The organism is Devosia sp. T2-14 (assembly GCF_055397495.1).
This window is the reverse complement of the sequence record NZ_AP027921.1, coordinates 1,205,617-1,658,209: the sequence shown is the minus strand read 5'-3', so window position 1 is coordinate 1,658,209 and position 452,593 is coordinate 1,205,617. Positions and strand designations below refer to the sequence as shown.

The window sequence follows — 452,593 nt, the reverse complement described above, 5'->3', positions numbered from 1 at the left end:
CGACGAGGCCGAGGCGCAGACCCTCGCCACCCACCTGCGCCAGCTCGGCTTCCGCCTCACTGGCCGCCATCGCAGCAAGGCCGTCGAGCGCTTCAGCCAGGGCGACATCAACATCGTCATCAACACCGAGCGCGAGGGCCACGCGCATTCCGCCTATCTCACGCACGGCACCTCAGCCTATGCGCTGGGGCTCAAGGTGGATAATGCCGAAGCCACCGTGCAGCGCGCCCGGGCGCTGGGCGCGCAATTGTTCAGCCAGCGGGTCGGAGCCGACCAGCTCAGCATTCCCGCCATTCGCGGCGTCGGCGGCGGAGTGATCTATTTCCTTGATGAGACATCAGAATTGGGCCGCGTCTGGGATATCGAGTTCGAGGGCGTGGACGATCCGAGGCCCGCGCAGGACGCTGGTTTGCGGCGCGTCGATCACGTCGCCCAGACGATGAACTATGAGGAAATGCTGACCTGGATCCTGTTCTACCGCTCGATCTTTGCGGTCGACAAAAGCCCGATGGTGGATGTGGTTGACCCCTCAGGATTGGTGCGCAGCCAGGTGATCGAGAATGCCGCCGGCTCGCTGCGCCTGACGCTCAATGGTGCCGAAAGCCACCGGACGCTGGCCGGGCGCTTCATCGCCGAGACCTTCGGCTCCAGCATCCAGCACCTGGCCTTCGGCAGCGACGACATCTTCGCCACGGCCGCCGCGCTGGCCGGTAACGGCATGGAAACGCTGCAGATTTCGCCCAATTACTATGATGACCTGCTGGCCCGGCTCAGCATCGCCCCCGACCTGCTGGACCGCCTGCGGCAGGCCAATATCCTTTATGACCGTGATGCCGAAGGCGAGTTCTTCCAGCTCTATTCGCGCAATGTCGGAGAGGGCTTTTTCTTCGAGGTCGTGCAGCGCGTCGGCGGATATCGCGGCTATGGCGCGGCCAATGCGCCGTTCCGCATCGCCGCCCAGAAGCGCAGCATGCCGCCGGTGACCATGCCAAGGGACAGCTGAGCCCGGTATCATTCGAGCTATCTGCCGGTGATGCATGGGCTATTGCCCGGGCAACACGCGCCTCGCACTCTCGCTGCAGAATGAGCGGGAGACCCGAAGGTGGAACCACGCGTCAGCATCATCCTGCCGCACCTCAACGAACCCGACCTGCTGCTGTGCTTGCGCTCATTGGAAGCACAGGCCAGCAGCGGCATTCCGTTTGAAATCCTGGTGGTCGACAATGGCTCGCGGGAGCTGCCCGAGGCCACGGTCGCGCAGGTGCCCCACGCCCGCCTGCTGCGCGAACCGACCCCGGGCCCCGGCCCGGCCCGCAATTGCGGGGCCGCCGCCGCGCGGGCACCGATCCTGGCCTTTATCGATGCCGACTGCACGGCCGATCCCAATTGGCTGGCGACGATTGCCGACTGCTTCGAGACGCGGCCGGATGTTGATTTCACCGGCGGCGATATCCGCATTCGCCCGGCCGATCCGGCGCGGCTGACCGCCGTCGAAGCCTATGAGAGCATCTACAGCTATCGCACCCGCTACTATGTCGAAGAGCTCGGCTTTGCCGCGACCGGCAACATGGCGGTGCGGGCCGCAGTGTTTGCCAAGGTGGGACCGTTTGGCGGCATCGGCACGATGGAAGACACCGAATGGGGCCAGCTCGCCAGTGCCATGGGTTTCCGCATCGCCTATCTCGCCGACGCGCGGGTCTATACGCCATCCTGCCGGTCTTTTGCCGAGCTGGCGCGCCGCTGGGACCGCCATGTCGCGCATGAATTCCGCACCGTGGCCGACCAGCCCATGGGCACGCTGCGATGGCTGGCGCGCAGTGCGGTGATGGCGCTTTCACCGCTGGGGGAGGTTCCCCGCATCTGGCGGTCGGACCGGGTCACCGGCTGGCGCGAGCGGCTGGCGGCGCTGCAATGCGTCACGCAGGTGCGGCTCTACCGGGCCGGGCGGATGATCGGTCTCGTCTGGCACAACAATGCCGCCAGCATGGTCGACATGTGGAACCGCGAAAACCGCTAAATGCCGGTGGCTGCATACATTGATTGATAAGGCCGTAGCTCCCCCGTCCATCGCATGAGCGACGTGCGCCCCGCCCCCACGCATGCCAGTCTTGCTGCACAATTGCGCCACTATGCGGCGTTCGAGGCAAGGGCTCCCCATGTTGCAGGACTTCAGCGGTTTCGACCATGCGAGTGGAACGCCCGGCCCGGAACACGACCGGATTCTGCGTCTCGACAAGTCCTATGCGGCCGCCCGGGAGCGCCTGCCCGAATTGTGCGACCTCGCCGTCGCCGGGCTGAAGCGCATGGCGCTGCCCGACCTGCGCTTTCCCCAGACCATGCGCAGCGTCGACAACCGGGATGGCTCCGGCACGGCAGCCGAGGGCGATAGCCTGCGCTACGCGATCAATGCCGGACAGGGCCTGAACTGGACCAGCGACGCCACCCAGCGCCAGGTGCTGGCTGGCCGGAGCGCGGTCGATCTGGTGCTGGCCTGCGCGCGGCGGGCGCACCATTCGCGCGATCCCGGTGCGGTTGCCCTGGCGGCCTGGGCCGCCGCCGAAACCGCCAACACTTTTACCCCGGAACTGTTCTCCGCACTCGAAGACTGGCTGACCGACGGCTCCTACGTTGAAACCGTCTCCTGTGCCTGGGCACTGTCCGCGGCAGTCGCGGCGCGGCATCTGGGCGATGTGCGCGAAGTGCAGCGCCTCGCGACCCGCAACCTTGAAGCCGCGCAGGCCGATTGCGGGCTGTTCCCCCATGTGATGCCCGCAAGGGCTGCACGCTGGGGACGCGGCCATGTGGGGTGCTTTGCCGATCAGGTCTATCCCATTCAGGCGCTGGCGCGCCTTGGCTATGGCGAAAGCGATGAGGTAGCCCTCTATGCCGCCAATGCCTGCGCGGCCGCGATCGTCGCCCTGCAGGGCCCGGCGGGCCAGTGGTGGTGGCACTATGATGTCCGCGACGGGAGCGTCGTGGAGGGCTATCCGGTCTATAGCGTGCATCAGCATGCCATGGCTCCGATGGCCCTGCTCGACCTGCAGGAGGCCGAGGGAGCCGACCACCGGGCGGCCGTGGTCAAGGGGCTGGCCTGGATCGACCAGCGCCCGGAAACCGGGGAGCCGATGGTTTCGGAGGCCGATGGCGTCATCTGGCGCAAGGTGGGGCGCAGCGAGCCCCCCAAGCTTGCCCGCACCATCGCCGCAGCCACAACCGCTATCCGCGCCGGCTGGCACCTGCCCGGCATCGACGCGGCAATGCCTCCCGGCAAGATCGACCGGGAATGCCGCCCCTATGAGTTTGGCTGGATGCTCTATGCCTGGCGCGCGCGCGGCGTGGTGCAGGCCTTGCGCCGGGACGACCGCTAGGCCCGCCCGGCGGCCGTGACATCCTGTTTTCGCTGCAATGCCAATCCCTCCCTGATCGGGGGCTAGGGTTCGCGCAGGCTTTCGTCGAGGCCGCGGATCAGCGGGTAGAGGAAATAGGAAATGACGGTCTGCTCGCCGGCATGGATTTCGGCGGAGACGGTCATGCCCGGCAGCAGGCGGAACGAGGCGGGCAGGTTGCGCAATTGCTGGTCGCCGAGGTCGATGCGGACCTTGTAGAAGGCCGGGCCATTGGCCACCTCAGCGCCATCTGGGCGGGCGAAGGAGTTTTCGCTGATCGCAGTTACCTTGCCCTCGACCGTGCCATGCTCCTGAAACGGGAAGGCATCGAACTTGACCTTGGCCAGGTCGCCGATTGCCAGATGGCCGATGTCGTTGCTGGCAACGGTCACTTCCACGTCGAGCGGCACATTGGTGGGCACCAGGGTGATCAGCGGCTCGGCCGGCTGGACCACAGACGCCACTGAGCGCTGCGCCACTTCGAGCACTGCAGCATCGGCGGGCGCCACGATCTGTGACATGGCCGTGCGCAGATCGACCTTGCGCAATTCCTCGATGGCGCCGGCCCTCTTGTCCTCAAGGTCGACCAGCGCCTCGAGGGCGAGGCGTCTATAATCCTCGATATAGTTTTGCCGCTCGGCCCGGGTCTGGGCCAGTTGCTGCAGCGCCTCGGCATGAGCGCCCTTGACCTGGGTCAGGCTCACTTGCAGGTCGAGGCTCAAGTCGCGGCTTTGCAGGAAGGTCAGGCGCGAACCATTGCCGGCGTCAGCCAGGGTGGCATGCATGTCCTGGATTTCCTGGAGCCCGGCAATGCGCTTGCCGAGTACGGCCTGCTGATCGGCGGCGGCATCGATCATGGCCTGGCTATGGGCTATCTGGGCGGCGAAATCATCGAGCCGCGCGTCGTAGGCGGAGCGGCGCTGCGCGGCCAGCTCGGCCTGCATCCGCGCTTCCGGCGAGGGGTTCTCGCCCGGCTCGTAGACGGCACCCGCCAGTTCGGCCCGGATGCGGCCGATCTGGGCGTCAAAGCCCGCCAGCTTGGCCTGGATCTGGCCGGTATCGGAGGAGGCAAAGGTGGGATCGAGCGCGGCCAGCAACTGCCCCTTGGTCACCAGATCGCCCGGCTTGACGTTGATCGAGCGGATGATCGACGTCTCGAAGGGCTGCATGACCAGCGTCGGCTCGCTGGTGGCGAGCTTGCCGGGCGCCACCACGATCTCATCAATGCGCGACACACTGGCCCAGTAGATGCCGGCGCCGATGGCGGCCGCCACAAGGTATAGCGTCATGCGGGCGGTGATGGGCGGGCGGCGTTCTTCGAGGGCGATGGCGTCGCTCTGGAAATCCATGACCGCGGCCTGCTTGACCGGCGAGACCAGCTTGAGCTTGGTCTTGCCCGGCTTGCCGGCCGGTTTGGGAGCGGGTTGGGCCTGGGTCATCCGACGAGCTTCATCTGCTGGTTCCACAGGTGCCGGTAGGTGGTGCAGCGCGTCACCAGCTGGCTATGGGGACCGACATCGACGAGCCGGCCGCGATCGAACACCAGGATGGCGTCGGCATCGGTCAGCATCGAAAGCCGGTGGCTCACGATGATCACCGTGCGTCCCGCCGCGATACCCTTGATGCTGCGCTTGACGATGGCTTCGCTATCGGGATCGAGCGCGCTGGTGGCTTCGTCGAGAATCAGGATTTTCGGATCGGTGACCAGAGCGCGGGCGATGGAGAGGCGTTGCCGCTGCCCGCCGGAGAGGTTTTCGGCGCCCTCCTCGATCACCGTGTCATAGCCGCGCGGCAGCTGCTCGATGAACTCCACTGCCCCGGCGAGCTTGGCCGCCTCCACCACCTGCTCGAATGTCGCGTCGGGCTTGGCCGCCGCAATATTGTCGCGGACAGTGCCGCGGAACAGGAAGCTGTCCTGCAGCACCACGCCGACGTTGCGGCGCAGGTGGTTGAGATCGAGCTCGCGCACGTCGTGGCCGCCAATGCGGATCAGGCCCTCCTGGATGGGATAGAGGCCCTGGATCAGGCGGGTCATGGTGCTCTTGCCCGAGCCGCTGCGGCCCACCACGCCCATGATGCTGCCGCCGGGCATGGCAAAGCTGATGTCGTTGAGAGCAAAGCCGCTGTCGGGACGATAGCGGAAGGCGACATTCTCGAATTCGATGCCGCCTTCCAGCTCGGGGCGCAGGCCCTCGGTACGTCCGGCGCGCTCGACCTTTTCGTTCATCACCTCGCCCAGCATGCGCACGGAGAGGGCGACCTCCTGGTATTCGTGCACCATGGTGACGATCTGCACCAATGGTCCGGAAACGCGGCCGGCCAGCATGTTGAAGGCGATCAGCGCGCCCACCGTCATGGTGCCATCAAACACCTGCAGCGCCCCGAGGCCGATAATGGCGACCGCCATGAGCTTTTCGAGCAGGCCCGTGACGGCCTGGGCGGTGACCGAAATGGTCTCGACCCGGAAGCGGGTATTGATGGTCTGCGCCGAGCGGTCGTCCCACATGCGGCGCTGCAAAGGCTCCATGGCGAGCGACTTGAGCGTGCGAATGCCGTGCATGGTTTCGACCAGCAGCCCCTGCCGCTCGCCTTCAGCGGCGTAAAGCGCGGCCAACCGCTTGCGGAAAGGGGCGACCAGCAGGGCGACCACAAGGCCGATCAGCGCGCTGAAGCCGAGCACGATCAGGGCCAGGGTCGGGCTATAGAGAAACAGCACCGGCACGAAGACAAACAGCGACAGCGCGTCGAGCAGGGTGAGGAACAGGCGGCCGGTGAGGAATTCGCGGATGCGGCTCGACTGCTGCATGTGCTTGACCAGCACGCCAGCCGAGGCCTGCTCGAAGAAGGTGATCGGCAGGTCGAGCAGGTGCCGGAAAGTTCGAGTCGCCACACGGATATCGATTCGGTTGGTGGCGTAGATCAGCAGGTAGCGGCGCAGGAATACGAAGACCGCTTCGAACAGCAGCGCCACCCCGACGCCGATGGCCAGCACGACCAGCGTTGCGTAGCTCTGGTGCACCAGCACCTTGTCGATCACCAGCTGGAAGAAGATCGGCGTCGCCAGCCCCAGCGCATAAAGGAACAGGGCCGCGATGGCGACGTCGCCGAACAGGCGCTTCTGGTGGAGGATTTCGGGAATGAACCAGCGGAAGCCGAAGGGCTGTTCGGGATCGGCGAGGCGATAGCTGCGCTTGAGCAGCAGCAGGTCACCGCGCCAGCGCTTGGCGAACTGGTCGAGCTTGACGCCAATGACGCCCCCCGGCGCGTCGGCCAGGGGATCGTAGAGGCGTAGGATGACCTCGCCCTTGTCGTCCTTTTCGGCCCCGAGCACGCTGACCCAGTTGCCGTTTTCAAGGCGCGCCAGGGCGGGATAAGCTTGGCCGAGACGCAGCACGGCGGCGCGGTTCACCTTGGTGCGGCGCGCCTGCAGACCCGATTCACGGGCCATGCGCAGCATGAGGTCAAACCCGACCCCTTCACCGCGAATGGCATACTCGGCAATGAGGCGTTCGGCATTGATGTCGAAGCCGTGGTGGCGAAGGGTGGCGGAGAGGCATTCTGGACCAGTCTGGGTGCGGGCCGTCATGGGAGTGCCTGGCTCCGCCTCACTCGAAGTTCGGTGAGCCGTTGTGGTGGACGCCGTTGCCGTTGGTCTTGCCGTTGCGGACCGGCACCACGACGTCCTCGGCCTGGGTCCGGCGAATGGCGCCAGCCTCGATCAGCCCGTTCATGGCGTTTTGCAGCACTTCGAAGCTATTGGCGAAGCCCTCCAGCGACATCACCACGCGCTGGCGATGCTCGGGCACCGGCTGGCCTGCCGCATCGCGCATGGTGGTCGACAGGCTCACCAGATCGATGCGCACGATGGTGCCGGTTACGGTGATCTCCCCGATGGCGTCGGCGTAAAGTTCGCCCTGCATAATTCAATATCCTCGTGTTCGAACTGGCTCAGGAGGCCAGCGTGTTGAAGACAACGTCGACGTAGTAGTTGGAGGCGTTGAAGCTGTTGGTCGGGAAGAGGCTGGAACTGCCATAGGCATAGAGGCCGTTGCCGCCGCTCGAGGCGCTGGACGGAGCGGTCAGCGGGCCCGAGGTGATCGACGATGCAAAGCCATTGCCGGTGGCCGAGTAGTTGCCATCGCTGTGGTAGGAAACCACGTAGGTGGTGCCGGCCGTAATGGCGATCGGGCTGGTAAAGGAAGCCGTCTGCCAGCCGCTGGCAGTTTCGTTCTGGAAGGTCACCGTGCCCAGGCGCACGCCGGCAGCGGTCCACAGCGAACCGGTATGGGTGCCGGTATTGTTCGGCCCCTTGTAGAAGCGGATGCCGGTGACATTACCGTTTTGCGAGGCGCTGAACTTCATGCCCAGCTCGACCGAATTGGGGTCGGCAACACGGACTGTTGCCGGTGTCGAATTGGCCGCGAAGATCGAGTAGGTTGTTGGGGGCGGCGCCGCGACAGTGAGGGACGCTGTGGCCGAAGCCGTGCCGCCACGCCCGTCGGAGATGGTGTAGGTGAAACTGGCCGCGCCCGCATAGCCGGTGGTGGGCGTAAAGGTGACGATATTGGTCTGCGCGTTGAAGCTGGCCACGCCATTGACGCCGCCCGAGACGCCGGTGACCGTGAGGACATCGCCATTGGGATCGGTATCATTGGCCAGGAGCGACGCCGCAGTGATCTGGGCGGCCGTGTTGTTCTGGGTGGTGTAGCCGCTGTCATTGTTTGCCACCGGGGCGGCGTTGGCGCCCTGCTGGTAATAGACGTCCACCCAGTAATTGGTGGAGGTGTAGGTGCTGTTGGGGAAGACCGAACCGCTGCCATAGGCATAGAGGCCATTGCCGCTGCCGGCGACGCTGGCCGGTGCCGTGATGCCGCCATTGGTGGTGGCGGTGCCGAAGAAGCCCGACGTGGCCGAATAGAAGCCGCTATTGGTGTGATAGGACACGATGTAGCTGGTGCCGGCCGAGACCGCGATGGGATTGGCGAAGCTGGCGGACTGCCAGCCGCTGGCGGTTTCGTTGGTGAAGGTCACCGTGCCCAGATTGACCCCGGCGCTGGTCCACAGGGTGCCGGTATGGGTGCCTGTATTCTGCGGTCCCTTGTAGAAGCGGATGCCGTTGATCTGGCCGTTGGAAGCGACGGTGAACCGCATCCCCAGTTCGACCGACTTGTTGTCGTTGACACTGACGGTCGCAGGCGTGGCATTGGCGGCGAAGAGGTTCGCCCCGGTCAGGGCTGCGGTGACGGTCAGGGAGACACCAGCCGAGGCGGTGCCGCCGCGGCCATCGGCCACCGAATAGGTGAAAGTCGCTGCGCCCGCATAGCCGGCTGTCGGCGTGAAGGTGACGATATTGGTCTGCGCGTTAAAGCTCACAGTACCATTGGTTGCGCCGCTGACCCCGGTAATGGTCAACGGGTCGCCGTCGGGATCGCTGTCATTGGCGAGCAGTGTTGCAGCGGCGAGCTGGAGTGCCGTGCCCTGGGTGGTGCCATAGCCGCTATCGCCGGTGGCGACGGGTGGCCTGTTGGGCTGGGCCGAAACGGTGAGAGCGACGGTGGCGCTGGCGGCGCCGCCGCGGCCATCGGCGATGGAATAGATGAACGAGGCCGCGCCCGAATAGCCCGCAGTCGGGGTGAAGACGACGCTGTTGGTCTGGGCGTTGTAGACGGCGGTGCCGTTGACCGCGCCGCTGACCCCGGTCATCGAAATGGGGTCGCTGTCGGGGTCGTTGTCATTGGCGAGCAGAGCCGCCGCCGTCAGTGTCAGGGCGGTGTTGAACGGGGTCGTATAGCCGCTGTCATTGTTGGCGATGGGCTGGCTATTGGCGGCAGAGGTGGAGACCATCACCACGTCGACCCAGTAATTGGTGGCGTTGTAGGTGCTTGTCGGCATCAGGTTGCCGGCACCATAGGTGAAGACGCCATTGCCCGCAGCGGGTGCTGTCAGCAGACCGCTGACCTTGTTGGTGGTGAAGTAATTCGCCGTGGTCGCATAGCGGCCATTGCTGTGATAGCTGGCGACATAGGTCGTGCCAGCCACGATATTGACTGGGCTCGAGAAGGTCAGGGTCTGCCAGCCACTGGAGGTTTCGTTGGTGAAGGTCCCCGTTGCCAGAAGCGTGCCGGTGGAGCTCCAGAGCGAGCCGGTATGCGTGCCGACGTCGAGGGCGCTCTTGTAGTATTTGATGCCGGTAATCATGCCCGCGGCGGAGGCCACGAAGCGGACTCCCAGATTGACCGGGTTGGTGTCGGAATTGGAGAGGGTGGCCGGCGTATCGCTGGGCTGGAACAGCGTGCTGGTGGTGGCCGAGACGACCACATCCATATTGACCATAGCCGAGCTGATGCCGCCGCGGCCATCGGAAATCGAGTAGCCGAACGAGGCGGGGCCGGTATAGCCGGCATTGGGCGTGAAAGTGATCGCCTGGGTCTGCGCGTTGAAGACCACCTGCCCGCCCGAGGCCGCGCCCGCACCAATGATGGTCAGCGGGTCATTGTTGGGATCGGTGTCATTGGCCAGCAGTGTTGCCGCCGCGAAGGTCGTGGCCGTGTTGCGCACCACGAGGAAACCATTGTCGTTATTGCCGACCGGCGGATCATTGGCCGTAGGAACGCCACTGAACACCACGTCGACCCAGTAATTGCTTGCCGCACTCGTCGAGGTGGGGAAGGCATTCTGGTTGGCATAGGTGAAGACGCCCTGGGTGGCTGTGAGGGCCCCTCTGGTATGCGGGGTTGTGAAGTAGTTTTCCGTGACGGCGTAGCCCAGCGGGCCGAAATAGCTCGCCACATAGGTGGTGCCAGCCGTGATTGAGATCGGGCTGTCGAAGATGACGGTCTGCCAGCCGCTCTGGGTCTCGTTCTTGAAGGTGGCGGTGGCGAGAAGCGTCCCAGTCGAACTCCACAGCGCGCCGGTACGTTCGCCGATGTTGCCCAGGCCCTTGTAGTAGCGCAGGCCGACAATGCTTCCCGACTGATTGGAGCTGAACCGCACGCCGACCGTCACCTTCTGGTTGTCGGTGGCGAAGGGCACGGCCGGAACATCGCTGGCGGCGAACAGATTGCCCGACCCGCCCTGATCCACCGTGACGGTGACGCCCGCGCTCGGCGTTTCGAGGTTGATGCTGTCGTCCACGGCGCGTGACATCAGCGTGTAGGAGCCAGCGGCAAGGGGCGTCCACGAATAGGTCCAATTGTTGAAACCGGTGGCGCGGTGCCAGGTCGAGCCGCCATTGGTGGAGACTTCCACCACCGCGATGCGCCCGCCGCCGCTATCGGTCGCGGTGCCTGTAATCGTGTAGGTCGTGGCGGCCGTGAGGCTACCGGTGGGGCTGGGCGAGGTAATGGTGCTGGTCGGCTTGATCGTGTCGGTGCTTTGGCTGGCCACGGCCAGGCTCTGCATCAACGTCGTCGGCTGCACGCCCATATCGGCGAACAGGTTGATCATGGCCTGCTGGACGTTGCGGTCGATCGGGGTGGCTTCATTGTCGTGGTTGGCATCGAGCCCCCATGACCAGTAGACCGAGCCCGCGCCGAAGACGAGCGCGCCGCTGGGGGCGCGATAGAGTGTCAAGGCATGGGACGCAGTGCCCGGTCCAACGGCGCTGCCATAGTCAAGCAACAGCGAATTGACGTTGACCGTGGTGGACGACAACGGCACCAGACCTGCCGGGCGGAAGCCATTATCGACATCGGAATTCCACTCATAACCCAAGAGGTTTTTGGTGAGGGTGTAAACCTGCCCGGGGTTTAGATCGGCTACTGCCGTATTGGTCCAGAAGCGGAAATTGGACATATCATAGGGAACGTCAATCGCGTCCAGACGATAGGAGTCCACCGTAAACATGTTGCCGACCAAGGCGTTCTCGGGGTTGCCCGAGCCATAGACCGGGTCGCGCCATGTCGAGGTTGTGCCGTTGACGTCGGAATTAGCGTTATCCCAGCGCTCCTTGTAGGAGACGAGCGTCTTGTAGGGCGTGCCGGTGCCGTCGATGCTGGCTTCCCAGCGGGTCTGCCAATAGACTTCGTTGCCGGTCCAGAACGACAGGTTGACGCCCGCATCGCGTGCGGCTTCGACATTGGCGCGCTGATCAGCCGACCAGTATTCATCGTGCCCGACGGTCAGGAAAATCTTGCTGTTGAGGAGCTGGGCGCCCGTGGATGCGGAGTCGATGCCGGAGATGTAATCGACGTCATAGCCATTCTGCTCGAGGAAGCGGATGGCCGAATATTCCGCGCCGAAAATGAAATCCTGTGGGCCGGCAGCGAAGCCGCCATCGCGGGTGATAATCGGGCGGTTGTAGCTGAGCTTGCTGGCGCGTCCGGCACGCCCGCCCTGATCGATGCCGCCATAGAAATTGTAGCCGCCCCACCAGTTATAGGCCTGCCAGGTCGTGTCCGACGTCTGGAATGTGATGTCGCTGGGAGCCTCGTCATCGCGCACGATGAAGGGGATCATGTTCTCGCCACCCGAGCCGTCGAACCGGGTCAGCCGGGCGAAATAAACGCCCGACACCGCGTCCTGCGGAATGGCCCAGGAGGCGCTGACCGCCCAGTTGCCCGCATCGACCAGTTTGGTGGTGGGGTCGAACAGGGGCAGCGGCTGGACCTGGGCAGTGGCCAGGTTTTTGTTGATCGAGGTGATCAGGCGTGCACCGTCGCCGCCATAATAGCCCAAGCGATAGATATCGATGCGGTAGTTGCGGGAGTCAGTATCGATCTTGAAATCGATGGTATTGCCATGGTTGATCGTGAACTGGACGGCATAGCCCTCGATCGACGGATCGCCAGCGCCGATCATCCAGACGCTCTCGGGCGTGCCCTGCTTCTGGTTTTCCAGCACGATGGCATTGGCCATATTGGCCGCGGACAGCAGCGGGATTTCGCCCATATTGGTTTTTGCTGCCGTGGTGTTGAGCGTCGGTGCCAGCTTGCTGGCGCTTTCAACTACCGCCGGCTCATAGAACATCAGCGTGCGCGGGGCATAGCCGGTTGGTTGGCCCGTCGAGGCGGTTGGCCCACCGGTGCGCACCGAGCACATGGTGCATGCCCGGCCGGTGCAGGATCCGCATGGTGTCGTGGCGGCAGCGGACAGCCAACTGCCGCGCCAATCGGCCAGAGCCGAGGGCTTTGAGATATAGCTGGCCGAGGCGGCATCGCCCTCGACCCCGCTGACCTGGAGCGCCGCGGTCGAGGCCGGGGCCTCGGTCGATGGCGAGGGAGGCGTGGATGGCGCGCCGCCGGTTGAGCTGGGCCCACCAGTCAGGGCGACCGGCGTCGGCATCACCACGCTGACGGGCGATGCGGGGGGCGTCGTTGCGGCCGGCACGACGGGCGCAACGACCTGCAAGGCCGGCGTTGACGTGGTGGCGCTTGCCGAGGCGCCGAACGCGCCGGCGAAAGCCACCGGGAGGGAATAGGAGGGTGTATCGCCGTGGCCCGGCATGAATGAACGGGCGAGGCCGCGCTCAGCATAGGCCTGAGACACCGGTGCGACGCTGGGGGCGGTGGTTTCGACCCAGGCTTTTGACGGACCGCGCCCATAAGTACTCACGGCCCGCGGCCGGACAGCAGCGCGTTGCGTGTGGGAAGTGGAGGCACCACCCGCCATGTTCTGGAACTGGAAGGCTTGGCCGCGGCTGGTCTTGCTGTACGTTTTCACGCGGACCCCCTATTTTGTCGAAAATGAGGCTTTCACAAGTCTCGGGGGGCCGAAATCAATAGATAGATTATGACGGGCTAGTAGTCGTAGTCATCGAACGCCCCGGGGACCGCGCGGACTTCGCGAAGCCAAGTGCCGAGGTGACAGCGTCGGGCCGACGATCCTCCCCATCTGCCCGACGCCGCCGATCGCAGAAGTCGGATGCGCAAGACGGCGCCACGAACACCCGGTCTCGCAGCCCAGCGACCACTGCAATGTAAATCCACCAGTATTTCCCTGCACACTAGACCGGAGCGGCTGCGGCGCCACAATTGCCTGACCGGCTTAGTGGTGGCCGGTCCGGTTGGCGCGAAGGCGCTCTTCCGCGCGAGGCGCAGGAGGAAAGCGCCGCAACGCTAGCTCCTTCTATCGATCGGCTTTCCCGTAGAGAGCATTGCGGATGGCGGCGTCGACCGCCTCGCCGGCCCCGTCCCAACGCAAGCCGCGCTGGCTGTTGGACGCAGCGCTCGCATAGGCGTCGAAATCGGGCATGGCGACGATCTCCTCCAGGGCGCGCGCCAGGGCCTGCGGTGTCGCTGCGGCGTAGTGCACACGCGGATCATCGATCACCAGGCGATTGTGGCGCGCTTCGTTGAGCACCGGAATGCAGCCCGAGGCCAGCATTTCGAGTGGCACCAGCGACACATTGGTCAGCGAGAGACTGAGGCCGGCAAAGCACCGGTTGTAGAGATTGTTGAGCTGCTGAGGCGAAGCCAGCCCATGGCTGACCCCGGCAAAGGGCAACGCATCGACGGGTTCGCCATAGAGGTGGATCTGTATATCCGGCCGCCGTGCCGCAAAGAGCTGCAGCGCCAGCATGCCCAGCTCGTAGCCGCGTCGCGGCGTACCGGGCCGGGCGTAGAAGGCCACCGCATTGCGTGGCATGCCGAGGTTGAAATAGCTCGTGGTATCGCAGCCGAACTCGAAAGCGTCGGTTGCCATACCGTATTCGGCGGTCAGCTTCTCTGCCAACCAGCGGCCCGCCGTGATGGCGTGAAAACCCATATGGTAGGTGTTTTCGGCGAGGATGCGGTCGGCACTGACGGCGTAGAAATCAGGCTCGAAATCCTGCACGAAATAGAAGCGTTTGCCGCTGCTGGGGGCGGCATAGGCGGCATAGGCGGTAGGCCAGCTGGTCGCCACCACGCCATGCGCTGCTTCCATCGCCCCCTCGAAGCGCGCCACGGGACCATGAAAACCGTAATAGTCCCGCAGGATGGGCACATATGGCTCCATACTGGCGAGGCGCGCATCGTAGAAGTAGACGCGGTTGCGATATCCGTTGGCCTCAAGGAAGCGGATGATGCGGAAGATCGTGGTGTGCCCGCCAGATCCGGCATTGGGTGCGGTCATGATCCAGTTAAGCGTGATCGGCTCGTTTGGCGCCGGGTGGGCGAAACTGTGGACGGAGCGCTGCTCAAGGTCGGCAGCCAGGATATCGGCATCGCGCACCATGCGTCGCGCCATTTGCGGCTGCAGGGCTTGCGCGAGCTTGGCGCGAAGCCGGTTGCTGACCCCGCTGACCCCTTCGTGCTCCAATATCCAGGCCAGTTGCTGGTAGCGCCGATGCAGGGTGCTGATCTGTGCGACCTGTTTGAGGTTGGGGCGCTGGCCTTCGCGGGCGCGCCGGCCCGCCGATTGTTCAAGCATTGCGAGCCTCTTGGCGCATGCGGGTCCCGATGGGCGGTTCGCGGGGATCAAAGGACATGGCGGCTTTCACCCCGGCCTGATGCACGGTCGAGCCGCCGAGACTGCGCAGCGCCTCTCCCGTCAGCACCGCCAGTCGGAACAGGGCCGTCGCCACCGCGCCGTGATGGCGGGCATAATCGAGAATGCGGTTGGTGGTGAGGATGGAATAGAGCCGCGGATTGGCATTGTAGTCGCCGCCGAAATGCACGATCTCGGCCTGCGGGACATATGCAATTGTAAAGCCGGCCCGGCGCGCGCGACGCTGATAGTCCACCTCCTCGCTATAGAGAAAGAAACTCTCGTCCCACGATCCGATTGCGGCGCGGGCTTCGGCGGAAACGGCCAGTGCAGCCCCACTGGCCCAATCGACCGCGCCGGGCGCATCGTAATGTCGTGGGGCGCAGACGCATTCGCCCAGATCGAGACCTGATCCGAGTTTTGAACCAAGGAGGGCATCGGCCCAGGCCGTGATCACTGAGGGCTCGCGCCGCAGCGAAAGGTAGAGCGAGCCATCCTCATGGAGGATACGCGGCACGGCGACGGCAACGGTGTTGGAACCGAACGGCTCGACTAGGCGACGGACCGAACCGCGCGACAACCGAATATCGGAATTGAGGATGAGGACGTCGGCATCGTCGCGCACCGTCGCGATGGCTGCATTGATCCCGGCGGAATAGCCGCCGTTGCGGCCGGTCCGCACCACGCGCGCGCCAATGGGATGGCCTTCGGCCAGCTCGGACGAGCGGTCAGACGAGGCGTTGTCGGCGACGACAATCTCCCACTGCTCGATCCCTTCAAGACCGATCGCCATGGTATCAAGCAGGCCGCCCAGGGTGTCGGCGCTATTGTAGGTCACCACGACCACAGCCAGCGGGCGCGCGGAGCGACCTTGGGGGCTCGTGCTATTCGGCTGGGTTGGGACGGCCACCCGTTTCCTCCATGAACGAGAGGACGCTAGCGGCTGGCGCTCCGGCTGGTGAACTAGCGATTTTGGTCTAGGACCGTTCCAATCAGCCTAGTTGATACGCATTGCTAGGCACCACGCCTCCACCACGTATCGCCCGCGCATTCCTACTATTAACCCGCTGGCCCTGTAGGACTTATTGTTGCGACGGCCCCCTGCTGCCTAGCCTAGCCAGGTACAAACGGGAGGCCGCGATGGCATTTCACGTGGATGCACTCGTCACTTCGTCCGCCCCCGACCGCGCAGCGCCCCGATTGCTGTTCGGCTTGCCGGTCGATGCCTTTCGCATGGACGAGGCCGTGGACCGGTGCCGCGACGCGATGGAATCGCGCCAGCCCGTGCTGATCGGCGTGCTGAACGCCGCCAAGATCGTCAACCTCCGGCGGGATGGCGAACTGCGCGATGCCATTCTGGACTGCAACATGCTGCTTGCCGACGGCCAGGCCGTGGTCTGGGCCAGTCGCCTGCTCGGCCAACCCCTGCCCGAGCGCGTTGCCGGCATTGACCTGTTTGAGGAGCTGCTCGGGCTGGCCGATCGTCAGGGGCGGCGCATCTATCTGCTGGGTGCCAAGCCGGAGGTGCTGAACGCTCTGAAGCTGCGGATCGGCGAGCGCTGGCCGCGGCTGGTGATCGCGGGCAGCCATGATGGCTATTTCAATGACGAGCAGGCCGCCGCGATTGCCACCGATATCCGCGATGCCCACGCGGACATGCTGTTCCTCGGCATGCCATCGCCCAAGAAGGAAGTCTTCCTGCGCCGGTTCCAGCACCAGCTGGGCGTGCCGGTGCTGCATGGGGTTGGCGGCTCGTTCGACGTGCTCGCCGGCCTGACCAAGCGCGCGCCGAGCTCGATGCAGCGGATGGGCCTCGAATGGGCCTACCGCCTGCTGCAGGAGCCGGGCCGCATGTGGAAGCGCTACCTCGTCACCAACAGCGCCTTTATCGCCCTCACCTGCCGCGAAGCCATCCGCCCCAGCGCGCCGCTGGTTTCCACTTCCGCCCGCCCAACCCGATAACCCGCCTCAGTTACTCACAGGACACGCCCATGTTGAATGAAGTCTTTGCCGGCAGGCTCGCCGTGGTCGGAATGGGCTATATCGGCCTGCCGACCGCCACGGTGCTCGCGACCCGTGGCATCCAGGTCACCGGGGTTGACGTCAATCCGCGCATCGTCGAAGCGATTTCCCGCGGGGAGACACCCTTCATCGAACCCGACCTGGCGGTGGCCGTCAGCGGCGCCGTCGCCATGGGGCGGCTGTCGATGTCACGCGACGTGCCCGAGGCCGACGCCTTCATTATTGCCGTGCCGACCCCGTTCAACGAGGATCACACAGCCGACCTCTCCTATGTGCAGGCGGCGGCCGAGCAGGTGGCCCTCAAGCTGCAGCCGGGCAATATCGTGGTGCTGGAATCCACCAGCCCGCCCGGCACCACGGAAATGGTGAGCCGGTGGATCGGCGCCGTCCGCCCCGATCTCAAGATGCCGCATGTGGTTGGCAGCAGCAGCGACGTATTCGTTGCCCACTGCCCGGAACGCGTGCTGCCGGGCCGCATCATGATCGAGATGATCACCAACAATCGTGTCGTCGGCGGGCTGACCACCGCCTGCGCCATCAAGGCCGCCAGTATCTATCGGGTGTTCTCGCAAGGCGAGATCCTGTTGACGGACGCCGCCAGCGCCGAGATGGCCAAGCTGGTCGAGAATGCCTATCGCGACGTCAACATCGCCTTTGCCAACGAGCTGTCGCTGATCACCGAGTCCTTGCGGCTGGATGTGTGGGAGGTGATCCGCCTCGCCAACCAGCATCCGCGCGTCAACGTGCTCTCGCCCGGCCCCGGCGTCGGTGGACACTGCATTCCGGTCGACCCCTGGTTCATCGTGGCTGCGGCGCCCGAGCTCGCCAAGCTCATCCGCACGGCCCGCGAGGTCAATGACCACAAGCCGCATCATGTCGCCGACCAGGTTATCGCCAAGGCGCGGCGGTTCCGGTCGCCCTCGATTGCCTGCCTCGGTCTTACCTTCAAAGCCAATGTCGATGACGTCCGCGAGAGCCCGGCCGTTCATGTGGTGGGCCTGATTGCCAGCGCCCTGCCCGAGGTCGAGATCATGGTCGCCGACCCCTATGTGGAGGAGCTACCGCCCAAGCTGCATGGCAATGGCAATCTGCGGCTGGTCAATGCGGGAGACGCGGTGGATCAGGCCGATATCATCGTGCTCCTTGTGGAGCACGATGCGTTCAAGGCGCTGCGCCATACCCGCCACAACGGCAAGGTGATCTACGACACCCGCGGCGCCTGGGCCTGAGTTCGATCGAGGGCCGGCGCGAAATCCACCGGACGCGCCCCCAGACCAAAGAAATGCTCGATGGCACCCACGCAGCGATCCGCTGCGTGGCCGTCGCCATAGGGGTTCACGGCACGCGCCATCTGCTCATAGGCCGCCGTGTCGGTGAGAAGGGTGCTGACCTCATTGACGATCAGGTCTTCGTCTGTGCCCACCAGCCGCACCGTGCCGGCGACCACCGCTTCGGGGCGCTCGGTGGTTTCGCGCATCACCAGGACCGGCTTGCCCAGGCTGGGCGCCTCTTCCTGCACGCCACCGCTATCGGTGAGCACCAGGTCGGAGGCCTGCATCGCCGTGACGAAGTCGCAATAATCCAGCGGGTCGGTGATAACGACGTTTTCCAAATGCTGCAGTTCGGGCAGCAGGATTTCGCGCACTGCCGGGTTGAGATGGGCTGGGAGTAGCAGCTTGATTTCGGGGAAGTTCTTCGCCAGCCGCGCCATGGCCCGCGCGGCCCGCGCCATCGGTTCGCCCCAGGATTCACGGCGATGCGCCGTGACCAGGATCATGCGCTGCCCAAGCAGCCGGCGCAGGTCAGGATTGAGGGGCGCCACGCGGCGCGCCGCCACTTCGAGCAGAGCATCGATCACCGTATTGCCGGTGATGGCGATCCGCTCGGTGGGAATGGCTTCGGCCATCAAGTTGCGCATCGAGGTCTCGGTGGGCGCCAGATGCAGCGCCGCGATGCGCGAGACCATGCAGCGGTTGATTTCTTCGGGGAACGGATTGTAGGTCTCGAAGGTGCGCAGCCCGGCCTCGAGATGAATGACCGGCACCTTCTTGTAGAAGGCCGCCAAAGCCGCAGCGAAACAGGTCGTCGTGTCGCCCTGCACCAGAACGGCATCGGGCTTTTCCCGCTCGATGAGCGCCGACACCCCCTCAAGCGCGCGGCTGGTGATGCCTTCGAGCTGCTGGCGCTCGGCAAAGATATTCAGGTCGTGGTCGGGCACGATCCCGAAGAGACCATTGACCTGATCGAGCATCTGCCGGTGCTGCCCGGTGACGGCCACAACCACCTGCAGGTTGCTCGAGGCGGCAATGGCAGCGATCAGCGGCGCAACCTTGATGGCTTCGGGCCGCGTTCCGTAGACAACTAGGATCTTGTGCATCGAATTCATCCCCATGACCGCGCGTGCGGACAGTGGGAAAACGCTAAATCTCTGACAGCCCTGATAGAATACGCAAATCTTCCTAGCAGGGCGCAGATGCGGATGAAGGTCTTAACAACTCATACACCATGGCATTTAGGAAGGTGCCTACTGGCCGTGACAATTGCTGGGACGGCCTAGTCAGTGCGCTGTTAATAATTCGTTAAGCCTATCCGGACCGGCCAGCACACCGACAAAAAACCTATGAACCGAACACCATGGCCTAGCCGAGGGGCCCGAATGCCGGGTCCGGACGGACCGCAGTAGTTCGCTAGGCGCAGTTTCGTTGCAGCATGAACGGACTAGGCTACGTGAAGGGACCGTTGCCCCCGCGGGAGCGGTCCCTGCCAGTTAGCCAGTTGGTACGAGCAGGGGCGCCGGTAGATGATGGATCACATAGTCGATGAACCGCCGCGCCTCGACGCCACGCCAGCAGCGGTACACGCAAGCAGAGGGCAAGGCGTCTATGGGGTGGGCAAGCGCGCCCTGGACCTGGCGCTTGTGCTGGTCGGCGGACCATTCTTTCTGCCCCTCATCCTGATCCTCGCCATGCTGATCCGGCTCGACGGCAGTCCGGCCTTTTACCTGCAGCCGCGCATTGGCCGAAACGGCAGGATATTCCGGCTATGGAAGCTGCGGACCATGGTGCCCGACGCTGATACGGCGCTGGAGCAATATCTCGCCGCCAATCCAGCGGAACGGGCGGAATGGGACACCACGCAAAAGCTGCGGCACGATCCGCGCCTGACCCCGCTCGGCCGGCAATTGCGCCGCTACTCGTTCGATGAACTGCCCCAGCTATGGAACGTGCTGATCGGCGACATGAGCCTGGTGGGGCCGCGCCCGATGATGCCCTCGCAGCGCCTGCTCTATCATGGCACGGCCTATTTCGATTTCCGGCCGGGCCTGACCGGGCTCTGGCAAGTCAGCGAGCGCAACAATTGCAGCTTTGCCGAACGGGCGGGATACGACAATCGCTATGCCCAGACCGTATCGCTCGGCACCGATCTGCGCGTGCTGATGCAAACCGTGGGTGTAGTGTTTCGCGGCACCGGCGTCTGATGGCAGAATTACCGGCTGGCGTCGGCGAGGCCCGGACTGGGCGTACCGGCAGCTGCCGGCTGCATCTGCATCGTCACCTTCACCAGATCACCGGGAAGGAGCGTGCTGGCTTCGGTCGCCGACATGGTGACCGGCGTTCCGCTTTGCTGGCGCAGGATGGAATAGTTGAGCTCGGTCGTCGCGCCCAGCGCCGCCATGGTCTTGTCGTCGAAAGCGACGGACTGGTTCAGCATGCGCATGGTCGCGGTCTGTTGCTGGGTGAGCTTTTCCAGCCCGGCCTGCACGTCCTGAATCTGGTTGGCGACCTCGGACTGCTGATCATCGACGAGTTTGGCCAAATCGCGCTGGGACCGATTGAGGTTTTCGCGCGCGGTCATCGAGCCGATGATGTTGTCGAGCCGCTCGGAGCGCAGGTCCGCCAGCACCCGTTCGGCGTCGTTCTGCCGGGAGACCGTTGCCGATCCCGATGCAACCAGATCGGTGATGGTCGCCAGCTGCTTTTCGGCGCGGGCAATCTGGTCGGTGATCGCCTGCTCCTTCTGGCTCAGCGCATCGATCTCGGCATTGTAGAGCTCCGCAAGTTGCTCGAGCCCGGCCTTCTGGCGGGCCATGCCGTTCGTATGGGCATCAAAGATCAGCTTTTCCTGATCCATGATCTCGGCTGCCGTCGGATCGGACGGCGACAGGGTCGCGGGAAAATCGATCTTGTCGCCCAATGCCAATTCGGTCTTGAGCCGGGCCAGCCGCGCATTGCCGCGCAAGATTTCGCTGCCGAAGCCAATGAGATCGGATTCCAGCCTGATCGTTTCGGACATGCCGACGGCGGTATTGATTCGCTGTTCGCCACCGGCCAGCGCGAGCGCCTGCACAACGGTCATGCCCGGTCGATAATCGTACTGCCCAGGGGTCGAAACATTGCCGACGATATAGATGGGCGGATAGGCGGTCACCTGAACGGACGCGTCGGGGGCGTCGCGCAGGCCGAGCTTGGTCTGCAGGCGCCGGGCGATTTCCGCGCCAAGCTCGTCAGCCGTATAGCCGCTGACGTCGATGGCCCCGAGCGACGGCACGGTCACCGTGCCATCGGCCGCCACTTCGAACTCGCCTCCCAAAGCGTCCCATTTCTTGTAGTCGCCCAGCGAGGCGACGAACTGCACCACCGTCAGCCGGAACTTGGTCATCGGCGTCAGATGTGCGGTTTCAGCGGCGAGAGCAGGCGTGGAAACCGACGCCAGCAGCGCCCCCCAGAGCAGTACCTGGCGAGAAACCCGTCCCGAAAACTGCACGCTCTTCATAGCAAATGGCCGCCATTGACTGGGATAATTGCAGTGGCATGGTATCGCCGCCCCCCACCTCAAAGAAGCGCCTAGAGCGGTTTAGCTCATCGTAGGTAGCCCAGCCTAGTCCCTACCCTAGTTGAGGATGGCGATGCGCCAATAGCGCGAACTATTCTGCCAGCTTGTGGTGCCAGTGGTGAAGTGGACGAGCTGAATCGTGGGTTCTATCGCCAATATCGATTTCCGGTTTTACGTTGCGCTGTTCAAACGGCGCCTGCCCCTCTTCCTCACAGTAGTCGCCTTGGTCGGCGCCGTGTGCGTGGCGCTGGCCGTACTCTGGCCCGTCTCCTATCAGGCGACCGCCAAGATCCTGGTGGAGTCGCCGCAGATCCCGACCGATCTTGCCAAGTCCACCGTGCCGACCGGCGCCGCCGAACAATTCCAGATCATTCAGGAAGACGTGCTGTCCCGCCGGAGCCTATTGGCGCTGGCCGAGCAATTCGGCATCTATGCAGGCCGCTCGGACCTGACCAGCACCGACATGGCCGATGACATGATGCGGCGACTCGATATCGTGCCCATCCCCATTGGCACCGGCAGCGGCACGGGAGCCACGGTCTTTCAGATATCCTTCAAGGCCGACCGCCCCGATACGGCGGCCAATCTGGTGAACGAGCTGGTGAGCCTCATCCTCAAAAAGGACGTGGAACTGCGCACCGCGCGCGCCACCGAAACCGTGTCCTTCTTCAATGAGGAGACCCAGCGGCTCAATTCCGAATTGCGTGACCTCGATGGCCGCATCCTGGCGTTCAAGAATGACAACATCAACGCCCTGCCCGACAGCATCGATTTCCGCCGCAACCAGCAAACCAACCAGCAGGACCGCCTGCTGGCGCTGACGCAGGAAGAGGCGAGCTTGCGCAAGCGGCAGACCGCGCTGCAATCGCGCCCGCTTGAAAGCATCAATGCTGGGCCCACCACGCCCGAGGAGCAGAACCTGCAGGCGCTGCGCCAGTCCCTGGCCCAGCAACAGGCGCTGTTCGACGATAGCAGTCCAACCATCCAGACGCTGCGGACCCGCATCGCAAGCCTCGAATCTTCGCTGCTGGCCAGCAACTCCGCGGGCCCAGCGACCACCGGACCGCTGAGTTCACGCGACGCTGAACTGCTCGATATCTCCGACCGGCTGGCCGAGATCCAGCAGGAGCGCACCCTGATCAATACTGCCGTCAGCGATCTCACGGCGTCGATCGACGCGACACCCGGCAATGAGACCGTGCTCAACTCGCTGCAACGCGATCACCAGAACCTGCAGGCGCAATATGACTCTGCCATCGCGCGCCTCGCCGAAGCCTCCACCGGACAGCAGATCGAACTGCTGCTGAAGGGTGAGCGCCTGTCGCTGATCGACAGCGCCGTGCCGCCGCAGGTGCCCCAGGGCCCCAGGCAAAAAGTGCTGCTGCTGGCCAGCGCCATTGCCGCGCTGCTGGCGGGGCTTGCCGTCGTCATCGTGCCGGAACTGCTCAACCGTCGCATCCGCCGTCCGGCGGAGCTGGTCTCGCGCCTGCAGATCGCCCCCTACATCACGGTGCCTTATATCGAACGGCGGCGCTTCTTCCCGCTGCGCACGGCCATGCGGCTCAGCATGATCCTGCTGGTCCCGGCTTTGTTGCTGGCCACCCAGCTGTATTCGGGGCCAATCCAGAACCTCGTCGCCTTCACGTCAAACCAGCAATAGGCCTGTCATGACCATCGAAACCAGGATTGACACGACGGAGGGTGGGCGCACCCACCTCCGCACCGTCCTCAACCCGACGTCCTGGGCGCGGCTGGCGCCGCTGCCGGTTGATCCGCGCTGGATGGAAAAGCAGCGCATCGTTTCGTTCCAGCGCCGGCACCCGGCCGCCCTGGCCTTCGATATCATGCGCACCAAGCTGCTCAAGGATGCGCGCGAGCATGGCTGGCGCACCATCGGCATCACCGCCCCCACCGAAGGATGCGGCAAGGCGACGGTGGCGGCGAACCTCGCGATCAGCCTGACCAAGCATGAGAACGTGCGGGTGGGCCTGATCGATCTCGACCTGCGCCAGCCGCGCATCGCGCAGATCTTCGCCCATGTGGGGCAATATACGACCGCCGAGTTCCTGCTCGGAACCTGCATCATGGAGGATTTCATGGTGCGGATCGGCGACAATCTGGCGATCGGAGCGAGCCCCGATGCCAGCAGCTATCCGGCCGAACTGCTGCACAATGCCGGCACGGCCAACACGCTGGCGCGCCTGCGCGACGAGCTGGGCGCCGACATCATCATCTACAACCTGCCGCCCCTGTTGCGGAGCGACGACTGCCTGGGGCTGCTGCCGCTGGTCGAGAGCTCGATGCTCGTGGTCGGCGCCGAATACAGCACTGTCGATGACATCGATGTGAGCGAACGCCAGTTGCAGATGCAGACGCACCTGCATGGCGTTGTGCTCAACATGTGCCGCTACGAAGCCGACCAGAACAGCAACTTCCAGGTCTGACCCGGTTATTCTTCCCGGACTATTTTTCCCGGAAGGTATGGCGGAAGCGCGCCTCCACCGGGCCCATCAGGTAGGACCAGACGGTCCGCTCGCCGGTCTGGAAGAAGCTCTCGGCCGGCATGCCGGGCACCAGGTCCGCGCCTGCGGGGAGCTTGGCCATTTCGGTATCGGCAATGTCGACGCGCACCGAATAGTACTGCACGCCCGTGGCTCTATCCTGCAGCAGATCGGGCGAGATCGCGTCGACGCTGCCGGCCAAAGCCGGGGTGGAATTGGCATCGAAATTGAGCAGGCGCACCTCGGCAGCCTGACCGACGTGAAGACGGCTGACCTCGAGCGGGCTTACCCGGGTATCAATGACCAGGTGATCGGGTTCCGGCACGACCAGCATCAGCGTGTCGCCCGGCGCCACGACGCCGCCAATGGTGTGCACGGCTGCTTCGTGGATCGTGCCGGCCACCGGCGCACGAATTTCCAGCCGGGACAGGCGGGCCTGCGCGGCCAGCTGCTTTTCCATCAGCTCGGCGACCTGCTGGGAGGTCGTCTGCAACTGGCTCTGCGCTTCGGCGCGGAAATCGCTGATCGTCTGGTCCGACTGCATCCGCAGTTCGGCAATCGAGCTTTCGGTGGCAGAGATCGACGAGCGCACGCTGGCGATCTGGCCGGACAGTTCGGCCTCGCTGCGCTTCATTTCGTTGACGCGCTGGTTCGAGACCAGTTCCTTGCCCTGCAGGGTCTGCAACTGGTTGAGTTCCTCGCGCACCACCGACAACTGGCTGTCAAAGGCCTCAAGCTGGGACTCGAACCCCGTAATGACCGAGCGCTTCTCGGTGATCAATTCGTTGATGCGTGCGGCGGCGCTATCCTGCGAGGCCTTGCGCGAGCGCATCAAGCGCTGCTGCTCGCCCATGACGACGCGCAGCTTGGGATCGACCGCGAGAGTGCCCGGCAAGGCAGGCATTTCCATCGCGGCTTCGCCCGTGCTCTCTGCAGTCAGGCGCGCCTTGGCGCCCAGGGCTTCACGCAACTGAGCCATCACGACTTCCAGTTCAGCGCGCGCATAAACGTCGTCGAGCGTGACCAGCAGCTGGCCCGCCTCAACCACTTCGTTGTTGCGCACGAGGATCTGCTTGACCACGCCGCCTTCGGGGTGCTGGACCTTGCGCGAGCCACCTTCGACGACGACGACACCGCTGGACACTACCGCGCTCTCGACGCGTGCCGTTGCCGACCAGCCGCCGAGCCCGACAACGAGGGCGGCAATCAGCCCGGTGCCCATCAGCGCGTGACGGCGCAGGCTGTGCAGGTTCCGGTCAAACGGGCTCTGGTTGGAGTCACCGCGATCAAGTTTCTTCAGGACTTTAAGCACTTTGCTGCCTCACCATGGTTGGTGGAACGGAGATCTGGTGCAGCACGAGATCCTTGTCGCCGAATGCGACCTGTCTTCCATCACGCATGAACAGAAGCTTGTTGAGAGCCGAAATGGCACTTGGGCGATGCGCCACGACGACGACAATGGCGCCGCGTTTGCGGGCATCCGAAATGGCCTCGGACAGGGCGCCGTCGCCTTCCATGTCGAGGTTGGAGTTTGGTTCGTCGAGAATGATCAAGAACGGGTCACCATAGAGGGCGCGGGCCAAGCCGATGCGCTGGCGCTGGCCTGCCGAAAGGCTATTGCCCTGCGAGCCAATCCGCGTCTCGTAGCCATCGGGCAGCGAGATGATGAAATCGTGCACGCGCGCAGCCTTGGCGGCCCGCAGGATGGCGCCGGTATCGTGGTTCTGATTGAAGCGGCCGATATTCTCGGCAATCGTGCCATCGAGCAATTCCACTGACTGCGGCAGGTAGCCAATGGCCCCGCCCAGCTTGGTGGGATCGAAGTGGGTGAGCTCGGAGCCATCAAGGCGAATGGCCCCACGCAGCACCGGCCAGACGCCAACCAAGGCGCGCGCCACCGATGACTTCCCGGCCCCGGATGGGCCGATAATGCCCAGACCGTCACCGGCATTAAGCTTGAAATCGACGCCGATAACGGCCGGATCGCGCGTGCGATCAATGCCCGTCGTCAGGGATTCCACGCCCAGCGTTTCGGAGGGCAGCGGGAGTTCGGTCGGACGGGGCATCTGGCCGCTGAGGGCCAGAACGCGCAGCAGGCGGTCCCAAGCCTGGCGCGCACCGACAAAGCTGCGCCACTGCGCCACGACCTGCTCGATCGGCGCCAGGGCGCGCGAGGACAGGATCGAAGCCGCGATCATCACGCCGCCGGTGGCCTGGCCCTGGATCACCAGGAACGCGCCCACGGCCAGAACCGAGGACTGCAGCAGATAGCGCACGCCCTTGGTGATGGAGCTGTAAAAGGCGGTACGGTCGGATGATCGCTGCTGGGTGCGGGCCAGATTGTCGGCTGCCTGCGACCAACGGCCGGTGACGGCGCCCAGCATGCCCATGGCAACGATGGATTCCGCATTGGCTTCGGCGTCGCCGGTCAGCGCAGCCCGCTCGCCAGCGGCAACTGTGGTCGCCTGTGCCGGGCGCCGCGAATGGAGTTCGTTGATCACCAGCAGGCCGGCAATCAGGATACCGCCGCCCAAGGCAAGGCTGCCGAGCAGAGGGTGGAGAAAAAAGGCCAGCACCAGATAGATCGGCACCCACGGCACGTCGAGGAGCGAAATGGCGCCGGGGCCTGATACGAAGAGGCGGACGACGTCGAGGTCGTGCACCGGATTGGCCCCGCGGCCATTGACGCCGGCGAGCTTGAGCCGCACCGCCATCGGGAAAATACGCTCGGCAAGACGGTCCTGAATGAGACCGCCCAGCCGAACGGCCATTCGCGACCTGACCCATTCGATCATCGCGTAAAAGCCATAAAGCACCACGACCAATGCCGTGAGTGCCACCAGCGTTTCTACTGATCGGCTCGGCAATACGCGGTCATAAACCTGCAGCATGAACACCGAACCGGTCAGCATCAGGATGTTGGAGGTAACACTAAGGGCGAAAAGTACTGCGATCTGGCCACGCGCCAGACGCACGACGTCCGCTAGTGGGCTGGCCCCAGCTCCGTTTTGCATGCTCGTCAATGTTGGATCCCTTCGACTTCATCGGCAGGTCTTTTTGCCGAGGCGACCCATCAAATGCCAAAAGGTGTCCCAATTGAGGACAGTTCCGGCGTGTTTTGTCGCAGCCCCGCAACAGATGGTTAACAGCCTCCCTCGATCGGGCGTATCAATCGAAATATCGATCGTTTCGGAAGGGTAGTCCATTCGATCTATAGTTTCGAAAGCAGGCCGATCAACATTTGCCAACTACAGTCTATCGAAGCAAATTTGGCATGAAAGGCTAACTCCATTGAGAAATTGCCGACCACGAACGCCCTGATAACTTTCCTCAACGATCGATCGGACGCCGCCTGCACGGCGATAAACCCGGTCGGCATATGGGGTCAGCTCAATGTTGAAGCAGGTCGCGCTGGGAGACGGGGTTGTTATTTACCAGCCTGAACTCGTCAATCTCTACGAATGCTCGATTGGCGCAGGCTCCCGCATCGGCGCTTTTGTCGAGATTCAGAAAAATGCGGTCGTCGGCAAAAACTGCAAAATTTCCAGCCACAGCTTCATTTGCGAAGGGGTGACGATTGAGGATGGGGTGTTCATCGGCCATGGCGTGATGTTCACCAACGACCTCTATCCCCGCGCCACTACCGACGATGGCGCCCTGCAGGGCAGCGCTGACTGGACCGTGCTTCCCACCATCGTGCGCAGCAATGCTTCCATCGGCAGCAATGCCACCATTCTGCCCGGTGTCACCATCGGCAAGGGCGCGCTTGTCGGTGCCGGGGCCGTGGTTACCCGCGACGTGCCCGCTGGCGCGGTCGTCGCCGGGGTACCCGCACGCCTGGTTAGCTCAGGCGCATCGTCGCGCAAAACCAGACAACATGAAGGGCTCCAGCAATGATCGGCATTGGTGTGATTGGCTATGGGTATTGGGGCCCTAACCTCGTCCGCAATTTCGCAGATATTTCCAGCGTCGACCTGCGCTGGGTGTGCGACCTGCAGACCGAGCGCCTGGCGCGGCTGCGGCTGCGCTATCCCGCAGTGCAGATCACCGAGGACATGACCACGGTACTTGCCGATCCCAAGGTGGATGCCGTGGCGATCGCCACGCCGGTATCGACCCATTTCGATCTCGCCATGCAGGCGCTGAAAGCTGGCAAAAGCGTCTTCGTCGAAAAACCGATCACAGCAACGTCGGAAGAAGCCCAGCGATTGATCGAAGAGGCCGACAAGCGCGGTCTCGTCATCGCCGTCGACCACACCTTCATTCATACCGGCGCGGTGAAAAAGCTGCGCGAGCTGATCAAGGGCGACCTCGGCGAGGTCTACTATTATGACTCGGTGCGGGTGAACCTGGGCATGTTCCAGCGCGATGTCAGCGTCATGTGGGACCTGGCCGTGCATGACCTGTCGATCATGGACTTCGTGCTCGATGCGCGCCCCGTCGCGGTGTCGGCCATTGGCATGGCCCATGTCGATGGCTCGCCGGAGAACATCGCCTATCTAAACCTGCATTTCGACTGCAAGCTGATGGCGCATGTCCACGTCAACTGGCTCGCACCACTGAAGGTGCGGCGCACTCTGGTTGGGGGCAGCAACAAGATGGTGGTCTATGACGACCTCGAGCCCAGCGAGAAGATCAAGGTCTATGACCGCGGCATCACGCTTGACCCGATGGCTCCCAAGGCCGGCGAGCGGATCAACCAGATGCGCATCGGCTATCGGGCCGGCGACATGTTTGCGCCGCAGCTCGATATCGTCGAGGCGCTGGGCGCCGAACTCAGCGAATTCGTCACCTGCGTCGAACAGGGCAAGGCGCCCATAGCCGATGGTGCGGCCGGCCTGCGCGTGGTGCGGATCCTCGAAGCGGCGACCCGTTCGATGGCCAATGGCGGCGTCGTGGTCAAACTCCCCGGGGAGCGCGTGCTCGCATGATTCCGTTTCTTAATCTCAAGGCCCAGTATGCGGGCATCCAGGCGCAGGTCGAAGCGGCAGCGCTGGGCGTGTTGCGCTCGGGGCATTTTGTGCTCGGACCCGAAGTCGCGGCGCTGGAGGAAGAGTTCGCTGCCTATTGCGGCACCCGGCACGCCATTGCGGTCAATTCCGGCACGAGCGCCCTGCATCTGGCATTGCTGGCGGCAGGGGTGGCCGCGGGCGATGAAGTCATCACCACCCCCTTCACCTTTGTCGCGACGGCCGCTGCCATCCGCTATATCGGCGCGCGCCCGGTCTTCGTCGATATCGATCCGGCGACGTTCACCATCCACCCGTCCCGCATCGAGAAGGCCATCACGGCGCGGACCCGCGCGATCATCCCCGTGCACCTCTATGGGCAAATGGCGGAGATGGACGACATCCTGCGGATCGCCAGCAAGCACGGGCTCTCGGTGATCGAGGACGCCTGCCAGGCCCATGGCGCGACCTATCGCGGCAGCCGCGCCGGCAGCATGGGGCTGTCGGGGTGCTTCAGCTTCTATCCCGGCAAGAATCTGGGCGCTTATGGCGAAGGCGGCATGATCGTCACCAACAGCGACGAGCAGGCCCGGCAGATGCGCATGCAGCGCGACTGGGGCCAGGACCGGCGCTACCACCACGTACTGGAAGGCTACAACTACCGCATGGACGCGATCCAGGGCGCCGTCCTGCGGGTCAAGCTGCGCCATCTCGAGGCATGGACCGAGGCCCGGCGCTCGCGTGCCCGGCTCTACCAGAAGCTGCTGGCCGACAGCCCGTTCGCGGTGCCCCAGGAGGCCGAGGGGCGTCGCCATGTGTGGCACATCTTTGCCGTGCGTACGCGCGCGCGCGCGACGCTGCAGGAATTTCTGACGCGCGAAGGCGTCGAAACCGGGCTGCACTACCCAATCCCGGTGCACCTGCAGCCGGCCCATGCCGACCTTGGCTATGTGCGCGGGGATTTCCCGGAAGCCGAAGCTGCGGCCGACAGCGTGCTGTCGCTGCCTATCTACCCCGAACTCGCCGACCGCGAGGTCGAGATCATTTCCGAACTGCTACGACAGGATGCCGAAGTTGCTTGACGAGCTCGAGACCAGCACGAACGTTCAGTCGATCCATGGGCGACGCGACATCGCCAGTGACCCGGCATTCGAAGCGGGGCTGGTGGCCTGGGTGCACGAACAATATGGCACTGCGGGCCTGCAGGACCTCTATACCCGCTTCGCCATCGGCGAAGGGCGGTTTGATGCGCTGATGCGCAAGATCATCTGGAAGACCAGCGCCCGCTCCTGTGGGTCGGGCCTGCGCGTCGATAGCCAGGCCGGGTTCAAGCATATCGAGACCTTCGATATCGGCGCCAATGTCTTTGTCGGCACCGGTGCTTTCATCCAGGGGCGGTTCGACGGTACCTGCGTGATCGGCAACCATGTCTGGATCGGCCCGCATGCCTATCTCGACGCCCGCAACCTGATCCTCGGCGACTATGTCGGTTGGGGCCCCGGGGCCAAGGTGCTGGGCTCGCAGCATACGGGTATTCCCATCAGTGAACCGGTCATCGCCACCGACCTGCAAGTGCGGCCGGTCCGTGTCGGGGCAGGCGCCGATATCGGCACCAATGCCACCATCTTGCCGGGGGTCTCCATCGGAGAGGGCGCCATTATCGGCGCTGGTGCGGTGGTGACCAGCGACATACCCGCCTACGCCGTCGCGGCCGGAGTGCCGGCCCGCGTGTTGCGCAAGCGCTAGTTCAACTCACTTCAAGACAGGATCGCGACATGGGAAGCGACTTCATGCAGGGCAAGCGGGTACTCATCACCGGCGGCGCCGGCCTGATCGGCTCTCATATTGCCGACCTGGTCGCCGCGCAGGCCCCGGCAGAAATCGTGGTGCTCGACAACTTCACCCGGGGGCGTCTCGACAATCTGGCGACAGCGCAGAAGACCGGATTGGTCACGATCGTGCGGGGCGATATACGCGACGTCGAGCTGGTCAATGCCACCATGAAGGGCATCGACATCGTCTTTCACCAGGCAGCGATCCGCATCACCCAATGCGCCGAAGATCCGCGCCTCGCCCATGACGTGCTGGCCACCGGTACCTTCAACGTGGTCGAGGCTGCCGTAGCCGCCAAGGTCCAGAAAGTTGTCGCGGCGTCGTCTGCTTCGGTGCTCGGCGCGGCCGATGTCTTCCCGACGACCGAACTGCACCACCCCTACAACAACCGCACCATCTATGGCGCGGCCAAGACCTATAATGAGTGTCTGCTGCGCAGCTTCCACGAAATGTACGCCCTGCCCTATGTGGCGCTGCGCTACTTCAACGTCTATGGCCCGCGCATGGACGTGTATGGCGCCTATACTGAGGTGCTGATCCGCTGGATGGAACGCATCGGATCGGGCCAGCCGCCGATCATCATGGGCGATGGCAGCCAGACCATGGATTTCGTCAATGTGCGCGACATTGCGCGCGCCAATGTGCTGGCGGCCGCATCATCCGCCTCGGACACCGTCTATAATGTCGCCAGCGGCACCGAGACCAGTCTCAACGACCTGGCCCGGGCCCTGCTTCGCGTGATGGGATCAAGCCTGGCGCCGGTCCATGAACCGGCCCGCAAGGTCAATCCTGTGGCGCGCCGCCTCGCCTCCACCGAAAAGGCCGTGCGAGACCTGGGCTTCCGCGCCGAGATTACGCTGGATGCGGGCCTGCGCGAACTGGTGAGCTGGTGGCAGGCCAGTCGGCAGCTGGAAAGGAGCGATGTCGCATGAGTGCCACGCGCCTGATTCCGGTCGCCAAACCCGTTCTGGGTGAGGCCGAAGCCGATGCCGCTCGCCGGGTGATCCTGTCGGGCTGGGTGACCCAGGGGCCGGAAGTGGCCCGCTTCGAGGAGGCCTTCGCCGCCTATGTCGGCGCACCCCATGCCGTCGCCGTTTCCAATTGCACCACGGCACTGCACCTGGCGCTGATGGCGGTTGGCGTCGGGCCCGGCGACGAGGTTATCACCGTCAGCCATTCTTTCATCGCCACCAGCAATGCCGTACGCTATTGCGGCGCGACACCGGTCTTCGTCGACATCGAGGCCGACGGCTTCAACATCGATCCGCACCGCATCGCTGCGGCGATCTCGGCGCGCACCAAAGCAATCCTCTGCGTGCACCAGCTCGGCATGCCCTGCGACATGGCGCAGATCCTCTCGGTCGCACGCGCGCACGGCATCAAGGTGATCGAGGACGCCGCCTGCGCGACCGGCAGCGAGATGCTGGTGGATGGCCAGTGGCAGCTCATCGGGGCGCCGCATGGCGACATTGCCTGCTTCTCCTTTCATCCGCGCAAGGTGGTGACGACAGGCGACGGCGGCATGCTGACCACGGCCAACCCGGACTATGACCGCCAGTTCCGGCTGCTGCGCCAACATGCCATGACCGTTCCGGATACGGTGCGGCATGGTTCCAGCCAGGTCATCTTCGAGAGCTATGACGAGGTCGGCTACAATTACCGGATGACCGACGTGCAGGCGGCGATCGGCCGGGTGCAGCTCGAGCGCCTCCCCGAGATCATCGCAGCCCGACGCAGGCTGGCCGCACTCTATACAGCAGCGTTCTCGCAGAGCAGTGAAGGCATACGCCCCCCGAGGGAGCCCGACTGGGCTCGCAGCAACTGGCAGAGCTACTGCGTCACCCTGCCGGAGCACGTCGATCAGGTGGCGGTCATGCAGACCCTGCTTGATCAGGGCATTTCAACGCGGCGCGGGGTGATGAACGCTCACCTTGAACCGGCCTACCAGGGCAAGGGGATGCACCGCGCGGCGGGCAGCCTGACCCATTCCGAGCAGGCGCAGGCGCGGACCCTGATCCTGCCGCTCTTCGTGCAGATGAGCGAAGACGACGTTCATCACGTCGCCAGTGCTCTGCTATCTGCCGTGGCCCGGGTGCCGGAACCAGCGCTTTAGCTCACGCCGCCTTGTGTCGGAGCAGGGAATGGACCAGCGGCCGCAATGCCGCTGGTATCCAGTTTTGCGGCATCAGGCGCACCAGTTGGGACAGTGAATACCAGCTCGCCAGCGCCGTCCCCACCAGCCCCACCGCCAACCCCGCCCAGAACGGCAGTGCTTCCACCGCCACCAGCACGGCAAGGGTCAGGCCGACAAAGCCCAGGCCGAGCCGGTAGTTTTCCGCCGACCAACGGAACCCACTCATCTGCCGTACGAGGAAATAGATCAGCAGCCCGTGCCACACATAAAGCCCGGCAAAGGCGACGCCGACGCCGGCAAGCCCGATGCCTTGCAACAGCAGCCAGGCCAGTCCCACGTGCAGGACATTGGCCGCGACCTCGGTCCAGAAGAATACCTTCTGGCGGCCCTTGGCGAGGATAACAAAGCCCATCGGCCAGGCAACGACCCGCAACAGCATGCCCAGGCAGAACCAGCGCAGCAGCGGCACCGCGTCGGCGAACTGGTTGGAATAGAACACGACCATCACAAGCGGCGACAGCGACAGCGTGGCGAGCAGACCCGGCCCGGCCAACAGCATGCTGACGCGCGCCTGTTCGTTGACGAGGCGATTGCAGGCGGCATCGTCGTTCGCCATGGCCGACAGGCGCGGATAGAAATCCGTCCCCATGGCCTGGAGGATAAACCCGACATAGATGCCGCCCAGTGCCCAGGCGGCCTGATAATTCCCGGCGGCATCGACGCCCGCCTTCTGGACGATCAGGATGCGGATGGCGAAGGCGGCCCCGGCGGTGAGCAGCCCACTGGCCATGAAGGCGAAGCCCAGCGCCAGCAGCATGCGCGTCTCGGACCGGATCTCGCCCAGCGAGAGACGAACGCGCGGCAGGGCGATCTTGCGGCAATACCAGAGAGCCGCGACCCAGGAGGTCAGCGCCACCGCGACCAGCGACGGCACTACGCCCGCCTCCCCCAGAAAGTAGACCAGCGGAATGGCTGCGGCCGTATTGAGCACGGCCCCGACCACCGTCATGCGCGCCAGATCGCCGATGCGGCGTGTGCCCTGGATGATGGCGCTGGGGGCGCCCGCGATAATGCGCAAGAAGACGGCGAGGCCAATCAGCATCACCGCCGAGGCGCGCGCCTCGGACCCGAAGGTCAGCGCCGAAATCGGCCCGGCCAGGGCAAGCAGGCCCAGCGCGCCAATCGCGCCCAGCACCAGAGAGACCAAGGTCAACACCCGCGCAATGGTTGCGATGCGAGTGACATCCCCTGTCGAGGTGGCGAGCGCCACCTGCCGCACGCCGCTGGATTGCACACCCAGCCCAACCACGCTTGCGCTGAGATCAAGGATGACGCTGTAGAGACCGAACAGCCCGATGCCCGCCGGCCCGAGCAAGACCGCGAGCACCTTGAGGCGCAGCACGGACATGGCGATGTTGATAAGCGAAGAAGCGCCCATGAGTGACGTCGACTTCAGAATATCCCCATAGCGCGAGTGGGAAGTCTCTCGCCCGGCCGATGCGCTGTTCACCGATGGTCCTCAGGTCTCTTCGTCCTGTGACCGTCTCAGGACACACGTTCCGCTGCAATTCGCCGAAAAATGACAAACAGGTGAGTCGGCTAATCCCTACGGCTTAGCCGAAATGCGGCGAAACCGTGCAATTCCGGGCAAAAACCGCTGATGGAACCGTTGCCAAAGTGCCACAAAATCACTTTTCGACGATGAAAATGCGATTTTCTGGCCGAAGCGGGGTCTGCGGAAGCCCGACTCACTGGAACCGAATCAGCGAATAAGCTCAAAGAATTACAACCTGTGCCATTATGGGACGAATCCCAATATGGGCAAAAGCAGGGCGCCGGAGGGGTAATCTCGCTCAGAATAGTCTCCTGACGGCCTAATTCCGTGGGTAGGTCATAGCTCGTGAATAACTACTCGAAGGGAAATCCTTATGGCTGATTGGCCAAACGCCAACAATACTGGCGTTCCGGACGGCGTCACACTCCTCCCGTCCGGAGGCATCGTCGTAACCAAGCCAGGCACCGTCATCTCGGGCCTCGACATCAAGGGCCCGGTTGTCATCCAGGCCAACAACGTGACGATCGAAAACTGCAAGATCACCGCGACCGACTTTTCGGGCGTCCGGATCATGCCCGGCTATTCCGGCACCATTGTCCAGAACAACGAGATCAATGGTAACGGCGCCCATAACGGCATCTTCGGTAACGGCACGTTCCTGAACAATAACATCTATGCAGTCGAAAACGGCATTGCGCTTCAGGGCAGCAACACCGTGATCGAGGGCAACTACATCCACGATATGTATGCGCCCGGCTCGCCGCACTATGACGGCATCGAGATCGACGGCGGCATTTCCAACGTCACCATTCGCGGCAATACGATCATCAATGATCACGGGCAGACGTCCGCCATCATGATCGACAATTATTTCGGCGCGATCAACAACATCAAGGTCGACGGCAATTTGCTGGCCGGCGGCGGTTACACGATCTACGTGGACGGCCAGTTCAACAGCAACCCGATCTCCGGCGTCAGCATCACCAACAACCACCTGGGTAAGGGCGGTTACGGCACCACCAACTTCAACAAGACCAACCCAACCTTCTCGGGCAACTCGACTGACGGCTGGTCTCTGGTGGATGGCCTGGACAATCAGCCGATCACCCCGAAGCCCGATCCGATCGATCCGACGCCTCCGGTTGTTGACCCCAAGCCGCCGGTTGAATCCAACTCGGCCACCGATGGTGCCGATCGCCTGAACGGTGACGCTGGCAACAACGTCATCGACGGCAAGGGCGGCAATGACATCATCAATGGCGGTGCCGGTAACGACACCATCTATGGTGGTGCAGGCTACGACACCATGACCGGCGGTGCCGGCAATGACATCTTCGCCTTCCGCAGTGCTGCTGAGATCGGTAGCAAGCCGGGCGCGCGGGATATCATCACCGACTTCACCTCGGGCCAGGACAAGATCGACCTCTCGGCGATCGATGCCAACCCGAACCTGGCAGGCAACCAGAACTTCACGTTCCTGGCGGCCGAAGATGCCTCGTTCACCAAGAAGGCTGGTCAGCTGGCCTGGCACTACAATGACGCCGCCGGCGTGACCATCGTGCAGGGTGACATCAATGGCGATGGCAAGCACGATTTTGAAATCGAACTGAAGGGCAAAGTTGACCTGAAGGCTTCCGATTTCATCGGTGTTGGCGATCAGACCACGACGACCCCTCCGGACGAAATCGCGCCGCCCACCACCCCGCCTGAAGAGGTCAAGCCGCCGGCCGGTCTGGTCGACGTCATCGGCACCTCGCGTGGCGACAAGCTTGCGGCAACGTCTGCCGACAGCTTCCTGTCCGGCCTTGGCGGCAATGACACCCTGCGTGGCGGTGCCGGCAATGACGTCCTCTGGGGCGGCGAAGGTCGCGACACGTTGATCGGCGGCGGCGGCAAGGACGTCTTCCTGTTCAAGTCCGTGTCCGAGATCGGCTCCACGCCGAGCACCCGTGACGTCATCACCGACTTCACCAAGGGTTACGACAAGATCGACCTTTCGGCGATCGACGCGAACTCCAAGGTGTCGGGCAACCAGGCCTTCACCTTCCTCGCGCAGGACGGCCAGGCGTTCACCAAGCAGGCCGGTCAGCTCGCATGGCACACCGAGAGCGGTAAGACGATCGTTCAGGGTGACGTCAACGGTGACGGCATCCATGACTTCGAGTTCCAGCTCAATGGCGTGATCCACCTGGGCGCAGGCGACTTCGTCCTGTAACTCCCCAATCCTGCTGGCGGCCCCCTTCCAGATGGGGCCGCCAGCGTCCCCGATCGATTTGCGTAGAATTCGCGATTCATAGTTACCCGGCTTAGCTCGCTTCGCGCCCCGGATAACGTAAAAATGCTCAAAAAAGCGGCAGAATGGCACCCCTTGCCCTGCCGCGACGCTTTGTTGTGAGCCAACACTTTACCGAGTCACGGACGTGTCACGGCAGCTGTGCATTTGTGGTGGTGTAGCCAGAAGGCTATTAATTCATCATCGGAGCTAAAATGTCAGACGTCAGTAGCCCGGTTGCCGAGCAGGGAATTTATGCGTTTTGGCAGACTACACCGTCTCAGGATGCGGAGTGCCGCGATGGAATCCTGATCCTTGCCGACACCGGTGTAACCTTCCAGAGCTTGCTAAACTCGGCCCAGAAGTGCTTTCCAAGGGTCGGGGTGACCCTTACCAACCAACTTCCTGACGATGATCCGGCCCAGTTTCTGCCCCGGCTCATCCTTGTCGACGCCTTCGCCTTCCGAAATGTCTCCAGTTTGATTTCACAGTGTCGTGACCGCTACCCCAATGCCCCGATCGCGCTGATGGTGGAAAGTGGGTGGAACGAGGATCCCGCACTGCGCGCAATCGTTGCCGAACGGGCGATCCAGGGACTGGTGCCCTTCAATCTGCAGATCAATGTGTGGCTCGCCACTGTCTGGCTTTTGCTCAATGGCGGTGAGTATTTCCCACATGTCATGTCACCTCGCTCGGCAGCAAAGGGATTTTTGACACGTCGCAGCCAACAAGTCGGGTCAGATCCACAATCTGAATCGGCAGGAGTACTTTCAACAAGAGAAGCTGAAGTACTCGAACTTATGTCTGATGGACTTCAGAACAAGATCATTGCAGCGAAAATGGCTTTGTCTGAACACACCGTAAAGGTTCATGTGCATAATATTATCCGCAAGCTGAAGGTTCACAATCGGACTCAAGCTGCGGCAGTGTTCAGATCATTTGATCGGCGCGCCAGTTACGAAGCGCCAATCGCACGGGGGCCGGCACAACTATAATTTCACGCAACCAATCCGCTTGCTCCGCATTTATGGAACACAAACCGATTACGGGTAAACCCGTTGCACCCAACTCGATAGTTCGAACATACAATTAAATGCGCCTGGGGAATTTAATATCCATGTACACGATTCAGGAGAAGACGGCGCAAATATCTATCCTGACTCTTGGAGACTGTGTTGTGTCTTCGGGTGGACGTACCGTTGCGCCGACTTTTAATTTTCTTCGCATATTGGTATACATCCTTATTGAAACGCGTGGCCGGCCTGTCCTGCGCCGTCGAATTGCCAGCCTGATCTGGTCTGACACTCCCTCTGACCAAGCCAATGCTGATATTCGCCAGACGATCGCCAGAATCCGTCGCTTTCAAGAGGAAGAAAACTTTCAACTTCTTTCGACCGACTCCCAGACGGCCTGGCTCAATCTGGACCAAAACGTCTATATCGACCTTGCAGAATTCATAGACCTCATCGCCAATCCCTCGCCCAGCGCCTGGGTCCGCCTTTGTCAGATCTACAAGGGTGACCTGCTAGGGTCGCAACGCCCGGCGGGGGAAGGCTTTGAGGAATGGCTGGACCATCACCGCACCGCACTGCGCTATGACTTTGTCAGCGCAATATCGCAGGCAGTGCTGCCGGACAGCCAGCTAACGCCGCAGGAACGCCACTTCTGCGCGCAGCGGTTGCTGCAGGAAGACCCCTACCATGAGGGCGCCCACCGCGCCCTCATGTATGATGCCGCCTTGAATGGCCAGTTCAGCTTCGTGCGCTATCTGTTCGAGGAATGCAGTCGCACCTTGCGTGACGAACTGGGGATCAAACCCGCCGAGGAAACCACGCGGCTTTATCGCCGCCTCATCAACGGCGAGCCGGTCAGCTAGGCGCCCATAGCGCCTGGACCGAAACCGCCCGGCCTAAGCCGCCGGGCGGCGCTTACCCGCCCACCGTTCTCCTGAGCTAAGCCTTAGGATGCAGCGCGCGTAGGCTCGCATCCAAAAGCATGAATTGCCCAGTGAGCCCTTAGACTGCGCGCGGCATGGCCGCCACGGCTGTCGCTGCGCCGTGCTGGGTGAGGAACACTTCGCCGGTCAGCGCGGCCAGAAACACACTGCGCTGGAGCTTGTCCATGACCGGCCCTTTGACCTCGGACAGGTGCAGGCGGATATTCTGCGCCTTGAGCCGCTCATTGATCGCCTCGAGGCTCTCAAGGGCGGACAGGTCCAGATCGTTGACCGCCGAACACATCAGAATGACGTCGCGCAGCTCCGGCTTGGCCAGCGCCTCGGCGTAAACGAGGTCCTCGAGGTGCCGGGCATTGGCGAAATAGAGGCTCTCATCGACGCGGATCGAGACGACTGCCGGGTGGGTCTCCACCGCGTGGCGCTTGATGTTGCGATAGTGCTCGGTGCCCGGAACCCGGCCAACAATGGCCGCGTGGGGCCGCGACGAGCGATAGAGGAACACGAGGATTGACGCCCCTACGCCCAACGAGATGCCCACTTCGACGCCGAGCAGCAGGGTGCCGACCAGCGTGATCGCCACAGCCGCAAAATCGGCCCGCGAATAGGTCCATGCGCGCTTGAGAATGCCGAAATCGACCAGCGTCAGCACCGCGACGATGATGGTGGCCGATAGCGTCGCCTTGGGCAGCACGGCCAGGAATGGCGTCAGCAGCAGGGTTGCCCCGGCAATGCCGATAGCCGTGAAGACTCCGGCGGCCGGGGTCGCGGCACCGGCGTCGAAGTTCACCACCGAGCGGGCAAAGCCTCCCGTCACCGGATAGCCGCCGCCGACAGCTGCGGCAAGATTGGCCGCGCCGAGCCCGATCAGCTCCTGATTGGGATCGATGCGCTGGCGCCGCTTGGCCGCCAGGGTCTGGGCAACCGACACCGACTCCACGAAGCCGACAATGGAAATGATCAGCGCCGGCACCAGCAGCGCCTCGATGGTCTCCAGCGAGAAATTGGGGACCGACAACATGGGCAGGCCCTGCGGCACGTCGCCGACGAGGGCCACGCCCTTGGCGCCGAGATCGAACACCACGGCGGCGGCCATGCTGAGGAACACCACCAGCACCGGCCCGGCCCGCACCAGAAGATTGGCGAGACCCGGCTTCACGCCCAGACGGATCAGCAGCGGCTTGAGGAAGGTGCGGATCCACACCAAAAGCCCAAGCGCGATCACGCCCACCGCCATCGTATAGGGGTTGAACTGGCCGAGGTGGCTGCCGATCGAGGCCAGCAGGTTGGGCATGGCGTGGCCTTCAGAGGAAATGCCCAGCAGCCCGCCAAGCTGGCTGGTGGCGATGATCAGGCCCGAGGCCGTGATGAAGCCCGAAATCACCGGATGGGAGAGGAAGTTGGCGATGAAGCCAAGCCGGAACAGGCCCATCAGCGTCAGCATGGCGCCCGACAGCAGCGCCAGCAGGATCGCCGCACTGGCATAGTCGGCAGTGCCGGTCGCCGCAACGCGGCCAACGGCGGCGGCGGTCATCAGCGAGACAACCGCCACCGGACCGACGGCCAGCGCCGTCGACGTGCCGAAGATCGCATAGGCGATCAGCGGCAGGATGGAAGCATAAAGACCTACCTCGGGCGGCAGTCCCGCCAGCAGGGCGTAAGCCAGCGACTGGGGGATCAGCATGATGGTGACGATCACGGCAGCGACCAGATCGCTGGTCAGGGTCTGCCGGTCGTAGCGCCGTCCCCAGTCAAGGATAGGCAGGTAGGTCTTGAGGTTCATCGTGGGTTACTTGGCGAGAGCTTGATAGAGGCTGCCGGCGCGGCCGCCGGAGCGGCAATAGCCGATGATGGGGCCATCGGTGTTGGCGAGGGCCTGCTCCATCTGGATGATCTGGCCTTCGCTCAGCTGGCCAGTCACCGGAATGTGGAAGGCCTTCATGCCAAAGCGCTGGGCAATGGTGGCGATCGCTTCGAAGCTGGGCTGGTCGGGGTCTTCATTGTCCGGCCGTGCGCAGATGATGGCCCGGAAGCCGTCTTCTGCCAGTTTCTTGACCTCGTCGGTCTGCACCTGGCCAGCGATGGCGAAACGGTCGTCGATCTTGCGGATATTCATTGGTCTAAGTCCTGCGTCGTTCAAAGGCCGTTGACCGGCACCTTCAGGAAGGTTTTGCCGTCTTCGTCCTTGGGGGGGAGTTGGCCCGCGCGCATATTCACCTGCAGCGAGGGAATGATGAGCTTGGGCATCGCGAGAGTGGCATCGCGCGCTTCGCGCATGGCTACAAAACTATCTTCGTCCGTGCCACTGCCAACATGGATATTGTGATCACGTTGCTCTGAAACCGTGGTCTCCCAGCGGATATCGCGGCCATTCGGACCGTAGTCGTGGCACATGAACAGCCGCATAGCGTCCGGCAGCTGCAGAAGCCGCTGGATCGAGCGGTAGAGCGTACGCGCGTCGCCGCCCGGGAAGTCGGCACGGGCCGAGCCGCCATCGGGCATGAACAGCGTATCGCCGACAAAGGCGGCGTCGCCCACGACATGCACCATGTCAGCCGGCGTGTGGCCGGGCGTGAAAAGGGTATGCACCGCCATGGTGCCGATCTGGTAGCTGTCACCATCGGCAAACAGGCGATCGAACTGGGAGCCATTGCGCTCGAATTCGGTGCCCTCATTGAAGATCTTGCCGAACGTGTCCTGCACCACGGTGATCTGGTCACCAATGCCCAGCTTGCCACCAAGCTTGGTCTGGATATAGGGCGCTGCCGACAGGTGATCGGCATGGACATGGGTTTCGATCAGCCATTCCAGCGTCCAGCCATTGGCGCGGATATGGGCGATGATCTTGTCGGCGCCCTCATAGGCGATGCGGCCGGAGGCATAGTCAAAGTCCATCACGGAATCGATCACCGCGCAGGCGCTCGAATTGGGGTCCTTGACGATATAGCTGATGGTGTTGGTCGCCTCGTCGAAGAAGGCAACCACCTCGGGATGCACCGACAGGTCGGTTGCGAAGGGAATGGCGGGAAAGCTCGACATGAGAGTTCCTTTCTCAAGCATCAGACAGTGACGGCACGGCGCGCGCTGGCGGCCTGGATGGCCCTGGCCACCACGATACCGCCCATCATGGCCAGCACGAACATGACCGGGCCCACTTCGCCCAGACCCAGTGCGGGAATGGCGCCACCAGGGCAAAATCCGGCAATCCCCCAACCCAGCCCAAACAGGGCGGAGCCTCCGACCAGCGGCAGATCAATATCACGACGCGTCGGCAGGTGGAATTTTGTATCAAAACGAGGAGCCGGCCGGCGCAGCACGAAGCGGTAGCCAATGAAGGTGACCGTCAGGGCCGATGCCATGACCAGCAGCAGGCTGGGGTCCCAGTTGCCGAACAGGTCAAAGAAGTTGAGGACCTTGGCAGGGTTGCCCATGCCCGAGATGGCAATGCCGGCGCCAAAAACCAGCCCGATCAGGCCCGCGGAAACAATACGGCGCATCAGAAGCCCCCCAGCACGTGACGAATGACAAAGACGGTGACGAAGGTTGCAGCCATGAAGGTCACGGTCGCCACGATCGAGCGGACCGAAAGCCGGGCGATGCCGCAGACGCCGTGCCCGCTGGTGCAGCCGCCGCCATAGGTGACGCCGATGCCAACGAGCAGGCCGCTGACCAGGATCGCCCAGCTCGGCACGTCGCTGGCAAAGGGGACAGGCTGGCCGCTGATCAGGAAGATCAGGCCGGGCGCCAACACCGCGCCAAGCAGGAAGGCTGCGCGCCAGCCCCATTCGCCGCGCTCAAAGCTCAGCAGCCCGCTGACGATGCCGGTCATTCCGGCAATGCGTCCGTGCAGCGCCATCAGCGCCACGGCGGCAAGGCCGATCAACGCTCCGCCAAAGATCGCCTCGAGGGGCGTAAAACTTGTCATCATGGTCAGTCTATGATCCTAAGCGTCGTTCCAGCAGCGAGCCCGCCGAATTTCGTTGCCATACATATTCGAATATTCTAATATGTCAACATGCTACTGAATGAACCACCCGTGATGGACATCACCGAACTCGAACCGCGCGCTGAAGAAGCCAGCCAGCTGCTGACGGCCATGGCCAATCCCAAGCGCCTGCTGATCCTGTGCAATCTGCTTGACCGCGAATGCACGGTGAATGAGCTCGCCGGGCTGGTGGCGCTCGACCAGTCCCCCCTGTCCCAGCATCTCGCCAAGCTGCGCGCGCTGGGGCTGGTCAAGACGCGCCGGGACGGCCAATCCGTTCATTACCGGCTGGCGTCTGATGCCGTTACGCGCGTGCTGACGACCCTCTACGACATCTACTGCCGCCCGCAGGCCGCCCCCGAAAACCCATAGACCGGCACCTCGCTGTAGCGACTCGTCTCTCGGGGCAACCGCGGGCGCGCGGGGCAATGCGCCTATCGAGCGCAATTTCTGCGCCTGACGAAACACTCGCTCCTTCAAACACTTAGCGCCATGAACCCGTCGTAGCGATGCGCCGGGCGCATGGCTGCATTGACATTCCGATCTGATGTATACAGTATGTTACATGCAGATAGAGTCCTCCAAAAGAATGGACGGCCGCTGCAGTGTCATTCTTGGGAGGGATCTGATGTCCTTGTTCACAACGCGTCGCGCTTTTGTCGCGGCGCTTGCAGCCACCGCTATTTTGTCGCCGTCCTTTGCCGTCATGGCGCAGGATTTCCCCAATAAGCCCGTGACCATGATCGTGCCGTGGGGCGCTGGTGGCGGCACCGACGCGACCGCGCGCATCATCGCTACCCTGCTGGAAAAGGAACTGGGCGTTCCCGTTCCGGTCGAAAACCGCACGGGCGGTTCGGGCGTGGTTGGCCACTCGGCCATCGCCAATGCCAAGGCCGACGGCTACACACTCGGCATTGCAACGCTCGAAATCGGCGGCATGCACTACCAGGGTCTCACCGAGATCACCTATCAGAACTTCACCCCGATCGGCCTCTACAATGCCGACCCGGCCGCAATCTTCGTGCGCGTCGACGGCCCCTATGCCGATACCAACGCACTGGTCGACGCCATCAAGTCCAGCTCGGATCGTGAGCTCAAGGCCTCTGGTTCGGCACAGGGCGGCGTGAACCACCTGGCCGTTGCCGGCATGCTCAACGCACTCGAAATCCCCGTCACCCGCGTGGCCTGGGTGCCGTCGGAAGGCGCCGCGCCCGGCCTGCAGGATCTGGCTGCCGGCGGCGTGCATTTCGTCACCGCATCGCTGCCTGAAGGTCAGGCCCTGATGGATGCCGGCCGCATCAAGCCGATCGCCATCTTCGGCACCGAGCGCAGCGTCGATGCGCCTGAACTGCCGACCTTTGCCGAAGAAACCGGCGTTGATTTCGCCCTGGGCTCCTGGCGCGGCATTGTTGCCCCGGCTGGCGTCGATGCGGCAATCGCCGAAAAGCTCCAGACCGCTATCGGCAAGGTGCTGCAGCAGTCTGAATACACCGATTTCATGGCCGCCCGCGGCTATGACATGCGCTGGACCGCCGGCGCGGACTTCGAGGCCTTCATGGCCCAGTCCGACGCACAGATGGGTATTACCCTCAAGGCCGTTGGCCTGGCGAAATAAGCACGGCGGAGGCCGCCACTGGCGGCCTCCGTTTTCAATGCGGGAGGAATACGATGCGTATTCATGATGGCCTTCTGGGCCTGGTTTTCATCGCGCTGGGCATTGCCACCGTCTGGCAGGCAGCGAGTTTTCCGGGCATGCCCGGGCAGGCCATCGGACCCGGTACGTTCCCGATGGTTTTCGGCGGCATTTTCGTCATCGGCGGACTGATCATCAGCGGCAAGGGCATCAAGGTCGGTGTCGGGCGCCTCGTTCAGTTCAACGAAGGCTGGCACCACACCGATCGCGCCGTTGCGGCAGCCATCGCCGTGTTCGGCTCGCTGCTGCTGGCGATCTTCTTCGAGCAGATCGGTTTCATCATTGGCGCTGCCGCGCTGCTGCTCGCCATGTACTGGGTGCAGGGTTACCGCTCGCTGCTGTGGATCGCGGTCTCGCTCGGCTTTGTCGGACTCGTCTATTACGCCATGGCCAAGCTGCTGCTGGTCCCGCTTCCCACTGGCCCATTGTTCTAGGAGCGCGGCATGGAAAATATCATCAACGCCCTGCCGCTGGTTTTCGACCCGTTCAACCTGACGGTCATGCTGGTCTGCGCGCTGTTCGGCCTGTTCATCGGCGCCGTCCCCGGACTGTCAGCAACCATGGCGACCGCCATGCTGGTGCCCGTTACCTTCTATATGGATCCCGTGCCGGCTATCGGCGCCATCGTCACCATGTCGGCCATGGCGATTTTCGCCTCCGACATTCCGACCGCGCTGATCCGCATCCCCGGCACGGCGGCATCCGCCGCCTATGTCGATGACCTCTACAAACTGTCCCAAAAGGGCAAGGCCGGCATGGGCCTGGGCCTTTGCGTCATCACGTCGGCCATCGGCGGTGTGTTCGGCACGCTGGTGCTGATGATCGCAGCGCCCCAGCTGGCCGAAGTCTCGCTCAATTTCACCTCGTTCGAATATTTCTGGCTGGCCATGCTCGGGCTGAGCGCCGCCATCATGCTGGGCACAGGCTCCATCGTCAAAAGCGTCATGGCGCTCTGCGTTGGCCTGCTGATCGCCTCGGTCGGCCTCGACGGCAGCTCGGGCTACCCGCGCTTCACCTATGGCCAGGAATCCCTGCTCAGCGGCATCTCCTTCGTGCCGGCGCTGATCGGCTTCTTTGCCATCCCCGAGGTCATCCGGGCGCTGGTCCACCGCGACAGCACCGAACAGGCCAAGTCGATCAGCAAGGTATCGGAACTGTTCCAGGGCATGGGCAAGACGCTCTGGAAGTTCAAGGCCAACCTGGCCCGCGGCTCGGTGCTCGGCACCATTATCGGCATCCTGCCGGGTGCCGGGTCGGATATTGCTTCCTGGATCACCTATGCGATCTCCAAGAAGTTCTCCAAGAACCCCGAGAAGTTCGGCACCGGCTACGAAGAAGGTCTTGTCGACTCGGGCGCGGCCAACAATTCGGCGCTCAGCGGCGCCTATGTTCCGGCCATGGTCTTCGGCATTCCCGGCGACTCCATCACCGCCATCGTCATCGGCGTGCTCTATGTCAAAGGGCTCAATCCCGGCCCGATGGTGTTCATCAACAATGCCGTCGAAGTGAATGCCATCTTCATGGTCTTCATGCTGGCCAACCTGATGATGGTGCCCCTCGGCATCCTCGCGATCATCCTGGCCGCGCCGGTGCTCAAGATCTCCAAGACCGCGCTTGCGCCGCTGATCCTGGGCTTCGCCATTGTCGGTTCCTTCGCCATCGACCTGTCGGTCACCTCGATCATCGTCATGCTGGTCGTGGGCGTGCTGGCCTATCTGATGGAAGAAAACGACATACCCGTTGCTCCTGCGGTCCTCGGGCTGGTCATGGGCACGCTGGTAGAGCGGAACCTGATTACTTCGCTGATCAAGGGCGACAACTCGCTGATGCCGTTCTTTGAACGTCCGATCGCTGCCGTTCTGGGTGTTTTGACTTTGGCTCTGTGGTTCACACCCGTGCTCTTCAAGCTATACAAGAAGGCTCGCCGCAGGGAGGCCGCAGTATGAAGGACATGAAGATCGAGCAGCCGCGCTCACTCGCCGAAATGGTTGCCGTGCGCTTGCGCAGCGCCATTATCGACGGCGAGATTGGCCTGGGCGAGAGCATTGCCGAGGAAAAGCTGGCGGAGAGTTTCGGCGTCAGCCGCACCCCCGTCCGCGATGCCCTCGTGCTCCTGCAGATGCAGGGCTTGGTTACCGTCCAGCCCAAGCGCGGCAGCTTCGTCTTCATCCCGACGGTCGAAGACGTTGTGCTGATGTGCGAGTTCCGCAAGCTGACCGAGGTCAACGCCATGGAACTGGCCATCCAGCGCAACAAGGCCAGGCTGGTTGCCAGCCTGCGCAGCACCATCGAGGGCATGAGCAGGGCGCGCGAGAACCATGACGCGATCCAGTATGGCAAGTTGGACACCACGTTCCACCAGGCCTTCGTCGATCTGTCGGGCAACCCCTTCATCGCCGATGCCTATGCCCTGGTGTCGGGTCAGATCGCGGCGCTGCGCCACCACCTGACCCGCCCGATAGAATCCCTGCGCGAGATTTCCTTTGCCGAGCATCACCAGTTCATCGATCTGGTCGAACAGGGCGATGTGAAGGGCTTCCGCGAGGTGATGGATCTGCACGTGGATCGAACCAGTGCAATTTATGTGAACGCCTTGGAAACCGCCAAAACCGCTCAGCACAAATAATCTAGTAATTTCAACAACATGACAGCGTGCGACTGACGCGCGCTCCCTTTGTCACGCCTATACCCCAAGGATTCTACGATGAACCAAGCACAAAAGCTGAAAAGCCTGCTGGCCCGGCCGCAGATCGTGATGGCCCCCGGCGCCCCCGATTCCATCACTGCCCGACTTGTCGAGCGGGCCGGGTTCGACGCGATCTACATGACCGGTTTCGGCGCCACCGCCAGCCGTCTGGGCATGCCCGATATCGGCCTGCTGTCGCAGACGGAAATGACCGAGCACGCCCGCAACATGGTGCGCGCCGTCGACACCCCGATCATTGCCGACGCCGATACCGGCTATGGCGGCCCGTCCAATATCCACCGCACGGTGCGCGAATATATCCAGGCCGGCGTTGCTGCGATCCATCTCGAAGATCAGGTCGCCCCCAAGCGTTGCGGTCAGATGGCCGGCGTCAAGCTGATGGATGCCGACGAGAACGTACTGCGCCTCAAGGCCGCCATCGAAGCGCGCGGCAATGATGATCTGGTGATCATCGGCCGCACCGACGCGATGCCCGCAGTCGGCGCCGAAGAAGCGATCCGCCGCGCCCACATGTATCAGGACGCCGGTGTCGATCTGGTCTTCGTCGATGGCATCAAAAAGATCGCCGAAGTCGAAGCCGTCGCCAAGGCGGTCAAAGGCCCCAAGGTCGTCTCCATAGTCGACGGCAACGAGACCACGGCACTCACCGCAGCGGACCTGCAGGAAATGGGCTTCTCGGTGGTGTTCTACGCCGTCACGGCCCTCTTCACCGCCACCCATGCGGTCGCCCAGGCCCTCAACACGCTCAAGGCCGATGGCACCCCCGCCAAGGCCGGCCCCCAGCACAGCTATGCCGAGTTCAGCGACATCGTGGGCCTCGACTTCCACAAGTCCCTCGACGACCGTTTCGGAGCCTGATGTTTCCATGACCTTCAAGATTGTTGTTACCGACAGCGAATTCCCCGATCTCGCCCCCGAGATCGAGGTCATGGCCCGGGCCGGTTTCACCCTGACCCCGCACCAGGCCAAGACCGAGGACGAGCTGATCGCCGCCTGCGCCGACGCTGACGGCCTGCTCAACCAGTATGCCCAGCTGACCCCGCGCGTGATTGCCTCGCTCGACAAGTGCCGCGTCATCTCGCGCTACGGCATCGGCCTCAACACCATCGACGTGGCCGCTGCCACGGCGCGCGGCATCTGCATCGGCAACGTGCCCGATGGCTCGCTCGAGGAAGTGTCCGACCACGCCATCGCGCTGCTGCTTTCGCTGGCGCGTGGCGTCACCAAGTTCAACGACGCCGTCAAGAAAGGCGTCTGGGACTATACGCTGGTCAAGCCGCTTTATCGCGTGCGCGGACGCACGCTCGGTCTCATCAGCTTCGGTAACATCGCCCAGCGCGTTGCCGCCAAGATGGCCGGCTTCGGCGTCACCATCATCGCCTTCGACCCCTATGCCAACAAGGACAAGGCCCGCGAGATGGGCGTTGAACTGGTGGACCTCGATACGCTGTGCGCCCGCTCCGACTACGTGTCGGTGCACGTACCGCTGCTTCCCGAGACACAGCACCTGCTGACCACCCGCCACTTCGACCTGATGAAGCCCTCGACCATCGTCATCAATACCGCGCGCGGTCCGGTGATCGATGAGCAGGCGATGATCGCAGCGCTCCAGGCCGGCAAGATTGCTGGCGCCGGCCTCGACGTGTTCGAGCAGGAGCCGGTGCGCGGGGACCATCCGTTCAAGGGCATGGACAATGTCATCATGACCTCGCACGCGGCCTGGTATTCTGAGGATTCCGAGCTCGAGATCCGCACCAAGACCGCCCAGAACGTGGTCGACGTGCTGCAGGGGCGCTTTCCCACCTATCTCGCCAATCCCGCTGTCCGCGCCAGCATCAGCGATCTGAAGTAAGCGGAGCACAGACAGGTGACCCAACCAGCACACGGCTCTCTGTGCGGACAGATTGCGCTCATTACCGGCGCATCCGGCGGTATTGGACGGGCAACGGCCGAAGAGATGGCGGCACATGGTGCCGACGTCGTGCTGGCTGACCTGTCGAGCCCCGATGCTCTCGTGGAGCATATCACCACCACCTATGGCGTATGCGCCATAGGTGTCGCCATGGACGTGACCAGCGAGGCATCGGTCATCGCCGCCCGCGATAAGGCCGTGGCGGCCGTGGGCAAGATCACCGTCCTGGTCAACAATGCCGGCATCATGCAGCGGGTGTCCGCCGACCATCACACCCTGCCACAAAGCGATTTCGATCGCATGCTGTCGGTCCATGTCAGCGGCCCTGCCATCGTCTCGGCCGCCTGCATTCCCGACATGCGCGAACAGGGCTTCGGGCGGATCATCAACCTCTCCTCGGTCATCGCCCATGTCGGACTGGCGCGGCGCACCGCCTATTCCACCGCCAAAGCCGCCATTGCGGGCCTAACGCGGGGCTTGGCCATGGAGAATGCCCGCAGCGGCATTACCGTCAATTCGGTGTCGCCCGGCTATGTGCTGACCGATGTGCTGCGTGAGAAAATCCGTCTCGGCACCCTCGACTATGCCATGTTTGCCGGTCGCTCCGCAGTCGGCCGCTGGGCCGAAGCCAGCGAGATTGCCCGGGTCATCCGCTTCCTCGCCGAACCGGGTTCGGGTTTCATCACCGGCGCCGACTGGGCAGTCGATGGCGGCTACTCGATCAACGGCAATCCCGGCGAGGACGTCGGCCCGATCGTCCCCTTCTCCGCATCCGGTCCGCAGGTCTGATCGATGAGAACCTCAATCGCGACCGTCTCGATCAGCGGCGATCTGGCGACCAAGCTCGATGCCATTGCACGCGCCGGATTTGATGGCGTCGAGATCTTCGAGAACGACTTCCTGGTGTTCAACGCCTCGCCGCGCGAAGTCGGCCAGATGGTGCGCGATGCCGGGCTCGAACTGACCCTGTTCCAACCCTTCCGCGATTTCGAGGGGATGCCCGAGCCCTATCGCAGCCGCGCTCTCGATCGTGCCGAACGCAAGTTCGACGTGATGGAGGAACTCGGTGCCGAACTCATGCTGGTCTGCTCCAGCACCTCCCCGGTCGCGCTGGGGGGCATCGACCGCATCGCAGCCGACTTTGCCGAGCTGGGCGAGCGCGCGGCCCGGCGCAAACTGCGGGTCGGCTACGAGGCCCTGGCCTGGGGCCGTCACATCAACGATCACCGCGACGCCTGGGAGGTGGTGCGCCGCGCCAACCACCCCAACATCGGCCTCATCCTCGACAGCTTTCACACGCTCTCGCGCGGCATCGACGTCAATTCGATCCGCTCCATTCCGGCCGACAAGATCTTCATCGTGCAGCTGGCCGACGCGCCCAAATATGATATGGACCTGCTCTACTGGAGCCGCCACTACCGCAACATGCCCGGCGAGGGCGACCTGCCGGTGGTCGATTTCATGCGTGCCATAGCCGCCACCGGCTATGACGGGGTGATCTCGCTTGAGATCTTCAACGATCAGTTCCGCGCCGCCAACAACAAGACCGTCGCCGTGGATGGCCAGCGCTCGCTGATGAACCTGATGGACGTGGTCAAGCGCGCTGAACCAGCCTCGGCCATGCGCATCCCCGCCATGCCGCCGCCGGTTGCGGTCGAAAAGGTCGAGTTCGTCGAGTTCACCGCCGACGAAGCCGCCGCGGCCCAGCTCACGACCCTGCTCGCAGCCATGGGATTCCAGCATTCCGGCCAGCATCGCAGCAAGCAGGTCGCCCATTACAGCCAGGGCGGCATCAACATCGTGGTCAATACCGACCGGGCGGGCCTGGCCCACTCGACCTTTCTCAGCCGGGGCCTGTCGGCCTATGCGCTGGGCCTCAAGGTTGATAGCGCTGAGGCCGCCGTCGAGCGGGCCCAGGTGATGGGCGCCCAGCCCTTCCTGCAGCCGGCGGGAGAAGGCAATATCAGTCTGCCCGCCGTGCGCGGAGTCGGTGGGGGCCTTGTCTATTTCGTTGATGGCAAGGGCGAGCAGTCCGATCTCTGGCAGCGCGAATTCCTGCCGGTCGCGCCCGTTCCCGACGCTAATTCGGCCGGGCTCGTCGGCATCGACCACGTCGCCCAGTCCATGCCCTATGACGAGTTGGCCGCGTGGCAGCTGTTCTACACCTCCATCCTTGAGGCGCACAAAACCCCGCCCGTCGACATCATCGACCCTGCCGGGCTGGTGCGCAGTCAGGTCATCGAGAACGACGCACGCAGCCTGCGCATCACCATGAACGGCGCCGAGAACCGTTCGACGCTGGCCGGCTATTTCGTCTCCGAGAGCTTTGGCGCCGGCATCCAGCACCTGGCATTCAGCACCGACGATATCTTCGCCACCGCTGCGGCCATGGCGCGCAACGGCTTTGCTCCACTCACCATCTCGCCCAACTACTATGACGACGTGGAAGCCCGGTTCGGGCTCACCCCCGACTTCGTGGCCGCGCTGCGCCAATACCAGATCCTCTACGACGAGGACGACAAGGGCAGCTACCTCCAGCTCTATAGCCCGCTGATCGGCGGCGCCTTCTTCTTCGAGATAGTCGAGCGCCATCGCTATCAGGGCTATGGCGCGCCTAACGCCATTTTCCGCATCGCCGCCCAGCACCAGTTCATCCGGCGCGCCGACCTGCCGAGACGCTAACCCCGAGATCGCCCCATGCCTGCTCCCGCCCACTACGCCCTGCCCCCCGGCGCCTGCGACAGCGCCATCCACATCTTCGAACCCGGCTGGGCCCCGCGCCCCGGCTTCACCGGCACGCTGCCGCACGCCCCACTCGCCGGCTACCGCGCCGTCCAGGCCGAGCTTGGCCTTGAACGCGTCATGATCTCCCAGGCCAGCGGCTATGGCTTTGACAATGGCCTGCTGCTCGCCAGCCTCGATGCCCTCAACGGTTCCGGGCGCGGCACGGTCGTCATCCCCGCCGATCTCGACGCGGGCGCACTCGCCGACATGCACCGGCGCGGTGCCCGCGGCGTGCGGTTCATGATGTTTGCCGGCGTGCTGGGCTGGGACGACATGCTCCCGGTTGCCAAGCGGGTGGCGGAACTGGGCTGGCACTTCAAGGTGCAGATGGACGGCCGCCAGATCCTCGACCATGCCGATCTGCTGGCATCGCTGCCAGTCAAGGTGCTGATGGACATCTATCCCACCACCTTCCCCGCCACGCTCGATCTCGATGGCCCCGAAATCACTGCGCTGCTCGGCCTTGTCGAGCGCGACAATGTCTGGGTGTCACTGACCGCCCCCAATTCCACCGCGGAATGCGCCGAACCGCCCTATCTTGCCCGGCGCCTGATCGATCGTGCGCCCGATCGCTGCATCTGGTCGAGCAACTGGCCGCATCTCAACGTATCGCCCACCCCCGGCGCCCGGCATGGCCTTGACTGGCTCGCTGCGGCCGCGCCCGACGCCGCCCAGCGCAAAGCAATTCTGGCCGACAACCCCGCGCGCCTGTTCGGCTTCTGAGCCCGGCGCCCAAAGCTATTTTAGGAGGACTGACCATGATGAACTTTGACGGCAAGCTCGCGCTTGTCACCGGCGCCAGCGGCGGAATTGGCGCGGCGGTCGCTGCGGCCCTTGCGGCGCAGGGCGCCCATGTCGCCTTGCATTACAATCGCGGCGAAGCAGCGGCCCGGGCCGTGGCCGATGCGATCATCGCCAGGGGCGGCACGGCGTATCTGGTGCAGGGTGACATCACCCAGCGCGGCGTTCCGGCCCAGGTGGTCAATGCGGCTGTCGAAAAGCTGGGCGGCCTCGACATTCTCTTCAACAATGCCGGCGCCATGATCCGCCGCATGCCCTTCATGGAGCTCGATGACGCGCTCTATGACGAAGCGCTCGACCTCAACGCGCGTCCGGTGATCGCCGCCTCCCAGGCCGCCGTACCGCATATGGAAAAGCGCGGCGGCGGCTCGATCATCAATGTGGGCTCGGTGGCCGGCATTGACGGCGGCGGCAGCGGCTCGGGCCATTACGCAAGCGCCAAGGCCTACGTGCACAACCTCACCCGCCACATGGCGCGCGACCTGGCCCGCCTCAATATCCGCGTCAATGCCATCTCGCCCGGCGTCGTCGAAACGGCCTTCCATGCCGCAACGCCGCCCGAGCGGATGAAGGCCATGCAGGCCTCGATCCCCCTCGGCCGCCTCGGCCAGCCCGAAGACTGCGTTGGCCCCGTCCTGTTCCTCGCCTCGGACGCCGCCAGCGGCTACATGACCGGCCAGAACCTGCATATCAACGGCGGCATGTACCTGCCGTAACGCATCAGGACCAGTCTCGACGAGGCTGGTCCTTTCCCCCACGGGCCACCCGCGCCGGGCGCTCCGGTCCCTAGCGGCCGCGACTCAGACTCTCCCCAAAATTCGAATCGTCACGGTGTGCCGGCCCGATCGTGGGCATCGCTGACCCGTTCTCAATCGCTCTTCAGGCTGGCGGCAACCCTCGGTTCCGCCAGCCTTTTCGTGCGTTTTGCGGCCCGCTCCGCCCCTGGTTGAGGCGCGAAAACAAGCCGGACGAATCCCCATTGACAGCTTTCCGAGCCTTCCATACCACTTTGATGGTCCCATTGTTGGACCACTGGGGAGTGAGGGATGGTTCGAGTTTCGGCAGTCCAGAGTATTCTGGAGATACTCAAGACTGAGATTCAGACGCAGCATGCACCGGGGGATTACCTGCCCAACGAGCGGACCTATGCCGAGCGCTTTGGCGTCGGGCGCAATACCGTGCGCGAAGCGCTGATCGTTCTTGAGGCCTACGGCTATGTGGAAAAGACCCAGCGCGGTCCGCGGGTCTGCACGCCCGATATCGCCGTGGCGTTCAACGTCTTCGCGCAGTATTTCGACCGCAGCCTGAACACCTGCAAGGACCTGCTGGAATTCCGACGCTTCGTCGAGCTCGGCGTGCTGCCGGCGGTCGTCCAGAACATTTCCGACGACGATATCGACAAGCTGGAAACGCTGGTGCGCACCATGAGCCGCGCGCTCACCGCCCGCCAGGCCGCCGAGGCCGACTATGCCTTCCACAATCTGATGATCGAGGCATCGGGCAATGCGGTGATCCGCAAGCTCTACCGCGTGCTGGCCCAGAGCATCGTGTTCTACATGGAAATCGGCAAGCACGTGCCGCGCCACGATATCGCTTCCGCCGACAACCACCTCGAAATCGTCGATGCGCTGCGCCGCCGCAGCCTTCCCGACCTGATCGCCGCCAGCACCGGCCACTATCGCTACAGCGAGGGCGTGCTGGAGGAGACGATGTCGCGCGACATCGCCTTGCCCATCGCAACGGAGCCCAGCCCGCAATGAAAGCCTTGATGATCGAAGCCGAGGGGCGCTCTGCCCTGCATGATGTGGCCGCAAGCACGCCCGGACCGGGCGAGGTGCTGGTGCGCGTGCGCCATGTCGGCCTGTGCGGCAGCGATCTCAACACCTTCCGCGGTCTCAACCCGCTGGTGAGCCTGCCGCGCATTCCCGGCCATGAGATCGGCGGCGAAATCGCTGCGGTCGGAGCTGATGTTCCGGCCGATTGCCAGGTTGGCCAGCGCGTCGTCGTATTGCCCTATACGAGCTGCGGCACCTGCTCGTCCTGCCGCAAGGGCCGCACCAATGCGTGCCGCTACAACAAGACGCTCGGCGTGCAGCAGGATGGCGGCCTCGCCGAGTCGATCGTGCTGCCCCATGGCAAGGTGATCGCCAATGACACGCTGGCTCCTCGCCATCTGGCGCTGGTCGAGCCGCTGTCGGTGGGCTTCCACGCCGTGGCCCGCGGCCAGGTCGCGTCCGGCGATACCGTCGTGGTGATCGGTTGCGGCATGATCGGCATGGGCGCCATCGTGGCCGCCGCCGCGCGCGGCGCACGGGTCATCGCCATCGACGTCAATGCCGACAAGGCCGCCTACGCGACCCGTTTCGGCGCGGCCCATGCCATTGACGCCACCAATGAAGACGCTGCCGCCCGTATCGAGGCGCTGACCAATGGCGACGGCGCCGACGTAGTGGTCGAAGCCGTTGGCCTGCCCATCACCTTCACCCAGGCCATCGACTTTGCCGGCTTTGCCGGACGGGTCGTCTATGTCGGTTATTCGAAGGCCCCGGTCACCTACGAGACCCGGTTCTTCAACCTCAAGGAACTCGACATCATGGGTTCGCGCAATGCGACCATGGCCGATTTCGAGGCGGTGATCGCTTACCTCGAAACGCTGGGCGAGGCTGCCGATGGCCTGGTCACCCGCACCTTCCCCTTTGCCGAAGCCGATCAGGCCCTGCCCTACTGGGCCAGCCATCCTGACGCGCTCAAGATCATGATCGAACTCTAGGACCTCCGACATGTCGCACGCTGATTGGGCCCAGGCCTTTGGTCTGGCAGGCAAAACCGCTTTGGTCACTGGTGGCGGATCCGGGCTTGGCCTCGCCATCGCACGCTGCATGGCCAGCGCCGGTGCAAGGGTCATCCTGGCCGGCCGCCGCCGTGACGTGCTCGACGCCGCCGTGGCCGAACTGGGCGGCGAAGCCGCCGCGGAAACGCTCGATCTGGCTGACGTGGATGGCGTTGCCGCCGCGGCCGCCGGAATCCTCGAGCGCCAGGGCGCCATCGACATCCTGGTCAACAATGCCGGCAACACGGTCAAGAAGCCATTTGAGCAATCGACCATCGCCGACTTCGACCAGGTGTTCGACGTGCATGTGCGCGGCGCGCTTGAGCTGACCCGCGCGGTGCTTGGCCCGCAGCTGGAGCGCGGTTCCGGCTCGGTGATTTTCACCGCCTCGATGACCTCGTTCATCGGCCAGCCGCTGGTGCTTGGCTACACGGCATCCAAAACCGCCATTACCGGCGTCGTGCGCGGCCTTTCGGCCGAGTTCGCCGGACGCGGCATTCGCGTCAACGCCGTCGCGCCGGGCTGGATCGATACCGATCTGTTCCGCGCCGCCACCGCCGCCGATCCGGCGCGCAAGGCAAAAATTCTCGGCCGCATCCAGACCAACAGTCTGGGTCGGCCGGAAGACATAGGCTGGGCCTGCACCTATCTGGCGTCACCCGCTGCAGCCTACGTAACCGGACAAACCCTCGTCGTCGACGGCGGGGGCGTGATCGGATTTTAGCCTCGGCATCCTGCCGAAAGCTTTGGAGGAAAAGACTACCATGTTGAAGAAACTTGTTGGCGGCGTCGCGCTCTGCGTCCTGGCCCTGGGTGTTACCGGCGTTGCTGCGCAGGAAGTCAAGCTGCGCGTCGCCTATGAAAACAACCCCGGCGAGCCAGTCGATATCGTCGCCAACTACTGGAAAGATCTGGTCGCCGAGAAGAGCGGCGGCCGTATCGCCCTCGAACTCTATCCCAGCTCGCAGATGGGCTCCAAGGCCGACGTGACCGAGCAGGCCATTGCTGGCCTCAACGTCGTGCAGATCAGCGACGTCGGCTTCCTGGCCGACTATGAGCCCGACCTGGGCGTGCTGTTCGGGCCCTACCTCACCGACGATCCGGCCAAGCTGTTCGCCATCTATGACGGCGAGTGGTTCAAGGCCAAGGACGAAGCGCTTCGCGCCAAGGGCGTCCGCATCGTCATGCCGAACCTGCTCTATGGCGTGCGTCAGCTGATCACCACCAAGCCCGTCCGCACCCCTGCAGACCTGGCTGGCATGAAGATCCGCGTGCCGAACAACATCATGCAGATCAAAATCCTCGAGGCGATGGGCGCAACCGCGACCCCGCTGCCGCTTGGCGAAACCTTCGGCGCCCTGGCGCAGGGCGTGATCGACGGCGTGGAAAACCCGATTGCCGTGCTCTACGGCCAGAAGTTCCACGAAGAGGCCAAGTACCTCTCGATGATCAACTACCTGACCAACACCGCCATGTTCATCGGCGGCGAAGCCTACTTCTCCACCCTCGCGCCTGAAGATGCCGCCCTGATCCAGGAGACCGCCTACGAAGCCGGTCTCTACAGCCAGAAGCTCATCACCGAGCTCGATGCCAAGATGGTCGAAGAGATGAAGGCCGCAGGCGTTGAAGTCATCGACGTCGACACCGCTGCGTTCAAGGACCTGACCATGAAGGTCTATTCCGAATTCCCCGAATGGACCCCCGGCCTCTACGAGCAGATCCAGGCTGAAATTCAGTAATCGCGTGCGGCGGGCGACCAGCCCGCCGCATCCCTTGTCCTGCAAGCTGCGCGCCATGGCGGGTCGATTGCTGTTCCGGAGACGACAATGAAGTTCCTTGAAAAGCCGATCAACTGGCTGGCGGCCATACCGCTGCTGGTGCTGGTTGGCATCGCCAACTATGCCGTGGTCATGCGCTACGCGGTTGGCCAACCCGTGCACTGGTCCGAAGAAGTCAGCGGCCTGCTGATGATCTGGATCGTGATGATCGGCGGTATCGCGGCCGAGCGCGATGGCCAGCACCTGACGATTTCCCTTCTCACCGATGCCATGCCCCGGCGCGCGCGCCTGCTGGTCAATGCGATTGTCGGCCTGGCTTCGGTCGGCGTCATTCTCTACGTCGCCTGGATCGGCCTGCAGCTGGCGCTTTCGGTGCAGTTCAAGGTCACGTCCATCCTGCGCATGTCCTGGCTCTGGATCGATATCGCCATCCCCGTCGGCGCGGTGGGTATCGCCATCTACATGCTGCTCGACGTTATCAAGGGCTTCCGCGCCCTCTCCCAGGTCGACACTTCCCAGGACGACGCTGAATGACCCTGACCACCGTAATTCTCGTCATGTTGGCGCTCATTGCGCTCAACATGCGCCTCTACATCTCCATCCTTGTCGCCGTTCTGGTCTACTTCCTGTTCTTCAACCAGGTCCCGATCACCATCGCCATCCAGCGCGTGATTGCCCCGACCCAGAACGTGTCGCTGCTGGCGATCCCGTTCTTCATCCTGCTGGGCACCCTGATGGGCCATACCGGCATTGCCAGCCGCATGCTCAGCGTCGCCGACCTGCTGGTCGGGCGCTTCCGCGGCGGCATGGCCATGGCCAACGTGATGCTCTCCACCCTGATGGGCGGCCTCAGCGCCTCCAACCTGGCCGATGCTGCCATGACCGCGCGCATGATGGTGCCGGAGATGGAAAAGCAGGGCTATAACCGCGGCTTTGCTGCGGCCGTCACGGCCTTCGGCTCGCTGATCACCCCGATCATTCCGCCCGGCATTGCGCTGATCATCTATGCTCTGCTCGCCAACGTTTCGGTGGGTCGCATGTTCATGGCCGGCATCCTGCCGGGCCTGCTGCTGGCGCTGCTGCTGCTGGTCACGGTCTACATCATCTCGGTGCGCCGCGATTACAAGCCGACCCGCACCAGCTGGCCCAAGCGCGGCGAAGTCGGCTCGACCCTGATTGCCGCCTGGCCTGCCGTTCTGCTGGTCTTTGCCGTTATCGGCGGCATCCGCGCCAATATCTTCACGCCCACCGAGGCCGGCGCCTTTGCCGTGGCCTTCGTTGTGTTCATCGGCTTCATCGTTTACCGCGAAATGCGCCTGTCCCATGTCGGCAGCGCACTGGTCGAAACTGCCAAGTCGACTGCGTCGGTGATGCTGGTCATCATGGCGAGCTCGGCCCTGGCCTGGGTGTTCTCGCTCGAGCAGGTCGGCCAGTCCCTCGCCGCCAGCATCGTTGCGATCAGCGACAACAAGTATCTGTTCCTGCTGCTGCTCAACGTGCTGTTCCTTGGCCTGGGCTGCCTGCTCGAAGGCACCGCGCTGATGATCGTGCTTGTGCCCCTGCTGATGCCGACCGTGCTGGCCATGGGTATCGATCCCGTGCATTTCGGCATCATCCTGATCGTGAACCTGTCCATCGGCACGCTCACGCCGCCGATCGGCACGGTGATGCTGGTGGTGTGCAATATCACCAAGGTCAACGTGGCCGATTTCACCCGCCAGTCCGTCGGGCTCTACCTGGCCCTGCTGATCGGCCTTTTCCTGATCACCTACATTCCTGAAATCTCGCTGCTCCTGTCGAGCGGCGGCTAGTTTAGTGACGAAAGACTTTTCCATGACGAAGCGTACTGAGGCTGAAACCATCCGCGTTCTCAAGGAGGACCTGTTCACCGCCGTGGTTGGCGACATCCTGGACGTGATGGGCTACCGCAAGCAGTTCCTGCCCGCCGGCCTTGCGCCGCTCACCCCCGGCACCCGCATCGCTGGCCGTGCCATGCCGGTGCTGGAAGCCGACGTGTTCGGCCATGGCCTCGACAGCTCGGCGGGTCCGCTGGCACACAAGCCGTTTGGCCTGATGCTCGAAGCGCTCGACGACCTCAAGGAAGGCGAGATCTACATTGCCACCGGCGCATCGCTGAACTACGCCATCTGGGGCGGGCTGATGTCCACCCGTGCCACCCACCTCAAGGCCGGCGGCGCCGTGCTTGACGGCTATGTGCGCGACGTCGGCGAGATCAAGGCGCTGGACTTCCCCACCTTCTGCCGGGGCGTCTATGCCCAGGACCAGGGTCCGCGCGGCAAGGTGATCGACTATCGCACCACGATCGAAATCGGCGGCATCACCATCAATCCGGGCGACCTGGTCTATGGCGACGACGAAGGCGTGCTGATCATTCCGGCGGCGATCGTCGACGAGGTAGTAACCAAGGCGCTGGTGAAGACGAGCACCGAGAACCAGGTCGCCGAGGCCATCAAGAACGGCATGAGCGCCACCGAAGCCTTCAGCACATTTGGCGTGATGTAAGGTCCGGTCATGACTGATCCGCGCCTGCTGCTGCTATCGCCCCAGGACAATATCCTGGTGGCCCGCGAACCGATCCCGGCCGGCGAGGCCGTGATCGTGGAGGACGACAAGGTGGTGCTCGCCACCTTGCTCGACCGCGGCCACAAGATCGCCCGCCAGGCGATCTCGGTCGGGGACAAGATCCTGAAATACGGCGCCCCGATCGGCTCGGCGACCCACGCGATCCGCGTGGGTGAGCCGGTGCATATCCACAATATCAAGAGCGACTACACGGCCACGCACGTGATCGCCAAACCGACCAGCGAGGCCAATCCATGACCACGGCAATGCGCGGCTATCCGCGTGCGGACGGACGCAAGGGCATCCGCAACGTGGTGGCGGTCGCCTATCTGGTCGAATGCGCCCACCATGTCGGCCGCCAGATCGTCTCCTCAGCTCAGGACGGGGACGTGCATCTGATCGGCTTTCCGGGCTGCTACCCCAATGCCTATGCCCAGCAGATGATGGAAAAGCTGTGCACCCACCCCAATATCGGGGCGGTGCTGCTGCTGTCGCTGGGCTGCGAGAGCTTCAACAAGTTCTCGCTGGCCGACATCGTCGCAAAGAGCGGCCGGCCGGTGCATACGCTGACCATCCAGCACAATGGCGGCTCGCTCAAGACCATCAAGGCCGGGCAGGAATGGGTTGCCGAGCAGCTTGCTGCGCTGCGCAACGCACCCACCGTGCCGATGGCGGTCGAGGAGCTGGTGATCGGCACAGTCTGCGGCGGCTCGGACGGCACAAGCGGGCTCACCGGCAATCCGGCCGTCGGCCGCGCCTTTGACACGCTGGTTTCAGCCGGCGCCACCTGCATCTTCGAGGAAACCGGCGAACTGATCGGTTGCGAGGAGATCATGGCCAGCCGCGCCATCTCGCCCGAACTGGGCGACGAGCTGCGCGCTTCGGTCGCCAAGGCCGCGACCTATTACGCTACGCTCGGCTATGGCAGCTTCGCCCCCGGCAATGCCGATGGCGGACTCTCCACCATCGAGGAAAAGTCGATGGGCGCCTATGCCAAGTCCGGCTCCTCGCCGATCTCGGGCATCGTCAAGCCAGGCACCGTGCCGCCGCGCGGCGGGCTCTATCTGATGGACGTCGTGCCCGATGGTGAAGTCCGCTACGGCTTCCCCAACATCTCGGACACGGCCGAAATCGTCGAACTGATTGCCTCGGGCAGCCATATGACGCTCTTCGTCACCGGCCGCGGTTCGGTCGTCGGCTCGGCGATCTCGCCGGTCATCAAGGTCTGCGCCAACCCGGATACCTATCGCCGGATGGAAGACGACATGGACGTCGATGCCGGGCGTATCCTGGAAGGCGCCGCTAGCCTCGACGAGGTCGGCGCCGAAATCTTCGAGCTGATCCAGTCGGTCGCCGCCGGCGCCCAGACCAAGTCCGAGGCTCTGGGGCACCGCGAGTTCATCCTGACCTACAAGTCGTTCGAACCGGCCGGCCCCGCCTGCCTGCCCAACTGACAAAAAAGGGCATCGGGGAAACCCCGATGCCCTTTCTCGTTTCGACGGCAGTGCGCCTACTTGGCCGTGTAGACCAGGATGGCGCCCGGGTTTTCGAGCTCGGAAACCCCTTCACCCGCAGCATTGAGCACGCCACCGGCGGAGTCGGTCGCGATGTAGATCGTCTTGCCGCCATCGGCGATTTCGAGGTCACGCAGGCGGTTCTGGCCAAGATAGTACTTGGTGAACTTGGCCTCATCGCCCGTCGCGGTCGGATCGATCGTATAGATCGCGCCATGCTTCATGGCCGTCGACAGCAGGCGATTGCTCAGCTCGGGAACCGCGTCACCTTCATAATAGGCGATCGACGACGGGCCGACGGTGGGGCGTTCGAAATAGCCGAAATTGATGGTGTCCTCGGCGGCCACGGTGAACAGGGTAGCCAGCGGGGTCTTCATGTCGGCAACGCCCGCCCAGTCGCTTTCCTTCTCGACGCTCACTTCAGCCGGGAAGCCTTCTTCGGGCTGGGTGAAGGTCAGGGTCGAGGGATCGACGCTGGCAGCCGACCAGTTGCCATAGGCATAGTGGCTGTCATCGACCAGGCCCGAGACATTGGGCCAGCCATAATTGCCGCCGGCAACCAGCACGTTGATTTCGTCGTCACTGCTGGGGCCGTGCTCGTTGGCATAGATCGTGCCATCGGGACCGATCGCGATGCCCTGGGCATTGCGGTGGCCATAGGTGAAGACGTGGCTCTGCACACCCTCAAGCGTCGGGTTGTCGGACGGTACCGAGCCATCGACATTGAGGCGCAGCACCTTGCCCTGATAGGCGAAGTGGTCACCGGCAGCCAGTTCGGCGGCGGTCGGCAGGCGCTGGGATTCGATCGGGCGGGTGAAGTTGACGAGCTGGTTGTGGCCCTGGTCACCCACAGTCAGGTAGAGCTTGCCGTCCTGGCCGAAAACGATGCGGCCCGAATTGTGGTCGTTATTGGCCGGGATGCCGGTCAGCACGTCGGTCGAGCCGGTGACGGTCTCGGTGGCGGCGTCCCAATCGAGGCGGACGACCTTCTGGAACAGGCGGTGATAGGGATCGCTCGCATCCGGGCGGGTCGGATCGGTGCGCTCGGCGTCTTCATAGGTATGGACGACGAATATCTGGTCGGTGCCATTGCCGAAATCGGGGTGGAAGGCAAAGCCCATCACGCCGGACTGCGCGCCTTCGATTACGTCGGGAATGGCGAATTCAAAAGCGGGCTTGATCGCGCCGGTTTCGGGGTTCACCCGGATCAGGCGCTTGCCAATACGCTCGGTGACCCAGAGCTGGCCATCCGTGCCAAGGCGCACTTCATGGGGGGCTTCCAGCCCTTTGACGAGCACCGACTTTTCGAACGGGAATTCCGCTTCGATGACATCGGCGGGGCTCTGCTGGGCATAGGCGCTGCCGGCAGACAACAGCATGCCAGCGGTGAGGGCAACGACGCTGGCACTCAAATAGGACTTACGAGACAACTTCTATACTCCGTATGCTGCGCCGGCCGGGAACAGTCTGCACACTGCAGGACGGTCCGCTCGGTCAGGCGCAATTCAGGTTGGCGTTCACATCCAGGGAGGAGGATGCACGCCTGTCGAACCCGTTTGGGTGATCAACATGTAGGACAAGTTTTCTCCGCCGACGTCCCCCTTATGTCGGGACGCATTGTCCGCTAATGACGAACAATACTCGGTTGAAATGCAAAATATTGAACCGTGTTAGCGCGTCGATTTGGATCAGAGAGTATTTTGTTCAGGTTTCATGAACGATACCGCGTATCACCATTGTAACCGCGCAGCGTCCGGCTGCGGCATTGGCTGCATGGACAGGGACGGCCCCGCCGCCTATTTTGGCGCCATGATCCGTTCGGTCCTGACAGTGCTGGCAGCGGTGGCGTTGATGCTGGTCTCGCTGACCGCAAATGCCAGCGCTACGCCCATGACCACACCCACGACCGGGGGCACCGAGCACATTCCCTGCATGTCCATGTCTAGCGGTCATGACGTCATCGTCGCGCCCTGCACTGGCATGGGCGATCCGGCCTGCGCCTTTGCCTGTGCCGGCAAGTCCCAGCCCCCGGTCACGGCCCGCCTCGATGGCCCATTGGCTTTTGGTGCGATCGTATTCCTGCCCGCGCCCGCTGCGAGCCCGGCGGGTCACCGCCCCGGCCAGCTCGAACGCCCGCCAAGATCCCGGCAGTCCTGACTGCCGGCGGCCCGCGCTGCCCCATCCCATCGATAGATCAATCGGAACCGGCTTGCCCGCACGGCGCGACGCTGCGTTCCGCCACTGGAAGCATGTACTATGAATCAACGCACAATCTGGCTGCTGGGCGGCGCCCTTGTCGTGGCCACCCTGTTTGGCGCCGGCGCCTTCAATACCGGTGCACCCACGACCCCACCTTCATCGGTAGCGCAGGCCATGGTTGAGGTCGCCGTTCCCGCGACTTTCTCGGCCAGCGCTATTGCCGGTCAGGTTGCCTTCGAGGCCACCTGCGCCGCCTGCCACGGCAGCAATGCCGCCGGTATCGACGGCACCGCCCCGCCCCTCGTGCACAAGATCTACGAGCCGTCCCATCACGCCGACTATGCCTTCGAGATGGCCGTGACCCAGGGCGTGCGCGCCCATCACTGGCGCTTCGGCGACATGCCGGCCCAACCCGCCATCACCCCCGCCGACACTCAGAACATCATCGCCTATATCCGCGAACTCCAGCGGGCGAACGGGATTTTCTAGGAACAAAAAGAATGGGCCCAGTCAGACTGGGCCCATTGTGCTTCTCCGATCAGGCCAGCGCCGCCCGGCGCCTGGCGCGATGGCGCAGGTAGAAGGGCAGCGCCAGTAGGATCGCGGCAATCGCTAGCAATATCGCCGAGAGCGGATGGGTGATGAAGACGCTGGGATCACCCTGGCTGATCGACATGGCGCGGCGGAAATGCTGTTCGGCCATCGGCCCCAGGATCAGCGCCACGATGGCAGGCGCCACGGGGATGTCGAACAGACGCATGCCGAAACCGAACACTCCGATGGCCCACAGGATGACCAGATCGACGACGTTGTTGTTGAGCGTATAGGTGCCCAGCGACGCGAAGATCAGGATGCCGGCATAGAGCCATGGCCGCGGGATCGACAGCAGCTTCACCCAGATGCCGACCAGCGGCAGGTTGAGGATCAGCAGCAGGGCATTGCCGATATAGAGGCTGGCAATCATGCCCCAGACGAGGTCGGGATTGTTCTGGAACAGGGTCGGCCCCGGCTGCAGCCCATATTGCTGCAGCGCAGCCAGCATTACGGCGGCGGTCGCCGAAGTCGGCAGGCCCAGCGCCAGCATCGGGGCCAGCACACCGGCGGCCGAGGCATTGTTGGCAGCTTCCGGCCCGGCCACGCCCTCGATGGCGCCCTTACCGAACTCTTCCGGATTCTTGGAGAGGCGCTTCTCGGTCATGTAGGAGATAAAGGTCGGGATCTCCGAGCCACCCGCCGGCAGCGCGCCGAGCGGAAAGCCGATAAACGCGCCGCGCAGCCAGGGCTTCCACGACCGGCTCCACTCGTTGCGGGTCATCCAGAGCGAACCGCGCAGCTTGTAGAGCTCTTCGCTTTCATAGCGCGAGCGCGCCGCGACATAGAGCGTTTCGCCCACCGCGAACAGGCCGACCGCGACCACGACAATGTCGATGCCGTCGAGCAGCTCGGGGACGCCAAACGCAAAGCGTGTCTGGCCAGTCTGGATGTCGATGCCGACAAGCCCAAGCGAGAGGCCCATGACAAGGCTGATCATGCCGCGCACCAGCGAGCTGCCGAGTACGGCTGTAACCGTGACCAGGGCCAGCACCATCAGCGCAAAATATTCGGCCGGCCCGAACAGCAGCGCGAGCTTGACCAGCAGGGGCGCGACGAAGGTCAGAGCCAGCGTGCCGATCGTACCGGCGACGAACGAGCCGATGGCGGCGGTCGAGAGCGCGGCACCGGCTCGTCCGGCCCGCGCCATGGCATGGCCGTCGAGCGCGGTCACGATTGAGGCGGATTCGCCGGGCGTATTGAGCAGGATGGCCGTGGTCGAGCCGCCATAGACGGCACCGTAATAGATGCCTGCGAACATGATGAAGGCCGAAGCCGGATCGAGGTGAAAGGTGACCGGCAGCAGCAGCGCGATGGTCAGCGCCGGGCCGATGCCGGGCAGCACGCCGATTGCCGTGCCCAGGATGACGCCGATCGAGGCCCACATCAGGCTATAGGGCGTAAGGGCGACCGAAAAGCCGTGCAGCAGGGAGTTGAGTGTATCCATTGCGGTGGTCCTTCCCGGATCAGCCGAAAAACAGGCTGCCAGCAGGCAGGCGAAGGCCCAGCCAGCGGTCAAACATGAAGTAGGTGGCGATGGCGAGCGCCAGGCCGATCAGCAGATCAAGCAGCGGCGTGTCCTTGCGGAAGGCGCGCGCCCCGGCCATGAACAGCAGCGTAGACGACACGATCCAGCCGAGATGGCGGATGGCCAGGATCTGCAGCATCAGCCCGCCCGCCATGTAAAGCGGTGGCATGAGATCGAGTTCAAGCTCGCTGTCAGGGGCGAGGCGTCCCGCAATGGCCTCGCGCAGCGCACTGACGCCGACGATCAGCACCAGCCCGCCAACAAGATAAGGAAACAGCTGCGGCCCGGAGCGGACATAGATGGGCGACACGCGCATGGTGGCGGCGCCGGTTATGATGAAGGCTCCCAGCGCGAGCAGGCCGATAGCGATAACATATCCGCCGATGCGGAAAGACTGGGCGGAAATCATGGCTTCCCCTTGCGTGCGAACGCATCCCGCGCAGGCGCAGGCCACGTCGATACGGTTGGCAAGCACGGATGAACCGTGCTTGCCGCGATGAAGGTGATCAGTTGACCAGGCCGATGGCGCGCAGGGTCTCTTCGGTCTGGGCGCGGTTGGCAGCGAGGAATTCGGAGAATTCGTCCGCCGGCTGGTAGAGGCTCAGCCAGCCGCGATCGGCCAGAACCGTGGCCCAGGCCGGGCTTGCAACAGCCTTGTCGACCATGGCCGACAGAGCGGTAAAGCCTTCTTCGCTGATATCGGCCGGTGCCATCAGGCCGCGCCAGTTGACGAAGTCGATGTCATAGCCATTGGCGGCGAAGGTGGGGATATCGATGCCTTCGACGGCCTCGGGAGCCGAGATAGCGAGAGCCCGCAGGTCGCCGCTGGCGATCTGGGAAGCGAATTCCTGGTAGCCGCTGATGCCGGCGGTAACGTGCCCGCCCAGGATGGCCGCGAGAGCCTCGCCGCCGCCCGAATGGCCGATATAGTTGATGTCGATGGCCGGCACGCCGGCCGCCTGTGCGATGAGGCCCATCAGCAGGTGGTCGGCGCTACCGGCCGAACCGGCGCCCCAGGACACCGAGCGCGGGTCGGCCTTGAACTGGTCCATCAGCTCCTTGATGTCCTTGATCGGCGAGCTGGCCGGCACGACGATGACTTCATATTCGCCGATGAGGCGCGCCAGCGGGCGCACTTCGTCCAGCGTCACCGCCGACTGGTTGATCAGCACGCCCGAAACCATGGCCAGGCCGCTAAGCAGCATGGTGTCGTCACGGCCACCCGAGGTGGTGACGAACTGGGCCAGGCCGATGGTGCCGCCGCCGCCGCCGACATTGACGACCTGCACATTGCTGGCCAGCTTTTCGGAGTCGAGCACGCCCTGCAGGGCACGGGCGGTCTGGTCCCAGCCGCTGCCCGGATTGGACGGGGCCAGCAGTTCGAGTGCCATTGCCGGCGTGCCCAGTGCGAGGGCCGACAGGGTGATGCCGGCAAGCAGGCCGCGCATGGTCTTGGTCACGAACATAGATAATCCTCCCAGGATGTTGTGTCGTGTGGGGTCTCGGGCGCTAGCTGAACAACAGCTTGCGCAGGACGTATTTCGGCACTCCTCCGTGCCGGAAATATTCGCTTTCAATGGTGCTATCGATGCGCACCAGCACGTCGCGGCTGAGCGATGTGCCGTCGGCGCGGTCGATGACCAGCTGTAGCGTCGAGCGGGGCGCGACCGGATGGGTCATGCCGGCGATCGAAATGGTTTCGGTGCCATCAAGGCCCAGCGTCTCGGCACTGTCGCTGCCGATGAACTGCAGCGGCAGCACGCCCATGCCGATGAGGTTGGAGCGGTGGATGCGTTCGAAGCTGCGGGCGATGACGGCCCGCACGCCGAGCAGGAACGTGCCCTTGGCCGCCCAGTCGCGACTGGAGCCGGAGCCGTATTCTTCGCCTGCAAACAGCACCAGCGGGGTCTTGCTGGCGCGGTAATGCTCGGCCGCGTCAAAAATGGTGACGGGGATGTCGCTCCCGGCGATGCGGGTAAAGCCACCCTCGGTGCCAGGCACCATCAGGTTGCGCAGGCGCACATTGGCGAAGGTGCCGCGGATCATCACTTCGTGCTGACCGCGACGGGTGCCATAGGTATTGAAATCCGCCGGCGCCACCTGCCGCTCCTGCAGCCACTTACCAGCTGGCGAGTTCTGCTTGATCATCCCGGCAGGGCTGATGTGGTCGGTGGTGATCGAGTTGCCCAGAATGGCCAACACCCGGGCGCCTTCGACCGGCGCAGGCGGAATGACCTCCTCGGAAAAACCGTCAAAGATCGGCGGCTCGGCGATATAGGTGGAAGCAGGCCAGGTGTAGGTCTGCCCGCTCGGCGCCTCGACCGCATCCCACAGGCGCCCGCCATCTTCCTTGTTGGCATAGGCGCGGCGGAACGAGGTGGGGTCATCGGCAAAGGGCCGCATGGCTTCAATGTCGGCGCTGGTCGGCCAGATATCGGCCAGCAGCACCGGCTTGCCATCGGCGTCATGGCCGAGCGGCTCGGTGGCAAGGTCAACCTGCACCGATCCGGCAATGGCATAGGCCACCACCAGTGGCGGGCTCATCAGGAAGTTGGCGCGCAGCGAGGGGTGGATGCGCGCCTCGAAGTTGCGGTTGCCCGACAGCACGGCGGCACAGACCAGATCGGCATCATTGACCGTGTCGTCGATGGCCGGAGCCAGCGGGCCGCTATTGCCGGCGCAGACGCCACAACCATAAGCGACAACGCCAAAGCCGAGCTGCTCCAGCGCGGGCAGCAGGCCCGCCGCATCGAGATAGTCGGTGACGACGCGCGAGCCCGGCGCGAAGGAGGTCTTGATCCAGGGCGCCACCTGCAGGCCCCGCGCCACGGCGTTCCGCGCCAGAAGGCCCGCGGCCAGCAGCACGTCCGGATTGGACGTATTGGTGCAGGAGGTGATGGCAGCCACCAGAATGTCGCCATGGCCCAGTGTCTCGGGCAGCGGCGCGGCCTTGGTGTCGGCAGCCAGCGCCGTGGCCCCCTGGCTGACGGACGCACGCGCGCGGACAGGAGCACGGTCGGCAATATCGGTGCTGCGAGCGTAGCCGCCAGCCTCGACCGGAGCGCTGAACAGCTCGCAGAAGCGCGACGCGACGTGATCGAGTTCGATGCGGTCCTGCGGACGCTTGGGACCGGCCACGCTCGGCCGGATCGCAGCGAGATCGATGACGATGGTGCTGGAATAGTCGATATCGCCTTCGCGCGGGCAGCCGAACAGGCCCTGGGCGCGATGATAGGCCTCGAGCAAGGCAATCTCGTCTTCGCTGCGCCCGGTGGTGCGGTAATAGGCAACGGTCTGCTCATCGACCGGGAAGAAGCCCATCGTCGCCCCATATTCTGGGGCCATGTTGGCGATGGTGGCGCGGTCGGTGGCGCTGAGGCTGGCGACGCCCGCGCCGAAGAACTCGACAAACTTGCCAACCACCTTGGCCGCGCGAAGCCGCTCGGTGATGACCAGAACGGCATCGGTAATGGTCACGCCTTCGCGCAGGGCGCCGGTGAGGTTGACGCCCACCACGTCGGGCGCCACCAGATAGACCGGCTGGCCCAGCATGGCGGATTCCGCCTCGATACCGCCCACGCCCCAGCCGACGACACCGATGCCGTTGATCATGGTGGTGTGGCTGTCGGTGCCCACCAGCGTATCGGGCACGAAGACGCCATCGCGCTCGAACACACCCTTGGCCAGCGCCTCCAGATTGACCTGGTGAATGATGCCGAAACCGGGCGGGACTGCGGTCAGCGTGTTGAACGCCTGCGTGCCCCACTTGAAGAACTCGTAGCGCTCGCGATTGCGCTCATATTCCAGCTCCATGTTGCGGAACAGGGAATCGGCGCCGCCGGTCTCGTTGATCTGCACCGAGTGGTCGATCACCAGTTGCACCGGCACCAGCGGCTCGACCACTTCGGGCGACTTGCCCAGCCGCAACGCGGCCGAGCGCATGGCCGCCAGATCGCAGACCAGTGGCGTGCCGGTAAAATCCTGCAGCACGACGCGCGACACGGTGAAGGGCACTTCATCGCGCACGGCATTGGGCTGCCAATTGGCCAGCGCTTCGACATGCTCGCGCGTCACGGTGCTGCCATCGGCCTGACGCAGCACGGATTCAAGCAGGATGCGGATGGAAACCGGCAGGCGGGCTATGCCGGCATATCCGGCCTCACCCAATGCGGGCAGCGAATAGAGCTGCCCCAGCCGGCCCATGCCGGTATCGAAGGTCCGGCGGACGCCGAACAGATCGTTTTGGGTCTTAGTCGGCATATTTGGCATCCAGCGCGTCATACATCGGCTTGTTCACCAGGCGCTGGCGCTCCTTGAAGGTGGCGACCAGGCCGCTGGCCTCGCCGACATCACCGCCATTCTTGAGCGTGCCCAGGGCCGCCTGCATTCCGGCCATGGCCGCCTGAAGCGCCACATTGGCGTAGAGCACCAGCGAGAAGCCCATCTGGGCAAACTCGGCCGTCGGCAGGATCGGGGTCTTGCCGCCGACCACCAGGTTGACCAGCTGGGGCGAGGCCACGGCGCCGGGCATGGCGCGCAGTTCCTCGACGCTTTCGGGGGCTTCAAGGAAAATGATGTCGGCGCCGGCTTCCTCGAAGGCGTGGCAGCGTTCGACCGCCGCCTCGAAGCCATGCACGGCCCGCGCATCGGTGCGCGCCATGATGAGGAAGTCCTGGCTGTGCCGCGCGTCGACAGCAGCCTTGATCTTGCCGATCATTTCGCCGGTCTCGACGATGGCCTTGCCCGAGAAGTGTCCGCAACGCTTGGGCATCACCTGGTCTTCGAGCTGCATGGCATTGGCCCCAGCCCGCTCGAGGGTGCGCACGGTGTGGCGCACGTTCAGCGCATTACCAAACCCGGTATCGGCATCGACGATCAGCGGCAGCTCCACCGCATCGCGGATGGCGGCGGTGTGGTTGGCAATATCGGTCAGGCCCATGAAGCCGAGGTCGGGCATGCCGAACCAGGTATTGGTCACCCCAGCGCCGCTGACATAGGCGACTTCGTAGCCAAGGTCCTCGATGATGCGGGCGGCCAGGGCATTGCCGGCGCCAGGCAGCAGGGTGCCGCGACGGGCTTCAACGATCTCGCGCAGGCGGGCTCCGGCAGATTTGGTCACGAAGCGATATCCTTCTCGTCTTCTTCCTGGACAGGGGCGTCGTCGCCGAGCCAGAGCAGGTTCTTGCGGGCATTGGAGATGTGGGTGCGCATGGCCTCTTCGGCCTTGCGCGGGTCGCGCGTCGCCAGCGCGGCGACGATGTCGCGGTGCTCCTGCACGGCCATGGCCGAACGCGCGGCATTGGACGAGGAGCGGAACCGGTAGAGGCGCACCTGCAGGTAAAGCTCGGAGCACAGCGCATCGAACAGGCGGCGGCTGCCACTCTCGCGGATGATGCGGAAATGGAAATCGTCGTCCGAGGACTTCTGCCAGTAGTGGCCGCTCGCCGCCGTGGTCTGGGCGTGGCGATCAAGCATCGCGGTCAATTCCTGGATCGACTCATCGCTGATGCGGGTTGCCGCCAGCCCGCAGGCCGCACCCTCAAGCGCCTCGCGAACCCGGAACAGGTCGTCGAGATCTTCCAGCGTCAGCTTGGTGACATAGGCGCCCAGGTTCTGGCGGCGCTCCACCAGGCCATGGCTTTCCAGGCGGCGCAGCGCCTCGCGCAGCGGGCCGCGGCTGATGCCGAGGTCACGCGCAATCGTGGCCTCCTTGATCCGCGAGCCGGGCGCGATGACGCCCTGCGAGATCGCATCGACGATGGCCGCGAAGGCCTGATCGCTCACGGATGGGTGCGGTTGAATTGCGGTTTCGAATGCCATGGCCACGCTTCAAGTGATAACTGTTGACAGTTTTCATTTTGTGGCAATGCTGTCAAGCGTCATCGGGAAACGGCGGCGGCGCTGTGAATTTGGGAGCAATTAGCCTTGGCACAACAACGCATTAGAGCGGTCTTCATGCGCGGCGGCACGTCCAAGGGCCTGATTTTCCGGGCCGAGGACCTGCCCGCCGACCGCGCAGATTGGGCGCCGATCTTCCTCGCGGCCATGGGTTCCCCCGATCCGAACGGCCGTCAACTGGATGGCATGGGCGGCGGGATTTCCTCGCTGTCCAAGGTCTGCGTCGTGGGCAAGCCGACCCATCCCGATGCCGATGTGGACTACACCTTCGCCCAGGTCTCGGTTGATGACACCGTTGTCGACTATGCAGGCAATTGCGGAAACATGTCCTCGGCCATCGGCCCCTTCGCCGTTGACGAAGGGCTCGTGCCCGCACCCGCCGATGGCGAAGCGGTCGTGCGCATCCACAACACCAATACCGGCAAGGTCATCGCATCGCGCTTCGCCGTTCGCGACGGGATCGCCGAAACCGACGGTGGTTTCGCCCTCGATGGCGTCTCCGGCACCGCCGCGCCGATCCGTCTCGACTTTCTCGACCCGGGCGGCTCCAAGACCGGCAAGCTGCTGCCCACCGGCAACCCCATCGACACGATTACAGTCGAAGGCCTGGGCGCCATCGCGGTCAGCATGGTCGATGCTGGCAACCCGTTTGTCTTCGTCGCCGCGTCCGATTTGGGCCTTGCCGGCACCGAGATGCCGAAAGAACTCGCAAACAACAAGAAAACCACCAGAATTCTTGAAGAAATCCGTCAGCATGCTGCCATCAAAATGGGGCTTTCTGCCGATCTTGCTGCAGCCGCGGCCATGGTCAGCATCCCCAAGATCGCCATCCTTTCCGCGCCTCAGGACGCCCCAACTCTATCGGGACAGGTCCTTGCCGCCGCCGATTGCGACATCCTCTCGCGCACCATTTCGGTCGGCCAGCCGCACAATGCCATCCCTTTGACCGGCGCCCTTTGCCTTGCCGCCGCCCTGCGCGTCGAAGGCACGGTCGCCCATCGCCTTGCGGCCAAGAGCGCTGGCAACAGGATTCGCATCGGCCATCCCTCAGGCACGATGAGCGTCGACGCCGAAATGGGTGAGCGCGATGGCGTGCTAAAGGTCCTCCACGCCACAGTTTTCCGCACAGCCCGCCGCCTGTTCGCGGGCGAGGTCTACTACCGCACATGAACACGGCAGACCTCGTAGACCGCCATCCCGACGCCGTCTCGGCCTGCCAGCTGCAGTTCACCTGGATGGGCCGCAAGGAGAGCTTTCACGGCCCCATCGCGACCGTGCAGTGCTTTGAGGACAATGCGCTGCTGGTCCAGATGCTAAGCCAGCCGGGCCATGGCCGCGTAATGGTCGTCGACGGTGGCGGCTCGCTCCGGACCGCGCTCCTGGGCGACGTCAACGCGCAGCGCCTGATCGACAACGGCTGGGCCGGCATCATCATCAACGGCGCCGTCCGCGACCGAATTCTCATTGATGCCATGGCTTTAGGCGTCTGTTGCCTGGGCTCGACGCCGATCAAAAGCGGCAAGACCGGCTCAGGCCTGGCCGAGGGCAGCATCACCTTCGGCGCCGTAACCTTCGCCCCCGGCAAATATGCCTACGCCGATCGCGACGGCATTCTGATCAGCGCTACACCCCTGACGGCTTAGGCAAACCCAGCTTCCAGCGCTTGAGCACCAGCGGCACCAGGAACACTGCGGCTGCCATCCCCCACAGGACAATGGCAATCGAGCTTGACCACAGGATGGCCACCTCGCCGCCCGACAGCGAGCGGCGCAGGCTTTGCTCAAGGATCTTGCCCAGCACCAGCCCCAGGATGAGTGGTGCCATTGGCACGCCGATACGCCGGAGCAGGTAGGCTGCCACGCCGATCGTGCTGACCACGACGATGAAAGGCACCTGCACCCAGGCGGGCACCGAAAGCATGCGGGCAAACAGGCCGACCAGAGGAATGTTGATGGCCAGCAACAGCACGTTGCCGATGAACAGCGAGGCAATGAGCCCCAGACCAGAGCCGGCTGCGAGTTGAACAGCGCCGGACCAGGCGTGATGTTGTAGAGCGTCAGCACCCCCAGCATGATCGCCGTCGTACCCGAACTGGAATGCCCAGCGTCAGCATCGGAATGAAATTGTCTTTGGAAGCGCTGTTATCGGCGGCCTCGACCGATGCGAGGCCCCGCATATCGCCTCGCCCGAAGCGACTGCCCCTCGGGGTCCCGGCGTTCCGCCCCTCGCTTTTCCGTGGTGTAGGCCAAAGCCGACGAAAAAGCCGATCAGCGAACCGCGCCAGCTTGCGGCATTGGCGAGACCGACCATGATGGCCAGCATGGCCTTAACCGGCTGCTCAGTGAGCAGGCCGGCAAGGCAAAGGCAAAGATCACCAACGCTAATATTCGATGGGACCGAACGCCAATGCCCAGCGCGCCAGCACTGGCGCCGCCAGCACGATGCCGACGGTGGCGCTTGCCGAGCCGACAAACGAGGTCCAGGCCGAGAGCGACAGCGCGATGCCCGCCTTGCCTTCCCGGGCCAATGGATAGCCCTCCAATGCCGTCATCACCGCCGATGCCTCGCCGGGGACACTGATGAGCATGGCGCTGATGCGCCCCCCGCATTCGGAGCCGATATAGATGGCCGCCATCAGGATCAGTGAAGTTTCCGGGGCAGACCGAGCGCGAAAACGACGGGAACCAGCATGACGACTGCATTGATCGGCCCAAGGCCCGGCAGGACGCCAACCATGGTGCCAACAACGGCCCCGACGGCGGCTAGCAGCAAGTAGATAGGCGCCAAGGCCACGCCAAATCCGGTGGCGAGATAGGAAAGTGTATCCATTAGAGGAGCCCTCCCAGGACCCCTTTGGGCAGGACGACAGCCAGAGCCCAGTCAAACAGCAGATATGCCGACACCGCCAGCACTGCCCCGGTAATCAGCCCCTGCCACCATTTGGCGCCAAAGATCATGGCGACGGGCACGACCATCAGCAGGGTAGCGAGCATGAAGCCCAGGAATTGAAACGGCGGCGATCAGGAACAGGCCCGGTTGATACCGGTGCCATTGGGCTCGACCACTCCTCGCCGATGCAGACATCAACATGTCCACCCCGGAGGGCTGTCGCGCAGTCGCCGCCGCCTTTCGAACGCCACAAAGCGCATGACCTTGTAGTCGGTACCGGAGGCGCGAGCGATCATGGCCGGACGCGCGGGCTAGCGTCAGCCGTCGATTGGTGGTGCGGTTCGAACGATGCAGCGCGTCGAGTGTCGAGTGCAGGGTCTCATGGATCTTTTGGGGATCGCCTTCGTGTGGCGCCGCATTGATTAGCGTGCGCGCACCGCCATGGGCGTGCGCAACTGATGCGAGGCGTCGTCGAGACAGCGATGTTGCTGGGGCCTCCGCCTTCGGAGTGCTAAAAGACCCTATTTCACCGTATGGTTATGCTCCCTAACATCCTGATATATAATCGATGTTATTATATAACGGAAGACGGTTTTGCACCACTTGGTACGGTGTTTTGTCCCAAAACTGTCCCAAACGTGACCTCTGCCTTTCCGAATTCACGAAAACACCGCCTTGTTGGACGACGAGCTTGGAATGCTTAGGGCAAGTCCCTTGGCAAAGGCGCGGCACCTTCGGCTATCGTGGATTGCCTGCTTGTCACGCAGGCGCCAGACTGGACCTCTTGCCGTGCGCGCGACAAGAGGTGCTTTGGCGCTACTACTCAAGGAGGTATCAGTGTCACTCGACGTGTTGCGGGCCTTTGGGGCTGTTGGGGGGGGCAGTATGAGTTGCCCGCGGTCATCGAAACCGCACACGCCCTTGCGCACCAATGATCAGAGCGCTGAACCGCATGGAAGGTCATAAGAAACCGGGATTTTTGCGGTGACATAAAAGGCGGTCGCATGATAGACGGCGGTCAAATTCTTAGCAGAACCGGATGTCCGCTCCGCAGGCAATTTTGCTCGCCCGTACGTACTCTTTGGAACGCAATATGATCGATCGCCTTGGCGTCAGCGTTCTAGCCAATCACATACCCAATCGCCCGGATTTCAATCACTAGGCGGGCTTGCTCGCGCATCTATGAGGTTAATCGTGTTAGGAACAGGTTTTTCGCCTTGGCCAAGCTATACTGCCGAAGAAGTTCAGGCGGTGCAGGAGGTTCTCAGGTCCAATAGGGTGAACTATTGGACTGGAGAGGTCACGCGCCATTTCGAACAGGAATTTGCGAAATGGACGGGAACGAAGTACGCCGTCGCGCTTGCAAATGGTACTTTGGCGTTAGATGTCGCGCTGAAAGCGCTCAAGATCGGCCAGGGCGACGAGGTGATCACCACTCCGCGCACCTTTCTTGCCTCGGCCTCAGCCATCGTGACAGCAGGCGCAGTACCAGTTTTTGCAGATGTCGATGCGGACACGCAGAACATCACAGCCCGCACCATTGAGGCAATGATCACGGAGCGAACCAGAGCCATAATCTGCGTTCATTTGGGCGGCATGCCATGCGACATGGACCCGATCATGGAACTGGCAGCTCAACATGACCTCAAGGTGATTGAAGACTGCGCTCAGGCGCATGGCGCGCTCTATAAGGGCCGAAGCGTCGGTACGATCGGACATGTGGGCGCTTGGTCGTTCTGCCAAGACAAGATTATGACCACAGGCGGGGAGGGTGGGATGGTGACTACCAACGACCACGACCTGTGGTCGGCCATGTGGTCGTACAAGGACCATGGCAAGAGCTGGGAAGCGGTCTACGAGCGCCAGCATCCGCCCGGTTACCGATTCTTGCATGAAAGCTTCGGCACCAATTGGCGTATGTTGGAAATGCAGGCAGCCATCGGCTTGATCCAGATCGGGCGCATGCCGGACTGGAGCAAGCGCCGAGCCGAGATCGCCAACCGCATAGCCGAAGCCTGCGCCAACCATGCCTGCATTCGAGTGCCGGAGGTGCCAGACTGGGCGCGGCACGCCTGGTATCGCTTCTACGGGTTCGTTCAGCCGCAAAACCTAGCCGAAGGCTGGACGCGCGACCGGGTCGTCGCCGAGATCGCCGCGGCTGGCGTGCCGTGCATGCACGGCTCGGCCGCAGAGGTTTATCTCGAAAAGGCGTTCGATGGCACAGGCTGGCGGCCGCAGGAGCGCCTACCGGTTGCCAAGGAATTGGGGGAAACCAGCATTGCCCTTCTTGTTCATCCCACCCTGACAGACGCGGAGATCGACAAGACCTGCGCCGTCGTCAGCCAGATTTTGCAACAGGCCAGCCGCTAGCGCCTGCCCGACATTGCTTGTGCAAAGCAGGAGGGACGGCTAATCAGTCGCGACGCTGCAGCGCATTCACGGCAAGAAATGGAACCAATGAAAGTCATGGTCGTTTTTGGCACCCGACCGGAGGCCATCAAGATGGCGCCGCTCGTGGCGGCGCTCAAGGGCAAGCCGACGCTTGAAGTCAAGGTTTGCGTAACCGCCCAACATCGCGAAATGCTCGACCAAGTACTTTCGCTGTTCCAGATCAAACCCGACTGGGATCTTGACATAATGCGGGCCGGCCAGGATCTGACGGACCTGACGTCGCGCATTCTGGGCGGCATGCGCGACGTATTTGCGCAATGGACTCCCGACGTGGTGCTCGTTCATGGCGACACCTCGACGACCTTCGCCACCTCACTTGCCGCCTACTATCAGCGCATTCATATCGGCCACGTCGAGGCCGGCCTGCGCACGGGAAATCTCTATTCGCCCTGGCCCGAAGAGGGCAACCGCAAGCTGACAGGGGCACTGGCGCGTTGGAATTTCTCTCCTACAACTTCGGCACGTGACAATCTCTTGCGCGAGGGGGTTGATCCCTCCACCGTCCATGTCACCGGCAACACGGTTATTGATGCGCTGCTGCAAGTAACCGGCAAGCTCGAGGCAGATGGGAGGTTGCGCCATCAGTTTGAACAGCAGTTCTCGTACCTAGCACCCGGCCGCCGCATGGTGCTCGTAACCGGACACCGGCGCGAAAATTTTGGCGACGGTTTCGAGCGTATCTGCCGAGCGCTGGCGCGGCTAGCAGCGGACTTGCCCGATGTCGACATCGTCTATCCGGTGCATCTCAATCCCAACGTACGCGAGCCGGTGGGACGACTATTGGGTAATATTGGGAACATCCACCTAATCGAGCCACTAGATTACCTTCCTTTCGTCTACCTGATGACTCGCTCAAACCTGATTCTCACCGATTCCGGCGGCATCCAAGAAGAAGCGCCCTCGCTCGGACGACCTGTTCTTGTGATGCGCGACACCACCGAGCGTCCGGAAGCCGTCGAGGCTGGGACCGTGCGCTTGGTCGGCACGAGCGAAGAATTCATCTATGCTGAAGCGTACAAACTTCTGACTGACGGCGTGGCCTACGAAACCATGAGGCGCGCCGCCAATCCGTACGGCGACGGCCGTGCCTGCGAACGCATCGCAGATATTCTCGCAAATTCAGGACACTGATAATGGTTAAGACGATTTCAGTCATTGGCCTCGGATACATCGGCCTGCCCACTGCAGCGATCTTTGCCTCGCGCCGGTTCAACGTAATTGGCGTGGACGTCAACAAGCACGCCGTCGACACCATCAACCAGGGCAAGGTGCACATCGTTGAGCCCGACCTCGACATGTTGGTGCAGGCCGCCGTGGCCGCTGGCAACCTCAAGGCGGTGACCACGCCCGAGCCGGCCGACGCCTTCCTCATCGCCGTGCCAACCCCGTTCAAGGGCGACCACGAACCGGACCTGAGCTACATCGAGGCAGTGAGCAAGAACCTGGCACCGGTGCTGAAGACCGGCGACCTGGTGATCCTTGAATCGACCTCGCCGGTCGGCACGACCGAGCAACTCGCTAGCTGGCTGGCGGCAGCGCGCCCCGACCTCACCTTTCCACAAACAAATGGCGATGCCTCCGACATCCGCATCGCCTATTGCCCCGAACGGGTGCTGCCGGGCCACGTCGTGCGCGAACTGGTGCAGAACGACCGCGTGATCGGGGGGCTCTCGGCCCGCTGCTCAAGCGAGGCGGCGGCTTTGTACAAGTCCTTTGTTGAAGGGGATTGCGTCATCACCACCGCACGCACGGCGGAAATGTGCAAGCTGACCGAGAACAGCTTCCGCGACGTCAACATCGCATTTGCCAACGAGCTTTCTATCATCTGTGACACCCTGCGCATCGATGTGTGGGAACTGATCCGGCTCGCCAACCGCCATCCGCGTGTAAATATCCTACAGCCCGGCCCGGGCGTGGGCGGCCATTGCATCGCCGTTGACCCCTGGTTTATCATCAGCAAGAGCCCCGAACAGGCGCGGCTCATCCGCACCGCCCGCGAAGTAAACGACGGCAAGCCCCTTTGGGTGGTCGACAAGATCCGCGCCGCGGCTGGCGCGGTCGAGAAGCCGACGATTGCCTGCTTCGGCTTGAGCTTCAAACCCAATATTGACGACCTGCGCGAGAGCCCCGCACTTGAGATAGCCCTCGATGTCTGCGACAAGAACTGGGGTGACGTGCTCTTGGTCGAGCCCTTCATCGAACAGCTACCCGCTTCCTTCGCCCCCCACAAGAATTCTAGCCTGGTAACGGCAGAAGAAGCGCTGGAACGAGCCAACATTGTCGTACTTCTCGTAGACCACGCCCAGTTCAAAGACCTTAAGGTGCCATTGACCAAGCCCCCCCTGGTCATTGACACGCGCGGCATGCTCGCAAGCTAACGCGTACGGCGGCGAGTGCTGATGCCCAGGGCGATCTCCAACATCTTGTCATTGGCGGCCGTGCAGGGCGCCAATGCCGTATTGCCATTGGTGATCTACCCAATCACTTTGGCCAGGGTGGGTGTCGACCACTATGGATTGCTGGTGCAGGCAGAAGCGCTGTCACTTTTTCTTCTAACTTTGGTGCTCTACAGTTTTGAAGTCACGAGCGTTGCGGCCGTTGTGAGCCTTGATGCCGAAAGGGACCGCGCCGAGTTGTCGGCGCTTCTCAGTCGTGTCCTTACCGCCCGACTTATCCTATTCTGTCTCGGCGCGCCCTTAGTGTGCCTTACTGCCTTAGCAATCAATCCTGCACTTCTCCCATTCGTGGCGGCTTGGTGCCTCGTTCCATTGAGCTTCGCGGTGTCACCCAACTGGCTCTTCCAGGGCCTGCAAGACAACAAGGCGCTCGCGGTCAGCAATGTCGCAAGCCGAGGGCTCGCGATGGTTCTGGTACTGATCATCGTGCGTGAAGCCGACCAGGTAATCCTTGTGCCGGTAGTCATCGGCGGCTGCTATCTAGTGGGCGCACTCGCCTCGTTAATGGCGGGAATGTACAAGCATCGATTACAATTGCGCGCCCCGCGGGCCAATGCGCTCGTGAACATGTTCAAAGCAGGACGCCACGTGTTTCTAGGCAATCTCAGCACAATCGTCTACAAGGACATTAATACCCTGTTGCTCGGCTTTTTTGGTGCATCTAGCGGAGCCATCGCGGCCTATTCTATGGCAGAAAAACTTGCCAAGGCCCTGCAGGCCGCCATTCGGCCGCTTAATCAGCACTATTTCCCCACTGCCATTAAGCAGGCGACAACGAACAAGCCTCGACGCACTGTATTGGCTGACATGCTGCGACTGTCGGCCAAGCAGCAGGCGGTATTGCTAACGATGATTGCCGCGGCGGCCATTGTCTATGCCCTGTTCGGCGAGCGGGTACTCGCGACCATAGGCGGTCAGGCCTTCATTCCTGCTGTTGGACTATTTTTCGTAATGAGCATCGCCACCCTGTTGGGCGTCACAAATTTCATGCTCGGTACGGCCGGACTCAACGCCATGGGCGAAACCCGGTATGTGCTGTTGGTGCTCGTGGGCACTGGCTTTGCCAGTCTTCTGGCCGGTTCGGTCATGATTGTTTTGTGGGCCGATGCAGGAGCGGCGATCAGCTTTGTGCTGGGTGAAGCGATCTTGCTCGTCTTGCTGCTCGTGGGCTATCTGAAGCGCTCCGCCCATGGAAAGCCCCAGGAGAACACGTCGGCATGAAGCTCGGCTATGTCTGCACCAACTACAATAACAGCAATTTTACGGTGACGGCCGCGCGCTCGCTGGCTGCCAATGCCGGGCACGACATCGCGATAATCGTGGTCGACAATGCTTCGTCGCCAATCGAGCGAGAAATTCTCACTGATCTTGAGCGGGAAGTCAGCCAGGTCCAGGTCATCTTCAGCCCTGACAATATAGGCTATTTCCGGGGCCTCAATCTCGGCATTGATCGTCTGCGCCAGACCCGCCCCGAAATCGATTGGATGGTGGTGGGCAACAACGATCTTGAATTTGCAGCCGACTTCGCCGATCGCGTGCAGGCCAATGTTGGTCGCTGGGCGAGTCATCCCGTAGTTTCGCCCGACGTGATGACGGTGGATGGCGAGCACCAGAATCCTCACGTAATCTCGAGTATCAGCAAAGTCCGAGAAATCTTCTACGACCTCTATTATTCGAACTATCAACTTGGCATGCTGATTCAGAAGGTGGCGATGCACTTCCGCAGGTTCAGCGACCGGGCCGACGAGCAGCAATGGCAGACGGCTCGGCCGATCTTTCAAGGCCATGGCTCGTGCTACCTGCTCGGACCGCAGTTCTTCGCGCAGTTCGAGCGGCTATGGGCACCGACTTTCATGATGTCGGAGGAGTACTTTCTAGCCAAGCAGCTCCACGACGTCGGAGAGCAGGTCTATTACGATCCGGCGGTGCAAGTGATCCACCATTGGCACGCTTCGCTCGCCTCACTTCCAAATCTGCGGCGATGGGAGCTTGCGCGCGACGCCCATCGCGAATATCGGAAGTACGTCAAAATTTTCCGCTGAAACGAACCCAGCTGGATGCCGCCGCGACCGCATGGTCGGCAAGCTCAAGAGGCAGGATGAGACCCTACCAGATCTGTACCAATTGCGTCATGGACACCAGCGACTCCAAGATCGAGTTCGACGAACATGGCGTCTGCGACCATTGCCGCGGCTTCAAAAGCCACGTCTTGCCCAACTGGCATCCAAACGACGATGGCAAAGCTATGTTCCGCGCCCAGGTCGAAAAGATCAAGGAGGTCGGAAAGGGCCATCCGTTCGACTGCATCATGGGCATGAGCGGCGGGCTCGATAGCTCATACCTGTTGCATCTGGCTGTGACTGAATTCAACTTGCGCCCGTTGGTTTTCCATGTCGACGGCGGCTGGAACACTGACCTTGCCGTCAACAATATCCAGGTCCTCGTCGAGGGACTGGGGCTTGATCTCTATACCGAAGTGATCAACTGGGAAGAGATGCGCGATTTCCAGCTGGCTTTTTTTAAGGCCGGCGTACCGCACCTGGACATTCCCCAAGACCACGCCTTCATCGCCACGCTCTACCACTTCGCCAACAAGAATAACATCAAGTACATCCTCAACGGCGGCAACTACGCCACCGAATGCGTGCGCAATCCGAAGGAATGGCTGTATTACGGAACGGACATGGCACAACTGCGCGATATCCATCGCCGCTTTGGCACGCGCCCACTCAAAACCTATCCGTTCTCGAGCGTTCTGTTTCACAAAGTGTATTTGCGATATCTGCGCGGTGTGCGGGTAGCCAAACCACTAAACTACCTGCCCTATACAAAAGAACATGCGGCCAAGGTGCTATCAGAGACCTATGGCTGGCGTCCCTATCCGCAGAAGCACTTCGAATCGCGCTTCACCCGTTTTTATGAAGCCTACTGGCTGCCTACGCGCTTTGGCTACGATACCCGCCGCGTACAATATTCTAGCCTCATCCTGACCGATCAGATGACGCGAGAAATCGCCATGGCCCAGCTCGAAAAACCTGCCTACAATCCAGAAACGATTGAAGAGGAATTCGAGTACATCGCAACCAAGCTCGGCATAAGCGTCGATGAATTGCGCCAGTATCACCAAATGCCGCTCAAGACATACAAGGACTACGCCAACCAGCAATGGATGTTCGAGACCGGCGCGCAGGTGCTCAAGGCACTTGGCGTGGAAAGGGCAATCAAGCGGTGATCGGCATCGTCGACTACGGCTCGGGCAACGTCTCAGCCATCGCGACCATCTTCAAGCAGCTCAAGGTGCCTCACGTAGTAACGGGCGATCACGCGGAGTTGGCCGCCGCCGACCGCTATATTCTGCCGGGAGTAGGCGCGTTCGACCAAGTCATGGGCGATCTGATGCGGCTTGGCCTACGTGACCTCCTCAACGAGCAAGTCCTGGGCCAAGGTAAAAAGGCGATGGGCATCTGTGTGGGTATGCAGATCTTGGCTGAGTCTAGCGACGAGGGCGACCTGCCTGGTCTTGGCTGGATTCCCGGCCGGGTCCGGCGGATTGACTCAGGTGCAATCAACTCGCTCCCTAAGCTGCCACATATGGGCTGGAATTCGCTTTCGCCCCAAAGGGAAAGCGCGGTACTTGCCGGCATAGACTTCGAGCGCGGCTTCTATTTCCTGCACAGCTACTATTTCGACGCGCATGAGCCCGAGCATGTGCTGGCCACCGTGACCTACGGGAAAGACATGGCTTGTGCGGTCAACAGGGACAATGTCTTCGGCATGCAGTTCCACCCCGAAAAAAGCCACGGCAATGGGGTGAACCTGTTCCGCAACTTCGCCGAGATCTAGATGCTGCGGTCGCGTATCGTTCCTGTCCTACTGATGAGCGACGGCGGGCTCGTTAAGACACAGAGGTTCAAAGACGCCAAATATGTCGGCGATCCTTTGAACGCCGTCAAGATTTTCAACGAGAAGCAGGTCGATGAACTTACCTTCCTCGACATTGATGCAAGCGCGCATGGCCGCGAACCGGACTTTGCCCGTCTGCGAGGCATTGCCGTGGAGTCGCGTATGCCGCTGTGCTATGGCGGCGGCGTGACCAGTGCGGCCCAGGCTACAAAGCTGATTGGGCTAGGTTTCGAAAAGGTATCGGTCAGTTCAGCGGCGTTGGCGCGGCCGCAGCTCATCAGTGAAATGGCCGACGCCGTTGGCCGCCAAAGCGTCGTTGTCACTCTCGATGTCCGCAAGAATGCAATCTTTGGCGGCTACAACCTGCACACTCACAACGGGAAGTCCAAGCAGAAGGCTTCCTTGCAGGACTTCTGCCGGCAGGCGGTCGAACTCGGCGCCGGTGAGATCGTCATCAACAACATCGATCGCGACGGCATGATGGGAGGCTATGATCTCGACCTTGCCAAGCAGGTGCGCGGGCTCGTCGAATGCCCGCTCACGTTCGTAGGCGGCGCCGGCACGCCCGATCATATGCAGGCCCTGATTGATACGGTAGGGGTCGTGGGCGCGGCCGCCGGGAGCATGTTCGTGTTCAAGGGCCAGTATCGTGCCGTCCTGATAAGCTACCAAAAGCCCGACAACCTATTCGGGGCGAAGCATTGACCTGGACGGGCCGCCGGCTTGCGGGCCCCGCCACAGCCTTTTTTCTGATCCTCAGCACGGGCGCCTTTGCATATTGGCTGACTAGGCCGGCAGTGCTCACCCCGGATGTCAGGACCGTTTCGGTTGTGGCGGCAGCAACGCGCGTAGTCGGCGACACACTGCAGATCGACCTGGGAAAGACGTGGTTCGCATCTGTTAGCATCGCAGGCACTGAGCAGACCAAGGGAGCGGCGCTGACAGTGCGCATGGGCGAGCGTCTTGGCGCCAACGGCCTACTCGACCCCACCTCTTATGGCTCTGTGCGCTTTCACGAGACCGACCTAAAGCTGGGGGATACCGCCACACGAGTACCTTTGCGCGAACTCGATGCCCGCGGCATGCCTGAAGGCGTATCGGTGATGCCGCTGCGCTATATCGAAATTCAAGGTTGGCCTCAGGGCCTCGATCCCACAGCAGTCGCCATCACTGCTTACGTTTCGGAACACTATGCCCCGATTGGATCGATACGCTTTGGTGGTGCCGACCCACGTAGTGCCGACCTCAACAGGCTATTCGAGTTGGGACGTCACACCATGGTTGCTACCAGCTTCATGGACCTGTTCGTGGATGGTGACCGCGAGCGCCTCGCCTATCAGGCTGACGCCCTCATCAACCAGCGCGGCTGGTACGCGCTGACCGGCGATACCAAGGTTATGCGGCGGACGCTGGAGGAACTGTTCCGCGAGCCAACCTGGCCTAGCGAGTGGATGAGTCAGACCATTCTGCTCGCCTGGGAAATCTATGAGGCGGACGGCGACACCGATTACTTGGCCTCCATCTATGATCGGCTCGATATCTTTACCTTGCGCGAATTCATCGACAAAACTGGCCTGATCAACACCTATGACGAAGAACGGGCCAAAGAATTCGTCGAGGCAACCGGCGCCGACTATCTCGAGGACATCGTCGACTGGCCACCGGTTGAACGTGACAGCTACGAGATGACCACGCATAACACCGTGGTTAACGCCTTTGTCCACGCCGCTTTTACATGCATGGGCAGGATCGCTGAGGCGCTCGGCAAGACCGATGACGCCATAGAGTACCGTGCCATGGCCGACGATCTTCAAAAGGCCATGCTAGCGCAGCTGACTGATCCGGCCACCGGCCTCTTTGTCGATGGCAAGGGCTCAGACCATATGGCTGCCCATGCCTTGTTCGTGCCGCTGGCTCTGGGCCTTGTGCCAGAGGATCGGGTAGCGAAAACCGTGGATGCCCTGCGAGGGCGGATCGCCGCATACAATGGCGGGGTGCCGGCATCCGTTTACGGCGCACAGTTCCTTCTCGACGGGCTATTCGACGCCGACGCAGGCGACGTTGCAGTCGGGTTAATGCTCAACCGCACCGACCGCGGTTGGTTGCACATGCTCGATGCATATGACGCGACGGTCACCCACGAGGCCTGGGACCTCAAGTACAAGGAAAACCTTGATTGGAACCACGCCTGGGGCGCGGCTTTCTTCAACGTAATGTTCCGCAAGATGGTGGGGTTGGAGATCGTCGAGCCGGGCTGGAAGCAGTGGACGCTCCGGCCGGCGACTGGTCTCGACCTGCCGATTTCGGCGACCCTGGCCAGCCCGACAGGACCTGTCGACGTTGAAATCGATCCACATCGGCGCCTAGTTGCGATTACGGGGGGCAGCAGTCTTGCCGACTTTGTCGCACCTGAGGATGGCGCTTGGCAATATAAGCTGGTAACCGCTCCCTGAGCGACGACCGAGCCGTCGGCGCTCTCGGTACAGCGACCGTATTCTCGCGTTTTATTTTAAGAGGTAGTCATGCGGCAGATCATGCAGGACATGGGTTCTGGTGCGACGTACATTGCCGACGCACCGGCACCTGTGGCTGGTTCTGGAAGCGTCTTGATCGAGACCACGACCACCCTGATTTCCGCTGGCACCGAACGCATGCTGGTCGATTTCGGCCGCTCCTCGTTGCTGCAAAAGGCGCGCAAGCAGCCCGAACGCGTCAAACAAATGATCGACAAGGCGCGCACTGACGGCGTTCTCAATACCATCGATGCGGTGCGCTCCAAGCTCGCTCAGCCCATTGCACTTGGCTATTGCAATGTCGGAGTCGTGCGCGAAGTCGGTGCCCGTGTGGGCCAATTCGAGCCCGGTGACCGGGTCGTCTCAAACGGTGCCCATGCCGATATCGTAAACGTACCCGAGAACTTATGCGCACGCATTCCTGACAATGTCGGCGACGAAGCGGCTGCGTTCACCGTCGTCGCCTCGATCGGCTTGCAGGGCATTCGCTTGGCCGAGCCGACGCTAGGCGAAGCAGTTGTCGTCATAGGCGTGGGCCTTATCGGTCTTTTGACGGTGCAACTGCTGCGCGCCCAAGGCTGCCGCGTGCTGGCCGTGGATTTCGACCAGAGCAAGCTGGAGCTAGCCAAGAGCTTCGGCGCAGAAATTTGCAACCCTGCGCAGGGGCAGGACCCGATCGTCGCCGGCATCACCTTCAGCCGCGGGCACGGGGTAGATGCGGTGATCATCACCGCGTCAACTTCCTCAAGCGACCCGGTAACGCAAGCCGCTAAGATGAGCCGCAAGCGCGGCCGCATTGTCCTAGTCGGGGTGACAGGACTAGAGCTAAGCAGGGCCGATTTCTACGAGAAGGAGCTTTCGTTCTCGGTATCGTGCTCCTATGGTCCGGGGCGCTACGATCCGTCCTACGAACAGGGCGGCAACGACTATCCATTTGGCTTCGTCCGCTGGACGGCCCAGCGCAACTTTGAGGCCATTCTAGACATGATGAGCCAGGGCGCGCTTGACGTGCGCCCGCTGATAAGCGGTAGCGTAGTGTTCGAGGAAGCGCCTTCGCTTATGACACGCTGGCCAGCGACAAAGGTGCGCTAGGCCTGCTGCTGACCTATGGCAAGGGGACGAAGGCCTCCTTCGACCGTACAATCGCCCTGATGCCGGAGCGCAAGATCGCCGGTGCAGCTACGCAGGTAGGGTTCATCGGCGCGGGGAATTACGCATCGCGCATGCTGATACCGGCTTTCCGCAAGGCAGGCGCGCAGCTTTCCACCATCGTCACCAATTCGGGCACCAGCAGCGTTGTGCACGGCCGCCCGGCCGGGTTTGCCAATGCCTCGACCGACATAAACGCCGTTCTCGATGATTCGGCGACGGGCGCCGTAGCGATCGTCACCCGCCACGATTCTCACGCTGGGCTGGTACAGAAAGCGCTAGCGGCGGGCAAACACGTCTTCGTCGAAAAGCCTCTTGCGCTTACATTCGCTGAACTCGATGCGGTTAAGGGTGCTTTCGAGCAAGCCGCAGACCGGCTGCTGATGGTGGGTTTCAACCGCCGCTTCGCGCCCCATGTGGTCAGGATGAAGCAACTATTGGCCGGCGTGCAGGAACCGAAATCATTCATCTTCACCATGAATGCAGGCGCTATTCCGGCTAGTCACTGGACGCAGGACCTAAAAGTAGGAGGCGGGCGCATCATTGGCGAAGCCTGCCATCATATTGATCTTATGCGCTTTCTAGCCGGCTCACCTATCGTCTCGGTGTCGGCACGCGGCATGGGCGCTTCATCGGGAGGCACCCAGACCGAGGACAAGGCGGCGATCACGCTCGGCTTTGCAGACGGCTCATTCGGCACAGTGCACTACCTCGCCAATGGGGCGGCTAGTTTCCCCAAAGAGCGCATCGAAGCGTTTGCTGGCGGTCGCATTCTGGCGCTCGACAATTTCCGCGCACTCAAGGGCTACGGCGTGCCCGGGTTCAAAAAGTTAGGCGGCTGGACCCAGGACAAGGGCCAGAATGCCTGTGCCGCTGCTTTTTTGCGCGCAGTGACTGAGGGAGGCTCCGCCCCGATCCCTGTGGACGAGATATTCGAGGTGGCTCGCGCCACCATTGAGGCGGCCGAGCAGCTGCGCCAGCAGAAGTGAGCGGTCGCCTGAGCAAAATGCGGACCATCCTGGCGCTCGGGCCAGCAAATGTGCTGCGTGTCGCGCTCTACCGACTTGCTCTACGCAATCCCAATAGCGCAATCAGACGCCTCGCGGCTTCGCAGCCGCGAGGGCCATTTTTTGCCGCACCCAAGACCACAGGCGAGCCGGCCCCCGCCTCGACCGACTGGCAGGACAAGGGTACCTATTTCGGCCACCACAGTATTCCTCTCCCGTCCGGCATACCCGACTGGTTCGCCAATCCATTCAATGGAGAATGCGTCGCCGATCCGCAGCTCCCGTGGTGGACGATCCCCGACTTCAATCCGCATTTGGGCGATATCAAGACCGTCTGGGAAGCCTCCCGCATGGATTGGGCCGTGGTCTTCGCCCAGCGCGCCCGGGCCGGCGACGCCGCATCCCTGTCTCGGCTCGAAGCTTGGCTAACTGACTGGACTGCGACCAACCCACCCTATTTCGGTCCAAACTGGAAATGTGGACAGGAGGCCTCGATCCGCGTGATGCACCTGGCGCTTGCCGCCTTGGTAATCGGTGGGCCAAGTGCTGTGGGCCCCGGCCTCGCACCACTGATAAAACTGCACATCCGGCGCATCGCACCAACGAGGAGCTATGCCCGAGCACAGGACAACAATCACGGCACGTCAGAAGCTGCGGCACTCTTTATAGGCGGCAGCTGGCTCAGCCACCTGGGCGACGGAGAGGGAACAGGCTGGGCCGAAACTGGCAGGCGCATGTTGGAAGAACGAGTGCTCACCCTGGTGGAAACGGACGGCTCGTTCAGCCAGTATTCGACCAATTACCACCGCCTGATGCTCGACACACTATCGCTTGCTGAAGTATGGCGTCGGCGGCTTGATCTTGCCGACTTCACACTGACGTTGCGTGAACGCGCTGCCGCCGCTGCCGCTTGGTTACGCACGATGGTATCCGCTGAGAACGGCGACGCCGCCAATCTGGGCGCCAATGACGGCGCGCGCCTTTTGCCGCTCGGCACGACGCCCTATCGCGATTTTCGTCCGTCGGTTCAATTGGCCAGCGCGCTGTTTGCCCATGCGCAAGCCTATGCCGGGGTTGGCGATTGGAATCAGTATTGCCAATGGCTGGCCGCCACCCCGCCGGCAACCATCGCGGCGCCGGTAAGGAGCCAATTGCTGGACAAGGGCGGCTATGGTGTGCTGGTCGCGGCACATGCCCGTGCGATCCTGCGCTACCCGCGCTTCCGATTCCGTCCGAGCCACGCCGATGCGCTGCACCTCGATCTGTGGGTGGGAGGGCTCAACCTGCTGCGCGATGGCGGCACCTTCACCTACAACGCGCCCGGCGAGGTGCTGGACAGGTTCTCCGGCACCGAAGGACACAACACCATCCAGTTCGACGGGCGCAACCAGATGCCCCGTATTGGCCGGTTTCTTTTTGCCGATTGGCTCAAAGTCGAGGATGTGATGATCGATCGGCAAGCAGGGGCGATGGCCGCGGCCTATCGCGACGGACGCGGGGTTAGGCATGCTAGGCGAGTGTGGATGCCACAGGGCAATCGCCTCGAGGTTTCTGATGTCGCATCCGGCCCGTTCACCAGCGCTTGCCTGCGCTGGCGCCTAGCACCAGGCGACTGGGAAATTACAGCTGATGGTGCGCGCTCGGCACTAGGCAGTCTGCACATCAGTGGCAACATTCCGCTGACGCTTCGGCTGGTCGAGGGCAGCGAATCCCGCCATTACCTCGCTGAGACCCCAGTACCGGTGCTGGAAGTACATTTTGGCAAGCCCGGCACGATCGCGACACAGGTGAGTTGGACGCAGTGAAGGTACTCTATTTTCATCAGCATTTTTCGACGCCTGCTGGCAGCGCCGGCATCCGCTCCTACGAGATGGCGCGGCGGCTGGTGGCACGCGGGCATCAGGTGACTATGGTCTGCGGCTCCTACAGCGCTGGCAAGACCGGGCTCGATCAGCCCTTCGTCAAGGGTATGCGCCGCGGCATGGTCAATGGCATCGATGTCATCGAGCTCGACCTTGGCTATGCCAATAGCGACGGCTTGCTCAAGCGCAGCTGGACTTTCGCGAAATTCGCTCTCCGCAGCATTGGCCTTGCCCTCACCGAAAGATACGATCTCGTCTTTGCTACGACGACGCCGCTGACGGCCGGCATTCCGGGCATTTTTGCACGATGGCTTCGCGGCAAGCCCTTCGTATTCGAAGTGCGCGACCTCTGGCCCGAGTTGCCTCGAGCGATGGGCGTCATTAGCAATCCGGCGATGCTGTGGGCGCTCGGGACCTTGGAATGGATCAGCTATCACTCCGCTCATCGATTGATCGGCCTGTCTCCGGGCATTGTCGAGGGCATTGCCAGTCGGGGCATCGACCGCGAGCGCATCGCCCTCGTGCCAAATGGCTGCGATCTTGAGATATTTGCTGCAGACGTCGAGCCGTGGACGCCAGAGGGAATCTCACCAAACGATCTGGTCGCGCTTTTTGCTGGAACCCATGGCATGGCCAACGGGCTCGATGCAGTTCTGGATGCCGCGTCAGAACTCAAGGCGCGCGGGCGCACCGACATCAAGATCGCGCTGATCGGAAATGGCAAGCTCAAGCCAGCCCTTGTCGAGCGTGTGCGACGTGAAAACATCGAGGCCGTGATCTTCCTCGAGCCTGTCGGTAAATCTCGGTTGGCACAGTTGATGGCGCGCGCCGATCTGGGGCTGCAGGTGTTGGCCGACGTGCCCGCCTTCTACTACGGCACCTCGCCAAACAAGTTCTTCGACTATGTTGCCGCCGGAAAACCGGTGCTCAATAACTATCCCGGTTGGCTGGCTGAGATGATCACGACACATCGATGCGGCTTTGCAGTGGCGCCACGCGAACCCAGCGCTTTTGCCGACGCCCTGGAAGCGGCCGCATCGGACCGCCCGGCCCTCAAGCTCATGGGGGCGCGGGCACTTGAATTGGCCCGCGACCAGTTCGACCGGCACAAGTTGGCCGACCGCTGGGTGGACTGGGTCGAGGGCACGGGCAAATGATCAAACGCGCGTTCGACATTGTCGTGGCTGCTATTGCGCTGTTGGTGCTTTCGCCGGTTATCGCAATTCTGGCATGGCAGGTTCAGCGCAAGCTGGGCAGACCAGTGCTGTTTCGCCAGACGCGGCCAGGACACAAGGGCAAACCGTTCGAGATGATCAAGTTCCGCACCATGCGGGATGCCGTTGATGCCAGTGGAAGGCCCCTGCCCGATGCCGAGCGGCTGCCCCCATTCGGCGCCCGCCTTCGCGCCCTAAGTCTCGATGAATTGCCCGAATTGTGGAACGTATTGCGCGGCGACATGAGCCTAGTTGGTCCGCGACCACTCCTAATGGAGTATTTGCCACTCTTTACGTCCGAGCAAGCGCGCCGCCATGACCTACGGCCAGGCATTACTGGCTGGGCACAGGTAAATGGGCGCAACGCCATCAGTTGGGAAGAAAAATTCCGGCTCGACACCTGGTATGTTGATAATCGCTCATTCTGGCTCGACCTAAAGATACTGTTCCTAACGGTCAGGAAGGTGGTGGCGCGTGACGGGATCAACGCGACTGGGGAAGCCACAATGTCCAAGTTCGAAGGAAGCAAGGACGAGCCCTGATCAGAGCAGCGCAGGATTTTCGCGCACAACGCGAGCCGGTACGCCCTGCACCACAACGCCATCGGGAATGTCCGCGACCACCGCCGATCCCACTCCGACGATAGCGTCGCGGCCGATGACCAAGTTATTTCGCACGCTGCTGCCCGTGCCGAGCCAAGTCCGTTCCCCAATGGCGACAGTGCCAGACAGATGCACGCCGGGTGACAGATGCACTCCATCGGCGAGTAGGCAGTCGTGATCCACCGACGCGCCGGTATTTACGATGGTTGCAAGACCTAGGCTGGCACCCAAGTTGACCACCGCTGCAGCCGCAACGAACGTACCCCCGCCAAGCCTAGCGCGGAGACTAACGGTGGCGGAAGGATGCACGATGGTGGTTACAAATACCCCGGCCGCGATCAGCCGCCGAGTCAGATCCAGCCGCACACGGTTGTTGCCGATGGCCACGATAGCGCCATCGACACGCTGCGGCGCATCTAACAGATCCGAAACCGTTCCCACTAGCGGCCACCCGGCAATGGCACCCTGGGCGTGATCGTCGAAGAATGCGACAGTCCAGCCTAGGAGTTCTGCCGCGTCGGCGACGACACCACCGTGTCCACCAGCGCCGATGACGGCCAACTGGCCTGGCCCCCGCGAGTCAATGTTGGCTGTAGTCTGCATCGGAACTCCTCTTGCGGCTTCCCAAAACCGCCGCTCAGAACGAAGATGACCGCCACACCGACCGGCGGGCGACAGTTACTGCGCCCCGTAGGTAGACCACATCGACGGTGCACACACCCTGTAATTAACGCATTGGCTTCGGACCAACCCGACAGGTTCCGACGACCGGATGCGTCAACCCGGGCCCTCAACGCATTGCCACCACCGGGTCTCCGCTTGCGAGCGATGTCAGCAGGCCCACAGCAAATCATCGGAGCGGAGAAGTGCAAAATCAAATTCGATAACGACCTGTCCGATTTCCGTCCTCAAACGCATAACCTCCAAGCCATGAAACTAATCGGAGCAATTCTGTCGCCGTACGCCCGCCGATTTCTTAGGGGGACATTCTCCACTCTTCCGTTTCGCGAAAGAATCTGTCATTTCCGGTAAAGAGTTAGCTCTCCTTGCTGCTTTTTCGGCAATGAAGAACCTTTGCTTTTCCATTTCTCCGATTGTTGTCGCAAGGCTTTTCTGCCTGTCAGAGAACGGCACACAACGACTAAGCCATGAGCCCAAAGTGAGATTGCAACAGACTGATTTGCGAGACGTTCTAGTTGTTACTCCTAAGAGGAGCAGCGACTCTCGCGGCTATTTTTCGGAGACGTTTCGCGAGGATTGGTTTGCGGCGAACGTGGCCAAGGTCAGTTTTGTGCAGGAGAACCAGTCCCTTAGCGCCGCTGCGGGGGTGGTGCGGGGACTGCACTTTCAGTCGCCCCCTTCGGCGCAGGGAAAGCTGGTTCGTTGCCTTTCAGGTTCGATCTTTGATGTCGCCGTCGATATCAGGAAGGGGTCAGCCGACTACGGCAAGTGGACCGCAGTCACGCTCACCGCCGCGGACGGCAACCAACTTTGGGTCCCAGCAGGCTTTCTGCACGGTTTCTGCACGCTCGTGCCGAACTGTCTGGTTAGCTATCGAGTTACGTCCTACTACAACAAGGACGCCGACAAGGGCGTGCGCTGGGATGACGCTGAGATTGGTGTAGCCTGGCCCGATGTCGCTAACCCAGTGCTACTGTCGCCCAAAGATGCGAACCAGCCATCACTGAGCGCACTGCCGGATTATTTCGACCATAGCGAGGAGAGCTGACATGCGTGTCCTGGTCACTGGCGGAGCAGGGTTTATCGGCTCTGCGGTCGTGCGACATCTCTCGCTTGATAAGGGCTACCAGGTTCTCAATGTCGACAAGCTGACCTATGCTGGTAACTTGCAATCGCTGAAGCCCGTGGAAGGCAAGGCAAACTACGCGTTCCTTCAGGCAGACATCTGTGACGCAAGGGCGATGACGGAGGCATTTCGGGCCTTCCGACCTGACCGAGTCATGCACTTGGCGGCGGAAAGCCACGTTGATCGCTCCATCACGGGCGCGGAAGACTTCCTGCGTACCAATGTCATGGGCACGTTTACGCTGCTCGAGGCGGCGCGGGCCTACTATGCTGGCCTCAAAAGTGATGAGCAGGTGCGCTTCCGCTTTCTTCATGTCTCTACCGATGAGGTCTATGGGTCTCTCGGCGAATTCGGCCTGTTTTCAGAAGAAACGCCTTACGATCCCAGCTCGCCCTATTCCGCATCCAAGGCGGCATCGGACCATTTGGCCAAGGCGTGGGCGCGCACCTACGACTTACCCATCATTGTTTCCAATTGCTCGAACAATTACGGGCCGTTTCACTTTCCAGAAAAGCTCATCCCGCTGACTATTCTCAATGCGCTCGATGAGAAGCCCTTGCCGGTCTACGGTCAGGGCACCAACATTCGCGATTGGCTGTATGTGGATGATCACGCGCGCGCCCTGGATCTAATCGCTGAGCGGGGCCGCATAGGGGAGACCTACAATGTTGGGGGGCACAACGAGGTCCGCAACATCGACGTCGTCCGACGGATTTGCACCATTCTCGACCAGCGCCACCCTACCCTGCGACCACGAGAGGAACTGATCAGCTTTGTTGCCGATCGCCCCGGGCACGATGCGCGCTATGCCATCGATGCGAGCAAGTTGGAAAACGAGTTGGGTTGGCGTGCACAGGAGACGTTCGAAACTGGCATAGCCAAGACTGTCGATTGGTATCTTGCCAATGGCTGGTGGTGGCAACCGCTGCGCCAAAGCTATGCAGGTGACCGCCTGGGTGTGCTGGACGTTGCAGCAAGCGCTGGCAAGGCCACCGAATGAGGCTGTTAGTCACCGGAAAATCAGGACAGGTTTCGACTGCTCTGCAGGAGGCCGGCGCAGCTCAAGGCATTGATGTGCTGACCATCGGCAGGCCGGAGTTCGATCTGGCCAACCCAGAACTAGGATGGTCGCTGTTGACCGCAACAAAGCCTGACGCGATTGTCTCGGCAGCTGCCTATACCGCCGTGGACAAAGCCGAAAGCGACGTTGAAATGGCTGAGCGGGTTAATGTCACTGGGGTAGCAGTACTGGCTAATCTCGCGGCGGAGCTCGGTATTCCTATTATCCACCTATCGACCGACTACGTCTTCGACGGTGGCAAAGCCGGTGCCTATACCGAAACGGACCAGACCAACCCACTCGGCGTATACGGCGCCACCAAGCTCCGCGGCGAACAGGCTGTTGCAGCGGCCACCGACAATCACGCCATCTTGCGCACGGCCTGGGTCTACTCTCCCTTCGGCAACAATTTTCTGAACACCATGCTGAAACTAGCGATGACGCGTTCAGCGTTGCGGGTGGTTGCAGACCAGTGCGGCAATCCCACCTCCGCGATCGACATCGGCAACGCCGTGATCGCCGTCGCAAGCAATCTTATTGCGCGGCCTGGCGATGCGGATCTTCGGGGCATCTTTCATGGGGTGGGCACTGGCGACGCCAGTTGGGCCGATTTCGCCACAGAAATATTCACCCATTCGGCAGCATTTGGCGGACCAAGCGCCGATGTGACGAAGATATCGACGGCGGAGTTTCCGACTGCTGCAAAGCGCCCGGCCAACTCCCGGCTCGACACCACAAAGCTGCGATCTTTGCACGGCGTTTCGATGCCTGCTTGGCAGCGGTCAACGCACGAGACCATTCGGCGCGTAATTGGCGGTAACCAATGAAGGTCAAACTCTTTAGCTGGGAGGATCAGCGATCATGAAAGGTCTCATTCTCGCCGGCGGCACAGGTACCAGATTGCACCCAATGACCCTTGCGGTCTCAAAGCAGCTGGTGCCCGTCTATGACAAGCCGATGATCTATTATCCGCTGACCACGCTGATGCTGGCGGGGATTAAGGACATCCTGATCATTACTACCCCCCATGAAGCCGATGGCTTCAAGCGTTTGCTGGGCGACGGTTCGCAATGGGGGCTGACACTAACCTACGCCAGCCAGCCGCAACCTAACGGTCTAGCGGAGGCCTTCATCATTGGTGCAGACTTCATTGCGGATGGCCCCTCCGCGCTCGTTCTGGGTGACAACATATTCTACGGTCACGGCTTGCCGGCGATCATGCGTCGAGGCGTGGATCGCATGAGCGGGGGGACGGTGTTCGCCTATCACGTCAGCGATCCAGAACGCTATGGCGTGGTTGATTTCGATGATCAGATGCGGGCGCTGAGTATAGAAGAAAAGCCGGCGAATCCGCGGTCAAACTGGGCGGTCACTGGTCTCTACTTTTATGACCGGCAAGTGGTGGATATCGCTGCAAACTTGAAGCCGTCGGCGCGCGGTGAGTTGGAGGTCACAGACATCAATCGCGCTTACCTTGAAAAGGGCCAGCTCTCTGTTGAACTATTAGGACGCGGCTACGCTTGGCTCGACACCGGCACACCCGACAGTTTGCTTGAGGCTGCTCAATTCGTCGCTACGCTGGAAAAGCGCCAGGGCTTCAAGATCGCCTGCCCAGAGGAGATCGCCTTCCGAATGGGCTACATTGACAGTGTCCAACTCGAACGCCTGGGGTTGGGAATGAAGAAAAACGCGTACGGCGCGTATTTGCTCTCAGTTCTCGGCCAACTGTAAGGAAACAATCCAAAACGCTCGCCCTTTGACTTCCGGGCCGCTGGAGCCGTCTCTTACCCTCCTTGCGGCAGGCGGCCGTACAGGTCGAGATGCATGAAGGGCCTCAACCGCTCGGAAGGCCAAGCGGTTATTCGGCGACACGGTCCCATCTCCTGTCTTTCGACGGACACAGGTGAGGTAGAACTCATCGACTTTCAAAACAATGTAGACCCCCACGAACGCCGCCAGAGCGCTCGTCCAAATTGTCAGGCTAATAATGTAAGAGGTGTAGATATAGCCGGCGAGAAAAATGTAGTACGCTTCAGCAAATGGGGCACCCGCACGGCTCAACATCTGCCGGTAGAAGAATGCCGACAACCATCCAAATGAAGCCATAAATACGAGGGCACCCCAGACGCCGAAGTCGTAAATCAGCCCCCGGAACATCGTATAGATGTTAGACTGAATAATGCCTGAAACCGCAAAATACTCGCTAAAATACCCGTCCGGCAGGACGTAACCGGGCCAGATACGCTGCCCCACAGACATGAAGGTCCAGTAGCCCCACGTCAGCCCTTCGGGGTCGGTGTAAGTCATCACCGACCTACCCGTGACTATGTGACAGAACCAGTCCGAGAATGCATACACGTGCGCAAACGCATAGGATCGGAGGTGATAAATCACTTGCCCTATCACCTCGTCATGTGTCCAAGCACCTAACCCGCGCACCAACATCGCAATCGCCATAAGCGGTAATAGGATGCACAACGCGACGGCGGTCCAAGTCAGCGTGCGACGATTGATCAAATCCGTTTCACCCCAGCGGACGCGCCTGGCAATAATAGCGCCGAAGAAATACGCGGCGCTCAAAAAAATCGTCCCCTTGTCCGAGTAAATGAGAACATGAGCAAATGAAGGCGTGAATGCAAGGAGGTAAACTAGAACATTTCGGCGTAAAGATCTCCTGCTAACAAGGAAGCCCCCAATCGCCACACCAACATAGTTAGCCATCACGCCGAGTTGGCTGAATGGATTTGCTACAATCTGATGGTTGTATCGGGCGGTTAGGTAACGGGCCGCAGTCTCCATCAAATCCGTAAATACGGCCAGCGGACTTATGCCTTGAAGGTGCAGATTGATCAAAAGGCAAGCTAACGCGCCAAGTTGAAGGCAGACGAAAGCCACAAACAGGAGGTTGCTGGCTTCCGGTTTCGGCCCGAGGCGCGAATTGCAAGCAGCGTTAGCGCAAGCCCAATCAATGAACAGAGACGGCATCCCGAACGCAACGGCCGCAGCCACGATGAATGCCATCCCCCACGGCGCCACCGCCGCCTCGGGAACAGCCAACAGGGGAACGAAGGTCATGACGAACCAAAATAAGGCGAACACAACGCCAGGGTTGGTCCAACTCTTTGTCCTCCGTTTTAAGCCATAGGCAAAGCCGAACAGCAAAAGGCTCAAGACAAGCGCTACTAGCTTTTCGGTCATTTCACGTTGTCTCTTATGAGTTCGCACACGACAGCCGACTACCTTAGCTGAGCACAAAATAATAGGGTGTTATCTGAAACTGAATTTGCATTCCGCAGTGGGACCGTGCGGCGGCAGCTTGCGCTGCGACGACATTGCACTGAAAAAATCTGGTAGCCATATGACCAGCGACGTAGAACAAACACGTCTCGCGTGCGATAGGTCGCCCTTACAAGGAGGGGCAAAATGAGCTACCACGCAGCACAAGGAGGCGCGTCAGCAAAGGGCGGTCACCGTCTGTTATGGGGATTGGCGGTTCCATTTGTGCTGCTGAATCCACTTCTCCTGCTAATGCATGGTTATGTCTGGGTTACCTCAGGGGGCACTTCCAGTGCCTCGCTGGTCTACGCAATGAAGTTCGCGCCCTTGATCTACCTGCTTGTTGCAGTGAGTACCCTTGGAGTTAGGAGCTGTTTTGCTTTGCTCCAGTCCAAGCTGGCGCTGCTCATGGTCGCTGTTTTCGCGATCAGTCTGGCGACACCTTTTTTGTTCGGAACTGGGGCATCGACATTTTACTATTTTGCCGATGCATTAGGACTCGCAGCGGTATTCTCCTACTTCCTGCTAACACGTGAGTTACTTCGCTTGTCCCCGCGCTTTCGGACAACAGTCTTCCAGATCATGGTGGCTGGCGCTGTGGTGACCTCCTTGGTCATTCTTGGTCTATTTGCCTGGTCCGGAGGGAGCAAGGTCAGTATACCGCCTGATATTCACTACGGTATTGCACTGGGCCTGACCCTCTATTTCACAAGCGGAGCCCAGAAGTTCCATGTGCCGTGGCAGCCACTGGTGCTGGCTGCAGGCGTTGGTGCCTCGCAGTTCCGTATGAACATGTTGGTTGCCGGTCTAAGCATGGCCGCGGGGTGGTTCTGGGCACTACGTGGTCGAGGCGCCGCCTGGAGAGCACTTGAAATCTTGGTAATCTTGGCGGCCGTGGTCGTTCTGTTTGCGCAGCCCATTCAGGCGACTCTGTCCCGCTTCGGGCTTGTGACTTGGGGCATTGGCGATGCTGTCGAGATCATCCGCGGCGGTGAGGGCCAGATACTTGGTGCGCTTCCGGACAAGGAACTCGAGGGAAGCGCCGTAGATCAGCGCTACGTGGAGTCCGTGTTGGTTTGGGACGAGTTAGTTGACCAACCTCTGAGCCTCCTATTGGGGAAGGGGTTTGGCGCCACATTCGAGAATACCGGTGCACTTACGGGGCACGGCGTACGCGAGCACTCAATTCATAACTCAATCTTCGCCTTGTGGCTTCGCAACGGCGCATTGGGCGTGATCCTATTTTTGCTGCCGGGATTGTTGGCCCTCTGGACACTCTTCAAACGAGATCGAGGGCTTTACGTATCCTCGGCAGGCCTTCTTGCCATTTATTTGGCCTGTATGGCGGACCAATACGTATACTGGGGCGGCTACCTAGGCATCGCGCTAGCGGTCTGGCTCCACTCTTGGCGAGCCCAACAAGGGCGCGAAGATCAAGCGCCGGTCGAGGCAGATGCGTAAGCTCGCGCTCGCTACTTACGCGATCAACGCGTCGCAGATCTGCAATATGGTACTCACAGCGTTTGCTGTGCCGTTGATCATCGGAGCCGAGGAATACGGGAGGTATGCGACCCTATTCGCCGTGCCTGCGTTTTTCCAGAGCGCTGTTGAAGCCTACGCTGTTCTTAACCTGACTAAGGGGGCTGGCGGACGGTCGTTTTGGGCGTCCTACGTCGGGCTGGCAGCAACAGCGCTGCTGGTCACCGCACTTACATACTACTGGCTCATCGACGTCAGCGCTGCTGCTTGGTCTGTCGTTCTCGGCGCCGCATTGATCTATCGCAGCGCGGGATCAGCCCTAGTTTACACCCGGGAGAGTGTATCCTTTGTCCGCGTCAACGTGGCAGCTGAGTTCATCACCTTCGGGGTTTATGCGGCTGTACTGGGTGTTGGACTCATTGTTGTTGCGCCGCCGTTTTCGATACCGCTGCTGATGATAATCGGGGCAAGCCTCGTAGCGGGATCCTATCTGTTGCGCGCGGCAATAAAGAGTGGGCGCATGCCTCTGACGTCTGCTGCGCCGGCTCTGGGCGGGCATCCAGTGCGATTTCTTTTGTCCCGTACATACGAGGACCTCACGCTCACTTTGATGCCCCTATTCGTCGCCAGCAGCTTTGGTCTGATCGCAGCTGGAGAGTTTCGGATCATCGTCTCTGGAATGAAGGTCGTCAGCAAGGTCTTCCCATTTCGCTACGAAGTAATACTGAGAGGGATTCGCTCGGGCGAGTTCAAAACCGCCTCATTCGTGAAGGTGGCCTGTGTCTTTTTGGTTTTAGGGCTGGGTATCGCGGGCGTCCTGTACTTCATCCGCGGAGTGATTTTTTTGTCTGCTGACACCCCACTCTGGGCAACGGCACTAAGCACCGGCATGCTGGTCACCACCCTGGCCGCATTTCCAGTAGCCACGCTCTATTCCGTGCGGCCGATCGTTGTTTCGACCGTTGCGGCCGCGGCCACCTTCCTCTCTGTCTTGTTTGGGAGCATGAGCCTCTTCCTGATGATGTTCATCGCAATGAACGCCGCGACTTTCGCCGTCACCATTGGAACTTTACTTCGACAGGAACGGGATGCGCACCCGGCATCGGCGGCACATTAGACTTCACAACAGCGCGCTTGGGCAAATTGCAAAGGGCGTCGTTTCGAACTATTTCTGCCCCCCATTTGCCCAGTAGTACTCGGCCACTATCGCGGCGCCATGTCTGCTAAGGTGGTTGTCGTCGAACAATAAAGGGTGCCCTTCCGCGACGAATTGGCATTCCACTCCGCATAGTGCTTCAGCGGGATCAAGTACTTCGAGCTGAGGAAACTCAGCTTCGAGACGCGCAATTTGGCTGGCGACTTCGCGCACATGCCGGACGTGCGTGTTTCGAGGCATAGTCAGGCTGGCGTCTGGGCTGAGCATTGACCGCCTAGCGGCGGCCTGGGGCACGGAGTAGCCGGGACTTGGAATTGGCGCGACGATGGTGATTATCTTGCCAGCAGCGGAAAGCTGTTCGATTGTATTGCGCAGACCGGTCCAGAGCACGGGGGCCTGATCAGAATACAGGTCGTAGTAGGTCGATAGATAGATGTACCGCAGGCCTGGGTGGTCAATCAAGTACGCTAGCACTGATTGGCCAAACTGCTGGCACCCCATCTGGAGAGGGGATTCCAGGTCCTGTGCAGGCGGGCAGGACGAGTAAGTTAGTTGCAGGAGGGAGCGCCCGGCAGCGGCCATCCATGGCGAGAACGCTTCCGATAACTCAACACCGTGGCTATCCCCCCAGACGACTGCGTCTGGCGAAGCAGCGGGGTCACCGAACAAGCAACTCTCTTCGAGTGGAGGGTTAAACTCGAAAGTTCGATGACAGGCGGCCCGAAACGGGCTGGAGTCGTTGACTGCCGCGGCGAGTGTCCGGGCAGACTTCGGTAGGCGAGCCGGCACTCCGTTAGTGCTCGACACAATCGTTCCGATGAGGACGACAATCACCATTCCTACCAGCCCAAGACTTGCCGAGCGCCAGATATCGCCCCTGCGGATTGGTTGTTCGATGAGTAGATAACTTGCGCAAGAAAGAACAATCGTAGCGGCGCAGAGACCGGCGGACTCTATTCCACTTAACGCGAGCCAAGGAGAGAACTCCCGATAGAGCACCAATACCGGCCAATGCCAAAGGTAGAGGCTATAGGAGATTAGTCCAACGGCAGCGAGCGGCCGCCAAGATAGAGCTGTGCGCTGATCTGAGCGAGCTAGGATTAGTGCAGCACCAACAGCGGCTGGTACTGCCCCAGTCCCGGGAAAGACCTGCCCTGACCGTACAAAAAGCAAACTAGTAGCGACTAGTCCGACCCCCGCGAAGGAGATGAGGTGGCCGACATATCGCTTGTGGATGGGTCTGACGAACGCCGTTAACCCACCGAGTGCAAGCTCCCAGGCTCGCGAAGCGGGCAAGTAGAAGCTAGCAGTGCTGTTTGCACTGGTCTGCCAAACAGAGAAAGCGAAACAGACCGGAACCAGGACGAAGAGCAGCCGCGGCAGGGCTTTGATCCCCCAGACTCGAACAACGCCCCATATCAACAGGGGCCAAACGAGATAGAACTGCTCCTCAACACCCAACGACCAAGTGTGCAGAAGGGGTTGGCTATCCGCCGCGATGTCGAAATAGCCAGTGTTTGCGTAAAAAAATACATTCGCTAAGCCGATTGCGGCAAAGGCCGCAGACTCTCCGAGCGAGGCGTACTCCCCAGGAAACAATATGAACCAGGCGACACACAGCGTTGCAGCGACCACTGTTACAAGTGCCGGCGCGATTCGACGAATGCGGGCCGCATAAAAGGCTCGGAAACTGAATTGGTGAAATTCAAAGTCCGATGCAAGCTTCCGGGTGATTACGAAACCCGAGATGACGAAGAAAACATCGACACCAGTGAAGCCCCCAGGTAACCATGCAGCGCCGTAGTGGTACGCAATTACCGCCAAAACTGCGACTGCGCGCAGTCCATCAATGTCAGAGCGGTAAGCGGGCTTGATCATGCTCGCTCAATGCCACGGCGCTCACCATCCTTCAATACGCACGGCGGTGTCATGGATGAAGCCGGGAAAAGTGGTGCGATATCTTAGCGACGTGGAGCGATCGAATCGCAATGTGTCGATCGATAACATCTCCCGCCTGACCAAGGCTTTGGAGGTACCGGTCTGGAGACTTTTGCTCCGGACGGGCACGGCCAGAAGTGGGCTTCGCTATCTTGCAGCGCGACACCGGTCAAGGCGCTACAACCATGGCGCTGACATTTACCCTACATTAACCATGCAATCGAGGACGGGGTTGAAGTCGGCGTCTGGATTCTCATCTTGGTGATGTCGGTGCCGAATCGGGCCGATATGGTCGGACCCGCTCTCTGCAAATGAGCGGCCGACAGCGAGTCTGCAAACCCGCTGTCGACCTGACCATGCAACCCCTGCAGTCACAGAGGCGACATGGCTAATAACCCTTCTACCGGCACCAGCGTGCCGGGCAAGTCCTATCCGACATCTCTCCAGCACGAACCGCCCGCGCTCATTAGCGGGCTGGTCCAGCACGTCTTGGTGACAGCGTCGGTCCAGGTGCAAATCCTGGGCATTGTTGACCAAACCGGCACGGCCAGCGTCGCCGACATTGTCGACGAACTGCCCGGCCATCCGGATCCGGTCGGCGCCATCCAGGTCATGGTTGAACTCAATATTCTTGTCCTCGACGTCAATGGCGTTCTTGACGGAAATACCATCGTCCGTCGTGCCAATCCCGAACCGGACCCGCAGGGCAAAACAGGTACCTCATCGGCCCTGCCCGGCGGCGCGGGCACCACTATGCCCTCCGAATTCGCTTCCCGACATGCCAACCGTTCTGTCTCGTCTCATTGCACCATTCCTGCTGGAATTGATCGCCTCGAAGCCAATCCGTTCTCGCCGAACGTTGTGGTCGGCCGGGGCTCGGCGCGGCGCGCCTTTGCCCGCATGAGCGAACTGCGTCGTCCCGGTGTCTATGTGCTGCTGAGCGCCAAAGGCGCCTATGTCGGCACCGGCAGCGATGTCGGTCTGCGCGTCGCCGCGGGGCAACAGCCGATCGGCGACATCGAAACTATCGCTGTCATCACCGACGCCAACGGCAGCCTGACAGAAGAGGATGCGAAGGCCATCGAGCGCATGCTGTGGTCCCGTGTTGCCGCAGGTCGCGAGCCCACACACATCAATGGCTTGCCTGACGGGGCCAATGTTGACATGCAGCGCTATAGCGAGCTGGAGGCCTTCCTGGGCGGCGCCTGTCTCGCCCTGCGCCACAATGGAGTAATGTTCGTCGAGGGACCCGCGCGCAACGTGTTGGCCGGACCGCGTCAAGAACCCCGCCGCGCCGCACCGATCCGTCCATTCAATGAGCCGCCGGTGGGCGATATTCTCGAGCTGAATTTCGGTGCGGGTATGGTCGCATTGGCGGCCCGGCAGTCGGATACACGGTGGATTTTGCTGCAAGGGTCCGATGTGCGCATCGAAACGGTAGCGAGCGCCAATTGCAGCACCCGCTTTCTGCGCGCCGCCTGGCTGCATACCGGGCTGCTCGATGTTTCACCGGATGGCCGCAGCTATGTGACCACCCGCGATCTGGTGTTTTTCAGCGGCAGCGGTCTGGCTCAGTTCTGCGCGGGGTCCAAGGGCCGGGGCCTCGTATCCTGGAAGCCAATCGATCCACAGGATGGCTGCGAGTCAGCGATGGCGCCTCTGAGCGCCGCCTAAGGCCACTGGACCGCCCTTCGGGGCCTCTCTTCCTTTGATTCCACTCAACGCGGATCGACCCGCAATGGTCGACTCCAGCGTCAGGAGCTTGATTTGCCATGATCAACCTTGATCACACCGACGATGACGACAACACTGCACTTGATACTGTACCGCCTCCGACCGGGACCACAGCCGAAGCACTCGCCCAGGAGGTTCTTGCCTTGGCGCTGAACCGCAAGACCCGCGCACTGCTCGCGCGTGGATCCAGCGTCCTCATCGTTCGGGTTCCCGACATCGACTGGGTCGACATGATCGCCGAATCCCTTCCCAAAATCGCCCCCAAGGCCGCTATCAGGACGGCAACCGAACGCAGCCGGGCAAACAAGGTCGATCTCCCCGTCGGCGGGGATGCGCTGCGCCACCTTCAGCGCGGTCGCAGCGTGGTCTTTGTCTCTCAAGACCCCGACACCATCCTGGACGAGGCAGTGATGGCCTCCGCCGACGCGAGCGTCCTCATTGCACCGCTATCACCCACACTCCTGCGCAAGGTCATCCGGCGAGTCTGCCAGCGAAACGTCCGCGGGGTGACGGCAGAGATGGCCCGTCTGCCCGTGTCGGTGATTCTGAGCGCCATTCGTCCCGGCTTGGCCGCACGGGAGTGCGCCGACAACCTGGCCCGCGCGTTGATCAAGCCCAAGCTGCCGCCGCGGGCATCCTCAGTGCCAAACCAGATCGATCTACCGTTGACCGCTTCATTGCGCGGTTGGACCGACCAGACTCTTGCAGACCTTGCGGCGGTTAGGGCGGGCACCCTGCCGGCCGATCAACTGGAGTTCGGCGTGCTCGAGGGCCTGCCGGGTGTTGGGAAGACGCTGATCGCCGAGAGCCTCGCCCGCACGGCTGGCTGGGCCTTTGTGCCGACCAGTGTCGGCGGATGGTTCACACATGGAGACGGGGCGCTCGGTGGCGTGGCCCGCAACCTCAAGGAGTTCATCGATAGCGTTCTCGCTGCCGAACCCTGCATCGGCTTTCTCGACGAGATCGAAAGCCTGCCAGATCGCGCGACGATGGACAGCCGGGAAAGGACATGGTGGACGCCGGTGGTTACGCTCTTCCTGGTCGAGATCGACCGCCTTCGGAAGTCCGGCAAGCAGGTCCTGCTGCTCGGCGGGACCAATTATTTCGACCGGCTGGATGCCGCCCTTGTTCGACCTGGGCGCCTGCAGCAGCGGGTGACGGTGTTGCCGCCACAGACCACTGCAGAGTTAGTCGCCGTTCTACGTTTCTATCTTGGCGAGGACCTCACTGAGGTCGACCTTGATCCATTGGCCCGGATCGGGCTGGGCGCGACGCCGGCGGCCATTGAAGGCTGGGTCAAGGCCGCTCGAGCTGCCGCGCGGGCGGCCAGGCGCCCGCTGCAGTCTTCTGACATTCTCGCCCAAGTGATGCCCAAGGACACCCGGCGCCCTAGCGACATCCGCGCCATCGCTTTGCATGAAGTCGGCCACGCGCTGGTGGCGCATCGGCTTGGCCACACGGTCGAAACCGTCTCCATCATTCCCAATAACGTTTCCGGCGGGCATACAATCAGCGCCATGGGCACACTTGTGCCGAACCTGAATCATGTCCGCGATTTGGTCACGGTGATGCTCGGCGGTCGCGCCGCTGACATTGTCCTTGGGGGCGGCGCCAATGCTGGGGCGGAAAGCGACCTTGAGTCCGCGACCCGGGTGCTGCTTGCTGCTCATGAACGCCAGGGCATGGGCAACACGCTGCTGTTCGCGCCTGCGGTCAACGCCCGCCCGGGCGCCGCCACCGTCAATGCCGTTGCCGCCGATCTGCAAAACCTGCTCGAACGCGCGATAGCGATTCTCGCCGCCGAACGAAACCTTGCCTGCGAGCTCGCTGATCAGCTGATCACCGCCAGGGTCCTGTCCGGCGCCGAAGTCGCTGGCATTCTCGGTTCACGCCCCCGCCAAACGAGCAGCATCACGCGTGCTGCCCTCGCGACCGCAAGCCCGCGAGGCAGCACAGCATGAGCAGGCTCAGCATCGAAACTGTGTCCGAGGGGCTTCGAGCGGCCATTCGCATAAAGGAAGGCCGTCTGCCGACGGAAGCTGAACTTCAAGCGGCACCGCTGCTCACGGGCTGGGCCCTCTCTGCGGAGCCACGCTTCCATCGCCTTGTGGGTGTCGTCAGCGGACATCCGATTATTGATGATGGCTGGTGCACGACGAGCGTGGTTCTCGTAATTGCTCCCCATCGCAAGTGGGCGCATACCGTCAGCAGGTTGTACCGGTTGGGAGCACCTCTGGGATAAGAGCGGCGCGGTGCGAGGCTTCCGCACATTTCGCCGGATCCCGCGCGATGAGCAAAGTGCAGATGTCATCCGATCCTGATCACAGTACACCCCCGTTACTCCTTCAGATGTCATCTGCAATCGAGGCGGACCTGCAACAGATCATCTGCTCCACCGCAACGACCAAACCTCGGCGTACATGGATCCTTCAACGGTGTCCTGACCGGTCAGCAACTGGCATCGACGCGCGCAGGGATTGCATCGATCGGACAAGGTTGGTTGAGGATGCTATGACGCTGACGCAACTGGCCTGCCAACCCGCGCCATGACCTTTAGATCCCAACAACCTGAAACCATCGTCGGCGTACGATCCGAATGTCTGGGTCGTGCGCAACCTGACAGGGCGACGTTTCAACCGGCCGGAGCCACTTGGAGGGAGGCAGGGTTGGCCACGGCCAACTCGGCGCCGAAATATTTCTGCGTGTGCCTTGCCAGCGCTGGCCGTATCCAATGTATGCACCATTGGAGAAGGCCTATGATCGAAGATCGCCCTACCACCAAGTCTCAACGCTTGAGAAAGCGGATGGAAAAGGACGCAGAGCGTCAGGCCACGCGCCGCAGGGCCATGCGTGAACAAGGCCGACCGTCGACGCACGCTGTTGATCGCGCAATTGCGGAGGCTGTGGCCTATGTCGCTCTCCGGAACCTCCGCGACGGGGAGAAGATGGAGGAGGTTTTGCTTTCATTTCTTGACGTTATTAAGATCGCCAGCCGCGTTCTTGCCCATCGGGACCAGTTCGACAAAATCAAATCGACGGAAGCCGTCGCCTTGCGGCTGGCCTCACAGAAATCGCGCCGATGGACATTGGGAGCTCCACAGCGCCCGAAGGGCGATGCGCTCGCGCGTTAAGTCCGACACCGGCCCCCTCGAAACTACGGCCAGGACGCTCAGGCTCGCGCGGCCGGCCCAGGCAGCCTCTCGACCGGCGGCGCACCGCTACGGTTATTTATCTCGCTGTCAAAACTTGATTTCCTCTACAAGAATACGTTTGCCGACGTGGAATATCCGGGCGACCGTCAATCGTGCAGGCCAACTGCGCAGGAACCATGACTTTGACGTCGAAGAAACCCGCCGAACCCGAAAACACTTCAGTGCCTCGACCTGAGACTGGCGTGACCCAGGCCTACCTCACCCGCGCGCAAGTCGCGGCGCTTTACCCCATTTCCATCCACACGCTTGCGGCGCTGGCATCCCAAGGGCTGGGGCCACGCTTCTACAAGCCGACCGACAAGGCCCTGTACCTGGCGAGGGATATCGAGGACTGGATTGCGGCGGCGGTGATTGTCCCCCGTGCGGCACCCGCATCGACGCAAGGGCACTACAAAACGCCACCGCTCAAGCGGGGACGCGGCCGGGCACTCCCCAAACCGCGCCCGACCGCCGAAGCAGCGCTGGCGGGACTCGGTCGCAAGTCGTTGCCGCCGTCAGCCCGGTCGGCATTGCGCCGGCCCGATTAGGTTTCAGTGCGGGCCCGGCCACTGACAAGTGTGGCCTCCAGCAAGCCGGCCGCCGGCAGGGACCTGAGCACCGGTGCAGCGGCACGTTCCTGTTCCATTGCGCGCAGGCGGGCCACGCTTTGGTCAACTTTGGGGTGGCGATAGCGCAACAGACTTTTGATGTCGACGTGGCCGGAAAAGTCCATCACCTGCTCGCTTGTCCAACCCGCGTCAAAGCAGCGCGAGATGGCCTCGTGCCGGAAGTCGTGCCAGCGCAGCGTGCCCACCGAGATCAGGTCCGGCCGCCCCATGCCCTCGGCCCGCTTGGCGGCCCTGTTGCGCGCATATTCAAGCGCTTTTTTCAACTGGTTGCCGGTGCATTTGAATATCTGGCCGCCCTCGGCCCGACCGGGCAGGGACTCGAGAATTTTGACCGCACGTCCCGTCAACAGGATGTACCGGCCGCGACCATTTTTGGCATCGGCCAACCAGACCGTGCCGCCCCGCCGGTCGTAACCGTCCCAGGCGATGCGCAACTGCTCGGAGCGGCGGCAGCCTGTTTCGAGCGCGAACTCGGCCGCCAGTGCGACGATGGGATCCTCCGCCATGATCAGCTCCGCAAAGAGCAGGGCCTCTTCGTCTTCATGAATGCGACGAATGCGCTCGTCGATGGCTCGCGGGGCTGTGACATACTCCATGGGCGAGCGGCGGAGATCATATTTTCTCGCCGCAACCTCGAATAGGGGCTTGAGGAGACGAATGTCGCGCCCGACCGAGTTGGGTTTGACCTCTTCCAGACGCTCGTGAACCCAGTCCTCGAACATGTCTTCGGTGGCATCCGCCAGCGCCGTCGAGCACAACGTCACGTAGTTTCGACGAAACGCCCGCAGCCGATACAGTTCGCTGGCGGCGCCCTTGACGCGGCGCCTGCCGGTTTCGAGGGCGGTGATGGCGTCGTCAATGACCGTCCCGATGCTGGTGCGGTGGCCGATCAGGCGGTCCACTTTGTGTCCGCGGTCCTTGTCGCTGAGCACCTGGCGCACGAAGCGACGGGCGTCGTTGAGATCATCGAAGGAGGCGTTGTGCGGCGGATAGCCCTTGCGCCGGATCTTGACCTGGTAGGAGGTCAAACGCCCGTCGTTCGAAATCCGCTCGTAAATGTACTGCTCGCCGTCGAGTTTGAGAGTTGGCATGTCGAATTCCTTCGCGGTGTGGCGAAAGGGTCGTCGACACTCTGGAAAGGCACAAATCGATTCTGAGAGAATTCGTCGCGGGAGCGCCGTCCCAAAACCTGTCCCAAACTTAATGTATTACATCAAGAACTTATGGGAAGTATTGGCGCACCCGACACGATTCGAACGTGTGGCCTCTGCCTTCGGAGGGCAGCGCTCTATCCAGCTGAGCTACGGGTGCATCCGTCACACGGGGCGGGGCCCCGGCTGAATGGGCGCAACCTAACCAAAGAGGTTGATCCGCGCAACGGGCTAAGTTGCAGTTGTGCCCGGTGATGAGAACCTCCGCGGACGTTCGGTCAGCGACGGTCCCGACGCTCAGGAAGGCAATCGAGCCGAGTTCCAGATAAAGCCGCCCCTTGCCACGCCGCGCTGTTCACTGCCGCCGCAAATTGGAAGGCAAGGGACCCGAGCTGAGCGCGGCGTCGCGCATTAGCCAGGTGGGCGGATAGCAAGAACCGCTACAGCTCGTGCCAGTATGCGGCCTTCAGGCCAAATAGGCCCCCCAAAGAACATCGGCTGCCCCTAGAACAGGGCTACCACCGCTGGACCGAGCCAAAACAGCGCCGACCGGGAACAACATCGCCAGACGCTAGGCAAAGGGTGTGCGTCATTTCGGGTCCCGATAGCTCCCGCACCCCGGCATCGCCTCCCCACCCATGAGCGGGGAGGCGCGGGTGCCCTACTTCAGGCTCGCGGCAAAAAACTCGGCCAGTTCGGATTCCACCTTGGCGGTGACGGCGGGCTGGTCGCTGTAGAAGCCGTAGCCGTGGTCGGCGTCGGGCACCATGATGGCTGTGGCTGCGGGATAGGCCTTGGCGACGGCTTCGCTGACGCCGGGGCGCACCACGTCGTCCTTGTCGCCGAACAGCACCAGCATGTCGCCCTTGTAGGCGCTGATCGTCTCAAGGGGCTTGGAGGCGATCATTTCGTCAAACCAGGCGAGGCTCAGCGCCTGGGTCTGACCCCATTGGGTGACAAATTCGGCGTGGCCCCTGGGCCCGGCGGCGTCGGCGTAAAAGCTGTCAAACGCCGCCTGGCCGCCCAGGAAGCTCACCATCATCTCCTGGCCCCAGTCGGCCGATGGCGCCAGCAGTGCCATGGCGCGATAGGGATTGTCGGTGGCGCCGCCGATGGTCATGGCGATGCGGCCGCCCATGCTGTAGCCGAAAATGCCCAGGCGCCCGGCATCGACCGGGTAATTGGCGAGCAGGTGGGCCAGGCTCGCATTGGAATCCGAAATCATGTTGGACAGATAGCCCTCGGTGAAGGGTTCGGTGCTGTCGCCGCTGCCGGGGAAGTCCATGCGAATGGTGGCAATGCCCTGATCGGCCAATGCCTTGGCGATCCGCCCGAAGCCGCCATTCTCCTGGCGGCCGCCGCCATGGCCGTGGTTCATCACCACGGCAGCAAATGGCCCCGCGCCATCGGGCATGACGACCGTGGCCGGCACGGCGCGCGCGCCATTCATCACGGTAATATCCGTGCTGGTTTCGGCCTGTGCGGCCGTCGCCGCCAGCGCAAGGCCCGCTGCGGCCAGGAGTGTCAGTGTGCTCGTTTTGCCCGTCATGATATGCTGTCCCTCGATACGATAGGGCAAGAACTAGGCTTGCCCGGGGACCACGGTTTCACCCACCCCCGAGCCTGTCAACGGGCAGCAGAAGCCCCTGAAGGCGGCCACAATTGATCCCGCGGAACGCCCTTTGGTCGCATTTGACGTCAAATTGCCATCAGTCTGCCGCGATTGTCGCCTATCGCGCGGCTTGGATAATCTGCTAGAGCGAGCGCATGGCAATGACTATTCTTGGCAAGAACGCCGCGCTCCTTGGTGGCGCAACCCTGATGGCCCTGTTCGTATCGGGCTGCGCGATGAGCGGGCTGAAGCCCGCGCCCGGCCCGGCCAGCGCCGCGCTGGCGGCGATCGCCGAACCCACTGCAACCCCGGACGGCCACGTGCCTGATGCTGCCGCCGTGCCAGAAGCGCCCAGCGCCCTGGGCTATGCCGGCAGCGCGCTCGATCCGCTGATCGCCCATTATGCCCAGCAGTATGAAGTGCCCGAGGCCCTGGTGCGCCGCGTCATCGTGCGCGAGAGCAATTACAATGCCGGCGCCCGCAACGGCCCCTATTACGGCCTGATGCAGATCAGCCACGCCACGGCTTCGGGCATGGGCTATCGCGGCGCCCCGGCGGGCCTGCTCGATGCCGAGACCAACCTGCGCTATGCCGTGCGTTACCTCGCCGGCGCCTATGTCACCGCCGGCGGCAATGACGACCAGGCGATGCGCTACTATGCGCGCGGCTATTATTACGATGCCAAGCGGCAGGGCCTGCTCGAGGAAGCCGGCCTGCGCTAATAGCGCAAGCGAGCCTGCGCTAGTGGCGCAAGCGGGCCTGCGCTGATCAGTCCCGCGCCAAGGCGGCACGCAGGCAATCGAGCAACTGCGCTGGGATGAACGGCTTGGACAGCCGGGGAATGTCGGTGGTTTGCCCATCGGGCAGTTCATCATATCCACTGACCAGCAGCACCGGCAGGCTGGGCCGCAACTGACGGGCACGCTCGGCCAGTTCCAGTCCGTTCATGCCCGGCATGGAATAATCGGTGATCAGCAGGTCCACCACCTCGCCCCGTTCGAGAATGTCGAGCGCCTCGCGGCCCGAATAGGCCTCGAGCGGGCGATGCCCCAGGTCGGTCAGCATGTCGGCCGTGCCGATATTGATCAGTGCATCATCATCGACGATCAACACGGTGGCGGGCGTTACGATGTCCGTCATGGCGGGGCCTTCAAGCAGTTCGGGTGCAAGGATCGCGTCCCCGTGCCCCGCTGTCAAACGCCGCACTGCGCACCCTGCCCGGCAAAACCCCGAACCGGGCCTTTTGCCATGGGGCCAACTGCCCTAAAGTCCCAGCTCTTCGCAACGGAATCGGTTTCATGCATCTGCTGCTCGTCGATGGCTCGGGTTATATCTTCCGCGCCTTTCATGCCCTGCCACAGCTCAACCGCAAGTCCGACGGGCTCCCCGTGGGGTGCGTGCAGGGGTTCACCAACATGCTGTGGAAGCTGATGGAGGACCTCAAGGGCGAGGATGAACCGACCCATATGGCCGTCATCTTCGACGCCAAGGGCAAGACCTTCCGCGACGACTTCTTTCCCGAATACAAGGCGCAGCGCCCCCCGGCCCCCGAAGAGCTGGTGCCGCAGTTCCCGCTGACCCGTTCGGCGACGCGCGCCTTCAACATTCCCTCCATCGAAATGGAAGGCTGGGAGGCCGATGACATCATCGCCACCTATGCCCGCATCGCCCGCGCCCAGGGCGGCAAGGTCACCATTGTCTCCTCCGACAAGGACCTGATGCAGCTGGTCGAGCCCGATGGGTCCATCCGCCTGCTCGATACCATTCCGCGCCCCGGCCAGCCGCCGCTGCGCTGGATTGGCGTCGATGAGGTATTCGCCAAGTTCGGCGTCACCCCCGACAAGGTGATCGACGTGCAGGCTTTGTGCGGCGACAGCGTCGACAACGTTCCGGGCGTGCCGGGGATCGGGGTCAAGACCGCCGCCGAGCTGATCAATACCTATGGCAATGTGGAAACCCTGCTCGAGCGCGCCAGCGAGATCAAGCAGAATGCCCGCCGCGAAAAGCTGATCGCCAATGCCGAGCTGGCCCGCATTTCTAAGCGCCTGGTGACGCTCTCCCAGGAAGTGCCGGTCGAGCTCGATCTCGATGCGCTGTCCCGCCAGCCGATCGAGCCGGGCAAGCTGTTCCCCTTCCTCAAGGCGATGGAATTCGTCACCATCACCAAGCGCCTCTCGGGCCTATTGGGTGCCGATGCCGACGCCTGGGATGCCGATCCCGAACTGGCGGCCAAGCCCGCCACTCCGGTTGGCTTCAACAACGAAGCCCGTGCCGAGGCCCGCGCCGCGCGCCAGGAAGCCACCGGCCGCGCCGAGGCGCGCCTCGTCATGCACGCGCAGGCCATGCACGAGGCCACCCGCGCCATTCCGTTCCAGCCTGAAGCCTATGAGATCATCCGCGACGCCGATCACCTGCAGCGCTGGCTCGATGCCATCTATCGCGAGGGCCTGGTCGCAACCGACGTCGAAACCACCGGCCTCGACAACCAGACTGCCGATCTGGTCGGCATCTCCTTCTCGACCGCGCCGGGCAATGGCGCCTATCTGCCGCTTGGCCATACCACCGGGGCGGGCGACATCTTTGGCGGCGGTCATGCCGAAGGGCAGATGGATATCCGCCAGGCGCTCGACATGGTGCGCCCAATGTTTGCCGACCGGTCGATCCTCAAGATCTTCCATAACGCCAAATACGATCTGGGCCTGCTGGCTCGCTATGACGTCGCGGTCAATTCCATCGATGACACGCTGCTGCTGAGCTATTCGCTTGATGGCCCGCAATACAACACGATGGGCGAACTGGCCGATCACTGGCTGGGCGTGCCCGGCCAGTCGATCAAGGACCTGATCGGCACCGGCAAGAGCCAGATCACCTTCGCCCAGGTGCCGATCGATGCCGCCGCGCGCTATGGCGCCGAAGACAGCGACATGACCATCCGCCTGTGGCGCATCCTCAAGCCGCGTCTCGCCGCCGAGAACATGACGACGCTCTACGAGACCATCGAGCGCCCGCTGGCGCCCGTTTTGGCCCGCATGGAAGGCCGCGGCATTTCCGTCGACCGGCAGATCCTCGCCCACCTCTCGGGCGATTTCGCCCAGCGCGCCGCCGCCTTCGAGGCCGAGGCCTATGAGCTGGCGGGTTCGACCTTCAACCTCGCCTCCCCCAAGCAGCTGGGCGAAATCCTCTTTGACCGCATGGGTCTGGAGGGTGGCACCAAGACCAAGACCGGGGCATGGTCCACCGGCGCCGATGTGCTGGAAGACCTTGCCCTCAAGGGTGTGCCGCTGGCCCGCACAATTGTCGACTGGCGCCAGCTCACCAAGCTCAAGGGCACCTATACCGATGCCCTGCCCGAATATATCAACCAGCGCACCAAGCGCGTGCACACCACCTATTCCCAGCACTCCGTGCTGACGGGGCGCCTCAGCTCCAACGATCCCAACCTGCAGAACATCCCGGTGCGCACCGAGGACGGCCGCAAGATCCGCACCGCCTTCGTCGCTGCTCCCGGCAAGATCCTGATCTCTGCCGACTATTCCCAGATCGAATTGCGCGTGCTCGCCCATATCGCCGACATCCAGGCGCTCAAGGACGCGTTCGAGGAAGGCCTCGACATTCACGCCATGACCGCTTCCGAAATGTTCGGCGTCCCTGTCGAAGGCATGCCCTCAGACGTCCGCCGCCGCGCCAAGGCGATCAATTTCGGCATCATTTACGGCATCTCGGCCTTTGGTCTCGCCAACCAGCTGGGCATTCCGCGCGGTGAGGCCGGCGACTACATCAAGACCTATTTCGAGCGCTTCCCGGGCATCAAGGACTACATGGATCAGCAGCGCCGGCAGGTGAAAGCCGACGGCTACGTCACCACCATTTTCGGTCGCAAGATCAACTTCCCCAATGCCAACTCGTCCCATCCAGCCGAGCGCAGCTTCGTCGAACGCGCCAGCATCAACGCCCCCATCCAGGGCTCTGCCGCCGACATCATCCGCCGCGCCATGATACGCATGGAGCCGGAACTGAAAAAGGCCGGTATCGAAGCCGACATGCTGCTGCAAGTGCACGACGAACTGATCTTCGAAGTCCCCCAAGGCACCGAAGAAACGGCCATCCCCGCCATCCGCAAGATTATGGAAGGGGCAGCGGAACCGGCGGTGCGGCTGTCAGTGCCGATCCAGGTCGATGCCCACGCGGCGCACAACTGGGACGAGGCGCATTAGTTTGGAACCTCGTACGCGGCACCTTACGCTTAGGTTTAGAACGCGGCGGGGAGTTGTTGACCTTCCAAGTGTGTTGATTGCCGACGAGGATCACTACTCCTACAATAGGATAGAGATCCTCGGTGATCGCAGCACCTACCTGCGAACCATGGGCCTGGAATGGGCTCAGCCCGATTTTTCTAGTGTGGCAGGTGGCTACGGAGATGAGATCATCTCCGGGCAGGCGACGTTGCAGAGTAGTGGTGGCACGTCGGGGACGTCTGTTACCGACAAAACGATCTATACCGTCGCGACACTCAACATCAGTAACATAACTAGCGAGTATCCTGCCTCTGACGAAACGGAGGAGGCAATGTCGCTCGTCATGTGGCCCCACCCCCCCCTTGTTTCCCAAACCCTTTGTCTGGCGGCAGGGCGACGGACAGACAAGGAAGCGCGACAGCGGGGATAGTCGATGGCAAACACTGTCAACTGGGATTCAGTTCAGACTAAATTCTGTCGAGTGGGAAAAACCGAAAGGGCAGGGAGAACTCGGTAGTCAGAGATTTTGGGTGCCGACGATCGACGTCCGCAAGGGTGAAGCGCAGGCCAATTTTGATGAAGAGTGCGAAGGCGCTTGGCGATGGCTCAAGCCGCTACTATCGCTGTATTTCTGCGCCGAACTCAAAATACTGGGACGAACATATTCAGGTCCAAACAAAACATACACTCGGAGTTGGCCCCATCTTATGGGGGCCAAGCGCGCCGATGGCATCGATACCCATCGTTGGAACATGTCCCCCGGGCAATTTTGTGTTAAGGCCGAAGCCAAGGCCAGTCGGCTTTCCTACAGCCACGAAGACGTTCATGCGGCTATCTTCAACTACCTCAGCGGCCGCGCCGACCTAACGCTAGAATCTCAATTGCTTTCGTTTGTCGAAGGAATCGAGCGAACGGTCCAGATATTCGAAACTGCAAATGGCTATGGACGGAAGGTACTAACCGGACCGAAGCACGCGGCATTTACAAAGCGACTCAAGAACGCGCTACGATCTGCCCCCGAAATCTGGCACGGCCTAAACACTCAAGAACGCGAAGCCACGTCATCATTTCTGAAGCTCAATCCGAATATGACTCTTTTGGATCGTACGAAGCGTATGACTGGACGCTATGAAAAATGGTGGGCCGACTATGAGCTTAAGATGTTAGGGGAACTCAACCGAACGATTAAAATGCGCAACGACATTGTCCACGGAAAGACCATTTCCGACTACGATGGCCTATTTCGTGAAAAACAGAGGTCCAAGTTACTCCTTGAAAAGCTACTACTTTGCCTACTCGGAACCCCTTCACTTCTGACATCGTATGAAGAGTCTATGTTTGCAAATAGAGAATACGAAGGGAATAGTGTCTCGCACCACTCCTTCTAGTTGCGCTGCATTACCATGCGATACTCCGCATAGCCGAAGTGGCAGAGGAGGTTCTCAGTCTTGGAATCGTTGCCACCCACCGGGTCACCCCGGCCTTGAGCCGGGGCCCATCCCGAGATCCCCCCACAGCCGCAAGGTGGCCCGATCAGCCACCTCAAGATGGATCCCGGCTCAAGGCCGGGATGACACCGCGTTTGGTAGCGCGTTCGGTGGTCAGATTGGCGGCTGGAGGCCGATGATGTCCCACCAGAGATCGCGCCAGTCGGGGTTGGTCGTTTCAATCAGCGCATCCTTCCAGGAGCGCAGCCATTTCTTGAGGCGCTTTTCGTGGGCGATAGCGGCCTCGATATTCTCGGTCAGTTCAAACCAGACCAGATGTTTGCAGCCATGCTCTCGGGTGAAACCATCATGGAGCCCCTTACGGTGCTCATGGGTGCGGCGGACGAGGTCATTGGTGACGCCGACATAGATCGTGCCGCGCCGTCGATTTGCGACGATGTAAACTGCGTAGCCCTGCCCCATGAGTGGAGACAAGCATGGGATGGGCGTAGCCACAAGTCCCACCCTACCCACGGTGTCACCCCGGCCTTGAGCCGGGGCTCATCCTGAGATCGCGCTACCGCCGCAAGGTCGTCGAAAGTGCACCACCATCTCAGGATGGATCCCGGCTCAAGGCGGGGTGACACCGCGCCTGCACGACGCCCCCTCACCAAAACGCCCGCACCTCCACCGGTACCCGGCAGGCGAGCGCGGCCTTGCGGCCCCATTCTTCCGCTTCCTCCATGCTCGCCGCCTCGAGTACCCAGAGGCCGCCGATATGTTCCTTGGTCTCAGCATAGGGGCCGTCGGTGACCAGCACCTTGCCGTCCGGTTGCGGGCGCAGGGTACGAGCCGTGCGAACGGAGCGCAGGCCGCCGACGAAGACCCGGACGCCGGCGGCGATCATCTCTTCGTTGAGCGCGCTGATATTGCGGCGCGTCTCCTCGGTTTCGCTGTTGGGGTCGAAATCGTCGGGATGCTGAATGCAAACCAGAAACTGGGTCATCTAGTCCTCCTGTGCGGGGCGCGTCGCCCCATCTGCATGGACGACGCCCGGCCGGCGCAGGGTTCGACATATTGACGACGATTTTTGGCCGGGGCTAGGTCCGGCGTGCCACGGTCACACTCCGTCCCACCCCGCCGGGCGGGATGGCGAGGGTGACGGCCAGGGTTGCCGCATCGACGATCTCCGGCGCCCGCTCGGCCCATTCGACCAGCACAATGGCTGCGGGGTTGTCGAGCAGGCCCAGCTCGTCCACCTCGCGCGGATCGCCCAGCCGGTAGAGATCGGCATGCAGCACCGGCCCCTTGGGCGTTTCATAGGGCTGCACCAGCGCGAAAGTGGGCGAGGGCACGTCGAGCGCGGCATCCTCGGCCAGCGAACGGATGATCGCCCGGGCCAGAGCCGATTTTCCGGCGCCCAGATCGCCCTCGAGGATCACCAGGTCGCCCGGCACCAGGCTCGCCGCCAGCTCGGCGCCCAGGGCGGCCGTCGCGGCATCGTCGGGCAGGAAGGTTTGGGACATGAGGCCAGCCTTGAGGGGTCTATCGGTGGCCACAGCACTACCCCCTCCCCGGCCCTCCCCTCAAGAGGGAGGGGGCGAAAAGGGCATCACACCCGAGGAGCAGAAGGAGGGCGGAGCCTACTCTGCCACGCCCGCCATGGCGCTGTCGCGCGGCAGGTTGACGATGATGCGGCTACCGCGCGGTTCGCGCTTTTCCGCCGAAATCGTGCCGCCATGCAGGTTGACGAAGGTCTTGACGATGGCAAGGCCGAGCCCCGCGCCGCGCTGGCGCCCGGAGGGCGTATCGATACGCGTCTGGATCGCCGCCTTCATCTCGTCGGTGACCCCCGGGCCCTCATCCTCGATGATGAACAGCATGCGGTCGGCGCGCTGGCTGACCGTCAGGCGGATTTCGCCGCCCGGCGGGGAGAAGCGCGCGGCATTGGAGAGCAGGTTGTAGAGCACCTGCACGATGCGCGTGCCGTCGGCGATGAAGGGCGGCATGCCCCCTTCGATATCGACCGTGAGGTTGATCGGCCGCTCGCCCGAAATCTCGGGGAAGGTGGCCGAGAGCCCGGCGCGCGCCTTGTCGATGAGATTGTGCACGTCGAGCAGTTCGGGGCGCAGTTCGGCAATGCCGGCATCCACCGAAGCCAGGTCCAGAATATTGTCGATCAGCACGCCCAGCGTCACCGAGGAGGCGCGGATATATTCGATATAGGACTTCTGCCGGTCGGTCAGCGTGCCGCTGTCATTGGCCAGCAGGTCCGAGAAGCCGATGATATTGGTCAGCGGCGAGCGCAGTTCATAGGACACATTCTCGACGAACGCGTCCTTGAGCAGGTCCGCGGCCACCAGCGCGTCGTTGCGCTCCTTGAGCACCTTGGAATAGCTGGCGCTCTCAGTCACATCGAGGAAGGTCATCATGGTCTGCCCGTCGGGCAGGCGGGTGATGGCATAATCGAGCAGGCGCCCGTCCGAGCGGTTGAGCCGCCCGGTCTGGTCCGAACGGGTCGGGTTGAGGTCGATGATGCCGCGCTTGAGATCGCGCCAGATGCTGGCGCCATCCTCGGGGATGGAGCGCCCGGAGGCCTCGGCGATCTGGTCGATATGGGGGTTCTGCCCCAGTTCCTGCATCGGCAGCTTCCACAAGGCCGCGAGCCGCGGATTGCAGAGGGTCAGCCTGCCATTGGTACCAAACACCGCCACGGCTTCCGAGAGCGCGTTGATGGTTTCGCGCTGCACGTTGGAGAAGGTCTTGTTGGTCGATTCCAGGATCAGGCGCTGGGTGATGTCCTCGAACACATAGATCACGCCACCGGCCGGACCCGCCGGAGCGGTGATGACCTTGACCGTGCGGCCATCGGGCAGATGCCAGGGCTCGTTTTCGTGCGGGGCCTTGCGATCGTAGGATTCGAGATGCTTGCTGCGCCAGGTCTGGTAGTCGACCTGGCTGGGCAACATGCCCTCGGTGCGCAGCTTGTCGAGAATGGCGCGCTCGTCGAGCCCGGGCACCAGGAAGTGGCGGCTCAGGTGCCAGAGCTCGCTATAGGCCTCGTTGAACTGGATCAGTTCGCGCTTGGCATTGAAAATGGCGATCGGGGTGGTCAGTGCGCCGATAATGCCGCCGATATGGGCAAGGCTGGTTTCGGCGGGGCGGTTGGCTTCGTCCTCGACACGGCGCAGATAGCCGGCGCGGCCGCTGGCAATGGGAAACTCCACCAGTTCATACTGGCCCAGGCCCGGCCAGGCCACGCTCATCGAGGCGGGCTTGTCGCCGGTTGCGCAGGCCATCAGATGGAGTTTCAGCTGGTCGGTGCCCAGCAGTTCGGGCGGCGCGGCTTCGCTGCCATTCTTGCCCAGTTGGCGGGCCAGTTCGAGATAGGCGGCATTGGCAAAAACCAGCCGCTCATTGGCATCGCGGGCAAAGGCGGGCTTGGCAAGCGCCGCCAGGATGGCGCGCACGCTGGATTGATCGCCCGAAGCGGCGGCGGCCACCAGAACGGGTTCGGCGGCCGGCTCCATGAAGGCGGGGCGCAGGCGCATCGCCGCGCCGCCGCCGAGCACCCAGCCGGTCGCGCGGATGATGCGGCCGTCAAACGCCTTGAGGCTCACCGCAAAGGCATGGCCATGCACGCGCAAGTCTTCGAGCAGCCGCGCCAGGCCATCTGCCTCGGCATTGGACAGCCAGGATTGGAAATTGAGCACGCTTTCGGGCTGGCGGCCGACCGGCAGCACCGCCGACGCCTGACCCAGCAGGCGCGGCGCGCCTTCGTTATTCTCGTTCCAGAGGATGGTGACTTCGCGCGTGCCCGACAGCAGCGCTTCATATTCATCGACCATGGCGCGCAGGCCGGCGATCTGCTCGCCGGAGCGGCGGCGGGCCGCCTTGCCATCGTCGATCACCTTGCGCACCACCGCCATGGCCAGCAGGGCAAAGGCCCCGGCACCAACGGCGACCGCCAGCGGCGCGGCGCCTACCAGGCTAGCCGTGTCCAGGCCCTGCGCGAGGGCGGGGACCGCCGTCATCAGGGTAAGTGGGGCAGCCGCAACAGTTGCGAATCCCCAATGCTTCCGGAAACGATCCGGCGCCATGCGCGGCCCTCTAGGTTAATATTATCGTTGCCAGCCCGGCTCGAGTGAACCGGTACGCTTGCACTCAAGGGGAGCGGCCAAACGCGGGGATCCCTGAGGAGCTCCGGCCGCTTCCGACCCCGTCGCCGTGTCCCCCGGCAACCGAATCACCCTGACCATACCCACCTGCGGAATCAGCTAAAAGAGTCTTAATGATTAACCATTGTGGGCAAACACGCGATATCGGGCCTTGACCCGGAACGAAGCAGGAACTCTGTCTTGACGTGTTCGGGACGATCCTCCCCCTGCCAGGGAGGCAGGGTGGGGGTACCGGGGAGTCCCACTCTCCAAACAAAAACGCCCGCAGCCAAGGCCACGGGCGTCTCGAAATCATGCCGGCAGATCAGTAGCGGTATTCGCCGGACTTGAACGGGCCGGTCGGGCTCACGCCGATATAGTCGGCCTGTTCCTTGGTCAGCTTGGTCAGCTTGGCGCCGAGCTTGGCCAGGTGCAGTTCGGCGACCTTTTCGTCGAGATGCTTGGGCAGCACATGCACCTTCTTCTCGATCTTTTCACCATTGGTCCACAGCTCGATCTGGGCCAGGGTCTGGTTGGCAAAGGAAGCCGACATCACGAAGCTCGGGTGGCCGGTGGCATTGCCCAGGTTTACGAGGCGCCCTTCCGACAGCAGGATCAGGCGCTTGCCGTCGGGCTTTTCGACCATGTCGACCTGCGGCTTGACGTTGGTCCACTTGAAGTTGCGCAGGCCCAGCACGTCGATTTCGTTGTCGAAGTGGCCGATATTGCAGACGATGGCCATGTCCTTGAGGTTGCGCATGTCATCGACCATCAGCACGTCACGGTTGCCGGTGGCGGTGACGACGATGTCGGCGCGGTGCGCGGCATCCTCGAGGGTCACGACCTCGAAGCCTTCCATGGCGGCCTGCAGGGCGCAGATCGGGTCGACTTCGGTCACCAGCACGCGGGCGCCGGCGCCACGCAGCGATTCAGCCGAGCCCTTACCCACGTCGCCATAGCCGCAGACGATGGCAACCTTGCCGGCCAGCATCACGTCGGTGCCGCGGCGGATGGCGTCGACCAGCGATTCACGGGTGCCGTACTTGTTGTCGAACTTGGACTTGGTCACCGAGTCATTGACGTTGATGGCCGGGAACGGCAGCTCGCCCTTGGCGTGCAGCTGATAGAGGCGCATCACGCCCGTGGTGGTTTCTTCCGACACGCCGCGGATATTGGCGCGGATGGTCGAGAAGAAGTTCGGCGACTTGGCCAGGCGCTTCTTGATGGTGGCAAAGAAGATTTCCTCTTCTTCGCTACCCGGCTTGTCGAGCACGGAAATGTCCTTCTCGGCCTTGGCGCCGGTCAGGATATACATGGTGGCGTCGCCGCCATCATCGAGGATCATGTTGGGGGTGAGGCCATTGCCCCAGTCCATCATGCGGTCGGTGAATTCCCAATATTCATCGAGGCTCTCGCCCTTATGGGCAAAGACCGGGATGCCAGCGGCGGCGATGGCGGCAGCGGCGTGGTCCTGGGTCGAGAAGATATTGCAGCTCACCCAGCGCACTTCGGCGCCGAGCGCGACCAGCGTCTCGATCAGCACGGCGGTCTGGATGGTCATGTGCAGCGAACCGGCAATGCGCGCGCCCTTGAGCGGCTGGGCGGCGGCATATTCCTCGCGGATTGCCATCAGGCCGGGCATTTCGATTTCGGCGATGGCAATTTCCTTGCGGCCGAAATCGGCGAGGGAAATGTCCTTGACCGCATAGTCGGTCGATTGAGTGGTCATGAGGGGCTCCGCGGCACAATGTGTCTTGCCTCTGCTATACGCAAGGCGGGCCGCCCGATCAACAGATCACATAAAGAAATGTTTATATCCAACTACCTGTAGGCAGCGTAACGGCGGCGGAATGGCAGGGCCAGAAAACGCATCAGGCCGGAGAGCACCAGATAGCCAAGCAGGAACCCGCCCCCGGCATAGAGCACGCCTTCGACGGTCACCGGCATAGCGGGCTGGTAGTTTTCCAGCGTCCGGCGGCCGATATCGCTGTCGAGATACGCCGGCAGCGCCTGGAAGCGCGCAATCGGATCGGCATTCTGGATGCGGGCCAGAGTGGCGCTGAGATCACCGTAGCGCCGGAAAGTCGCTTCCATCGCCGTACCCCGCTCGGCGAGGAAGGCGTCGCTCGACGCCTGATAGCGCGCCAGTGCCGTGGTTCGATCGAGCCCGCCTTCAGCCGCCGAGCGGTCGAATTCCGCCGTGATCGCGGCCAGTTCATCCACGGCCCCGCCGAGGCGCTGGGTATATTGCTGGGCATATTCGGGAAACTGGCTCAGGGTCACCGCCAGTGCCAGCCCGCCAATCCCCGCCACTATCCGCCGCATCCGCTACTCCACTCAACGTCCGCCCCAGGTTGCATCGACCATTTCCGCGGCCACAATTTGGCGCCCGGCCAAATCACATCTTCGGCTAGACTGGGCCGCCAAGGTGACTAAAGTCTTGCCCGGGCAGCCACTTGGGAGAAATCATGCGCTTTCTGGATTTCAGCTCGTGGGAAGCCATCGTCACCACGGTCGTCGGGCTGGCCGCGTTCACGCTGATCGGCGTGGGCATTCGCATTCTCATGATGATGACCATCCAGCAGCGCCAGCAGCGCCAGAACCGGCAGATCAACGAGCGCCTCAAGACGCTGATCGCCGCCTATAAAGTGCTTGGCGGCTCCTTCACAGGGCGCCTCACCGTCGATCCCCTGCATCTGCGCGACCTGCACCGGCGGCAGGCCGAAGCCGCGCCGGACATGCCCGAGCTCGACGAAGCCGAAACTAGCGAGCCCAATGACACCGCGCCCGGCGCGGCACCGGCCGGCCCAAGCGAGCGGGCCCGCCGCATCCGCGACGCCGTGGAGGCCTGTCTCTCCGACATCATCCTGCTCGGCACCGAGGAGCAGGTCCGCCTCGCCGCCCAGGCCGCCAACGACCTGGCAGCCGGCAAGCCGATCCACACGGCCGAGCTGGTCATTTCCCTGCGCAATTTCATCCGCAAGGCACTCGACCTCACCCCGGTCCCCGCCGACGCCAATATCCCCCTGCAAGGCCCCGCCCGCCCCCAGGCCTCCGGCGCCCGCAACAGGCCCGGCGGCGACGCCGAAGGCCGCGGCGGAGGTGGAGCCGGAGGCGGTGCTGGCGGTGGCAGCGGCGGCATGGGAATGGGCCTCGGCATGGGTCTCGGCCGCAAAGACGACACCTAGCAAACGCCCTTGGTGGCCCCCAATCGCACCTCACCCACCGGAGAGGCCTCCCTCCCCCTTGTGGGGAGGGAATGAGGGTGGGGGTTCCCCAAGCGCCGCAAGCACCGTCGCCATCACCCCCTCAAGATTGCCCATCACCTCCACATTGGTGACGCGCAACACCCGATACCCCTCACCCCGGACAAACGCATCCCGCACGCTGTCCCGCGCCATGGCCTCGTCGGAAAAATGCAGGTCGCCATCGACCTCCACCACCAGCCGCGCCTTGTGGCAGCAAAAGTCCGCGTAATACCGCCCCATCGGCACCTGCCGCCGGAAGTGGTGGCCTTGAGATCGCAGTTCCCGCAACGCGTTCCAGAGCCTCGCCTCCGGCGCGCTCATGGTCTTCCTGAGCTGCCGCGCCCGCTCGACACCCATCCACGCCTCCCCCAAAATCGGGGCTCCCACCCCCACCCTTGATCCCTCCCCACAAGGGGGAGGGAAACGCATGCCCAACTTCCGTGGCCCAGCCCCAGTCTGGCCTGCTAGTGCCTGAGGCCAGCCCCAATGTCACCTCACCCACCGGCTAGGCTTCCCTCCCCCTTGTGGGGAGGGAATGAGGGTGGGGGTTCCCCAAGATCCCAAGCTCTCCCAAGCTTCGCCCTAGCCGCCCCGCCGCGCCGGACCGCCGGCGGCCAAAACAACGGCATCGATGAAGGCACTCTTGCCCTCGGCATAGGCCGCGCGATCACCGGCATACCGGTGCGCCAGCTCTTCCTTAAGCGCCAAATAGCGCTGCCGGATCTCCGCATCGGCCCGCAGCCGGTCCCGGAACAGGATGCGCCGCTGCACCTCTCCGGCATCGCCGTGCAGGTGCAGGTGGTGGGTGCGGCTGCCATCGGGACCATAGCGGCGCAGGAACAGGTGGAGCGGGTCGGAGGCATCGGGGCGGAATTCATAGCCCACCGCCTCAAAGCGCGGGATGGCCGCCGCAACCGGCGCCATATCCGCCAGGAGCACAATGATATCGATGACCGGTTTGGCCGCGAGGCCCGGCACGGCGGTCGAGCCGATATGCTCGATCAGGCGCGGCGGCTCGGGCAACAGGTGCAGCACTTCATCGCGTGCGGCCAGATAGAGGTCGGGCCAGTGGGGATCGGAAGCCATCAGGACGATGGCGTCCCTCAAGCAGAGGCCCCGTCGCTATCCTCGTCGAAGCCGTTATTCACCAGCTCCACGATCGCCTCCAGCGCTTCGCGCGCCTGGCGGCCGCTGGCCTGCACCAGGATGGTCGAGCCCGGACCGGCGCCCAGCATCATCAGGCCCATGATCGAGTCGCCCCCGACCGAGGTGCCGTCCTTGATGACCTGGATGGTGGCGTCAAAGCACTCGGCGGTGCGCACGAAGCGGGCCGAGGCGCGGGCATGCAGGCCCTTGCGGTTGACGATGGTCAGTTGCTGGGCAACGGCGCGGCTGCCGCCGGTTGCGGCCTCCATCAGATGCTCCCCCAGGGGGTGAAGCTCGACCGATATCCAGCGTCAGGCGTCATGCTCATCCGGCTCCGAGAATGGAGTTAGCAACGGTGATATATTTGCGGCCCGCTTCCTGCGCCAGGTTGACCGCTTCCTTGATGTCCATGTCGGCGCGCACCCGGCAGAGCTTGACCAGCATGGGCAGGTTTACCCCGGCGATCACTTCCACGTCGCGGTTCTGCATCACCGAAATCGCCAGGTTGGACGGCGTGCCGCCAAACATGTCGGTCAGGATGATGACACCGGCCCCGTCATTGGCCTTGTCGACGGCGGCGAGAATATCGTTGCGCCGCGATTCCATGTTGTCGTCAGGACCGATGGCTATTGTTTCGCAGAACTCCTGCGGCCCAACGACATGTTCGAGAGCCGATTTGAATTCGTTGGCGAGCGCGCCATGCGTCACCAGAACCAGACCAATCATGCAACGTCCCCAGCGTGCCGACCAGCGCAGCCCATGGCGCGCATACGGCATTCCAGCAATTCATGCCCCCTGTCCGCCTGCCCGGCCATCGGCCCGGCAAACGAACGCGAACCCGACCCATCAGGACGAGCATGGCCCATTTTCGGCCGGTAGGATGCGCTATTCAAGCAGTATTTTCTCACTGCCCAACGGCCTTTTCGGAGAGGGCCGCAATGGCTTCGATCACCAGTAGAACCTGATGGCCGAGGCCGATCACATCGCCCGACGGCACGGGCGCGCGGGCCAGCGCCACCCCGTTCAGCTCGGTCAGGAATTCGTCATCTTCGAGCATGCGCGCCATTTCGGGCACGAGGTCGATGACCAGGTTCAGCGTCACCATGCTCTTGTGCGGGCGCTTGACGATGCCGCGGCCGCGCAGCTCGATGAGCCCGGCCAGCGTATCGGGCGCCCTCATGTTCAGCTCGCGCCCGGTCAGCACCAGATCGACCCGATCGTCGGCCACCAGATAGGCCGGCAAGCCGCGGCCTTCCCAGCGGTCGAGCAGGGTCAGCGCCAAAACCGATTTGCCTGCCCCCGAGGGTCCGCGCAACAGCACGCCCGTCGATCCCAACAGCAGTCCCGTGCCATGCACGTTGATAGGCTTACTCATGGACGCAATCTATTTGCGGGCACGCGGCAATACAACCGTGAACACCGCGCCGGAGCGATCGCTGCGATTGTGCGCGCGGATCGTGCCCTTGTGCGCCGCCACGATCTGCTTGCAGATCGACAGCCCCAGCCCCGAATGGTCGCCAAAGCTCTCAGTATCGGGGCGGTCGGTATAGAAGCGCTGGAAGATCTTGCTGAAGTCGCCTGTTATGCCACGCCCTTCATCGGTCACGGTGACTGTGATGTTGTCGGCATCGGTCGCCAGCTGCACGCGCACCACCCCGCCCTCAGGCGAGAAGGACACCGCATTGTCGATCAGGTTGGCAAAGACCTGCGCCAGCCGGCTTTCATGCCCGTTGATGATGGCGGGCCCCTTGCCAAGGCGCGGCGCCATTTCCACGGTCACCCCGCGGCCCAGCGCCATATCCTTCTGGATCGAGACCATGGCCTGGGCCAGCTTTTCCACATCGACGCGCTCAGAACCCTCGCGCGCAAGTTCGGCGTCGAGGCGGCTGGCGCTCGAAATATCGGTGATCAGCCGGTCGAGGCGTTTGACGTCATGCTGGATGATGGCGTTGAGCCGCTCGCGATCCTCGGGGCGCTTGGCCAGCGGCAGGGTCTCCACCGCGCTGCGCAGCGAGGTCAGCGGATTCTTGAGCTCGTGGGCCACGTCGGCGGCAAAGCGCTCGATGGCCTCGATGCGGTTGTAGAGCGCGTCGGTCATACGCCGCAAAGCGCCGCCCAGATGGCCGATTTCGTCGGAGCGGTCGGAGAAATCGGGGATTTCGGCGCGCGCATTGCCGGCGGTCTGCACTCGTTCGGCCGCTGCCGAGAGGCGCCGCATCGGCCCGGCAATCGTGCCGGCCAGCGCCAGCGACAGCGCGATCTGCACCGCCGCCGCGATCATGGCGATACGCAGGATGCCGTTGCGCTCCTGGGCCACGACCGAGTCGATATCGCCCGGCGCGGTCGAGAGCAGGATGGCGCCCACCACCGAGCGCAGCCGCTGCACCGGCACCGCCACCGACACCACAAGCTGGTTCTGTGCATCGACGCGCACGAAGTCGGCCGCCGAACCGGTCAACGCCGAGGCCACTTCGGGGTAACGGTTACCCTCGTCGGCGCCGTGCTCCTGATAGAGCGGATAATTGTCGCCCGGGACCCAGGCCAGCATGGCATTCCACCAGTCCCACAGGAAGAAGCTGTCGCGCTTGGTGTCGATCACCGTGCGGATCACCTCGCCACGGGCATAGATGTTCTCGCTGTCGAGGATCAGCAGCCCCCCCTGATCATAGATGCGCGCCCGCGTGCGGGTGGGCGTGATCAGGTTGCGTAGCAGCGGCGCCACGCGTTCGGGGTTGATCGGGAATTCCAGCGAGGGATCGAAATAGGAGAGCGGGGAAATGGTGCCATCGCCCTGCAATTGCAGCAGCCGGTCGGGATTGACCGAGATGACGTCGCTATCCACCGTGGCCGAACCGGCAATCGCTGCGGCGATGATTTCGCCCTGCACGCGCAGCGACTGCACGCGCGCGTCGATCAGCCCGGCGCGCCACTGGTTGAGGTAGAGAATGCCCACCACCAGCACCAGCAGCCCCGCCATGTTGAGCACGACGATGCGCCGGGTGAGACTGGAAAAGATGGTGAAGTCGAGGAACCGGCCGATCGCATTGGCGATCTTGTAGAAGGGGGCAAGCCACATATGCCGCTTGCCGCGCCGGTCGGCCCCGGGGGGCGGCGCAGACCCGTCCGGCCCCGGCGCACGCCATTCGGACGTGTCGAGGGGTTCGGGCTTCAGATCCGGATCGAGAATGGCCACTTTGACTGCTTACTGCTCCTTGAAGCGATAGCCGACGCCATACAGCGTCTCGATCATTTCGAAGTCGTCGTCGGTCGCCTTGAACTTCTTGCGCAGCCGCTTGATGTGGCTGTCGATGGTGCGATCGTCGACATAGACCTGATCGTCATAGGCGGCATCCATCAGGGCATTGCGCGACTTGACGACGCCGGGACGCAGCGCCAGCGCCTGCAGGATCAGGAATTCGGTGACGGTGAGCGTGACGCGCTGCCCTTTCCAGGTGCAGGTGTGGCGCTCTTCGTCCATCACCAGTGAGCCGCGCTCGATCAGCGCCTTGCCCGGCTGGGGCTCACCCAGCGCCCCGGCGGGAGCGGATGGATCGCGCGGGGCGGAGCGGCGCAGGATCGCCTTGACGCGTTCCACCAGCAGGCGCTGGCTGAACGGCTTGGTGATGAAATCGTCGGCGCCCATCTTGAGCCCGAACAATTCATCGATCTCCTCGTCCTTGGAGGTGAGGAAGATCACCGGCACGTCGGACTTCTGGCGCAGGCGCCGCAGCAGTTCCATGCCGTCCATGCGCGGCATCTTGATATCGAGGATAGCAAGGTCGGGCTTGTCGGTGGTCAGTCCCTCGAGACCCGAGGCGCCGTCGGTATAGGTGGCGACCTGATAGCCTTCGGCTTCCAGGGTCAGGGACACGGAAGTCAGAATATTACGGTCGTCATCAACCAGGGCAATCTTTGGCATGAGCTGCCTTTCTTGTTCGGACGCTGGCAAACATTTCGGCAGTGGAAGCCGGCCCATGCTTGCAGTGGACAATTACGCGTTAAATAAGGCGCAGCCAAGGTGAGTACAACCCTTGGACCACTTCATCTTGTATACTAGGATACGGTCCAACTTCCGTCTTACGACGCTTTGCGGGATGGTTGTACGACCAATCGGCCCGGTATTTTCGGCTCAATAGCAGGCGGCGCAGATGCCGCGAGCGATGGAGCAGAAGAAAATGTCGCCGTTCGATCACCAAGCCCTTCGGAGCCAGATTGCAGCCCGGGCCGGCTCGGTCTCCGTCAACGATATCGCGCCGGTCCTTGTTGCACGCGCGCTGCAGGGCGAGGAGTGCGAACTGACCGAGGATGGTGCCGTTTCGGTCCGCACCGGCGCCTTCACCGGCCGCTCGCCCAAGGACAAATTCATCGTCCGCGATGCGCTTACCGAAAACAGCGTCTGGTGGGCCAATAGCGGCGCGCTCAGCCCCGCCCAGTTCGATCTACTGCTCGAAGACGCCATCGCCGCCTATGGCGGGCATGGCGTGTTCCGGCAGGATCTGCTGGCCGGCGCCGATCCGCGCCACCAGTTCGCCGTCACCGTGCTCACCCCCAGCGCCTGGCATGCCCTGTTCATCCGCAACCTGCTGATCCGGCAGGGCGAGGATGTGCCCACCGGCGCCAATGGCACGCCCGTGACTATCGTCCACGTCCCCCATTTCAAGGCCGATCCGGCCCGCCACGGCAGCCGCACCGATACGGTGATCGCGCTCGATATGACGCGCAACATCGTGGTGATTGCCGGCACGCTCTATGCCGGCGAGATCAAGAAATCGGTGTTCTCGCTGTTCAACTTCCATGCGCCGGCACGGGGCGTGCTGCCCATGCACTGCTCGGCCAATGTCGGCCAATATGGCGATTCCGCGCTGTTCTTTGGCCTGTCAGGCACCGGCAAGACCACGCTCAGCAACGATCCCGAGCGCCCGCTGATCGGCGATGACGAGCATGGCTGGAGCGAGGATGGCGTGTTCAACCTCGAAGGCGGCTGCTACGCCAAGACCATCAAGCTCAGCCCCAGCGCCGAGCCGGAGATCTTCGCCGCGACCAAGAAATTCGGCACCGTTCTGGAAAATGTCGTGCTCAAGGCCGACCATGCGCCCGATTTCGACGACGTCTCGCTGACCGAAAACACCCGCGCCGCCTACCCGATCCATGTGCTGCCCGCCATTGCCAAGGGCTCGGTCGGCGGCACGCCCAAGACCGTGGTGTTCCTGACCGCTGACGCCTTCGGCGTCCTGCCGCCGCTGTCGCGACTCTCGCCCGACCAGGCGGTCTACCACTTCCTCAGCGGCTACACCGCCAAGGTGGCCGGCACCGAACGCGGCGTCACCGAGCCGGAAGCCACATTCTCCGCCTGCTTCGGCGCCCCGTTCATGCCGCTGCATCCCACCGTCTATGGCGACATGCTGGCCGAAAAGCTGCGCAGCAGCGGCGCCTCGGCCTGGCTGCTCAATACCGGCTGGACCGGCGGCGGCTATGGCGTGGGCAAGCGCATCGACATCGCCTCGACCCGCCGCCTGCTCACTGCAGCGCTCAACGGCTCGCTCGACGATGCCGAAATGCGCGTCGATGAACTGTTCGGCTTCGAAGTCCCGCTGGCCGTGCCTGGCGTCGAGACAAAGCTGCTCACCCCGCGCCTCACCTGGGCCGATGCCGAAGCCTATGACAATCAGGCGACCCATCTGGCCGGGCTGTTCCGCAAGAACTTCGAGAAATTCGGCGACATCGCCAACCCCGAGCCCGGCCCCCGCCTGGCCCAAGCCGCCGAATAACCAATCTCCTCCAAAAACTAAGGGCGCCCCACCAGGCGCCTTTTTTTGTTTTTGCGGGCCAGTGCGAGCACAACCTCACAACAACCACCGCGCTGCCCACGGACGTGATCCGCAGGCCCCTCACCGCTCACACCGGGTTGAAACCGGCCCGCGGATCAAGTTCGCGGGCAGCACCGGTGGGTAGGCAACGTCCCTGCCACCAGTCCCTCAGTCATCTCCCTCCCCCTTGTGGGGAGGGATCAAGGGTGGGGGTGTGAGAGCCGCGATATCGGGGCTGCCGACACCCCCACCGCCCAAACGCAAAACGCGCACAGCCCAAGCCATGCGCGCCAAAAGATCCAAATCTGTTCGGAAACCCCGCCTTAGTTCGGCGAGTAGAAGATGTGCGAGCCGATCTGGGCGACAGCATTGTAGGTGTTGGCCCAGGACGGATTGACCGCCGTGGTGTGGTAGTAGAGCGCGGTCTTCGGGATCGCGCCGACGGCATCGCCGGTGGCGAATTCGGCAAAGACCTTCTGGGCCAGCGCGGCGGAGCGGGCCAGGGCCCGGCGCTCACCGGCCACATCGGCGCGGCCGTCGCAGGCGAAGGTGAACTGGCAGCGATAGAGGCCCTTGTCGGCGTTCTGGTAGATCACGCCGCAGAGCGTCGAGGGGAACTTGTTGGAGCGGGCGCGGTTGACGATGACATTGGCCACCGCCAGCTGGCCGGCTTCGCTTTCGCCGCGGGCTTCGTGATAGATCGCCTGGGTCAGGCAGTCGCGCTCGTTATTGGCATGCTCGATTCGCTGGGCCAGCGGCTGGTAGCCGTTTTCGACATAGGCGGCGAGCATGGTCGCGTTGAGGTCGGGCTCTGGCAGTTTGGTGGGGCTGGTGAAGCTGGCAATGGCCGAAACGGCGCTGTTGCCGCCACCCAGCGGGCCACGGGCAATGTAGCCCATCAGCACGTCGGCGGTGAGCTCGCCTGCAGGCTGCTCGCCCAGCACGTTGACGGCGCGGAGCTGATTCTGGCGCTCGACATAGTTGGCCAGCAGCGCTGCAGTCAGCGGCTGCTCACCGGGTGCGAGCGGGGTAATGGTGGGACCGATGGCGGGCTGCGCGCGAACGGCAACCAAATCGGCGGGGACCGGCAGGGGCGTCACGATGGCGACGCGGTCGGTCTGGGCATGGGCAGGCACGAGCGTAACGAACAGAACGAGCGCGACCGCGCTCAGGGCAAGAGCATGCGATACCGCACGCACAGCAATAGTCCGCCAAGTCTGCCCCAATGCCCCGTCCTTACTCATGAGCCCTCCGGTCATATCCGGCGAGCCTTCTTTTCAAAGGACCTGTTGCAGATCCCTCACATCCCGAGGCGGCACACTAGACAAGGATGCCAGCCGTGGGAAGTCGAAATTTACGGCTGGTTAACCATGCACATTAGCTTCTTAAGTTACGGTTAATCGAGCGAAGGTCGCTTGAAAACCCTTTGTGTGCAGGGACTTGATCGATGGTGAGGGGGTGGTAACGCGGATCGATAAAAGTTTATGCAATTAAGGATTGCCACCGCGATTGCTGTGGAGCAAGGGCCCGGCACAAACAAAAAGCCCCGCCGGAGCGGGGCTTGGTGGAAGCTTTGTTAAGACTCACACAGGCTCGAAAGCGGCCCTGTGGACATGGACGAGACTGTCCATCACCGCGATGCCGAGGCCGCGAATCTCGTCACTGGGGTGGACGAGGTCGGGCACCATGACGGTCTGCATGCCGGCCGCATGGGCGGCGCGGACGCCGGTATGGCTGTCCTCTAGCGCCAGGCAATGGCGCGGATCGATGCCCAGCCGCCCCGCCGCCAGCAGGTAGGGCTCGGGATGCGGCTTGGGGTTGGTCACGTCATTGCGGGTGACGATGGCGTCGAACATTTCGAGCAGGCCGGCCGCGCCAAGCTGATGCTCGGCATGGGGCTGGCGCGACGAGGTGGCGATGGCCGTCGGGATGCCGCGGGCCTGCAGGTCCCCGATCAGCTCGCGGGCGCCGGGCTTGACCGGAACTCCGCCCGAGGAGCGCTGGGTCATGATGACCCGGCAGCGCTCATCGAACAGCGTATAGGGAAAGCTGACGCCATAGGTCTGGATCAGCAATTGATGGGTCCGCTCGTGGCTGCCACCCACCATGGAGCGGTGCACGGCGTCGGTCATCGGGAAACCGAGATCGTCGCAGACCTCGAACACGATGGCGCGGAACACGCTTTCGGTATCGAGGATGGTGCCATCCATGTCGAAGATGACGGCCTGGAACGGCGCAAGTCGGAGCATGTCGTTCTGGATTTTCATTACCGTCGATATAGGGGCTTTCGCGCCGCCGCGCCAGACCGGCCCGCGTGAGGCAGGATTGCAGAAATCTACAAGCCAATCACAAGAAATCTGCTGGCATGCTGCAAGAAAACTGCCAGAATGCTGGTGGTTTTCCGGTGCCATGCTAGCGTCGCTGCCATGTCCGATTTCCAGCCTTCGCAAAACCATCTCTCGCTGGGCGACGCCTTCTTCGACCGCGTCACGCCCGCCGATTTCCCCCAGGCCATATTGCGCCACCACGACCAGCGCTGGGCCGCGCGGATGGGGCTGGATGGCCTCTCCGACGCCCAGTGGATCCGCCATTTCGGGCGCTTCGAGCCCCTGCCCGGCTCGCTCCCGCAGCCCCTGGCGCTGCGCTATCACGGCCACCAGTTCCGCAGCTACAATGCCGATCTCGGCGACGGGCGCGGGTTCTTATTCGCGCAGGGTTATGACCTTGCGGATGGCCGGCTGCTCGACTTCGGCACCAAGGGCTCGGGCAAGACGCCATGGTCGCGCGGCGGCGATGGCAAGCTCACCCTCAAGGGCGGCGTGCGCGAGGTGCTGGCGACGGAAATGCTAGAGGCGCTAGGGGTTTACACCTCAAAGAGCTTCTCATTGATCGAGACCGGTGAAGCGCTTTACCGCGGTGACGAACCCTCCCCGACCCGCTCGTCGGTGCTGGTCCGGCTCAGTCACAGCCACATCCGCATCGGCTCATTCCAGCGCCTCGCCTATCTCGAAGACCACGCGGGATTGGCCAAGCTGCTCGATTATTCCATCGCCAATTACTACCCCCAATTGGCCAACGAGACCGACAAGGCCGCGGCATTCCTTGCCGCCGTGGTCGACAATGTCGCCCGGCTCGGCGCGCAGTGGATCGCGGCGGGTTTCGTCCATGGCGTGCTCAACACCGACAATATCAACATCACCGGCGAGAGCTTCGACTATGGCCCCTGGCGGTTCATCGCCAGCTACGACCCCGCCTTCACCGCCGCCTATTTCGACGAAACCGGGCTCTACAGCTTCGGTCGCCAGCCCGATACGCTGGCCTGGAACCTGACCCGCCTGGCCGAATGCCTGCTGCCGCTTTCGAGCATCGAGGCGCTGGAGCCGGCGCTCAATACTGTCTGGCCGCTGTTCCGCGCGGAGCTGCCGCGGCAGATGCTGCGCCGGCTCGGCCTGATGCCGCGCGACACCGAGAGCGACAGCGAATTCCTCACCGAACTGTTCGGCTTTCTGGGCGCCAGCCAGGCGCCGTACGAGCAATTCTTCTTCGATTGGTATGGCGGCGCGCGCAGTGCCGGGCGGGCGGGGCGCAGCCCGTCGGCAGCCTATTATGCCAGCGAGGCTTTCCGGCCAGTGGCCAATGCGCTCGAAGCTTTTGAACCCGCCGATGGCCTGCGGCTCGACCATGCCTATTTCGCCCGCCAGCGCCCGCGCACCATGCTGATCGAGGAAATGGAGGCCATCTGGGCCCCGATCGCCGAGAGCGATGGCTGGACCCTGTTTCACAGCACGCTGGCAGAGATCGCCGAGATGCGCGATGCCTATGGCATCAAACCCTGAATCGGGAGGACCCAATGCCCATCTTCGCGCTTGACGGAGTCGCACCGCAAATCGACCCGGACACCGCCTGGATCGCCCCCACCGCCGTCCTCGTCGGCGATATCGTCGTGGGAGCCGAGGCGGGCATCTGGTTCGGCGTGGTGGCCCGCGGGGACATCGAACGCATCACCATCGGGGCGCGCTCCAACGTGCAGGAAAACTGCGTGCTGCATACCGACCACGGCTATCCCCTTGATATCGGGGCCAATTGCACCATCGGACACAGCGCCATCGTGCATGGCTGCATTATTGGCGACAACACGCTGATCGGGATGGGCGCCACCGTTCTCAACGGGGCCAGGATCGGCCGCAACTGCCTGATCGGCGCCAATGCCCTTGTTACCGAAGGCAAGGTGATCCCCGACAATTCCGTGGTCGTCGGCGCACCGGGCAAGGTGGTGCGGCAGATCGATGAGGCGGGGGAGAAAGAGCTGGCAGCCTCGGCCGACCGTTATGTGAAAAACGCCAAACGGTTTGCCGCGGGGATGATGCAGATCGACGGGCCGGGCTTCGACTTCGAACCGGCGTGAACCTCACCCGATCTCATAGGGAACGATGGCGCGCCGGTCCGCCGGCACAGTGATGCTGGCGGCCAGTGGCGGCACCGAGCGCTGGGGGCAGGTGCGGCGTTCGCAGATGCGGCACGAGATGCCGATGGGGTCGAACGCCACGCGGGCGGGGTCGATATCCTCGCCATAGACCAGCCGCCCGGCATGGCTCACCTCGCAGCCGAGCGCATAGGCGTAGCGCCTTGTGGTGCCGTGATAGCCGCCGGTGCGCTTTTCGGAGGACCAGGCCAGGCTGATATAGCGATGCCCGTCAGGCGTTTCAGCCAGTTGCCGGATGATCTGGCCATGCGCCTCGAAGGCCCGGTGCACATTCCACAAGGGGCAAGCGCCGCCGAAGCGGGCGAATTGCAGCGCCGTGGCCGAATGGCGCTTGGTGATGGTCCCTGCCGCATCGACCCGGGCGAAGAAGAATGGCACGCCGCGCTCGCGCGGGCGCTGCATGGTGGAGAGGCGGTGCGCAATCTGCTCGAGGCTGGCGCCGAACACGTGTGCCAGGTCCTCGATATCGTAGCGATAGGCCTGCGCCGCCTTGAGAAAGGCGCCATAGGGCATTTGCAGCGCGCCGGCGAAGTAATTGGTCAGCCCCATGCGGGCAATGCTGCGCGCCTCGGCAGTCTTGAAATTGGCGGCGTCGAGCAATTCGCCAAGCAGGGTCGCCTGTTCCAGCCCGCCCAGCACGGCGGCGATCTGGAAGAACTGCGTCGAGGGTTCCAGCCGGCTATTGACCCAGAGGTCGCGATTGGCGCGATCGAACGTGCTGATCGCATCGCCCCCTGAGGGCGGGGTCAGCATGACACGGATATTGTGCGTTTCGGCGCAATAGATGGTCAGCCGCCGCAGCCGGTCGGGCCCGAATTCACCCAGCTCGCCCGCCAGCGCCTCGGCGGCGCGATCGAGGGGATCGATATAGTTATCGGCATAGTGGAAGAAGTCGCGCACCTCTTCATATGCGGTCTGCATGCCGCTTTGCGGATCGCGGGACAGGGCCGCATCGACGCCGGCCAGCCGCTCATTGGTTTTGCGATAGCTTTCGTAAAGCTGGAGCATGGCGCGGGCCATGTCGGGCGCGTTGGTAGCGACTGTCTTGAGTTCCTGCAGGTTGGGCACGCCCTCGCCAAACACCGGATCGGCCAGCGCCTCGCGCAGATCGGCAACGAGGCGATCGCTGGCGTCGGTCATCAGTTCGGAGAGGTCGAGATTGAAGCCATCGACCAGCGCCAGCATGACCGAGGCGGTCAGCGGGCGCTGATTGGATTCGAGCTGATTGACATAGGAGGCCGAAATTTCCAGCCGCGCCGCCAGCTCGGCCTGGGTCAGCTTGTGCTGGCTGCGCAGGGTACGCAAACGCGCTCCGGCAAAGACTTTCCGCGCCGCCATTCACACAACTCCACAAAATCACAAAGCTTGCTTTGTGTAGATGTAACAGGTCCGCCCTTTGCTGTCTTTTGCAGACTTGGGGCACGGCACGCGCTGACATAGTCTGCAGCCACGACCGGGAGTGCCCAAGCATGCAAAAGATCATCGCCGAACTCGAAGACAAGCGCGCCCAGGCGCGACTGGGCGGCGGGCAGCGCCGCATCGACACCCAGCATGGCAAGGGCAAGCTGACGGCGCGCGAGCGGCTCGACGTGCTGCTCGATCCCGGCAGCTTTGAAGAATACGACATGTTCGTCACCCATCGGGCGACCGATTTCGACATGGCCGACACCATCATTCCCGGCGATGGCGTGGTGACCGGCTGGGGGACGATCGAGGGGCGGCTGGTCTATGTGTTCAGCCAGGATTTCACCGTGTTCGGCGGCTCGCTGAGCGAAACCCATGCCAAAAAAATCTGCAAGATCATGGACCTGGCGCTGCAAAACGGCGCGCCGGTGATCGGGCTCAACGATTCCGGCGGGGCCCGCATTCAGGAAGGCGTGGCCAGCCTCGGCGGCTATGCCGACGTGTTCTGGCGCAATGTGCAGGCCTCGGGCGCGGTGCCGCAGATATCGGTGATCATGGGCCCCTGCGCCGGTGGCGCGGTGTATTCTCCGGCCATGACCGACTTCATCTATATGGTCAAAGACACCAGCTACATGTTCGTGACCGGGCCGGACGTGGTCAAAACCGTCACCAATGAGACGGTAACCCAGGAAGAGCTGGGCGGAGCCTCGACCCACACCAAAATCTCCTCGGTGGCTGACGCGGCCTTTGAAAACGACATCGAGACGCTGCTGGAAGTGCGACGGCTGTTTGGCTTCCTGCCGCTGGCCGCCGGGCAGAAGCCACCGCGCCGGCCGACGCATGAGCCGATCGTGCGCGACGATGCGAGCCTCGACACCATCATCCCCGACAGCGCCAACAAGCCCTACGACATGCGCGAGGTGATCGAGAAGGTCGCCGACGAGGGCGACTTCCTCGAACTGCAGAAGGACCATGCCGGCAATATCCTGATCGGTTTCATCCGGCTCGATGGGGAAACGGTGGGCGTCGTCGCCAACCAGCCGCTGGTGCTGGCGGGGTGCCTCGACATCAACGCATCCAAAAAAGCCGCGCGCTTCATCCGCTTCTGCGACAGCTTTGAAATTCCCATCCTGACCTTTGTCGACGTGCCGGGCTTTCTGCCCGGCGTGGCGCAGGAATATGGCGGCATCATCAAGCATGGCGCAAAGCTGCTCTTTGCCTATGCCGAAGCCAGCGTGCCGCTGGTGACCGTCATCACCCGCAAGGCCTATGGCGGCGCCTATGACGTGATGGCCTCCAAGCACATCAAGGCCGACGTGAATTATGCCTGGCCATCCGCGGAAATCGCCGTGATGGGCGCCAAGGGCGCGACGGAAATCCTCTACCGCTCCGAACTGGGCGACAAGGACAAGATCGCCCAGCGCACCGCCGACTACGAAGCCCGCTTCGCCAACCCGTTTGTGGCGGCCGAGCGCGGCTTCATCGACGACGTGATCATGCCGCACGGCACGCGGCGCCGGGTGATCAGGGCGTTCTCAACGCTAAGGCATAAGCAGCACAGCATGCCGAAAAAGAAGCACGATAATATTCCATTGTGAGGAGCCCGAGCATGAAGATTCAGTACACAAAAAAACACAAAGACGGCTCGGTCGAGATCCTCACGCCGCATCAGTATGCCGGTGGAAAGTACCGCGTGGAAATAGAAGTTACTGAGTTGGAGATGATCGATCATGTGAAGAACGGCGCACGCGTCCGAATGTCAGGACCGATTAGCTCTGCCAGCGTTGTTCCACCGGACACCACTCCATGATCACCAAACTCCTCATCGCCAATCGGGGCGAGATTGCTTGTCGGGTTATCAAGACCGCCAGGAAGATGGGCATTGCGACGGTGGCGGTTTATTCCGATGCCGACCGCGAGGCGCTGCATGTGCGGATGGCTGATGAGGCCGTGCATATCGGGGCGTCGCCGGCCAAGGATTCCTATCTCCAGATAGACAGGATCATTGCCGCGTGCCGGGAGACCGGGGCGCAGGCGGTGCATCCGGGCTATGGGTTCCTGTCGGAAAATCCCCGGTTTGCCGAGGCGCTGGAAGCGGCGGGGATCGTCTTTGTCGGGCCGCCGGTCAAGGCGATTGAGGCCATGGGCGACAAGATCACCTCCAAGAAGCTGGCGGCAGAGGCCGGGGTCTCGACCGTGCCCGGGCATATGGGGCTCATCGATGACGCCGAGCATGCGGTGACCATCAGCCAGTCAATCGGCTATCCGGTGATGATCAAGGCCTCGGCCGGCGGCGGCGGCAAGGGCATGCGCATTGCCTGGAACGACGCGGAGGCGCGCGAGGGCTTTGAGCGCAGCAAATCCGAGGCCGCATCCTCGTTTGGCGACGATCGCATCTTCATCGAGAAATTCGTCACCGAGCCGCGCCATATCGAGATCCAGCTGATTGGCGATCAGCACGGCAACGTGCTCTATCTCAACGAGCGCGAATGCTCCATTCAGCGGCGCAACCAGAAGGTCATCGAGGAGGCGCCCTCGCCGTTTCTCGACGAGTCGACCCGAAAGGCGATGGGCGAGCAGTCGGTCGCGCTGGCCAAGGCGGTTGGTTACACTAGTGCTGGCACGGTGGAGTTCATCGTTGATGGAAACAGGAACTTCTATTTCCTCGAGATGAACACGCGCCTGCAGGTGGAGCATCCGGTGACCGAGTTGATCACCGGGCTAGATCTGGTGGAACTCATGCTGAGCGTCGCCAATGGCGAGAAGTTGCCGCTGAGCCAGGACCAGGTACAGCGCAATGGCTGGGCCATCGAAAGCCGGCTTTATGCCGAGGATCCGTATCGCAATTTCCTGCCATCGACGGGGCGGCTGGTGCGCTATCGGCCGCCGGCGGAAACCGACTCGGTGCGCAATGATACCGGCGTGTTCGAGGGGGGCGAAATCTCCACCTTCTACGATCCGATGATCGCAAAACTCTGCACCTGGGCGCCGACGCGGCTGGAGGCCATCGACGCGATGGCGGTGGCGCTGGACAGTTTTGAGGTGGAAGGCGTTGGCAACAACCTGCCCTTCCTCTCGACGGTGATGGACCAGCAGCGCTTTCGCGATGGCACACTGACCACCGGCTATATCGCCGAGGAATTTCCCGAGGGCTTTGCCGGAGCGGCGCTCAATGCGGCGCAGCTGGCCGACGTGGTTGATGCCAGCGCCATCATGATGGCCCGGCGCGAGCAGCGGCGGACGGGTACTGCCACCGCCTCGGATTGGCATGTGCAGATCGGCGAGGCGGCGCATGCGGTCAGCCTGCATCAGCGCGGGCTCGAGACCGTGGTCAACGACGCGCCCATGCAGCTGCACTGGCACCCCGGCGAAACGCTGGCGCGGCTGGTGCGCAGTGATGGCCGTGAGGCCGTGATGAAGGTCACGCCGACCACGTCGGGCTTCCGCATCCGCTATCGCGGGGCCGATCTCAAGGTGCTGGTGCTGCGACCGCACACCGCGCAATATCTCAGGCATATGCCGATCAAGGTGCCGCCCGATATGAGCCGGTTCCTGCTGTGCCCGATGCCGGGCCAGGTGGTGCGGATCGACGTGGCCGAGGGCGACATCGTGGAGGATGGCCAGCCGCTGGCGATCGTTGAGGCCATGAAGATGGAAAACGTGCTGAAGGCCGAAAAGCGCGCCCGGGTGAGCAAGGTGCATGCCGTGCCCGGCGCGGTGCTGGCAGTGGATCAGGTGATCCTTGAGTTCGAGGCGGTGTGATGAGCGACAAGTCGAACTTCGCCCACTGGGCCGCGCTGGCGCAGAAGGAGTTGCGGGATACTTCACTGTCGTCGCTAAACCGCGACTATGGCGGCATTCCCGTCAAACCGGTCTACTTTGGCGACGATGCGGAAATTCCTGGCCAAGAACCGTTTACCCGCGGCGTACGGGCAACGATGTATGCCAACCGGCCCTGGACGATCCGGCAATATGCCGGATTTTCAACGGCGCGGGAGAGCAATGCCTTTTATCGGCAGGCGCTGGAAAAGGGGCAGAAGGGGCTGTCCGTCGCTTTCGATCTGGCCACCCATCGCGGCTATGACAGCGACCATCCGCGCGTCACCGGCGATGTGGGCAAGGCGGGCGTGGCCATCGACAGCGTCGAGGACATGAAGGTGCTGTTTGACGGCATCCCGCTCGATCAGATGAGCGTGTCGATGACCATGAATGGTGCCGTCATCCCGGTGCTGGCCATGTTCATCGTCGCGGCCGAAGAACAGGGCGTGCCGCAGGCCAAGCTCGACGGGACCATCCAGAACGACATTCTCAAGGAGTTCATGGTCCGCAACACCTATATCTATCCGCCCGAACCCAGCATGCGGATTGTCGGCGATATCATCGCCCATACCGCCCGCCACATGCCCAAGTTCAACTCGATTTCCATCTCGGGCTATCATATGCACGAGGCCGGAGCGACGGCGGTGCAGGAGCTGGCCTATACGCTGGCCGACGGCATGGAATATGTGCGGGCGGCGCAGGCGCGCGGGCTCGATATCGATGCCTTTGCCGGGCGGCTGAGCTTCTTTTTCGGCATCGGCATGAACTTCTTTCTCGAAGTCTCGAAGCTGCGCGCCGCGCGCCAGCTGTGGAGCGAGATCATGACCGGTCTGGGGGCTAAAGACCCGCGCTCCAAGATGCTGCGCACCCATTGCCAGACCTCGGGCGTGTCGCTGACCGAGCAGGACCCGCACAACAATATCGTGCGCACCACGATCGAAGCGCTGGCGGCGACCCTGGGGGGCACGCAGAGCCTCCATACCAATTCCTTCGACGAAGCCATTGCGCTGCCCACCGAGTTTTCGAGCCGCATCGCACGCAATACCCAACTAATTCTGCAGCATGAAAGCCGCATTACCGACGTCGTCGATCCGCTTGGCGGCTCCTATTATGTCGAGGCCCTGACGCGCGAACTGGTGGAGGGCGCCAAGATCCTGATCGGCGAGGCCGAGATGGCGGGCGGCATGACCAAGGCGGTGCAATCGGGCGGGCCCAAGCTCGAAATCGAACGCGCTGCTGCCTTGCGCCAGGCGCGCGTCGACCGCGGGGAAGACGTGATCGTAGGGGTTAATCGCTATCGGCTCGACAGCGAAGAGGGCATCGAGGTACGCGAGATCGACAATGCCAAGGTGCGTGCCGAGCAGGTAGCACAGCTGCAGCGCATCCGCGCCGGCCGCGACGAGGCCAAGTGTCAGTCGATGCTGGCGGCGCTGCGGGAATATGCGGCCAAGGATGAGGGCAACCTGCTCGAAGCCGCCATCGAAGCCGCACGGGCCCGCGCCACGCTGGGCGAGATTTCCGCTGCCATGGAAGACGTGTTCGGTCGCCACTCGGCCATCACCCGGGTGATTTCGGGCGTCTATGCCGGTGGCTATGGCGACGACCCCGAATTCTCGGCCATCAGCAACCGCATCGACACCTTCAAGGCGGCGCGGGGCCGCGCGCCTTCGATCTTCATCGCCAAGATGGGACAGGATGGCCACGATCGCGGCGCCAAGATCATCGCTTCGGCCTTTGCCGATTTGGGCTTCAACGTGCATATGGGCGACCTTTTCGAAACCGCCGATGAAGTGGCCAACCATGTCGACGAGCTCAAGGTCGATGCGGTGGGCGTTTCCTCGCTGGCCGCAGGACACAAGACATTGGTGCCCGAACTGATCGCGGCGCTGTCGGCCCGGGCCCTGGGCGATGTTACGGTGGTGGTGGGCGGGGTCATCCCTGAGCAGGATTACGACTTCCTTTACCAGGCTGGCGTCGCCGGTATTTTCGGCCCCGGCACCAATGTGCTCAGCGCCGCCTTTTCGGTGCTCAGCCAGATCGAGGGAAGGCTCAGCAATCGATGATCGGGCGCATCAATCACATCGCCATCGCCGTCTCAGATCTTGGTGCGGCGGCCAGCAAATACCGCGATCTACTCGGCGCTCATGTCGGCCAGCCGCAGGCCTTGCCAGAGCATGGCGTGACCGTGGTGTTCATCGATACCGGCAACAGCAAGGTGGAGCTGCTGGAGCCACTGGGCGAGGACTCGCCGATAGCGGCATTCCTCACCAAGAACCCCAATGGGGGCATGCACCACATCTGTTTCGAGGTGGCCGACATTGCCGCGGCGGCCGCAACGCTGGCGGCGGGCGGGGCGCGCGTGCTAGGCGATGGCACACCCAAGATTGGCGCCCATGGCAAGCCGGTGCTGTTTTTGCACCCCAAGGACTTTGATGGCACGCTGATCGAACTCGAAGAGGTTTGACGCCATAATGATCGACGCCACCGAACGGCATGCGGCCATTCTCGAAATCGCCCGGCTGCATAACCGGGTCACCGTCGAGCAATTATCCGGCCATTTCGCCGTTTCGGTGCAGACCATCCGCAAGGACCTCAACCAGCTCTGCGACCAGCGCCTGCTGACGCGGGTGCATGGCGGCGCCACCCTCCCCTCAGGCGTCGAGAACCTCGAATATGAAGCGCGCCGTCGCATCGCAGCCGGCGCCAAGGATGCCATCGGGCAGGCCGTGGCCGCGCTTATTCCCAATGATGCATCGCTGTTCATCAATATCGGCACCACGACCGAAGCGGTCAGCCAGGCGCTGCTCGATCATGACGGGCTGCTGGTCATCACGAACAATATCAACGTCGCCAACCGCATGCGCGTCTATCCGCGCTTCGAGGTGGTGATTGCCGGCGGCGTGGTGCGCCCGTCCGATGGCGGCATTGTGGGTGAGGCGGCGGCCGGGTTTTTCTCCCAATTCAAGGTCGACTACGCCATTATCGGGGCCTCGGCGCTCGACGAGGAAGGCACCTTGCTCGACTATGACTATCGCGAGGTGAAGGTGGCCCAAGCCATCATCGCCAATGCGCGCCACGTGATCCTCGTGGCCGACCAGAGCAAATTTGCTCGCTCGGCGCCGGTGCGGATTGCGCGCATCGGCCAGATCGCCACTTTCGTGACCGACCACTGCCCCTCCGAGCGGTTCCGGGCGCTCTGCGCCACGGCGGGCGTCGAACTGGTGGAAACCGAAGCCGGGCGTTAGCATTGCGCTAACCACGCCGTTCAGTTGTTCTGCGGCGTAAGGCCCCTTTAATTCCGCCGCGCCATGAATGGCCTACTGACCAGAAGGTCGGGATGGGTTTGGCGGGTTGAGTGAGCGCGTACACGACAAATAGGCAGGAGCACTGGCTGGGTTGGCTGCGTCCAATCTTACTCCCAGCCGTGATGGCGCTTGCTGTTTTGGTTGCAGGCGGGGTGTTTCTCGACCGTCAGACCAACATCCTCAATGAAGAGCGCATGCGCGCCGGCGTGATGTCGGAAGTCGCGGTGATCCGGGCCAAGCTCGAAGGCAATATCAACAGCAACATCCAACTGGTACGGGGCTTGGTCGCGACGCTGTCGACCGAGCCGAATATGGGCCAGCAGCGTTTCTCCGATCTCAGCTCCACCCTGTTCGGCGGCGCCAGCCAGTTGCGATCGGTCGCCGCGGCGCCTGACCTCGTGGTCTCGATGGTCTATCCGCCCGGGGAAAACAACCGGGCGATCGGGCTCGATTACCGGACCAATGAAGCGCAGCGCGCTGCGGTGCTGCGCGCGCGCGACACCGGCCGGTTGGTGCTGGCCGGACCGGTCGATCTGGTTCAGGGCGGGCGCGGGTTCATCGGCCGCTTCCCGGTCTTTACTGACCGCGAAGGAGTTCCCCAATTCTGGGGCGTGGTATCGGCCGTGGTCGATGCCGACCGGCTCTACGAGGAAAGCGGGCTCAACGACATCCATCTCAGCATCGACGTTTCGCTCACCGGCCGGGATGCGACCGGCAGTGTGGGCACGCGGTTTTATGGCGAAGACCTGAGTGCGTTTGATCCGGTGGTGGCCGATGTCGTGCTGCCCTCGGGCACCTGGCAGATCGCCGCGGTACCCAAGGACCGCTGGAGCGGCGCCGAGCGCAACAGCCTGACGCTGCGGCTGGCGATTTTTGCGGCGGGCGCGCTGGTGCTGCTGCCGATCTTGATCACCGCCCGTCTCATCGGCGAGCGCCAGACACATTTCCGCGAACTGACCTCGCGCGAGGCCGAACTGGAACGGCTCTCCCGACGCCTGGGCCTGGCGCTCGAAACCTCGCAGGTCGGCGTCTGGGAAATGGACATCGAAACGCGCGATCTGGTCTGGGACGACCGGATGAATCAGCTTTATGGCCTGCCAGTGGATGGCGGGATGCGCGACTACACCCACTGGCGCGATGCGCTGCATCCCGATGACCTTTCAGCGGCGCAGGCCGATTTTGCGCGGGGGATCGAGACCGGCCGCTATCTCTCGGAATTCCGGGCGCGCCACGGCGATGGTTCGGTGCGCCATGTGCGCTCGCTGGGCACCGTCTATCTGGGCAGCGACGGACATCGCAAGATTTTGGGCGTCAACTGGGACGTGACCGCCGACGTGGAGCGCAACGAGGCGCTACGGCGCGCCACCCAGCTCACCGAGGCGCGCAACCAGCAGCTCGAAGCGGTGCGCGTGCGCATCGAGCACAACGCCCTGCATGACAGCCTAACCGGCCTCCCCAACCGCCGCTATCTCGACGAGATGCTGCGCCGGCATGCCGAATTCGGCTACCAGGACAGCGGCAGCGTCGCGCTGCTCCATATCGACCTCGATCGCTTCAAGCAGATCAACGACACGCTGGGCCATGCGGCTGGCGATGCCATGCTGATCCACGCCGCGGGCGTGTTGCGCGACAATTGCGCCCCAACTGACTTCGTGGCCCGCATCGGGGGCGACGAATTCGTCGTGCTCACCACGGCAGGCGATGGCGACGACCAGCTTGCGACGCTTGCCGAGCGCTTCGTGCAGAAGATGCGCCAGCCGGTGAGCTTTGAGGGGCACCTTTGTCGGTTTGGCGTCAGCATCGGCATTGCCGCGCGCACCGGGGGCAGCATCGACGTCAAGCGGTTGCTGATCAATGCCGACATCGCGCTCTACCGGGCCAAGGCACGCGGCCGCAATCGCTACGAGTTCTTCTCGGACGCGCTGCAGGCGGAGGTGGTCAACACCAAGCGGGTCGCCGATGAAATCCTGAACGGCATCGAGCGGAACGAATTTGTGGCCTGGTTCCAGCCCCAGTTTGACGCGAAGACCCTTGACGTGGTGGGCGTCGAGGCGCTGGCGCGCTGGGAGCATCCCACCGAGGGGCTCAAGGCCCCCGACAGCTTCCTGGGCACGGCCGAGGAACTCAATGTGGTCGCGACGATCGACCGGCTCATGCTTGAGCAGTCGCTGGCGGCCCTGCGCCGCTGGGACGATATGGGGCTCAGCGTGCCGCGCGCCTCGGTCAATGTCTCGCTGCGCCGACTCAACGACGAGGACCTGATCGGCGGCCTCAAGCAGCTCGACATCCAGCCGGGGCGGCTGTCGTTCGAGCTGGTTGAATCCATCTATCTCGACGAGCGCGACGACATCGTCGGGTGGAACATCGACCAGATCAAGGACATGGGCATCGACGTCGAGATCGACGATTTCGGCACCGGCTATGCCTCGATCGTTTCCTTGCAGAAGCTGCGCCCGACCCGCCTCAAGATCGACCGGCAACTGGTCAACCCCATTCTGACCGACCCGGCGCAGCGGCAGCTGCTGGCGTCGATCGTGGAGATCGGCAAATCGATGGGGATAGAGGTGGTGGCCGAGGGCGTCGAGACCATGGAACACGCCGCCATCCTGCGTGACCTGGGCTGCGATATCCTTCAGGGCTACGCGCTGTCCCGCCCGCTGAGCAGCGCCGATCTCGAAGTGTTCCTGCAAACCCAGGCCTGGCGCAACAGCAACCCGCTTCTCAAAGGCGTCCCCGTAGGGCATTGATCACCCCAAAAGCCAAAGCGGGGGAGCGAGGGGCATGGGGGACGACAAGGGGCGGTTCGGGATTGGCGTGGTCGGGGCAGGCATGGCCGCCAAGCCGCACGCGCTGGCACTGCAATCGCTGAGCAAGGACATCGCTGTCATCGGCGTCTACCGCCGGGACGCGGCCAAGCGGGCTGCGTTTTGCGAGGCCTATGGCTTTGCCCAGGCCGACAGCTATGAGGCCCTGCTGGCTGATCCGCGCGTCGACGCCATTCTGGTGCTGACGCCGCCCAATGCGCGCGAGGCGATCGTGGCCGCGGCCGCCAAGGCGGGCAAACATGTGCTGATGGAAAAGCCGCTGGAACGCACCGTGACCGCGGCGACGCAACTAGTGGACCTGACCGAGGCCGCCGGGGTGAAACTGGGCGTGATGTTCCAACATCGCTTCCGCAAGGCATCGCGCTATCTAGCAGAGGCCGTGGCCGAAGAGCGTTACGGCCCGATTGAAGCGGTGCACCTGAGCGTACCCTGGTGGCGCCCACAGGCGGGCTATTACGACCAGCCGGGCCGGGGCTCGCTGGCGCAGGATGGCGGCGGGGTGCTCATCACCCAGGCCATCCACTCGCTCGACCTGATGCTGAGCCTTTGCGGCAGGGTGGAGGCCGTGACCGCGATGGCCCGCACGACGCGCCTGCACCGGATGGAAACCGAGGATTTCGTTTCGGCCGGCATCGAATTCGCGAATGGCGCAGTGGGGGCGGTGATGGCGACGACGGCCAATTTCCCCGGCGGGCCGGAAAGCCTAACGATCAATTTCGCGGAGGCCAGCGCCACGCTGACCGCGGGCAATCTGACGATAAGAACCATGGCGGGCCAGACCATTACCGAGGGCGAAGTGAGCCAGAGCGGCAGCGGGGCCGATCCGATGGCGTTTCCCTTCGATTGGCACGCGGCCCAGATTGCCGAATTCGCTGACGCCGTGCGCAATGACCGTCGGCCCCTTTCGAACGGGCGTTCGGCGCTGCAGGTTCAGCGGTTGATCGAAGCCATGATGGCGTCATCGAAGGCGGGACGGCGCGTGACGCTGACCGACTAGAGCCGGAAGCCCCCTCCCCGCAGGGAGGGGGCAAAGGGCTAGGCCGCAGTGGCGGCCTTGCGGGCCAGACGTTCCTTGATGCTGGCGACGCTGGAATTAGGCGTCGCGGCAAACAGGGTCTGCGTGTAGGCGTGCTGCGGATTGTTGAACACTTCGTCGCGCGTGCCGTGTTCCACCACATCGCCGAAATACATCACCATGACTTCGTCAGCGATATAACGAACGACTGACAGATCGTGGCTGATGAATACGTAGGTCAGGCCGAACTCGTCCTGCAGATCCTTGAGCAGGTTGAGAATCTGCGCCTGTACGCTGAGGTCGAGCGCGGAAACCGGCTCGTCCAGCACGAGGAAGCTGGGGTTGAGCATCAGCGCCCGCGCGATGGCGATACGCTGGCGCTGGCCACCCGAGAACATGTGCGGATAGCGATTGAAGTGCTCGGGACCCAGGCCCACCTTGAGCAGCATCTGCATGGCTTTCTGCCGCCGCTCGTCGGAGCCCATATTGGTATTGAGCAGCAGTGGCTCGGCCAGGACCTCACCGATCTTCTGGCGCGGATTGAGCGAGCCATAGGGGTTCTGGAAAACGATCTGCACCTTCTGGCGCATCGCCTTGGAGACCCCGTGGCGCGAGTCCACGGTTTCGCCGTCGATCAGGATATCGCCCGAGGTCTGCTGGTCGATCAGGGTGATCATGCGGGCGAGCGTGGACTTGCCACAGCCGCTTTCGCCAACCACGGCAAGGGTGCGGCCCTTTTCGAGCTTGAAGTTCACGCCCTTGACGGCATGGACCACCTTGGCCGGACGGAACAGGCCGCCGGAGCTGACATAGTCGCGCTTGAGATTGCGCACTTCGAGGACGGGTGTCGTCATTGGCCGGCCTCCACTTCAGAAGCAAAGTTGAAATCGGCCACCGTCGGCAACCGATCGCCCACTGCATTTTCCGGTAGGGCGGAGAGCAGGGCGCGGGTGTAGTTGGACTTGGGGTTTTCGAACAGAGTCAGCACGTCGGCCTCCTCCATCTTGTGCCCCTTGTATTGCACGATGACGCGGTCGGCGGTTTCGGCCACGACGCCCATGTCATGGGTGATCATGATGAGCCCCATGCCGGTATCGACCTGAAGCTGCACCAGCAGGTCCAGGATCTGCTTCTGGATGGTCACGTCGAGCGCAGTGGTCGGCTCGTCGGCGATCAGGAGCTTGGGATTGCAGGCGATCGCCATGGCGATCATCACGCGCTGGCACTGGCCACCGCTCATCTGGTGAGGGAAAGCGCCAAGTCGGTCGGCGCCATCCTTGATGCCCACAAGCTTGAGCAGTTCGATGGTGCGCGCCCGCGCCGCCTTGCCGGTGAGGCCCATATGGCGGTTGAGTACTTCCTCGATCTGGAAGCCGATGGTGAAGCAGGGATTGAGGCTGGCCACCGGCTCCTGGAAGATCATCGAGATCTCCTTGCCGATAATCCGACGCTTCTCCTGCGGGCTCATCGCCAGCAGGTCCTTGCCTTCGAACTCCATCTTGTCGGCGGTGACCGTTGCCGTGCCCGGCAACAAGCCCATCACCGCCAGCATGGCGACAGATTTGCCAGAGCCGCTTTCGCCCACGATGGCGAGCACTTCGCGTTCGTCGACCGACACGTCGATCCCGTCCACCGCCTTGAACAGGCCGAGGGAGGTGTCAAAGGAGACGGTGAGGTTCTTGATTTCAAGCAGAGCCATTGTCTCAGCTCCTCTTGAGCTTGGGATCGAGCGCATCGCGCAGCCCGTCGCCCACGAGGTTGATCGCCAGAACCGTAATCAGGATGGCCAGACCCGGGAAGGTCACCACCCACCAGGCGCGCAGGATGAACTGGCGCGCTTCGGCGAGCATGGTGCCCCATTCGGGCGTCGGCGGCTGGGCGCCAAGGCCGAGGAAGCCCAGGGCGGCAGCGTCGAGGATGGCGCTCGAGAAGCTGAGCGTTGCCTGCACGATGAGCGGTGCAAGGCAGTTTGGCAGGATGGTCTTGAACATCAGCCGGAAGTGGCCAGCGCCGGCCACGCGGGCCGAAGTCACGTAATCCTTGCCGATTTCACCCAGCACCGCCGAGCGCGTGAGGCGCACGAAGTGCGGCTGCAGCACCAACGCGATGGCGATCATCATATTGATCAGGCCCGGCCCCAGAATGGCCACCAGCACCAGGGCCAGCAGCAGCGAGGGGAAGGCCAGGATGAGGTCCATCAGGCGCATCAGGAAGGTATCGATCCAGCCGCCGGCATAGCCGGCGATGAGCCCGACCACGATGCCGACGCTCAGCGCGATGGTCACCACCACGGCGCCGATCAGCAGCGAATATTGCGAGCCATGGATGAGGCGCGAAAGGATATCGCGACCCACGGCATCGGTGCCGAGCAGGAATTCGGGACGCCCGCCGGGCAGCCAGGATGGCGGCACCAGCAGCGCATCGCGATATTGCTGGATCGGCGAATGCGGAGCGATCCAGTTGGCGAAGAGTGCCATCAGGACGAGCAGGATGAACACGACGAGGCCAATGACCGCGCCGCGATTGACCGAGAAATAATACCAAAACTCACGCAGCGCGATCAGCTTGCTGATCTTGGGCGCCGCATTGGGATCGGCGACGGTGACAGAATTGGACATAACTGCCTCCTATCGATGCCGGATACGGGGATTGATGAGGCCGTAAAGCACATCAACGATGAGATTGACCGCCATGACGATCAGCGCGATCAGCAGCAGGCCCGCCTGCACGACCGGATAGTCGCGACGGGATATTGCGTCGATCATCCACTTGCCGATGCCGGGCCAGGAGAAGATAGTCTCAGTGAGGATGGCGCCAGCCATCATCACGCCGACCTGCAGGCCAATGGTGGTGACCACAGGGATCAGCGCATTGCGCAAAGCGTGGACGCCGACCACCCGCGAGGGCGCGAGGCCCTTGGCGCGGGCCGTGCGGACGTAATCGTCGCCCAACACTTCGAGCATGGCCGAACGCGTCTGGCGAGCAATGATCGCCAGCGGAATGGTGCCCAGCGTCACCGTGGGCAGGATCAGGTGGCGAACCGCCGAGGTGAAGGCGCCGGACTGACCCGATAGCAGCGCGTCGATGGTCATGAAGCCGGTGACCGGCGGGAAGAAATACAGCAGGTCGATGCGGCCCGAGACCGGGGTCCAGCCGAGCGTGCCCGAGAAGAAGATGATCAGCAGCAGACCCAGCCAGAAGATCGGCATGGAATAGCCGACAAGAGCGGTCCCCATCAGGGTCTGATCGAGCCAGGAGCCGCGCTTGACGGCCGCGATGATGCCGGCGGGAATGCCCAGCAGCACGGCAAAGGTAATGGCAAAGAACGAGAGTTCCACCGTCGCCGGGAAGAGCGTCAGGAAGTCCCGGATCACCGGGCGCTTGGTGGATACGGAGGTGCCGAAATCGCCTTGGAAAATACCGGTGAGGTAGTTCCAGTACTGTTCCCAGATCGGCCGGTTGTAGCCGAATTGCTCGAGCAGCATCTGATAGCGCTCGGGCGAGACGCCGCGTTCGCCCGCAATCAGCAGAACGGGGTCGCCGGGCAGGACACGAACAAAGGCAAAAGCGAGGATGGTGATGCCGATGAAGGTCGGCACGATCAGCAGCAGGCGGTGCAGAAGAAAGCGGATCATTGATGCTATCCGTTAGCAAAGAGCGGCGCCGTAGCGCCGCTCTCGCGTGTCATTAAAGACTATTCAGTGATGTCGACGCCGTCAAAGGCGTGGGTGCCCTTGGGGTCCATGATATAGCCAGTGACCTTGTTGCTCATCGGCATGAAGACGACAGAGTGTGCAATGGTCAGCCATGGGGCTTCGCGCTTGAACACGACCTGGGCTTCTTCATAGAGAGCGGTACGTTCAGCCTGGTCAGAGGTGACCTTGGCCTTCTGGATCAGAGCGTCGAACTCTTCGTTGCACCACTGGGCGCGGTTAGCCGAACCAACGGCGTCGCAACCAAGCAGAACAGCGAGGAAGTTGTCCGGATCGCCATTGTCGCCGGTCCAGCCGAGCAGCACAGCGCCATCGCGGTCGGGCAGCAGCGACTGGGCGAGGTACTCACCCCATTCCATCGACACGATCTCGGCGGTCACGCCAACGGCGGCGTAGTCAGCCTGGATCATTTCGGCCATGCGGCGTGCATCCGGGTTATACGGACGCGAAACCGGCATTGCCCAGACCTTCATGTTGAGGTTTTCAACACCAGCTTCGGCCAGCAGGGCCTTGGCAGCTTCCGGATCATACGGATCGTCGACGACCGAGGTGTTGTAGGACCAGATGGTCGGCGGGATCGGGTTGATGGCGACGGTCGCGTTGCCGTTGAACACGGCTTCGACGATGGCCTTCTTGTCGACAGCCATGTTGAGGGCCTTGCGGACCTTCACGTTGTCAAACGGCGCCACGATCGTGTTGTAGGCGAGGTAGCCGACGTTGAGGCCTTCCTGTTCCATCAGCTGCAGGTTCGCATCACCACGGATGGTGTCGAGGTCAGCCGGGTTCGGATATGGCATCACGTGGCATTCGCCGGCCTGCAGCTTCTGCAGACGGACAGCCGGATCGGTGGTGATGGCAAAGACCAGGTCGTCGAGCGGCTGCACGCCACCCCAGTAGTCGTCGAAGGACGAGTAGCGGATCGCTGCGTCCTGCTGGTAGTTGACGAACTGGAACGGACCAGTGCCGATCGGCTGCTGGTTGAGCTGGTCCATCGTGCCGGCAGCGGCGAGCTGGTCAGCATATTCAGCCGACATGATCGACGCGAAGTCCATTGCCATGTTGGCGATGAACGGCGCTTCAGGACGGGTCAGGGTGAACTTGACGGTGTAGTCGTCGATCTTCTCGATGTTGGAGAGCAGGTCGCCCATCGACATCGAGTTGAAGTATTCCCAGGAAATGCCGGCCGTGTAGGCATTCCACGGGTGATCGGACTTCCACTGGCGCTCGAAGCTGAACAGCACGTCGTCAGCGTTGAACTCGCGGGTCGGGGTGAAGTAGTCGGTGGTGTGGAACTTCACGCCCTTGCGCAGGTGGAACGTGTATTCCGTGCCGTCTTCGGAGACGTCATAGCTCTCGGCCAGGCCGGGCTCGGTCGCCGAAGAACCCTTGGTGAACTGAACCAGACGGTTATAGATCGGACGCGAGGACGCGTCGAACGTGGTGCCGGCCGTGTAGGGTGCAGGGTCAAAGCCTTCGGGCGAACCTTCCGAGCAGTAGACCAGCGTCTTGGCCTGAGCGGCCCCAGCGGTCAGTGCGATTACCGCCGACGCCGCCAGAAGCGTCTTCATCAATTTCATGGCTGTTGTCTCCCATTTTATCACGCACCCGGATTGCCAACCGGGGCTTGGGGGCCAACAAAGCTTAGAATCTGCGGGAGCGCAATGGGTGACTCTGACCATTTGGTCAATCAGATGACCAAGGAAACGTCCATCCACAGAATTGGACGCTTTCCAATTGAACCGTTCGGCACCCGCTTGCTGACTTGACCCCGGACGAAGGCTGGTGATCCATGAGCAGATGAGCCAAACGATTGCTACTGTCACACTACTCGTCGCTGAATATGATGATGCCATCGCATTTTACTGCGAAAAGCTAGGTTTCGAGCTGATCGCCGATACTGAGCTTGGTGGCGGCAAGCGCTGGGTTCTGGTTGCCCCGCCGGGCAAAGCCGGCGCGCATTTGCTGCTGGCTCGCGCCGATGGCGGGAGCCAGCGCGCGGCGGTCGGCAATCAGGGTGGCGGCCGTGTGATGTTTTTTCTCAATACGACGCATTTTGAGCGCGACCACGCCGCCATGGTGGAGCGCGGCGTGCGGTTTCTCGAAGCGCCCCGGCACGAGGCCTATGGCTGGGTGGCCGTATTCGAAGACCTCTATGGCAACAAGTGGGACCTCATCGAGCCCCAGGGATGACAGCCCCGCGCGAACCGATCGCAGCCGGGGACGTTTAGCTTTCACATCATAATGGAGATGCAATATGGACCGCCGCCCCCTGGGACGCAGTGAAATCGTGATTGAGCCGCTTGTGCTGGGCGGCAACGTCTTCGGCTGGACCGTGGACGAAAAGGCCGGTTTCGCCATTCTGGACGCCTTTGTCGAAGAGGGTTTCAGCGCCATCGACACGGCGGAAGGCTATCCCAACTGGGTGCCGGGCAATCCGCCGGGCCGGAGCGAGACGATTATCGGCAACTGGATGAAAGCGCGCGGCAACCGCGCCGACATGCACATCATGACCAAGGTGAACTCGGGCAAGAAACCGGGCGGACTGAACGCGGAACACGTTGCCCCGGCGCTGGAAGCGTCTCTGGGGCGCCTGCAGACCGACTATGTCGACGTCTATTTCAGCCACTGGCCCGATGCCGAAACCAGCCACGAGGAAACGCTGGGCGCCTATGACCCCATGGTCCGCGCCGGCAAGGTGCGCGCGCTCGGCGCCTCGAATTACACAGCGGACATGCTCAAGGCGGCACAGGAAACCGCCGTCATCAAGTCACTGCCGCGCTACGAGGTGATCCAGCCCCGTTTCAATCTCTATGACCGGGCCGAATTCGACGCGCTGCGCGACACCGTGATCGAGAACGAGCTAGGCGCCGTGGTCTATTACAGCCTCGCCTCGGGTTTTCTTACCGGCAAGTATCGCGGCGAGGCCGATCTGGGGAAGTCGCCGCGCGGCGGTGGCATGGCCCGATATCTCGACGCCAAGGGACAGGCCATATTGGCGGCGCTCGACCAGGTGAGCAAAAGCAATGACGCGACGCCGGCCGAGGTCTCGCTGGCCTGGCTCGTCGCCCAGCCCGGCGTCACCGCCCCGATCGCCTCGGCGACCTCGGTGGAACAGGTGCGCAGCCTCGCGCGCGGCGTACGCCTGAAACTGAGTGAAGCGGACCTGAAGCTGCTCACCGACGCTGGGCACTAGGCGGGAAGACTACCAGTCGAAATCCGGCCCATTGTGGCGGGCAGCAAGGAAAAAGACGTCGCACATCAAGCGCAGAGGTGCGGCGTCGACATCGCTCTGGCGGCGATCAAGCAGGTCGGCGAAATGCTCGTACATGGCCGCATACTCGCGATCATCATTGCGCAGCACCAATTCGCCATTGATGTTGAGGGAGCGACCGCCCTGTTCGAGCAGGAGCACATTGCCGGTGCCCGTCTCGATCCGGACAGTCCAGACCTCGCCATCCTCCTCGAGCCAATTGAACCCTGCCGAGAGCGCGGGCTGGTGCAGCTGACCGGACTTGAAACCGATCTCGGCATCGACCGGCGCCTGCCGATTAGCTGGGAAAGTCAGCCTGGAGCTGGCCACGAAAACCGGGAAGGGCATGATCTTGGTGAGGATCGAGAGCGCATTGATGCCCGGATCGCAGACACCGAAGCCACCCGGCTCCCAGACCCAATCCTGACCGGGATGCCATTTGCGCGCGCTCTCGCGCCAGTCGATGCGCAAGGTCCGCACCCCCTGCTCGGCCAGGATCGCCTTGGTGCGATCCACCGCGGCGTTATATTGGCTGTGCCAGGTCTGGTAGAGCACCCGATCGAGAGCCCGGGCGTGCGCGACGAGATCGTCGAGCTCGGAAATGGTGGTGGTGGGCGGCTTTTCCATCATCACATCCTTGCCGGCGTCGAGCGCCTCGCGGACATATTGATGGCGAATGCCGGGGGGCGTGCAGATCGACACCAGCCCCACCTCGGGCATGGCGGCATAGAGTTCGGCAGGAGTGGTGAAAACCGGCAGGCCGTTGTGGCTGACGCCCCGGGTTGAGACGGTCGCGGCCAGCTCGAAGTCTTCGGAATGATCGATGACCGGCAGATGCTGGTCCGTGGCGATCTTGCCCACGCCAATCACCGCGATCTTTCGTCTGGCCATCCCCGGCTCCCATGATGAAGACGAAAGCGGTTAGAACAGAGCCCACTGGCGCTGCCAAGTCTAATTGTATGATTATTTGCTAGCGAATGATGATCGCCCGGAAGTCATTGACATTGGTGCCGGTCGGGCCGGTCACCAGCAGGTCGCCAATCGCCGCAAAGGCGCTGTAGGCGTCGTTGTTGGACAGTGCCACCAGCGGATCAATTCCCGCCTTGCGCAGGCGGGTCGCCGTCGTGCCATCGGCAAAGGCGCCGGCATTGTCCTCTGAGCCATCGATACCGTCGGTGTCGGCTGCCAGGGCCGCAATCCCCTCCAGCCCGTCGATGGCAATGGCCAGAGCCAGCAGGAATTCGGCATTGCGCCCGCCCCTGCCCTTGCCGCGCAAGGTCACCGTGGTCTCACCGCCCGAGAGCAGTACGACCGGCTTGGCGAAAGGCCGGTTGCGCTGGGCAATCTCCCGCGCCAAGGCCGCGTGAACCTGCGCCACATCGCGCGCTTCTCCCTCGATGGAGTCAGAGAGGATGGCGGATGCAACGCCCCGCGCCCGCGCCACATCGGCCGCGGCCTCCAGCGACAGGGCAGCCGAAGCGATGGTCTGCACAGTGTGATTGGCAAATACCGGATCGCCCGGCCGCGGCGCCAGATTGTCATCGCCGGCAAGCAGGTCGCGGGCATGGGGTGGCAGGTCGAGGTGGTAGAGATTGGCATATTTGCGCGCCAGCTCGCGCGTGCCGCCCAGCGGAATGGTGGGGCCGGAGGCGACCAGAGCCGGGTCATCCCCCGGCACGTCGGAGACGACGAGCGTGGCGACGCGCGCCGGCGCACAATGCGCGGCGAGCCGCCCGCCTTTGATGGTCGAGAACTGATTGCGAATGAGGTTCATCACCGAAATCGGCGCGCCAGAGGCCAACAAGGCCCGGTTGATCGCCTGCTCATCATCGAAAGTCAGCCCCGGCGCGGGTGCGGGCAACAGGGCCGACCCGCCGCCCGAGATCAGCGCCACGACAAGATCGTTGGGACCGAGGCCGGACACTTTTTCCATGATGCGGCGCGCGGCAAGAAACCCGGCTTCATCCGGCACCGGGTGGGCAGCCTCGACAATTTCGATCTGCTGGCAGGGCTCGGCATAGCCGTAGCGCGTCACCACCAAGCCGCTGAGCGGGCCATCCCAGGCATCCTCGAAAGCCCGCGCCATCTGGGCGGAAGCCTTGCCGGCGCCAATGACCACCGTGCGGCCACTGGGGCGCTCGGGCAGGTGCCGGCGCACGGCGAGAGCCGGCTGCGCCTGATGCACGGCTTGGCGGAACATCTGTTCGAGCAGGGCGCGGTCCATGATTTCTCTCGGCTTGCGATTCGGTGCAGGCAAGGGTAGCCAGCATGGAGACCCAATTGCAGTTGTCAAACGAGCGACACACAATATGGGTAGCGGCACAGGCAAGGAGCCCCGATGGCAGAACGATTCGCGATCTACTTTGCCCCATCCGCCACCAGCAATCTGTGGGAGCGCGCATCGACCTGGCTGGGTCGTGATGCGAGCAATGGCGATTTCATCAATGGCCCGGTGGCCGGCATCGACCGCAACCGGCTGCTCAACCTCACCCAATCGGCCAATCGCTATGGCTTTCACGCCACGCTGAAGGCACCGATGGTGCTGGCCGAAGGCGCGTCGGAGGCGGCCCTGCGCGAGCTGCTGGCCGAGTTTGCCGCCCGGCACGAGCCCATCGACCTGGGCCGGCTCAAGATTGCCCCGATCGAGGGGTTCCTGGCGCTGCTGGTCGATGGCGAGAATGAAGCGCTGCAGGATTTCGCCGCCCACGTGGTAGAGGACTTCGACAGCTTCCGAGCGCCGATGACCATCAAGGACCGTGCGGCGCGCGCTGCTCGCGGGCTGAGCGATCGGCAGCTCGAACTGCTCGATGGCTATGGCTATCCCTACGTGTTCGAACAGTTCCAGTTTCACATGACGCTGACTGACCGGCTCGCCGAGGCCGATGCGCATGACATTACGCGGGCGGCCGAAACCTGGTTTGCTCCCGCACTCGACGAGCCCGTGCTGCTGGATCGCCTTTCGCTGTTCCACGAACCCAAGCCCGGCAAGCCATTCCGCCGGGTGGGCGATTTCAAGCTGGGAGTGACTGCCTGATGCAGCCGACAGGTTTCCGCAATGCCCGGATCGTTCTGGGCGACGAGGTCATATCCGGCAGCATCAACGTCAAGGATGGTCAGATCAGCAGCATCGACAGCGGCGCTGCGGGCACCGGTGAGGATCTCGAAGGCGACTACCTGATTGCCGGGCTTGTCGAACTGCATACCGACCACCTCGAAAACCACTATCGCCCCCGGCCCGGTGTGTTCTGGGACGCCATGGCAGCGCTGCACGCCCACGACGTGCAGATCAGCGGCTCGGGCATCACCACGGTCTTCGATGCCGTTCGCATCGGATCGGACCCGGACCTGCCCGAAATGGGCCCCCATATCGAACAGCTGACCAGCGCCATCGCCGCAGGCCGCGAGCAAGGCTGGCTGCGGGCCGAACACTTCGTGCATCTGCGCTGCGAACTGCCCGCCCATGACGTGATCGAGCATTTCGACACCTATGCCAGCCACGAGCAGGTGCGACTGGCCTCGGTGATGGATCACACGCCGGGTCAGCGGCAGTTCCGTTCGCTCGAAGATTACAAGCGGTTCTACAAGGACAAGATGGGCCGCAACCAGGCCGAACTCGATGCCTATCTCGATGCGCGCCAGGCCGAGCACGACCGCTATTCGGCGCCCAATCGTGCCCATATCATTGCGGGCGCGCGCGCACTGAACCTGCCCATCGCCAGCCATGACGATACGACCCTGCTGCATGTGGAGGAGGCGATCGCCGATGGCATCGCCATTTCCGAATTTCCCACCACGCTGGAAGCCGCGGCTGCCGCCCATGACGCGGGTCTCGCCATTCTGATGGGCGCCCCCAATGTGGTGCGCGGCAAATCCCACTCGGGCAACATCTCGGCCACCGACCTGGTGCGGGCGGGCCTGCTCGATATCCTGAGCTCAGACTACGTTCCTTACGCCCTTCTGCAAGCGGTCTTCATGCTGCCGCAGCGCGTCGATGGCCTCGCGCTCCATGAGGCCCTGGCGACAGTGACCTCCAATCCGGCGCGTGCTGCCGGCCTCGATGACCGGGGCGAAATTGCCCTGGGCAAACGGGCCGATCTGGTGCGGGTGCGGATGGTTGGCCACCTGCCCGTGGTGCGCGGGGTGTGGCGGCAAGGCGTGCGGGTGAGCTGATATCATGGCGCGACCGCTCGGCACACTGGTTCTGGTCGTTGGCCCCTCGGGCGTTGGGAAGGACACGTTGATCCGAGGCGCGAGCCATGCCCTGGGCAATGACAAGCGCTTCGTGTTCGTGCGGCGGCTGGTGACCCAGGCCACCGATTTCGAGCAGGAAGAGCATGATGCGATCGCCGCCGACGTTTTTCAGCAGATGGACGAGGGCGGACGTTTCGCACTCAGCTGGGACGCGCACAACCTGCGCTACGCGCTGCCGCTGAGCCTTGATACCGATCTGGCCCTGGGCAAGGTCGTCGTCGCCAATGTCTCGCGCCATGTGGTCGCCGAGGCGCGCGCCAAATATCCCGCCTGCGCCGTCGTGCTGATCTCGGCCGAAATTTCGCGCCGGGCAGAAAGGCTGACACTGCAAGGGCGCGAAAGCGCCGACCAGATCACCGCCCGGCTGGCGCGCGAAGCCGCACCCGTGCCCAGCGGCATCGATCCAATCATCATCGACAATTCGGGGGCGATCGCCATCGGCATCACCGCCTTTGTCATGGCGCTACGCACCATCGCCGCGCAGGAGTGAACTCCAGCCGCTCTGGCGCGTTGTCCTGACGTATCAGCGTCAGGAGTTTTTCTATGAGTCGCAATGGACTATACGCCGTGATCGCCATTCTGCTGGTCGCGGTCGTCGGCTTTGGGATCTATAGCTACCAGCAACAGCAGGCGCGGCCCGGCATCGAAGTGCGGGTCGACCAGGGCGGGATTTCCATTGATGGAAATGGCTAGACCCACGGCCGACCGCCGCCGCATCATTGCTGACGCCGCCCGGGCCGAACTGGTCCGGCAGGCGACAGCTGCCATCAGCCCTGTCGACATCGAGGCGCTGGCAACAGCCATCGAAGCCGCGCTGGCGCAGGAGGCGCCGGGCGACGAAGGCAAGCGTCCCGAAGAGCTCAATGCCACCAATGATGATTGAGGCAACGACGCCGTCTCAGGCGGCGTCGGCGCCGCCCTTGCGGATGGCCTGCGACACGGCGAAATGCGCCTTTTCGACGGTTTCGAACTGCTGGCCATCGACGGCAAAAGCCGGGAGCTTCACCGCGAGGAACCGATAGCCCTCGCCGTGCGGGACCACGACGCCGAGCGGTTCACCGGCGACTTCTATGACAATTGGCTTGTGGGCCGAAGCCCTGGTGAGTCTGCTTTCCAACATGGATGTATGCTCCACTTGAGCATTGCGACAGGCCATCGATGGAGCAAGGGAGCTTGCATCCTGGCCGGCAACACTGGGGTTCTATCGAGAGTGTGAGACGAAGGCGTGACAGCGGTCACATTCGTTTCGAGCGACAGATCCCTTGCCAGCGTTTGGAGGCATGCTGGGTGCGTACTACGAGCGAACAACCGGCATGTGTGGTGAAGGTCTTCGATGTTGGCATCGTCTTTCCTCTCCTGCGGGTTGAACGACCAAGCATCGGCTCTTACCGATGCAGTGAGGGCAAGATAGGAGCGTTTGGTTTCAATTGCTAGGCAGTGATCGACCCCAGATTGCAGAAAATAGAAAAAAACCTGCCCAACTTTGGTCGCATCGCGGCGATACGCGAAAACTGTGATTTGAGGCACGCACATCAAGGGGTTGCGACTCTTGAGCGGCTTGAACTGGGCTGGACAATCTGTTGTGGTTTGAGCCTAAGTTCTTGCAACAGCCAAGATGCTAACGCGGAACAACCGCGGCCCGAGGGGTAATTAGAAGTGTCCGAAGACGACGTACCCGTAGTTGCCAAAGGCAAACGCGGCGTCAAGCCATCCGGCAAACCAACACTCAAGACCATTGCCCAGATGACGGGTTTTGCCGTCACCACGATTTCGCGCGCGCTCAACAACGCCCCCGAACTGGCCCAGGAAACGCGCGACCGCGTGCAGAAGATCGCCGCCGAAATCGGCTACCTGCCCGACCGCGCCGCCCTACGCCTCAAGACGGGCCGCACCAATGTGATCGCGCTGGTGCTCGAGCCGGACGAGCAGATCTACGGCTTCGGCTCCTCGATCGTCACCGGGCTGACCGAGGCAGTGCGCAACACGGCCTACCACATCGTCATCACCCCGCTGTTCCGCAATGTCGAACCGATCGAGCCGATCAAGCATATCGTGCGCAATCGCATGGCCGATGGCGTGGTGTTCTCCAAGGCCGAGAGCTTTGACGAACGCATCCGCTTCCTGATCGACAACGACTTTCCCTTTGTTAGTCATGGCCGCACCAACTGGCCCGAGAAGCACCCGTCGGTCGACTTCGACAACGAGAGCTATGCCTATGGCGCGGTGAAGCGCCTGGTGCAGAAGGGCTGCAAGAAGGTCTCGATCATCCTGCCCGACAGCGCGCTGACCTATACGGACCACCTCAAGAGTGGCGTGGCGCGTGCCGCGCAGGAAACCGGGGTGGCCTATGAATTTGCCGCCGACGTCAACCTCAACAGCCCCACCGACGCCATCCGCACCTATGTGATGAAGCGCACCAAGCGTCCCGATGGGCCCGATGGCTATGTCTGCGCTTCGGAAGTTTCGGCGCTGGCGGTAATTGGCGGGCTCAACGACAGCGGCAAGGTGGTGGGCAAATCAGCCCATGTCGTTTCCAAGCAGGCGTCGGAAATGTTCGCCCAGTTCCAGCCGGGCGCAGAGACGGTATTCGAGGATTTCGTCGACGCCGGCCGCGTTATGGGCCGGCTCATCCTGCGCCGGATCGCCGGCGAAGCGCCGGACGATCTTCAATATGTGGCCACACCCAGGTTCGACTGGAAGGACTGACGGGGGCACTGCCCCGCCACAAACGTCTCTTAGCCTTCGAGCTCTTCGCGCAGCAGTTCCAGCTCCAGCCAGGTTTCTTCGGCCGCGGCACGCTTGGCTTCGGTTTCCATCAAGGTCTGGGACTTGGCGGCAAAGCCGGCTGGGTCGCGGGTGTAGAAGTTGGGATCGGCCAACAGGGCGTTGATCGTCTTGATCTCATCTTCGAGCTTGTTGATTTCCTTCGGCAGCGTTTCGAGCGCGTGCTTTTCCTTGAAGCTCATCTTGCGCTTGCCCGTGGCCGCCGTGGTCTGGGCCAAAGCTGTCTTGCCGGGGCGGTGGGCCTTGGTGACGGCTTCACGCGCGTTAACGCCCTCGCCGCGCTGCGCGACCATGTCGGAATAGCCGCCAGCATATTCCTGCCACAGGCCATCGCCCTCGGCGATCACGATCGAGGTGGCGACCCGGTCGAGGAAGTCACGGTCGTGGCTGACCACGATCACGGTGCCGGCATAGTCCGATACCATCTCTTCGAGCAGGTCGAGTGTTTCGAGGTCGAGGTCGTTGGTCGGCTCGTCGAGCACCAGGAAGTTCGACGGTAGCGACAGCGCATGGGCCAGCATGACGCGGGCGCGCTCGCCGCCAGACAACTTGCCGATCGGGGTATTGGCCTGCTCGGGCGTGAACAGGAAGTCCTTCATGTAGCCGATGACGTGGCGGCCTTCGCCATTGATGATGATGGTGTCGCTGCCGCCGCCGGTCAGCGCATCCTTGAGGCGCGTTTCGGGCTGCAGCTTGGCGCGACCCTGGTCGAGCATGGCCAGCTCAAGCGCCGAACCGAGCTTAATGGTGCCGCTGTCGGGCGCAAGAATGCCGGTCAGCATCTTGATCAAGGTAGACTTGCCGGCACCATTGGGGCCAACAATGCCGATCCGGTCGCCGCGCAGCACGCGGGTCGAGAAGTCGTTGACGATCATGCGAGGGCCAAAGGCCTTCACGATGTGCTCGGCCTCGACCACCAAGGCGCCTGACGTGCGGCCCTCGGACACCTGCATGTTGACGCCACCGGTCACCCGGCGCTGTTCGCGGCGCTCCTGGCGGAGGTTACCAAGGCGTTCAAGGCGCCCCACATTGCGCTTGCGGCGCGCCGTCACGCCATAGCGCAGCCAATGCTCTTCGCGGACGATCTGGCGATCAAGCTTGTGGCGGTCGCGCTCTTCTTCCTCGAGCACCTGGTCACGCCAGCCTTCAAAGGCCGAGAAGCCCTTGTCGAGGCGACGGGTCACTCCGCGATCGAGCCACACCGTGGCGCGGGTGAGATCGGACAGGAAGCGCCGGTCGTGGCTGATCAGCACCATGGCCGAGCGCATGGAATTGAGTTCCGACTGTAACCACTCGATGGCGGGCAGATCCAGATGGTTGGTCGGCTCGTCGAGCAGCAGGATATCGGGCCTGGGGGCCAGCACGCGCGCCAGCGCCGCCCGGCGGCCTTCGCCACCCGACAGGTTCTTCGGATTCTCCTCGCCGGTCAGGCCCAGCGAATTCAGGAGATACTGCGCACGATAGTCATCGTCGCCCGGCCCAAGGCCTGCTTCGACATATTCGAGCGTCGTGGCGTAGGCCGACAGGTCCGGCTCCTGCGGCAGATAGCGCACGGTGGCGCTGGGTTCAACAAAGCGCACCCCGCCGTCATGCTGCACATCGCCGGCGGCGATCTTGAGCAGGGTGGACTTGCCCGAACCATTGCGTCCCACCAGCGCGATGCGCTGGCCGGGCGAGACAATCAGTTCGGCGCTTTCGAGCAGCGTCGTGCCACCGAAAGTCAAATGGATATTCTGAAGCGAAAGAAGAGGAGCTGCGGCCATGAGCGCGGATAGAGCATAGGCCGGAGACAAAAGGAAGGCCGCACAGCAGACCAGCCCCGCGCGCCGCCCGGGAAGGCGCAGAATAAAGGCAGGCCAGGGCGTTGAGGACCCTGACCTGCCCGGGGAGACGGCAGCAGCAAGCCCCGTCGTCTCGGCCCGAACCCGGAGGACGACCACCGCAGCGGCCGAAGGGGTTCAGATGATGACAGGAACAAACCACATGTTAATATGAGTCTCAAACTCATATATTTCTACGAACGCCAGAAAAGCAAAACCCCGACGCGATGGCCGGGGTTCATTGCAGTGCAGGCGGGCCAGAACGCGCTAGTGCGCGGGCTCCATCACGGCCTCGATCGCGGTCAGGCCAAGGCGATCGCGGATCGAGCGCTTCTTGCTCGCCAGATCGGCAATGGTGTAGCTGGCCAGAACGTCGAAGAACGCCCCGAGGGCTTCGCGCAGCGCGCCGTTGAGATCGCATTCGCCAATCAGCGGGCAATCGGCGCCATCTTCGAAGCACTCCGCCAGAGCAAAGTTCTCTTCGGTCAGGCGGATGGTGTCGAGCAGGGTAATGTCCTCGGCCTTGCGGCCCAGCTTGATGCCGCCATGGCGGCCGCGCACGGTGGCGAGGAGGCCTTCTTCCACCAGCGGCTTGATCAGCTTGAACAGGAACAGCTCGGAAATGTTGTAGGCCTTGGCAATGTCAGCCACGCGGCTGAGTCCGGGCTCGTTGACGGCACAATAGACCAGGGTGCGGATCGCATAGTTGGATTGACGCGTCAGTCTCACTGAGGACCTCAAATTTGCTGAGGGCGACCGGTCTTGAAGCACCGGATTGCCGCCCACGATTCGTGCTGTGTGCCTTCTTAATACGTGCCGTAGCTTATAACCATTCTAAGTTATGTCAACATAAGTTGAACGATCAGCTCATATTAAATGCCACCAATGGGCCGGACTGGACAGTGAATTAACTTCCCCATATGAATTTGTGCGGGGGACATCACAATTGAACACGACAATTACGCGAGCCATGCTCAGCGAAGCTGCTGCACGGCGAACCGGGCTTAGCCGGGCAGACGTGACCGCGGTTGCAGAGGCCATGTTTGAATTGATGGGAGAGGCGCTGATGGCGGGGGAGAACGTTAAGCTGACCTCGTTCGGCTCGCTGCAATTGCGCGCCAGGGCCGAGCGGCTGGGACGCAATCCGCGCACCGGCACCGAGCACAAGATCATGCCGCGCCAGACGGTGGTTTTCACGCCCAGCGCCCAATTGCGCAACGAGCTGAACTGCCCGGTGACAAGCGCGCCGGCTGCAAAGCCCGTCGCCGAAGGCCTGCGCAAAACCGCCTAGCTCGCGGCTGCCCAGATGGATGCTGTCTTGCCGATGCCGGACGTCGGTCGATGTCGCGTGCCTGCTGGTCGGCTGTGTCCCGTGGATCGCAACACCACGAATAATCCTGGCGTCCGCTGGCATTGGCGCGCCACAACTGCCCTGCTCAAAAAAAGGCGCCGCCAGAGCGGCGCCGCGCAGTTGGGAAGCGAGCTCAGGTGGATTGCGCGTCCGTACAGTGACAGGAGCTCCCGCCGCAACGGCACCCGGAGGACATAAGCGCCGCCGCGCCGGGAGGCATCACTTCGCACCACCACTTAGCTGCATGACCTGCCAGTCCGCTCCGCCAAGCACACCTGAGGTAAACACATGTTGTGCAACGTTGCAATTTCTATTTGAGCAGGAACAACCCTTAGCAGCGCAACGGATCGGGGATGCCAGCGTTCCGGCGCTACTGGGCGGTGCGGCGCCAGCCGAGCCGGCTTTCGACGCGGCGCGCACTGTCGCGCACCAGGGCGATGAGGTCCGGGTCCTTCTGGTGCACCTTATGCTCGGGCACCACGATGGACATGGTCGCGTGGCAGCGCCCGGCGGCATCGAGCACGGGCGCGGCAATACAGGCCACGGCAAAATCGGACTCGCCAGCCTGGATCGAAAGGCCCTGCGCCAGGGCCTCGTGGGCATTTTCGGCCAGCACTTTGGGATCGGTCTCGGCGCGGCCGGTGGGCGATACCCGCGCCGAGCGCGCAAAGATCCGGAGGAGTTCATCCTCGGGCAGGTGTCCGACCAACAAGCGGCCCGAAGCCGTCCAGTTGAGTGGGCTGCGCGAGCCGACGCGGGAGCTGACATTGAACTGGCCAGTGCCATCTTCCATGGCCAGCACCACCATCATGTCCTGATCCCTGCCGCAAACCTGCACGGTTTCAGTCGACTGGCGCGCCAGTTCATGCATTTCGGCCATGGCGGCGGTGAGCAGGTCGAGGCTGCGCGCGTAGGAGAGGCCATAGTGGTAGAGACGCTGGCCCAGCCAGATCAGGCCGTTGCTGTCGCGATCGAGCAGGTCCTTGTCCACCAGGTCATCGATGATCGAATAGATGGTGGAGAGGGGTGCGCCGATGGCCCGGGCAATCTCATAGGCGGTAGTCGCCTGCTCGACGCGCTGCAGATGGTCGAAGATCTGCAGCGCCCGGTCGATGCCGCTGGTGCGCGAGCGGCGCGCTGCCGGTTCGGCCTTGCTTTCGATGTCGCTCACGGGCGCGCTCCAGATGCGGGCGTTTTTTACGCTCTCACTCAAGCCACTTCAAGATGGCGGCTTCCTGCGCCAGCAGGCGCTCGTTGAACGGGGTGGAGATCACCTCGTTCGAACGCTGCGCCCGATCGAGTTCCTCGACCAGCCGCTCGCTGACAATGGCTTCCTGGCCGGGATGAAGATTGCACGGATCGAGGAAGAAGTAGCCATGCTCGGCCTCGTGGTCGCGCACGATCACCGGGCGGTCACCCCGTGCCATGGCGCTGGCGAAATCCCAGGCCGTGATACGGGCGGCTTCCGGATCGATCTGCACCCGAAGGCGATCGAGCGGGTTGTCCGTGGGATCGGGAACAATGGTGGCTTCAATGCCGGGGCGGCCATCGAGCGTTTCCACCCACAGGTCGAGCGCCTGGCGCTCTCGGGCACGAATGCCGTCGTGGTCGCGCACCTTCCAGGCTTCGAGCGCCGCAATGACGCCGGCAACCCCTTCCTTGCCCACCTTCATGCCACGGCCGATGCCGCGGTTCTGCAGGTAGATATTGCGGATGAATGCCTTGTCGCCCGCGCAGATGCCCGAGGTGGGGCCGCCGAGGAACTTGTGTCCGGAATAGAGCACCACGTCGGCGCCATCGGCAAGGAACTTGCGCAGGTCATATTCCGACGCCGCGTCGACGATCACCTTTACGCCACGGGCATGGCAGACCTCGGCAAAGGTCTTGAGCGGGATCTGGCCATATTCGACCACGTGATGGGAAACGACGTAGACCGCCGCGACGGTGCGCTCGGTAATGGCGCCCGCGAGCTGATAGGCATGGGCGCTGGTGGCCTGCCCAACCTGGACGACCTTGCCGCCGGCGATGCGGATGGCCTGGTCGACGGGCGCGCCATAGCTGACCATGTGCCCGGCCTGGATCAGCACTTCATTGTTGAGGCTGCCGGTGTCGGGCAGTTGCTCGATGGCCCACAGATTGTCACCCGTAATGGCCGCCGCGACGGCAAGGCTGATCGCCGCCGAACAGGATGCGGTGACGAAGCCGGCTTCCGCGCCCGTCAGGTCGGCAATCGCCGTGCTGGCCCGGCGATGCAGGTCGCCCATTTCGACAAACTGGGTCAGCACCCGCGTGATGGCGTCAACCGCTTCGGGCACCACGATGGAGGCACCCAGCGACGTCATGGTGCCGGACACGTTGATCACCTGGCGGAGCCCAAGCTGGGTGCGGATATCCTGGGTCATTTTCTACTCTCGATTAGCGCGGCAATGGTGCATCAGGTTGGCGACAAGACCTAGTCGAAGGCCACAATCGCCTCAATCTCTACGGTGATCTGGTTGGGCAGCGAGCTGAAGCCGACGGCCGAGCGCGCGTGGACGCCACGCTCGCCAAACACCTCGTTCATCAGGTCCGAGCAGCCATTGATCACCGCTGGGTGGTCGGCAAAGTCGGCCGTGGCATTGACCATGCCGAGCAGCTTGACGACGCGGCGCACGCGGCCAAGGTCGCCAAGCGCAGCCTGCATCACAGCGATCAGATTGATCCCGGTCAGCCTGGCATGGGCATAGGCGTCGGCCACCGACACATCGGCACCGACCTTGCCGGAATGCAGCGTTCCATTGGCTTCGGTCGGGCCCTGCCCGGACAGGAACAGCAGCTTGCCTTCTGCGACATGGGTCACAAAGTTGGCAATGGGCGATGGCGCCTCGGGGAGCACAATGCCCAGAGCCGACAGACGGTCATACGGAGACGCATCCGGCCGCATGGCAAGCTCGGAAATGCTCATAGGTAGAAACTCCACTAGAACTAAAGCTCGCCGCGACGAATGCAGGCGACGTGATGGTTGCCGCCGATATGCTCGACCGGCGGAACGGCCTGGGCGCAGGCATCGATTGCCACCGGACAGCGGGTGCGGAAGACGCAACCCGAGGGCGGATTGATCGGCGAGGGAATATCCCCCTGCAGCGGCACATGGGTGCGTTTGCGGGTAGGGTCGGGCACCGGCGCAGTGGCCAGCAGGGCCTTGGTGTAGGGGTGCTGGGTCTGGGCATAGACCTGGCGCGAGGGGCCCCGCTCCATCACTCGGCCCAGATACATCACCACCACTTCGTCGCAGAGATACTCCACGACGCTGAGATCATGGGCGATGAACAGCATGGTGAGGCCCAGCTGCTTCTGGAGGTCGCCCAGAAGGTTGAGCACCTGCGCCTGCACCGACACGTCGAGCGCCGAAACCGGCTCGTCCGCGACGATGAATTCAGGCTCCACGGCAAGGGCCCGGGCGATGCCGATGCGCTGGCGCTGGCCACCAGAAAATTCATGCGGAAAACGCCGCGCATAGTCCGGCGGCAGGCCCACCAGCGTCAACAGTTCGGCAATGCGCTCGCGCCGCTTGGCCCCACGCGGATAACCACGTGCATCGAGGGCCTCGCCAATGATGGCGTCGACCCGCATGCGCGGATTGAGGCTCGAATAGGGGTCCTGGAAGACGATCTGCAGGCGCTTGCGCCACTGCTTCATTTCGCTCGGCTTGAGGGCGAAAATGTCGGTGCCATCAAAAATGGCCTGCCCGCCACTGGGTTCCACAAGCCGCAGGATCGAGCGGCCAGCGGTGGTCTTGCCGGAGCCGCTTTCGCCAACAAGGCCAACGGTGGTGCCACGCTTGACGTCAAAGCTCACATCTTCGACGGCATGCACGACCATGCCGTTTCGGCCGGCGAAGTGTTTGGTCAGTCCGCGCACGCTGAGGAGCGGGGTTTCGTCCATCGGCTGGGTCATAGCTCGTGGCTCCTGATGCAGCGCGAGAAGGTTTCGGGCCCGGCCGGGATCAGCGGCGGCAGGCCGGTGCGGCAGGCCTCGACGGCCATCGAGCAACGCGGCTCGAAGGCGCAGCCGGGCGGCAGATTGGTGATGGGCGGCACCGAACCGGGAATGGAATAGAGTGCACGGCGCTCGCCATCCGTGCCCAGATCGCGCGTGGCGTCCGGCGTACAGGCCAGGAGCCCCTTGGTGTAGGGGTGGGTCTGATGCGCGAACAGCGAATTGACGGGCGCCTGCTCGACCACGCGCCCGCCATACATCACCACCACGTCATGGGCGACTTCGGCCACCACACCCAGGTTGTGGGTGATGAACAGGATCGACATGCCGAACTGGGCCTGCAGGCGCTGTAGCAGGTCAAGGATCTGCGCCTGGATGGTCACGTCGAGCGCGGTTGTCGGCTCGTCGGCGATCAGCAGGGAGGGATTGCAGCTCAGCGCCATGGCGATCATGACGCGCTGGCGCATGCCGCCCGACATCTGGTGCGGATAGTCATCAAGACGGCGCGCAGCGTCGGGGATCTCGACATGCTTGAGCATTTCGAGCGCCTTGGCGCGCGCTTCCTGCCGGCTGATCTTGCTGTGCAGCCCGATCATCTCGCCGATCTGGTCGCCCACCGTGTAGAGCGGATTGAGCGAGGTCATCGGCTCCTGGAAAATCATCGCGATCTCGCTGCCGCGGATGGCGCGAAATTCCTTGGGGCTGAACTTGGCAAGGTCATGCACTTTTTCCGCACGATCGCGGAACAGGATTTCACCGCCAGCAATGCGACCCGGTTTGGCCAGCAGCCCCATCATCGAGAGGCTGGTGACCGATTTGCCTGACCCGGACTCGCCCACCACGGCAAGTGTCTTGCCGCGCTTGAGGTCGAAGGTCACGCCGTCCACGGCCTTGGCCGTCGCGCGCTTGCTGACAAACCAGGTCCGCAGGTCACGGACCGACAGGATCGTGTCTTGCGAGAGCGTTCCCGTCATGACTTCCACCCGCAGCTCGGGCATTTGTGCCCGGGCTCCCCGGCGGCGATCGGCTGATGGCGATGGGCGGTCACCGCTTCGGCGCCGAGGATGGCGTAGCGGGGCTCGAAGGTCTGGCGCAGCGTGCTCTTGGCACCCTGGCTATCTGTGACCACTAGATCGCCTTCCACCAGATCGAACAGGGTGAATTCGGCCGGCTTGCCCTTGGTCAGCAGGTTTTCCGAGGGCTTGTTGATGGCGCGCTTGGGGGCCGTGGAAGACGCAATGATCACGTCTTCCATGCCCATGCCCAGCGAGAGCAGCTTGCTCATCGTCGTCGCCATGTCCCAAACCGACGTATCGAGCGAGCGATTGTGCAGGTCGGTGGAAATGGTGGTGGGCAGCAGGCCACGCTCGAGGGCTGCCTTGCCCACATCAAACGAGAACGACGCGCCGCCATGGCCGACATCGAGCACGATGCCGCGCTTGGCTGCGTCTTCGGCGAGCTTGTAGAGATCCTCGTCCTCGATGATCGAACCACCCTGCTTGCCATTGAAGCAGTGGGTGACGATGTCGCCTTCGGTCAGCAGGCCCAGCACGTCATCATAGAGCGGAGGCGGCTCGCCCACATGCACCATGACCGGCAGGTCGAGCACGCGGCTGAGCTTCTTGGCGAGCTTGAGCGGGACCAGATCCCAGCCACCCGAGATCACCGCGCTGGCGCGCACCTTGAGGCCGACGATGACGTCGCGGTTTTCCTTGATGACGGCGATGGTGCGGTCGATATCGATCGAGCGCATGTCCTGCAGTTCGGTGACGCGATTGCAGGCGACCAGGCCAATCGAGCCCAGGTTGAGGAAGGCGTAGATGTTCTCGCGCGCCGGCTCGATGATGAATTCGCGCAGGCCGTGGAAGTTGGCTTCGCCCGCAGAACCGGCATCGACGATGGTGGTCACACCACGCGATGCGCCGCCCTGCTCCGGACGGATCGAGATATCGGTGCCGCCATACCACACATGGGCATGCAGGTCGGTCCAGCCGGGCGAGATGAAGCGGCCCTTGGCATCGACCGTCTTGGCGTTGTCGGCCGCGATATTGGCGCCGACGTCGAGGATTGCGCCATCGGCGGCGACCAGCACATCCAGGACCGGCGGCAGACCGGGCTGGGCGAAGCCGACTGGCTTGGCGCCCTTGATCAGCAGGTTCTGGGCTTGCGGTTTGAAACGGTTATCGAACATCAGACATCCTTGGCGAGGCGCGGATCGAGGAAATCGCGCAGGCCGTCGCCCACAAGTTGCAGAGAAAGTACGGTGACGATGATGGCCCCGCCGGGGAACCACATGATCCAGGGCGCCTGCTCAAGATACTGGCGGCCGACCGAAATCATGGTGCCCCAGGTGGGGATATCGGGCGAAATGCCGACACCGAGGAAAGACAGACCCGCCTCGGCCAGGATCGCATTGGCGAAGATGAACGTGGCCTGCACCAGCAGTGGCGAGGTGACGTTGCGCAGCACGTGCCGCACGAGCGTCACGTGGGTGGGAACACCGAGGGCCCGGGCCGCTTCCACATAGGGCAGCTCGCGGATCACCAGCGTCGACGCACGCACCACGCGGGCGAGACGGGGCGCATAGACCACACCCAGGGCGATGACCACGTTGGTGGCCGAGGCCCCGAGCGCCGCCACCAGCGCGATGGCCAGCAGGATATCGGGGAAGGCCATCATGGCGTCGATCAGGCGCGAGACGGGGGCATCAAGGCGGCGGAAGAAGCCGGCCATGAGCCCGAGGAACACGCCGATGACCGAGGAGAAGACCACCACAGCAAAGCCGACCATCAGCGACGTGCGGCCCGAATAGAGCACGCGGGTAAAGACGTCGCGGCCGAGATCATCGGTACCAAACAGATGCTGCCAGCTGGGTGGCAGCAGGCGATTGCGCACCGACAGCTGGGCCGGATCATAGGGCGACAGCACCGGCGCCAGCAGCGCCAGCACGATCATGAGCAGGATGATCAGCAACCCGGCCATGGCCGTCGGACGGCTGGCCATCTTCATGAGCAGATTGGGTTCGCGGAACCCGCTTTGTGCAACGGCGGCCATCAGTAACGCACCCTGGGGTCGACGATGAGATAGAGCATGTCGATGATGAAATTGACGAGAACGTAGAGCCCGGCGACCACCAGCAGCGCCCCCTGGATCAGGGGATAATCGCGGCGCAGCACGGCCGAAACGATGAGGCTTCCGACGCCGGGCAGGCCGAACACGGTCTCGGTGACGATAGCGCCCGAGATCAGCAGCGCGGCGGTGAGGCCGACCACGGTGAGAATGGGGATCAGCGCGTTCTTGAGCGCATGCTTGACCACCACCCTCCACTCGCTCATGCCCTTGGAGCGGGCGGTGCGAACATAGTCGTCATTGAGCACGTCGAGCATGGACGCGCGGGTAAAGCGGGTGATCAGGGCAGAGCTGATCAGGCCCAATGTCACCGCCGGCAGCACCAGATGGTGCATACGCTCGCCAAAGCTCGCGCCGGGACCGCCATAGCCGGATGTATCGAACCAGCCTAGCTTGACCGCGAAAAACTGCATGAAGATCAGGCCCAACCAGAAGCTGGGGATCGAGGCGGCGAACATGGCCAGGGTCGTCGCCGCCTGGTCGAACAGGGAGCCGCGCCAATAGGCCGAGAGCACGCCCACCGGCAGCGCGATCAGCGTCGCGATGGCCAGCGAGAAAATGGTGAGAAAGAAGGTCGGCTCGGCGCGCTGCCACAGCGCTTCCGTCACCGGCATGTTGAGGAAGATCGACTGCCCGAAATCGCCGCGCAGCACGCCACCAATATAACTGATGAACTGCTGGGGGAGCGAGGCATTGAGCCCCAACCGTTCGCGCAGGCTTTCGATGTCGGCGGCCGTCGCGTCGGGGCCAAGCATCACGGCGGCTGGATCACCGGGCGTCACGCGCACGATCACGAAGACGATGGTGACCACCAGCGCCATCACGATCAGCATGCCGAGGATGCGATTGAGTGCTGAACGAAGCATATGCTGGCAGACCTCTGTTGGGGAGCCATTCGAAGACAATGGGCGATGCGGACCTGCGCACCGCAAGTCCCGCCGCGACCGAAGTCGCGACGGGCACAGCTCGGGAGGATGAGCTTACTCGGTGAGGTAGGCGTTCCAGAAATAAGGCCAGGGAGCCGGGGTCACGCCATCAAGGGCGGGGTTCTGGGCAGCCAGTGCGTTGAAGTTGCCGACCTTGTAGCCGGGGACTTCGTCGTAGATGACCTTCTGAACTTCAACGAACAGCTCGGCGCGCTTGGCGGCATCGCTCTCGGCGTTGAAGGCTTCGACAACGGCATGCTTTGCATCGGTTGCCCACCAGCCTGGCGAGGTATCCGACATGATGCCCATCAGGGACGGCTCAGGCAGGAACGGGCTGTGGGTGATGTAGATATCCCAGAGCGCCGGATCGGCACGGTTGGTGGTCAGGGTTGCCCATTCCACGACGTCCATTTGCACCTTGAAGCCGGCAGCTTCGAGGTAGGCCTGGGCCACGAGGGCCATCTTGTAGTGGAACTCATACTGGCGGCTGGTCAGGATGCGCAGCGGCTTGCCGTCGTAGCCGGCTTCGGCCAGCAGAGCCTTGGCAGCTTCGGTGTCGCCCTGGGGCTTGTAAGCCTCGGTGCCGACTTCGGAGTGCCAGGAGAAGCTCTCCGGATACCAGGCAGCGTCGATCGAGAAGAAGTCTTCCGAACCGAAGGCTGCCAGCATCATGTCTTCAGGGGCGAGCGCCGCCTGGATGGCCTTGCGGACGCGCACGTCGGAGTTGAGGCCTTCCTTGGTGTTCATCATAAACACCGGCCAGCCGAACGGAGCCAGCACGACGGGCTCGGTGGCGCCATCGGTGATCTGCTTGAACGACTCGACGGGGAGCTGGTCGACATAGTCGTACTGGCCAGCCATGGCCGCGCCGATACGGGTATTGGGATCGGGAACCGGAACGAAGCGGATTTCGTCGAGATACTGGTTGCGGGCGCCGCCGTAACCGTCGATTTCGCCGCCGAGCGACTGGTAGCCGTCAAAGCGCACGAGCTGGATATACTGATCCGGCACGCGTTCCTGCAGCTTGTAGGGGCCGGTGCCGATGAAGCTGGTCAGCGGATCCTGGGCAGCATTGGCGGCCGGGATGATGATCGCTGCGGCGTTGTTGAACGAGAGCAGCGCCAGCAGCGGCGCATAGGGCTTGGCCAGCGTAATGGTGACGGTGGCATCGTCGGTCGCGGTCACCGCGGTGATGACTTCGGCCGCCTGCTTGCCACGGGTGGCAATCTTCATCCAGCGCTCGAGCGAAGCCACAACGTCAGCGGCGGTCATGACGCTGTCGTCATGGAACTTGATGCCGGTACGCAGCGGAATCGTGTAGCTCGTGCCGTCTTCCGAAATGGTCGGGAGGGCTGCAGCCAGCAGCGGCGTTGCACCCCACTTGGCGTCGAACGTGTACAGCGTCTCGAACATGTGCTGGGTGACGATACCGACGAGGTCAGCCGTGGAGGCCATCGGATCGAGGGTGGGGGGTTCGCCAATGGTGGCGACGTCGATGATGCCGCCCTTGGTCTGGGCGAATGCAAGTCCGTTGACCGACATCAGGGCAACGGCCGTGGTGGCGACTGCCAGCGCAATGCGCTTCATCCTAAGTCCTCCTGCTTATTCCTTAATATCGGAATATATGCCTTTGTTACGGATGTAACTTACACTGACTCCAAGTCGCGTCAAGCGGGGTGCATGGCAGCATTGCGTTTGCGGAAGCCAACAAAGGGAGACGATCACCGCGCAAAAAGGCGGCAATCGTTGAGATTGCGGGAGAATTAGCGCGACGAAAAAAAGAGCCGCCCGGTTCCGGACGTCGGCACTCAGCGCATCATGATGGATGGATTACGGACGCTCGACACACATGGCGACGCCCATGCCACCGCCAACGCAGAGCGTGGCCAGACCCCTGCGACTGTCGCGGCGCACCATTTCGTACAGCAGGGTGACGAGGATCCGTGCACCCGAAGCCCCGATCGGATGACCGATGGCGATGGCCCCGCCATTGACATTGACCCGCTCGGTATCCCAACCCATGCCGCGCGACACCGCGCAGGCCTGCGCCGCGAAAGCCTCGTTGGATTCGATGAGGTCGAGCTCGCCGACGCTCCAACCGGCCTTTTGCAGCGCCCGTTGCGAGGCCGGTATGGGGCCTGTGCCCATGATCGCCGGATCGACGCCCGCCGTGGCCCAACTGGCGATACGGGCCAGCGGTGCCAAGCCGCGGCGTGCCGCTTCGTCGGCATGCATCAGCACCATCGCCGCCGCGCCATCGTTGATCCCGGACGCATTTCCGGCCGTCACCGAGCCCTCCTTGTCGAAGGCGGGCCGCAGCTTGGCAAGCGCCTCGGCGCTGGCATCGGCTCGGATATATTCGTCTTTATTGATAGTCACTTCGCTCTTGCCGGCGCGCACCGTCATCGGGGCGATCTCGGCCTCGAAACGGCCTTCGGCCTGGGCCCGCGCGGCCTTGTGCTGGCTGGCCAGTGCAAAGGCATCCTGATCGGCCCGGCTGACCGAGAACTGCCGCGCCACGCTCTCGGCGGTGATGCCCATGTGGTAGCCGCCGAACACGTCGACCAGCCCCTCGCTCAGCATGGTATCGACCAGCGTCACCGGGCCCATCTTGATGCCGCCGCGCAGGTGCTGGCAGTGCGGTGATAGCGACATGGATTCCTGCCCGCCGGCCACCACGATACGCGCGTCGCCGGTGGCGATCTGCTGCATGCCAACGGCCACGGCGCGCAAGCCCGAAGCACAGACCTGATTGACGCCCAAAGCCGTAGCCGACTTGGGTATCCCAGCCAGCATGGCCGCCTGGCGGGCGGGGTTTTGCCCTGCCCCGGCCGTCAGCACCTGCCCCAGGATGACCTCGTCGACATCGGCGGCGGCGACACCGGCTCGGCCAAGTGCCGCAGCGATGGCGGCAGCGCCCAGTTCATGAGCTGGCGTGGCGGCAAAGCTGCCGAGAAAACTGCCAACCGCCGTGCGCGCCGCGCCGACAATGACGATATCGGTCATCGAACTCACTCCTGGTTCAGGGCGACCGTGAAACTGGCTTCGGTCTTGGCCGTGATCTCATCAAGCGTCACGCCATCGGCCAGTTCGATCAAGACCATGGCGGGCGGACCGCGCCGCTCGAGGGTGAACACCCCGAGGTCGGTGATCACCAGGTCGGCGACGCGCCGTCCGGTGAGCGGCAGCGTGCACTTTGTGAGCAGCTTGGACTGCCCCTTGGCCTCGTGCTCCATGACCACCACAACGCGCTGGACGCCCGCCACCAGATCCATGGCGCCGCCCATCCCCTTGACCATCTTGCCGGGGATCATCCAGTTGGCGAGATCGCCATTTTCGGCGACCTGCATGGCCCCCAGGATCGACAGGTCAATGTGCCCGCCCCGGATCATGCCGAAGCTGTCGGCACTGGAAAAATAGCTGGTTTCGGGAAGCTCGGTGATGGTCTGCTTGCCGGCATTGATCAGGTCGGCATCTTCCTCGCCCTCATAGGGAAACGGCCCCATGCCGAGCATACCGTTCTCGCTCTGCAGGCGCACGTCCATGCCCTCGGGAATGTAATTGGCAACGAGCGTCGGGATACCGATGCCGAGATTGACGTAGAAACCGTCCTGCAGTTCACGGGCGGCGCGGGCCGCCATCTGGTCGCGGGTCCAGGCCATCAGCTCTCTCCCTCGAAGCGGGGACGCAGGGTGCGTTGCTCGATGTGCTTTTCAGGCAGCGGGACATGCACGACGCGACCGACGAAAATGCCCGGCGTGTGGATCGTGTCGGGCTCCAGCTCACCGACTTCGGCGAGGTGCTCCACTTCGGCAATGGTGAGCCGGCCGGCCGTCGCCATCATCGGATTGAAGTTTCGCGCCGTCTTGCGATAAATCAGGTTGCCCTCGGCATCGCCCTTCCAGGCATGGACCAGCGCGATATCGGCCACCAACCCGGTTTCCATCACATAGTCTTCGCCATTGAAGCTGCGCACTTCCTTGCCATCGGCAATGAGCGTGCCTACGCCGGTCTTGGTATAGAAGGCGGCAATGCCCGCGCCCCCGGCGCGGATGCGCTCGGCCAAGGTCCCCTGCGGATTGAATTCCAGTTCCAGCTCACCGGACAGATATTGCTCGGCAAACAGCCGGTTCTCGCCGACATAGGACGAGATCATCTTGCGGATCTGCCGCGTCGCCAGTAGCCGACCCAGGCCGATGCCATCGACACCGGCATTGTTGGAGATAACCGTCAGACCCTTGGCGCCGGAGCGCTCGACGCCCTCAATGAGGGCTTCAGGGATGCCACACAGTCCGAACCCGCCCGACATGATGGTCATGCCATCCTGCAGCTGGTTCGCCAGGGCATCGGAAACGCTAGCATAGACCTTGCGCAACGCATCCTCCCGGAGCGGGTGTGGCCTGATGCTGAGGTTAGGATTGCCTGCGCCAACCGGTTAGTCGTATTTATACGACATGTCCACAGCGCCCGCCGCTTTCGCCCTTGCCGACATTCCGCTGCCGATGGTGTTTGCCACCCATCGCATCATTCGCGACTGCAATGCCGAGTTTGCCGCCCTGTTCGGCTATGAACGCAGCGAGCTGGTGAACATGAGCTTTTCCCGGCTCTATCCCGCCCTGGCGGATTTCGTGCGCACCGGCGAGATGTGGCGCAGCCATCTGGTGGACGGCTCGGTTTATTATGACGAGCGCATCATGATTGGGGCCGACGGGCGCCGCTTCTGGTGCCGGGTCAATGGACGCTCCAAGGACCGTGCCGATCCATTCGCCGCAGCTCTTTACTGCTTTGAGCCCCTGCACCGGCCGCTCGGCGGGCCAACGCTGACCGGCCGCCAGCGACAGATTCTGACAATGGTGGCGCAGGGCAAGACCAATGGTGCCATCGCCGAGGAAACCGGCCTCTCCAGGCGAACCGTGGAAGCCCACCGCCTCCGCCTCAGCCGGTCGGTGGGCGTCAGCAACAGCGCAGAACTGGTCGCCTGGTTTCTCAGCCAAGCCTAGGCCTGGTCTTCGACCGGGAGCCAGATATCGATGTTCAGAAAAATATGGCGGAGAGAAAGGGATTCGAACCCTTGAGACGGTTCCCCGTCTACACACTTTCCAGGCGTGCGCCTTCGACCACTCGGCCACCTCTCCGCATCGCCTTATCCCCGGGCTGGAAACGCCGGAGAGGCCGACCAGTTGGCCGACGCGAGCGAGGCGCAATATACTTATCAAAGTCATGGGCGCAAGGGATCACGTCACTGAGATGACGATTGTTTTTCACCGGGGGGCGCTCCATCTTGTGAACGAGCCACCTTGCATGCCAGAAGAAAAGGCGCGTGAGGTGGAGCGGGCAGGCCAACCACAACCCATCCTCGCCAGCAAAAGGAATGTGGATGCGGCTTGTTTTAAGAATAGCGGGCACCTGGCTGATAGGGCTTGCGCTGGTTTTGCTAGTAATCGACGGCACGAAATCGCTTGGCGCGAGCACGATTGTCTACACGTCTCTGGCAGATCTATGGACGCAACTGCATCCGCCGAGCCTGGCAATGGTTGAAGGCTTTTTCGACAGCCGGATGTTTGCGGACCTGCTCGATGCCGCGCTGAAGGCCGTGCTCAGCTATCCGGCCTTTGCGGTGTTTGGCGTGCCAGGAATCGTGCTGGCGCTGGCCGGACGCCGACCGCGACGGGAAAGATTTTTGCGGCAGGAACAGATCTGACCCCCTGCAATCGGCCCCGCTGACCCCTAAATTGTCATGTGAAAGGAAGTTTGAGCCATGTTCTTCACATCCAAACCCACAGCGATTCCCTCCGCCAGTGAGGCCCTGCCGGGGCGCGCAGCGGAAATGCCCGTCGCTCACACCCATTTCGTCAACGGCCAGCCGCTTAAGGGTCCCTATCTCGAAGGCGCCGAGACGATCTATTTCGGTCTTGGTTGTTTCTGGGGCGCCGAGCGCCTGTTCTGGCAATTGCCTGGTGTGGTCGTGACGGCCGTGGGCTATCAGGGCGGCACGACGCCGAACCCCACCTATGAAGAAGTCTGTTCCGGCCATACCGGGCATACCGAAGCGGTCAAGGTGGTCTATGACCCCGACCGCATCAGCCTCGAGGCCCTGCTCAAGACCTTCTGGGAGGAGCACGATCCGACCCAGGGCATGCGTCAGGGCAATGATGTGGGCACCCAGTACCGCTCGGCCATCTATACGACGACGCCCGAGCAGGCCGAGACCGTCGCGCGCAGCCGCGCCGCCTATCAGGGTGCGCTGTCCGCCAAGGGGCGCGGCACCATCACCACTGAACTGGCCCCTGCGGGCATGTTCTATTTTGCCGAGACCTATCACCAGCAATATCTGGCCAAGAATCCGAACGGCTATTGCGGGCTGGCCGGCACGGGCGTCTCCTGCCCGATCGGGTTGGGAGTTGCCGCTGGCTAGCATTGCGGCGACCGGCATTTGACGACACATTGCGCCGATCCGGCTTGCGGGTCGGCGTTTTTGCTTTGGGATCAGCAGAATGAGCGTCACCTATCCTGCCATCATGCGCCGCGACGGCTTCGAGCGCTTTGCGCTTGGCCTCAAGCACGCCACCCTGGTGCGCCAATGGCGCGATGACTCGGTGGCCAAGGTGGGCGGCAAGATCTTTGCCCTGCTCGACAGGGATCCCGGGGAAGTCTGGCTCAAGGTTTCGGACATGGCCTATGACCTGCTGACCGAGCTCGAGGGCATTCGCCCGGCGCCCTATTTCGCACGGGCCGGCTGGGTGGCGATCTCGGCGGCAAGTCCGCTGACCGAGGCCGAGATCGAGGCCTATATCCGCGAGGCCCATCGCCTCGTGGCGAGCAAGCTGACGCGTAAGCTGCGCGACGAGCTCGGGCTCTAGGCACCGCCCTCCTGCGGCATCACGGCAAAGACCTGCAGCGCAGCGCCGGGCAGCGACACATCGACCAGCCAATCGGGCAGTGTGCCCGCCTCATAGAGGTTGACGAAGCTATCGTCCGACCGGTCGGAAATGCCGCGCAGCTCGGCCATGGCAGGACACAACACGACCAGGCCGATACCCCGCTTGTCGAGGATGGCGCGTGCGTCGGCGATCGGCCCGTTGAAGAAGCGGAACGTGTCGAGCACGCCCTGCTGGTTGCGATGATAGGGTGCCGCAACCACTTCGTGGCGTGTATAGAGCAGCAGGTGGGCGCCCAGGTCGATGGGCGTCATGATGCGCTCAGGCGGCAGGGCGGCCAGATCGGCAAAGGCGGCCGGCACCAGGCACGGCTCCTTGCTGGCCCGGGCCTCGGCCATCGCCTGGGAATGCCCCGGGAATATGGTCGTGACGGCAACGACCAATATCGACAGGACGATCCCCGCAAATGCCAGCCACGAGCCGATAAGCCCCAATGCCGGCAGCAGCCGGGGCGACGCCAGATACCGCTGGCGCGCCGCGACGATCAGCCAGGCGGCAGCGGGCATGCTGGTCATGATGGCAAGGCGCGCACCCCGCACCTGCGCCAACATCACCACGCTGGCACCGAGTACGAAAATCAGCAGCACCGCCCATTCGGCGCGCCCCTCGCGCACCCGCCACAGGCGAGCGATGACGACAATCGTCGCCAGAAAGGCCGGCACGCCCACGGCCACGGCATAGGGCGGCAATTCGCTCAGCATCGCAAACCACGGGCGCGCCTCGGAAATGGCGGCGATCCAGTTGGTCTGAAGCCATGGATCGAGCTCGCCATAGGGGCCCTTGAGGCATTGCGGATAGGCCCAGATGACCAGGCCCAGCCCGATTGCCGCGCCAACCGCCAGCACCAGCAATCGCTGCCACGGCACCCGGGGCGCCGGAATGAGGCTGGCGATGGTGAACACCACCGCCACCACCAGGGCCACCGCAATATAGACCGGCGAGATCACGTCGCAGGCCGCCTCCAGCCAGCGCGCCGGGGGGCGGAAAATCGCCAGATGCACCATCGAAGCTGCGGCGAAGGCCAGCCCGAACATCCGCATGGTGTGCCCTTGGGCCGGATCGAACACCCAGAGCAGCCCCATCACCAGAATGGCGACGGCAATGATGGGCAGCGACTCGATGGCAATGGCCAGGGCCGTGGCGGCCAGCACGCCGCTCAGGATGGCAAAACGCGGCCGCCGCACCGTTTCCACGGCAGCCCAGATCAGGGCCAGCGTGAGCAGCATGACGACATTGTGGTGATCGACGCGGCCGGGCGTGAACTCGACGGTGACCGGTACGCTCAAGACGGGCAGGATCAAAGCGGGCAGCACGCCTTCGGGTCCAACCAGGCGTTGCGCCAGCATGGCGCTGACCCATAGCAGCAGTGCCAGCAGGGTCATCGGCCAGATATAGCCGGCGACCACGATCGCCATGTCGGCCCCGACCAAAGGGGTAAACAGCGCCACCAGCCCGGCCAGGGGCAGATCGACCAGCCGCGACCAATGCAGCTCCGCGCCATAGGGCGTGTTGAGGCGGTATTGTGTCAGATCGTACCAGTTCTGACCGGCCAGGAAATCGCGCACCATGACAATGCGCATGGCATCGTCGGTATCGGCAAAGAAGGGCATGCCAGCCCGCCCGAACACGGCGCGGGCAACCAGGATCGTCGCGGCGACGGCAAAGACCAGCGCGATCAGGCGCAAATCCGGTCCGCTGCGGGAATTGGTCTGGTCGGTCACAACGGTTGCCCTGAGCTCAATATGCCGGAGGACGATGCCCCGATGCAGGTTAAGATGAGGTTCGACGCTGGCCTCGGCACCGGCCCCGAGCGCGATCAGGATCATTGCTTTTCGTCGCGCGAGAATATACCAAGCAATCACTTCATAAATTATGAGCGCCCGTGATGACCGATTCTCCAACGACAAGCAGCTGGGCCGAAATCTTCTCGCCGCGCTATGCCACCGTGACCCTGATCCTGTGCATCGGCGTGGCCCTGCTGGCGTTCAACGCCTTTTTGGCCTCGATTTCCCTGCCGACGGCGGTGCAGGAAATGGGCGGCGTGGCGCTGATCTCCTGGGCGCTGACGCTGTTTCTGGTGTTCGCCATCGTCGGCGGCGCGGGTGCGGCCCTGCTCAAGCAACGGCTGGGCGCGCGCACGGCGCTGCTGCTGTCGGGCGGGGTATTTCTCGTCGGCACGCTGATTGCCGCCACCGCTACTTCGATGGAGCAGGTTCTGGTGGGCCGGGCGCTGCAGGGCCTGGGGGAAGGTGTCGTCTCGGCCATCTGTTTCGCGCTGATCCCCGAGCTCTTTCCCTCGCGCCTGGTGCCCAAGGTCTTCGGCATGCAAGCGATGATCTGGGCCGTGGCAGCGTTTGGCGGCCCGGCCGTTGCCGGGCTGCTGACCGAGCTGGTGTCGTGGCGCGCCGCCTTTCTGATCAGCGTGCCGCTGGTGCTGATCTTTGCGGTGATGGTGGTCTTCGCCGTGCCCGCCCGAAGTGCCGGCGATACGCGCAAGGTGAGTTTCCCCGGCGTCCGGCTGTTCGCCATTGGCCTCGCCATCATGCTGGTTGCACTTGCCGGTCTTGCGGCCCCGCTGCCGGCAGCGCTTCTGCTGGTGGGAGCCGCCATCTTGCTGGTCGCAACGGTCTGGCTCGATGGCCGCAGCCGTGACCGGCTGATGCCGCCCGACGCCTTCCGGCCGATTTCGGTGGTGGGCACGGGCCTGTGGATGGTGCTGCTGATCAACGTCGCCGGGGCCGGATCGGCCGTCTATCTCGTGCTGGTGGTGCAGGAAATGTGGGGTTTTGGCCCCACCATGGCCGGGGTGATTGCAGCCGTGCTGGCAGTCAGCTGGAGCTTTTCGGCCATTACGGTGGCCAATGTGCGCGAGAAGGAAACGCGCAAGATCCTGATCAAGCTGGGCCCAGCCCTGATCACTACAGGCCTAGTGCTGGACCTGATCGGCCTGCAGCTGGATCAAGTGGCCATCGTGATCGTGGGCCAGCTGATCGTCGGCAGCGGCTTTGGCATCTGCAATGGCTACCTCAACCTCACGATGATGGAAGCAGCCTCCGACGCCGAACGCGACCGCACATCAGCGCTGATTCCGACGACCCAGTCGGCGGGCAATGCCATCGGCGCGGCGCTGGCCGGCGTCGCAGCCAACTCGGCGGGGCTCGCCACCGCCATCTCGGTGGCCGACTACAAGCTCGCCGTCACGCCGGTCTACCTGCTGGGTGCCGCGATGGGGCTGCTGGCCCTGGCGGCCGCGTGGCGCACCGTGCAACTGGTGCGCCCGCAGGACGCCAATTCGAGCTTCGCTGCGGGCTAGAAAAGCCGACGAAAAAGGGCGGTAGCATCGCTACCGCCCAGTTCGTCAGGGAGAAAACAGACGGCGCGCAGGATTAGCCGCGCGGCTGGGGAACAATGCGCAGATAGGGCTTCAGTTCCTTCCAGCCTTCGGGATACTTGGCCTTGGCAGCCTCGTTGGTGACGGACGGCACGATGATGACGTCCTCGCCATTCTTCCAGTTCACCGGGGTTGCGACCTGGTGTTTGGCAGTCAGCTGCAGGCTGTCGATGACGCGGATGATCTCATCGAAATTGCGGCCAGTGGAGGCCGGGTATTCGATCTTGAGCTTCACCTTCTTGTCCGGACCAACGACGAAGACCGACCGGACGGTCAGCGTGTTGTCGGCATTGGGGTGGATCATGTCATACTTGCGGGCGACTTCGCCCTTGGGATCGGCCAGCAGCGGGAAGTTGAGCGCCGTGCCCTGCGTTTCGGCAATGTCCTTGGCCCAGACCGAGTGCTCTTCGATCGGATCGACCGACAGGCCCAGCACCTTGACGCCGCGCTTCTCGAATTCGGGCTTCAGCTTGGCGGTGTAGCCCAGCTCGGTGGTGCAGACCGGCGTAAAATTCTTGGGATGGCTGAACAGCACTGCCCACGAGCCATCAATATAGTCGTGGAAGTGGATCGGGCCTTCAGTGGAATCGAGGGTGAAATCGGGGGCGATATCGCCGATCAGAACTGACATTGTCTCTCTTCTTCCTTGGGGCCAGAGGCCCATGCTATTGAAATAGAATATCGTACTACGAGGCTCTGGAATGAAGCGCCTCGCCAGAAATTCCTTTGTATAATACGTGCTGTAGACGCCAAGACATTCCAACGGCGCGGGGATTGCAGCAAAGCGCACGCAACGGGCAAAGCTCTATTGGCTGTTGACCGTGGGAGCGGCCGCGGCACCGGGCGCGCCATTGGTCCATACCACCTGCTCGGGCCCAAGGGGAATGACCGAAAGGCTCATCTTGCCCGAACCCTGCTGCAGCTCGCGGGCATGGGCCAGATAGATCAGCGAATTGTTGGTCGGGTCATAGATGCGGGTGACGCGCAGCGACTTCCAGATCAGCGAACGCCCCTCGCGGAAGATCTCCTCACCGCCGGGACGGGTATTGATCTTGCCGATGGTGATCGGGCCGACCACCGAGCAATCGAGCGCCGAATAGGATGGATCCTCGAACCAGTTGCCCTGGCTCAACCGGTCGATGAAGGAGCGGTTGAAATAGGCCAGGTGGCAGACCACGCCATCGACCTGCAGATCGGCCAGCGCATCGATGGAAATGTCGTTACCGGTCCAGTCGACCCCAACGCTGCCGACCGAGCGGCTGTCGCCGCAGGCAGCAAGGGTGACGGCAAGAACGGCAGTGACGGCGAGGGCGGCAATGCGTTTCATCAAAGGCTCCCTTTGGACTGCAAGAGTAGATGGTGAAACCAAACGGCGACGCAATGGGTGGAGAGGAAAATCGGCGACTGACTGGCAGGTTAGTGCGCGATCAATACTGGCGGTCACGCAGCTGCCGCTCAAACAGGCGGACCAGGAGCGACAGGGAGATCGTCATGGTGAGATAGAGGAAAGCCACCACGTTATAGGTCTCGAAGAACAGGAAGCTGCCCGAGGAATAGACCTTGCCCAGCTGGGTAATATCCTGCACGCCGAGCGCTGAAACCAGCGCGGAATCCTTGATCATCGAGACGAAATCATTGGCCAGCGGCGGCAGGATGGTGCGCAAAGCCTGGGGGAAGGTGACGAGGCGGAAGCATTTCCAGCGCGAAAATCCCAGCGCGCGCGCCGCTTCGATCTGGCCGCGATCAACCGATTCAATGCCGGCGCGGAAAATCTCGGCAATGAAGGCCGAATAGCAAATGGTGAGCGCGACGATGGCCCGCCAGACGAAGTCGAACTGGCGGATGGTGATGGAAGTGTCGAACGGCTGCAGCAGCCAGTTGAGCGCCGCCACCATGCCCGGCGCGCCGACAAAAGCGACATAGAACAGGAAGACCAGCACCGGAATCCCGCGAATGATCTCGACATAGAAAGTCGCGATCTCGCGCAGGATGCGGTTGTCGGACGTGCGTGCGAGAGCGACCAGCAGCCCCAGCAGCGTCGCGGCGGCGAAGGCAACGATGGTTACCCAGAGCGTCGTGATCACGCCACCCGACAGGGCGGTGAAGATCTTGGAATAGGTCGCATCGCTGGTGATCGCCCATAGCCCAACCACGAACAGCAGCCCGATGGCCAGCAGCCACCAGGGGGTTCGGGAGAGGAGCGATGGGCGGCGGGGGATATACGTCATCGTCAGTGTTGGTTCCACGCTGCTGGCCGCAAACGCGGAGCTTGCGCCTCCTCCACAAGGCGGGAGAGGCAGGAAGGGTTAGGGCCCACGTCTGGGCCCGACGCAACAGTAGCTGCGGCCTGCCGGCCGGGCATAAGTGCTGCTGCGCTGGCCGGCATTACTGCGCCGAATTAAACTCGTAGAACCACTTCTGCTCGAGCGCCGCCATGGTGCCATCGGCCTTGATCTGGGCCAGCGCCGCATTGACCGGCGCAACCAAATCGGATCCCGGCGTGAAGATGAAGCCGAAATCTTCGGTGCCGAGCGGCTCGCCGGTGACTTTGAAGGCCCCCGGATTGGCGCCGATATAGCCATTGGCCGAGGTCTTATCCATCAGCACAGTATCAACGTCGCCCGAAGCGAGCGACTGCACCGAGGCCCCGAACGTATCGAACAGCTTGATGCGCGGATTGGCTTCGTCGCCATCGAGCACCGAATAGACGGCCACGTAGAAATTGGTGGTGCCGGCCTGCGCGCCGACCAGCAGGTTCGCATCGGCGGCGAAGCTGGCGGCATCGGTGAAGCGGTTTTCGTCGGCGCGGACCAGCATCAGCTGCTGGGAGGTCAGATAGCTGTCGGAGAAATCGATCTGGCTCTTGCGCTCGTCATTGATGGTGATGCCGTCCATGCCGACATCGAACTGACCATCGCGCACCGCTTGGATCATCACGTCCCAGCTCGAAAGCTGCCAATCGACCGTGGCATTGAGGCGCTTGGCGACCTCGTTGAACAGGTCGTATTCGAAGCCAACGCCGGCCCCGGTCGCCGGATCGACGAAGTTGAGCGGCACATAGGCGTTTTCGGTCACCGCGACGATGCTGCGCCCGCCCAGATCGGGCAGATCCTGCGCCACAGCGGCGCCGACACCGAAGGCAACGGTAGCCGCCAGAGCGGCGAAGAACTTGGACATCTTAGGCATAAAGTGGCTGTCTCCCAGCGATTGCTGCCGGGAGACTAGACTACCGACACTCCGTTTGGAACGGAGATTTGCGCGGATTACGCCTCGTCGACGACTTCGGCAGCCGGACCGTTCTTCTTCAGCGACTCGATGGCGTTCACGGCGCTGGCCTTCTGCTTGTAGGTCTCGGTGCGCATCATGGTTTCGCCATTGGAGGCAACGAAGCGGACGAAGTGCTGGCCATCCTTGGAGGCGACGATTTCGAAGCGGTAGCCCGAACCGGCGGCCTCATCCTTGGAGAGGTCGACCGTGGAGGCGCCCGGCGCGTTCTTCTTCACCGACTCGATCGCCGACTTGGCGCTGGCCTTCTGCTTGAAGTTCTCCGACCAGAAGACCTTTTCCGCATTGTAAGAAAAATCGTACTTGAACTGGTCGTTCGCTGCACCGGTGATCTTGAATTTGTGCGCCATGACGCTGGGGCTCCTGAGCTTGGCCCCATATGGGCCGACCCGCCAAGATTAGCGTGAGTCCCGCATATTGGAAGCCCCTGCCGTTACTTGCCCCGCAGGCTCGCCGCGTCGACCAGGCGGGCCAGGATCTGGTCTACCATATCCAAATCCTGCCGTTTCCCTGCGGCCTGTTGCTGCAAATCCACCAGATAGGAGGTGGTGTAGTAGAGCCGCCGCGCCAGCAGGGCGGCGATGTGCCGCGAGAATTCCGGGCGATTGTCGAGGAAGGTCAGGGCATCGGGGATATCATAGGCCGTCACCGCCGAGAGCGCCTTGACCGTGGCCGAATGGGGCATGTCGAGCAGCACCGCCATTTCCCCGAAGATCGAGCCGGGCTCGTCGACATGGGTGACCTGGGTGCGTTCGCGGATGACTTCCACATCCCCTTCCACCAGCACATAGAGCCGCCCGAGTTGTTCGCCCTCCTGCAGCAGAACCGCGCCGGGTTTGAACTTTGCCTGCTTGAGACCCTGACAATATTCGAGAATATCGGCCATGTGTTCCTCCGCCCGCCTGGTTTTCTATACCAAAGCAAAGCGGGCGGCGGCTAGAGCAGGGCCTCGATGGCGCCGGTGAGACTGGCCGGCTCGTCGGCGGGGGCGAAACGGGCGGCGACACTGCCATCGCGGGCGACGAGGAACTTCGTGAAATTCCATTTGATCGCCTCGCTGCCCAGAATGCCGGGTGCGGAGGATTTGAGCCAGGTAAACAGCGGATGCGCGGCGGGGCCGTTGACATCGAGCTTGGCAAAGACCGGGAAGGTCACGCCATAATTGCGCGAACAGAAGGCGGCGATCTCTTCGGCGCTGCCCGGCTCCTGACCGCCAAACTGGTTGCAGGGGAAAGCCAGCACCACCAGCCCCTGTTCGCCAAAGCGCTGCCACAGCGCCTCGAGCCCTTCGAGCTGGGGCGTGAAGCCACAGGCGCTGGCCGTGTTGACGATCAGAACGACCTTGCCGGCATAGGCAGACAACGGCTGCGGCGTGCCATCGAGCAATGGCAGGGTGAAATCGGCAAGGCTGGTCATCAGCGGCTCCGGCAGGCAATCAATCTTCGGTCGGCCCGGGCTGGACGGCAGCCGGATCCTGCAGCTTGAGGTCGTTTTCCGAAACGATGCGCAGGTGGGACTCGGTGAGGGACTGCACCTTGTATTGCACGGCGTGACCTTCATAGGGCAGCAGCGCGACAATCTTGCAGCCGCCGGCGCGCCGGTTGCTGCTGCCGCGATTGGGCAACAGATCGAGAGTCTGGCCGACTTTGTACTTGTGCATGTTAGCTCCTGGCTGTGTGCGGGGGACGTTCAGATAAGTCCGGGGTCGCCAGGCAAGCGGCAGGAGGGCCGGCGGGTCGAGCAAGCCGTGGAAGGCTGAAAACGCGTAATAGCCCTGCTGTAGCACCCCACCCCCTCTGGCACAAGGAAAGCCGGGGCAAACGCCAGCGCCGGAGCGCGCGAACGCCTCCGGTTGCAAGCAGATGAGACGGTGCCCCGAGGCGCATGGCGTCCCGATGGTTGTTAGTAGTGAGACGCCATGCGCCCCGGAGCGACGGGATTTCTGGTGGGCGGACTCTCTGGCAGTGGTGTAAGCAACGCGCCTTCCGCGGACCCAGGCTGGGTAACGACCCCCTGCCCTCCCGACAGTCGCCTTGCCGTTGGCCGTTGCAACGCCGTCCCAGCAAGACTGATGCGGGCAGTATGACGGCCATCGGAGCGGGCGGGGATAAGTTCTTTTTTTTGGGGGGGGGCGGCTTTGGCGGCGACTCAGCGCCGCTTGTATTGCTCGATGCGGATGGCGAGCTTGTTGCGCAGATCGGCCATGTCGCGCCTGGGCTGTTCGGGCGCGGGCTTTCCTCTTGCAGGCCTTGGCTGCAGCCGTCGCACCGGCAGCGCCTCGCCCTCAACCACCCACAGCGTCAGCTGATTGATGTGATCATAACGCGTGTGGCGCGCCTCATAGGCAACCATGATTGCCAGCGCCGCGCCCAACTGCACCGCCAGCGCGCCATAATGGGGCGCCGCCGCCACCAGCCCCGTCTTGCGCTTGTGCTGGCGAAAGCCATGGCTTTCAAACAACACCGCTTCCGCCATTCCCCGCATCGCCTCGGGCACCGCGCCCTCGGGTTTTTTGGCGGCTATGGCATCGACCTGCCTGGCGATGGTCTCCAGCCGCAAATAAACCGCCTCATGCCGCTCAGCCATGCGCCGGGAAATGGTGTTTTGGGACGGGGATGAAGGGGACATGGCGCCTGCCGTGGGGTTTTGATGGAACACGGCAGGAGCGTAAGGCGGGGTGGAGGAGCGGGGATAAGGTTGTGGGGACTACTGCGTCACGGACAGATCCAGCCATCTCCTACGCCGAGCATGTTAAGAACCCAAAATTCATCTAACCGACGATTGACGGGCCATCGACGGCTCGCAAAGATTACCAGATAGCCGCGCCAACATAGAGCGAGGTTTTTGGGGGAAGAATGCCAAAAATACGACAGATCACAATCAAGAACTTCCGTTCAATTATCGACCTGACGATGAAAACGACTGACTTGACGGTCATCGTTGGCGATAATGACTGTGGGAAGTCAAACGTCCTCCGGGCGCTCAACCTTTTCTTCAACGAAGAGACAAACCCGGACACTCCCTTTAGTTTCTTGGACGATCACAACCGTTTCTCGGAGGTCAAGGCGAAGCGCGCACCGGAAATCGTGGTGGAAATTGACCTAGAGCTGCCAGTTGCATATCGCAAGAACAACGGCGATTTACTGCGATGGCGTAAAGTGTGGCGCGCAGAAGGGCTGCAAGAAACCGACAACTATTGGGGCATCCGCCTCTCGAAAAAAAAGCGAGGATCGGGCTTCACTGAGAGCATCGTTGATATCGACGGGCGCTCCAAAGTTCCATCTCTACTTTCCCGCATACAATTTGAATACGTTCCGGCAGTCAGAAGTGCCGAATTTTTTAGAACATTGCGGGGTCGCATCTTCAGGGTAATAGCGAACGCCTCGGAACAAACAGTGCGGCAGAGTAGCGGACAACTCGAAAACGTAATATCAGATGCAGTATCTGGATTGCTCAACGACATCGGCACCGAACTTAACGACTCGTCTCGCCTTAGCCTGCCTAACGATCTGACGCCTCTCTTCCAGAGCCTCGACTTTCTCGCAGGAGAGAAGTCTATATCGCTCGATAGCAGAGGCGATGGCATCAAGGCGCGCTACATCCCGCTCATTCTGAAATTCATCGCCGAGCGGAGTCGCGAAGCGGCGGGCATCTTGCCGACCTTCATTTGGGCTTATGAAGAACCTGAAAATAACCTTGAGTTTCGACGTGCACAGTCGCTGGCGGATGCCTTTCACAAGCTCGCGGAGGGCGAGCTATCGCAGGTTCTGCTAACAACCCACTCTCCAGTTTTCTACAATATGCATCAAGACGACCATGGTCGAGGTCTCTGTAGTGCCTACCACCTGACCAAAGAGGGCCCCACATCCGGAACCGAAGCAAGATCCGCTGTTGAGGCGAGTGTCTCACTTGATGAATCAATGGGAGCGATGGCGATCATAGCCCCTCACATTAGAGCGGCACAGATTGCATTGAGCGATGCTACATCGCAGGCAATAGATCTGCGAACAAAAATTGAGCAATTCAATCAATCCAATTTGCCAACTCTGTTCGTCGAGGGGCCGACTGATTACGCAGTTTTCAAAAAACTGCTCCAGCTCTTCCGCCCGGAACAAGCACAGAGAATGTTCTTGGCAGAGCCTCCCCTGCGGGCAGGCGCCAACTACGTCACTAACATGTTGCGCTCGTGGGAGTACCGGACGAAGCATTTGCCCGCCGCACAGCGGCGCACCGCAGTGGGTATTGTTGACGGCGACCCTGAGGGCGAAAACGCTTATGGACGGTTCGTGGGCGAGGGTACCTGGAAGCACACCTCGCTAGCCAAGCTAAGTTATCCTGCACATCTCACCGACGCACGTGAACTGGGGATCAACATACCGGTATGCCTTGAGGAGCTATGGCCCTCCGCGGTCTGGCTTCATGCCGAACAACAGGGGTGGCTCACTCAAAGATCAAAGAAGGGGCTCTTCGGCGAAAGCCTCTTACAGCGGTTAACTGAGCAGAATGAGCGCCTAAGCGATTTGATCGATGAAGGATGGCGCCTGTATTTTGACAGCCGGGTGAAAGACTCTTCAGAAGGCACTGCTAAGGCCGACTGGGCAGCATACATCGAAGGCCTCTCGCGAGATCAACTTGCCCCTGTTGCTACCGAACACTTGAAAGTGCTCGATGACGCCATCGAAAAGCTTGGCATTTGACCCTGCGGAGCGCATCACTTGGGCAATGGAGTTACTTTTTGTGGTTACGAACTCGCTGACCACTCAATATCGCGACCAGCGCCCAAAGGGACGCAACCAAGCTCCGCCGTCATCAAAAGGCACCCCGGGGGGCGGGCAGGCCGGAATATGGTTCCCTGCCTTCGCCGAGGGAGACATTGGCGATGGACCCGGCCGGTGGCTCGGGCGGGTCGTCGGGCGGTTGGGATGATCTCGCTTAGCGCGGTGGGCGTGGTACTCCACACTGGATCCCTCCCCACAAGTGGGAGGGTGACACTGGGCACGCGGCGGGAAAAGGGCGGGGCGCCACGCGACATCCAAGGTGGATTCCCGCTTGCGCGGGAGTGACGCGGTGGGGATCTAGTCCATTCAAATGTCCGGCCGGTGAGGCCAGTCTATCGTCTATCACGAACCATCTCAGGATGGATCCCGGCTCAAGGCCGGGATGACATCGGTGGGTGGGGGCGCTAGGTGAGCGATCCTGCCGACGTTAATCGGCGCCGCTCGGGTGCAGGCCAGAGGCCGACTCTCCGAGTGCTGGTGCTTGCCTTGGGCGGCATCGCACCCGGGCGCTACGGCTGTGGGCGGCTGCGGACCTGGATCCCGGCCTGCGTCGGGATAACATTGGGGTGAGGCGACGGCCGTGCGTCAGTCGTCGCCCATCTTGAGGGCCTTGATGAAGGCTTCTTGCGGGATTTCGACGCTGCCGAACTGGCGCATCTTCTTTTTACCGGCCTTCTGCTTTTCCAGCAGCTTGCGCTTGCGTGTCGCGTCGCCGCCATAGCACTTTGCCGTCACGTCCTTGCGCATTGCCCTAACGGTTTCGCGGGCGATGATCTTGCCGCCGATGGCGGCCTGGATCGGGATCACGAACAGGTGCGGCGGGATCAGGTCCTTGAGCTTTTCGCACATGATGCGACCGCGTGTTTCGGCAACGGTGCGGTGCACCAGCATGGAGAGCGCGTCGACCGGCTCGGCATTGACCAGCACGCTGAGCTTGACCAGATCGCCGGGGCGATGGTCGCTCAGCACATAGTCAAAGCTCGCATAGCCCTTGGAGATCGACTTCAGGCGATCGTAGAAATCGAACACCACTTCGTTGAGCGGCAGATCGTATTCCACCATGGCGCGCGAACCGACATAGCTCAGATTGCGCTGGATGCCGCGGCGATCCTGGCAGAGCTTGAGGATGGAGCCGAGATATTCGTCTGGAGTCAGAATGGTCGCCTTGATCCAGGGCTCGCGGATTTCCTCGATCTTCATCACATCCGGCAAGTCGGCCGGATTGTGCAGCATGATCGTCTCGCCATTGGTCAGCGCGATTTCATAGACCACCGACGGGGCAGTGGCGATGAGATCGAGATTGAACTCGCGGGAGAGGCGCTCCTGGATGATTTCGAGGTGCAGCAGCCCGAGGAACCCGCAGCGGAAGCCGAAGCCCAGAGCGGCCGAGGTTTCCATTTCAAAGCTGAAGCTGGCGTCATTGAGGCGCAGCTTGCCCATGGCAGCGCGCAGCTCTTCGAAGTCGCTGGCATCGACCGGGAACAGGCCACAGAACACCACCGGCTGGGCCGGGCGGAAGTCGGGCAGCGGGGTGGCTGTGGGCTTGCGGTCGTCGGTGATGGTGTCGCCGACATTGGTGTCGGCCACTTCCTTGATCGCGGCGGTGAAGACGCCGAGCTCGCCGGGGCCCAGTTCCTTGACCTCGACCAGCTTGGGCGTGTTGACGGCCACGCGATCGAGTTCATAGACGGCGCCGGAGGCCATCATGCGGATCTTCTGGCCCTTCTTCATCACGCCATCGATGATGCGGACGAGAACGACGACGCCGAGATAGGTATCGTACCAGCTGTCGACCAGCAGGGCCTTGAGCGGGGCATTGATGTCGCCCTTGGGCGGGGGCAGGCGATTGACGATGGCTTCGAGCACCGTATCGATGCCCAGGCCCGACTTGGCCGAAATCTCCAGCGCCTCGGAGGCATCGATGCCGATGACGTCCTCGATCTGGGTCTTGACGCGATCCACATCGGCGGCCGGCAAATCGACCTTGTTGAGGACCGGCACGATCTCGTGATTGGCATCGAGCGCGTGATAGACGTTGGCCAGGGTCTGCGCTTCGACGCCCTGGGAGGCATCGACCACAAGGAGCGAGCCTTCCACCGCGGCCATGGAACGGGAAACTTCATAGGCGAAGTCGACGTGTCCGGGCGTGTCGATGAGGTTGAGGATGTAATCCTCGCCATTCATCGCCCTGTAGCTCAGACGCACGGTCTGCGCCTTGATGGTGATACCGCGCTCGCGCTCGATATCCATGTTGTCGAGCACCTGCTCTTTCATCTCGCGCATGTCGAGACCGCCCGTCATCTGGATCAGACGATCGGCCAAAGTGGACTTGCCATGGTCGATATGGGCGACGATGGAAAAATTGCGGATGTGAGAAAGCGGCGTTGTCATGCCGCGCTGATAGCAGAAGCGCAAGAAGCCGCAAAGATGGTTTAGTGCAGCTTAACGATGCCTTTTCGGCGCCTTTTGCATGGCTCGTGCGTTGATGCGGCATGAAAACCCGCTTGCTGATCGCCATCGCCCTGCCGCTGACCCTCGCCGCACCCGTTCCGGGGCAGGATTTTCTCGGGCCCATCCAGTCCATGGTGGAGCAGCTGACGCCGCCTGCCGCGCCGGAAAAACCGCTGCCGCGACCCGCCGTTGCCGTCCCGCCGCCCCTGCCCAGGACGCGGCCTGCCGACATCGCCCAACCGGCCGACGCCGAGGTAAAAGTGCCGGAAAACCGGGTGTATCAGACGGCGTGTCCGGCGGTGATGCTGGGGCTGGTGGAGGCCGAAATCATCCCGCCGCTGGCGGAGGACGATTGCGGCGAGCAGTCACCGCTGCTTGTGACCGGCGTGATGAGCCGGGGCCGCATGGTGACACTCTCGAGCAGGATCACCACCAATTGCCAGATGGCCAGCGCCTTGCCCGGCTGGCTGGCGACGGTCGACGGCTACGCCGAGGCAATGCTGGGCAGCCGGGTAGCCGGGATCGCGACGGGAACCAGCTATATGTGCCGCAAGCGCAACAATGGGGCCGAAGGCTTCACCTCCGAGCACGGCTTCGCCAATGCGGTTGATATCACCGGCTTTACCCTGGAAGACGGGCGGAGCATCGCGGTGACCGAAAACTGGTCGCCGCCCGCCGCGCCAGAAGGACGACTGCTGCGCCTCGCCCATGACGCCGCCTGCGCCGGGTACACGACCGTACTGGGGCCGGAAGCCAATGCCGAGCACGCCGACCACCTGCATCTCGACCTGGGATGCCACGGCGCCAGCTGCACGGCGCGGATCTGTGAGTGAGGCCTAGTGCTTGAAACAGTGCTCGCGGTGCCACTGCAGGAAAGCAGGATGCGGCCGGTCGCGGGCCTCTACCGGCCCGATCAACTTGCCGGTTTTGTTGATGAGGCTTTCCACACCGTCCCGGTCGTTGACGTGGCGGGAGATCCTAATGGTCAGATCATCGTCAAAACCAATGAGGCCACGATCGAACATCCAATGTGCCGTGCCCGAGAGGGCGACGCCGTTGTTGATGATATCGGGCCCGCTATGCTCGACGGGGCGGATGTGTGCCGCTGCCACTTCTGCCCGGCCCCCGCCATTGATCAGCTTGAGGCCAGTTACCGCGCAGCGCTCGTCATAGGCCCGCAAAACCACGCGCCGAAATACGCGATCGCGTACGATGCGCGAAGTGAGAGCGGTCACCCGCTCCCGGTCCAGCTCATACACAAAGCCTGCCTGCCCCTCATCGAGTTCGAGGCGACGATCAGGCTCCGCATCGGGCATGCCCACACGCGGCAGCAGGGGCTGATCTTCAACCAGGCCCAACGCCAAGATGCTGTCGAAGTCTTTGGGCGATATGGGGCGCACGGCAGACTGCGCGCGGCCGGAGATCCGGCCAAGCTCGTTCAACAGACCCAGTTCGACCGGCGCTCCATCGAGCGCAAATGGCACATGGCTGGGGAAGGGCATGTAACTGCCCGGCTCGATCAGCGCCAAATACATGTTTGCCGCCGTAGGGTCGGGCACCACACGCTCGACCCGCGCTATCGCGTTGTAGCCCTTCGATCCCGGCACTTTGGTCGGCTCGTAATAGACGATCCAATCGCCGATGCAGGCGGAAACGCGCGACAGATATTGGCGAGGGAACTGATACTGCGTGGCAGGACTGTCGTCGTAGATCGAGTCTGCGCGGTGAATGAAGACGCCGAAGGGCATTCGCACCATCCTGCCCTAGGTCAGATGGATATCCTATCCATAACCCGCGCCAATTAGGCAAGGGCCGGTAAGGGCAGGCGATTACTTGATGGCCCGAAGCCCCTGGGCCCCAAGACCTCTCCCTTTCAGGAAAATAGGGGTGACCGAGGGGCGAGACCGAACGGCTACTGCGCCGCAGCGGCGGGAGCGGTGGTGGCGGCGGCGTAGATGGCGGTGACGGCGTCTACGCTGAGGCGGTCCTTGCTGCCTTCGGTGCAATCGGGCGCGGTCTTTTCGACATCGGCCTTGACCAGTCCGTAAGCCTTGACGCCGGCATCGGCATTCATGCCCAGCGAGGATTCCAGGCGCGCGCGATCGGCATTCATGCCTTCGACGATGGCCGGATCCAGCGTGATGGCGCACAGCTCTATGACGGCCTGCGTGGCGTAGAAGCCGGTCAGCATATTGGCCTGCTTGGGCGTGGTGTTGAGGGTCGCCATGGGATCGACCACCACATTGGGCGCCGCAGGAGCAGCCGGGGCTGCTTCCTGTGCCGTGGCGGCAGTGAGACCAAGGGCGAGGACGGCCAGCGCGGCGAGGGGGCGGATCATGGCAGGCTCCATAAGCGGGACATAACCCACCTTCAAAAGCCCGATTGTGGCTTCAGCACGGCGCGCTGTCACGCGCGGGATGATGGGCGGGCAGATCGGCCCAATCGCGCAGGCTCATCGTATCGGTACTGACCACAGGCGCCCGCGGGGTGCGGCGCGCACCGATCAGTCGGCCAAGAAGCTGCTTGATAGACATTTTGTGACCTCCTTTCGGGTCTGAACGTCCGTAAGGTGCGCCTGTTACGGCGTGGTGACAATGGACAAGCCCTGCGCGCTGATTTAGAAAATCTATATGGCTTCACCCTTCCCCATTCCCCTGAATGCCCTGCGCGCCATCGAAATCGTGGCGCGACGCGGGGCGCTGGCGCCGGCCGCCGAAGAATTGGGCGTGACCATCGGTGCGGTCAGCCAGCATTTGCGGCGGGCCGAGGAACGCCTGGGGGTGGAGCTGTTCGAGCGCACGGCGGCGGGCCTGCGCCCCCTGCCCGCGCTCAAGGCTGCACTGCCGCAACTGACCAGCGGCTTCACCGCGCTGCAAGATGGGCTGGCCAGCCTCAAGGGTAGCGACCAGGGCATGCTCAACCTGACGGTGGGCAGCGTGTTTGCCTCGCGCTGGCTGATCTGGCGCATCAACAAATTCACCGCGCTGCACCGCGATATCGAGGTGCGTCTCAACGTGACGGCGGCCATGCTCGATCTGAACCGGCCCGACGTGGATTGCGGCATCCGCTATGGCGATGGCGCCTGGCCGGGGGTGACGGCCACGCTGGTGGGCGGCACACGCTACCAGCCAGTCTGCGCGCCGACGGTGGCCAGAAGGCTGCAGCACCCGAACGACCTGGCGAAAGTGCCGGTGATTCAGGATGAGACCAGCATGCTGAGCTGGGATGCCTGGCGGCGGCTGGCCGGTGTAGATCCGGCGATCCGGCTGGCGGGTCCGACCTATTCGGATGCCTCGCTGGCCTTTGACGCCGCGATTTCCGAACAGGGCGTGCTGCTGGCCGCCGACATGATGAGCGCCGATGCGGTGAGCGACGGGCGGCTGGTGCGCCCGTTCAGCCAGGCGGTCGATGGGCCGCTGGGCTATTGGCTGGTGGTGGCCAAGAACCGGCGCGAAAGCAGCAAGCTGCGGGCCCTCCGCCAATGGCTGGCCGAGGAGGTTCCGGCAAGCAGCCGCGGCTATGTCTACCAGAGCCGCGCAAACGAGCCGTGACCAGCATGTAGGGACTGTGAGCGCGCCGGGCGTTACGGTAGCGTGGCGCCGCACGCAGATGCTGCGGGCATTGGGGGACCTTCATGACGACGAAACTTGACGCATGGCTGATGCTTGCCATGACGCCGCTGCTGCCCATTGGCCTGTTGTTGGGACTGAGCACAGCCGCACAGGCGCAGATCGTGATGGTCGACAGCTATTGTACCCTGATCAGCGCCGGGGACCGCGTCTCTTCGAGCGGGGCCGCGCTGAACGATGTCGGGACGATCCTGCAGCAGGACCGGGCCAATTTTCACCGCTTCGGCAAGGCCGACGCCGAAGATGAAGCCGACACGACCTTTGCCACACCCGAGGGCCGCGAGCGCCTGCCACAGATGGCTGCAAGCGGCTTCATTCCCGAAGACGTAGCCAATGCCATTCTGCACGATGAGCCCAATATCTGCGTCGAGATCTATGGGGCGCAATGGGTGGACGTGATGTTTGCCGGCGACGGCTTTGCCGATGGCGAGGCCCTGCCCTATCCGTTCGAAGGGCGCTGGGACTGCGAAGTGGCCACCTTCACCTTTACCCCCGCCACTTACAGCAATGGCAGCGAGACCTTCGACATCGCGGAAATCCAGGAGGGGACCGACGGCTCCTATACGCTGTTCATTCCCGACGCCGCCATCACGCTTTCTGGCTTTGAAGACGACACAATGGGGTGGTTTTCCCATGCCAGCGGCGACAGCTTCAACTGCAACCTGATCCAGTAAGGCGCCCGCGCCCTCGTGCCCACCCAAGCCATTAGAGAAAGTCAGATCAAGTGAAGCTGCTATCCAATTTTGCCTTGCTGCCCCTGCTCGCTGCGCCCGCGCTGGCCCAGGACGGCTCGCCCTATACCATCACGCTGGCTGCCACGAGCAACACCGCCATGGCCGTCACCGGCGACGTGGTTATGGATGATTTCAGCGTGGAATTTGCCGACGGAACCGTGATGGAATTCAGCGATCTGGTCGGCGACACCATCCTGGTCGATGGGGTGGAGGCCTTCGGCTCGATCTATGAAATGGCTGCTCCCGAAGACCCGATCCTGCTCAACGACAACCAGCTCTGCGGCATGGGCGATGTGACCTATCTGGCGGCCTATGCCGCGGGCGACGGCATGACCGAGATTGCGGTGTTCACCACGCAGGACGTGCCTGCCAGCACCGAGGATGCCTGCGCCATCTATCTGTATAAGGATGTCTATTAGGCCGAGCATTGCCCTGCGCTTTCAGCGCTGCAAAGGCGCGCCGATTGCATTGCTTGCAGGATGATTTTGCACGATTGATCACGAAAGTGGTGAAAAATCCCGGCGAACGGGTGCCAAAGCCGGTGAATGCGCAAAACTCCTGGCGATGATCTGGTAGACTGGCGCAACTATTCTGAGGGACGGACGGCATGAACGACGACGTGATTATCCTGGGCGCCGGGATCGTGGGCGTGGCGACGGGTATCTATCTGTTGCGGCGGGGGCGCAGCGTCCGGCTGATCGACAAGCGCGAACCCGGCCGGGAAACCTCATTCGGCAATGCCGGCATCATCCAGCGCGAAGGGGTGCGCCCGCACGCTTTCCCGCGCGACCTGGCCATGCTGATGCAAGTGGGCCTGCATCTGTCCACCGCCGCCCGTTATGAGCCGCTGGCCCTGCCACGGCTGGCGCCGGCGCTGCTGCGCTACTGGTGGGCCTCCTCGCCCGCCTCCTATCGCCAGGTGGTGCAGAGCTATGCGCCGCTGATCATGCGGTCGACCCTGACACATGAAGACCTGATGCACGCCGCCGGCCCGGACGCCGAAAAGCTGGTCAGCAAATCGGGGTGGCTCCTGGCCTTCCGCAGCGACAAGGGACTGCGCCACGAAGCCGAGAAGGCGCGCGAGGATCACCAGCAGTTCGGCATTTCGCACCGCGTGGTGGAATGGCCGGAGCTCAAGGCCATGGAACCGGCGCTCAAGGGGGGCCTGTCGGGCGCCATCCACTGGACCGATCCCTGGACGGTGCGCGACCCCGGCGCGCTGGTGACGGCCTATTTCGAACTGTTCAAGAAACTGGGCGGCAGCTTCACCATGGGCGCGGCCAGCGGGCTGGAACAGGATGGCACCGGCTGGGCCACGACGGTGGACGGCACGCGCTATCGCGGCAAGCAGGCCGTGATAGCGCTTGGGCCCTGGGCGCCCGAGGTGCTTGATACTCTGGGTTACCGCCTACCGCTTTTCGTCAAGCGCGGCTATCACATGCATTACGACAGCGAGCGTGGGGCCAAGCTCAACAATCTGGTGCTCGACGCCGAAGTGGGCTTTGCACTGGCGCCGATGACCCGGGGCATAAGGCTGACGACGGGCGCCGAATTTGCCCTGCGCGACGCTGCGCCGACGCCGATCCAGCTGGGCAAGGCCGAACAGGCGGCCCGCGAACTGCTCGACCTGGGGCCGCGCGTCGATGCCCAGCCGTGGAAAGGCGCCCGCCCCTGCACGCCGGACATGATGCCGATCATTGGCAAGGCGCCGCGTCATGAGGGGCTTTATGTCGGGGTGGGCCACGCCCATCACGGCTTCACCCTCGGCCCGGCGACCGGCGAATTGCTGGCGCAGGCGATGACCGGGGAAGCCACAGCGATCGACATCAAGCCGTTCGCCATGGACCGCTTCACGCGGCGCTAGGCGACCACGTCATCTCAAACTGGGCCAGGGCGCTGCGCTGCCAGCCGCGCCCTGTGAGAAAGCCATCGACCAGTGTCTCGGGCACGAGGGCGGAAATCCGCCACGGGCCGGGGCTTGTTTGCACAAGCGCGCCGAGCAGGGCCGAGCCCAGCCCCTTACGCTGCGCCTCAGGCGCGACGCCGAAACTGAGCAGGCGCGGGGCGGGGCCGGAGGCATCAAAGAGGGCCGCGGCCCTCCCGTCCCGGCGGCGCAGGCCGCTGGCGGGCGCGAGCACCCCGGCCAGCGCGGCGGGTGCAATCTGCCAGGAGAGGCCCGCGGGCATGGCCCGGCTCAGCAAGGGCAGGACTGCTTCGGCGCTGCACAATTCATATTCATCGCCAAGGGGCGCCGGAGTGACCGGCGCACACTCATAGCCCACCAGCTGGCGCGTGACAGTGAAGCCGCAGGCCGCATAGGTACGCAGGGCCGCCAGGTTGGTTGTGATGACCTCGAGCGTCATGAGACTATCGCCCCGTGCGGCCGCCTCGGCCTGGGCGAGAGCAACCGCCTGGCGACCGAGCCCCTGCCCGCGCCGGGACAGGGCAATGCCCAGGGCGGCGAGCCGGGACGTGGCTCCCCGCCGGGCCACCAGCATGACGCCGCAGGGCTCCTCACCTGACACCAGCACGTGGCTGGCGCCGAGATCGATATGTTCGGCGATGATACGGCGGCCGATGGCGGCGGCATCGAAGGCCACCGGAATGGCGTAATTCTCGTAGCCGGCATTGAGCAGATCGGCCAGCTGCACCAGCGAATAGCGGCTGGCGGCAAAAGTCTCGAAGGTCATTGGACAAGCATTCCCCACAGTGCGGGGCGATCTAAGCGCAGTCGCGCAGGGGCGGCAATGCGAGTTGCGGGATCGGATGGTAGCGCATGGACGTTCTTTAGCTGGAAGGAGGCGGGCAAGCATGTTTGCCGACCGGCGCGAAGCGGGGCGGAAGCTGAGTGAGGTGGTGGCCGGGCTGAAGCTCGATGACCCGCTGGTGCTGGCCTTGCCGCGCGGCGGGGTGCCGGTGGGGTTCGAGGTGGCGCAACGGCTGGGTGCGCCGCTCGACGTGGTGCTGGTGCGCAAGCTGGGGACGCCCGGGCAGCGCGAACTGGCCATGGGCGCGATCGTGGGCGGGGCAAGTCCGCAGGTGGTGTTCAACGACGCGATCATTGCCGAAAGCCGGATCTCGCCGCGCACCATCGATGCTGAGATAACGGCGCAGCGGGCGGAGCTGGAACGGCGGCGACGCGCCTATGGCGGGCACGATGTGCCGGTCAGCGGGCGGACTGTGGTGCTGGTCGATGATGGGGTGGCGACCGGGGCTTCGGCGCGGGCGGCGCTGCTGGGCCTGCGGCAGGCGGGAGCGGCGCGGCTGGTGCTGGCCGTGCCGGTGGGGCCGGCCGATGCCATTGCCATGCTGGGAAAGCTGGCCGACGAGGTGGTGTGCCTGCTGATCCCCGACCGGTTTCAGGCGGTCGGGGAATGGTTTGGCCGGTTCGATCAGACCAGCGACGAAGAGGTGATGGCCCTCCTCGGCCGGAGGGCTGCGCCCTAGCGCAGCCAGCCGCTCGGGCGCGGGTGGAGCTCCATTTGGCCGTCGCGCGTGGCGTCGTCGATGGCAGCGATTTCCTCGGGCGTGAGGGTGAGGTTGTTGAGCACGCCCAGATTGTCCTTGAGCTGCTCGAGATTGCGCACCCCGACCAGAGCCGAAGTCATCTCCGGGCGGCGCAGGGCCCAGCTCAGCGCCAGTTGCACCATGGACTGGCCACGGGCGCGGGCAATGTCACCCAGGCGATCGACGGCGGCGAGTACGCGCGGTTCGATATGGCTGGCGCGCAGCGTGCCATTGGGATTGTCGCCCCGCGTGCCCGTGGTGGCGCCCGAATTGTACTTGCCCGAGAGCACGCCCTGCGCCAGCGGAGAGAAGGCGATGATGCCGATGCCCAGCTCGCCGCAGGCATCGATGGTGTGGTCGTTCTCGATCCAGCGGTTGATCATCGAATAGCTGGGCTGATGGATCGTGGTGGCGACACCCATTTCCTTGAGGATGCGATGGGCCTCGCGCGTTTCGGCTTCGGGATAGCTCGAAATGCCGACATAGAGCGCCTTGCCGGAGCGCACGGCGTGGGCCAGCGCGCCCATGGTCTCTTCGAGCGGGGTCTCGGGATCGTAACGGTGCGAATAGAAGATATCGACATAGTCGAGACCCATGCGGGTCAGCGACTGGTCGAGGCTCGCCAGCAGGTATTTGCGGGAGCCGAATTCGCCATAGGGACCGGGCCACATATTGTAGCCGGCCTTGGTGGAAATGATCAGCTCGTCGCGATAGGGGCGGAAATCGCGCGCCATGACCTGGCCGAACAGCTCTTCGGACGAGCCGGCTGGGGGGCCGTAATTGTTGGCGAGATCGAAGTGGGTGATGCCGTTATCGAAGGCGTAGCCCAGGATCTGCATGGCGGAGGGATAGTCGCGCGTGCCGCCGAAATTTTGCCAGAGGCCGAGGCTGATCACCGGGAGCTTGAGGCCCGAACGGCCCGAGCGCCGGTATTGCATGGTGTCATAGCGTGCCGTATCGGCCCGATAGGTCATCTTAGTCTCCCACGATTTCTCGATTTGGCCGCGCGCGCGGGCAATGATATGAGCGGGCCGATGAACCGGCCAGAACTCGACATGAACAGCAATCTGCCCCATGCCAATCAACCATACAAGGTGATGGCGATCTATAAATTCGCCGACCTGCTCGACGCCGAAGCGATCCAGCCCGAATTGGCCGGCTTCTGCTGCGCACGGGATATCAAGGGCACGCTGATCCTGGCGCCCGAAGGCATCAATGGCACCGTGGCAGGCACGGCGGAAGCGATCGACGCCCTGGCGGAGCTGCTGTTCTCCGCGCCGCTGTTTGGCGGGCGGCTCGCGGGAGCGGAAGTGAAATATTCCACCGCGACCGAGATGCCATTTCTGCGCATGAAGGTGCGGCTCAAGCCCGAAATCGTGACGCTGCGCGCGCCCGAGGCCAACCCATCCAAGCAGGTGGGCACCTATGTGGAGCCGGCCGACTGGAACGCGCTGATCGAGCGCAATGACGTGGTGCTGCTCGACACGCGAAACGACTATGAAGTGGGGCTGGGCACGTTCAGCCGGGCTCTGGACCCGGCGACCAAGAACTTCACCGAGTTCAAGGATTATGTGGCCACCCATCTCGATCCCAGCCGGGACAAGAAGGTCGCCATGTTCTGCACAGGCGGCATCCGCTGCGAGAAGGCGTCGGCCTATATGTTGAGCCAGGGTTTTGAGGAAGTGTTCCACCTCAAGGGCGGCATTCTGAAATATCTCGAAGTGGTGCCGGAGGAAGACAGCCGCTTTGCCGGGGAGTGCTTCGTGTTCGACGAGCGCGTGTCGGTTGGCCATGGGCTGGTCGAGGGTGACGCCACGCTGTGCCGCGCCTGCCGCCATCCGCTGACGGCCGGGGATCGTGCCCATGCCGATTATGCCGAAGGCATCAGCTGCCCCCATTGCGTCGACGACACCGGCAAGCATGCCGCCGCAACCGAACGGCAGCGCCAGATGGAACTGGCCAAGCAGCGGGGCCTGGCACATCTGGGCGACGAGGCTGCACGCCTGGCTGCCGAGCGCAAAGCCGCCAAGAGGGCCGAAGCGGAAGCCTCGCGCGCCCGCAACAAGGCCAGCTAGGCCGCAGCGCCGGTTGGATTGGCCGCCCAGAAATCGAGCAGGGCCTGCCGCCAGGGGGCGGTGGCGTCGAGATTGGCAACGTGGCTGCCTTCCGGCAGCTCGACCACGGTCCAGTTGGGGCGTGGGCCGATCCGTTCCAGGGCAGGACGCAGCACCAGATTGACGGCATTGTCGCGCCCGCCGACGATGATCAGCATCGGGCCGGGATAGGCTAGCGCATTCGCGGTCAGGTCGTAGCGGCGGACATGGGAAGCGATGGCCTTGCCCACTTCCGGATCGAACTCGGCCAGCATTTGCGCGACCAGGGGCCGCGCGCTGCGCTCGCGGGTGGTGCCGACGGCGCTGATGCGGGACACCAGATCGGGGCCGAACATGCGATAGAGCACCACCAGCGCGGGCCCGCTGACTGCAGGCAGATCGAGCGCGAAGGCCGTACCGAAAATGGTGAGCGTAGTGAAGCGCTCCGGCGTCGTGCCCACCATTTCGAGCGCCACGATGCCGCCGAGGGAATTGCCCACCCAGTGCACCTGCCCGGCGCCGGCATGATCGAGCATGGCCAGCATATCGGCGGCGAGAACCGGCACCGAAAACGCGGCGGGGTCATAGTCTGGCGGGAAGCCCGATTGGCCATGGCCGCGCACATCCGGCACGAGCACGCGGTAGTTCTGGGACGCAAAATACTCCGCGTCCTCGCCAAATTGCAGGCCCTGGGCGCCGAGGCCGTGACAGAGGACCACGGTGGGGCCATCGGCAGGGCCGAGATCGCGATAGGCAAGGGTTATGCCGTCTGACGCCTGAAAAACCTTCTGCGTCATCTGCTCTCACCCCGTCATGCGTTGCCGATCAAAATCCCCGCCGCAAAGACCAGCGAACCGCCGAGGACCACCTGCATGACAGCGCGCCAGAAGGGCGTCTGCATATAGCGGTTCTGGATGAAGGCGATGGCCCATAGTTCCACCAGAACAATGAAAATCGCAACCATGGTTGCGGTGCGGAAATCGGCGATGAGATAGGGCAAGGCGTGACCGAGCCCACCAACGGCCGTCATGATGCCGGCGGAAAAGCCACGCTTGAGGGGCGAACCGCGTCCGGTGAGCTTGCCATCGTCAGACGCCGCCTCGGTAAAGCCCATGGAAATACCCGCGCCAATGGCTGCGGCTAGGCCGACGAGAAAGGTCTGGTGGGTATCGCCCGTGGCAAAAGCGGCGGCAAAGACCGGGGCCAGCGTCGACACGGAACCATCCATGAGACCAGCGAGGCCCGGCTGGACATAGGTCAGCAGGAACTGGCGGTGGCTTTCGCTCTTTTCCGTCTCGCGGCCCTCGGCGCCCAGCACTTCGGCGTCGATCTTGTCGGCATTGTCGGCGTGCTTGCGCTCCTGCGCGGCCAGATCGCCGAGCAGCTTGCGGATGCCCGCATCGGTGACCTGCTTGGCCGCTTCCATGTAGAAACGGTAGGCCCCCTCCTCCATCTCCCAGACCTGCTGGCGCACCGCTTCGAGCGTGAGGTTCTTCATCAGCCAGATCGGCTTGCGCTGAAGGAAACCGCGCACATGCTCGCGCCGGATCGGCACCAGACGCGGCCCGAAGCGCTCGACATAGAGATCGAGCAGACGGCGCCGGTGCTCGTCCTCCTCCGCCGCCATGCCCTCGAACAAGGCCGCCGAGCCGGGATAGGTCTCGGACAGCCGAGTGGCGAACTGGGCATAGATCGCGCCATCCTCCTCCTCGGCGGCAACGGCCAGCGAGAGGATTTCGCGCTCGGAGAGGCTGGTGAAGGCACGGCGATCGTCGGGGCGGAGCGAGAACATGGCGATTCACACATTAGAATGGTTCTAACAATTGATTAGAACGATTCTAAGGTGAAGGCAATAGCCGCTGGTGTTACCTGGCCGCTAGGTCAGCATGGATTGCTGGGCGAAAATGGCCGCCATGGCGCCGTGGGATGAAGCCAGGGTGACGCTGGCCATGCCATTGGCGAGGTCGCCGGCAGCATAGATGCCGGGCATGCTGGTCTGGTGGCGCTCATCGACCTTGAGAATGTGCCCGACCGGGGTTTCGGTGACCGCGAGGCCCAGGGCTTCATGGAGGTTTGCAGAGGGGCGATTACGCGGATGGGCAAACAGCACGTCGACCGCGACGGCCTCGCCGTTATCGAGCCGGACCGCAGCGATATGGCCGTCGCGATGGGCGATCTCGGCGAGCCGGCCATCGACCACGGCAACGCTGCGGCGCGCGAAATCGGCCCGGATTTCCGGAGAGAGCGCGTGGCCATCGCTGAAGACGGTGAGCCGGTCGGTCCAATCGAGGAACAGCGAAACGGCGTGCTGGACATGGGGGCCAGACCAGAGCAGGCCCCAATGCTGGCCGGCAACCTCAAAGCCATCGCAATAGGGACAGGGCACGATGGAGGTGCCCCAGCATTCGGCAAAGCCGGGAATGGCGGGCATCTGGTCGGCCACGCCATAAGCCAGTACCAGGCGGCGGGCCCTGCGGACGACGCCGTCGTCGCTGGTGACCGCAAAATCATCGAGGGCGCCATTGATGGCGGTGGCGCGGGCATTGACCAGCTTGATGGTGGGATAGCGTTGGAGCTGCTGACGGGCCGCGGCGAGGATCTCGGCAGGCGGCTTGTGGTCGTGGCCGAGCAGGCCGTGCGAATGGTGGGCGAAGCGATTGCGCTGCAGGCCGGTATCCAGCACCGTCACCTGGCGGCGGGCGCGGCCGAGCTGCAGGGCGCCGGCCAGGCCTGCAAAGCTGCCGCCGATAATCAGAACATCATCCATGATTGGGTTCTCCCTGGGGATGAAGGGGATGGGGGTTCGCCTGCCGGGCGATATCGTCGAGGGTGACGCGTTCGAGGCGGGCGGCGAGCAGGTCCTCGGCATCGGCGATGAAGTCACCCATCACCGTATTCACGGTGCGGACAATGCCGCAGGTGATGTCGCCGGGATCGCTCTCGGTGCGGATCAGCAGGCTCTCGCCCATCGCGGCGTAAATCTGGCGCAGGGTGACGTCGGCGGCCGGATGTAGCAGACGCCAGCCCCCATCATGCCCCTTGGTGGAGGCGACGATCCCGGCTTCGCGCAGCTGGCCGAGCACTCGGCGCACCACGACCGGATTGGTCATGAGGCACTGGGCCAGGGTCGTCGAGGTCATGGCGGCGTCGGGCTGCTTGTGCAGGTGCACCAGCGCATGGAGGGCGAGCGAGAGACGGCTTGATCTTTTCATGTAACTTTTATTGTTACATTGATGGGTCTTGTCAACCCCGCTGGCCATTGTCGCTTTCGTGCGATCTGGCAGCTGCTATGATCCGCGAGAAACGACGGAAGGGGTCCACCGATGAAAACGCTGCTGACAATTGCGGTGCTGCTGCTGGCCACGGTGCCGGCCGCCCAAGCCTATGACAGCGACATCGACGCCATCGCGACGCGCTACAAGCCGGGCAAGCTGATCAAAATCGGCGACGTGGCCAAGCTGATGCGCGGGAGCGAGCGCTGGTGCTACCGCTACGAGGATCACAGCTGCGCCTGGACCGACATCTATCTCGACGTCACCAAGTACGGCGCCACGTTTGAGATAGGCAATGCTTGGAATGCCGAGATTGATATCGCCTTTACCGATCAGGGCGTGTTCCACGACAACCGCTTCATCTGCGAGACCGGCTTTGACTGGGTGCCCAGCATCCGCGCGACGCGGCGCAGCGATGGCAGCGTGATCGGCGGGCGGGAGCTTGGCCAGCTCAAGCAGGACATTGCTGACGTGTGGAACAACGAAACGCTCGACTGCTTCGACTATCTCTTCGTTTCGGCCGACCCGGTGTTTGAAACCGTGACGCTGCGGCAGCGCGACTTCATCGACGGCACCCACAGCGAGGCCGACGATGTGGAGGTCGTGCTGTTCTTCAATCCCGAGGATGCGGCAGCGCTCACCCTGCGCGAATAGACCCGTGGTTCGAGGCGCCCCCGAACCACGGATAGGCGGCTAGAGCCGTCCGCTGCGCAGCGAGGTCGCCAGGGGTTCGGGCCGGGCAACCGGGGTCTTGATCTCGATGGTGCGGCCTTCGGCGGAGGCGGTAGCGAAGGCCTCCATGACCTCGAGCACGTGCAAGGCCAGATCGCCATTGGCGCGGTGCGGGCGGTTTTCCAGAATGCCCATGGCCATATCGGCGACACCGAGCGAGCGATAATTGCCGTCGGCATAGGGCTGGGTCACCGGGACACTGGTCCAGCTCTCGTCACGGCCGCGCTTGCGCAATTCCACATCGCCGCCGAAGAAATTGGGGTCGGGGACGATGAGGCTGGCTTCGGTGCCATAGAGTTCGAGCGGCACATGCTTGTGCGCGGGCACGTCGAAGCTGAGGCCGACCTGCACGATGGCGCCATTGGCAAAGCCGAGTGACGCGGTGACATGGGTATCGACCTTCACATCCATGATCTCGCCCTTTTTGGGCTCGGAGGTCACGGGGCGCTGGCTGCGCAGGCGCGAACTCATGGCCGAGACGCGGGCGACGGGGCCGAGCAGGTTAACGAGGTCGGTGATGTAGTACGGGCCCATATCGAGCACCGGGCCGCCGCCGATATCGTAGTAGAAAGCCGGATCGGGGTGCCAGCTCTCGTGGCCGGGGCACTGGAAGAAGGCGGTGCCGCCAATGATCTGGCCGAGCGCGCCACTATCGACCACGGCGCGCGCCTGCTGGTGGGCGCCACCCAGGAAAGTGTCCGGCGCCGAACCGATGCGCAGGCCGGCCCGGTTGGCGGCATCGAGCAGCTTACGGCCCTCGGCATAGGTCACGCCCAGGGGTTTTTCGGAATAGACGTGCTTGCCCGAGGCCAGCACCTTGAGCCCGACGTCAATATGGGCGCGCGGGATAGTGAGGTTGATCACCAGCTGGATATCGGGACTGGCCAGCAGCTCATCAATGCTCATGGCCTGAAGGCCGAATTCGGCGGCCCGCGCCTGCGACGCCTCGGGCCGCATATCGGCGACGGCCTTGATATCGAGCACGGGAAAGCCGGCCATGGTGTCGTGGCCGATAATGGCCCGCAAATAGGCCGACGAAATATTGCCGGTACCGATAATGCCGATACCGAGGCGTTTGCCGCTCATGCGCACTCCTCCCAGATGTACGTACGTCAGCCTATCCGGGAGGCAAGGCGGGCGCCAGATGGCACCCGCTTTTATTGGCAGGGCCAGCGCGCCCTACTGGCCCTGCGCCTTGAGCCATTCCGGGTCGGGCTCAATCGGCGTGATGATGTCGAGCAGGATGCCGTTGGGGTCGGCGGCGATGAAATGGCGCTGGCCAAATACCTCGTCGCGCAACGGCTGCGCCACCGTGACGCCGGCAGCCACCATGCGGGCATATTCCACGGCCGCATCCTGCACCTCGAAGCTGAGCAGCAGGCCCGACGTGGGCTTGCGGCCGGCCTCGGGAATGGTGTCGTGATCATAGGCGATCACCGCGAGCTCGTAGACTTGCTCGGCGGGCGAACGCAGATGCACATACCAGTCGCTGGAAAATACCCGGGTGAAGCCGAGGTGCTGCTCGTAGAACTGCGCAGTGCCTTCCACATCGGTCACCAGCAGCAGCGGGTAGAGGGCCATCATCTTCATCATGATCATTCTCCTTGCCAGGCGCAGCGCAGAGATACATGCTGCTTGCATATAGTTATAAACATACAGGCTGAATGTATGCAAGAGACAAGTCGCCGATCGCAGGCCGAGCGCCGGGCCGACACGCAGCGGGCCCTTGTGGCTGCGGCGCGGCGCCTGTTTGCCGAAAAGGGCTTTGCGGCAACCGGTACGCCCGAAATCGTGGCTGCGGCCGGGGTGACGCGCGGGGCGCTCTATCACCACTTTGCCGACAAGACGGCGCTGTTCGCCACCGTAGTGGAGGGCGAGCACATGCTGCTCGCCATGTCGATCAATGCGGCGGCAGCGGGTGATGACGAGCCGGGACCGGTAAAGGCGTTGATCGCCGGGGGCGACGCGTTTCTCGATGCGATGCAGGATCCGGGGCGGCGGCAAATCCTGCTGGTGGATGCCCCGGCCGTGCTGGGCCGCGACGCGCTCGATGCCATCGATGCACAGCATGGACTGCGCACGCTGATCGAGGGCGTCGCGGCCGCGATGGAGGCCAAGGCGATCCGCGAACTGCCGGTCCTGCCGCTGGCGCATCTGCTCAACGCGCTGTTCGACCGGGCCGCACTGGCGGCACCGGACGAGTTGGCGGATTATCGCAAGGCCATCAAGGCGCTGATCCGCGGGCTCAAGATCTAGCCTCGAGCGCGGCAAGGCGATGGGCCAGTTGCTGCACCGCCGCGACCAGCGGGGCGATGAAGGCATCGTAGCGCAGGCCCTGCTCGCTATCAGGGTCGGCCGGATCGGCCAGGACGTGGCCAGCAAAGTCGCGGCCGCTCAGAACGTCCTCCACCTGCTGGGCGATGAGGCCATAATGGGTGCCCGCCTGGCCTGCCGCCCAGCGGTAGCGCACCGGGTTGAGCGCCAGGATGAAATCGAGGCCGAGGTCGGAGGGCGCGATATCGGCTTTCTGCCTGATATCGGACGTCTGGATCGTGCCGGTGGCCGACCACACTGCCGACCAGCGCGCGCCCGGACCGCCCAGCGTCAGGGCATTGTCGGTGGCGGGGCGCAAGGCGCCACCAAGGCTCATGGCGCCGGTGGCGGCATCGACAGTCAGCGCATTGAGCCAGGTGCTGCCATCGGCGCTGACCTTGAGGCGCCAGTGATCGTCCCCGGCCAGGCCCATTTCGGCGCGGCCAGACCAATTGGTCTGGTAGAGCAGGCTGGCCGTGTCAGCGGGCGCCGATTTGTTGAGCTTGAGCTGGTGGCCATTGCCGGCATGGGTGAACAGGCTCGCCGGAGCGGCAACGGCGAGCCGGTTGGTGGCATCGGCGCTGGCATTGACGCCCAGCTGGGTAAGCCCCGCCCCCAACGAGGCCAGCGGCAGCCACGCGCCAGCGTCGAAGACCATCTGGGTGCGCTCGGCCTTGACGTAGACCTGCCAGCCGGGCGCCGGATCGTAGAACAGCCAGGCGCCCGACTGATACACAGCCAGCTCGTTGGCGTGTCCGGCCCAGCTGCCGGCGGCCCCGGCTGGGACAAGGTAGCTCTCGCCGGCCAGCGGGGTTGATGGCGGGGCAGACAGGTCGCGGCGTTCCACCGAGGCCTGCACCAGTGCATCGAGCGCCTGGATGGCTTCGTTGTGGGTCACGTGCTTCTGCGCCTGGCCGGGCATGATGAAGGGCAGTGAGAGGCGGGCGGTCTGGTCCATGGGGATCTCCTTTGACGGAGAGTCTAGGGCCAGGTTTTCGCGCGGGGATAAGCTGGGTTCAGGCGTTCTGCCCGAGAGCGGGTTTTCGCGTTGTCACGACAAAGGTCACGAGGAAGGTCGCGCTCATCAGCAGCACGATGGTGGGGGCGGGAGCGCTATCGATGAAGAAGCTGGCATAGATGCCGACCAGCGAGCAACTGACCGAGACGGCGCAGGCGATCAGCATCATCGGGGCGAAACGCTTGGAAATGAGATAGGCGATGGCCCCCGGCGCGACCAGCAGCGCAATCACCAGCACGATGCCGACGGCGGTGAGGGCCGCAACGATGGTCAGCGAGAGCAGGGTCAGCAGGCCATAATGCAGCACGCGGACCGGCAGGCCGATGGCGCCAGCCTGTTGCGGATCGAAGATGAACAGCAGCAGGTCGCGCCACTTGGCGATCACGATGACGGTGACCACCAGTGCGATCAGGCCGGTCTGGATCAGGTCATCCATCCCGACGCCCAGAATGTCGCCGAACAGGATGTGGTCGAGATGCACGTCGGTCTGGATCGAGGTGTATAGCACGATGCCAAGGCCAAACAGCCCGGCAAAGACCACGCCCATCACGGTGTCTTCCTTGATGCGGGAATTTTCCTTGAGATAGCCGACCGAAAGCGCGCAGCCCATGCCGGCAGCGAATGCGCCGACGCCGAGAGGCAGGCCGACGATATAGGCCAGCACCACGCCGGGCAGCACGGCATGGGAGATGGCATCACCCATCAGCGACCAGCCCTTGAGCACCAGAAAGCACGACAGGAGCGCGGTGGGGATGGCGACCATGATGGCGATGGCCATGGCCGAGGTCATGAAGGGGAAGTGGAACGGCCAGAGAGCGTAGATCAGGAAATCGTTCATGATGCGATCTCCGCCCGGGCGCGGCGCTTGGCGGCCAGCAGGCCATGCTTGGGCGCAAGGAAGAAAGCCAGAAGAAATACTGCAGTTTGCAGCACGACGATGACGCCACCGGTGGCCCCATCGAGGAAGAAGGAAATATAGGCGCCGAACAGCGAGGACAGCGTGCCGATGGTGACCGCAATCAGGATCAGCCGGGGGAAGCGGTCAGTCAGCAGATAAGCGGTGGCGCCGGGGGTGACGACCATGGCGATGACGAGAAAGGCCCCCACAGTCTGCATGGCGGCCACCGTGCAGGCGGCGAGCAGGGTGAAAAACACCACGCGCAGCAGCGGCGGATTGAGGCCGATGGAACGGGCATGGCTCTCATCGAAAAAGGTGACCATCAGGTCCTTCCAGATGAAGGCCATGACCACCAGCGTCACCACCGCGATGATGACCAGTTGCAGCGTATCCTCGGGGGTGACGGCCAGGATATTGCCCATGACGATGGTCTGGATGTTGACCGAGGTGGGGGACAGCGAAATCATGAACAGGCCGAGCCCGAAAAACGCGGTGAAGATCAGCCCGATCACCGCGTCCTCGCGCAGTTTGGTGCGCTGAGTGAGGAACAGCATGGCCCCGGCCGCCAGCCCGCCGGAAAAGAAGGCGCCGATGGAAAACGGCAGGCCCAGCATATAGGCCCCGGCGACGCCCGGCACGATGGAATGGCTGAGCGCATCGCCGATCAGCGACCAGCCCTTGAGCATCAGATAGGCCGAGAGGAAGGCGCAGACGCCGCCCACCAGGGCCGACACCCAGATGGCGTTGATCATGTAGTGGTAGTTGAAGGGCAGCAGCAGGGTTTCGATCATTTTTCGACCGGGTCCGACTGTTTGGTGGCCATCTTGCCGGCCTCGCCATACATCACGAGCGGGCGCTCATCGTCGGTCAGCACCGAGATGTGGCGCGGATCGTCGTCGTCGTGCAGATGAGCACCGGCCAGCACGAAGTGGCGCAGCGCGCCGCCGAAGGTGACTTCGAGCCATTCGCGGGTGAAGACTTCGCTGGTGGGGCCGGAGGCCAGCACCGTGCCCTTGACCAGCACGGTGCGGTCGCAGAATTCGGGCACCGAGCCCAGATTGTGGGTCGAGACCAGCATGACCTTGCCCTCATCGCGCAGCGAGCGCAGCAGGGCGACAATGGCATCCTCGGTCTTGACGTCGACACCGGTAAACGGCTCGTCGAGCAGGATGACCTGGCCTTCCTGCGCCAGAGCTCGGGCGAGAAAAACGCGCTTCTTCTGGCCGCCCGAGAGCTCGCCGATCTGGCGATGGCGGAATTCCAGCATGTTGACGCGTTCGAGCGCCGCCGTGACCATCTGGTGGTCTATCGGACGAGGGCGGCGCAGGATGTTCATGTGGCCATAGCGGCCCATCATGACCACGTCTTCCACCAGCACCGGGAAGTTCCAGTCGACATCCTCGGACTGGGGCACATAGGCAACGAGGTTGCGCTTGAGCGCCTGCCGGCCCGGCACACCCAGAATATCCACCGAGCCACCGGCCAGCGGCACAAAGCCCATGATGGCCTTGAACAGCGTCGACTTGCCTGAGCCGTTGACGCCTACCAGCGCGGTGATCGAGCCGCGCGGAATGGAGAAGCTGGCATGCTTTATGGCCGTCGTGCCATTGCGGTAGGCGACGGTGATGTCGCTGACGACGAGCCCCGCTGCGGCTGAATCGTTCATTGGGTCAGCCCCTCGACGATGGTGGTTGTGGTGACTTTGAGCAGGTTGAGATAGGTGGGGACCGGCCCCGCAGCATCGGACAGGGAATCCACATAGAGTACTCCGCCATAGGCGATGCCCGTTTCGCGCGCGACCTGCTGTGCCGGCTTGGGCGAAATGGTGGATTCCGAGAAGATCGCCGGGACGCCGTGGGCGCGGACCGCATCGATGACGCGGCGCACCTGCTGGGGCGTGCCCTGCTGATCGGCATTGATCGGCCAGAGATAGAGTTCTTTCAGACCGAAATCGCGCGCGAGATAAGTGAACGCGCCTTCGGAGGTGGCCAGCCAGCGGTGCTCTTCGGGGATGGCCTCGATGGCCGCGCGAATGGGGGCGACGGTGGCGGTGACCTCGGCCGCATAGGCGGCGGCATTGGCGTCGTAGACAGCGGCATTGGCCGGGTCGGCAGCCACGAAGGCGGCGCGGATATTCTCAACATAGACCAGTGCATCGGTGGGCGACATCCAGGCATGTGGATTGGGCTTGCCCTGATAGGGCCCCTCCCCGATGCCCAGCGGCTCGATACCGGTGGTCACGACGACCGAGGGCACATTGCCCAGATTGGCGAGGAACTGCTGGAACCACTGTTCGAGATTGAGCCCGTTCCACAGGATCAGATCGGCATCCTGGGCGGCGATCAGATCGCCGGGCGTGGGCTGGTAATTGTGGATCTCGGCGCCGGGCTTGGTGATCGACACCACGTCGGCCGCATCACCGGCAACGTTGCGGGCCATGTCGGCAATGATGGTGAAGGTGGTGACGGCTTTGAGGCGATCCTGCGCGGCGGCAGGGAAAGCGACCACGGCAGTCGCGAGCAGCGTGAGGGCAAGACGGAGAAGACGCATTCCAAACTCCAGGCGGGCACGCACAACAAGTAGTGCAATTGCAAATCATTCGCAAGAGCAAGTTATGAGGCGGCATGGGGCGTCACTCGCTGGGTTTGGAGGCGTCGCCTCGGGTGAGGGTTTCTACCGGGCCTGCGGTTGGCGGGCCGCGGCGAGGAGGAGCTCGAAGGCCGCGATGATCTCGATGCCCGAACCGCGGGTGCCGGTATCGAGCCAGCGGCGGATGGCGGCCAGAAGAGCGCCGCTGAGCATGGCGACCATGATGGCGTGCTGGTCGCCGGGGCCGATGTCGGCGGCGATGAGGTCTTCGACAATGCTGCGGAAATGCCGTTCGGCCAGGCCGCCGGCGCCGCCGCCGACCAGTGCCGAAAACAGCCCGGCATGGGATTTGACGTGTGCCAGCAGGGCCGCCAGGAAGGCTTGGCGCGGCTCGCGGCCGGTGCGCGGAACGCTATCGAGCTGTTCGCGCAGGCGGGCGAAGCCAAAGGCCAGCAAATCCTCCTTGGCGCGGAAATGCGCATAGAAGGTGGTGCGCCCAACATCGGCGGCTCCGATGATGTCGGACACCGAGAGACTGTCATAACTCCGTTCGGCGACGAGGGCGACGAAGGCCGAGTAGAGCGCTTCGCGGGTCTTGCGGACGCGGCGATCCATGGTGCCTCCCAAAGTGTTTGCGAACACTGTGCTGCCATCCGTTCCGAACCGAACAGGGCTGGCTGGACGGCCCCAATTTTTCAGAACACCTGTTCGCTAACGGACAGCAATTCCGTCAGCAAGAGGTTCGATCATGATCAAGCTACAACCGGCCTTCGCCTCGCTCGCGGCGCTGGTCGCGACCCTGGCCGCCACCGGCATCCACCACATCTTCCGGCTCGGCACCGAACTGATCCTGCCCACGGCCATCGGGATCACGGTGGCCGTCGCGCTTTGGGCGCTGTACCAACGGACCGGCAAGGCCGCGCTGCTCTGGCTCTATGGCGCCTATGCCGCGCTGGTGGTGTTCTGGTTCGGCTTTCTCGACGGCCTCCTCGACCATGTCGCCAAGGCGGCCGGGCTGGACAACATCACCTTCCTCGAAGGCAGCGACGCCGAGATCGTGGCGACGAAAATGCAGCTCTGGTCGCAGGCCGCGACGACGGCATTTTATGAGGGCACCGGTGTACTGAGCGCCCTGCTGGCGCTGCTGACGGTGATTTTCACCACGCTCTATCTGTACCGGGAATTGCCGGCACGCGGGGCAACGCAGGGCTAAGCCAGCGGCGGCAATGGCGGCGCCCCGGCAAGCGGGCTATGCTCGCCTTCTCGCCAGAGGGGGACGCGTTGAGGGTCGCCATTTCCGCTGCAATTGCCATGCTCGCCTTCGCCGCCAATTCGGTCCTGGCGCGCCTGGCCCTGGGCGGGAGCGAGATGAGCGCCCCCGGCTATACCGGCGTGCGGATGGTCGCCGGTGCCCTGATGCTCGGCGCCATCCTCTATCTGCGTGCGCGACGCCAAAGCGAGGCCCACTTTGAGATCAATGGCAGCTGGCGGGCGGCGGCGGCACTGCTCGGCTATGCCCTGGCATTTTCCATCGCGTATCTGATGGTTGGCGCGGGGACCGGGGCGCTGGTGCTGTTTGCCAGCGTGCAGATCGGCATGCTGGCCTGGGCGATTATCAAGGGAGATCGGCCGGGACCGCTGGAATGGCTGGGCTTTGCCATTGCTTTCGCGGCGCTGGTCTACCTGGTCAGCCCGGGCCTCGTGGCGCCGTCGCTGCTCGGCACCCTGCTGATGGTGGCGGCCGGGCTGAGCTGGGCCGCCTATTCGATCCTGGGGCAAGGGTCGCGCTCGCCACTGGCCGATACGGCGGGCAATTTCATCCGCTGCCTGCCCTTTGGCATCGTGCTGATCGCCAGCGCCGACATGGGGCAGATGAGTGGTCTCGGCGTGTTCTATGCCATCGCCTCGGGAGCCATCGCCTCGGGACTGGGCTACGCCATCTGGTACAGCGTGCTGCCCAGCCTCAAGCGGACCAGCGCCGCCTTCATCCAGCTGACCGTGCCTGCCATTGCCGCGGCCGGTGGCGTGCTGCTGATCGGCGAGCCGCTATCGGCCCGGCTGCTGATCGCCTCGGCCGGGATTTTGAGCGGGGTGGCGCTGGCCTTGCTGGCAGCGCACTGGCGCGGGGGGCGGCGGCAGGACCAGGCCGTGCCGCCGCAAAGACCCTAGCGGTCGGCCGCGATAGCCGCGACGATGGGGGCCACGGCGGCCTGCATGGATGCCGTGGTGTCGCCGGTGACGATGGCACCCAGCAGGGGCGCGGCGATGCCGGCGGCGCGCAGGCGTGGCATGTCGGCGGGCGTGAACTTGCGCTGGCTGGGGGCGATCACTGGAATGCCGGCCGCCTTGACGATCTCGCCATAGCGGGTGAGGTCGGCGTCGGTCATGGGCTGGCCGTAGCCGGAGAAGTCGATGATCGAGGCTTCCAGCATGGCGCCGGGCAGAGCGACGATGCGCCGGAGGTCTTCGTCGGTGCTATCGGACGACAGGGCCGGCATGGGCCGCAGGCGCGACTGCAGCAGGTGCGGCTGCAGATGGGCGAAATAGACGTTGAAGCCCTCAAACCCAAGATCGGCCAGGACATCCATTTCCTCGGCGGAGGGCACGGTTTCCTGTCCGGCCATCAGCAGCAGCGGTGCACCAAGCTTGCTCAGCGCCTCGTAGAAAGGCCGTTCCTCGGCAAAGGTGCCGAAAGTGGTGCCGGTGGCGCGGTGATAGGCATTGAGGTGGGTCTTGAGCGCGGTGGCACCGGCATCGAGCGCCGCCTTGGCCAGATCGATATCGTGCCGGGCGAGCGAAACGATGACGGGAAACTCGCCGCCGGTAATGGCGCGATGCAGCGGCGTTTCGGGATAGGTCTTGGTCATGAAAGGGTCCTTAGTTCAGGCGCGCGCCGCTGGCGGCGTCGAACAGATGCAACTGGGCGAGGTCGGGGCGCACGGTGATGGTCTCGCCGGGGCGGGCCTGCACGCGCTCGCGGAACACGCCGATAATCGTGTCGGTGCCAATGGTCATGGTGACCTGGGTTTCCGAGCCCATCGGCTCGACCAGCGCGACCGTAGCGGCGATGCCGGAGGGATCAATCGTCAGGTGTTCGGGGCGAATGCCATAGACTGCCTTGGCGCCATGATGCGCGGTACCGGCGGGCAGCGGCAGGATGGTGCCGGAAGCGGCGGCGAAGCCATCGGCCGTGATGGTGCCGGTGACGAAGTTCATCGAGGGCGAGCCGATGAACCCGGCGACGAACTGATTGGCCGGACGGTCATAAAGATCGAGCGGCGCGCCGATCTGCTCGACGCGGCCGGCATTCATCACCACGATTTTGTCGGCCATGGTCATGGCTTCCACCTGATCGTGGGTGACGTAGACGGTCGTCACGCCCAGGCGCTGATGCAGGCTCTTGATCTCGCCGCGCATCACCACGCGCAGCTTGGCGTCGAGATTGCTGAGCGGCTCGTCGAACAGGAAAACCTGCGGATTGCGCACGATGGCGCGGCCCATGGCGACACGCTGGCGCTGGCCGCCCGACAGCTGGCGCGGGAAACGGTCGAGGTAGGTCTTGAGGCCCAGAATGTCGGCGGCCCAACTGACGCGCTCGGCAATCTCGGCCTTGCTGGCGCCGCGATGCTCAAGCGAAAAGCCCATATTCTGCGCCACCGTCATGTGCGGGTAGAGCGCATAGTTCTGGAACACCATGGCGATGTCGCGATCCTTGGGCTCGAGGTCATTGACCACGCGCGCGCCGATCGAGATTTCGCCGTCGCTGATGGTTTCGAGCCCGGCAATCATGCGCAGCAGGGTGGACTTGCCGCAGCCGGAAGGGCCGACGAGCACGACGAATTCGCCATCGGCGATATCGACATTGATGCCGTGGATGATGGCGACGTCGCCATAGGACTTCTTGACGGATTTCAGGGTTACGGGAGCCATATGGATATCCTTGTCAGCCCTTGAGGCCAGTATGGGCGAGGCCCTCGACGAACTGCTTCTGCGCGACGATGAACACCAGCAGCACCGGGATCGCGGTCATGGTCGCGGCGGCGAGCTGGATGTTCCACATGGCGCCGCCATAGGCGTCGGTGAACTGGGTCAGCGCCTGGGGAAGCGTGAACATGTTGGTCGAGGAGAGGAAGACGATGGGTTCGAGATAGAGGTTCCAGCTGTGCAGGAAGGTGAAGATCGCCACCGCACCCAACGCCGGCTTGGCCAGCGGCAGGGCGATGAGCCAGAAGATCTTGAACCGGCCCAGGCCATCGACGCGCGCGGCCTCTTCGAGCTCGCCGGGCAGCGCGATGAAGAACTGGCGCATGACGAAGGTGGCGAACACCGAGGGCGCGCCAAAGATCGGCACCAGGATCAGCGGCCAGTGCGTATTGATCATCCCCCATTTGAGGAAGATCTGGAACAGCGGCACGATGGTAACTTCGGACGGGATCAGCAGCCCCAGCAGCACGATCATGAAGATGGTGTTGGCGAACGGGAACTTGATGCGCGCGAAGGCATAACCGGCCATGGACGAGATGATCATGGTGCCGATGGTGACGAGCGCGGCGATATAGGCCGAGTTCCAGTATTGCTGGGCGAAGGGCTGCAGCTCGAACACCTTCTGGTAGGTGGTGAAATCGAAGCGGCGCGGCCACAGGTCCGGCGGGAAGGCGAAGATGTCGCTGATCGGCTTGACCGAGGAGGTGATCATCCACCAGGTCGGAAAGACGAAGGGGATGAGCAGCACGCACAGCAGGCCATAAAGGCCGACCTTCATGCGGGGTGAGAGATCAGTTTTCATAGAAGACGATCCGCTTGCGCAGCTGCCACTGAACGAAGGTGAGCACTGCGACGATGACAAACAGCAGGATCGACAGGGTCGAGCCGTAGCCGAAGAAATGGAACTGGAAGGCCTGCTGGTAGAGGTAGTAGACCAGCACGGTGGTGCTCATGCCCGGCCCGCCCTGGGTCAGAACGGCGATCTGGGCGAAGACCTGGAGCGAGCCGACAATGGTGATGATCGAGGTCAGCAGGATGGTCGGCGAGATCATGGGCAGGGTAATGCGGCGGAACTGCTTGAACGCTCCGGCGCCATCGACGCGGGCGGCCTCATAGAGCTCCTTGGGCACGCCCTGCAGGGCGGCGAGGAACAGGATCATGTTGAGCCCGACATTTTTGAACACCTGCACGACCACGACCGAGATCATTGCCGTGGTGGGGTGGCGTAGCCAGTTGGGGCCTTCGATGCCGATCAGCTGCAGCATGCCGTTGATGCCGCCATTGTTCTGCAGCAGGAAGCTCCAGACGATGGTCCAGGCCACCAGCGAGACGACAACCGGCGAAAAGAACAGGGTGCGGAACACCACGATGCCGCGGAGTTTCTGGTCGAGCAGCACGGCGAGCAGCAGGGCCAGCGACATGTTGAGCACGACGAGCCCGGCCGAGAAGATGGCCGACGACAGCAGCACCTGGGGCAGCGACTTGTCGTTGAGCAGCATCTGGTAATTGGCGCTGCCGACGAAATTGAAGGTGTTGGCCAGCACGTTCCACTCGTGCAGCGAATACCAGAAGACGAGCCCGAGCGGGATCAGCACGAAGGTGATGATGCCGATCAGCTGGGGCGCGATGAAGACATAGCCAGCGGCAGCGTCGCGGCGTTCGATGGTCCAGAACGGACGTTTTCTTGGGGCAGTCTCACTCATTGTCGGGTCCTGCGTCTCCCTCCCCCTTGTGGGGAGGGATCAAGGGTGGGGGTGGGTCACGCGCATCCTGCTTGCGGAGAGATACCCCCACCCTGCTCGATCACGGACTTAGCGAAGGGCTAAGCCCTATCTCGCTTCCCTCCCCACAAGGGGGAGGGAAGACAGGAACCGGACCACTGTCCGGTTCCACTTGGCTTAGCGGGCGAGCAGCGGATTGATGCTGTCGCAGACGGACTGCAGCACGGCCGGAACGTCGGCATCAGCAACCCACAGGCTGTCGAGGCTGGCGCGAACGGTCTGCTGGATCTGGGCGAAGTTGGTGTGACCCGAAACCACCTGGCCGGTGGAAATGCCGGCAACAACGACGTTTTCGATCTGCTCGGGAGTCAGCAGCGGGTTGGTGGTGGCCAGGGTTGCGCTGTTCAGCAGGCTGGCGCGTGCCGGCGGGAAGAACTGGGCCAGCTTCTTGCTGTTTTCCGGATTGGTGAAGTAGCTCAGGAATTCGACAGCGAGCTCAGCATTGGCGCCCTTGGCGAATGCGCCGACGCCGGCCTGACCAACGACCGAATACTTGCCGGCCGGACCCTCAGGCAGCGGCACCAGATCCCAGCCAAAGGGGTTTTCCTTGGGCAGCAGCGAAGCGCGCGAGATCTGGGTGATGGTGAAGGCGGCACTACCCGTGAAGAAGTCCACGTTCTCGCCCGGCCCTGGCAGGGAACCATCCTTGAAGATCGCCTGGTGGATGCGGGTCATCGCATCGACCATGGCGGGTTCGGTGAAGGTGCAGGTCTTGCCATCGGCAGACCAGGCATTGGCACCCCAGCCGCGCCAGACGGCGGTCAGGTTCTGCCAGTTCTGGAAGTTGAAGTCGCGGACGATGAGGCCTTCGGCTTTGCCGGTGTCGGAAACGGCCTTGGCGGTCGCCAGGGCATTTTCCCAGTTCCATTCGCCGGCAGCGATCATCTCGGCCGGGGTCTTGGCGCCCGCTGCGGTGATCAGATCGGTATTGGCGAAAACGGCGAAGGGCGAGGTCGAGAAGGGATAGGCATAGAGCTGCCCGTCGCGCTTCCAGAGGGCCGTTGCCGATTCCGTAACGTCGGCCAGATCGTAGCCTTCGGTGGCGGTGAAGGCATCGGTCAGCGGGGCGAGGACGCCCGAATTCACGAAGTCGGCAGCGCTGGTTTCAAAGATCCAGGCCAGGTCGGGCGGGTTGCCGCCGGCGATCTGGGTGGTCAGGGTGGTGGTGTAGCTGTCGAATGGCAGCGGCTCGAAGGTCACCGTGACATTGGGATGGGTGGCCTTGAAGCCTTCGGCGATCTCGTTGAACAGCGCCAGGTGCGCTTCGTTGGCGCTCCAGGTGGTCATGCGCATGTTGACGGCATCCTGGGCCCAGGCAACGCCGCTCCAGGCGAGCGGCAGCAGGATGCCGGCGGCCGCCGCTGCTGATTTGAGATGGGTGATCTTGGTCATTGGTTAGGTTCCTCCTGTTGAAAGTCTAGTAGCCGCGCACGTCCGGCCAGCGGATCTCGATCCCCTCGCCATAGAGCCGGATCTGGAAGGCCTCGAGCTGGGCATCGTTCTGCTGGACGCCATGCGGCGTGAGCCCGGTTTCGAGGCAGTGTGCGGCAAGCAGGCCGGCGACTTCGCCGACATTCCACTCCACCGGATGCAGGCGGTAGCAGCCGTTGGTGATGTGCGTGGTGCCGATATTCTTGCCTGCGGGGAGCAGGTTGCGGACGCGCTGGGGCAGCAGGGCGCCGAGCGGGATTTCGAAGGGCGAGGAGTCCACGTCGACATAGTTGTCACCGCCGGTCGAGGGGTGCAGATCGATGCGGTACATGCCGATGCCGATGCTGTCGCGATACTGGCGCGACAGGGCATTGCCATGAATGGCCATCGAGACGTCCTGCTCGACAATGGTGGTGACCGCCTTGATGCGGCGACTCTCGCGGATATAGGGCGCCATGGCCAGGCCATGATCGGTGCCGGTGATATCGCCGCGCAGGCGCAGGCCCTTGAAGCCCTGACCGCCATCAAGGCGCGGGGCCTCAGTCTGCAGCCAATAGAACACCGAGTAGGAGAGGTCGGCGGCCGCCTTGAGGTGGCGGGCCTTTTCCTCTTCGGAAACGTCGATAATGGAACCTTCCATGTAGTCGATCATCGGCCAGTTCACGAGGCAGATGTCTGAATTGTAGGCGCCGGGCACGAAGTTGCGGCGGGCCGCGATGCGGCGGAAGGTCCAAAGGTTGCCGTCGCCCGGATTGCGGCGCTGGTCGGCGTCGACCAGCAGCGGATCATCATCGGGATTGGGCGTGAACGAGCGTTCGACGATTTCGAGCGTGCGCGGATGGGGCGCCTTGAAACCGAGGAGCGGGCCGCCCCAGAAGCTGGGCTGGTACTTCTTCCAGAAGTCGTAGTTTTCCGGCTTGTCGATGGTCTGGTCGCCGTCGACGTGATCGATGGCAAAGCAGACCGAGACGGCCTGGACGTTATCGGGCTGCGCCACTTCGGGGGCGCTGGGCTCACCGGTGTCGTGGCGGCTCTCGAAGCCGGTGACATATTCGGTTCCGGTCATCGGCAGCAGGTCGCCGAGTTCGGTGGCGTCGATCACATAGGGGGCCGAGCAGGTGATTTCGGCGCCGGTATCGCGGTGCCTAACGGTGATTGAGCGGACGATATCGCCCTGCACGTCGGCAGCGACGGGACGATAGGGCTGCAGGACCGTCAGCTTGCCGCCGCCGCGATAGGGCGCCAGCATGGCTTCGAGCACGGCAACACCGGCGCGTGGCTCCGCGCAGAGGCGGCTGACCCAGCCGGCGCCGGGATTGAGATCGCCCCAGGCGCGGCTGGCCTCGGTCAGCGGATAGTTGTCGCGATAATACTGGCGGATGCCATTGCGCAGCTTGCGGTAGGAGCGGGTGATGCCGAACTGCTCGACCCAGGAATGCTCGTCGGGCGGCACGGCCTGGCTGGTCAGCTGACCGCCGATCCAGTCGAATTCCTCGGTCATGATGACCGAGCGGCCATTGCGCAGCGCGCCCAGAGCCGCCGCGACGCCGCCGAGGCCGCCGCCAACAATCAAAATATCTGCGCTGAGTTCTTTAGGAGTCATTTGGTCCGATGGGTCATGGCGCCGAGGGTTTCGCCCTCGACGGGTTCACAGGGGAGCAGCACTTGCTGGGTGGGTTCCTGGGTCTCCACGCGGCGCACCAGCATGCGGGCAGCGCCGTGCCCCATGGCTTCGCGGGGGATGGAGAAGGAGGTGAAACGGGTATCGGTCTGTTCGGCCCGGATATGATTGCCGAGCACGACGATCGACAGATCGCCCGGAATGGAAATGCCGCGCTGCAGCGCCAGCTGCTCGACCTGGATGGCGTCGGCCAGTTCGATGAAGAAGACGACGCTGGCCTTGCTGGCGATGAGGGTATCGAGCGTTGCTGCCGCGGGCTGGGCGGCGGCGGGAATGTGGGCGACGAAATCCATGCCATCGATGGCGCTGCGGAAGCCGACCCAACGGTCAACGGTGGATTCGGCGCCCTTTTCGGGGCCGACATAGGCAATGCGTGTGTGGCCGAGGGCGCGGGCGCGCTGCACGAGGGCGGCCGTTGCCGTCGCGTAGTCGCCGCCGACATAGGGTACGGGACCGCCGGCATCGTCACGACGGCCGACGGCGACAAAGGGATAGTCGCCTGCAACCAGCCGGGCCAGTTCATCCTGATCGAACTGGCGGCCGAGGACGACGCAGCCGTCGGCGAGCCGCAGACGGTTGTTCTCGGCAAAGATCTTGCGCGGACCACCCTTGGCCGAGCCGGTCAGCAGCAGCAGGTCGTATCCCATCTGCTGAGCCGCCTCTTCGATGCCGAAGAGGAATGGACCGAAAAAGTCGGCCTGCTCGGACGGAAAGGCGGGTTCGTAGGTGAAGACGCCGAGGATGCGATTGAGGCCCTTGGCCATGCGGCGGGCGATGGGATCGGCGACATAGCCGGTCTCGCGAATGGCCATCAGGACGCGCTCGCGCGTTTCCTTGGGGATGCGACCCTCGGCGCTGGAGGCGTCGTTGAGCACGAGCGAAACGGTCGCCTGGCTCACGCTGGCCAGACGCGCGATGTCGCGCTGTGTCACTCGCTTTGCACCGGTCAACGGATCCTCCCCCGAGACGTCGTAGTTTGCTAATGCGTATTAGCTGCTAATGCGTATAAACAAAAATTGCAACGCATTTGTCAAGCCGGAATCTTTTTGGGGCACGGACGGCAGGACGCGACCGCTGGTTACGGTGCGGGCCGATCGAACGTATCGGGATTGTCAGGGGCGCTCGGTCTCGGGTGCTGGCGGCGCTGGCCGCGACACGACAAACCACGCGCAGCTTAGCATGAAGGCCAGCACGAGCAACCATAGCCAGAGCGCTGGTTTGGCGCCGATCCAGAACAGCGCAAAGCCCAGCGTCATGCCCGAACAGGCCATCATCTTGGAGCGGCGAGAAATTGCGCCGGTGTCGCGCCAGGCCCGCAGGGTGGGGCCGAACTGGCGGTGATTGAGCAGCCAGGCTTCGAGCCGCGGCGACGAGCGCGCGAAGCACCACGCCGCCAGAATCAGCAGGATTGTCGTCGGCATCAGCGGCAGGAAGGCGCCGATAATGCCCAGGGCCACCAGCAGCAATCCGGCGATGAGATAGAACAGTCGCATCACGATTATCGGCGGCAATGCCTGTCGCCGATCCCTGCCTGGTGTCCAAACTCCCCTGCCCTGCCCAATCGCAGCCGAGGGGCGCGGGCCCCATGGCCCGCTCGTGTCTTTGACCCCATTGGCGGCATCAAGATCAAGTGCCCCGGCGAAGATGCCGCGGCCCCAATCAGAATTGATCGAATGGGTCTGGGTTATTTGAGGGTTGCGCTTCCGGCTCCCGGAAGGCCTGGTTTTCACAGCGGCGGGCGGCTTCTTCGATCAGCATCCGGATAACCGCGGCCCCCTCGCGCGGCAGGATGGCCAGTGCCTGTAGCAGATGATCACGGGCAGTTTCGTAGCGCAGGTCAGGAATAGCAGTCATGGCGTGGTCCATGAGCCCCACAAACGAGCATGAGACCAGTTCTTGGCGCGCCCGTTACGGGGACGCCTGCAATTTGATTCATTTCTTACCCGATCGTGCCGGGCACAGTTTGGGGCTGGCGTCGCGGCGCACATTCTGGATAACTGGCCCAGGGGTGCTCCCGGGGGAGTGAGGGGCAATGAAGGCGCCGAACCTGTCGCTGAGCCAAAGGGTGCTGCTGCTGATCGCAGTCGCCCTGCTTCCGGCCCTCGCCATACTGGGGTTCAACGAGTTCACGCTGCGCAAGGCGCGCGAGGCCGAAGTGCATGATTATGCGCTACGGATGAGCGAAATGGCCTCATTCGAAATGGAACGCCTGATGACCGGCGCCGCGGCCCTGTTAATCGCGGTCGCCAATGCGCCGGTGGTCGCGGCCGACGACCGGGCGCTGTGCGACGACTATATGGATCGCCTTTCGGCACTGCTGCCGCAAATCAACCTGATCAATGTCACTGACCTCGAGGGGCAATCGCAATGCGCCACCAGCGGACGCCCCGACGACCTGCGCCCCGGGCTCAGCGCCTCGCTGCGCGAGCGACTGGCCGACCAGGCGTTCGCGGTGGGCGAATATGTCGATATCGCCAGCGGGCCGGCGCTGCTGGTGGGTGCGCAGCGCACGGCCGCAGACGGCATCAACCAAGGCTTCGTGATCTCGGCGATCGGGCTCGACTATCTCGGCGACGTGCTGCGAGAACGCGAACTGGACCCGGACGGCGCCATGACCATTGCCGACCGGACCGGGCGGATCATCGCGCGGGAGCCATTCCCCGAACAATATGTCGGCGAGATGATCCCCGACAGCTATCAGGACCGGGTCATGGCAGCCCAGCCCGGCACCATGCAGGTGACCAGCCGCGATGGCACCGAGCGCATTATGGGCTACCAGCCGGCGACCAAGCCTTTGGGGCTCTATGTCAGCGCCGGCACGTCGGTGTCGGCATCACTGGCGCCGATCAACCAGGCAACCATGCGCGGCCTGCTGCTCGCGGCCACGGGCGGCCTCGTGGCAGTGCTGCTGGCCCTGTGGTTCGGACGCCATTTCATCCGCCGCCCGATCTGGCGGCTGATCAACACCATTCGCGCCTGGCGCGGCGGCGACCATGCCGCGCGTACCGGGATCGGACCGGGACGGGCCGAGTTCTACCAGGTGGGGCAGGCCATCGACGGGTTGCTTGACGAGCTGGGCCGGCGCCAGGCGGCACAGGCCGCCGCCGAACAGCACCGCGACCTCCTCGCCCGCGAGCTCGACCACCGCATCAAGAACCTGCTGGCGACGGTGCAGGCACTGGCGCGGCAGAGTTTCCGCGCGTCCAATATCGATCCGGCGGCGCTGCAGGCATTCTATGGGCGGCTGGCGGTGATGGCCGATGCGCACAAGCTGCTGACAGCGGAGCGCAGCGAAAGCGCCGAAATCGCCGCCGTGATCAGTACGGCGATCGGCCCGTTCGTGGACGAGGACGATGCCCGCTTCAGGCTAAGCGGACCGGACGTTTCGCTCCATGCCAAGGCGGCCCTGTCGCTGGCCATGGCGCTGCACGAGCTGTGCACCAATGCCGCCAAATATGGCGCGCTGAGCACCGCAACGGGGCAGATCAGCCTGAGCTGGACCATGATGGAAGGGCGGCAGTTGGCGCTGACCTGGCGCGAAAGCGGCGGGCCCGCGGTGGCACTGCCGTCAAGCAAGGGGTTTGGGTCGCGCATGATCGAGCGGGCTTTGGCGGCCGATCTCGGCGCCACGGTGCAGTTTGATTATGCGCCCGATGGGCTGGTCTGTACCATCATCGCCGCTGAAACGGCGCTGGCCGGACAGCAAGTGCTTGGCGCCGGACCGTTCAAGCCGATCCTAGCGATGCAACAACAGCCCTAGGCCACCGCACCCAAGGGCGCGGCGGCCGAATAGTGACGTTAGTTCGAATTGACGCGGCGGCGATACTCGCTGGCCAGATAGAGCACGAACAGCGCAAAAACCACGCCGATGCCAATCTGGGTCCAATCGATCCTGGAGATCAGGTCGGTGGCGAAGGCCGTGGCACTGAAGCTCTGCTCGGACATGAACCAGTTGTCGAGATAGGGCGTATCGGGCAAAGCCGAGCGATACTCGATGAAATTCCAGGTGCGGGTTGCGAAGGGGTGCAGCCCCCCGAGCGTCACCCATTCCAGCGTCGATATCAGCGCCGGGGTCAGCAGCGCCACCGGAATGGCCCAGCGGCCAATGGCGGTTGCCACAGCCCCAACCAGCGCCATGAACGGCAGATACCACAGCAGGCCAATGACCAGGACGATGAGGATGGTCACGGCCACCTCTCCGTAGATGCCCGCAATGCTGCCCATCGTGGCCAGGGTCCCAGTACCATTGATCAGCATGGTGACGAAAGCGACGCCGAACAGCAGCAGGCCGCTCAACAGGGCCACGCCGTAAACCGTGCCCGGCAGGATGGTTAGCGCGGCTGCCATCTTGCTCAGCAGTATCTTGTAGTCGGAGACCGGCATGGACTTCCAGAACAGCATGGCATTGTCGCGCTTGTCGGCGGCAAAGCCATCGGCGCAGTAGAAGAACAGCACCGAAATCAGATAGAGCAGCCATCCCATGCCGAAGCCGAGGAACCCCACCTCATAGATGCGTAGCGGCGCGACGGTGAACAGGGCGCCCGAAAAGCGCGCATCGACGCGCCCCACGGTGAAGGCCAGCAGGGTGGCGCCGAACAGCAAGGCGACCAGCAGCAGCGGCCCATAGAAGAACGCCCCCCTGTGCTCGATGAACTCGCGATGGACGAGTGCGGTGAAAGCCTTCATCGGGCGGTCTCCGGATTGGCGGTGGGCCGCTGCATGAGCGCGACGAAAAGGTCGGACAGGGTTGGCGTCGAGAGCTTGCCGAAGGGTCCGAGCAAGGCCCGGTCGACACCGTCAAAGATCATCACGGTCTGCCCGAAGCGGGTTTCTTCATAGACCGGCTTATAGGCGCGGGCCGCGTCGTGCTGGCTGGGATCGGTCAGCACCAGCTGGGTGAACTTGTCGTTCACGGTCTCCATCTGCATGTGCAGGATGAGATCGCCATCGCGGATGAACATGATGTCGGACAGCATGAACTCGATCTCATCGACCTGATGGGTGGTGATGAGCAGGGTCCGTTCCTCGGTCATGTAGTCTTCGAGCAGGCGCCGGTAGAAGCGCTTGCGGTAGGTGATGTCGAGCCCAAGCGTGGGCTCATCGAGCACTAGCAGCTTGGCATCGATCGCCATCACCACCGCGAGGTGAAGCTGCGCAACCATGCCCTTGGACAGATGCTTGATCTTCATCTCGGGACGAATGTCGGTGCCCTCGAGGAAGGTGCGTGCCTTCTCGATAGAGAAATTGGGGTGGATGTTGCCGAGCAGCGCAAACAGCTCGCGCACCCGCAGGAAGCGGGGCAGGCTGGCGACGTCGGAAATGAAGGCGACGTTTTCCATCAGGCTGGCGCGCTTGGCAAAGGGGTCCTCGCCCAGGACGCGAATGGTGCCTTCGCAGCTGGTCAGGCCCAGCATGGCGTTGAGCGTCGTGGTCTTGCCGGCGCCGTTATGGCCGATCAGCCCATAGATGCGGCCAGGAGGAATATCGAAATCGAGCCCGTGCAGGATTTCCTTGTTGCCGAATTTCTTGCGCAGGCCACGCGCCGAGACAATGGGTTCGACGGCCTGATCGCTGGCGAGGGGGGACAGCTCAGTCATTTTTCTGCACCTGATTGGTGGTGGAATTGGAGAGCAAAACGGACGGATCGAGGTCCAGCGCCTTGATCTGGGCGATGATGCGCGGCCAGTCCTCCTTGAGGAACTTGTCGCGTTCATGGGCGAGCAGTTCGGCCCGCGCTCCTGCTTTTACGAACATGCCTAAGCCTCTGCGTTTTTCGACCACGCCCACATCGACCAGCGCCTCGAAGGCCTTGGTGACCGTCAGTGGATTGACCGAGAGATCGGCGGCAATCTGGCGAACCGAGGGCAGTGCCTCGCCCTCCCCGACTGTGCCGCGCAGGATCATTTCGGTCAGCCGCTGCCGGATCTGAACGAAGATCGGCTGGCTGGAGTGAAAATCATCCATGTGTACTGCCTATGTAGTGTGCTGGTTTTGTAGCACACTATAGCAATGAGTCAAGAGGCTCGTAAGAGAGGCGCTTCAGCCGACCAGGACGGGGTGGGAGCAGCGCACGCCGTAGACGCGGACATCAACCTCACCGACCTTCAAACCCACAACCTCAAGGAGGCGCGCAATGGTAAGGTCGAGCAGCGGCACAACGGGCGTCAGGATGGATTTGAGCAGAGCTGTAAGGCTGGTGAGATTGAGCCCCAGACCCAGGATCGGCGCGTTGATGGAGAGATTGCCCAGCAGCGAGCCTACGAGGGAACTGACGACCGTAGAGGTCTTGGCGGTATGGACGGTGCGAGCCTCAATGTCGCCTGAGGAGAAGTACAGCGACACCGGGGTTGTCTGTGCAATCTCGACGACCGAGGAGGCAAAGACCCGCAACACCGGAATGCCCAATGGGGCGACTTCAACCAGTTTGGCGGGCGAGACCACGGGCGTGCTGTTGAAATTGCCGAAACTTGCCGGCGTCACAGTGCCGACCATCGCCCGAAGCACGCCGGGGCGGGCCAAAATCGTCGCCGAGCCGCGCGGATTGGATGGCGTGGGGCAGACGGCCGACTGGACGATGGCTTCGGCGTGGGCCGCTTCAACGTAAAGCGGCAGGTGCACCAGCTTGTTGGCCAGCAGACCGAGTCCCTCGACATCTGCGGCGACCGTCAGCCGCACCTGGGCCGTGCGCACCAGAGTTCCTGTCGGGCCGACGGCATACCAGGACTTGCCCTGCGGCGGCTCCCCGACGGCAAGCTCGGCACCGAGGCTGGAGATGCCGGGGATTTTCGTGGCCTCGGACAGCGAGACCTGATGGGTACCGTTACTTAACCCAGCACTGGCCGCGATCAATTCAAGCGCCGAAATGGTTGTAAACACCCCCTGCGCACCGGCCGAGCCAATGGCCAGATCGCCGATATGGCCCAAATTGAAGATCTTACCGAGCGGGAGCACACCATTGTGGCCTAGGGCCTGGCCAAGTTTGCTGGCCGCAGCCTGATCGGCGCCGCTCAAGACCCGCGACAACCCCTTGAGCAATGCACCGTGATTGACCTTGGCGTTAAGCAGGTCGTTGTAGGAGCCAGCCGAAACGCCAAGTTCCTGGGCCATGCCATCGAGGAAGCGAAACAGATCCACTTGCACATTGGCGAGGCCGTTGTAGTCAGCAATGGTCAACGACACGTTGGACCCCAGCAAAGTATTGAGCACGCCATTGGCGATACCGCCATTGAGGCTGGCCAGGCGCGACCCGATGGAAAACGAGACCTGCGGCGAAGCCGTTGCAATGGCCCGCACGCCTAACAGGGGCGACTGGGCCCAGCCCCGCGCAAAATGCAGCTGCCCCGGGCGCTCCAGCGCGACCGAGACCGCATTGGCCGGCACGCCACCCGCGAGGAAGCGGTTTTCCACCGACAGGGACGGATCGGCAGAATATCTGCCGGTGACGACCGTCAGCCCATCGGTGGAGCCGGGCGAAAGGAGCTGCGCTTCAACCAGGCTGGCCTGGGCCAGCCGGGTGGCCTCCTGAAGATTTCCGGCGGCCGACAGGGCCGCCAGATCCACCGCATTCTGCATCACCCGCCGCTCGTGATAGAGCGCCGCCGCATCGACAGCCACGGCAGCCACGACGCCCGAAACGGCAAAGCCCATGGCAAAGAGCACAGAGATATTCGCCTGGGCGTTGCTGCGAAACCGAGCCCAAAGGCTCATATGCCGCCCCGGCGAATCACGGAGCTGTAGGCCAGCGTTTTGCTGGGCAGCGGCAGGGGCGGGTAGAGATTCCAAATGGGCAGCTCGGAGGCATCGTAGCGTAGCGTGACATTGTAGTAATCCGCATCCGCCGGCTTATCGCCGATGGAGGCGGTCAACAGACGGCGCTCGATCAGCATGTAACTGTCGGCGTTGGCGTCGAGATAGGCGTTGACCAGCCGATTACGTTCGCTCTCGCTTAGTCCCGCTATGGCGGTGCGCGCTGCGTCGGCGGCAAGTTGCTGCAAGGAATGGGCTGCGCCAAAATAGACGCCGTATGCCATCATTCCCGTCAGAAGCAGTAGGAATACCGGCGTGAGGATGGCGAACTCAATCGCTGCAACTCCTCTAGTATCTCGGATGCTGCAAGAAAGGACACGCATAACTGCAATCTCCTGTCATGCATGAAGTATCCTCCCGTAAGTTGTTCTAGTCCAGAGATTTTGTTGGGATTGATATCAGTACGGACCGCCCTTCGCGCAGATGCTTAATCAGGCATTTAGATATCATTTGCAGACGCAGAACCACCGCACTACCAATAGAGCACCAATAGGAGACCACTCATGGGCAAACATCCGTTCAAGATCGAAATCTGCGTCGAAGGCATCGACGGCCTTGTTGCAGCGCAGACGGCCGGGGCCGATCGGGTGGAGTTGTGCGCCAGCCTGATCGAGGGCGGCCTGACGCCGAGCATGGGCGTGGTGCGGGAATCCCTGCGTATCGCCACCATTCCCTTCCACGTCATCGTGCGGCCGCGCGGCGGCGACTTCCTCTATTCCGACCTCGAATTCGCAACGATGATCGATGACATCAAGGCGCTGAAGGACCTTGGCGTGGCGGGCGTAGTCATCGGCTGCCTGACCCCCGACGGGAAGATCGACGAAGTGCGCACCAAGGCGCTGGTCGATGCCGCCCGGCCGATGAGCGTTACCTGCCACCGCGCCTTCGACATGACCGTGGATTATCGCGAAGCGATCGAAGCCCTGGTGCGCTGCGGCGTGGACCGCGTCCTCACCAGCGGGCAGCGCGACACCGCCGTGGAAGGCATCGATATCCTCAAGGATAGCGTGGCTATCGCCAATGGCCGCATTGTGATCATGACCTGCGGCGCGCTGGATGCGACCAATATCGCTGGGGTGCGCCAGGCGACCGGCACAGATGAAATGCACTTCGCCGCGCTTCACACCATCAAAAGCGGCATGGCCTTCCGCAACCCCCATGTCGGCATGGGCGGCACGGCAATCGAGCGCGAATACGAAATCACGCTGACCGACGTGGATGCGGTGCGCAATACAATCGAGGCTGCCCGAAACGCGGCTTGATTATTTTCATCAGCACATAGCAGAGGACTCTTGCCTGCTTCATTCCGCCGCAGGACAGTAACCACATGCTCGATTCGAGCATGTGGGGACGCCTTTTCATGGAGTTTGGCGGCATGAACAAACTAGTTGCAGAATTCGTCGGCACAGCCGTGCTGGTGTTGTTTGGCTGCGGCTCGGTCGTATTGGGCGGCGACGCCATCGGCCAGACCGGTTTCGCCTTCGCATTCGGCCTGGCCATCGTGGCGATGGCCTATGGCATCGGGCCGATTTCAGGCTGCCACATCAATCCGGCGGTCAGCCTCGGCGCCTATCTCGACAACCGCATGCCGGCCCTCGAAATGGTGCAGTATTGGGTGGCCCAGTTTGCCGGCGCCCTGGCCGGCGCCCTGATCCTGATGGCCATCGCCGGAGGCAATTCCAGCGGGCTTGGCGTCAACGGCTGGGGCGAAGGCTATGGCGGCAATTATGCGCTGGTCGCGGCCTTGATCTTCGAGATCGTCTTCACCGCCATTTTCGTCATCGTCATCCTAGGCTCCACCGGCGAAAAGTCCTCGCCGGGCTTTGCGGGCCTCGCCATCGGCCTGACGCTCGTCGCCATCCATCTGGTGGGCATTCAGGTGACCGGCGTTTCGGTCAATCCGGCGCGCAGCTTCGGCCCGGCCATTCTGGTGGGCGGCGATGCGCTGGCCCAGCTCTGGCTGTTCATCGTAGCGCCGCTGGTCGGCGGCGCTATTGGCGGGCTGCTCTATCGCTTCAAGGTGCTCAAGGCCTAATGCGCATTGGCCGCCGGAGCAATCCGGCGGCCTTTTCCTGGATTGGGCAAAGCGCTAGAAGCGGCCATGGCCCGTTCATTCCTTTTCGCACAAGATTCCGGCGATGCCGCAACGACCCGCCTGATCGCGACGGCAGCGCAGGTGACCGGCTTCATGAAGGGCGAGCCCGGCAGCCCGCGCGAAGGCTGGTATCGCCCCGGCGGCGACAATACCGCGATGCTTGGCCAGCTGCATGACGCTCTGGTCAGCACCTATCCTCAGGTCAGCCCGGCTTTTCATGCCGTGCGGCTCTGGACCAACCTCATCTGGCAGCCGGCCTATCTGGCTGTGATCGCGGCGCATCTCCATGGCGCCATGCCCGATCTCAGCGGGCTGAGCCAGCAGCGCCGCGGTATCTATATCGACGGCTATCGCCTCGTCGCCGGTAAGCAGACCAGCGGCCCGGTCGAAACGCTGATTTCCCAGGGGGCCGGGCAACTTAAGGCAATGGGCACGGCCATGCTGGAGGAGGTCAATGCCCTGGCCAAACTCAAGCCCCTGCCGGCGCGGCGCCTGATGGCCGACCGCATGCTGAGCCTGATGGTGTGGCTGAGCCAGCGGCGGCGCGACCTGCCGGTTGAAACCATCGAGGCCTATGCCACCCAGTGGCTGGCCGAACTGGGCCTGACCGGACAGGGCACGCTGGAACGGGTTTCCGCGACCGATGGGCGGGTACTGGTGATCGTCAAGCGCAAGGGATGCTGCCTCGACTATCTGATCGATCCGGATCGCTACTGCGCCACCTGCCCCAAGCAGGACAATGCTGTGCGCCTGGCGCGGCAGACGGCAAATGCGCTGGCCGAGCTCTAGTCGAACACTTCGTCGGGATAGACGCCCCAGAGCTCTTCCTGATGCAGGTATCCTGCATAGGTGGCGGAGCGCTGGTTAGCATCCTGCCCGGCCACGCTGACGTCGCACCAGGTGCCGTCGCATTCCTTGATCGTGACCTTGAGCCCAGCCCCGAGCCGGGCGCGCACGCCTGATTCGTCAGACCGGCTGGCGCGCAGGGCAATCTCGCCATTGGCGACCAGCGGCGTCACATAGCCATGGCGGGTGCCGGCGAGGAGGTTCTGGTGGATCCAGCCATCCGAACCATCGGCATCGCGAATGCGGCGCCAGGTGTCGAATTCCTGGATGATTTCCACCGGCACGCCCGATTTGAGATAGGTCCAGGCAATGTCGTATTTCTGGCCGGGGCCGACGCGCACGTTGATGGGCTCGGAGCGGGTCGAGGCAAATCGCGGCAGCGGCAGGCCACTGGGATTGGACTGCGCAAACGCCGACGGCGCCAGCAATGCCATGACCAGCAGCAGCCAGGGCAGGCGACGAAGGCAGGCTATGAAGGGACGGCCAAACAAGCGGCGCAGGGTCTCGTCAAACATGACTTTGCAGAACAAATGGAATTGCCTTATCACTAGCCAATGATCCTTAATGGGCACTGAAGGGTGAGCTCTCCCAAGCTTTTCCACATGGGCGCCCCCCTGATCCCGGTACTGATGGCCAGCCAAAAACCCCAAATACTCGTGACCAGGCGCCTGCCCGAGACCATCGAGGCGCGCATGGCAACGCTATTCGAGACACACGTCAACGAAGGCGACGTGACCCTGACCAGTGATGACATCATCGCGGGACTGGAGGGGAAGGACGTGCTCGTCAGCTCGATAACCGACAAGATCGATGCAAGATTGATCGCGCGGTTGCCCAAAAGCGTGCGGCTGGTTGCCCAGTTCGGGAACGGGGTCGACAATATCGACGTCGAAGCGGCCTGGGAAGCCGGGCTGACTGTGACCAATACACCCAGCGTGCTGACCGAAGACACGGCCGACATGGCCATGGTGCTGATGCTGGCCTTGCCGCGCCGGCTGGTGGAGGGCACCCAGATGCTGGTCCGCGACCGGGTCTGGGCGGGTTGGTCGCCCACCTCGATGCTTGGCCATCGCCTGCGGGGCAAGGCACTCGGCATTGTCGGCATGGGGCGCATCGGCACGGCGGTGGCGCAGCGGGCCAAGGCCTTCGGGCTCAACATCCATTACTTCTCGCGCAACAGGCGGCCGCCGGGCGTCGAAGAACCGCTGGAAGCCACCTATTGGCACGACCTCGATGCCATGGTGGAAGCCGTCGACATTGTTTCGCTGCACTGTCCGCTGACCCGCGAGACCCACCACATTCTCTCGGCCGAGCGCATCAGCCGGATGAAGCCGGGCAGTTTCGTGGTCAATGTCAGCCGCCCCGAACTGGTCGACGAGGCGGCGCTGGTCGACGCCATCGAGAGCGGCCATCTCAGCGGCGCGGCGCTCGACGTGTTCGAGAACAAGCATGGCATCAATCCGCGCCTGCTGGCGCTGGCGGAAGCCAACAAGGTGGTGCTGACCGCCCACATGGCCTCGGCTACGCTGGAAGCCCGGATCGAGATGGGCGAAACGGTGATCGTCAATATCCGCGCCTTCATGGATGGCCATCAGCCTCCGCATCGCGTGCTGCCCGAAAGCGCGCATGGTGCACCCCGGGGCCTGCGCAGCTAGCGCAATCGCTGTGATTTTCACGCGCGGCCTCAGGAAAAGTGGTGTCGCCTTTTCCTGAACGCGCTATAGAGCGCAAATGAGCAAAGACAATAAACCGACCGGTCCCAGCCAGCGCATGCTGCGCGTCGGCGAACTGGTGCGCCACGCGCTGGCCGCCATGTTCGCCCGGGGCGAAATCGAAGATGACGCGCTGCGTGGTTCGGTGATCACCGTTCCCGAAGTGCGCATGACGCCCGATCTGAAGATCGCCAACGCCTATGTGATGCCGCTCGGTGGCCAGCATGCGGACGAAATCGTCGCGGCGCTGAACCGCCACCGCAAGTTCATCCGCGGGCGCGTGGCACCGCAGATCAACATGAAATACGCGCCCGAAGTGCGCTTCTATGTCGACGACACGTTCGAAGAGGCCAGCCGCATTGATGCGCTGCTGCGCTCGGACAAGGTGCAGCGCGACCTGGACGATGAAGACGGCGAGACCGATTGAACCAGCCCAAGCGGACCAAGCGCGCCATTTCAGGCTGGGTCGTTCTCAACAAGCCCTACAACATGACGTCCACCCAGGCGGTGGGAAAGGTGCGCTGGCTTTTCAGCGCCGCCAAGGCCGGGCACGCTGGCACGCTTGACCCATTGGCCACCGGCATCCTGCCGATTGCCCTGGGGGAAGCCACCAAGGCCGTGCCGCAGGTACAGGATGGCACCAAGGTCTATCGCTTTGCCGTCAAATGGGGCACGGCCACCACCACCGACGATGCCGAGGGCAGCGTCGTGGCAACCTCCGACATTCGCCCCGATCGTGCGGCGCTCGAAGCGGTGCTGCCCAACTTCATCGGTACGATCCTGCAGCGCCCGCCGATCTATTCGGCGCTCAAGATCGATGGCGAGCGTGCCTATGACCTGGCGCGCGCCGGGGAAGAGGTGGAGCTGGCCGCCCGCGAAATCGACGTCGATGACCTCGTGATCATCTCGCATGGCGAGGTGGAAACCGTTCTGGAAGCGACCTGCGGCAAGGGCACTTATGTGCGCTCGCTGGCCCGCGACATCGCCGAGGCCTTGGGCACGCGAGGACACGTATCGATGCTGCATCGCTCCGCCGTTGGCCCGTTCCACGACGCCGATGCGCTGACCATCGACCAGTTGGAAGCGCTGCCGGTCGAGGAGCGTGACGCGCTGCTCAAGCCGGTCTGGGCGGGCTTTTCGGACCTGCCGGAGATCCGCCTCGATCCGCACCAGGCCAATGCGGTGCGCCATGGCAATCCGGTCTTGCTGACCGGTGCCGCCGCGCCCGCCACGCTCAACGAGTGTTGGGCGAGCTTCAAGGGCGAAGTGCTGGCGACCGGCTGGGTCGAATTCGGCCAGTTCCGCCCCAAGCGCGTCTTCAACTAAGCGCCAGATACCAAAGCAAAAGGCGGGGATTTCTCCCCGCCTTTCGCATTCATGGGCAGCGACTAGAGCCCGTCAGTGACGACGTGGCTGAAGGCGCCAACCGGTTCCTTGGTGATGGCCGGGTTTTCCGGCGACACAGCCGAGAGCAGGGTTGCCACGGTCTGCTTGTAGTCGTCTTCGTCGAGGGCGCCGGTGGAGCCTGCGGTGAGCTTGTTGATCTCGTTGACCTGATAGAGCTGGTCTTCGACGGTCATCGAGCCGGTCATGTCGTTATCGACCACGATTTCGGCGGCTTCCTGCGGGTTGGAACGGGCATATTCCCAGCCCTTCATCGAAGCGCGGACGAACTTGGTCATCTTCGCGACGAATGCAGGATCGGCCAGCTTGTCTTCCATGACATAGAGGCCGTCTTCGAGCATGCCGACGCCTTCGTCACGGTAGTTGAACACCGTCAGCTCTTCGGGCGTGATGCCGGCCTTCAGCACCTGACCATATTCGTTATAGGTCATGGTGGAGATGCAGGCCGCCTGCTTCTGAATCAGCGGATCGACGTTGAAGGCCTGCTTGAGCACTTCGACGCCATCGGGGCCGCCATCGGTGGGCAGGCCGAGCTTGGCCATCCAGGCGTAGAACGGATATTCGTTGCCGAAGAACCAGACGCCCAGCGTCTTGCCCTTGAAGTCGGCCGTGGTTTCGACGCCCATTTCCTTGAGGCAGGTCAGCAGCAGGCCCGAGGACTTGAAGGGCTGGGCGATATTGACCAGCGGGACGCCACGCTCGCGGGCAGCAAGGCCGGGCGCCATCCAGGTGGTGATGACGTCGGCGCCGCCGCCGGCAATCACCTGCTCGGGGGCAATGTCGGGACCACCCGGCTTGATTTCGACGGTTAGACCTTCTTCCTCATAGAAGCCCTTCGCCTGGGCCACATAATAGCCGGCGAACTGGCCCTGGGTGACCCATTTGAGCTGCAGCGTAACGCTTTCCTGAGCCCAGGCTCCCCCCACTGCTGCCATCGTCATTGCGCCTGCGAGAGCGCCGATCAGAAGTTTCTGCATTCCCATTTTCCCTGAGTTTGGCATTGTCCTATGCACCACGCACGGACGGATGCCAGAAGGTAAGCGCCCGCTCGATGAGGACGATCACCCCGTAGAAGACCGAGCCCGCGACTGCCGCTACCGCGATTTCGGCCCATACCATGTCGACGTTCATCCGGCCGACTTCGGTAGAAATCCGGAACCCCATCCCCACAATGGGGGTCCCGAAGAATTCCGCTACGATCGCGCCGATCAAGGCCAGTGTCGAGTTGATCTTGAGGGCGTTGAATATGAAGGGGCCCGCAGCGGGGAGCCGCAGCTTCATAAGGGTTTGCCAGTAACCGGCGGCATAGGTGCGCATCAGGTCGCGCTCGATGGCTGAGGATGCGTTGAGGCCCGCCACCGTGTTCACCAGCATTGGGAAGAAGGTCATGATGACGACAACGGCGGCCTTTGACGGCCAATCGAAGCCGAACCACATGACCATGATCGGCGCCACGCCCACAATGGGCAGCGCCGACACGAAATTGCCCAGCGGCAGCAGGCCCGATTTGAGGAAGGGCGAGCGATCGATGAGAATGGCCACCACGAAACCCAGCCCGCAACCGACGAGGTAGCCGATCAGCACCGCCTTGAGGAAGGTCTGCTGGAAATCGGCCCAGAGGGTGGGGATCGAGGCGGCGATACGCGCCCCGATCATGGAGGGCGGCGGCAGGATGACCTGCGGCACGTTCCCTGCCCGGGTGATGACTTCCCAGGCAATCAGGATGGTCAGCCCGAACGCGACGGGAATGAGCAGGCCCAACCCGGCATTGTCGCCGAGGCGTGGGGCCAACGATTTGCTCAGCCGTTCGACGAACAGCCAGGCAAACAGCCAGGCCGCGATCAGCGCGATCCAGAAAAAGCCGGGCGTTGGCGAAAAGACCTCGAGCGAGGTGAGCAGTGCCACCGCGCCGAGCACGGCAATGGCCCCATCGGCCCAGAGACCGACCGGCACGGCGAAACGGAGCAGCGAGAGCGTACCCAGGGCGAGGAACGCCTTGAGCAGCAGTGCCTGTTCGAACGGGGTGACCAGGCTCAACCCGAGAGCTGCGGCGCTGAGGCCACCGGCGACGATTGCGAGATAATATTGCAGCTGGCTCATGCCGGACGCGCCCCCATGGACCGGTTGACCAGTTTCTCGACCACACCCACCGCCACCACGAGGAGGGCCGCGAGAATGGAAGCGGCAAACAGCGCCGCCCAGATCTGGATGGTCTGGCTGTAATAGGACCCGGCCAGCAGGCGTGCCCCCAGGCCCGCAACGGCACCGGTGGGCAGTTCGCCCACGATGGCGCCGACCAGGCTGGCGGCGACGCCGACCTTGAGCGAGGTGAACAGGTAGGGCATGGCGGCCGGCCAGCGCAGCTTCCAGAAGGTCTGGTTGGCCGAGGCATTATAGGTGTGCATGAGATCGAGCTGGATCGCTTCGGGACTGCGCAGGCCTTTGACCATGCCGACGGCCACCGGGAAGAAACTGAGATAGGCCGAGATGATCGCCTTGCTCATCAACCGTGCGGGATCGGTGGGAATGCCCATCGTGCCGGTAAAAATGTTGAACCCGATCACCACGATCAGGGGGGCCAGCGCCAGAATTGGAATGGTCTGGCTGGCGACGATCCAGGGCATCAGCGAGCGGTTCATCGCTTCGTTATGCACGATCAGCACCGCCAGCCCGATGCCGAGGATCGAGCCCATGATGAAGCCCAGCCCGGTCGCCGAGAAGGTGACCCAGGCGTGGAACAGCATGCTGCGCGGCTTGTTGGGCGCGACCAGGAAGGTGGCGTTGTAGAGCTCGCCGAACACCTGGTGGGCGGTCGGCAGGACCGGCTTTTCCTGGTTCCAGGTGTCGTAGATGAACTGGGTCACCGGCGCGTTCTCGACACCGGCGCGGCGATAGACGTCGTTCTGCCAGGGCGCATTGAGACCGATGGCGGCCGCATACCAGACCGCAAGAATGGCGAGCAGGACGACGAGGATGGGAAGGGCGCGCTTCACCGCCATCACACGTGATCCCCGTCATAGGAGTGGCCAGCCCGCAGCCCGTCGCGGACGCGGGCGGCAATGGCCAGGAATTCGGGAGTTTCGCGGATATCGAGCGGACGCTCGTGGGGCAGGTCGCTTTCGATGATGTCGGTGACACGGCCGGGGCGCGGCGACATGACCACGATCTTGGTCGAGAGATAGACGGCCTCGGGAATGGAGTGGGTCACAAAGCAGATGGTCTTCTGCGTGGCGGCCCAGAGCTTGAGCAGCTCCGAATTGAGATGATCGCGCACGATTTCGTCGAGCGCGCCGAAAGGCTCGTCCATCAGCAGCAGGTCGGCATCGAAGGCCAGGGCGCGCGCGATGGAGGCGCGCTGCTGCATGCCGCCCGAGAGCTGCCAGGGGTACTTCTTTTCGAAGCCCGAGAGATTGACCAGGTCGAGGGTCCGCGCGATGCGGGCGGCCTGTTCGCTGGCGGAATAGCCCATGATTTCGAGCGGCAGGGCGACGTTCTTTTCAATCGTACGCCAGGGATAGAGCGCCGGGGCCTGGAACACGTAGCCATAGGCCCGATTGCGGCGCGCCTCTTCGGGCGACATGCCATTTATGGTCAGGCTGCCTGATGTGGGCTGTTCGAGATCGGCGATGGTGCGCAGGAACGTAGTCTTGCCGCAGCCCGAGGGGCCGATGAAGGAAACGAACTCGCCCTTGTTGATGGTCAGGTTGACGTCCGAAAGCGCAACGACGTCGCCGTCATTGGTCTTGAAGGTCAGTCCCAGATGGGATGCAGAAACCACCGCGTTGGACGCGGCCCCTTCGCTGGGCTTGGATGTTTCGGTCGTCACGGACAAATGCTGGCCCCTCCTGATACGTGATCGGCTTGAACCGGCTCGTGCCGGCGCGATCATCTTTGCCGTTGCAACTTATGTTGCAACTTGTGTGCCGATCCGGCTTTGCCGGACAGGCAGGTTGCAGGGCCTCCTCCAAGACCCTTCCGCCTACCGCGGAACAGGCAGGCTGCCACTTTTTGCGGCAGTGCCCGGCTCGACCGCCCAAACGGCCGAGCCCCAGAATTCAGACACCCGTCGCCGGAATGCCCGTCCGCTCGATCTTGCGGGGGGAAACGATTTCTTTCCACTGGCTGAGCGCGCGATTGACGGGATTTTTTGCCTCGCGGCCCACGAACTTGCCGTGGCCCATCTCGGTCTTGATCTCGTTCTCGACGATCGATACCCGGCCGCGGCTGAGCACGTAGCGGGGCAGACCGGTGACCTCGAAGCCCTCGAACACGTTGTAGTCGATGACCGACTGCTGGGCCGAGGCCGTAATGGTCTTCTTGCGCTTGGGGTCCCACACCACGAGGTCGGCATCGGCCCCCACCAGCACTGCACCCTTTTTGGGATAGAGCCCCAGGATCTTGGCGACGTTGGTCGAGGTGACGGCGACGAATTCGTTCATGGTCAACCGGCCGGTATTGACGCCAGCGGTCCACAGCACGGGCAGGCGGTCCTCAAGGCCGCCGGTGCCATTGGGGATCTTGGAGAAATTGCCGATGCCCGTGCGCTTCTGCGCCGTGGTGAAGGCGCAATGGTCGGTGGCAACAGCCGAGAGCGAGCCCGACTGCAGCCCGGCCCACAGCGAATCCTGATGCTGCTTGTTGCGGAAGGGCGGCGACATGACCCGGCGTGCCGCATGGTCCCAATCGGGGTTGAAATACTCGCTCTCATCGAGCGTCAGGTGCTGGATCAGCGGCTCGCCATAGACACGCATGCCTTTCTGGCGGGCGCGGCGGATGGCTTCGTGCGCCTGCTCGCTCGAAACGTGCACCACGTAGAGCGGCACCCCGGCCATATCGGCGATCATGATGGCGCGGTTGGTGGCTTCCCCTTCCACTTCGGGCGGGCGCGAATAGGCGTGTGCCTCGGGGCCGTTATTGCCTTCGGCCAGCAGCTTGGCCGTCATGGCGGCAACGACGTCGCCATTTTCGGCATGGACCAGCGGCAGGGCGCCGAGATCAGCGCAACGCTGGAACGACGAGAACATCTCGTCGTCATTGACCATCAGGCTGCCCTTATAGGCCATGAAGTGCTTGAAGCTGGTAATGCCGCGATCGACCACTTCAGCCATTTCGCGCCACACCTGCTCGTCCCACCAGGTGATCGCCATGTGGAAGGAATAGTCGGCATTGGCCTTGCCGGTCTTGTTGTCCCACATGGAAAGGGCTTCAAGCAGGCTCTGGTTCGGGTTCGGCAGGCAGAAATCGACCACCATGGTTGTGCCACCGGCCAGGCCCGCGCGGGTGCCCGATTCAAAGTCATCGGCCGAATAGGTGCCCATGAAGGGCATTTCGAGATGGGTATGCGGGTCGATACCGCCGGGCATGATGTAGCAGCCTGAGGCGTCGAGCACTTCGTCGCCGCTCAGGTTCTGCCCGATCTCGACGATGACATCGCCTTCGATCTTCACATCGGCCTTGTAGGTGAGATCGGCGGTAACGACGGTGCCGTTCTTGATGACTTTGCTGGCCATTTGGCTCACTCCCTAATTCTCTGAATTCCGTTGTTCCCGCTTGCGGTGCCTCGCGCTGGCTGCCTGCTTTGTTGCAAGTTCGATGCCAGTCGCGGGCCGGTCCGCGCGATGCCAGCGCCCTCCTCGGCTACCGACATCACGGGTTGGGCCATCAGGCCCGCATCATTGTGCGATCTCCGCTGTCTCGAGCACAGTGTGGAACAGCACGTCGGCGCCCGCGGTCGCCCATTCCTGGGAAATGTCTTCGGCCTCGTTATGCGAAAGCCCATTGACGCAGGGGCACATGATCATGGTTGATGGCGCCACTTTGGCGGCCCAGCAGGCATCGTGCCCGGCGCCCGAAATGATATTCATGTGGCTGTAACCCAGGTCTTCGGCCGCCTGGCGCACGCGGGCGACCAGCGTGGGATCGAAGGTCACGGGATCGAAGTGCCCGACCGCTTCCATGGCGTAGCCGACGCCGAGCTCGGCGCAGATCGCCTGTGCCCGGGCCTCGATCTGCTCGCGCATCGAGGTCAGCTTGGCCAGCTCGGGCGAGCGGATATCGACGGTGAACACCACCGTGCCGGGCAGCACGTTGCGCGAATTGGGCGCGAATTTCATCTGCCCCACTCCACCCACCGCACCGGGCTGGTGCGCCATGGCGACGTCCTGCACGGCTTCGAGAATGCGGGCCATGGCCAGCCCGGCATTGACGCGCATGTTCATCGGCGTCGAGCCGGTATGTGCCTCGCGGCCGGTGAGGGTGAATTCGAGCCACCACAGACCCTGCCCGTGCGTGACGACGCCGATTTGCTTGTTCTCGGCCTCGAGGATCGGGCCCTGCTCGATATGATATTCGATATAGGCATGCATCTTGCGCGCCCCGACCTCTTCGGCGCCGCGCCAGCCGATGCGCTGCAGTTCCTCGCCATAGGTCTTGCCCTGCTGGTCTTGGCGGCCATAGGCGTAATCCAGCGTATGCACCCCGGCAAAGACGCCCGAGGCCAGCATGGCGGGGGCAAAGCGAGCGCCCTCTTCATTGGCCCAGTTGGTGACAACGATGGGATGCTTGGTCTTGATGCCCATGTCGTTGAGCGAACGGACGACTTCGAGCGCCGCCAGCACGCCGAGCACGCCATCATACTTGCCGCCGGTGGGCTGGGTATCGAGATGGCTACCCACATAGACCGGCAGCGCATCGGGATCGGTGCCCGGGCGCGTCATGAACATGGTGCCCATCTGGTCGACGCCCATGGTCAGACCCGCCTCGTCGCACCAGCGCTTGAACAGGTGGCGCCCCTCGCCGTCTTCATCGGTTAGCGTCTGCCGGTTGTTGCCGCCGGCAATGCCCGGCCCGATCCGGGCCATTTCCATCAGGCTATCCCAGAGCCGATCGCCATTGATACGAAGGTTTTCACCGGGAGCAGACATGAGTTACTCGCTAGAAATATGGGCGTGACAAAGCAGCGCCAGCTCAACCGCGCCGCCAAAGCAGGTGGCAGCGGACGGATTGGATGACGAAAGAATGCCAAAAACTGGGAGGATGCCCCTCCCCTTTTGGGGAGGGTTTTGAGAAGCGGTCGGCGATGCGTGAAACTCGCTGACCATCATCGCCTACTTCACGCTCGGGAAGCTGAATTCGGCGCCGCCCTTGATGCCGGCGGGCCAGCGGGTGGTGACGGTTTTGAGGCGGGTATAGAAATGCACGCCTTCCGGACCGTAGATGGAATGGTCGCCGAACAGGCTCCGTTTCCAGCCTCCGAAGGAGTGGTAGGCCACCGGCACCGGGATCGGGACGTTGACGCCCACCATGCCCACTTCGATCTTGTCGGCAAATTCACGGGCAGCGTCGCCGTCGCGCGTGAAGATGGCGGTGCCATTACCATATTCGTGGTCGTTGATGAGCTTGATGGCCTCGTTGTAGTCGTGCGCCCGCACCACCGAGAGGACCGGCCCGAAGATCTCTTCCTTGTAGATGGTCATGTCGGGCGTGACATTGTCGAACAGCGTGCCGCCGACATAGTAGCCGTTTTCATAACCCTGCAGCTTGAAGCCGCGCCCGTCGACCACGAGCTCTGCGCCCTGCTCGACGCCAGAGTCGATGTAACCAAGAATCTTGTCGCGGTGCATCTTGGTGACCACCGGACCCATTTCGGCATCCTTGTCGGTGGACGGGCCGATCTTGAGGCTTTCAACGCGCGGCTTGAGCTTGGCGACCAGCGCGTCGGCGGTTTCCTTGCCGACCGGCACGGCCACCGAAATGGCCATGCAGCGCTCGCCGGCCGAACCATAGCCTGCCCCCATCAGGGCGTCGGCGGCCTGGTCGAGATCGGCGTCCGGCATGATGACCATGTGGTTCTTGGCGCCGCCAAGGGCCTGCACGCGCTTACCCGCGCGGGTGCCGCGCTGATAGACATATTCGGCAATCGGGGTGGAGCCGACAAAGCTCACCGCCTTGATGTCGGGATGGTCGAGAATACCGTCGACCATTTCCTTGTCGCCATGGACGATGTTGAGGATGCCCTCGGGGAGCCCGGCCTCCATGAACAGGTTCCAGGCCAGCATGGGCGCAGAAGGGTCGCGTTCGGAGGGCTTGAGGATGAAGGCGTTGCCGCAGGCAATGGCCGCCGGATACATCCACATCGGCACCATGGCCGGGAAGTTGAACGGGGTGATGCCCGCCACGACGCCAAGCGGCTGGCGATCGGAATAGCTGTCGATCGAAGGACCGACATTGCGGCTGAATTCGCCCTTCAGCAGCTGGGGAATGCCGCAGGCAAAGTCGACGCAGTCAATGCCGCGGGCCACTTCGCCCAGCGCATCGTCATGCACCTTGCCGTGCTCGCGGCTGATTTCGCGGGCGAGGTCGTCGGCATATTGATCGAGCAGCGCCTTGAACTTGAACATGACGCGCGCGCGCTTCATCGGCGGGGTATTGCCCCAGGCCACCTGGGCCTTCTTGGCCGAAGCCACGGCGTCGTTGAGCTCGCTCATCGTCGACAGCGGCAATTCGGCCGAAACTTCGCCGGTGGCCGGATTGAACACCGGCACGCGGCGGCCCGTGGAGACATAGCGTTTGCCGGCTACGGCATTCTCGATGACGTTCATCAGTCGATGCTCCTCAGGACAGTGCGAATGGCGTCGATAAGCTCGCCAATCTGGCTCTCGGAAATGATCAGCGGCGGGGAGAGCGCAATGATGTCGCCGGTCGTACGGATGAGGTAGCCCGCCTCGTAGGCGGCCAGGAAGGCCGAGAAGGCGCGCTTGGTGGGAGACCCCGCAATCGGCTCGAGCTCGATGGCGCCGACCAGACCGATATTTCGGATGTCGATGACATGCGGCTCGCCCTTGAGCGAGTGGAGCGCATCCTGCCAGACGGGGGCCAGCGCCGCACCGCGGGTCAGCAGGTCCTCGTCCCGATAGGTTTCGAGCGTGGCCAGAGCCGCAGCCGATGCCACCGGGTTGCCCGAATAGGTGTAGCCATGGAAAAATTCGATGACGTGTTCCGGGCCGCCCATGAAGGCGTCGTGGATCTCGGACGAGACCATGACCGCACCCATCGGGATGATGCCATTGGTCAGGCCCTTGGCGGTGACCATGATGTCAGGCGTCACGCCGAAATAGTCGGCGCCAAAGGGCGTGCCCAAGCGGCCATAGCCGGTAATCACTTCGTCGAAAATCAGCAGGATGCCGTGCTTCTTGGTGATTTCGCGCAGGCGCTTGAGATAGCCCGCGGGCGGGATCAGCACGCCGGTCGAGCCGGCCACCGGCTCGACGATCACGGCGGCGATGGTGGAGGCGTCATGCAGGGTAACGATGCGCTCCAGCTCGTCGGCCAGGTCCGCGCCATGCTCGGGCAGGCCCTTGGAGAAGGCATTCTTGGCGAGGTTGTGGGTGTGGGGCATGTGGTCGACGCCGCCCAGCAGCGTGCCGAACATCTTGCGGTTGGTGACGATGCCACCCACCGAAATGCCGCCAAAATTGACGCCGTGATAGGCGCGCTCACGGCCGATCAGGCGGGTGCGGGCGCCTTCGCCCTTCACCCGGTGATAGGCCAACGCCACCTTGAGGGCGGTCTCGACCGATTCAGACCCCGAATTGGTGAACAGCACATGGTCGAGCCCGTCAGGCGTGATGTCGACCAGGCGGTTTGCCAGTTCGAACGCCTTGGGATGGCCCATCTGGAAGGCGGGGGCGTAGTCGAGCTCGGCAGCCTGTTTGGCAATCGCCTCGGTAATCTTGGGCCGGGCATGGCCGGCATTGACGCACCACAGGCCCGCCGTACCGTCCAGCACCTGGCGGCCGTCGCTGGTGGTGTAGTGCATGTCCTTGGCCGCGACGAACATGCGCGGTGATTTCTTGAATTGCCGGTTGGCCGTAAACGGCATCCAGAAAGCGCTTAGATCGTTTGGAACCACCGCATTTGAATTGGACACGGAACCCTCGCTCCCGTTGATTTTCTTCTTGGTCCTTTTTTCGCACTTGACGTGGGGACGTATTGCCCAGAATTTTGACCAGTTGGAAAAATGTTAGCACTCCAAAACTTTCTAGCAAGGCGAAAATGCCGCCGACCAAAGTGAAAAGTGCCAAGGCTACTTCAGCGCCACCCCGCCAGCGTAAAGCTGACGGCCAGGAGGCTGCTCAACCGCAAGCAAAAATGCGGCCGTTAACTCGTATCCAGCGCGAAAAGCAGGACATCATCCTGGAAGCGGCGCTCGAAGTCTTTGCCGTGCATGGCTTTCGCGGTGCCACCATCGACCAGATCGCCGAGGTGGCCGGCATGAGCAAGCCCAACCTGCTCTACTATTTCCCGCGCAAGGAAGAGATTCACCGCCGGCTGATTTCCGAATTGCTGGTCAACTGGCTGGCGCCGCTCCGCGAGATGGATGAAACCGGCGATCCCTTCCCCGAGATCCGCTCCTACATCCGCCGCAAGCTCGAAATGGCGCGCGACTTCCCGCGGGAAAGCCGGCTGTTTGCCAATGAAATGCTGCAGGGCGCCCCGCGTATCATCGAAATGATCGAGGTCGATCTCAAGACCCTGGTCGACGAGAAGGCCAAGGTTCTGCTCGGCTGGATGGATCAGGGCAAGCTGTCGCGCACCGATCCCTACCACCTGATCTTCTCGATCTGGGCCACCACCCAGCACTATGCCGATTTCGACGTGCAGGTGCGTGCCGTGCTCGGGCCCGACCGCAATGGCGAGGGGCGCTTCGAGGATGCGGCGCGCTATCTCGAACAGTTGTTCATGCATGGGCTCGCACCCAAGGCAAAGAACGCGCCCTAGCCCTGTGTGCTTTGGCGCTGTGCCATCAGCGCAAGCGGGCGCCCTTCGGGGTCGTTGAAAAAGGCCATCCACTCTTCGAGCCCGTCGGCATGCCGGTGGATCAGATGCGGCTCCCCGCGGAAGGTGACGCCGCGCGCGACCAGATCGGCGTGGGCAGCCGTGATATCGGGCACCTGAAAATAGAGCACCGACTCCTCGGCGGACGGGTTTGGACTTTGCTGCAGGTAGAGGCGCAGGCCGCCGCAGTCGAAAAAGGCCAGCTCGCCATAGGTGTAGAGATGGGCCAGACCCAGCACGTCGCGATAAAAGGCGACGGACTCATCTATGCTGGCCACCGTGCGGGACACCTGCCCGATCCGGGCCAGTTGCGTCGGCTGGGTCATCGAAACCTCCCTGGTTTCAGCGCCCTGTTGGCTTCCGGCCGGGCGCCAACACGGTAAATACGCGTTAATCCTGTCACATTTGCGCCTTATTCCGGCTGGGAACGCCGAGAAATGACCTTCGCGAGCCCCGGAACCAGCGCAAAAACAGGGTTATTGGTCTGTTACCGGGGAACTGTAGCCGTCACGCAACAGTGCGCAAGATGAATCCGCGATCTGCGGAATCTTGACAGAGAGCAGCGCTGGATTCGCGAGAGTCGTGGATTCATTTCCTACAGATGGCAAGAGTCTAGCCGAGTCCCTACCTCTGTTGTCGGCCAAGTAGCGACGCAAATTTGTAACAGATGGTCGCAGGGGAACGGAATCCGGGATTCTGGGCTCAATGTGGCCGGGGCCGGTCTTTAATCAATCGCTCATCGTAAATTGAGTGAGCTTGATAGGTTGATTAGAAAAGCTGTTTCCGTCGTCGCAGTTGCTGCAGCACTGCTCTCCTTCTCCACTGCAGCCTATGCCCAGTGCGGCGGCGCATCCTGGTATGGTCCGGGCTTCCACGGCAAGAAAGCCGCCTCGGGTCAGACCTTCAACGAAAACGCCATGACAGCGGCGCATCGTTCCCTTCCATTTGGCACCAAGGTTACTGTTGAAGATCAGCGCACCGGCAAGCAGGTGCAGGTAACCATCAACGATCGTGGCCCGTTTGTTGGCGGCCGGATCATCGATCTCTCCAAAGAAGCAGCAACCCAGCTGGGCTTCCGCAATCGCGGTACCACCTCGGTCTGCATCAGCCAGCTCTGATCCCTGGTTTCGAACTGGATCCTGCAAAGGGGCTACCCATTGGGTGGCCCTTTTCTTTTTGCCGGATTAGCATGACCTTAGCAAAATGAACCTAGCATGCGCGCCGGGAACACAGGGAGTGGGCAGGGCATGAAGGCTGCCGCTTATGTCGTCGGGCCTCTGGACGGGCCGGGCGCAGCATTGATGGACCTGGTGCGCGGGATGCCGTTCGCGACGGTGCAGCCCTATGCCGGGGTGGTTCAGGCCGAGCAGCAATGCCACCAGACCCCGATCTGCTTCTTTCTGTTTGCGGCGACGGCCGATGTCGAGACCTTGCGCAGCACTACCGAAGCCATCCGCTTCTGCCCCAGCCGCCGTGTGCGCTTCTCGCCGCTGATCTACTTCTCCGAGAGCCCCTCGATGGAGAGCATCACCCAATGCATCAACATGGGCTTCGATGACGTCATCACCATGCCCTTCACCCAGACGCGGGTGGCCGAGCGCATTGCCCGCCAGATCGGGCAGAATCTCACCTATTACGAAACGCCGGGCTATTTCGGACCGGACCGGCGCGACCGCGTGACCGGCCCCAGCCGCGCCGCCGAAACCCGCATTGGCGGGCAGTTCCGCCGCATCGAGATCATCCGCCACTTGCTGACGGGCGTGAACGTGGTGCGCGACGATCTCTACATGACCCAGGCCGGCTGAACCGGCACCTGTGACCGGCAAGCAACGTTGCAAATAGCTTCAGCAATCGTTTGCACTCGCTATTTCCCGCCGCCGGGATTTCGCATAGCTTCCAGCGTCTGATATTGCGAGTAGTTTCAGCCATGAGATTCGGCATTGACCTGCCGCCCCAGATCAAGGTGTTCGGGGCGTTTTTCATCTATTCCTTTTCCATGGGCAGCATCTTCCCGCGTCTGCCGGATATCCAGACCGCGATGGGTGTCGGCGAGGGCGCTCTCGGCCTGGCGCTGATCGGCTCGGCCGTGGGGACGCTGATCTCGCTGACCTTTGCCGGCCGGATCGTCGAGGCCATCGGCTATCGCCGCGTCCTGCTCACCGCCATTCCCCTGCTTGCGGCGCTCTACGCGCTGGCCAGCTGGGCCACGACGCCGCTTGGCTTCTTTCTACTGCTGCTGCCGGTTGGGCTGACCATCGGTGCCATCGAGGTCATCATCAACCTCGAGGCCGACCGGGTCGAGCACGCCATTGGCCGCCGCATCATGAGCCGCGCGCACGCTTTCTGGAGCCTCGGCTTCTTCGCCGCCGGCATGGTGGGCTCGTTCATCGCCCAGACCGGGCTTGAAGTGCATTATCACCTGATGATCATGGTGCCGGTCACCCTGGTCGCGACCTTGCTGGTGCTGGGCCGCTTCGAGCCCGCGCCGCATCGCGCCGACAGCAGCACCGACGAAGCTCCGCGCTTTGCCCGGCCGACCCTCTCCATCATGGCGCTGGTCGCCGTCTGTATTTCGGCCATGCTGATGGAGGGCGCCGGGATCGACTGGTCGGCCATCTATATGCGCAACCTGTTCAATGCCGAGCCGTTCTGGGCGGGCCTCGCCGTCGCGACCGTCGCCGGTTCGCAGGGCGTGGCGCGTTTCTTTGCCGACGGTTTTGTCGAGCGCTTCAGCCCGGTCATGGTGGCACGCGTGCTGCTGTCCGTGCTGGGGATCGGCGTGCTGCTGGCCTTTTTCGCGCCGGCTGCCTGGGTCGCCTATCTCGGCTTTGCCCTGATCGGCATCGGCTCGAGCGCGCTCTTCCCGCTCGCCATGTCCGCGGCCGCGCAGCAGACCGACCGCCCCGCAGCAGTCAATGTGGCCGCCCTGGCGCAATTCTCCTTCACCGCATTCCTGCTCGGGCCGCCGCTGCTCGGCTTCATCGGCGAACATTTCGGCATTCAATGGGTGTTCGGCGTCGGCATTCCGCTGGTGCTGCTGGGGCTATTCACAGCCCCATCCCTGGCGCCAAAGCCGACGCTGCGTGAGGCCCGCTCGTGATCGCCCCCCAATACCGCATCTATGCGAGCTTTTTTCTGTTTGCCGTGTCGACCGGCGCGCTGATGGCGCGCCTGCCCGATATCCAGACCCATCTGGGCATATCCGAGGGACAGCTGGGCCTGACCATGATCGGCATGGCCATCGGCTCGCTGATTTCCCTGACCTTCGGGGCACAGGTGGTCGAACGGCTCGGCTTCCGGACGACGGCGCTGTTCACCGTGCTCGGCCCCTCGGTACTGTTCGCCATCATTCCATGGCTGCCGGCGGCGCCCGCCATGTTCGCCGTGCTGTTTGTGGCCGGCCTGCTGTCGGGCGCGCTCGAGATCAATCTCAATGTCGAGATTGACCGGCTCGAAATGCAGACCGGCAAGCGCTTCATGAACCGCGCCCATGGTTTCTGGAGCGTCGGGTTCTTCGTGACGGCGCTGTTCGGCGCCATGATCAGGCAGTCGGGCCTGTCGGCCGGGCTGCATATGGGCATCGTGGCGCTGGTGGTGCTGGTGGTGGGCGGGTCCCTGCTGTTCGGCGCCACCGAGGCGCCAAAACCGGCCCGGGCAGAAGGCCAAAGCGAGCACAAGTTCGCCTTCCCCAATCTGGGCCTGCTGCCGCTCTGCCTCATCGGCTTTGCCGCCTTTCTCGTCGAAGGCGCAGGGATCGACTGGTCGGCCATCTACATGCGCAACGTCTTTGCCGTGGAGCCGTTCATCGGCGGCATGGGGCTGACGCTGTTTGCCTTCTTCATGGCCGCGATGCGCCTGTCGGCTGACCCGATCGTCGCCCGCTACGGCCCGCGCAATGTCGCCATGGTCATGCTGATGGCGGCCAGCCTTGGCGCCCTGCTGGTGGGAACGGCCCCGACGGCCGAACTCGCCCTGCTCGGATTTGCGCTCATGGGTGCGGGATGTTCGGCGGTCTATCCGCTGGCCGTTTCGGCAGCGGCGCAGCGCACGGATCGTCCGGCGGCGGTCAATGTGGCAGCCATCGGCCAGGTGAGCTTTGTCGTCTTCTTCCTCGCCCCGCCGCTGCTTGGCTTCGTCGCGGAGTATTTCGGCATCCGCATGTCCTACCTGATCTGCCTGCCGCTGCTGCTGGCCGGACTGTGGGCGGCGAGCTTTGCGCTGGGGACAAGGACTGTGGCAGCACCGCATGGCCTGCCGCCCGAACCGCTGGGTCCCAATGGCTGACGAACTGCCGCCCATCGTCGATCTTCGCCAGTCGGCCACCGCCCTGCGCGTACAGCGCGGGGTGATGCGCATGCTGCGCGAGCGGCACGACATGGCCTGCTATGCCGAAGTGCCGCTGGCCAATGGACGGCGCGCCGATGTGCTGGCCGTTGGTCCCAAGGGCGAAATCTGGATCATCGAGATCAAGTCGAGCCTCATCGACTTTCAGGTGGACCGCAAATGGCCGGAATACCGGGAGTTTTCCGACCGCTTCTTTTTCGCCAAGCCGCCCGAACTCGATGCCGAGATCTTCCCGCTCACCGAAGGCCTGATCGTGGCCGATGGCCACGACGGGGCCATCCTGCGCGACAGCCCCGAGACGCCCCTGGCCCCGGCGCGCCGCAAGGCTTTGATGCTCAAGCTCGCCCGCCTTGGCGCCGACCGCATCCACGTTCTGATGGATCCCGGCCCCAAGTGAGTGACCCCACCACCATCCGCCTGCGCATCATGGCGCTGTTTTTCGTGCACGCGCTGGCGATCGGGGCCATCCATACGCGCATTCCCGACATCCAGCTGCAGATGGGCCTCAACGAGGCGCAGCTCGGGATGACCCTGATGGGGCAGCCGCTGGGCGCGCTGGCCATGTTCCTGTTTGCCAGCCCGATCATCGAGCGCTTCGGGCCGCGCCGGGTGATCCTGTATCTTCTGCCAGTCGTCACCATCGGGGCGGCGCTGATCACCGTATTGCTCAACCCGGTGGCGATGTTCTGCCTCCTGGCCTTCAACGGCATGGGCTTTTCACTGACCAATATCGCCATCAATGTCGAAGCCGACCGCGTGGAGGTGGCCACCGGCACGCGGGTGATGAATACCTGCCACGGCGCCTGGAGCGTCGGGTTCCTGGTGACGGCGCTGCTGGGTGCCGCCCTGCGCGGCCTCGATGTGGCTCCAGTGCTGCATCTGGGCCTGCTTTCGCCGCTGGTTATCGGGCTGATCCTGATCATCGTCCTGCCCATGCCGGTCATGCCGCCGCGTCCGCATGCCGGTGAAACCAGTCGCAAGCTGGCCTGGCCAACCCTCTCAACATTGGGTCTGGTGGCGTTCGGGCTGGGCGCGGCGCTGACCGAGGGCGCCTCGCGCGCCTGGTCGATCATCTATCTGCGCGACAGTTTCGAAGTCGCCGCCTGGGTCGAGTCGCTGGCCCTGCCGGCGCTGCTAGTCACCATGGCGGTGGGACGACTGGTGGCCGATCGTTGGATCGACCGGTTCGGGCCCGTGCTGGTGGCCCGGACGCTGGCCAGCATCGCCATCGCGGGCATGGTGCTGTTGGTGCTGTCGCCAAACGCTGCTCTGGCGTTGGCCGGGTTTGGCCTGGTCGGGGTGGGTATCTGCGTGCTCTATCCCCTGACCCTGTCGGCCGCCGCCCGGCTGGGCGACCGGCCGGCCTCGCAGAATGTCGCGGCGACGACACTGGTGTTCCAGCTGGTCAATCTCGGCGCCCCGGCACTGATTGGCGCCGTCGCCCAGGGCCTGGGCATCCGCACCGCCTTCGCCATGCTGCTGCCGCTGCTGGTGCTGACCTGGCTGATGGCCGGACGGCTGGCGCCGCCGCCCAAGGCCTGACACGGGCTCTACTCGTCAAAGCCCTGCGTTTCGACGGGCGTGATCACCGTCTGTCTCGGCGCGGGGGATGGCGGCGCGCCGAGAACCGAAAGGTGTTCCTGAAGCGCCTGCATGATGGCGAGCTTTTCGGTATCGGGCGCCGCCTGCAGGCGCTGGCTGAGCCGAATGGTGAAATCGGAAAAGGCATTGTGCCAATCGGAATGCACCTGAACCGGATCGATCCGGCGGCTGGCCGGGCGCGCCTTGGCCGCGACACCGACTGAGGTCAGCTCGAAATAGTCATCGAGCAGCGGCAGGATGATCTGGTCACCCGCCAGCCCGGTCGCCATCAGCGCAGACCGCAGCGCGGCGCGCTCTTCGTCTTCGCCATGGGTGAGAAAGATCGCGCCATGCGCCGGCAGGCGCTCCCTGATCCAGGCCATCAATTCGGAATGATCGGCATGAGCCGAATAGTTCCCCATCGACCGAATGGTCGCATGCACCGGCACCAGCGTGCCATGGATGCGCACTTCCTTCGCGCCCGAGAGAATCACCTGTCCCAACGTGCCCGGCGCCTGATAGCCCACGAACAGCACGGTGGCGTTGGAGCGGATCAGGTTGTTGCGCAGGTGGTGTTTGATGCGCCCGGCATCGGCCATGCCGGAGGCCGAGATGATAATGGCCCCGCCGCGGATGGAGTTGATAGCCTTGGATTCCTCGACCGCCTCGATGATGCGGAAACGGGGATCGTTGAACAGTTCGTCGGCACCCAGCTCAACGTCTTCGAACATCTTGGCGTATTTGCGATAGACGCCGGTGACCTTGCTGGCCAGCGGGCTGTCGAGAAACACCAGGCGCGGATCGATCCCGCCTGTCTTGATCAGATATCCGATGTCATGCAGCAATTCCTGGCTGCGCTCGACGGCGAAGGCCGGGATGACCAGGTTGCCACCCCGCGCCAAGGCTGTGTTGATCTCGGCCGCCAGGGCATCGCGGCGTTCGGCCAGCGTGTAATCGACGCGCTCGCGGCCGCCATAGGTGCTTTCGCAGAGGATATAGTCAAAGCCCGCTGGGCCCTCGGGTTCGTTGTAGAACACCTTCTCGTCAGGCCCGATATCGCCCGAGAACATCAGTCTGATGGTCTTGTCGCCATCCCGGACCTCGACCTCGATCGAGGCCGAGCCGATGATGTGGCCGGCATTCCAGTACCGGGCCCGCACGCCCGGTCCCGGCTCGATCCACTCGCCATACTGGCAGGTCTTACGGTGCAACAGCGCCTCTTCGGCGTCCTCCATCGTATAGAGGGGCTTCGCCGGTCCATCGCCGCGCCGCCCCAGCTTCTTGGTCTCGCGCTCGGCCTCGCTCTCCTGGATGCCGGCGCTGTCGGGCAGCAGATATTCGAGCAGGCCCGCCGTCGGCTCGGTCATCCACATCGGCCCGCGCCAACCCTCGCGATAGAGTTTGGGCAGCAGCCCCGCATGGTCGATATGGGCGTGGGTCAGCAGCAGGAAATCAATGGATTTGGGGTGGAATGGCGTAGGCTTGAGGTTGAGGTCGCGCACCGACTTGTTGCCCTGGAACAGACCGCAATCAACAAGTAACTGTCCGCCGGGATGAACAATCCGGTAGCAGGAGCCGGTAACCGTCCCCGCCGCGCCGTGGAAGTGAAGGGTGACTGGCATGCGCTACTCCTCTTGTCCCGGTTTGTCGGAGTAAGCCCCTTCTAATCGTCATTGTCGAGCAGGCTCGCAACCGCGGCCGTCGGCACGCGTTGTCGCCAGCAAAGGAGAACCGAAATGCCCTATATCGATGGCTTCGTCGCCGCCGTACCCGCCGCCAACAAGCAGGCCTATATCGAGCAGGCACGCCAGTCGGCGGCCCTGTTCAAGGAATGGGGCGCCACGCGCGTGGTGGAAAACTGGGGCGACGACGTGCCCGCCGGCAAGGTCACCGACTTCATGCGCGCCGTGGCCGCCAAGCCCGACGAGATCATCGTCTTTTCCTGGATCGAATATCCGGACAAGGCCACCCGCGACGCGGCCGGCGCCAAGATGATGAGTGACCCGCGCATGACCGGCATCAAGATGCCGTTCGACGGCGCCCGCATGATCTATGGCGGGTTCGAAACGCTGATGGTTCTCGAATAACCTAGCGCGGCGCGCGCTTGGCGAGGATGCGCTGGAGCGTCCGGCGGTGCATGTTGAGACGGCGGGCCGTCTCGGACACGTTGCGGTCGCACAGCTCATAGACGCGCTGGATATGCTCCCAGCGCACCCGGTCAGCCGACATCGGGTTTTCCGGAGGCTCAGGCTTTTCCTCGCCGGTGGCCAGCAGCGCATTGATGACGTCGTCTGCGTCCGCAGGCTTGGACAGATAGTCCACCGCACCCAGCTTCACCGCCGTCACGGCCGTCGCGATATTGCCATAGCCCGTGAGCACCACGGCACGGGCGTCGGGACGCTTCTGGTGCAGCGCGGAGACCACTTCGAGCCCATTGCCGTCTTCGAGGCGCAGGTCGACCACCGCATAGGCGGGCGGACGCTCGCCTACGGCGGCCAGGCCATCAGCGACCGAACCGGCCACGCGCACGTCGAAACCCCGGCGCGCCATGGCGCGCTCGAGACGCTGCAGGAACGCCGCGTCGTCATCGACGAGCAGCAGGCTGGGGTCGGTGGCCAAGAGATCTTCAATGGTGCTCATGGCCATCATTTAGGCGCTTGCAAGGAAAAGGTCAAAGATCACACGCGAATAGCAGCCCTGAATGGTGCATTTTTCTTGCCGAAACCGGTGCTGGGGCTAGGCCTCGTCCACCTCCACTGCGCTGCGCGGCCAAACGATGCGCACGCGCGCATGGCCGGTGGCGGCAATATTCTCGAAAGCCAGCCGCGCGCCGGTGCGTTCGAGCAGCGTCTTGGCGATGAAAACGCCCAGTCCCAGTCCGCCCGGCTTGTTGGCGTCGGGGCCATGCGCGTCACGCGGACGGCTGGTGAGATAGGGCTCGCCCAGCCGCGCAATCAGCTCGGGGGCGAAGCCGGGGCCATCGTCGGTGATCGAAACCGTCACCGTGGTCAGGTCCCATTCCGCCTCGACCCGCACCGTGCTGCGCGCAAAGTCGGTGGCATTCTCGATGAGATTGCCCAGCCCATAGAGCAGGCCCACGCCGCGCCGGAACATCGGGGGCGGGCCATCGGTCTTTTCATTGTAGAAGAGGATCGCCTTGCCACGCCCCTCATGCGGACGGGCGACCTCGGAGAGCAGGTCGGTCAACGGCACGGTGGCAAAGGGATCCTTGCCGTCGCTGCCCAGATTGCGGAGCTTGGCGAGGATGGCCCGGCAGCGCGCCGCCTGCTCGATGATCAGCTCGACGTCATCGGCCAGATCGCTGCCCGCCGGAGCCTCGGCGCGCATTTCCTTGGCGGCGAGAGCAATGGTCGAGAGCGGGGTGCCCAGCTCGTGCGCGGCGGCGGCAGCCAGCCCGTCGAGCGCCGACAGCTGCTCCTTGCGCGACAGAGCCAGCTCGGTGGCGGCCAGCGCGTCGGCGATCTGGCGGGCGTCATGCGCCACGCGATTGGTATAGGCCGAGACAAAGACAATGCCGCAGATGATCGAGACCCAGATGCCGATCACATAGATGCGGTTGAAGACGATCCGCTCGGTCGGGTCCCAGGGCAGCGGCAGGTGCCAGACCGACAGCAGCGAGGCGATGACCGCCGCCAGCAGGGCGATGAGGAAGGCATAGCGCTGCGGCAGCGACGTCGCCGAGACCGAAACCGGCGCCAGCAGCAGTAGCGAGAACGGGTTCTGCAGCCCGCCGGTCAGCGCCAGCAGCCCGCCCAGTTGCAGCAGGTCAAAGGCGATCTGGCTGGCCGTCGAACGCGAGGTGGGGCGGTGCGAGCCGCCCAGCTTCAGCACCAGCCATACATTGACCGCCGCGGAGACGGCGATCAGCGCGAAGCACGGCCATAGCGGCAGCGGAAAGCCCAGGCCAAAGGCCACGAACAGCACGCCGACAGTCTGCCCGCCCACGGCGAGCCAGCGCAGCACGACCAGGGTTTGCAGCCGCAGTGGCCGCCAGGTGGAGGGAAGGGGCAGGCCATCAGCCTGAATCATGGACATTCGGAGGCCCTTTTGGGTCAGATTCGCACGCCTCATAGTGACACAAACATCCATTTCAAGGGTCAAAAACCCATAGGCACAGGATTGATCCTACCCCAGGCGGGGCCACGTATTGCTCATCGTGACTGGGAGAGTGAAACCGAAATGACAACTGCAATCATCAAACCGCAATGGTCCCCACTGACCATCGCCCTCATGGTTCTTGGCTTTATCCTGTTCTGGCCGATCGGCCTGGCCGTGCTCGGTTACATCCTGTGGGGTGAGAAGTTCGGCGGGTCGCCCGAAAAGGCGCAGGCCTACTGGAACAAGGGCAAAGCCTGGTGCTCGTCCAACAAGGGCAATCACCACAACTGGACCAACCATCGGAGCTACGGCATGAACTCGAGCGGCAATGCAGCCTTTGACGACTACCGCGCCGAACAGCTGCGCCGCCTCGACGAGGAACGCGCCCGGCTCGACGCCGAGATCGAAGCCTTCCACGAATACATGGCCAACCTCAACAAGGCCAAGGATCGCGAAGAGTTCGATCGCTTCATGAATGAACGCCGTGGCTCGCGCCAGGGTTATGGCGAACCCCGCAATGACTCCAAGCCAGACAATGGCGACAACAATTCCGGCTGGACCAATACCTGATCTGGCCCACTGACCTCCTCCTGAAGCCGGTCGTTCCCAACGACTGAACTGGCGCCCCCTCCTCCGGGGCGCCATTTTTGTTTTTGCATCCGCCGACTACCCACCCAATCCACACCCACCGGCGCTGCCCACGGACTTGATCCGTGGGCCAGGGATTAACGCGGTGGGCGCGACGAGAGGCCCGCGGCTCAAGTCCGCGGGCAGCGACCGTGGATGGGAGGACGTCGTGGCAAAAGACGTGATTGAGGATGGGAAGGCATGGCGCGCGAATCCGGTTATCATCGCCCCAGCGATTCCCGAGAGCCAATGAACCTGTTCTTCCGCAACACGCCCAAGCTGCCAACCTCGACCACGATCGACATCGATGGGGCGCCGGTTGTCGTCACGGTGCGCGTCAATGCGCGGGCGCGTTCCTATCGGCTGTCGATCCCCAATAGTGGCGGCCCCCTGCTGACGCTGCCGCCGCATGGCAAGTGGCGCGAGGCCGAGGCCTTCCTGCTGCGTCACGTCAACTGGCTGGCAGCACGCCTGCACCGGGCGCCGCAGGCCACCAGCTTTTCCGATGGCGGGGTCATTCCCCTGCGCGGAATCGATCACCGCATCGTCGGCACCGGCCGGATCCGCGGCCGGGTGGAGATCGCCGAAGAGGATGGCGAGAAGCTGCTGTTGGTGCCGGGCGAACCCGCCCACCAGGCGCGCCGCCTCAATGACTGGCTCAAGGACGAAGCGCTGGCCGACCTCGTGCTACGCACCGCCGTCCACGCCGAGCGGCTGGGGGTTACCGTCCGGTCGGTCAAGATGCGCAGCCAGTCGAGCCGCTGGGGCTCGTGCTCATCATCAGGCAATATCAACTACAACTGGCGGCTGGTGATGGCCCCGCCCTTCGTGCTCGACTATGTCGCCGCCCATGAAGTGGCGCATCTGGTCGAGATGAACCATTCCGCCGCCTTCTGGGCGACCGTGCAACGCACCCTGCCCGAGATGGAAAAAGGCCGCGCCTGGCTCAAGGCCCATGGCCGCCAGTTAATGGCACACGGCGGTTAAGCCTTCCCACGACACCGCCTCCCCACCGGCGCGGCCCGCGGACTTGCTCCGCGGGTCTCCACTGCATGGCACAAATGCAAAAGGCCCCCGGATCTGGTCCGGGGGCAGCGATTGTGGGTAGGCGACATGTCCGCTTAGCGGAGGGGCAGAAGCCGCCCCCTAGTTCTGCTGGCTACCGAAGATCAGGTCCATCAGGGTGCGCTGGCTGCGCTCATTGGTGATCGGCACCGGCTGTCCGATGGCGGTCGGCGGCTGGATCTGCTGAGGCTGACCCTGCGTAGCCGGGGCGCTGGGCACCCACACCTGCTGGCCCGTTGCCGGATCAACCACCAGCATCATCGGCAGGCCGGTATTGGGGTCGATCGGCGCCTCGCCGACGCCATTGGTCTGGGGCTGCAGCGCAAAGCCGGTCACCGGATCGATGGCCTGGCCGCCGCCCTCAACCTGCCCAACCGGCAGGCCGGTGGTCGGATCGATCTGGTTGCCGAACTCATCGACGATCACGCCGCCGGCTGGCAGGCCCGTCGCTCCATCGACCATCTGGCCGGTCTGGATCGGCTGGTTGGGCGTTGCCATGGCATTGGCCGGAACATACTCGCCGGTGGTCGCGTCAAAGCGCAGCAGCTGGCCGGTGGCGGGGTCGGTCGTGGTCTGCACCGGCTGGCCGGTGCCGGCATCGACATATTGCTGCATGGCTTGTCCGGTCGCCGGATCGATCGCCACAAGGCCCGTGGCCGGATCGATGACCGGCTGGGCGACCAGCTGGCCTTCATAGGTGCCGCCCGGAATCGGCGACGGCGTCAGGCCGGCATGCGCCTTGGTCATGAACTGCGACCAGATGGCCGCCGGCACGTTGCCGCCCGACAGGCTGGTCTTGGTCGCATCGTCATTGCCCAGCCATACGCCAGTCACCATGCGTGAGGTGTAGCCGACAAACAGAGCGTCCTTGGAATCGTTGGTCGTGCCGGTCTTGCCGGCGATCGGCCAGCCATTGAGATTGGCGCCCTTGCCCGTACCCACTTCCACGGCCGTGGTGAGCATGTCGTTCATCTCGGCCAGGATGTTGGGCGCAACCACGCGGCCCGGGCCGGCGTCGGACGCCTCATAGAGGACTTTGCCGTCCTTGGCCTCGATGCGGGTGATGACATTGGGAATGGTGCCAAAACCGCCATTGGCGAAGGGCACATAGGCGCTGGTCAGTTCCAGCAGGTTCACTTCCTGCGTGCCCAAGGCAATGGACGGCACGGCGGTGAGCGGGGACGAAATGCCCATGCGGCTCGCCACGTCGATCACGGCCTGCGGCGTGACGTCGATGGCGAGGCGCGCCGAGATGGTGTTGAGCGAATAGGCAAGGCCCTGACGCAGGGTCACGGTCCCGGCATATTTGCGCGAGGCGTTGCGCGGGCTCCAGCCGTTATAGTCGAACTGGGCGTCCTCGGCCAAAGTGTCGGGCGTATAGCCCTTTTCCATCGCCGCCATATAGACAAAGGGCTTGAAGGCCGAGCCGGGCTGGCGCTTGGCCGTGACGGCGCGGTTATACTGGCTGGCCTGATAGTCGACGCCGCCGACCATGGCGCGCACGGCGCCGTTCACGTCCATGGCCACCAGAGCGCCTTGGCTGAAGCCGCGCTTGGGACCCTCGGAGGCCACCATTTCCTTGACGATGAACTCGGCGTCCTTCTGCATCTTCCAGTCGATGGTGGTCTGCACCACCACGTCGCTTTCGATCTCGCCGATATAGGCGGTCATCAGGCTCTCGACCCAGTCGGCGACATAGTCTTCCGAACCGGCAACGCGGGTGCGCACGGTCTGGTCGGGATTGATGCGCGCGGCCGCAGCTTCCTCGGCGGTGATATAGCCTTCCTGTGCCATGGAATTGAGCGTCAGGCGCTGCCGCTCGATGGCGCGTTCCGGATTGCTCTTGGGATTATAGGCCGAAGGGGCGGGCAGGATACCGGCCAGCATCGCGGCCTGGCCAAGCGAGAGATTGCGCGCCGAAACGCCGAAATAGGTCTGCGCTGCCGCCTCGATACCGGTTGCCCCGGCGCCGAAATAGACGCGGTTCATATAGAGTTCGAGGATTTCTTCCTTGGTGTAGTTCTGCTCCAGCCAGACGGCCAGAATGGCTTCCTGCACCTTGCGGCCCAGGGTCTGGTCGGGGGTGAGGAAGAGGTTCTTTGCCACCTGCTGGGTGATGGTCGAGGCGCCGCGGGTCACGCCGCGCGCCTGGATCGACTCCACCGCCACGGCGAGCAGACCCACCGGGTCGACGCCGAAATGGCTCATGAAACGGCGGTCTTCGCTCGAAATGATCGCCGCGGGAACATAATAGGGCAGTTCGCGATAGGTCACCGCTTCGCCGCCGGTCTGGCCGCGATTGGAGATCAGGCTGCCGTCGGCCGCCAGGATGCGGATATTGGGCGGACGGTCGGGAATGGCCCAGGTATTGGCCGATGGAAGCTGGGCGCCATAGTAGACGACGACGCCGATGGCCGCGATGCCGCCCCAGAGGCAGGCCACAAAACCCCACCACAGCAGCCCCATGAGGAAGCCGCCGGTGCGCGAGCGCTTTTTGGCGCGGGCCGGTTTTGCCGGTCGGGCCTTGCCGCGCTTAGGAGCCTTGGGTGGCTTGCCGCCGCCGGCCGGCGCAGCGCCGCCAGAGCGCTCGTCATCGACGAAAACGCCCAGGGAATGGCCCATTGTCGGCTCGACACGCTGCCCCTTGCCGCCGCTCGCCCGGCTTTTGGGCGCCTTGCCCTTGGCCGATTGATTGCCAACGCGATCGTCGGGGGAAATGCGAAAATCCATCAAGCAGACCTTGAGAAGCTGGTGCCTTTTGCTCGCTTTCTATCTTGTTTATTCCGGCGGGGAAACAAGAGGTTAGCGCAGGGTTAAGGCTGATCCCTGTCAACGCGCACGCTTGCAGCATGCTGGTAGTTTTCGTGCGGATTTCTTGCTGTGCGCGTGCAGTTCCCTTCTCCGCGGCAATTGTGGCCGGTTTATGTGGAGTATTCCGGTGGGTCTACCGGTGTTGCGTGGGCACCACAGCATTGTCAGGCCCAGTCGAACCAGTTTAGCTGCGCCCGTTATTTCAGGACCTGCCCTTGCCCAGACTTTCCCTTTTCCTCGCCATCCTCATTGCGCTGCTGGCCGGCCCGGCCCTTGGCAATGACCAGAAAACGCTCGAGCGGGCGTGGCGCGATGCGATCGACAGTTTCGAGACCGCCCTGCCCGCGCTGGGCGGAAACGCCTGGGATGTCGAGGTTTCCGCCTATCGCGATGCCCTGACGCTGCAGCGGTTCACTGCCCGGCACTGGGGGCAGAAGGTGCAGCTGGCGACCGAGATTCGCGCCAAGGCCACCGGCTCATGCGGGCGCTATGCCGCCTTCGTGCGCCTGCCTCCCGAACAGGGAAAACTGACCATGGTGTTTTGTCCGCAATTCTTCCTGCCGGGCGCCGATGACCTGCGGTCCCTCACCATCCTTCACGAAATGGTGCATGTGGTGGCCGGCAGCAACGAGTGCCGCGCCATGGCCTTTGCCGCCAGCATCGAAGCGGCGGCAAAGGGGCGGCATACGCCGGTAGAGGCCTATTGGCGGGCCAATGGGTGTGAGCAGTCGGGGTTCCGGCTGCCAGACTAGCGCCTGGCCCCCACCCTTGATCCCTCCCCACAGGGGGAGGGAGTCGACTGAGAGTCCAGGTTCAGCGCCAGCCGAGAGCCGGGGCGACCTGTTTGAGGATCGTCTCGATGACGTGGGCATTGTAGGCGACGCCGAGCTGGTTAGGCACGGTGAGCAGCAGGGTATCGGCTTCGGCGATGGCTTCGTCGGCCGCCAGTTCCTTGATCAGCTGCTCGGGCTCGGCGGCATAGCCGCGGCCGAACACGGCGCGCTTTTCCGGTTCGATGTAGCCAAAGCTGTCTTCCTCGCGGCCGCCGCCGCCGAAATAGGCCCGGTCCATGTCATTGACCAGGGCGAAGATGGAGCGGCTCACCGAGACGCGTGGCTCGCGGGTGTGGCCGGCCTCCTTCCAGGCGGCACGATAGGCGCGAATCTGCTCGGCCTGCTGGATGTGGAACGGCTTGCCGCTCTCGTCGAACTTCAGCGTCGAGCTCTGCAGATGCATGCCGAGCTTGGCCGCCCAGACGGCGGTCGCATCGGTTGCCGCGCCCCACCAGATGCGCTCGCGCAGGCCCTCGGAATAGGGTTCGATGCGCAGCATGCCGGGCGGGTTGGGGAACATCGGGCGCGGATTAGGCTGGGCAAAGCCATGGCCCTTAAGCACTTCGAGCAGCACCTCGGTCTGGCTGCGCGCCATGTCGGCATCGGTCTTGCCGTCCTGGGGGGCATAGCCGAAATAGCGGAAGCCATCGATCACCTGCTCGGGCGAGCCGCGGCTGATGCCCAGTTGCAGGCGGCCGCCAGCGATGAGGTCGGCTGCGCCGGCATCCTCGGCCATGTAGAGCGGGTTCTCGTAGCGCATGTCGATGACGGCGGTGCCGATCTCGATCTTGCTGGTCTTGGCGCCAATGGCCGCGAGCAGGGGGAAGGGCGAGGCGAGCTGGCGGGCAAAGTGATGCACGCGGAAATAGGCGCCATCGGCACCCAGTTCCTCGGCCGCCACGGCCAGGTCGATCGACTGCAGCAGGGCATCGCCCGCAGTACGGGTCTGCGACTGGGGCGACGGCGTCCAGTGGCCGAAGGAGAGAAAACCGATCTTTTTCATTGGGGCACCTGCTGTTGCGATGCAGCTTAGTTATGCCGCCCACAGTGGCAGAAAAAGGCGGATAGCGGGAACGGATTGTTCGGGTGGATGAACGAAGGGGGCTCGCGCCTTGGAGGGGCGACGCGGTGGGGAGGCTAGGCAGGCCCGCCACACACTACGCAAAGCGCTCAGTCGGCTCCCTCCCCCTTGTGGGGAGGGATAAAGGGTGGGGGTGGTACGGGCACCGGACGCGCGGAGAGATACCCCCACCCGGCTCGATGGACGGACTTAGCAAGGGCTAAGTCCTATCTCGCTTTCCCTCCCCACAAAGGGGGAGGGAGGGGGCCGGTGGGGAGGGCAAAAAAATCTCCGCTTTCGCGGGGATTTTGATCGTGTCTGGCGCTCCGGTTAGACGTCCAGGTTGCTGACGCTGAGGGCGTTGTCCTGGATGAAGTCGCGGCGGGGTTCGACGAGGTCGCCCATGAGGGCGGTGAAGATTTCGTCGGCTTCGTCGCTCTGGTTGATCTCGACCTTGAGCAGAGTGCGCGCATTGGGGTCGAGCGTGGTTTCCCAGAGCTGGGACGCGTTCATTTCGCCCAGACCCTTGTAGCGCTGCAGCGAGACGCCCTTGCGGCCGGCATCGGTGACGGCCTTGAACAGAGAGCCGGGACCATGGATCGGGATAACGTCGCTCTTGCGGGTGAGCGTCGGCACGCCGCCGTAGATTTCGTCGAGACGATCGGCCAGCTGACGCAGCTTGCGCGCATCGGCGCTCTGCAGCAGCGGCTTGTCGAGCTGGTGGGTTTCGGTGACGCCGCGCACGGTGCGCGAGAAGGCCAGGCCATCCTCGTCGGTGACGGCGCCCGACCAGCCGCGTTCCAGCTCGTCGGAAATGCGATCGAGACGACCGGCAATGCGGTTCATGGTGCCTTCGACGCGAGCGGGATCAACGAGGCCCTCGGGATCGAGACCCCCGACGATCGCGGCCTGTTCGACGAGACTGCGATTGTAGCGGGTGTTGAGATTGTCGATGGCACCCACGATGCTGCGCGCCTGCTGGACGATGCCGAACAGGTCGGTGCCGGCATGCTCCACGCCGTCGCGGGTCTTGAGCACGGCTTCGTCCAGGCCCGCCTCGATCAGGTAGTCGTTCAGGGCGTCCTCGTCCTTGAGGTACTGCTCGGAACGGCCGCGCGTCGCCTTATACAGCGGGGGCTGGGCGATGTAGATGTGACCGCGTTCGATGAGCTCGGGGGTCTGACGGTAGAAGAAGGTCAGCAGGAGCGTACGAATATGGGCGCCGTCCACGTCGGCGTCGGTCATGATGATGATCTTGTGGTAGCGCAGCTTGTCGGCGTTGAACTCTTCGCGGCCAATGCCGGTGCCCAAAGCCGTGATCAGCGTGCCGACCTGATCGGAGGAGATCATGCGGTCAAAGCGGGCGCGCTCCACGTTGAGGATCTTGCCGCGCAGCGGCAGCACGGCCTGATTGGAGCGATCACGCCCCTGCTTGGCCGAACCACCTGCCGAGTCACCTTCCACGATGAAGATTTCGGACTTGGCGGGATCGCGTTCCTGGCAATCGGCGAGCTTGCCGGGGAGCGAGGAGATTTCCAGCGCGCCCTTGCGGCGGGTCAGTTCGCGCGCCTTGCGGGCGGCCTCGCGGGCGGCGGCGGCTTCGGCCACCTTGCCGACGATCACCTTGGCTTCGGCGGGGTGTTCTTCGAACCACTGGCCGAGCTTCTCGTTGACGATGTTTTCGACAACGGGGCGCACTTCGGAGGAGACCAGCTTGTCCTTGGTCTGCGAGCTGAACTTGGGATCGGGCACCTTGACCGAGAGCACGCAGGTGAGGCCTTCACGCGTGTCGTCGCCGGTCAGCGTCACCTTTTCCTTCTTGGAAATGCCCGAGCTTTCGGCATAGCCGGTGACCTGGCGCGTCAACGCCCCGCGCAGACCGGCCAGGTGAGTACCGCCGTCGCGCTGGGGGATGTTGTTGGTAAAGCAGAGCACGTTTTCGTGGTAGCTGTCGTTCCACTGCAGCGCGACTTCGACGGTGATGCCGTCCTTCTCGCTGATCATGGTGATCGGCCGTTCGATGACCGGCGCCTTGGACTTGTCGAGATATTTGACGAAGGCTTCGAGGCCACCCTCGTAGAACAGGTCGATCGACACCGGCTCGGGGTGGCGCAGGTCGTTGAGCAGGATATGCACGCCCGAATTCAGGAAAGCGAGCTCGCGCAGGCGGTGCTCCAGCGTCTTGAAATCGAACTCCACCATGGTGAAGGTTTCGGCGGAAGGCAGAAAGCTGATGGCGCTGCCGCTGCGGCCCTCATAGGTGCCCGGCTGCTTGTTGTCTTCGTAGGTGCCGGTCTGCTTGAGGGGAGCGTCGGCCTCGCCATGGGTGAAGCTCATTTCGAAAATGCCGCCATCGCGGCGGATTTCGAGCTTGAGCCACTGGCTGAGCGCGTTCACCACCGAAACGCCCACACCATGCAGGCCGCCGGAGACCTTGTAGGAATTCTGGTCGAACTTACCGCCGGCATGCAGCTGGGTCATGATGACCTCGGCAGCCGAAATGCCTTCTTCCTTGTGGATGCCGGTGGGAATGCCGCGGCCATTGTCGATGACCGTGACCGAGCCATCGGCATTGAGCTGCACCGTCACCAGGTCGGCGTGACCGGCCAAGGCCTCGTCGATGGCATTGTCGACGACTTCGTAGACCATGTGATGCAGGCCCGACCCGTCATCCGTATCGCCGATATACATGCCGGGGCGCTTGCGCACCGCATCGAGGCCCTTGAGCACCTTGATGCTGTCGGCGCCGTATTCATTGGGAACGGAATTTTCGCTATCGGTCATGGGGTCCGAATCAGTCATTTCAGAGTGTTTTAGTTCTAGCGGAACGGGGGTATATCCCCAAGCAAAATGGCCGTTTTCGGGGCGATAGCCGGGGATGGCGGCCTAGTCTTTGGTGAGGCGCCCGTCGCGTACGGTGATGGTCTGGGCCCGCTCGCCAAGCGCCTCGAACAGGAGGCGGTCGGTACCGGTCAGAAAGCACTGCGTTCCCAGCCCGTCGAGTGCCTGAAACAGCGCCCGGCGACGGTCGGGATCGAGATGGGCGGCGATTTCGTCGAGCAGCAGAAACGGGGTAATGGCGGTCCGCAGCTGCACCAGACGGGCATGAGCCAGGATGAGCCCGATCAGCAGGGCCTTCTGCTCGCCGGTAGAGCCCAGCGCGGCCGGCATGGCCTTTTGCGCATAGGTCACTTCGAGATCGACGCGGTGTGGTCCTGATATGGTGCGTCCGGCGGCGCGATCAACCCCGCGCGAGGTCCGCCAGGCCTCTGCCAGGGCCGTTTCGAGGTCTGCCGAGGATGCGGGCTCGCCGCCACCCTCGAACAGCGGTGTCAGGGCGAGATGGGCGGCGGGAAAGCTCTCGTCGTCGAGGCTCTGCTCGATCAGCGCCTGCAGGTGGCTCAGGCTATCGGCGCGGGCCAGGTGGATCGACGCACCGAATTCGGCCATCTGCGCCTCGATGGCATTGAGCCAATGGGCATCGCCGCCATCCTCAAGCAGGCGATTGCGCTGGCGCATGGCCTTTTCATAGTCGCTGACCGAGGCGGAATGGGAGGGAATGAGCGTGGTCACCAGCCGGTCGAGAAACCGCCGGCGGTCGCTGGCCGGGCCCGAGAACAGACCATCCATGGCCGGGGTGAGCCAGAGCACGCGCAGATAGTCGCTCATCGCCTCGATGGAGCGGGCATTGGCGCCATTGATGCGCACGCGCCTTCCGCCATCGGGGCTAGCGCCGGTGCCGATATCGGCGGGGCCATTATCGGTCTCGACGGTCGCGGCAACCGCCCAGCTGGCGTCGCTGCCATGGGCATGCAGGGTGTCAAAGCTCGCTCCGCGCAGGCCGCGCCCAGGAGAAAGCACCGAAATGGCCTCGAGCAGGTTGGTCTTGCCGGCGCCATTGGGGCCGGTCAGCACGACGTGGCGGGAATCCAGATCGAGCGCCGCCGCCGCATAGTTGCGGAAGGCGGTGAGGCGCAGGCGCGAGAGATAGCGCATGGTCAGTATCCCGCCCTTTCGCCAAATCCACCGCGCGCCGCCCTCGGGCTGGACCCGAGGGGCTTTGCGATGACCCGAAGGAAGTACAGGACCCTCGGGTCAGGCCCGAGGGTGACGATCGAGTTGGTGGCGTGCAAGGAGGCCCTTACACCCGCATCGGCATCAGGACGTAGAGCGCGCGGGTTTCGCCTTCGTCGCGCACCAGGGTCGGCGAGCCGGCGTCGTTGAACATGAACACGGCGCTTTCCGAGCGGATCTGGCCGATGATGTCGAGCAGGTACCGGGCGTTGAAGCCGATCTCGAAGCCATCGGTCTCGAACTCGACCGGCAGCTCTTCGCTGGCCGTGCCGTGATCGGGATTGGTGACCGAGAGCTCGAGCAGGCCATTGGTGGCGTGGAGCTTCACCGCCTTGCCGCCGCGATCGGAGGCAATGGTGGAGACGCGATCGACGGCGATGGCGAAGCTGGCGCGATCGACATTCATCTGCTTGTCGTTGTTCTTCGGCGTCACGCGGTCGTAATCGGGGAAGGTGCCCTCGATCAGCTTGGAGAGCAGCACGACCGTGCCGACGGTGAAGCGGATCTTGGTCTCGGAGACTTCCACCGTGACGTCGCCTTCGGCGCCATCGAGCAGCTTCTGGACTTCGCCCACGGTCTTCTTGGGCACGATGATGCCGGGCATGCCGCCGGCGCCGGCAGGCGCCTCGATCTCGGCGCGGGCCATGCGGTGACCGTCGGTCGCCACGGCGCGCAGCACGGTGCCGGCATTGGAAATGTCGACGGTGTGGAAATAGATGCCGTTGAGGTAGTAGCGGGTCTCTTCGTTGCTGATGGCGAACTGGGTCCGCTCGATCAGCTCGCGCAGCGCGGCTGCGGGCATGGTGAATTCGTGGCCGAAGCTGCCCGACTTCAGGTCGGGGAAGCTGTCAGGGCTGAGGCAGGCAAGGTTGAAGCGCGAGCGGCCGGAGGTGAGGACCATGTTCTCGCCGCCATCGGTTTCCAACCGCACTTCGGAACCATCGGCCAGCTTGCGCACGATTTCATAGAGCGTGTGGGCGGGGACGGTGGTGGTGCCTGGCGTCGACACCATGGCGGGCACGGATTCGGTGACTTCGATATCGAGGTCGGTGGCGCGCAGTTCGACGCGGTCGTCGCTGGCCTTGAACAGCACGTTGGCCAGGATGGGGTAGGTATTGCGGCGCTCGACTACCCGGTGCACATGGCTCAGCGACTTGAGCAGATGATTGCGTTCGAGCGTGACTTTCATTCGGCAACTTCCCTGGCACTTACGCGACTGCAACGGCGCAGCAAAACCCCCGGCAAGCCGGGGGTTGGACATTTACAATTTGTGAACGCAAAGGCAAGGGCGGGCGGACTGTTTGCCGCAGGATATCAACTGCGACCCAGTGTTGCGCCCGGGCGCCCTATTCTTCGAGCATGCGCTTGAGCAGCTCGATTTCCTGGGCCAGTTCGAGGTCGTCCTTGATCATCTGCTCGACCTTGCGCACCGAGTGCAACACGGTGGTGTGATCGCGTCCGCCGAAGCGGCGGCCGATTTCGGGGAGCGAACGGCTGGTCAGCGCCTTGGCCAGGAACATGGCGATCTGGCGCGGGCGCACGACGTCGCGCGAGCGGCGGGCCGAGAGCAGTTCGTTGCGCGGAACCTTATAGTGGCGCGACACGATGCGCAGGATGTCTTCGATGCGCACGCGGCGGGCTTCGCGGCTGCGGATCAGGTCGCCCAGGGTCTTTTCGGCCAGGGGGACGGTAATGAGTTCACCGGTCAGCTGGTTGGCAGCGACGAGGCGATTGACGGCGCCATCGAGGTCGCGGCCATGGCTGACCACGGCGCGGGCAACATAATCGAGCACCGGCACGGGGAAGTGCATGCCGTAGCGGGCCGAAGACTGCTCGGCGCGGCGCTGCACGATGGCGCGGCGCAGATCGAGGTCGAAGCCGGAAATCGGAACCACAAGGCCACCCGAGAGCCGCGAACGGACGCGCTCATCGAGCATTTCGAGATCGCGCGGCGGCGCATCGCCAGCCACGACAACCTGCTTGGCGCCGGTGAGCAGCGTGCCCAGCGTATGGCCGAATTCGGTGGCGGATTTGCCCTGCAGGAACTGCATGTCGTCGATCAGCAGCAGGTCGACCCGGCGCAGCCATTCCTTGAAGCCGAGCGCGGACTGGCGCTGCACGGCGGTGATGAAATGGTACATGAAGTGGTCGGCGGTCAGATAGACGATGTTCTTGGTCGAATCGGCCGTCTGCACCGCGTGGGCAATGGCGTTGAGCAGGTGCGACTTGCCCAGGCCAACGGTGGAATGAATGTAGACCGGGTTGAAGGACACGGTGTTGTTGGCAGCAGCCGCAGCGACCTGTTTGGCAACGCCGAGCGCCATTTCGTTGGCGGAGCCCGCCACGAAGGTCTCAAAGGTCATGCGCGGGTCAATGGCGCTACCGGCCAGGGCATCGCCCTTGGAGGCGGAATTGTCGCGGCCCATGCGCGGCGCAACGGCCGGCATGGGAGCAGGTGCAGCGGCGGGTGCGCTGCTGGCTTCAGTGGCAGCAACGGGTTCGGCAGCGACCGGGGCTAGGCGCGGGCGGGCCTGACCATTGACGCGCAGCGTCACCTGAATGCGACCGACCTCTTCGACATCCTGACGAAAGGCTTCGAGGATGCGCTCGGCATAGTTGGACTGCACCCAGGAGCACAGAAAGCGCGTGGGCGCCGACAGGTGAACGACGTCGTCGACGAGTTCCTCGAGCTCGAGGCGGGCAAACCAGGAGGCAAAGACATCCTCACCGACACCGGCCTTGAGGCGAGCGCGCACGCGATTCCACAGTTCGCGCTGGCCTTCGGGGGAATCGGACGTGGTCATGACAGGAGTTTCGCCTTTGATCTTTGAAGAGGAAGGGAGGTTGGTCTGTGCCCAATCATCCCCTTCGGCTCCGGCCATTGCCTGTCGCGTCATTTATTGCCCCGTTTCTATCGTTCCGTCCGGCCCGCAAAGCGCGGACGGTGTGCTTTTCTTCTTGATCACCATGACCGCGGAACTTCCTGTTCCTTGTGGCCACAGCTTCGCCATTGCACCCGCCGCAACGGGCACAGTTAATCTCCCCGGCGGCAAGCCGCCGGCTACAAACTCATACTTGTCGTGAACCCGGTCTCACTCGACCGAAGGCTTACTGAACCCCGCCAGTCTCGATCAGACTGGCCGCCAAACACGCCGCCAACACGACCCATACCGGTTTCAAAAACTCTTCGGCAGTAATGCCGATATGTTAATATCAACGCCCCGAAACGACCCGACCAGCCCTGCTGGACACTCTTTGCTGGTGTCCGTTTCCAAGCTAGCCAGATCACTTTAGAGGCAGGCTTTTGGTGCCGCAACCGTGGAATCTGCAAAATGGGGGCTTGACTCCGAGGATGTCTTTTTTGCCCTCCCGACCCCACCTGGACCCATCAAACCAAGAGCCTGTGACTCAAGGCAGAATCCCTTCGCGATGGGGGACGAGATCGTAAAAATAATATTTCTGTCTCCACCTGACTTTGTTGCCACGGCAAGGCCGACGACTGTGGGAACTGCTTCCTACTCTATCGTAAAGCTCTGGCGTTACTAAAGAAACAAGTGTGATGACAAACCGTGGCGTTTCGTCGCTTTGGTGTCACATTCTGGGGCAGACGCAGGCAGGCCGGAAAAACCTTTGCCTGACGTACCAAAGAAAATGGGCCCCTCGCGGAGCCCAGTTCCAATTTCCAGACAGCGCCCTCAAAGGCGCCGCACCGGCGTCAATCAGGCGCTGAGAGCCTTGACGCGGTGGTTGAGGCGGCTGACCTTGCGGTCGGCCAGATTGGCATGAACGATGCCCTTCTGAGCGGCGCGATGGATCTCGGGCTCAGCAGCCTTGAGAGCAGCCATGGCAACAGCATGATCGCCAGTCAGGATGGCTTCTTCAACCTTGCGGATGAAGGTGCGCACGCGCGAGCGGCGCGACTTGTTGACCGCGGTGCGGGCTTCGATCTTGCGGGTAGCCTTCTTGGCTGACGGCGTATTGGCCATAAGGGTCCTCTTGGCGTCCAACCAGCCGTCAACGCATGAAAAGCGCAGGCGTCCGGGGTGAAATGAAATCCGGCGGCCTATCAAGTGCCGCCAAGTTGGCCGGGGTATAGGGGAAAGGCGGGGGAGCGTCAACTGGATTCAGGGGGAAGCCAGTGTCGGCATGGAAGGCATGCGGCGGGAGGCGTGATTGGGGCACGCCGCCGTGGTTCGAGGCGCTAAAGAGGCGCACCTCACCATGAGGGCTACTGGACCTCATCGTGAATACGCACTGGCGCTGCCGGCGGGCTCGATCCGCGGACCATCTGCCACTCGGCGTTGGTGAGGAGAGGCCCCCGGATCAAGTCCGGGGGCAGCGCCGAGTGGCTGGGATAGAGAGGCATCCGAAAACCGTGTGCGACCGGCTAAGGCTGCTTCTGGCACACCGGGCAGAAGAAGGTGGAGCGGCCGGATTGGACGATGCGCTGGATGGTGCCGGTGCAGAGCGGGGTGGGACAGGGATCGCCCTCTCGATCGTAGACGGCGAAGTTGTGCTGGAAGTATCCCGAGCCGCCTTCGGCATTGCGGAAATCGCGCAGGGTGGAGCCGCCCACTTCGATGGCTTCGGTGAGCACCTGGCGCACGGCATAGGCGAGGTCTTCGAGCGCGGCTTTCGGCTTGCCCTTTGCGGTGACCAACGAGCCCGCCAGCACGGTGGGCAGGATGTGGCTGCGGTGCAGCGCCTCGGCGACATAGATATTGCCCAGCCCGGCCACGACACGCTGATCGAGCAGCGCCGCCTTGATCGGGGTCTTCTTGCCGGTGAATTTATCGGCCATTTCCCCGGCATTGAAGTCATTGCCGAGCGGTTCGGGGCCAAGACCCTGCAGGTAAGGGCTGTCGGCGAGATCGGCATAGAGGTCGATAAAGCCAAAGCGGCGGGGATCGGCATAGATCAGGTGGCTGTGGCCATGGGCAGGGTGGAAGATGTCCCAGACCATGTGATCATGTTTGGGCTCGGTGCCCGCCTCGTAATAGCGGGGCGGCTTGTCAATGCCGTGCTCGGCAAAGCGCCAGGAGCCGGTCATGCCCAGATGGCTGAGCACGGTACTGCCGCTCGACAGGGTGATCAGCAGATATTTGGCGCGGCGGCCGACCGAAACGATCGAGTTGCCCTCCAGCGCGGCGGCCAGCCCCTCGGGGAAGGGGAAGCGCAGATTAGGGCGGTTGAGCACCACCTTGTCGATGCGCGCGCCCACCAGCCAGGGCTCGAGCCCGCGACGGACGGTTTCGACCTCGGGTAATTCGGGCATCGGACACAAAACTCCTTTACCTGTGCCGCTTTGCGCCATGGCAAAGCCGGGCGCGCTTGGATATGGTGCGCGCCGATCGAACAGCAAAGCGAGCAATGCCATGACCGAGGCGCGCGAGACCACTCATTTCGGCGAGCAGACCGTGGCCATGGACGACAAGCAGGGCATGGTCAATGCCGTGTTCCACAACGTTGCCGATCGCTATGACCTGATGAACGACCTGATGAGCGGAGGCGTGCACCGCCTCTGGAAGGACGCCATGGTCAGCGAGCTTGCGCCGCCCAAGGCCGGCACCCGCCCCTATCGGGTGCTCGACATGGCAGGCGGCACCGGCGACATCGGCATGCGCATCATCAATGCCTCGGTGGGCTATGCCGAAGTGGTGGTATCGGACATCAATGCCGACATGCTGCGCGTGGGCGCGGACCGGGCCAAGACCTGGCGCTATCCGGCGCAGGCGAGTTTCGTCGAAGCCAATGCCGAGGAGCTGCCCTTCGAGGACAACAGCTTTGACGCCTATACGATCGCCTTCGGCATCCGCAACGTGCCGCGCATCCAGAAGGCGCTGAACGAGGCCCATCGGGTGCTCAAGCGCGGCGGGCGTATCCTGGTGCTGGAGTTCTCGCAGGTCGACGTGCCGGTACTGGACACGTTCTACAAGCTCTACTCGGACCGCGTGATCCCGCCCATGGGCCGGGTGGTGACCGGGGATTCCCAGCCCTACCAGTATTTCATCGAATCGATCCGCAAGTTCCCCGCGCCGCCGGCCTTTACCGGCATGCTGACCGAGGCGGGCTTCAAGCGCGCCAAGTTCACCTCCTATACCGGCAATATCGCGACGCTGTTTTCTGGCTGGAAGCTCTAAGGCATGGGGATCTCGTCCTACTTCCGCCTGATCGGTGCGGGCTATGTGCTGGCGCGCGAAGGCGCCCTCTCCATCGTTTCGGCCAAGGACCTGCCGCCCGCCCTCGCCCCGGTCAAGGCCGGGATCTGGCTGGGACGGCTGATCGAGCGGCCCAGCGTGCGCCGCACCGGCCATGTCGAACGGCTCAACAAGGCGCTGAACCGGCTGGGGCCGACCTATGTGAAATTCGGCCAGGTGCTGGCGACGCGCCCCGACGTGGTGGGCCCGCAGATCGCCCATGACCTGGCGGGCCTGCAGGACAAGATGGACCCGTTCGACGCCAAGCTGGTGCCGGGCATTCTCGAAGGCGCGCTGGGCCCCAAGGCCGAGCAGCTGACCGAGCTCAGCGCCCCCATCGCCGCCGCCTCGATCGCGCAGGTGCATATGGCGCGGCTGCGGCCGGGCAATGGGACGGCGCAGACCGTTGCCGTCAAGGTGCTGCGGCCGGGCGTCGAAGACCGCTTCATGTCCGATATCGAGAGCTTCTATGCGGCGGCGGGGCTGGCCGAGCGCTTCGTCAAATCCACCCAGCGCCTGCGCCCCACCGAAGTGGTGGAAACGCTCGACCGCTCGGCCAAGCTCGAACTCGACCTGCGGCTGGAAGCGGCGGCCATCTCGGAAATGGCCGAGAATATCAAGGATGACAGCGGCTTCGTCATTCCCACCGTGAGCTGGGACCATGTGGCGCAGAATGTGCTGACAACCAGCTGGGTCGATGGCATTCCGATCCGCGACCACGCCGCGCTCGATGCGGCGGGAGTGGACCGCAAGGCGCTGGCCGCCAAGCTGCTGCAGAGCTTTTTGCGCCACGCCATCCGCGACGGGTTCTTTCACGCCGACATGCATCCGGGGAACCTGTTCGCCGATGCCAGGACGGGCGACGTCATCGCGGTCGACTTCGGCATTATGGGGCGGATCAACCGGAAGGAACGCCGCTTCCTTGCCGACATCCTTTACGGCTTCATCACCCGCAACTACCGCCTCGTGGCGCAGCGCCATTTCGACATTGGCTATGTGCCCAAGGACCAGTCGGTCGACGATTTCGCGCTGGCCATCCGCTCCATCGGCGAACCGCTGCATGGGCGCACCGCCGCCGATATCTCGATGGCCAAGGTGCTGGGGCAGCTGTTTGCCATCACCGACCTGTTCTCGATGCAGACGCGGCCCGAGCTGGTGCTGCTGCAGAAGAGCATGGTGCTGGTGGAGGGCGTCGCGCGCGCACTCGATCCCCATCTCGATATCTGGACCGTGGCCGAGCCGGTGGTGGGCGACTGGCTGCGCAAGGAAGCCGGTCCGCTGGGGCGGCTCGAGGATATTAGGGATCACTTCACCACCGCCGCCGAAGCCGCGGGGCGCCTGCCGGTGATCATCGCGCAGGCCGAACTGGCGCTGGCGGATTATCACGCCAACAAGCAGCCGCGCTCGGACCGCATGATGCGCAACCTGATGATGGCGCTGATGGGGCTGGGCTGCGTGACGCTGCTGGTCATTCTCTACAAGCTCACCCTGGGCGGCGGGCTGGCCTAGCCAGGCTTGCCGCCGGGGCAGCGGCGTCCTACCACAAGGAGGCGCGACTGTGGGGAGAGTGCGAAATGAACGTCATCAATCTGGGTAAACTGGCCGCCACGCTGTGGCTGGGCGCGACGCTAGCAGGCTGCATCGACGCCACGGTCGACGTGGCGCTGACCAGCGAGACCACGGCCAAGGTGACCATGACGCAGACCATGGGCCCGGACTTCTATGCCATGGTCAAGCAGGGCGGCGCGGAAGGCGGCGAAGAGTTCTGCGCCGAGGGCGAGCTGACCGAAGCTGCCGACGGCTCGGCCACCTGCATGGTGACCGAAGAGGGCGCCTTTGCCGATCTCAACATTTCCACGGACGACAATTCCATCAGCTTCACCCCGGCCGGTGCCGGGCTGGTGCGGGTATCGCTGCCGCTCGAAGACTTGCGCGGCGAAGCGGGCATGGACGAGCAGATCGACGACGAGTCGCGCGCGATGATGGAGGCCTTCTTTGCCGACAACACCATCACCATCCGCTTTTCCGGCATCGAGGTCACCGAGTCCAACATGACGATTTCGGGCGACCGGCGCGCCGCCGAAGCGGTGATTCCGTTCATGGACCTGATCAACACCGAGACCGTGCTGCCGACCGAGTACTTTGCCGTGGTGCGGGTACGGTGATGACGGGAGCCCATTCGATCGCACGGCTGGCCGGCATCCTGTCGCTGGGCAGCGTCCTGTGTGGTTTCATGTCCTATGATGTCGAAATCGCGGTGCAGAGCGAAACCGAAGCGCGGCAAACCGTGACGGTTGCCGTCGACGCCGAGATCAAGGCGCTGCTCGCACAGGCCGAGCTGCTCTATGGGCCGGGAGCGGCCTGGTGCGGCGAAGGCGAGCTGGCCGACACGGCAGACGGCGGCAGCACCTGCGTCACGGTCTCGCAGGGTTCCCTCGTGGAGCTCACCGCCGAGGAGCAGGGCGCGCTGGTCTATAGCGCGACCGGCAAGGGAGAGGTGCGCATCGCCTTCTTTCCCGCCATTCTCGCCGAGCTTACCGGCCTGACCGAACTCGCCGCAGAGGCAGCACCGCCGGCAGAAGCCCCCGTGGGCGGCAATGCGATCACGCTGCGCGTGGTGGGCCGCGACATCGTCGAGACGAACCTGGCGAGTGTCGTCGACAACACGACGGCCGAGCAGGTCCTGACGGTGTTTGACCTGATACAGGGCGGCGTCGCATTGCCGAACGAATTCTATGCCGTGGTACGGGTGCAATGATGACTGAAACACCGCTGAGCATTGCCCTGCGCTGGCTGCCCCATGGGGCGGGCCTTGCGGTGCCGCGCCAGCAGACTGCCGGTGCGGCGGGCATGGACCTCGTGGCGGCCTTTCCGGCCGGGGAAAACGTGGTGCTGGCGCCGGGCAAGCGCCTGCTGGTGCCGACCGGCTTTGCCATGGCGCTGCCCGTTGGCTTTGAGGCGCAGGTGCGGCCGCGTTCGGGGCTGGCGGTGAAATATGGCGTGACCGTGCTCAACGCCCCGGGCACGGTGGATGCCGATTATCGCGGCGAGGTGATGGTGCCGCTGATCAATCTGGGTGACGATGACTTCATCATCCGGCGCGGCGACCGGATCGCCCAGATGGTGGTCGCCCCGGTGATCGCCGTTGAATTCAGGCTGGAGGACAATCTTGATGACACCGAACGCGGCGCCAACGGTTTTGGCTCAACTGGCCACTAGGTTCCTGTCCGTGATGGTTGCGCTTGCCGCAACCATGGTCCCGGCTTTGGCGGGTGACCGGGCGGCCATCGACTTGATCGGCTATTCCGAAGACGGGCGCTATTTTGCCTTCGAGGAATTCGGGGTGCAGGACGGCTCGGGCTTTGCCTATTCTTCCATCTATCTCATTGATCTCGAAAATGACCGCTGGGTCGCGGGCACGCCGATCAAGGTGCAGGCGGACAATGAAGAGTTGTCGCTGCATGCCATCCGGGGCCAGGCGATGGAACAATTCGCCCCGCTCGGCGACAAGCACGCCATCCGCGAACCGGCCGAGTTCCTCGCCGTGATCGGCGATGGTGTGCCCGAGGCCGATGGATCGGCGCTGCGCTTTGCCGCCGTGGGCTATTCGGGCCCCGGCAGCGTGCAGGGCGATCACCAGCTCTCGCTCGAGACCTTCCCGCTGCCGAGCGCGCAATGCCAGGGCTATACCGATAGCGAGATTTTGGGCTTTGCCCTGAGCCTTGACGGCAAAGAACTGCAACGCGACACGCGCCTGCCCAGCTCGCGCGGCTGCGCGCTGGCCTATCGCATTTATGGCGTCGCGGCGCCGTTTCCCGGCTGGTCGGTCGAAAACGGCGTGGCGCTGATCTCGGTCTATCCCTTTGGCTTCGAGGGCCCGGACCGGCGCTTCCTGGCAGTTCCCCTTGGCCAGTGAGCCGCTATCGCCTGAAGAAACACGCCGCTATGCCCGGCACCTCGTGCTCAAGGGCATGGGCGGGGCCGGCCAGCAGGCGCTGAAGCAGGCGCGAGTGCTGGTGGTTGGCGCGGGCGGCCTGGGCAGCCCGGTGATCGCCTATCTCGCGGCGGCGGGCGTCGGTACGCTGGGCATTATCGACAATGACAGCGTTTCACTGTCGAACCTGCAGCGGCAGGTGCTACACAGCACCGCCGGGATCGGCCGCAGCAAGGTGGCGAGCGCCGGGGACTTCGCCGGGGCGCTCAATCCGCATGTCGCCGTGGTGCCGCATGACGTGCGGCTCGATGCGGGGAATGTGGCCGGGATCATGGCCGGATATGATCTCGTGCTCGACGGCACCGACAATCTGGCGACGCGCCGAATCGTGGCAGGGGCAGCTGCGGCGCGCGGCATTCCGCTGGTGTCTGGGGCGGTATCGATGTTTGACGGGCAGGTGACTGTGTTCGCGCCGGGCGGACCGGGCTTTGCGGCGCTCTATCCCGAGGAGGCCGACGATGCGGATCTGCCGAGCTGCGAGGCCACCGGGATTTTGGGGCCGCTGACGGGGGTGGTCGGCACGCTGATGGCCATGGAAGCCATCAAGGTGATCACCGGAATCGGCGAGCCGCTAATCGGCCGCGTGCTGATCTATGACGGCCGCGATGCGCGGTTTTCGGAGTTTTTGTATTAGGGGGCGTTCTCGGTGACCTCCCCCCTTGCAGGAGAGGTTGGCCCCGATAGTGGGGGCTCTCAACACCCCCTCCTAGCCTCCCCCTCGAGGGGGAGGGACCGCGCGGTGGGTAGGATGGAGAGGGGCCGTCAGGCCCGCCCCTAGATCAGATCAGGATGCTTGAAGACCAGGGCGGCGTTGGTGCCGCCGAAGCCGAAGGAGTTGGACAGGACCACGCCCAGATCGACGTTGTCGCGGCGCTGGCGCAGGATGGGCATGTCGGCAAAGGCCGGGTCGAGGGTCTCGATATTGGCGCTCTGGGCGATGAAGCGGTTCTTCATCATCAGGATCGAATAGATCGATTCATGCACGCCGGTGGCGCCCTGGCTGTGGCCGGTTAGCGACTTGGTCGCCGAGATGGGCGGGCACTTGTCTTCATTGCCGAACAGCGCGCGGATTGCCTCGATCTCCTTGAGATCGCCCACAGGCGTCGAGGTGGCGTGCGGGTTGATGTAGTCGACCTTCTCTTTGACGTTGGCCAGAGCCATGCGCATGCAGCGCTCGGCGCCTTCGCCCGAGGGGGCGACCATGTCGAGGCCGTCGGACGTCGCGCCATAGCCGATCAGCTCGGCCCAGATCTTGGCGCCGCGTGCCTTGGCGTGTTCGTATTCCTCCAGCACCAGCACGCCGGCGCCGCCCGAAATGACGAAGCCGTCGCGGTTGGCGTCGTAGCAGCGCGAGGCCAGTTCGGGCGTCTCGTTATAGCGCGAGCTCATGGCGCCCATGGCGTCGAACAGGTTGGAGAGGGTCCAGTCCAGATCCTCGTGGCCACCGGCAAACACGATATCCTGCTTGCCCAGCATGATCTGTTCCATGCCATTGCCGATGCAATGCTTGGACGTCGCGCAGGCGGCGGTGATGGTGTAGTTGACGCCCTTGATGCCGAAGGCGGTCGCCAGGGTGGCCGAAGCGGTGGAGCCCATGGCCTTGGGCACGGCCAGCGGCCCGATGCGCTTGGGGCTGAGCTTTTCGCGGGTCACGTCTGCCGCCTCGACGATGGTGCGGGTCGATGCGCCGCCCGAGCCCATGACGATGCCGGTGCGCGGATTGGAAATATCGGATTCCTCGAGACCCGCATCGGCAATGGCCTGCTGCATGGCGAGGTAGTTCCACGCCGCGCCCTTTCCCATGAAGCGGGTGACGCGGCGATCGAGAAGCTCAAACGGGTCCAGGCGCGGATCGCCCTTGACCTGGCTGCGGAAGCCCAGTTCGGCATAGTCCGGTGCAGCAACGATCCCGGGCTTTGCGGCGAGAAGGCTTGCGGTGACCTCATCCAGCGTATTGCCGATTGAGGAAATGATGCCCATGCCGGTGACGACTACTCGTCTCATAATATGCCTAGCTCCGTCGAAACTGTAGGGTACCTGCTGCCTCTGGCACCTCTTGTCGTTATTTGGGTATTGGTACGCTGAGCGCTAGGCTCAGGCGGTCTTTTGCTCGTTCATCTGGGCTTCGGTAAACAGCCCGACCCGCAGGTCCTTGGCTTCATAGATCACCTTGCCATCGGCCTTGACCCAGCCATCGGCGATGCCGAGCGTCAGGCGGCCCTTCATCACGCGCTTGAGGTCGATGCCGTATTCCACCAGCTTGACGTCGTCAGTCACCTGGCCGGTGAACTTGATCTCGCCACCCAGGGCGCGACCACGGCCGGGCTGGCCGATCCAGCTGAGGAAAAAGCCGGTCATCTGCCACACGGCATCAAGACCAAGGCAGCCGGGCATTACCGGATCGCCGATGAAGTGGCATTTGAAGAACCAGAGATCGGGGTTCACGTCGAGTTCGGCGCGGACCATGCCCTTGCCGAATTCGCCGCCGGTCTCGTCGATATGGGTGATGCGATCAAACATCAGCATGGGCGGCGCGGGCAGGCGTGCATCGCCCTGCCCCGGCAGCTCGCCACGGCCATGGGCCAGAAGTTCCTCGTACCCAAATGCGTTTTGCCGTTCGGCCATGGCTGATACCTCGGTTAACCAGTCGTTTCGTCTCGTATAGGGGCGGGGGAAGAGGGTCAAGCGGGCGCTAGTTGACCATTCGGCTCACAAGAAGCGGCGAAATAGCCGGGCTGCTTGTATGAACTTTGTGCGATGGCTATAAGGAACACAGTATTTCCGGCCCTTTCGTGCTCAAGGACCCAATGACAGATCGCACTCAGACCGCCCGGTCCCACCCTTCGCGCAAGCCCTGCCTCACCGCAGTTCTTCGCATGGCCGGTCTTCGCCCGACCCGTCAACGCGTTGCTCTCGCCGAACTGCTGTTTGGCGGACCGCACCGCCATGTCAGCGCTGAACAGCTGCATGGCGAGGCTTCCGAGGCGCATGTGAATGTGTCGCTGGCCACCATCTACAACACGCTGCACCAGTTCCACGAAGCGGGCCTGCTGCGCGAAGTGGCCGTTGATGCCTCGCGCTCCTATTTCGATACCGATACGTCCGACCACCACCACTTCTACGTCGAAGACGAGCAGCGGATGATCGACATCCCCGCCACTTCGGTGGAATTCGCCTCGCTCCCCGACGCCCCCAAGGGGATGGTGGTGAGCCATGTCGACGTGGTGATCCGCGTGCGCCGGGCGCAAGCCTGACGCTTGCACCAGCGCAAACCGAAACGTAGTGGGCGCGCGGCCGATTGCGCGCCAAAATCCGCGCTTCTGGCCGGGCGTTGGCGGGAAAACCGGCGCGGTGTCCAGCCCCCTGGGTCGGAAAAATCAGCATTCGCGGCGGTGACAGTGGCGCCTGCATCGCCCATATTGCGGCCTTGGGAAACAGCAGCAAGGGCGGCTAATGGGTCAAAAGGTCAATCTTAACGGCTACTTCGAGCGAATCGGCTTCGCCGGATCCATCGCCCCGACCTTGGCGACCCTCGAGACCATCCACGCGCTGCACCCAGCCGTTATCCCCTTCGAAAACCTCAATCCGCTGCTGGGCCTGCCGGTCTCGCTGGAATTGCGCGACATCGAAAAGAAGCTGCTGTGGGAGAAGCGCGGCGGCTATTGCTACGAGCATAACCTGCTGCTGATGGCCGTGCTGGCCGAGCTCGACTATGCCGTGAAGGGGCTGGCCGCACGCGTGCTGTGGTCCAAGCCCGACGCTACCGACAATCCGGCGACCCATATGCTGCTTTCGGTCGAGATCGGCGGCGCGAACTATATCGCCGATGCCGGTTTTGGCGGGCTGACGCTGACCGCCCCGCTCAAGCTCAAGCCGGATGTGGAGCAGGTGACGCCCCATGGCGTGTTCCGCCTCACCGGCGGGTCCCCCGAATGGCGGCTCGAAGCGCGGATCGAAGAGGCCTGGCGGCCGCTTTATGCCTTCACCACCGCCGAAGCCACGATGGCAGACTATGCGGCGGCCAATACGCGCCTGTCGACCGACCCCGAATCCCCGTTCCGCCAGGAATTGCGCGTGGCCCTGTCGCCGGCGGGCCGGCGCCTCGCCCTGCGCGACAACCGCTTCACGATCCACACTGAAGGCCAGCCTTCGGTGGGACGGCTGCTCGGCACCGTGGCCGAACTGCGCGAGGTGCTGACCGGCGAATTCGGGCTCGACCTGCCGGCGACCGACCTGCTCGATCCCAAGCTCGAAGCCATCGTGGCGCGCGTGAGCCCTGCGGAAAGCTGAGCCATGGCCCCTGTGGTTGTCGATCCTGCCAAGCTTGCCGAATTCGCCACCGCCGACGCCTTTTATGACTGGCTTGCCGCCAATCACGACAAAGCCGACGAAATCTGGATCCGCATCTTCAAGAAGAGCTCGGGCACGCCAACCATCACGCCGGTAGAAGCCATCGAGGTGGTGCTGTGCTGGGGCTGGATCGACGCCATCAAAAAGAGCTGGGACGATGTCTCGTTCGTGCAGCGCTATTGCCCGCGTCGCGCCAAATCGGTGTGGAGCCAGATCAACCGCGACAATGTCGCCAAGCTGATCGAGAATGGCCGGATGACCGAGCATGGCCTGCGCCATGTGGCGGCAGCCAAGGCCGACGGGCGCTGGGATGCGGCCTATGACACCAAGATGGAGCCGCCCGCCGAACTGGTGGCCGCCATTGCCGCGAGCCCAACCGCGCAAAAAACTTATGACGGGCTGACGGCGCAGAACCGGTTTGCCCTGACGTTTCGGGTGCATGGGCTCAAGACCGAAGCGGCCCGCGCCCGCAAGGTCACCCAGTTTGTCGAAATGCTGGAACGCGGCGAGACCATCTATCCGCAGAAGCCGCCGAAATGACCCGCCATCTCGCCCTGCTGCGCGGGGTCAATCTGGGCAAGCGCCAGGTCAAGAGCGAGGCGCTGAAGGCTGCTTTCGAGGCCATGGGCTTTGCCAATGTCAAAACGCTGCTGGCCAGCGGCAATGTGCTGTTTGACGCCGAACCCGAAGCGGTGCGGCGGGGCGATATCGAGGCGGCGCTGGAGGCCGCTTTCGGCTTTGACGTGGGCACCGTGCTGCGGACGCAGGACGAGATTGGGGCGCTGGTTGCTGCCGACCCGTTCAAGGGCCTGCGCGAGGACGCCGATACCAAGCTCTATGTCACCTTTCTCGCCGAGGCCGAGGCGCACACGCTGCCCATGCCCTGCGGGATCGAGGGGGATTTCGAGGTGGTGGCGCTCACGGATCGCGAGATCTGCATGATCGCCCATCGCCTGCCCAGCGGCCGCTATGGCCTGGGCATGGAACAGGTCTGGAAGCACTTCGGCAAGCAAAGCCTCTGGACCTCACGCAACTGGAACACCGTATTGAAAGCCGCACCATAAGCGGCGGGAGAGAGACTTCTATGATTACCGTCTTCGGCTCGACCAATCTCGATCAGGTCGGCACTGTCAGCCGCCTACCCATGCCAGGGGAAACCGTGGCCGGCGGCACGTTTTCGATGGCGGCCGGTGGCAAGGGCGCCAACCAGGCGCTGGCTGCCCGCCGCGCCGGGGCCGAGGTGCGCCATATTTCGGCAGTGGGCGCCGATGCCTTTGCCGGGCTGGCGCTGGAACTGCTTAGGGCTGATGGCGTCGATCTCAGCGCGCTCAAGGTAGTGGGCGGAGCCACCGGCATTGCCATGATCTTTGTCGATACAGCGGGCGAGAACGTCATCGCCGTGCTGCCCGGCGCCAATGGCAAGATGACGGCGGCCGATGCCGACACGGCGCTTGCGGGGCGCACTGGCGGCGTGATGCTGCTGCAGCAGGAAATTCCGCAGGAGGCCACGGTGCGGGCGCTGGAACTGGCCAAGGCGCAGGGCATCGTTTCGATCCTCAACACCGCGCCCTTCCTCGACAGCACCCGCGACGTGGCGCCCAAGGCCGCAATCCTGATCGCCAATGAAACCGAATTTGCGCTGCTGACCGGGCGCAGCATCGACGAGCTGGATGCCGCCATGGCGGACTGGGCCAAAACGCACCAGCAGACCGTAATCGTGACCCTGGGGGGCGACGGCGCCCGCGCCGTGACGGCCGATGGCAAGGCGATTGCCGTGCCGGCGCTGAAGGTGAAGCCGGTGGATACGGTGGGTGCCGGCGACACGTTCTGCGGATATCTGGCGGCGGGACTGGATGCGGGGCTCGACCTGGAAGCGGCGATGAAGCGCGCGGCAGTGGCGGCAAGTCTGGCTTGCCTCAATCCGGGCGCGCAGCCGGCCATTCCGCGGGCGGACGCCGTGGCGGAGGCGATGGCGTAGCGGCCTCGCGTTGAGGGCCACGATATCCGGGCTCCCGCCCCCACCCTTGATCCCTCCCCACCCAGGGGAGGGAGACGACTGGATCGGTTGTGGTCATCCAGAGAGACAAACAAACACCGATGCTGCCCGCGGACTTGATCCGCGGGCCATGAGCGGCGCGAACGAACCGAGAGGCCCCCGGATCAAGTCCGGGGGCAGCGCCGGTGTGCAAGGACACGTGAAGGGCCTCAAGCCTCGCGCAGCCCTTCCGCCACGGCGTCGATGAAGGCGCTGACCCGCCGGGGGACCAGGTGGCGCGAGGGGTGGAGGGTGTGGATGGGCAAGGTGGGCAGGGACCAGTCGCCCAGGATCTGCACCAGGGCGCCGCTGGCCAGGTCATCGCCCACCAGATCGAGCGGCAGGTAGACGATACCGGCGCCGTCGATGGCCATGGCGCGCTGGGCTTCGCCATTGTCGATCTCGATGCCGCCCTGCACGTCGACGGTGACCGGCGCGCCTGCCGCATCGACAAAGGTCCAGCGATTGCGCGGCACCAGGTTGAGATTGAGAATGCAGCGCGCGCGTTCGAGATCGCCGGGATGGCGCGGCGTGCCGTGCCGCGCGAGGAAATCGGGCGCCGCGCAACAGGCAAAGCGATAGGTGCCGATGCGCCGCGCCACCATGGCGGAAGACGGCAATTCTCCGATGCGCACCGCCAGGTCATAGCCTTCGGCCACCAGGTCGACGCGCCGGTCGGTGAGGTTCATTTCAAAGATGATGCCGGGATGGGCGGCGGTGAAGCGGGCGATGACCGCGGGCAGCCGGCGGATGCCGATGGTGGTGGGCGCGGTGAGCCGGATGCGTCCGGTGAGGGCACTTGATGCCGAAATCTCCTCCAGCGCGCCGGCGGCGTCGATCACCGCCTCGGCGCGACGCAGGAATTCCTGTCCGGTTTCGGTGAGGTGCTGGCTGCGCGTGGTCCGCTCGATCAGCTTGGCCCCAAAACGCTGCTCCAGGGTCTGGATGCGCCGGCCCACCATGGCGGGCGACAGGTTCAGCTGGCGCGCCGCCTTGGCAAAACTGCCGATGCGGGCGGCGGCGATGAAGGTGCGCAGGTCTTCGAGATCAGCCATTCGATATCGTTATGCAATTATGAAGCGCATATCCATGCAATTCTCTTTTCAATGGAAGAAGGGCATCTGTTGGTCATCGCAACCGAACACCACGGAGACTTCAGATGACCACCACAGCAATCATCGGCCTGGGCAATATGGGCAAGGGCATTGCCAAGCGCCTCGCCGGCAAGACCGAACTGGTGCTCGCCTCGCGCGACAGCGCCGCTGCCACCGCCTTTGCCGCCACCCTGCCCGCCGGCGTCGCCGTGGTGGACCAGGAGGCTGCCATTGCCCGCGCCGACATCGTGATCCTGGCCCTGCCCTATGACGCCGCGCTCGCCGCCGCTGCCAACCCGGCACTGGAAGGCAAGATCCTGGTCGACATTTCCAATCCGGTGAAACCCGACTTCTCGGGCCTGGCCATCGGGCACTCGACCTCGGCCGCCGAAGAACTGCAGGCCGCTGCGCCCAGCGCCAAGGTGGTCAAGGCGTTCAACACGATCTTTGCCTCGGTGTTCGACCTGCCCTCCGCCCAGACGACCGAAGTACCGGTCTTCGTGGCCGGCAATGACGAGGCTGCCGTCGCCAGCGTCGCCGAACTGGTCAAGCAGGCCGGGTTTGCCGTGGAAGCCACCGGCGGGATCGACGCGGCACGCCTGCTCGAACCGCTGGGCATGCTGAACATCCGCTTCGGCTATGGCCTGGGCCGCGGCACCGCCATTGCCCCGAACTGGACCAAGCTGGCCGCCTAGTTATTGGAGCCAGATCTCCTCGAAACACCAGCGCTGTCCGGGAACAGCGCCGTGGGTGGGTGAGTTAGGGGCCGCAAACTTGCAGTAGACCAAAAACAAAAAGGGCAGGTCCGGTGGACCTGCCCTTTTCTTGTGGTGATGCGGCTGCCTTATTTGGGCGCCAGCACCATGACCATCTGGCGGCCTTCCGAGCGGGGCTGGCTTTCGACCTTGGCCACGGCTTCGGTTTCGGCGCGGACCTTGAGCAGCAGCTGCATGCCGATGTCCTGGTGCGCCATTTCGCGGCCACGGAAGCGCAGCGTCACCTTGACGCGATCGCCATCATCGAGGAAGCGCTGCACGGCCTTCATCTTGGTCTGGTAGTCATGCGTGTCGATATTCGGACGCATCTGGACTTCCTTGACCTCGATCACCTTCTGCTTCTTGCGCGTCTCGGCAGCTTTTTTCTGCGCGGCGTACTTGAACCGCCCCAGGTCGAGCATCTTGGCGACCGGAGGGTTGGCATTGGGAGAGATCAGGACAAGGTCGAGGCCCTGTTCCTGGGCTTCTGCGAGGGCAGCGCGGGTGTTGACGATCCCGCGATTTTCGCCTTCAGCATCGATGAGTTGCACATCGGGGCTGGTGATATCTTCATTAGAGAGCGGCCCATCTTTCTGGGGCGCGACGGGTCTCATGGGACGACGAATGGCGGGGATCCTTGTATTATTAAGCCAACCGGTGAAATCGGGCATAAAATCGTGTTACGCGGACGATAAGTCAACTGGCAAACGCCAGAAAATCCGGCCTGTTGCGCCTTAGAGACGCGCCGCAAGTCCCTAACGGATTTGCCAGGCCAAACCGCTGGTTTCCAGCCCGAGTAGTTCGATGAGCATAGCACAGATTGAGAGCGACCGCATCACCCTTGGCACGGGCCCCCAGGCCCGCGAAATCGCCGTGCAGAAGCGGGCCGGCGGCAACCCGGGCCTGTTCTGGCTGGGCGGCTTCCGCTCGGACATGATGGGCAGCAAGGCGATGGCGCTCGACGCGCTGGGCGCCGAGCGGGGCCTCGCCGTGACGCGGTTCGACTATTCGGGGCATGGCGTATCGGGCGGCGAATTCAACCATGGCACCATCAGCCGCTGGCTCGAAGAGGCCGAAGCGGTGTTCGCCACCACCAAGGGGCCGCAGATCATCGTCGGCTCGTCGATGGGCGGCTGGCTGGCGCTGCTGCTGGCCCGCAAGCTGCTGGTCCGCGGCGAGCGCCCGCTTGGCATGGTGCTGATCGCCCCGGCCCCTGACATGACTCACGCGCTGATGCTGCCGGACTTCTCGCCCGAGGAGCATGAGTCGCTGCAGAATGTCGGCTATGTCGACCGGCCCAGCCAGTATTCGGAAACACCCTATCGCATCACCCGGGCGCTCATCGAGGATGGGGCGCAGCACCTGCTGTTTGGCGGGGTCATCGAAACGGGTTGCCCGGTCACCATCCTGCAAGGCGGCAGGGATGTGGACGTGCCGCAGGCCCATGCCATCAAGCTGGTGACGCATATCCTGCACGATCCGGTGACGCTGACGCTGATCCCCGATGGGGACCATCGCCTGAGCCGCGAGCAGGACCTGGTGCAGCTGCGCGAGGCGGTGCTGCGGCTGGTGGAACCGAACTAGGCCGCCGTCACCAGCCGGGTCTTCTGCATTCCGTCAGCATCAAAATTATCGGATGAGAGCCAGCGCTCGTATTCGGCACGCAGGGCCGGCCATTCGCCATCGATGATCGAGAACCAGGCGGTGTCGCGGCTCTCGCCCTTGACGATGCGGTCCTGCCGGAACAGGCCTTCATACTGGAAGCCGAAGCGGCGCGCGGCGGCCTTGGAGGGCTCGTTGCGGTCGTTGCACTTCCACTCGAAGCGCCGATAGCCGAGATCGTCGAAGGCGTGGCGAGCGAACAGGTAGAGCGCCTCGGTGGCAAGCGGCGTGCGCGCCATGGCGAGACCCCAGTAAACGCCGCCGATTTCGATCGAGGCATGTTCGGGGAAAATGCGCAGCCAGCCCTGCCGGCCGACGACGCGGCCGGTGGCACGATCGACCACCGCCACATAGCGGTCGGGACCGGAATTGACCTTCTCGATCCACTGCTCGACATCCTGCAGGGTCTGCGGCGCATGCTCGAAAAGCCAGCGATAGCGTTCCGGACCACCCTCGACGATCGAGGCGGCGAGCAGGCCTGGCGCATGCAGCCGGTCCAGCGGCTCGAGCCGGACATAGCGGCCCTCGAGCAGGATGGGCTGGGGCGCGGACTTGGCAGACTGCACGGTCATTTCTGGGCCTCATGGATGGCCGCAAGGCCGTGGCGATAAGTGGGATAGAGCAGCTCGATCCCCAGCGCCTGCTTGATAGCGGCATTGGAAACGCGCTTGTTGTCGGCATAGAAGCTGCGCTGCATCGGGGTCATTTCGGCAGTGTCGAACGGAACCTCCGGCGGCGGCGCCATGCCCAGCAGGGCCGCGGCATGGGTCACCAGGTCCTGCGGGGGCGCGGGCTCGTCATCGGCGAGGTTGAAGGTGCCATTCAGCCGCGCCTCGGCGGCCAGCGCGGTCACCCGGCCGATATCAGCGACATGGATGCGGTTGAACACCTGCCCGGGCTTGACCACCCGGCGCGCCGTGCCATCGGCGAGCTTGTCGAAGGTGGAGCGGCCGGGGCCATAGATACCGGCCAGGCGCAGGATGGTCAGCGGCACGCCGCGCCGCTCGGCATAGTCGCGCCAGGCCTGTTCGGCGAGCACGCGGCGGTCGCTGCGCTCGTTGCGCGGCACCAGTGGCGCGGTTTCGTCGATCCAGTCGCCGCCGAAATCGCCATAAACCCCGACCGTCGAATAATAGCAGAGCCATTCGAGCCCCGCCGCCGCATCGAGATCAGCCCGATGATGCAGCAGAGCCGGATCGCCATCGGCACCCGGGGCAATGGAAAACACCACATGGCTGGAATCGCGCAGATCGCCGCCCAGGGTCGGGCCGGGCGCGGTGCCGTCGAACAGGTGGGCGTGCAGCCTGCGGGCCCGCAGCGCCTCGAGCTTTTCGGGGCTGCGCACGGTGCCGCCGACAAAGCCATAGTGGCCCGAGGCCTGCATACGCTCGGCAGCCGCCTGCGAGGAATAGCCGAGGCCAAAGAAAAATCCGTTCATGGGTGCTTCACCGTCCATTCCGCTGCCACAGAGCTATCGCTTTCCTGCGCCTCATAGGCAAGGCGCAGCGCATCGGCGCGCGCCGGCGCCAGTCGCCGCAAGGCCCAGATCGCCGCGCCGCGCACCAGGCTATCCTCATGGCCGAGCCGTGCTTCAACCAGGGGCAGCATGGTCGCGTCTCCCGAATTGCCGATGGCCACGAGCACGTTGCGCAGGAACCGCGCCAGGCCGATGCGTTTGATGGGCGAGCCGGCAAAGAAGGCGCGGAACGCTGCATCATCGAGCTGCACCAGATCGGCGAGGGCCGGTCGCTCCAGTTCGGGCCGCGCCAACAGGCGCGCCTCGCGGCTCACCGAAGCGAACTTGTTCCAGGGGCAGACGGCCAGGCAATCGTCGCACCCATAGATGCGATTGCCCATGGGCGCGCGGAATTCGAGCGGTATGGGACCCTTATGCTCGACGCTGAGGTAGGCAAGGCAGCGCCGCGCATCGAGCTGGAAGGGCGCGGGGAAGGCCTTGGTCGGGCAGATATCGAGGCAACGCGTGCAGGAGCCGCAGCTTTCGGCATGCGGCTTGTCGATCGGCAGCTCGGCCGAGGTCAGAATGGCACCCAGAAACAGCCAGGAGCCGAATTCGCGGCTGACGACGACAGTATGCTTGCCCTGCCAGCCCAGGCCCGCCGCCTCGGCCATCGGCTTTTCCATCAGTGGAGCGGTATCGACGAAGACCTTGACCTCCGCGCCCGATCGGCGCGCCAGCAGGCCGGCCAGCTCCTTGAGCTTGCCCTTGATGATCTCGTGATAGTCGCGATTGCGGGCATAGACCGAGATGGTGCCGAGCGACTTTTCGCCGAGGATGGCCAGGGGGTCCGATTGCGGCCCGTAATTGATGCCCAGGACGATGACCGAGCGGGCCTGCGGCCACAGGCCATGCGGGCTGGCGCGCCGTTCGGCGGTTTCGGCCATCCAGTCCATATCGCCATGCCAGCCCGCTTCGAGCGCCGCCGCCAGCTTTTCGGGCAGGTCGGGGCGCGCATCGGCCGCCGCGATGCCAAAGCTGTCAAAGCCCAGCGCAGTAGCGCGGGCTTTCAGCTCGGCAACGAGCTTTTCGACCGGCAATGTCGCTGCGGTGACCAATGGGACCTCATGGAGAGCCTGTCGAACCACGAGGCCGGGCTCGCCGATCTCGTCACGACCTCGTCCTTCGACAGGCACAGGATGAGGTCTACTCTAACAACGCCCGGGCGGGCATTTCCGACCCACGCACTGGGAGATCAGAAATCGAGATCTGCATAACCCTTTTGCGGCGGCATGGCCACGACGCGGTCGTTGAGCAGGGTGCGGAAGGCGGGGCGCGACTTGATGCGCGAATACCAGTCGCGGGTTTCGCCCGCCTTGCCCCAGTCGATATCGCCCAGATAGTCGAGCGTCGACAGATGCGCGGCCAGCGCGAAATCCGCCAGCGTCATCGTATCGCCGGTGAGCCAGGCGCGGTTGGCAAACAGCCAGTTGAAATAGAGCATGTGCTCGTTGAGGTTGGCCTTGGCGACGCGCAGCACGGCCGGATCGGGGGTCGCGCCCTTGTGGTCGCGCTTGACGATCTTTTCCTCGAGCACGTAGCGGGTCACTTCATCATTGAGCTTGCCGGTGACCCATTCGATCATCCGCCACATTTCGGCGCGCGGACCCGGATCGGGCGGGATCAGGCCAGCGACGGAGCTGGGCGTATAGAGATCTTCCACCGTGTGGATATTGGCAAGCAGGCCAACTATCGGCTGGTCGCCATCGCCGAGCATGATGGGAAGCGTCGCCGCCGGATTGATTTCGAGCAGGCTGGCATCGCGCAACCAGGGTTTGATCTCCTCCATGTCCAACGGCACGCCATATTCCGCGCACATGAGGCGGATAAGTCGCGAAGATGGGTCCAGGGGATGATGCAGCAGGCTCGGCATTTGTGACGCTCGTCTCTTTTTGAGGCACTGCGGCGGAGCAGCTTGGCGCTCGTTGCGAACAACGTTAGAGCTTGCCGACGCCACAGGCTCGTTGGACTGAATTAGGGGATCAAATGAACGCCGATCAAGGTCTTTTTGTGCCGCTGGTCCTTGGAATTCTCGAAGGGCTTACTGAATTCCTGCCCGTGAGCTCCACCGGACACCTGCTATTGGCGGGTCATTTCTTCGGTTTGAGCCAACCAGCGACATTTATCGTGTTAATTCAGCTCGGGGCAATCCTCGCAGTTATCACCGTTTATTTTGCGAAACTGGTCACGCTGATCCGCGATGCCCTCACCGGCAAGGCCTATGCTTGGCAGTTTGCGCTGTCGGTGGTGCTGGCCTGCCTGCCGGCGGTGGTCGTTGGTGTACTGCTGCGCGAATACATTCAGGGCGAGCTTTGGGAATCGGCGCAGCTGATCTGCTGGACGCTACTGATCGGCGGCGTGGTGCTGCTGATTGTCGACCGGCTGCCGCTCAAGCCGAAATATGACGATATCTACCAGCTGCCCTGGCACGTGGCGCTGGTGATCGGCCTGTTCCAGATGCTGAGCCTCGTCCCCGGGGTATCGCGGTCAGGCGCGACCGTGGTGGGCGGCATGCTGTTTGGCGCCACCAAGCGCGCTGCTGCCGAGTTCACCTTCTTCATCGCGCTGCCGATCATGATCGGCGCCTTTGGCTATGACCTCTACAAAAGCCGCGACCTGATCGACAGCTCGATCGCGCTCAATGTCGCCATCGGCTTTGCCGCCGCCTTCGTCGTGGGCGCGCTGGTGGTGCGGTACCTGCTCGATTTTGTCAGCAAGTTCGGCTTTGCCCCCTTCGCCTGGTGGCGCATCGTGGTGGGTGGCGCAGGGCTGATCGCGCTGCTGTTCATGGGGAAGTAGCCCTCCCCGCCTCACCGGACAAAAAAGAAGCCCACGGGTCGCTCCGTGGGCTTTTCTGTGTGGGTGCTGTGCCCCTGTCTACTGTTCCAGCGGCTTATAGGTGGCCGGGATGGAGAAGAAGGCCCGCGGGATCTTGACGTCCTTTTCGACGTCAAAGAGCGAGAAGGTGAGCTCGGCGCCGCTCGGCTCGACCAGGCTCCACTGCACCAATTCCTTGGAATCGGTGTCAAAGACCAGCGACACTTGCACGGTGCCGGCCACGGTCTCGTCGATCACGGTGATCGAGATATAGCCATCCGAGGTGGTCACATCGACCACGTTGGCATTGAGCAGGTTGATCTTGTCGCCGAGGAACTGGCGCAGCGGGATCGAATCCTGCGGATAGGCGTAATAGGTCTCGTCGCGCCGGTTGAGCACGTAGAAGCCCTTGCCGACCGAGACGATTTCCTCGCGGCTGGGCGGGGCGTAGCGGAAGGCGATCTTGTCGGGGCGCTCAAGGAAGAACGTACCCTCGGTGCGCCCGCCATTGGTGTCGATCTGCAGGAACCGGCCGACCATGGTGCGGATCGCCGAGTTATGCGCGCCGATATCGGCGATGAGTTGCTGCTCCTCGGGGCTCAGCGCACGGTCAAGCGACCAGGCGGGAACGCTCATCGAGAAAGCGGCGGCTAGGCCGAGCAGCAAGGCATCGCGGCGAATCATGAGGGTTTTTTCCTGGCTGATAGGTGATGTCAAAAACAGAGTAACTAGAAACCAATTACGGCAACAGCTGGAAGGTTCCATTGCGCGGGGCTGACGCGCGCTTCACTTGCACGTTACGCCCCTGGCGATGAGGCTGGAAACGCCAATCCCCGCCGGAGCGGGGATTGGGAAATGCGCGTGAGTTGGCCCGCGATCAATAGGGATCGGAGCCAACCAGGATCTCGCGCTTGCCGGCGTGGTTGGCCGGCGAGATGACGCCTTCGCGCTCCATGCGCTCGATCAGGGTCGCGGCCTTGTTGTAGCCGATGGCCAGGCGCCGCTGCACATAGGAGGTCGACGCCTTCTTGTCGGTCAGCACGATATGGACGGCCTTGTCGTAAAGCTCGTCGCCTGAGCTGGCATAGTCGTCGCCACCACCGCCTTCGCCGCCGAACTCGCCGCCTTCATCCTCTTCCTCGGTGATGGAATCGAGGTAGTCGGGCGCGCCCTGACTCTTGAGGTGGTTGACCACCGCTTCCACTTCCGCGTCCGACACGAAGGGGCCGTGCAGGCGCTTGGTGCGGCCGCCCGAGGCCATGTAGAGCATGTCGCCATTGCCGAGCAGCTGCTCGGCACCCTGCTCGCCCAGAATGGTGCGCGAGTCGATCTTGGACGTCACCATGAACGAGATACGGGTCGGGAAGTTGGCCTTGATCGTGCCGGTGATGACGTCGACCGACGGGCGCTGGGTAGCGGTGATGATGTGGATGCCGGCGGCGCGTGCCATCTGGGCGAGGCGCTGGATCGCGCCTTCGATGTCCTTGCCGGCGACCATCATCAGGTCGGCCATTTCGTCGACGATCACCACGATATAGGGCAAGGGCTCGAGATCGAACTCTTCGCTCTCGAAGATCGCCTCGCCGGTCTCGCGATCAAAGCCGGTCTGCACCGTACGGGTGATGACCTCGCCCTTGGCCTTGGATTCGGTGACGCGCTGGTTGAAGCCGTCGATGTTGCGCACACCGATCTTGCTCATCTTGCGATAGCGGTCTTCCATTTCCCGCACGGCCCACTTGAGCGCCACCACCGCCTTTTGCGGATCGGTCACCACCGGGGTCAGCAGATGCGGGATGCCGTCATAAATGCTCAGTTCGAGCATTTTGGGGTCGATCATGATCATGCGGCACTGCTCGGGCGTCATCTGGTAGAGCAGGCTGAGAATGAAGGTATTGATGCCCACCGACTTGCCCGAGCCGGTGGTGCCGGCGATGAGCAGGTGCGGCATGCGTGCCAGGTCGGCAATGACGGGTTCGCCGCCAATAGTCTTGCCCAGGCAGATGGGCAGCTTGCCCTTCATCTTCTCAAAATCGGACGAGGCCAGCATTTCGCGGAAATAGACGGTTTCGCGATTGGTATTGGGCAGCTCGATGCCGATGGCATTGCGGCCAGGGACCACCGCCACGCGGGCGGAAATGGCGGACATGGAGCGGGCAATGTCGTCGGCCAGCGAAATGACGCGGCTCGACTTGATGCCCGGCGCGGGCTCGAGTTCGAACAGGGTCACGACGGGGCCCGGGCGGACATTGATGATGTCGCCCTTGACGCCAAAGTCTTCCAGCACGCCTTCAAGCTGGCGCGCCATGTCTTCGAGACGCTCGGGCGCATGCTCGGGCGATGGCCCCTTGTGCTTGGGCTCGGCCAGAAGGCTCAGCGAAGGAAGCTCGAACCCGCCATTGCTCTCGTCAAAGAACGAGCTCTGTGCTTCGCGCACGATGCGCTGGCCCTGGGCCGGGCGCGGGGCGGGCGCGGTGACGCGAGGCTTGGTCGGATCAACCGGGGTGAAGCGCGAATCGCCGCGCTGCTGGTGATTGACCACGGGCGGGGCAGCCGGCTCGGGAACATAGGCGTCAGGCGCGAAGGGCGTGTCGTCGTCGGCCTCTTCGGGATAATCGATCTCGCTGTCGTCGTAGCTCGGACGCGCATTGATACGCGGCGACACGGCCGGAGTCTCCACAAAGGCGGGTTCACGCTCGAAGCTGGCTTCGACGGGGGCATGGATGCGGCGCTGCGTCGGCGCGATGGAGGGCTCGCGGCGCTCGACTTCGGGCTCGGCATGACCATCCATGCTGGGCTCAACCTCGTCCTCGCGCCAGGTGGCGGCATCGGCCGCGCGCCGTTCGGCATGGTTTTCGCGAGCCCGGCGGAAAGCGGTGCGCAGGGTATAGCCCCAATGCACCAGCGCCCCGAGCACGATATCGACGATCGGATTGGTTTCGGGCTCGTCGGCCTCCGCAGCGGCGGCCGCCCCCTTACGACCAGCGGCACCCTTCTTGGGGCCGGTCGGAACCGAGCTGCCCAGGCCCATGGCCATCCAGAAGGTGGCAAAGGCCGGAACGGCGATGATGATGGCAAACAGCGTGGCCGTCACCGCCTGCGGCTGTTCGCCGGTGACGGTGGTCGCCAGAGCGGTAAAGCCATTGCCGACCAGCCCGCCGAGCCCGGTGGGCAGCGGCCAGGTATCGGGCATGGCGAAGAACGACAGCACGCCTGCGCTGAGCACGGTGGCGCCAATCCAGCCAATGACGCGCAGGCCCATCTTGGTGGGCATGCGGCGGCGGGCAAAGGTCCAGCCCCAGAGCGCTGGTGGCACCAGCATGATCGGTGCGGCCAGGCCAAACACCTGGAACAGCAGATCGGCGATCACCGCGCCCGGATAGCTTAGCCAGTTGGCCGGATGCTTGGCGGTGGCATAGGACAGGCTCGGATCATCGACCGACCAGGAGGCGAGCGCCACAAGGCAGATCGCAACCAGCCCAAGTAGGATGAAACCCGCGATGCGCACCGGGATTCGAATCGACAGCGCCGGCGGCGGGGTCGGTGCCGCTCTCGAGGCACCGCCGCGCGAACGCTGCGGAACTGAACGGATTTCGTCGAGCACTGGCGATGGTGAACTGGGCATGGGCGAACTCAATACTGCCCGGACGACTCCGGGCCCACTTTGCCGTCATGCTAGAATGGTCGGGTTAACCCAAGGCTAACCATGGGAAAGCCGGGCCGCGGCGCATGAAAAAAGGCCCACTCCGGGAGAGGAGCGGGCCAGTTGCGCTGCGATAAACGCGGCGGGTTGAAACGCAATTGAGCGAGGCGTACGGCGCGTGCGGTTTGCGAGGGGAAGCCTCTTTGGCGGGCCAAGAGGGCACGCGCCGCACACCACGATCAATCGCAGAAGGTAGGGAGGAGGCCCGACGGAGACGCCGCCGGGCCAGCCGGGTCAGTTGTAGGCGCGCTCGCCGTGGCTCGACAGGTCGAGGCCGTCGATCTCGCTGGACTCCGTCGCCCGGACGCCGCCGAACAGGGCCTTGACGATCAGCATGGCCACCAGGGCCACCACGCCCGACCAGACGATGGCGACAATCACGGCCAGGGCCTGCGTCACGAGCTGGCCGCCCATGTCGTAGCCCTCGGCACCAAAGCCGCCCAGCGCGGGGGCCGCGACGATGGCCGTACCCAGCGCACCGACGATGCCGCCAATGCCGTGGATGCCGAACACGTCGAGGCTATCGTCGTATTTCAGCATGGGCTTCAGGGTGACGACGGCCCAGAGGCAGACAAAGCCAGCCACGGCGCCCAGCACTATGGCGCCGAACGTACCGGCAAAGCCTGCTGCAGGGGTGATGGCGACAAGGCCAGCCACGGCGCCCGAAACAAAGCCCAGCGAAGAGGCGTGGCCGCGGGTGATCTTTTCACCCAGCGCCCAGGCAATGCCGGCAGCAGCAGGGGCGGTGATGGTGTTGAGGAAGGCTTGCGCAGCTAGACCGTTGGCCCCGAGGGCGGAACCGGCATGAAGCCGAACCAGCCAACCCAGAGCAGGCAGGCGCCGATATAGGTGAAGACCAGGTTATGTGGCGCAATCGGCTCCTTGAGATAGCCCAGGCGCGGGCCAACCACGATCGCGGCGATCAGCGCGGCAACACCGGAATTGATGTGAACCACCGTGCCACCGGCGAAATCGAGCGCGCCCATGTTGAAGAACAGGCCCGGGCCTGCCCAGACCATGTGAGCGATCGGCAGGTAGGAGAAGGTGAACCAGATGGCGAGGAACGCCATCACAGCGCCGAACTTCATGCGCTCGGCAATGCCGCCCACCACCAGCGTCGCGGTGATGCAGGCGAAGGTGAGCTGGAACACCACGAAGACCAGTTCGGGAATGCTGCCCGACACCGAATCGGGGTTCACATTGGCGAGGAACAGGTTGGAGAAGTCGCCGATAAAGGAAGAGAGCCCGCCTTCGCCGGGGCCCGAAAAGGCCAGCGAATAACCATAGGCGACCCAGAGCAGGGCGATCATACAGAATGCGCCGAACACCTGGGTGATCACCGAGAGGATATTCTTGGACCGCACGAGGCCGCCATAGAACAGGGCAACACCGGGAATGGTCATCAGGATGACCAGCAGGGTCGAGACGATCATCCAGGCGGTATCGCCGCTATCGATGGTGGCCACCGCTTCGGCGGCGGGGGCTGCCGCATCCTGGGCAAGGGCTGGCAACGCCAGCAGCAGGGAGGCCAAGGCTGCGCTCCCCAAGAGCTTTGTTATCTTCATTTCAGGTTCTCCCGAGGACGCTAGAGGGCAGACGCGCCGGTTTCGCCGGTGCGGATACGGGTGACGGCAAGCAGATCGAGCACGAAGATCTTGCCGTCGCCGATACGGCCGGTCTGAGCGCTGTCGCGGATGGCGGTGCTGACGGCATCCGCGAGCGCGTCATCGACAGCGATCTCGACCTTGAGCTTGGGCAGGAAATGCACGGCATATTCGGTGCCGCGATAGATTTCCGAATGCCCCTTCTGGCGGCCGTAGCCCTTCACCTCGGTCACGGTCATGCCGTGGACGTCGAGCGAGTTGAGAGCCTGGCGAACCTCTTCGAGGCGTGATGGCTTGATAATTGCGATCACCAGTTTCATGCGAGCCCCTTTGCGTGTTGGCGCTTTGGTCTGGAATGCCAAACTAGACTCAAGCGCCGTGCCAAGTTGGACGCGCTTGATTTATTGAAGCGATTTCAAAGACTTGCCGAACTGCACGAAATGGACGCCTATTCCCTCGCGCCGTGTTGCATATTTTTTGCACAGCGATTTTTGGTCGTGAGTATTTTTTAAGCACAACGTCCGCGACTGCATTGGGGTCGCAGGAGAGGTCTGCCGGTTGGCAGCCGGGCCGGTTCGGCGTAGGGGTCAGGAAGCGATGCAGGAGATGGCAATGAGCGCGAGCAACAGTTTCGACGTCATCATCGTTGGCGGCGGTCCGGTGGGGCTGACGCTGGCATTGGCGCTGGTACAATCGGCGCGCGGCATACGGGTCGGCCTGGTCGATCGCCGGCCGCTATCGGTGCCGCGGGACAATCGCGCTTCCGCCATCGCCGCCGGCGTGCGCCGGGTGTTCGAGGCGCTGGGCGTGTGGCCGCAAATGGCCGCCGGCGCCCAGCCGATCACGGCAATGCGCATCACCGATTCCGGCGAGAATGATATTTCCCGGCCGCTCTTTCTGACCTTTGACGGTGAAGTGGCTCCCGGCGAAGCCTTTGCCCATATGGTGCCCAACAGCGTCAGCGGGCTGGTGCTGCTCGAGGCGGCCAAGGACCGCATCGAAGTCATCGCCCCAGCCACCATTACCGGCTACACGGCCGACGCCACCTCCGCCCGGCTGATGCTTGATGACGGGCGCGTGCTGACGACGGCGCTGCTGGTGGCAGCGGATGGCGGGCAATCGGCCCTGCGCGGCATGGCGGGCATCGGCGTCGTCGGGCACGATTATGGCCAGACCGGGCTGGTCGCCACCATCGCCCATGAATTGCCGCATGAGGGCGTGGCCTATGAGCATTTCCGCCCCGCCGGACCCTTTGCCAGCCTGCCGCTGCCGGGCAATCGCTCATCGCTGGTGTGGACCGAGCGCAGTGAAGACGCGCCGCGCTTTCTCGCCATGCCGGCGGACGAGCTGGCGGCGGAAATCGAGGCCGTGATGGGATCATCGCTGGGTGCGGTGAAGACCGAAGAAAAGCTGATGGGCTTTCCGCTGCGCCTGCAGATCGCCCGCGATTTCGTCGCGCCGCGCCTGGCGCTGGTGGGCGATGCCGCACATGTGGTGCATCCCATTGCCGGACAGGGTCTGAACCTCGGCCTCAAGGACGTGGCGGCGCTGGCCGAAGTGGTGGTCGAGGCCATCCGGCTTGGGCTCGACCATGGGAGCGACGATGTGCTGGAGCGCTATCAGAGCTGGCGGCGGCTCGACACCACCAGCATGGCGGCGATGACCGATACGCTCAACCGGCTGTTTTCCAACGACATCGCCCCGGTGCGCGCCATCCGCGATTTCGGCCTGGGGCTGGTCGACCGGGCGGGCCCGGTCAAGTCGGCGCTGATTCGCACCGCGTCCGGAATTTCGGGCCGTGGGCCCAAATTGCTGAGCGGCCTGCCGATCTAGGCTAGTCGTGGCTGGCGTCGCGGAACAACCGCAATTCCTCGGGCTCGATGCTGCGGGCTTCTTCAAGGCTCAGCAAAGGCACGCCCCTGACAATGGGAAAGGCCAGGCGCGCCGCGACCGACACCAGTTCACTGCGATCGGCCGATAGCGACAGGCGCGTCTTGGTCAATGGGCAGACCAGCATTTCGAGTGTCTTGACCTCGAACACATGACGCGGATTGGCGGGCGGCTGGTTCATGGATCAGTTCAGCGGCGCCGCGCCGCCTCCGCCACCACGCGCCATTTCATATTCGGTCATGGCGATCAGCGTTTCGGCCCGCTGCTCGAGCGTGGGGGCTTCCAGCAGCACCTGCTTTTCGGCGGGGCCATAGGGCCCGACCATGCAGCAGAAATTGACGAGGTCGGCCGTTCCGGTGCGCTCGATCTCTTCCCAGTTGAGCTCGATGCTGGCGAATTCGGCATAGTCGCGCATCATCTTGACGAAGCGCGGACGATCCACCGCGTCTTCGCCGAAGTCGCGGGTGAAATCGGACGCGAATTCATCGGCGGAAATGACGCCCTGCCGGTAGGGCGTCATCACCGTCAGCTCATGCACCAGGCGGAAGCGCGTCACCCCCTCGAGGATGATGAAGTAGCGCCCCTCGCCGCTTTCCTCGAAATGAGTGAGGCGGCCAAGGCATCCGATGGCCTGCAGCGGGCTGCGGCCCTTGGGGCTTTCCTCGCTTGTGTCTTCGGGCTGGATCAGCCCGATCAGGCGGTCACCACGCAGGGCGGCGTCCACCAGTTCGATATAGCGCGGCTCAAATATGTTGAGCGGGCGGTGGGAGAACGGCAGCAGCAGGGCGCCCGACAACGGAAAGACCGGTACGGATTTCGGCAGATCGGCCGTCGATGCTGGACGCTTGGGCATAGTCGCGTTTCCTACGAGAACAGGGCCGCCGACAGCATGCGCCGGCCCTTGTTGGTCGCCGGGTCCTTGGGGCCCCAGGCGTCAAAGAACTCAAGCAGCTTCTTGCGCGCGCCGTCTTCGTTCCAGGTGCGATCGCGCTTGAAGATGGCCACCAGCGCCTCGGCGGCCTCGACATGGCGGCCTTCGGCATTGAGCGCCAGCGCCAGGTCGTAGCGGGCCTGATGATCATCGGGATTGGCGGCAACGGCGGCTTCGAGCGCGGCGGTTTCGCTGAGATTGGCCGCTTCGCCGAGCAGGCGAATCGAATTGACGAGGCTCGCATAGGCGTCGCCCGTGCGGCCGGCCTCGGGAATCATGTCGAGGGTTGCCTGCGCCTGCTCGGTCTCGCCAGCGGCCAGATAGACCTGGCTCAGCCCGATCAGGGATGCCGCATGGTCGGGCTGGTGCTGCAGCACCATGCCAAAGATCTGCGCGGCGCGGCCAAGATCGCCCGCAGCCAGTGCGTCCTGAGCCGCGGCAACGGCTTCGGCGATCTGGGCTTCCATCGAGCCTTCGGCGGGACCCGCAGCGGGGGCGCCGGCAATTACCTTGTCGGCGAATCGGCGCAGCTCGCCCTCGGGCATAGCGCCCATGAAGGCATCGACCGGACGGCCGCCCGAAAAGGCGAACACGGCCGGAATCGACTGAATGCCGAGCTGACCGGCGATCTGGGGGTTCTCGTCGATGTTGATCTTGATCAGCCGAATCGCGCCGGCCTTTTCATTGACCACTTTTTCGAGGGCCGGCGTCAGCTGACGACAGGGGCCGCACCATGGCGCCCAGAAATCCACCAGGACCGGGGCTTCATTGGACGCATCGATCACGTCGACCTTGAAGGCCTGATCGGTGGAATCCTTGATCAGGGCGGCGACGGGCGCTGCGGATTGGGGAGCGGCGGCAATGCCATTGAACGGGGTGGACATGACTGAAAAAGGCCCTTCCAACGAGGCAAACTGGGAAATTCGCGGTTCTTCTTGCGCCCGCAAACGGTGACGTGACAAGCCCTTCTATCCACAAGCAGACACGAAGATGACGATCTTGCCAAAAAGTGGGTTGCAATCGGAATATCGATTGGGCATATAGGCGCTCGTCGACGGGGTGCCAAGCGCAGCCGCCGACGAAACGGAGCGCGGGTGTAGCTCAGGGGTAGAGCATAACCTTGCCAAGGTTAGGGTCGTGGGTTCGAATCCCATCGCCCGCTCCAAATCCTCCCAATCTGGGAGTGGCAACAAAAGGCCGGGCTTATTGCCCGGCCTTTGGTTTTTCTGGCCGTTTTCCGGGCCTTTGCCGCGAATCACCCAATCCAAAACCTCTGCCAGGCACGTTCCCTCCGAGGAGCATGACTTGCCGTTTGGCTGGACCGAATCAACTTGGTTGGAGTCCGTGGTTCCCATCGGGTTCCATCAGGAGCGCTCCTCAATTCGTAGCCATATTGCAGGTGCCGGAATAAACATCCGCACCATCGGTCAGCCAGAACCGCATCGGCTGCGTGTATGTGAAAATACGGAGCTGGTTTAAAAGCGGGTCTGCGTCAGGCAAGTGAGCGAGCAGATCACGATGATTAGAGGCTTGCCGGAGAACCACCCATTTTTCGGTCTTTTCTTGGGTAGTCATCACACCCGTTGAACTTTCGAAGAGGAAGCTGCTCGACCGATCCCATTTCCACCAGTCGAATGATCGCTCGGCTTGAAGCATACCATCTGTTGAAACATAGGCAGCATCTTTGAAGTCACATAAAAATGCCTTCCCGTCGTAGCTCACTTTATCCGTTGGCCCTTCAAACTGGAATTTGTCTGGCTGGACCTCCAGAATAATCGCAGCCTGAACCGATGGCGCGGAGATCAACGCCAAGGCGGCGATCACGATTGTATGGGCTTTCATGCTCACTCCCGGAATCTGATAACGAGCATTATAGTGCGTCGCGCTAACGTGCACAATTTTGCTCGTTATGTCGCATGGATGTGCGACGGGTCATCGGGGAGAATGTCAGGCGCTACCGTCTCGCGGCAGATCTGTCTCAAGACGCTGTAGCAGCGCGAATGGGCGTAGACCGCGCCTATATCAGCGCTCTTGAGCTTGGCAGGCGCAATCCCACCGCACTGACGCTATGGCACACGGCGCAAGCGTTGGATGTGAAAGTTGGGCAATTGTTGGAGGAAAGCGATGAAGCACCCATGTCCGCTCCTCCCATAAAAAAGCGCGCGAGCAAACGTCCGGCATCGTGACAACGACCCCCGGATATGGCGCAGACCCGAACGGGTCCCTTCGTATATTGTTTCGTTAGCGCAGGTGGGGGGAGGCTGAGGCCAGCCGCCCCCGTACGCCACTAGCATGGTGGCGCGGCCACGGGAGGCATACACCCGTGGCCGGGAGCGGGTGGACGGGCCTGCAGTGCCGGCCACCGCCCACGGCACGCGGAAGGCCCACCGCCGTAGTGGCGGCAGGGCCTTTGCTCTATCGCATTGGATGCTGAGCGCTCACAATGTTGGACAGCGCTTTCGCGAAACTGAAATCCGCCGCCTCACCGTCCTCAAACACCGCCCAGAAACACCGGGTCCAGTTTTCCACTCCCGCACGATAGCGGCGTTCAAAACCGACAACCCGCCGACCGGCGAATTCTTCCAACTTATCGGGCCGATTGAGCCATAGGTGTTCAACGAACTCCGCATCTGCACCACATATACGGCTACCAATCGCGCCCTCGTTGAGAATATGCCGGCAGTGAGCCACTGCCTGACCTCGTGAGGAAAAGACGATACCCGCAATCCGGATCGGCAGGGCCTTACCCATGGTTCACCTCCTGCGTGGCAGTGCCGCCGTTGGTGTAAGCCCGGTCAAGCTGGCCCATCGCGTCAGCGCCACCGCGAACGGCCTGGGTATAATGCCCGAGCGTCACATTGGCATTGGCATGACCCGCCAGTTTGGCGACCAAGCCCACCTCCACCCCCTGCGCTTGCAGCGTCGAGATGAAGCTATGCCGCGCCGCGTGTGGGGTCACATAGGGCAGCTTGAGCTCTTCGAACGCCGGCACCCAGAACCGTTTACGGAAGTTCTGGTAGAGCAGCGGCCCGCCACCGTCCTTGCGCGGCAATGGCCAGGGTTGGAGGCGACCGGGGCCAGGAAATACCCGATGCAGCTTGCCGTCCTGCCGGGGGCACGCCAAGCGCCAAGCGAGCAGCATTTCCCGGAGCGTCGCCGTCATAGGTATTTCCCGCTGGCCCGCCTCGGTCTTGGTGGTTTCGGTGAGGCTGCCGTCCCGCTCCTGAATGCGTCGGACGTGGATGCCATTGCCGTCAAAATCCACGTCCTCCCACAACAGGCCCAGCTGCTCGCTGATGCGGGTGCCGGTGAGAAAAGGAAACGCGTAGTAGATGCCGCGATGCGTGTCGGCCTTGGCCTGGGCAAGGAGCTTACCCACCTGCTCCGACGTCAGAATGGTCTTTTTGACCTTGCTGCGCCGACGCACGACATTGGAGGGCATGGCGGGAGCCCGGACCCGATAATCCTCCTCGCACAGGGCCAGCGCCGCCTTCAGCATCGAGAGCGCACGGTTGGCCGTATACCGCCCCACTTGCTCCATGACGGTGCGATGCCAATTACGAATATCCGCCGTGGTGAGATCGGCGGTTGAGACCTCACCCAGCATTTTCAGCAACCGGGCATCGCGCCGGGGCAATTCACCTGACATGGCGTATTCAGCGCGTTCTTGCATCGTGCCTTCGAGCAGCGGGCCGGTAATGGCCTTGGCCACGACCCGATAGCCATACAGCGTCGAGGCTTTGACCTCGGTTTCTCGGTTGGCAAGGAAATGCGCCACCGCCTCGGCAACCGTCGGGGCACGGCTGGGATCGACATAGACCCCCGCATGCACCTTGCTCAGCAGCTGGGTCTTAAAAGCTTCCGCCTCGCGGCGCGTCTCGAACGAGGGGAGCTTACGCTGCCCGGTATCGGGGTCGCGGAAATTGGCGAACCAGCGGGTCAGTTCAACCATATTACCACCGGCAAGGAGGCGACGACGCACCCGCTTGGTGATGGAGACAGTTACAGGGTTCATTGCGTTTAACCTATTGTGAATTCAACCAAAAACAGGAAAACACGGGCGATATATCGCGCACAATTTCTCGGCGCTCCGGCGTGGAACCGCAAAGGAACCACGCGGCCTCAGAGGATATTTGCAGCGTGTTTTTCGGAGGATTGGAGGTCCCGGCGGACGGGGCCTCGCGGTGTTCAAGAACGGTGCCGGATTCCACGCCCATTCGGGTTGGGATCGCGGCGTAGCGCATGTGGCGGCTGTGGCAGTGCTACGGCCAGGGGGCCGCTGGGTCCGGCAGCCCGGTGCCCACACACCACCACTCACTGTGGCGGCGCTACATATGCCACGCCGCTACAGCTAAAATTTTTGCCTGGCCCTTTGTTCACGGTTCGGCTCCCTGGACGGTCGCTCGTATCCACGCAAAACCTTGCCGCCTACCCGAATTCGTTTTGGGCCGGACCAACCCAGCGAAATCATAATGCTGCCGATCTGCTGCTGCTGAAAGGGCTGGCGGCTGCCTGGCGGGAGGTGAAGCAGATCCGAGAATATCTCTTCAGTGGTGATCCGCTCCAGACCATTTGCCACCGAGCCTTCCGCGTTGCTCAAAATGTCGTGCCAAGGATGCTCTTCTAGCCTGGCTGTTTGGGCGGCTGCAGCATCTGCCCAAAGCTCCTCAGGCAAGACGACGCTGAATCCCTGCTCTTCGAGGTGCGCCGCTTCGGCCCAAAGTTGATCGCGATCCCGAGCCAAGGCGTCGGTGTCGATTGTCGTGGTGGCCACCGGCCAAAATCGGCGGTTGCCGGTTGTGTCCCGCAGATAGGCGCCCTGGTTCGTCGTTCCGATGAACACGACTTGGCGGGGTCGGTCCTCGCGATATCGACCGTATGCGGGGCGGCCACGGTCAACTTGGCGGGAGACGAAGGCCTTCAGCCGAGCAATATCGGCCTTGTTCATCCCCGAAAGCTCGCCCAGTTCAAAAAGCCAAACACCTTCGATTAATTCGATCTGCTGTTTTGCATCGACAGAAAGAATATCCTGATCAGCAAAATTGGAGTCGCCTGCCAAGATTCTGATGGCCGTTGACTTTCCGCTGCCCTGCTTGCCTTCGAGTACGAGCACGGTGTCGAACTTGCTGCCCGCCTGACGAACCCGCCGAACTGCGGCGACCATGACCGCTCGCGACATTGCGCGATGCAGTGGCGTGTCCTCTGCTCCAAAGTAATGATTGAGCAAGGACGGTACGCGTTCCTGTCCATCCCACCTCAGCAGATTCAGGTAGTCGCTTACCGGATGAACTTTGTTCTCAAGACAAATGACATTCGCTGCTTCAATGACGTTGTATTTCCCCGGATCAAAACCAAACTGGTCTATGATGGCCGAACGGATTACCGCGCATAGGTCGTCACTAAGCTCCCCGGCATATCCCTGCAGTGCATCACCGGAAATTAGCTTACGGTGATGAAACACATCGTGCTGCCCCTCCAAACCAAGCCTATCGAGCGCAATAACCGTGTTGCGATAGGTGGGCCTGGGGCCTTTGCTGGTCGCGTCTGGCCAGCCGCCCGCAACAGCTTCTAGGGCTGCGCGAATCTGCTTCAGCGCATAGCGTTCCGGCTGCTTCTTATCGAGGACAGATTGGGAAATGCCATAGGCCTGATCCAGAAGCAGTGAGGCGATAACATCGTGCGCAACATTCGCCCTTAGCAAGTCGCAAATGACACGAAATACAATTTCGCTGCGCGAGGGGTATCGGGCGCCGGCTTCACCCATTGGGCTACTGGGATCATCTCCATGAATGATTAGTTGGCGGGTTTCCTCACTGACGGAATCCGGCAGCGTGTCCAGTTCGATATGAGCTGGAATCGTGCTCAGATGCACCTCAGTTGCTGGTTCGGCGGCGACAAGCGGCTGGAAGTCATGCGCGCTGTAACGCAGATCAAAATTGCCGTGCCGTTCGACCACATAGGCTAGCGCTTCCACCCTACCCTGCGACCTTTTCTTGGCGTTGGGAATGTTAATCGTACCAGGCACCCGCATGATGCGGTCGATGTTGTGGCAATTATCTCCACCCAGGTCCTGAGCGATTTTGGCGTTTCGGAGTTCGACGCCCTCCAAGTCTGTGGTGGGCTCCGACAAAGTCCAAAAAGCCTGGAAGCCACCACCTGAAAACAGCACCACCGAAGGGGCCGGTTCATAGGCTTGAATGCGCGGCAGAGCCTCCGGATCGTCGATATCGACATGGAGGTGTCGAGCCGTCGCTATGTCTTGTTTTTTGGCCTTTTTATTACGCACACCGGGCAATGACTCGTTCACCTGAAAGTAGAGGTTTGCTACGCCCTGACGGGCGTCAAGCCAATGAAAGGCGCTCTCGTGGGCATCAGCTTCAAAGGTGATTGCCTCGACACGACCATTGGCATGTATTGCGACCAAATGCAGAGCACGGTCAGTGTGCATGCCTCGCAAGAAGCGGACGGCGGCGGGGGTATCGTGCAACAGCTGTGCCATCATACACCTCCCTGGCGGGAAGAGTTGATGATTGCCCCTACCTCGGACAGCTTCACCAGACGACGAGTATTGTAGACGAAATAGGTGGGAATGATGCCAGCACGAGCGGCGCGCTGCACCTTGAAGTAGGGCAAGCCGAAATGGGCCGCCGCGACCTTGAGGGTTACCAATTGCTCAAAATGCTGGCTCGTTGAGCGAGGAGGAAACGGAGTTGGCATGATCGACATCCTGTGGATTGAGGAGTGTCGACGGCGCCATCGACAGGAACGTTATCCTGCGAACTGGCGCGACAAATCTTCTGCACACCTAGGGTCTGGGGACTTTTAGGTTTAGGGGCGGCAGGTGATCAGATGGGAGGTCAACTAGGCGGCGCATCGTTTTCACAGACAGCCGGTTTTCACGAAACGCGTACGTCAGCTGGCCAAAGTGGGGGTTCGCCTTCGCGTCCCTTTCAAGGTTTAAGAACTTCTCAAACCACAAGACATCTGGCGGCGGGTCCATATGAATGCTGCCTTCAATAATGGCGTTGATCAGCGACCAAACTGCTTCCTCAGTTTCGCCCCTAGAGGCGAATGAGCTACGCAGCCGAAGAAAATAGTGGGCAAACCATTGTCTTTGCTGATCTAGACTAACTACCTCGGCACCAGCCAGACCCGCTCGCTTGCCTTCTACATCAGGGCCCCGTGCCATTACCGCTGCGGTGACAAATCCATGGCAACTTAACAGAGCAGACCACTCGTGCATGAATTGAGCGGTCATGGCGCGGTTCGCAATCGCGACTTCTGTCTCAGCAAGGGCCTCAAGACCACGCCCGTGAAACAGAAGTAGATTCTCACGATCATCGGTTAGGCGATAACGCGCGACGAACAGGCTATCCAATCTCAGATCATCCGGATCGAGCGATTTACGGTATTCTTTTTCGAGCGCCTCCTCCTCGGTTTCAAAATGAACGCCCATCAGATCGTCGTGCATAATGCGCCAGATTTCCTCGAGACGCTGCCAGAAGTGGTCGTTATCTAGGGGGGTAGTCAGAACCTCGAAGAAGTAGGGCACGCCTGATCCTTTGCGTTGCTTCCGCGCATGCGCGCACGTAGCTGGCTGCGCCCCAAAAGCTACCGTATGGAGGAAATGGGGGAAAGGCGACGTAGGCGTGTATGCAGCGAGGGCACGACTTCACCAAATGAATTGGTGCCCCATTCGATCAAGTCTTCTTAGGCGATCCTCGTAGTCCGGCATGATCGTTTCTAACGAGCGCCAAAAACGCCGAGAATGATTGTGCTCTAGAACGTGACAAGCTTCATGAGCAATAACGTAGTCGACCAATGGCATCGGTGCCATCACCAAGCGCCAGTTCAGGCGAATGCGTCCTCGCGCATCGCAACTTCCCCAGCGCTTTGACTGGTCTACGACGTTGACGGTCGGTGTCGGAATGCCAAGCGTCTCTGCGATCATTCGCGCACGGGCAGGAAAATGCTGGTTCGCATGGGCTCGATACCAGTGTCTGAGACCGCTGCGGACAGCGGCGCGCTGAACGGCGGCATGTCCGTTCGGCAGCACCGGCGCGACAAGGGTTGAACCTCTCGCGGCAATCCGGGTCGTGACGGCGGTTTCGTCGGGAATGAGCTTCAAGCGATACTGGCGGCCGAGATAGTGGAAGGTCTCGCCACTCACAAATTCCTTTGCAACCGGCTGTCCCCCAAGCTCGCGGTACGCCGCCTGTTTGCGAAGCAGCCAAGCGCCTTTGTTGCGAACGATGCCAAGGACGCGATCATCATCCAGGTCTGACGGTGCGAGTACGCGCACCCCATCGAACCCAACCGATATCGCCACGGTTTTCCGGCGCGCTGTCCGCTCAATCAGGAATGCGAACGTTTCACCGCCAAAGACGATGGTATGCTGAGCCGCGTCCGTCATCCTGCATACCTCGCGCGGGCGACATCCATAATCTTTGCCGTCGAGGCTTCGACCTTGTGCGCATCCAGTCCCAAGCTGCGCAACTGCTCCTTGATGGATCGACGCATCTGCCGCTGCACGTCCTCCTTATGATGCCAGTCAACGACTTCGGCATATTCTTCGAGCGCCTTGGTGATACCGGCAGCGCTCCGAGAGCGCTCGGCATCTGGCAGATCGGCGTCAATGAAGGGCAGGATGGCGACAGCCGTTCCAGTGAGGCCGTCGCTCCTACCCGCCGCGCCCGAGCGAATATCTGCGGTTTGTCCCACCATTGCTTCAAGCTGGGTCAACGCGCTGGCGGCGGAAACGCGAGCTTCGCGCTTGTCGTTGACGATCCGCTCTAACTGTTCCCAGAGCGAGGCGTAGGCCGTGGGATTTTCGTCGCGGTGGACGTGGATTTCCTGGCGGATGGCGTGCTCGATCTCCGCCGCCTTGGCATCGCTCGACCGAAGGCTTTCCAGATACGGACGAAAAGCAGGGTCGAGAATATCGAATTTTACCAGCAACTGCTGGACACCCGTCACCGAGAGATGGCTGGTGATGATCTCGCCGACCTTCGCGCCATAGTCCTTCGGGTCAAATGGCTCCTCGTGGTAGGCGCGGCGGGCGAGAACACGAATGCGCGATAGGCGCTTCAGGTCGGATGGATAGGGTTCTTCCAATGCCTTGGGGTCGGGCAACACCATGTCCATGGCTTCGGCGAAGCGCAGGAAGTCGAGTTCGAATTTGGCGCGAATGTCATCTGGACGCAGTAGTTCAACGCACGCCGTATCGTCCTCACGGCTAATGCCTTCGAAAAGCCGAATGGCCGCTCGATGCCGACTTTCAAGAAGCTGGACTTTCTCGGAAAGCGGGCGCAGCGCACTGGCTATGCCGTCTTCGTCTGAGAACATATCCAGGGCATCGGAAATGCGCCGATTGTCGCCCCAATAGTCGACGACCAACCCATAAGTCTTGCCTTCAGCGGTGCGGTTCACGCGCGCGATTGCCTGCAAAAGCGTATGCTCCCGCAGTGGCGCATCGAGATACAAAACCTGCTCTACCGGCGCGTCAAAGCCGGTCAAAAGCATGTCGCACACGACCAAGATTTTTAGCGGATCGTCGCGCTTCTTGAACCGGCCAATCAAGGTGTCGCGGTCACGCTTGGACAGGTGATGGGCTTGCAGCCGGGCGCTGTCATTGTTGGATGCGGACATGATCAGCGCGCATTCAGGCGAGCCAAGCTGCCGCAGGGCTTCCACGTAGGTTACGGCGACGTCTCGGCTGACCGTCACGATCTGCGCTTTGAAGCCGTTCGGCTCGATGGTGCTTCGATAATGCGCGAGAATGTCTTTAGCGATGGCCTCTACACGAACCGGCGCTCCGGCCAATTTCTCTTGAAGGCGCATGCCGCGCTTCAGCTTCTCAATCTCTTCGTCAGACAGTTCCGGGAACGTGGCCCGAATATCCCGTTCGAGATCACGCCCATCGATCCGAAGTTGCGCATCGCGCATCTCGTAATAGATCGGGACGGTTGCCCCATCCTTCACAGCCTGGTCGATCAGATAGCGGTGCAGGTAGTCGCCGAAGACTTCACGGGTGCTGCGATCCTTCTTGTCGATAGGTGTGCCGGTGAAGGCGATCATGCAGGCATTGGGCAGCCCCGCGCGCATCCGGGCGGCAAGCGCGCCATATTGCGTGCGGTGCGCTTCATCGACCATGACGAAGACGTTCCGCGCTTTGGAAATGACCGAAGAGCGTTTTGGTACGGCGCTGTGAAACTTATGAACGGTCGTCAGAACGGTCGTTCCAGCACCACCCGACAGAGCTTTGCGCAGCGCTTCCCCGCTTTCGGCCTGGATAGGGTTGGCGAAGCCTGATCGCTGAAACTGCCCGGTGATCTGGTCATCAAGGTCGGTTCGATCCGTGACGATGACAATTGTCGGGTTTTCGGCCTCGGGCAAGCGGCGTACTTGGTCGCCAGAAACACCATCGTCAGCGATTTACCGGAGCCTTGGGTATGGTGGATGACGCCGCCACGGCGCTGCGGATTGGGTGCAATGCGGATGCGCTCTATCGCCTTGCCAACGGCAACGAACTGCTGATAGCGCGCCAGTTTCTTAATGCGCCGCCCGTCGATGGTTTCGAACACGACGAAGTTGCGGATGAGATCGAGCAGATTGGCCGGTGCGAGAAGCCCAGCGAGCAGTATGTCCTGCCCCGTTGGGGTTCGACCCAATTGTGCCGCGAGCGCATCGAGCGTGAACGGATAGGGATCTTTCCACTCAGCCCATTGGCGAGCTGGGGTCAGTGTCGTGCCGTATTTCGCCACGTCGCGCGCCAGCGCGATGGAAATCTGCGCCGTCTCGAATAGGCGGGGAGCGCCAAGCCCGGCGAATTCATCACGGCTTTCATAACGGCGGAACTGGCGGATCGCCTCGCCCATCGGATCGGCTAGCGAAGGCGATTTGCATTCTATGGCAGCGAGCGGGAGGCCGTTCACGTAAACGACAATATCAGGGATGATGTCCTGGCGCGCGCCCTTAACGGTGACTTGCCGCGCGAACTCGAACGTATTGGCGGATGGGTCCCCAAAATCGAAGAACCGCACATTGCGGTCCTGTCGCCTGCCGCCTTCAGTGTGAGGTGCGGTCACGCCATAGGTGAGGGCCGTATAGGCGTATTCGTTGGCTTCCATCACATCGATAGCGCTAACACGCGTGACAGCCGCAACGGCGCGGCGAACGCCGTCGTCGCCGAGCCAAGGATTGAGGCGCTTCAGGCATTCCGTAAGGCGGACGGTCAAAACAGGTTCTGTTGCCAGCCCGTCCCGCAACCGCCGCACGTCGTCTGGGGTCAACGGCTTATAGTCGAACAGCACTCGCAGCAGATCGACCGCCGGCTCTTCCACCCATTCACGCTCTAACTGCTCGCTGGTCTCGTTCATGCCGCTTGCCCAGCCTTGTCACGATGCCGCGCAATGACGCTATCAGGAAGGCGGACGCGACCGGATAGAAGTTCTTGAGCAAGAGCCGCGCGGTTCTTATTCAGGACGCCCAACGCCCCTCGCTCCTCTTCAATCCTCGTGTCGAAGGCGACGCCAACCTCACCAATTTTCTTCTGCTCCTCCAACGGAGGGAGAAGAATTTGCAATGCCTTGAAGGTTCCCATGTAGATGTCAGGCAGGACGCTCCCAGCGACAAGACGCCCCCACTCACGCGACATGTGCCGAAAGACCTGCTGAAGGTAGTAGGGATCAAGCTTGTTTCCGCAGATCCAGTTCGCGAAATGCTGACTGGTACACATCTCGCGCCCCATTACCGAAGCAAGACCGACGTTTGCAGTTCGCTGAAGCACAACAGTCCCCGCCGGGAGCATCCGTGCCGACGAGTTGGCCAAGCCCAACGGCCCGATGGTTTCGGCGCTTTCAGAGATGGTCACTTTGGTGAGTGCGTCGGCATCCTGCAGTGATATCCAAGGGATATTGCCGTCCCAGTAGGTGGGCTCTTTGCGGTCAGGCGTATGACCGCTTTCGAGCTTGGCAACTTTCGTCAACGTCACGAGATCCCAATCTGCCGGGATATGCGTGATACCCTCGGCCACTCTTCCAAGCACCCAGCGCGCGGGTAACGGCTTCATCGACGCCTTCTCGGGTCGAATGCCGTGTGTCAGCAATGCACGCATAGTCGCGTGCTTTGCTTCCGCGAGCACAGCAATCAGTGCCTCCGTCTTGGTGATTGTGCCCTCAATCTTACCCAAGACTTCCGCGACGGCATGTTGCTCGGAGATTGGGGGAAGATGGATCGGAAATGTTTGAAGTGCATCAAAGCTGAGCGCGTCTCGAACTGAGCCTTGCAGATTGGCTGCTACCCGCTCGGTAAATCTGGAACTTGTAAGGAAAGCATCCAAATAGTCTGCGACAACTTCAGGAGAAGTGCACTCAAAAACCGTATACATCGGCGACGCGCAAACATCATACCCTAAATTGTTTCGAGCTAGAGAGCCAACATTCACCCTCGATGGATTAAAGGCGTACCAACCTGGTTTGATAACTTTGTAGTTGGTCAATTCTCGGCTGTAGACTTGGCGGGAGAAAGTTTCTGATGCCAGCTGGATACCATTGTGATTGGTCACACTAACAACGGGCAACACGTCGCCTTCGCGCAAACGCTGCGACCGTTCAAAGATCAGTTCACGCAAGCGTTTCGTGTCACCCTGCATAACCCATCTCCTTGAGAAGGGAGTTCATGCGGTCCGCAGCCTCGTCGCGCGCCTTTTCAGCGTCCCAGAGCTTGGCGAGCTCGGCCTTTACATTGATCGGTTTTTCGGGCTCCAGCGTGTCGATGTAGCGGGAGATGTTGAGGTTAAAATCGTTCTCTTCGATTTCTTTCATATCGACGACGCGGCAGAAGCGGTCCTCATCCTTCCAGGCGCGGAAGGCGTCCCGGATGTCCCTGATATCGCCTTCCCCAAGGATGTTCTTTTTGGGCCGCTCCTCAAATTTCTTCGCGCCGTGGATGAACAGGACCTTGCCTTTGCGTTCGGGCGCTTTCGCCTTGTTGAGGATCAAGACGGTTGCGGGGATGCCAGTACCAGCGAATAGATTTTCCGGCAGGCCGACGATCGCCTCGAACAGATCGGCTTTCAGCATCGCTTCGCGGATGCGGCCATCGCCCGAGCCACGGAACAGCACACCATGCGGCATCACTACGCCGCATACACCCGTGGCGTTGAGCGTCGCCACCATGTGCTGAACGAAGGCCAGATCGCCCATGTTCTTGGGTGGGATGCCATAGATGAATCGATTGTGCCCCTTCTTCTCGGTATCGCCTGAGACATCGTCCGCGCCCCAGCTATCTAGCGAGAATGGCGGGTTTGCGATGACGCGATCATAAAGGAATAGGTTGCCGTCCTGATCGAGCAGGCGCGGATTGCGGATCGTATCGCCCTTTTCAATCCGCGCATCGCGAAGACCATGCAACAGCAGGTTCATCTTGGCGATGGCCCATGTGCCAAGGTTCTTTTCCTGCCCATGCAGGGTGATGTTGAGCGCTTCACCCAGCCGCTTGCCTTCAAGCTTCGCCACATGCTCTGCGACCTGAACCAACATGCCGCCTGAGCCGCAGGTGGGGTCGCTGATGCGCATGCCGGGCTTCGGGTCCAGCAGTTCAACAATCAACCGCACGACATGATGAGGGGTATAGAACTCGCCACCCTTCTTGCCTGCGTCGTCCGCGAACTTGTCGATCAGGTATTCATAGGCGCGCCCCAACATATCCGGCTCGGACAGGGAGGCATTCGACAAGTCGATGCGCGAGAAGTGATCGATTAGGCGGGACAAAACACCTTCGCGGTTCTTGGCATCGCCAAGGCGCGACTCGGAGTTGAAGTCGATATTGGCCAGCACGCCTTCAATCGAGGGGTTAGTATCCTCAATCGCGGCACATGCCTTGTTGAGCTGGTCGCCAATGCCCGTCGTCAGCTTTTTGATCGAAGACCAACGCGCGCGCTCAACCAGAAAGAATTCATGCTCGTCGGGATCGCTATAGGCGACATTCTCCGGCAGGCCCTGACGGATAGCCTCTTTGGCCTCTTCCTCAAAACGATCAGACAGTCGCTTTAGAAACAGAAAGCCGAAAATGTAGATCTTGTAATCGGAGCTATCGATGGAACCGCGCAGAATGTCGGCTGATTTCCAGAGATGATTTTCCAGTTCAGTACGAGTGAGTTTGGCCATGATTTCCTCAATGGTTCTGGTTGTCGCCAAACAGGCGAGCGTCAATCAGGCGCCGCGCGAGTGAGCGGCGGATTTCGGCAGCCTCCAGGGCGGTGCGGTAGGCGATTTGCGCGTCCTTAACGAGGGCGGCGATGCGCTCCTGTTCGTTCAGCGACGGCAGATTGATTTCGAGCTTGGCAAGGTCCTTCGGCGACAGGGACAGTAGCGTCGTAGCCCCTCTCCGCAAAACCTCGATCTTCGGCCGGAACACGTCGCTCGACAGGATTGCGAAGAGGACGGCGCCCGCCACATCAGGGCCGGGGCGCACGACGATGATGTTTGCGCTGGCAATCGCTCCCGCCGTCTCGTCGCCCACGAGGCCGAACTTCAGCAGCGTCCCTCGCCCCGTCACGAGCACGTCGTCAGCCTGAACTGCATAGATCATGGCTTTGGAGGGGGACGAAAAGCCGACGGTGTCCAGCGCCTCTCGCGCGGCTACAGCGCCATCTTGAAGGTCACGCACGCCGATAACCGGCAGCCTTTCGCCAGGACGGACCACCGCTTCCTCGCGCGACACCCCAACCCCGGCAAAAACTTCTGCGACATCGAGCAGGCGTGCGCTGAGGCCGGCTGGAGTTGCTATTTCTTTGTGGCTGATCATGCGCGCAAACTAGCCGTAGCGCGCTACAACGTCAAGAAGAAATAAAATCGTAACAAGCTACGGTATTGTATAATTCGATTTCTAGTTGACTGTCCGGCGACTCCCCCTCATATAAGACGGGTCAGGCCTAGAGTCTGAGGTTTAATGAAACAGGAGAAAAGTATGGGATCACGTGCGAGGCCGAGCGGCCTCACAATCAACGAGCGCGATGTGGCGCTTATTCGGGGCATGATCGAGCGGGGTGACCGCCATCACGATATCGCAGCGTTCTTCGGTCTCAATCAGGGCCGGATCGCTGAAGTAAAGGATGGCACGCGGTTTCCAGAAGTTCCGCCGGCGAGTCCCGACGAACTTCCGCCTAAGGGGCCGTATCTCACCCCGAAGGTAACATGGATGGAAAACCGACTGGTCTCGTAAACCAGCCGATTTCCGAATACCTGGGCCGAAGCCCGCTAGGCATGTCTTGAACAACATTACCCTAGCTGGCCCCTCCTTAAAGATCAATGACCCGGCGCTTCGGACGGGTCGCATTTCCGGCCCAAGGAGGGCCATTTCCATGTTTGAAATCCTTCGCGCGAACGCAGGCGGGTACTTCTGGCGTCTTAAGGGTGCCAACGGCGAAACCCTTGGCCATTCCGAGGTATACACCACCAAACAATCTGCCGAAGCCGGCATCGCTTCTGTGAAACGTGTCGCGCCTACCGCGTCTGTTAACGACCGCGCCTAAGCAAGTATTCCGGCGGCCAGCAGCTGGCCGCCGGATCCAAACCACTAGAACCGCTTCGTTAATGGTCGTACGGCAGCGAAACCCGTCGCCAAACTATCCAAGTGCCCATATCTGCCGAGCTCGCTCCACAAGATCGTTCTGTCGAATGGCAAGCTCATCCTTGGTCCAATGAACGGCTGCGAGGATCGGTTTGGTGGTGTCGAAAGACACTTTGTCGTTCTTGTCGGCGAAAATCTCTTTCTTGCGGGCGAACGAATAGAATTTGGCTTTGTAGTTCTTGATACCAGCAAGCAGCGCTAGGTTGCCAAGACGATGTAACCAGAGCCGATGCTCGTCGTCGGTAAAGCGCTCCCGCCAATAGGCGTCCTTGAGCGCCTGCGGCAGAACGTGTTCGATGGTGATCTTACCGCCGAAGTCCTTAGTGACGGACTCGTCCTGGTCAGCCTCTTCAAGACGCAGTAGAACGGCTTGCGCAAACGGGCGTCCGTAAATCTCACCATCGAGCAAGATGCGGAACTCCTCGTCATTGGAATTTGCGCGAAAGATGGCGCGAATGTCATCGGCGGTCTTACGCGCGCGGATAGCTGTGATCAGTTGGAAATACGCTGTAAGCCGCGCGGTGAAAGCAAGGCGGCGGATCCAATTCTGGTAGGTAATCCGTTCGAGAAGGTCCACGAACGCGTCCTCTGTCAGACCTTCCACTGGCTCGTTCAGGAATGCGAGTAGCGGCGGGATCCATTCTTCGAATGCGACGCGGCGCAGTGACCTTACCGCCCGACGCGCTGCTGGGGTGTCGAATTCATTGCGCAGTATGCGAAGATAATTGCGCGCCGACGTGTTCAGAACATCGAGGAAAGCGAATGGCGTCGCCGATGCTTCGACAAGCGGCGCGAACTCCTCATGGAGCGATTTGCGAGCCTTGATAGCGACTACCGAACTGCGGTGGTGGGCGAGAAACTGGTCCAAACGCTCGATGCCGATCTGCTCCTCGAGCTCAAGCCAGGCCTCGTCTAGTTCGCTACTACGGGTTGCATCGCCCCCCAACCTTGCGAACAGCATATTCTTGATAAGGTCCGCGTTCGAAAGGGCCATACCACGGGCATTTAGCACGTTGAACAGTCTGTATGCCGACTGCAACGACGCGGTAGTCACGAATACCACATAGACCCGGCTGAGCAGGTAATTCGCAAACAACTTCAGCGTCTTCGGGTCACGCGCCGCTATGAAGGCGTCAATGGCATCAAGGTTCTCAGTGATCCGCTGTTTGGGAGCGTCTTGGTCCTTGGCTATCTCTTTGCGAACCGAAGCCGGAACCTCCTCACCTGTCAAAACGTATTTCCGGAAGAAGCTTTGATCCCGCTGCCGCAGCGTGAGGCGCGGCATTTCTTCCTCGCCCGTCAAGGCATTGCGAGGCAAAACGCGCCGGCCAAGCTCGGATTTGGCTGGCTCATCAACGGCATCGCGTAGCCGCGAGAAGATCAGGTTGAGTGTCGTGAGCCGCTGCTGACCATCCACTACGTCGTAGAGGAGGCCCTTTTCGCGCTCGATGGTGATGAGCGAACCGATGAAATACTCTTCGTCATTTGCTTCATATGCCTCCCAGACATCGTCAAGAAGTTGCTCAACATTACCCTTCTCCCAAGAATAGGGTCGTTGATAGGCCGGGATCTCGTAGCGGATTTGATTGGTCAGGACATCGCTTATCGTCCGTTCGTCAGCTTTCATTCTCAAACTCAATGTCGCGGGGTGATGTTGTTGTTAGCCGTCTCAAATTGAGCCGTTATGCCCGCAGGCAAGGCTGCAGACTAGGCTGCCAGCACTCGCCTGCGCAAGCTGCTGAAAAGAGAGCAAATGGCCAAGGCAACATTACGCAATTAGCGCGAAAGCAAGCCGCCCAAGTCCGGCCCAGGGAAGCGGGCCACCAAATCCGGCGCCGGGTGCCAAATGTCCATTCGATGACACCACATCAATCCACTTATTGGACATATGTTTCTATATGTCTATTTATTACGGCGAATTAATCAGACATACTGACTGCGTCTTACGGGAGCAGACATATGAAAGTCATAGGTTCGATACTTCGGGAAGCGCGTAGACGCGCCGGGCTGTCCACTCAGGAACTCGCCGACAAATCCAAAATCTCACAGAAGCAGATCACCCGGCTTGAGGGCGCCGAACATCATGGGGGCGTTCGCGAAAGAACGGTGAAACAGCTCGCTGATGTGCTTCGCATCAGTGCGAAGGTTTTGGATGGCAGTGATCCGCTTCCTCCCCCCGTTCCACAGCCGGGGAAGGTAGCCGTCTCCAACGTCATCTCGCACTCCAGCCGGCTAGCCATAGACTTGCTATCGCGGCGGTACGGCGTCAGCGCGTCCGAGGTAATTAACCTTGCCCCACTTATGTTCGTCTTGCTGGCAGAGGGAAGCCTGGCATGGCGGAGAAAGAAGCTTGAGGAGGTCGAAGCGGCTGCAGATCGATTAGCTGATCTTGCCAAAACGAGCCACCTGGCGTTTGCCCACGCTGCATACCGAGTTTCTGACGCTGCTAACGGCGAGCGCTCATCTATCCAAGAGGCAGATCTATTCGGAGGTCACCTCGACGACGACGCTTATCACTTCGGCTATGACCCTCGTACTGGTAGCCCATTTGCCCACTATCTGGCGGCGCTCGCGGCCGACTACGATTCATCCGTCATATCCGTCGACGAAGTCGGCGGTGAAGAGGATGGAAAGTACCCATCCTACAGCGTCTGCGATGAGGATCTGGCGAAAATAGCCATCGGATCGAAGTGGGGGCAACTCGCACTTAGGTTCGGACATGCGCGGCTCGATGAAATCCCCAAAGACCTTTGGAGCGACGACCGGGAGAAAGATCGAGCAAAGTGGCTTGATGACAAGATGCCTGCCGAACTCGCCGAGGCATGGGATGCCATCCGGGGCATATCGCTATGAGCGTACACATTACATCTCACGCAGCAGTGCGATCACAACAGCGTTCGCTGCGGCCGGCAGACCTCAGCGCCGTACTAGCACAAGGAACATTGCTCCGTGACGGAAGCGTTTTCCTTAGTGAAAAGGACGTAGCGGCCGCCATCGCTAGTTGCGCCGAAGAAATCCGACAGCTCCAACGGCTGAGGAACACGCGAGTTGTCCTGGCTGCCGATCGCGTTGTGACCGTCTATAAGGCGACAGCCAGGACGCAGAGGCGGTTGATCCGCGGAGAGCGCTAACACTAGCCAGTTGCAGTGTGGTTATCGACGTTAGCGCACCCGTCAAGGTTGCATCGCGGTTGCTGTCACGCCAGTTCATTCCAGTTTAGGAACCTGCGCCGTGGTTACATGGAATGCAAAATCCAAAGGGCATCGACTGCTTTTTCAGCCTTGAACGGCCGGGCACTCTGGTGAACTAGAATGCACCGTAAGTGATTGCAGAGACAGAGCAATTCTCGCTTTGCCAAGGTTAGGGTCGTGGGTTCGAATCCCATCGCCCGCTCCAAATCCTCCCAATTGGGAGTGGCAACAAAAGGCCGGGCTAATTGCCCGGCCTTTGGTTTTTCCGGCCCCCGGTTTCCCAGGGGCCACGGCCCATTCAGATCCCCACCATCTTCAGCATCGAATCAGGGTAGCGCGCGCCGACGATTCGGATCTCCGCCGATGCCGATTCGATTTCCTGCAAATCCGAATCATCGAGCGCCACGTGGATCGAATCGAGATTTTCTTCGAGCCGGTGCAGTTTGCGCGTGCCGAACAGCGGTACGAGATAGGGCCTTTGCCCCAGGAGCCATGCCAGCGCGATCTGCGCGGGGCTGGCGCCCTTGCGTCCGCCAATGGACTTGAGCAGGTCGACCAGGGCCTGATTGGCCTTGATGGCCTCCGGCGCGAATCGCGGAATCTGCGCGCGGAAGTCATTGCCGGCGAATTGGGTGTTCGAATCGATCTTGCCGGTCAGGAAACCCTTGCCCAGCGGGCTGAAGGGCACAAAGCCGATGCCCAACTCATCGAGCACGGGGATAACCTCCTGCTCGGGTTCACGGGTCCAGAGAGAATACTCGCTTTGCAGGGCCGTGACGGCCTGTTCGGAATGGGCGCGGCGAATCGATTCGGGGCCGGCTTCGGACAGGCCGAAATGGCGCACCTTGCCCTCGTGAATCAGGTCCTTGACCGTGCCTGCCACGTCTTCCATCGGCACATCGGGGTCGACGCGGTGCTGATAAAGCAGGTCGATGTGGCTGGTGCGCAGACGCCGGAGGCTGCCTTCCACGGCGCAGCGGATCTGCTTTGGGCGGCTGTTGACCCCGCCGAAGTTCTCTCCGGTCTCGGGGTCGATGTTCCAGCCGAACTTGGTCGCGATCTTCACCTCATGGCGCAGCGGCTCCAGCGCCTCGCCCACCATGTCCTCGTTGGTGAAGGGGCCGTAGATCTCGGCGGTATCGAAGAAATCGACGCCCCGCTCCACCGCCTGGCGAATCAGGACGATCATCTCGGCGCGGTCGGCGATTTCGCGGGTCTGGCCATAGCCCATGCAGCCCAGCGACAGGGCGGAGACCTCCAGGCCCCCGGCGCCCAGTTTGCGCTTTTCCATGGCTGGTCTCCTTATGGCAGCTTGTGCCCTGCGGCACGGAACAGGCGATACCATTCCTCGCGCGTCAGCGGCACGGCGGAGCCGGCAGCCGCATCGGCGACTCGAGTGGGATTGGTGGTACCGAGCACGACCTGGATATTGGCGGGATGGCGGGTGATCCAGGCCACGGCAATGCCGGTGGGGGTGACGCCATACTGGCTGGCCAGCGCATCGATGGCGTCATTGAGTTCGGCGTAATGCTCGCGGTCACCGAGGAAGATGCCGTCAAAGAAGCCCTTCTGGAACGGCGACCAGGCCTGCAGGGTCATCTTGTTGATGCGCGAATAGTCGAGCAGGCCATTATCGCGGCTGACCGACTGGTCGAGCCCGGCCATGTTCGCCGCAACGCCCTGCGCAAAGAGCGGAGCATGGGTGATGCTGAGCTGCACCTGGTTTGCCACCAGCGGCTGATTGACCGCGGTCTTGAGCAGCTCGATCTGGCCCGGCGTGTGATTGGAAACGCCGAAGTGGCGCACTTTGCCGCTGGCCTTGAGGCTATCGAAGGCCTCGGCCACCTCTTCTGGCTCGACCAGTGTATCCGGCCGATGGAGCAGCAGCAGGTCGAGATAGTCGGTCTTGAGGGCGGCGAGCGACTCGTCGACGCTGGTCAGGATGTGGTCCTTCGAGAAATCAAAGTACCCCTTGCGAATGCCGACCTTGGACTGGATCAGCACCGCCTCGCGCGCAGCCGGTGTCAGGGTCACGGCTTCCCCGAAGCGGGCCTCACAGCGATGGCGCTCGCCGCCATAGATATCGGCATGATCGAACACGGTGATCCCGGCATCGCGAGCGGAGCCGAACAGGGTGTCGATCTCGGCATTGCTCATCTTGGCAATGCGCATCATGCCCAGAACGACGCTGGAAACGGTCAGCCCGGCCAGGGGCATCAGATGGGTTTTCATGGAGGCACTCAGTCCGCTAGAGGCTTGTTTCTCCGCGAGCCTAGCACCCTGCCCCGGCCATAGCTACGACAGCAGGCCGAGGTGGCGCGTCAGCTCGGATGCCGCCGCCGCGCCCGCCCGATTGGCGCCGACCGTCGAGGCCGACGGGCCATAGCCAACAAGGTGCACGCGCGGATCGCGGGCCGCCTGCGTGGCCAGGCGGCCAGTCATGGTGATGCCGCCTGCCGGCTCGCGCAGCTGCAGTGGCGCGAGGTGATCAAGCGCACTACGGAAGCCAGTACACCAGAGGATCACATCGACGGCCTGTTCGCGCCCGTCCGCCCAGCGCACGCCCCTTGGGGTGATCTCGCTGAACATTTCCTGCCTGTGCAGCACACCGCGTTCGCGCATCGCAAGAATCGCCGGGGTCATGGGCAGACCGGTGACCGAAACGACCGAATTGGGCGGCAGGCCCGCGCGCACCCTTTCCTCGACCAGCGCCACCGCGGCGCGGCCGGCATCCTCGTCGAACGGCCCATCGCGAAAGCGCGGCGGGGTGCGCGTGACCCAGCTGGTCCGGGTCACCATGGAAATCTGGTCAAGCAGCTGGATGGCCGAGATGCCGCCCCCCACGACCAGCACATGCTGGCCCTCGAAATCCTCGGCCCGGTGAAAGTCCTTGGTATGAAGCTGCCTGCCGGCGAAGAGGTCTGCACCGGGATAGGCGGGGATGTAGGGCTTTTCCCAGGTGCCGGTGGCATTGATGATGCCGCGCGCCGAGAACAGGCCCCGATCCGCCTCGACCCGCAGGCGTTCGCCCCGGTCGCAGACCACGCGGACGCTGGCGGGCCGCAGCACCTTGAGATCGAAATGGTCTTCATAGGCGGCGAAATATTGCGGCACGGCAACGGAGGCCTGCACGCTGGAATCGCCCCCCGCCATGTCGGCAAAGCTCATGCCAGGCAGGTCATGCACGCGATTGACGGTGGAGAGGGTAAGCGAGGGCCAACGGTATTGCCAGGCCCCGCCGGGGCGCGGCGCCTGATCGAGCACCAGAAAGTCCTTGCCGGGATTGAGGCCCAGCTTTTTGAGGTGGTAGGCAGCACTCAGGCCCGCCTGCCCGGCGCCGATGACGACGATGTCGAGCTTGAGCGCGACACGCAAGGCTTGGTCTGGTTCCGCCACTCTGACCCCCGAAAATACCCGCCAGATGTAGGCGCCCCTTCCCCCGCCAGCAAGTCAGGCAACTTCTGGCGCGCCAGCGGGTTGTGTGTGCCAGGGAGGGACGATCATGGCCCATGTGACCTATGACATAGTCGAGCATGATGGCGGCTTCGCCTACAAACTGGGAGATGTGTTCTCCGAGCCCTTTGCCACGCATCGGGCAGCGCTGGACGCAGCCATTGCGGCGGCCAACCGGCAGCAGGTGGCCGGCCACAGCACGGCGATCCTCTATCAGGACAGCGCCGGCAAGTGGCACGAGGAAATGTCCGACGGCGGCGACCGCCCCGAGACCGAGGTCGAGGACGACCTGATCGAGCCCGTCCCCAAACGCTGAGTTGCTTACCGGTTCAGGATGCGCCGCGCGCCGCCAGATGCTGGCCGGTGAGCGATGTCTTGGCCTTGGCCAGATCGGCCGGGAGGCCCTCGAACTGAATGGTGCCGCCATCCTGGCCAGCGCCGGGCCCCAGGTCGATGACCCAATCGGCGCGGGAAATGACGTCGAGATTGTGCTCGATGACGATCACCGATGATCCCGCATCGACCAGCCGGTCGAACAGCCCGATCAGCGTATCGACGTCGTTCATGTGCAGGCCGGTCGTCGGCTCGTCTAGCACATAGATATTGCCCTTCTTGCCCAGCTCCGCCGCGAGCTTGAGGCGCTGGCGCTCGCCGCCCGACAGGGTCGAAAGCGGCTGGCCCAGCGTCAGATAGCCCAGCCCGACATCGTCGAGCCCCTTGAGGATCTTGGCGATGGCCGGTTCGGTGAAGAACTCCACCGCCTCGCCCACGCTCATCTCGTAGACATCGCTGATCGACTTGCCGCGCAGCTGGTGTTCGAGCACTTCGGGCAAGAAACGCTTGCCCTCGCAGCTCTCGCATTCGGTGACCATCGGGTCGAGATGGGCAAGGTCGGTATAGATGACGCCCAGGCCGTTGCAGTCGGGGCAGGCGCCCTTGGAATTGGCCGAGAACAGCGAAGCATCCACGCCATTGGCCTTGGCGAAGGCCTTGCGCACGGCGTCGAGAATGCCGGTATAGGTCGCCGTATTGGAGCGCCGCGAGCCGCGTGCCAGGTTCTGATCGATGATGATGGTGTCGGGATAGGCCAGCGGCAGGCAGCCCTGGATGAGGCTCGACTTGCCCGAGCCCGCCACGCCCGACACTGCCGTCAGCACACCCTTGGGAATGTTGACCGAGACATCCTTGAGATTGTTGAGCCGGGCATGGGCAATCTTGAGCTCGCCCTCTTTCTGGCGCGGCTTGTCCTTGATGGGCTGGTGCTTCTTCATATGGTCGCCGGTAAGGGTGCCCGAGGCTAGAAGTCCTTCGTAGGCGCCCTGATAGACCACTTCGCCGCCCTTGCTGCCGGCGCGGGGACCCATATCGACCACATGGTCGGCAATGGCGATCATGTCGGGCTTGTGCTCGACGATGAGCACCGTATTGCCCTTGTCGCGCAGCTGTTCCATCAGCCCGGCCAGCCGGCCCACATCGTGTGGATGCAGGCCCACCGAGGGCTCGTCGAACACATAGGTTATGTCGGTCAGCGAGCTGCCCAGATGGCGCACCATCTTGACGCGCTGGCTTTCGCCACCCGACAGGGTCGAGCTTTCGCGATCAAGGCTGAGATAGCCGAGGCCAATGGTGACGAGGTTTTCCAGCCGCAGGGCCAGCGCTTCCAGCATCGGCCCGACCTGGGGCGCCTTGATGCCCCGCACCAGCTTGGCCAGCTCGCTCACCTGCATGGCCGACAGCTCGGCAATATTGTGCCCCCCGACCCTGCTGGCCAGTGCCTGCTGGTTGAGCCGCGCGCCCTTGCAGACCGGGCAGACGGCGCGGGTGAAGATACGATCATATTCGAGCCGCACATGGGGCTGCAGGGTTTCGGGATCCTTGGAACCAAGGCCCTTCTTGAGCTTGGCGACCACACCCTCATAGGTGATGTTGATCTTGCCAACCTTGACCTTGCGGCCATCGTCGAGGTTGAAGAGCATGTCGCGCTCTTCAGCGGTATAGTCCTTGATGGGCTTGTCGACATCGAACAGGCCCGCGCCGAAATAGGCCCCGGCCCACCAGCTGTCGATCTCGAAGCCCTTGGGCAGCAGCGCGCCCTGCTTGAGCGATTTGCTTTCGTCCACCACCGCCGACATGTCCATGGCCGCGACCTGCCCGATGCCCTCGCAATCGGGGCACATGCCGCGCGGATCATTGTAGGAATAGAGCCCGGGCGGGCCCAGCCGCGGTTCGGCCAGCCGCGAGAACAGCACGCGCAGCATCTGCGCCGCATCGGTCACGGTCGCCACGGTCGAGCGCGAATTGCCACCCAGCCGCTGCTGGTCGACAATGATCGCCGCCGAGATGTTTTCCAGCACGTCGGCGTCGGGCTGGCCGTAATGCGGCATGAACTGCTGCACGAAGGCCGGGTAGGTCTCGTTGATCAGCCGCTGGCTTTCTGCCGCGATGGTACCGAAAACCAGCGACGACTTGCCCGACCCCGACACGCCGGTGAATACGGTGATCTGGCGCTTGGGGATGTCGAGCGAGACATTCTTGAGATTGTTCTCGCGGGCGCCGCGAATGATGATCGAGCCGTAGTCGGGTGAAGTCACAGGGCAAACTCTTTGATGTGGCAGGACAGCCCCTTATCGGGGAGGTTGCTGACATGACGTGTCAGCACACCCGATTTCGACAGAAGCTAGCTGACGGATTTCTTGATCAGCGCGCCGATGGTCTTTTCATCGGCCGGGGTCAGCCGCGTTACCGCGAAAGAGGTTGGCCAGACCGTGCCGTCATCGAGCCTGGCGGCCTCGTTGAAACCGAAGCTGGCATAGCGCGCGTCGAACTTGCCGGCGGGGGTGAAAAAGCACACCACCTTGCCATCGCCATTGCTCCAGGCGGGCATGCCATACCAGGTCTTGGGCGCGAGATCGGGAGCGTTTTCCTTCACCAGCGCCCGCAGCTGCTCGGCAATGGTGCGATCGGATTCGCTCATTTCGGCGATCTTGGCCAGCATGTCGGCCTCCCCGTCGGCCTTCTTGCCCTTCTTGCGTTCGGCCTTGGCCTCCTGCATCGCCTCCAGTTCTGCGTCAGAAAAGACCTTCTCGCCTGTTTTCTTCGTGCCGGCCATGGGCATCCTCCTCGAATGGGAGGCCATCATATACGAGCCAGCCGATACGAAAAGGCGCAGCTCCACGGAGCCGCGCCTTGGTAGAATGCCGGGGCCGACGGGATCAGATCGCCAGGCCCTCGGCGTTGAACAGGTGTACCCGCGCGGGGTCCATATAGGCGGCGACTGTCGATCCCAGTTCGACCGGCCGCTGGCCTTCGAGCACGATGGTCATCGGCTGGCCGTCGCTGGTGGTGGCGTAAACCACGGTCTGCCCGCCGAGATTTTCGACCAGGTCGACCCGAAGGTCGGCCAGCTTGATGCCCGAGCCCGCGGTGAGGGTGATGTGCTCGGGCCGAATGCCCAGCGTCGTCGCGCCGGCGACGGTGCGCGGCAGGGCAATGGCATTGCCGGCCACCTGCAGCGCCTCGCCTGCGACGCCAGCGGTGAGGAAGTTCATCTTGGGCGAGCCGATAAAGCCGGCGACGAAGAGGTTTTTGGGATTGTTGTAGAGCTCGAGCGGGGCCCCCGCCTGCTCGATGACCCCACTACGAAGCACCACGATCTTGTCGGCCATGGTCATGGCCTCGACCTGGTCGTGGGTCACGTAGATCATGGTGTTACCCAGATCGTTGTGCAGCTTGGCGATCTCGACGCGCATGGCGACGCGCAGCTCGGCATCGAGGTTGGACAGCGGCTCGTCGAACAGGAAGATGCGCGGCTCGCGCACGATGGCGCGGCCGATGGCGACGCGCTGGCGCTGCCCGCCCGACAGTTGCTTGGGCTTGCGCTTGAGCAGCGGCTCGATCTTGAGGATTTCAGCGGCCTTCTGCACCCGGACAGCAATCTCGTCCTTGGGCATGCGGGCGGTTTCCAGCCCGAAAGCCAGGTTCTGGTAGACGTTCATATGCGGATAGAGCGCATAGGACTGGAACACCATGGCGATGCCGCGCCGGGCAGCCGGCACGTCGTTCATGCGCTGGCCGTCGATCAGCAGATCGCCCCCGGTAATCGGCTCGAGCCCGGCGATCATGCGCAGCAGGGTGGACTTGCCACAGCCCGAGGGTCCGACAAACACCGTGAACTCACCCGGATCGATGTCGAGGTCGACCCCATGGATCACCTGAACGTCGCCATAGGCCTTGAGAATCTGCCTGAGCTGAATGGTGGTCGACATGGCGGCCTCCTATGCGGTCCGGAACTGGGCGGGCACCCAGCTCTGATAGAGAGAATGGCTCGGCCCCAGCGGCAGGGCAACGTCTTCGCCGGTTCCCGACGAATGATAGAAGGCCGTGACCAGCTCGAGCGAGCGACGGGAATCGGCCGATGTCACCGGCAACGGGCCCGCCCCGGTCAGGGCATCGTGGAAGCGCGCCATCTGGGTCTGGAAGCGCGACGGCACATGACGCCAGTCTTTCAGAAGTTCGGCAATGGCTTCGTCGGTCTGCGGATTGCGCGGCTGGATCTTCCAGAGCTTGTCGCCGGGATTGTAGGCGGCGTGGTCGCTTTCGAAAGTGACGTTCTCGAAGGCGAGGCGGATGCGGGTGGTGTCGTCGGCCGCGCCCAGCGTCGCGGTAAAGCTCGCCAGAGCACCGGATCGCATCAGCAGCGAGGCGGTGATGGTGTCTTCCACCTCGATCGGATTGACCCTTGTGGCCACACGCCCGAAGACGCGCTCGATATCGCCCATCAGATAGGTGAAGAGGTCATGCGGGTGGATGGCATGGCCCATCAGCACGCCACCCAATTCGGTGGCCCATTTGCCGCGCCAGGGCACGGCATAATAGTCGGCGTCGCGGCGCCAGAGCGTTTCGACCGTGCCCATGAAGGGCTTGCCGGCAATGCCGGAGTCGATGATGGCCTTGGCCTGCTCGATGCCATCGCCGAAGCGATACTGGAACACCGGCATCAGCATGCCCTTGGCTGACTTCTCGGCCGCGATCACCGCATCGACCTGGGCGAGCGAGCCGACCAGCGGCTTTTCGCAGATGACATGCTTGCCCGCCTTGAGCGCGGCCATGACCATGGCGAAATGCACGCCCGGCGGGGTGCAGATATCGATGATGTCGATATCGTCCATCGCCAGCACCGCATCGAAATCGGTCACGCGCTGCGCGACGCCAAATTCATCGGCCACCGTGGCGAGGCGCTCCGGGTTCAGGTCGCAAAGCACCTTCACCTTGAATTTGTCGGCGTTAGGCAGGTAGCCCTCGACAATGTGGCTGCGCCCGATGCCAACCCCGATGATGGCGACGTTGAAAACCCGGCTCATTGCTGCCACTCCGTACCACGCTCTGCCATTGCCTGGGCGGTCAGCGCCAGCTTCATGGCGTTGAAGCACCGCTCCTGGGGAATTGCCGTTTCCGTGCGGTTGCGCACGTCTTCAAGGAATTGCCGGCCGAAGGGACGGTCAACCTTGCTGCAGTCGATGTGGCGGGGCCCTTCGTGGTTGACGAGGAACAGGTGATCCTCACCGGGGCGACCGGCAATGTCGATATATTTGCGCAGCTCGATATAGCCTTCGGTGCCCAGAATGGTCAGGCGCCCGTCGCCCCAGGTGGGCAGGCCGCTGGGGGTGAACCAGTCCACCCGGACATAGCCCGTCGTGTCCTTGGTGCGCAGATGCACATCGCCCACATCCTGCAGGCCCGGCCGGTCGGGATGGGCCCGGTTGGCAACGCTGGCCGACACAACTTCGGCATCCATGGCATTGGAGAAGAACAGGAACTGCTCGAACTGGTGGCTGGCAATGTCGCAGAGGATGCCGCCATAGCGGGCCCGCTCGAAGAACCAGTCGGGGCGCTGGTTGTTGCGGATGGCGTGGGGGCCAAGCCCCACCGTGTTGATCACCTTGCCGATGGCACCCTGGGCGATGAGATTGCCCGCTTCCACCGTGGCGCGCACTTCGAAATGCTCGGAATAGAGCACGCCATAGATGCGGCCCGTCTCCTTCTGCACGCGCCGGATTTCGTCGAGCTGGGCGAAGGTGGTCATGCCCGGCTTGTCGGAGAGCACATCCTTGCCGTGCTGCATGGCCGTGATCGAGATCGCGGCCCGGTCGGCGGGAATGGCCGAGGTCAGCACCACCGCGATGGATGGATCTTCGAGAATGGCGCGCGGATCGGCGACGCGCCGGGCCTGCGGATACTTGGCCGCAAAGGCAGTGGCCAGGTCGTCTTCCACCGCGTGGAAGGCCACCAGCTGCGCGCCGGCATCGGCGAGGCAGTCCACCTGTCCGTAGATATGGCTGTGATTGATGCCGATGGCGGCAAACTTGATATCGGTCATAGGGACTAGCGTTTCATACCGGTGGTAGCGATGCCCTCGATGAGCAGGCGCTGGAAGAACAGGAAGAACAGGAAGATCGGCACGATCGAGAGCACGCTCATGGCGAATAGGGCGCCGTAGTCACTCAGGCCGGTACTGTCGGTGAAGGTGCGCAGCCCCAGCATCACGGTGTAGGACTTCATTTCGCTGAGGTAGATCAGCGGGCCGAAGAAATCGTCCCAAGTCCAGATGAAGGTGAAGATGGCCGCCGTCGCCAGAACGGGCATGGAAAGCGGGATGATGATCTTCCAGTAGATGCGCCAGGGCGAGCAGCCGTCCATCTGTGCGGCCTCGTCGAGTTCCCTGGGCAGGCCGCGGAAGAACTGCACCATGAGGAAGATGAAGAAGCCGTCGGCCGCGAGGAATTTCGGCACTACGAGCGGCAGGAAGCTGTTCACCCAACCCAGCTGGCGGAACAGCACATATTGGGGGATCAGCGTGACCTGATAGGGCAGCATCAGGGTCATCAGCATCAGCGCGAACCAGAAGTTCTTGCCGCGGAACTGCAGCCGGGCAAACGCATAGGCCGCCATGGAGCAGGCCACCACATTGCCGATGACGCTGAGGATCGAGATGATGAAGCTGTTGGTGAAGAACACGCCAAAGCTGGTGCGCAACCCGTTCCAGCCGCGCACATAGGCATCGAGACTCCAGGCGGAGGGGATGATGCTGGTCGAGGTGAAGATCTCGTTTTCCGGGCGGAACGAGGCCGAGAGCATCCACAGCAGCGGATAAAGCATCAGCACCGAGGCTCCGAGCAGGGCCGCATGGGTCAGCACCGTGATGATGCGGCGCTGCATGGGCGAAAGCGTGCGCAGGCCGACAACGGTCAGTTTGTTGGGGCTGTCACTCATCGTAGTGCACCCAGAACTTGGAAGTGAGGAACGAGATGGCGGTGAACGCCCCGACCAGTGCCAGCAGGACCCAGGCCAGCGCCGAGGCATAGCCCATCCGGAAGAAGCCAAAGGCCTCCTGGTAGAGATAGAGCGTGTAGAACAGCGTCGAGTTGATCGGGTTGCCGGTGCCGCCCGAGATGATGAAGGCAGGCGTGAAGCTCTTGAAGGCCTCGATGGTCTGGATGATGGCGTTGAAGAACACCACCGGCGTCAGCAAAGGCAGCGTGATCTTGACGAATTGCCGCCATTTGCTGGCGCCATCCAGGCTTGCCGCCTCATACATATCCTGCGGAATCTGGCGCAGGCCGGCGAGGAAAATGATCATCGGCGAGCCGAACTGCCAGATCGACAGCACGATCAGCGTCCACAGCGAATAGTTGGGGTTGGAGATCCAGCTCGGACCCTGGATGCCAAAATTGGCGAGGAACTGATTGACCAGGCCATTGCCGGCAAAAATCTGCCGCCACAGGATGGCGATGGCAACCGACGCACCCAGCAGGCTCGGCAGGTAGAACAGCGCCCGGTAGAGCGGCAGCCCCTTGATGCCACGATTGAGCAGCAGGGCCACGGCCAGCGCAAAGGCCAGCTTGAGCGGCACCGAGAAGATGACGAAGAACATGGTCACCCGCATCGACGTCCAGAATTTGGGGTCGTTGGTGAACATGCGCATGTAGTTGTCGAGGCCGGCCCAGCGCGGCTCGGTCAGCAGGTCGAAATGGGTGAAGCTGAGATAGAGCGAGGTCACCATCGGACCGACGGTGAGCCCGATGAAGCCGATCAGCCAGGGCAGCAGGAACAGATAGCCGGGGGCATCGTTCTGCCAGAAGCGGGACCATACCGACGGGGAGGCCGCGCGCTCCCTTGCGGGAGCGCCCGAGTCAAGGGAGCGCGCGGTCATGGCTTAGCTCGCCCGTGCCAGGATGGCCGCAGCTTCAGTCACGAAGTACTTGCCGCCATCTTCCGGCGAACGGCCGCCAAAGGCGATTTCCTGGCTGAGGGTACGCAGCAGCGAGGTGTCGATTTCACCGGCTGCAGCGGGCGGGGACGGCGGCAGCTTGCCGAGCAGGTCACCCAGATTAGCCACGAAGTTCAGCGCGATCTGGTTGGCTTCGTCCAGGGTCGGGGCCACGGCCTCGCGGGTCGCTGCCGAGCACGGAATGCCGCGTTCAACGCCCAGGATCTTGCCGGCATCGAGGTCCTTGATGAAGAAGTTGATCAGCTTGGCGGCATTTTCCTTGTTGGTCGAGCTGCCGGCCACCGAGAAGAACATCGAAGGCTTGCGGTAGTGACCGCCGCCGACGCCTGCGGCGATGCGCGGGTAACCCGACATGCCGAGCTTGTCCTTGACCAGTGCCTGGAAGCCCACGAGCTGGTTGGAGTTGGACGGCATCAGCGCCGACTTGCCAAGCACCAGCATGGTGCTTTCGAGCGGGCCGGTATCGAGCGCCTGGTCTTCAGGGGTCACGCAGACCTTGGCCTCGCGCAGCTTGGCCCAGTGCTGGAACCATTCGACGGCGTCTTCCTCGGCAAAACCGAGCTTGCCATCGGCGGTGTAGAGGGCCTTGCCGCGCTGGCGCAGCCAGTTGTCGAGCATCGGCTCGCTGCCCGAACCATCCATGATGGCGCGCATGCCGCCACGGATATTGGCGCTGTTGAAGGCCTCGCCGATCGCCATGATGTCGTCCCAGGTCGTGGCATTGGTCGGGACGGCGACGCCGACTTCTTCGAAGGCGCTGGTATTGTTGAGCAGGGCGACCGAGTTGGCGCCCAGGCTGATGCCGTAGAGCTTGCCATCGACCTTACCGCCATCGAGCTGGTCCTGGTCGAAATCGCTGAGATCGAGGGCGCCGCCCACGAATTCGTCGAGCGGGGCAATGGCGTTGCGCTTGGCGTATTCAACGATGAAACGGTAGTCCATCTGGATCACGTCGGGGGCATTACCGCCGGCGGTCTGGGTGGCCAGCTTGGGCCAGTAGTCGTTCCAGGCGAGGAACTCGCTCTGCACCTTGCCGCCATTGGCGGCGTCGAACAGGTCAGTCACGCCATTGGTGCGGTCGGCACGGGCCTGGCCGCCCCAGAAGATCAGACGCAGATCCTTGTCCTGGGCCCAGGCCGGCATCACGCCGGCGGCGCCAGCCGCAACCAGAGCCGAGCTGCCCATCAGGAATTGGCGGCGGTCGATACGAAGTGTCATTCGGTTTCCTCCCATGAAACTATGATTGTTCCCTCAGGAACGCAGCGACCCAGCAGCCTCCCCGCCGCTAAATCACCAATCGGTTACATCTTCTGCGCCGCGCAACAGGCTCGTCACGAGCGCTTCTGAGCGTTTTTTGCTGCACTTACCTCAAACAAACAAAACAAATAACCGACTAGTTACGACATAGCATACACATTCCCGGCAAGGCAATCGCTTGTATGGAAGCTTGCGGGGGCCAAAAAGTCCACCCCTGCTGCGGCACTTCCGGGGCGGGAAATGGCCCGCTTTCCGGTCGTTGCGGCCCGTTCCGATGAACCAGCCGCAGCGCGCTTCCATGGCCATTTTCGCGGCCACGGGCCTTGTTGAAGAGGAGCTTGTCCCAGGCTCGACCAAAAGAAAAATACGAAATAGCCTCTCCATCATAGAAAAAATCTATGTCGAGGTTTCGATGGACAAGCTGCTCACCCAGTTCCTCGCGGTCGCCGAGGCCGGCACGATCACCGCCGCGGCGACGGCCCTGTTCGTTACCCAGCCGACGCTGACCTTCAACATGCGCAAGCTGGAGGAGAATCTGGGGGTGAGCCTGTTGATCCGCACACCGCGCGGAGTGGAACTGACCGAATATGGCGAAACGCTCTACCAGAATGCCCGGCTGATGCGCCGCCTCTACGACAACACGCTCACTGCCCTGGCACATCAGCGCGGGCGCACCGAACAGGGACTGCATATCGGGTCGGGCTATTCGTGGTGGACGCTGTTCCTGCGCGACATGGTGCTCGATTATGCCACCCGGTTTCCCAATGCGCGCATCCATGTGAGCCTGGGCAACCAGCTGCGGTGCATGGACCAGTTGCTGAGCGGGGACATTTCCCTATTCGTCGCCCACGAGATCGAGGGCCTCAGTCGCAGCACCGGGGCGCGGCTGGTGCCGCTGACCCGGGTTGGGCAGGGCTATTTTGTGCGTGAGGGGCATCCCCTGCTCAGTCGGCCGCGCTCGCTGACCGAAATCGAGGCCTTTCCCGCCGTCACCAGCTCGCTGCCCGAAACCCGCCACCAGCGGTTCTTCGAGGCCTGGAGCCGCACCACTTCCGCCAGTGCACCCTTCGACCAGGGCAAATATGCCTTCGCCTCCAATTCGCTGGCGGCCTGCCTCGACTATGTCGAGCGCAGCGATGCCGTGCTCGGGCACACCGAAGTGATGGAAGCCGAATTCATCCGCCGCGGCTTGCGCCGAATTGCCGTGACCGAAGCCACACGGCAGAGCCTGATCGGCATCTATGTGCTGCAGGAACGAGAGGCTGAACCACGAGTAGCCGAGCTGATCGCCAAGATCCAGGAAGCCGCCTCCGAGGTGCTTCCGCCGCTGAACTAGGGCGGCAGGTGGTCAGGCCGGCTGAGTCCGCAGGTAGTCCACCACCATCTGCACGGCCTGGGCTTCGCGCTCCTGCACCATGTCGATGCCGCTGAGGTCGCGCGCAAAGATCACAGAGAGCGTCGCCATGTTGGACACATAGAAGAAGCCGAGCGCGGCAATCGAAATGTAGAGCTGCACCGGATCGACGTCGCGCCGGAAAATACCGGCATCGGCGCCACGCTCGACGATCGTGGTGATCTGCCCCACCAGCGGGGAATGCAGCGCCTGGATATCGGGCAGTGTCTTGAGGAAGCGCGCATTCTCGATATTTTCGGTGCCCAGCAGGCGCGGAAACCAGGGATTGGCGAGGAAGTGCCTGAAGGTGAAGCGCACCAGCCGGTCCATGGCATCGACGGGACCATACTGGTCGAGCGAGAGCGCCCGCTCACCCTTGCGGATCTCCTGATAGGCATCGAGCAGCACCGCCCGGTAGAGATCTTCCTTGTTGCCGAAGTAGTGGTAGAGCAGCCGCTTGTTGGCGCCAGCCAGGGCCGCAATGGCATCCACCCGCGCGCCCTCGAAGCCCCGTTCGGCAAATTCGGCCCGCCCGGCCACCAGAATGTCCGCCTTGGTCTTTTCCGAATTGCGTGCCCGTCGCGGCGCGTCAGCCTTGGGAAGGGGCTTTGGCGCGGCCACGGGGGATGAGGGCTCTGACACGCTGAGATACCGCCGGAATGGACATGAGGATGGTGAAAACGATGATGATGCAGATAACAGCACTGATCGGACGGGTAAAGAACGGGCTCGGATCACCATTGGTCAGCTGCAGCCCGCGCCGCAGGTTGAGATCGAGCAGGTCGCCCAGCACGATGCCCAGCACCAGCGGCGCCATCGGGAACTTCATTTCCCGCAGCAGGAAGCCGACAATGCCGAAGAACAGCATGACATAGACGTCGAACATGCGCTGGGTGATCGCAAAGGAGCCGACCACGCAGAGCACGTAGATCACTGCCATCAGCCGCTCGCGCGGGACCATCAGCACCTTGATGAAGAGCTTGGTTAGTGACAGGCCGAAGATCAGGTTGGCCAGCGTCGCCAGCAGCAGCATGGCCACGACCTGATAGAGAAAGACCGGATTTTCCACCATCAGCATCGGGCCGGGCCGGATGCCGTGGATGTACATGGCTGCGATCAGCACGGCCGCTGCCGCCGAGCCGGGCAGCGCCAGGGTCAGCGTCGGTATCATGGCGGCCGAAACCACCGCATTGTCGCCGGTCTCGGCAGCGATCAGGCCTTCCTGGCTGCCCTTGCCGAACATTTCGGGGTTCTTGGAAAAGCGCTTGGCGGCAGCATAAGAGGTCCACGAGCCCACGTCTTCGCCGACGCCGGGAATGATGCCGACCAGCGTGCCGATGACGCCGGAGCGCAGGATGGTCTTCCAGTATTGGAAGATCTCGCGGAAGCTGGGCACGACGCGGTCATTGACCGAGGCGATATTGGCCACCGCCGTGCGCTTCATCGAGGAGAGGATTTCGGCCAGCCCGAACGCCCCCACCATGGCCGGGATCAGGTCGACCCCGCCCCCCAGCGCCTGGATGCCGAAGGTAAAGCGCTGATGGGCGTGCAGGGTCTCCATGCCGACCATCGCGACCAGCAGGCCCAGCACACCGGCAATATAGCCCTTGAGCGGCGTATCGCTGCCGGTCATCTGGCCGGAAATCACGACGCCAAACAGCGCCAGCCAGAAGAATTCATAGGAGCCGAATTTCAACGCCGCCTCGCTTAGCGCCGGGGCGATGATGGCAAGAAAGAAGATGCCGACCATGGTGCCCAGGGTCGATGACGTGGTGGCAAGCCCCATGGCCAGGCCGGCTTTGCCCTGCAGGGCCAGCGGATGACCGTCGAGCGTTGCGGCCGCATTGGCGGGCGTGCCCGGAATGTTGAGCAGGATGGCGGTGCGGCTGCCACCATAGATGGCGCCGAGATAGACGCACATCAGCGTCAGGATCGCCTGATCGGGCGCCATCTTGTAGGTCAGCGTCACCAACAGCGCGATGCCCATGGTGGCGGTCAGGCCCGGCAAGATGCCGATGGTCACCCCGAGCAGCGTCGCCCAGATCACGTTGAACAGCGCGCCGGGGGTCATGAAGTGGCCAATGCCCTGGCCGAGAAGCAGCAATCCGTCGAACATGAACTGCTCCTAAGGCAGGCGAATGAGGAAGATGCGTTCGAAGGCGTAGGAAATGCCTCCCCCCGCGACCAGGGCGACACCCGCCGCCCACAGCACCGTGCGCAAAAGCGGGGCCGGCTGATCGGCCAGCACGGTTTCGAACAGCACGATGAAGGTGAAAATGAACAGCATGGCGGCCAGCCAGAACGGCAGCCAGCCCATCAGGCCCAAGGTGAAGACGAGCGCCAGGGCCAGCACGGCGCCGACACGAAACGCCTGCCAGCTGACCAGCAGCTGCGCCAGCCCCAGCCAGCCGCCCGGCCCGTCGATCTTCCACGAGCGCCAGGCCAGCAATCCGCCCAGCAGTGTCAGCACCGCGCCCAGAATCATCGGCACGAGGCCGGGAATGGTGGCGGGGTGGATCCGGCGCGCTTCCAGCCGCGGCATGGTCCAGCTCAGGTAAAACACCGCAAGCCCCAGCGCGACGAGCACAAGGGCGGCAACAAGATCGGCGCGGGCGCGAACCGCCTCTTCGCTGGACTCGGTATTCATGCGGCAGGTGTCCTTGGTAAAAGCGGCGGACGGAGCCGAGCTCCGCCCGCCCGGGAGTGTTACTGCGCGCCCACTTCGGTGCGGGTTTCGCAGTCAATGCCGATGGTCGACGGATCGGTGACCGCCTCGCCGCGCAGCACGGCGTCGCAGGCTTCGAGGATCACGACCGGCATGGCCAGCGCACGGGCCTCGGCACCATAGGCGGGGGAGAACACCGCGCCGAAGGTCTCGGCATAGGTCTTGACCGCTGGCGAAGTGGCGACCTGTTCGGCCCAGATATTGTCGAGCGTGGCGACCACTTCGGCAGGCACGCCGGTCGGCACGAAAATGCCGAAATAGTCGGGCGCCAGTTCCATGTCGGGCAGCCAGGTGGTGATCGGCTGGATCGGCTCCACGCCTTCGAGCACAAGCGGCTTGTCGGACAGCACGGCCAGCGCGCGCAGGCGGCCGCCGCGGATCAATTCGGTCTGTTCCACCGCCAACTGGGTGGTGACCATGGCTTCACCGGCTGCAGCGGCAATCGCAGCCGGGCCGCCGCCGTCATAGGTCACCATGTTGAAGGGGAAGTTGTCCGCAGCGCCGCTCAGCGCGCCGATGGCCGTGCCACCCGACGAAGTGATGCCGGCCGTGGCCACGGTCACTTCATTGCCGCGCGTCTTGAACGCTTCCAGCAACTGGCCGAAATCCTTGAATTCGCTGTCGGCGGGCACGCTCACCACCGGCACGTTGGCGACGGAGAGATAGATGTGCCAGTCGTCGATATCGGTGCCTTCGAGCAGGCCGGTCACCGCATAGGTGGCGTTGTTGGCAATGGCATTGGCGGTCCAGGTATAGCCGTCGCGCGGAGCGTTCAGCACTTCCTGGGTGCCGATGGCGCCCGAGGCCCCCGGCTGGTTGACCACGACAACGTCGACGCCAAGCGCTTCTGCCAGGATTGGCGCGGTGACGCGGGCGATCTGGTCGGTCGACCCGCCGGCGCCCCATGGCACGATCAGGTTGATCGGACGATCGGGTTTCCACTCCTGCGCGGCGGCCAAAGATGTGCCCAGCAACAGCGCCGATGCGCCGCCAGCCAGGACAAACAGCATGCGTCTGTTCATCGCAAATCCTCCCAATATCCCTGCGGCCCGGATATTTCCGTGACCCCCTGCTGCAGACTGCGGGCGTCAATCCTTGCTGTCAACCCACTAAGTAACCATTTGGTTCTTTCATTTTTGGTCGACCAGGCGCCCAATATTCGTGTCCCCGCCACTGGATAGCCATTGCATAGCCGTCTCGGGCCAAGCATCCTGAACCATAGGGTTGCTTTGTTTGGGGTGCAGTGTGGATATTCAGTCGGCTGGTATCATGGTCGTGGCGTTGAGCCTGGGGGCCGTGGTCAAGGGCGCGACGGGCATGGGCCTGCCGCTGATCGCACTGCCGGTACTGGCCTCGTTTTTCGGCCTACAGCATGCGATCGGGCTGATGGTCATTCCGCTCATCGTCACCAATGGCTGGCAGATCTGGCGCTTCCGGGACGCAGCGCGCGCCCCGCAGATGGGCTTCATGCCATGGTTCCTGATCAGCGGCGCGGCAGGCGTCGCGCTGGGCACCTGGGCGCTGGTCGCCCTGCCGGAACGGGCGCTGGAGCTTGGCCTGGGCATCATTCTGATCGGCTATGTGGCGCTGCGCCTATTAACGCCGCATTTCGCCCTGAGCGAGACCGCGGCCCGGCGCTGGGGCCCGCTGGCGGGCACCGGCGCCGGCATTTTGCAAGGCGCCACAGGCATTTCCTCGCCGATCGGCGTCACCTTCATCCATGCCATGGCGCTGGATCGGCAGGCCCATGTGTTTGCCGTCTCGGCCATGTTCCTGGTGTTTTCGCTGGTGCAGTGGCCCGCCCTCTGGGCCACCGGCGTGATGCGCCCGGAATGGCTGCTACAGGGCTTGCTCGCCATGATTCCGATCCTGCTGTTCATGCCGGCCGGCCAGTGGATCAGCGGACGGCTCAGCCGCACTGCCTTCGATCGCATGATCCTGGGCTTCCTCGGCGTCATCGGCCTCAAGATGGTGCTGGGGCTCTAGCCCCGCGCCACTGCCCGGCCTCCTAGGGCCCCATCCGCCCTACCCCCTCCGAACGTCGCATACCGATGCCCGCTTGACGGCCTCCTGCTGCCTGTGTAGCTAAGTAACCAATCAGTTACACCGCAAAGGCGGCAGGGAGGAATATCAAATGGCGGACAGGCGGCTTGGCCTCATCATGCATGGCGTCACCGGACGCATGGGTTACAACCAGCATCTGGTGCGCTCCATCCTGGCCATTCGCGACCAGGGCGGCGTGATGTTGTCCAATGGCGACCGCCTCGTGGTCGATCCGATCATCGTCGGCCGCGATGCCGACAAGATCGAGCGCCTCGCCAAGAAGCATGACATCAAGCGCTGGAGTTCCGACCTCGATGCGGCTCTCGCCAATCCCGAAGACACGGTGTTTTTCGATGCCGGCACCACGCTGATGCGCGCCAGCCTGATCGAGAAGGCGCTGGCAGCAGGCAAACATGTCTATTGCGAAAAGCCGACCTCAGATTCCCTCGACATCGCCGTGGCCCTCGCCAAGACCGCGCGCGCTTCGGGCCTCAAGCATGGCGTGGTGCAGGACAAACTGTTCCTGCCGGGCCTGATGAAGCTCAAGATGCTGCGCGACAGCGGCTTCTTTGGCGAGATCCTCTCGGTGCGCGGCGAGTTCGGCTACTGGGTCTTCGAAGGCGACTGGCAGCCCGCCCAGCGTCCCAGCTGGAACTATCGCAAGGCCGATGGCGGCGGCATCATCCTCGATATGCTGTGCCACTGGCGCTACGTGCTCGATAACCTGTTCGGCGAAGTCAAAGCCGTCTCGTGCCTGGGCGCGACGCATATCCCGACCCGCGTCGACGAAAAGGGCAAGCCCTACAAGGCCGATACCGATGACGCGGCCTATGCCACGTTCGAACTCGAAGGCGGGGTAATCGCCCAGATCAACTCGAGCTGGACCACCCGCGTGCGCCGCGACGATCTCGTGACCTTCCATGTCGATGGCACGCATGGTTCGGCGGTAGCGGGCCTGCACAAATGCTGGAGCCAGCATCGCGTCAACACGCCCAAGCCGGTATGGAACCCCGATCAGCCCCAGACCATGAACTTCTTCAACGACTGGGAAGAGGTGCCGGACAACTGGCCGGCCCAGAACGGCTTCAAGGCGCAGTGGGAAATGTTCCTCCGCCACGTCGCCGAAGACGCGCCCTGGGAATATGGCCTCGAAGCCGGCGCCAAGGGCGTGCAGCTGGCTGAACTCGGCCTGCAGAGCTGGGCCGAACGCCGGTGGCTCGATGTGCCGACGCTGGAATTCTGAAACGCCGCCTGAGGCACTGCCTCGCCCCACCCACGGTGTCACCCCGGCCTTGAGCCGGGGCCCATCCTGAGATCGTTCGCGTTCCGTCAACGATGGCGAACCTCGGGATGGATTCCGGCTCGAGGCCGGGATGACACTGAGTTTGTTGAGACCTCGGAGAGGCCGATGACCAGCATCAACCTGCCCAATGCCGACCGTTCCGTCACCAGCTATACCCTGACCGGCACGCCCATTCCCTTCGTTCGCCACAAGGCCACTGACTTCAACCGCGTGGCCTATGCCGCCGCCCATGTCGTCGCCGACCCGCTGGCCAGCAACGATCCCTGGCTCACCCCCGCGATCGACTGGGACACGACGCTCAAATTCCGCCATCGCCTCTGGGATCTCGGTCTCGGCGTCGCCGAAGCCATGGATACTGCCCAGCGCGGCATGGGTCTGGGCTGGGCCGAAGCGCAGGAGCTGATCCGCCGCTCGCAGGTGGAGGCCCGCACGCGCGATGACTCGCTGATCGCCTATGGAGCTGGCACCGATCACCTCACCCCCGGCCCCGATGTCACCATCGACCAGATCATCGCTGCTTATGAGGAGCAGGTCGGCTTCGTCGAAGGCCAGGGCGGACGGGTCATCCTGATGGCGAGCCGGGCGCTAGCCGCCGCCGCCAAGTCACCGGATGATTATGCGCGGGTCTATGGCCGCATCCTCAGCCAGGTCAAACAGCCGGTCATCATGCACTGGCTGGGCGAGATGTTCGATCCGGCGCTTCAGGGCTACTGGGGCAATGTCGATCACGCCGCCGCCATGGATGTCTGCCTCGACGTGATCGCGGCCAATGCCCACAATGTCGACGGCATCAAGATCTCCCTGCTCTCGGCCGAGAAGGAAATCGCCATGCGCCGGCGCCTGCCGGCCTCGGTCAAGATGTATACCGGCGACGACTTCAACTATGCTGAACTGATTGCCGGGGACGATCAGGGCTTTTCCCACGCCCTGCTCGGTATTTTCGACGCCATCGCCCCGGCCGCCTCGGCAGCTCTGGCGGCGCTGGGCAAGGGCAACAATAACGAGTTCTTCGACCTGCTCGAACCCACCGTGCCGCTGAGCCGCCACATCTTCGCGGCCCCGACGCGCTTCTACAAAACCGGCGTGGTGTTTCTCGCCTATCTCAATGGCTTGCAGGACCATTTTGCCATGGTCGGCGGGCAGCAGTCGACCCGCTCGGTGCAGCACCTGAGCGAACTGTTCAGGCTGGCCGACAAGGCCCGCGTGCTGGCCGATCCCGACCTTGCCGTCAAGCGCATGCAGGCGGTGCTCGCCGTGAACGGAGTGAAGTGATGAGCGAACGTGCGATTTCCCTGAACCTGGCGACGACGCGCCAGGTCTGGGGCTTTGCCGAGGCGGTGGATGGGTGCCTGCGCGCCGGGATCACCGCGATTTCCCCCTGGCGCGACCAGATCGCCGCCATCGGGCTCGATGAGGCGGCGCGCATCGTCCGGTCCAACGGCATTCAGGTCACCGGCGTTTGCCGGGGCGGCATGTTTCCCGCCGAGACCGCCGCCGGTCGGCAGACCCAGATCGATGACAACCTCCGTGCCATCGACGAAGCGGCTGCCCTCAATGCCGACTGCCTTGTGCTGGTGGTCGGTGGCCTGCCGGGGAGCTCGAAAGATCTCCCCGGCGCACGCCAGATGGTCAGCGACGGCATTGCCGCCATGCTGCCCCATGCGCGCGCTTCGGGCGTCAAGATCGCCATCGAGCCGCTGCATCCGATGTATGCGGCCGACCGCGCCTGCGTGAACACCATCGATCAGGCGCTCGATATCTGCGAAACGCTGGGCGAGACCGTGGGCGTCGCCATCGACGTCTACCATGTGTGGTGGGATCCCAATCTCGCGAAGGCCATCGCCCGGGCCGGCCGCATGAACCGCATCTTCGCCCACCATATCTGCGACTGGCTGGTGCCGACGCGCGACATGCTGCTCGATCGCGGCATGATGGGCGATGGCGTCATCGATCTGCCCGCCATCCGCCGCATGGTGGAGGATGCCGGCTTTTTCGGCCCGCAGGAGGTCGAAATCTTTTCGACGGAGAACTGGTGGAAGCGTCCGGGGGACGAGGTGCTCGCGGTCATCAAGGAGCGCGTCGCGACGGTCTGCTAGATACTGGAGACCCCGGGCTCGCCAGTCCGGGGTTTTGACTGTCAGACCCGGTTGAACGTCAGGGTCTGGCAGAGGATCACCGCCCGACAGCCGGTAATGGTAATCGCGTCGGGGGCAACCTGCTTGATGGTGGCGGCCGCCGTGGCGCCATTGAGCGTCACCGTGCCCTTCCACTCATTGGCCGCACTCTGCTTGGCCTGCATCACCTGCTTGTTGATCAGGGCCACATTCTGCGCGGTGCGGGAATTGCCCTGCACATCGAGCAGGACGCCGCAGATGGCGGTGCCATCACCGCACATCGAGAACTTGAAGGCTGTGCCGTAGCTATCCTGCCATTTGCCGGCGGCGTTGGCGGCGGGATCGGCGTAGCTGGGGGCGAGTGTCGCGGCGCACACTGCAGCCACAGCGAGAATCGTTTTTACAATCCGCATGGTTTCTCCAGGCAATGTTTAGTCGACCTGGAGCAAACGCTGGCTTTTGGCCATCGGTTGCACCCCTGCGACAATCTGACCATCAGCGCCGGAAAGTGGCCGCGATCTCGATATGGGTCGATTGGGTGAACTGATCCACGGCGACGAGGTCGCTGATCACATAGCCTCCCGCCAAAAGTATGGCAGCGTCGCGAGCAAAGGTGCGCGCATCGCAGGCTATCATCACCACGGTCTTGACCTTGGATTTGGCGAGTTCCCGCACCTGCGCCTCGGCCCCTGCACGGGGCGGATCGAGCACGACCGCATCGCAGTTGAACTCGAACTGGGTCAGCGGATCGCGGAACAGGTCGCGCGGCTTGGCGGTAATTTCACGCAGCCCCTTGGCAAAGCGGCGTGCCTTGTCGAGTGCGGCAATGGCCGGCTTGTCGCTATCGAAGGCGACGACGGGGCGCTGTTCGGCAAGGCGCAGCGCGAAGGGGCCGACGCCACAGAACAGATCATAGACCAGCTTGGCCTTGCCCACGGCATTGACCACGTAGTCGCCCAGCGCCTGTTCGGCTGATGCGGTCGCCTGCAGGAAGCTGCCGATCGGCAGTTCCACCCGCGCCCGGCCCATTTCCATGACAGGCGGCTGGGTCTGCAGCACCATTTCACCATTGAGCGACAGGCGCGCCAGCTTGTAGCGGGCCACGAGTGGAGCCACGCGGTCGGCGCGCGCCTGCTTTTTCTCGGTGCGCACCACGACGTCGAGCCCGCTCAGCGTGGCGGTAAAGCTTACATCGGCCTCGCCCACCACCTGCATCACCGCCCGGGCGATATCGGGCGCGCGCGCCAGTCCCGGCACCAGGATGGGGCAGGCATCAAGGTCGATCACCTCATGGCTGCGCAGGCGCATATAGCCGGCGCCTTCCCTGCGGGCATGCAGGGTTGCGCGACGGCGCCCCTCGCCACCTGCATGGATGAAGCGGGAGACTTTTTCATCTATCCCGGCAAAGCGCAGCGGGGTCTCGACCAGCCCGGTCTTGAAGGCCTCGTAGCTGGGCCCATCCATGTGCTGCAGCTGGCAGCCGCCGCAGACGCCAAAATGCGGGCAGAACGGGGTGGCCCGGTTCTGCGCCGGGGTGACCACCGATACGAGCGTGCCGCGCTCGCCATCCGCCGTGATCTCGACCGTCTCGCCCGGCAGGGCAAACGGCACATAGACCTTGCGGCCCTCGATCTCGGCGACACCCTCGCCCTTATGGCCGAGGCTGGAAATGGTTGTGGTGATGGTCATGGACGTCCGGGGCTTGCTGAACTGGCTGAGTACCCCGTTCCGCCGCCAAAGCCAACCACGCAGCGCGTACGGGCAGAGACCCGCGGATCAAGTCCGCGGGTCTCTATTTGTGCCCCTTAAGGCCGGCTTGCCCACTCCAGAAGGCTCGCGAGCCCCACAAACGGCACACCGGCATGCTCGCTCAGCCCGGAGGCGCAGGTGCTGACGGTCGAGACGCCCAGCGTGCAGAGCGCCGGAATGTCCTGCTTGGCGAAGCGCGTGGCGTGGCTGTTCAGCTCGGGGAAGAACAGGCCCTTGTCGCCGGCATAGCCGCAGCAGGTGACCGAGCTCAGCACCGCAATCTCGTCGGCACAGGCCCGGGCGATAGCCTCGGTCATGGGCTGCTCGGCCAGCCGCTGGGCTGAGCAATTGTGATGCACGGCCACGACGGGCAGCTTGCGAGTAATCGCCAGCTTGGGCAGCACATGGGTCAGCAGGAACTGGCTGGAATCGAGCACCGGCGCGTCGCCGGGAAATTCCTTGAGATGCTTGGCGCAGGTCGAGGCGTCGGTAACGACACTGAGCCGCCCCGCATCGGAGAGAGCCGACAATTCGCGCTTGAGCGCTCCGCCCACTTCGGCCGCCTTTTCGGGGAAGCCCTTGGACTGGAACGGCTGGCCGCAGCATTGCCCGTTGAGGTTTTCCGGAATGATGACGTCGTAGCCGGCCCGCTCGAGCAGGGCCAGCACGGCATCGGGCACCGAGAGCAGGTCATGCTCGGTCTTGGGCGCCCCGAACATGCGGGTGGCGCAGCTGGGGAAATAGACGATCGACTGCCGTTCGCTCTGCGCGATCGGCACCGGGAAACCGCTTTGGCGCGGATCCTGTCGATTGATCCTGGCTTTGGGCGCGCCAGGCCCGGCACGGAGGGCCCGCGACACGCGCGGAACCCGGTCGCCGGTCAGGCGCCGCGCCACGTCGGTAATGGCTTCCACGGCCGGGGCGGGAATCACCTTGCGGGCGATATCGGCCATGCCGACGCCACCGCGCATGAGAGTTTCAACGCTCCCCAGATGATCGGCGGCAAAGCCGGCCACGGTCCGGGCGGTGTCGCCGCGCCGCTGGCCGCGCTGGCCGATGATCATGGTGCCGGTTTCGATGCCCACCGGGCAGCGCACCGAGCAGAGATTGCAGGCCGCGCAGGTATCGAGCCCGGCATATTGGAAATCGTCATCGAGGCGCTTGAGCCGCGCCGGATCTTCTCCGCTGGCGCGCAGGCGTTCGCGTTCACGCGTCACGGCGATACGCTGGCGCGGCGACAGGGTCATCTGGTGGCTGGGGCAGGCCGGCTCGCAGAACCCGCATTCGATGCACAGGTCCACCAGCTCGTCGGCGAGCGGCATGACCTTGAGATTCTTGATGTGGATCTTGTCGTCGCGATTGAGCAGCACGCCCGGATTGAGCAGATATTCGGGGTCGAACAGTTCCTTGATGCGGAACATCAGCGCATAGGCGGTGCTGCCCCATTCGGCCTCGACGAAGGGCGCGATGGCGCGGCCGGTGCCGTGCTCGGCCTTGAGCGAGCCGCCATATTGCACCGAGACCAGCTGCGAGAGTTCCTGGTTGAACAGGTCGAACTTTTCCGCGGCGCCCGGCTCGGCGAAATTGTCGCTCATCTGGAAATGCAGGTTTCCGGCCAACGCGTGGCCGAAAATGATGGCATCCTGGTAGCCGTGATGGTCCAGCAAAGCGCGCATATCGACGACGAATTCGGCCAGGTGCTCGATCGGCGCCGCCACGTCTTCGGTCAGCATCACCGTGCCCTTGGGCCGGGCCGCGCCGCCGGTGGTGAAGAAGCCCTTGCGTACGTCCCAAAGGGCATCGGACACCGCCGGATCGGTCGAGAAATCAACCTGGGTCGCGCCATTGCGGGTGAGGATTTCGACCGTCTTGGCCGTCTCAGTGGCGAGTTCGGCCTCGGTGGGCGCCGCCACGTCGATCAGCACGGCCGGCGAATTCTCGGTCAGCCAGGGCAGGAGGGGGGCGAGGGGCTTCAGATGCTCCACCGTCGCCAGCGCGCGCCGCTCGATGTATTCGGCGGCGGTCACGCCCGTCGTCACCTGCACGCCGCCATTGGCCAGTTCGATGATGGCGCGGCCGGCAGCCTGCGGATCGGGGAACGGCACCAGAGCCGTGGCCTTGAAGGGATGCTCGGGAATGGTGTTGTAGGTCACTTCCGACACGAAGCCGAGCGTGCCTTCCGAGCCCACGATCAGGTGGATCAGGATATCGAGCGGGTCGTGATAGTCGACCAGCGCATTGAGCGAATAGCCCACCGTATTCTTGATGCGGTATTTGTGGCGGATCAGCGCCACCAGCTCGGCATCGGCCATCACCTCGTGATGCAGCGCCCCGATGGCGTCGAGCATGGCGCCGTGGCTGGCGCGGAACGCATCGCGGCTCGCCGCATCGCCCGAATCGAGCATGGTGCCGTCGGGCAGCACGATGCGCAGGCGCGCCATGGTGTGATAGGTATTGTAGGCAACGCCGCAGCACATGCCCGAGGAATTGTTGTTGACCACGCCACCGATCTTGCAGGTGGCCTGGCTGGCGGGATCGGGCCCGATCTTCTTGTTGAACGGCTTCAGCGCCCGGTTGGCATGGGCGACGATAATTGCCGGTCCCAGCGTCACCTGCTCGGCGCCCGGATGGATTTCGAGCTTGCGCCAGCCATCACCCAGCACCGCCAGAACACCATCGGTGACGGCCTGGCCGGACAGCGATGTGCCTGCCGCCCGGAAGGTGATCGGCAGCCCTTCGGCCCGCGCCGCGGTCATGACCGCGCGCACCTCGTCCTCGGAATTGATGAACACCACCACCGCCGGGATCAGCCGGTAGGAACTGGCATCCCCGCTCCAGGCATAGGTCATCAGGGGATCGGTATGGATCCGGCCCTTGACCTGCCCCTTGAGGCGGGCGGCGACGCGTTCACCGGCGGCCTGGCGATCAAGCGGCTGGGAGGATGAGGTAGGCGAAAGGACGGCTTGCTGCATAATGCTTGCCGTAACATGTTAGCCAAGGCTCTGGAAAGAGCTTGTCAGTGCCACGGGCGAAGGATTTGCTTTCACATTTGAGGAACGGGCGCGCGCCCGGCAAGGGAGGACTTGATGCCCGGGGTCAATTGGCTGGCGGTGATCGCCGCAGCGCTTTCCATGTTCGTGATCGGCGGGATCTGGTACTCGCCCCTGCTGTTCGACAAAGCCTGGCGCCGCGCCGCCAATCTCAGCGACGCCGATGTGGCGCGCGGCAATCCCGCGGTGATCTTCGGCCTCGCCTTCGTGCTCTGCCTGATCATGGCGGCCAACCTGCCTTCTTCATCGCAGGACCGGATATGACGCTCGGCTTTGCCATGGGCGCCGCACTGGCGGCCGGCCTCGGCTGGGCTGCTCTCAGCGTCGGCGTGCTCACACTCTTCGAGCGCCGCCCGCTCAGCTACTTCCTGATCAATGGCGGCTACCTCACCCTCGGCTTTGCAGTGATGGGACTGATTCTGGGGCTTTGGCGCTAGGGGCTCGCCCGCAGGGAGCACACAAAAAGAGCGGCGACTCACTTCGCCGCCCTGCCGTCAAAATCTGGCTCAGATGTCCACGTCGTCGTCGCCCAGCGCCTCGATCTCGACTGCCGCGCGCCGCAGGATTTCGGCGGTCTGGCGCTGCTGCTCCTCGCTGGCCCGGCGCGCCTTCTTGATCGCCGATTTCACCGCCTTGCGGGCCTCGTTGAGCTCGGGCACCACATCCTTGAGATCGCGATCGGCGTCGGGCTGCGGGCCGGGGCCCCAGCCGGGACCACCCCGATGGGGCGGACGTTCGCCGAAATCGGGCCCTTGTTCGCGGTTGAACGGCCAGTCGGCCCGGGCGAATTCGCGGAAGCGGTTCATCTGCTCGCCGGCCTTGGCGAGGAATGCCAAAGTCGATTCGATTGCATCGCGATTGTCGGCGAGGTGGGCGCGGCCCTCGTCGGTGATCGTATAGAGCTTTTTGTTGCCGTCGGCTTCCGAGGTGACGTAGCCGGCCTCTTCGAGGAAGGTCAGCGCCGGATAGACGATGCCGGGGCTGGGCGTATAGAAGCCCGCAGATTTTTCCTCGACCGCCTTGATCAGGTCATAGCCGTGGCGCGGTTGCTGGTCGATCAGGTAGAGCGCCACCAGCCGCAGGTCGCCTGCCGCCAGCATGCGCCCGATGCGAAAATTGCCGCCCATATTGCCCCAGCCCTCGCCGCCTTCCATGCCCGAGGCGAAACGCCCCCAGCCGCGACGCGCCATGGCCTCCATCGCGCGCCAGTTTGGTTCGCCATTCTTCCAATAGGTACTCATGATAGGTCTCCGATATATCGTGTGCGCCCCTGCGACAGAAGATCGGTGCCGAAGACGGCGCTTTCAAGATATATCTTACGATAGTTTCGGCCGAAGCCGCGCAGCAAAAAGCCCGCGGCGCTGAGGCCACGGGCTTTCCGGAAATCTGCGATATCGCCCCGGGGCTTAGGCCGCCGAAGACACCTGACGGGCAAACTGCCCGTTCTTGCGATAGCGGTAGAGGTAGCTTGGCAGGATCGTATCCATCGCCGTCGGCGTGATGCCGAAGGCCTCGAAGGTGCGCTTGTCCTTGATAGCGGCATCCGACACCACATTGTCGACGCCCAGCAGTTCCACCTGGTCGCTGGTGATCAGCGGCTTGATCGGCAGGATGGCAAAGGGCAGGGCCAGGAACTTGGCAAGGCCGGCCGACAGCGGCACCAGCGGGCGGATGCGCATGGTTTCGCGCTGCACGCGCTCCACCAGTTCGCGATTGGTTTCCACCTGCGGCCCGCCCAGCTCATAGATGCGGCCCGTCTTGACCTTGCCTTCAGCCGCCAGCACCACGGCCTCGGCCACGTCGCCGACATAGGCGGGCTGGAAGCGGGTGTCGCCGCCAACCAGCGGGAAGAGCGGGAACATGCGCGACAGCGCGCCCATCAGGTTGAAGAAGCCGTCGCCCTGCCCGAACAGCACCGACGGGCGCAGGATCACGGCATTGGGGTAGGCCTTGAGCACATTGGCTTCACCGGCCAGCTTGCTGGCGGCATAGCGGCTGACCCCGGCGGCCTGGTCGACGCCAAGTGCCGAGACATGCACCAGCGAACCAACGCCGGCGGCCTTGGCCGCGGCGACGATATTGCCGGCACCTTCGGCATGCACCGCATCAAACGACTGCTTGCCGCGCGAATGCTGGACACCCACCAGGTTGATGACGATTTCGGAATCGGCCACCGCGCGCTGCACCGAAGCCATGTTGCGCACATTGGCCTGAATCGGCTGCACCTGCCCGACGCTGCCATACATTTTGACATGCAGTGCCAGGTCCGGACGGCGCACCGCCACCCGGATGCGGTGCCCGCGCTGCGCCAGCAATTGCACGATCTGGGTACCGACAAATCCCGAACCGCCGAATACGGTGACGAGTTTGGGTTCGATGCGATCCATCTTGAGCTCCGGAAGCAGGCGTAAATCTTCCCGCTTCTAGCCCAGAGCAGGCGGCTGTGTCGAGGGCTGCGGGCGCGGCGGCACTTGACTCTGGCGGGTATTCGTTCTTGATTTGTTCACGCACTTCCCAAGAAAGTCCCCATCATGCCCGCCACCGCCACTTATCACGGTCAATGCCATTGCGGCGCCGTGCGCTATACCGCCACCACCGATCTCGCCTCCCCCGGCGATTGCAACTGCTCACGCTGCCGCCGTCTGGGCTGGGTGATGCAGTCGCTGCCCGCCGCCGATTTTACCCTCGAGCGCGGTGAGGACAATCTGGCCGTCTATCACTTCAGCACCCAAACCATCGACCACCTCTTCTGCAAGACATGCGGCATCGAATCGTTCGCGCGCGGCTCGGACGGCAAGGGCAACGAGCTGGTAATGATCAATATCCACTGCCTGGAGGATGCGCCGGCCATCGATCCCGCCGCAATCAAGCACTGGGATGGGGCTAACTGGTGATGGTTTTGAAAAGAATGCAAAATCGCCGTTGACATCCATCCGCGACGCCCATATTCACACCCTCGCAGCCCAGATGGCGGAATTGGTAGACGCGCACGGTTCAGGTCCGTGTACCGCAAGGTGTGGAAGTTCGAGTCTTCTTCTGGGCACCAATTTTGAACCCCGGTCACGACGCAAGTCGCGGCCGGGGTTTTGGTTTTTGGCGTCCGCTTGGGATGGCATCCCGGCCGATGGGCCCCGCCGTCTTCCCATGGCCCCAATGCTGTGCCATCAGAGTTGCCAGCATTTTTAGGCAAGTTTCAGAGAACGCACATGGCCATCCGACTGCACCGCGGCGACCTGCCCGACCTCTCTCGCTATGGCCGCGAGGTCGCGATCGACACCGAGACCATGGGCCTCAATCCACATCGTGACCGTCTCTGCGTGGTGCAGCTTTCGCCCGGCGATGGCAGCGCCGATATCGTGCAGATCCCGCAGAACGCCACCGAGGCGCCCAATCTGGTCAAGCTGCTCGGCGACGCCAATGTCACCAAGATCTTCCACTACGCGCGATTCGACGTCGCCGCGCTGCGCAACCGGTTCGGCGTGGTCACCGGCCCCGTCTACTGCACCAAGATCGCCAGCAAGCTGGTGCGCACCTATACCGACCGGCACGGCCTCAAGGACCTGGTGCGCGAGCTGCTCAATGTGGACCTCTCCAAGCAGCAGCAGAGCTCGGATTGGGGCGGGGACAAGCTCAGCGACGCCCAGCTCGATTACGCGGCCTCCGACGTGCTCTACCTGCACGATCTCAAGCGCCATCTCGATCGCATGCTGAAGCGCGAGGGCCGGATGGAGCTGGCGCAGTCCTGCTTCGATTTCCTGAAGACGCGTTGCGAGCTCGACCTGAACGGTTGGGAAGAAACCGACATTTTCGCCCATAGCTGAGCCCCCGGGAGCGGCCATGACCCTGCATGCGGACGCCGACCAGCGCGCAGCGATCTATCGAAAACTGCAGGCGCGCAACCGGCTGGTGAGCCTGCTGCGCCTTGCCGTGCCGGCCCTCGGGGTCGTCGCGCTGGTGATTCTGGTCGGGCAGATCTATGTCGCCAGCCTGGGCAGCCGGTTCGGGGTCAACCAGATCGCCTTCACCCAGGACATGGTGACGGTGGTGGCACCCGAATATGCGGGCCTGCTAGATGACGGCACCGGCTATCACGTCTCGGCCATTTCGGCCGAGGCCCAGGCCGACGCCACCGAGCGCATCGCGCTGATCGAGGCCTCCCTGACCATGACCAAGCTCGACGGGGTCATCATGACCGTGCAGGCGCCGCGCGCGGTGCTCGATACGATCCGCCAGCAGGTCGAGATCGCCGACGTGGCCTATGTCGCCAATTCGCTGGGCACGCGGGGCACGATCCACGATTCGGTCTTTGACTTCGCGACACAGACCCTGGTCGGCAACGGCCCCGTCATTATCGATTATGACGATGGAACCCATCTGGAGGCCGACGGCATTGAGTATGATGCGGTGAGCCTCGTCTGGACATTCAAGCGGGCGGCAGTCACCCTGCCCGACACACCCGGGCCCAAGGACAAATCATGATCAAGCGTCTCCTGCTGGTTCTCGCCCTCTGCCTGCCGATTCCCCAGGCCTTTGCCCAGCAAAAGGTCGAAATCACCGCCGACCTGTTCACGGTCGATGAAAAGACCCAGGAAGTGGTGTTCACCGGCAATGTCGTGGTGGTTCATCCCAATGTGAAAGTGTGGGCCAACAAGGTCGTCGCCGTCTATGGCGAGGGCGGCACCAGCGACATTGAGAGCTTCGTCGCCACTGACAATGTCAAGCTCGAGACCAAGGATCAGGTGGCCACCGGCGAACGCGCCGTGTTCACGCCCGCCGACCAGATGATGCGGCTCACCGGCAATGTCTCGGTGGTCAATGCCAGCGGCACGATCGGGGCGGGGGAACTGGTGGTCAATCTGGCCACCAATGTCTCGACCTTTACCGGCAATAGCAGCGGCGGCCGCGTCACCGGGGTGTTTACCTCCCAATGAGTGACGCCAGCTCCACAACGCGCATCGACCAGACCGGCTGGCTGGTGGCGCATGGCCTGGCCAAGAGCTTTGGCAAGCGCGTCGTCGTGCGCGACGTGTCGATCGCGGTGCGGCGCGGCGAGGCCGTGGGCCTGCTCGGCCCCAATGGGGCGGGCAAGACCACCGTCTTCACCATGATCATGGGGCTGGTCAAACCCGGTGCCGGCACGATCAGCCTCGATGGCCACGACATTACCCGCCTGCCGCTGTTCCAGCGCGGGCAGCTGGGCATTGGTTACTTGCCGCAGGAACCGTCGATTTTCCGCGGGCTGACGGTCAGCGGCAATATCCTGGCGGTGCTGGAAAACCACGTGAAGGGCCGCAAGGAGCGCCAGCGGCGGCTCGAGGCGCTCTTGGAGGAATTCTCCATCCAGCACCTGGCCAAGGCCAATGCGCTGGCCCTGTCGGGCGGCGAGCGCCGCCGCGTCGAGATCGCCCGGGCGCTGGCCGCCGATCCGGTCTTCATGCTGCTCGATGAGCCCTTTGCCGGTGTCGATCCCATCGCCGTTGCCGAAGTGAAGGGTCTTGTGCGCCAGCTGACCCGGCGCGGCATCGGCGTTCTCATCACCGACCACGCCGTGCGCGAAACGCTCGGCCTCGTCGACCGCGCCTATGTCATCCATGGCGGCAAGGTGATGATCCAGGGCCGCCCCGAAACCATCAGCGCCGACCCCGACGCCCGCCGCGTCTATCTCGGCGAGGGTTTTGAGCTGTAGCACTGCCGCGCAGACTTGGCACAAAACTTGCCGGTAAACTTGGCCCGAATCTTGCTCACCCCAGCGAATTGGGTCATGGTCCCGCCCGGAAAACGGGCACAGGATTTCGCATAGAATGGCACTTTCGCCGCGGCTGGAGTTTCGTCAGACCCAGAGTCTGACCCTGACGCCGCAGCTGATGCAGTCCATCCGCATGCTGCAGCTCAGCCATCTCGAACTCAACGAACTGGTCGATGCCGAATTGCTGGTCAATCCGCTGCTCGAACGCGAGGACGGCAGCGAGCCCGGTGAGTCTGAATCGGCAGAGCCGGCCGAGGCGCCCGAGCGTTCGACCGAGATCAGCGCCTATGAGGATACCGTCGATCGCGGCGAGCGCATCCAGGATGCCGATTCAATTGCCGATGGCTATGACACGGCCGTCGAGAACGTCTTTCCCGACCAGAGCGCGCAGGACCAGCTCAACCCGCAAAGCCGGCTGGACCGCGCCGGCGCCAGCGCCAGCGGGGAAGCACCCGATATCGACCAGTTCGTCGCGGCGCGCCCCCTGCTGGGCGAGCATCTGGAGCGGCAGGCCAATATGCTGCTGCGCACCGCTGCCGACCGGCTGATCGCCACCCACCTGATCGATAGCCTCAACGATGCCGGCTATCTCACCGCCGATCTCGACGCTTTGGCCGACCAGCTCGGCGCCGAACTCGGCGATATCGAGGCGGTGCTCGACGTGCTGCAGGGGTGCGACCCCATCGGGGTCTTTGCCCGCTCGGTGCCCGAATGCCTGGCCCTGCAGCTGCGCGACCGCGACCGGCTCGATCCGATGATGATGGCGCTGCTCGAGCATATCCACCTGCTGGCCGAGCATGACATGGCCAGGCTGATGCGCGCCGTGGGCTGTGATCGCGAAGACCTCAACGACATGCTGGCCGAAATCCGCCAGCTCGATCCCAAGCCGGGCCTGGCCTTTGACCGGGGCCCGGTGGAATCGGTCGTGCCCGATGTGTTCGTGCGCCGGGGCCCGGACGGCGCCTGGCAGCTCGAACTCAACAGCGAGGTGCTGCCGCGCGTGCTGGTCAACCGGGTCTATTATGCCACGGTGACCAAGAAGACCCGCGACCCCGCCGAAAAGGCGTTCCTGTCGGAGTGCCTGGCCACCGCCAACTGGCTGACCAAGAGCCTCGACCAGCGCGCGCAGACCATTTTGAAAGTGGCGGCCGAAATCGTGCGCCAGCAGGATGGCTTTCTCACCCACGGCATTGCCCATTTGCGGCCGATGACGCTGAAAATGGTCGCCGAAACTATCGACATGCATGAATCGACCGTCAGCCGGGTGACGTCGAACAAATATATGGCCACGCCGCGCGGGCTCTATGAGATGAAATACTTCTTCACCACGGCGATTGCTTCCAGCGATGGCGGGGGCGAGCATTCGGCCGAGGCGGTGCGCCACCGCATCCGCCAGCTGATCGATGCCGAAGCGGTCAGCAATATTCTCAGCGACGACACCATTGCCGAGGTCCTCAAGAAGGAACAGGGAATCGACGTGGCCCGCCGCACCGTCGCCAAATACCGCGAGGGCATGAACATTCCCTCCTCGGTGATCCGACGCCGGCAGAAGAAAAACCTGCAGGACAACGGCTAACAGGCAGCTCGCCCGCCAGCTCCCACGAGACGTGGCACAGCGCAAAAACCTGCGACCTCGGCCGGTTCCCCGCCCAGGCAGATCCGTCAATTTTGGAAGATGGCGAAGCCTAGTGCCAATGGCGGGCGAAGTCCAAAGGATAAACGGCCCTGTTGGGGGAGTTCCACATTGCCCCTCGATACCTGCGGGTCTAGCATCGCAGGTGTGCGCTGCCCACATGTTAGGGGCAGAGTGCAGACGTGATCCCGAAAAACCGGGAACCGGCTTTTCGGAATCTTGGCGTCGAATCAGAACGACACAAGGAAGAGGAAGCCATGACTTTACGCGTTTCGGGAAAGAACATGGATGTCGGAGATGCCCTGCGCGGCAAGGCGCAGGACCATTTCGAGGCCGTCGTCGGGAAGTATTTCGATGGCGGTTATGACGGGCATCTGACCCTCACCCCCGATGGCATCGGCTTTCGCGCCGACTGCGTTGTGCACCTCGATTCGGGCGCAACGCTGCAGGCGAGTGCCAAGGGCGGCGACGCGACCAGCGCCTATGAATTGATGGCGCTCAACATCGAAAAGCGCCTGCGGCGCTACAACCGCAAACTCAAGCAGCGGCCACGCGGCGCCACCGGCGCGGGCGGAGACATGACCGTCCAATATACCGTGCTGGGCTCGGGCGATGAGCTCGACGAACTGGACGCCGACTACGCGCCGCCAGTGATTGCCGAGACCACCAAAAACCTGCGCCAGATGAGCGTTGAGGAGGCGGTTATGGACATGGATCTGAGCGGTGCCCAGGTTGTGATGTTCCGCCATGCTGGACATGGAGGGCTGAATGTGGTTTATCGCCGCCCTGACGGCAATATTGGCTGGATTGATCCGGCCCTCGGGACAAATTGATTACATCCCGCAGCCAAACTCAGCGAAGTTGATCTCAGGACAGAATTATGGAATTGGCCGATATCCTGGCTGAACGAGCAGTGCTTTCTTGCACCGCCGTGAAGACAAAACGCCAGTTGTTTGAAGATCTTGCGCAGCGCGCGGCAGAATTGACCGGACATCCGGCCGCCGACATTCTTGATGCGATCACCAGCCGTGAAGAACTGGGGTCCACCGGGCTGGGTAATGGCATCGCCATTCCCCACGGCAAGATTGCGGGGCTTGAAGGCGTTACCGCCCTGTTCGCCCGGCTCGACCACCCGATCGAATTCGATTCGGTGGACGATCAGCCGGTCGACATCGTGGTGATGCTGCTGGCCCCCACCGGGGCCGGCGCTGACCATCTCAAGGCCCTTTCGCGCGTGGCACGCCTGCTGCGCACCGAAAGCGTGGTCGAAGAGCTGCGCAGCGTCGATGATCCGGCCCGCCTGCGGGCGGTGCTGACCTCTTCAGACGCGGCCGACGTCGCAGCCTGATCTGTCCCTGAAATTCAAAGACCCTCGGACGCCTGGCGCCCGAGGGTCTTTTCATTGGCGGGGCAGTCGGCGCTAGTGCAGCGTCGCCATGCCCAAATTCTTGTCGCCCAGCCATTCTTCCACCGCGTCTTCGGTGTCGGTCACCAGCAGGGGCGTGCCATCGGCGGACATGACCAGCTGGTAGTCGGCGGTGTCGTCGAACTGGGTGTCCTTGATCATGGCGGACAGGATGGCGCCGCGGACCGGGCGCACATAGACCACTGCGTCACCGCCGAGCGCGGCGAACTGGGCGCGCGTCAACATCTTGAGCGGATGAACAAGCGCCTCTTCAGGGGCGTCGCTGTTTCGTTTTTCATACATCGGTCGGCCCTTTCCTCAAATTGAGCGAATATCGATACGTCGGGCGATCTTGGGCATCCGAGGACGCTCTACAGCAACAACGAGCATACCATGCCCTAAAGTTGCATCCTTCACGATCATGCCATCGGCCAGGAGGAAGGAACGCTGGAACTGCCTTGCGGCAATGCCGCGATGCAGGAACTCGCGTCCTGGTTCATCCTTCTGCTTGCCGCGGACAATGATCTGATTGTCCTCGGACAGAACCTCGAGTTCATGGGCGCCAAAGCCGGCGACGGCAATGGAGACCAGGAACCGTTCGGTGCCTTCGGCATCAACGGTGCGCTCGATATTATAGGGCGGGTAGCCGTCGGCGGACTTGGCCAGCCGGTCGACACGCTCCTCGAAGCTATCGAAGCCGAGGAGAAATGGGGCGGAAAACACCGAAATACGCGACATCCACGCCGTCCTTGAGTATCAAGCAACGTATCGGCGCGGACCCGTCAAAGCTTGGCATCGCGCGCCAGTTGCAGATATGGGACAAGCCAGTCTCCCGTTCAAGGGTGCAGCATGGACAGAACCGTCGCCGTCATCACGCCGGCCTGGAAGGCCCAGGATACCATCGTCCCCACGGTGCGCAGCGTGCTCGATCAGACCTATCCCGATTGGGAGCTGTGGCTGATCGCCGATGACGGCTTCGACTACGCCGAGTTCCTCGCCCAGGCCGGCATTGCCGATCCCCGCATCCGCTTCCTGTCGAGCGGCGGGCTGGGCCGCGGCGCCTCCAACACGCGCAATGTGGCGCTGGAGCAGATCCGCGCCCCCTACGCGGCCATCCTCGATGCCGATGACCGGCTCAAGCCCCGCAAGCTCGAACTGGCCGTCGCGGGCCTCGCCGATCACGCCATTGTGTCGACGGCGCTCGACGTGATGACCGACCGATTCGAGCACCTGCGTTATGTCGGGGCTGGCGCGGATGTGGTCTGCACCCCGGCCAGCCACAAATGGCTCAGCCTCTCGATGGATTCCATGCTGGTCTGGGATCGCCGCCGCGCCGATGGCCGCTACGATCCGACCATGAGCAACATGACCGATCTCGAATTCCTGCTGCAGCTCTACCGCACCGCCGGAACCTCGCTGCATCTGGGCACGCCGCTGCATGACTACATCAAGCGCGCCAGCTCGATGAGCAATGGCAAGAATGTCGCCGCCGGCATGATCGCCTCGAAGAGCGAGATCCTGCGCCGGCTGGAGACAGGCCATTATGGGCTGCCGCAGGCCGAGGTGGAGGGCGTCGCCGCCTTCCTCACCATTTCGCTTACCGCCGAGGCCGCCTACGAAGCCGCCCTCGCCGCCCGGCCCGGCCTGCTGTTCGAAGATCACCTCGAACCCATGCTGGCCAACCGCTAGCGCGTCTCAGGCCAGCAGGATTGCCACGATATCCTCGTGGATCGCCTGCCAGTCGGCATCGCTGAACGGGTGCAATCCAAAGCCGCGCAGCACGAAGGCGCCTTCGGTGGCCAACAGGGCCAGCCGGATGCGCCGGCCGGCCTCGGTCGTCATGTCGGCATGGGCAAACAGCTCGCGATAGAAGGCAACGCTGCTGGCGTGGTACTCCGGGGCGCGGATGAAACTGGCCATCAGAGCGATAGCCCTTGCATTCTCGCTCGCCTCTTCGCGCCGGTTGGCATCGACATGGGCCAGTACGGCGGCATTGGGCCGGTCGCCCGCGGCAGCCATATACTCGGCCACCATGCGCTCGTAATTGGCCACCACGCGCGCCATCATCGCCTCGATCAGCGCATCCTTGGTGGAATAGGCGTAGAGCACGCCGCCCTTGCTGACCCCGGCCTCCTTGGCCACGGCATCGATGGTCAGGCTCGACGGGCCATCGCGCAGCACCACCTGTTCGGCCGCATCGAGCAAGTGCCCCCGATCAATTGTCTGGCGGCGTCCCATTTTTACCCCTTTTCAGACCGTCCGGACGGATATATATCCGCCTCCCCTGCAACTCAATAGCGTAGATAATCGCCGAGAGGTCTTTGATGTCATCCCCCCGTAACCGCTGGCTGGTCCTGCTCGCCGTCATGATGGCCTTTGTGCCCATCGTGGTGGACATGACAATCCTGCATATCGCCGTGCCCTCGCTGACGCTGGCACTGGGCGCCACGGGCACCGAGATCTTGTGGATCATCGATATCTATCCGCTGATGATGGCGGGCCTGCTGGTCCCCATGGGGACGCTGGCCGACAAGATCGGCCACCGCCGCATGCTGCTGACCGGCCTCGCCATCTTCCTCCTCGCCTCGGTCGCCGCCGCCTTTGCCCCGAGCGCTGCCATGCTGATCGGCGCCCGCGTGGTGCTGGCGCTGGGCGCATCCATGGTCATGCCCTCCATCCTGGCCACCATCCGCCAGACGTTTGAGGATGGCCGCGAGCGCGCCATCGCGCTGGGCCTGTGGGGCACGGTCGGCTCGGCCGGTGCCGCGCTGGGCCCGCTGGCCGGTGGCGCCCTGCTCGAGCATTTCTGGTGGGGCTCGGTGTTTCTCATCAACGTGCCGGTCATGCTGGTGGTTTGGCCGCTGGTCTATTTTACCGTGCCGCGCCGCAAGCCGGCCGGCGGCGGAAACTGGACCATCGGACAGGCGCTGATCCTGATCGCGGGCCTGATCTCAACCGTCTATGCCATCAAGTCCGGCTTCAAGAGCGGCAGCTCGCTGGTGGTCACCGGCACGACGCTGCTCGCGGGCCTGGCCCTGCTGGCCTATTTCGCCCGCCAGCAACTGCGCTCGGCCTCGCCCATGCTCGATCTCGGCCTGTTCGCCCGCCCCGCCATCAGCATGGGCATGGTGATCGCGCTCGTCGTTTCGGGGTCGCTGGCCGGTGTGGAACTGACCATCGCCCAGGAGCTGCAATTCGTCGTCGGCCGCTCGCCGCTCGAAGCGGGCCTCTTCATGATGCCGCTGGTCATTGCCTCGGCGCTGGGCGGGCCGCTGGCCGGCTATCTCACCAGCATTGTCGGGCTGCGCGCCGTGGCCGTGCTGTCGCTGGCCGTGGCCGCAGCGAGCCTGGGCGGGCTCGGCCTCAGCGACTTCCACGATCCGGGCCTGGGGGTGATCGCGCTGATGGTGGCGCTGGGCTTTTCGCTCAGCGTCGGCCTCACCGCCTCATCGATCGCCATCATGGGCAGCGCCCCGATCGAAAAGGCCGGTGCCGCCGGCTCGCTCGAAGCTACCGGCTACGAACTGGGCGCGGGCCTGGGCATCACCTTCTTCGGCGTGCTGCTGACGGCCAGCTACAATGCCTCCATTCGCCTGCCGGCCGGCATCGCGGTGCCGGACAGCGCCAGCCATTCGATCGGCGAAACCATGACCGCCGCGAGCCAACTGGGCGGCTCCGACGGGGCAGCGCTGGCCGATGCGGCGCGTCTGGCCTTTTCCGACGCCCATGCGCTGGTGCTGCTCACCGCGGCCAGCCTGATCGGGCTCTTGTCCATCGGCGTGCTCTATGCGCTGCGCCACTATCAGGACCCAGCGCCCGGCACCGCTGCCCACTAGACGCAAAAAGGCCGGCCCCGGGGGCCGGCCTTTGACTGATGACTTGAGCTCAGCGCGCGTAGAGCGTGAGGCTGGTTTCGTCGCCACTGACCCCGACGATCTGGTCGAGCATGAAGCCCTGGCGCTCGATGCTGGCCAGCAGGTGGGGATTGTTCATGATGCGGGCCCGCACCGAGGTCACGTCATTGTCGATGGCGAGAAACCGGGCCTCGTTGGCATTGACCGTCAGCACGGTCGCGCCCCAGGCCGACTGGATGGCGCCAAGCGAATCGACATCCATGGTCTCGCTGGCATAGGTGCTGGAGACGCCGGCAAGCAGCGCAGCGGAGAGGGCAATGATCCTAAGCATGGTCATGATGAAGTCCTTTGTTGAAGCGGGTGATGGCTGCCTTCGGTTTCGAGCTCGAAAGAAAATACGGGGTGGCGGCCGAAAGAGTTTCAGCACGGCCCCGTCCCTCCCGGGGCTGCCGCATTGACGGCGGCGGTGGCGCGGCGCAACTATCGCCCGGCACCGGCCAGTCCCAACCCCCGCGCCATTCGAGCGGCGGCACGCGGTTGCGCAGACGGGCTTTGACCGGCAATGGGGAAGTCATGCTCAAGCACGATGGCGTCATCTGGCATACCGCGATCAGCCTCGACGGCTTTGCCGCCGACGTGAATGACAGCCTCGGCTTCATGATGGGTGGCGACCCCGGCCCGGTCGAAGGCGATGCGCTCGTCGATGAGGTCATGGCCAATATCGGCTGCACGCTGGGTGGCCGGCGCGGCTACGATATCTCGCTTGGCTGGGACGAAGTTCCCAAGGCCTATGGGCTCGACGACATTCCCGAATATGTCGTCACCCGTCGGCCGTTCCCCAACGATCCGCGCTACCTGTTCGCTGACGGCAACGACCTGCCCGCCGCCGTGGCGCAGGCAAAGGCGAAGGCCAATGGAAAAATGGTTGTCATTCTGGGGCCCACGCTGGGTTCGGCCCTGCTGCGCGCCAACCTTGTGGACCAGCTGTTCCTGCAGGTCGCGCCGGTGCTGATCGGCGCCGGCGTCAAGATTTTTGCCGATACTGGTGGCCTTCCCGTCGATCTTGAGCTCATTCATGCCAGCCGGTCGGGGCAAGGCGTCAATCTCGTCTACGAACCCCGGCGCAATTAGGCTGCGGGGCTTGCCACCTCGCCGGATTCCCCCTATAGAGCCCACTTCTCCGGATCGCCCGGCCAAAAGGCATGCCGTGGCGGTCTCTGAATGCGATGGGCCCAAATCCATCCGAACTACTCTAAAGGACCCGCAAAATGCCCAAGATGAAGACGAAGTCTGGCGCCAAAAAGCGCTTCAGCTTCACCGCGACCGGTCGCGTTAAGGCAGGCGTCGCAGGCAAGCGCCACCGCCTGATCAACCACAACGCAAAGTACATCCGCACCAACCGCGGCACCAAGATCCTGTCCAAGGGCGACGAGGGTCTGGTGAAGTGGTACATGCCGTACAACCGCTAACGCTGAAGGGAAGCTGACACATGTCACGCGTTAAAAGAGGCGTTACCAACCACGCCCGTCATAAGAAGGTTTTGAAGGCTGCAGAGGGCTATTATGGCCGCCGCAAGTCTACGATCCGTATCGCCAAGCAGGCCGTCGAAAAGGCCGGCCAGTACGCTTACCGCGACCGTCGCGTCAAGAAGCGCAACTTCCGCGCTCTGTGGATCCAGCGTATCAACGCAGCAGTGCGTGATTACGGACTGACCTATGGCCGATTTATCGACGGCCTCAGCAAGGCTGAGGTTGCCGTTGACCGCAAGGTGCTGAGCGATCTCGCGATCACCCAGCCCGAAGCGTTCGGCGTGCTGGTCGCCAAGGCCAAGGCAGCGCTTGCGTATCTCGAGCCCGTCGAAAAGACGACGCACGAGCGCATCTCCGCCTAACACTCCCCAGCTCTGCTGAGGTCAAATTGACGCCTTGCGCTGCCCCGAAAGGGCTGGCGCGGGGCGTTTTGTTTTGATCTAACCGCCGCACCGCATTCCCTGAGACCTCATGGCGAGCCTGCTGCTTGTCAAAGCACGAACCACGAGGTCGGTCACACCGAGCCTGCCACGGCCTTGTCCTTCGACAGGCTCAGGATGAGGCCTAATGAGAGTTTTCGATGTCCCTCGATAGCCAGATCGACACCCTCCGCGCCGAACTTTCGGCCGCCATCGCTGCCGCGACCGACGAAGCGGCCCTCGATACCGTGCGGGTTGCCGCCCTGGGTAAGAAGGGTAGCGTCTCGGCGCTGCTGGCTTCGCTCGGCTCCATGGCCCCCGAGGATCGCAAGAGCGCGGGCCCGGCCATCAACGGCCTCAAGGTGGAAATCTCCGGCCTGATCGAGACCAAGAGCGCCGCCCTCAAGGCCGCTGCGCTCGACGCGCGCCTCAAGGCCGAGACCGTCGACATCACCCTGCCGCTGCAGGCCGCCCCCACCGCGAAGGGCCGCATCCATCCGATTTCCCAGACCATCGACGAAATCACCGCGATCTTTTCGGACATGGGTTTCTCCATCGCCGAAGGTCCCGATATCGAGACCGACTATTACAACTTCACCGCGCTGAACTTCCCCGAAGGTCACCCGGCGCGTGAAATGCACGACACCTTCTTCATGAAGCCGGGCGCCGATGGCGTCAAAAAGGTGCTGCGCACCCACACCTCGCCGGTGCAGATGCGCGTCATGCAGAAGTCCAACGAAAAGCCTGCCGCCAGCTACCTGACCCCGCGCATGGATCCGCCGATCCGCGTGGTCATTCCCGGCCGCACGTATCGCAATGACTCAGACCAGACCCACACCCCGATGTTCCATCAGGTGGAAGGCCTCGTCATCGACAAGTCCTCCCATATCGGCCAGCTGCGCTGGGTGCTCGAGGAATTCCTCAAGGCCTATTTCGAGGTGCCCAACGTCACCCTGCGCTTCCGCCCCAGCTTCTTCCCGTTCACCGAGCCGTCGATGGAAGTCGACGTGCAGTGCGATCGCTCGGGCAATGAGGTCAAGATCGGCGAAGGCAATGACTGGCTGGAAATCCTGGGCTGCGGCATGGTCCACCCCAATGTCATTGCCAATGCCGGGCTCGACCCCGACGTCTACCAGGGCTTTGCCTGGGGCATGGGGATCGATCGCATAGCCATGCTGAAATACGGCATGCCGGACCTGCGCGCCTTCTTCGACGGCGACCAGCGCTGGCTCGACCATTACGGCTTCCGTCCCCTCGACCTGCCGACCCTGTTCGGCGGACTGTCGAGCTAACAATGGCCGCTCTCCCGCCCCACTATGCCAATGCCGTCACGTTCAGCTTCGGGGATTCCCCGGAGCTGGCCGATGAATTGCTCGCGCTGGTGCTGGCGGGCAAGAAGACGGCCACCTGCGGCGCGGTTCGCGATTTCGGCGACAAGGAACCCCTGCCGGTCCCCGGTCGGCGCGATGTGGTGCTGAACGGGGCGGGCGAGCCCGCCTGCGTCATCGAAACGCTCTCGGTCGAGATCATGCGCTTCGACGAGGTCACCTCTGCCTTCAGCGATCTCGAAGGCGAGGGCCCCTATGCCAAGTGGCGCGCCGAGCACGAGGCCTATTTCGCCCGCAATGGCGGCTATGATCCCGCGATGGAGCTAGCCTGCGAGCGCTTCAAACTGGTGGAAGTGCTGCCCGCCGGGCGGCCGCTCTACAATCGCGTGGCGACGCCGATCTTCATCGTCACCGATATCGAAAGCGACGGGCCCACGCCGCTGCACAATTCCATGCTGAGCTTTGCCTCGGTGGCCATCGCGGCCGACGGCACGCCCCATGGCGAGTTCGAAGCCCAACTTCTGCAGCGCCCCGATCGCACCACCAATGAGCAGACCATGGCTTGGTGGGCGACCCAGCCCGAAGCCTGGGCGGCGGCCACCACCGATGCCGAAGAGCCCGCCGTCGTCATGCCGCGCTTTGCCGATTGGGTGGACAGCCTGCCCGGCCCGAAAGTCTTCGTCGCCGCGCCGATGATCTTTGATGGCTTGTGGATGGACCACTATCTCGATGAGTTCGCCGGCACCCGCGTCTTGAGCGGGCCGTTCAAGAGCCGCCAGATTTTCCGTGGGGGCGGCGTCTGCCTCTATACCATGGCCGGAACCCTGCGCGGCGCGCCCTATCTCGATTGGGGCATGAGCAAGCTGCCGGCCGAATTTTACGGGCACATCGCCCACACCCACAAAGCCATCGATGATGCCCGCGGCTTTGCCAATGTCCTCGTCGAACTGTTCAAAATCTCTTCTGCGCTGCCTGCCATCACCGGCTCCGCCAGCGACTTCCGTTAAAGGCCGATAAAATGAAGTTCACCCTCGACTGGCTCAAGGAACACCTCGATACCGAAGCGTCGGCCGACACTATCGGCAAGACGCTGACCATGATCGGCCTCGAACTTGAAGGCGTGGAAGATCAGGGCGCCGCGCTCAGCGCCTTCGTCACCGCCCATATCGTCTCGGCCGAACAGCATCCCAATGCCGACAAGCTGCGCGTCTGCAAGGTCGATGCCGGCACCGGCGAGTTGATCGACGTGGTCTGCGGCGCCCCCAATGCGCGCACGGGCCTCAAGTCCGTCTTCGCCTTCCCCGGCACCTATATCCCGGGCAAGGACATGACCATCGGCAAGGGCAATATCCGCGGCCAGGTTTCCAATGGCATGCTGTGCTCCAATGCCGAGCTCGAACTCAGCAACGACCATGACGGCATTATCGAGTTGCCCGAGGACACCCCGGTCGGCATGAAGTATGTCGATTTCGCCGGCATTGATGGCGTGGTGTTCGACATTTCCATCACCCCCAATCGCGGCGACGCGACGGGCGTTTATGGCATTGCGCGCGATCTCGCGGCCTTCGGCCTGGGCACGCTCAAGACCACCGACATGAGCCCGGTGCCCTCTGCCGGCCCCAGCCCCATCGCCGCCCTGCCGCACCAGTTTGCCGCCGACGAGCCCAAGGCAGTCCGCAATTTCGGCGGCCGTCTGATCAAGGGCGTCAAGAACGGCCCCTCGCCCGAATGGCTGCAGCAGCGCCTGCGCGCCGTGGGCCTCAGGCCCGTCAACGCCATCGTCGACATCACCAACCTGGTGTCGCTTGGCTGGGGCCGGCCGCTGCACGCCTATGACGCCGACAAACTCCAGGGCCAGCCGGTGCTGCGCAATGCCCGCGCCGGGGAAACGCTCGACGCGCTCGACAACAAGATCTACCCGCTCGATTCGAGCATGACCATCATCGCCGACGATGCTGGCCCGCTGTGCCTGGGCGGCGTGATGGGCGGAATCCGCTCCAGCTCGACCGACGACACCGTCAACGTCTTCATGGAATGCGCCAGCTGGGATCCGGAACTGGTCGCCCGCACCGGCCGCAAGACCGGCATCGTCTCGGATGCCCGCTACCGCCTCGAACGCAATGTCGATCCGGCCCTCACCGAGCCGGGCCTCGAACTCGCCACCCGCCTCGTGCTGGAGCTGTGCGGGGGCGAGCCGATGCAGCCGGTCTTCTCCGGCGCGGACGTCTACCTCAATACGGTGGTGGATTTCCCGCTGGCCGAAGTGCGCCGCCTGACCGGGCTCGACGTGCCCGCCGACCGCATTCGCGACATTCTCGAGCGCCTCGGCTTCCAGCCGGTCGTCACGCAGGCCACCATGGCGGCCGATGACGGGGTCAAGGTCTGGGGCGTCAAAGTGCCGAGCTGGCGCCCCGACGTCACCCAGAAGGCCGACCTCGTCGAAGAGGTGATGCGCATGGTGGGCGTGGACAATATCCCCGTCGAGCCGCTGCCGCGCCTCAACCACGTCGCGCCGCGCATGCTGACCGCGATCCAGAACCGCCGCCGCATTGCCCGCCGCGCGCTCGCCGCCCGGGGTCTGGACGAGGCTGTCACCTGGTCGTTCATTTCCCATGACGAGGCCACCCAGTTCGGCGGCGGCAGTGAAGCGCTGCAGCTGGCCAATGCCATTGCCTCCGACATGACCGACATGCGCCCCTCGCTACTGCCGGGCCTGCTCGCCGCCGCGCGCCGCAATGCCCATCGCGGCATTCCCGATCTCGGCCTGTTCGAAGTCGGCCAGGTGTTCCTCAGCGATGCGCCCGAAGGCCAGCACACCTATGCATCGGGCATTCGCACCGGCACCGCCAAGCTGGGTGGCGCCGGCCGCCACTGGACCGGCAAGGCCGAGGCCGTGGGCGTGTTCGACGCCAAGGCCGACCTTGCCGCCGCGCTCGACGCCCTGGGCTATGATATCGACAAGATGCAGGTCCTGGCCGAACCCGCCGCCTGGAGCCATCCGGGCCGCGGCGGCCGCGTCGCGCAGGGTCCCAAGACCCTCGCCTGGTTCGGCGAGCTGCACCCCGCCTGGGCCAGCAAGCTCGATATCGACGGCCCCGTCGCGGCCTTCGAGATCGACCTCGACGCCCTGCCCGAGCCGCGCAAGAAGGCCACGCGCACCAAGCCGGCCCTCGACCTGTCGGCCCTGATGCCCTTGAGCCGCGACTTCGCCTTCGTGGTCGACAAATCCGTCACTGCCGCCGCCATCCTCCGCGCCGCCCGTGGTGCCGACAAGGCGCTGATCAAGGACGTGACCGTGTTCGACGTGTTCGAAGGCGCCCATGTTGGGGAAGGCAAGAAGTCCGTCGCCATCGCGGTGACCCTGCAGCCGACCGACAAGACGCTGACCGACGAAGACATCGAAAAAGTCTCCTCCGCCATCATCGCCGCCGTCACCAAGACCAGCGGCGGCGTCCTGCGGACCTAAGTACTCTCTCCCCACCCACCGCACTCTCCCTCCCCCCTGTGGGGAGGGAAAGCGAGATAGGACTTAGCGCCAGCTAAGTCCGTCATCGAGCAGGGTGGGGGTACGGGAGCCCCGATATCGGAGCCAACCCACCCCCACCCTTGATCCCTCCCCACAAGGGGGAGGGAGTCGACTGCAAATGCTGGGGCAGCCAACTGAGAGCGCCAACAGCGCCCCCCGCCCTTGCCTTCCCCCACCCCACCCGCTCATATCCCCCCATGAGTGAGACACCCCGATTCCCCGACGTGATGCTGCTGGCTGCGGGCCTGGGCACGCGGATGCGGCCCATCACCGAAACCATGCCCAAGCCGCTGGTGCCGGTGGCCGGAATCCCCCTCATCGAACGCATCATGGCCAGTGCGCAGGCCGAGGGCGCCAAGCGTTTCGTGGCCAATGCGCATTACCGCGCCGACCAGATCCTCGCCCATTTCGGCGGCCTGCTGAAGGTCAGCCGCGAGGAGGAATTGCTGGGCACCGGCGGCGGGGTGAAGCGGGCTTTGCCCATGCTGCATTCGGACCCGATCCTGGTGATGAATACCGATGCCTTCTGGCCCGCCGGCAGTGACGCCCCGCTCGCGCGGATGATCGCGCGCCATACCGGCCCCGAGGACATCATCCTGCTCTGCGTGCACCCGCGCAACGCCACCGGCTTCGGGCGCAGCCACGATTTCTGCCTATCGCCGCGCGGCGAGATCACCCGCGATTATGGCGCTCCCGTCATCTATGCCGGCGTCGCCCTGCTCGGCAAAGCCCTCTTCGCAGACACGCCCGACGGCGCCTTCTCGCTCAACGACCTGTTCGAGGCCGCCTTGGAGCGGGAAACCCTGCACGGAGTGGTGCTGGACGCGCCCTGGTTCCATGTCGGCGATCCCGCCGCCCTGGCCGAAACCGAGCGGTTGCTGGCCCAATGACGTTTTTCACCATCGCGCCCCATGTCCGGTTTCTGTCCGTCCTCGCCGACAAGGTGATGGATGGCACGTTGCTGGCCGGCTGGGATCGCAGCCAACCCTTCTGGCTGAGCGACGTGACCATTGTGGTGCCAACACGCCGCGCGCGCCTCGCGCTAGCCGATGCCTTTGCCAAACATCCCGACAATCGGGGTCTGCTGCCCGATATCCGCACGTTTGGCGGCGAGAGCGAGGACGAGGAGCCATTCCTGCCGCCCTTCGATGCGCCCGCCACGCTGCCCCCCGCCAGCCCGCTGGAGCGGCGGCTGGTGCTGTCGAGCCTCGTCGCGGCCTGGGCCAATTCGCCCGCCGGGCAGCGCGCCTTTTCGAGCCCGCCCACGGCCGGGGAAATTCTCTCCATGGCCGATTCGCTCGGCCTGCTCATCGATGACCTGCTGACCGAGGAGCGCAGCCCCGCCGATATCCGCTCCATCGTGCCCGAAATGGCGGCCGGGCTTGGCGAATACTGGCAGCAGACCCTGTCCTTCCTCGATATCGCCCTCACCTATTGGCCCGAGCGCCTGCGCGCTCGCAACCTGGCCGACATGGTGGCGCTGCGCGGCCAGCGGCTCGACCGGCAGGCCATGGCGGCGCCCCTCGTCTATGGCGACCGCCCGGTGATTGCGGCGGGCTCCACCGGCTCGATTCCCGCCACCGCGCGCCTGCTCAAGGCCATTCACGACTTGCCGCGCGGCGCCGTGGTGCTGCCGGGGCTCGACAAGGGGCTCGATCAATCCGATCACGCCGCCCTGCTCGACCCCGCCAACAATCCGCACAGCCACCCGCAATATGGTCTGGCGCGGCTGCTGGCGGGCCTGGGCCTTTTGATCGAGGACGTGACCGAGCTGGCCCCCGAGGTCGCGCCCCGCACCCTGCTGGTCAATCGCGCGCTGGCCCTCACCAAGCATACCGCCCGCTGGGCCACCACCCGCCTCTCCCCCGAGGAACTGGAGGCCGCCAGCCAGGGTCTCACCGTCATCCGCGCCCGCAACGAGGACGAAGAGGCCCGCGCCATCGCGCTGGCCGCCCGCGATGCCCTGTCGCGGCGCAAGAGCGTCGGCATCGTCACGCCCGACCGCAACCTCGCCCGCCGCATTGCCGCCGAGCTGCAGCGCTTCGATATCGTGGTCGATGACGCCGCCGGCGTGCCGCTGTTCCAGTCGCCGGCCGGCCGCCTGCTGCGCCAGGTGCTGACGCTGGCCGCCAATGATTGCATGCCGGTCGATCTCATTTCGCTGCTGCGCAACCGCTCTGCGCGGTTCGGGCTATCCCGCGGCGCCCTCACCCGGCTGGCCGATCTGGTTGAGCTGGGCCTGTTGCGCGGGCAGCGGGCCAATCCCGGCATTGCCGGCCTGCGCGTCCTGCTCGCCGCCAATCTCGACGGCACGACCAAATATCCCGCCCGCCGCCTCACCCCCGATGATGGCCGCGCCATCGATGACCTGCTGACCCGCATCAAAACCGCCATTCAGCCGCTGCGCAGCCTGATGGCCCAGCCGCTGATCGATTCCAGCACCTTCGCCGCCGCGCTCAGCGCCGCCCTGGCCGTGGTCGCCGAAGGCGCCGAGCTTCCCGGCCGCAAGGAGCTCAATGACTGGGCCGGGCAGATGGCCGCCCAGGCCGGCGAGGGGCATCGCTTCGCCCCGTTCCAGCTCGATGGCGTTCTCGCCGCCCTGCTCACTGGCTTCCAGGTGCGCAGCCACGAGGAGCATCGCGACGATATCGCCATCTGGGGGCAGCTCGAAGCCCGCCTGATGCATCCGGACCTGTTGATCCTCGCTGCCCTCAACGAAGACAAGTGGCCCGAACCGGCCGATCCCGGCCCCTGGCTCAGCCGGGGCATGCGCCTCGCCGCCGGGCTGCAGCCACCCGAGCGGTTGCAGGGTCTCGCGGCCCACGATTTCGCGCAGGGGATGGGCAGCCAGGAGGTTATCGTCACCTATGCCGACCGCGTTGGGGCGAGCCCGGCCATCGCGTCGCGCCTGATGCAGCGGCTCGAAGCCTTCGCGGGCAAGAAATCTGCAAGAAATTGGCAAGCATGCGGCAAGGCATGGCTTGAACAGGCGCGCCGCATCGACGCCGTCGAATCCACGGTTCCGGCGCAACGCCCCCTGCCAAATCCCCCGGCGATCCAGCGCCCGCGCGCCCTCAGCGTCACCGAAATCGAAACGCTGATGCGTTCGCCCTACGATATCTACGCCAAGCACGTCTTGCGACTTCGCCCGCTCGATCCGCTGGGTGAAGCACCCGATGCCCGCGAGCGCGGCACCATCATCCACGACATTTTCGGCACGTTTATCGAGGCGGGCCATGCGGTTATGGCGCCCGACGCGCTGAATATCCTCAATGCCATCGCGCGAGAGAAATTCGCCGGGCTCGACGCCATTGCCGAGCGCCGCGACATCTGGCTGCGCCGTTTCTCCACCGCCGCCCAGCAGTTCCTCGACTTCGAGCGCGCAAGAGAAGTGCTGGTAAAACAACGACATGCCGAGATCGACGGCCGCTGGACGCTGATGCTCAGCGAGGATTTCACCCTCAGCGGCCGCGCCGACCGCGTCGACCAGCTCCGCGACGGCACGCTCGAGATCATCGACTTCAAGACCGGCTCCCCCCCCTCCAAGGGCACCATGCAAGCCTTTGAGGCGCCTCAATTATTGCTCGAAGCGCAGATGGGGCGGGCCGGCAAGCTCGACGGGATCGGCTCGGCCACCACCTCGGCGCTGACCTATATCAAGGTCGGGCTGGGCCCCGATGCGTTCATTCCAAAACCCTTCATTCCCGCCGAGGGCTTTGACATCATGGATGCCGCAGACGAAATTTCTCAACGCATGCAACGACATGTCGAGCATTTCCTGCTTCGCGACACCCCCATGCCGTCGCGCCTGATGCCGCTGGCCGGGCAGCGCTTTGCCGGCAGCTACGATCACCTGGCCCGCGTCGCCGAATGGACCGCTGTCGATGGCGAGGAGGCCGGCGAATGAGCGAACGCGGCCTTCTCAAGATCCCCTACGATACCAGCCAGCACCAGCGCCGCGCCGCCGATCCCGCCTGGTCGATCTGGGTGTCGGCCAATGCCGGATCGGGCAAAACCTTCGTGCTAACCCGCCGGGTGCTGCGGCTGCTGCTCGCCGGCGTCGAGCCGCAGGCCATCCTGTGCCTGACCTATACCAAGGCCGCGGCGGCCGAAATGCGCCGCCGCGTGGCCGATGCGCTGGCACTGTGGGCCGTGGCTGACGAGCCTGCGCTCGACAAGGCGCTCATCGATATTGAGGGTGAGGGCTATCCCCATTCCCTGCGCGAGCGGGCGCGGACCCTGTTTGCCCGGGCGCTCGAAACGCCGGGCGGGCTCAAGATCGTCACCATCCATGCCTTCTGCGAATCGGTGCTGCATCGGTTTCCGCTTGAGGCGCGGGTGCCCTATGACTTCTCTGTCATCGAGGATGACGAGCGTGCCGCGCTACTGCTCTCGGCACGAGAAACTGTTATGGCGCAAGGCATTGGCATAGCCGGTGCCGTTGAAACGCTGTTCGAGACCCTGAGCGACGAGCAGATCCGCACCGCCATCGACGCGGCTTTGGCCGATGGCCGCAAGCTCAAGACCGTGCTGACCGATCCCGCCCGCGCCCGCGCCAACCTGCAAAAGCTGGCGGGCGGCACGCGATCGGCGCTGGACCTGACGCAGGCGATCATCAGCGAGCGGCTGGTGGGGAGCGCCGAACTGGTGCGCCTGTTTGCCATCTGCCCGCCCAAGGGGGGCAATCGCAGCCTGCAGGACAAGCTCGCCGCCCTCGATCCGGCCGCGCCGGCGCCCGAAGGCTGGCTGCGCGCCTTCCTCACCGCCGAAGATGCCGTGCCCGCGCGCTTCCCGGTGAAGGCGGTGACGACGGCCGATCCGGACCTGGCCAATATCCTGGTTGCCGAGGCCAAACGGCTGGCCACCCTTGCCGAGGCGCGGCAGGCGGCGCGGCTCATCGAGCGCAGCCATGCCCTGCTCGATATCGTGACGGCGGTTGCCAAGCACTATGAGGCCCGCAAGCGCGCGCGTTCCCTGCTCGACTTTGACGACCTCGTGGAAAAGCTGGCCGACCTCTTCGAGCACGAATCGGGGGAGTGGGTCCGCTACAAGCTCGATGCCGGGATCGACCACATTCTGGTGGACGAAAGCCAGGACACCAATGGCGAGCAGTGGCGCGTGGTCAAAGCCATTACGGGCGATTACTTCGCCGGGGATGGCGCCGTGACCCGGCCGCGCTCGCTGTTTGCCGTGGGCGACCAGAAGCAGTCGATCTATTCGTTCCAGGGGGCCGAGCCGGCGCTGTTCGGCGATACCGGGCGCAGCTATGGCAAGCTGGCGGAGCAGGTTGAGGCACCCTTCGAACTGGTGCCGCTGCGGACCAGCTTCCGCACGCTTCCCGAAATTCTCGATGCGGTCGACCTGGTCAGCGCCAATCCGGCGATCCAGGCGGCCCTGCTCGAATCCGAGCCGGTGCATCACGACACTGCACGCACCATGCGCGGCGGCAGCGTGACGCTGTGGCCGCCGGTGCAGCAGGCCTCGGACGACGCGCCGGGCGCCGAATGGCCGACCACCGCACTCGAAACCGAACGCACCGCGCCGCGCCAAGTGGCCGAGCGGATCGCGCGCGAGATCGCCGGCTGGATTGCCGACAAGCGCCCCCTCACCGGGCGCGGCCGCGCCATCACTGCCGACGACGTGCTGATTCTGGTGCAGTCGCGCGGACCGCTGTTCCAGGAAGTGATCCGGGCCCTGCGGCTGGCGCATCTGCCGACCCCCGGCGCCGACCGGCTCAAGGTGACCGGCCATATTGCCGTGATGGATATGCTGGCGCTGTGCGACGTGCTGCTCAATCCAGGCGACGACCTGCAACTGGCCTCGGTGCTGCGCTCGCCGCTGTTTGATGTGGATGAGGACGGGCTGCATGCGCTGGCCCAGCCGCGCGGCAGGGGCGAGACGCTGTGGCAGGCGCTTGGCCATTGCGCCGTGCCCAGCTGCGGGGAGGCCTATGAGCGGCTGACGCGCTGGCGAAGCGAGCTCGACTTCGAGCGTCCCTATGAGTTTCTGGCGCAGGTGCTTTATGCCGAAGGCGGCCTCAAGCGGTTTCACGCCCGGCTGGGCACGGAAGTCGATGACGTGCTGGCTGAACTCCTGGCGCTGGCGCTGGACCATGAACAGGGTCAACAGCCATCGCTGCAGGGCTTTGTTACCGGCATGCGGCAGCGGCAGGGCAGCATCAAGCGCGAACTGCCCGAGGCGGGCGGCGGCGTGAGGGTGATGACCGTGCATGGCGCCAAGGGCCTTGAGGCCCCGATCGTCATTCTCGCTGACGCCACCAGCAAGCCGCGCATGCAGATGGTGGGCAAGCCGGTCTATGTGATCGCCGAGGCGCCGGGCCCGCTGCTGATTCATGCCAGCGGCACGGCGGGGCATCTCGATGTCACGCTGCCGCTCAAGCAGACGGTGGACGACAATATTCTCGCCGAATATTGGCGCCGGCTCTATGTGGGCATGACGCGCGCCGAGGACGAGCTCTATGTCACCGGGGCGCTGACGCCGGGTTCCGACGCCGCCAAGCAGCTGGCCGGCAGCTGGTATGACGTGATCGAGACCGCCTTGCGCGCCCTGGGGGAAAGCCAGGTCAACGAGGATGGCGGGGAAGTCGCGCTGGTCTATCCGCGTGAACGGATCGCCCCCCTGCCGGCGGGCACCGTGCACCCCATGGCACCGCATACTGACCCGCCCCTGGCGCTGGATGCCGTGGCCTGGCACCCCGCCCCGGCCATCGTTTCGCCCTCGACCGCGCGCGGGCATGTGGCGCCGATGCAGGCGCTGGACAGCCTTGCCGAGCAGGTGCGCGACGCCGACCTGGCGCGCCGGGAGGGCATTGCCCTGCATGCCCTGCTGCAGCATCTGGGGCGGATCGACCCTGCCCTGTGGCCCGTCGTGGTGACCAAGGCGCTTGAGGCCCTGCTGCCCAGTGCCCCCGAGCACCACCAGCGCATCGGCGACAAGGCCATGTCGATCCTGGCGCAGCCGGACCTGCAGGCCATGTTCGGCCCGGGCAGCCGGGCCGAAGTGCCGTTCCTGGTCGAGGCGATCCGGGATGGGGAAGATGTGCGCCTCGCCGGCCGCATCGACCGGCTGGTGATTGACGACTCGGGTGTAACAGTGGTCGACTACAAGTCCGACGCATCGGTGCCCACCTCTCCGGCGGATGTGCCGGGGAACTATCTTTCCCAGCTCGGATTATATGCGTTGGTTGCAGGTCAGCTTTTCCCCGGACGGCCCGTGCGTGCGGCGGTACTATGGACACGACTGGAATCATTGATGTTTCTGCCGCCAGAATTGCTGGCGTCAGCCACAAAGGGCTTCACCATGCGGTGACTCCACTTGCGCCGATGCTGGACTCTTCCCAGCTTTAGGCGCACAGAGACCGCCGCTTTCAACCCAAAGGCAAATACCATGACGACTCACGTTTCCGACGCCACCTTCGGCGAGGAAGTTCTCAACTCCAAGGAGCCCGTTCTCGTGGACTTCTGGGCAGAGTGGTGCGGGCCATGCCGCGCGATCGCACCCGTGCTCGACGAGCTTTCGACTGAGCTGGCCGGCAAGGTCAAGATCGTCAAACTCAACGTCGACGACAATCCGGGTACCGCCAGCAAGTATGGCGTGCGCTCCATTCCGACCATGATCCTGTTCAAGGGCGGTGAAGCCGCCGACATGAAAATCGGTGCCGGCACCCCCAAGGCGGGCCTGGCCAAGTGGCTCGAGGGCCATTCGGCCTAATTCGACCCGATCGATCTGACACACCGCTGGGGCAACCCGGCGGTGTTTTTTTTGTGCCCAACGCCGCGCGCGTCCGGTGCAAAAATCCCGCTTTCGCCGCTCCGTGGCGGTGGTAGTGTTCCCCAACAAGAAGACTATGGGAGAACGCCCTTGGCCCACATCGACCTTTCCGCAGCCCCGTTCAACCTCGATGACGACGCCATCGCCTGGGTCCACACGGTGCATGAGGGGCTGACGCCGCGGGACAAGCTGGCCCAGCTGTTCGTGCTTCTCGAACGGGGCGCGCCAGGCGAGGTCGAGGATGAGGTGCGCAGCTTCCGGCCTGGCGGCATTACCCGCATCTATTCCGACGATCTCAATGCCGAGATTGCGCTGGCGCGGTCGCTGGGCACGATCAGCCCGATTCCGTTGCTGGTGAGCGCCGACCTCGAAGGCAGCCGGATGAGCCTGCCCTTTGGCACCAATGTGCCCAATCCGCTGGGGCTGGCCGCCGTCGATGATGTAGAGGCAACCACTGCCATTTCGACCATCATGGCGCAGGAGGCCCACGCAGTGGGGCTGAACTGGAGTTTCACCCCGGTCATCGACATTAATGCCGCCTGGCGCAGCGCCATTGTGGGCACGCGCTCCTATGGCAGCGATATCGACAAGGTGGAGCGCCACGCGCTGGCCCAGATCGCGGCCTTTCAGGCCAATGGCGTTGCCGCCACCGCCAAGCACTGGCCGGGCGAAGGCTATGACGATCGCGACCAGCATCTGGTGACCACGGTCAATCCGCTTGGGATGAACGAATGGGATGCCAGTTTCGGGCGCCTTTATCGCAAGGCGATCGAAGCGGGCGTGCTCAGCATCATGTCGGCCCATATCGCGCTGCCGGCCTTCGTCAGGGCGCTGGAGCCCGATGCCACGGCCGAGGCGTTCCGGCCGGCTTCGATCAGCAAGATTCTCAACCAGGACCTGCTACGGCGGGAACTGGGCTTTAACGGCCTCATCGTGTCCGATGCAACCCCGATGGCGGGGCTGGGCGACTGGGGCCCGCGCGACGAGGTGCTGCCCGAGCTGATCATTGCGGGCTGCGATGTGATCCTGTTCACCGACGATCCCAATGGCGACCTGATGCGGCTCGTCAAGGCCGTGGCCGATGGCCGCCTGACGCAGGAGCGGGTCGATGAAGCCGTAACCCGCGTCCTGGGGCTCAAGGCGGCCCTCGGCCTCCACAAGGAGCGCACGGAACCCAATATCGACGATGCACGACGCGTGGTGGCCACCGAGCAGAACCGGCAGGTGGCGAGGGAGGTGACGGCGCGGGTGCCGACGCTGGTCAAGGACGTGCGCGGGCTGCTGCCGCTGAGCCCGACTAGGCACAAGCGGGTGCTGGTCTATTCGGGCGGGGTCATCAACCCATTCGTGCCCCACCCGCTGCCGCTCAGCCTGCCCGAGCGGCTGGAGCGCGAGGGTTTCGCGGTGACGCTGCACACGCCCGAGATCGCCGTCGATGCCAAGGATTTCGATCTGGTGCTGTATCTGTTTGCCGAGGAGACCATCCTGACGCGCGGGCGGATCTTCCTCGACTGGCACAAGCTGACGGGGTCGGTGTTTGGCGCTATGAAGCGCCACTGGCACGACATCCCGACCCTGATGATCTCGTTCGGCTATCCTTATTACCTGCACGACGCGCCGCGCGTGCCGACCTATGTCAACGCCTATGGCTCCAGCGAGGAGATGCAGGCGGCCGTGGTGGAGGCCATTCTGGGTCGCGCACCTTTTGCCGGGAAGAGCCCGGTGGATCCGTTCGTGGGGAGCGAACAGGGCAAGTACTAGCCTACTGCGGCGGGGTGCCGTTTTTGGCCAGCACGTCGCCCGCCAGATAGAGCGAGCCGCAGATCAGCACCCGCGCATCGGGGTGGATGGCAGCGGCCTTGAGGGCGCTGACCACCGAGCGCATGGGCCGGGCGGCAAAGCCGGCGGCCCGGGCCTCCGTGGCGATATCGGCGGCCGGAAGAGCATTGGGCTCGCCCGGAATGGTCAGGGTCAGCACTTCATCCACCTGCCCGGCAAAGGGGGCGAGGAACTGGCTGGGCGAGCGGTTGTTGAGCATGCCCATGATCAGCACCAGCGGCGCCTTGCGCCGGGTGTTCATTTCCGCCAGCGCCTGCGCCAGCGCGGCGGCGCCATGCGCGTTATGGCCGCCATCGAGCCAGAGCTCGGCACCGGCGGGCAGCAGATCACGCAGCTTGCCATGCAGCGGCGACAGGCGCGCCGGCCAGGTGACATTGCGCAACCCGCGAGCGAAGGCGTCCGCGTCGACCGGCAGGCCGAAATGGCGCGCGGCGGCTATGGCCAGCGTCGCATTGTCGAACTGATGGGCGCCGAGCAGGGCGGGCGGCGGCAGATCGAGCAGGCCCTGTTCGTCCTGGAACACGAGGCGCCCATCCTGGGCGGCGCCCTGGAAATCCTCGCCCTGGAAGATCGGGTTGATGCCGAGCCGGCGTGCGGCGCGTTCGAGCACGTCGCGGCCCTCGACATGCTGCAGGCCGATCACCGCCCTGGAGCCGCGTTTGAAGATACCGGCCTTGTTGGAAGCGATTTCGGCGATGGTGTCGCCGAGGAAAGCCTGATGGTCGTAGTCGACGGGGGTGATGATCTGACCCAGCGGCTGCTTGACCACATTGGTCGTGTCATAGGTGCCGCCCATGCCGGTTTCCAGCAGCAGGTAATCGGCCGGGGTTTCGGCAAACAGCGCGAAAGCGGTGGCCGTGGTGATCTCGAAAAAGGTGATCGACCGCCCGGCATTGACGGCCTCGACCCGCTCAAGCGCCGCATTGAGCTGACGGGTGCTGACCAGCTTGCCGGCGAGGCGGATGCGCTCGTTGAAACGCACCAGATGCGGGGAGTTGTAGACGTGGACGCGCTTGCCCGCCGCCTCGAGAAAGGCACGCAGATAGGCGATGGTCGAGCCCTTGCCATTGGTGCCGGCGACATGGATCACCGGAGGCAGGTGATCCTGCGGGGTGCCCAGCGCATCAAGCAGCGGCAGGATCCGATCGAGGCTGAGATCGATCAGTTTGGGATGGAGGGCCGACAGGCGAGCGAGAATAGCGTCAGTGCGCGACATGGAAATCCACCAGCAGAGATTGCTGATGGGTATCCTTGATTGCCGCGCGGCTCAATGGGTGCGGCCGGGCCGCTAGCGGCCCGAACGTCGCAGCTATTCGGCGTGGGCGCCTGCGGGGGGCGTGATCAGGTCGTCATCGTCGCCTTCGGCGGCAAGCACGGCTTCGCGCATGCTGGCCTGGGCCAGGACCGGCGCGGTGCCGGTGAGAACGCCGGGCGATTCCGTCTTGGTGAGGATCGCCGAGAGCGACCCGATGGTGGAGCGCAGGTTGTGGCGATGCACGACCATATCGACCATGCCGTGCTCATAGAGATATTCCGAACGCTGGAAGCCCTTGGGGAGCTTTTCGCGAATGGTCTGCTCAATGACGCGGGCGCCGGCAAAGCCGATCATCGCACCCGGTTCGGCGATATGCACGTCGCCCAGCATGGCATAGGAAGCAGTGACGCCGCCTGTGGTGGGGTTGGTCAACACGACGAAGAAGGGCAGGCCCGCTTCGCGCAGGCGCAGCACGGCGACGGTGGTGCGCGGCATCTGCATCAGGCCCAGAACGCCTTCCTGCATGCGCGCGCCGCCCGAAGCGACGAAGAGGATGAACGGCGTCTTGCGCTCAACGGCGGTTTCGAGGCCGGTAATGATGCCCTGCCCTGCCGCCATGCCGAGCGAGCCGGCAAGGAAATCAAAATCCTGCAGCGCCACGGTCACCGGGCGCTCGAACAGCTTGCCGGTGGCGACGATGACGCTGTCGTCAAAGCCGGTCTTGGCGCGGTTTTCCTTGAGCTGGTCGATATAGCGCTTCTGGGCGCGGAACTTCAGCGGGTCGACGGCCACTGCCGGCACCGGCACCAGCGTATAGGCGCCATCATCGAGGAAGGTCTTGAGCCGGTCGGCCGGCTTGATCTTCATGTGGTAGCCCGAATTGGGCACCACCCACTGATTGGCTTCGAGATCGCGATAGAACACCATCTCGCCAGACTCGGGGTCCTTGACCCAGAGGTTTTCCGGCGTGTCGCGCTTGTTGTTGAGGAACGAGCGGATTTTGGGGCGGACGAAGTTGTCGATCCAGTTCATGGCGAAGCCCTTCGGCGGTGTCCTAGATACGCAGGACGTAACGATCAATTGTGGCGAATGTTATCAGGCGCACGGATAACGGGTAAAGGCAGTGGGGACAATCCCACCACCTTCATCCCCGATAAGTGCACAGGCTATGGGCGGGCGCGCTTCACGCCCGAGGCCAGATCGGCCACGATGTCGCGCACGGCCGAGACCGTGCGGTCGGTTGCCTTGCCGTCGGCCAGCGAACGGGCGACCGCATCGACCAGCACCGAGCCCACCACGATGCCATCGGCATGCTTGCCGATATCGGCGGCGTCTTCGGCCGTCTTGATGCCGAAACCCACCGCCACCGGCAGGTCGGTGTGGCTCTTGATGCGATCGACAGCTTCGCCCACCGCACCGCGCGACTTGATGACGGCGCCGGTCACGCCGGTCATCGACACGTAATAGACAAAGCCCGACGTGTTCTTGAGCACGACAGGCAGGCGCTTGTCGTCCGTCGTCGGGGTGGTGAGGCGGATGAAGTTGATCCCGGCCTTGAGCGCGGGGATGCAGAGCTCTTCGTCCTCTTCAGGTGGCAGGTCCACGATGATCAGGCCATCCACGCCGGCGGCCTTGGCGGCAGCCAGGAACTTGTCGACGCCGAAAATATAGATGGGGTTGTAATAGCCCATCAGCACGATCGGGGTGTTTTCGTCCTTGCGGCGGAAATCTTCCACCATACCCAGCACGCCGCGCAGGGTCTGCCCGGCTGCCAGCGCGCGCTGGCCGCCCAGTTGAATGGCGACGCCATCGGCCATGGGATCGGAGAAGGGCATGCCCAGCTCGATGATATCGGCCCCGGCCTGCGGCAGGGCTTCGAGAATGGCCTGGCCGGTGGCCAGGTCCGGATCGCCGGCCATGATGAAGGTCACCAGCGCCGGGCGGTTCGCGGCCTTGAGATCGGCGAAGCGCTTATCGATACGGGAGGTCATGGTTACAGAAGCCCCAGATATTTGCCGACACTCTCAACGTCCTTGTCGCCACGCCCCGAGAGGCACAACACGATCGACTCGTCCTTGCCCATGGTGGGCGCCACCTTCATCACCTGCGCCAGGCCATGGGCGGATTCCAGCGCCGGAATGATGCCTTCAAGGCGCGTGCAAAGCTGGAAGGCGTCGAGCGCTTCATTGTCGGTGACCGGCGCGTAGGTGACGCGCTTGGTGTCGTGCAGATAGGCATGCTCGGGACCGACGCCGGGATAGTCCAGGCCCGCCGAAATCGAGTGGCCTTCCAGAATCTGGCCATCGCTATCCTGCAGCAGATAGGTGCGGTTGCCATGCAGCACGCCGGGACTGCCGCCGGTCATCGAGGCGGCGTGGCCATTGTCGGAGTCGATGCCGTGGCCGCCCGCTTCGGCGCCATAAATCTTGACCGAGGGATCATCGAGGAAGGCGTGGAAGGTGCCGATGGCATTGCTGCCACCGCCCACACAGGCCACGACGGCGTCGGGCAGCTTGCCTTCGGCGTCCTGGAACTGCGCCTTGAGCTCGGTGCCGATGACCGACTGAAAGTCGCGCACCATCTCGGGATAAGGATGAGGACCGGCGGCGGTGCCGATCAGGTAATAGGTGGATTCCACGTTGGTTACCCAGTCGCGGAGCGCCTCGTTCATGGCGTCCTTGAGGGTGCCGGCACCCGCAGTGACGGGGCGGACTTCAGCGCCGAGCATCTTCATACGCAGCACGTTGGGCATCTGCCGCTCGACGTCGGTGGCGCCCATGAAGATGGTGCAGGGCAGGTCGAACTTGGCGCAGACCGTTGCCGTCGCCACGCCATGCTGGCCGGCGCCGGTCTCGGCGATGATGCGGGTCTTGCCCATGCGCTTGGCCAGCAGGATCTGGCCCAGGCAATTGTTGATCTTGTGGCTGCCGGTATGGTTGAGCTCTTCGCGCTTGAACCAGACCTTGGCGCCGCCCAGATGCTCGGTCAGGCGCTTGGCGTAATAGAGCGGGCTGGGACGGCCGGCATAATGCACCGACAGGTCGCTGAGCTCGGCCAGAAAGGCCGGGTCGGTCTTGGCGGCACGGTAATGAGCCTCGAGGTCGAGGATCAGGGGCATCAGCGTTTCGGCGACAAAGCGCCCGCCATAGAGCCCGAAGCGGCCATGCTCGTCAGGGCCGTTGCGCAGGGAATTGGTGCCGTCCATTGGGAAACCCCTCGAAGCCCGAGGGAAACCCCGGAGCGATAAGCTAACCGGCCGCTCGGGCGTTCCGGATGAACGCTTCAATCAGCCGCTTGTCTTTGACACCGGGCGCGCTTTCAACGCCCGAGGACACATCGACCGCAAAGGGTCGTACCGTCCGGATGGCGTCGGCCACGGTCTGCGGCGTCAGGCCTCCCGAAAGCATGAAGGGGATGGACGGGTCAAGCGCCTTGAGCAGGCCCCAGTCGAAGGTCTCACCCAGCCCGCCGGGGCGATCGGCGCCCTTGGGCGGCTTGGCATCGACCAGGATGCGGTCGGCGACGTCGACGAAATTGGCCACATTGGCCACGTCCTCGGCCGAGCCGATCGGCACCGCCTTGATAATCTCGACCCCGGCCTCGGTGCGGATGGCTTCGACGCGATGGGGAGATTCGGGGCCATGCAGCTGGATCCAGTCGGGCCCGAGCGCGGCCACTTCGGCGACGCAGCTATTGTCCGGGTTGACCAGCAGCACGCAGGTTTCCACCCGGCCGCGGGCATGGGAAATCAGCGTCGCGATCTCTTCGATGGAGGCGTGGCGGGGGGAACGCGGGAAATGAACGAAGCCGACCATGTCGGCGCCGGCGTCAATTGCATTGTCGAGGATGCTGCGGGTCTTGATGCCGCAAATCTTGATAATCAGGGGATCGGCCATTTCGGGGTCGCTCAGCGCAGCTCCAGGAGGTCATCGACTTCGGCCAGCGGGCCGGAGCCGGCCAGGCCTTGATTGCGGCGGAGCTTTTCCAGCTCGCCATTGAGCATGTGGGCCTCGCGGCGCCAGTGCTTTTCGCGCCGCCGGTGCTGGCCTTGCGCGAACCAGGTGGCCGTGCCCCCCAGCAGAACCCCAACCAGCAGCACCACGTAAAGCACGACGAACATCGGCACGCCGTAGCCGGGCGTCACCGCGCCATCACCCGGGGCGAAGGGGTTGAAATTGACGGCGACGAGCTGGGTGTTGGCCAGGGCAAGCACAATCAGCCCCAGGCACAGCGGAACAAGGACCACCCAACCGACAATTTTGTTGACCATACGCTGGCGACCTATGGAGCCCTGGCTCCGCTACGAACGGTTGAGCCGTTCGCGGATTTCCTTGCCCGCCTTGAATTGCGGTACATATTTCTCGCCCACATCGACCTGTTCGCCGGTACGGGGGTTGCGACCCACGCGCGCCGGGCGATTCTTGACCGAAAAGGCACCGAAGCCGCGCAGCTCGACACGATCGCCGCGCGCCATGGCGTCGCCGATTTCATCGAGGATAGCGTTGACGATGTTTTCAATGTCACGCTGGAACAGATGCGGATTTTCCGCCGCGAGTTTCTCGACGAGTTCCGACTTGATCATCCATAGCTCCAGGTATGGCGTCCGACCCATTTGCTCAGGGTGCGGAGCCAACCTGCCAAAGCGAGACCAGCCCGTCAAGCGTGATAGGGCCTTCGGGCAGGCCAAGGGCGGCTCGCGCCTGTCCATTGAGGAAGGTTCCCACAAGATCAAAGCCCTGCGAAGGCTTGGGCCACACGGTACGAACCTCAAGATCGCTGGCCAGACCGCGTTCCGCCTCGAGCCAGTCGATTGCCTCAAGCTCGCCGCCAATGGCATCGATCAGGCCGAGTTCGACCCCGACGCGGCCGGTGACGATCCGTCCATCAGCCAGCCCCAATGCGGTGGGGCGCGGCAGGTCGCGGCGTTCGGCGACGATATCGACGAACCACTGGAAGCTGTCATCGACCAGCTCGGCCAGTGAGGCCCGGGCCGCGCCTTCAAGCGGTTCGTTGACGTCGGGCTCGGCCTTGAGGGGACCCGAAGCCACCTTGTCGAGGCCGACGCCGATAGTGTCGAGGAGCTTGCCGGCATTGACGTGTTGGTAGAGCACGCCGATGGAGCCAACGATGGACAGGCGCCGGGCAAAGATCTGGTCGGCGGCGATGGCGGTCATATAGGCAGCCGAGGCGCCCAGCTCGCTGATTACCGCGATGGTGGGCTTGCTGGCGCGCAGCTGGGTTAGCGCCTCGTAGAGCTCTTCGCCACCGGCCGTGGTGCCGCCGGGCGAATTGATCGAGACGATGACTGCCTTGACGGCGTCATCCTCCCCGAGCTTTTCGATGGCGCGCAGGCGGGCGCGATCGGTGGTGATGGTGCCGTCGATGACCAGCCGGGCCACGTAATCGCCCGTCCCGCCCTGTGGCAGGGCAAAGCGTCCGAGGCCGACGATGACGGCTATTGCCACCGCAATGAAGGCCAGGACACGCCACAGGCCACGCGAGCGCCGGTAGGTTTCGGCGGCCAGCAGGCGATGCGCATTGGCGGGGTGACTGGATTCAGGCTGGGTCGGCTCGGTCATCTTGGCCTCAACACGAACAAAGGCAGGCGGTCAGCGGATCAGAAGCGCTTCACCATGAAACGCGCCGCATCCTCGTAGCTCGCGAGCTTTTCGGCAAGCTCGGGCGCCGCAACGACGCGGAAGCCGTGCTTGTACCAGAAGGGCAGCGAGCCGTTGACCGCGACCAGGCTGACGCTGGCGAAGCCGCGTGCCCGAGCGTGGCGCAGAATTTCCCCGACGATCATCGCCGCGGCGCCGGTGCCGCGGGCGGCGGGCAGCAGGGCCAGGTCATGCACGTAATAGGTATCAGCATCGGCCGGAATGGATCCCAGCAGGGAATTGAGCGCCGGCAGGTCCTTGAAGCGCCAGGGATGGGACAACAGATAGCCCGAGGGCACGCCATCGACCTCGAGCAGGCGCGTGCCATCGGGATAGAGCCGCTGCCGCTCTGCGAATACTGCCGCATCTTCGGGAAAAGCCGGATGCACCGCCGAAGCGATGGCTTCGAGCGCGGGCAGATCCAGAGTGGTAAGGGCCCGCCAGTGCATTGCCTTGTTCATGGCTTCCTTAAAAAGCAAAAGGCCCGCGCTGTGAAGCGCGGGCCGATAGATTGGACGGGAGAGAATTACTTCTCTTCGCGGCCCTTGAGCGCTGCGCCCAGGATGTCGCCCAGCGATGCGCCCGAATCGGACGAACCGTAGTTGGCGACAGCTTCCTTTTCCTCGGCGATTTCGAGCGCCTTGATGGACAGCTGGATGCGGCTGGTCTTGCGGTCGTACTGGGTGACGCGTGCGTCGACCTTTTCGCCCTTGGAGAAACGCTCCGGACGCTGGTCGTTGCGGTCGCGGCTGAGGTCAGCACGACGGATGAACGCGGTCATTTCGGTGTCAGCGATGCGCACTTCGATGCCGCCTTCGTTGACTTCAACCACGGTGCCGGTCACGACAGCGCCCTTGCGGATGCCGCCCTGGTCAGCGCCAGCCGGTGCGTCCGACGAGGTTTCGCCGGTCGACAGCTGCTTGATGCCCAGCGAGATGCGTTCCTTTTCGACGTCAACGTCGAGGACCTTGGCCTGAACCATGTCACCGCGGTTGTAGTCTTCCAGAGCGATTTCGCCCGACTTCTGCCAGTCGAGATCGGAGAGGTGAACCATGCCGTCCACATCGCCGTCGAGGCCGATGAACAGACCGAATTCGGTCTTGTTCTTGACTTCGCCTTCGATGACCGAACCGACCGGGAACTTCTCGGCGAAGCTTTCCCATGGGTTTGCCAGGGTCTGCTTGAGGCCGAGCGAGATGCGGCGCTTGTCGGGATCGACTTCGAGCACGACGACTTCGACTTCCTGCGAGGTCGAGACGATCTTGCCGGGGTGGACGTTCTTCTTGGTCCAGCTCATTTCGGAGACGTGGATCAGGCCTTCGATGCCCGGCTCCAGTTCAACGAATGCACCGTAGTCGGTGATGTTGGTCACGCGGCCGGTGAACTTGGCCTCGATCGGGTACTTGGCTTCGATGCCATCCCACGGATCGGCCTGAAGCTGCTTCATGCCGAGCGAGATACGGTGAGACTCGTGGTTGATGCGAACGATCTGGACCTTGATGGTCTCGCCGATCGTGAGCACTTCGGACGGGTGGTTCACGCGACGCCATGCGATATCGGTGACGTGCAGCAGGCCGTCGATGCCGCCGAGATCAACGAACGCACCGTAATCGGTGATGTTCTTGACCACGCCGTCAACAACCTGGCCCTCTTCGAGCTGCTGGACGATTTCCGAACGCTGTTCAGCACGAGACTCTTCGAGGATAGCGCGACGCGAGACAACGATGTTGCCACGACGCTTGTCCATCTTCAGAATCTGGAACGGCTGCGGCACGTTCATCAGCGGAGCGATATCGCGGATCGGACGGATGTCGACCTGCGAACGCGGCAGGAAGGCGATGGCGCCTTCGAGGTCGACCGTGAAGCCGCCCTTGACCTGGTTGAAGATGGTGCCTTCAACGCGCTCGTTGTTGTTGTACATCTCTTCGAGCTTGACCCAGCTCTCTTCGCGACGGGCCTTCTCGCGCGACAGAACGGCTTCACCGGCGGAGTTTTCGACGCGGTCAACATAGACCTCGACGATCGAGCCCACCTGGATGGTGCCATCGCGGCCAGCCTGGCCGAATTCCTTCAGTGCAATACGGCCTTCGGTCTTGAGACCGACGTCGATGATTGCAAGGTCCTTTTCGATCGCAACGACGGTACCCTTGACGACGGCACCTTCTAGGGGCTCGTTGTCGACAAAGGAGTCGAGCAGCATCGATTCAAAGTCTTCTTTCGTCACAGTCTGCTGTGCCAAAATCTTCTCTCCTGCACCGGGGGTTGGGGTTGAGGACCGGAAACCCGCCATTCCACAAATGGAAATGCCGGCGCGCGAGCGCCCGATCGAACGTTGATTTGAGGTATTTTCCGGGGCCAGCGCCTGGATGATTGCCGGGGCCGATCCGCACAAGGTTGGATTAGGGTTGTCTAGACGACAGTCCCTGCCTTGCGCGCCATGGTCCCATCGACAATCGCGATGGCTGCGCGGAGTGCGGCCTCTATACCGAGAAGCGTCGTATCGAGCAAGTGCGCGTCGTCTGCTTTGTAGAAGCCGCCATTGGGATTGAGCATGTCGCGCGCATCCCGCTCTTCTATCTGGTGATAGAGCGCGTAGCGATCAACCACCTGCCCGCGCGATTCCAGCTGGCGGGCCCTGCGCTCCATGCGCGCCTTGCTGTCGGCCTGGATGAACAGCTTCACGTCGGCATCTGGGCAGATCTTGGTGCCGATATCGCGGCCATCCAGCACGGCGCCGCCCGGCTGGAGCGCAAAATTGCGCTGGTAGTCATAGAGCGCATCCCGCACCGCGCCGATTACCGCCACCTTGCTGGCCAGCACCCCGGCCCGCGCGGAACCCAGCTCCTGGGGATCGGCGAGATGGCTGGCATCGAGACTGCGCGCCGCGGCAATCGCGGCCGCCTCGAAGCCGGGCTGATCCTCAAGGTCCGCCACGGCGCGCCCCACTGCGCGATAGAGCAGCCCCGTATCAAGGCAGGGCAGGCCATAGTGCTGGGCCAGGCCGCTGGCCAGCGTGCCCTTGCCCGAGGCGGCGGGACCGTCAACCGCGATGATCATGGCGTGGTGTCCTTCACAGGCTGAAACGTCGCCCCGATCGCTGCCATGGCTGGCATGAAATCGGGCAGGTGCGCGGCGATGCCGCTGGTGTCATCCAGCGTTATGGCCTGTTTGCTCGCCAGACCCAAGACGAGAAAGCTTGCGGCGACCTGGTGGTCGCCGTGACTGTGCACGGCACCGCCGCCAGGCACCTTGCCATCACCGCCAATGGTGAGGGCGCTATCGCCTTCGGCCACAGTGACTTTGCTGATGGCCAGCCCCGCCGCCGTCAGCGCAAGCCGGTCACACGACCCCTCGCGCAGCGCGGCGAGGCCTTCGATAACCGTCTCGCCATGGGCGCAGGCCGCAGCCATGGCGAGGACCGGAATGTCATCGAGCATGGCTGCCGCGTGGTCGGCGCTGACCCGGATACCCTTCAAACGCGAGGAGCGCACCCGCAGATCGGCGACATGCTCGCCGCCGATCTCGCGCTGGTTGAGAAACTGGATATCGCCGCCCATTTCGAGCAGCGTGTCGATGAGCCCGGTGCGCGCCGGATTGACCAGCACGTTTTCCACGAGCAGGTCCGACCCCGGCACGACCAGCGCCGCGACCAGCGGATAGGCTGCGGCCGAGGGATCGCCGGGCACCAGGACATGGTGCGGCTTGAGCTCGGTCAGCCCATTGATGCTGACGGTGGCGCGGCTGGCGTCATCATGAACAACGGAAATGCCGGCGCCGAACAGGGCCAGCAGCTTTTCGATGTGATCGCAGCCCGAGGCCGGCTCGACGACGATCGAGGTGCCGGCGACCTGCGCCGCGGCGAGCAGGCACACGGTCTTGATCGCCTCGGATGGTGCAGCCAGCTCCTTTTGGAATGGCACCGGCAGGGAGGGACCGCGCAGGCTCAGCGGCAGCGCCCCATCAGTTGCGTCGAACACTTCAAGGCCGAGGGGCGCGAGGGCATCAAGCAGCGGTGCCAGCACAGGACGCACGCTCGCATCCCCTTCGAGGCGAACCTCGAAGGCATGGGGCGCCAGCAGGCCGAGCAGAAGCCTGGCGGCGAGGGGTGAGGTGCCGAGATTGATCGGCGTCTCGGGCGCGAGCAGCCCGCCAACGCCCAGGCCATGCACGTGCCAGAGGCGATCCTGCGTTTCGATCCCCACGCCCAGCTGCCGCAAGGCGGTCATCAGGATCACAATATCGTCGGTCAGGCGGCCGCCCTCGATGGTCGTGCGGCCCACGGTGAGGGCGCCAAGCGCCAGCGCCAGGCCCGCGATGGAGCGGTCGGCAGGCGTGACGAAACGCCCCGCCAGCCGGTCTGCGCCATGGCTGGCGAGCGGGGTCGGGGCGGCAGGATTGTGAGCAATGGTATCGGTCATGGGCGCGCCGCGTTTAGCATGCCCCGGCGCGGCAAGGCCACAACCTCTGCGCGACGGCGGGCACGTCTCCACATTTTCGGTTTGACAGGGGCAGGGATTGCCCATAACCGGATCGACCGTACTGGGGCAGGTCACAGGATCTGGGGCCCCGCAATCCTTACCACGAGGAACATCGATGGCCAGTTCCGAACGCGGCACAAAACGCACCGATCCCGAAACGGGCAAGAAGTTCTACGACCTCAACATGGACCCGATCGTCTCGCCCTATACGGGCAAGAGCTATCCGCGGTCCTATTTCGAGCAGGTTCTGGTGGGCAAGTCGGCCGCCGCAGCCGCCCGTAAGGTCGAAGAAGAAGACGACGAGGAAATCGAAGACGAAGTCGAGGATGCAGCAGCACCCGAGATCGTCTCGCTGGAAGACGCCGACGCCGAGGAATCGGGCGACGAGGACATCCCTGATGTCGAAGACGTCGAAGTCGACGAAGAACTCGGCGAGGACGAAGCCGACGTGTTCCTGGAAGAAGACGAGGAAGACGACGAACTCGGCTTTGACGTCGGCGGCGACGAAGACCGTTGATTTGAAACACAAATTCAGCCGGCTGGGGATTTTGGCCGGCTGAATTAAAAAGTGTCATTTAGGCACTTGCGCCTTCCGGAATCATCCCTTAGGTTCCGCCTCGTTCGGACGGCACAGTCCTCCGAAACACCCAATGGAATGGGGCCATAGCTCAGCTGGGAGAGCGCTTGCATGGCATGCAAGAGGTCAGCGGTTCGATCCCGCTTGGCTCCACCAATTCCTCACTCATGTGCCGGTTCACGCAGTGCGACCCCCAAGTGGCCGCAGATTGTGGATTGCGACAGAACATGGCCGTGACGGAACCGACCACTAATCCCCTATCGCCTGTTGAAACCCGCGTTGCCGAGATCGCAGATCAGGTCGCGCGCACCGATGGCGTGACCGCTGGCCAGCTGGTTGCCCTGCTGGGTACTGATTCCTACACCCTGGTGATTCTGGTGCTGGCCGTGCTCAACATGATTCCCGGTCCGCCGGGCTATGGCGGCACGATTGCCATTGCCATCATCACCGCTACCATCGCCATGCTGCGCGGCAAGCCGATGCGGCTGGGGGGCTGGGTTGGCGAGCGGGTCTTGCCGCCCAATCTATTGCGGCGCATGATCGAGCAGATGCGCTGGCTCGCTAGCCATGTCGCACGCGTCTCGCAACCGCGGCTCGAGGTTCTGACCGGCCCACGGTCGGAATTGTGGGCCGGCATCTTCATTCTGTTGGTGAGTCTGCCCATGATCTTGCCGATTCCCTTCATCAACGCGGTGCCCAATACGGGGATTGCGGTGATTTGCGTGTCGCGCATCAATCGGGACGGACTTGGCGTGCTCATCGGCGGGGTGATCAGCCTGCTTGGCCTTGCAATCGCGGGCGGGGCGATCTGGGCGGCGATCAGCCTGACACAATCGGTGATGGGGGGATGAGGGCAATGATCCAGGCAATTCGACCCAAGTGGCGCCAGCTTGATTGGCTTTCTACGGGTGGATGGCTCCTGGGCCTGTTGTTCTTCTCCCTCGCACTCACGCCCTCGCTTATCCCGCGCCACTACGCCACCCAAGGGATACTCTGTGGCTGCACCTTTGCGGCGGGCTATGGCATCGGGGTGTTCCTCGAATGGATCTGGGACTATCTCGAGCTGCGCTGGCCCAACCCGAAGCTGGCGACGCTGATCGGGCGAACCCTGGCGGCGGCGAGCCTGCTTCTCGCCATTGCCTTCCTCTGGCTCTCGACCGGCTGGCAGAATGCCATCCGCGCCGAAATGGGCGAGCCCCCGGTCGAATCACTGCAACCGCTGCTGGTGGTCGCCATTGCGATAGTGCCGGCGGCGATTCTGGTGGGGCTGGGCAAGCTTTTCGTCATCGGCGTGCGCTTCCTGTCCGCGCGGCTGGTGCGCTTCATCCCGCGCCGCGTGGCCATGGCCGGTGCCATTGTCGCGGTGGCGATCGGCGCGGCAGCCATTGGCGAAGGCGTGCTCTGGCGCGGCCTCCTCGATGCAGGCGACCGCTTTTATGGCAATCTCGATCACCTGGCCGGCAGCTATACGGCCCCGCCGACCGACCCACTGCGTTCGGGCAGCGCAGAATCGATCATTCCCTGGGACACGATCGGGCAAGATGCCCGAATCTATGTGCAATCGGGTCCCACCGTTGCCGAAATCGAACGGATGACCGGTCGACCAGCCATCGACCCGCTGCGCGTCTATGTCGGTCTCCGCTCGGCCAGCACGGCCGAGGCCCGCACAGCGATGGCGCTGGCGGAGATGGACCGCGTCGGCGCCTGGACCCGCTCCGTGCTGGTCCTGGTGATGCCGGTGGGCACTGGCTGGGTGGAGCCATCTGCCATCGACACGCTGGAATTCCTGCATGGCGGGGATGTCGCGACGGTGGCGGTGCAATATTCCTATCTCACCAGCTGGCTCTCGCTGGTTGCCGAGCCTGATGTTGGCGTGGAGACGGCCCAGACGTTCTTCTCGGCGGTCTATGCCCGCTGGACGGCCATGCCCAAGGACGCGCGCCCCCGGCTCTACCTGCATGGGCTGAGCCTGGGCGCCTATAGTTCGGCCGCCTCCACCTCGCTCTACAACGTGTTGGGCGACCTGTTTGACGGCGCGCTGTTCGTAGGCCCGCCCTTCCCAAGCCCGAACTGGCGCAACGCCACGGTCAATCGCAATCCCGGCTCGCCCTGGTGGAAGCCTGAGGTTGGCGATGGCTCAGCCGTCCGCTTTTCCAATGGCTATGGCGACCTGGTGGGCGATAATCGCCGCTGGGGGCCCCTGCGCACCGTCTATCTGCAATATCCCAGCGACCCCATCGTCTTCTTCGAGCCCGCCATGATCTGGCGCGCGCCGGAATGGCTGACTGGCCCCCGCGGGCCGGGCGTCTCGCAGATGCTCGAATGGTATCCTGTCGTCACCTTCCTGCAGGTGGCCCTCGACATGGCGCTCGCACAGGCGCCGCCCATCGGCTTCGGCCACGTTTATGCGCCGGTCGATTATCTCGATGGCTGGGTTCAGGTCACCGCGCCGACCGGATGGTCCGATGCTGACCTTGAGGCCCTGCGGCAGCGCGTAATGCGTCACGGTGAGCTTGCGCTGATCGGTGGCGGCTGGTTCCGGGCGACCCTGCCCGATTGACGGCAGGGGCGTGCGGCAACCATGCTCGGCCTCCACAGATTCGGATGCAGCCGTGTCACCGCGCCCCCAGACCATCAGCCAGATCCGCGCCCGCCATCTCTGGATCGCGGCGCAAAAGCTCGACAGCGCCACCCCGTTCGGCGCAGGGCCGGCGGCAACGCTCGCGGCCGTGCGGCAGCTGGGCTATGTGCAGATCGATACGATCAACGTCATCGAGCGCTGCCACCATCACATCCTGTGGTCGCGCATTCCGGCCTATCAGCGCACTGACCTGGCTCATGCCCAATCGGCAGACAAGAGCCTCGCCGAATACTGGACGCATGCGCTGAGCTATGTGCCGACCGAGGACCTGCGCTACTTCCACCCGACCATGCAGCTCTACCGCAAAGAGCCCTATCGCTGGTTCGGTTCGGTCACGCCGGAGCAGACCAAGGACATGCTCAAGCGCCTCGCGGCCGAGGGACCGCTGTCGATCCGCGACATCAATGATGACGAGCTGGTGGACAAGAACCACCCCTGGGCGAGTCGCAAGCCGAGCAAGCGCGTGCTGGAAATCCTGTTTTACCAGGGCTTGGTCAGCGTCTCGACCCGCCAGGGCATGGTCAAGACCTATGACCTGACCAACCGGCATTTCGGCTGGTCGAGTGCGCCCCGTCCGGCCACCGAACGTCAGGTCATCGCCTACAAGCTCGATCGGGCGCTCCGCAGCCAGGGCCTGGTGAGCCTCGATTCGATCTGCCATCTCGATGCACCGAGCAAGAAGGCCGTCGGCGAATTGATCGAGAACCGGGTCCGCAACAAGAAGCTGGTGCCGGTGCAGATCGAAGGCCTCGAAAACGTCGCCCATTGGGCCGAGCCGTCTGCCCTCGCGGCCACGTCCGAAACGCCGCCCTCGCTGGCGCACATTCTCTCGCCGTTCGATCCACTGATCATCCAGCGCAAGCGCCTCAGCCAGTTCTTTGGCTATGAACATTTATTCGAGGCCTATGTGCCGGCCGCCAAACGCAAGATGGGCTATTTCACCTTGCCGGTGCTGCTGGGGGACCGGATCGTGGCGGCGATCGATCTCAAGACGGACCGGGCGCAGAAGCGGGTCCTGGTGCAGCAGTGGACGGCGCTGGACGATGCCGGCGCCGAGGGCTCGGTTGCGATCGAGGAGGCCATGGGGCGCTTCGAACGGTTCCAGCTGGGGGCGTAAGTTGCCCGCACCGAACGCTTCGGGGCGGGCGCGGCTTTCCAAGCCCCGTCCAACCGCGCTAAAAGCCATGCCGCGAAGTGGGGACTGCGATGGCGACTTACACCGATATTGCCCGACGGGTGTATAATCACACCTGGAAGCTCGACCCCATTGTCAGAAGCCTGCTCGATACGGACTTCTACAAGCTGCTGATGCTGCAGATGATCTGGGGCCTCTACCCCAAGGTGAATGCCACCTTCTCGTTGATCAACCGCACCAAATCGGTCCGCCTCGCCGAGGAAATCGACATCGAGGAGCTGCGCGCCCAGCTCGACCATGCCCGCACGCTGCGCTTTTCCAAGAAGGAAATGATCTGGCTGGCCGGTAACAGCTTCTATGGCAGCAAGCAGATTTTCGAGCCTGCCTTCCTCAAGTGGCTGGAAGATTTCAGCCTGCCCGAATACCGCCTGGAGGCACGGGATGGTCAGTTCATCCTTGAATTCCCCGGGCCGTGGCTTGAAACCACGATGTGGGAAATCCCCGCGCTGGCCATCATCAACGAGCTGCGCTCGCGCGCTGCGATGAAGCACTACGGCCCCTTTGCCCTCGACGTGCTCTATGCCCGCGCCAAGACCAAGATGTGGGAGAAGGTCGAGCGGCTGAAAAAGCTGCCCGACCTCAAGATCTCCGATTTCGGCACGCGGCGGCGCCACTCGTTCCTGTGGCAGCGCTGGTGCGTCGAGGCGCTGAAGGAAGGCATTGGCGAAGCTTTTACCGGCACGTCCAACGTCAAGCTGGCCATGGACAATGACCTTGAGGCGCTGGGCACCAATGCCCACGAGCTGCCCATGGTGCTCGCGGCCCTCGCCAAGACCGACGAGGCGCTGGTTGCCTCGCCCTATGGCGTGCTGCAGGACTGGGAGAGCTATTACGAGGGCAACCTCAAGATCGTGCTGCCCGATGCCTTCGGCACCGACTCGTTCCTGCGCAATGCCCCCGACTGGGTGGCCGACTGGACAGGGTTCCGTCCCGACAGCGCGCCGGCCATCGAGGGCGGCGAAAAGATCATCGCCTGGTGGAAGAGCCGCGGCCGCGACCCGCGCGACAAGCTGCTGATCTTTTCCGATGGGCTCGACGTCGACATGATCGAGGAAGCCTACCTGCATTTTGACGGCAAGGTGCGCATGACCTTTGGCTGGGGCACCAACCTGACCAATGACTTCGAGGATTGCGCGCCCGATGGGCCAAATCCGGGGCTCGACCCGATCTCGATCGTCGCCAAGGTCAGCGAGGCCAATGGGCGTCCTGCCGTCAAGCTGTCGGACAATCCCGCCAAGGCCACCGGCACGCCCGAGGAAATTGCCCGCTATGTCCGGGTCTTCGGCGATGCCGGGCGCGTCATCCACCCGGTCAAGGTCTAGCGGAACCCGGCCGGGCCTGCCGCATTACCCGTTGTGGAGAACCGGTTACCCCTAATGTGCGTTAACACATTGGGAACCATGCCGGACTAGGCTTTTCAGTGGGGGCTCCCTTTCAGGGGCCGGCATGACTTTGCAACTTATCGATATCACAGTGCGCGACAAGCAGGTGCATCCGCGCCTTGCCGGGCGCATGACCGGGCACGTCCGTGCCGTATTGGCAGAAACCGTGGGCGAGCTTGAACAGACCCACGAACTGGCCATTTCAGTGTGGGCCGACATGGCCGAAGGCAGCAGTGACGCAGACGTGGACATGGCCCTGATGCTCAAGGCCGCCGACATCATTGCGCGGCTCAAGGCGAGCCTTGGCACGCCGGCGGACTAAGATTCAGGGCTTCACATACGCCCTGATGAAGGCCCGCTGGTCGGCACTCAGGCCGCCAGTACGGGGGCGCGGCGCGGGAACGGCCGGGCTCTCGGGGTTGGACGAAACGTGCCGGTATTTTGGGGCGTGTGCATAATAGCGCGCGGCCCGCTGCAGGGCGGCATCAGCGGCGAGCCGCCTTTCGTCGCGAACGAACCAGATCACCACCCCGACCACAATCACCCAGATCGCCAAGAGCTCGATCGCCATGCCAGCCTCCGCTGTTCAGGCTGACAGGCATAGCTAACGCAACCTTAACGCTCAAACCAAAGCCGGCATTAGGATTACCGGGTAAAGTTTTAGCTATTGGCCGGCAGCGGGCGGCCGCGGTTGAGCGCCACCAGCGCCGCGCGGACATCGTCCTCGGCCGCCTTGGTCACCAGCTTGCGGTTGTCGTTCTGGCTGAGGGCGCGCGGCGCGCCAAACACCACCGTCACATCCTTGACCGGGCCGCCGAGAATATCGCGGATATTCTGGCCCACCGACTTGGACTTGATCCAGGCGATCATCGAACGCTCGGTGCGGCCGACAGGCAGGCCCTGAAGGCGCGTATAGGCGATGGTCAGGGGCTGGATCATCACGTCGGTCGCCCCGGCTTCCAGCATGGCGTGCTGGGCCGCGCCGACCAGCGCCGAGCGGAACGGCAGCACGTGGGTGCCGATATCGGACTGGCCCTCGGCAAACAGCACCAGCGCATCCCCGCCGGCGAGGCGGTCGGCCATTTCGCGCGAGGTGCGCCCGGCATCGCTGCGGCGGGCACGGTCGACGAAAATGGTCTTTTGCAGCCGCGCCATCATGCCGACGAAAAACCACTCGCCGACTTCGCGCTTGGCGACGAAGCTGACTTCGGCCGCCGAACCAATGACGACGATGTCGGTCCAGGAAATGTGGTTGGAAACCAGCAGCGTCGGCCGCCCGGTCGCCGGCTTGCCGACAGTAGTGACGCGCAGCCCGAGGAAGATGCAGCCTAGGCGATGGAACAGGCGCGGCAGCACCGGCCAAAATGGCAGCTTCAGCGCATTGATGACGGCCTGGACCGGAATGATGACAATCATCGCCGGCAGCAGCACAACGAGGAAAAACAGGATGCGGAAGATCATTTCTTGGACCGGTCGGTCCCCTCGATCGGGACCGCATAGAGTTCGAGACGATGATCGACCAGCCGGTAGCCGAGCCGCTTGGCGATGACTTCCTGGATGGCCTCGATTTCCTCGTTGCGGAACTCGATGACATTGCCGCTGCGAATATCGATCAGGTGGTCGTGATGCTCATCGGGGATCAGCTCGAACCGGGCGCGGCCATCCTTGAAGTCGTGCTTGGTGACCAGCCCCGCCTCTTCGAACAGGTTGACCGTTCGATAGACGGTGGACAGCGAAATCCGGTCGTCGAGCGCCGAAGCGCGCCGATAGAGCTCTTCAACGTCGGGGTGGTCGGTCGCAGCCTCGATGACCCGCGCGATAACGCGCCGCTGCTCGGTCATGCGCATGCCCTTGGAGACGCAGGCCTCTTCGAGGGTTGGGTCAGCCTGGCTTTTGCTCACGCCACATCTCCCGCACTGCCACAGATAGGATCGGGTTACCCAAGATCGCGCGCCATGACAAGCGCAGTGGCCTGCGACCCATCTGCCTTGGGGTAGTAGCCCTTGCGGGTGGAAATCGAGGTAAAGCCCTCGCGCTGATAGAGTTTGATGGCCGGCGCGTTCTCTTCGCTGACCTCAAGAAACATGCGCCTGGCGGGGCTGTGCATCAGGTCATCGAGTCCGGCGCGTAGCAGAGCCCGCCCGACGCCCTTGCCGCGCCATTTGGGATCGACCGCGATGGTCAGCAGCTCGGATTCGTCGGCGACGACCCGGATCAGCGCAAAACCCGCAATGCGCCGCCGCGCGTCGCAGGCGACGTAGACCGTGGTCGTGTCGTCGTTGAGAAAGCTCTCGAATTCGCTGGCCGGCCAGCCGCGATAAAAGCCCAGCGCATGAATGCGCGCCATTTCGCGGGCGTCGGCGAGCTTGCCCGGCTCGATATGCAGGCCGGCCGGCGCCATCCAGAGTTTGATCATGCGCCGCGCCTTTCGATCCGCGCTGCGGTCTGCGGCTTGGCATCGGCATCGCGCACATAGGCGGCTTCCGGCATATGGGTGTGCGGATCGGCCGTCGCGGCATAGCGCGCCACAAGGGCGATATCGACGAAGGGCGTTTCGATCAGCGTCGAGCCGGGCAGGATGGCCGCCCGGGCCTGTTCCATCGGCAGGAGGGCCGCTTCCATCAGCGGGGTCGCTGCCGCAGAAAAAATCTGGAAATAGGCTTCGCCCCGCCGCGCGTCGACCAGCACGGTCGAGGGCCCAGCAACAGGGAGCGACAGCGCCAGCAGGCTCGGGACGCCAATCACCGCAATGCCGCGCGCCAGCCCGATGCCACGCGCCGCCGACAGGCCGATGCGCAGCCCGGTGAATGAGCCCGGGCCGGTCGTTGTTGCCACGCGATCGAGATCGGCGTAGCCGACGCCATTGCGCGCCAGCAGCGCCGCGATGCGGTCGAAGATCAGTTCAGCATGGCCGGTGGCGATCTCGTCCACCGAAACATCCACCCGCCCATCGGCAAGCAGCAGTCCCAGTTGCAGGCGCGGCGCGGCGGTATCGATGGCAAGAATAATGGGCATGAAAAACGATCTATCGCCGAGAGCTTTCGGAGTCGAGCCCGCAGGCGCATGGCGCCTCGCAGCGGATGTCTTGACGCCCCCTGCCCCGGCGGCGACCTTGCCCCATGCAATCTGATTCGCCGCGAGCACCCTGATGACCTGGCTGGCCGAAACAGCGATGCTCAGCCATGGCTGGCGCCGCTTCCTGCTCCTGGTACTGGCCGGGGCCCTGGCGGGACTTTCCATCCCGCCGCTATTCGTCGTGCCCGCCCTGTTCATCGGCTTTCCGGTCTGGGTCTGGTGCCTCGATGGCGCCGAACGCCAACGCGGCTGGCGTCGGTTATTCGGACCCGCCTTCTCCATCGGATTTGCCTTCGGCTGGGGCTATTTCACCGTGGCCTTCCACTGGCTGGGCGCCGCCTTCTTCGTCGATGGCGGCATCATGCTGGCCGTGATGCCCTTTGCCATTCTGGCGCTGGCGGCCCTGATCGCACTGTTCTGGGGTCTGGGCAGCGCGCTGGCCCATCAATTGTGGTCGCATGGGCCCTGGCGCATCGTGACGCTGGCCACCTTCGTGACCATGGCCGAATGGGCGCGCGGCCATGTGCTGACCGGCTTCCCCTTCGACCTGCTGGGCTATGCCCTCACCCCGACCGACGAGATGATGCAGATCACCTCGGTCATCGGCATTTACGGGCTGACTTTGGTGACAGCGCTACTGGCGATGACACCGGCACTGGTCTGGCCCGCCGATGGGCGCAGCCTCAGCCGGCGCCTGCTGCCGCTGTTCATTGCGCTGCTGGTCATCGCCGGGCTGTTGGGCTTTGGCTACAACCGCCTGGCCAACACCACCACTGCCGAGCGCAGCGACATCGCCATGCGGCTGGTGCAGCCCATGGTCTATGAGCATGCCGATTGGGGCAATGCCGACCCGGTGGCGCTGATTGACCGCCTGCTGATGTTGTCGGAAATGCGCATGGATCCGGCCGATCAGGGGCTGGCCGACATCACCCATCTGGTCTGGCCGGAATCGAGCCTGCCCTTCTTCCTCTCAAGCTATCCCGATGCGCTGGCCCGGATCGCGCGCATGCTGCCCGACCAGACCATCCTGCTGGCCGGCGCACCGCGCCAGCAATTCGAGCCTGGCGCCAGCCAGAGTTCGGGCCCTCCCTTCAATGCGCTCCTGGCCATCGACACCAATGGCGAGGTCATCGCGTCCTATGACAAGGCGCATCTGGTGCCGTTCGGCGAGTTCCTGCCCTATGGCGAGTTCTTCTCGAAGCTCGGCATCAAGCAGTTCGTGCCCGGAGCCGAAGGCTGGGGGCATGGCGATGCCAAGCGGCGGCTGATGAGCCTGCCCAACACACCCGCCTTCCTGGCCTTGATCTGCTACGAAATCCTGTTCTCGGGCGATCTCGGCGATACGGCCGGGGCTCAATTCCTGTTCAACATCACCAATGACGCCTGGTTCGATGGCTCTATCGGCCCCGCCCAGCACGCCCATCATGCCCGTATCCGCGCCGTCGAAGAGGGCATGAGCCTGATCCGCGCGGCCAATTCGGGCCTGACCTTTGCCACCGACCCGCTCGGCCGCATCACCGGCCAGATTGCGCCATTGCAGATGGCCGTTCTCGATGTGCGTCCGCATAAGCGGCTGGCCGGAACGATCTTTGCCCAGTGGCGGCACTGGCCTCTGCTGATCGCACTGCTGGCTGGCCTCCTCATCTCGCTGATGGCGGCACGGGCGGATCGATGGAAGCCGATCTAGCCGCCCATCATGCACCGGGGCATGTCTTGCTCAGGAATGACCGGCCGGCATATCAAGCTTTCTTTATATCCGCCTTGACCCCGCCCCCGGTCGGTGCCACAACCACCGTAGAATAGCTCGTTTTGAGCGTTTTTTGGCATGTTAGGGGATTCTCTGGTGGCCCGCTCTTCTTACCTTTTTACCTCGGAATCGGTCTCCGAGGGGCATCCCGACAAGGTCTGCGACCGCATTTCCGACGAGATCGTGGACCTGGTGTTCCGCGAGGCGAAGAAAACCGGGATGGACCCGTCGCAGGTTCGCATCGCCTGCGAAACGCTGGCCACCACCAATCGTGTCATCATTGCCGGCGAAGTGCGGGTGCCGACCAGCCTGCTCAAGAAAGGCAAGGACGGCGAGATCCTTCATGACGCGGCTGGCCACCCATTGGTCAACCCATCGAAGTTCAAGTCGGCGGCCCGCAAGGCCATCCGCGCCATTGGCTATGAACAGGCTGGTTTCCACTGGAAGACCTGCAAGATCGACGTACTGCTGCATGGCCAGTCGGCCGATATCGCGCAGGGTGTCGACGAGGCGGGCAACAAGGATGTGGGCGCCGGCGACCAGGGCATCATGTTCGGCTATGCCAGCCGCGAAACTCCCGAATTGCTGCCCGCGCCGATCTATTATGCGCACAAGATCCTCGAAACGCTGACCGCAGCGCGCAAGGCCAATCATGGCCCTGCCGGAAAGCTGGGGCCGGACGCCAAGAGCCAGGTGACCGTGCGCTACGAAAACGGCCAGCCGGTAGGCGTCACCCAGATCGTGCTCTCGACCCAGCACCTGGATGAATCCCTGACCTCGGCCGACGTGCGCGATATCGTTGAGCCCTATATCCGCGAAGCGCTGCCCGAAGGCTGGATCGACGACGCCACCGTCTGGCACGTCAACCCGACCGGCAAGTTCGTCATCGGCGGACCCGATGGCGACGCGGGCCTGACCGGCCGCAAGATCATCGTCGACACCTATGGCGGTGCCGCGCCCCATGGCGGCGGGGCATTTTCGGGCAAGGACCCCACCAAGGTGGACCGTTCGGCGGCCTATGCCGCGCGCTACCTTGCCAAAAACGTCGTTGCGGCTGGCCTCGCCGATCGCGCCACGATCCAGCTCAGCTACGCCATTGGCGTGGCGCAGCCGCTGTCGATCTATGTGGACCTGCACGGCACCGGCAAGGTTGAGGAATCTGCGGTCGAAGCCGCACTGGCTAAGGTGATGGACCTGACGCCACGCGGCATTCGCACCCATCTCGATCTCAACAAGCCCATCTATGCCCGCACCTCTGCCTATGGACATTTTGGCCGCAAGGCAGGCCGAGACGGTAGCTTCTCCTGGGAAAAGACCGACCTGGTCGGTGCCCTCAAAGCTGCGGTCAAATAACCGGCAGACCTGCCATTCCGTCATTCCCGCTTTCGCGGGGATGACCTCGTGGTCTATACGGCCCGCACGTTTCGCAGAGGCCCAAGTGACAGACCACCAGCTCCCCAAGACCCGTTCCGGTGAACCCCGCGCTTTTTTTGGCCGCCGCTCGGGCAAGAAACTGCATGGCGGTCAGCAGGCCGTGTTCGACGCCACCCTGCCCGGCCTTGAGATCACACTGACCGGCAAACTGGACCCACGGGAGCTGTTCCCGGCAGCCGAAAAGATCATCGTCGAAATCGGCTATGGCGGCGGCGAGCACCTGGCGCTCGAGGCCGGCCGCAACCCGGGCACCGGCTATATCGGCTGCGAAGTGTTCACCGGCGGCATCGGCAAGATGGTGCAGTCCATCGCCGCGCAGGACCTGCGCAATGTGCGCCTGTTCACCGACGATGCATTTAAGCTGCTGGTGGAGCTGCCTGATGCCTCGCTGGACGAGGTCTATCTGCTCTATCCCGATCCGTGGCCGAAGACGCGCCACCACAAGCGCCGCTTCGTCTCGCCAACCACTCTAGCCGAACTGGCGCGGGTAATCCGGCCCGGTGGGGTCTTTCACTTCGCCACCGATATCGAGGACTATGCCAACTGGACGCTGGCACATGTCGTGCGCACCAGCACGTTCAGCTTCGCGCCGGGTGCGCCAGGCAGCTGGCATCAGCCCTATCCGGGCTGGGAGGCCACGCGCTACGAGCAAAAAGCCCGCCGCGAAGGCAGGCTGGTCAGCTTCTACTTCAGTTTCACCCGGGCCTGATGCCGGGAAAGTGAGCGGACTAGATCGGCTAGGCCAATGAGGGGGGCTGGAAGCGGCAAAACCAGTTCCCATATTGGCAAGCTCAATAAGAAAATCGAGGCTTCCCCATGTCCGCACTCGCCAGTTTCGAGCTCGACGATGACATGCTGGTGATGCGCCCGGGAAAATGGACGCTGACCATCGTCACCCTGTTGCGCGAGCAGACACTGCGCTTCAACGAACTCAAGCGCCATGCCGACGGCATTTCGCAAAAAACCCTGACAATTACCCTGCGTGAACTGGAGCGTGACGGCTTCGTGTCCCGCACCATGTTCGCCACAATTCCGCCTCGGGTCGACTATGAGCTTACCGACCTCGGGCGCGAACTGCTTGAACTCGCCGATGGTTGGCGGGCGTTTGCCAATCTACACCGGGCCCAGGTTGTCAAAGCCCGGGAACGCTTCGATGCCTCGGGGGGCGAGCCTGTCATCCGGCTCATTCATCCGCAGCAGGATAGCTGGCGCCGCCAATAGGCGGCGGCGCCGGGTGCAGTGCTAGGGGTGGACCTGCTGGAGTGTGGCAGAGTCGAAGAACTGCATCGTCTGGGTGCCATCCGGCAGCGTCACGAATGCGCGGATCATACCGTTCCATTCGTCGACATATTCTGCGTTGACGCCCCGCTGCTGCAACTCGGTCTGGGTCATTTCGGCGAGAAATTCGCGCATTTCGGTGGAACCGTCACCCACCAGGCCATTGGCAAAGGCCGGAGCAGCAATACCGGCAATCGATGCAGCGGCCATCAGGGCCACAAGCGTCTTCTTGACCATTTTTGGTCTCCTTCGTGTTTGAACACATCGGAGATGATCTCGGCCCTGCCCGACCTCAAGAGCGAATTTTCATGGAATCTGCTCTTGTAATTCGGTCCGGCGCATAGAGAGTTTTCTGAGAGATATCAGGGGTTTCCGGTGATCCTAGGTTTCATCGGAGACACTGGGTGTCGCCTGGGTGACGCTCGTCCACAACAAGGGCTTGCGCGCCGCAAACGTTGTCGCATGACGGCAACGTGTCGGAACCTGATCGATCGGGAAAATGGGGGGGGGAGCGGGGGGCTTGGGCGACCCTGGGGTACGGGCACCGCTGGCGAGCCAGCGGCGCCGTGTGCAGGCCAGGCTTTAGAGGGTGACCTCAGCGAGCGAGCCGGGGCGGTAGAACTTCATGACCTGCGAACCGTCGTCGAGCGTGACATAGGCGCGGATCAGGCCGCTCCAGTCTTCCACGGCAGTCGCCTTCACGCCGCTCTGTTGCAGCTGGGTCAGCACCGAGTTGGCGATGAATTCACGCATTTCGGTCGAGCCGCTACCGAAGGCCGTGTTGATCTCGGTCGGCTCGGAGACGATCTCCATGCTAGCAAAAGCAGGGGCGGCAGCGCCAGCGAACGAGGCAGCGGCGACGAGGGCGATAATCGTATTCTTGATCATTGGGATGTTCCTTTCGTGTTGAACAGCCTGCAGATGATCTCGTCAAAGCCGAACCGCAAGCCGCTTTTTTGGCGATTTCCGCCCTTGAAGTTCTGAACATGGTGCCCACGGTTTTACGAATGGTATCAAGGGTTTCGGCTGTGTCTGGGTTTCCTTTGGCACACCCGGTTTCATCCAGGTGACTGCCCCGGAACACCAGCGGCACGGCCGGCACCAACCATGCCGCCCCCTTGCGGTTTGCTGGGTTCAGCGCTATACAGGGGCCAACATCTCTAGCAATTTGCAGAGTGGGAGCCGCCCGGCCCCGCTCTTTTTTATTACCCCAGGGACCGATGAGCTTCGACCTCGCCGAAAAGCGCTATATCAAGGAAACGGGCCTGGAAGCCCGGATCGCCCGTATTGTAGAGCCCGTGGCCAATGGCCTGGGCTTTGCCCTTGTGCGGGTTAAGATCACTCAAGAGAACGGCTGCACGCTCCAGATCATGGCCGAAGACGAAAACGGCCGCTTCACCATCGTCAACTGCGAGACCCTCAGCAAGGATCTCTCACCGGTGCTCGATGTCGAAGATCCGATCGAACGGGAATATCATCTCGAAGTCAGCTCGCCTGGCATCGACCGTCCGCTGGTGCGGCAGCGCGATTTCGCGCGCCATCTTGGCCATGAGGTCAAGATCGAGCTGGCGGACATGATCAATGGCCGCAAGCGCTTCCGTGGCACCATCAAGTCGGTGGACGACGAGGCGGTTGTCATCACCGTGTCCGACGCGCCCACCGGCACCGATCCCGACCACCGGCTGCTGCTGTCCACCCTGGCCGATGCCAAGCTGGTGATGACCGATGCGTTGATGGAAAAGGCGCGCCTGGACCAGGAAGCCCACCCGATCGACGACGACGAGACCGAAACGGTCGCGTTCCAGGATACAGACGAAGACTCCGAGGAGATCCACTAAATGGCTGTGAGCGCAAACCGCCTCGAACTGCTGCAGATCGCAGATGCCGTTGCCCGCGAAAAGTCGATCGACCGCATGGTCGTGATCGAAGCGATGCAGGACGCCATGGAGAAGGCCGCCAAGGGTCGCTATGGCGCGGAAACCGAGATCAAGGTCGAGATCAACCCGCGCTCGGGCGAAACCCGCATGTGGCGCCTGCTCGAGATCGTCGATCAGGTCGAAGAGCCCAGCCGCCAGGTTGACCTCAAGCAGGCCCAGCTCAAGTCGCCGGAAGCCAAGGTCGGCGATTTCCTGACCGAGCCGCTGCCGCCGATGGAATTCGGCCGTATCGCTGCACAGTCCGCCAAGCAGGTCATCGTGCAGAAGGTGCGCGATGCCGAGCGCGAGCGCATGTATGACGAATATTTCAGCCGCATCGGCGAGATCGTCAACGGCACGGTCAAGCGCGTCGAATATGGCAACGTCATCGTCGACCTGGGTCGTGGCGAAGCCATTATCCGCCGCGACGAGCTGATCCCACGCGAAATGTTCCGCTACGGTGATCGCGTCCGCGCCTATGTCTATGACGTGCGCCGCGAGCAGCGCGGCCCGCAGATTTTCCTCAGCCGCACGCATCCGCAGTTCATGGCCAAACTGTTCATGCAGGAAGTGCCCGAGATCTACGATGGTGTCATCACCATCCGCTCGATCGCCCGTGACCCGGGTTCGCGCGCCAAGATCGCCGTGACCTCCTCGGACAGCTCGATCGATCCGGTCGGCGCCTGCGTTGGTATGCGCGGCAGCCGCGTGCAGGCCGTTGTTGGCGAACTGCAGGGCGAAAAGATCGACATCATTCCGTGGACCGACACCATTGCCGACCTTGTGGTTTCGGCGCTGCAGCCGGCCGACGTTGCCAAGGTGGTGCTCGACGAGCAGGCCGAACGCATCGAAGTCGTGGTGCCCGACGAGCAACTGTCGTTGGCCATCGGCCGCCGTGGCCAGAACGTGCGCCTGGCTTCGCAGCTGATCGGCTGGGATATCGACATCCTGACCGAGCAGGAAGAAAGCGAACGCCGTCAGAAGGAATTCACCGAACGCTCGAGCCTGTTCATGCAGGCCCTTGACGTTGACGAGATGGTTGCCCAGCTATTGGCTTCCGAAGGCTTCTCCTCGGTTGAGGAACTTGCCTATATCGACGCCAATGAAATCGCCTCGATTGACGGCTTCGACGAAGAAACCGCCAGCGAAATCCAGAACCGCGCCACCGAATATCTGGCGGCCATCGACCGTGCCAATGACGAAGAGCGCACAAAGCTCGGCGTCGACGACGAACTCTATGAAATCCCGGGCCTCACCGCTGCCATGCTGGTCGCGCTGGGCAAGGATGGGGTCAAGACCGTCGAGGACTTTGCCGGTTGCGCTGCCGACGACCTGATCGGCTGGAGCGAGCGCAAGGACGGCGAAACCAAGCGTTTCGAAGGGACGTTCAAGGACTTCCCGATCAGCCGCGAGGAAGCTGAAGACATGATCCTGCAGGCCCGCATCAAGGCTGGCTGGATCAACGAAGACGAAGTGCCGGCCGAAGACGCTGAAGCCGATGCATCCACCGAAGAGGCTTCGGCCTAAGGGCCGAACCTGAGCGAGGGCACCAGATCATGGCCCGCCGCGAAGAAACGACCAGGATGTGCGCTCTGACACGGGCTGAAAGGCCCGTGGCAGAGATGGTGCGCTTCGTACTCGGACCCGACGGGGTCCTGGTGCCCGATACCGAGGCCAAGGCCGAAGGTCGTGGCGTCTGGATCACCCTCAGCCGCGATGCGGTGGCCGAGGCCGTCAAGAAGAAGGTCTTTGCGCGCAGCCTCAAGAGCGAGGTCAAGCTGCCAGATGACCTGCCGGGGCTGACCGAGCTGCGCCTGCAGCAGCGCTATCTCAGCGCGCTGGGCATGGCTCGCAAGGCCGGGCAGCTGACCTTCGGCGCCACCAAGGTGCGCGGCCTGATCGAGACGGGTGACCTGATCGCCCTGATCACCGCCACCGACGCCGCCGAAGACGGCCGCAGCAAGATGGTCGGCCCACTCAAGGCGCTGCACTATGCTGCAGCGGAACAAGAAATCGAAGGCTTCGAAGTGCCTCATTTCGAATTGCTCTCCTCAGAGCAAATGGGTTTGGCACTTGGCCTTGAAAATGTGATACATGCTGCCCTAACAAAAGGGGCAGCGGCCCAAGCGGCAGTAGAAAAGGCCAGAAGACTGGCCCTTTATACCGCCAAACCGAAGGAAGAGCTCACCGACCGCTCCGCGGTTGACGGTGAGTTTTTGCCCGAGGCACACGACGAAAGACGCGAGATACATGGCTGATAACGACGACAAGCGCACTGACGACACTGGCGCGAAGAAGACGCTGACATTGAAGGGCGGCCCTGGCCTGGGCAACCGTCCCGGCGTGTCGCGCGGTCCTTCGCGCTCGACAGTTGTCGTCGAAAAGCGCACGCGCTTGGTTCCCAAGCCCAATACTCCGAGCGCGCCCCACCGGCCGCAGCCGGGTTCGGGCGCGTCGCAGGGCCAGCGTCCCTCCGGTGGACGCCCCGGCGCCCAGCAGCGCGCACCGCTCGGTCTGAGCGCGGCGGAAGCCGAGGCACGCCGCCAGGCTCTGGCGCTGGCCGGCGCCCGCCAGGCTGAAGACAAGGAACGCTTTGCCGCTGAAGAAGCGCGCCGCGTGGAAGAAGACGCGCGCCGTCGCCAGATCCGCGAAGAAGCCGAGCGCGCCGAAGAAGAGCGCCGCAATGCTGAAGCGGCCCCGGCGCCAGCCCCTGTGGTCGAAACGCCCGCGGCTCCCGCTCCGGTCGCTGCTGCCCAGCCGGCTGCAAAGCCTGCCGAGGAAGCTGCCCCCTATACGCCTGCATCGCAGCGCAATCCTGGCCCCTCCAGCGTTCGCGTCGTCGCTGGCCGTCCCGGCCAGCCGCCGCGCCCGCCGCGTGTCGAGCGCCCAAGCAATACCCGCCCCGAAAGCGAGCGCGGTGCCAACGCTTATATCAAGCCGGGCGCCGCTGGCGCACGTCCGGGCGCTCCGGGTGCCCGCCCCTCCGGTACCGCAGGCCGTCCGGCCGGTGCTCGTCCGGCTGGTGCCGGCATGGCGCCAATCGGCAATGTGCCGCCCGCACCGCCGAGCGAGGCCGATGGCCGCAAGATCCGCACCGGCGCACCGCAGACCCGTCCGACCACCGAAGCTGAACTCGAGAATGCACGTCGTGCCTCGCGCGCAGCACCGGAACGTCCGACCCGTCGCACCGGTGCCGACACCAATGCGCGTGGCCGCCTGACGGTTTCGAGCGCGACCACCGAGAACGATCGCGACAAGGGTCCGTCCCTGGCCGCAATGCGCCGTCGTCGCGACAAGAAGATGGGCCGCAACCAGCAGGAAGCGCCCAAGCTCAGCCGCGAAGTCGTCATTCCGGAAGTCATCACGGTTGCCGAACTGGCCAACCGCATGGCCGAGCGCTCCGTCACCGTCATCAAGATGCTGATGCAGCAGGGCCAGATGGCCACGATCAACGATGTGCTCGATGCTGATACGGCCGAACTCATCGCCAGCGAACTGGGCCACACGGTCAAGCGCGTGTCGGAAGCCGACGTGGAAGAAGGCCTCTACGACATTCCTGCTGACGACAAGGCCGAGGATCTGACCGATCGTGCGCCTGTCGTGACCATCATGGGTCACGTTGACCACGGCAAGACCAGCCTGCTCGACGCAATCCGCCACGCCAATGTGGTGTCTGGTGAAGCCGGTGGCATCACCCAGCATATCGGCGCCTATCAGGTGGAGCGCAACGGCGCCAAGATCACCTTCCTCGACACTCCGGGCCACGAGGCGTTCACCGCCATGCGTGCCCGCGGCGCCCAGGCGACCGACATCGCGATCCTGGTGGTTGCATCGGACGACAGCGTGATGCCGCAGACGATCGAATCCATCAAGCATGCCAAGGCTGCTGGTGTTCCGATCATCGTGGCCATCACCAAGATGGACAAGCCGTCGGCCAATCCGCAGAAGGTGCGCACCGAACTGCTGCAGCACGAAGTGTTCGTGGAAACCATGGGCGGCGACGTGCTGGACGTGGAAGTGTCGGCCAAGACCGGCGAAGGCCTCGACAAGCTGCTCGAGACCATCCTGCTGCAGGCTGAAGTGCTGGAGCTCAAGGTGGCCCGCGACGGCCGTGCCGAGGGCCTGGTCATCGAAGCCAAGCTCGATCGCGGCCGTGGTGCGGTAGCAACGGTGCTGGTGCAGCGTGGCACGCTTTCGATCGGCGACATCCTGGTTGCCGGTACCGAGTTTGCCCGCGTTCGCGCCCTGATCAACGACAAGGGCGAGCAGGTCAAGCAGGCCGGTCCGTCCGTGCCCGTGGAAGTGCTGGGCTTTACCGGCGTGCCGAATGCCGGCGACCGCTTCTCGGTCGTCGAGACCGAAGCGCGTGCCCGTGAAGTCACCGAATACCGTCAGCGCGCAATCCGTGAAAAGACGGCCGGCGGCGGCGCCACCAGCCTCGAGCAGATGATGAATCAGCTCAAGGTGGCCGGCATTGCCAAGTTCCCGCTGATCATCAAGGGCGACGTGCAGGGTTCGGTGGAAGCCATCGTGGCTTCGCTGAACAAGCTCTCGACCGACGAAGTGTCGGCGCAGATCCTGATGTCTGCCGTGGGTGGTATCACCGAAAGCGACGTGACGCTGGCTTCGGCATCGAACGCCATCGTGCTCGGCTTCAACGTCCGTGCCAACAAGCAGGCCAGCGAACTGGCTGCCCGCGACGGCATCGAAATCCGCTACTACAACATCATTTACGACCTCATCGAGGACGTGAAGAACGCCATGAGCGGCCTACTCAAGCCGGAACGTCGCGAGACCTTCATCGGCAATGCCGAGATCCTGGAAGTGTTCAACATTACCAAGGTCGGCAAGGTTGCTGGCTGCCGCATCACCGAAGGCATGGTCGAGCGTGGCTCTGGCGTGCGCCTCATCCGCGACAACGTCGTTATCCACGAAGGCAAGCTCAAGACGCTCAAGCGCTTCAAGGACGAAGTCAAGGAAGTGCAGATGGGTCAGGAATGCGGCATGGCCTTCGAGAATTACGAAGACATGCGTGCCGGCGACGTCATCGAATGCTTCCGCGTCGAGACGGTGCAGCGCTCGCTGTAAGACTTTTGCCGATCGAATTGAAAAGGGCGCGGTCCACACCGCGCCCTTTTTGTTTATGCGGGGCGGAGAGTTAGCTACCGCGTATGACCCTCGTTCGGGTGATGGGGACGCACCACGTCTGTCACAAACACGATGTCATCCCGGCCCTGAGCCGGGATCCATCCTGAGGTCGAGCGACGAGGGGGATCGATCGTTCGGCCCACCTGGCGGCCGTTAGAAGACCTCGGGATGGGCCTCGGCTCACGGCCGGGGTGACCCGGTGGGGGTGGACAGTATTGCTAAGTGCCTGCGACCAAAAACAAAAAGGCCCGCTCGGTGAGCGGGCCTTTGGTATTTCTGATGCCGGGCCAGTGTCGCGACAGCGGTGAGCTTCACCTCGGTGACTACGGATTCCGAAGCAAGGATCCCCGCTGCCGCGGCATTGACCCGGCGGGGCGGCCTAGTTGTAGACCACGACCTTGGCGCCGGTGGGCACGCGGGCATAGAGGTCGATAATGTCTTGATTCATCAGGCGAATGCAGCCCGAGGAGACATTGGTGCCGATGGTGTAGGGCTCGGTCGTGCCATGCAGCCGGAACAGGGTGTCGCGGCCATCGCGGTAGAGATAGAGCGCGCGCGGACCCAGTGGATTGGTCTCGCCGCCGTCCATGCCGCCGGCATAGGGGCCGTAACGCTCGGGCTCGCGCTTGATCATCGACTGGGTCGGGGTCCAGCGGGGCCATTCAGCCTTGCGGCCGATATAGGCGTTGCCGCGGAAGACCAGCGCTTCGTCCTTGCCGACGCCGATGCCGTAACGCAGCGCGCGACCGCCTTCCTGCACGAGATAGAGGAAGCGGTTGGGCGTATCGACGACCAGCGTGCCCGGGCGTTCGCCGGTGGGATCGGCCACTTCCTGGCGCCACCACTTGGGGTCGACGCGGCGCAAGTCCATGGCAGCAACAGGAAAACGCTCGCCGATGACGGCGCCGTACATGCGCTGGTAATAGGGATCGATCTGCGGTTCCTGCACGACGGGGGTGCGGGTTGAGGTACAAGCCGCCAGGGCGACGGCCGGTAGCCCGATCATGAACAAACGACGAGAAAGCAAGGTGAGTCCTGGGGCAGGAGTGACGCAAATTGTGTTTGTAGCCAGAGACCTATGCTGCAGTCCGTTGGTTCGCTAGTGCAGGAAAGCCTCACTCGCCCAATGCGCAGCATGGCGGCCGGTTCCTCGCAGAAAATTGATGGCTGACACGGTGTTGCCAGCCGGACACACCGCGGAATCGGCCGGAATCGTTACAGGCGTGGGTTTGCAGCATGCTGGCAGATTTCTGCAAGATTTCTTGCTGTTTGCTTCACATGAAGCGAGCGGCGAGCTGCAGCAGCGTCGCGGCTCCATCCGACCAGAGATGATCCATGCCGGGGACGATGCGGGTCTCGGCCTGGGGCAGCTGCGCGCGATAAAGCGCGAGGTGGTCGACCGGCACCGTATCGTCGGCGTCGCCGTTCAGCATGATGCAGGGGAGAGCGCCAAGTTGCCCGGCGGCGCCGGAGGGCAGGGCGAACTCCTGGGCGCTCCAGCCGCCCGCGCCCCAATAGGGAGCGGCAGCGGTGATCACGGCGTGCAGGTTTATAGGCTCGGGATTGGCGCCGAGCCATTGCAGCAGGGTCGAACCGCCCAGCGAATGGCCGATGGCCACGAAGGGCTGGGTTTGCCGCTGCAAGGCTGCACCAATGGCGGGAAGCCAGCTTGCGGCGCTGGGATCATCGGCCTGCGGCATGGCAGGCGCCTCGATGGTGACGCCGGGCGCGGCCTGCTGCCGGAGGGCGGCGACGAGGGCATCGCTGGCCCCCAGGCCTGCGCCCTGGATGAGGAGGATGTGGACCATGTCAGCAATCCCGTCCCGTCAAAAGAAAAGGCCCGGATCGCTCCGGGCCTTCGTTTTGTGCAGCGGCCTATTCGGCGGCGGCTTCGTCGGACTTGACGATTTCCTTGCCGGTTGCCTGGTCGACAACCTTCATGGAGAGGCGGACCTTGCCGCGCTCGTCAAAGCCGAGCAGCTTGACCCAGACCTTGTCGCCTTCCTTGACCACGTCGGTGGTCTTGGCAACGCGGGCTTCGGCCAGCTGGCTGATATGCACGAGGCCGTCCTTGGCGCCGAAGAAGTTCACGAAGGCGCCGAAATCGGCGGTCTTGACGACGGTGCCCTGATAGATGGCGCCGACTTCGGCTTCATCGGTGATCGACTTGATCCACTTGATGGCCGCATCGATCTGCGAACCGTCCGAGGAGGCGATCTTGATGGTGCCGTCGTCCTCGATATTGATCTTGGCGCCGGTCTTTTCGACGATCTCGCGGATGACCTTACCGCCGGTGCCGATCACTTCGCGGATCTTTTCGGTCGGGATCTTCATGGTTTCGATGCGCGGAGCGAATTCGCCCACTTCCGAACGGGACGCGGTGATGGCCTTGGCCATCTCGCCCAGGATGTGGATACGGCCGCCCTTGGCCTGTTCCAGAGCGATCTTCATGATCTCTTCGGTGATACCGGCGATCTTGATGTCCATCTGGAGCGAGGTGACGCCGGCTTCGGTGCCAGCCACCTTGAAGTCCATGTCGCCGAGGTGATCTTCGTCACCGAGAATGTCGCTGAGAACAGCAAACTTCTCGCCTTCAAGGATCAGGCCCATGGCGATACCGGCAACCGGACGCGCCAGTGGCACGCCGGCATCCATCAGCGCCAGCGAGGTACCGCAGACGGTCGCCATCGAGGACGAACCGTTGGATTCGGTGATCTCGGACACGATACGGATCGTGTAGGGGAACTCTTCGACCGACGGACGGATCGGGTTGATGGCGCGCCATGCGAGCTTGCCGTGACCGATTTCGCGACGGCCCGGGGAACCCATGCGGCCAGCTTCACCCACCGAGTATGGAGGGAAGTTGTAGTGCAGCAGGAAGTTCTGCTTGGTGGTGCCTTCGAGCGAGTCGATGAACTGCTCGTCTTCACCGGTGCCCAGGGTCGCAACGACCAGGGCCTGGGTTTCACCACGGGTGAACAGGGCCGAGCCGTGGGTGCGCGGCAGAACGCCGACTTCCGACACGATCGGACGGACGGTCGAGAGGTCGCGGCCGTCGATGCGCAGACCGGTATCGAGCACGTTCCAGCGCACGATCTTGGCCTGCAGGGTGTGGATCACTTCGGCAAGGGCTTCGCCGGAGACTTCGCCAGCTTCGATCTTGGCAGCAAAAGCTTCCTTGACCTTCTTCTTGGCGGCATCAACCGCAGCGTAGCGGTCTTCCTTCTTGGTGATCTTGTAGGCGGCGCGCAGGTCGGCTTCGGCAACCTTGAGCACTTCGGCTTCGAGTTCCGAATAGTCCGGAGCCTGGAAGTCGCGGGGTTCCTTGGCGGCCAGCTCGGCCAGCTTGATGATGGCGTCGATAACCTTGCGGCTTTCGGCATGGCCGAACATCACGGCGCCCAGCATGATTTCTTCGCTGAGTTCCTTGGCTTCCGATTCCACCATCAGCACGGCGTCTTCGGTGCCGGCCATGACGAGATCGAGCTTGGATTCCGAGCGACGGTCAACGGGCAGGTTCAGCACGTATTCGCCATCGACGTAACCGACGCGGGCAGCGCCGATCGGGCCCATGAAGGGCACGCCCGAAATGGTCAGGGCCGCGGAGGCGGCAACCATGGCCAGCACGTCCGGGTTGTTTTCCATGTCGTGCTGGAGGACGGTAATGACGACCTGGGTTTCGTTGCGGTACCCATCGGGGAACAGCGGGCGGATCGGACGGTCGATCAGGCGCGAGACCAGGGTCTCGTTCTCGGTCGGACGGCCTTCACGCTTGAAATAGCCACCCGGGATCTTGCCGGCGGCAAAATACTTTTCCTGGTAGTTGACGGTCAGCGGGAAGAAATCGACGCCGGCCTTGGCAGCCTTGGCGGAAACCACGGTGGCGAGCAGGACGGTTTCGCCCAGGGTCGCCAGCACGGCGCCATCGGCCTGGCGGGCGATCTTGCCGGTCTCGAGCGTGAGCGGCTGGCCGCCCCAGTTCAGCTCGACCTTGTGATGATCAAAATTGATGGTGGTCATTGTTTCGTCTTTCCATTCTGCCGGTGAGCGGTAACGCAGGGGCGTAGGACATCCCGCGAACTCAAGTCCGGTGCACCCGCACCCATCGGCACACCCCATGTGTGACGCGGGCTCAAAATCAGGCGCGGTTTCGGTCTGGCGACGACGAAACATGGGCAAGACAACAAGCCGCTCCCCAGGATGAACCGGGCCTCACGGGGTCAAAACCAAGAGCTGATTTTGCAAGCGTGAGGCGGTCTGGAGCGGCCAATAATCCTGCCATGCTCCGGCATTCGCCGGTCTACGCATCGAGACTGTTCGCCAATTCAGCGAATTTGCAGACGGTCCCATACAGCCACGCCCGTTTCCGTATCGACGGACATCTGCGGGGCAAGAGTGGAAGCGGGGCAGAGCCCCGCAACCACAATTCAGTTGCGCACGACTAGCGGCGCAGACCGAGACGTTCGATCAGGGCCTTGTAACGGGCGTCGTCAACCTTCTTGACATAGTCAAGCAGGCTGCGGCGGGTCGATACAAGCTTCAGCAGACCGCGGCGGGAGTGATTGTCCTTGCCGTGACCCTTGAAGTGTTCGGTGAGGTTGGCAATGCGCTCGGACAGGATTGCAACCTGAACTTCCGGAGAACCGGTATCGTTCGGCTTGATTGCATATTCCTGGATGAGTTGGCTCTTGCGCTCGGGCGTAATCGACATCGGAGTATCCCTTTAATGGAGGATTGGGTCGCCCCGGCCAGGATGTCGTCCAGGCGGGGCCGTGAAAATGCCCGGGCCAGAGGTCCGGGACAGGCGTCCCTATAGTGCAAAGCGGGCCGGAACGCCAGAATTTATTGGGATTGGGCCTTTTGGGGCGGGGCGGGCGGCGCACGTGCTCGTGGTTCGAGGCGCGTGAAGAATGCGCACCTCACCATGAGGGCTACTCTTCACTTTGCGCTTCAGCAGACCTGGTGGTGGGGCGGGAGCGCAGCGACCCTCAAACCACGAGGCGGGGCAGAGGGGACACCCCTAATATTTCGCGCTGGCGTCGCTGGCGGGAAAGCTCTCGTCGAGGGCTTCATCCTGCTGGTCCCATTGGGTGGGCTTGTCGGCCTGGGATTCCTTGCCGGCATTGCGGACCTGCACGGGGGAATCCTTGGGGCCGGGCTTCTTGCCGTGTTTCATGGCGGCGGCGTCGTCGGTCTTGCGGGGCTGGGGCATGGCAAAAACCTCCTTTGGGAAAGAAACCCCCGGCGGGGCGGCATGGTTGCAGCCAGCAAGCGCAGACGCTTGGAGTCTTGCCCTCTCCTCTGCTAAAGACCCGCCATGACCGAGACCCGCGCCAATACCAAGAAGCTGTTCATCAAGACCTATGGGTGCCAGATGAACGTCTATGACAGCGACCGCATGAGCGATGCGCTGGCCCCGCATGGCTATGAAACCACGCTGGACATGGCGCAGGCGGACCTGGTGCTGCTCAACACCTGCCACATCCGCGAAAAGGCCTCCGAAAAGGTGTTTTCCGAGCTGGGGCGGCTCAAGGAATTGCAGAATGAACGCCGGGCGCTGGGCGGCGACGTGATGATCGGCGTGGCCGGCTGCGTCGCGCAGGCGGAAGGCGAGGAAATCGCCCGCCGCGCCCCGGTCGTCGACATGGTGTTCGGGCCGCAGGCCTATCACAAGCTGCCCGACATGCTGGCGCAGGCCGAGGCGCAGCGGCACCTGCATCCCTCGCTCAAGCGCGCGGTGATCGACACCGACTTCCCCGAGGAAGACAAGTTCGAGCACCTGCCGGCGCCCAAGAAGGAAGTGACCATCAAGCGCGGGCTGACCGCGTTCCTGACCGTGCAGGAAGGCTGCGACAAGTTCTGCAGCTTCTGCGTGGTGCCCTATACGCGCGGCGCCGAAGTCAGCCGGCCGGTGAGCCAGGTGCTGGCCGAGGCGCGCGGGCTGGTCGATGCGGGGGTGAAGGAAATCACCCTGCTCGGGCAGAACGTCAACGCCTATCACGGGCTCAATGACAGCGGGCGCGCCGTAGGACTTGGCGAGCTTGCCTATCTGCTGGCGGGGATCGATGGGCTGGAGCGGCTGCGCTACACGACCAGCCATCCCCGCGACATGGATGACACGCTGATCGATGCGCATCGCGACCTCGATATCCTGATGCCCTATCTGCACCTGCCGGTGCAGTCGGGCTCGGATGCCATTCTCAAGGCGATGAACCGCCGCCATACCGGCGCGGAATACATGGCCATCATCGAGCGCATCAAGGCGGCGCGGCCGGACATGGCGCTTTCGGGCGACTTCATCGTCGGCTTCCCCGGCGAAACCGACCGGGACTTCGAGGACACGCTGAAAATCATCGCCGACGTCGGCTATGCCTCGGCCTATTCGTTCAAATATTCGACCCGCCCCGGCACGCCCGGCGCCAATCTGGACGGCCAGGTGCCCGAAGAGGTCAAGAATGAACGCCTGTGGCGGCTGCAGGACCTGGTCAATGCCCAGACCACCGCCTTCCACGCGAGCTGCGTCGGCAAGACGCTGCCGGTGCTGATCGAACGCCCCGGCCGCATGGACGGCCAGGTCGGCGGACGCTCGCCCTATCTGCAGGCGGTGCATCTGGAGGGATCCACCGAGCTGATCGGGGCGATCCACCAGGTGGAGATTATCGGCACGAGCACCAATTCGCTGGTGGGACGGCTGGCGGCGGTCGCCGTATAGGCACCCAACACCGGTGTTGCCCACGGGCTTGACCCGTGGGCCTCTCGCCAGGCGGCGCGTGTTGATATGGCCCGCGGATCAAGTCCGCGGGCAGCGATTGTGGGGTGGCCACATCGGTGCGCGGGCTTGTCCTTGTCCACGGCAGTCACAATATTGCTACAGACACCGGCCGCAAATCGGCCTAGCCTCGAAATGTATCCGCGGCGCAAGCCCGCGTCGCGCTAAGCGTGGAGCATCCCCAGTTTGAGCAGGCATTTGTCACCGACCGCAGACAACGCACTCGCATCGCAACTCGAACTTGCTTTTGAAGATAACCGCCTCGCTGCCCAGCTGTACGGCGACTTCGACCAAAACCTGGCCCTGATCGAACAGCGGCTCAAGGTCACGGCAACGCCGCGCGGCAACCATGTGCTGGTCAAGGGTGGCGCCACCTCGGTCGATCAGGCCCGCCGGGTGCTCGAATCGCTCTATGCCAATCTCGAAGAAGGCCGCACCATTTCCATGTCCGATGTGGATGGCGTGATCCGCATGATCGAGACCGAGGACAGCCAGCTGACGCTGCCCACGCTCGAGCGCAAGGGCAAGGTGCGCATGGCCCAGATCGCCACGCGCAAATCCACCATCGTCGCGCGCACCCCCTCCCAGGACGCGTATATGCGCGCCATGGAGCGGAGCGAACTGGTGTTCGGCGTCGGCCCGGCCGGTACCGGCAAGACCTATCTGGCCGTGGCGCATGCCGCGAGCCTGCTTGAGCGCGGCGACATCAACCGCATCATCCTCAGCCGCCCCGCCGTGGAAGCCGGCGAGCGCCTGGGCTTCCTGCCCGGCGACATGAAGGAGAAGGTGGACCCCTATCTGCGCCCGCTCTACGACGCGCTCTATGACATGATGAAGCCGGAAAATGTCGAGCGCTGCATCGCCTCGGGCATTATCGAAGTGGCGCCGCTGGCCTTCATGCGCGGGCGCACGCTGTCCAACGCCGTGGTCATCCTCGACGAGGCGCAGAACACCACATCGATGCAGATGAAGATGTTCCTCACCCGCCTGGGCGAGAATTCCAAGATGATCGTCACCGGCGACCCGACCCAGGTCGACCTGCCGCGCGGCGAGAAATCGGGCCTGGTGGAAGCGGTGCATCTGCTCGATGGCGTCGAGGGCGTGCATATCACCCGCTTCAACGACAAGGACGTGGTGCGCCACGCGCTTGTCGGGCGCATCGTGCGGGCCTATGAAGCCGACACGGCCAGACGACTGGCCGAGAAGGCTACTGAAGGAATATCGCGCTGACTCAATTGCCGCTGGAAATCGCCGTCATCCGCAACGACGACGCTTGGCCCGAGGATCTCGATTCGCTGGCCGAGCGTGCAGTTCTGGAGGCGCTCAAGCATGCCAAGCCCAAGGTGAAGGGCGCGGCGGAACTGTCGATCCTGCTCACCAATGACGAGGAGCAGCAGGAGCTCAACCAGCAATGGCGCGGCAAGGACAGCTCCACCAACGTGCTGAGCTTCCCCCAGATCGAGCCGTTCGGGCCGGTGGAGGGCCTTTTGGGCGACATCACGCTGGCGCGCGAAACCCTCGAACGGGAAGCAGCCGAGCAGGGCACCAGCTTCACCGATCACTTCACCCATCTGGTGGTGCATGGCTTTCTGCACATTTTAGGCTATGATCACCTGACGGATGCCGAGGCGCTTCAGATGGAGAGCCTGGAAACCCAGATTTTGGCAAGCCTTGGGGTCGCTGACCCCTATGCCGACTAGGGTGGGAACCATTATGGTCCCGGCGTATTCCCGTTATGAGGACAGATAGCCGCGCATTTGCGGCGAGAGATCATGAACGACAGCGACAGTAGTTTGGGCCCGACAGCGCCCGCCAACAATCCCGAACCTCCTTCTAGCACCGCCTCCGTGCCAGCACGGGGGCCAACGATCTGGAACCGGATCAAGGCGATGCTCGCCCGCAGCACGGTTTCATTGCGCGACGACCTGCAGGTCGCGCTCGACGAACAGGGAAGCGCCGAGGCTGCGGACTTCTCCGAAAGCGAGCGCACGATCCTGCAGAACGTGCTGAAGCTCTCCAACGTGTCGGTCGGCGACGTGATGGTGGAGCGCAGCGACATCCAGGCCATCGAGGCCGATGTGAACCTGGGCACGCTGATCGCCCGGTTCCGCCAGGTGCGCCATTCGCGCCTGCCGATCTATGACGACAATCTCGACAACATCGTCGGCTTCATCCACGTCAAGGACGCGCTGGGCAAGATCACCGAGCCGGTGACGGACCCCGAAAAGGAAGTGCCCGTCAAGCTGGTCTCCACCGTGCTGCGCCAGAAGATCGGCAAGCTCGACATCAAGCGCGACGCCATGTTCGTGCCCACCTTCATGCCGGTGGGAGACCTGTTGCAGTCGATGCGCGCCAGCCGCGTGCACATGGCGATCGTTGTCGACGAGTATGGCGGCACCGATGGCCTCGTGACCATCGAGGACCTGCTCGAAGTGGTGGTCGGCGAGATCGAGGACGAGCATGACGAGCTCGCCGCCGCGCTGATCCGCAAGGTGGGCGAGGACACTTATATTGCCGATGCCCGCGCCGAGCTGCGCGACGTGCGCACCATGCTGGGCCCCGATTTCGACCCCGGCGAGTTTGCCGAAGAGGTGGAAACCATTGGCGGGCTGGTGTTCGACCTGGCCGGGCACGTGCCCAAGCGCGGCGAGAAGGTAACCCGGCTTGCCGGTTTCGACTTCGAAATCCTGGCCGCCGACAGCCGCCGCATCAAGCGCCTGCGGATCCGCCGCAAAAGCAACGGCGCGCCGGCCGAGCCGCTGGCCATCACCGACCAACGCAGCGAAGCCCAAAAAGCCGCCGCGGAATGAGACTGAAAGCCCGGGGTGACCCGGGCTTTTTTGGTTTTGGGTGGTGCACGCCTCCTGGTTCGAGGCGCCAAGAGGCGCGCCTCACCATGAGGCTACTGGGCGAGGGTGGGAACTTTGGGGTGCAACACACTGATGCTGCCCGCGGACTTGATCCGCGGGCCACTCTCATTTTGCGCGGAGGCGAGGGGCCCACGGATCAAGTCCGTGGGCAGCGCCGGTGAGAGGGGAGAAGAGGGGCTCTGCCCGGAATGACGTGCGAGGCGGCGGTCCGCGCATGGATTCCGGCCTGCGCCGGAATGACATCGGGGAGGGGGCGCAATGGGATCATTCCACCGGGTCACCCCGGCCTTGAGCCGGAGCCCTGCCTGGGATGGCGGAGCCGACGAACCACGGGAACGGAGGGATTTCAGGATGGATCCCGGCTCAAGGCCGGGATGACATCGTGGGTGGGGAGACGGCGAGGGCGGAACCGCCCCAAAACAAAAGGCCCAGGGATTGCTCCCGGGGCCTTTGGCTTGCTGCTAACTTGTGGCCATTCGAGCATAGCTCTCATGGCTTTGATCGCCAAAATCGCTCCACTGGAGCGATTTTTCCTGCGGCCGCGCTCAAACCTGCTGCACGGACTCGACGCCCGGGACGAAGTGGCGGAGCAGGTTTTCGATGCCGCTCTTGAGGGTGGCGGTGGAGGAGGGGCAGCCCGAGCAGGCGCCCTGCATGTGCAGGAACACGGTGCCTTCCTTGAAGCCCTTGAAGGTAATGTCGCCGCCATCCATGGCAACGGCCGGGCGCACGCGGGTGGCCAGCAGTTCCTTGATCACTTCGACGGTTTCGCTGTCTTCTTCCTCGAAGAATTCATCGACCTCGTCGAAATTGGCCACGTCAACGCCGCCTTCCACGATCACCGGCTTGCCGGAGAGGAAGTGGTCCATGATGACGCCGAGAATGGCCGGCTTGATATGGGCCCAGTTGGTGTCGTCCTTGGTGACCGAAATGAAATCGGAACCGAGGAAGACGCCGGTGACGCCGGAAATGCCGAACAGGCCCTGCGCCAGCGGTGAATTGACCGAGGCTTCGAGGCTGCGGAAATCGCGCGGTTCGCCAACCAGAACATCGCGCCCCGGCAGGAACTTGAGGGTCGCCGGATTGGGCGTGGCTTCGGTCTGGATGAACATCTTGGCTGCCTGCGGATGGAATTAGAACGTTTCTAAAATAGCTGTTCTGGCGGCGCGCGCAAGTGCTTTTGCGGCGAATGGTCCCATCGTGGCGCGGGGCCAATATGCGCTAATCACATAACATGATCAAAACATTCAGATATATCGGGATTCTCGAGGGGCTCACCACCCTCGCTTTGTTCCTCGTCGCCATGCCCGCCAAATACTGGTTCGGCTTTCCCGATCTCGTGCCGCCGGTGGGGATGATCCACGGGCTGGCCTTTGGCATCTATATCCTGGCCATGGTGATCTGCCTGTGGGGCAGGGGCTTTACCGCGTGGGAATGGACCCGCACCACAGTGGCTTCGTTTTTTCCGTTCGGGACGTTTTTGAACGATGGGCTGCTGAAGCGGAAGCAACTGGCGGCGGCCGCCGCCTAGGCGGCCGTGGGATCGGGGCTCCCGGACCCCCTCCTAGCCTCTCCCTGGTAGGGGGAGGGACAGATAGTGCGTGGGGAGGGGCTGGAGCCACTCGACCATAGGTCTCGTGGCCTTCTCGCCTTAAATCGCGCCACTGGCGCGATTTACCCGGTGGGACGGCTCGAAGCTTAGCAGATCGCAATAATCTCTTCGTCGCTCATGCGGCCGGGGACGATGGTCAGCGGGATGGGCAGGGCGTTGGAGCGGCCGGCGAAGTGGGTAACCAGCGGCCCCGGGCCCTCGCCGGCAGTGGACGCCGCCAGCACGAGGATGGCAATGTCGCGGTCCTGCGCGATGACGCGCTCGATCTCCTCGGCCGGCTCGCCCTCGCGGATCACCGACTCGCTGCGCACGTCACCGATATCGCGGATGCGCGCCAGGCGCGCATCGAGATTGCGTTCGGCCTCCTCGACGGCCTCGGCGCGCAGCACGTCTTCAACGCCGAGACCGATGAATTCGGGCTTCTGGATCACCGACATCAGCACCACGGTGCCGCCGGTGCGCTTGACGCGATAGGCGGCAAAGGTGAGCGCGCGCTCACATTCGGTGGTGCTGTCGATGACGACGAGGAACTTCCGCTTGTATTCGACCTGCGAAACCAAAGGCGCCTCCAGAAAACCCTGCGCGAGCTAGCGAATGAAGCCGACGATAGACCGGACATCGACCATTGTCGCCTCGGCAATGGCGCGGGCGCGTTCGGCCCCGTCACGCAGGATGGCGTCGATGGTGGTGGTGTCCTCGATCAGGCGGCGCATTTCATCGGCCATCGGGGCCAGCTGAGCCACCGCCAGATCGGCCAGAGCCGGCTTGAACGTGCCCCAGCCCTTGCCGCCGAATTCGGCAATGACGTCGGCCTTGGTCTTGTCGGACAAGGCGGCATAGATGCCCACGAGATTGTCGGCTTCGGCGCGGCCGGCCAGGCCTTCCACGGTCTCGGGCAGGGGCTCGGGATCGGTGGTGGCCTTCTTGATCTTCTTGGAAATGGCATCGGCATCGTCGAGCAGGGAAATGCGCGATTGGTCGGACGGATCCGACTTGCTCATCTTCTTGGTGCCATCGCGCAGGCTCATGATGCGGGTGGCCGGACCGGCAATCAGCGGCTCGGTGATGGGGAAGAACTCGCCATCGTTCTGGCCCAGCGCCGCGATCGACTTGGCATAATCGTTGTTGAACTTGGCGGCGATATCGCGCGTCAGTTCGAGATGCTGCTTCTGGTCATCGCCCACCGGCACATGGGTGGCCTTGTAGAGCAGGATATCGGCGGCCATCAGGCTGGGATAGGCGAACAGGCCCAGCGAGACATTCTCGGAATTCTTGCCGGCCTTGTCCTTGAACTGGGTCATGCGGCTCATCCAGCCCATGCGCGCAATGCAGTTGAACACCCAGGCCAGCTCGGCATGCTGGATCACCTGGGACTGGTTGAAGATGATCGAGCGCTTGGGATCGACACCGGCCGCGATGAAAGCGGCGGCCACTTCGCGGGTGGCGCGACGCAGGTCATCGGGGTCCTGCCAGACGGTGATCGCGTGCATGTCGACGACGCAGTAAATGCATTCATGCGTTTCCTGCAGAGGAACAAACCGGCGGATGGCGCCGAGATAATTGCCGAGATGCAGGTCGCCGGAAGGCTGGATGCCGGAGAAGACGCGATCAGTGAAGGACATAATCTTCGCATAATTTGTGATTCAGGACCCTCGTTTTATATCGCGGGCGACATAATGGGAACCGGCTGTTGCGCGGTCAGCCGCGGCGGCGCAGGCGGCTGAGCAGGGTGCGCAAGTTCTGGGCGCCGCTGAAGTGGATCAGCGTGAAATAGAGCGCCACGCCGAACCCGACCAGCAAAGCCAGCACGCCCGCCTGCTCCCAGAGCGGGCGGCCGCTGGCCAGATGCGCCGCGCCGCGCTCGGCCAGCAGGTAGAGCGACAGGCCCATCAGCAGGCTCACCAGGATGATCAGGCCATGCTTGAGCCACTCGGCGCCGCTGAGCGCGAAATGGCCGCGCCGCGCCAGGAAGACCGCCAGCAGAACCGCATTGAGCCAGGCCGAGGCCGAGGTGGCGACGGCAATGCCGACATGGAGATATTGCGGGAACAGCAGCAGCGACAGGCCAATATTGGCGACCACCGAAATGCCTGCAAAAATGGTGGGCGTGACGGTATCCTCGCGGGCAAAATAGCCTGGCTGCAGCACGCGGATCAGCACATAGGCGGGCAGGCCGGTGGAAAAGGCGATCAGCGCCTGCGCGGTATAGGTGGTAGCCAGCGCATCGAAGGCACCGCGCTCGAACAGCACCCGCACGATCGGCTCGGCCATGGCGATCAGCGCCGTGGCGGCAGGCATGGAGAGCAGCATGGCGATCAGCAGGGACTGATCCTGGGTAGCGCGAGCCTGCACTTCGCGGCCGCCCTTGAGGTGGCGGCTGAGCTCGGGCAGCAGCACGGTGCCGATGGCAATGCCGATAATGCCCAGCGGCAACTGATAGAGCCGGTCGGCATAATTGAGGATGGAAATGGCATTGTCGGCGCCCGAGGCGATGATGGTGCCGACGAAGATGTTGATCTGGGTAATGCCGCCGGTGAGGATGGCCGGAATGGCCAGCACCCAGAAGCGCCGCACTTCCGGATCGACGCGCGGCAGGCGGAAGGCGGGCAGGAAATCGGCGCGCTTGATGGCCGACCAGACCAGCGCCAGCTGGGCGATGCCGCCCGCCATGGTAGCAAAGGCCACCCAGCTGGCGGCGCCCGGGGGATCGGCGACCCAGAAGGTCACCAGCGGGATCATCGCGGCGATATTGACGATGTTGAGGATGACCGGCGCGAAGGCGGCGGCAAAGAAGCGGCCGAGCGAGTTGAGGATCGCCCCATAGGCCGCCATCAGCGACATGCAGGCCAGATAGGGGAACATGATGCGCGTCAGCAGTACGGTGAGGTCGAACTTTTCGGGTTCGTCGACAAAGCCGGGCACGAAGACGACCATCAGCTGCGGCATGAAGATTTCGGCCAGGATGGTGACGACCACGAGCATAGCGACGAGCCAGGCCATGATGCGCGAGGCCAGATCGAGCGCCGGTTCTCGCCCCTGCTGCTCCAGCGCGCCCGAAAACAACGGCACGAAGGCAGTGTTGAAGGCGCCTTCGGCAAACAGGCGCCGGAACAGGTTGGGAAAGCGGAAGGCGGCAAAGAAGGCGTCGGCGGCAGGGCCGGTGCCGAGCACGGCGGCCATCAGCGCATCGCGGGCAAAGCCGGCAACGCGCGAGACCAGCGTCAGGCCGCCCACGGAGAGGAAATTGCGGTAAAGACTCATTGGGGGGCACGCCCTCGCGGTTCGGGGGCTAGCTTGGCACTACCCATTGCCCAGCTTCTCCGAGCGGGGCTGGAAGACGCTCATCAGGGCGTCATGAATCTTGCGCTGGCGCGGCTTGCTCATGATCTTCTGGCCGGTCAGGTCGGTGACGTAGAAGACGTCGACGGCCTTTTCGCCATAGGTGCCGATATGGGCCGAGCCGATGGTCAGGCTGAGATCGGCGATCTGGTGGGTCAGCGAATGCAGCAGGCCCATGCGATCGAGGCCCGAGACCTCGATGACGGTGAACTTTTCCGACAGGGTATTGGAGACCAGTACCTGGGCGGGCAGGGCAAAGGGCTTGAGGCGCTTGTTGTGGCGCGATTCCTTGCCCAGATCGATCAGGATCTGCCGCTTGCCCTGCAGCAGCTGCCGCACCGTATCGATGATGCGGGTGGCGCGGACCTTTTCATCCTCGTCGGAGGTGAAGGAGCGGCGCAGCCGGAACGTATCGATGGCGCGGCCGTCGCGGGTGGAGAAGATCTGCGCGCCGATGATGGAGGCATCCTGCATGGTGCAGGCACCGGCGATCAGCGAGAGCAGGCGCGGATGGTCGGGCGTATAGAAGCTGACCTCGGTAATGCCCTCGAAAGCCTTGACCCGGATCGACCCGGCAAAGGCGTCGCCGGCCTGATCGGCATGGCGGATCATGCGGGCGTGCTCCACCTGCAGTTCCGGCTCGGCGCGCAGCCAATAGTGATCGTAGTGGCGCGCGATATACGCGGAGACATCGTCCTGCGGCCAGCTCAAGAGCGCCTCGGCCAGCTGATGCCGCGCCGCCTCGATGCGGTCGGAATGGGTGACCTGGCTATGGCCGCCCGAGAGCAGGGGCTCGGTGGCGTAGTAGAGGGCGCGCAGCAGGCTCCCCTTCCAGCCGGTCCAGACGCCGGGGCCCACCGCGCGAATATCGCAGGCGGTGAGGATCATCAGCAAAGCCAGCCGCTGGGGCGACTGGACCACATCGGCAAAGGCCTTGGCGGTTTCGGGGTCCTGGATATCGCGCGCCTGGGCGATCTCGCTCATCAGCAGGTGGTATTCGATCAGCCAGGCGACGGTGTCGGTTTCGGCGGCGGAGAGGCCAAAGCGCGGGCAGAGTTTGCGCGCGATTTTTGCGCCAGCCTGGGAATGGTCTTCGGGGCGCCCCTTGGCGATATCGTGCAGGAACAGCGCCACATAGAGCAGGCGCGTATCGTTGAGCTGGGGCAGCAATTCGTGGGTCAGCGGCAGCTCGTTGCGCAGGCCCCCATTGGCGATCTGCGCCATGACGCCGACGGCCCGGATCAGATGCTCGTCCACCGTATAGTGGTGGTACATGTTGAACTGCATCAGGGCGACAATCTTGCCGAAATCGGGCACGAAGCGGCCGAGCACGCCGCTTTCGTTCATCTGGCGCAGGATGCGTTCCACCGATTGAGGATCGGTGAGGATGGTCAGGAAATAGTCGTTGGCGCGCCGGTCATTGCGCAGCTTGTTGTCGATCAGGCGCAGCGAGCGGGTGATGACCTTGATGGCGTCGGGGTGGAACAGCAATTGCTCGCGCCCGGCCACCAGGAAGATGCGGATAAGGCTGACCGGGTCTTTTTCGAACACGTCGGGACTGGCCAGGTTGAGCCGGCCGGTATCGAGCACGAAATCGGTCTCGCCCTTGATCTTGCTGCGGCCCGAACGGAACGGGGCCAGCACGCGCCCGACGATATCCATGTCCTTGGCGTGGTTGAATTCGAGGCTGGCGCAGATGATGCGGGTGAGATCGCCCACATCCTTGGCGACCAGAAAGTAACGCTTCATGAAGCGCTCGACGCCCAGCATGCCGACGCGCTGGGCATAGCCCATGCGCTCGGCCAATTCGGGCTGCATGTCGAAGGTGAGCTTTTCCTCGGCGCGGTGGGTGACGAAATGCAGGTGGCACCGCACCGCCCACAAGAAGTCCTCGGCGCGCGAGAACAGCCGGTATTCGGCGGCCGACAGCACGCCCTTGCCGACCAGCTCCTGGCTGGTCTTGACCTGGTAGAAGTATTTGCCGATCCAGAACAGGGTATTGAGGTCGCGCAGGCCGCCCTTGCCGTCCTTGATATTGGGCTCGACCACATAGCGGGTATTGCCCATGACGCGGTGGCGCTCGTCGCGCTCGGCCATCTTGGCGGCGATGAATTCGGGACCCGTATTGGGCATGATCTCGGACGCGAAGCGCTCGACGAGCTGGCCGAAGAGGGTCTTGTCGCCGGTGAGATAGCGCGCTTCCAGCGTTGCGGTGCGCACGGTCATGTCGGCGCGGGCCATGCGGATGCATTCCTCGACCGAGCGGACAGCGTGGCCGACCTTCTGGCCGAGATCCCAGAGCATATAGAGGATGTATTCGGTGACCTGCTCGCCCCAGGGGGTCTGCTTGTAGGGCAGGATGAACAGTAGGTCGATGTCGCTGCCGGGGGCCAGCGTGCCGCGGCCATAGCCACCGACAGCCGAAAGGGCGATGGCCTCGGCGCCGGAGGGATTATCGACCGGATAGACGCGGCGGGTGGCAAACAGGTGCAGCGCGGCGATGATTTCGTCCTGCGCATTGGACAGGTTCTGCGCGCAGCGCGTGCCCTTGCCGGTGGCGAGCAGTTCGGCTTCGGCCTGCTTGCGGGCCTCGGCCAGGGTCTGGCGCATATGGGCCAGGACGGCCGCGCGGGAAGCGGCGGATTTGGGCGCTTCGGAATCAATGACCGCGTCGAGTTCGCCGAGCAGCGTCTCGGCTGATTTCAGGACGAAGAGCGGTTTTCGCGGTTTTACCTCAGCTTCGGCGAGCGTCATCGCGGATTTTCTTCAACTCGTAGAGCGCTTCAATCGCTTGCTTGGGGGTCATTTCGTCGGGTCGGACGGCGTCGAGTGCAACGTGCAATGGGTCTGGTCCGGCTGCCGGGGCGGGCTGCTGATGCGCGAAAAGTGGCAAATCGTCTAGCACGCTGGCCTTCTGGCTGGAAGAGGCCGTTCCCGCCGAGCGCTGTTCGAGCACGGTCAAAACCTGCCTTGCACGGGCCAGGACCGGTTCGGGCAAGCCGGCCAGCCGCGCCACCTGTATGCCATAGGAGCGGTCGGCGGCGCCGGGGCCCACTTCATGCAGGAACACCACGTCGCCCTCCCACTCGCGCACCTTCATGGTGACGTTGCTGACCCGGGACAGGGTCTTGGCGAGGGAGGTAAGCTCATGGAAATGCGTGGCAAACAGCGCGCGGCAACCGGTGGTTTCGTGCAGGGCCTCGACGGCGGCCCAGGCGATGGAAAGGCCATCGAAGGTGGCGGTGCCACGGCCGATCTCGTCGAGCACAACCAGCGAACGGCGGGTGGCGCGATTGAGAATGGCAGAGGTTTCGACCATTTCGACCATGAAGGTGGAGCGGCCATGCGCGATATCGTCGCTTGCCCCGACGCGGGAGAAAACCCGGTCGATGACGCCGATATGGGCCGAGCTGGCCGGCACGAAGCTGCCCATCTGCGCGAGGATCGCGATCAGCGCGTTCTGGCGCAGGAAGGTCGACTTACCGCCCATGTTCGGGCCGGTGACCAGCCAGAGGCGGCCGCCGCCGCTGGCCTCGTCGCCGGAGAGATCGGCGTCATTGGCGACAAAGCTGTGGCCCTCGGCGGTGACCATATCTTCCACGACGGGATGGCGGCCGCCCTGGATGGCGAAGGCGAGGGAATTGTCGATCTCGGGGCGGGTATAGCTGCGGGTGGCGGCCAGATGGGCGAGCGCCGTGGTGACGTCGAGCTCGGCCAGCGCATCGGCAAGGCCCCGCAGCGCATCGGTCAAAGCCAGCACATCGGTGCGCAGCCCGGCGAAGACGCGCAGTTCGATCTCGAGCGCGGCCTCATGGGCCCTAGCGATGCGGCCTTCGAGATCGGCCAGTTCGGTGGTGGTGAAGCGCATGGCATTGGCCATGGTCTGGCGGTGGATGAAGGTCTGCCGGTGCGGCTCTTCGAGCAGCTTGCCGCCATGGTTGGCGGGGACCTCGACGAAATAGCCCAGGACGCCATTGTGCTTGATCTTGAGGGAGCGGACGTCGGTTTCCTCGATCAGCCGGGCCTGCAGCGCCGCCACCACGGCGCGGGTTTCGCTGGCGAGGGCCCGTTCGCCATCGAGAGTGGCGTCATAGCCCTTCCGCACAAAACCGCCATCGCGGCTGAGGAGCGGCAATTCATCATCGAGCGCCAGCGCCAGCTCGGAGGCCAGCGGCAAGGGCGCGGCGGCAAGGGTGGCGGCCAGGCGCGCCAGAACCGCCGGCACATCGGGAAGGCGGGCAAAATGAGTGGCCAGCACCGTCGCGGCGCTAACGGCGCGGCCGATGGCAGCAAGGTCGCGCGGGCCACCGCGATCCAGCGCGAGGCGCGTCAGGGCGCGGGCGAGGTCGGGCACCGATTTCAGATCGGCCCGCAGGCGGCCATTGAGCAGGGTGTCGTTGGCGAGCAGGCCCACCGCATCGAGCCGCTCATTGATGGCAGCGGCATCGGCCAGCGGGGAGGCCAGGCGCGCGGCCAGCAGGCGCGAGCCGGGCGCGGTGACGGTGAGATCGATGACCTGGCGGAGCGAGCCGCGATGCTGGCCGCGCTGGGTCTGGTGCAGCTCGAGGCTGGAGCGGGTGGCCTGATCGATCGCCATATGGCGGCTGGCGCTATCGGCGCGGGGCGCGCGCAGAGCAACGCCGACGCCCTTCTGGCTGTCGCTGATATAGGCCAGCATGGCGCCCAGCGCCGAGCGGGAGGCGCGCGACAGGGCGGTGGGATCGAAATCGCCGGCCGGGAAGGCGGCGCGCAGGGTGGCGGCAGCCGCTTCGCTGTCAAAGCTCTCGGGCGGGGCGGCATGGGCAATGCTGGCCCAGCTGGGGGCAAACAGGTGCCGTTCGACCAGGGCAGCGCGGGTGGCGTCAGTGAGCAGGAATTCGGCGGGGTCGATGCGGGCCAGTTCGTCCTGCACCTGCTCGGCACTGAGATCGGCGGTAAAGGTCTCGCCGGTCGACACATCGGCCCAGGCGAGGGCGAAATCGGTTTCCCCGTGCCGCACCATGGCGAGGGCGGCGAGGAAATTGGAGCGGCGCGCATCGAGGTGATCGTCCTCGGTCAGCGTGCCGGCGGTGATCAGGCGCACCACTTCGCGCTTCACCACCGATTTGGAGCCGCGCTTCTTGGCTTCCTTGGGGTCTTCCACCTGCTCGCAGATGGCGACGCGATGGCCCAGCTTGATCAGCTTGTTGAGATAGTCGTTGGCGGCGTGGATGGGCACGCCGCACATGCCGATATCCTGGCCCAGATGCTTGCCGCGCTTGGTCAGCACGATGCCAAGGGCGGCGCTGGCGATCTCGGCGTCCTCGAAGAACAGCTCGTAGAAATCGCCCATGCGATAGAACAGCAGATAGCCGGGATTAACCGCCTTGATCTCGAAATACTGCGCCATCATCGGCGTCAGCGCCGGGGCAAGCGCGGGTTCGATAGGCGACTGGTCCATCAGCATACAGGTCTCGGCAAGGGAGCCGAGACCTTATGCAATTTGCAGGGGGAAGCCAACCGCACGGCCTCGGTTAGATGTGGGCATCTTCCCCCCGGGCGAAAGCGGCGCTTCAGGTGCCACGGATCGCCGAAGCCGGTTCGACCACCTTGCGATAGAGGTGCCAGGTGGCGTGGCCGAAGATCGGGATGACCACTGCCAGACCCACAAAGAGCGGGAGCGAGCCGAGGAACAGCCCCACCCCGACAATGATGCCCCAGGCCAGCATGGGGATGGGATTGCGCATCACGGCGCGGAACGAGGTTTCCACCGCCACAAAGGCCCCCACATCGCGATCGAGCAGCAGCGGGAAGGCGATGACGGTGGTGCAGAGCGTCACCAGCGCGAACAGTGCCCCGATCAGCGTACCCACGATCAGCAGCGTCATGCCGCCGGGCTGGGTGAAGACCTGCTGGATGAGGCCGCCGAAGGTCATCGGCGTCATCGAGCCGAAAATGCTTTCGTAGAGCGACTGGGCGGCGGTGAGCCAGAGCGTGAACACGGCGAACAGCATCACCCCGACGGCGGCGATGGAGCCGATGGCCGGCGAACGCAGCACTTCGAAAGCATGCTTCCAGGAGGTATCGATCCCCTGTTCGCGGCGCCGGGAGATTTCGTAGAGGCCGATGGCGGCGAACGGGCCCACCAGCGCGAAGCCGCCGACCAGCGGATAGAGCAGGGGCCAGGTGTAGAAGCCCTTCATCCACACGGTCAGCACGATGCCGATGATGGGATAGATCAGCACCAGCATGGCGTAGTGACTGGGCTGCTCCCAGAAATCGGATATGCCCCGACGCAAGGCGTCGACGGTATCGCCGATGGTGATGGTGCGAATGACGGGTAGATCGAGCTTGTCACCCGCGCCGGTAATCACATGAAAATGAGACATGGCCTTCAGCCCTCCATCAAGAGGCCGTCGGGACCGCGCTGAAGTCACGGTAACAACCCGGCGACCAGCAAGAATTCAAGCTTATGCCCAATTGTGGCAATTGTCGCGCCGGATCGGCAGAATGTGATTAAGCCCGAGCACGATAGCGGCCGGGTCTGCCCCGGCCGCTATCGCCGGCTTTGCTAGATCTCGTAGCGATCGGTGGCGTGGCGCACCGGCCGGTAGAGGAAATAGTCGAAATCGGCGGGGCTGGCGGTGCCGTTGAGATCGTGCGCCGCCATGCCGACGAAAGCCCCGGTGAAGCTGCCATGGGCCTGATGGCCACCGCACTCATCCGAAAGCAGCGAGGCATCGAGCACGGGGCCGATGGGCTGCAGCTCCTGCCCCTCGAGCGCATAGAAGAACTGCAGCTGGCGACCGCGAATGGTCAGGGCCAGCTTGACCTTGCCGGTATTGGGGATCTGCACCGGCTCGGCCGGGAAGCGCAGATTGCCATCGGGCCAGCTGGCTTCCGAGGTCATCAGCAGCAGTTCGCGCTGGCCATCGGCATGGGCGGTGACGGCCAGATAGAAGAAATTGTAGCGGCTGTAATAAGCGGTGAGGCCCGCCATGGTGCGTTCGTCGGTGGCGGTGAAATCCACCACGGTTTCGGCATCGTAGGAAAAGTGGGTCTGGCGGCGGGCCACCAAAGCCTGCTCGAACCACGAACCGATCGATTCGCGGCCGAACAAACGCAGCTTGCTGTCCTGCAGCGTGAAGATGCGGTCGGTTTCCGGGGTGCGCAGCCACTGGAAGTCGAGCGGTAGTTCGCCCTCGAAGGTGTAGCGCTGCTCGGCCCAATAGGGGGCATCGTCGCGGGTGCCGGGCACGTCGACATGCAGCGACGGCACAGGGCCGTGTTTCACGTGAATCCAGTCGTCATCGCCCCAATAGGCCTCCTGGATCGAGGTTTCGCGCCCCAGCACGCAGCGGCGTTCCTGGGTGGTCGGGCGGCCGCCGAGATGGACCAGATAAGTCTTGCCATCGGGGGTCTCGACCAGGTCGCCATGCCCGGCGCGCTGGATGGCGGCGAAGGGGGCGTCCTTGGAGGTGAGGATATGCTTGTCGGGATGGGTTTCGTAGGGCCCATCGATATGGCGCGAGCGGGCGAAGGTGACCGCGTGGTCATAGGCCGTGCCGCCCTCCGCGGTCAGCAGATAATACCAGGGCTTTCCATCTTTTCCCCGGCGCTTGTAGAGATGTGGGCCTTCGACGAGCTTGAGATCCGTGCCCTGATAGATGTTCTTGATCGGGCCGACGAGCTTGCCCTGTGCGGCGTCAAATTCCTGCAAAGCGATGCCGGCGAACTTGAGCGGGCGGGCGCGATGGTCCCACAGCATGTTGACGAACCACTTCTTGCCGTCGTCGTCGTGAAACAGGCTGGGATCAAAGCCGGAGCTATTGGCATAGACCGGGTCGGACCACGGGCCTTCGATCTTGTCGGCCCAGACGATGTAGTTATGGGCGTCCTTGAATGAGCCGTCCTTGCGCTTGACGTCGGTATAGACCAGCCAGAACTTTTCGCCGTCATGGGTGAGGCAGGGAGCCCAGACGCCGCAGCTGTCGGGATCGCCGCGCATGTCGAGCTGAGTCTTGCGGTTGAGCGGGCGGGTGAGCAGGGTCCAGTTGGCGAGGTCCTTGCTGTGATGGATCTGCACCCCCGGGAACCATTCGAAGGTCGAGGTGGCGATGTAATAGTCGTCGCCGACGCGCAGGATGGACGGGTCCGGATTGAAGCCGGGCAGGATGGGATTGGTCAGTTGGGGCATCGCCAGGATCCTAAGAGGTCGGCAGGGTCATGCGGTACTGCAGGAACCCTGATTCACTGGCGAGCCGGTCGTAGAGCTGCATCGCCGTTTTGTTGGTATGGTGCGTTGTCCAGTAGAGGCGGCTGCAGGACCGAGCCGTTGCCTGCGCCGCAGCATGCTCGATGAGCCGACGGCCATGGCCTTGTCCGCGACCGGCTTCGGCCACGAACAGATCCTGCAGGTAGCAAGTGTCAGCCAGCGACCAATTGGTGCGGTGATAGATCCAGTGCACGAGTCCCACAGGCTGGCCATCCTGGAGCGCCAGAGCGCCCCAGGTGGGTTCACCGGTATCGAGCAGGCGCGACCAGGTTGAGGCATAGACCTCGTCGGGCAGCACGGTTTCGTAGAAGGCGAGATAGTCCCGCCACAACGCTGTCCATGCCGCCCGGTCGGTCGGTTCGAGAGCCCGAATCATCAAACGAAGCGGTTGATCAGGTTTTCGAGATATTCCTGCTGGCCGGAGCGCGGCTGCGGGTTGATGTTCTCGGCATCGACCTTGGCAGCGAGGTCGGCGAGCGAGAGCTTGCCGCCCAGGATGTCCTTGCCGAGACCCTTGTTCCAGCCGGCATAGCGGGCGTCGACCGCCCTGTCATAGGTGCCGTCCTCGATGATCGCGGCGGCTGCCTTGAGCGAGCGGGCCAGCACGTCGAGGCCGCCGATATGGCCATGCAGCAGGTCGGCGGGATCGATGGACTGGCGGCGCACCTTGGCGTCGAAGTTCCAGCCGCCCGAATTGAGACCGCCGGCCTTGAGGATCTGGTAGAAGGCCAAGGTGGTGTCGGGCACAGAATTGGGGAACTGGTCGGTATCCCAGCCGGACTGGATGTCGTTGCGGTTGGCATCGACCGAACCGAGAATCCCCAGCGAAGCGGCAAGCGCCAGTTCGTGCTCGAAGGAGTGATTGGCCAGGAACGCGTGGCCGACCTCGATATTGCACTTCACCTTGGTTTCCAGCCCATACTTCTTGAGGAACCCATAGACTGTGGCGACGTCGAAATCATACTGGTGCTTGCTGGGTTCCTGCGGCTTGGGCTCGATCAGGATCTGGCCCTTGAAGCCTATCTTTTCGGCATGCTCGATGACCATGTGCAGGAAGCGGCCCATCTGGTCCTGTTCCTGGCCGATCTTGGTGTTAAGCAGGGTTTCGTAGCCCTCGCGGCCGCCCCACAGCACATAGTTGGCGCCGCCCAGCTCATGGGTCAGCTCCAGCACGTTCTTCACCTGGCCGGCGGCATAGGCGAAGACTTCGGGATCGGGATTGGTCGCGGCGCCCGACATGTAGCGGCGGTTGGAGAAGAGGTTGGCCGTGCCCCAGAGGAGCTTGGTGCGGCTGGTTTCCATCTTGCGGGCAAAGATCTCGCCGATCGCCCGCACATTGCGGTTGCTCTCGGCCAGGGTCGCGCCTTCGGGGGCGATATCGGCGTCGTGGAAGCAGAAGAAGGGCATGTCGAGCAGGTCGAACAGCTCGAAGGCCACATCGGCCTTGAGGCGCGCGCCCTCCATGCCCTTGTCGAACCAGGGCCGGTCGAAGGTACGGCCGCCAAAGGGGTCGCCGCCCTCCCAGGCAAAGGTGTGCCAATAGGCGACGCCGGGGCGGATATGGTCTTCCATCCGCTTGCCAAGAACGATCTCGTCCTTGTTGTAGTGGCGATAGGCCAATGGGTTGGTGCTGTTGGGTCCCTCGAACTTGACCGGGGCGATACCTTTAAAGAAATCCGTCACTTACGTGCCTCCTCGATGGCGGGATAAAGAGCGCGATAGCGCGCATATTGGTCGGAATAGGCGGAAGACAGGCTGCGGTCGGGCGCGATCACGGTGCGGATCGGCGGCATGGTCATCACGCTCTGGGGCGACGCGCCTTCGGCGGCGCAGAGGCCAAGCCGGGCGGCGCCCAGCGCCCCACCGAAATCGCCATCCTCGGGCACGGCGATTTCCATATCGAGATTGGTGGCGAGCAGCCTGAGCCAGAGGGCAGACTTGCTGCCGCCGCCCACCGCCAGCAGGCGATCGATCTTGGTGCCGGCATCGCTCAGCACGCGCTGGCTGTCGCGGAAGGCAAAGGCAACGCCCTCCATCACCGCCTGGGCCATCTTGCTGGCATCAGACAGGTGCGAGAGGCCGACGAAAGACCCGCGCGCGCCGGCATTGTTGTGCGGGGTGCGCTCGCCCGAGAGATAGGGCAGGAAGATCTCTTCGCCCGGACCGGTGAACCCGGCCTCGGCGGCGGCGGAGAGGTCGGCCTGCTTGCGGCCGGTCAAATGGCTCAGCCAGTTGAGGCTGTCGGTGGCGCTGAGGATGACCCCCATCTGGTGCCAGGTATCGGGAATGGCGTGGCAGAAGGCGTGCACCGCCCCTTCGGTATTGAGACGGAAGCGGTCGTTGGAGACGAACAGCACGCCCGAGGTGCCGAGCGACACGAAACCCTCGCCGGGCCGGATGGCTCCGATGCCGCAGGCGGAAGCCGCGTTGTCACCGGCACCACCGGCGATCACGACATTCTCGCTCATGCCCCAGCGGCGGGCCAGCTCGCGCTTGAGCACGGCGGACGGCGCCGAGCCTTCGACGAGGCGCGGCATGTGCGACCGGGTGAACCCGGTAGCGGCCAGCAGCTCGTCGGACCAGTCGCGCTTGCCGACATCGAGCCAGAGCGTACCGGCGGCGTCGGACATGTCTTCGACATGCTCGCCACTGAGCAGCAGGCGGATATAGGCCTTGGGCAGCAAGACCTTGGCGGTCTTCTCGAAAATGGCGGGCTCATGCTTGCGCACCCAGGCGATCTTGGGCGCGGTGAAGCCCGGCATGGCGATATTGCCGGCCAGCTGGCGCAGAGTGGGGAGGGCGGCCTCCATTTCGCGGCACTCGGCAGCCGAGCGGCCATCGTTCCACAGGATGGCCGGGCGCAGCACCTGGTCATTGGCATCGAGCAGGGTGGCGCCATGCATGTGGCCGGAAAGGCCGATGCCGCGCACCGAGGCGAGCTCGGTCGGGTGGGTCTGGCTGAGTTTGTCCACGGCAGCGAGGGTGGCGGTCCACCAATCGGCGGGGTTCTGCTCGGACCAGCCAGGATGAGGACGGACCGGTTCCACCGCCGCGGCCGAGGCTTCGCCCAGGGCGCGGCCCTGCGCGTCGATCAGCAGCGCCTTGACGCCGGATGTGCCGATATCGATACCGAGATAAGTCATGAGGCACGTACCTCATGACGGGCTAAACACAACATCTGAACGTCCTCCCGGCCCATTTTTAGGGCCACGCCGGTGTGATGAATGGCGCTTTCTTAGCGCAGATTGTCGCGCAGGAAAATCCCGATTTCAATGGGGGCGCCCACGCCGCTGCCGTCGCCGCCCAGCGCCAGCTGCCGCGCGGCGGCAATAGCCTCGCGGATTTCGCCATCGGGGTTCTGGTCGAGCACCACATCGATGGCGCCCGATTGCAGCCCCCTGCGACTGGGCTCGGTCAGTTCATGGGCGATGACGCGAATAGCGCGGGAGCGCCGCGACGCCTCGAGCCCGGTCACCATGCCGGTATTGCCGGCGCCCAAATTGTAGAGCCCGGCGAGGTCGGGATGCTGGGCCAGCAACTCGCCAACAATGGCCTCGGTTTCGGCCCGCTCGTCGTGCCCGACCACCGGGCCGATCAGCGCGATAGTGGGGAATTCGGCGGCCAGCACGGCGCGGAACCCGGCAAGGCGATCGGCATGGTCGCGCAGGTGGAGCGATCCGGCGATTACGGCCACCTTGCCGCCCTGGGGCAGAAAACGCCCCATCAGCGAGGCGGCGGTGCGGCCGGCGGCGGTGTTGTCGATGCCGATAAAGTGCCGGCGCTGCGTGCCGGGCAGGTCGGAGACCAGGGTCATCACATCGATGCCTCGCCGGGTGGCGCCATCGACGGCGGCCTGCACGGAGGGCTCCTGGCTGGCGACGATGATGGCGCAGTCGCAGTCATCGGCATCGAGCCCATCGAGGCATTGCGCCAGCGCATTGGCATCGAGCGCACGGACGCGGATGGTTTCGATATGCATGCGATCGGACCGGGCCGGGCCGGAGCGGCGCGTCACCGCATCGGCAAGGCTCGCCATGAACTCGTTGGAGCTGTCGGGCAGGATGAAGGTGAGCTTGAGATCGCGGGAACGGGCGAGCAGCGAGGCGCTGAGATCGCGCTGGAAGCCGATTTCGGCAATGGCGGCCTCGACCTTTTCGACGGTGACCGCGCGCACGCCCGGGCGTCCGTTCAACACTCGATCGACCGTGGCCAGGGAAACGCCTGCTGCCCGCGCCACGTCATGAACGGTGGCCCGGCGTTTCAAACCAATTTCGCTCACGCTGCCTCCTTGGTGGTTTGCGCGAGCTTTGGCAGGCCTCGCCGAAACGTCAAGTGCATCGTTGCAGACCGGGCGCGAAGCGCGCTACAGGTTTGACCGGATTTCGGGGGGAAAGCATGGCTATCGCAGTTTCGACCTTTGGTGAGTTTGGCGGCAAGCGGGTCGATCAGTTCAAGCTGGTGAGCGATACCGGCGTCAGCGTCGATCTGATTTCCTGGGGCGTCTCGGTGCGCGACTGGCGCGTGCCGGTGGCCGGCGGCGAGCGCTCGGTGGTGCTGGGGTTCGAGGACCTGCAATCCTATGTGGAGCACAGCCCCCATTTCGGTTCGCTGGCCGGGCGCGTGGCCAACCGGATCAAGGGCGCATCCTTCGAACTCAACGGCAAGACGCACAAGCTGGTCCCCAACATGGACAATATGCAGCTGCATGGCGGGACTGAAGGTCTGGGACGGCAAGCCTGGGACGGGCAGGTGGACGAAGCCAACAATGCCGTGCGCTTCACCCATTTTTCGCCCGACGGCGCCATGGGCTATCCCGGCAATGTGAATTTTTCGGCGACCTATACGCTCAAAGGCAACAAGCTGCGGCTGGAACTGTCGGCCACCACCGATCAGGCCACCCCGATCAGCCTCGTGCAGCACCAGTATTTCAACCTGGGGACGGGCAATGACGTGCTCGACCACACGATCCAGGTCAATTCGAGCGCCTATACCGAGCTGGGCGCCGAGGACCTGGCGCCGACCGGGGCCATCCTGCCCTCGCGCGGCACCAAGTTTGACCTGCGCACGCCGCGTACCATGCGCGATGCCGAGGGCAGGCCGGTGGATTATGACGTGGGCATGGCGCTCGATACCGGCCGCAGCCACAACGACCCGATCGCCACGGTCGTGGGGCCCGATGGCGCGCTGACGCTGAAGCTCTGGTCCGACCGGCCGGGCGTGCAGGTCTATAACAGCGTTTCGACCAATGTGCCGGTGCCGGGCCTGGGTGGCCGGCACTATGGCAGGCATGCCGGCTTCTGCCTCGAAGACCAGGCCTTTGCCGACGCGGTGCACAATCCGCATTTCCCCAATGTGATCTATTCGCCCGAGCGCCCCTACCGGCACTGGTGCGAATTCGAAATCGCGTAGGGCGCCTCCGCGCACTTCAGCGCGTAGCCTCAGGGAACAGCGTTACCGGGGCGTGCCTTGGGCACGAATCGTTGCTGACGGGGATTGTCAGTACGCGGCAGCAGGATTTCTCCAGCGTCCACTGGAGAAACCGACATGCCGACCCCCTTCACCATTGCCGTGCCTGACGCCGACATCGCTGACCTCAAGGCGCGGCTAGCCGCCACGCGGTTCCCGCAAACCGTCGAGGGGGCCGGCTGGGACTATGGCACCGAGGATGCTTTCCTCCGCAGCTTCGTCGATTACTGGGGCAACCACTATGACTGGCGGGCCGCCGAGGCGCGGCTCAACACCTTTGCCCAGTTCACCGAGGTCATCGACGGCGAGCTGGTGCATTTCGTGCATGTGAAGGGCCGGGGCGAAACCAATGTGCCGGTGCTTCTCACCAATGGCTGGCCGAGCAATTTCGTCGAATTGCTGCCGCTGGTGCCGCTGCTCACCGAACCGATCGACGGGGTGGCGTTTGACGTGGTGATCCCCTCGCTGCCCGGCTACGGCTTTTCCGGGCAACCGCGCAAACCCGGCATGAATATGAGCCGCGTCGCCCCGCTCTGGGCCGAACTGATGACCCGGCTCAACTATCCCAGATTCCTGATTTCGGGCTCGGATATGGGCAGCGGCGTCGAAATGGCGCTGGTGCGCGATTTTCCCCAGCGGCTGATCGGGGCGCATTACGTCAACGTGTTTTCGGGCCTGCCCCGACCCGAGCAGGCGACGCCGGAGGAGCAGGCCTATTTTCAGACTGTCGACATGCTCAACTTTTCCGAGGGCGCCTATGCCCTGCTGCACGGCACCAAGCCAGCCACGCTGGCCGTGGGGCTCAACGATTCCCCGGCGGGGCTGGCCAGCTGGGTCCTCGAAAAATATCACTTCTGGGGCGATACCGGCGGCGATATCACCAACGCCTTCGAGCTGGAGGACCTCGCCACCATCCTGTCGGTCTACTGGTTCACCCAGACCATCGGCAGCTCGGTGCGGCTCTACAAGGAGGCCTTTGCCGACAGCACCCTGTTGATCAAGCCGCCGCGGCATGAGGTTCCGCACGCCGTGATGTTGCCGCCGGCTGACTTTCCGGCGCCGCGCGCCTGGGGCGAACGGCATCTGTGGAACATCGTGCGCTGGACCGAGTTGAGCTGTGGCGGGCATTTCCCGGCGCTCGAAGCGCCCGAGGCCATGGCCCATGACATCAGGGCCTTCCATGGCCAGATTGCCTGAGCTGCGGGCCATTTCCTCCCACTCGCGCCCATCATGGGGGCGAGGCCGTCCGGTGGTGCTGGCACGGCATCGCGGCAGCGCAATACGGACGCTTGGCGTTCGCCATGGAATCTGGCATCCAAGGGCGCCAAAGGAGAACAAAGCATGGACAAGACCGAGCGTCTGTTTGCGGTCATGGACGCGCTGCGCCGCCATCGCCGGCCGGTTACCGCAGCCGCCCTGGCCGAGGAGCAGGGCGTTTCCGTCCGCACGCTCTATCGCGACGTGCAGACCCTTATCGGGCTGGGCGCGCCGATCGATGGCGAGGCCGGGGTGGGCTACATGCTGAAGCCCGGTTTCTTCCTGCCGCCGCTGATGTTCACGCCCGAAGAGCTGGAAGCGCTGGTACTGGGCGCCCGCTGGGTTGGCGCGCAACCCGATGACGGGCTGGGCGCCGCGGCCCGGAACGCCCTGGCCAAGATCGCCACCGCCTCGCCCGAAGATTTGCGCGACCGCATCAACGATACCGGCCTGTGGCCGGTCGCGGTGTGGGGAGCCAATTCGCGCCAGCCGATGCCGATCCTGGGTCAGGTTCGGCAAGCCATGCGCACGGAAAAGGCGCTGCGCATCGCTTATGAGGATGAGGGCGGCAAGGCGAGCGAGCGCACCATTTGGCCGGTGCAGTTGGCCTATTACGAAGGCAAGCAGATCATCGCGGCCTGGTGCTGCCTGCGCACCGCCTTCCGCAATTTCCGCACCGACCGCATTGTCGAGCTGACGCTGACCGAGGAGCGCTACGGCAAGCGCCGCGTGGTGCTGGAACGCGAATGGCATGACAGCTGGGAACATGACCGGCGCGGCGAACGATAGGTTTTGCCGCTGATTTCATCATCCCCCACGGGCGCTTCCCACGGACTTGATCCGTGGGCCTCTCCGTGTTTGCGCCGAGGCGCGGGTGGCCCGCGGATCAAGTCCGCGGGCAGCGCTGGCGGGTGGGTGGGTTGGCTGGGTGGGTCGGCGAACCGCCCAGAAATCTCCGCCAACGCCGCCCTCAACTCATGCGCGCATAAAGACTTTCGGGGCGGATGGTGTCGTCGAAGCGAAAGCGGTGGTCGGCGGGGGGATGGGCGCGCTGGCCGCATTCCAGCCGCGGGCAGATGCGGCAGCCCACCCCGATCGGCACAACCTGCCCGTCGCCGGAAAGATCGACGCCATCGGAATAGATCATGTCGCGGGCATGGTGGATCGCGCAGCCCAATCCGATCGACATGTAGCGGCGCGGGGCATTGTAGCGGTGATCGCCCTTGGCGATGGTGCGGGCGATGCAGAAGTACTTCTGCCCGTCGGGCATCTGGCTGAGCTGGATATTGATGCGCTCGGGGCTGAGAAAGGCCGAATAGACATTCCAGCGCGGGCAGGCGCCCGAATGGCGCGGAATGTGAATGCCGGACAGCGAAAAGCGCTTGGAAATATTGCCGGCAATATCGGTGCGCACCAGATGGAGCGGAATGCCTGACGCGCCCTTGCGCTGCAGCGTCGTCATACGGTGGCAGACCTGCTCGAAACTGGCTCCAAAGCGGCGGCCGATGCGCTCGATATCGTAGCGGAACTCGCGGCAGGCGCGCAGGAAGGGCTCATAAGGCATGATCACCGCGGCGGCGAAATAGGCAGCCAGCACATTGCGCGCCAGCACCGGGGCATCGCCCTCGGGCAGGCCGGCAATGATGGCGTCGATCTCGTGGCCGATGGCCATCTGACCGAGCTGGTGGGCGACGAGGAACGTGGCCGATTCCGCCGGCAGGATATCTGAGACCAGCAGATGATTGCGCCGCGGCTCGAGCTGGCGGGCAATGCCGTGCGGGAGCGAGGCCAGCCGCACCTCCATGCCGAAGACGTTGAACAGATAGCTGCGCAGGCCGTGTTCGAAATACTCGTCGGCGTGGTCGATATCGGCCCGGATGCGCTCGGCGGCCGCTTCAAGCGCCGGAAAGTGGTTGGCGTTTTCCTGCAGGAAATCGGAAATCGCGTCGGTCGCGAGGTGGAAGGGCTCGGGCGCATCGACGGCCACAGGGGCGGCCCCCGTGCTGGCAACCACCCGATAGCGGTCATAGAGTTTGAGGATTGCCCGGGCGGCGGCGGGATTGGCGTGGGCCAGGTCGCGGATTTCGAGATTGGTGACGTCGCTATCGGCAAAGAGGTCATCGCCGAAGGCCTCCATCAGGTCGCCGACCAGCCGCCCCTCATCGCTATCGACCAGCTCGCCCGGTTCGACGCCGAAATAGCCCGCAATGGAAAACAGCAGCGGCACCGTGACCTTGCGCCGGTTGTGCTCGATCAGATTGAGGTAGCTGGCCGAAATGCCCAGCGCCTGCGCCAGATCGGCCTGGGCGAGCTTCTTCTGCCGCCGCAGCCGCTTGATGCGGCCGCCGATCTGCATGTCCTGCGCGTCGTTCATGGCTCCTCCGCCAGCGCTTTCTTGACAGACTTTACAATTCTTGCCCGACGACTTGACTGCCGCTTTACAGGTTTACTGGGCGTTTGCTGGTTATATCTTGCATATCCGGCCCCGTTGTCAAATGTTTACAGCAACGGAGTGAGGAGACTTCCAATGACCACCAGCATGAGCGACCGCGACGAATATCTCACCATCATCGCCCCCACCGTTCGCGAGGCGATGGAGCAGTTCAAGACCCGCAATCTGGGCGCGCAGGGCTATACGATCATGGGCCGCATCGGCCGCCACCGCTTCTCGGTGGTTGGCGAAACCGACAGCAGCGACCTGTTCTCTGGCAATGATGTGATCGCCGCCACCTTCTGCCGGCGGGTTGCGGGGTAGGAACTTTCAGCCCCCCTCGCGGGGAGGAACCGCTCAGTGGCCGCCAACGACTGCGCGGCCAGCCCCTACTTGTTCCACGTGAATCATCAGCACTGCCAGCCGTCCCGACGGACCGGCGAAGCCATGTCCATCAGGAGGAGACACCATGCTCGACAAGCCGATTTTCCCGACCCCCGACTATGCCCCCGACCGCTGGCGCAATATTGCCCGCACCTATAGCCAGGCCGATGTGGCCCGGCTCTCCGGCTCGTTGCCGATCCGCCATACGCTGGCCGAAAACGGCGCCAAGCGCCTGTGGGAGCTGCTGAAAACCGAAGACTTCGTGCCGACGCTCGGCACCTTTACCGGCAACCAAGCGGTGCAGCAGGTCAAGGCTGGGCTCAAGGCCATCTATCTCAGCGGCTGGCAGGTGGCGGCCGACGCCAATAGTTCGGGCAATATGTATCCCGACCAGAGCCTTTATCCGGTCGACAGCGTGCCCAGCGTGGTCAAGCGCATCAACAAGGCCCTGCAGCGCGCCGACCAGATCCAGACCATGGAACAGGCCGAGGGCATCGCCACCACCGATCTCGACTTCTTCGTGCCCATCATCGCCGACGCCGAGGCCGGGTTTGGCGGCGCGCTCAACGTGTTTGAGTTGATGAAGGCGATGATCGAGGCGGGCGCGGCGGCGGTGCATTTCGAGGACCAGCTGGCCAGCGAGAAGAAATGCGGCCATCTGGGCGGCAAGGTACTGGTGCCGACCAGCCAGTTCATCCGCACGCTCAATGCGGCACGACTGGCGGCGGATGTGATGGGCGTGCCGACGCTGATCATGGCACGCACCGATGCCGAAGCGGCGCGGCTGATCACCTCGGATATCGACCCCTATGACGCGCCCTTCGTCACCGGCGAACGCACGGCAGAGGGCTTTTACCAGCTCAAGGGCGGCATCGACGCTGCCATTGCACGCGGCATTGCCTATGCGCCCTATGCGGACCTGATCTGGTGCGAAACTTCGACGCCCGACCTCGCCGAAGCCCGGAAATTCGCCGAGGCGGTGCGCAAGGTGCATCCCGAGCAGATGCTCGCCTATAATTGCTCGCCGAGCTTCAACTGGGCGCGCCACATGGATGAAGGCGCGATGGCGCGGTTCCAGCGGGAAATTGCGGCCATGGGTTACAAATACCAGTTCATCACGCTGGCCGGGTTCCACAATCTGAGCCTGACGACGTTCGAGCTGGCGCGCGCCTACAAGCAGGACGGAATGGCCGGTTACAGCCGCCTGCAGCAGGCCGAATTTGCTGCCGAGGCACATGGCTTTTCAGCGGTGCGGCACCAGCGCGAAGTGGGCACGAGCTATTTCGATGCAGTCTCGATGGCGGTGAGCGAAGGCAAGAGCGCTACAACGGCAATGGGCGCATCGACCGAAACGGCGCAGTTCCACTGATCTTTTGGCTCTTTGCCTCCCCATGCAAACGCGCGGCTCCCGGACCTGGTCCGGGGGCCTTTTGCTGCCGATCACAAGGCGAGGACGTGGCCTAAAAGGCAAATCCGAATAGGGTATCGAACCAGCCGAAGGCCAGGGCCGCCAGGCCCACGACATGCAGCAGCGCCGTGCTCCAGGTAGCGGCGACGAAGCGCGGCTTGACCGTCTTGTGGCGGTAGAATTCCTGCGCAGCGAGCCCCCCGATAATGCCGAAGCACAGATCCACCAGCTGTAGATTGGCCTCGCTGACGCGATAGGAACCGGCGATGGCATAGAGCTTGTCGAAGCGGTAGAGCAGCGCCGAAGCCAGGCCCATCATGGCATAGACGCCGCCCAGCCAGACCGGAGCACGACCAGTGGCGATGCCCAAAAGAATCAGCAAAGTCAGCATGGTCGCAGTCGCGACGCGCAGGCCCACCTTGTAGCGGGAGACATTTCTGCCCGGGGCATGGACCACGTCGCGCAGGGTTGGCGCCGGGCCGGGCGGGGTGGTGATCACCACATCGATAGCCGAGGGGCGCCCCTTGCGGCCGGTGGCCGTCTCGAAGCTCATTGTATCGCCGATGCGGGGGCGGCCGCTGCCGCTCAGCTTTGAGACGTGGACGTAATAGTCCCGGCCGGCGTCATCCCGCACGAAGCCATAACCGCCCTTGTTGTTCCACTGGACCAGTTCGCCTGATCTTCGCATCCTGCACCCTTTGCCGCGGGCGTGACTCAGTGTGGCCGGCGCAGCGTGGCATTCACCTATGGTAGTTTGCAGTTGATCGTCAAACAACGATGGAGCTAGAGTGCTGGCATCACTGATCAGCTGATAGTGCTGCCATGTCCGAATCCGCCAAGCGTTTCGTGCATCGCCAACTCGCCAAGGCCGGTGTGGTTCTCAACGGTCCCGCGGCGTGGGACCCGCAGGTGCATGACGAAAGATTGTGGGCGCGCCTGCTGCGGGACGGCACGCTGGGCCTGGGCGAAAGCTATATGGATGGCTGGTGGGACGCCCAGGAGCTCGACCTGATGCTGTTCCGGCTGATCACCGCCGAAATTCACGACGCCTTTCCGCGCGATCTCGCCGAAATCTGGAGCCTGGCGCGCGGCCGGCTGCTCAACATGCAGCGGCTGCGGGTCAACGAGGTAGGCGAAAAGCACTACGATATCGGCAACGACCTCTACGCCGCCATGCTCGACAAGCGCATGATCTATTCGTGCGGCTACTGGAAGGACGCCACGACGCTGGATGCGGCGCAGGAGGCCAAGCTCGACCTGATCTGCCGCAAGCTGGGACTGGCGCCGGGCATGCGCATTCTCGATATCGGCTCGGGCTGGGGCGGCTTCATGCAGTTTGCCGCCGAGCGCTATGGCGTCTCCGCGCTTGGGGTGACGGTATCAAAGGAACAGGCGGCGCTGGCCAATGCGCGAACCGAGGGCCTGCCTGTGGAAACAAGGCTGCTCGACTATCAGGCGCTTGACGGCGAATTCGACCGCGTCATCTCGATCGGCATGTTCGAGCATGTCGGCTACAAGAATTATCGCGCCTATTTCGAGAAGGCGGCCAAGCTGCTCAAGCCCGAGGGCCTGATGCTGCTGCACACGATCGGCGGCAATCGGTCGACCACCCATGGCGATCCGTGGAGCGACAAATACATCTTTCCCAATGGCATGCTGCCTTCGATCGCCCAGTTCGGCAAAGCCATCGAGGGGCTCTTCGTTATGGAGGACTGGCACAATTTTGGCGCCTATTACGACCGCACCCTGATGGCCTGGCGCGACAATTTCGATGCCGCCTGGCCAGAGCTCTCCAGCCGCTATGACGAACGCTTCCACCGCATGTGGCGCTATTATCTCAGCATTTTCGCCGCGCTGTTCCGGGCGCGGCACCTCAATCTGTGGCAGGTCGTGCTGTCGCCGCGCGGCGTGGCCGGGGGCTATGACAGCATCCGCTAGGGACGGATTCACGTGAAACACTTTTGCACAGGCTTATGCACAGGCCCAAAGCGGCCTATGAAGACCGCCGATGAGTAGCACTGACAAGATCCTGATCAGCGCCTGCCTGCTGGGGCGGCCGGTTCGCTATAATGGCAAGGGCAAGCGGCTGGACCACGTGCAGGTGGCGCTATGGCGCGAAGCCGGCCGGCTGGTGGCCATCTGTCCCGAGCTCAGCGGCGGCTTTGCTGTGCCGCGGCCGCCGGCCGAAATCGCCAATGGCGGTTCGGGCGAAGCGGTGCTGGCGGGCGCGGGCCGCGTGGTGGACAATACCGGCGCTGATGTGACCGGCCAGTTCATCGCCGGCGCCGAGGCGGCCCTTGCCTTGGCGCGCCAGCATGACTGCCGCTTTGCGCTGTTGATCGATGGCAGCCCATCTTGCGGCAGTGCGAGCATTTATGATGGCAAGTTCGATGGCGGACGCCACGAAGCGGCCGGGGTAACCGCCGCATTGTTGCGGCAGAACGGGATTGCGGTATTCACCGAGCGCGAGGTCGAGGCGCTGGCGGCGGCTGTGGACGAAGCGGGCTAGGCCGCCCCGAAATTGAGGCGATAGCTCAGCGCTTCGGCGATGTGGGGACGGCTGACCCGTTCCACACCGGCCAGATCGGCCAGCGTCCGCGCCACCTTGAGCACCCGGTGATAGGCGCGCGCCGAGAGGTTGAAGCGTTCGGCCGCCTGCAACAGCAGGGCCTGGCTTTCCCGGTCGGGATTGACCAGCTGCTCGATCAGCGTCGGCCCGGCCGCCGCATTGGTGAAAACCTCAGGCGCGCCGTGCTGGGCAAAGCGTCGCTGCTGGCGCAGCCGCGCCTCGGCAACGCGGGCGGCGACATCGGCCGAACTTTCCGCGGGGGCGGCAGGGGCGATCATGTCGGCGGCGGTGACCGCCGGCACGTCGATGCGGATATCGATGCGATCGAGGAAGGGACCCGAGACGCGCCCCTGATAGTCATCTGCGCAGGCCCGGCCGCGACGGCAGGTATGGCCGGGCGTGCCAGCAAGGCCGCATTTGCACGGATTCATCGCCGCGATCAGCTGCACGCGGCTGGGATAGCTGACCCGGGCATTGGCCCGGGCGATGACGGTTTCGCCCGATTCCAGCGGCTGGCGCAAGCTATCGAGCACGCTGGGCGCGAATTCGGGCAACTCGTCCAGGAACAGCACGCCATTATGCGCCAGGCTCACCTCGCCGGGGCGCACCCGCAGGCCACCACCCACCAGCGCGGCCATCGAGGCGGAGTGATGCGGCGCGCGGAACGGCCGCCGGTCGGACAGGGCGCCACCCACCAGCTCCCCCGCGATCGACTGAATCATCGAGATATCAAGCAGTTCGCGCGGATTGAGCGGCGGCAGGATCGAGGGCAGGCGGGCCGCCAGCATGGATTTTCCGGCGCCGGGTGGCCCCACCATCAGCATATTGTGGCCACCGGCCGCCGCCACTTCGAGCGCGCGCCGGGCGACTAATTGCCCGCGTACCTCGCTGAGATCGGGCAGGCGGGCCTGCGTTTCATGGCGGCGCGCCACCGGGCGGGCGGCCAGTTGATGGCCCGTCAGGTGATTGACCAGAGCCAGCAGGCTTTCGGCGGCGACGATATTGAGCCCTTCTCCGGCCCAGGCGGCCTCGGATCCCGAGCGCTCGGCGCAGATCAGGCCGAGGTCGCGCCCCTGCGCGGCGATGGCGGCCAGCAGGATGCCGCCGACATGGGCCAGCCGCCCATCCAGCCCCAGCTCGCCCAGCGCCAGATAGCCATCGAGCGCGTCCTGCGGAATGGCGCCGATAGCCGCCATGATGCCCAGCGCGATGGGCAGATCGTAATGGCTACCCTCCTTGGGCAGGTCGGCCGGCGCCAGATTGACGGTGATGCGCTTGGGCGGCAGGCCGAGCCCCGAAGCAACGAGGGCAGCGCGGACCCGCTCGCCGGATTCCTTGACCGCCTTGTCGGGCAGGCCGACCAGAATGAACTGCGGCATGCCCGGCGCGATCTGTACCTGCACATCGACAGGCACCGCATCAATGCCCTGAAACGCCACCGTCGCAACGCGCGTGACCATTGCCCCAACCCCAAGCCCGCACCGAGACTAACAAATAGATCCGCGACGAACAAGAACGTAAAGCGAACGCAATACGGCGCGTTAACCACGCTGATTGCCACAAAGGTAAACCTAATCTGGCGTTAACCCGCTCATGTTGAATCAAAGGCTCAATTTCGTCTTGCGTAGAGTCTTGCCCGATGCGTCTCAGCCGGCCTTTTCCCTCGTTTTCTGCGATCGCAAAGGGCACCGCTACGGCCATGCTCGCGGCCCTTCTGGTCGCCTGCTCGTCGGGGGGAGGGCTGTATGGCCCCATTCAGGGCGACAATCGCCCCCATTCGGGCGTTGACCGCGCCCGTGGCATGCCGATCCAGGGGATCGACGTGGCGCGTTACCAGGAAAATGTCGACTTCAACACCGCCCGCGCCGCCGGCACGCATTTCGTCTTCATGAAGGCGACCGAGGGCAAGGACTATATCGACCCCAATTTCCGGGTGAACTGGGAGCGGGCGCGCGATGCCGGCATGCCGCGCGGCGCCTATCACTTCATGACCTGGTGCTCGCTGGCTTCCGAACAGGCGGCCTGGTTCGTGCAGAACGTGCCCAATGATCCCTCGGCGCTGCCGCCCGTGCTCGATCTGGAGTGGAACAACCATTCGAGCTGCAAGACCAAGCCGAACCGCGCCGATGCGCTGGAAAAGATCCGCGTCATGCTCGAGGCGATGGAACGCCATACCGGCAAGCTGCCGATCATCTATACCGACATGAACTTCCACCGCGACATTCTGGAAGGCGAGTACTTCCCCAACGCCTTCTGGCTGCGCTCGACCGCCGCCGAGCCGCACCAGCGCTACAAGAACCGCACCTGGACCTTCTGGCAGTGGACGCAGACCGGCGTGGTCCGGGGCGTGCGCGGGGAAGTCGACCGCAACGCCTTCTACGGCAACCAGAATGACTGGCTGACCTTCCTGTCGACCGGGTGCGATCCGCGCGCTATTGCCTCGCTGGCGCCGACCGGCCGCTGCCAGTTTGCCAAATAGGCGGGGCTAGCGGTTGCGCCACATCCGGTTGGCTGGGTAGTCCACCGGTTCGGCATCCGCCTCGGGCTGGAACATCACCGCATCGACGGTGATGGCCCCCTGGGCGGAGTCATAGTCGTAATCCTGCCGTTCGCGCATGCCGAGCAAGGCAAGCCCGGGCAGCGAGCGCAGCGACACGGTCTGCCCGATCACCTCGCGGGCCGCACCCAGCACCAGCTTGTGCTCGAGCCAGGGGCCGTCGCCGATCCGGTAGCGCACCTGGCTGTTCATCGTCACCAAGCCCCGCTCGATCTCGTCGGGCGCCACGATGTCGGAATGCACCAGCTTGTGCCGCAGCAGATCAAAATAGCCGCGTTCACCCGACGGTCGCGCCAAAGCCAGTCCGCGCAGGATGGCATAGTCGCGATCAGTAGTGATGAACTGGGCAGGCGTCGGCATGGATGCGTCCTCGAATTCAGGGGGTGAACAGGGTGGGCGTCGCGCATGCGCGATCGCGACGCCCGGCAGCGTTACGGCTTGCTGACGGCGAGCGCTTCGAGAATGCGGGCCCGGTCTTCGAGGGCGCGCAGGCGCAGCGTCATGGTCTCGGTCTTGATCGGGGTCTGCGGCGGCAGGCGGTATTCCAGGCCGGGCAGGGCGGAATCGGCCCAGGCGGTGAAACGGTTGAGCTTGTGGCTGCCGCTGATCGGGATGGTGAGGGCATACTTGAAGGTCATAGAACTTATCCAGGCAAGTGCATCGCCGCAGCTGACGCCCGGACGGACGGCAGGATACGGACGATGACAAACGCCCCGCTCTCGCGGGGTCAGGGATCAATAGGGAATGAAGTGCTTATCCTGGCCCGGCCCTTGCGACACGCAGGTGGCCGAACCAGGTCAAACGCCTCGGAGGAGGCGAACCCGGTGATGCAGGCGATACTGGAAATCATGTGCGCGCATGGCACCATCAAAGCAGAACCCGCCGGAAAGTCAAATCAGCGGGAACCCCTCGCGCCCGCTTGTCAGCGATTCGGGGCAGGTTTAGCCTTCGATCACAGCGGGCGCCGTGCCCGCGTCGTGGAGGTTGAGATGGCCAAAGGTCAGATGCGCAGCAACAAAGAGCCCAAGAAGCCAAAGAAAGACAAGCTGGCGGCCGCCAAGCCGGTCACCGGCCTGGGCGCGGGAAGCGCGGGCAATACCGCCAAGAAATAGGCTTCGCTTCGATTGGTTTGGGGCGGCTGGCGCAGGCTGGCCGCCTTTTGCATGGCGCAGCGGCTAGTGGCCGCTCTGCATGGGCAGCAGGATTTCCGAGCGCGCGGCCGTGGTATTGGTGGAGCTGGCCGCCAGCATGGCCAGGATCATCAGGGAAATTAGGGTCGCAACGCGCATCAGAATCGGTCCTCGACAGAGGGAATGGCCTCTGAATGCGCCGACTGGCCCTCTGGGTCAATGCCTGCGTTAAGCTTTGATTAACGATAAAATTCAGCGCAAATGCGGCAGACCGTCAGAGGCCGCCGCTCAGCAGACCCGATGCCTTGACGCCATCGAAGACGAACTGCACCGCCAGCGCCGCCAAGAGGATACCGACCACGCGCGACACCACCGCAAGGCCGGTGACCCCGAGCAGGCGCTGCACCGGAATGGCGACCAGAAGCGTCAGCCAGGCCAGGAACAGGATCACCACGATGGCGAACAGCACGGTCCAGAATTCGAGGTCGTTATTGGCGCCGGTGGTGAGCAGGATCACCGCGCTGATGGCGCCGGGGCCGGCCAGCAGCGGCATGGCCAGCGGGAACACCGCAATATCGTCGCGCGAGCGGGCTTCGACTTCTTCCTCATTGGTGATGTCGGTGCCGCCGGAATGGCGGGCAAACACCATGTCCATGGCGATCAGGAACAGCAGCAGCCCGCCCGCCGTGCGCAGGGCCGGGATGGTGATACCAAAGACTTCCAGGATCGGGCTACCGAGCAGGGCGAACAGCAGCAGGATGACACCAGCGATGATGACGCCGCGGGTGGCGAAGGCGAAGCGCTGCTTTGGCGAATGATGCTTGGTCAGCGCCGCGAAGATGAAGGCGATGTCGGCCACGCCCACGGTGGCGAACAGGGTGGCAAAGGCCACGAAAAACATCGTAGTGGGCATGAAGCTGATTTCCCCGGAGACCCGCAAGACCTAGCGGTTTCTGCAGGATTTGCCCACCCCCTGCGCTTCAACGGGGGCCTGCAGCAGGATCAGACCAGCCGGGCCGCCACGGCAAACCCGATCAGGGCCGCGACGCCCAGCCCATCGAGCCAGCGCTGGCCCGGCTCGGCCCAGCGGGGGCGCTTTCGGGTGGTGGGCAGCAGGCGCACCACCCACAGCCCGCCATAGGCGATCCAGCACAGGTAAAACCCGACCAGCAGCAGGTCGGCCAAGGCATTGTTGTTGAACCCAACCATCAGGCGGGTGGCAAAGCCACCCACCACCAGGAAGATGAGATAGCCGAGCGCGACCAGTGCCGAATTGAACCAATAGGCCTTGCCCAGCATGGCATTGCGCTTCTGAAGGCGCTTCCAGATGAACCAGCCGATGGCCGCGAGCACTGTCGCGACGAGGATATACATCAGGCGCGGCGCTTTTCGATGGCGTCCCAGATCATCACGGCAATGTCGGGACCGCCGAAGCGCTTGATCTCGCGAATGCCGGTGGGCGAGGTGACGTTGATCTCGGTGAGGTAGTCGCCGATGACGTCGATGCCGACAAAGATCATGCCGCGCTCCTTGAGCGCCGGCGCGATCGCCGCGCAGATCTCCAGTTCGCGCTCGGTGAGCGGGGAGAGTTCGGGGCGGCCGCCGACATGCATATTGGAGCGCGCTTCGCCTTCGGCCGGAATGCGGTTGAGGCCGGCCACCGGCTCGCCATCGATGATGATGATCCGCTTGTCGCCCTTGCGCACGTCGGGCAGGTATTTCTGGATCATGAAGGGTTCGCGATAATTGCTCTCGAACAGTTCGAGCAGGCTGGCGAGGTTATGGTCGCCTTCCTGGATGAAGAACACGCCTGCGCCGCCATTGCCGTAGAGCGGCTTGACGATGATGTTGCCGTGCTCTTTGCGGAAATCGTAGATCATCTGGCGATCGCGCGTCACCAGGGTGGGCGGCATCAGCTCGGGGAAGTCGGTAACGAGGATCTTTTCGGGCGCATTGCGCACGGCGGCCGGAGGATTGACCACCAGGGTCTTGGGATGCAGCCGCTCCAGCATGTGGGTGAGGGTGATGTAGTTCATGTCGAAGGGAGGATCCTGGCGCATATGGATCACGTCCTGGGTGGAGAGGTCCACCCGGCGCTCTTCGCCCAGCGCGAAATGCTCGCCCTTGGGCTTGTCGAACACGGTGATCGGCGCCGCCAGGGCCGAGACGACATTGTCGCGCAGGGCCAGCGTATCGGGCGTATAGTGCAGCAGCTCATGGCCACGCGCCTGGGCCTCGAGCATCATGGCGAAGGTGGAATCGCCGCGCGGATTGATGGTGGCGACATGGTCCATCTGGACCGCGACTTTGAGCTTCATGTTGGCCCTTTTGATCTGGTGGAGCGCGACCGGATTGTTACCGGGTTACGTCGAAGGCGTTGATGACATGGCGCGGCCATCGGCCGGGTGCAAGGAAAATCACGTCGAAGCGCATCGCGGTGCCCGCCTTGCCGGGGTGGCGGGACAGCCAATACTGCGCCGCGCGGGAGATGCGGCTGCGGTTTACCGCCTCGAGCGTTTCGGCTTCGCTGGCGGCGCGGCTGCGCGCCTTCACCTCGACAAACACCGTGGCGCCCCAGCGCTCGGCGATCAGGTCGATCTCGCCAACCGGGGTTTTGTAGCGGCGTGCGACGATGCGGTAGAGCTTGAGCCGCAACAGCCAGCCGGCCAGCGCCTCGCCGCGCTGGCCGCCGAGATAGGCTGCGATGCGGGCCTTACTTTTCGGCCTTGAGGGCGAGGGCGGCATCATAGACTTCCTTGCGCTTGAGGCCGAACCGCTCGCTCACCGCATCGACCGCAGCGCGCAGCGGCTGGTCGGCCATGGCGGCGAGCAGGGCGGCCTGCCAGTCGGCGGCGTCGGGCGCGCTGGGCTCGGCGGCCCCGGCCACCACGATCACCGCCTCGCCCTTGGTTTCACTATCGGCAAATTCGGCGGCCAGCGCGGGCAGCGTGCCGCGATGCACCCGCTCGAAGCGCTTGGTGAGTTCCAGCGCCACAGCCGCCTGCCGCTCGCCCCAGGCTTCGGCCATGGCGGCAAGCGTATCGTCGAGCCGGCGCGGGCTCTCGTAAAACACCAAAGTTTCACGTGAATCCCTCAGCGCCTTGAGGGCGTTGGAGCGGGCGCCGGCCTTGGGCGGCAGGAAGCCATGGAAGGCGAAGGCATCGGTGGGCAGGCCCGCCACCACCAGAGCCGAAAGCAGCGCCGAAGCGCCGGGAATGGGAAAGACCGGCTGGCCCGCTTCGGCAAGGGCCCGAATCAGGGGAAAGCCCGGATCGGAGAGGAGGGGCGTTCCGGCATCGGAAATCAGCGCAATGGCCTGGCCCGCGGCGACACGATTGACGATGTCCTCGGCCTTGGCGCGCTCATTGTGCTCATGCAGCGCCACCCGGCGGCCCTTGATGCCGTAGTGATCGAGCAGGCGGGCGGATTGGCGCGTATCCTCGCACAGCACCACCGAGGCGGCGGCCAGCGTCTCCAGCGCGCGAATCGTGATGTCGCGCAGGTTGCCGATCGGGGTGGCGACGACATAGAGGCCGGGCGCCAGCGTTGGCGCGGTAAAGGCCGTGCCGGCAATGAAATAACCCGTATTGGAGTCCGACATGCGCATTCCGGAGGTTGAGAATTGGTTAAGCAATTGCTGGCAGATGTTAACAGACTGCTAGCTTTGAGAGGCCGAAAATGCGGATTTTCGGAAATATCGGCCATGGCATAGCACGCGCCGCGGGCGTGGCGCTGCTGGTTTTGCTGTCTGCCTGTTCGCCGCTCCAGATCGGCTCGCGCACGCTGGACTTTGGCGGCCCGGTCGGGCCGTCCGGCCAAGGCGGCCAGATGATCCCCAACCAGACCCCGGGCATGCTGCAGCCGAGCGGGCCCAGCCAGAGCTTTGGGCGCGGGCCGGTCAAGGTGGCGCTGCTGCTGCCGCTGAGCGGGGAGCTGGCCAGTGTCGGCCAGTCGCTCGCCAATGCCAGCAAGCTGGCCATCGCCTTCATCGAGGCCAATCCCAATATTGCCGAGAATATCACCATCACCCTGCGCGACACCGGCCCAAGCGTTGGTGGCGCGACCGCAGCGGCCAGTGCGGCCGTCAGCGAGGGCGCCAAGCTGATCCTGGGGCCATTGCGCGCCGACCAAGTAGTGGCCGCCGGTTCGGTGGCTCGGGCTGCCGGAGTGCCGCTGGTGGCCTTCTCCAACAATCCGACTGCGGCTAGTCCGGGCGTCTATCTGCTCAGCGTGCTGCCGGAAATGGAAATGAAACGCTCGCTGCGCTGGATCAAGGCGCAGGGGCGCAGGGGCATTGCCGGCGTCTTTCCGGCGACCGAATATGGGCAGGCGATGGAAACCGCCTTCCGCCAGCAGGCCATTGCCGCCGGGTTCTCGCCGCAGGCGGTCTATACGTTCTCCAATGCCGGGGAGGCGCAAGGAATCGTCAACCA

430 protein-coding genes, 5 tRNA genes and 5 pseudogenes (2 of these 440 running past the window's edge) are annotated in these 452,593 nt (G+C 63.4%); 206 read left to right on the top strand and 234 right to left on the bottom strand.

All coding sequences use genetic code 11. From position 1 onward, the window contains the following. The 3 genes from ACZ5WT_RS08190 to ACZ5WT_RS08180 form a co-directional block, all read left to right on the top strand. Positions 1–1,003 carry the 3' portion of a bifunctional sugar phosphate isomerase/epimerase/4-hydroxyphenylpyruvate dioxygenase family protein gene (locus ACZ5WT_RS08190; RefSeq protein ID WP_464286877.1) on the top strand. 893 nt of this gene lie to the left of the window's left edge, so the window shows 1,003 of its 1,896 coding nt (coding positions 894–1,896); the start codon falls outside the window, past its left edge; it ends in the stop codon at positions 1,001–1,003. A 99-nt stretch (positions 1,004–1,102) separates the two neighbouring features. Continuing rightward, positions 1,103–2,017 (top strand): glycosyltransferase family 2 protein, encoded by a 915-nt coding sequence (locus ACZ5WT_RS08185; protein WP_464286876.1) that lies wholly within the window; start codon positions 1,103–1,105, stop codon positions 2,015–2,017. 139 nt (positions 2,018–2,156) lie between these two features. Further along, positions 2,157–3,368: a hypothetical protein gene (locus tag ACZ5WT_RS08180; RefSeq protein ID WP_464286875.1), complete on the top strand. Its 1,212-nt coding sequence runs from the start codon at positions 2,157–2,159 to the stop codon at positions 3,366–3,368. A 62-nt stretch (positions 3,369–3,430) separates the two neighbouring features. Here ACZ5WT_RS08180 and ACZ5WT_RS08175 read toward each other — a convergent pair whose 3' ends face one another. The 6 genes from ACZ5WT_RS08175 to ACZ5WT_RS08150 form a co-directional block, all read right to left on the bottom strand. Further along, positions 3,431–4,825: an HlyD family type I secretion periplasmic adaptor subunit gene (locus ACZ5WT_RS08175; protein ID WP_464286874.1), complete on the bottom strand. Its 1,395-nt coding sequence runs from the start codon at positions 4,823–4,825 to the stop codon at positions 3,431–3,433. Beyond that, a complete protein-coding gene (locus tag ACZ5WT_RS08170) occupies positions 4,822–6,972 on the bottom strand; it encodes a peptidase domain-containing ABC transporter (RefSeq protein WP_464286873.1) in 2,151 nt (716 codons plus the stop codon). The genes ACZ5WT_RS08175 and ACZ5WT_RS08170 overlap by 4 nt, the downstream gene beginning before the upstream one ends. A 19-nt stretch (positions 6,973–6,991) precedes the next feature. Continuing rightward, positions 6,992–7,306, bottom strand: a complete 315-nt coding sequence (locus tag ACZ5WT_RS08165; RefSeq protein ID WP_464286872.1) for a hypothetical protein — start codon at positions 7,304–7,306, stop codon at positions 6,992–6,994. A 28-nt stretch (positions 7,307–7,334) separates the two neighbouring features. After that, complete coding sequence (locus tag ACZ5WT_RS08160) at positions 7,335–13,046, bottom strand: DUF4082 domain-containing protein (RefSeq protein ID WP_464286871.1); 5,712 nt, start codon at positions 13,044–13,046, stop codon at positions 7,335–7,337. 405 nt (positions 13,047–13,451) lie between these two features. Further along, positions 13,452–14,735 carry a rhamnosyltransferase WsaF family glycosyltransferase gene (locus ACZ5WT_RS08155; protein ID WP_464286870.1) on the bottom strand — a complete coding sequence of 428 codons (1,284 nt, stop codon included), beginning with the start codon at positions 14,733–14,735 and terminating at the stop codon, positions 13,452–13,454. Further along, positions 14,728–15,702: a glycosyltransferase family 2 protein gene (locus ACZ5WT_RS08150; protein ID WP_464286869.1), complete on the bottom strand. Its 975-nt coding sequence runs from the start codon at positions 15,700–15,702 to the stop codon at positions 14,728–14,730. The genes ACZ5WT_RS08155 and ACZ5WT_RS08150 overlap by 8 nt, the downstream gene beginning before the upstream one ends. A 230-nt stretch (positions 15,703–15,932) precedes the next feature. On the opposite strand from ACZ5WT_RS08150, the gene ACZ5WT_RS08145 reads away from it, so the two are divergent. Next, positions 15,933–16,754: a WecB/TagA/CpsF family glycosyltransferase gene (locus tag ACZ5WT_RS08145; protein WP_464286868.1), complete on the top strand. Its 822-nt coding sequence runs from the start codon at positions 15,933–15,935 to the stop codon at positions 16,752–16,754. A 29-nt stretch (positions 16,755–16,783) separates the two neighbouring features. Next, positions 16,784–18,043 (top strand): UDP-N-acetyl-D-mannosamine dehydrogenase, encoded by a 1,260-nt coding sequence (gene wecC, locus ACZ5WT_RS08140; protein ID WP_464286867.1) that lies wholly within the window; start codon positions 16,784–16,786, stop codon positions 18,041–18,043. Here wecC (ACZ5WT_RS08140) and wecB (ACZ5WT_RS08135) read toward each other — a convergent pair. Then, complete coding sequence (gene wecB, locus ACZ5WT_RS08135) at positions 18,016–19,191, bottom strand: non-hydrolyzing UDP-N-acetylglucosamine 2-epimerase (protein WP_464286866.1); 1,176 nt, start codon at positions 19,189–19,191, stop codon at positions 18,016–18,018. The genes wecC (ACZ5WT_RS08140) and wecB (ACZ5WT_RS08135) overlap by 28 nt on opposite strands. Positions 19,192–19,614: 423 nt before the next feature. Here wecB (ACZ5WT_RS08135) and ACZ5WT_RS08130 point away from each other — a divergent pair, with 423 nt between their 5' ends. Further along, a complete protein-coding gene (locus tag ACZ5WT_RS08130; RefSeq protein WP_464286865.1) occupies positions 19,615–20,292 on the top strand; it encodes a sugar transferase in 678 nt (225 codons plus the stop codon). 8 nt (positions 20,293–20,300) lie between these two features. Here ACZ5WT_RS08130 and ACZ5WT_RS08125 read toward each other — a convergent pair whose 3' ends face one another. Continuing rightward, on the bottom strand, positions 20,301–21,587 hold the full coding sequence (locus ACZ5WT_RS08125) for a polysaccharide biosynthesis/export family protein (protein ID WP_464286864.1): 1,287 nt from the start codon (positions 21,585–21,587) through the stop codon (positions 20,301–20,303). A gap of 199 nt (positions 21,588–21,786) precedes the next feature. On the opposite strand from ACZ5WT_RS08125, the gene ACZ5WT_RS08120 reads away from it, so the two are divergent. Next, complete coding sequence (locus tag ACZ5WT_RS08120; RefSeq protein ID WP_464286863.1) at positions 21,787–23,307, top strand: GumC family protein; 1,521 nt, start codon at positions 21,787–21,789, stop codon at positions 23,305–23,307. Between the two features lie 7 nt (positions 23,308–23,314). After that, positions 23,315–24,091 (top strand): CpsD/CapB family tyrosine-protein kinase, encoded by a 777-nt coding sequence (locus tag ACZ5WT_RS08115; protein WP_464286862.1) that lies wholly within the window; start codon positions 23,315–23,317, stop codon positions 24,089–24,091. A 19-nt stretch (positions 24,092–24,110) separates the two neighbouring features. Here ACZ5WT_RS08115 and ACZ5WT_RS08110 read toward each other — a convergent pair whose 3' ends face one another. Next, positions 24,111–25,460 (bottom strand): HlyD family type I secretion periplasmic adaptor subunit, encoded by a 1,350-nt coding sequence (locus tag ACZ5WT_RS08110; RefSeq protein WP_464286861.1) that lies wholly within the window; start codon positions 25,458–25,460, stop codon positions 24,111–24,113. Continuing rightward, positions 25,453–27,162, bottom strand: a complete 1,710-nt coding sequence (locus ACZ5WT_RS08105) for a type I secretion system permease/ATPase (RefSeq protein WP_464287171.1) — start codon at positions 27,160–27,162, stop codon at positions 25,453–25,455. Before ACZ5WT_RS08105 ends, ACZ5WT_RS08110 begins: the two co-directional genes overlap by 8 nt. Before the next feature lie 379 nt (positions 27,163–27,541). Here ACZ5WT_RS08105 and ACZ5WT_RS08100 point away from each other — a divergent pair, with 379 nt between their 5' ends. From ACZ5WT_RS08100 to ACZ5WT_RS08075, 6 genes are read left to right on the top strand one after another with little or no spacing between them, the layout of a single operon-like run. Then, positions 27,542–28,045: an acyltransferase gene (locus ACZ5WT_RS08100; protein WP_464286860.1), complete on the top strand. Its 504-nt coding sequence runs from the start codon at positions 27,542–27,544 to the stop codon at positions 28,043–28,045. Then, entirely contained in the window at positions 28,042–29,079 is a 1,038-nt protein-coding gene (locus ACZ5WT_RS08095) for a Gfo/Idh/MocA family protein (RefSeq protein WP_464286859.1), read from the top strand. The genes ACZ5WT_RS08100 and ACZ5WT_RS08095 overlap by 4 nt, the downstream gene beginning before the upstream one ends. Continuing rightward, positions 29,076–30,179 carry a DegT/DnrJ/EryC1/StrS family aminotransferase gene (locus tag ACZ5WT_RS08090; RefSeq protein WP_464286858.1) on the top strand — a complete coding sequence of 368 codons (1,104 nt, stop codon included), beginning with the start codon at positions 29,076–29,078 and terminating at the stop codon, positions 30,177–30,179. Before ACZ5WT_RS08095 ends, ACZ5WT_RS08090 begins: the two co-directional genes overlap by 4 nt. Next, positions 30,172–30,843, top strand: a complete 672-nt coding sequence (locus ACZ5WT_RS08085) for an acyltransferase (RefSeq protein WP_464286857.1) — start codon at positions 30,172–30,174, stop codon at positions 30,841–30,843. Before ACZ5WT_RS08090 ends, ACZ5WT_RS08085 begins: the two co-directional genes overlap by 8 nt. 44 nt (positions 30,844–30,887) lie before the next feature. Then, entirely contained in the window at positions 30,888–31,862 is a 975-nt protein-coding gene (locus ACZ5WT_RS08080) for an NAD-dependent epimerase/dehydratase family protein (protein ID WP_464287170.1), read from the top strand. Next, the gene (locus ACZ5WT_RS08075) at positions 31,859–33,043 is read left to right on the top strand and encodes a DegT/DnrJ/EryC1/StrS family aminotransferase (protein ID WP_464286856.1); all 1,185 of its coding nucleotides are present in this window, start codon (positions 31,859–31,861) and stop codon (positions 33,041–33,043) included. The genes ACZ5WT_RS08080 and ACZ5WT_RS08075 overlap by 4 nt, the downstream gene beginning before the upstream one ends. Before the next feature lies 1 nt (position 33,044). Here ACZ5WT_RS08075 and ACZ5WT_RS08070 read toward each other — a convergent pair whose 3' ends face one another. Further along, a complete protein-coding gene (locus tag ACZ5WT_RS08070; protein ID WP_464286855.1) occupies positions 33,045–34,502 on the bottom strand; it encodes an O-antigen translocase in 1,458 nt (485 codons plus the stop codon). A gap of 490 nt (positions 34,503–34,992) precedes the next feature. Between ACZ5WT_RS08070 and ACZ5WT_RS08065 the strand changes: the two genes are divergently transcribed. The 3 genes from ACZ5WT_RS08065 to ACZ5WT_RS08055 all read left to right on the top strand — a co-directional run bounded on the left by ACZ5WT_RS08065 (position 34,993) and on the right by ACZ5WT_RS08055 (position 38,767). Beyond that, positions 34,993–36,834: a M10 family metallopeptidase C-terminal domain-containing protein gene (locus tag ACZ5WT_RS08065; RefSeq protein WP_464286854.1), complete on the top strand. Its 1,842-nt coding sequence runs from the start codon at positions 34,993–34,995 to the stop codon at positions 36,832–36,834. A 272-nt stretch (positions 36,835–37,106) separates the two neighbouring features. Beyond that, positions 37,107–37,886: a helix-turn-helix transcriptional regulator gene (locus tag ACZ5WT_RS08060; protein WP_464286853.1), complete on the top strand. Its 780-nt coding sequence runs from the start codon at positions 37,107–37,109 to the stop codon at positions 37,884–37,886. Between the two features lie 122 nt (positions 37,887–38,008). Then, positions 38,009–38,767, top strand: coding sequence for an AfsR/SARP family transcriptional regulator (locus ACZ5WT_RS08055; RefSeq protein WP_464286852.1), 759 nt, complete (start codon positions 38,009–38,011; stop codon positions 38,765–38,767). Between the two features lie 139 nt (positions 38,768–38,906). Here ACZ5WT_RS08055 and ACZ5WT_RS08050 read toward each other — a convergent pair whose 3' ends face one another. From ACZ5WT_RS08050 to ACZ5WT_RS08030, 5 genes are read right to left on the bottom strand one after another with little or no spacing between them, the layout of a single operon-like run. After that, positions 38,907–40,628, bottom strand: coding sequence for a SulP family inorganic anion transporter (locus tag ACZ5WT_RS08050; RefSeq protein WP_464286851.1), 1,722 nt, complete (start codon positions 40,626–40,628; stop codon positions 38,907–38,909). Positions 40,629–40,634: 6 nt separating this feature from the next. Then, complete coding sequence (locus ACZ5WT_RS08045; protein ID WP_464286850.1) at positions 40,635–40,961, bottom strand: protein tyrosine phosphatase family protein; 327 nt, start codon at positions 40,959–40,961, stop codon at positions 40,635–40,637. A 20-nt stretch (positions 40,962–40,981) separates the two neighbouring features. After that, entirely contained in the window at positions 40,982–41,884 is a 903-nt protein-coding gene (locus ACZ5WT_RS08040; protein WP_464286849.1) for an MBL fold metallo-hydrolase, read from the bottom strand. Positions 41,885–41,904: 20 nt separating this feature from the next. Then, complete coding sequence (locus ACZ5WT_RS08035) at positions 41,905–42,342, bottom strand: DUF6691 family protein (protein ID WP_464286848.1); 438 nt, start codon at positions 42,340–42,342, stop codon at positions 41,905–41,907. After that, positions 42,342–42,770, bottom strand: coding sequence for a YeeE/YedE family protein (locus tag ACZ5WT_RS08030; RefSeq protein ID WP_464287169.1), 429 nt, complete (start codon positions 42,768–42,770; stop codon positions 42,342–42,344). The genes ACZ5WT_RS08035 and ACZ5WT_RS08030 overlap by 1 nt, the downstream gene beginning before the upstream one ends. A gap of 114 nt (positions 42,771–42,884) precedes the next feature. On the opposite strand from ACZ5WT_RS08030, the gene ACZ5WT_RS08025 reads away from it, so the two are divergent. The 20 genes from ACZ5WT_RS08025 to ACZ5WT_RS07930 all read left to right on the top strand — a co-directional run bounded on the left by ACZ5WT_RS08025 (position 42,885) and on the right by ACZ5WT_RS07930 (position 61,372). Beyond that, positions 42,885–43,202 (top strand): ArsR/SmtB family transcription factor, encoded by a 318-nt coding sequence (locus tag ACZ5WT_RS08025; RefSeq protein ID WP_464286847.1) that lies wholly within the window; start codon positions 42,885–42,887, stop codon positions 43,200–43,202. Positions 43,203–43,458: 256 nt separating this feature from the next. Beyond that, a complete protein-coding gene (locus tag ACZ5WT_RS08020) occupies positions 43,459–44,445 on the top strand; it encodes a tripartite tricarboxylate transporter substrate binding protein (RefSeq protein WP_464286846.1) in 987 nt (328 codons plus the stop codon). A gap of 53 nt (positions 44,446–44,498) precedes the next feature. Continuing rightward, the gene (locus ACZ5WT_RS08015; RefSeq protein WP_464286845.1) at positions 44,499–44,957 is read left to right on the top strand and encodes a tripartite tricarboxylate transporter TctB family protein; all 459 of its coding nucleotides are present in this window, start codon (positions 44,499–44,501) and stop codon (positions 44,955–44,957) included. 9 nt (positions 44,958–44,966) lie between these two features. Beyond that, positions 44,967–46,469 (top strand): tripartite tricarboxylate transporter permease, encoded by a 1,503-nt coding sequence (locus tag ACZ5WT_RS08010; RefSeq protein ID WP_464286844.1) that lies wholly within the window; start codon positions 44,967–44,969, stop codon positions 46,467–46,469. Next, on the top strand, positions 46,466–47,149 hold the full coding sequence (locus ACZ5WT_RS08005) for a GntR family transcriptional regulator (protein WP_464286843.1): 684 nt from the start codon (positions 46,466–46,468) through the stop codon (positions 47,147–47,149). Before ACZ5WT_RS08010 ends, ACZ5WT_RS08005 begins: the two co-directional genes overlap by 4 nt. A 78-nt stretch (positions 47,150–47,227) precedes the next feature. Further along, the gene (locus tag ACZ5WT_RS08000) at positions 47,228–48,088 is read left to right on the top strand and encodes an isocitrate lyase/PEP mutase family protein (protein WP_464286842.1); all 861 of its coding nucleotides are present in this window, start codon (positions 47,228–47,230) and stop codon (positions 48,086–48,088) included. A gap of 7 nt (positions 48,089–48,095) precedes the next feature. Next, complete coding sequence (locus ACZ5WT_RS07995; protein ID WP_464286841.1) at positions 48,096–49,082, top strand: C-terminal binding protein; 987 nt, start codon at positions 48,096–48,098, stop codon at positions 49,080–49,082. Positions 49,083–49,097: 15 nt separating this feature from the next. Then, the gene (locus ACZ5WT_RS07990; RefSeq protein WP_464286840.1) at positions 49,098–49,931 is read left to right on the top strand and encodes an SDR family NAD(P)-dependent oxidoreductase; all 834 of its coding nucleotides are present in this window, start codon (positions 49,098–49,100) and stop codon (positions 49,929–49,931) included. Positions 49,932–49,934: 3 nt separating this feature from the next. After that, complete coding sequence (locus ACZ5WT_RS07985) at positions 49,935–51,824, top strand: bifunctional sugar phosphate isomerase/epimerase/4-hydroxyphenylpyruvate dioxygenase family protein (RefSeq protein ID WP_464286839.1); 1,890 nt, start codon at positions 49,935–49,937, stop codon at positions 51,822–51,824. Positions 51,825–51,839: 15 nt separating this feature from the next. Continuing rightward, positions 51,840–52,649: an amidohydrolase family protein gene (locus tag ACZ5WT_RS07980; protein ID WP_464286838.1), complete on the top strand. Its 810-nt coding sequence runs from the start codon at positions 51,840–51,842 to the stop codon at positions 52,647–52,649. A gap of 35 nt (positions 52,650–52,684) precedes the next feature. Continuing rightward, positions 52,685–53,443: an SDR family NAD(P)-dependent oxidoreductase gene (locus ACZ5WT_RS07975; RefSeq protein WP_464286837.1), complete on the top strand. Its 759-nt coding sequence runs from the start codon at positions 52,685–52,687 to the stop codon at positions 53,441–53,443. Positions 53,444–53,773: 330 nt separating this feature from the next. Further along, positions 53,774–54,487, top strand: coding sequence for a FadR/GntR family transcriptional regulator (locus ACZ5WT_RS07970; protein ID WP_464286836.1), 714 nt, complete (start codon positions 53,774–53,776; stop codon positions 54,485–54,487). Continuing rightward, the gene (locus ACZ5WT_RS07965; RefSeq protein WP_464286835.1) at positions 54,484–55,497 is read left to right on the top strand and encodes a zinc-binding alcohol dehydrogenase family protein; all 1,014 of its coding nucleotides are present in this window, start codon (positions 54,484–54,486) and stop codon (positions 55,495–55,497) included. The genes ACZ5WT_RS07970 and ACZ5WT_RS07965 overlap by 4 nt, the downstream gene beginning before the upstream one ends. Before the next feature lie 10 nt (positions 55,498–55,507). Further along, positions 55,508–56,281, top strand: coding sequence for an SDR family NAD(P)-dependent oxidoreductase (locus ACZ5WT_RS07960; RefSeq protein WP_464286834.1), 774 nt, complete (start codon positions 55,508–55,510; stop codon positions 56,279–56,281). 40 nt (positions 56,282–56,321) lie between these two features. Further along, a complete protein-coding gene (locus ACZ5WT_RS07955) occupies positions 56,322–57,296 on the top strand; it encodes a C4-dicarboxylate TRAP transporter substrate-binding protein (protein ID WP_464286833.1) in 975 nt (324 codons plus the stop codon). 87 nt (positions 57,297–57,383) lie between these two features. Next, the gene (locus tag ACZ5WT_RS07950) at positions 57,384–57,869 is read left to right on the top strand and encodes a TRAP transporter small permease (RefSeq protein WP_464286832.1); all 486 of its coding nucleotides are present in this window, start codon (positions 57,384–57,386) and stop codon (positions 57,867–57,869) included. Continuing rightward, on the top strand, positions 57,866–59,146 hold the full coding sequence (locus ACZ5WT_RS07945) for a TRAP transporter large permease (protein ID WP_464286831.1): 1,281 nt from the start codon (positions 57,866–57,868) through the stop codon (positions 59,144–59,146). Before ACZ5WT_RS07950 ends, ACZ5WT_RS07945 begins: the two co-directional genes overlap by 4 nt. Positions 59,147–59,168: 22 nt before the next feature. Further along, the gene (locus ACZ5WT_RS07940) at positions 59,169–59,858 is read left to right on the top strand and encodes an RraA family protein (protein ID WP_464286830.1); all 690 of its coding nucleotides are present in this window, start codon (positions 59,169–59,171) and stop codon (positions 59,856–59,858) included. 9 nt (positions 59,859–59,867) lie between these two features. After that, complete coding sequence (locus tag ACZ5WT_RS07935) at positions 59,868–60,176, top strand: UxaA family hydrolase (protein WP_464286829.1); 309 nt, start codon at positions 59,868–59,870, stop codon at positions 60,174–60,176. Beyond that, entirely contained in the window at positions 60,173–61,372 is a 1,200-nt protein-coding gene (locus ACZ5WT_RS07930) for a UxaA family hydrolase (RefSeq protein ID WP_464286828.1), read from the top strand. The genes ACZ5WT_RS07935 and ACZ5WT_RS07930 overlap by 4 nt, the downstream gene beginning before the upstream one ends. A 56-nt stretch (positions 61,373–61,428) precedes the next feature. Here the strand turns inward: ACZ5WT_RS07930 and ACZ5WT_RS07925 are convergent, their stop codons facing one another. Then, positions 61,429–62,862 (bottom strand): glucose/sorbosone family PQQ-dependent dehydrogenase, encoded by a 1,434-nt coding sequence (locus ACZ5WT_RS07925; RefSeq protein WP_464286827.1) that lies wholly within the window; start codon positions 62,860–62,862, stop codon positions 61,429–61,431. Positions 62,863–63,145: 283 nt separating this feature from the next. Between ACZ5WT_RS07925 and ACZ5WT_RS07920 the strand changes: the two genes are divergently transcribed. After that, positions 63,146–63,589: a hypothetical protein gene (locus tag ACZ5WT_RS07920; protein ID WP_464286826.1), complete on the top strand. Its 444-nt coding sequence runs from the start codon at positions 63,146–63,148 to the stop codon at positions 63,587–63,589. 99 nt (positions 63,590–63,688) lie between these two features. Beyond that, on the top strand, positions 63,689–64,120 hold the full coding sequence (locus tag ACZ5WT_RS07915; RefSeq protein ID WP_464286825.1) for a c-type cytochrome: 432 nt from the start codon (positions 63,689–63,691) through the stop codon (positions 64,118–64,120). A gap of 49 nt (positions 64,121–64,169) precedes the next feature. On the opposite strand, the gene ACZ5WT_RS07910 is transcribed toward ACZ5WT_RS07915, so the two are convergent. From ACZ5WT_RS07910 to ACZ5WT_RS07885, 6 genes are all read right to left on the bottom strand, one after another. Next, positions 64,170–65,669 (bottom strand): tripartite tricarboxylate transporter permease, encoded by a 1,500-nt coding sequence (locus ACZ5WT_RS07910; RefSeq protein WP_464286824.1) that lies wholly within the window; start codon positions 65,667–65,669, stop codon positions 64,170–64,172. A 19-nt stretch (positions 65,670–65,688) separates the two neighbouring features. Continuing rightward, complete coding sequence (locus ACZ5WT_RS07905) at positions 65,689–66,159, bottom strand: tripartite tricarboxylate transporter TctB family protein (protein ID WP_464286823.1); 471 nt, start codon at positions 66,157–66,159, stop codon at positions 65,689–65,691. Positions 66,160–66,256: 97 nt separating this feature from the next. Beyond that, complete coding sequence (locus tag ACZ5WT_RS07900) at positions 66,257–67,198, bottom strand: Bug family tripartite tricarboxylate transporter substrate binding protein (RefSeq protein WP_464287168.1); 942 nt, start codon at positions 67,196–67,198, stop codon at positions 66,257–66,259. Positions 67,199–67,259: 61 nt separating this feature from the next. Next, positions 67,260–70,010: an aconitate hydratase AcnA gene (acnA, locus tag ACZ5WT_RS07895; protein WP_464286822.1), complete on the bottom strand. Its 2,751-nt coding sequence runs from the start codon at positions 70,008–70,010 to the stop codon at positions 67,260–67,262. Beyond that, positions 70,000–70,869: an isocitrate lyase/PEP mutase family protein gene (locus ACZ5WT_RS07890; RefSeq protein ID WP_464286821.1), complete on the bottom strand. Its 870-nt coding sequence runs from the start codon at positions 70,867–70,869 to the stop codon at positions 70,000–70,002. Before ACZ5WT_RS07890 ends, acnA begins: the two co-directional genes overlap by 11 nt. Continuing rightward, the gene (locus ACZ5WT_RS07885) at positions 70,866–71,570 is read right to left on the bottom strand and encodes a GntR family transcriptional regulator (RefSeq protein ID WP_464286820.1); all 705 of its coding nucleotides are present in this window, start codon (positions 71,568–71,570) and stop codon (positions 70,866–70,868) included. The genes ACZ5WT_RS07890 and ACZ5WT_RS07885 overlap by 4 nt, the downstream gene beginning before the upstream one ends. Positions 71,571–71,705: 135 nt before the next feature. On the opposite strand from ACZ5WT_RS07885, the gene ACZ5WT_RS07880 reads away from it, so the two are divergent. Both ACZ5WT_RS07880 and rraA read left to right on the top strand, forming a co-directional pair. After that, the gene (locus tag ACZ5WT_RS07880) at positions 71,706–72,818 is read left to right on the top strand and encodes a PrpF domain-containing protein (RefSeq protein WP_464286819.1); all 1,113 of its coding nucleotides are present in this window, start codon (positions 71,706–71,708) and stop codon (positions 72,816–72,818) included. Continuing rightward, the gene (rraA, locus tag ACZ5WT_RS07875) at positions 72,815–73,291 is read left to right on the top strand and encodes a ribonuclease E activity regulator RraA (RefSeq protein WP_464286818.1); all 477 of its coding nucleotides are present in this window, start codon (positions 72,815–72,817) and stop codon (positions 73,289–73,291) included. Before ACZ5WT_RS07880 ends, rraA begins: the two co-directional genes overlap by 4 nt. Here rraA and ACZ5WT_RS07870 read toward each other — a convergent pair. From ACZ5WT_RS07870 to ACZ5WT_RS07855, 4 genes and pseudogenes are all read right to left on the bottom strand, one after another. Further along, positions 73,272–73,824: pseudogene (locus ACZ5WT_RS07870) on the bottom strand (tripartite tricarboxylate transporter permease). The gene rraA and the pseudogene ACZ5WT_RS07870 sit on opposite strands and share 20 nt — an antisense overlap. 204 nt (positions 73,825–74,028) lie before the next feature. Next, the gene (locus tag ACZ5WT_RS07865) at positions 74,029–74,283 is read right to left on the bottom strand and encodes a tripartite tricarboxylate transporter permease (RefSeq protein WP_464286817.1); all 255 of its coding nucleotides are present in this window, start codon (positions 74,281–74,283) and stop codon (positions 74,029–74,031) included. 5 nt (positions 74,284–74,288) lie between these two features. Next, on the bottom strand, positions 74,289–74,477 hold the full coding sequence (locus tag ACZ5WT_RS07860; RefSeq protein ID WP_464286816.1) for a tripartite tricarboxylate transporter permease: 189 nt from the start codon (positions 74,475–74,477) through the stop codon (positions 74,289–74,291). Next, entirely contained in the window at positions 74,477–74,650 is a 174-nt protein-coding gene (locus tag ACZ5WT_RS07855) for a hypothetical protein (RefSeq protein WP_464287167.1), read from the bottom strand. The genes ACZ5WT_RS07860 and ACZ5WT_RS07855 overlap by 1 nt, the downstream gene beginning before the upstream one ends. 1,081 nt (positions 74,651–75,731) lie before the next feature. On the opposite strand from ACZ5WT_RS07855, the gene ACZ5WT_RS07850 reads away from it, so the two are divergent. The 14 genes from ACZ5WT_RS07850 (at position 75,732) to ACZ5WT_RS07785 (ending at position 91,634) form a co-directional block, all read left to right on the top strand. Next, positions 75,732–76,907, top strand: a complete 1,176-nt coding sequence (locus tag ACZ5WT_RS07850) for a DegT/DnrJ/EryC1/StrS family aminotransferase (protein WP_464286815.1) — start codon at positions 75,732–75,734, stop codon at positions 76,905–76,907. Between the two features lie 87 nt (positions 76,908–76,994). Beyond that, positions 76,995–78,119: a non-hydrolyzing UDP-N-acetylglucosamine 2-epimerase gene (gene wecB, locus ACZ5WT_RS07845; protein WP_464286814.1), complete on the top strand. Its 1,125-nt coding sequence runs from the start codon at positions 76,995–76,997 to the stop codon at positions 78,117–78,119. 2 nt (positions 78,120–78,121) lie between these two features. Further along, positions 78,122–79,366: a UDP-N-acetyl-D-mannosamine dehydrogenase gene (gene wecC, locus ACZ5WT_RS07840; protein WP_464286813.1), complete on the top strand. Its 1,245-nt coding sequence runs from the start codon at positions 78,122–78,124 to the stop codon at positions 79,364–79,366. A gap of 21 nt (positions 79,367–79,387) precedes the next feature. Then, complete coding sequence (locus ACZ5WT_RS07835; RefSeq protein WP_464286812.1) at positions 79,388–80,665, top strand: oligosaccharide flippase family protein; 1,278 nt, start codon at positions 79,388–79,390, stop codon at positions 80,663–80,665. Then, complete coding sequence (locus ACZ5WT_RS07830; RefSeq protein ID WP_464286811.1) at positions 80,662–81,486, top strand: glycosyltransferase family 2 protein; 825 nt, start codon at positions 80,662–80,664, stop codon at positions 81,484–81,486. The genes ACZ5WT_RS07835 and ACZ5WT_RS07830 overlap by 4 nt, the downstream gene beginning before the upstream one ends. Positions 81,487–81,575: 89 nt before the next feature. Next, the gene (locus ACZ5WT_RS07825) at positions 81,576–82,676 is read left to right on the top strand and encodes an N-acetyl sugar amidotransferase (RefSeq protein WP_464286810.1); all 1,101 of its coding nucleotides are present in this window, start codon (positions 81,576–81,578) and stop codon (positions 82,674–82,676) included. Next, positions 82,673–83,287, top strand: coding sequence for an imidazole glycerol phosphate synthase subunit HisH (hisH, locus tag ACZ5WT_RS07820; protein WP_464286809.1), 615 nt, complete (start codon positions 82,673–82,675; stop codon positions 83,285–83,287). The genes ACZ5WT_RS07825 and hisH overlap by 4 nt, the downstream gene beginning before the upstream one ends. After that, a complete protein-coding gene (locus tag ACZ5WT_RS07815; protein ID WP_464286808.1) occupies positions 83,288–84,052 on the top strand; it encodes an AglZ/HisF2 family acetamidino modification protein in 765 nt (254 codons plus the stop codon). After that, positions 84,049–85,800 carry an alpha-L-rhamnosidase-related protein gene (locus ACZ5WT_RS07810; RefSeq protein ID WP_464286807.1) on the top strand — a complete coding sequence of 584 codons (1,752 nt, stop codon included), beginning with the start codon at positions 84,049–84,051 and terminating at the stop codon, positions 85,798–85,800. The genes ACZ5WT_RS07815 and ACZ5WT_RS07810 overlap by 4 nt, the downstream gene beginning before the upstream one ends. 69 nt (positions 85,801–85,869) lie before the next feature. Further along, complete coding sequence (locus tag ACZ5WT_RS07805; RefSeq protein ID WP_464286806.1) at positions 85,870–86,952, top strand: zinc-dependent alcohol dehydrogenase; 1,083 nt, start codon at positions 85,870–85,872, stop codon at positions 86,950–86,952. Between the two features lie 59 nt (positions 86,953–87,011). Further along, complete coding sequence (locus ACZ5WT_RS07800; RefSeq protein ID WP_464286805.1) at positions 87,012–87,998, top strand: Gfo/Idh/MocA family protein; 987 nt, start codon at positions 87,012–87,014, stop codon at positions 87,996–87,998. A 17-nt stretch (positions 87,999–88,015) separates the two neighbouring features. Beyond that, positions 88,016–89,821: a heparinase II/III family protein gene (locus ACZ5WT_RS07795; protein WP_464286804.1), complete on the top strand. Its 1,806-nt coding sequence runs from the start codon at positions 88,016–88,018 to the stop codon at positions 89,819–89,821. Next, entirely contained in the window at positions 89,818–91,035 is a 1,218-nt protein-coding gene (locus ACZ5WT_RS07790) for a glycosyltransferase family 4 protein (RefSeq protein WP_464286803.1), read from the top strand. The genes ACZ5WT_RS07795 and ACZ5WT_RS07790 overlap by 4 nt, the downstream gene beginning before the upstream one ends. Continuing rightward, a complete protein-coding gene (locus ACZ5WT_RS07785; RefSeq protein ID WP_464286802.1) occupies positions 91,032–91,634 on the top strand; it encodes a sugar transferase in 603 nt (200 codons plus the stop codon). Before ACZ5WT_RS07790 ends, ACZ5WT_RS07785 begins: the two co-directional genes overlap by 4 nt. Here ACZ5WT_RS07785 and ACZ5WT_RS07780 read toward each other — a convergent pair whose 3' ends face one another. Next, positions 91,635–92,297 carry a NeuD/PglB/VioB family sugar acetyltransferase gene (locus tag ACZ5WT_RS07780; protein WP_464286801.1) on the bottom strand — a complete coding sequence of 221 codons (663 nt, stop codon included), beginning with the start codon at positions 92,295–92,297 and terminating at the stop codon, positions 91,635–91,637. A 556-nt stretch (positions 92,298–92,853) separates the two neighbouring features. Between ACZ5WT_RS07780 and rfbC the strand changes: the two genes are divergently transcribed. The 4 genes from rfbC to rfbA are packed head-to-tail and all read left to right on the top strand — an operon-like array spanning position 92,854 to position 96,292. Beyond that, entirely contained in the window at positions 92,854–93,423 is a 570-nt protein-coding gene (rfbC, locus tag ACZ5WT_RS07775) for a dTDP-4-dehydrorhamnose 3,5-epimerase (RefSeq protein WP_464286800.1), read from the top strand. A gap of 1 nt (position 93,424) precedes the next feature. Beyond that, positions 93,425–94,501: a dTDP-glucose 4,6-dehydratase gene (rfbB, locus tag ACZ5WT_RS07770; RefSeq protein WP_464286799.1), complete on the top strand. Its 1,077-nt coding sequence runs from the start codon at positions 93,425–93,427 to the stop codon at positions 94,499–94,501. Next, positions 94,498–95,388: a dTDP-4-dehydrorhamnose reductase gene (gene rfbD, locus ACZ5WT_RS07765; RefSeq protein ID WP_464286798.1), complete on the top strand. Its 891-nt coding sequence runs from the start codon at positions 94,498–94,500 to the stop codon at positions 95,386–95,388. Before rfbB ends, rfbD begins: the two co-directional genes overlap by 4 nt. 34 nt (positions 95,389–95,422) lie before the next feature. After that, positions 95,423–96,292, top strand: coding sequence for a glucose-1-phosphate thymidylyltransferase RfbA (rfbA, locus tag ACZ5WT_RS07760; protein ID WP_464286797.1), 870 nt, complete (start codon positions 95,423–95,425; stop codon positions 96,290–96,292). Here the strand turns inward: rfbA and ACZ5WT_RS07755 are convergent. Further along, positions 96,272–97,759, bottom strand: coding sequence for an O-antigen polymerase (locus ACZ5WT_RS07755; protein WP_464286796.1), 1,488 nt, complete (start codon positions 97,757–97,759; stop codon positions 96,272–96,274). The genes rfbA and ACZ5WT_RS07755 overlap by 21 nt on opposite strands. A 225-nt stretch (positions 97,760–97,984) precedes the next feature. On the opposite strand from ACZ5WT_RS07755, the gene ACZ5WT_RS07750 reads away from it, so the two are divergent. Further along, entirely contained in the window at positions 97,985–99,298 is a 1,314-nt protein-coding gene (locus ACZ5WT_RS07750) for a hypothetical protein (protein ID WP_464286795.1), read from the top strand. Beyond that, entirely contained in the window at positions 99,291–100,433 is a 1,143-nt protein-coding gene (locus ACZ5WT_RS07745; RefSeq protein ID WP_464286794.1) for a hypothetical protein, read from the top strand. The genes ACZ5WT_RS07750 and ACZ5WT_RS07745 overlap by 8 nt, the downstream gene beginning before the upstream one ends. A 48-nt stretch (positions 100,434–100,481) precedes the next feature. Here ACZ5WT_RS07745 and ACZ5WT_RS07740 read toward each other — a convergent pair whose 3' ends face one another. After that, a complete protein-coding gene (locus ACZ5WT_RS07740) occupies positions 100,482–102,350 on the bottom strand; it encodes an acyltransferase family protein (RefSeq protein ID WP_464286793.1) in 1,869 nt (622 codons plus the stop codon). 444 nt (positions 102,351–102,794) lie between these two features. Here ACZ5WT_RS07740 and ACZ5WT_RS07735 point away from each other — a divergent pair, with 444 nt between their 5' ends. The 5 genes from ACZ5WT_RS07735 (at position 102,795) to ACZ5WT_RS07715 (ending at position 107,883) form a co-directional block, all read left to right on the top strand. Beyond that, entirely contained in the window at positions 102,795–104,084 is a 1,290-nt protein-coding gene (locus ACZ5WT_RS07735; RefSeq protein ID WP_464286792.1) for a hypothetical protein, read from the top strand. A 98-nt stretch (positions 104,085–104,182) separates the two neighbouring features. Continuing rightward, positions 104,183–106,105 (top strand): AAA family ATPase, encoded by a 1,923-nt coding sequence (locus ACZ5WT_RS07730; protein ID WP_464286791.1) that lies wholly within the window; start codon positions 104,183–104,185, stop codon positions 106,103–106,105. Continuing rightward, positions 106,102–106,386 (top strand): DUF6634 family protein, encoded by a 285-nt coding sequence (locus tag ACZ5WT_RS07725; RefSeq protein ID WP_464286790.1) that lies wholly within the window; start codon positions 106,102–106,104, stop codon positions 106,384–106,386. Before ACZ5WT_RS07730 ends, ACZ5WT_RS07725 begins: the two co-directional genes overlap by 4 nt. A 514-nt stretch (positions 106,387–106,900) precedes the next feature. Beyond that, positions 106,901–107,275: a hypothetical protein gene (locus ACZ5WT_RS07720; RefSeq protein WP_464286789.1), complete on the top strand. Its 375-nt coding sequence runs from the start codon at positions 106,901–106,903 to the stop codon at positions 107,273–107,275. 263 nt (positions 107,276–107,538) lie between these two features. Continuing rightward, a complete protein-coding gene (locus ACZ5WT_RS07715) occupies positions 107,539–107,883 on the top strand; it encodes a helix-turn-helix transcriptional regulator (RefSeq protein ID WP_464286788.1) in 345 nt (114 codons plus the stop codon). Here the strand turns inward: ACZ5WT_RS07715 and ACZ5WT_RS07710 are convergent. The 3 genes from ACZ5WT_RS07710 to ACZ5WT_RS07700 all read right to left on the bottom strand — a co-directional run bounded on the left by ACZ5WT_RS07710 (position 107,880) and on the right by ACZ5WT_RS07700 (position 110,664). Continuing rightward, positions 107,880–109,055, bottom strand: coding sequence for a tyrosine-type recombinase/integrase (locus ACZ5WT_RS07710; RefSeq protein ID WP_464286787.1), 1,176 nt, complete (start codon positions 109,053–109,055; stop codon positions 107,880–107,882). The genes ACZ5WT_RS07715 and ACZ5WT_RS07710 overlap by 4 nt on opposite strands. 143 nt (positions 109,056–109,198) lie before the next feature. Then, positions 109,199–109,275: transfer RNA gene (locus ACZ5WT_RS07705), tRNA-Arg, on the bottom strand. Positions 109,276–109,776: 501 nt separating this feature from the next. Further along, positions 109,777–110,664 (bottom strand): alpha/beta hydrolase family protein, encoded by an 888-nt coding sequence (locus ACZ5WT_RS07700; RefSeq protein WP_464286786.1) that lies wholly within the window; start codon positions 110,662–110,664, stop codon positions 109,777–109,779. 296 nt (positions 110,665–110,960) lie between these two features. Here ACZ5WT_RS07700 and ACZ5WT_RS07695 point away from each other — a divergent pair. Beyond that, a pseudogene (locus ACZ5WT_RS07695) lies at positions 110,961–111,449 on the top strand (transglycosylase SLT domain-containing protein); the annotation flags it as partial. Positions 111,450–111,495: 46 nt separating this feature from the next. On the opposite strand, the gene ACZ5WT_RS07690 reads toward ACZ5WT_RS07695, so the two are convergent. Next, positions 111,496–111,867: a response regulator gene (locus tag ACZ5WT_RS07690; protein WP_464286785.1), complete on the bottom strand. Its 372-nt coding sequence runs from the start codon at positions 111,865–111,867 to the stop codon at positions 111,496–111,498. A gap of 158 nt (positions 111,868–112,025) precedes the next feature. Between ACZ5WT_RS07690 and polA the strand changes: the two genes are divergently transcribed. Continuing rightward, complete coding sequence (gene polA / locus ACZ5WT_RS07685) at positions 112,026–114,941, top strand: DNA polymerase I (RefSeq protein ID WP_464286784.1); 2,916 nt, start codon at positions 112,026–112,028, stop codon at positions 114,939–114,941. 551 nt (positions 114,942–115,492) lie between these two features. Continuing rightward, positions 115,493–116,350, top strand: coding sequence for a hypothetical protein (locus tag ACZ5WT_RS07680; RefSeq protein ID WP_464286783.1), 858 nt, complete (start codon positions 115,493–115,495; stop codon positions 116,348–116,350). A gap of 213 nt (positions 116,351–116,563) precedes the next feature. On the opposite strand, the gene ACZ5WT_RS07675 is transcribed toward ACZ5WT_RS07680, so the two are convergent. The 6 genes from ACZ5WT_RS07675 to ACZ5WT_RS07650 all read right to left on the bottom strand — a co-directional run bounded on the left by ACZ5WT_RS07675 (position 116,564) and on the right by ACZ5WT_RS07650 (position 122,871). Then, positions 116,564–116,884 (bottom strand): GIY-YIG nuclease family protein, encoded by a 321-nt coding sequence (locus tag ACZ5WT_RS07675; RefSeq protein WP_464286782.1) that lies wholly within the window; start codon positions 116,882–116,884, stop codon positions 116,564–116,566. 172 nt (positions 116,885–117,056) lie between these two features. Continuing rightward, complete coding sequence (locus ACZ5WT_RS07670) at positions 117,057–117,395, bottom strand: YciI family protein (protein ID WP_464286781.1); 339 nt, start codon at positions 117,393–117,395, stop codon at positions 117,057–117,059. A gap of 94 nt (positions 117,396–117,489) precedes the next feature. Next, positions 117,490–117,948 (bottom strand): tRNA (adenosine(37)-N6)-threonylcarbamoyltransferase complex ATPase subunit type 1 TsaE, encoded by a 459-nt coding sequence (tsaE, locus tag ACZ5WT_RS07665; RefSeq protein WP_464286780.1) that lies wholly within the window; start codon positions 117,946–117,948, stop codon positions 117,490–117,492. A gap of 84 nt (positions 117,949–118,032) precedes the next feature. After that, positions 118,033–120,489, bottom strand: a complete 2,457-nt coding sequence (locus ACZ5WT_RS07660) for a sensor histidine kinase (RefSeq protein WP_464286779.1) — start codon at positions 120,487–120,489, stop codon at positions 118,033–118,035. 382 nt (positions 120,490–120,871) lie between these two features. Continuing rightward, positions 120,872–122,275, bottom strand: coding sequence for an adenosylhomocysteinase (gene ahcY / locus ACZ5WT_RS07655; RefSeq protein WP_464286778.1), 1,404 nt, complete (start codon positions 122,273–122,275; stop codon positions 120,872–120,874). 92 nt (positions 122,276–122,367) lie between these two features. Beyond that, positions 122,368–122,871 (bottom strand): DUF2937 family protein, encoded by a 504-nt coding sequence (locus tag ACZ5WT_RS07650; RefSeq protein WP_464286777.1) that lies wholly within the window; start codon positions 122,869–122,871, stop codon positions 122,368–122,370. 143 nt (positions 122,872–123,014) lie between these two features. Here ACZ5WT_RS07650 and ACZ5WT_RS07645 point away from each other — a divergent pair, with 143 nt between their 5' ends. Further along, positions 123,015–123,734, top strand: a complete 720-nt coding sequence (locus ACZ5WT_RS07645) for a hypothetical protein (protein ID WP_464286776.1) — start codon at positions 123,015–123,017, stop codon at positions 123,732–123,734. A 30-nt stretch (positions 123,735–123,764) separates the two neighbouring features. On the opposite strand, the gene ACZ5WT_RS07640 is transcribed toward ACZ5WT_RS07645, so the two are convergent. From ACZ5WT_RS07640 to ACZ5WT_RS07610, 7 genes are all read right to left on the bottom strand, one after another. Further along, positions 123,765–124,151 carry an endonuclease domain-containing protein gene (locus ACZ5WT_RS07640; RefSeq protein WP_464286775.1) on the bottom strand — a complete coding sequence of 129 codons (387 nt, stop codon included), beginning with the start codon at positions 124,149–124,151 and terminating at the stop codon, positions 123,765–123,767. A gap of 225 nt (positions 124,152–124,376) precedes the next feature. Beyond that, positions 124,377–124,880, bottom strand: coding sequence for a GrpB family protein (locus tag ACZ5WT_RS07635; protein ID WP_464286774.1), 504 nt, complete (start codon positions 124,878–124,880; stop codon positions 124,377–124,379). A gap of 17 nt (positions 124,881–124,897) precedes the next feature. Continuing rightward, positions 124,898–125,209 carry an HPr family phosphocarrier protein gene (locus ACZ5WT_RS07630; protein ID WP_464286773.1) on the bottom strand — a complete coding sequence of 104 codons (312 nt, stop codon included), beginning with the start codon at positions 125,207–125,209 and terminating at the stop codon, positions 124,898–124,900. A gap of 55 nt (positions 125,210–125,264) precedes the next feature. Then, positions 125,265–125,666, bottom strand: a complete 402-nt coding sequence (locus ACZ5WT_RS07625; protein ID WP_464286772.1) for a PTS sugar transporter subunit IIA — start codon at positions 125,664–125,666, stop codon at positions 125,265–125,267. Between the two features lie 178 nt (positions 125,667–125,844). Beyond that, positions 125,845–126,315, bottom strand: coding sequence for an HPr kinase/phosphorylase (locus tag ACZ5WT_RS07620; protein WP_464286771.1), 471 nt, complete (start codon positions 126,313–126,315; stop codon positions 125,845–125,847). A 9-nt stretch (positions 126,316–126,324) separates the two neighbouring features. Then, positions 126,325–128,133, bottom strand: a complete 1,809-nt coding sequence (locus ACZ5WT_RS07615; protein ID WP_464286770.1) for a stimulus-sensing domain-containing protein — start codon at positions 128,131–128,133, stop codon at positions 126,325–126,327. Between the two features lie 9 nt (positions 128,134–128,142). Continuing rightward, positions 128,143–128,859, bottom strand: a complete 717-nt coding sequence (locus tag ACZ5WT_RS07610; protein WP_464286769.1) for a response regulator transcription factor — start codon at positions 128,857–128,859, stop codon at positions 128,143–128,145. A gap of 229 nt (positions 128,860–129,088) precedes the next feature. On the opposite strand from ACZ5WT_RS07610, the gene pckA reads away from it, so the two are divergent. Next, positions 129,089–130,708, top strand: a complete 1,620-nt coding sequence (pckA, locus tag ACZ5WT_RS07605) for a phosphoenolpyruvate carboxykinase (ATP) (RefSeq protein ID WP_464286768.1) — start codon at positions 129,089–129,091, stop codon at positions 130,706–130,708. 362 nt (positions 130,709–131,070) lie between these two features. Here the strand turns inward: pckA and ACZ5WT_RS07600 are convergent, their stop codons facing one another. Both ACZ5WT_RS07600 and ACZ5WT_RS07595 read right to left on the bottom strand, forming a co-directional pair. Further along, entirely contained in the window at positions 131,071–131,991 is a 921-nt protein-coding gene (locus tag ACZ5WT_RS07600; protein WP_464286767.1) for a cell wall hydrolase, read from the bottom strand. A gap of 339 nt (positions 131,992–132,330) precedes the next feature. Then, the gene (locus tag ACZ5WT_RS07595; RefSeq protein ID WP_464286766.1) at positions 132,331–132,996 is read right to left on the bottom strand and encodes an HAD family hydrolase; all 666 of its coding nucleotides are present in this window, start codon (positions 132,994–132,996) and stop codon (positions 132,331–132,333) included. Positions 132,997–133,173: 177 nt separating this feature from the next. Here ACZ5WT_RS07595 and ACZ5WT_RS07590 point away from each other — a divergent pair, with 177 nt between their 5' ends. Both ACZ5WT_RS07590 and ACZ5WT_RS07585 read left to right on the top strand, forming a co-directional pair. Then, entirely contained in the window at positions 133,174–134,583 is a 1,410-nt protein-coding gene (locus ACZ5WT_RS07590; RefSeq protein ID WP_464286765.1) for a protein adenylyltransferase SelO, read from the top strand. A 14-nt stretch (positions 134,584–134,597) separates the two neighbouring features. After that, positions 134,598–135,152, top strand: a complete 555-nt coding sequence (locus ACZ5WT_RS07585) for a gamma carbonic anhydrase family protein (RefSeq protein ID WP_464286764.1) — start codon at positions 134,598–134,600, stop codon at positions 135,150–135,152. A 3-nt stretch (positions 135,153–135,155) separates the two neighbouring features. Here the strand turns inward: ACZ5WT_RS07585 and ACZ5WT_RS07580 are convergent, their stop codons facing one another. Then, complete coding sequence (locus tag ACZ5WT_RS07580) at positions 135,156–136,568, bottom strand: helix-turn-helix domain-containing protein (RefSeq protein WP_464286763.1); 1,413 nt, start codon at positions 136,566–136,568, stop codon at positions 135,156–135,158. 131 nt (positions 136,569–136,699) lie between these two features. Between ACZ5WT_RS07580 and ACZ5WT_RS07575 the strand changes: the two genes are divergently transcribed. From ACZ5WT_RS07575 to ACZ5WT_RS07540, 8 genes are all read left to right on the top strand, one after another. After that, the gene (locus tag ACZ5WT_RS07575) at positions 136,700–138,232 is read left to right on the top strand and encodes an acyl-CoA carboxylase subunit beta (protein ID WP_464286762.1); all 1,533 of its coding nucleotides are present in this window, start codon (positions 136,700–136,702) and stop codon (positions 138,230–138,232) included. An 11-nt stretch (positions 138,233–138,243) separates the two neighbouring features. Continuing rightward, positions 138,244–138,444 (top strand): hypothetical protein, encoded by a 201-nt coding sequence (locus ACZ5WT_RS07570; protein WP_464286761.1) that lies wholly within the window; start codon positions 138,244–138,246, stop codon positions 138,442–138,444. Beyond that, positions 138,441–140,396, top strand: a complete 1,956-nt coding sequence (locus ACZ5WT_RS07565; protein ID WP_464286760.1) for an acetyl-CoA carboxylase biotin carboxylase subunit — start codon at positions 138,441–138,443, stop codon at positions 140,394–140,396. Before ACZ5WT_RS07570 ends, ACZ5WT_RS07565 begins: the two co-directional genes overlap by 4 nt. Continuing rightward, positions 140,396–142,516: a methylmalonyl-CoA mutase gene (gene scpA, locus ACZ5WT_RS07560; RefSeq protein WP_464286759.1), complete on the top strand. Its 2,121-nt coding sequence runs from the start codon at positions 140,396–140,398 to the stop codon at positions 142,514–142,516. Before ACZ5WT_RS07565 ends, scpA begins: the two co-directional genes overlap by 1 nt. Further along, on the top strand, positions 142,513–142,917 hold the full coding sequence (mce, locus tag ACZ5WT_RS07555) for a methylmalonyl-CoA epimerase (RefSeq protein ID WP_464286758.1): 405 nt from the start codon (positions 142,513–142,515) through the stop codon (positions 142,915–142,917). Before scpA ends, mce begins: the two co-directional genes overlap by 4 nt. Before the next feature lie 7 nt (positions 142,918–142,924). Beyond that, complete coding sequence (locus ACZ5WT_RS07550) at positions 142,925–143,698, top strand: DeoR/GlpR family DNA-binding transcription regulator (protein WP_464286757.1); 774 nt, start codon at positions 142,925–142,927, stop codon at positions 143,696–143,698. Positions 143,699–143,880: 182 nt separating this feature from the next. After that, positions 143,881–146,505: a bifunctional diguanylate cyclase/phosphodiesterase gene (locus ACZ5WT_RS07545; protein ID WP_464286756.1), complete on the top strand. Its 2,625-nt coding sequence runs from the start codon at positions 143,881–143,883 to the stop codon at positions 146,503–146,505. A 34-nt stretch (positions 146,506–146,539) separates the two neighbouring features. Continuing rightward, positions 146,540–147,580, top strand: coding sequence for a Gfo/Idh/MocA family protein (locus tag ACZ5WT_RS07540; RefSeq protein ID WP_464286755.1), 1,041 nt, complete (start codon positions 146,540–146,542; stop codon positions 147,578–147,580). A 38-nt stretch (positions 147,581–147,618) separates the two neighbouring features. On the opposite strand, the gene ACZ5WT_RS07535 is transcribed toward ACZ5WT_RS07540, so the two are convergent. The 5 genes from ACZ5WT_RS07535 to ACZ5WT_RS07515 are packed head-to-tail and all read right to left on the bottom strand — an operon-like array spanning position 147,619 to position 152,888. Beyond that, complete coding sequence (locus tag ACZ5WT_RS07535) at positions 147,619–148,452, bottom strand: dipeptide ABC transporter ATP-binding protein (RefSeq protein WP_464286754.1); 834 nt, start codon at positions 148,450–148,452, stop codon at positions 147,619–147,621. After that, positions 148,449–149,297: an ABC transporter ATP-binding protein gene (locus tag ACZ5WT_RS07530; RefSeq protein ID WP_464286753.1), complete on the bottom strand. Its 849-nt coding sequence runs from the start codon at positions 149,295–149,297 to the stop codon at positions 148,449–148,451. Before ACZ5WT_RS07530 ends, ACZ5WT_RS07535 begins: the two co-directional genes overlap by 4 nt. A gap of 4 nt (positions 149,298–149,301) precedes the next feature. Then, entirely contained in the window at positions 149,302–150,216 is a 915-nt protein-coding gene (locus tag ACZ5WT_RS07525) for an ABC transporter permease subunit (RefSeq protein ID WP_464286752.1), read from the bottom strand. 9 nt (positions 150,217–150,225) lie between these two features. Next, a complete protein-coding gene (locus ACZ5WT_RS07520; RefSeq protein WP_464286751.1) occupies positions 150,226–151,233 on the bottom strand; it encodes an ABC transporter permease subunit in 1,008 nt (335 codons plus the stop codon). Positions 151,234–151,292: 59 nt separating this feature from the next. After that, positions 151,293–152,888 (bottom strand): ABC transporter substrate-binding protein, encoded by a 1,596-nt coding sequence (locus ACZ5WT_RS07515; protein ID WP_464286750.1) that lies wholly within the window; start codon positions 152,886–152,888, stop codon positions 151,293–151,295. Positions 152,889–153,108: 220 nt separating this feature from the next. On the opposite strand from ACZ5WT_RS07515, the gene ACZ5WT_RS07510 reads away from it, so the two are divergent. Together ACZ5WT_RS07510 and ACZ5WT_RS07505 are read left to right on the top strand one after the other, a co-directional pair. Beyond that, entirely contained in the window at positions 153,109–153,501 is a 393-nt protein-coding gene (locus tag ACZ5WT_RS07510; protein WP_464286749.1) for a VOC family protein, read from the top strand. Between the two features lie 64 nt (positions 153,502–153,565). After that, a complete protein-coding gene (locus ACZ5WT_RS07505; RefSeq protein WP_464286748.1) occupies positions 153,566–154,504 on the top strand; it encodes an aldo/keto reductase in 939 nt (312 codons plus the stop codon). A gap of 9 nt (positions 154,505–154,513) precedes the next feature. Here the strand turns inward: ACZ5WT_RS07505 and ACZ5WT_RS07500 are convergent, their stop codons facing one another. Then, positions 154,514–155,452 (bottom strand): Gfo/Idh/MocA family protein, encoded by a 939-nt coding sequence (locus ACZ5WT_RS07500; protein WP_464286747.1) that lies wholly within the window; start codon positions 155,450–155,452, stop codon positions 154,514–154,516. A 79-nt stretch (positions 155,453–155,531) separates the two neighbouring features. Further along, complete coding sequence (locus ACZ5WT_RS07495; RefSeq protein WP_464286746.1) at positions 155,532–156,785, bottom strand: glycerate kinase type-2 family protein; 1,254 nt, start codon at positions 156,783–156,785, stop codon at positions 155,532–155,534. A gap of 114 nt (positions 156,786–156,899) precedes the next feature. Here ACZ5WT_RS07495 and ACZ5WT_RS07490 point away from each other — a divergent pair, with 114 nt between their 5' ends. Genes ACZ5WT_RS07490 through ACZ5WT_RS07470 form a run of 5 tightly spaced genes read left to right on the top strand, consistent with a single transcriptional unit; the run spans position 156,900 to position 159,695 of the window. After that, positions 156,900–157,595, top strand: coding sequence for a DUF1045 domain-containing protein (locus tag ACZ5WT_RS07490; protein WP_464286745.1), 696 nt, complete (start codon positions 156,900–156,902; stop codon positions 157,593–157,595). Next, positions 157,595–158,731, top strand: a complete 1,137-nt coding sequence (locus ACZ5WT_RS07485; RefSeq protein WP_464286744.1) for an alpha-D-ribose 1-methylphosphonate 5-triphosphate diphosphatase — start codon at positions 157,595–157,597, stop codon at positions 158,729–158,731. Before ACZ5WT_RS07490 ends, ACZ5WT_RS07485 begins: the two co-directional genes overlap by 1 nt. Before the next feature lie 4 nt (positions 158,732–158,735). Beyond that, complete coding sequence (gene phnN / locus ACZ5WT_RS07480) at positions 158,736–159,302, top strand: phosphonate metabolism protein/1,5-bisphosphokinase (PRPP-forming) PhnN (RefSeq protein ID WP_464286743.1); 567 nt, start codon at positions 158,736–158,738, stop codon at positions 159,300–159,302. Positions 159,303–159,355: 53 nt separating this feature from the next. Further along, positions 159,356–159,505, top strand: a complete 150-nt coding sequence (locus ACZ5WT_RS07475; protein ID WP_464286742.1) for a hypothetical protein — start codon at positions 159,356–159,358, stop codon at positions 159,503–159,505. Then, positions 159,492–159,695 carry a hypothetical protein gene (locus ACZ5WT_RS07470; RefSeq protein WP_464286741.1) on the top strand — a complete coding sequence of 68 codons (204 nt, stop codon included), beginning with the start codon at positions 159,492–159,494 and terminating at the stop codon, positions 159,693–159,695. The genes ACZ5WT_RS07475 and ACZ5WT_RS07470 overlap by 14 nt, the downstream gene beginning before the upstream one ends. A 15-nt stretch (positions 159,696–159,710) precedes the next feature. Here ACZ5WT_RS07470 and ACZ5WT_RS07465 read toward each other — a convergent pair whose 3' ends face one another. Continuing rightward, positions 159,711–159,932, bottom strand: a complete 222-nt coding sequence (locus ACZ5WT_RS07465) for a hypothetical protein (RefSeq protein ID WP_464286740.1) — start codon at positions 159,930–159,932, stop codon at positions 159,711–159,713. A gap of 536 nt (positions 159,933–160,468) precedes the next feature. On the opposite strand from ACZ5WT_RS07465, the gene ACZ5WT_RS07460 reads away from it, so the two are divergent. Beyond that, positions 160,469–161,518, top strand: coding sequence for a LacI family transcriptional regulator (locus ACZ5WT_RS07460; RefSeq protein ID WP_464286739.1), 1,050 nt, complete (start codon positions 160,469–160,471; stop codon positions 161,516–161,518). A gap of 29 nt (positions 161,519–161,547) precedes the next feature. Here ACZ5WT_RS07460 and ACZ5WT_RS07455 read toward each other — a convergent pair whose 3' ends face one another. Next, the gene (locus ACZ5WT_RS07455) at positions 161,548–163,359 is read right to left on the bottom strand and encodes an ABC-F family ATP-binding cassette domain-containing protein (protein WP_464286738.1); all 1,812 of its coding nucleotides are present in this window, start codon (positions 163,357–163,359) and stop codon (positions 161,548–161,550) included. A gap of 324 nt (positions 163,360–163,683) precedes the next feature. Continuing rightward, positions 163,684–164,145 (bottom strand): iron-responsive transcriptional regulator RirA, encoded by a 462-nt coding sequence (rirA, locus tag ACZ5WT_RS07450; RefSeq protein WP_464286737.1) that lies wholly within the window; start codon positions 164,143–164,145, stop codon positions 163,684–163,686. A gap of 217 nt (positions 164,146–164,362) precedes the next feature. Here rirA and ACZ5WT_RS07445 point away from each other — a divergent pair, with 217 nt between their 5' ends. Continuing rightward, positions 164,363–164,707 (top strand): integration host factor subunit alpha, encoded by a 345-nt coding sequence (locus ACZ5WT_RS07445; RefSeq protein WP_464286736.1) that lies wholly within the window; start codon positions 164,363–164,365, stop codon positions 164,705–164,707. A gap of 430 nt (positions 164,708–165,137) precedes the next feature. Here ACZ5WT_RS07445 and ACZ5WT_RS07440 read toward each other — a convergent pair whose 3' ends face one another. The 12 genes from ACZ5WT_RS07440 to ACZ5WT_RS07385 form a co-directional block, all read right to left on the bottom strand. Next, positions 165,138–165,938, bottom strand: a complete 801-nt coding sequence (locus ACZ5WT_RS07440; protein WP_464286735.1) for an IclR family transcriptional regulator — start codon at positions 165,936–165,938, stop codon at positions 165,138–165,140. Positions 165,939–165,972: 34 nt separating this feature from the next. Beyond that, entirely contained in the window at positions 165,973–167,169 is a 1,197-nt protein-coding gene (locus ACZ5WT_RS07435; protein ID WP_464286734.1) for an aminotransferase class V-fold PLP-dependent enzyme, read from the bottom strand. 50 nt (positions 167,170–167,219) lie between these two features. After that, complete coding sequence (locus ACZ5WT_RS07430; protein WP_464286733.1) at positions 167,220–167,711, bottom strand: RidA family protein; 492 nt, start codon at positions 167,709–167,711, stop codon at positions 167,220–167,222. A 20-nt stretch (positions 167,712–167,731) separates the two neighbouring features. After that, positions 167,732–168,691 carry an ABC transporter ATP-binding protein gene (locus ACZ5WT_RS07425; RefSeq protein ID WP_464287166.1) on the bottom strand — a complete coding sequence of 320 codons (960 nt, stop codon included), beginning with the start codon at positions 168,689–168,691 and terminating at the stop codon, positions 167,732–167,734. Positions 168,692–168,699: 8 nt separating this feature from the next. Then, entirely contained in the window at positions 168,700–169,743 is a 1,044-nt protein-coding gene (locus ACZ5WT_RS07420; protein ID WP_464286732.1) for an ABC transporter ATP-binding protein, read from the bottom strand. Further along, the gene (locus ACZ5WT_RS07415) at positions 169,716–170,936 is read right to left on the bottom strand and encodes an amidohydrolase/deacetylase family metallohydrolase (RefSeq protein ID WP_464286731.1); all 1,221 of its coding nucleotides are present in this window, start codon (positions 170,934–170,936) and stop codon (positions 169,716–169,718) included. The genes ACZ5WT_RS07420 and ACZ5WT_RS07415 overlap by 28 nt, the downstream gene beginning before the upstream one ends. Then, positions 170,936–171,754 (bottom strand): ABC transporter permease, encoded by an 819-nt coding sequence (locus tag ACZ5WT_RS07410; protein ID WP_464287165.1) that lies wholly within the window; start codon positions 171,752–171,754, stop codon positions 170,936–170,938. Before ACZ5WT_RS07410 ends, ACZ5WT_RS07415 begins: the two co-directional genes overlap by 1 nt. 44 nt (positions 171,755–171,798) lie before the next feature. Next, on the bottom strand, positions 171,799–172,740 hold the full coding sequence (locus ACZ5WT_RS07405; protein ID WP_464286730.1) for an ABC transporter permease: 942 nt from the start codon (positions 172,738–172,740) through the stop codon (positions 171,799–171,801). Positions 172,741–172,854: 114 nt separating this feature from the next. Beyond that, positions 172,855–174,387: an ABC transporter substrate-binding protein gene (locus tag ACZ5WT_RS07400; RefSeq protein ID WP_464286729.1), complete on the bottom strand. Its 1,533-nt coding sequence runs from the start codon at positions 174,385–174,387 to the stop codon at positions 172,855–172,857. A gap of 243 nt (positions 174,388–174,630) precedes the next feature. Then, a complete protein-coding gene (locus tag ACZ5WT_RS07395) occupies positions 174,631–175,806 on the bottom strand; it encodes an acetyl-CoA C-acetyltransferase (RefSeq protein ID WP_464286728.1) in 1,176 nt (391 codons plus the stop codon). 5 nt (positions 175,807–175,811) lie between these two features. Next, entirely contained in the window at positions 175,812–176,462 is a 651-nt protein-coding gene (locus tag ACZ5WT_RS07390; RefSeq protein ID WP_464286727.1) for a 3-oxoacid CoA-transferase subunit B, read from the bottom strand. Next, positions 176,462–177,175, bottom strand: coding sequence for a CoA transferase subunit A (locus tag ACZ5WT_RS07385; protein ID WP_464286726.1), 714 nt, complete (start codon positions 177,173–177,175; stop codon positions 176,462–176,464). The genes ACZ5WT_RS07390 and ACZ5WT_RS07385 overlap by 1 nt, the downstream gene beginning before the upstream one ends. A gap of 79 nt (positions 177,176–177,254) precedes the next feature. Between ACZ5WT_RS07385 and ACZ5WT_RS07380 the strand changes: the two genes are divergently transcribed. Beyond that, positions 177,255–177,800 carry a helix-turn-helix transcriptional regulator gene (locus ACZ5WT_RS07380; RefSeq protein ID WP_464286725.1) on the top strand — a complete coding sequence of 182 codons (546 nt, stop codon included), beginning with the start codon at positions 177,255–177,257 and terminating at the stop codon, positions 177,798–177,800. Positions 177,801–177,845: 45 nt separating this feature from the next. Here ACZ5WT_RS07380 and ACZ5WT_RS07375 read toward each other — a convergent pair. Further along, positions 177,846–177,935: transfer RNA gene (locus ACZ5WT_RS07375), tRNA-Ser, on the bottom strand. Positions 177,936–178,177: 242 nt separating this feature from the next. Here ACZ5WT_RS07375 and ACZ5WT_RS07370 point away from each other — a divergent pair. The 3 genes from ACZ5WT_RS07370 (at position 178,178) to ACZ5WT_RS07360 (ending at position 179,660) form a co-directional block, all read left to right on the top strand. Next, positions 178,178–178,501, top strand: a complete 324-nt coding sequence (locus tag ACZ5WT_RS07370; protein ID WP_464286724.1) for a hypothetical protein — start codon at positions 178,178–178,180, stop codon at positions 178,499–178,501. Positions 178,502–178,558: 57 nt separating this feature from the next. After that, positions 178,559–179,215: a peptide-methionine (S)-S-oxide reductase MsrA gene (gene msrA, locus ACZ5WT_RS07365; protein WP_464286723.1), complete on the top strand. Its 657-nt coding sequence runs from the start codon at positions 178,559–178,561 to the stop codon at positions 179,213–179,215. 79 nt (positions 179,216–179,294) lie between these two features. Then, a complete protein-coding gene (locus ACZ5WT_RS07360; protein WP_464286722.1) occupies positions 179,295–179,660 on the top strand; it encodes an MmcQ/YjbR family DNA-binding protein in 366 nt (121 codons plus the stop codon). Here the strand turns inward: ACZ5WT_RS07360 and ACZ5WT_RS07355 are convergent. Continuing rightward, entirely contained in the window at positions 179,657–181,564 is a 1,908-nt protein-coding gene (locus tag ACZ5WT_RS07355) for a hypothetical protein (protein ID WP_464286721.1), read from the bottom strand. The genes ACZ5WT_RS07360 and ACZ5WT_RS07355 overlap by 4 nt on opposite strands. A 59-nt stretch (positions 181,565–181,623) precedes the next feature. On the opposite strand from ACZ5WT_RS07355, the gene ACZ5WT_RS07350 reads away from it, so the two are divergent. Then, on the top strand, positions 181,624–183,051 hold the full coding sequence (locus ACZ5WT_RS07350; protein ID WP_464286720.1) for an MFS transporter: 1,428 nt from the start codon (positions 181,624–181,626) through the stop codon (positions 183,049–183,051). Positions 183,052–183,124: 73 nt separating this feature from the next. Here the strand turns inward: ACZ5WT_RS07350 and ACZ5WT_RS07345 are convergent, their stop codons facing one another. From ACZ5WT_RS07345 to ACZ5WT_RS07300, 10 genes and pseudogenes are all read right to left on the bottom strand, one after another. Further along, complete coding sequence (locus tag ACZ5WT_RS07345; RefSeq protein WP_464286719.1) at positions 183,125–183,760, bottom strand: peroxiredoxin; 636 nt, start codon at positions 183,758–183,760, stop codon at positions 183,125–183,127. A 174-nt stretch (positions 183,761–183,934) separates the two neighbouring features. Then, on the bottom strand, positions 183,935–184,459 hold the full coding sequence (locus ACZ5WT_RS07340) for a CreA family protein (RefSeq protein ID WP_464286718.1): 525 nt from the start codon (positions 184,457–184,459) through the stop codon (positions 183,935–183,937). A 97-nt stretch (positions 184,460–184,556) separates the two neighbouring features. Next, positions 184,557–185,357 (bottom strand): amino acid ABC transporter permease, encoded by an 801-nt coding sequence (locus ACZ5WT_RS07335; protein ID WP_464286717.1) that lies wholly within the window; start codon positions 185,355–185,357, stop codon positions 184,557–184,559. Positions 185,358–185,514: 157 nt separating this feature from the next. After that, positions 185,515–186,315: a transporter substrate-binding domain-containing protein gene (locus ACZ5WT_RS07330; protein WP_464286716.1), complete on the bottom strand. Its 801-nt coding sequence runs from the start codon at positions 186,313–186,315 to the stop codon at positions 185,515–185,517. 77 nt (positions 186,316–186,392) lie between these two features. Next, the gene (locus tag ACZ5WT_RS07325) at positions 186,393–186,554 is read right to left on the bottom strand and encodes a YegP family protein (protein ID WP_464287164.1); all 162 of its coding nucleotides are present in this window, start codon (positions 186,552–186,554) and stop codon (positions 186,393–186,395) included. A gap of 90 nt (positions 186,555–186,644) precedes the next feature. Then, a pseudogene (locus ACZ5WT_RS07320) lies at positions 186,645–186,764 on the bottom strand (YegP family protein); the annotation flags it as partial. An 83-nt stretch (positions 186,765–186,847) separates the two neighbouring features. Continuing rightward, a complete protein-coding gene (locus ACZ5WT_RS07315; protein ID WP_464286715.1) occupies positions 186,848–187,300 on the bottom strand; it encodes a Crp/Fnr family transcriptional regulator in 453 nt (150 codons plus the stop codon). A gap of 50 nt (positions 187,301–187,350) precedes the next feature. Further along, on the bottom strand, positions 187,351–187,830 hold the full coding sequence (locus ACZ5WT_RS07310) for a glutathione peroxidase (protein WP_464286714.1): 480 nt from the start codon (positions 187,828–187,830) through the stop codon (positions 187,351–187,353). Positions 187,831–187,849: 19 nt separating this feature from the next. Next, a complete protein-coding gene (locus tag ACZ5WT_RS07305; protein ID WP_464286713.1) occupies positions 187,850–188,074 on the bottom strand; it encodes a hypothetical protein in 225 nt (74 codons plus the stop codon). A gap of 488 nt (positions 188,075–188,562) precedes the next feature. Further along, positions 188,563–189,042 (bottom strand): hypothetical protein, encoded by a 480-nt coding sequence (locus ACZ5WT_RS07300; protein WP_464286712.1) that lies wholly within the window; start codon positions 189,040–189,042, stop codon positions 188,563–188,565. 227 nt (positions 189,043–189,269) lie between these two features. Between ACZ5WT_RS07300 and ACZ5WT_RS07295 the strand changes: the two genes are divergently transcribed. Next, complete coding sequence (locus ACZ5WT_RS07295) at positions 189,270–191,111, top strand: ATP-dependent nuclease (RefSeq protein ID WP_464286711.1); 1,842 nt, start codon at positions 189,270–189,272, stop codon at positions 191,109–191,111. A 666-nt stretch (positions 191,112–191,777) separates the two neighbouring features. Here the strand turns inward: ACZ5WT_RS07295 and lepA are convergent. Then, positions 191,778–193,583, bottom strand: coding sequence for a translation elongation factor 4 (lepA, locus tag ACZ5WT_RS07290; RefSeq protein ID WP_464286710.1), 1,806 nt, complete (start codon positions 193,581–193,583; stop codon positions 191,778–191,780). A 101-nt stretch (positions 193,584–193,684) separates the two neighbouring features. On the opposite strand from lepA, the gene ACZ5WT_RS07285 reads away from it, so the two are divergent. Continuing rightward, the gene (locus ACZ5WT_RS07285; RefSeq protein ID WP_464286709.1) at positions 193,685–194,476 is read left to right on the top strand and encodes an extensin-like domain-containing protein; all 792 of its coding nucleotides are present in this window, start codon (positions 193,685–193,687) and stop codon (positions 194,474–194,476) included. Between the two features lie 3 nt (positions 194,477–194,479). Here ACZ5WT_RS07285 and ACZ5WT_RS07280 read toward each other — a convergent pair whose 3' ends face one another. The 3 genes from ACZ5WT_RS07280 to ACZ5WT_RS07270 all read right to left on the bottom strand — a co-directional run bounded on the left by ACZ5WT_RS07280 (position 194,480) and on the right by ACZ5WT_RS07270 (position 196,177). Next, complete coding sequence (locus ACZ5WT_RS07280) at positions 194,480–195,391, bottom strand: HNH endonuclease (RefSeq protein ID WP_464286708.1); 912 nt, start codon at positions 195,389–195,391, stop codon at positions 194,480–194,482. A gap of 164 nt (positions 195,392–195,555) precedes the next feature. Next, the gene (locus tag ACZ5WT_RS07275) at positions 195,556–195,981 is read right to left on the bottom strand and encodes a hypothetical protein (RefSeq protein WP_464286707.1); all 426 of its coding nucleotides are present in this window, start codon (positions 195,979–195,981) and stop codon (positions 195,556–195,558) included. Between the two features lie 52 nt (positions 195,982–196,033). Further along, positions 196,034–196,177 (bottom strand): hypothetical protein, encoded by a 144-nt coding sequence (locus ACZ5WT_RS07270; protein WP_464286706.1) that lies wholly within the window; start codon positions 196,175–196,177, stop codon positions 196,034–196,036. A gap of 96 nt (positions 196,178–196,273) precedes the next feature. Between ACZ5WT_RS07270 and ACZ5WT_RS07265 the strand changes: the two genes are divergently transcribed. From ACZ5WT_RS07265 to ACZ5WT_RS07250, 4 genes are all read left to right on the top strand, one after another. Next, on the top strand, positions 196,274–197,194 hold the full coding sequence (locus ACZ5WT_RS07265; protein ID WP_464286705.1) for a LysR substrate-binding domain-containing protein: 921 nt from the start codon (positions 196,274–196,276) through the stop codon (positions 197,192–197,194). A gap of 83 nt (positions 197,195–197,277) precedes the next feature. Then, entirely contained in the window at positions 197,278–197,946 is a 669-nt protein-coding gene (locus tag ACZ5WT_RS07260; RefSeq protein WP_464286704.1) for a hypothetical protein, read from the top strand. 50 nt (positions 197,947–197,996) lie between these two features. Beyond that, positions 197,997–198,425, top strand: coding sequence for a hypothetical protein (locus tag ACZ5WT_RS07255; protein ID WP_464286703.1), 429 nt, complete (start codon positions 197,997–197,999; stop codon positions 198,423–198,425). Between the two features lie 188 nt (positions 198,426–198,613). Further along, entirely contained in the window at positions 198,614–199,870 is a 1,257-nt protein-coding gene (locus ACZ5WT_RS07250; protein WP_464286702.1) for an NAD(P)/FAD-dependent oxidoreductase, read from the top strand. On the opposite strand, the gene ACZ5WT_RS07245 is transcribed toward ACZ5WT_RS07250, so the two are convergent. After that, on the bottom strand, positions 199,857–200,696 hold the full coding sequence (locus ACZ5WT_RS07245; RefSeq protein WP_464286701.1) for a GNAT family N-acetyltransferase: 840 nt from the start codon (positions 200,694–200,696) through the stop codon (positions 199,857–199,859). The genes ACZ5WT_RS07250 and ACZ5WT_RS07245 overlap by 14 nt on opposite strands. A 121-nt stretch (positions 200,697–200,817) precedes the next feature. Between ACZ5WT_RS07245 and ACZ5WT_RS07240 the strand changes: the two genes are divergently transcribed. Continuing rightward, on the top strand, positions 200,818–201,453 hold the full coding sequence (locus ACZ5WT_RS07240) for a phosphoribosyltransferase (protein WP_464286700.1): 636 nt from the start codon (positions 200,818–200,820) through the stop codon (positions 201,451–201,453). On the opposite strand, the gene ACZ5WT_RS07235 is transcribed toward ACZ5WT_RS07240, so the two are convergent. Beyond that, on the bottom strand, positions 201,450–202,487 hold the full coding sequence (locus ACZ5WT_RS07235; protein ID WP_464286699.1) for an aldo/keto reductase: 1,038 nt from the start codon (positions 202,485–202,487) through the stop codon (positions 201,450–201,452). The two genes, ACZ5WT_RS07240 and ACZ5WT_RS07235, sit on opposite strands and share 4 nt — an antisense overlap. Before the next feature lie 60 nt (positions 202,488–202,547). On the opposite strand from ACZ5WT_RS07235, the gene trhO reads away from it, so the two are divergent. Next, on the top strand, positions 202,548–203,588 hold the full coding sequence (gene trhO, locus ACZ5WT_RS07230) for an oxygen-dependent tRNA uridine(34) hydroxylase TrhO (protein WP_464286698.1): 1,041 nt from the start codon (positions 202,548–202,550) through the stop codon (positions 203,586–203,588). Here trhO and ACZ5WT_RS07225 read toward each other — a convergent pair. The 4 genes from ACZ5WT_RS07225 to ACZ5WT_RS07210 all read right to left on the bottom strand — a co-directional run bounded on the left by ACZ5WT_RS07225 (position 203,585) and on the right by ACZ5WT_RS07210 (position 206,818). Then, entirely contained in the window at positions 203,585–204,403 is an 819-nt protein-coding gene (locus tag ACZ5WT_RS07225; RefSeq protein ID WP_464286697.1) for an alpha/beta fold hydrolase, read from the bottom strand. The genes trhO and ACZ5WT_RS07225 overlap by 4 nt on opposite strands. Before the next feature lie 14 nt (positions 204,404–204,417). Continuing rightward, positions 204,418–205,398, bottom strand: a complete 981-nt coding sequence (mbfA, locus tag ACZ5WT_RS07220) for an iron exporter MbfA (RefSeq protein ID WP_464286696.1) — start codon at positions 205,396–205,398, stop codon at positions 204,418–204,420. An 84-nt stretch (positions 205,399–205,482) separates the two neighbouring features. Then, a complete protein-coding gene (locus ACZ5WT_RS07215; protein ID WP_464286695.1) occupies positions 205,483–206,373 on the bottom strand; it encodes an NAD(P)/FAD-dependent oxidoreductase in 891 nt (296 codons plus the stop codon). Continuing rightward, positions 206,366–206,818: an RrF2 family transcriptional regulator gene (locus ACZ5WT_RS07210; RefSeq protein WP_464286694.1), complete on the bottom strand. Its 453-nt coding sequence runs from the start codon at positions 206,816–206,818 to the stop codon at positions 206,366–206,368. Before ACZ5WT_RS07210 ends, ACZ5WT_RS07215 begins: the two co-directional genes overlap by 8 nt. Before the next feature lie 111 nt (positions 206,819–206,929). Here ACZ5WT_RS07210 and ACZ5WT_RS07205 point away from each other — a divergent pair, with 111 nt between their 5' ends. Further along, entirely contained in the window at positions 206,930–207,532 is a 603-nt protein-coding gene (locus tag ACZ5WT_RS07205; RefSeq protein WP_464286693.1) for a hypothetical protein, read from the top strand. Between the two features lie 39 nt (positions 207,533–207,571). Here ACZ5WT_RS07205 and ACZ5WT_RS07200 read toward each other — a convergent pair whose 3' ends face one another. Together ACZ5WT_RS07200 and ACZ5WT_RS07195 are read right to left on the bottom strand one after the other, a co-directional pair. Beyond that, positions 207,572–208,696: a Gfo/Idh/MocA family protein gene (locus ACZ5WT_RS07200; protein ID WP_464286692.1), complete on the bottom strand. Its 1,125-nt coding sequence runs from the start codon at positions 208,694–208,696 to the stop codon at positions 207,572–207,574. 93 nt (positions 208,697–208,789) lie between these two features. Further along, positions 208,790–209,203, bottom strand: coding sequence for a VOC family protein (locus ACZ5WT_RS07195; RefSeq protein WP_464286691.1), 414 nt, complete (start codon positions 209,201–209,203; stop codon positions 208,790–208,792). Positions 209,204–209,278: 75 nt separating this feature from the next. Here ACZ5WT_RS07195 and ACZ5WT_RS07190 point away from each other — a divergent pair, with 75 nt between their 5' ends. Then, entirely contained in the window at positions 209,279–209,866 is a 588-nt protein-coding gene (locus ACZ5WT_RS07190; protein ID WP_464286690.1) for a TetR/AcrR family transcriptional regulator, read from the top strand. Here ACZ5WT_RS07190 and ACZ5WT_RS07185 read toward each other — a convergent pair. The 6 genes from ACZ5WT_RS07185 to ACZ5WT_RS07160 form a co-directional block, all read right to left on the bottom strand. Then, positions 209,856–210,881 (bottom strand): DUF2793 domain-containing protein, encoded by a 1,026-nt coding sequence (locus ACZ5WT_RS07185; protein WP_464286689.1) that lies wholly within the window; start codon positions 210,879–210,881, stop codon positions 209,856–209,858. The genes ACZ5WT_RS07190 and ACZ5WT_RS07185 overlap by 11 nt on opposite strands. Before the next feature lie 58 nt (positions 210,882–210,939). Then, positions 210,940–211,779 (bottom strand): metal ABC transporter permease, encoded by an 840-nt coding sequence (locus tag ACZ5WT_RS07180; protein ID WP_464286688.1) that lies wholly within the window; start codon positions 211,777–211,779, stop codon positions 210,940–210,942. Continuing rightward, entirely contained in the window at positions 211,776–212,630 is an 855-nt protein-coding gene (locus tag ACZ5WT_RS07175) for a metal ABC transporter permease (RefSeq protein ID WP_464286687.1), read from the bottom strand. Before ACZ5WT_RS07175 ends, ACZ5WT_RS07180 begins: the two co-directional genes overlap by 4 nt. Continuing rightward, positions 212,627–213,505 carry a manganese/iron ABC transporter ATP-binding protein gene (locus ACZ5WT_RS07170; protein WP_464286686.1) on the bottom strand — a complete coding sequence of 293 codons (879 nt, stop codon included), beginning with the start codon at positions 213,503–213,505 and terminating at the stop codon, positions 212,627–212,629. The genes ACZ5WT_RS07175 and ACZ5WT_RS07170 overlap by 4 nt, the downstream gene beginning before the upstream one ends. Then, positions 213,502–214,389, bottom strand: coding sequence for a metal ABC transporter substrate-binding protein (locus ACZ5WT_RS07165; protein WP_464286685.1), 888 nt, complete (start codon positions 214,387–214,389; stop codon positions 213,502–213,504). The genes ACZ5WT_RS07170 and ACZ5WT_RS07165 overlap by 4 nt, the downstream gene beginning before the upstream one ends. Before the next feature lie 123 nt (positions 214,390–214,512). Further along, a complete protein-coding gene (locus ACZ5WT_RS07160; protein WP_464286684.1) occupies positions 214,513–215,043 on the bottom strand; it encodes a TetR/AcrR family transcriptional regulator in 531 nt (176 codons plus the stop codon). Between the two features lie 133 nt (positions 215,044–215,176). Here ACZ5WT_RS07160 and ACZ5WT_RS07155 point away from each other — a divergent pair, with 133 nt between their 5' ends. Beyond that, a complete protein-coding gene (locus ACZ5WT_RS07155; protein WP_464286683.1) occupies positions 215,177–215,641 on the top strand; it encodes a hypothetical protein in 465 nt (154 codons plus the stop codon). A gap of 68 nt (positions 215,642–215,709) precedes the next feature. Beyond that, positions 215,710–216,597, top strand: a complete 888-nt coding sequence (locus ACZ5WT_RS07150) for a DMT family transporter (RefSeq protein WP_464286682.1) — start codon at positions 215,710–215,712, stop codon at positions 216,595–216,597. On the opposite strand, the gene ACZ5WT_RS07145 is transcribed toward ACZ5WT_RS07150, so the two are convergent. The 9 genes from ACZ5WT_RS07145 to ACZ5WT_RS07105 all read right to left on the bottom strand — a co-directional run bounded on the left by ACZ5WT_RS07145 (position 216,594) and on the right by ACZ5WT_RS07105 (position 225,159). Continuing rightward, the gene (locus ACZ5WT_RS07145; RefSeq protein WP_464286681.1) at positions 216,594–217,295 is read right to left on the bottom strand and encodes a hypothetical protein; all 702 of its coding nucleotides are present in this window, start codon (positions 217,293–217,295) and stop codon (positions 216,594–216,596) included. The two genes, ACZ5WT_RS07150 and ACZ5WT_RS07145, sit on opposite strands and share 4 nt — an antisense overlap. Positions 217,296–217,305: 10 nt before the next feature. Then, on the bottom strand, positions 217,306–218,358 hold the full coding sequence (locus ACZ5WT_RS07140; RefSeq protein WP_464286680.1) for an ABC transporter ATP-binding protein: 1,053 nt from the start codon (positions 218,356–218,358) through the stop codon (positions 217,306–217,308). A 13-nt stretch (positions 218,359–218,371) separates the two neighbouring features. After that, the gene (locus tag ACZ5WT_RS07135) at positions 218,372–219,214 is read right to left on the bottom strand and encodes a carbohydrate ABC transporter permease (protein ID WP_464286679.1); all 843 of its coding nucleotides are present in this window, start codon (positions 219,212–219,214) and stop codon (positions 218,372–218,374) included. Beyond that, positions 219,204–220,115: a carbohydrate ABC transporter permease gene (locus ACZ5WT_RS07130; RefSeq protein ID WP_464286678.1), complete on the bottom strand. Its 912-nt coding sequence runs from the start codon at positions 220,113–220,115 to the stop codon at positions 219,204–219,206. Before ACZ5WT_RS07130 ends, ACZ5WT_RS07135 begins: the two co-directional genes overlap by 11 nt. Before the next feature lie 195 nt (positions 220,116–220,310). Continuing rightward, positions 220,311–221,585 (bottom strand): ABC transporter substrate-binding protein, encoded by a 1,275-nt coding sequence (locus ACZ5WT_RS07125; protein ID WP_464286677.1) that lies wholly within the window; start codon positions 221,583–221,585, stop codon positions 220,311–220,313. 25 nt (positions 221,586–221,610) lie between these two features. Further along, positions 221,611–223,227, bottom strand: a complete 1,617-nt coding sequence (locus ACZ5WT_RS07120) for an FAD-dependent oxidoreductase (RefSeq protein WP_464286676.1) — start codon at positions 223,225–223,227, stop codon at positions 221,611–221,613. After that, positions 223,224–224,255: a LacI family DNA-binding transcriptional regulator gene (locus tag ACZ5WT_RS07115; RefSeq protein ID WP_464286675.1), complete on the bottom strand. Its 1,032-nt coding sequence runs from the start codon at positions 224,253–224,255 to the stop codon at positions 223,224–223,226. Before ACZ5WT_RS07115 ends, ACZ5WT_RS07120 begins: the two co-directional genes overlap by 4 nt. 162 nt (positions 224,256–224,417) lie before the next feature. After that, positions 224,418–224,798 (bottom strand): YbaN family protein, encoded by a 381-nt coding sequence (locus tag ACZ5WT_RS07110; protein ID WP_464286674.1) that lies wholly within the window; start codon positions 224,796–224,798, stop codon positions 224,418–224,420. Between the two features lie 166 nt (positions 224,799–224,964). Next, entirely contained in the window at positions 224,965–225,159 is a 195-nt protein-coding gene (locus tag ACZ5WT_RS07105) for a hypothetical protein (protein WP_464286673.1), read from the bottom strand. 178 nt (positions 225,160–225,337) lie between these two features. Between ACZ5WT_RS07105 and ACZ5WT_RS07100 the strand changes: the two genes are divergently transcribed. Further along, positions 225,338–227,065 (top strand): sensor histidine kinase, encoded by a 1,728-nt coding sequence (locus ACZ5WT_RS07100; protein ID WP_464286672.1) that lies wholly within the window; start codon positions 225,338–225,340, stop codon positions 227,063–227,065. A gap of 38 nt (positions 227,066–227,103) precedes the next feature. On the opposite strand, the gene ACZ5WT_RS07095 is transcribed toward ACZ5WT_RS07100, so the two are convergent. The 5 genes from ACZ5WT_RS07095 to ACZ5WT_RS07075 all read right to left on the bottom strand — a co-directional run bounded on the left by ACZ5WT_RS07095 (position 227,104) and on the right by ACZ5WT_RS07075 (position 231,434). Further along, the gene (locus ACZ5WT_RS07095; protein ID WP_464286671.1) at positions 227,104–227,991 is read right to left on the bottom strand and encodes a hypothetical protein; all 888 of its coding nucleotides are present in this window, start codon (positions 227,989–227,991) and stop codon (positions 227,104–227,106) included. Next, positions 227,988–228,902 carry an ABC transporter ATP-binding protein gene (locus ACZ5WT_RS07090; RefSeq protein WP_464286670.1) on the bottom strand — a complete coding sequence of 305 codons (915 nt, stop codon included), beginning with the start codon at positions 228,900–228,902 and terminating at the stop codon, positions 227,988–227,990. The genes ACZ5WT_RS07095 and ACZ5WT_RS07090 overlap by 4 nt, the downstream gene beginning before the upstream one ends. After that, entirely contained in the window at positions 228,895–229,269 is a 375-nt protein-coding gene (locus tag ACZ5WT_RS07085; RefSeq protein ID WP_464286669.1) for a GntR family transcriptional regulator, read from the bottom strand. Before ACZ5WT_RS07085 ends, ACZ5WT_RS07090 begins: the two co-directional genes overlap by 8 nt. A 75-nt stretch (positions 229,270–229,344) precedes the next feature. Then, positions 229,345–231,012, bottom strand: coding sequence for a TadG family pilus assembly protein (locus tag ACZ5WT_RS07080; RefSeq protein WP_464286668.1), 1,668 nt, complete (start codon positions 231,010–231,012; stop codon positions 229,345–229,347). Then, the gene (locus ACZ5WT_RS07075) at positions 231,009–231,434 is read right to left on the bottom strand and encodes a TadE family protein (protein WP_464286667.1); all 426 of its coding nucleotides are present in this window, start codon (positions 231,432–231,434) and stop codon (positions 231,009–231,011) included. Before ACZ5WT_RS07075 ends, ACZ5WT_RS07080 begins: the two co-directional genes overlap by 4 nt. Before the next feature lie 180 nt (positions 231,435–231,614). Here ACZ5WT_RS07075 and ACZ5WT_RS07070 point away from each other — a divergent pair, with 180 nt between their 5' ends. The 3 genes from ACZ5WT_RS07070 to ACZ5WT_RS07060 all read left to right on the top strand — a co-directional run bounded on the left by ACZ5WT_RS07070 (position 231,615) and on the right by ACZ5WT_RS07060 (position 233,995). Next, entirely contained in the window at positions 231,615–232,373 is a 759-nt protein-coding gene (locus tag ACZ5WT_RS07070; RefSeq protein WP_464286666.1) for a copper homeostasis protein CutC, read from the top strand. Between the two features lie 113 nt (positions 232,374–232,486). Then, complete coding sequence (locus ACZ5WT_RS07065) at positions 232,487–233,146, top strand: aquaporin (protein ID WP_464286665.1); 660 nt, start codon at positions 232,487–232,489, stop codon at positions 233,144–233,146. Positions 233,147–233,212: 66 nt separating this feature from the next. Then, entirely contained in the window at positions 233,213–233,995 is a 783-nt protein-coding gene (locus ACZ5WT_RS07060) for a siderophore ferric iron reductase (RefSeq protein WP_464286664.1), read from the top strand. On the opposite strand, the gene ACZ5WT_RS07055 is transcribed toward ACZ5WT_RS07060, so the two are convergent. Then, positions 233,992–234,567 carry an SH3 domain-containing protein gene (locus tag ACZ5WT_RS07055; RefSeq protein WP_464286663.1) on the bottom strand — a complete coding sequence of 192 codons (576 nt, stop codon included), beginning with the start codon at positions 234,565–234,567 and terminating at the stop codon, positions 233,992–233,994. The two genes, ACZ5WT_RS07060 and ACZ5WT_RS07055, sit on opposite strands and share 4 nt — an antisense overlap. 111 nt (positions 234,568–234,678) lie before the next feature. On the opposite strand from ACZ5WT_RS07055, the gene ACZ5WT_RS07050 reads away from it, so the two are divergent. The 3 genes from ACZ5WT_RS07050 (at position 234,679) to truB (ending at position 237,090) form a co-directional block, all read left to right on the top strand. Beyond that, positions 234,679–235,707 carry a 2-hydroxyacid dehydrogenase gene (locus ACZ5WT_RS07050; protein ID WP_464287163.1) on the top strand — a complete coding sequence of 343 codons (1,029 nt, stop codon included), beginning with the start codon at positions 234,679–234,681 and terminating at the stop codon, positions 235,705–235,707. Positions 235,708–235,783: 76 nt separating this feature from the next. Next, positions 235,784–236,191, top strand: coding sequence for a 30S ribosome-binding factor RbfA (gene rbfA / locus ACZ5WT_RS07045; protein WP_464286662.1), 408 nt, complete (start codon positions 235,784–235,786; stop codon positions 236,189–236,191). Further along, on the top strand, positions 236,188–237,090 hold the full coding sequence (truB, locus tag ACZ5WT_RS07040) for a tRNA pseudouridine(55) synthase TruB (protein WP_464286661.1): 903 nt from the start codon (positions 236,188–236,190) through the stop codon (positions 237,088–237,090). Before rbfA ends, truB begins: the two co-directional genes overlap by 4 nt. A 62-nt stretch (positions 237,091–237,152) precedes the next feature. Here truB and ACZ5WT_RS07035 read toward each other — a convergent pair whose 3' ends face one another. From ACZ5WT_RS07035 to aptA, 8 genes are all read right to left on the bottom strand, one after another. Then, a complete protein-coding gene (locus ACZ5WT_RS07035; RefSeq protein ID WP_464286660.1) occupies positions 237,153–238,145 on the bottom strand; it encodes an ABC transporter substrate-binding protein in 993 nt (330 codons plus the stop codon). Positions 238,146–238,173: 28 nt separating this feature from the next. Next, on the bottom strand, positions 238,174–239,268 hold the full coding sequence (locus ACZ5WT_RS07030) for an ABC transporter permease (RefSeq protein WP_464286659.1): 1,095 nt from the start codon (positions 239,266–239,268) through the stop codon (positions 238,174–238,176). Continuing rightward, a complete protein-coding gene (locus ACZ5WT_RS07025; protein ID WP_464286658.1) occupies positions 239,265–240,167 on the bottom strand; it encodes an ABC transporter permease in 903 nt (300 codons plus the stop codon). Before ACZ5WT_RS07025 ends, ACZ5WT_RS07030 begins: the two co-directional genes overlap by 4 nt. Next, positions 240,167–240,994 carry an ABC transporter ATP-binding protein gene (locus ACZ5WT_RS07020; protein ID WP_464286657.1) on the bottom strand — a complete coding sequence of 276 codons (828 nt, stop codon included), beginning with the start codon at positions 240,992–240,994 and terminating at the stop codon, positions 240,167–240,169. Before ACZ5WT_RS07020 ends, ACZ5WT_RS07025 begins: the two co-directional genes overlap by 1 nt. A gap of 229 nt (positions 240,995–241,223) precedes the next feature. After that, a complete protein-coding gene (hydA, locus tag ACZ5WT_RS07015; protein WP_464286656.1) occupies positions 241,224–242,678 on the bottom strand; it encodes a dihydropyrimidinase in 1,455 nt (484 codons plus the stop codon). Between the two features lie 162 nt (positions 242,679–242,840). After that, positions 242,841–244,091 carry a Zn-dependent hydrolase gene (locus ACZ5WT_RS07010; protein ID WP_464286655.1) on the bottom strand — a complete coding sequence of 417 codons (1,251 nt, stop codon included), beginning with the start codon at positions 244,089–244,091 and terminating at the stop codon, positions 242,841–242,843. 183 nt (positions 244,092–244,274) lie between these two features. Beyond that, positions 244,275–245,768, bottom strand: a complete 1,494-nt coding sequence (locus ACZ5WT_RS07005; RefSeq protein WP_464286654.1) for a CoA-acylating methylmalonate-semialdehyde dehydrogenase — start codon at positions 245,766–245,768, stop codon at positions 244,275–244,277. Beyond that, positions 245,768–247,096, bottom strand: coding sequence for an omega-aminotransferase AptA (gene aptA / locus ACZ5WT_RS07000; protein ID WP_464286653.1), 1,329 nt, complete (start codon positions 247,094–247,096; stop codon positions 245,768–245,770). The genes ACZ5WT_RS07005 and aptA overlap by 1 nt, the downstream gene beginning before the upstream one ends. A 221-nt stretch (positions 247,097–247,317) precedes the next feature. On the opposite strand from aptA, the gene ACZ5WT_RS06995 reads away from it, so the two are divergent. After that, positions 247,318–247,947: a TetR family transcriptional regulator C-terminal domain-containing protein gene (locus ACZ5WT_RS06995; RefSeq protein ID WP_464286652.1), complete on the top strand. Its 630-nt coding sequence runs from the start codon at positions 247,318–247,320 to the stop codon at positions 247,945–247,947. Here the strand turns inward: ACZ5WT_RS06995 and ACZ5WT_RS06990 are convergent. Continuing rightward, entirely contained in the window at positions 247,944–248,330 is a 387-nt protein-coding gene (locus ACZ5WT_RS06990; RefSeq protein WP_464286651.1) for a VOC family protein, read from the bottom strand. The two genes, ACZ5WT_RS06995 and ACZ5WT_RS06990, sit on opposite strands and share 4 nt — an antisense overlap. Positions 248,331–248,768: 438 nt before the next feature. Here ACZ5WT_RS06990 and ACZ5WT_RS06985 point away from each other — a divergent pair, with 438 nt between their 5' ends. The 6 genes from ACZ5WT_RS06985 (at position 248,769) to ACZ5WT_RS06960 (ending at position 253,890) form a co-directional block, all read left to right on the top strand. Continuing rightward, on the top strand, positions 248,769–249,122 hold the full coding sequence (locus ACZ5WT_RS06985) for a septal ring lytic transglycosylase RlpA family protein (protein WP_464286650.1): 354 nt from the start codon (positions 248,769–248,771) through the stop codon (positions 249,120–249,122). A 129-nt stretch (positions 249,123–249,251) separates the two neighbouring features. Next, a complete protein-coding gene (locus ACZ5WT_RS06980; protein ID WP_464286649.1) occupies positions 249,252–249,809 on the top strand; it encodes a hypothetical protein in 558 nt (185 codons plus the stop codon). A 122-nt stretch (positions 249,810–249,931) separates the two neighbouring features. Continuing rightward, positions 249,932–251,104, top strand: a complete 1,173-nt coding sequence (locus tag ACZ5WT_RS06975) for an MFS transporter (RefSeq protein ID WP_464286648.1) — start codon at positions 249,932–249,934, stop codon at positions 251,102–251,104. Further along, positions 251,104–252,288, top strand: coding sequence for an MFS transporter (locus ACZ5WT_RS06970; RefSeq protein WP_464287162.1), 1,185 nt, complete (start codon positions 251,104–251,106; stop codon positions 252,286–252,288). The genes ACZ5WT_RS06975 and ACZ5WT_RS06970 overlap by 1 nt, the downstream gene beginning before the upstream one ends. After that, positions 252,281–252,745 carry an MmcB family DNA repair protein gene (locus tag ACZ5WT_RS06965; RefSeq protein WP_464286647.1) on the top strand — a complete coding sequence of 155 codons (465 nt, stop codon included), beginning with the start codon at positions 252,281–252,283 and terminating at the stop codon, positions 252,743–252,745. Before ACZ5WT_RS06970 ends, ACZ5WT_RS06965 begins: the two co-directional genes overlap by 8 nt. Continuing rightward, positions 252,742–253,890: an MFS transporter gene (locus tag ACZ5WT_RS06960; protein ID WP_464286646.1), complete on the top strand. Its 1,149-nt coding sequence runs from the start codon at positions 252,742–252,744 to the stop codon at positions 253,888–253,890. Before ACZ5WT_RS06965 ends, ACZ5WT_RS06960 begins: the two co-directional genes overlap by 4 nt. A gap of 8 nt (positions 253,891–253,898) precedes the next feature. On the opposite strand, the gene ACZ5WT_RS06955 is transcribed toward ACZ5WT_RS06960, so the two are convergent. Then, entirely contained in the window at positions 253,899–255,551 is a 1,653-nt protein-coding gene (locus tag ACZ5WT_RS06955; RefSeq protein WP_464286645.1) for an MBL fold metallo-hydrolase RNA specificity domain-containing protein, read from the bottom strand. Between the two features lie 114 nt (positions 255,552–255,665). Here ACZ5WT_RS06955 and ACZ5WT_RS06950 point away from each other — a divergent pair, with 114 nt between their 5' ends. Beyond that, positions 255,666–256,016, top strand: coding sequence for a DUF1428 domain-containing protein (locus ACZ5WT_RS06950; RefSeq protein WP_464286644.1), 351 nt, complete (start codon positions 255,666–255,668; stop codon positions 256,014–256,016). Position 256,017: 1 nt separating this feature from the next. Here ACZ5WT_RS06950 and ACZ5WT_RS06945 read toward each other — a convergent pair whose 3' ends face one another. Then, entirely contained in the window at positions 256,018–256,569 is a 552-nt protein-coding gene (locus tag ACZ5WT_RS06945; RefSeq protein WP_464286643.1) for an ActR/PrrA/RegA family redox response regulator transcription factor, read from the bottom strand. 96 nt (positions 256,570–256,665) lie between these two features. Next, on the bottom strand, positions 256,666–257,985 hold the full coding sequence (locus ACZ5WT_RS06940; protein WP_464286642.1) for an ActS/PrrB/RegB family redox-sensitive histidine kinase: 1,320 nt from the start codon (positions 257,983–257,985) through the stop codon (positions 256,666–256,668). Positions 257,986–258,129: 144 nt separating this feature from the next. Here ACZ5WT_RS06940 and ACZ5WT_RS06935 point away from each other — a divergent pair, with 144 nt between their 5' ends. After that, positions 258,130–258,618, top strand: coding sequence for a DUF2852 domain-containing protein (locus tag ACZ5WT_RS06935; protein ID WP_464286641.1), 489 nt, complete (start codon positions 258,130–258,132; stop codon positions 258,616–258,618). A 306-nt stretch (positions 258,619–258,924) separates the two neighbouring features. Next, positions 258,925–259,662, top strand: coding sequence for a M48 family metallopeptidase (locus tag ACZ5WT_RS06930; RefSeq protein ID WP_464286640.1), 738 nt, complete (start codon positions 258,925–258,927; stop codon positions 259,660–259,662). A 159-nt stretch (positions 259,663–259,821) separates the two neighbouring features. Here the strand turns inward: ACZ5WT_RS06930 and ACZ5WT_RS06925 are convergent, their stop codons facing one another. Beyond that, positions 259,822–262,470 (bottom strand): transglycosylase domain-containing protein, encoded by a 2,649-nt coding sequence (locus tag ACZ5WT_RS06925; RefSeq protein WP_464286639.1) that lies wholly within the window; start codon positions 262,468–262,470, stop codon positions 259,822–259,824. Positions 262,471–262,766: 296 nt separating this feature from the next. On the opposite strand from ACZ5WT_RS06925, the gene ACZ5WT_RS06920 reads away from it, so the two are divergent. Then, on the top strand, positions 262,767–263,303 hold the full coding sequence (locus tag ACZ5WT_RS06920; RefSeq protein ID WP_464286638.1) for a hypothetical protein: 537 nt from the start codon (positions 262,767–262,769) through the stop codon (positions 263,301–263,303). Positions 263,304–263,364: 61 nt separating this feature from the next. Here the strand turns inward: ACZ5WT_RS06920 and ACZ5WT_RS06915 are convergent, their stop codons facing one another. The 7 genes from ACZ5WT_RS06915 to mutM all read right to left on the bottom strand — a co-directional run bounded on the left by ACZ5WT_RS06915 (position 263,365) and on the right by mutM (position 273,793). Then, positions 263,365–264,387, bottom strand: a complete 1,023-nt coding sequence (locus ACZ5WT_RS06915) for an LLM class flavin-dependent oxidoreductase (RefSeq protein WP_464286637.1) — start codon at positions 264,385–264,387, stop codon at positions 263,365–263,367. 387 nt (positions 264,388–264,774) lie between these two features. Continuing rightward, on the bottom strand, positions 264,775–267,228 hold the full coding sequence (gyrB, locus tag ACZ5WT_RS06910) for a DNA topoisomerase (ATP-hydrolyzing) subunit B (RefSeq protein WP_464286636.1): 2,454 nt from the start codon (positions 267,226–267,228) through the stop codon (positions 264,775–264,777). A 102-nt stretch (positions 267,229–267,330) separates the two neighbouring features. After that, a complete protein-coding gene (gene recF, locus ACZ5WT_RS06905) occupies positions 267,331–268,440 on the bottom strand; it encodes a DNA replication/repair protein RecF (protein WP_464286635.1) in 1,110 nt (369 codons plus the stop codon). Between the two features lie 145 nt (positions 268,441–268,585). After that, complete coding sequence (dnaN, locus tag ACZ5WT_RS06900; protein WP_464286634.1) at positions 268,586–269,707, bottom strand: DNA polymerase III subunit beta; 1,122 nt, start codon at positions 269,705–269,707, stop codon at positions 268,586–268,588. 157 nt (positions 269,708–269,864) lie between these two features. Continuing rightward, positions 269,865–271,322 (bottom strand): chromosomal replication initiator protein DnaA, encoded by a 1,458-nt coding sequence (dnaA, locus tag ACZ5WT_RS06895; protein WP_464286633.1) that lies wholly within the window; start codon positions 271,320–271,322, stop codon positions 269,865–269,867. Positions 271,323–272,237: 915 nt separating this feature from the next. Next, positions 272,238–272,504, bottom strand: coding sequence for a 30S ribosomal protein S20 (gene rpsT, locus ACZ5WT_RS06890; RefSeq protein WP_464286632.1), 267 nt, complete (start codon positions 272,502–272,504; stop codon positions 272,238–272,240). Positions 272,505–272,905: 401 nt separating this feature from the next. Further along, complete coding sequence (gene mutM / locus ACZ5WT_RS06885; RefSeq protein WP_464286631.1) at positions 272,906–273,793, bottom strand: bifunctional DNA-formamidopyrimidine glycosylase/DNA-(apurinic or apyrimidinic site) lyase; 888 nt, start codon at positions 273,791–273,793, stop codon at positions 272,906–272,908. Between the two features lie 100 nt (positions 273,794–273,893). Here mutM and ubiE point away from each other — a divergent pair, with 100 nt between their 5' ends. The 7 genes from ubiE (at position 273,894) to ACZ5WT_RS06850 (ending at position 279,343) form a co-directional block, all read left to right on the top strand. After that, complete coding sequence (gene ubiE, locus ACZ5WT_RS06880) at positions 273,894–274,658, top strand: bifunctional demethylmenaquinone methyltransferase/2-methoxy-6-polyprenyl-1,4-benzoquinol methylase UbiE (RefSeq protein ID WP_464286630.1); 765 nt, start codon at positions 273,894–273,896, stop codon at positions 274,656–274,658. Between the two features lie 3 nt (positions 274,659–274,661). Further along, positions 274,662–276,224, top strand: coding sequence for a 2-polyprenylphenol 6-hydroxylase (gene ubiB / locus ACZ5WT_RS06875; RefSeq protein WP_464286629.1), 1,563 nt, complete (start codon positions 274,662–274,664; stop codon positions 276,222–276,224). Positions 276,225–276,289: 65 nt separating this feature from the next. Further along, entirely contained in the window at positions 276,290–276,880 is a 591-nt protein-coding gene (locus tag ACZ5WT_RS06870) for a hypothetical protein (protein WP_464286628.1), read from the top strand. Beyond that, positions 276,880–277,473 (top strand): hypothetical protein, encoded by a 594-nt coding sequence (locus ACZ5WT_RS06865; RefSeq protein WP_464286627.1) that lies wholly within the window; start codon positions 276,880–276,882, stop codon positions 277,471–277,473. The genes ACZ5WT_RS06870 and ACZ5WT_RS06865 overlap by 1 nt, the downstream gene beginning before the upstream one ends. Continuing rightward, complete coding sequence (dut, locus tag ACZ5WT_RS06860; RefSeq protein WP_464286626.1) at positions 277,473–277,934, top strand: dUTP diphosphatase; 462 nt, start codon at positions 277,473–277,475, stop codon at positions 277,932–277,934. Before ACZ5WT_RS06865 ends, dut begins: the two co-directional genes overlap by 1 nt. Before the next feature lie 13 nt (positions 277,935–277,947). Beyond that, positions 277,948–278,631, top strand: a complete 684-nt coding sequence (locus ACZ5WT_RS06855) for a DUF2259 domain-containing protein (RefSeq protein WP_464287161.1) — start codon at positions 277,948–277,950, stop codon at positions 278,629–278,631. Continuing rightward, positions 278,621–279,343 (top strand): HesA/MoeB/ThiF family protein, encoded by a 723-nt coding sequence (locus ACZ5WT_RS06850; protein WP_464286625.1) that lies wholly within the window; start codon positions 278,621–278,623, stop codon positions 279,341–279,343. The genes ACZ5WT_RS06855 and ACZ5WT_RS06850 overlap by 11 nt, the downstream gene beginning before the upstream one ends. 140 nt (positions 279,344–279,483) lie before the next feature. On the opposite strand, the gene fabB is transcribed toward ACZ5WT_RS06850, so the two are convergent. Next, positions 279,484–280,713: a beta-ketoacyl-ACP synthase I gene (gene fabB / locus ACZ5WT_RS06845; protein ID WP_464286624.1), complete on the bottom strand. Its 1,230-nt coding sequence runs from the start codon at positions 280,711–280,713 to the stop codon at positions 279,484–279,486. Between the two features lie 90 nt (positions 280,714–280,803). Continuing rightward, entirely contained in the window at positions 280,804–281,334 is a 531-nt protein-coding gene (gene fabA / locus ACZ5WT_RS06840) for a 3-hydroxyacyl-[acyl-carrier-protein] dehydratase FabA (protein WP_464286623.1), read from the bottom strand. A gap of 251 nt (positions 281,335–281,585) precedes the next feature. On the opposite strand from fabA, the gene irrA reads away from it, so the two are divergent. The 5 genes from irrA (at position 281,586) to ACZ5WT_RS06815 (ending at position 285,037) form a co-directional block, all read left to right on the top strand. Further along, complete coding sequence (gene irrA, locus ACZ5WT_RS06835; protein WP_464286622.1) at positions 281,586–281,963, top strand: iron response transcriptional regulator IrrA; 378 nt, start codon at positions 281,586–281,588, stop codon at positions 281,961–281,963. A 199-nt stretch (positions 281,964–282,162) separates the two neighbouring features. Next, entirely contained in the window at positions 282,163–282,999 is an 837-nt protein-coding gene (locus tag ACZ5WT_RS06830) for an arylamine N-acetyltransferase family protein (RefSeq protein ID WP_464286621.1), read from the top strand. 3 nt (positions 283,000–283,002) lie between these two features. Continuing rightward, positions 283,003–283,599, top strand: coding sequence for a YdeI/OmpD-associated family protein (locus ACZ5WT_RS06825; protein WP_464286620.1), 597 nt, complete (start codon positions 283,003–283,005; stop codon positions 283,597–283,599). Next, entirely contained in the window at positions 283,596–284,123 is a 528-nt protein-coding gene (locus tag ACZ5WT_RS06820) for a DUF1697 domain-containing protein (RefSeq protein ID WP_464286619.1), read from the top strand. Before ACZ5WT_RS06825 ends, ACZ5WT_RS06820 begins: the two co-directional genes overlap by 4 nt. Positions 284,124–284,143: 20 nt before the next feature. Beyond that, a complete protein-coding gene (locus tag ACZ5WT_RS06815; RefSeq protein ID WP_464286618.1) occupies positions 284,144–285,037 on the top strand; it encodes a ribokinase in 894 nt (297 codons plus the stop codon). Between the two features lie 227 nt (positions 285,038–285,264). Here ACZ5WT_RS06815 and ACZ5WT_RS06810 read toward each other — a convergent pair whose 3' ends face one another. After that, a complete protein-coding gene (locus ACZ5WT_RS06810) occupies positions 285,265–286,149 on the bottom strand; it encodes a LysR family transcriptional regulator (protein WP_464286617.1) in 885 nt (294 codons plus the stop codon). A gap of 104 nt (positions 286,150–286,253) precedes the next feature. On the opposite strand from ACZ5WT_RS06810, the gene ACZ5WT_RS06805 reads away from it, so the two are divergent. Then, positions 286,254–286,883, top strand: a complete 630-nt coding sequence (locus ACZ5WT_RS06805) for an NADPH-dependent F420 reductase (RefSeq protein WP_464286616.1) — start codon at positions 286,254–286,256, stop codon at positions 286,881–286,883. A gap of 149 nt (positions 286,884–287,032) precedes the next feature. On the opposite strand, the gene infC is transcribed toward ACZ5WT_RS06805, so the two are convergent. Continuing rightward, positions 287,033–287,569 (bottom strand): translation initiation factor IF-3, encoded by a 537-nt coding sequence (gene infC / locus ACZ5WT_RS06800; RefSeq protein ID WP_464287160.1) that lies wholly within the window; start codon positions 287,567–287,569, stop codon positions 287,033–287,035. Positions 287,570–287,747: 178 nt separating this feature from the next. On the opposite strand from infC, the gene ACZ5WT_RS06795 reads away from it, so the two are divergent. Beyond that, complete coding sequence (locus ACZ5WT_RS06795; protein WP_464286615.1) at positions 287,748–288,527, top strand: alpha/beta hydrolase; 780 nt, start codon at positions 287,748–287,750, stop codon at positions 288,525–288,527. Here ACZ5WT_RS06795 and ACZ5WT_RS06790 read toward each other — a convergent pair. From ACZ5WT_RS06790 to ACZ5WT_RS06775, 4 genes are all read right to left on the bottom strand, one after another. Next, entirely contained in the window at positions 288,524–289,177 is a 654-nt protein-coding gene (locus ACZ5WT_RS06790) for a GNAT family N-acetyltransferase (RefSeq protein WP_464286614.1), read from the bottom strand. The genes ACZ5WT_RS06795 and ACZ5WT_RS06790 overlap by 4 nt on opposite strands. Next, complete coding sequence (locus ACZ5WT_RS06785) at positions 289,174–290,043, bottom strand: SDR family oxidoreductase (RefSeq protein ID WP_464286613.1); 870 nt, start codon at positions 290,041–290,043, stop codon at positions 289,174–289,176. Before ACZ5WT_RS06785 ends, ACZ5WT_RS06790 begins: the two co-directional genes overlap by 4 nt. Then, complete coding sequence (queG, locus tag ACZ5WT_RS06780; protein WP_464286612.1) at positions 290,040–291,179, bottom strand: tRNA epoxyqueuosine(34) reductase QueG; 1,140 nt, start codon at positions 291,177–291,179, stop codon at positions 290,040–290,042. The genes ACZ5WT_RS06785 and queG overlap by 4 nt, the downstream gene beginning before the upstream one ends. A 137-nt stretch (positions 291,180–291,316) precedes the next feature. Next, on the bottom strand, positions 291,317–291,922 hold the full coding sequence (locus ACZ5WT_RS06775) for a glutathione S-transferase family protein (RefSeq protein ID WP_464286611.1): 606 nt from the start codon (positions 291,920–291,922) through the stop codon (positions 291,317–291,319). Positions 291,923–292,107: 185 nt separating this feature from the next. Here ACZ5WT_RS06775 and ACZ5WT_RS06770 point away from each other — a divergent pair, with 185 nt between their 5' ends. Beyond that, complete coding sequence (locus ACZ5WT_RS06770) at positions 292,108–292,920, top strand: undecaprenyl-diphosphate phosphatase (protein ID WP_464286610.1); 813 nt, start codon at positions 292,108–292,110, stop codon at positions 292,918–292,920. A 78-nt stretch (positions 292,921–292,998) separates the two neighbouring features. On the opposite strand, the gene ACZ5WT_RS06765 is transcribed toward ACZ5WT_RS06770, so the two are convergent. From ACZ5WT_RS06765 to ACZ5WT_RS06750, 4 genes and pseudogenes are all read right to left on the bottom strand, one after another. Next, a complete protein-coding gene (locus tag ACZ5WT_RS06765; RefSeq protein ID WP_464286609.1) occupies positions 292,999–293,622 on the bottom strand; it encodes a LolA family protein in 624 nt (207 codons plus the stop codon). A 193-nt stretch (positions 293,623–293,815) separates the two neighbouring features. Then, complete coding sequence (locus ACZ5WT_RS06760) at positions 293,816–296,560, bottom strand: DNA translocase FtsK 4TM domain-containing protein (protein WP_464286608.1); 2,745 nt, start codon at positions 296,558–296,560, stop codon at positions 293,816–293,818. A 312-nt stretch (positions 296,561–296,872) separates the two neighbouring features. Further along, a pseudogene (locus ACZ5WT_RS06755) lies at positions 296,873–298,203 on the bottom strand (ammonium transporter). Positions 298,204–298,223: 20 nt separating this feature from the next. Further along, positions 298,224–298,562, bottom strand: coding sequence for a P-II family nitrogen regulator (locus ACZ5WT_RS06750; protein WP_035101987.1), 339 nt, complete (start codon positions 298,560–298,562; stop codon positions 298,224–298,226). A 292-nt stretch (positions 298,563–298,854) separates the two neighbouring features. On the opposite strand from ACZ5WT_RS06750, the gene ACZ5WT_RS06745 reads away from it, so the two are divergent. Then, positions 298,855–300,075 (top strand): FAD-dependent monooxygenase, encoded by a 1,221-nt coding sequence (locus ACZ5WT_RS06745; protein WP_464286607.1) that lies wholly within the window; start codon positions 298,855–298,857, stop codon positions 300,073–300,075. 1 nt (position 300,076) lies between these two features. On the opposite strand, the gene ACZ5WT_RS06740 is transcribed toward ACZ5WT_RS06745, so the two are convergent. Genes ACZ5WT_RS06740 through trxA (ACZ5WT_RS06730) form a run of 3 tightly spaced genes read right to left on the bottom strand, consistent with a single transcriptional unit; the run spans position 300,077 to position 301,947 of the window. Further along, on the bottom strand, positions 300,077–300,313 hold the full coding sequence (locus ACZ5WT_RS06740; RefSeq protein ID WP_464286606.1) for a Trm112 family protein: 237 nt from the start codon (positions 300,311–300,313) through the stop codon (positions 300,077–300,079). 3 nt (positions 300,314–300,316) lie between these two features. Further along, entirely contained in the window at positions 300,317–300,985 is a 669-nt protein-coding gene (locus tag ACZ5WT_RS06735) for an LON peptidase substrate-binding domain-containing protein (RefSeq protein WP_464286605.1), read from the bottom strand. 11 nt (positions 300,986–300,996) lie between these two features. Then, positions 300,997–301,947 (bottom strand): thioredoxin, encoded by a 951-nt coding sequence (trxA, locus tag ACZ5WT_RS06730; protein ID WP_464286604.1) that lies wholly within the window; start codon positions 301,945–301,947, stop codon positions 300,997–300,999. 206 nt (positions 301,948–302,153) lie between these two features. Between trxA (ACZ5WT_RS06730) and ACZ5WT_RS06725 the strand changes: the two genes are divergently transcribed. After that, a tRNA-Gly gene (locus ACZ5WT_RS06725) sits at positions 302,154–302,228 on the top strand. A 212-nt stretch (positions 302,229–302,440) separates the two neighbouring features. Here ACZ5WT_RS06725 and ACZ5WT_RS06720 read toward each other — a convergent pair. Further along, positions 302,441–302,905: a hypothetical protein gene (locus ACZ5WT_RS06720; RefSeq protein ID WP_464286603.1), complete on the bottom strand. Its 465-nt coding sequence runs from the start codon at positions 302,903–302,905 to the stop codon at positions 302,441–302,443. 74 nt (positions 302,906–302,979) lie between these two features. On the opposite strand from ACZ5WT_RS06720, the gene ACZ5WT_RS06715 reads away from it, so the two are divergent. Further along, positions 302,980–303,249 carry a helix-turn-helix domain-containing protein gene (locus tag ACZ5WT_RS06715; RefSeq protein WP_459094296.1) on the top strand — a complete coding sequence of 90 codons (270 nt, stop codon included), beginning with the start codon at positions 302,980–302,982 and terminating at the stop codon, positions 303,247–303,249. Positions 303,250–303,478: 229 nt separating this feature from the next. Here the strand turns inward: ACZ5WT_RS06715 and ACZ5WT_RS06710 are convergent, their stop codons facing one another. The 10 genes and pseudogenes from ACZ5WT_RS06710 to ACZ5WT_RS06665 form a co-directional block, all read right to left on the bottom strand. After that, positions 303,479–303,814, bottom strand: coding sequence for a DUF3223 domain-containing protein (locus ACZ5WT_RS06710; RefSeq protein ID WP_464286602.1), 336 nt, complete (start codon positions 303,812–303,814; stop codon positions 303,479–303,481). Continuing rightward, on the bottom strand, positions 303,807–305,015 hold the full coding sequence (locus ACZ5WT_RS06705) for a tyrosine-type recombinase/integrase (protein WP_464286601.1): 1,209 nt from the start codon (positions 305,013–305,015) through the stop codon (positions 303,807–303,809). Before ACZ5WT_RS06705 ends, ACZ5WT_RS06710 begins: the two co-directional genes overlap by 8 nt. Positions 305,016–305,414: 399 nt before the next feature. Then, on the bottom strand, positions 305,415–307,562 hold the full coding sequence (locus ACZ5WT_RS06700) for a VapE domain-containing protein (protein WP_464286600.1): 2,148 nt from the start codon (positions 307,560–307,562) through the stop codon (positions 305,415–305,417). Beyond that, positions 307,562–307,780: a hypothetical protein gene (locus ACZ5WT_RS06695; RefSeq protein WP_464286599.1), complete on the bottom strand. Its 219-nt coding sequence runs from the start codon at positions 307,778–307,780 to the stop codon at positions 307,562–307,564. The genes ACZ5WT_RS06700 and ACZ5WT_RS06695 overlap by 1 nt, the downstream gene beginning before the upstream one ends. 88 nt (positions 307,781–307,868) lie before the next feature. After that, the gene (locus ACZ5WT_RS06690; protein ID WP_464286598.1) at positions 307,869–308,615 is read right to left on the bottom strand and encodes a hypothetical protein; all 747 of its coding nucleotides are present in this window, start codon (positions 308,613–308,615) and stop codon (positions 307,869–307,871) included. A 120-nt stretch (positions 308,616–308,735) separates the two neighbouring features. Then, positions 308,736–309,476 (bottom strand): M48 family metallopeptidase, encoded by a 741-nt coding sequence (locus ACZ5WT_RS06685; RefSeq protein WP_464286597.1) that lies wholly within the window; start codon positions 309,474–309,476, stop codon positions 308,736–308,738. Further along, a pseudogene (locus tag ACZ5WT_RS06680) lies at positions 309,473–312,441 on the bottom strand (type I restriction endonuclease subunit R). Before ACZ5WT_RS06680 ends, ACZ5WT_RS06685 begins: the two are co-directional and overlap by 4 nt. Next, positions 312,438–313,715, bottom strand: a complete 1,278-nt coding sequence (locus ACZ5WT_RS06675; protein ID WP_464286596.1) for a restriction endonuclease subunit S — start codon at positions 313,713–313,715, stop codon at positions 312,438–312,440. Before ACZ5WT_RS06675 ends, ACZ5WT_RS06680 begins: the two are co-directional and overlap by 4 nt. After that, positions 313,705–315,231: a type I restriction-modification system subunit M gene (locus tag ACZ5WT_RS06670; protein ID WP_464286595.1), complete on the bottom strand. Its 1,527-nt coding sequence runs from the start codon at positions 315,229–315,231 to the stop codon at positions 313,705–313,707. Before ACZ5WT_RS06670 ends, ACZ5WT_RS06675 begins: the two co-directional genes overlap by 11 nt. A 7-nt stretch (positions 315,232–315,238) precedes the next feature. Next, complete coding sequence (locus ACZ5WT_RS06665) at positions 315,239–315,871, bottom strand: restriction endonuclease subunit S (protein WP_464286594.1); 633 nt, start codon at positions 315,869–315,871, stop codon at positions 315,239–315,241. A 162-nt stretch (positions 315,872–316,033) separates the two neighbouring features. Here ACZ5WT_RS06665 and ACZ5WT_RS06660 point away from each other — a divergent pair, with 162 nt between their 5' ends. Together ACZ5WT_RS06660 and ACZ5WT_RS06655 are read left to right on the top strand one after the other, a co-directional pair. Further along, positions 316,034–316,288 carry a hypothetical protein gene (locus tag ACZ5WT_RS06660; protein WP_464287253.1) on the top strand — a complete coding sequence of 85 codons (255 nt, stop codon included), beginning with the start codon at positions 316,034–316,036 and terminating at the stop codon, positions 316,286–316,288. A 139-nt stretch (positions 316,289–316,427) separates the two neighbouring features. After that, entirely contained in the window at positions 316,428–316,598 is a 171-nt protein-coding gene (locus ACZ5WT_RS06655) for a YegP family protein (protein WP_464286593.1), read from the top strand. Positions 316,599–316,691: 93 nt separating this feature from the next. On the opposite strand, the gene ACZ5WT_RS06650 is transcribed toward ACZ5WT_RS06655, so the two are convergent. Then, positions 316,692–318,323 (bottom strand): DUF262 domain-containing protein, encoded by a 1,632-nt coding sequence (locus ACZ5WT_RS06650; protein ID WP_464286592.1) that lies wholly within the window; start codon positions 318,321–318,323, stop codon positions 316,692–316,694. A 332-nt stretch (positions 318,324–318,655) separates the two neighbouring features. Here ACZ5WT_RS06650 and ACZ5WT_RS06645 point away from each other — a divergent pair, with 332 nt between their 5' ends. Then, a complete protein-coding gene (locus ACZ5WT_RS06645) occupies positions 318,656–319,549 on the top strand; it encodes a helix-turn-helix domain-containing protein (protein ID WP_464286591.1) in 894 nt (297 codons plus the stop codon). A 636-nt stretch (positions 319,550–320,185) separates the two neighbouring features. Here ACZ5WT_RS06645 and ACZ5WT_RS06640 read toward each other — a convergent pair. The 3 genes from ACZ5WT_RS06640 to ACZ5WT_RS06630 form a co-directional block, all read right to left on the bottom strand. Continuing rightward, complete coding sequence (locus ACZ5WT_RS06640; protein WP_464286590.1) at positions 320,186–321,178, bottom strand: aldo/keto reductase; 993 nt, start codon at positions 321,176–321,178, stop codon at positions 320,186–320,188. Between the two features lie 11 nt (positions 321,179–321,189). After that, positions 321,190–322,119, bottom strand: a complete 930-nt coding sequence (locus ACZ5WT_RS06635) for an aldo/keto reductase (RefSeq protein ID WP_464286589.1) — start codon at positions 322,117–322,119, stop codon at positions 321,190–321,192. Positions 322,120–322,182: 63 nt separating this feature from the next. Further along, a complete protein-coding gene (locus tag ACZ5WT_RS06630; RefSeq protein WP_464286588.1) occupies positions 322,183–323,283 on the bottom strand; it encodes an NAD(P)-binding domain-containing protein in 1,101 nt (366 codons plus the stop codon). 106 nt (positions 323,284–323,389) lie between these two features. Here ACZ5WT_RS06630 and ACZ5WT_RS06625 point away from each other — a divergent pair, with 106 nt between their 5' ends. Continuing rightward, on the top strand, positions 323,390–323,656 hold the full coding sequence (locus ACZ5WT_RS06625; RefSeq protein WP_464286587.1) for a hypothetical protein: 267 nt from the start codon (positions 323,390–323,392) through the stop codon (positions 323,654–323,656). Positions 323,657–323,669: 13 nt separating this feature from the next. Here ACZ5WT_RS06625 and ACZ5WT_RS06620 read toward each other — a convergent pair whose 3' ends face one another. The 8 genes from ACZ5WT_RS06620 to ACZ5WT_RS06585 form a co-directional block, all read right to left on the bottom strand. After that, the gene (locus ACZ5WT_RS06620) at positions 323,670–325,931 is read right to left on the bottom strand and encodes an ATP-binding cassette domain-containing protein (protein ID WP_464286586.1); all 2,262 of its coding nucleotides are present in this window, start codon (positions 325,929–325,931) and stop codon (positions 323,670–323,672) included. Positions 325,932–326,017: 86 nt separating this feature from the next. Beyond that, positions 326,018–326,449, bottom strand: a complete 432-nt coding sequence (locus tag ACZ5WT_RS06615; protein ID WP_464286585.1) for an iron chaperone — start codon at positions 326,447–326,449, stop codon at positions 326,018–326,020. Positions 326,450–326,552: 103 nt separating this feature from the next. Further along, positions 326,553–327,605 (bottom strand): ABC transporter ATP-binding protein, encoded by a 1,053-nt coding sequence (locus ACZ5WT_RS06610; protein ID WP_464286584.1) that lies wholly within the window; start codon positions 327,603–327,605, stop codon positions 326,553–326,555. Between the two features lie 9 nt (positions 327,606–327,614). After that, positions 327,615–328,700 carry a Gfo/Idh/MocA family protein gene (locus ACZ5WT_RS06605; protein WP_464286583.1) on the bottom strand — a complete coding sequence of 362 codons (1,086 nt, stop codon included), beginning with the start codon at positions 328,698–328,700 and terminating at the stop codon, positions 327,615–327,617. Beyond that, complete coding sequence (locus ACZ5WT_RS06600) at positions 328,697–329,716, bottom strand: Gfo/Idh/MocA family protein (RefSeq protein WP_464286582.1); 1,020 nt, start codon at positions 329,714–329,716, stop codon at positions 328,697–328,699. The genes ACZ5WT_RS06605 and ACZ5WT_RS06600 overlap by 4 nt, the downstream gene beginning before the upstream one ends. A 5-nt stretch (positions 329,717–329,721) precedes the next feature. Continuing rightward, on the bottom strand, positions 329,722–330,555 hold the full coding sequence (locus ACZ5WT_RS06595; RefSeq protein WP_464287159.1) for a carbohydrate ABC transporter permease: 834 nt from the start codon (positions 330,553–330,555) through the stop codon (positions 329,722–329,724). A gap of 46 nt (positions 330,556–330,601) precedes the next feature. Next, positions 330,602–331,549, bottom strand: a complete 948-nt coding sequence (locus ACZ5WT_RS06590; protein WP_464286581.1) for a carbohydrate ABC transporter permease — start codon at positions 331,547–331,549, stop codon at positions 330,602–330,604. 3 nt (positions 331,550–331,552) lie between these two features. Continuing rightward, the gene (locus ACZ5WT_RS06585; protein ID WP_464286580.1) at positions 331,553–332,845 is read right to left on the bottom strand and encodes an ABC transporter substrate-binding protein; all 1,293 of its coding nucleotides are present in this window, start codon (positions 332,843–332,845) and stop codon (positions 331,553–331,555) included. A 451-nt stretch (positions 332,846–333,296) separates the two neighbouring features. Between ACZ5WT_RS06585 and ACZ5WT_RS06580 the strand changes: the two genes are divergently transcribed. Continuing rightward, a complete protein-coding gene (locus ACZ5WT_RS06580; RefSeq protein ID WP_464286579.1) occupies positions 333,297–334,220 on the top strand; it encodes a LysR family transcriptional regulator in 924 nt (307 codons plus the stop codon). Between the two features lie 12 nt (positions 334,221–334,232). On the opposite strand, the gene ACZ5WT_RS06575 is transcribed toward ACZ5WT_RS06580, so the two are convergent. Genes ACZ5WT_RS06575 through ACZ5WT_RS06560 form a run of 4 tightly spaced genes read right to left on the bottom strand, consistent with a single transcriptional unit; the run spans position 334,233 to position 338,024 of the window. Continuing rightward, positions 334,233–334,898 carry a TetR/AcrR family transcriptional regulator gene (locus ACZ5WT_RS06575; RefSeq protein WP_464286578.1) on the bottom strand — a complete coding sequence of 222 codons (666 nt, stop codon included), beginning with the start codon at positions 334,896–334,898 and terminating at the stop codon, positions 334,233–334,235. Then, positions 334,867–336,393: a tripartite tricarboxylate transporter permease gene (locus ACZ5WT_RS06570; protein WP_464286577.1), complete on the bottom strand. Its 1,527-nt coding sequence runs from the start codon at positions 336,391–336,393 to the stop codon at positions 334,867–334,869. Before ACZ5WT_RS06570 ends, ACZ5WT_RS06575 begins: the two co-directional genes overlap by 32 nt. 9 nt (positions 336,394–336,402) lie before the next feature. After that, positions 336,403–336,924 (bottom strand): tripartite tricarboxylate transporter TctB family protein, encoded by a 522-nt coding sequence (locus ACZ5WT_RS06565; RefSeq protein ID WP_464286576.1) that lies wholly within the window; start codon positions 336,922–336,924, stop codon positions 336,403–336,405. A 59-nt stretch (positions 336,925–336,983) separates the two neighbouring features. Beyond that, the gene (locus ACZ5WT_RS06560) at positions 336,984–338,024 is read right to left on the bottom strand and encodes a Bug family tripartite tricarboxylate transporter substrate binding protein (RefSeq protein ID WP_464286575.1); all 1,041 of its coding nucleotides are present in this window, start codon (positions 338,022–338,024) and stop codon (positions 336,984–336,986) included. Positions 338,025–338,247: 223 nt separating this feature from the next. Here ACZ5WT_RS06560 and ACZ5WT_RS06555 point away from each other — a divergent pair, with 223 nt between their 5' ends. The 4 genes from ACZ5WT_RS06555 (at position 338,248) to ACZ5WT_RS06540 (ending at position 342,444) form a co-directional block, all read left to right on the top strand. Then, positions 338,248–338,988, top strand: a complete 741-nt coding sequence (locus ACZ5WT_RS06555; RefSeq protein ID WP_464286574.1) for a sulfite exporter TauE/SafE family protein — start codon at positions 338,248–338,250, stop codon at positions 338,986–338,988. Positions 338,989–339,136: 148 nt separating this feature from the next. Next, positions 339,137–340,288, top strand: a complete 1,152-nt coding sequence (locus ACZ5WT_RS06550; protein ID WP_464286573.1) for a Gfo/Idh/MocA family protein — start codon at positions 339,137–339,139, stop codon at positions 340,286–340,288. 165 nt (positions 340,289–340,453) lie between these two features. After that, positions 340,454–341,620, top strand: a complete 1,167-nt coding sequence (locus tag ACZ5WT_RS06545) for a dihydrodipicolinate synthase family protein (RefSeq protein ID WP_464286572.1) — start codon at positions 340,454–340,456, stop codon at positions 341,618–341,620. Next, a complete protein-coding gene (locus ACZ5WT_RS06540; RefSeq protein WP_464286571.1) occupies positions 341,620–342,444 on the top strand; it encodes a sugar phosphate isomerase/epimerase family protein in 825 nt (274 codons plus the stop codon). The genes ACZ5WT_RS06545 and ACZ5WT_RS06540 overlap by 1 nt, the downstream gene beginning before the upstream one ends. A gap of 41 nt (positions 342,445–342,485) precedes the next feature. Here ACZ5WT_RS06540 and ACZ5WT_RS06535 read toward each other — a convergent pair whose 3' ends face one another. From ACZ5WT_RS06535 to ACZ5WT_RS06525, 3 genes are all read right to left on the bottom strand, one after another. Further along, the gene (locus ACZ5WT_RS06535; protein WP_464286570.1) at positions 342,486–342,875 is read right to left on the bottom strand and encodes a DUF2147 domain-containing protein; all 390 of its coding nucleotides are present in this window, start codon (positions 342,873–342,875) and stop codon (positions 342,486–342,488) included. A gap of 82 nt (positions 342,876–342,957) precedes the next feature. After that, positions 342,958–344,151 (bottom strand): class I SAM-dependent RNA methyltransferase, encoded by a 1,194-nt coding sequence (locus ACZ5WT_RS06530; protein WP_464286569.1) that lies wholly within the window; start codon positions 344,149–344,151, stop codon positions 342,958–342,960. A 116-nt stretch (positions 344,152–344,267) separates the two neighbouring features. Continuing rightward, entirely contained in the window at positions 344,268–347,183 is a 2,916-nt protein-coding gene (locus ACZ5WT_RS06525; protein ID WP_464286568.1) for an FAD-binding and (Fe-S)-binding domain-containing protein, read from the bottom strand. Between the two features lie 114 nt (positions 347,184–347,297). Between ACZ5WT_RS06525 and ACZ5WT_RS06520 the strand changes: the two genes are divergently transcribed. Next, positions 347,298–347,525, top strand: a complete 228-nt coding sequence (locus ACZ5WT_RS06520) for a DUF1761 domain-containing protein (protein ID WP_464286567.1) — start codon at positions 347,298–347,300, stop codon at positions 347,523–347,525. Then, positions 347,522–347,698, top strand: a complete 177-nt coding sequence (locus ACZ5WT_RS06515; RefSeq protein WP_464286566.1) for a DUF1761 family protein — start codon at positions 347,522–347,524, stop codon at positions 347,696–347,698. The genes ACZ5WT_RS06520 and ACZ5WT_RS06515 overlap by 4 nt, the downstream gene beginning before the upstream one ends. Before the next feature lie 69 nt (positions 347,699–347,767). On the opposite strand, the gene ACZ5WT_RS06510 is transcribed toward ACZ5WT_RS06515, so the two are convergent. Next, a complete protein-coding gene (locus ACZ5WT_RS06510) occupies positions 347,768–348,502 on the bottom strand; it encodes a PadR family transcriptional regulator (RefSeq protein ID WP_464286565.1) in 735 nt (244 codons plus the stop codon). A 165-nt stretch (positions 348,503–348,667) separates the two neighbouring features. After that, complete coding sequence (locus tag ACZ5WT_RS06505) at positions 348,668–349,648, bottom strand: complex I NDUFA9 subunit family protein (protein WP_464286564.1); 981 nt, start codon at positions 349,646–349,648, stop codon at positions 348,668–348,670. A gap of 144 nt (positions 349,649–349,792) precedes the next feature. Between ACZ5WT_RS06505 and ACZ5WT_RS06500 the strand changes: the two genes are divergently transcribed. The 9 genes from ACZ5WT_RS06500 (at position 349,793) to ACZ5WT_RS06460 (ending at position 355,988) form a co-directional block, all read left to right on the top strand. After that, positions 349,793–350,155, top strand: coding sequence for a GFA family protein (locus ACZ5WT_RS06500; RefSeq protein ID WP_464286563.1), 363 nt, complete (start codon positions 349,793–349,795; stop codon positions 350,153–350,155). A gap of 67 nt (positions 350,156–350,222) precedes the next feature. Further along, positions 350,223–350,307, top strand: a tRNA-Leu gene (locus ACZ5WT_RS06495). A gap of 160 nt (positions 350,308–350,467) precedes the next feature. Further along, entirely contained in the window at positions 350,468–351,082 is a 615-nt protein-coding gene (locus ACZ5WT_RS06490) for a ribonuclease D (RefSeq protein WP_464286562.1), read from the top strand. A 16-nt stretch (positions 351,083–351,098) separates the two neighbouring features. Further along, positions 351,099–351,740, top strand: coding sequence for a hypothetical protein (locus ACZ5WT_RS06485; protein ID WP_464286561.1), 642 nt, complete (start codon positions 351,099–351,101; stop codon positions 351,738–351,740). Next, positions 351,737–352,192 (top strand): LptA/OstA family protein, encoded by a 456-nt coding sequence (locus ACZ5WT_RS06480; protein WP_464286560.1) that lies wholly within the window; start codon positions 351,737–351,739, stop codon positions 352,190–352,192. Before ACZ5WT_RS06485 ends, ACZ5WT_RS06480 begins: the two co-directional genes overlap by 4 nt. Next, positions 352,189–352,947 (top strand): LPS export ABC transporter ATP-binding protein, encoded by a 759-nt coding sequence (gene lptB / locus ACZ5WT_RS06475; RefSeq protein ID WP_464286559.1) that lies wholly within the window; start codon positions 352,189–352,191, stop codon positions 352,945–352,947. Before ACZ5WT_RS06480 ends, lptB begins: the two co-directional genes overlap by 4 nt. A 115-nt stretch (positions 352,948–353,062) precedes the next feature. Continuing rightward, the gene (rpoN, locus tag ACZ5WT_RS06470; RefSeq protein WP_464286558.1) at positions 353,063–354,583 is read left to right on the top strand and encodes an RNA polymerase factor sigma-54; all 1,521 of its coding nucleotides are present in this window, start codon (positions 353,063–353,065) and stop codon (positions 354,581–354,583) included. A gap of 314 nt (positions 354,584–354,897) precedes the next feature. Beyond that, a complete protein-coding gene (locus ACZ5WT_RS06465; protein ID WP_464286557.1) occupies positions 354,898–355,473 on the top strand; it encodes a ribosome hibernation promotion factor in 576 nt (191 codons plus the stop codon). A 47-nt stretch (positions 355,474–355,520) separates the two neighbouring features. Then, the gene (locus tag ACZ5WT_RS06460; protein WP_464286556.1) at positions 355,521–355,988 is read left to right on the top strand and encodes a PTS sugar transporter subunit IIA; all 468 of its coding nucleotides are present in this window, start codon (positions 355,521–355,523) and stop codon (positions 355,986–355,988) included. A 72-nt stretch (positions 355,989–356,060) separates the two neighbouring features. On the opposite strand, the gene ACZ5WT_RS06455 is transcribed toward ACZ5WT_RS06460, so the two are convergent. After that, a complete protein-coding gene (locus ACZ5WT_RS06455) occupies positions 356,061–356,348 on the bottom strand; it encodes a DUF1150 family protein (protein ID WP_464286555.1) in 288 nt (95 codons plus the stop codon). 15 nt (positions 356,349–356,363) lie between these two features. Then, complete coding sequence (locus tag ACZ5WT_RS06450; protein WP_464286554.1) at positions 356,364–356,783, bottom strand: Hsp20 family protein; 420 nt, start codon at positions 356,781–356,783, stop codon at positions 356,364–356,366. A 111-nt stretch (positions 356,784–356,894) separates the two neighbouring features. Here ACZ5WT_RS06450 and ACZ5WT_RS06445 point away from each other — a divergent pair, with 111 nt between their 5' ends. Then, positions 356,895–357,734 (top strand): glycosyltransferase family 2 protein, encoded by an 840-nt coding sequence (locus tag ACZ5WT_RS06445; protein WP_464286553.1) that lies wholly within the window; start codon positions 356,895–356,897, stop codon positions 357,732–357,734. A gap of 6 nt (positions 357,735–357,740) precedes the next feature. On the opposite strand, the gene ACZ5WT_RS06440 is transcribed toward ACZ5WT_RS06445, so the two are convergent. Continuing rightward, the gene (locus ACZ5WT_RS06440) at positions 357,741–358,283 is read right to left on the bottom strand and encodes a TetR/AcrR family transcriptional regulator (RefSeq protein ID WP_464286552.1); all 543 of its coding nucleotides are present in this window, start codon (positions 358,281–358,283) and stop codon (positions 357,741–357,743) included. Between the two features lie 86 nt (positions 358,284–358,369). On the opposite strand from ACZ5WT_RS06440, the gene ACZ5WT_RS06435 reads away from it, so the two are divergent. Then, positions 358,370–359,881 carry an MFS transporter gene (locus tag ACZ5WT_RS06435; protein ID WP_464286551.1) on the top strand — a complete coding sequence of 504 codons (1,512 nt, stop codon included), beginning with the start codon at positions 358,370–358,372 and terminating at the stop codon, positions 359,879–359,881. 49 nt (positions 359,882–359,930) lie between these two features. Here ACZ5WT_RS06435 and ACZ5WT_RS06430 read toward each other — a convergent pair whose 3' ends face one another. Further along, entirely contained in the window at positions 359,931–360,236 is a 306-nt protein-coding gene (locus ACZ5WT_RS06430) for a hypothetical protein (RefSeq protein WP_464286550.1), read from the bottom strand. A 26-nt stretch (positions 360,237–360,262) separates the two neighbouring features. Between ACZ5WT_RS06430 and ACZ5WT_RS06425 the strand changes: the two genes are divergently transcribed. The 11 genes from ACZ5WT_RS06425 to ACZ5WT_RS06375 all read left to right on the top strand — a co-directional run bounded on the left by ACZ5WT_RS06425 (position 360,263) and on the right by ACZ5WT_RS06375 (position 376,253). Beyond that, positions 360,263–361,030: a dihydrofolate reductase family protein gene (locus ACZ5WT_RS06425; protein WP_464286549.1), complete on the top strand. Its 768-nt coding sequence runs from the start codon at positions 360,263–360,265 to the stop codon at positions 361,028–361,030. 137 nt (positions 361,031–361,167) lie between these two features. Beyond that, positions 361,168–361,368 carry a 50S ribosomal protein L35 gene (rpmI, locus tag ACZ5WT_RS06420; RefSeq protein ID WP_035099236.1) on the top strand — a complete coding sequence of 67 codons (201 nt, stop codon included), beginning with the start codon at positions 361,168–361,170 and terminating at the stop codon, positions 361,366–361,368. Between the two features lie 20 nt (positions 361,369–361,388). Further along, complete coding sequence (gene rplT, locus ACZ5WT_RS06415; protein ID WP_303987126.1) at positions 361,389–361,790, top strand: 50S ribosomal protein L20; 402 nt, start codon at positions 361,389–361,391, stop codon at positions 361,788–361,790. Between the two features lie 218 nt (positions 361,791–362,008). Then, complete coding sequence (gene pheS, locus ACZ5WT_RS06410; RefSeq protein ID WP_464286548.1) at positions 362,009–363,139, top strand: phenylalanine--tRNA ligase subunit alpha; 1,131 nt, start codon at positions 362,009–362,011, stop codon at positions 363,137–363,139. 2 nt (positions 363,140–363,141) lie between these two features. Further along, entirely contained in the window at positions 363,142–364,182 is a 1,041-nt protein-coding gene (locus ACZ5WT_RS06405) for an ASCH domain-containing protein (protein ID WP_464286547.1), read from the top strand. Between the two features lie 11 nt (positions 364,183–364,193). Next, positions 364,194–366,641 (top strand): phenylalanine--tRNA ligase subunit beta, encoded by a 2,448-nt coding sequence (gene pheT, locus ACZ5WT_RS06400; protein ID WP_464286546.1) that lies wholly within the window; start codon positions 364,194–364,196, stop codon positions 366,639–366,641. 257 nt (positions 366,642–366,898) lie between these two features. Continuing rightward, positions 366,899–367,591 (top strand): nucleotidyltransferase family protein, encoded by a 693-nt coding sequence (locus tag ACZ5WT_RS06395; protein ID WP_464286545.1) that lies wholly within the window; start codon positions 366,899–366,901, stop codon positions 367,589–367,591. Beyond that, positions 367,588–370,608: a double-strand break repair protein AddB gene (gene addB / locus ACZ5WT_RS06390; protein ID WP_464286544.1), complete on the top strand. Its 3,021-nt coding sequence runs from the start codon at positions 367,588–367,590 to the stop codon at positions 370,606–370,608. Before ACZ5WT_RS06395 ends, addB begins: the two co-directional genes overlap by 4 nt. Then, on the top strand, positions 370,605–374,030 hold the full coding sequence (addA, locus tag ACZ5WT_RS06385) for a double-strand break repair helicase AddA (protein ID WP_464286543.1): 3,426 nt from the start codon (positions 370,605–370,607) through the stop codon (positions 374,028–374,030). The genes addB and addA overlap by 4 nt, the downstream gene beginning before the upstream one ends. A gap of 78 nt (positions 374,031–374,108) precedes the next feature. After that, entirely contained in the window at positions 374,109–374,432 is a 324-nt protein-coding gene (gene trxA / locus ACZ5WT_RS06380) for a thioredoxin (protein ID WP_464286542.1), read from the top strand. Between the two features lie 150 nt (positions 374,433–374,582). Next, on the top strand, positions 374,583–376,253 hold the full coding sequence (locus ACZ5WT_RS06375) for a glycoside hydrolase family 3 protein (protein WP_464286541.1): 1,671 nt from the start codon (positions 374,583–374,585) through the stop codon (positions 376,251–376,253). A gap of 1 nt (position 376,254) precedes the next feature. Here the strand turns inward: ACZ5WT_RS06375 and ACZ5WT_RS06370 are convergent, their stop codons facing one another. The 12 genes from ACZ5WT_RS06370 to ACZ5WT_RS06315 form a co-directional block, all read right to left on the bottom strand. After that, complete coding sequence (locus ACZ5WT_RS06370) at positions 376,255–377,547, bottom strand: bifunctional folylpolyglutamate synthase/dihydrofolate synthase (protein ID WP_464286540.1); 1,293 nt, start codon at positions 377,545–377,547, stop codon at positions 376,255–376,257. Positions 377,548–377,640: 93 nt separating this feature from the next. Beyond that, positions 377,641–378,618 (bottom strand): acetyl-CoA carboxylase, carboxyltransferase subunit beta, encoded by a 978-nt coding sequence (gene accD, locus ACZ5WT_RS06365; RefSeq protein WP_464286539.1) that lies wholly within the window; start codon positions 378,616–378,618, stop codon positions 377,641–377,643. Positions 378,619–378,752: 134 nt separating this feature from the next. Beyond that, positions 378,753–379,577 (bottom strand): tryptophan synthase subunit alpha, encoded by an 825-nt coding sequence (gene trpA / locus ACZ5WT_RS06360; protein WP_464286538.1) that lies wholly within the window; start codon positions 379,575–379,577, stop codon positions 378,753–378,755. A gap of 2 nt (positions 379,578–379,579) precedes the next feature. Continuing rightward, positions 379,580–380,791, bottom strand: coding sequence for a tryptophan synthase subunit beta (trpB, locus tag ACZ5WT_RS06355; RefSeq protein WP_464286537.1), 1,212 nt, complete (start codon positions 380,789–380,791; stop codon positions 379,580–379,582). Between the two features lie 43 nt (positions 380,792–380,834). Next, the gene (locus ACZ5WT_RS06350; protein WP_464286536.1) at positions 380,835–381,482 is read right to left on the bottom strand and encodes a phosphoribosylanthranilate isomerase; all 648 of its coding nucleotides are present in this window, start codon (positions 381,480–381,482) and stop codon (positions 380,835–380,837) included. A gap of 11 nt (positions 381,483–381,493) precedes the next feature. After that, positions 381,494–381,856: a lipopolysaccharide assembly protein LapA domain-containing protein gene (locus ACZ5WT_RS06345; protein ID WP_464286535.1), complete on the bottom strand. Its 363-nt coding sequence runs from the start codon at positions 381,854–381,856 to the stop codon at positions 381,494–381,496. 30 nt (positions 381,857–381,886) lie between these two features. Continuing rightward, positions 381,887–382,168 (bottom strand): integration host factor subunit beta, encoded by a 282-nt coding sequence (locus ACZ5WT_RS06340; RefSeq protein WP_035099264.1) that lies wholly within the window; start codon positions 382,166–382,168, stop codon positions 381,887–381,889. Between the two features lie 34 nt (positions 382,169–382,202). Further along, complete coding sequence (gene sppA, locus ACZ5WT_RS06335; RefSeq protein WP_464286534.1) at positions 382,203–383,165, bottom strand: signal peptide peptidase SppA; 963 nt, start codon at positions 383,163–383,165, stop codon at positions 382,203–382,205. 38 nt (positions 383,166–383,203) lie between these two features. Beyond that, positions 383,204–383,704 carry a GNAT family N-acetyltransferase gene (locus ACZ5WT_RS06330; RefSeq protein ID WP_464286533.1) on the bottom strand — a complete coding sequence of 167 codons (501 nt, stop codon included), beginning with the start codon at positions 383,702–383,704 and terminating at the stop codon, positions 383,204–383,206. Positions 383,705–383,769: 65 nt separating this feature from the next. Further along, on the bottom strand, positions 383,770–385,443 hold the full coding sequence (gene rpsA / locus ACZ5WT_RS06325) for a 30S ribosomal protein S1 (RefSeq protein WP_464287158.1): 1,674 nt from the start codon (positions 385,441–385,443) through the stop codon (positions 383,770–383,772). Between the two features lie 209 nt (positions 385,444–385,652). After that, complete coding sequence (locus tag ACZ5WT_RS06320) at positions 385,653–386,300, bottom strand: (d)CMP kinase (protein WP_464286532.1); 648 nt, start codon at positions 386,298–386,300, stop codon at positions 385,653–385,655. After that, the gene (locus ACZ5WT_RS06315; protein WP_464286531.1) at positions 386,297–387,661 is read right to left on the bottom strand and encodes a 3-phosphoshikimate 1-carboxyvinyltransferase; all 1,365 of its coding nucleotides are present in this window, start codon (positions 387,659–387,661) and stop codon (positions 386,297–386,299) included. Before ACZ5WT_RS06315 ends, ACZ5WT_RS06320 begins: the two co-directional genes overlap by 4 nt. A 175-nt stretch (positions 387,662–387,836) precedes the next feature. On the opposite strand from ACZ5WT_RS06315, the gene ACZ5WT_RS06310 reads away from it, so the two are divergent. From ACZ5WT_RS06310 to ACZ5WT_RS06280, 7 genes are all read left to right on the top strand, one after another. Then, a complete protein-coding gene (locus tag ACZ5WT_RS06310; protein WP_464286530.1) occupies positions 387,837–388,238 on the top strand; it encodes a TIGR02300 family protein in 402 nt (133 codons plus the stop codon). Positions 388,239–388,378: 140 nt separating this feature from the next. Continuing rightward, positions 388,379–388,454, top strand: a tRNA-Ala gene (locus ACZ5WT_RS06305). Between the two features lie 71 nt (positions 388,455–388,525). After that, entirely contained in the window at positions 388,526–389,149 is a 624-nt protein-coding gene (locus ACZ5WT_RS06300; protein ID WP_464286529.1) for an exopolysaccharide biosynthesis protein, read from the top strand. Between the two features lie 5 nt (positions 389,150–389,154). Further along, positions 389,155–390,858 (top strand): alpha/beta hydrolase, encoded by a 1,704-nt coding sequence (locus ACZ5WT_RS06295; protein WP_464286528.1) that lies wholly within the window; start codon positions 389,155–389,157, stop codon positions 390,856–390,858. A gap of 52 nt (positions 390,859–390,910) precedes the next feature. Further along, positions 390,911–392,056, top strand: a complete 1,146-nt coding sequence (locus ACZ5WT_RS06290; RefSeq protein ID WP_464286527.1) for a winged helix-turn-helix domain-containing protein — start codon at positions 390,911–390,913, stop codon at positions 392,054–392,056. An 89-nt stretch (positions 392,057–392,145) separates the two neighbouring features. Then, the gene (gene pncB, locus ACZ5WT_RS06285) at positions 392,146–393,456 is read left to right on the top strand and encodes a nicotinate phosphoribosyltransferase (protein ID WP_464286526.1); all 1,311 of its coding nucleotides are present in this window, start codon (positions 392,146–392,148) and stop codon (positions 393,454–393,456) included. A gap of 124 nt (positions 393,457–393,580) precedes the next feature. Beyond that, positions 393,581–393,838, top strand: coding sequence for a hypothetical protein (locus ACZ5WT_RS06280; RefSeq protein WP_464286525.1), 258 nt, complete (start codon positions 393,581–393,583; stop codon positions 393,836–393,838). Positions 393,839–393,841: 3 nt separating this feature from the next. Here ACZ5WT_RS06280 and ACZ5WT_RS06275 read toward each other — a convergent pair whose 3' ends face one another. The 5 genes from ACZ5WT_RS06275 to tsaB all read right to left on the bottom strand — a co-directional run bounded on the left by ACZ5WT_RS06275 (position 393,842) and on the right by tsaB (position 396,531). Further along, positions 393,842–394,087 (bottom strand): hypothetical protein, encoded by a 246-nt coding sequence (locus ACZ5WT_RS06275; RefSeq protein WP_464286524.1) that lies wholly within the window; start codon positions 394,085–394,087, stop codon positions 393,842–393,844. 89 nt (positions 394,088–394,176) lie between these two features. Continuing rightward, positions 394,177–394,977: a lysophospholipid acyltransferase family protein gene (locus tag ACZ5WT_RS06270; RefSeq protein ID WP_464286523.1), complete on the bottom strand. Its 801-nt coding sequence runs from the start codon at positions 394,975–394,977 to the stop codon at positions 394,177–394,179. Then, positions 394,974–395,363 (bottom strand): Fur family transcriptional regulator, encoded by a 390-nt coding sequence (locus ACZ5WT_RS06265; protein ID WP_464287157.1) that lies wholly within the window; start codon positions 395,361–395,363, stop codon positions 394,974–394,976. The genes ACZ5WT_RS06270 and ACZ5WT_RS06265 overlap by 4 nt, the downstream gene beginning before the upstream one ends. Before the next feature lie 89 nt (positions 395,364–395,452). Further along, a complete protein-coding gene (rimI, locus tag ACZ5WT_RS06260) occupies positions 395,453–395,932 on the bottom strand; it encodes a ribosomal protein S18-alanine N-acetyltransferase (protein WP_464286522.1) in 480 nt (159 codons plus the stop codon). After that, positions 395,929–396,531 (bottom strand): tRNA (adenosine(37)-N6)-threonylcarbamoyltransferase complex dimerization subunit type 1 TsaB, encoded by a 603-nt coding sequence (tsaB, locus tag ACZ5WT_RS06255; protein ID WP_464286521.1) that lies wholly within the window; start codon positions 396,529–396,531, stop codon positions 395,929–395,931. The genes rimI and tsaB overlap by 4 nt, the downstream gene beginning before the upstream one ends. Positions 396,532–396,664: 133 nt before the next feature. Between tsaB and lnt the strand changes: the two genes are divergently transcribed. The 4 genes from lnt to ACZ5WT_RS06235 all read left to right on the top strand — a co-directional run bounded on the left by lnt (position 396,665) and on the right by ACZ5WT_RS06235 (position 400,993). Next, the gene (lnt, locus tag ACZ5WT_RS06250) at positions 396,665–398,278 is read left to right on the top strand and encodes an apolipoprotein N-acyltransferase (RefSeq protein ID WP_464286520.1); all 1,614 of its coding nucleotides are present in this window, start codon (positions 396,665–396,667) and stop codon (positions 398,276–398,278) included. 156 nt (positions 398,279–398,434) lie between these two features. Then, positions 398,435–399,691 (top strand): methionine adenosyltransferase, encoded by a 1,257-nt coding sequence (metK, locus tag ACZ5WT_RS06245; RefSeq protein ID WP_464286519.1) that lies wholly within the window; start codon positions 398,435–398,437, stop codon positions 399,689–399,691. 85 nt (positions 399,692–399,776) lie between these two features. Further along, positions 399,777–400,481, top strand: coding sequence for a tRNA (guanosine(46)-N7)-methyltransferase TrmB (gene trmB, locus ACZ5WT_RS06240; RefSeq protein ID WP_464286518.1), 705 nt, complete (start codon positions 399,777–399,779; stop codon positions 400,479–400,481). A 107-nt stretch (positions 400,482–400,588) separates the two neighbouring features. Beyond that, the gene (locus tag ACZ5WT_RS06235) at positions 400,589–400,993 is read left to right on the top strand and encodes a winged helix-turn-helix transcriptional regulator (protein WP_464286517.1); all 405 of its coding nucleotides are present in this window, start codon (positions 400,589–400,591) and stop codon (positions 400,991–400,993) included. A gap of 21 nt (positions 400,994–401,014) precedes the next feature. Here ACZ5WT_RS06235 and ACZ5WT_RS06230 read toward each other — a convergent pair whose 3' ends face one another. Next, entirely contained in the window at positions 401,015–401,287 is a 273-nt protein-coding gene (locus tag ACZ5WT_RS06230) for a hypothetical protein (RefSeq protein WP_464286516.1), read from the bottom strand. A 345-nt stretch (positions 401,288–401,632) separates the two neighbouring features. Then, positions 401,633–401,938 carry a hypothetical protein gene (locus ACZ5WT_RS06225; RefSeq protein WP_464286515.1) on the bottom strand — a complete coding sequence of 102 codons (306 nt, stop codon included), beginning with the start codon at positions 401,936–401,938 and terminating at the stop codon, positions 401,633–401,635. Positions 401,939–402,270: 332 nt separating this feature from the next. Here ACZ5WT_RS06225 and rimP point away from each other — a divergent pair, with 332 nt between their 5' ends. The 4 genes from rimP to infB are packed head-to-tail and all read left to right on the top strand — an operon-like array spanning position 402,271 to position 408,054. Next, complete coding sequence (gene rimP, locus ACZ5WT_RS06220; protein ID WP_464286514.1) at positions 402,271–402,888, top strand: ribosome maturation factor RimP; 618 nt, start codon at positions 402,271–402,273, stop codon at positions 402,886–402,888. After that, positions 402,889–404,493, top strand: coding sequence for a transcription termination factor NusA (gene nusA / locus ACZ5WT_RS06215; RefSeq protein ID WP_464286513.1), 1,605 nt, complete (start codon positions 402,889–402,891; stop codon positions 404,491–404,493). A gap of 29 nt (positions 404,494–404,522) precedes the next feature. Continuing rightward, positions 404,523–405,224: an RNA-binding protein gene (locus ACZ5WT_RS06210; RefSeq protein ID WP_464286512.1), complete on the top strand. Its 702-nt coding sequence runs from the start codon at positions 404,523–404,525 to the stop codon at positions 405,222–405,224. Further along, complete coding sequence (gene infB / locus ACZ5WT_RS06205; RefSeq protein WP_464286511.1) at positions 405,217–408,054, top strand: translation initiation factor IF-2; 2,838 nt, start codon at positions 405,217–405,219, stop codon at positions 408,052–408,054. Before ACZ5WT_RS06210 ends, infB begins: the two co-directional genes overlap by 8 nt. Positions 408,055–408,493: 439 nt before the next feature. On the opposite strand, the gene ACZ5WT_RS06200 is transcribed toward infB, so the two are convergent. The 5 genes from ACZ5WT_RS06200 to ACZ5WT_RS06180 all read right to left on the bottom strand — a co-directional run bounded on the left by ACZ5WT_RS06200 (position 408,494) and on the right by ACZ5WT_RS06180 (position 413,326). Then, complete coding sequence (locus ACZ5WT_RS06200) at positions 408,494–409,120, bottom strand: L,D-transpeptidase (protein ID WP_464287156.1); 627 nt, start codon at positions 409,118–409,120, stop codon at positions 408,494–408,496. Positions 409,121–409,388: 268 nt separating this feature from the next. After that, positions 409,389–409,922 carry an alpha/beta hydrolase gene (locus tag ACZ5WT_RS06195; RefSeq protein ID WP_464286510.1) on the bottom strand — a complete coding sequence of 178 codons (534 nt, stop codon included), beginning with the start codon at positions 409,920–409,922 and terminating at the stop codon, positions 409,389–409,391. Positions 409,923–409,989: 67 nt separating this feature from the next. Next, positions 409,990–412,134 carry a polyribonucleotide nucleotidyltransferase gene (gene pnp / locus ACZ5WT_RS06190; protein ID WP_464286509.1) on the bottom strand — a complete coding sequence of 715 codons (2,145 nt, stop codon included), beginning with the start codon at positions 412,132–412,134 and terminating at the stop codon, positions 409,990–409,992. Between the two features lie 421 nt (positions 412,135–412,555). After that, on the bottom strand, positions 412,556–412,825 hold the full coding sequence (gene rpsO, locus ACZ5WT_RS06185; protein WP_464286508.1) for a 30S ribosomal protein S15: 270 nt from the start codon (positions 412,823–412,825) through the stop codon (positions 412,556–412,558). A gap of 309 nt (positions 412,826–413,134) precedes the next feature. Further along, entirely contained in the window at positions 413,135–413,326 is a 192-nt protein-coding gene (locus tag ACZ5WT_RS06180; protein ID WP_464286507.1) for a hypothetical protein, read from the bottom strand. Between the two features lie 105 nt (positions 413,327–413,431). On the opposite strand from ACZ5WT_RS06180, the gene miaB reads away from it, so the two are divergent. The 4 genes from miaB (at position 413,432) to ACZ5WT_RS06160 (ending at position 417,693) form a co-directional block, all read left to right on the top strand. Beyond that, positions 413,432–414,826 carry a tRNA (N6-isopentenyl adenosine(37)-C2)-methylthiotransferase MiaB gene (gene miaB / locus ACZ5WT_RS06175; protein ID WP_464286506.1) on the top strand — a complete coding sequence of 465 codons (1,395 nt, stop codon included), beginning with the start codon at positions 413,432–413,434 and terminating at the stop codon, positions 414,824–414,826. A 255-nt stretch (positions 414,827–415,081) separates the two neighbouring features. Further along, positions 415,082–416,113 (top strand): PhoH family protein, encoded by a 1,032-nt coding sequence (locus tag ACZ5WT_RS06170; protein WP_464286505.1) that lies wholly within the window; start codon positions 415,082–415,084, stop codon positions 416,111–416,113. After that, the gene (ybeY, locus tag ACZ5WT_RS06165; RefSeq protein WP_464287155.1) at positions 416,110–416,583 is read left to right on the top strand and encodes an rRNA maturation RNase YbeY; all 474 of its coding nucleotides are present in this window, start codon (positions 416,110–416,112) and stop codon (positions 416,581–416,583) included. Before ACZ5WT_RS06170 ends, ybeY begins: the two co-directional genes overlap by 4 nt. 189 nt (positions 416,584–416,772) lie before the next feature. Then, positions 416,773–417,693, top strand: a complete 921-nt coding sequence (locus ACZ5WT_RS06160; RefSeq protein WP_464286504.1) for a hemolysin family protein — start codon at positions 416,773–416,775, stop codon at positions 417,691–417,693. A 605-nt stretch (positions 417,694–418,298) separates the two neighbouring features. On the opposite strand, the gene ACZ5WT_RS06155 is transcribed toward ACZ5WT_RS06160, so the two are convergent. Further along, positions 418,299–418,865: a NifU family protein gene (locus ACZ5WT_RS06155; protein WP_464286503.1), complete on the bottom strand. Its 567-nt coding sequence runs from the start codon at positions 418,863–418,865 to the stop codon at positions 418,299–418,301. 122 nt (positions 418,866–418,987) lie between these two features. On the opposite strand from ACZ5WT_RS06155, the gene ACZ5WT_RS06150 reads away from it, so the two are divergent. After that, on the top strand, positions 418,988–419,284 hold the full coding sequence (locus tag ACZ5WT_RS06150) for a DUF3817 domain-containing protein (RefSeq protein WP_464286502.1): 297 nt from the start codon (positions 418,988–418,990) through the stop codon (positions 419,282–419,284). Positions 419,285–419,451: 167 nt separating this feature from the next. On the opposite strand, the gene ACZ5WT_RS06145 is transcribed toward ACZ5WT_RS06150, so the two are convergent. From ACZ5WT_RS06145 to ACZ5WT_RS06095, 11 genes are all read right to left on the bottom strand, one after another. Continuing rightward, on the bottom strand, positions 419,452–419,925 hold the full coding sequence (locus tag ACZ5WT_RS06145; protein WP_464286501.1) for a universal stress protein: 474 nt from the start codon (positions 419,923–419,925) through the stop codon (positions 419,452–419,454). Positions 419,926–419,952: 27 nt separating this feature from the next. After that, the gene (gene trpS / locus ACZ5WT_RS06140; protein ID WP_464286500.1) at positions 419,953–420,987 is read right to left on the bottom strand and encodes a tryptophan--tRNA ligase; all 1,035 of its coding nucleotides are present in this window, start codon (positions 420,985–420,987) and stop codon (positions 419,953–419,955) included. A gap of 76 nt (positions 420,988–421,063) precedes the next feature. Further along, positions 421,064–422,626, bottom strand: a complete 1,563-nt coding sequence (gene murJ / locus ACZ5WT_RS06135) for a murein biosynthesis integral membrane protein MurJ (protein ID WP_464286499.1) — start codon at positions 422,624–422,626, stop codon at positions 421,064–421,066. Positions 422,627–422,665: 39 nt separating this feature from the next. Further along, on the bottom strand, positions 422,666–425,458 hold the full coding sequence (locus ACZ5WT_RS06130) for a [protein-PII] uridylyltransferase (protein WP_464286498.1): 2,793 nt from the start codon (positions 425,456–425,458) through the stop codon (positions 422,666–422,668). Beyond that, the gene (mutS, locus tag ACZ5WT_RS06125; protein ID WP_464286497.1) at positions 425,439–428,144 is read right to left on the bottom strand and encodes a DNA mismatch repair protein MutS; all 2,706 of its coding nucleotides are present in this window, start codon (positions 428,142–428,144) and stop codon (positions 425,439–425,441) included. The genes ACZ5WT_RS06130 and mutS overlap by 20 nt, the downstream gene beginning before the upstream one ends. Positions 428,145–428,256: 112 nt before the next feature. Continuing rightward, positions 428,257–429,072, bottom strand: a complete 816-nt coding sequence (locus ACZ5WT_RS06120) for a DUF2189 domain-containing protein (RefSeq protein ID WP_464286496.1) — start codon at positions 429,070–429,072, stop codon at positions 428,257–428,259. 182 nt (positions 429,073–429,254) lie between these two features. Then, a complete protein-coding gene (locus ACZ5WT_RS06115) occupies positions 429,255–430,880 on the bottom strand; it encodes a glycoside hydrolase family 43 protein (RefSeq protein WP_464286495.1) in 1,626 nt (541 codons plus the stop codon). Between the two features lie 10 nt (positions 430,881–430,890). Next, the gene (locus ACZ5WT_RS06110; protein WP_464286494.1) at positions 430,891–431,334 is read right to left on the bottom strand and encodes an N-acetyltransferase family protein; all 444 of its coding nucleotides are present in this window, start codon (positions 431,332–431,334) and stop codon (positions 430,891–430,893) included. Then, positions 431,334–432,641 carry a xylose isomerase gene (gene xylA, locus ACZ5WT_RS06105; protein WP_464286493.1) on the bottom strand — a complete coding sequence of 436 codons (1,308 nt, stop codon included), beginning with the start codon at positions 432,639–432,641 and terminating at the stop codon, positions 431,334–431,336. Before xylA ends, ACZ5WT_RS06110 begins: the two co-directional genes overlap by 1 nt. Beyond that, a complete protein-coding gene (xylB, locus tag ACZ5WT_RS06100) occupies positions 432,638–434,101 on the bottom strand; it encodes a xylulokinase (protein WP_464286492.1) in 1,464 nt (487 codons plus the stop codon). Before xylB ends, xylA begins: the two co-directional genes overlap by 4 nt. A gap of 92 nt (positions 434,102–434,193) precedes the next feature. After that, on the bottom strand, positions 434,194–435,237 hold the full coding sequence (locus ACZ5WT_RS06095; protein WP_464286491.1) for a LacI family DNA-binding transcriptional regulator: 1,044 nt from the start codon (positions 435,235–435,237) through the stop codon (positions 434,194–434,196). A 116-nt stretch (positions 435,238–435,353) separates the two neighbouring features. Between ACZ5WT_RS06095 and ACZ5WT_RS06090 the strand changes: the two genes are divergently transcribed. From ACZ5WT_RS06090 to ACZ5WT_RS06080, 3 genes are all read left to right on the top strand, one after another. Then, entirely contained in the window at positions 435,354–436,367 is a 1,014-nt protein-coding gene (locus ACZ5WT_RS06090) for an aldose epimerase family protein (protein WP_464286490.1), read from the top strand. Positions 436,368–436,502: 135 nt separating this feature from the next. Continuing rightward, on the top strand, positions 436,503–437,621 hold the full coding sequence (locus ACZ5WT_RS06085; protein WP_464286489.1) for an epoxide hydrolase family protein: 1,119 nt from the start codon (positions 436,503–436,505) through the stop codon (positions 437,619–437,621). A 144-nt stretch (positions 437,622–437,765) separates the two neighbouring features. Beyond that, positions 437,766–438,470 carry a helix-turn-helix transcriptional regulator gene (locus tag ACZ5WT_RS06080; RefSeq protein WP_464286488.1) on the top strand — a complete coding sequence of 235 codons (705 nt, stop codon included), beginning with the start codon at positions 437,766–437,768 and terminating at the stop codon, positions 438,468–438,470. 181 nt (positions 438,471–438,651) lie between these two features. Here the strand turns inward: ACZ5WT_RS06080 and ACZ5WT_RS06075 are convergent, their stop codons facing one another. Further along, positions 438,652–440,055, bottom strand: a complete 1,404-nt coding sequence (locus tag ACZ5WT_RS06075; protein WP_464286487.1) for a helix-turn-helix domain-containing protein — start codon at positions 440,053–440,055, stop codon at positions 438,652–438,654. Between the two features lie 153 nt (positions 440,056–440,208). Between ACZ5WT_RS06075 and ACZ5WT_RS06070 the strand changes: the two genes are divergently transcribed. Continuing rightward, on the top strand, positions 440,209–440,436 hold the full coding sequence (locus ACZ5WT_RS06070; protein ID WP_464286486.1) for a hypothetical protein: 228 nt from the start codon (positions 440,209–440,211) through the stop codon (positions 440,434–440,436). 145 nt (positions 440,437–440,581) lie between these two features. Beyond that, positions 440,582–441,865: an isocitrate lyase gene (gene aceA / locus ACZ5WT_RS06065; RefSeq protein WP_464286485.1), complete on the top strand. Its 1,284-nt coding sequence runs from the start codon at positions 440,582–440,584 to the stop codon at positions 441,863–441,865. 91 nt (positions 441,866–441,956) lie between these two features. On the opposite strand, the gene ACZ5WT_RS06060 is transcribed toward aceA, so the two are convergent. After that, positions 441,957–442,592 (bottom strand): DUF1294 domain-containing protein, encoded by a 636-nt coding sequence (locus ACZ5WT_RS06060; protein ID WP_464286484.1) that lies wholly within the window; start codon positions 442,590–442,592, stop codon positions 441,957–441,959. A 134-nt stretch (positions 442,593–442,726) separates the two neighbouring features. Between ACZ5WT_RS06060 and cfa the strand changes: the two genes are divergently transcribed. Both cfa and ACZ5WT_RS06050 read left to right on the top strand, forming a co-directional pair. Further along, complete coding sequence (gene cfa / locus ACZ5WT_RS06055; RefSeq protein WP_464286483.1) at positions 442,727–443,842, top strand: cyclopropane fatty acyl phospholipid synthase; 1,116 nt, start codon at positions 442,727–442,729, stop codon at positions 443,840–443,842. Positions 443,843–443,912: 70 nt separating this feature from the next. After that, positions 443,913–444,413 carry a 2-thiouracil desulfurase family protein gene (locus ACZ5WT_RS06050; protein ID WP_464286482.1) on the top strand — a complete coding sequence of 167 codons (501 nt, stop codon included), beginning with the start codon at positions 443,913–443,915 and terminating at the stop codon, positions 444,411–444,413. Here ACZ5WT_RS06050 and ACZ5WT_RS06045 read toward each other — a convergent pair. Continuing rightward, the gene (locus ACZ5WT_RS06045; RefSeq protein ID WP_464286481.1) at positions 444,410–445,933 is read right to left on the bottom strand and encodes a YifB family Mg chelatase-like AAA ATPase; all 1,524 of its coding nucleotides are present in this window, start codon (positions 445,931–445,933) and stop codon (positions 444,410–444,412) included. The two genes, ACZ5WT_RS06050 and ACZ5WT_RS06045, sit on opposite strands and share 4 nt — an antisense overlap. A gap of 239 nt (positions 445,934–446,172) precedes the next feature. On the opposite strand from ACZ5WT_RS06045, the gene ACZ5WT_RS06040 reads away from it, so the two are divergent. After that, a complete protein-coding gene (locus ACZ5WT_RS06040) occupies positions 446,173–446,952 on the top strand; it encodes a glycoside hydrolase family 25 protein (RefSeq protein WP_464286480.1) in 780 nt (259 codons plus the stop codon). 6 nt (positions 446,953–446,958) lie between these two features. On the opposite strand, the gene ACZ5WT_RS06035 is transcribed toward ACZ5WT_RS06040, so the two are convergent. Continuing rightward, on the bottom strand, positions 446,959–447,390 hold the full coding sequence (locus ACZ5WT_RS06035) for a hypothetical protein (RefSeq protein ID WP_464286479.1): 432 nt from the start codon (positions 447,388–447,390) through the stop codon (positions 446,959–446,961). Between the two features lie 71 nt (positions 447,391–447,461). After that, positions 447,462–447,668 (bottom strand): hypothetical protein, encoded by a 207-nt coding sequence (locus ACZ5WT_RS06030; RefSeq protein WP_464286478.1) that lies wholly within the window; start codon positions 447,666–447,668, stop codon positions 447,462–447,464. 189 nt (positions 447,669–447,857) lie between these two features. Here ACZ5WT_RS06030 and ACZ5WT_RS06025 point away from each other — a divergent pair, with 189 nt between their 5' ends. After that, positions 447,858–448,142: a hypothetical protein gene (locus tag ACZ5WT_RS06025; RefSeq protein WP_464286477.1), complete on the top strand. Its 285-nt coding sequence runs from the start codon at positions 447,858–447,860 to the stop codon at positions 448,140–448,142. A 292-nt stretch (positions 448,143–448,434) separates the two neighbouring features. Here the strand turns inward: ACZ5WT_RS06025 and ACZ5WT_RS06020 are convergent, their stop codons facing one another. From ACZ5WT_RS06020 to rsmI, 5 genes are all read right to left on the bottom strand, one after another. After that, complete coding sequence (locus ACZ5WT_RS06020) at positions 448,435–449,073, bottom strand: MarC family protein (protein WP_464286476.1); 639 nt, start codon at positions 449,071–449,073, stop codon at positions 448,435–448,437. Positions 449,074–449,162: 89 nt separating this feature from the next. After that, entirely contained in the window at positions 449,163–449,534 is a 372-nt protein-coding gene (locus tag ACZ5WT_RS06015; protein ID WP_464286475.1) for a hypothetical protein, read from the bottom strand. Then, a complete protein-coding gene (gshB, locus tag ACZ5WT_RS06010; protein ID WP_464286474.1) occupies positions 449,534–450,478 on the bottom strand; it encodes a glutathione synthase in 945 nt (314 codons plus the stop codon). Before gshB ends, ACZ5WT_RS06015 begins: the two co-directional genes overlap by 1 nt. Positions 450,479–450,515: 37 nt before the next feature. Beyond that, complete coding sequence (locus ACZ5WT_RS06005) at positions 450,516–450,905, bottom strand: YraN family protein (RefSeq protein WP_464286473.1); 390 nt, start codon at positions 450,903–450,905, stop codon at positions 450,516–450,518. Further along, positions 450,874–451,761 (bottom strand): 16S rRNA (cytidine(1402)-2'-O)-methyltransferase, encoded by an 888-nt coding sequence (gene rsmI, locus ACZ5WT_RS06000; protein WP_464286472.1) that lies wholly within the window; start codon positions 451,759–451,761, stop codon positions 450,874–450,876. Before rsmI ends, ACZ5WT_RS06005 begins: the two co-directional genes overlap by 32 nt. Before the next feature lie 77 nt (positions 451,762–451,838). Here rsmI and ACZ5WT_RS05995 point away from each other — a divergent pair, with 77 nt between their 5' ends. Beyond that, positions 451,839–452,593, top strand: the 5' portion of a protein-coding gene (locus ACZ5WT_RS05995; protein ID WP_464286471.1) for a penicillin-binding protein activator. The gene runs 484 nt beyond the window's last position; 755 of the gene's 1,239 nt are visible here — the first part of the coding sequence; its start codon is at positions 451,839–451,841; its stop codon lies beyond the right edge, outside the window.

Coding starts and splice junctions, on each gene's coding strand:
- gyrB (WP_464286636.1), bottom strand. CDS start 267,228: ATGACCGATAGCGAAAATTCCGTTCCCAATGAATACGGCGCCGACAGC.
- ACZ5WT_RS06270 (WP_464286523.1), bottom strand. CDS start 394,977: ATGATCTTCCGCATCCTGTTTTTCCTCGTTGTGCTGCTGCCGGCGATG.
- ACZ5WT_RS06585 (WP_464286580.1), bottom strand. CDS start 332,845: ATGACACTTCGTATCGACCGCCGCCAATTCCTGATGGGCAGCTCGGCT.
- ACZ5WT_RS07900 (WP_464287168.1), bottom strand. CDS start 67,198: ATGCGCGGCCTGCTTGCCGGCATCACCCTGTCGGCCCTCGCACTGGGC.
- ACZ5WT_RS07520 (WP_464286751.1), bottom strand. CDS start 151,233: ATGATCCGCTTTCTTCTGCACCGCCTGCTGCTGATCGTGCCGACCTTC.
- ACZ5WT_RS06120 (WP_464286496.1), bottom strand. CDS start 429,072: ATGTCTCATTTTCATGTGATTACCGGCGCGGGTGACAAGCTCGATCTA.
- ACZ5WT_RS08020 (WP_464286846.1), top strand. CDS start 43,459: ATGTCCTTGTTCACAACGCGTCGCGCTTTTGTCGCGGCGCTTGCAGCC.
- ACZ5WT_RS07595 (WP_464286766.1), bottom strand. CDS start 132,996: ATGCTCCGACTTGCGCCGTTCCAGGCCGTCATCTTCGACATGGATGGC.
- ACZ5WT_RS07500 (WP_464286747.1), bottom strand. CDS start 155,452: ATGGCCAGACGAAAGATCGCGGTGATTGGCGTGGGCAAGATCGCCACG.
- ACZ5WT_RS07435 (WP_464286734.1), bottom strand. CDS start 167,169: ATGACCCAGGATATCCGCACCCAGCTTGGGCTCCGCCAGGTGATCAAC.
- ACZ5WT_RS07135 (WP_464286679.1), bottom strand. CDS start 219,214: ATGAAAACTGATCTCTCACCCCGCATGAAGGTCGGCCTTTATGGCCTG.
- ACZ5WT_RS07070 (WP_464286666.1), top strand. CDS start 231,615: ATGGGCAAACATCCGTTCAAGATCGAAATCTGCGTCGAAGGCATCGAC.
- lnt (WP_464286520.1), top strand. CDS start 396,665: ATGACCTGGCTGGCCGAAACAGCGATGCTCAGCCATGGCTGGCGCCGC.
- ACZ5WT_RS07080 (WP_464286668.1), bottom strand. CDS start 231,012: ATGAGCCTTTGGGCTCGGTTTCGCAGCAACGCCCAGGCGAATATCTCT.
- ACZ5WT_RS07730 (WP_464286791.1), top strand. CDS start 104,183: ATGATCAACCTTGATCACACCGACGATGACGACAACACTGCACTTGAT.
- ACZ5WT_RS07745 (WP_464286794.1), top strand. CDS start 99,291: ATGCGTAAGCTCGCGCTCGCTACTTACGCGATCAACGCGTCGCAGATC.
- ACZ5WT_RS06545 (WP_464286572.1), top strand. CDS start 340,454: ATGACCAGCATCAACCTGCCCAATGCCGACCGTTCCGTCACCAGCTAT.
- ACZ5WT_RS08175 (WP_464286874.1), bottom strand. CDS start 4,825: ATGACCCAGGCCCAACCCGCTCCCAAACCGGCCGGCAAGCCGGGCAAG.
- ACZ5WT_RS07935 (WP_464286829.1), top strand. CDS start 59,868: ATGACTGATCCGCGCCTGCTGCTGCTATCGCCCCAGGACAATATCCTG.
- ACZ5WT_RS06940 (WP_464286642.1), bottom strand. CDS start 257,985: ATGTCCATGATTCAGGCTGATGGCCTGCCCCTTCCCTCCACCTGGCGG.
- ACZ5WT_RS06735 (WP_464286605.1), bottom strand. CDS start 300,985: ATGCCCAAGCGTCCAGCATCGACGGCCGATCTGCCGAAATCCGTACCG.
- ACZ5WT_RS07780 (WP_464286801.1), bottom strand. CDS start 92,297: ATGCAGACTACAGCCAACATTGACTCGCGGGGGCCAGGCCAGTTGGCC.
- ACZ5WT_RS08080 (WP_464287170.1), top strand. CDS start 30,888: ATGCAGGGCAAGCGGGTACTCATCACCGGCGGCGCCGGCCTGATCGGC.
- ACZ5WT_RS06820 (WP_464286619.1), top strand. CDS start 283,596: ATGACCCGCCATCTCGCCCTGCTGCGCGGGGTCAATCTGGGCAAGCGC.
- ACZ5WT_RS06005 (WP_464286473.1), bottom strand. CDS start 450,905: ATGCCGCCCTCGCCCTCAAGGCCGAAAAGTAAGGCCCGCATCGCAGCC.
- ACZ5WT_RS06425 (WP_464286549.1), top strand. CDS start 360,263: ATGGCTGCCTTCGGTTTCGAGCTCGAAAGAAAATACGGGGTGGCGGCC.
- ACZ5WT_RS06550 (WP_464286573.1), top strand. CDS start 339,137: ATGGCGGACAGGCGGCTTGGCCTCATCATGCATGGCGTCACCGGACGC.
- tsaB (WP_464286521.1), bottom strand. CDS start 396,531: ATGCCCATTATTCTTGCCATCGATACCGCCGCGCCGCGCCTGCAACTG.
- ACZ5WT_RS07295 (WP_464286711.1), top strand. CDS start 189,270: ATGCCAAAAATACGACAGATCACAATCAAGAACTTCCGTTCAATTATC.
- addB (WP_464286544.1), top strand. CDS start 367,588: ATGACGTTTTTCACCATCGCGCCCCATGTCCGGTTTCTGTCCGTCCTC.
- ACZ5WT_RS07565 (WP_464286760.1), top strand. CDS start 138,441: ATGATCACCAAACTCCTCATCGCCAATCGGGGCGAGATTGCTTGTCGG.
- rpsA (WP_464287158.1), bottom strand. CDS start 385,443: ATGCTGCTCGACTCCTTTGTCGACAACGAGCCCCTAGAAGGTGCCGTC.
- xylB (WP_464286492.1), bottom strand. CDS start 434,101: ATGACTTATCTCGGTATCGATATCGGCACATCCGGCGTCAAGGCGCTG.
- ACZ5WT_RS06300 (WP_464286529.1), top strand. CDS start 388,526: ATGGCCGTGACGGAACCGACCACTAATCCCCTATCGCCTGTTGAAACC.
- sppA (WP_464286534.1), bottom strand. CDS start 383,165: ATGACCGAGCCGACCCAGCCTGAATCCAGTCACCCCGCCAATGCGCAT.
- rimI (WP_464286522.1), bottom strand. CDS start 395,932: ATGATCAAACTCTGGATGGCGCCGGCCGGCCTGCATATCGAGCCGGGC.
- ACZ5WT_RS06310 (WP_464286530.1), top strand. CDS start 387,837: ATGGCCAGTTCCGAACGCGGCACAAAACGCACCGATCCCGAAACGGGC.
- ACZ5WT_RS06790 (WP_464286614.1), bottom strand. CDS start 289,177: ATGACCGTGCAGTCTGCCAAGTCCGCGCCCCAGCCCATCCTGCTCGAG.
- ACZ5WT_RS06975 (WP_464286648.1), top strand. CDS start 249,932: ATGAGATTCGGCATTGACCTGCCGCCCCAGATCAAGGTGTTCGGGGCG.
- ACZ5WT_RS08045 (WP_464286850.1), bottom strand. CDS start 40,961: ATGAATATCCGCAAGATCGACGACCGTTTCGCCATCGCTGGCCAGGTG.
- rfbB (WP_464286799.1), top strand. CDS start 93,425: ATGCGTGTCCTGGTCACTGGCGGAGCAGGGTTTATCGGCTCTGCGGTC.
- ACZ5WT_RS07485 (WP_464286744.1), top strand. CDS start 157,595: ATGCAGCCGACAGGTTTCCGCAATGCCCGGATCGTTCTGGGCGACGAG.
- ACZ5WT_RS06075 (WP_464286487.1), bottom strand. CDS start 440,055: ATGAACGACGCGCAGGACATGCAGATCGGCGGCCGCATCAAGCGGCTG.
- ACZ5WT_RS08000 (WP_464286842.1), top strand. CDS start 47,228: ATGAACCAAGCACAAAAGCTGAAAAGCCTGCTGGCCCGGCCGCAGATC.
- ACZ5WT_RS06195 (WP_464286510.1), bottom strand. CDS start 409,922: ATGGTCCACATCCTCCTCATCCAGGGCGCAGGCCTGGGGGCCAGCGAT.
- ACZ5WT_RS06210 (WP_464286512.1), top strand. CDS start 404,523: ATGGCCCGCCGCGAAGAAACGACCAGGATGTGCGCTCTGACACGGGCT.
- ACZ5WT_RS07750 (WP_464286795.1), top strand. CDS start 97,985: ATGAGCTACCACGCAGCACAAGGAGGCGCGTCAGCAAAGGGCGGTCAC.
- ACZ5WT_RS06540 (WP_464286571.1), top strand. CDS start 341,620: ATGAGCGAACGTGCGATTTCCCTGAACCTGGCGACGACGCGCCAGGTC.
- ACZ5WT_RS07725 (WP_464286790.1), top strand. CDS start 106,102: ATGAGCAGGCTCAGCATCGAAACTGTGTCCGAGGGGCTTCGAGCGGCC.
- wecC (WP_464286867.1), top strand. CDS start 16,784: ATGTTGAATGAAGTCTTTGCCGGCAGGCTCGCCGTGGTCGGAATGGGC.
- scpA (WP_464286759.1), top strand. CDS start 140,396: ATGAGCGACAAGTCGAACTTCGCCCACTGGGCCGCGCTGGCGCAGAAG.
- ACZ5WT_RS07090 (WP_464286670.1), bottom strand. CDS start 228,902: ATGACTGAGCTGTCCCCCCTCGCCAGCGATCAGGCCGTCGAACCCATT.
- ACZ5WT_RS07425 (WP_464287166.1), bottom strand. CDS start 168,691: ATGGACGAAACCCCGCTCCTCAGCGTGCGCGGACTGACCAAACACTTC.
- ACZ5WT_RS07620 (WP_464286771.1), bottom strand. CDS start 126,315: ATGAGTAAGCCTATCAACGTGCATGGCACGGGACTGCTGTTGGGATCG.
- ACZ5WT_RS07270 (WP_464286706.1), bottom strand. CDS start 196,177: ATGTCTATCAAGCAGCTTCTTGGCCGACTGATCGGTGCGCGCCGCACC.
- ACZ5WT_RS07690 (WP_464286785.1), bottom strand. CDS start 111,867: ATGACGGACATCGTAACGCCCGCCACCGTGTTGATCGTCGATGATGAT.
- ACZ5WT_RS08095 (WP_464286859.1), top strand. CDS start 28,042: ATGATCGGCATTGGTGTGATTGGCTATGGGTATTGGGGCCCTAACCTC.
- ACZ5WT_RS07185 (WP_464286689.1), bottom strand. CDS start 210,881: ATGGACCAGACCGCCCGCCTCTCACTGCCCTTCATCATGCCCGGCCAG.
- ACZ5WT_RS06945 (WP_464286643.1), bottom strand. CDS start 256,569: ATGAGCACCATTGAAGATCTCTTGGCCACCGACCCCAGCCTGCTGCTC.
- ACZ5WT_RS06345 (WP_464286535.1), bottom strand. CDS start 381,856: ATGGTCAACAAAATTGTCGGTTGGGTGGTCCTTGTTCCGCTGTGCCTG.
- irrA (WP_464286622.1), top strand. CDS start 281,586: ATGGCCGGTCTTCGCCCGACCCGTCAACGCGTTGCTCTCGCCGAACTG.
- ACZ5WT_RS06280 (WP_464286525.1), top strand. CDS start 393,581: ATGACTTTGCAACTTATCGATATCACAGTGCGCGACAAGCAGGTGCAT.
- ACZ5WT_RS07995 (WP_464286841.1), top strand. CDS start 48,096: ATGACCTTCAAGATTGTTGTTACCGACAGCGAATTCCCCGATCTCGCC.
- ACZ5WT_RS08010 (WP_464286844.1), top strand. CDS start 44,967: ATGGAAAATATCATCAACGCCCTGCCGCTGGTTTTCGACCCGTTCAAC.
- ACZ5WT_RS07025 (WP_464286658.1), bottom strand. CDS start 240,167: ATGGCGGTGAAGCGCGCCCTTCCCATCCTCGTCGTCCTGCTCGCCATT.
- ACZ5WT_RS07915 (WP_464286825.1), top strand. CDS start 63,689: ATGAATCAACGCACAATCTGGCTGCTGGGCGGCGCCCTTGTCGTGGCC.
- acnA (WP_464286822.1), bottom strand. CDS start 70,010: ATGCCGACTAAGACCCAAAACGATCTGTTCGGCGTCCGCCGGACCTTC.
- ACZ5WT_RS06705 (WP_464286601.1), bottom strand. CDS start 305,015: ATGGTTGAACTGACCCGCTGGTTCGCCAATTTCCGCGACCCCGATACC.
- ACZ5WT_RS07315 (WP_464286715.1), bottom strand. CDS start 187,300: ATGGCCGATATTCTCGAATATTGTCAGGGTCTCAAGCAGGCAAAGTTC.
- ACZ5WT_RS06070 (WP_464286486.1), top strand. CDS start 440,209: ATGACCACCAGCATGAGCGACCGCGACGAATATCTCACCATCATCGCC.
- ACZ5WT_RS08100 (WP_464286860.1), top strand. CDS start 27,542: ATGTTGAAGCAGGTCGCGCTGGGAGACGGGGTTGTTATTTACCAGCCT.
- ACZ5WT_RS07350 (WP_464286720.1), top strand. CDS start 181,624: ATGACCGATTCTCCAACGACAAGCAGCTGGGCCGAAATCTTCTCGCCG.
- ACZ5WT_RS06490 (WP_464286562.1), top strand. CDS start 350,468: ATGGCCATCCGACTGCACCGCGGCGACCTGCCCGACCTCTCTCGCTAT.
- ACZ5WT_RS07210 (WP_464286694.1), bottom strand. CDS start 206,818: ATGAAAAGATCAAGCCGTCTCTCGCTCGCCCTCCATGCGCTGGTGCAC.
- ACZ5WT_RS07825 (WP_464286810.1), top strand. CDS start 81,576: ATGGACACCAGCGACTCCAAGATCGAGTTCGACGAACATGGCGTCTGC.
- ACZ5WT_RS06605 (WP_464286583.1), bottom strand. CDS start 328,700: ATGAGCCGGGTTTTCAACGTCGCCATCATCGGGGTTGGCATCGGGCGC.
- ACZ5WT_RS08025 (WP_464286847.1), top strand. CDS start 42,885: ATGGACATCACCGAACTCGAACCGCGCGCTGAAGAAGCCAGCCAGCTG.
- ACZ5WT_RS06635 (WP_464286589.1), bottom strand. CDS start 322,119: ATGAAAACCCATCTGATGCCCCTGGCCGGGCTGACCGTTTCCAGCGTC.
- ACZ5WT_RS07710 (WP_464286787.1), bottom strand. CDS start 109,055: ATGCCAACTCTCAAACTCGACGGCGAGCAGTACATTTACGAGCGGATT.
- ACZ5WT_RS06320 (WP_464286532.1), bottom strand. CDS start 386,300: ATGATCATCGCGGTTGACGGTCCCGCCGCCTCGGGCAAGGGCACGCTG.
- ACZ5WT_RS07420 (WP_464286732.1), bottom strand. CDS start 169,743: ATGCCCGAGCTGCGGGTGGAAGTCATGACGGGAACGCTCTCGCAAGAC.
- ACZ5WT_RS08180 (WP_464286875.1), top strand. CDS start 2,157: ATGTTGCAGGACTTCAGCGGTTTCGACCATGCGAGTGGAACGCCCGGC.
- ACZ5WT_RS06235 (WP_464286517.1), top strand. CDS start 400,589: ATGTCCGCACTCGCCAGTTTCGAGCTCGACGATGACATGCTGGTGATG.
- ACZ5WT_RS06700 (WP_464286600.1), bottom strand. CDS start 307,562: ATGGCACAGCTGTTGCACGATACCCCCGCCGCCGTCCGCTTCTTGCGA.
- ACZ5WT_RS06965 (WP_464286647.1), top strand. CDS start 252,281: ATGGCTGACGAACTGCCGCCCATCGTCGATCTTCGCCAGTCGGCCACC.
- ACZ5WT_RS07495 (WP_464286746.1), bottom strand. CDS start 156,785: ATGGACCGCGCCCTGCTCGAACAGATGTTCCGCCAAGCCGTGCATCAG.
- dnaN (WP_464286634.1), bottom strand. CDS start 269,707: ATGAAAGTCACGCTCGAACGCAATCATCTGCTCAAGTCGCTGAGCCAT.
- ACZ5WT_RS07075 (WP_464286667.1), bottom strand. CDS start 231,434: ATGCGTGTCCTTTCTTGCAGCATCCGAGATACTAGAGGAGTTGCAGCG.
- mutM (WP_464286631.1), bottom strand. CDS start 273,793: ATGCCCGAATTACCCGAGGTCGAAACCGTCCGTCGCGGGCTCGAGCCC.
- rfbA (WP_464286797.1), top strand. CDS start 95,423: ATGAAAGGTCTCATTCTCGCCGGCGGCACAGGTACCAGATTGCACCCA.
- ACZ5WT_RS06040 (WP_464286480.1), top strand. CDS start 446,173: ATGCTCGCGGCCCTTCTGGTCGCCTGCTCGTCGGGGGGAGGGCTGTAT.
- ACZ5WT_RS06435 (WP_464286551.1), top strand. CDS start 358,370: ATGTCATCCCCCCGTAACCGCTGGCTGGTCCTGCTCGCCGTCATGATG.
- ACZ5WT_RS07800 (WP_464286805.1), top strand. CDS start 87,012: ATGCCGGAGCGCAAGATCGCCGGTGCAGCTACGCAGGTAGGGTTCATC.
- ACZ5WT_RS07550 (WP_464286757.1), top strand. CDS start 142,925: ATGATCGACGCCACCGAACGGCATGCGGCCATTCTCGAAATCGCCCGG.
- ACZ5WT_RS08155 (WP_464286870.1), bottom strand. CDS start 14,735: ATGCTTGAACAATCGGCGGGCCGGCGCGCCCGCGAAGGCCAGCGCCCC.
- ACZ5WT_RS07380 (WP_464286725.1), top strand. CDS start 177,255: ATGTCCACAGCGCCCGCCGCTTTCGCCCTTGCCGACATTCCGCTGCCG.
- ACZ5WT_RS06110 (WP_464286494.1), bottom strand. CDS start 431,334: ATGATTCGGGCTCTCGAACCGACCGACCGGGCGGCATGGACAGCGTTG.
- ACZ5WT_RS06675 (WP_464286596.1), bottom strand. CDS start 313,715: ATGCAGGGTGACACGAAACGCTTGCGTGAACTGATCTTTGAACGGTCG.
- ACZ5WT_RS08115 (WP_464286862.1), top strand. CDS start 23,315: ATGACCATCGAAACCAGGATTGACACGACGGAGGGTGGGCGCACCCAC.
- ACZ5WT_RS06445 (WP_464286553.1), top strand. CDS start 356,895: ATGGACAGAACCGTCGCCGTCATCACGCCGGCCTGGAAGGCCCAGGAT.
- ACZ5WT_RS06430 (WP_464286550.1), bottom strand. CDS start 360,236: ATGACCATGCTTAGGATCATTGCCCTCTCCGCTGCGCTGCTTGCCGGC.
- ACZ5WT_RS06745 (WP_464286607.1), top strand. CDS start 298,855: ATGAGCGCGAGCAACAGTTTCGACGTCATCATCGTTGGCGGCGGTCCG.
- rraA (WP_464286818.1), top strand. CDS start 72,815: ATGAACACGGCAGACCTCGTAGACCGCCATCCCGACGCCGTCTCGGCC.
- ACZ5WT_RS07190 (WP_464286690.1), top strand. CDS start 209,279: ATGCAAGAGACAAGTCGCCGATCGCAGGCCGAGCGCCGGGCCGACACG.
- ACZ5WT_RS07580 (WP_464286763.1), bottom strand. CDS start 136,568: ATGGCGGCGCGGAAAGTCTTTGCCGGAGCGCGTTTGCGTACCCTGCGC.
- ACZ5WT_RS06085 (WP_464286489.1), top strand. CDS start 436,503: ATGCCGACCCCCTTCACCATTGCCGTGCCTGACGCCGACATCGCTGAC.
- ACZ5WT_RS07195 (WP_464286691.1), bottom strand. CDS start 209,203: ATGATGAAGATGATGGCCCTCTACCCGCTGCTGCTGGTGACCGATGTG.
- ACZ5WT_RS06460 (WP_464286556.1), top strand. CDS start 355,521: ATGGAATTGGCCGATATCCTGGCTGAACGAGCAGTGCTTTCTTGCACC.
- wecC (WP_464286813.1), top strand. CDS start 78,122: ATGGTTAAGACGATTTCAGTCATTGGCCTCGGATACATCGGCCTGCCC.
- ACZ5WT_RS06990 (WP_464286651.1), bottom strand. CDS start 248,330: ATGACCCAGCCGACGCAACTGGCCCGGATCGGGCAGGTGTCCCGCACG.
- trxA (WP_464286542.1), top strand. CDS start 374,109: ATGACGACTCACGTTTCCGACGCCACCTTCGGCGAGGAAGTTCTCAAC.
- rfbD (WP_464286798.1), top strand. CDS start 94,498: ATGAGGCTGTTAGTCACCGGAAAATCAGGACAGGTTTCGACTGCTCTG.
- ACZ5WT_RS07625 (WP_464286772.1), bottom strand. CDS start 125,666: ATGATTGGTCTGGTTCTGGTGACGCATGGCGCGCTCGCCAACGAATTC.
- ACZ5WT_RS06595 (WP_464287159.1), bottom strand. CDS start 330,555: ATGCAGCGCCGCATCATCACGGTGCTGACCCATGCGGCCCTGCTCGGA.
- ACZ5WT_RS06955 (WP_464286645.1), bottom strand. CDS start 255,551: ATGCCAGTCACCCTTCACTTCCACGGCGCGGCGGGGACGGTTACCGGC.
- ACZ5WT_RS06830 (WP_464286621.1), top strand. CDS start 282,163: ATGGGTCAAAAGGTCAATCTTAACGGCTACTTCGAGCGAATCGGCTTC.
- ACZ5WT_RS06090 (WP_464286490.1), top strand. CDS start 435,354: ATGGCTATCGCAGTTTCGACCTTTGGTGAGTTTGGCGGCAAGCGGGTC.
- ACZ5WT_RS08030 (WP_464287169.1), bottom strand. CDS start 42,770: ATGACAAGTTTTACGCCCCTCGAGGCGATCTTTGGCGGAGCGTTGATC.
- ACZ5WT_RS06520 (WP_464286567.1), top strand. CDS start 347,298: ATGCCCGGGGTCAATTGGCTGGCGGTGATCGCCGCAGCGCTTTCCATG.
- ACZ5WT_RS06225 (WP_464286515.1), bottom strand. CDS start 401,938: ATGATCAAGAATACGATTATCGCCCTCGTCGCCGCTGCCTCGTTCGCT.
- ACZ5WT_RS07100 (WP_464286672.1), top strand. CDS start 225,338: ATGAAGGCGCCGAACCTGTCGCTGAGCCAAAGGGTGCTGCTGCTGATC.
- ACZ5WT_RS07960 (WP_464286834.1), top strand. CDS start 55,508: ATGTCGCACGCTGATTGGGCCCAGGCCTTTGGTCTGGCAGGCAAAACC.
- ACZ5WT_RS06590 (WP_464286581.1), bottom strand. CDS start 331,549: ATGACCGCGCGCTCCCTTGACTCGGGCGCTCCCGCAAGGGAGCGCGCG.
- ACZ5WT_RS07735 (WP_464286792.1), top strand. CDS start 102,795: ATGGCTAATAACCCTTCTACCGGCACCAGCGTGCCGGGCAAGTCCTAT.
- ACZ5WT_RS06450 (WP_464286554.1), bottom strand. CDS start 356,783: ATGTCGCGTATTTCGGTGTTTTCCGCCCCATTTCTCCTCGGCTTCGAT.
- ACZ5WT_RS07390 (WP_464286727.1), bottom strand. CDS start 176,462: ATGGCCTGGACCCGCGACCAGATGGCGGCCCGCGCCGCCCGTGAACTG.
- ACZ5WT_RS08055 (WP_464286852.1), top strand. CDS start 38,009: ATGTACACGATTCAGGAGAAGACGGCGCAAATATCTATCCTGACTCTT.
- ACZ5WT_RS06265 (WP_464287157.1), bottom strand. CDS start 395,363: ATGCGCATGACCGAGCAGCGGCGCGTTATCGCGCGGGTCATCGAGGCT.
- ubiB (WP_464286629.1), top strand. CDS start 274,662: ATGGGGATCTCGTCCTACTTCCGCCTGATCGGTGCGGGCTATGTGCTG.
- mce (WP_464286758.1), top strand. CDS start 142,513: ATGATCGGGCGCATCAATCACATCGCCATCGCCGTCTCAGATCTTGGT.
- ACZ5WT_RS06030 (WP_464286478.1), bottom strand. CDS start 447,668: ATGACCTTCAAGTATGCCCTCACCATCCCGATCAGCGGCAGCCACAAG.
- trxA (WP_464286604.1), bottom strand. CDS start 301,947: ATGTCCACCCCGTTCAATGGCATTGCCGCCGCTCCCCAATCCGCAGCG.
- ACZ5WT_RS08090 (WP_464286858.1), top strand. CDS start 29,076: ATGATTCCGTTTCTTAATCTCAAGGCCCAGTATGCGGGCATCCAGGCG.
- ACZ5WT_RS06645 (WP_464286591.1), top strand. CDS start 318,656: ATGAAAGTCATAGGTTCGATACTTCGGGAAGCGCGTAGACGCGCCGGG.
- ACZ5WT_RS07455 (WP_464286738.1), bottom strand. CDS start 163,359: ATGGCCGCAGCTCCTCTTCTTTCGCTTCAGAATATCCATTTGACTTTC.
- ACZ5WT_RS07600 (WP_464286767.1), bottom strand. CDS start 131,991: ATGAGTAAGGACGGGGCATTGGGGCAGACTTGGCGGACTATTGCTGTG.
- ACZ5WT_RS07145 (WP_464286681.1), bottom strand. CDS start 217,295: ATGACCAAGACCTATCCCGAAACGCCGCTGCATCGCGCCATTACCGGC.
- ACZ5WT_RS06455 (WP_464286555.1), bottom strand. CDS start 356,348: ATGTATGAAAAACGAAACAGCGACGCCCCTGAAGAGGCGCTTGTTCAT.
- ACZ5WT_RS06510 (WP_464286565.1), bottom strand. CDS start 348,502: ATGAGTACCTATTGGAAGAATGGCGAACCAAACTGGCGCGCGATGGAG.
- ACZ5WT_RS06155 (WP_464286503.1), bottom strand. CDS start 418,865: ATGTTCATCCAGACCGAAGCCACGCCCAATCCGGCGACCCTCAAGTTC.
- ACZ5WT_RS07740 (WP_464286793.1), bottom strand. CDS start 102,350: ATGATCAAGCCCGCTTACCGCTCTGACATTGATGGACTGCGCGCAGTC.
- miaB (WP_464286506.1), top strand. CDS start 413,432: ATGACCGAGACCCGCGCCAATACCAAGAAGCTGTTCATCAAGACCTAT.
- ACZ5WT_RS06750 (WP_035101987.1), bottom strand. CDS start 298,562: ATGAAACTGGTGATCGCAATTATCAAGCCATCACGCCTCGAAGAGGTT.
- ACZ5WT_RS07245 (WP_464286701.1), bottom strand. CDS start 200,696: ATGACCTTCGAGACTTTTGCCGCCAGCCGCTATTCGCTGGTGCAGCTG.
- ACZ5WT_RS06930 (WP_464286640.1), top strand. CDS start 258,925: ATGAACCTGTTCTTCCGCAACACGCCCAAGCTGCCAACCTCGACCACG.
- ACZ5WT_RS07860 (WP_464286816.1), bottom strand. CDS start 74,477: ATGGATACACTTTCCTATCTCGCCACCGGATTTGGCGTGGCCTTGGCG.
- rpoN (WP_464286558.1), top strand. CDS start 353,063: ATGGCACTTTCGCCGCGGCTGGAGTTTCGTCAGACCCAGAGTCTGACC.
- ACZ5WT_RS07005 (WP_464286654.1), bottom strand. CDS start 245,768: ATGAACGTCATCGAGAATGCCGTAGCCGGCAAACGCTATGTCTCCACG.
- ACZ5WT_RS06615 (WP_464286585.1), bottom strand. CDS start 326,449: ATGGCCGGCACGAAGAAAACAGGCGAGAAGGTCTTTTCTGACGCAGAA.
- ACZ5WT_RS07700 (WP_464286786.1), bottom strand. CDS start 110,664: ATGACGGGCAAAACGAGCACACTGACACTCCTGGCCGCAGCGGGCCTT.
- ACZ5WT_RS06740 (WP_464286606.1), bottom strand. CDS start 300,313: ATGAACCAGCCGCCCGCCAATCCGCGTCATGTGTTCGAGGTCAAGACA.
- ACZ5WT_RS07955 (WP_464286833.1), top strand. CDS start 56,322: ATGTTGAAGAAACTTGTTGGCGGCGTCGCGCTCTGCGTCCTGGCCCTG.
- ACZ5WT_RS07635 (WP_464286774.1), bottom strand. CDS start 124,880: ATGGCTTCCGATCCCCACTGGCCCGACCTCTATCTGGCCGCACGCGAT.
- fabB (WP_464286624.1), bottom strand. CDS start 280,713: ATGAGACGAGTAGTCGTCACCGGCATGGGCATCATTTCCTCAATCGGC.
- ACZ5WT_RS07310 (WP_464286714.1), bottom strand. CDS start 187,830: ATGACCAGCCTTGCCGATTTCACCCTGCCATTGCTCGATGGCACGCCG.
- ACZ5WT_RS06500 (WP_464286563.1), top strand. CDS start 349,793: ATGCCCGCCACCGCCACTTATCACGGTCAATGCCATTGCGGCGCCGTG.
- ACZ5WT_RS06855 (WP_464287161.1), top strand. CDS start 277,948: ATGGTTGCGCTTGCCGCAACCATGGTCCCGGCTTTGGCGGGTGACCGG.
- ACZ5WT_RS07975 (WP_464286837.1), top strand. CDS start 52,685: ATGATGAACTTTGACGGCAAGCTCGCGCTTGTCACCGGCGCCAGCGGC.
- ubiE (WP_464286630.1), top strand. CDS start 273,894: ATGACCGAGGCGCGCGAGACCACTCATTTCGGCGAGCAGACCGTGGCC.
- ACZ5WT_RS06870 (WP_464286628.1), top strand. CDS start 276,290: ATGAACGTCATCAATCTGGGTAAACTGGCCGCCACGCTGTGGCTGGGC.
- ACZ5WT_RS07355 (WP_464286721.1), bottom strand. CDS start 181,564: ATGATCCTGATCGCGCTCGGGGCCGGTGCCGAGGCCAGCGTCGAACCT.
- ACZ5WT_RS07610 (WP_464286769.1), bottom strand. CDS start 128,859: ATGCCAAAGATTGCCCTGGTTGATGACGACCGTAATATTCTGACTTCC.
- ACZ5WT_RS06810 (WP_464286617.1), bottom strand. CDS start 286,149: ATGGCTGATCTCGAAGACCTGCGCACCTTCATCGCCGCCGCCCGCATC.
- ACZ5WT_RS07410 (WP_464287165.1), bottom strand. CDS start 171,754: ATGAAGATGGCCAGCCGTCCGACGGCCATGGCCGGGTTGCTGATCATC.
- ACZ5WT_RS07130 (WP_464286678.1), bottom strand. CDS start 220,115: ATGAGTGAGACTGCCCCAAGAAAACGTCCGTTCTGGACCATCGAACGC.
- ACZ5WT_RS07085 (WP_464286669.1), bottom strand. CDS start 229,269: ATGGATGATTTTCACTCCAGCCAGCCGATCTTCGTTCAGATCCGGCAG.
- ACZ5WT_RS06815 (WP_464286618.1), top strand. CDS start 284,144: ATGATTACCGTCTTCGGCTCGACCAATCTCGATCAGGTCGGCACTGTC.
- ACZ5WT_RS07940 (WP_464286830.1), top strand. CDS start 59,169: ATGACGAAGCGTACTGAGGCTGAAACCATCCGCGTTCTCAAGGAGGAC.
- ACZ5WT_RS08125 (WP_464286864.1), bottom strand. CDS start 21,587: ATGAAGAGCGTGCAGTTTTCGGGACGGGTTTCTCGCCAGGTACTGCTC.
- ACZ5WT_RS06330 (WP_464286533.1), bottom strand. CDS start 383,704: ATGAACAAGGCAATGCACTGGCGGGCCCTTACCACTCTGGATCTGCCC.
- ACZ5WT_RS07200 (WP_464286692.1), bottom strand. CDS start 208,696: ATGAGCGGCAAACGCCTCGGTATCGGCATTATCGGTACCGGCAATATT.
- ACZ5WT_RS07335 (WP_464286717.1), bottom strand. CDS start 185,357: ATGACGTATATCCCCCGCCGCCCATCGCTCCTCTCCCGAACCCCCTGG.
- ACZ5WT_RS06370 (WP_464286540.1), bottom strand. CDS start 377,547: ATGTCGCGCACTGACGCTATTCTCGCTCGCCTGTCGGCCCTCCATCCC.
- ACZ5WT_RS07105 (WP_464286673.1), bottom strand. CDS start 225,159: ATGACTGCTATTCCTGACCTGCGCTACGAAACTGCCCGTGATCATCTG.
- ACZ5WT_RS07110 (WP_464286674.1), bottom strand. CDS start 224,798: ATGCGACTGTTCTATCTCATCGCCGGATTGCTGCTGGTGGCCCTGGGC.
- ACZ5WT_RS07260 (WP_464286704.1), top strand. CDS start 197,278: ATGACGACGAAACTTGACGCATGGCTGATGCTTGCCATGACGCCGCTG.
- ACZ5WT_RS06395 (WP_464286545.1), top strand. CDS start 366,899: ATGAGTGAGACACCCCGATTCCCCGACGTGATGCTGCTGGCTGCGGGC.
- trpA (WP_464286538.1), bottom strand. CDS start 379,577: ATGACCTCCCGTATCGATAAGCGCTTCGCCGATCTCAAGGCCGCGAAC.
- ACZ5WT_RS07865 (WP_464286817.1), bottom strand. CDS start 74,283: ATGGCGGCCATCTATATCGGCTCCGAATGCGGGGGGCGCATCAGCGCC.
- ACZ5WT_RS07640 (WP_464286775.1), bottom strand. CDS start 124,151: ATGGGTGTCGAGCGGGCGCGGCAGCTCAGGAAGACCATGAGCGCGCCG.
- ACZ5WT_RS07160 (WP_464286684.1), bottom strand. CDS start 215,043: ATGGATCGCCGCGTCCGCAAGACCCGCGAAGCGCTCTACTCGGCCTTC.
- mbfA (WP_464286696.1), bottom strand. CDS start 205,398: ATGTTCTCGCTCCGCCCCGACGATCGCCGTGCCTTCACCAGCCTCTCC.
- ACZ5WT_RS06580 (WP_464286579.1), top strand. CDS start 333,297: ATGGACAAGCTGCTCACCCAGTTCCTCGCGGTCGCCGAGGCCGGCACG.
- ACZ5WT_RS06570 (WP_464286577.1), bottom strand. CDS start 336,393: ATGTTCGACGGATTGCTGCTTCTCGGCCAGGGCATTGGCCACTTCATG.
- rimP (WP_464286514.1), top strand. CDS start 402,271: ATGAGCTTCGACCTCGCCGAAAAGCGCTATATCAAGGAAACGGGCCTG.
- ACZ5WT_RS06465 (WP_464286557.1), top strand. CDS start 354,898: ATGACTTTACGCGTTTCGGGAAAGAACATGGATGTCGGAGATGCCCTG.
- ACZ5WT_RS06405 (WP_464286547.1), top strand. CDS start 363,142: ATGGCCGCTCTCCCGCCCCACTATGCCAATGCCGTCACGTTCAGCTTC.
- dnaA (WP_464286633.1), bottom strand. CDS start 271,322: ATGACCACGTCCGATTCCCCCGAAGGCCAGCGCGAACTGTGGAATCGC.
- ACZ5WT_RS07265 (WP_464286705.1), top strand. CDS start 196,274: ATGGCTTCACCCTTCCCCATTCCCCTGAATGCCCTGCGCGCCATCGAA.
- lepA (WP_464286710.1), bottom strand. CDS start 193,583: ATGACAACGCCGCTTTCTCACATCCGCAATTTTTCCATCGTCGCCCAT.
- ACZ5WT_RS07010 (WP_464286655.1), bottom strand. CDS start 244,091: ATGTCTGCTCCCGGTGAAAACCTTCGTATCAATGGCGATCGGCTCTGG.
- ACZ5WT_RS07065 (WP_464286665.1), top strand. CDS start 232,487: ATGAACAAACTAGTTGCAGAATTCGTCGGCACAGCCGTGCTGGTGTTG.
- ACZ5WT_RS06535 (WP_464286570.1), bottom strand. CDS start 342,875: ATGCGGATTGTAAAAACGATTCTCGCTGTGGCTGCAGTGTGCGCCGCG.
- ACZ5WT_RS07570 (WP_464286761.1), top strand. CDS start 138,244: ATGAAGATTCAGTACACAAAAAAACACAAAGACGGCTCGGTCGAGATC.
- ACZ5WT_RS06640 (WP_464286590.1), bottom strand. CDS start 321,178: ATGGAAAAGCGCAAACTGGGCGCCGGGGGCCTGGAGGTCTCCGCCCTG.
- mutS (WP_464286497.1), bottom strand. CDS start 428,144: ATGGACCAGTCGCCTATCGAACCCGCGCTTGCCCCGGCGCTGACGCCG.
- ACZ5WT_RS07905 (WP_464286823.1), bottom strand. CDS start 66,159: ATGATTTCCGCCCAGTCTTTCCGCATCGGCGGATATGTTATCGCTATC.
- ACZ5WT_RS07155 (WP_464286683.1), top strand. CDS start 215,177: ATGATCAAGCTACAACCGGCCTTCGCCTCGCTCGCGGCGCTGGTCGCG.
- ACZ5WT_RS07300 (WP_464286712.1), bottom strand. CDS start 189,042: ATGTCCCCTTCATCCCCGTCCCAAAACACCATTTCCCGGCGCATGGCT.
- ACZ5WT_RS06670 (WP_464286595.1), bottom strand. CDS start 315,231: ATGGCCAAACTCACTCGTACTGAACTGGAAAATCATCTCTGGAAATCA.
- nusA (WP_464286513.1), top strand. CDS start 402,889: ATGGCTGTGAGCGCAAACCGCCTCGAACTGCTGCAGATCGCAGATGCC.
- ACZ5WT_RS06925 (WP_464286639.1), bottom strand. CDS start 262,470: ATGGATTTTCGCATTTCCCCCGACGATCGCGTTGGCAATCAATCGGCC.
- ACZ5WT_RS06665 (WP_464286594.1), bottom strand. CDS start 315,871: ATGATCAGCCACAAAGAAATAGCAACTCCAGCCGGCCTCAGCGCACGC.
- ACZ5WT_RS06785 (WP_464286613.1), bottom strand. CDS start 290,043: ATGAACGGATTTTTCTTTGGCCTCGGCTATTCCTCGCAGGCGGCTGCC.
- ACZ5WT_RS07785 (WP_464286802.1), top strand. CDS start 91,032: ATGATCAAACGCGCGTTCGACATTGTCGTGGCTGCTATTGCGCTGTTG.
- ACZ5WT_RS07240 (WP_464286700.1), top strand. CDS start 200,818: ATGTTTGCCGACCGGCGCGAAGCGGGGCGGAAGCTGAGTGAGGTGGTG.
- ACZ5WT_RS07885 (WP_464286820.1), bottom strand. CDS start 71,570: ATGGCATTCGAAACCGCAATTCAACCGCACCCATCCGTGAGCGATCAG.
- ACZ5WT_RS06035 (WP_464286479.1), bottom strand. CDS start 447,390: ATGCCGACGCCTGCCCAGTTCATCACTACTGATCGCGACTATGCCATC.
- ACZ5WT_RS07280 (WP_464286708.1), bottom strand. CDS start 195,391: ATGCCCTTCGGCGTCTTCATTCACCGCGCAGACTCGATCTACGACGAC.
- ACZ5WT_RS06130 (WP_464286498.1), bottom strand. CDS start 425,458: ATGACGCTCGCCGAAGCTGAGGTAAAACCGCGAAAACCGCTCTTCGTC.
- rpsT (WP_464286632.1), bottom strand. CDS start 272,504: ATGGCCAATACGCCGTCAGCCAAGAAGGCTACCCGCAAGATCGAAGCC.
- ACZ5WT_RS07225 (WP_464286697.1), bottom strand. CDS start 204,403: ATGACGCAGAAGGTTTTTCAGGCGTCAGACGGCATAACCCTTGCCTAT.
- fabA (WP_464286623.1), bottom strand. CDS start 281,334: ATGGCCGAACGGCAAAACGCATTTGGGTACGAGGAACTTCTGGCCCAT.
- ACZ5WT_RS07835 (WP_464286812.1), top strand. CDS start 79,388: ATGCCCAGGGCGATCTCCAACATCTTGTCATTGGCGGCCGTGCAGGGC.
- ACZ5WT_RS07035 (WP_464286660.1), bottom strand. CDS start 238,145: ATGCAGAAACTTCTGATCGGCGCTCTCGCAGGCGCAATGACGATGGCA.
- ACZ5WT_RS06505 (WP_464286564.1), bottom strand. CDS start 349,648: ATGGATCGCATCGAACCCAAACTCGTCACCGTATTCGGCGGTTCGGGA.
- ACZ5WT_RS07305 (WP_464286713.1), bottom strand. CDS start 188,074: ATGCACAAGTACAAAGTCGGCCAGACTCTCGATCTGTTGCCCAATCGC.
- ACZ5WT_RS07175 (WP_464286687.1), bottom strand. CDS start 212,630: ATGATCGAAACCCTGCTGCTGCCCTTCAACTACCACTACATGATCAAC.
- ACZ5WT_RS06015 (WP_464286475.1), bottom strand. CDS start 449,534: ATGTATATCCTCGTCGCGACAGTGCTCGCGGCCATCGGCTGGTTCATC.
- ACZ5WT_RS07060 (WP_464286664.1), top strand. CDS start 233,213: ATGGCCCGTTCATTCCTTTTCGCACAAGATTCCGGCGATGCCGCAACG.
- ACZ5WT_RS07815 (WP_464286808.1), top strand. CDS start 83,288: ATGCTGCGGTCGCGTATCGTTCCTGTCCTACTGATGAGCGACGGCGGG.
- ACZ5WT_RS06515 (WP_464286566.1), top strand. CDS start 347,522: ATGACGCTCGGCTTTGCCATGGGCGCCGCACTGGCGGCCGGCCTCGGC.
- recF (WP_464286635.1), bottom strand. CDS start 268,440: ATGCGCTATCTCTCGCGCCTGCGCCTCACCGCCTTCCGCAACTATGCG.
- ACZ5WT_RS07125 (WP_464286677.1), bottom strand. CDS start 221,585: ATGACCAAGATCACCCATCTCAAATCAGCAGCGGCGGCCGCCGGCATC.
- ACZ5WT_RS06060 (WP_464286484.1), bottom strand. CDS start 442,592: ATGCGAAGATCAGGCGAACTGGTCCAGTGGAACAACAAGGGCGGTTAT.
- ACZ5WT_RS07880 (WP_464286819.1), top strand. CDS start 71,706: ATGCGCGGCGGCACGTCCAAGGGCCTGATTTTCCGGGCCGAGGACCTG.
- trpS (WP_464286500.1), bottom strand. CDS start 420,987: ATGTCCTTCACTGATCGCGTCTTCTCCGGCATCCAGCCTTCCGGCGAC.
- ACZ5WT_RS07535 (WP_464286754.1), bottom strand. CDS start 148,452: ATGACGACACCCGTCCTCGAAGTGCGCAATCTCAAGCGCGACTATGTC.
- ACZ5WT_RS07475 (WP_464286742.1), top strand. CDS start 159,356: ATGAGTCGCAATGGACTATACGCCGTGATCGCCATTCTGCTGGTCGCG.
- ACZ5WT_RS07830 (WP_464286811.1), top strand. CDS start 80,662: ATGAAGCTCGGCTATGTCTGCACCAACTACAATAACAGCAATTTTACG.
- rpsO (WP_464286508.1), bottom strand. CDS start 412,825: ATGTCGATTACGCCCGAGCGCAAGAGCCAACTCATCCAGGAATATGCA.
- ACZ5WT_RS07165 (WP_464286685.1), bottom strand. CDS start 214,389: ATGCGTCTTCTCCGTCTTGCCCTCACGCTGCTCGCGACTGCCGTGGTC.
- ACZ5WT_RS06045 (WP_464286481.1), bottom strand. CDS start 445,933: ATGGTCACGCGCGTTGCGACGGTGGCGTTTCAGGGCATTGATGCGGTG.
- ACZ5WT_RS07910 (WP_464286824.1), bottom strand. CDS start 65,669: ATGGATACACTCAACTCCCTGCTGCACGGCTTTTCGGTCGCCCTTACG.
- ACZ5WT_RS06565 (WP_464286576.1), bottom strand. CDS start 336,924: ATGAATACCGAGTCCAGCGAAGAGGCGGTTCGCGCCCGCGCCGATCTT.
- ACZ5WT_RS06200 (WP_464287156.1), bottom strand. CDS start 409,120: ATGATCGGGCTACCGGCCGTCGCCCTGGCGGCTTGTACCTCAACCCGC.
- ACZ5WT_RS07575 (WP_464286762.1), top strand. CDS start 136,700: ATGCAAAAGATCATCGCCGAACTCGAAGACAAGCGCGCCCAGGCGCGA.
- ACZ5WT_RS07275 (WP_464286707.1), bottom strand. CDS start 195,981: ATGATCCGCCCCCTCGCCGCGCTGGCCGTCCTCGCCCTTGGTCTCACT.
- ACZ5WT_RS07805 (WP_464286806.1), top strand. CDS start 85,870: ATGCGGCAGATCATGCAGGACATGGGTTCTGGTGCGACGTACATTGCC.
- ACZ5WT_RS06610 (WP_464286584.1), bottom strand. CDS start 327,605: ATGTCGACCACCATTCAGCTCAGGCAGATTCTCAAGGCCTATGGCGAC.
- ACZ5WT_RS06295 (WP_464286528.1), top strand. CDS start 389,155: ATGATCCAGGCAATTCGACCCAAGTGGCGCCAGCTTGATTGGCTTTCT.
- pheS (WP_464286548.1), top strand. CDS start 362,009: ATGTCCCTCGATAGCCAGATCGACACCCTCCGCGCCGAACTTTCGGCC.
- ACZ5WT_RS06485 (WP_464286561.1), top strand. CDS start 351,099: ATGACCCTGCATGCGGACGCCGACCAGCGCGCAGCGATCTATCGAAAA.
- ACZ5WT_RS06115 (WP_464286495.1), bottom strand. CDS start 430,880: ATGCCCCAACTGACCAATCCCATCCTGCCCGGCTTCAATCCGGACCCG.
- ACZ5WT_RS08130 (WP_464286865.1), top strand. CDS start 19,615: ATGATGGATCACATAGTCGATGAACCGCCGCGCCTCGACGCCACGCCA.
- ACZ5WT_RS07205 (WP_464286693.1), top strand. CDS start 206,930: ATGAAAACGCTGCTGACAATTGCGGTGCTGCTGCTGGCCACGGTGCCG.
- ACZ5WT_RS07180 (WP_464286688.1), bottom strand. CDS start 211,779: ATGAACGATTTCCTGATCTACGCTCTCTGGCCGTTCCACTTCCCCTTC.
- ACZ5WT_RS06180 (WP_464286507.1), bottom strand. CDS start 413,326: ATGCCCCAGCCCCGCAAGACCGACGACGCCGCCGCCATGAAACACGGC.
- ACZ5WT_RS07285 (WP_464286709.1), top strand. CDS start 193,685: ATGAAAACCCGCTTGCTGATCGCCATCGCCCTGCCGCTGACCCTCGCC.
- ACZ5WT_RS07660 (WP_464286779.1), bottom strand. CDS start 120,489: ATGGCGCCGGATCGTTTCCGGAAGCATTGGGGATTCGCAACTGTTGCG.
- ACZ5WT_RS07970 (WP_464286836.1), top strand. CDS start 53,774: ATGGTTCGAGTTTCGGCAGTCCAGAGTATTCTGGAGATACTCAAGACT.
- aceA (WP_464286485.1), top strand. CDS start 440,582: ATGCTCGACAAGCCGATTTTCCCGACCCCCGACTATGCCCCCGACCGC.
- ACZ5WT_RS08015 (WP_464286845.1), top strand. CDS start 44,499: ATGCGTATTCATGATGGCCTTCTGGGCCTGGTTTTCATCGCGCTGGGC.
- ACZ5WT_RS06080 (WP_464286488.1), top strand. CDS start 437,766: ATGGACAAGACCGAGCGTCTGTTTGCGGTCATGGACGCGCTGCGCCGC.
- ACZ5WT_RS06865 (WP_464286627.1), top strand. CDS start 276,880: ATGACGGGAGCCCATTCGATCGCACGGCTGGCCGGCATCCTGTCGCTG.
- murJ (WP_464286499.1), bottom strand. CDS start 422,626: ATGAGTCTTTACCGCAATTTCCTCTCCGTGGGCGGCCTGACGCTGGTC.
- trhO (WP_464286698.1), top strand. CDS start 202,548: ATGAACCGGCCAGAACTCGACATGAACAGCAATCTGCCCCATGCCAAT.
- ACZ5WT_RS06695 (WP_464286599.1), bottom strand. CDS start 307,780: ATGCCAACTCCGTTTCCTCCTCGCTCAACGAGCCAGCATTTTGAGCAA.
- ACZ5WT_RS07965 (WP_464286835.1), top strand. CDS start 54,484: ATGAAAGCCTTGATGATCGAAGCCGAGGGGCGCTCTGCCCTGCATGAT.
- ACZ5WT_RS06150 (WP_464286502.1), top strand. CDS start 418,988: ATGATCAAAACATTCAGATATATCGGGATTCTCGAGGGGCTCACCACC.
- ACZ5WT_RS07235 (WP_464286699.1), bottom strand. CDS start 202,487: ATGACCTATCGGGCCGATACGGCACGCTATGACACCATGCAATACCGG.
- ACZ5WT_RS07250 (WP_464286702.1), top strand. CDS start 198,614: ATGAACGACGACGTGATTATCCTGGGCGCCGGGATCGTGGGCGTGGCG.
- ACZ5WT_RS07950 (WP_464286832.1), top strand. CDS start 57,384: ATGAAGTTCCTTGAAAAGCCGATCAACTGGCTGGCGGCCATACCGCTG.
- ACZ5WT_RS08050 (WP_464286851.1), bottom strand. CDS start 40,628: ATGAACCTCAAGACCTACCTGCCTATCCTTGACTGGGGACGGCGCTAC.
- ACZ5WT_RS07515 (WP_464286750.1), bottom strand. CDS start 152,888: ATGAAATTGATGAAGACGCTTCTGGCGGCGTCGGCGGTAATCGCACTG.
- ACZ5WT_RS07720 (WP_464286789.1), top strand. CDS start 106,901: ATGATCGAAGATCGCCCTACCACCAAGTCTCAACGCTTGAGAAAGCGG.
- ACZ5WT_RS08105 (WP_464287171.1), bottom strand. CDS start 27,162: ATGCAAAACGGAGCTGGGGCCAGCCCACTAGCGGACGTCGTGCGTCTG.
- ACZ5WT_RS06980 (WP_464286649.1), top strand. CDS start 249,252: ATGAAGGCTGCCGCTTATGTCGTCGGGCCTCTGGACGGGCCGGGCGCA.
- ACZ5WT_RS07415 (WP_464286731.1), bottom strand. CDS start 170,936: ATGTTCGATAACCGTTTCAAACCGCAAGCCCAGAACCTGCTGATCAAG.
- pncB (WP_464286526.1), top strand. CDS start 392,146: ATGGCGACTTACACCGATATTGCCCGACGGGTGTATAATCACACCTGG.
- ACZ5WT_RS06765 (WP_464286609.1), bottom strand. CDS start 293,622: ATGATTCGCCGCGATGCCTTGCTGCTCGGCCTAGCCGCCGCTTTCTCG.
- cfa (WP_464286483.1), top strand. CDS start 442,727: ATGTCCGAATCCGCCAAGCGTTTCGTGCATCGCCAACTCGCCAAGGCC.
- rplT (WP_303987126.1), top strand. CDS start 361,389: ATGTCACGCGTTAAAAGAGGCGTTACCAACCACGCCCGTCATAAGAAG.
- msrA (WP_464286723.1), top strand. CDS start 178,559: ATGTTCTTCACATCCAAACCCACAGCGATTCCCTCCGCCAGTGAGGCC.
- ACZ5WT_RS07545 (WP_464286756.1), top strand. CDS start 143,881: ATGGCGCTTGCTGTTTTGGTTGCAGGCGGGGTGTTTCTCGACCGTCAG.
- ACZ5WT_RS08065 (WP_464286854.1), top strand. CDS start 34,993: ATGGCTGATTGGCCAAACGCCAACAATACTGGCGTTCCGGACGGCGTC.
- rbfA (WP_464286662.1), top strand. CDS start 235,784: ATGAGCAAAGACAATAAACCGACCGGTCCCAGCCAGCGCATGCTGCGC.
- ACZ5WT_RS06685 (WP_464286597.1), bottom strand. CDS start 309,476: ATGACGGACGCGGCTCAGCATACCATCGTCTTTGGCGGTGAAACGTTC.
- ACZ5WT_RS07430 (WP_464286733.1), bottom strand. CDS start 167,711: ATGAGCATTTCCGAGCTTGCCATGCGGCCGGATGCGTCTCCGTATGAC.
- ACZ5WT_RS07530 (WP_464286753.1), bottom strand. CDS start 149,297: ATGGCTCTGCTTGAAATCAAGAACCTCACCGTCTCCTTTGACACCTCC.
- ACZ5WT_RS07370 (WP_464286724.1), top strand. CDS start 178,178: ATGCGGCTTGTTTTAAGAATAGCGGGCACCTGGCTGATAGGGCTTGCG.
- ACZ5WT_RS06935 (WP_464286641.1), top strand. CDS start 258,130: ATGACAACTGCAATCATCAAACCGCAATGGTCCCCACTGACCATCGCC.
- wecB (WP_464286814.1), top strand. CDS start 76,995: ATGAAAGTCATGGTCGTTTTTGGCACCCGACCGGAGGCCATCAAGATG.
- ACZ5WT_RS07670 (WP_464286781.1), bottom strand. CDS start 117,395: ATGACCCAGTTTCTGGTTTGCATTCAGCATCCCGACGATTTCGACCCC.
- rsmI (WP_464286472.1), bottom strand. CDS start 451,761: ATGTCGGACTCCAATACGGGTTATTTCATTGCCGGCACGGCCTTTACC.
- ACZ5WT_RS07795 (WP_464286804.1), top strand. CDS start 88,016: ATGCGGACCATCCTGGCGCTCGGGCCAGCAAATGTGCTGCGTGTCGCG.
- ACZ5WT_RS06715 (WP_459094296.1), top strand. CDS start 302,980: ATGGATGTGCGACGGGTCATCGGGGAGAATGTCAGGCGCTACCGTCTC.
- ACZ5WT_RS08165 (WP_464286872.1), bottom strand. CDS start 7,306: ATGCAGGGCGAACTTTACGCCGACGCCATCGGGGAGATCACCGTAACC.
- hydA (WP_464286656.1), bottom strand. CDS start 242,678: ATGGCCAGCAAAGTCATCAAGAACGGCACCGTCGTTACCGCCGATCTC.
- ACZ5WT_RS08145 (WP_464286868.1), top strand. CDS start 15,933: ATGGCATTTCACGTGGATGCACTCGTCACTTCGTCCGCCCCCGACCGC.
- ACZ5WT_RS07985 (WP_464286839.1), top strand. CDS start 49,935: ATGAGAACCTCAATCGCGACCGTCTCGATCAGCGGCGATCTGGCGACC.
- ACZ5WT_RS07345 (WP_464286719.1), bottom strand. CDS start 183,760: ATGTCAGTTCTGATCGGCGATATCGCCCCCGATTTCACCCTCGATTCC.
- addA (WP_464286543.1), top strand. CDS start 370,605: ATGAGCGAACGCGGCCTTCTCAAGATCCCCTACGATACCAGCCAGCAC.
- gshB (WP_464286474.1), bottom strand. CDS start 450,478: ATGAAGCTCAAAGTCGCGGTCCAGATGGACCATGTCGCCACCATCAAT.
- ACZ5WT_RS07465 (WP_464286740.1), bottom strand. CDS start 159,932: ATGTTGGAAAGCAGACTCACCAGGGCTTCGGCCCACAAGCCAATTGTC.
- ahcY (WP_464286778.1), bottom strand. CDS start 122,275: ATGACCACTCAATCGACCGACTATGCGGTCAAGGACATTTCCCTCGCC.
- ACZ5WT_RS06350 (WP_464286536.1), bottom strand. CDS start 381,482: ATGGCCGATCCCCTGATTATCAAGATTTGCGGCATCAAGACCCGCAGC.
- pckA (WP_464286768.1), top strand. CDS start 129,089: ATGCCGCGAGCGATGGAGCAGAAGAAAATGTCGCCGTTCGATCACCAA.
- wecB (WP_464286866.1), bottom strand. CDS start 19,191: ATGCACAAGATCCTAGTTGTCTACGGAACGCGGCCCGAAGCCATCAAG.
- trpB (WP_464286537.1), bottom strand. CDS start 380,791: ATGGACGGCACCAATTCCCTGCGCAACGGCCCTGACGAGCATGGCCGC.
- ACZ5WT_RS06275 (WP_464286524.1), bottom strand. CDS start 394,087: ATGGCGATCGAGCTCTTGGCGATCTGGGTGATTGTGGTCGGGGTGGTG.
- ACZ5WT_RS06020 (WP_464286476.1), bottom strand. CDS start 449,073: ATGCCCACTACGATGTTTTTCGTGGCCTTTGCCACCCTGTTCGCCACC.
- ACZ5WT_RS07755 (WP_464286796.1), bottom strand. CDS start 97,759: ATGACCGAAAAGCTAGTAGCGCTTGTCTTGAGCCTTTTGCTGTTCGGC.
- ACZ5WT_RS07330 (WP_464286716.1), bottom strand. CDS start 186,315: ATGCCTAAGATGTCCAAGTTCTTCGCCGCTCTGGCGGCTACCGTTGCC.
- ACZ5WT_RS07650 (WP_464286777.1), bottom strand. CDS start 122,871: ATGCGGCGGATAGTGGCGGGGATTGGCGGGCTGGCACTGGCGGTGACC.
- pnp (WP_464286509.1), bottom strand. CDS start 412,134: ATGACCACCATCAATTTTGATCATCACAAGGTCGAGCTGAACTGGGGC.
- pheT (WP_464286546.1), top strand. CDS start 364,194: ATGAAGTTCACCCTCGACTGGCTCAAGGAACACCTCGATACCGAAGCG.
- ACZ5WT_RS06760 (WP_464286608.1), bottom strand. CDS start 296,560: ATGCCCAGTTCACCATCGCCAGTGCTCGACGAAATCCGTTCAGTTCCG.
- polA (WP_464286784.1), top strand. CDS start 112,026: ATGCATCTGCTGCTCGTCGATGGCTCGGGTTATATCTTCCGCGCCTTT.
- ACZ5WT_RS06230 (WP_464286516.1), bottom strand. CDS start 401,287: ATGGTCAAGAAGACGCTTGTGGCCCTGATGGCCGCTGCATCGATTGCC.
- ACZ5WT_RS07630 (WP_464286773.1), bottom strand. CDS start 125,209: ATGGAGGCCGCAACCGGCGGCAGCCGCGCCGTTGCCCAGCAACTGACC.
- infB (WP_464286511.1), top strand. CDS start 405,217: ATGGCTGATAACGACGACAAGCGCACTGACGACACTGGCGCGAAGAAG.
- ACZ5WT_RS07170 (WP_464286686.1), bottom strand. CDS start 213,505: ATGAACGATTCAGCCGCAGCGGGGCTCGTCGTCAGCGACATCACCGTC.
- ACZ5WT_RS07095 (WP_464286671.1), bottom strand. CDS start 227,991: ATGAAGGCTTTCACCGCACTCGTCCATCGCGAGTTCATCGAGCACAGG.
- ACZ5WT_RS07055 (WP_464286663.1), bottom strand. CDS start 234,567: ATGTTTGACGAGACCCTGCGCCGCTTGTTTGGCCGTCCCTTCATAGCC.
- ACZ5WT_RS07215 (WP_464286695.1), bottom strand. CDS start 206,373: ATGGATGATGTTCTGATTATCGGCGGCAGCTTTGCAGGCCTGGCCGGC.
- ACZ5WT_RS07510 (WP_464286749.1), top strand. CDS start 153,109: ATGAGCCAAACGATTGCTACTGTCACACTACTCGTCGCTGAATATGAT.
- ACZ5WT_RS06600 (WP_464286582.1), bottom strand. CDS start 329,716: ATGACCGATATCAAGTTTGCCGCCATCGGCATCAATCACAGCCATATC.
- ACZ5WT_RS07980 (WP_464286838.1), top strand. CDS start 51,840: ATGCCTGCTCCCGCCCACTACGCCCTGCCCCCCGGCGCCTGCGACAGC.
- ACZ5WT_RS08040 (WP_464286849.1), bottom strand. CDS start 41,884: ATGTCGAGCTTTCCCGCCATTCCCTTCGCAACCGACCTGTCGGTGCAT.
- rpmI (WP_035099236.1), top strand. CDS start 361,168: ATGCCCAAGATGAAGACGAAGTCTGGCGCCAAAAAGCGCTTCAGCTTC.
- ACZ5WT_RS06315 (WP_464286531.1), bottom strand. CDS start 387,661: ATGACCGATACCATTGCTCACAATCCTGCCGCCCCGACCCCGCTCGCC.
- ACZ5WT_RS06795 (WP_464286615.1), top strand. CDS start 287,748: ATGAGCATAGCACAGATTGAGAGCGACCGCATCACCCTTGGCACGGGC.
- ACZ5WT_RS07395 (WP_464286728.1), bottom strand. CDS start 175,806: ATGACCGATATCGTCATTGTCGGCGCGGCGCGCACGGCGGTTGGCAGT.
- lptB (WP_464286559.1), top strand. CDS start 352,189: ATGAGTGACGCCAGCTCCACAACGCGCATCGACCAGACCGGCTGGCTG.
- ACZ5WT_RS07030 (WP_464286659.1), bottom strand. CDS start 239,268: ATGAGCCAGCTGCAATATTATCTCGCAATCGTCGCCGGTGGCCTCAGC.
- ACZ5WT_RS06340 (WP_035099264.1), bottom strand. CDS start 382,168: ATGATCAAGTCGGAACTCGTCGAGAAACTCGCGGCGGAAAATCCGCAT.
- ACZ5WT_RS06770 (WP_464286610.1), top strand. CDS start 292,108: ATGAACGCCGATCAAGGTCTTTTTGTGCCGCTGGTCCTTGGAATTCTC.
- ACZ5WT_RS06530 (WP_464286569.1), bottom strand. CDS start 344,151: ATGACCATCACCACAACCATTTCCAGCCTCGGCCATAAGGGCGAGGGT.
- ACZ5WT_RS07120 (WP_464286676.1), bottom strand. CDS start 223,227: ATGACTCCTAAAGAACTCAGCGCAGATATTTTGATTGTTGGCGGCGGC.
- ACZ5WT_RS06050 (WP_464286482.1), top strand. CDS start 443,913: ATGAGTAGCACTGACAAGATCCTGATCAGCGCCTGCCTGCTGGGGCGG.
- ACZ5WT_RS06560 (WP_464286575.1), bottom strand. CDS start 338,024: ATGAACAGACGCATGCTGTTTGTCCTGGCTGGCGGCGCATCGGCGCTG.
- ACZ5WT_RS06915 (WP_464286637.1), bottom strand. CDS start 264,387: ATGAAAAAGATCGGTTTTCTCTCCTTCGGCCACTGGACGCCGTCGCCC.
- ACZ5WT_RS07490 (WP_464286745.1), top strand. CDS start 156,900: ATGGCAGAACGATTCGCGATCTACTTTGCCCCATCCGCCACCAGCAAT.
- accD (WP_464286539.1), bottom strand. CDS start 378,618: ATGAACTGGATCGACAACTTCGTCCGCCCCAAAATCCGCTCGTTCCTC.
- ACZ5WT_RS08170 (WP_464286873.1), bottom strand. CDS start 6,972: ATGACGGCCCGCACCCAGACTGGTCCAGAATGCCTCTCCGCCACCCTT.
- ACZ5WT_RS06160 (WP_464286504.1), top strand. CDS start 416,773: ATGCTCGCCCGCAGCACGGTTTCATTGCGCGACGACCTGCAGGTCGCG.
- ACZ5WT_RS07400 (WP_464286729.1), bottom strand. CDS start 174,387: ATGAAGCGCATTGCGCTGGCAGTCGCCACCACGGCCGTTGCCCTGATG.
- ACZ5WT_RS06825 (WP_464286620.1), top strand. CDS start 283,003: ATGGCCCCTGTGGTTGTCGATCCTGCCAAGCTTGCCGAATTCGCCACC.
- ACZ5WT_RS07140 (WP_464286680.1), bottom strand. CDS start 218,358: ATGGCTCCCGTAACCCTGAAATCCGTCAAGAAGTCCTATGGCGACGTC.
- ACZ5WT_RS06655 (WP_464286593.1), top strand. CDS start 316,428: ATGTTTGAAATCCTTCGCGCGAACGCAGGCGGGTACTTCTGGCGTCTT.
- ACZ5WT_RS06950 (WP_464286644.1), top strand. CDS start 255,666: ATGCCCTATATCGATGGCTTCGTCGCCGCCGTACCCGCCGCCAACAAG.
- ACZ5WT_RS06525 (WP_464286568.1), bottom strand. CDS start 347,183: ATGCAGCAAGCCGTCCTTTCGCCTACCTCATCCTCCCAGCCGCTTGAT.
- ACZ5WT_RS06660 (WP_464287253.1), top strand. CDS start 316,034: ATGGGATCACGTGCGAGGCCGAGCGGCCTCACAATCAACGAGCGCGAT.
- ACZ5WT_RS06995 (WP_464286652.1), top strand. CDS start 247,318: ATGCGGCCGTTAACTCGTATCCAGCGCGAAAAGCAGGACATCATCCTG.
- ACZ5WT_RS07930 (WP_464286828.1), top strand. CDS start 60,173: ATGACCACGGCAATGCGCGGCTATCCGCGTGCGGACGGACGCAAGGGC.
- ACZ5WT_RS06710 (WP_464286602.1), bottom strand. CDS start 303,814: ATGGGTAAGGCCCTGCCGATCCGGATTGCGGGTATCGTCTTTTCCTCA.
- ACZ5WT_RS06720 (WP_464286603.1), bottom strand. CDS start 302,905: ATGAAAGCCCATACAATCGTGATCGCCGCCTTGGCGTTGATCTCCGCG.
- ACZ5WT_RS07585 (WP_464286764.1), top strand. CDS start 134,598: ATGCCCATCTTCGCGCTTGACGGAGTCGCACCGCAAATCGACCCGGAC.
- ACZ5WT_RS07505 (WP_464286748.1), top strand. CDS start 153,566: ATGGACCGCCGCCCCCTGGGACGCAGTGAAATCGTGATTGAGCCGCTT.
- ACZ5WT_RS07405 (WP_464286730.1), bottom strand. CDS start 172,740: ATGCTTCGTTCAGCACTCAATCGCATCCTCGGCATGCTGATCGTGATG.
- ACZ5WT_RS08005 (WP_464286843.1), top strand. CDS start 46,466: ATGAAGGACATGAAGATCGAGCAGCCGCGCTCACTCGCCGAAATGGTT.
- ACZ5WT_RS07360 (WP_464286722.1), top strand. CDS start 179,295: ATGAGCGTCACCTATCCTGCCATCATGCGCCGCGACGGCTTCGAGCGC.
- ACZ5WT_RS08060 (WP_464286853.1), top strand. CDS start 37,107: ATGTCAGACGTCAGTAGCCCGGTTGCCGAGCAGGGAATTTATGCGTTT.
- ACZ5WT_RS07920 (WP_464286826.1), top strand. CDS start 63,146: ATGAACGATACCGCGTATCACCATTGTAACCGCGCAGCGTCCGGCTGC.
- ACZ5WT_RS08070 (WP_464286855.1), bottom strand. CDS start 34,502: ATGGGCGCTTCTTCGCTTATCAACATCGCCATGTCCGTGCTGCGCCTC.
- ACZ5WT_RS08035 (WP_464286848.1), bottom strand. CDS start 42,342: ATGCGCCGTATTGTTTCCGCGGGCCTGATCGGGCTGGTTTTTGGCGCC.
- ACZ5WT_RS07540 (WP_464286755.1), top strand. CDS start 146,540: ATGGGGGACGACAAGGGGCGGTTCGGGATTGGCGTGGTCGGGGCAGGC.
- ACZ5WT_RS07470 (WP_464286741.1), top strand. CDS start 159,492: ATGGAAATGGCTAGACCCACGGCCGACCGCCGCCGCATCATTGCTGAC.
- ACZ5WT_RS08075 (WP_464286856.1), top strand. CDS start 31,859: ATGAGTGCCACGCGCCTGATTCCGGTCGCCAAACCCGTTCTGGGTGAG.
- ACZ5WT_RS07590 (WP_464286765.1), top strand. CDS start 133,174: ATGTCCGATTTCCAGCCTTCGCAAAACCATCTCTCGCTGGGCGACGCC.
- ACZ5WT_RS06625 (WP_464286587.1), top strand. CDS start 323,390: ATGGCCCATGTGACCTATGACATAGTCGAGCATGATGGCGGCTTCGCC.
- ACZ5WT_RS06650 (WP_464286592.1), bottom strand. CDS start 318,323: ATGAAAGCTGACGAACGGACGATAAGCGATGTCCTGACCAATCAAATC.
- ACZ5WT_RS06480 (WP_464286560.1), top strand. CDS start 351,737: ATGATCAAGCGTCTCCTGCTGGTTCTCGCCCTCTGCCTGCCGATTCCC.
- ACZ5WT_RS07645 (WP_464286776.1), top strand. CDS start 123,015: ATGCGCTTTCTGGATTTCAGCTCGTGGGAAGCCATCGTCACCACGGTC.
- ACZ5WT_RS06440 (WP_464286552.1), bottom strand. CDS start 358,283: ATGGGACGCCGCCAGACAATTGATCGGGGGCACTTGCTCGATGCGGCC.
- ACZ5WT_RS07525 (WP_464286752.1), bottom strand. CDS start 150,216: ATGTCCAATTCTGTCACCGTCGCCGATCCCAATGCGGCGCCCAAGATC.
- phnN (WP_464286743.1), top strand. CDS start 158,736: ATGGCGCGACCGCTCGGCACACTGGTTCTGGTCGTTGGCCCCTCGGGC.
- ACZ5WT_RS06805 (WP_464286616.1), top strand. CDS start 286,254: ATGACCACCACAGCAATCATCGGCCTGGGCAATATGGGCAAGGGCATT.
- ACZ5WT_RS06025 (WP_464286477.1), top strand. CDS start 447,858: ATGCAGGCGATACTGGAAATCATGTGCGCGCATGGCACCATCAAAGCA.
- ACZ5WT_RS07945 (WP_464286831.1), top strand. CDS start 57,866: ATGACCCTGACCACCGTAATTCTCGTCATGTTGGCGCTCATTGCGCTC.
- dut (WP_464286626.1), top strand. CDS start 277,473: ATGACTGAAACACCGCTGAGCATTGCCCTGCGCTGGCTGCCCCATGGG.